General features: G+C 67.9%; 404 protein-coding genes and 8 tRNA genes (2 of these 412 cut by a window edge). 219 read left to right on the top strand and 193 right to left on the bottom strand.

The features are described 5' to 3' along the window. Positions 1-1,969, bottom strand: the 5' portion of a protein-coding gene (locus tag ACG01O_RS04290; RefSeq protein WP_394381693.1) for an ATP-binding response regulator. Its footprint begins 296 nt before the window's first position; the window shows 1,969 of its 2,265 coding nt (coding positions 1-1,969); it begins with the start codon at positions 1,967-1,969; its stop codon lies off the left edge, out of view. A gap of 365 nt (positions 1,970-2,334) precedes the next feature. On the opposite strand from ACG01O_RS04290, the gene ACG01O_RS04285 reads away from it, so the two are divergent. From ACG01O_RS04285 to nirD, 3 genes are all read left to right on the top strand, one after another. After that, positions 2,335-4,494 carry a hypothetical protein gene (locus tag ACG01O_RS04285; protein ID WP_394381691.1) on the top strand — a complete coding sequence of 720 codons (2,160 nt, stop codon included), beginning with the start codon at positions 2,335-2,337 and terminating at the stop codon, positions 4,492-4,494. Positions 4,495-4,827: 333 nt separating this feature from the next. After that, positions 4,828-7,383, top strand: a complete 2,556-nt coding sequence (gene nirB / locus ACG01O_RS04280; protein ID WP_394381689.1) for a nitrite reductase large subunit NirB — start codon at positions 4,828-4,830, stop codon at positions 7,381-7,383. 33 nt (positions 7,384-7,416) lie between these two features. After that, entirely contained in the window at positions 7,417-7,746 is a 330-nt protein-coding gene (nirD, locus tag ACG01O_RS04275) for a nitrite reductase small subunit NirD (protein ID WP_394381687.1), read from the top strand. Between the two features lie 74 nt (positions 7,747-7,820). On the opposite strand, the gene ntrC is transcribed toward nirD, so the two are convergent. The 10 genes from ntrC to ACG01O_RS04225 form a co-directional block, all read right to left on the bottom strand. Further along, a complete protein-coding gene (ntrC, locus tag ACG01O_RS04270; protein WP_394381686.1) occupies positions 7,821-9,299 on the bottom strand; it encodes a nitrogen regulation protein NR(I) in 1,479 nt (492 codons plus the stop codon). A 34-nt stretch (positions 9,300-9,333) separates the two neighbouring features. Next, on the bottom strand, positions 9,334-10,431 hold the full coding sequence (gene glnL / locus ACG01O_RS04265) for a nitrogen regulation protein NR(II) (RefSeq protein WP_394381684.1): 1,098 nt from the start codon (positions 10,429-10,431) through the stop codon (positions 9,334-9,336). An 80-nt stretch (positions 10,432-10,511) separates the two neighbouring features. Further along, complete coding sequence (locus ACG01O_RS04260) at positions 10,512-11,006, bottom strand: hypothetical protein (protein WP_394381682.1); 495 nt, start codon at positions 11,004-11,006, stop codon at positions 10,512-10,514. 96 nt (positions 11,007-11,102) lie between these two features. Then, positions 11,103-12,518, bottom strand: a complete 1,416-nt coding sequence (gene glnA, locus ACG01O_RS04255; protein ID WP_394381680.1) for a type I glutamate--ammonia ligase — start codon at positions 12,516-12,518, stop codon at positions 11,103-11,105. Positions 12,519-12,683: 165 nt separating this feature from the next. Continuing rightward, entirely contained in the window at positions 12,684-13,475 is a 792-nt protein-coding gene (locus ACG01O_RS04250) for a competence/damage-inducible protein A (RefSeq protein ID WP_394381678.1), read from the bottom strand. Between the two features lie 5 nt (positions 13,476-13,480). After that, positions 13,481-14,314 carry an EI24 domain-containing protein gene (locus ACG01O_RS04245; RefSeq protein WP_394381677.1) on the bottom strand — a complete coding sequence of 278 codons (834 nt, stop codon included), beginning with the start codon at positions 14,312-14,314 and terminating at the stop codon, positions 13,481-13,483. Then, a complete protein-coding gene (locus tag ACG01O_RS04240; protein WP_394382511.1) occupies positions 14,314-15,291 on the bottom strand; it encodes a sterol desaturase family protein in 978 nt (325 codons plus the stop codon). Before ACG01O_RS04240 ends, ACG01O_RS04245 begins: the two co-directional genes overlap by 1 nt. Further along, positions 15,291-16,067, bottom strand: coding sequence for a polysaccharide deacetylase family protein (locus ACG01O_RS04235; protein ID WP_394381675.1), 777 nt, complete (start codon positions 16,065-16,067; stop codon positions 15,291-15,293). The genes ACG01O_RS04240 and ACG01O_RS04235 overlap by 1 nt, the downstream gene beginning before the upstream one ends. Further along, positions 16,064-17,050: a YncE family protein gene (locus tag ACG01O_RS04230; protein WP_394381674.1), complete on the bottom strand. Its 987-nt coding sequence runs from the start codon at positions 17,048-17,050 to the stop codon at positions 16,064-16,066. Before ACG01O_RS04230 ends, ACG01O_RS04235 begins: the two co-directional genes overlap by 4 nt. 97 nt (positions 17,051-17,147) lie before the next feature. Beyond that, positions 17,148-17,963: a TIGR00266 family protein gene (locus tag ACG01O_RS04225; RefSeq protein WP_394381672.1), complete on the bottom strand. Its 816-nt coding sequence runs from the start codon at positions 17,961-17,963 to the stop codon at positions 17,148-17,150. 107 nt (positions 17,964-18,070) lie between these two features. Between ACG01O_RS04225 and ACG01O_RS04220 the strand changes: the two genes are divergently transcribed. The 7 genes from ACG01O_RS04220 (at position 18,071) to ACG01O_RS04190 (ending at position 22,003) form a co-directional block, all read left to right on the top strand. Beyond that, the gene (locus ACG01O_RS04220; protein ID WP_394381670.1) at positions 18,071-18,676 is read left to right on the top strand and encodes a GbsR/MarR family transcriptional regulator; all 606 of its coding nucleotides are present in this window, start codon (positions 18,071-18,073) and stop codon (positions 18,674-18,676) included. Between the two features lie 77 nt (positions 18,677-18,753). Continuing rightward, positions 18,754-19,191, top strand: coding sequence for a thiol-disulfide oxidoreductase DCC family protein (locus ACG01O_RS04215; protein ID WP_394381668.1), 438 nt, complete (start codon positions 18,754-18,756; stop codon positions 19,189-19,191). Positions 19,192-19,247: 56 nt separating this feature from the next. Then, positions 19,248-19,643: a hypothetical protein gene (locus ACG01O_RS04210; RefSeq protein WP_394381666.1), complete on the top strand. Its 396-nt coding sequence runs from the start codon at positions 19,248-19,250 to the stop codon at positions 19,641-19,643. Positions 19,644-19,646: 3 nt separating this feature from the next. After that, entirely contained in the window at positions 19,647-20,495 is an 849-nt protein-coding gene (locus ACG01O_RS04205; RefSeq protein ID WP_394381664.1) for an NAD-dependent epimerase/dehydratase family protein, read from the top strand. Beyond that, positions 20,492-20,863 carry a DoxX-like family protein gene (locus tag ACG01O_RS04200; RefSeq protein ID WP_394381662.1) on the top strand — a complete coding sequence of 124 codons (372 nt, stop codon included), beginning with the start codon at positions 20,492-20,494 and terminating at the stop codon, positions 20,861-20,863. The genes ACG01O_RS04205 and ACG01O_RS04200 overlap by 4 nt, the downstream gene beginning before the upstream one ends. Beyond that, the gene (locus ACG01O_RS04195; RefSeq protein ID WP_394381660.1) at positions 20,860-21,330 is read left to right on the top strand and encodes a DUF2269 family protein; all 471 of its coding nucleotides are present in this window, start codon (positions 20,860-20,862) and stop codon (positions 21,328-21,330) included. Before ACG01O_RS04200 ends, ACG01O_RS04195 begins: the two co-directional genes overlap by 4 nt. A gap of 187 nt (positions 21,331-21,517) precedes the next feature. Beyond that, positions 21,518-22,003: a hypothetical protein gene (locus ACG01O_RS04190; protein WP_394381659.1), complete on the top strand. Its 486-nt coding sequence runs from the start codon at positions 21,518-21,520 to the stop codon at positions 22,001-22,003. 88 nt (positions 22,004-22,091) lie between these two features. Here ACG01O_RS04190 and phbB read toward each other — a convergent pair whose 3' ends face one another. The 3 genes from phbB to phaC form a co-directional block, all read right to left on the bottom strand. Beyond that, complete coding sequence (gene phbB / locus ACG01O_RS04185; RefSeq protein ID WP_394381657.1) at positions 22,092-22,829, bottom strand: acetoacetyl-CoA reductase; 738 nt, start codon at positions 22,827-22,829, stop codon at positions 22,092-22,094. Between the two features lie 51 nt (positions 22,830-22,880). Then, on the bottom strand, positions 22,881-24,065 hold the full coding sequence (locus tag ACG01O_RS04180; RefSeq protein ID WP_394381656.1) for an acetyl-CoA C-acetyltransferase: 1,185 nt from the start codon (positions 24,063-24,065) through the stop codon (positions 22,881-22,883). A 128-nt stretch (positions 24,066-24,193) separates the two neighbouring features. Then, on the bottom strand, positions 24,194-25,804 hold the full coding sequence (gene phaC / locus ACG01O_RS04175; RefSeq protein WP_394382508.1) for a class I poly(R)-hydroxyalkanoic acid synthase: 1,611 nt from the start codon (positions 25,802-25,804) through the stop codon (positions 24,194-24,196). Positions 25,805-25,993: 189 nt separating this feature from the next. Here phaC and ACG01O_RS04170 point away from each other — a divergent pair, with 189 nt between their 5' ends. Beyond that, positions 25,994-26,260 carry a hypothetical protein gene (locus ACG01O_RS04170; protein ID WP_394381654.1) on the top strand — a complete coding sequence of 89 codons (267 nt, stop codon included), beginning with the start codon at positions 25,994-25,996 and terminating at the stop codon, positions 26,258-26,260. Here the strand turns inward: ACG01O_RS04170 and ACG01O_RS04165 are convergent. Further along, positions 26,180-26,911 (bottom strand): purine nucleoside phosphorylase YfiH/LACC1 family protein, encoded by a 732-nt coding sequence (locus tag ACG01O_RS04165; protein WP_394381652.1) that lies wholly within the window; start codon positions 26,909-26,911, stop codon positions 26,180-26,182. The genes ACG01O_RS04170 and ACG01O_RS04165 overlap by 81 nt on opposite strands. Then, on the bottom strand, positions 26,898-27,536 hold the full coding sequence (gene maiA / locus ACG01O_RS04160) for a maleylacetoacetate isomerase (protein WP_394381651.1): 639 nt from the start codon (positions 27,534-27,536) through the stop codon (positions 26,898-26,900). Before maiA ends, ACG01O_RS04165 begins: the two co-directional genes overlap by 14 nt. Positions 27,537-27,607: 71 nt before the next feature. Here maiA and ACG01O_RS04155 point away from each other — a divergent pair, with 71 nt between their 5' ends. Then, positions 27,608-28,162 (top strand): NUDIX hydrolase, encoded by a 555-nt coding sequence (locus tag ACG01O_RS04155; protein WP_394381649.1) that lies wholly within the window; start codon positions 27,608-27,610, stop codon positions 28,160-28,162. Positions 28,163-28,165: 3 nt separating this feature from the next. Here ACG01O_RS04155 and ACG01O_RS04150 read toward each other — a convergent pair whose 3' ends face one another. After that, positions 28,166-28,660, bottom strand: coding sequence for a Rossmann-fold NAD(P)-binding domain-containing protein (locus ACG01O_RS04150; RefSeq protein WP_394381647.1), 495 nt, complete (start codon positions 28,658-28,660; stop codon positions 28,166-28,168). 195 nt (positions 28,661-28,855) lie between these two features. Here ACG01O_RS04150 and ACG01O_RS04145 point away from each other — a divergent pair, with 195 nt between their 5' ends. Beyond that, positions 28,856-29,641 carry a Crp/Fnr family transcriptional regulator gene (locus tag ACG01O_RS04145; protein WP_394381645.1) on the top strand — a complete coding sequence of 262 codons (786 nt, stop codon included), beginning with the start codon at positions 28,856-28,858 and terminating at the stop codon, positions 29,639-29,641. A 101-nt stretch (positions 29,642-29,742) separates the two neighbouring features. Next, positions 29,743-33,189, top strand: coding sequence for an EAL domain-containing protein (locus tag ACG01O_RS04140; protein WP_394381643.1), 3,447 nt, complete (start codon positions 29,743-29,745; stop codon positions 33,187-33,189). Here ACG01O_RS04140 and ACG01O_RS04135 read toward each other — a convergent pair. The 6 genes from ACG01O_RS04135 to ACG01O_RS04110 form a co-directional block, all read right to left on the bottom strand. Beyond that, positions 33,175-35,286, bottom strand: a complete 2,112-nt coding sequence (locus ACG01O_RS04135) for a PAS domain S-box protein (RefSeq protein WP_394381641.1) — start codon at positions 35,284-35,286, stop codon at positions 33,175-33,177. The genes ACG01O_RS04140 and ACG01O_RS04135 overlap by 15 nt on opposite strands. Continuing rightward, entirely contained in the window at positions 35,287-36,039 is a 753-nt protein-coding gene (locus tag ACG01O_RS04130; protein WP_394381639.1) for a response regulator, read from the bottom strand. 62 nt (positions 36,040-36,101) lie between these two features. Beyond that, positions 36,102-38,627 (bottom strand): ATP-binding protein, encoded by a 2,526-nt coding sequence (locus tag ACG01O_RS04125; protein ID WP_394381638.1) that lies wholly within the window; start codon positions 38,625-38,627, stop codon positions 36,102-36,104. A gap of 3 nt (positions 38,628-38,630) precedes the next feature. Further along, a complete protein-coding gene (locus ACG01O_RS04120) occupies positions 38,631-39,422 on the bottom strand; it encodes an ABC transporter substrate-binding protein (RefSeq protein WP_394382505.1) in 792 nt (263 codons plus the stop codon). 71 nt (positions 39,423-39,493) lie between these two features. Further along, positions 39,494-40,234 carry an HD-GYP domain-containing protein gene (locus tag ACG01O_RS04115; protein WP_394382503.1) on the bottom strand — a complete coding sequence of 247 codons (741 nt, stop codon included), beginning with the start codon at positions 40,232-40,234 and terminating at the stop codon, positions 39,494-39,496. Between the two features lie 43 nt (positions 40,235-40,277). After that, positions 40,278-40,652 (bottom strand): response regulator transcription factor, encoded by a 375-nt coding sequence (locus tag ACG01O_RS04110; protein ID WP_394381636.1) that lies wholly within the window; start codon positions 40,650-40,652, stop codon positions 40,278-40,280. Positions 40,653-40,972: 320 nt separating this feature from the next. Here ACG01O_RS04110 and ACG01O_RS04105 point away from each other — a divergent pair, with 320 nt between their 5' ends. Next, the gene (locus ACG01O_RS04105; protein ID WP_394381634.1) at positions 40,973-41,449 is read left to right on the top strand and encodes a chemotaxis protein CheW; all 477 of its coding nucleotides are present in this window, start codon (positions 40,973-40,975) and stop codon (positions 41,447-41,449) included. Between the two features lie 91 nt (positions 41,450-41,540). Here ACG01O_RS04105 and ACG01O_RS04100 read toward each other — a convergent pair whose 3' ends face one another. Both ACG01O_RS04100 and guaD read right to left on the bottom strand, forming a co-directional pair. Continuing rightward, entirely contained in the window at positions 41,541-41,732 is a 192-nt protein-coding gene (locus tag ACG01O_RS04100; RefSeq protein ID WP_394381632.1) for a hypothetical protein, read from the bottom strand. Between the two features lie 93 nt (positions 41,733-41,825). Further along, positions 41,826-43,151, bottom strand: a complete 1,326-nt coding sequence (gene guaD / locus ACG01O_RS04095; protein ID WP_394381630.1) for a guanine deaminase — start codon at positions 43,149-43,151, stop codon at positions 41,826-41,828. A 39-nt stretch (positions 43,152-43,190) separates the two neighbouring features. On the opposite strand from guaD, the gene xdhA reads away from it, so the two are divergent. Next, positions 43,191-44,657: a xanthine dehydrogenase small subunit gene (gene xdhA, locus ACG01O_RS04090; protein WP_394381628.1), complete on the top strand. Its 1,467-nt coding sequence runs from the start codon at positions 43,191-43,193 to the stop codon at positions 44,655-44,657. Continuing rightward, complete coding sequence (xdhB, locus tag ACG01O_RS04085; RefSeq protein ID WP_394381626.1) at positions 44,654-46,966, top strand: xanthine dehydrogenase molybdopterin binding subunit; 2,313 nt, start codon at positions 44,654-44,656, stop codon at positions 46,964-46,966. Before xdhA ends, xdhB begins: the two co-directional genes overlap by 4 nt. Positions 46,967-46,995: 29 nt before the next feature. On the opposite strand, the gene ACG01O_RS04080 is transcribed toward xdhB, so the two are convergent. Further along, entirely contained in the window at positions 46,996-47,628 is a 633-nt protein-coding gene (locus tag ACG01O_RS04080) for a LuxR C-terminal-related transcriptional regulator (protein WP_394381624.1), read from the bottom strand. A 118-nt stretch (positions 47,629-47,746) separates the two neighbouring features. After that, the gene (polA, locus tag ACG01O_RS04075) at positions 47,747-50,506 is read right to left on the bottom strand and encodes a DNA polymerase I (protein ID WP_394381623.1); all 2,760 of its coding nucleotides are present in this window, start codon (positions 50,504-50,506) and stop codon (positions 47,747-47,749) included. A 41-nt stretch (positions 50,507-50,547) separates the two neighbouring features. On the opposite strand from polA, the gene ACG01O_RS04070 reads away from it, so the two are divergent. The 4 genes from ACG01O_RS04070 (at position 50,548) to ACG01O_RS04055 (ending at position 54,824) form a co-directional block, all read left to right on the top strand. Further along, positions 50,548-50,841 (top strand): hypothetical protein, encoded by a 294-nt coding sequence (locus tag ACG01O_RS04070; protein ID WP_394381622.1) that lies wholly within the window; start codon positions 50,548-50,550, stop codon positions 50,839-50,841. 54 nt (positions 50,842-50,895) lie between these two features. Beyond that, positions 50,896-51,909, top strand: a complete 1,014-nt coding sequence (locus ACG01O_RS04065; protein WP_394381620.1) for a homoserine kinase — start codon at positions 50,896-50,898, stop codon at positions 51,907-51,909. Beyond that, positions 51,906-52,733: a BPSS1780 family membrane protein gene (locus ACG01O_RS04060; protein ID WP_394381619.1), complete on the top strand. Its 828-nt coding sequence runs from the start codon at positions 51,906-51,908 to the stop codon at positions 52,731-52,733. The genes ACG01O_RS04065 and ACG01O_RS04060 overlap by 4 nt, the downstream gene beginning before the upstream one ends. Positions 52,734-52,835: 102 nt before the next feature. Beyond that, positions 52,836-54,824, top strand: coding sequence for a PhoX family protein (locus tag ACG01O_RS04055; protein ID WP_394381617.1), 1,989 nt, complete (start codon positions 52,836-52,838; stop codon positions 54,822-54,824). A gap of 91 nt (positions 54,825-54,915) precedes the next feature. On the opposite strand, the gene ACG01O_RS04050 is transcribed toward ACG01O_RS04055, so the two are convergent. From ACG01O_RS04050 to ACG01O_RS04035, 4 genes are read right to left on the bottom strand one after another with little or no spacing between them, the layout of a single operon-like run. Further along, entirely contained in the window at positions 54,916-55,461 is a 546-nt protein-coding gene (locus ACG01O_RS04050) for a hypothetical protein (RefSeq protein ID WP_394381615.1), read from the bottom strand. Between the two features lie 8 nt (positions 55,462-55,469). After that, on the bottom strand, positions 55,470-55,883 hold the full coding sequence (locus ACG01O_RS04045) for a PaaI family thioesterase (protein ID WP_394381613.1): 414 nt from the start codon (positions 55,881-55,883) through the stop codon (positions 55,470-55,472). 11 nt (positions 55,884-55,894) lie between these two features. Then, a complete protein-coding gene (locus ACG01O_RS04040; protein WP_394381612.1) occupies positions 55,895-58,270 on the bottom strand; it encodes a UvrD-helicase domain-containing protein in 2,376 nt (791 codons plus the stop codon). A gap of 19 nt (positions 58,271-58,289) precedes the next feature. Beyond that, a complete protein-coding gene (locus ACG01O_RS04035; protein ID WP_394381611.1) occupies positions 58,290-58,556 on the bottom strand; it encodes a hypothetical protein in 267 nt (88 codons plus the stop codon). Between the two features lie 175 nt (positions 58,557-58,731). On the opposite strand from ACG01O_RS04035, the gene ACG01O_RS04030 reads away from it, so the two are divergent. From ACG01O_RS04030 to ACG01O_RS04020, 3 genes are read left to right on the top strand one after another with little or no spacing between them, the layout of a single operon-like run. Continuing rightward, entirely contained in the window at positions 58,732-61,041 is a 2,310-nt protein-coding gene (locus ACG01O_RS04030; protein ID WP_394381610.1) for a putative bifunctional diguanylate cyclase/phosphodiesterase, read from the top strand. An 18-nt stretch (positions 61,042-61,059) separates the two neighbouring features. Further along, positions 61,060-61,458, top strand: a complete 399-nt coding sequence (locus tag ACG01O_RS04025) for a YchJ family protein (protein WP_394381608.1) — start codon at positions 61,060-61,062, stop codon at positions 61,456-61,458. Beyond that, the gene (locus tag ACG01O_RS04020; protein WP_394381606.1) at positions 61,455-62,174 is read left to right on the top strand and encodes a pseudouridine synthase; all 720 of its coding nucleotides are present in this window, start codon (positions 61,455-61,457) and stop codon (positions 62,172-62,174) included. The genes ACG01O_RS04025 and ACG01O_RS04020 overlap by 4 nt, the downstream gene beginning before the upstream one ends. On the opposite strand, the gene ACG01O_RS04015 is transcribed toward ACG01O_RS04020, so the two are convergent. The 5 genes from ACG01O_RS04015 to ACG01O_RS03995 all read right to left on the bottom strand — a co-directional run bounded on the left by ACG01O_RS04015 (position 62,146) and on the right by ACG01O_RS03995 (position 67,868). Then, positions 62,146-63,615 (bottom strand): methyl-accepting chemotaxis protein, encoded by a 1,470-nt coding sequence (locus ACG01O_RS04015; protein WP_394381604.1) that lies wholly within the window; start codon positions 63,613-63,615, stop codon positions 62,146-62,148. The two genes, ACG01O_RS04020 and ACG01O_RS04015, sit on opposite strands and share 29 nt — an antisense overlap. A gap of 90 nt (positions 63,616-63,705) precedes the next feature. Further along, complete coding sequence (locus ACG01O_RS04010; RefSeq protein WP_394381602.1) at positions 63,706-64,449, bottom strand: substrate-binding periplasmic protein; 744 nt, start codon at positions 64,447-64,449, stop codon at positions 63,706-63,708. 62 nt (positions 64,450-64,511) lie between these two features. Next, complete coding sequence (locus tag ACG01O_RS04005) at positions 64,512-66,449, bottom strand: CocE/NonD family hydrolase (protein WP_394381600.1); 1,938 nt, start codon at positions 66,447-66,449, stop codon at positions 64,512-64,514. Between the two features lie 72 nt (positions 66,450-66,521). Beyond that, on the bottom strand, positions 66,522-67,595 hold the full coding sequence (locus ACG01O_RS04000; protein WP_394381598.1) for a WD40/YVTN/BNR-like repeat-containing protein: 1,074 nt from the start codon (positions 67,593-67,595) through the stop codon (positions 66,522-66,524). A 3-nt stretch (positions 67,596-67,598) separates the two neighbouring features. After that, complete coding sequence (locus ACG01O_RS03995) at positions 67,599-67,868, bottom strand: MoaD/ThiS family protein (protein WP_394381596.1); 270 nt, start codon at positions 67,866-67,868, stop codon at positions 67,599-67,601. Positions 67,869-67,954: 86 nt separating this feature from the next. On the opposite strand from ACG01O_RS03995, the gene rarD reads away from it, so the two are divergent. Beyond that, positions 67,955-68,830, top strand: a complete 876-nt coding sequence (rarD, locus tag ACG01O_RS03990) for an EamA family transporter RarD (protein ID WP_394381594.1) — start codon at positions 67,955-67,957, stop codon at positions 68,828-68,830. A gap of 80 nt (positions 68,831-68,910) precedes the next feature. Further along, positions 68,911-69,390 carry a hypothetical protein gene (locus ACG01O_RS03985; protein ID WP_394381592.1) on the top strand — a complete coding sequence of 160 codons (480 nt, stop codon included), beginning with the start codon at positions 68,911-68,913 and terminating at the stop codon, positions 69,388-69,390. 62 nt (positions 69,391-69,452) lie between these two features. Here ACG01O_RS03985 and ahpF read toward each other — a convergent pair whose 3' ends face one another. The 4 genes from ahpF to lysA all read right to left on the bottom strand — a co-directional run bounded on the left by ahpF (position 69,453) and on the right by lysA (position 74,250). After that, complete coding sequence (gene ahpF / locus ACG01O_RS03980) at positions 69,453-71,006, bottom strand: alkyl hydroperoxide reductase subunit F (protein WP_394381590.1); 1,554 nt, start codon at positions 71,004-71,006, stop codon at positions 69,453-69,455. Between the two features lie 139 nt (positions 71,007-71,145). Further along, the gene (ahpC, locus tag ACG01O_RS03975; protein WP_394381589.1) at positions 71,146-71,709 is read right to left on the bottom strand and encodes an alkyl hydroperoxide reductase subunit C; all 564 of its coding nucleotides are present in this window, start codon (positions 71,707-71,709) and stop codon (positions 71,146-71,148) included. Positions 71,710-71,820: 111 nt separating this feature from the next. Beyond that, complete coding sequence (locus ACG01O_RS03970) at positions 71,821-72,951, bottom strand: HD-GYP domain-containing protein (protein ID WP_394381587.1); 1,131 nt, start codon at positions 72,949-72,951, stop codon at positions 71,821-71,823. A gap of 54 nt (positions 72,952-73,005) precedes the next feature. Next, positions 73,006-74,250, bottom strand: coding sequence for a diaminopimelate decarboxylase (gene lysA, locus ACG01O_RS03965; RefSeq protein ID WP_394381586.1), 1,245 nt, complete (start codon positions 74,248-74,250; stop codon positions 73,006-73,008). A 70-nt stretch (positions 74,251-74,320) separates the two neighbouring features. On the opposite strand from lysA, the gene ACG01O_RS03960 reads away from it, so the two are divergent. Then, positions 74,321-75,229, top strand: a complete 909-nt coding sequence (locus ACG01O_RS03960; protein ID WP_394381585.1) for a LysR family transcriptional regulator — start codon at positions 74,321-74,323, stop codon at positions 75,227-75,229. On the opposite strand, the gene dxs is transcribed toward ACG01O_RS03960, so the two are convergent. From dxs to xseB, 3 genes are read right to left on the bottom strand one after another with little or no spacing between them, the layout of a single operon-like run. Beyond that, complete coding sequence (dxs, locus tag ACG01O_RS03955) at positions 75,177-77,072, bottom strand: 1-deoxy-D-xylulose-5-phosphate synthase (RefSeq protein ID WP_394381583.1); 1,896 nt, start codon at positions 77,070-77,072, stop codon at positions 75,177-75,179. The genes ACG01O_RS03960 and dxs overlap by 53 nt on opposite strands. A gap of 37 nt (positions 77,073-77,109) precedes the next feature. After that, positions 77,110-77,997 (bottom strand): polyprenyl synthetase family protein, encoded by an 888-nt coding sequence (locus ACG01O_RS03950; RefSeq protein WP_394381581.1) that lies wholly within the window; start codon positions 77,995-77,997, stop codon positions 77,110-77,112. Continuing rightward, complete coding sequence (gene xseB, locus ACG01O_RS03945; protein ID WP_394381579.1) at positions 77,994-78,251, bottom strand: exodeoxyribonuclease VII small subunit; 258 nt, start codon at positions 78,249-78,251, stop codon at positions 77,994-77,996. Before xseB ends, ACG01O_RS03950 begins: the two co-directional genes overlap by 4 nt. Before the next feature lie 234 nt (positions 78,252-78,485). Here xseB and ACG01O_RS03940 point away from each other — a divergent pair, with 234 nt between their 5' ends. From ACG01O_RS03940 to ACG01O_RS03920, 5 genes are all read left to right on the top strand, one after another. Then, positions 78,486-79,604, top strand: coding sequence for an aromatic ring-hydroxylating oxygenase subunit alpha (locus tag ACG01O_RS03940; RefSeq protein ID WP_394381577.1), 1,119 nt, complete (start codon positions 78,486-78,488; stop codon positions 79,602-79,604). Positions 79,605-79,621: 17 nt separating this feature from the next. Continuing rightward, on the top strand, positions 79,622-80,506 hold the full coding sequence (locus ACG01O_RS03935) for a DMT family transporter (RefSeq protein WP_394381575.1): 885 nt from the start codon (positions 79,622-79,624) through the stop codon (positions 80,504-80,506). 65 nt (positions 80,507-80,571) lie between these two features. Continuing rightward, the gene (locus ACG01O_RS03930; protein WP_394381573.1) at positions 80,572-81,396 is read left to right on the top strand and encodes a sulfurtransferase; all 825 of its coding nucleotides are present in this window, start codon (positions 80,572-80,574) and stop codon (positions 81,394-81,396) included. A gap of 99 nt (positions 81,397-81,495) precedes the next feature. Continuing rightward, a complete protein-coding gene (locus ACG01O_RS03925; protein ID WP_394381572.1) occupies positions 81,496-81,930 on the top strand; it encodes a universal stress protein in 435 nt (144 codons plus the stop codon). A 187-nt stretch (positions 81,931-82,117) separates the two neighbouring features. Then, positions 82,118-82,477 (top strand): PilZ domain-containing protein, encoded by a 360-nt coding sequence (locus tag ACG01O_RS03920; RefSeq protein WP_394381570.1) that lies wholly within the window; start codon positions 82,118-82,120, stop codon positions 82,475-82,477. Between the two features lie 40 nt (positions 82,478-82,517). Here the strand turns inward: ACG01O_RS03920 and ACG01O_RS03915 are convergent, their stop codons facing one another. Together ACG01O_RS03915 and ACG01O_RS03910 are read right to left on the bottom strand one after the other, a co-directional pair. After that, positions 82,518-83,300, bottom strand: coding sequence for a ZIP family metal transporter (locus tag ACG01O_RS03915; protein ID WP_394381568.1), 783 nt, complete (start codon positions 83,298-83,300; stop codon positions 82,518-82,520). A 69-nt stretch (positions 83,301-83,369) separates the two neighbouring features. Continuing rightward, positions 83,370-84,233 carry a dienelactone hydrolase family protein gene (locus ACG01O_RS03910; RefSeq protein ID WP_394381566.1) on the bottom strand — a complete coding sequence of 288 codons (864 nt, stop codon included), beginning with the start codon at positions 84,231-84,233 and terminating at the stop codon, positions 83,370-83,372. A gap of 63 nt (positions 84,234-84,296) precedes the next feature. Here ACG01O_RS03910 and ACG01O_RS03905 point away from each other — a divergent pair, with 63 nt between their 5' ends. Then, the gene (locus ACG01O_RS03905; RefSeq protein WP_394381564.1) at positions 84,297-85,787 is read left to right on the top strand and encodes a Ppx/GppA phosphatase family protein; all 1,491 of its coding nucleotides are present in this window, start codon (positions 84,297-84,299) and stop codon (positions 85,785-85,787) included. 42 nt (positions 85,788-85,829) lie between these two features. Here ACG01O_RS03905 and sixA read toward each other — a convergent pair whose 3' ends face one another. Then, positions 85,830-86,291 (bottom strand): phosphohistidine phosphatase SixA, encoded by a 462-nt coding sequence (sixA, locus tag ACG01O_RS03900; protein ID WP_394381562.1) that lies wholly within the window; start codon positions 86,289-86,291, stop codon positions 85,830-85,832. A gap of 10 nt (positions 86,292-86,301) precedes the next feature. Further along, positions 86,302-88,353 (bottom strand): polyphosphate kinase 1, encoded by a 2,052-nt coding sequence (gene ppk1, locus ACG01O_RS03895; protein ID WP_394381560.1) that lies wholly within the window; start codon positions 88,351-88,353, stop codon positions 86,302-86,304. Between the two features lie 78 nt (positions 88,354-88,431). Here ppk1 and ACG01O_RS03890 point away from each other — a divergent pair, with 78 nt between their 5' ends. The 7 genes from ACG01O_RS03890 to ACG01O_RS03860 all read left to right on the top strand — a co-directional run bounded on the left by ACG01O_RS03890 (position 88,432) and on the right by ACG01O_RS03860 (position 96,942). Further along, complete coding sequence (locus ACG01O_RS03890; protein WP_394381558.1) at positions 88,432-89,316, top strand: hypothetical protein; 885 nt, start codon at positions 88,432-88,434, stop codon at positions 89,314-89,316. Beyond that, positions 89,313-91,037: a single-stranded-DNA-specific exonuclease RecJ gene (recJ, locus tag ACG01O_RS03885; protein ID WP_394381556.1), complete on the top strand. Its 1,725-nt coding sequence runs from the start codon at positions 89,313-89,315 to the stop codon at positions 91,035-91,037. Before ACG01O_RS03890 ends, recJ begins: the two co-directional genes overlap by 4 nt. 123 nt (positions 91,038-91,160) lie before the next feature. Next, positions 91,161-93,014, top strand: coding sequence for a bifunctional diguanylate cyclase/phosphodiesterase (locus ACG01O_RS03880; protein ID WP_394381554.1), 1,854 nt, complete (start codon positions 91,161-91,163; stop codon positions 93,012-93,014). Beyond that, positions 92,992-94,968: a methyl-accepting chemotaxis protein gene (locus tag ACG01O_RS03875; RefSeq protein WP_394381552.1), complete on the top strand. Its 1,977-nt coding sequence runs from the start codon at positions 92,992-92,994 to the stop codon at positions 94,966-94,968. The genes ACG01O_RS03880 and ACG01O_RS03875 overlap by 23 nt, the downstream gene beginning before the upstream one ends. Further along, positions 94,965-95,828: a 3',5'-nucleoside bisphosphate phosphatase gene (locus ACG01O_RS03870; protein WP_394381550.1), complete on the top strand. Its 864-nt coding sequence runs from the start codon at positions 94,965-94,967 to the stop codon at positions 95,826-95,828. Before ACG01O_RS03875 ends, ACG01O_RS03870 begins: the two co-directional genes overlap by 4 nt. A gap of 39 nt (positions 95,829-95,867) precedes the next feature. Then, the gene (locus tag ACG01O_RS03865) at positions 95,868-96,503 is read left to right on the top strand and encodes an L-threonylcarbamoyladenylate synthase (protein WP_394381548.1); all 636 of its coding nucleotides are present in this window, start codon (positions 95,868-95,870) and stop codon (positions 96,501-96,503) included. Positions 96,504-96,672: 169 nt separating this feature from the next. After that, positions 96,673-96,942: a hypothetical protein gene (locus ACG01O_RS03860; protein ID WP_394381546.1), complete on the top strand. Its 270-nt coding sequence runs from the start codon at positions 96,673-96,675 to the stop codon at positions 96,940-96,942. Positions 96,943-97,038: 96 nt separating this feature from the next. Here ACG01O_RS03860 and ACG01O_RS03855 read toward each other — a convergent pair whose 3' ends face one another. Next, positions 97,039-97,374 (bottom strand): glutaredoxin family protein, encoded by a 336-nt coding sequence (locus tag ACG01O_RS03855; protein ID WP_394381544.1) that lies wholly within the window; start codon positions 97,372-97,374, stop codon positions 97,039-97,041. A 142-nt stretch (positions 97,375-97,516) separates the two neighbouring features. Beyond that, a complete protein-coding gene (locus ACG01O_RS03850; RefSeq protein WP_394381542.1) occupies positions 97,517-97,948 on the bottom strand; it encodes a hypothetical protein in 432 nt (143 codons plus the stop codon). Between the two features lie 206 nt (positions 97,949-98,154). On the opposite strand from ACG01O_RS03850, the gene ACG01O_RS03845 reads away from it, so the two are divergent. After that, complete coding sequence (locus tag ACG01O_RS03845; protein ID WP_394381540.1) at positions 98,155-98,568, top strand: phage integrase N-terminal SAM-like domain-containing protein; 414 nt, start codon at positions 98,155-98,157, stop codon at positions 98,566-98,568. 179 nt (positions 98,569-98,747) lie between these two features. Here ACG01O_RS03845 and ppk2 read toward each other — a convergent pair whose 3' ends face one another. Beyond that, on the bottom strand, positions 98,748-99,632 hold the full coding sequence (gene ppk2 / locus ACG01O_RS03840) for a polyphosphate kinase 2 (RefSeq protein ID WP_394382501.1): 885 nt from the start codon (positions 99,630-99,632) through the stop codon (positions 98,748-98,750). Between the two features lie 141 nt (positions 99,633-99,773). Here ppk2 and ACG01O_RS03835 point away from each other — a divergent pair, with 141 nt between their 5' ends. The 3 genes from ACG01O_RS03835 to ACG01O_RS03825 are packed head-to-tail and all read left to right on the top strand — an operon-like array spanning position 99,774 to position 103,038. After that, the gene (locus ACG01O_RS03835; RefSeq protein WP_394381538.1) at positions 99,774-100,154 is read left to right on the top strand and encodes a BlaI/MecI/CopY family transcriptional regulator; all 381 of its coding nucleotides are present in this window, start codon (positions 99,774-99,776) and stop codon (positions 100,152-100,154) included. Continuing rightward, complete coding sequence (locus tag ACG01O_RS03830; protein ID WP_394381536.1) at positions 100,147-101,448, top strand: M56 family metallopeptidase; 1,302 nt, start codon at positions 100,147-100,149, stop codon at positions 101,446-101,448. Before ACG01O_RS03835 ends, ACG01O_RS03830 begins: the two co-directional genes overlap by 8 nt. Before the next feature lie 54 nt (positions 101,449-101,502). Further along, positions 101,503-103,038: a M56 family metallopeptidase gene (locus ACG01O_RS03825; protein WP_394381534.1), complete on the top strand. Its 1,536-nt coding sequence runs from the start codon at positions 101,503-101,505 to the stop codon at positions 103,036-103,038. Here the strand turns inward: ACG01O_RS03825 and ACG01O_RS03820 are convergent. Further along, the gene (locus tag ACG01O_RS03820) at positions 103,020-103,799 is read right to left on the bottom strand and encodes an oxygen-binding di-iron domain-containing protein (RefSeq protein ID WP_394381532.1); all 780 of its coding nucleotides are present in this window, start codon (positions 103,797-103,799) and stop codon (positions 103,020-103,022) included. The genes ACG01O_RS03825 and ACG01O_RS03820 overlap by 19 nt on opposite strands. A gap of 134 nt (positions 103,800-103,933) precedes the next feature. On the opposite strand from ACG01O_RS03820, the gene ACG01O_RS03815 reads away from it, so the two are divergent. After that, on the top strand, positions 103,934-105,961 hold the full coding sequence (locus ACG01O_RS03815) for a DEAD/DEAH box helicase (RefSeq protein WP_394381530.1): 2,028 nt from the start codon (positions 103,934-103,936) through the stop codon (positions 105,959-105,961). A 123-nt stretch (positions 105,962-106,084) separates the two neighbouring features. Here ACG01O_RS03815 and ACG01O_RS03810 read toward each other — a convergent pair whose 3' ends face one another. From ACG01O_RS03810 to ybaK, 4 genes are all read right to left on the bottom strand, one after another. Next, a complete protein-coding gene (locus ACG01O_RS03810) occupies positions 106,085-106,438 on the bottom strand; it encodes a RidA family protein (RefSeq protein WP_394381528.1) in 354 nt (117 codons plus the stop codon). A gap of 4 nt (positions 106,439-106,442) precedes the next feature. Further along, positions 106,443-107,153: a glycerol-3-phosphate 1-O-acyltransferase PlsY gene (gene plsY, locus ACG01O_RS03805; RefSeq protein WP_394381527.1), complete on the bottom strand. Its 711-nt coding sequence runs from the start codon at positions 107,151-107,153 to the stop codon at positions 106,443-106,445. Between the two features lie 88 nt (positions 107,154-107,241). Next, positions 107,242-108,078: a DUF817 domain-containing protein gene (locus ACG01O_RS03800; RefSeq protein ID WP_394381525.1), complete on the bottom strand. Its 837-nt coding sequence runs from the start codon at positions 108,076-108,078 to the stop codon at positions 107,242-107,244. A gap of 1 nt (position 108,079) precedes the next feature. Then, entirely contained in the window at positions 108,080-108,574 is a 495-nt protein-coding gene (gene ybaK, locus ACG01O_RS03795) for a Cys-tRNA(Pro) deacylase (RefSeq protein WP_394381524.1), read from the bottom strand. 89 nt (positions 108,575-108,663) lie between these two features. Between ybaK and ACG01O_RS03790 the strand changes: the two genes are divergently transcribed. Genes ACG01O_RS03790 through ACG01O_RS03770 form a run of 5 tightly spaced genes read left to right on the top strand, consistent with a single transcriptional unit; the run spans position 108,664 to position 111,679 of the window. Continuing rightward, entirely contained in the window at positions 108,664-109,212 is a 549-nt protein-coding gene (locus tag ACG01O_RS03790; protein WP_394381523.1) for a DUF2975 domain-containing protein, read from the top strand. Next, entirely contained in the window at positions 109,212-109,442 is a 231-nt protein-coding gene (locus ACG01O_RS03785) for a helix-turn-helix domain-containing protein (RefSeq protein WP_394381521.1), read from the top strand. Before ACG01O_RS03790 ends, ACG01O_RS03785 begins: the two co-directional genes overlap by 1 nt. After that, positions 109,429-110,229, top strand: a complete 801-nt coding sequence (locus ACG01O_RS03780) for a DUF2987 domain-containing protein (protein ID WP_394381519.1) — start codon at positions 109,429-109,431, stop codon at positions 110,227-110,229. The genes ACG01O_RS03785 and ACG01O_RS03780 overlap by 14 nt, the downstream gene beginning before the upstream one ends. A gap of 59 nt (positions 110,230-110,288) precedes the next feature. After that, on the top strand, positions 110,289-111,026 hold the full coding sequence (locus tag ACG01O_RS03775) for a hypothetical protein (protein WP_394381517.1): 738 nt from the start codon (positions 110,289-110,291) through the stop codon (positions 111,024-111,026). Further along, positions 111,023-111,679, top strand: coding sequence for a hypothetical protein (locus tag ACG01O_RS03770; protein WP_394381516.1), 657 nt, complete (start codon positions 111,023-111,025; stop codon positions 111,677-111,679). The genes ACG01O_RS03775 and ACG01O_RS03770 overlap by 4 nt, the downstream gene beginning before the upstream one ends. Before the next feature lie 13 nt (positions 111,680-111,692). On the opposite strand, the gene ACG01O_RS03765 is transcribed toward ACG01O_RS03770, so the two are convergent. Together ACG01O_RS03765 and ACG01O_RS03760 are read right to left on the bottom strand one after the other, a co-directional pair. Then, a complete protein-coding gene (locus tag ACG01O_RS03765; protein ID WP_394381514.1) occupies positions 111,693-113,390 on the bottom strand; it encodes an acetate--CoA ligase in 1,698 nt (565 codons plus the stop codon). A gap of 85 nt (positions 113,391-113,475) precedes the next feature. Continuing rightward, positions 113,476-114,003 (bottom strand): GNAT family N-acetyltransferase, encoded by a 528-nt coding sequence (locus tag ACG01O_RS03760; RefSeq protein WP_394381513.1) that lies wholly within the window; start codon positions 114,001-114,003, stop codon positions 113,476-113,478. Between the two features lie 41 nt (positions 114,004-114,044). Between ACG01O_RS03760 and ACG01O_RS03755 the strand changes: the two genes are divergently transcribed. Beyond that, positions 114,045-114,962, top strand: a complete 918-nt coding sequence (locus ACG01O_RS03755; protein ID WP_394381511.1) for an alpha/beta fold hydrolase — start codon at positions 114,045-114,047, stop codon at positions 114,960-114,962. 8 nt (positions 114,963-114,970) lie between these two features. Here the strand turns inward: ACG01O_RS03755 and ACG01O_RS03750 are convergent, their stop codons facing one another. Next, on the bottom strand, positions 114,971-115,267 hold the full coding sequence (locus tag ACG01O_RS03750; RefSeq protein WP_394381510.1) for a DUF4212 domain-containing protein: 297 nt from the start codon (positions 115,265-115,267) through the stop codon (positions 114,971-114,973). Then, positions 115,260-117,437: a S9 family peptidase gene (locus ACG01O_RS03745; RefSeq protein WP_394381509.1), complete on the bottom strand. Its 2,178-nt coding sequence runs from the start codon at positions 117,435-117,437 to the stop codon at positions 115,260-115,262. The genes ACG01O_RS03750 and ACG01O_RS03745 overlap by 8 nt, the downstream gene beginning before the upstream one ends. A 109-nt stretch (positions 117,438-117,546) precedes the next feature. Here ACG01O_RS03745 and prfB point away from each other — a divergent pair. The 7 genes from prfB to ACG01O_RS03710 all read left to right on the top strand — a co-directional run bounded on the left by prfB (position 117,547) and on the right by ACG01O_RS03710 (position 126,103). Beyond that, positions 117,547-118,651 (top strand): peptide chain release factor 2 gene (prfB, locus tag ACG01O_RS03740; RefSeq protein ID WP_394381507.1). Its coding sequence is split into 2 segments (ribosomal slippage): positions 117,547-117,627 and positions 117,629-118,651, totalling 1,104 coding nucleotides; the frame shifts between segments, so codons are not numbered across the junction. Positions 118,652-118,751: 100 nt separating this feature from the next. Further along, positions 118,752-121,415: an aminopeptidase N gene (gene pepN / locus ACG01O_RS03735; protein ID WP_394381505.1), complete on the top strand. Its 2,664-nt coding sequence runs from the start codon at positions 118,752-118,754 to the stop codon at positions 121,413-121,415. 5 nt (positions 121,416-121,420) lie between these two features. Then, positions 121,421-122,437 carry a class 1 fructose-bisphosphatase gene (locus ACG01O_RS03730; protein ID WP_394381503.1) on the top strand — a complete coding sequence of 339 codons (1,017 nt, stop codon included), beginning with the start codon at positions 121,421-121,423 and terminating at the stop codon, positions 122,435-122,437. Positions 122,438-122,486: 49 nt separating this feature from the next. Next, a tRNA-Thr gene (locus ACG01O_RS03725) sits at positions 122,487-122,562 on the top strand. A 282-nt stretch (positions 122,563-122,844) separates the two neighbouring features. After that, positions 122,845-123,096: a hypothetical protein gene (locus ACG01O_RS03720; RefSeq protein ID WP_394381501.1), complete on the top strand. Its 252-nt coding sequence runs from the start codon at positions 122,845-122,847 to the stop codon at positions 123,094-123,096. 163 nt (positions 123,097-123,259) lie between these two features. Next, positions 123,260-124,711 carry a TolC family protein gene (locus ACG01O_RS03715; RefSeq protein WP_394381500.1) on the top strand — a complete coding sequence of 484 codons (1,452 nt, stop codon included), beginning with the start codon at positions 123,260-123,262 and terminating at the stop codon, positions 124,709-124,711. Between the two features lie 9 nt (positions 124,712-124,720). Continuing rightward, complete coding sequence (locus ACG01O_RS03710) at positions 124,721-126,103, top strand: multicopper oxidase family protein (protein WP_394381498.1); 1,383 nt, start codon at positions 124,721-124,723, stop codon at positions 126,101-126,103. Positions 126,104-126,141: 38 nt separating this feature from the next. On the opposite strand, the gene ACG01O_RS03705 is transcribed toward ACG01O_RS03710, so the two are convergent. Both ACG01O_RS03705 and ACG01O_RS03700 read right to left on the bottom strand, forming a co-directional pair. Then, positions 126,142-127,968, bottom strand: coding sequence for an ATP-binding protein (locus ACG01O_RS03705; protein ID WP_394381496.1), 1,827 nt, complete (start codon positions 127,966-127,968; stop codon positions 126,142-126,144). A gap of 98 nt (positions 127,969-128,066) precedes the next feature. Next, positions 128,067-128,261, bottom strand: coding sequence for a CsbD family protein (locus tag ACG01O_RS03700; protein WP_394381494.1), 195 nt, complete (start codon positions 128,259-128,261; stop codon positions 128,067-128,069). A gap of 476 nt (positions 128,262-128,737) precedes the next feature. Between ACG01O_RS03700 and ACG01O_RS03695 the strand changes: the two genes are divergently transcribed. Both ACG01O_RS03695 and ACG01O_RS03690 read left to right on the top strand, forming a co-directional pair. Further along, positions 128,738-129,943 (top strand): AI-2E family transporter, encoded by a 1,206-nt coding sequence (locus ACG01O_RS03695; RefSeq protein WP_394381492.1) that lies wholly within the window; start codon positions 128,738-128,740, stop codon positions 129,941-129,943. Between the two features lie 153 nt (positions 129,944-130,096). Next, positions 130,097-132,412 (top strand): ATP-binding protein, encoded by a 2,316-nt coding sequence (locus ACG01O_RS03690; RefSeq protein WP_394381490.1) that lies wholly within the window; start codon positions 130,097-130,099, stop codon positions 132,410-132,412. Here ACG01O_RS03690 and ACG01O_RS03685 read toward each other — a convergent pair. Further along, the gene (locus ACG01O_RS03685) at positions 132,367-133,833 is read right to left on the bottom strand and encodes a sigma-54-dependent transcriptional regulator (protein ID WP_394381488.1); all 1,467 of its coding nucleotides are present in this window, start codon (positions 133,831-133,833) and stop codon (positions 132,367-132,369) included. The two genes, ACG01O_RS03690 and ACG01O_RS03685, sit on opposite strands and share 46 nt — an antisense overlap. A 140-nt stretch (positions 133,834-133,973) precedes the next feature. Here ACG01O_RS03685 and ACG01O_RS03680 point away from each other — a divergent pair, with 140 nt between their 5' ends. Further along, on the top strand, positions 133,974-134,459 hold the full coding sequence (locus ACG01O_RS03680) for a hypothetical protein (protein WP_394381486.1): 486 nt from the start codon (positions 133,974-133,976) through the stop codon (positions 134,457-134,459). Here ACG01O_RS03680 and ACG01O_RS03675 read toward each other — a convergent pair. From ACG01O_RS03675 to ACG01O_RS03665, 3 genes are all read right to left on the bottom strand, one after another. Beyond that, positions 134,402-135,088 (bottom strand): N-acyl amino acid synthase FeeM domain-containing protein, encoded by a 687-nt coding sequence (locus tag ACG01O_RS03675; RefSeq protein ID WP_394381484.1) that lies wholly within the window; start codon positions 135,086-135,088, stop codon positions 134,402-134,404. The two genes, ACG01O_RS03680 and ACG01O_RS03675, sit on opposite strands and share 58 nt — an antisense overlap. 216 nt (positions 135,089-135,304) lie before the next feature. Continuing rightward, positions 135,305-136,039: a SapC family protein gene (locus ACG01O_RS03670; RefSeq protein ID WP_394381483.1), complete on the bottom strand. Its 735-nt coding sequence runs from the start codon at positions 136,037-136,039 to the stop codon at positions 135,305-135,307. Further along, a complete protein-coding gene (locus ACG01O_RS03665) occupies positions 136,036-137,340 on the bottom strand; it encodes a hemolysin family protein (RefSeq protein ID WP_394381481.1) in 1,305 nt (434 codons plus the stop codon). The genes ACG01O_RS03670 and ACG01O_RS03665 overlap by 4 nt, the downstream gene beginning before the upstream one ends. A gap of 141 nt (positions 137,341-137,481) precedes the next feature. On the opposite strand from ACG01O_RS03665, the gene ACG01O_RS03660 reads away from it, so the two are divergent. Both ACG01O_RS03660 and ACG01O_RS03655 read left to right on the top strand, forming a co-directional pair. Then, complete coding sequence (locus tag ACG01O_RS03660) at positions 137,482-138,306, top strand: symmetrical bis(5'-nucleosyl)-tetraphosphatase (protein WP_394381479.1); 825 nt, start codon at positions 137,482-137,484, stop codon at positions 138,304-138,306. Positions 138,307-138,338: 32 nt separating this feature from the next. Next, a tRNA-Ser gene (locus tag ACG01O_RS03655) sits at positions 138,339-138,428 on the top strand. A gap of 91 nt (positions 138,429-138,519) precedes the next feature. On the opposite strand, the gene ACG01O_RS03650 is transcribed toward ACG01O_RS03655, so the two are convergent. The 4 genes from ACG01O_RS03650 to ACG01O_RS03635 all read right to left on the bottom strand — a co-directional run bounded on the left by ACG01O_RS03650 (position 138,520) and on the right by ACG01O_RS03635 (position 144,259). Then, the gene (locus tag ACG01O_RS03650; RefSeq protein ID WP_394381477.1) at positions 138,520-140,445 is read right to left on the bottom strand and encodes a hypothetical protein; all 1,926 of its coding nucleotides are present in this window, start codon (positions 140,443-140,445) and stop codon (positions 138,520-138,522) included. Between the two features lie 125 nt (positions 140,446-140,570). Continuing rightward, positions 140,571-142,139 (bottom strand): ABC transporter substrate-binding protein, encoded by a 1,569-nt coding sequence (locus ACG01O_RS03645; protein ID WP_394381475.1) that lies wholly within the window; start codon positions 142,137-142,139, stop codon positions 140,571-140,573. Between the two features lie 56 nt (positions 142,140-142,195). Then, positions 142,196-143,482 carry a cyclic di-GMP phosphodiesterase gene (locus ACG01O_RS03640; RefSeq protein ID WP_394382499.1) on the bottom strand — a complete coding sequence of 429 codons (1,287 nt, stop codon included), beginning with the start codon at positions 143,480-143,482 and terminating at the stop codon, positions 142,196-142,198. 132 nt (positions 143,483-143,614) lie between these two features. Further along, positions 143,615-144,259: a c-type cytochrome gene (locus ACG01O_RS03635; protein WP_394381473.1), complete on the bottom strand. Its 645-nt coding sequence runs from the start codon at positions 144,257-144,259 to the stop codon at positions 143,615-143,617. Between the two features lie 99 nt (positions 144,260-144,358). Between ACG01O_RS03635 and ACG01O_RS03630 the strand changes: the two genes are divergently transcribed. The 16 genes from ACG01O_RS03630 to ACG01O_RS03555 all read left to right on the top strand — a co-directional run bounded on the left by ACG01O_RS03630 (position 144,359) and on the right by ACG01O_RS03555 (position 162,164). Next, positions 144,359-145,213 carry an AAA family ATPase gene (locus ACG01O_RS03630; RefSeq protein ID WP_394381471.1) on the top strand — a complete coding sequence of 285 codons (855 nt, stop codon included), beginning with the start codon at positions 144,359-144,361 and terminating at the stop codon, positions 145,211-145,213. Then, positions 145,213-145,437 carry a hypothetical protein gene (locus tag ACG01O_RS03625; protein WP_394381469.1) on the top strand — a complete coding sequence of 75 codons (225 nt, stop codon included), beginning with the start codon at positions 145,213-145,215 and terminating at the stop codon, positions 145,435-145,437. The genes ACG01O_RS03630 and ACG01O_RS03625 overlap by 1 nt, the downstream gene beginning before the upstream one ends. Then, on the top strand, positions 145,434-146,030 hold the full coding sequence (locus ACG01O_RS03620) for a GNAT family N-acetyltransferase (protein ID WP_394381467.1): 597 nt from the start codon (positions 145,434-145,436) through the stop codon (positions 146,028-146,030). Before ACG01O_RS03625 ends, ACG01O_RS03620 begins: the two co-directional genes overlap by 4 nt. Continuing rightward, on the top strand, positions 146,027-148,006 hold the full coding sequence (locus ACG01O_RS03615) for a S9 family peptidase (protein WP_394381465.1): 1,980 nt from the start codon (positions 146,027-146,029) through the stop codon (positions 148,004-148,006). The genes ACG01O_RS03620 and ACG01O_RS03615 overlap by 4 nt, the downstream gene beginning before the upstream one ends. Positions 148,007-148,024: 18 nt before the next feature. After that, entirely contained in the window at positions 148,025-149,215 is a 1,191-nt protein-coding gene (locus ACG01O_RS03610) for a vWA domain-containing protein (RefSeq protein WP_394381463.1), read from the top strand. After that, entirely contained in the window at positions 149,212-151,023 is a 1,812-nt protein-coding gene (locus ACG01O_RS03605; RefSeq protein WP_394381461.1) for an autotransporter assembly complex protein TamA, read from the top strand. Before ACG01O_RS03610 ends, ACG01O_RS03605 begins: the two co-directional genes overlap by 4 nt. Next, a complete protein-coding gene (locus ACG01O_RS03600; protein WP_394381459.1) occupies positions 151,020-154,970 on the top strand; it encodes a translocation/assembly module TamB domain-containing protein in 3,951 nt (1,316 codons plus the stop codon). Before ACG01O_RS03605 ends, ACG01O_RS03600 begins: the two co-directional genes overlap by 4 nt. 105 nt (positions 154,971-155,075) lie before the next feature. Further along, entirely contained in the window at positions 155,076-155,450 is a 375-nt protein-coding gene (locus ACG01O_RS03595) for a hypothetical protein (protein ID WP_394381457.1), read from the top strand. A 104-nt stretch (positions 155,451-155,554) separates the two neighbouring features. Further along, a tRNA-Arg gene (locus ACG01O_RS03590) sits at positions 155,555-155,629 on the top strand. Positions 155,630-155,799: 170 nt separating this feature from the next. Further along, positions 155,800-156,258 carry a DUF7482 domain-containing protein gene (locus tag ACG01O_RS03585; protein WP_394381455.1) on the top strand — a complete coding sequence of 153 codons (459 nt, stop codon included), beginning with the start codon at positions 155,800-155,802 and terminating at the stop codon, positions 156,256-156,258. A gap of 493 nt (positions 156,259-156,751) precedes the next feature. Continuing rightward, on the top strand, positions 156,752-157,333 hold the full coding sequence (ssuE, locus tag ACG01O_RS03580; RefSeq protein ID WP_394381453.1) for an NADPH-dependent FMN reductase: 582 nt from the start codon (positions 156,752-156,754) through the stop codon (positions 157,331-157,333). Positions 157,334-157,489: 156 nt separating this feature from the next. Next, positions 157,490-158,485 carry a sulfonate ABC transporter substrate-binding protein gene (locus ACG01O_RS03575; RefSeq protein WP_394381451.1) on the top strand — a complete coding sequence of 332 codons (996 nt, stop codon included), beginning with the start codon at positions 157,490-157,492 and terminating at the stop codon, positions 158,483-158,485. Beyond that, positions 158,482-159,429 (top strand): aliphatic sulfonate ABC transporter substrate-binding protein, encoded by a 948-nt coding sequence (locus ACG01O_RS03570; RefSeq protein ID WP_394381449.1) that lies wholly within the window; start codon positions 158,482-158,484, stop codon positions 159,427-159,429. The genes ACG01O_RS03575 and ACG01O_RS03570 overlap by 4 nt, the downstream gene beginning before the upstream one ends. Then, the gene (ssuD, locus tag ACG01O_RS03565; protein WP_394381447.1) at positions 159,426-160,583 is read left to right on the top strand and encodes an FMNH2-dependent alkanesulfonate monooxygenase; all 1,158 of its coding nucleotides are present in this window, start codon (positions 159,426-159,428) and stop codon (positions 160,581-160,583) included. Before ACG01O_RS03570 ends, ssuD begins: the two co-directional genes overlap by 4 nt. Position 160,584: 1 nt before the next feature. Beyond that, positions 160,585-161,358 carry an aliphatic sulfonate ABC transporter permease SsuC gene (gene ssuC, locus ACG01O_RS03560; protein ID WP_394381446.1) on the top strand — a complete coding sequence of 258 codons (774 nt, stop codon included), beginning with the start codon at positions 160,585-160,587 and terminating at the stop codon, positions 161,356-161,358. A 59-nt stretch (positions 161,359-161,417) separates the two neighbouring features. Next, entirely contained in the window at positions 161,418-162,164 is a 747-nt protein-coding gene (locus ACG01O_RS03555; protein WP_394382496.1) for an ATP-binding cassette domain-containing protein, read from the top strand. A 16-nt stretch (positions 162,165-162,180) separates the two neighbouring features. Here the strand turns inward: ACG01O_RS03555 and ACG01O_RS03550 are convergent, their stop codons facing one another. Next, on the bottom strand, positions 162,181-162,807 hold the full coding sequence (locus tag ACG01O_RS03550; protein ID WP_394381444.1) for a hypothetical protein: 627 nt from the start codon (positions 162,805-162,807) through the stop codon (positions 162,181-162,183). Between the two features lie 195 nt (positions 162,808-163,002). Here ACG01O_RS03550 and ACG01O_RS03545 point away from each other — a divergent pair, with 195 nt between their 5' ends. Beyond that, positions 163,003-163,341, top strand: coding sequence for a thioredoxin domain-containing protein (locus ACG01O_RS03545; protein WP_394381442.1), 339 nt, complete (start codon positions 163,003-163,005; stop codon positions 163,339-163,341). A gap of 35 nt (positions 163,342-163,376) precedes the next feature. On the opposite strand, the gene ACG01O_RS03540 is transcribed toward ACG01O_RS03545, so the two are convergent. After that, a complete protein-coding gene (locus tag ACG01O_RS03540) occupies positions 163,377-163,505 on the bottom strand; it encodes a hypothetical protein (RefSeq protein WP_394381440.1) in 129 nt (42 codons plus the stop codon). A gap of 284 nt (positions 163,506-163,789) precedes the next feature. Between ACG01O_RS03540 and ACG01O_RS03535 the strand changes: the two genes are divergently transcribed. Next, the gene (locus ACG01O_RS03535) at positions 163,790-164,509 is read left to right on the top strand and encodes a hypothetical protein (RefSeq protein ID WP_394381438.1); all 720 of its coding nucleotides are present in this window, start codon (positions 163,790-163,792) and stop codon (positions 164,507-164,509) included. Positions 164,510-164,530: 21 nt separating this feature from the next. Here the strand turns inward: ACG01O_RS03535 and ACG01O_RS03530 are convergent, their stop codons facing one another. Further along, positions 164,531-165,550 carry an MBL fold metallo-hydrolase gene (locus ACG01O_RS03530; RefSeq protein WP_394381437.1) on the bottom strand — a complete coding sequence of 340 codons (1,020 nt, stop codon included), beginning with the start codon at positions 165,548-165,550 and terminating at the stop codon, positions 164,531-164,533. Between the two features lie 160 nt (positions 165,551-165,710). Here ACG01O_RS03530 and ACG01O_RS03525 point away from each other — a divergent pair, with 160 nt between their 5' ends. Both ACG01O_RS03525 and ACG01O_RS03520 read left to right on the top strand, forming a co-directional pair. Continuing rightward, a complete protein-coding gene (locus tag ACG01O_RS03525; protein WP_394381435.1) occupies positions 165,711-166,643 on the top strand; it encodes a LysR family transcriptional regulator in 933 nt (310 codons plus the stop codon). 85 nt (positions 166,644-166,728) lie between these two features. Beyond that, positions 166,729-167,517 carry a glycoside hydrolase family 19 protein gene (locus ACG01O_RS03520; RefSeq protein ID WP_394381433.1) on the top strand — a complete coding sequence of 263 codons (789 nt, stop codon included), beginning with the start codon at positions 166,729-166,731 and terminating at the stop codon, positions 167,515-167,517. 81 nt (positions 167,518-167,598) lie between these two features. On the opposite strand, the gene ACG01O_RS03515 is transcribed toward ACG01O_RS03520, so the two are convergent. From ACG01O_RS03515 to ACG01O_RS03445, 15 genes are all read right to left on the bottom strand, one after another. Further along, positions 167,599-167,674: transfer RNA gene (locus ACG01O_RS03515), tRNA-Lys, on the bottom strand. Positions 167,675-167,744: 70 nt separating this feature from the next. Then, a tRNA-Lys gene (locus ACG01O_RS03510) sits at positions 167,745-167,820 on the bottom strand. A gap of 56 nt (positions 167,821-167,876) precedes the next feature. Continuing rightward, the gene (locus ACG01O_RS03505; RefSeq protein WP_394381431.1) at positions 167,877-168,662 is read right to left on the bottom strand and encodes a tRNA threonylcarbamoyladenosine dehydratase; all 786 of its coding nucleotides are present in this window, start codon (positions 168,660-168,662) and stop codon (positions 167,877-167,879) included. Positions 168,663-168,665: 3 nt separating this feature from the next. After that, positions 168,666-169,445: a tol-pal system protein YbgF gene (gene ybgF / locus ACG01O_RS03500; RefSeq protein ID WP_394381429.1), complete on the bottom strand. Its 780-nt coding sequence runs from the start codon at positions 169,443-169,445 to the stop codon at positions 168,666-168,668. A gap of 5 nt (positions 169,446-169,450) precedes the next feature. Continuing rightward, positions 169,451-169,981 carry a peptidoglycan-associated lipoprotein Pal gene (pal, locus tag ACG01O_RS03495; RefSeq protein ID WP_394381427.1) on the bottom strand — a complete coding sequence of 177 codons (531 nt, stop codon included), beginning with the start codon at positions 169,979-169,981 and terminating at the stop codon, positions 169,451-169,453. Positions 169,982-170,077: 96 nt separating this feature from the next. Further along, positions 170,078-171,364: a Tol-Pal system beta propeller repeat protein TolB gene (gene tolB, locus ACG01O_RS03490; protein ID WP_394381426.1), complete on the bottom strand. Its 1,287-nt coding sequence runs from the start codon at positions 171,362-171,364 to the stop codon at positions 170,078-170,080. A 74-nt stretch (positions 171,365-171,438) separates the two neighbouring features. Next, entirely contained in the window at positions 171,439-172,923 is a 1,485-nt protein-coding gene (gene rng, locus ACG01O_RS03485; protein ID WP_394381424.1) for a ribonuclease G, read from the bottom strand. Between the two features lie 47 nt (positions 172,924-172,970). Further along, on the bottom strand, positions 172,971-173,573 hold the full coding sequence (locus ACG01O_RS03480) for a Maf family protein (RefSeq protein WP_394381422.1): 603 nt from the start codon (positions 173,571-173,573) through the stop codon (positions 172,971-172,973). Further along, positions 173,570-174,037 (bottom strand): 23S rRNA (pseudouridine(1915)-N(3))-methyltransferase RlmH, encoded by a 468-nt coding sequence (rlmH, locus tag ACG01O_RS03475; RefSeq protein WP_394381420.1) that lies wholly within the window; start codon positions 174,035-174,037, stop codon positions 173,570-173,572. Before rlmH ends, ACG01O_RS03480 begins: the two co-directional genes overlap by 4 nt. Beyond that, positions 174,037-174,717, bottom strand: a complete 681-nt coding sequence (gene rsfS, locus ACG01O_RS03470; RefSeq protein WP_394381418.1) for a ribosome silencing factor — start codon at positions 174,715-174,717, stop codon at positions 174,037-174,039. Before rsfS ends, rlmH begins: the two co-directional genes overlap by 1 nt. Positions 174,718-174,720: 3 nt before the next feature. Further along, complete coding sequence (gene nadD, locus ACG01O_RS03465) at positions 174,721-175,305, bottom strand: nicotinate-nucleotide adenylyltransferase (protein ID WP_394381417.1); 585 nt, start codon at positions 175,303-175,305, stop codon at positions 174,721-174,723. After that, positions 175,302-176,237: an oxygen-dependent coproporphyrinogen oxidase gene (gene hemF, locus ACG01O_RS03460; RefSeq protein WP_394381415.1), complete on the bottom strand. Its 936-nt coding sequence runs from the start codon at positions 176,235-176,237 to the stop codon at positions 175,302-175,304. Before hemF ends, nadD begins: the two co-directional genes overlap by 4 nt. Beyond that, positions 176,234-176,869, bottom strand: a complete 636-nt coding sequence (locus ACG01O_RS03455) for a 1-acyl-sn-glycerol-3-phosphate acyltransferase (protein WP_394381413.1) — start codon at positions 176,867-176,869, stop codon at positions 176,234-176,236. The genes hemF and ACG01O_RS03455 overlap by 4 nt, the downstream gene beginning before the upstream one ends. Further along, entirely contained in the window at positions 176,866-178,152 is a 1,287-nt protein-coding gene (purD, locus tag ACG01O_RS03450) for a phosphoribosylamine--glycine ligase (RefSeq protein ID WP_394381411.1), read from the bottom strand. Before purD ends, ACG01O_RS03455 begins: the two co-directional genes overlap by 4 nt. Beyond that, positions 178,152-178,874 carry a YebC/PmpR family DNA-binding transcriptional regulator gene (locus ACG01O_RS03445; protein WP_394381409.1) on the bottom strand — a complete coding sequence of 241 codons (723 nt, stop codon included), beginning with the start codon at positions 178,872-178,874 and terminating at the stop codon, positions 178,152-178,154. The genes purD and ACG01O_RS03445 overlap by 1 nt, the downstream gene beginning before the upstream one ends. 84 nt (positions 178,875-178,958) lie before the next feature. Here ACG01O_RS03445 and ACG01O_RS03440 point away from each other — a divergent pair, with 84 nt between their 5' ends. The 5 genes from ACG01O_RS03440 to ACG01O_RS03420 all read left to right on the top strand — a co-directional run bounded on the left by ACG01O_RS03440 (position 178,959) and on the right by ACG01O_RS03420 (position 185,321). After that, on the top strand, positions 178,959-180,548 hold the full coding sequence (locus ACG01O_RS03440) for a helicase HerA-like domain-containing protein (RefSeq protein WP_394381407.1): 1,590 nt from the start codon (positions 178,959-178,961) through the stop codon (positions 180,546-180,548). Positions 180,549-180,623: 75 nt separating this feature from the next. After that, the gene (locus tag ACG01O_RS03435; RefSeq protein WP_394381405.1) at positions 180,624-182,183 is read left to right on the top strand and encodes a methyl-accepting chemotaxis protein; all 1,560 of its coding nucleotides are present in this window, start codon (positions 180,624-180,626) and stop codon (positions 182,181-182,183) included. 177 nt (positions 182,184-182,360) lie between these two features. Next, the gene (locus ACG01O_RS03430) at positions 182,361-182,672 is read left to right on the top strand and encodes a hypothetical protein (RefSeq protein ID WP_394381403.1); all 312 of its coding nucleotides are present in this window, start codon (positions 182,361-182,363) and stop codon (positions 182,670-182,672) included. Beyond that, the gene (locus ACG01O_RS03425) at positions 182,669-183,484 is read left to right on the top strand and encodes a hypothetical protein (protein ID WP_394381401.1); all 816 of its coding nucleotides are present in this window, start codon (positions 182,669-182,671) and stop codon (positions 183,482-183,484) included. Before ACG01O_RS03430 ends, ACG01O_RS03425 begins: the two co-directional genes overlap by 4 nt. Before the next feature lie 67 nt (positions 183,485-183,551). Continuing rightward, positions 183,552-185,321, top strand: coding sequence for a glutamine--tRNA ligase/YqeY domain fusion protein (locus ACG01O_RS03420; protein ID WP_394381400.1), 1,770 nt, complete (start codon positions 183,552-183,554; stop codon positions 185,319-185,321). 18 nt (positions 185,322-185,339) lie between these two features. On the opposite strand, the gene ACG01O_RS03415 is transcribed toward ACG01O_RS03420, so the two are convergent. Next, a complete protein-coding gene (locus ACG01O_RS03415) occupies positions 185,340-186,173 on the bottom strand; it encodes a substrate-binding periplasmic protein (protein ID WP_394381398.1) in 834 nt (277 codons plus the stop codon). An 81-nt stretch (positions 186,174-186,254) separates the two neighbouring features. Next, positions 186,255-187,664, bottom strand: a complete 1,410-nt coding sequence (gene dbpA, locus ACG01O_RS03410) for an ATP-dependent RNA helicase DbpA (RefSeq protein WP_394381396.1) — start codon at positions 187,662-187,664, stop codon at positions 186,255-186,257. A gap of 127 nt (positions 187,665-187,791) precedes the next feature. On the opposite strand from dbpA, the gene ACG01O_RS03405 reads away from it, so the two are divergent. After that, positions 187,792-188,316: a hypothetical protein gene (locus tag ACG01O_RS03405; protein WP_394381394.1), complete on the top strand. Its 525-nt coding sequence runs from the start codon at positions 187,792-187,794 to the stop codon at positions 188,314-188,316. A 34-nt stretch (positions 188,317-188,350) separates the two neighbouring features. Here ACG01O_RS03405 and ACG01O_RS03400 read toward each other — a convergent pair whose 3' ends face one another. Genes ACG01O_RS03400 through ACG01O_RS03385 form a run of 4 tightly spaced genes read right to left on the bottom strand, consistent with a single transcriptional unit; the run spans position 188,351 to position 192,442 of the window. Next, the gene (locus ACG01O_RS03400) at positions 188,351-188,695 is read right to left on the bottom strand and encodes a translation initiation factor Sui1 (RefSeq protein ID WP_394381392.1); all 345 of its coding nucleotides are present in this window, start codon (positions 188,693-188,695) and stop codon (positions 188,351-188,353) included. Continuing rightward, complete coding sequence (locus ACG01O_RS03395) at positions 188,692-190,941, bottom strand: S9 family peptidase (protein ID WP_394381390.1); 2,250 nt, start codon at positions 190,939-190,941, stop codon at positions 188,692-188,694. The genes ACG01O_RS03400 and ACG01O_RS03395 overlap by 4 nt, the downstream gene beginning before the upstream one ends. After that, a complete protein-coding gene (locus ACG01O_RS03390; protein ID WP_394381388.1) occupies positions 190,938-191,909 on the bottom strand; it encodes a tRNA dihydrouridine synthase in 972 nt (323 codons plus the stop codon). Before ACG01O_RS03390 ends, ACG01O_RS03395 begins: the two co-directional genes overlap by 4 nt. Beyond that, positions 191,906-192,442 carry a M48 metallopeptidase family protein gene (locus tag ACG01O_RS03385; protein WP_394381386.1) on the bottom strand — a complete coding sequence of 179 codons (537 nt, stop codon included), beginning with the start codon at positions 192,440-192,442 and terminating at the stop codon, positions 191,906-191,908. The genes ACG01O_RS03390 and ACG01O_RS03385 overlap by 4 nt, the downstream gene beginning before the upstream one ends. Here ACG01O_RS03385 and ACG01O_RS03380 point away from each other — a divergent pair. Beyond that, a complete protein-coding gene (locus ACG01O_RS03380; RefSeq protein ID WP_394381385.1) occupies positions 192,436-192,720 on the top strand; it encodes a 2Fe-2S iron-sulfur cluster-binding protein in 285 nt (94 codons plus the stop codon). The two genes, ACG01O_RS03385 and ACG01O_RS03380, sit on opposite strands and share 7 nt — an antisense overlap. Here ACG01O_RS03380 and ACG01O_RS03375 read toward each other — a convergent pair whose 3' ends face one another. Next, a complete protein-coding gene (locus ACG01O_RS03375) occupies positions 192,721-194,409 on the bottom strand; it encodes a serine hydrolase domain-containing protein (RefSeq protein WP_394381383.1) in 1,689 nt (562 codons plus the stop codon). It abuts the gene before it with no gap. Positions 194,410-194,638: 229 nt separating this feature from the next. On the opposite strand from ACG01O_RS03375, the gene ACG01O_RS03370 reads away from it, so the two are divergent. Then, positions 194,639-195,229 carry a lysophospholipid acyltransferase family protein gene (locus ACG01O_RS03370; protein WP_394381381.1) on the top strand — a complete coding sequence of 197 codons (591 nt, stop codon included), beginning with the start codon at positions 194,639-194,641 and terminating at the stop codon, positions 195,227-195,229. A gap of 87 nt (positions 195,230-195,316) precedes the next feature. After that, positions 195,317-195,556: a VF530 family protein gene (locus ACG01O_RS03365; protein WP_394381379.1), complete on the top strand. Its 240-nt coding sequence runs from the start codon at positions 195,317-195,319 to the stop codon at positions 195,554-195,556. Between the two features lie 223 nt (positions 195,557-195,779). On the opposite strand, the gene minE is transcribed toward ACG01O_RS03365, so the two are convergent. The 3 genes from minE to minC are packed head-to-tail and all read right to left on the bottom strand — an operon-like array spanning position 195,780 to position 197,736. Beyond that, positions 195,780-196,037 carry a cell division topological specificity factor MinE gene (minE, locus tag ACG01O_RS03360; protein ID WP_394381377.1) on the bottom strand — a complete coding sequence of 86 codons (258 nt, stop codon included), beginning with the start codon at positions 196,035-196,037 and terminating at the stop codon, positions 195,780-195,782. A gap of 13 nt (positions 196,038-196,050) precedes the next feature. Next, entirely contained in the window at positions 196,051-196,866 is an 816-nt protein-coding gene (gene minD / locus ACG01O_RS03355) for a septum site-determining protein MinD (protein WP_394381375.1), read from the bottom strand. A gap of 33 nt (positions 196,867-196,899) precedes the next feature. Beyond that, complete coding sequence (gene minC, locus ACG01O_RS03350) at positions 196,900-197,736, bottom strand: septum site-determining protein MinC (RefSeq protein WP_394381373.1); 837 nt, start codon at positions 197,734-197,736, stop codon at positions 196,900-196,902. Between the two features lie 591 nt (positions 197,737-198,327). Here minC and ACG01O_RS03345 point away from each other — a divergent pair. The 5 genes from ACG01O_RS03345 (at position 198,328) to ACG01O_RS03325 (ending at position 202,540) form a co-directional block, all read left to right on the top strand. Next, positions 198,328-198,510, top strand: coding sequence for a hypothetical protein (locus ACG01O_RS03345; RefSeq protein WP_394381372.1), 183 nt, complete (start codon positions 198,328-198,330; stop codon positions 198,508-198,510). A 42-nt stretch (positions 198,511-198,552) separates the two neighbouring features. After that, complete coding sequence (gene metG, locus ACG01O_RS03340; RefSeq protein ID WP_394381370.1) at positions 198,553-200,598, top strand: methionine--tRNA ligase; 2,046 nt, start codon at positions 198,553-198,555, stop codon at positions 200,596-200,598. Between the two features lie 33 nt (positions 200,599-200,631). Next, a complete protein-coding gene (locus ACG01O_RS03335; protein ID WP_394381368.1) occupies positions 200,632-201,366 on the top strand; it encodes a YoaK family protein in 735 nt (244 codons plus the stop codon). Between the two features lie 29 nt (positions 201,367-201,395). Continuing rightward, the gene (locus tag ACG01O_RS03330; protein ID WP_394381367.1) at positions 201,396-201,596 is read left to right on the top strand and encodes a DUF3460 family protein; all 201 of its coding nucleotides are present in this window, start codon (positions 201,396-201,398) and stop codon (positions 201,594-201,596) included. A gap of 101 nt (positions 201,597-201,697) precedes the next feature. Next, a complete protein-coding gene (locus tag ACG01O_RS03325) occupies positions 201,698-202,540 on the top strand; it encodes a segregation and condensation protein A (RefSeq protein WP_394381365.1) in 843 nt (280 codons plus the stop codon). Between the two features lie 10 nt (positions 202,541-202,550). On the opposite strand, the gene ACG01O_RS03320 is transcribed toward ACG01O_RS03325, so the two are convergent. The 3 genes from ACG01O_RS03320 to ACG01O_RS03310 all read right to left on the bottom strand — a co-directional run bounded on the left by ACG01O_RS03320 (position 202,551) and on the right by ACG01O_RS03310 (position 204,391). After that, the gene (locus ACG01O_RS03320) at positions 202,551-202,955 is read right to left on the bottom strand and encodes a hypothetical protein (RefSeq protein ID WP_394381363.1); all 405 of its coding nucleotides are present in this window, start codon (positions 202,953-202,955) and stop codon (positions 202,551-202,553) included. 7 nt (positions 202,956-202,962) lie between these two features. Next, positions 202,963-203,868: a DUF808 domain-containing protein gene (locus tag ACG01O_RS03315; RefSeq protein WP_394381361.1), complete on the bottom strand. Its 906-nt coding sequence runs from the start codon at positions 203,866-203,868 to the stop codon at positions 202,963-202,965. 61 nt (positions 203,869-203,929) lie between these two features. Then, complete coding sequence (locus ACG01O_RS03310) at positions 203,930-204,391, bottom strand: MaoC family dehydratase (protein ID WP_394381359.1); 462 nt, start codon at positions 204,389-204,391, stop codon at positions 203,930-203,932. A gap of 54 nt (positions 204,392-204,445) precedes the next feature. On the opposite strand from ACG01O_RS03310, the gene kefF reads away from it, so the two are divergent. From kefF to ACG01O_RS03270, 8 genes are all read left to right on the top strand, one after another. Then, the gene (kefF, locus tag ACG01O_RS03305) at positions 204,446-205,099 is read left to right on the top strand and encodes a glutathione-regulated potassium-efflux system oxidoreductase KefF (protein WP_394381357.1); all 654 of its coding nucleotides are present in this window, start codon (positions 204,446-204,448) and stop codon (positions 205,097-205,099) included. Then, on the top strand, positions 205,096-206,934 hold the full coding sequence (gene kefC / locus ACG01O_RS03300) for a glutathione-regulated potassium-efflux system protein KefC (RefSeq protein ID WP_394381356.1): 1,839 nt from the start codon (positions 205,096-205,098) through the stop codon (positions 206,932-206,934). Before kefF ends, kefC begins: the two co-directional genes overlap by 4 nt. Then, positions 206,931-207,761 (top strand): SIR2 family NAD-dependent protein deacylase, encoded by an 831-nt coding sequence (locus ACG01O_RS03295; protein WP_394381354.1) that lies wholly within the window; start codon positions 206,931-206,933, stop codon positions 207,759-207,761. The genes kefC and ACG01O_RS03295 overlap by 4 nt, the downstream gene beginning before the upstream one ends. After that, a complete protein-coding gene (locus tag ACG01O_RS03290) occupies positions 207,758-208,324 on the top strand; it encodes an ECF-type sigma factor (RefSeq protein WP_394381352.1) in 567 nt (188 codons plus the stop codon). Before ACG01O_RS03295 ends, ACG01O_RS03290 begins: the two co-directional genes overlap by 4 nt. Beyond that, positions 208,308-210,251 (top strand): protein kinase domain-containing protein, encoded by a 1,944-nt coding sequence (locus ACG01O_RS03285; RefSeq protein WP_394381350.1) that lies wholly within the window; start codon positions 208,308-208,310, stop codon positions 210,249-210,251. The genes ACG01O_RS03290 and ACG01O_RS03285 overlap by 17 nt, the downstream gene beginning before the upstream one ends. A gap of 89 nt (positions 210,252-210,340) precedes the next feature. Continuing rightward, positions 210,341-210,985: a hypothetical protein gene (locus ACG01O_RS03280; RefSeq protein WP_394381349.1), complete on the top strand. Its 645-nt coding sequence runs from the start codon at positions 210,341-210,343 to the stop codon at positions 210,983-210,985. Next, a complete protein-coding gene (locus ACG01O_RS03275; RefSeq protein WP_394381347.1) occupies positions 210,982-211,857 on the top strand; it encodes a PEP-CTERM sorting domain-containing protein in 876 nt (291 codons plus the stop codon). The genes ACG01O_RS03280 and ACG01O_RS03275 overlap by 4 nt, the downstream gene beginning before the upstream one ends. 52 nt (positions 211,858-211,909) lie before the next feature. After that, complete coding sequence (locus tag ACG01O_RS03270; RefSeq protein ID WP_394381346.1) at positions 211,910-212,341, top strand: DUF1841 family protein; 432 nt, start codon at positions 211,910-211,912, stop codon at positions 212,339-212,341. 111 nt (positions 212,342-212,452) lie between these two features. Here the strand turns inward: ACG01O_RS03270 and ACG01O_RS03265 are convergent, their stop codons facing one another. The 3 genes from ACG01O_RS03265 to flgA form a co-directional block, all read right to left on the bottom strand. Continuing rightward, on the bottom strand, positions 212,453-212,845 hold the full coding sequence (locus tag ACG01O_RS03265) for a hypothetical protein (RefSeq protein WP_394381344.1): 393 nt from the start codon (positions 212,843-212,845) through the stop codon (positions 212,453-212,455). A 5-nt stretch (positions 212,846-212,850) separates the two neighbouring features. Beyond that, complete coding sequence (gene flgM, locus ACG01O_RS03260) at positions 212,851-213,186, bottom strand: flagellar biosynthesis anti-sigma factor FlgM (RefSeq protein ID WP_394381343.1); 336 nt, start codon at positions 213,184-213,186, stop codon at positions 212,851-212,853. 139 nt (positions 213,187-213,325) lie between these two features. Continuing rightward, on the bottom strand, positions 213,326-214,030 hold the full coding sequence (gene flgA, locus ACG01O_RS03255; RefSeq protein WP_394381341.1) for a flagellar basal body P-ring formation chaperone FlgA: 705 nt from the start codon (positions 214,028-214,030) through the stop codon (positions 213,326-213,328). 143 nt (positions 214,031-214,173) lie between these two features. On the opposite strand from flgA, the gene flgB reads away from it, so the two are divergent. The 7 genes from flgB to ACG01O_RS03220 all read left to right on the top strand — a co-directional run bounded on the left by flgB (position 214,174) and on the right by ACG01O_RS03220 (position 219,585). Next, a complete protein-coding gene (gene flgB, locus ACG01O_RS03250) occupies positions 214,174-214,584 on the top strand; it encodes a flagellar basal body rod protein FlgB (protein WP_394381339.1) in 411 nt (136 codons plus the stop codon). A 14-nt stretch (positions 214,585-214,598) separates the two neighbouring features. Then, positions 214,599-215,015: a flagellar basal body rod protein FlgC gene (flgC, locus tag ACG01O_RS03245; RefSeq protein WP_394381337.1), complete on the top strand. Its 417-nt coding sequence runs from the start codon at positions 214,599-214,601 to the stop codon at positions 215,013-215,015. A 134-nt stretch (positions 215,016-215,149) separates the two neighbouring features. Beyond that, positions 215,150-215,794 carry a flagellar hook assembly protein FlgD gene (locus ACG01O_RS03240; RefSeq protein WP_394381335.1) on the top strand — a complete coding sequence of 215 codons (645 nt, stop codon included), beginning with the start codon at positions 215,150-215,152 and terminating at the stop codon, positions 215,792-215,794. A gap of 43 nt (positions 215,795-215,837) precedes the next feature. After that, on the top strand, positions 215,838-217,175 hold the full coding sequence (flgE, locus tag ACG01O_RS03235) for a flagellar hook protein FlgE (protein WP_394381334.1): 1,338 nt from the start codon (positions 215,838-215,840) through the stop codon (positions 217,173-217,175). A 28-nt stretch (positions 217,176-217,203) separates the two neighbouring features. After that, positions 217,204-217,935 carry a flagellar basal-body rod protein FlgF gene (gene flgF, locus ACG01O_RS03230; RefSeq protein ID WP_394381333.1) on the top strand — a complete coding sequence of 244 codons (732 nt, stop codon included), beginning with the start codon at positions 217,204-217,206 and terminating at the stop codon, positions 217,933-217,935. Positions 217,936-217,953: 18 nt separating this feature from the next. Continuing rightward, a complete protein-coding gene (flgG, locus tag ACG01O_RS03225) occupies positions 217,954-218,736 on the top strand; it encodes a flagellar basal-body rod protein FlgG (protein ID WP_394381332.1) in 783 nt (260 codons plus the stop codon). Between the two features lie 180 nt (positions 218,737-218,916). Next, positions 218,917-219,585, top strand: a complete 669-nt coding sequence (locus tag ACG01O_RS03220) for a flagellar basal body L-ring protein FlgH (RefSeq protein WP_394381330.1) — start codon at positions 218,917-218,919, stop codon at positions 219,583-219,585. Between the two features lie 127 nt (positions 219,586-219,712). On the opposite strand, the gene ACG01O_RS03215 is transcribed toward ACG01O_RS03220, so the two are convergent. From ACG01O_RS03215 to ACG01O_RS03190, 6 genes are all read right to left on the bottom strand, one after another. Next, entirely contained in the window at positions 219,713-220,969 is a 1,257-nt protein-coding gene (locus ACG01O_RS03215) for an amidohydrolase (protein WP_394381328.1), read from the bottom strand. Positions 220,970-221,005: 36 nt separating this feature from the next. Beyond that, complete coding sequence (locus ACG01O_RS03210; protein ID WP_394381327.1) at positions 221,006-222,196, bottom strand: hypothetical protein; 1,191 nt, start codon at positions 222,194-222,196, stop codon at positions 221,006-221,008. Further along, positions 222,193-223,038: an ABC transporter ATP-binding protein gene (locus ACG01O_RS03205; protein WP_394381325.1), complete on the bottom strand. Its 846-nt coding sequence runs from the start codon at positions 223,036-223,038 to the stop codon at positions 222,193-222,195. Before ACG01O_RS03205 ends, ACG01O_RS03210 begins: the two co-directional genes overlap by 4 nt. Beyond that, a complete protein-coding gene (locus ACG01O_RS03200) occupies positions 223,035-223,442 on the bottom strand; it encodes a GntR family transcriptional regulator (RefSeq protein ID WP_394381324.1) in 408 nt (135 codons plus the stop codon). The genes ACG01O_RS03205 and ACG01O_RS03200 overlap by 4 nt, the downstream gene beginning before the upstream one ends. Positions 223,443-223,551: 109 nt before the next feature. Continuing rightward, on the bottom strand, positions 223,552-224,472 hold the full coding sequence (locus ACG01O_RS03195) for a glucosamine inositolphosphorylceramide transferase family protein (protein ID WP_394381322.1): 921 nt from the start codon (positions 224,470-224,472) through the stop codon (positions 223,552-223,554). After that, on the bottom strand, positions 224,472-225,560 hold the full coding sequence (locus tag ACG01O_RS03190) for a glycosyltransferase (RefSeq protein ID WP_394381320.1): 1,089 nt from the start codon (positions 225,558-225,560) through the stop codon (positions 224,472-224,474). The genes ACG01O_RS03195 and ACG01O_RS03190 overlap by 1 nt, the downstream gene beginning before the upstream one ends. Before the next feature lie 424 nt (positions 225,561-225,984). Between ACG01O_RS03190 and ACG01O_RS03185 the strand changes: the two genes are divergently transcribed. From ACG01O_RS03185 to ACG01O_RS03155, 7 genes are all read left to right on the top strand, one after another. Next, the gene (locus ACG01O_RS03185) at positions 225,985-227,094 is read left to right on the top strand and encodes a flagellar basal body P-ring protein FlgI (protein WP_394381318.1); all 1,110 of its coding nucleotides are present in this window, start codon (positions 225,985-225,987) and stop codon (positions 227,092-227,094) included. Then, complete coding sequence (gene flgJ / locus ACG01O_RS03180; protein ID WP_394381317.1) at positions 227,094-227,975, top strand: flagellar assembly peptidoglycan hydrolase FlgJ; 882 nt, start codon at positions 227,094-227,096, stop codon at positions 227,973-227,975. Before ACG01O_RS03185 ends, flgJ begins: the two co-directional genes overlap by 1 nt. A gap of 31 nt (positions 227,976-228,006) precedes the next feature. Beyond that, positions 228,007-229,998 carry a flagellar hook-associated protein FlgK gene (gene flgK, locus ACG01O_RS03175; RefSeq protein WP_394381315.1) on the top strand — a complete coding sequence of 664 codons (1,992 nt, stop codon included), beginning with the start codon at positions 228,007-228,009 and terminating at the stop codon, positions 229,996-229,998. A gap of 15 nt (positions 229,999-230,013) precedes the next feature. Then, a complete protein-coding gene (flgL, locus tag ACG01O_RS03170) occupies positions 230,014-231,234 on the top strand; it encodes a flagellar hook-associated protein FlgL (RefSeq protein WP_394381313.1) in 1,221 nt (406 codons plus the stop codon). A 94-nt stretch (positions 231,235-231,328) separates the two neighbouring features. Further along, positions 231,329-232,513, top strand: a complete 1,185-nt coding sequence (locus ACG01O_RS03165; protein WP_394381311.1) for an EAL and HDOD domain-containing protein — start codon at positions 231,329-231,331, stop codon at positions 232,511-232,513. 56 nt (positions 232,514-232,569) lie between these two features. Beyond that, the gene (locus ACG01O_RS03160) at positions 232,570-235,032 is read left to right on the top strand and encodes a PAS domain-containing sensor histidine kinase (RefSeq protein WP_394381309.1); all 2,463 of its coding nucleotides are present in this window, start codon (positions 232,570-232,572) and stop codon (positions 235,030-235,032) included. Between the two features lies 1 nt (position 235,033). Further along, a complete protein-coding gene (locus ACG01O_RS03155) occupies positions 235,034-235,660 on the top strand; it encodes a response regulator (RefSeq protein WP_394381307.1) in 627 nt (208 codons plus the stop codon). Positions 235,661-235,698: 38 nt separating this feature from the next. Here the strand turns inward: ACG01O_RS03155 and ACG01O_RS03150 are convergent, their stop codons facing one another. Continuing rightward, positions 235,699-237,057 (bottom strand): sensor histidine kinase, encoded by a 1,359-nt coding sequence (locus ACG01O_RS03150; RefSeq protein ID WP_394381305.1) that lies wholly within the window; start codon positions 237,055-237,057, stop codon positions 235,699-235,701. Positions 237,058-237,239: 182 nt separating this feature from the next. Between ACG01O_RS03150 and ACG01O_RS03145 the strand changes: the two genes are divergently transcribed. From ACG01O_RS03145 to ACG01O_RS03135, 3 genes are read left to right on the top strand one after another with little or no spacing between them, the layout of a single operon-like run. Further along, a complete protein-coding gene (locus ACG01O_RS03145) occupies positions 237,240-237,608 on the top strand; it encodes an Hpt domain-containing protein (RefSeq protein ID WP_394381303.1) in 369 nt (122 codons plus the stop codon). Positions 237,609-237,616: 8 nt separating this feature from the next. Beyond that, a complete protein-coding gene (locus tag ACG01O_RS03140; protein ID WP_394381301.1) occupies positions 237,617-239,833 on the top strand; it encodes a putative bifunctional diguanylate cyclase/phosphodiesterase in 2,217 nt (738 codons plus the stop codon). An 8-nt stretch (positions 239,834-239,841) separates the two neighbouring features. Then, positions 239,842-241,722: a diguanylate cyclase domain-containing protein gene (locus tag ACG01O_RS03135; RefSeq protein WP_394381300.1), complete on the top strand. Its 1,881-nt coding sequence runs from the start codon at positions 239,842-239,844 to the stop codon at positions 241,720-241,722. A 167-nt stretch (positions 241,723-241,889) separates the two neighbouring features. Here ACG01O_RS03135 and ACG01O_RS03130 read toward each other — a convergent pair whose 3' ends face one another. The 5 genes from ACG01O_RS03130 to flhB form a co-directional block, all read right to left on the bottom strand. Next, a complete protein-coding gene (locus ACG01O_RS03130; RefSeq protein WP_394381298.1) occupies positions 241,890-242,603 on the bottom strand; it encodes an RNA polymerase sigma factor FliA in 714 nt (237 codons plus the stop codon). A 17-nt stretch (positions 242,604-242,620) separates the two neighbouring features. Further along, positions 242,621-243,397, bottom strand: a complete 777-nt coding sequence (locus ACG01O_RS03125) for a MinD/ParA family ATP-binding protein (protein ID WP_394381296.1) — start codon at positions 243,395-243,397, stop codon at positions 242,621-242,623. A gap of 14 nt (positions 243,398-243,411) precedes the next feature. Further along, a complete protein-coding gene (flhF, locus tag ACG01O_RS03120; RefSeq protein WP_394381295.1) occupies positions 243,412-245,058 on the bottom strand; it encodes a flagellar biosynthesis GTPase FlhF in 1,647 nt (548 codons plus the stop codon). Beyond that, the gene (gene flhA, locus ACG01O_RS03115; protein ID WP_394381293.1) at positions 245,055-247,145 is read right to left on the bottom strand and encodes a flagellar biosynthesis protein FlhA; all 2,091 of its coding nucleotides are present in this window, start codon (positions 247,143-247,145) and stop codon (positions 245,055-245,057) included. Before flhA ends, flhF begins: the two co-directional genes overlap by 4 nt. Positions 247,146-247,397: 252 nt before the next feature. Next, the gene (gene flhB, locus ACG01O_RS03110; protein ID WP_394381291.1) at positions 247,398-248,567 is read right to left on the bottom strand and encodes a flagellar biosynthesis protein FlhB; all 1,170 of its coding nucleotides are present in this window, start codon (positions 248,565-248,567) and stop codon (positions 247,398-247,400) included. A gap of 183 nt (positions 248,568-248,750) precedes the next feature. On the opposite strand from flhB, the gene ACG01O_RS03105 reads away from it, so the two are divergent. Further along, a complete protein-coding gene (locus ACG01O_RS03105; protein ID WP_394381289.1) occupies positions 248,751-249,530 on the top strand; it encodes a substrate-binding periplasmic protein in 780 nt (259 codons plus the stop codon). Between the two features lie 128 nt (positions 249,531-249,658). Here ACG01O_RS03105 and ACG01O_RS03100 read toward each other — a convergent pair whose 3' ends face one another. The 6 genes from ACG01O_RS03100 to ACG01O_RS03075 form a co-directional block, all read right to left on the bottom strand. Further along, entirely contained in the window at positions 249,659-250,294 is a 636-nt protein-coding gene (locus tag ACG01O_RS03100) for a protein phosphatase CheZ (protein WP_394381288.1), read from the bottom strand. Positions 250,295-250,310: 16 nt separating this feature from the next. Further along, a complete protein-coding gene (cheY, locus tag ACG01O_RS03095) occupies positions 250,311-250,703 on the bottom strand; it encodes a chemotaxis response regulator CheY (RefSeq protein WP_394381287.1) in 393 nt (130 codons plus the stop codon). A gap of 53 nt (positions 250,704-250,756) precedes the next feature. After that, entirely contained in the window at positions 250,757-251,737 is a 981-nt protein-coding gene (gene motB, locus ACG01O_RS03090; RefSeq protein ID WP_394381285.1) for a flagellar motor protein MotB, read from the bottom strand. A gap of 119 nt (positions 251,738-251,856) precedes the next feature. Next, positions 251,857-252,714 (bottom strand): flagellar motor stator protein MotA, encoded by an 858-nt coding sequence (gene motA / locus ACG01O_RS03085; RefSeq protein ID WP_394381283.1) that lies wholly within the window; start codon positions 252,712-252,714, stop codon positions 251,857-251,859. A gap of 89 nt (positions 252,715-252,803) precedes the next feature. Next, on the bottom strand, positions 252,804-253,583 hold the full coding sequence (locus tag ACG01O_RS03080) for a class I SAM-dependent methyltransferase (protein ID WP_394381281.1): 780 nt from the start codon (positions 253,581-253,583) through the stop codon (positions 252,804-252,806). Beyond that, on the bottom strand, positions 253,580-254,647 hold the full coding sequence (locus tag ACG01O_RS03075; RefSeq protein ID WP_394381279.1) for a glycosyltransferase family 2 protein: 1,068 nt from the start codon (positions 254,645-254,647) through the stop codon (positions 253,580-253,582). Before ACG01O_RS03075 ends, ACG01O_RS03080 begins: the two co-directional genes overlap by 4 nt. 132 nt (positions 254,648-254,779) lie before the next feature. On the opposite strand from ACG01O_RS03075, the gene ACG01O_RS03070 reads away from it, so the two are divergent. Genes ACG01O_RS03070 through ACG01O_RS03060 form a run of 3 tightly spaced genes read left to right on the top strand, consistent with a single transcriptional unit; the run spans position 254,780 to position 257,712 of the window. Beyond that, positions 254,780-255,421, top strand: coding sequence for a glycosyltransferase family 32 protein (locus ACG01O_RS03070; protein WP_394381278.1), 642 nt, complete (start codon positions 254,780-254,782; stop codon positions 255,419-255,421). Between the two features lie 21 nt (positions 255,422-255,442). Continuing rightward, positions 255,443-256,138 carry a class I SAM-dependent methyltransferase gene (locus tag ACG01O_RS03065; protein WP_394381276.1) on the top strand — a complete coding sequence of 232 codons (696 nt, stop codon included), beginning with the start codon at positions 255,443-255,445 and terminating at the stop codon, positions 256,136-256,138. Further along, complete coding sequence (locus ACG01O_RS03060) at positions 256,135-257,712, top strand: O-linked N-acetylglucosamine transferase, SPINDLY family protein (protein ID WP_394381274.1); 1,578 nt, start codon at positions 256,135-256,137, stop codon at positions 257,710-257,712. The genes ACG01O_RS03065 and ACG01O_RS03060 overlap by 4 nt, the downstream gene beginning before the upstream one ends. An 18-nt stretch (positions 257,713-257,730) precedes the next feature. On the opposite strand, the gene ACG01O_RS03055 is transcribed toward ACG01O_RS03060, so the two are convergent. The 4 genes from ACG01O_RS03055 to ACG01O_RS03040 all read right to left on the bottom strand — a co-directional run bounded on the left by ACG01O_RS03055 (position 257,731) and on the right by ACG01O_RS03040 (position 261,568). Next, positions 257,731-259,875, bottom strand: coding sequence for an O-linked N-acetylglucosamine transferase family protein (locus ACG01O_RS03055; protein ID WP_394381273.1), 2,145 nt, complete (start codon positions 259,873-259,875; stop codon positions 257,731-257,733). A gap of 12 nt (positions 259,876-259,887) precedes the next feature. Then, positions 259,888-260,424: a flagellar transcriptional regulator FlhC gene (gene flhC / locus ACG01O_RS03050; protein WP_394381271.1), complete on the bottom strand. Its 537-nt coding sequence runs from the start codon at positions 260,422-260,424 to the stop codon at positions 259,888-259,890. Positions 260,425-260,560: 136 nt separating this feature from the next. Beyond that, positions 260,561-260,881, bottom strand: coding sequence for a flagellar transcriptional regulator FlhD (gene flhD, locus ACG01O_RS03045; RefSeq protein WP_394381269.1), 321 nt, complete (start codon positions 260,879-260,881; stop codon positions 260,561-260,563). A 222-nt stretch (positions 260,882-261,103) separates the two neighbouring features. Continuing rightward, complete coding sequence (locus tag ACG01O_RS03040) at positions 261,104-261,568, bottom strand: tetratricopeptide repeat protein (RefSeq protein WP_394381266.1); 465 nt, start codon at positions 261,566-261,568, stop codon at positions 261,104-261,106. Between the two features lie 651 nt (positions 261,569-262,219). Between ACG01O_RS03040 and ACG01O_RS03035 the strand changes: the two genes are divergently transcribed. The 7 genes from ACG01O_RS03035 to ACG01O_RS03005 all read left to right on the top strand — a co-directional run bounded on the left by ACG01O_RS03035 (position 262,220) and on the right by ACG01O_RS03005 (position 268,633). Then, on the top strand, positions 262,220-263,086 hold the full coding sequence (locus tag ACG01O_RS03035) for a flagellin N-terminal helical domain-containing protein (protein WP_394381264.1): 867 nt from the start codon (positions 262,220-262,222) through the stop codon (positions 263,084-263,086). Between the two features lie 342 nt (positions 263,087-263,428). Next, on the top strand, positions 263,429-264,298 hold the full coding sequence (locus ACG01O_RS03030; RefSeq protein WP_394381262.1) for a flagellin N-terminal helical domain-containing protein: 870 nt from the start codon (positions 263,429-263,431) through the stop codon (positions 264,296-264,298). A 171-nt stretch (positions 264,299-264,469) separates the two neighbouring features. Beyond that, a complete protein-coding gene (locus ACG01O_RS03025; protein WP_394381260.1) occupies positions 264,470-265,348 on the top strand; it encodes a flagellin N-terminal helical domain-containing protein in 879 nt (292 codons plus the stop codon). A gap of 104 nt (positions 265,349-265,452) precedes the next feature. Beyond that, positions 265,453-266,895 (top strand): flagellar filament capping protein FliD, encoded by a 1,443-nt coding sequence (gene fliD / locus ACG01O_RS03020; RefSeq protein WP_394381258.1) that lies wholly within the window; start codon positions 265,453-265,455, stop codon positions 266,893-266,895. A 202-nt stretch (positions 266,896-267,097) separates the two neighbouring features. Further along, positions 267,098-267,532 carry a flagellar export chaperone FliS gene (gene fliS / locus ACG01O_RS03015; protein ID WP_394381257.1) on the top strand — a complete coding sequence of 145 codons (435 nt, stop codon included), beginning with the start codon at positions 267,098-267,100 and terminating at the stop codon, positions 267,530-267,532. Between the two features lie 33 nt (positions 267,533-267,565). Further along, the gene (locus ACG01O_RS03010) at positions 267,566-267,865 is read left to right on the top strand and encodes a flagellar protein FliT (RefSeq protein WP_394381255.1); all 300 of its coding nucleotides are present in this window, start codon (positions 267,566-267,568) and stop codon (positions 267,863-267,865) included. A 36-nt stretch (positions 267,866-267,901) separates the two neighbouring features. Continuing rightward, entirely contained in the window at positions 267,902-268,633 is a 732-nt protein-coding gene (locus ACG01O_RS03005) for a flagellar brake protein (protein WP_394381253.1), read from the top strand. A 22-nt stretch (positions 268,634-268,655) separates the two neighbouring features. On the opposite strand, the gene fliE is transcribed toward ACG01O_RS03005, so the two are convergent. Next, a complete protein-coding gene (fliE, locus tag ACG01O_RS03000; RefSeq protein ID WP_394381251.1) occupies positions 268,656-268,982 on the bottom strand; it encodes a flagellar hook-basal body complex protein FliE in 327 nt (108 codons plus the stop codon). 149 nt (positions 268,983-269,131) lie between these two features. Between fliE and fliF the strand changes: the two genes are divergently transcribed. From fliF to ACG01O_RS02930, 14 genes are all read left to right on the top strand, one after another. Continuing rightward, positions 269,132-270,826, top strand: coding sequence for a flagellar basal-body MS-ring/collar protein FliF (gene fliF / locus ACG01O_RS02995; RefSeq protein WP_394381249.1), 1,695 nt, complete (start codon positions 269,132-269,134; stop codon positions 270,824-270,826). Between the two features lie 86 nt (positions 270,827-270,912). Next, positions 270,913-271,908 (top strand): flagellar motor switch protein FliG, encoded by a 996-nt coding sequence (gene fliG / locus ACG01O_RS02990; protein WP_394381247.1) that lies wholly within the window; start codon positions 270,913-270,915, stop codon positions 271,906-271,908. A 2-nt stretch (positions 271,909-271,910) separates the two neighbouring features. Further along, positions 271,911-272,693 carry a FliH/SctL family protein gene (locus ACG01O_RS02985; protein WP_394381245.1) on the top strand — a complete coding sequence of 261 codons (783 nt, stop codon included), beginning with the start codon at positions 271,911-271,913 and terminating at the stop codon, positions 272,691-272,693. Next, positions 272,680-274,110: a flagellar protein export ATPase FliI gene (gene fliI, locus ACG01O_RS02980; RefSeq protein WP_394381243.1), complete on the top strand. Its 1,431-nt coding sequence runs from the start codon at positions 272,680-272,682 to the stop codon at positions 274,108-274,110. Before ACG01O_RS02985 ends, fliI begins: the two co-directional genes overlap by 14 nt. A gap of 70 nt (positions 274,111-274,180) precedes the next feature. Further along, positions 274,181-274,636, top strand: coding sequence for a flagellar export protein FliJ (gene fliJ, locus ACG01O_RS02975; protein WP_394381241.1), 456 nt, complete (start codon positions 274,181-274,183; stop codon positions 274,634-274,636). Between the two features lie 13 nt (positions 274,637-274,649). After that, a complete protein-coding gene (locus ACG01O_RS02970) occupies positions 274,650-276,122 on the top strand; it encodes a flagellar hook-length control protein FliK (RefSeq protein WP_394381239.1) in 1,473 nt (490 codons plus the stop codon). A gap of 148 nt (positions 276,123-276,270) precedes the next feature. After that, positions 276,271-276,864 (top strand): flagellar basal body-associated FliL family protein, encoded by a 594-nt coding sequence (locus ACG01O_RS02965; RefSeq protein ID WP_394381237.1) that lies wholly within the window; start codon positions 276,271-276,273, stop codon positions 276,862-276,864. Positions 276,865-277,000: 136 nt separating this feature from the next. Beyond that, the gene (gene fliM, locus ACG01O_RS02960; RefSeq protein WP_394381235.1) at positions 277,001-278,005 is read left to right on the top strand and encodes a flagellar motor switch protein FliM; all 1,005 of its coding nucleotides are present in this window, start codon (positions 277,001-277,003) and stop codon (positions 278,003-278,005) included. Continuing rightward, positions 277,995-278,450, top strand: a complete 456-nt coding sequence (fliN, locus tag ACG01O_RS02955; protein WP_394381233.1) for a flagellar motor switch protein FliN — start codon at positions 277,995-277,997, stop codon at positions 278,448-278,450. Before fliM ends, fliN begins: the two co-directional genes overlap by 11 nt. A gap of 187 nt (positions 278,451-278,637) precedes the next feature. Then, positions 278,638-278,958, top strand: a complete 321-nt coding sequence (locus tag ACG01O_RS02950) for a FliO/MopB family protein (RefSeq protein WP_394381231.1) — start codon at positions 278,638-278,640, stop codon at positions 278,956-278,958. Then, positions 278,951-279,781 carry a flagellar type III secretion system pore protein FliP gene (gene fliP, locus ACG01O_RS02945; RefSeq protein ID WP_394381229.1) on the top strand — a complete coding sequence of 277 codons (831 nt, stop codon included), beginning with the start codon at positions 278,951-278,953 and terminating at the stop codon, positions 279,779-279,781. The genes ACG01O_RS02950 and fliP overlap by 8 nt, the downstream gene beginning before the upstream one ends. Before the next feature lie 10 nt (positions 279,782-279,791). Further along, positions 279,792-280,061, top strand: coding sequence for a flagellar biosynthesis protein FliQ (gene fliQ / locus ACG01O_RS02940; RefSeq protein ID WP_394381227.1), 270 nt, complete (start codon positions 279,792-279,794; stop codon positions 280,059-280,061). 10 nt (positions 280,062-280,071) lie between these two features. Beyond that, complete coding sequence (fliR, locus tag ACG01O_RS02935; RefSeq protein WP_394381226.1) at positions 280,072-280,836, top strand: flagellar biosynthetic protein FliR; 765 nt, start codon at positions 280,072-280,074, stop codon at positions 280,834-280,836. A gap of 94 nt (positions 280,837-280,930) precedes the next feature. Then, positions 280,931-281,590 (top strand): glutathione S-transferase, encoded by a 660-nt coding sequence (locus ACG01O_RS02930; RefSeq protein WP_394381224.1) that lies wholly within the window; start codon positions 280,931-280,933, stop codon positions 281,588-281,590. A 47-nt stretch (positions 281,591-281,637) separates the two neighbouring features. Here ACG01O_RS02930 and ACG01O_RS02925 read toward each other — a convergent pair whose 3' ends face one another. The 9 genes from ACG01O_RS02925 to ACG01O_RS02885 form a co-directional block, all read right to left on the bottom strand. Continuing rightward, on the bottom strand, positions 281,638-282,954 hold the full coding sequence (locus ACG01O_RS02925) for an ABC transporter permease (RefSeq protein ID WP_394381222.1): 1,317 nt from the start codon (positions 282,952-282,954) through the stop codon (positions 281,638-281,640). A 1-nt stretch (position 282,955) separates the two neighbouring features. Further along, positions 282,956-284,125 (bottom strand): ABC transporter permease, encoded by a 1,170-nt coding sequence (locus ACG01O_RS02920; protein WP_394381220.1) that lies wholly within the window; start codon positions 284,123-284,125, stop codon positions 282,956-282,958. A gap of 148 nt (positions 284,126-284,273) precedes the next feature. After that, positions 284,274-284,969 carry an ABC transporter ATP-binding protein gene (locus ACG01O_RS02915; RefSeq protein ID WP_394381218.1) on the bottom strand — a complete coding sequence of 232 codons (696 nt, stop codon included), beginning with the start codon at positions 284,967-284,969 and terminating at the stop codon, positions 284,274-284,276. Further along, positions 284,966-286,183 carry an efflux RND transporter periplasmic adaptor subunit gene (locus ACG01O_RS02910; RefSeq protein ID WP_394381216.1) on the bottom strand — a complete coding sequence of 406 codons (1,218 nt, stop codon included), beginning with the start codon at positions 286,181-286,183 and terminating at the stop codon, positions 284,966-284,968. Before ACG01O_RS02910 ends, ACG01O_RS02915 begins: the two co-directional genes overlap by 4 nt. A gap of 171 nt (positions 286,184-286,354) precedes the next feature. After that, a complete protein-coding gene (locus tag ACG01O_RS02905) occupies positions 286,355-286,879 on the bottom strand; it encodes a YfiR family protein (protein WP_394381214.1) in 525 nt (174 codons plus the stop codon). After that, a complete protein-coding gene (locus ACG01O_RS02900; RefSeq protein WP_394381212.1) occupies positions 286,876-288,867 on the bottom strand; it encodes a TonB-dependent receptor plug domain-containing protein in 1,992 nt (663 codons plus the stop codon). The genes ACG01O_RS02905 and ACG01O_RS02900 overlap by 4 nt, the downstream gene beginning before the upstream one ends. A 4-nt stretch (positions 288,868-288,871) precedes the next feature. Then, positions 288,872-290,176, bottom strand: coding sequence for a diguanylate cyclase domain-containing protein (locus ACG01O_RS02895; RefSeq protein ID WP_394381210.1), 1,305 nt, complete (start codon positions 290,174-290,176; stop codon positions 288,872-288,874). Further along, positions 290,145-290,792, bottom strand: coding sequence for a response regulator (locus tag ACG01O_RS02890; protein ID WP_394381208.1), 648 nt, complete (start codon positions 290,790-290,792; stop codon positions 290,145-290,147). The genes ACG01O_RS02895 and ACG01O_RS02890 overlap by 32 nt, the downstream gene beginning before the upstream one ends. Further along, positions 290,789-291,946 carry a hybrid sensor histidine kinase/response regulator gene (locus tag ACG01O_RS02885; protein ID WP_394381206.1) on the bottom strand — a complete coding sequence of 386 codons (1,158 nt, stop codon included), beginning with the start codon at positions 291,944-291,946 and terminating at the stop codon, positions 290,789-290,791. The genes ACG01O_RS02890 and ACG01O_RS02885 overlap by 4 nt, the downstream gene beginning before the upstream one ends. A 199-nt stretch (positions 291,947-292,145) precedes the next feature. On the opposite strand from ACG01O_RS02885, the gene ACG01O_RS02880 reads away from it, so the two are divergent. The 5 genes from ACG01O_RS02880 to ACG01O_RS02860 all read left to right on the top strand — a co-directional run bounded on the left by ACG01O_RS02880 (position 292,146) and on the right by ACG01O_RS02860 (position 297,957). Then, on the top strand, positions 292,146-292,613 hold the full coding sequence (locus ACG01O_RS02880) for a hypothetical protein (RefSeq protein ID WP_394381204.1): 468 nt from the start codon (positions 292,146-292,148) through the stop codon (positions 292,611-292,613). A 53-nt stretch (positions 292,614-292,666) separates the two neighbouring features. Then, complete coding sequence (locus ACG01O_RS02875; RefSeq protein WP_056199337.1) at positions 292,667-293,029, top strand: response regulator; 363 nt, start codon at positions 292,667-292,669, stop codon at positions 293,027-293,029. Positions 293,030-293,059: 30 nt separating this feature from the next. Beyond that, positions 293,060-295,207, top strand: a complete 2,148-nt coding sequence (locus ACG01O_RS02870; RefSeq protein ID WP_394381201.1) for a chemotaxis protein CheA — start codon at positions 293,060-293,062, stop codon at positions 295,205-295,207. 28 nt (positions 295,208-295,235) lie between these two features. After that, positions 295,236-295,760, top strand: a complete 525-nt coding sequence (locus ACG01O_RS02865; RefSeq protein ID WP_394381199.1) for a chemotaxis protein CheW — start codon at positions 295,236-295,238, stop codon at positions 295,758-295,760. Positions 295,761-295,842: 82 nt separating this feature from the next. Further along, positions 295,843-297,957 (top strand): methyl-accepting chemotaxis protein, encoded by a 2,115-nt coding sequence (locus ACG01O_RS02860; protein ID WP_394381197.1) that lies wholly within the window; start codon positions 295,843-295,845, stop codon positions 297,955-297,957. Between the two features lie 109 nt (positions 297,958-298,066). On the opposite strand, the gene alaS is transcribed toward ACG01O_RS02860, so the two are convergent. Then, a complete protein-coding gene (alaS, locus tag ACG01O_RS02855) occupies positions 298,067-300,691 on the bottom strand; it encodes an alanine--tRNA ligase (RefSeq protein ID WP_394381195.1) in 2,625 nt (874 codons plus the stop codon). Between the two features lie 114 nt (positions 300,692-300,805). Here alaS and ACG01O_RS02850 point away from each other — a divergent pair, with 114 nt between their 5' ends. Further along, on the top strand, positions 300,806-302,290 hold the full coding sequence (locus tag ACG01O_RS02850) for an NAD-dependent succinate-semialdehyde dehydrogenase (protein ID WP_394381193.1): 1,485 nt from the start codon (positions 300,806-300,808) through the stop codon (positions 302,288-302,290). Between the two features lie 142 nt (positions 302,291-302,432). On the opposite strand, the gene ACG01O_RS02845 is transcribed toward ACG01O_RS02850, so the two are convergent. Further along, positions 302,433-305,804 (bottom strand): TonB-dependent receptor, encoded by a 3,372-nt coding sequence (locus tag ACG01O_RS02845; RefSeq protein ID WP_394381191.1) that lies wholly within the window; start codon positions 305,802-305,804, stop codon positions 302,433-302,435. 459 nt (positions 305,805-306,263) lie between these two features. Here ACG01O_RS02845 and ACG01O_RS02840 point away from each other — a divergent pair, with 459 nt between their 5' ends. The 3 genes from ACG01O_RS02840 to ACG01O_RS02830 all read left to right on the top strand — a co-directional run bounded on the left by ACG01O_RS02840 (position 306,264) and on the right by ACG01O_RS02830 (position 313,144). Then, the gene (locus ACG01O_RS02840; protein ID WP_394381189.1) at positions 306,264-307,937 is read left to right on the top strand and encodes a bifunctional metallophosphatase/5'-nucleotidase; all 1,674 of its coding nucleotides are present in this window, start codon (positions 306,264-306,266) and stop codon (positions 307,935-307,937) included. Positions 307,938-308,048: 111 nt separating this feature from the next. Next, positions 308,049-312,596: an EAL domain-containing protein gene (locus tag ACG01O_RS02835; protein ID WP_394381187.1), complete on the top strand. Its 4,548-nt coding sequence runs from the start codon at positions 308,049-308,051 to the stop codon at positions 312,594-312,596. Further along, entirely contained in the window at positions 312,593-313,144 is a 552-nt protein-coding gene (locus ACG01O_RS02830) for a hypothetical protein (RefSeq protein WP_394381185.1), read from the top strand. Before ACG01O_RS02835 ends, ACG01O_RS02830 begins: the two co-directional genes overlap by 4 nt. A gap of 33 nt (positions 313,145-313,177) precedes the next feature. Here ACG01O_RS02830 and ACG01O_RS02825 read toward each other — a convergent pair. Continuing rightward, a tRNA-Gly gene (locus ACG01O_RS02825) sits at positions 313,178-313,251 on the bottom strand. Positions 313,252-313,341: 90 nt separating this feature from the next. On the opposite strand from ACG01O_RS02825, the gene ACG01O_RS02820 reads away from it, so the two are divergent. The 4 genes from ACG01O_RS02820 (at position 313,342) to rpoH (ending at position 320,789) form a co-directional block, all read left to right on the top strand. Then, on the top strand, positions 313,342-315,957 hold the full coding sequence (locus ACG01O_RS02820) for an ABC transporter permease (RefSeq protein ID WP_394381183.1): 2,616 nt from the start codon (positions 313,342-313,344) through the stop codon (positions 315,955-315,957). Continuing rightward, positions 315,954-319,190 carry a PAS domain S-box protein gene (locus tag ACG01O_RS02815; protein ID WP_394381180.1) on the top strand — a complete coding sequence of 1,079 codons (3,237 nt, stop codon included), beginning with the start codon at positions 315,954-315,956 and terminating at the stop codon, positions 319,188-319,190. The genes ACG01O_RS02820 and ACG01O_RS02815 overlap by 4 nt, the downstream gene beginning before the upstream one ends. A 34-nt stretch (positions 319,191-319,224) precedes the next feature. Beyond that, positions 319,225-319,725: a chemotaxis protein CheW gene (locus tag ACG01O_RS02810; protein ID WP_394381177.1), complete on the top strand. Its 501-nt coding sequence runs from the start codon at positions 319,225-319,227 to the stop codon at positions 319,723-319,725. A 146-nt stretch (positions 319,726-319,871) separates the two neighbouring features. Beyond that, positions 319,872-320,789 (top strand): RNA polymerase sigma factor RpoH, encoded by a 918-nt coding sequence (rpoH, locus tag ACG01O_RS02805; RefSeq protein WP_394381174.1) that lies wholly within the window; start codon positions 319,872-319,874, stop codon positions 320,787-320,789. Positions 320,790-320,922: 133 nt separating this feature from the next. Here the strand turns inward: rpoH and ACG01O_RS02800 are convergent, their stop codons facing one another. Genes ACG01O_RS02800 through ACG01O_RS02780 form a run of 5 tightly spaced genes read right to left on the bottom strand, consistent with a single transcriptional unit; the run spans position 320,923 to position 324,894 of the window. Then, on the bottom strand, positions 320,923-321,519 hold the full coding sequence (locus ACG01O_RS02800) for an SCO family protein (RefSeq protein WP_394381171.1): 597 nt from the start codon (positions 321,517-321,519) through the stop codon (positions 320,923-320,925). Further along, entirely contained in the window at positions 321,516-322,421 is a 906-nt protein-coding gene (gene cyoE, locus ACG01O_RS02795; RefSeq protein ID WP_394381168.1) for a heme o synthase, read from the bottom strand. Before cyoE ends, ACG01O_RS02800 begins: the two co-directional genes overlap by 4 nt. 2 nt (positions 322,422-322,423) lie before the next feature. Further along, the gene (locus ACG01O_RS02790) at positions 322,424-323,512 is read right to left on the bottom strand and encodes a COX15/CtaA family protein (protein WP_394381165.1); all 1,089 of its coding nucleotides are present in this window, start codon (positions 323,510-323,512) and stop codon (positions 322,424-322,426) included. Positions 323,513-323,519: 7 nt separating this feature from the next. Beyond that, a complete protein-coding gene (locus ACG01O_RS02785) occupies positions 323,520-324,179 on the bottom strand; it encodes an SCO family protein (protein WP_394381162.1) in 660 nt (219 codons plus the stop codon). A gap of 4 nt (positions 324,180-324,183) precedes the next feature. Continuing rightward, complete coding sequence (locus ACG01O_RS02780; protein ID WP_394381159.1) at positions 324,184-324,894, bottom strand: SURF1 family protein; 711 nt, start codon at positions 324,892-324,894, stop codon at positions 324,184-324,186. Positions 324,895-324,924: 30 nt separating this feature from the next. On the opposite strand from ACG01O_RS02780, the gene ACG01O_RS02775 reads away from it, so the two are divergent. Then, positions 324,925-325,146 carry a DUF2909 domain-containing protein gene (locus tag ACG01O_RS02775; RefSeq protein ID WP_394381156.1) on the top strand — a complete coding sequence of 74 codons (222 nt, stop codon included), beginning with the start codon at positions 324,925-324,927 and terminating at the stop codon, positions 325,144-325,146. Between the two features lie 53 nt (positions 325,147-325,199). On the opposite strand, the gene ACG01O_RS02770 is transcribed toward ACG01O_RS02775, so the two are convergent. The 7 genes from ACG01O_RS02770 to ACG01O_RS02740 all read right to left on the bottom strand — a co-directional run bounded on the left by ACG01O_RS02770 (position 325,200) and on the right by ACG01O_RS02740 (position 331,057). Continuing rightward, positions 325,200-326,084, bottom strand: a complete 885-nt coding sequence (locus ACG01O_RS02770; RefSeq protein ID WP_394381153.1) for a cytochrome c oxidase subunit 3 — start codon at positions 326,082-326,084, stop codon at positions 325,200-325,202. A gap of 48 nt (positions 326,085-326,132) precedes the next feature. After that, the gene (locus ACG01O_RS02765) at positions 326,133-326,375 is read right to left on the bottom strand and encodes a DUF2970 domain-containing protein (protein WP_394381150.1); all 243 of its coding nucleotides are present in this window, start codon (positions 326,373-326,375) and stop codon (positions 326,133-326,135) included. Beyond that, positions 326,372-326,989: a cytochrome c oxidase assembly protein gene (locus tag ACG01O_RS02760; RefSeq protein ID WP_394381147.1), complete on the bottom strand. Its 618-nt coding sequence runs from the start codon at positions 326,987-326,989 to the stop codon at positions 326,372-326,374. Before ACG01O_RS02760 ends, ACG01O_RS02765 begins: the two co-directional genes overlap by 4 nt. Before the next feature lies 1 nt (position 326,990). Continuing rightward, the gene (locus ACG01O_RS02755; RefSeq protein WP_394381144.1) at positions 326,991-327,101 is read right to left on the bottom strand and encodes a cytochrome oxidase small assembly protein; all 111 of its coding nucleotides are present in this window, start codon (positions 327,099-327,101) and stop codon (positions 326,991-326,993) included. Positions 327,102-327,106: 5 nt separating this feature from the next. Beyond that, positions 327,107-328,753 (bottom strand): cytochrome c oxidase subunit I, encoded by a 1,647-nt coding sequence (ctaD, locus tag ACG01O_RS02750; RefSeq protein ID WP_394381141.1) that lies wholly within the window; start codon positions 328,751-328,753, stop codon positions 327,107-327,109. A 28-nt stretch (positions 328,754-328,781) separates the two neighbouring features. Next, complete coding sequence (gene coxB / locus ACG01O_RS02745; RefSeq protein ID WP_394382493.1) at positions 328,782-329,960, bottom strand: cytochrome c oxidase subunit II; 1,179 nt, start codon at positions 329,958-329,960, stop codon at positions 328,782-328,784. 173 nt (positions 329,961-330,133) lie between these two features. Next, on the bottom strand, positions 330,134-331,057 hold the full coding sequence (locus ACG01O_RS02740; RefSeq protein ID WP_394381138.1) for a methyltransferase domain-containing protein: 924 nt from the start codon (positions 331,055-331,057) through the stop codon (positions 330,134-330,136). Positions 331,058-331,080: 23 nt separating this feature from the next. Here ACG01O_RS02740 and ACG01O_RS02735 point away from each other — a divergent pair, with 23 nt between their 5' ends. Together ACG01O_RS02735 and trmL are read left to right on the top strand one after the other, a co-directional pair. Beyond that, the gene (locus tag ACG01O_RS02735) at positions 331,081-331,836 is read left to right on the top strand and encodes a ComF family protein (RefSeq protein WP_394381135.1); all 756 of its coding nucleotides are present in this window, start codon (positions 331,081-331,083) and stop codon (positions 331,834-331,836) included. Between the two features lie 22 nt (positions 331,837-331,858). After that, positions 331,859-332,329 carry a tRNA (uridine(34)/cytosine(34)/5-carboxymethylaminomethyluridine(34)-2'-O)-methyltransferase TrmL gene (gene trmL / locus ACG01O_RS02730; RefSeq protein WP_394381133.1) on the top strand — a complete coding sequence of 157 codons (471 nt, stop codon included), beginning with the start codon at positions 331,859-331,861 and terminating at the stop codon, positions 332,327-332,329. A 28-nt stretch (positions 332,330-332,357) separates the two neighbouring features. Here the strand turns inward: trmL and ACG01O_RS02725 are convergent, their stop codons facing one another. From ACG01O_RS02725 to ACG01O_RS02715, 3 genes are all read right to left on the bottom strand, one after another. Then, positions 332,358-333,356 (bottom strand): NAD(P)H-dependent glycerol-3-phosphate dehydrogenase, encoded by a 999-nt coding sequence (locus ACG01O_RS02725; RefSeq protein ID WP_394382491.1) that lies wholly within the window; start codon positions 333,354-333,356, stop codon positions 332,358-332,360. A 175-nt stretch (positions 333,357-333,531) separates the two neighbouring features. Beyond that, a complete protein-coding gene (locus tag ACG01O_RS02720; protein ID WP_394381130.1) occupies positions 333,532-334,005 on the bottom strand; it encodes an SMI1/KNR4 family protein in 474 nt (157 codons plus the stop codon). Positions 334,006-335,704: 1,699 nt separating this feature from the next. Continuing rightward, positions 335,705-336,022, bottom strand: a complete 318-nt coding sequence (locus tag ACG01O_RS02715; protein ID WP_394381127.1) for a DUF6471 domain-containing protein — start codon at positions 336,020-336,022, stop codon at positions 335,705-335,707. Between the two features lie 145 nt (positions 336,023-336,167). On the opposite strand from ACG01O_RS02715, the gene ACG01O_RS02710 reads away from it, so the two are divergent. Genes ACG01O_RS02710 through ACG01O_RS02700 form a run of 3 tightly spaced genes read left to right on the top strand, consistent with a single transcriptional unit; the run spans position 336,168 to position 338,437 of the window. Then, complete coding sequence (locus ACG01O_RS02710; protein ID WP_394381125.1) at positions 336,168-336,467, top strand: hypothetical protein; 300 nt, start codon at positions 336,168-336,170, stop codon at positions 336,465-336,467. Positions 336,468-336,470: 3 nt separating this feature from the next. Then, entirely contained in the window at positions 336,471-337,193 is a 723-nt protein-coding gene (locus ACG01O_RS02705) for a hypothetical protein (RefSeq protein WP_394381122.1), read from the top strand. Then, positions 337,190-338,437 carry an IS1595 family transposase gene (locus tag ACG01O_RS02700; RefSeq protein ID WP_394381119.1) on the top strand — a complete coding sequence of 416 codons (1,248 nt, stop codon included), beginning with the start codon at positions 337,190-337,192 and terminating at the stop codon, positions 338,435-338,437. The genes ACG01O_RS02705 and ACG01O_RS02700 overlap by 4 nt, the downstream gene beginning before the upstream one ends. Positions 338,438-338,443: 6 nt before the next feature. On the opposite strand, the gene ACG01O_RS02695 is transcribed toward ACG01O_RS02700, so the two are convergent. The 4 genes from ACG01O_RS02695 to ACG01O_RS02680 all read right to left on the bottom strand — a co-directional run bounded on the left by ACG01O_RS02695 (position 338,444) and on the right by ACG01O_RS02680 (position 340,466). Then, positions 338,444-338,977 carry a hypothetical protein gene (locus ACG01O_RS02695; RefSeq protein WP_394381116.1) on the bottom strand — a complete coding sequence of 178 codons (534 nt, stop codon included), beginning with the start codon at positions 338,975-338,977 and terminating at the stop codon, positions 338,444-338,446. 187 nt (positions 338,978-339,164) lie between these two features. Further along, positions 339,165-339,638, bottom strand: coding sequence for a protein-export chaperone SecB (gene secB / locus ACG01O_RS02690; RefSeq protein ID WP_394381113.1), 474 nt, complete (start codon positions 339,636-339,638; stop codon positions 339,165-339,167). A 117-nt stretch (positions 339,639-339,755) separates the two neighbouring features. Further along, positions 339,756-340,016 (bottom strand): glutaredoxin 3, encoded by a 261-nt coding sequence (gene grxC / locus ACG01O_RS02685; protein WP_394381112.1) that lies wholly within the window; start codon positions 340,014-340,016, stop codon positions 339,756-339,758. A 39-nt stretch (positions 340,017-340,055) separates the two neighbouring features. Next, a complete protein-coding gene (locus tag ACG01O_RS02680) occupies positions 340,056-340,466 on the bottom strand; it encodes a rhodanese-like domain-containing protein (protein ID WP_394381109.1) in 411 nt (136 codons plus the stop codon). 87 nt (positions 340,467-340,553) lie between these two features. Here ACG01O_RS02680 and gpmA point away from each other — a divergent pair, with 87 nt between their 5' ends. Next, positions 340,554-341,297: a 2,3-diphosphoglycerate-dependent phosphoglycerate mutase gene (gene gpmA, locus ACG01O_RS02675; protein WP_394381106.1), complete on the top strand. Its 744-nt coding sequence runs from the start codon at positions 340,554-340,556 to the stop codon at positions 341,295-341,297. Here the strand turns inward: gpmA and ACG01O_RS02670 are convergent. Then, positions 341,282-342,316: a glycosyltransferase family 9 protein gene (locus ACG01O_RS02670; protein ID WP_394381104.1), complete on the bottom strand. Its 1,035-nt coding sequence runs from the start codon at positions 342,314-342,316 to the stop codon at positions 341,282-341,284. The genes gpmA and ACG01O_RS02670 overlap by 16 nt on opposite strands. Here ACG01O_RS02670 and ACG01O_RS02665 point away from each other — a divergent pair. Both ACG01O_RS02665 and ACG01O_RS02660 read left to right on the top strand, forming a co-directional pair. After that, complete coding sequence (locus tag ACG01O_RS02665; RefSeq protein ID WP_394381101.1) at positions 342,315-342,938, top strand: DUF4254 domain-containing protein; 624 nt, start codon at positions 342,315-342,317, stop codon at positions 342,936-342,938. The two genes, ACG01O_RS02670 and ACG01O_RS02665, sit on opposite strands and share 2 nt — an antisense overlap. Further along, the gene (locus ACG01O_RS02660) at positions 342,935-343,696 is read left to right on the top strand and encodes a hydroxypyruvate isomerase family protein (RefSeq protein ID WP_394381099.1); all 762 of its coding nucleotides are present in this window, start codon (positions 342,935-342,937) and stop codon (positions 343,694-343,696) included. Before ACG01O_RS02665 ends, ACG01O_RS02660 begins: the two co-directional genes overlap by 4 nt. On the opposite strand, the gene ACG01O_RS02655 is transcribed toward ACG01O_RS02660, so the two are convergent. The 6 genes from ACG01O_RS02655 to ACG01O_RS02630 all read right to left on the bottom strand — a co-directional run bounded on the left by ACG01O_RS02655 (position 343,677) and on the right by ACG01O_RS02630 (position 348,218). After that, positions 343,677-344,402: a lysophospholipid acyltransferase family protein gene (locus tag ACG01O_RS02655; protein ID WP_394381097.1), complete on the bottom strand. Its 726-nt coding sequence runs from the start codon at positions 344,400-344,402 to the stop codon at positions 343,677-343,679. The two genes, ACG01O_RS02660 and ACG01O_RS02655, sit on opposite strands and share 20 nt — an antisense overlap. Before the next feature lie 2 nt (positions 344,403-344,404). Beyond that, positions 344,405-345,709 carry a dihydroorotase gene (locus tag ACG01O_RS02650; RefSeq protein ID WP_394381094.1) on the bottom strand — a complete coding sequence of 435 codons (1,305 nt, stop codon included), beginning with the start codon at positions 345,707-345,709 and terminating at the stop codon, positions 344,405-344,407. Between the two features lie 2 nt (positions 345,710-345,711). Further along, complete coding sequence (locus ACG01O_RS02645; protein ID WP_088482111.1) at positions 345,712-346,674, bottom strand: aspartate carbamoyltransferase catalytic subunit; 963 nt, start codon at positions 346,672-346,674, stop codon at positions 345,712-345,714. Between the two features lie 79 nt (positions 346,675-346,753). Then, positions 346,754-347,239, bottom strand: a complete 486-nt coding sequence (gene pyrR, locus ACG01O_RS02640; RefSeq protein ID WP_394381091.1) for a bifunctional pyr operon transcriptional regulator/uracil phosphoribosyltransferase PyrR — start codon at positions 347,237-347,239, stop codon at positions 346,754-346,756. Beyond that, positions 347,236-347,634 (bottom strand): Holliday junction resolvase RuvX, encoded by a 399-nt coding sequence (gene ruvX, locus ACG01O_RS02635; protein ID WP_394381088.1) that lies wholly within the window; start codon positions 347,632-347,634, stop codon positions 347,236-347,238. The genes pyrR and ruvX overlap by 4 nt, the downstream gene beginning before the upstream one ends. Continuing rightward, positions 347,634-348,218, bottom strand: a complete 585-nt coding sequence (locus tag ACG01O_RS02630; RefSeq protein WP_394381085.1) for a YqgE/AlgH family protein — start codon at positions 348,216-348,218, stop codon at positions 347,634-347,636. The genes ruvX and ACG01O_RS02630 overlap by 1 nt, the downstream gene beginning before the upstream one ends. A gap of 16 nt (positions 348,219-348,234) precedes the next feature. On the opposite strand from ACG01O_RS02630, the gene ACG01O_RS02625 reads away from it, so the two are divergent. Further along, a complete protein-coding gene (locus ACG01O_RS02625) occupies positions 348,235-349,683 on the top strand; it encodes a cryptochrome/photolyase family protein (RefSeq protein ID WP_394381082.1) in 1,449 nt (482 codons plus the stop codon). 83 nt (positions 349,684-349,766) lie between these two features. Here ACG01O_RS02625 and ACG01O_RS02620 read toward each other — a convergent pair whose 3' ends face one another. From ACG01O_RS02620 to ACG01O_RS02590, 7 genes are all read right to left on the bottom strand, one after another. Continuing rightward, a complete protein-coding gene (locus ACG01O_RS02620; protein WP_394381079.1) occupies positions 349,767-350,804 on the bottom strand; it encodes a GGDEF domain-containing protein in 1,038 nt (345 codons plus the stop codon). Between the two features lie 8 nt (positions 350,805-350,812). After that, positions 350,813-357,010, bottom strand: coding sequence for a hybrid sensor histidine kinase/response regulator (locus tag ACG01O_RS02615; protein WP_394381076.1), 6,198 nt, complete (start codon positions 357,008-357,010; stop codon positions 350,813-350,815). 32 nt (positions 357,011-357,042) lie between these two features. Further along, positions 357,043-359,397, bottom strand: coding sequence for a methyl-accepting chemotaxis protein (locus ACG01O_RS02610; RefSeq protein ID WP_394381074.1), 2,355 nt, complete (start codon positions 359,395-359,397; stop codon positions 357,043-357,045). A gap of 73 nt (positions 359,398-359,470) precedes the next feature. Beyond that, the gene (locus tag ACG01O_RS02605) at positions 359,471-360,001 is read right to left on the bottom strand and encodes a chemotaxis protein CheW (protein WP_394381071.1); all 531 of its coding nucleotides are present in this window, start codon (positions 359,999-360,001) and stop codon (positions 359,471-359,473) included. Positions 360,002-360,003: 2 nt separating this feature from the next. Continuing rightward, positions 360,004-360,369 carry a response regulator transcription factor gene (locus ACG01O_RS02600; protein WP_394381069.1) on the bottom strand — a complete coding sequence of 122 codons (366 nt, stop codon included), beginning with the start codon at positions 360,367-360,369 and terminating at the stop codon, positions 360,004-360,006. A 25-nt stretch (positions 360,370-360,394) separates the two neighbouring features. Then, a complete protein-coding gene (locus tag ACG01O_RS02595; RefSeq protein WP_394381066.1) occupies positions 360,395-360,784 on the bottom strand; it encodes a response regulator in 390 nt (129 codons plus the stop codon). Between the two features lie 53 nt (positions 360,785-360,837). Then, positions 360,838-360,990: a rubredoxin gene (locus ACG01O_RS02590; RefSeq protein ID WP_394382488.1), complete on the bottom strand. Its 153-nt coding sequence runs from the start codon at positions 360,988-360,990 to the stop codon at positions 360,838-360,840. Between the two features lie 180 nt (positions 360,991-361,170). On the opposite strand from ACG01O_RS02590, the gene thiD reads away from it, so the two are divergent. The 4 genes from thiD to ACG01O_RS02570 are packed head-to-tail and all read left to right on the top strand — an operon-like array spanning position 361,171 to position 365,877. Beyond that, a complete protein-coding gene (gene thiD / locus ACG01O_RS02585) occupies positions 361,171-362,118 on the top strand; it encodes a bifunctional hydroxymethylpyrimidine kinase/phosphomethylpyrimidine kinase (protein ID WP_394381063.1) in 948 nt (315 codons plus the stop codon). A 19-nt stretch (positions 362,119-362,137) separates the two neighbouring features. Then, positions 362,138-363,424, top strand: coding sequence for a glutamate-1-semialdehyde 2,1-aminomutase (hemL, locus tag ACG01O_RS02580; protein WP_394381060.1), 1,287 nt, complete (start codon positions 362,138-362,140; stop codon positions 363,422-363,424). Between the two features lie 31 nt (positions 363,425-363,455). Continuing rightward, positions 363,456-364,832 carry a UDP-N-acetylmuramate:L-alanyl-gamma-D-glutamyl-meso-diaminopimelate ligase gene (gene mpl, locus ACG01O_RS02575; protein ID WP_394381057.1) on the top strand — a complete coding sequence of 459 codons (1,377 nt, stop codon included), beginning with the start codon at positions 363,456-363,458 and terminating at the stop codon, positions 364,830-364,832. A 4-nt stretch (positions 364,833-364,836) separates the two neighbouring features. Then, positions 364,837-365,877: a DUF4424 family protein gene (locus ACG01O_RS02570; RefSeq protein ID WP_394381054.1), complete on the top strand. Its 1,041-nt coding sequence runs from the start codon at positions 364,837-364,839 to the stop codon at positions 365,875-365,877. Positions 365,878-365,919: 42 nt separating this feature from the next. On the opposite strand, the gene ACG01O_RS02565 is transcribed toward ACG01O_RS02570, so the two are convergent. Next, the gene (locus tag ACG01O_RS02565) at positions 365,920-366,333 is read right to left on the bottom strand and encodes a PaaI family thioesterase (RefSeq protein WP_394381051.1); all 414 of its coding nucleotides are present in this window, start codon (positions 366,331-366,333) and stop codon (positions 365,920-365,922) included. Between the two features lie 102 nt (positions 366,334-366,435). Further along, on the bottom strand, positions 366,436-369,114 hold the full coding sequence (locus tag ACG01O_RS02560) for a zinc-dependent metalloprotease (protein ID WP_394381048.1): 2,679 nt from the start codon (positions 369,112-369,114) through the stop codon (positions 366,436-366,438). A gap of 111 nt (positions 369,115-369,225) precedes the next feature. Between ACG01O_RS02560 and ACG01O_RS02555 the strand changes: the two genes are divergently transcribed. From ACG01O_RS02555 to ACG01O_RS02500, 12 genes are all read left to right on the top strand, one after another. Further along, a complete protein-coding gene (locus ACG01O_RS02555; RefSeq protein WP_394381045.1) occupies positions 369,226-369,813 on the top strand; it encodes a YqiA/YcfP family alpha/beta fold hydrolase in 588 nt (195 codons plus the stop codon). 17 nt (positions 369,814-369,830) lie between these two features. Next, positions 369,831-371,873, top strand: a complete 2,043-nt coding sequence (locus ACG01O_RS02550) for a ribonuclease catalytic domain-containing protein (RefSeq protein ID WP_394381042.1) — start codon at positions 369,831-369,833, stop codon at positions 371,871-371,873. 1 nt (position 371,874) lies between these two features. After that, entirely contained in the window at positions 371,875-372,729 is an 855-nt protein-coding gene (locus ACG01O_RS02545) for an energy transducer TonB (RefSeq protein WP_394381039.1), read from the top strand. After that, positions 372,726-373,583 carry a shikimate dehydrogenase gene (gene aroE / locus ACG01O_RS02540; protein WP_394381036.1) on the top strand — a complete coding sequence of 286 codons (858 nt, stop codon included), beginning with the start codon at positions 372,726-372,728 and terminating at the stop codon, positions 373,581-373,583. The genes ACG01O_RS02545 and aroE overlap by 4 nt, the downstream gene beginning before the upstream one ends. Next, a complete protein-coding gene (gene mtgA / locus ACG01O_RS02535) occupies positions 373,580-374,296 on the top strand; it encodes a monofunctional biosynthetic peptidoglycan transglycosylase (RefSeq protein ID WP_394381034.1) in 717 nt (238 codons plus the stop codon). The genes aroE and mtgA overlap by 4 nt, the downstream gene beginning before the upstream one ends. Then, a complete protein-coding gene (locus ACG01O_RS02530; RefSeq protein ID WP_394381032.1) occupies positions 374,293-374,874 on the top strand; it encodes a hypothetical protein in 582 nt (193 codons plus the stop codon). Before mtgA ends, ACG01O_RS02530 begins: the two co-directional genes overlap by 4 nt. Further along, complete coding sequence (locus ACG01O_RS02525; RefSeq protein ID WP_394381029.1) at positions 374,864-375,403, top strand: TlpA family protein disulfide reductase; 540 nt, start codon at positions 374,864-374,866, stop codon at positions 375,401-375,403. The genes ACG01O_RS02530 and ACG01O_RS02525 overlap by 11 nt, the downstream gene beginning before the upstream one ends. A gap of 149 nt (positions 375,404-375,552) precedes the next feature. Continuing rightward, the gene (gene aroQ, locus ACG01O_RS02520) at positions 375,553-375,999 is read left to right on the top strand and encodes a type II 3-dehydroquinate dehydratase (protein WP_394381026.1); all 447 of its coding nucleotides are present in this window, start codon (positions 375,553-375,555) and stop codon (positions 375,997-375,999) included. Between the two features lie 63 nt (positions 376,000-376,062). Further along, positions 376,063-376,536, top strand: a complete 474-nt coding sequence (accB, locus tag ACG01O_RS02515; RefSeq protein ID WP_394382485.1) for an acetyl-CoA carboxylase biotin carboxyl carrier protein — start codon at positions 376,063-376,065, stop codon at positions 376,534-376,536. A gap of 9 nt (positions 376,537-376,545) precedes the next feature. Then, the gene (gene accC / locus ACG01O_RS02510) at positions 376,546-377,895 is read left to right on the top strand and encodes an acetyl-CoA carboxylase biotin carboxylase subunit (protein ID WP_394381024.1); all 1,350 of its coding nucleotides are present in this window, start codon (positions 376,546-376,548) and stop codon (positions 377,893-377,895) included. 52 nt (positions 377,896-377,947) lie between these two features. Next, complete coding sequence (prmA, locus tag ACG01O_RS02505) at positions 377,948-378,835, top strand: 50S ribosomal protein L11 methyltransferase (RefSeq protein ID WP_394382482.1); 888 nt, start codon at positions 377,948-377,950, stop codon at positions 378,833-378,835. Then, positions 378,832-379,845 (top strand): zinc-ribbon and DUF3426 domain-containing protein, encoded by a 1,014-nt coding sequence (locus ACG01O_RS02500; RefSeq protein WP_394381021.1) that lies wholly within the window; start codon positions 378,832-378,834, stop codon positions 379,843-379,845. The genes prmA and ACG01O_RS02500 overlap by 4 nt, the downstream gene beginning before the upstream one ends. A 228-nt stretch (positions 379,846-380,073) precedes the next feature. On the opposite strand, the gene ACG01O_RS02495 is transcribed toward ACG01O_RS02500, so the two are convergent. The 7 genes from ACG01O_RS02495 to ACG01O_RS02465 all read right to left on the bottom strand — a co-directional run bounded on the left by ACG01O_RS02495 (position 380,074) and on the right by ACG01O_RS02465 (position 389,987). Further along, complete coding sequence (locus ACG01O_RS02495; RefSeq protein WP_394381018.1) at positions 380,074-380,748, bottom strand: histone H1; 675 nt, start codon at positions 380,746-380,748, stop codon at positions 380,074-380,076. 207 nt (positions 380,749-380,955) lie between these two features. Continuing rightward, positions 380,956-382,125, bottom strand: coding sequence for a ribonucleotide-diphosphate reductase subunit beta (locus tag ACG01O_RS02490; protein ID WP_394381015.1), 1,170 nt, complete (start codon positions 382,123-382,125; stop codon positions 380,956-380,958). A gap of 158 nt (positions 382,126-382,283) precedes the next feature. After that, positions 382,284-385,202 (bottom strand): ribonucleoside-diphosphate reductase subunit alpha, encoded by a 2,919-nt coding sequence (locus ACG01O_RS02485; RefSeq protein ID WP_394381013.1) that lies wholly within the window; start codon positions 385,200-385,202, stop codon positions 382,284-382,286. 534 nt (positions 385,203-385,736) lie between these two features. Further along, on the bottom strand, positions 385,737-387,191 hold the full coding sequence (locus ACG01O_RS02480; RefSeq protein WP_394381010.1) for a sigma-54-dependent transcriptional regulator: 1,455 nt from the start codon (positions 387,189-387,191) through the stop codon (positions 385,737-385,739). Beyond that, positions 387,188-388,876, bottom strand: coding sequence for a two-component system sensor histidine kinase NtrB (locus ACG01O_RS02475; RefSeq protein WP_394381007.1), 1,689 nt, complete (start codon positions 388,874-388,876; stop codon positions 387,188-387,190). The genes ACG01O_RS02480 and ACG01O_RS02475 overlap by 4 nt, the downstream gene beginning before the upstream one ends. After that, a complete protein-coding gene (locus tag ACG01O_RS02470; protein WP_394381004.1) occupies positions 388,873-389,115 on the bottom strand; it encodes a PP0621 family protein in 243 nt (80 codons plus the stop codon). Before ACG01O_RS02470 ends, ACG01O_RS02475 begins: the two co-directional genes overlap by 4 nt. Continuing rightward, positions 389,112-389,987 carry a cytochrome C assembly family protein gene (locus ACG01O_RS02465; RefSeq protein ID WP_394381001.1) on the bottom strand — a complete coding sequence of 292 codons (876 nt, stop codon included), beginning with the start codon at positions 389,985-389,987 and terminating at the stop codon, positions 389,112-389,114. The genes ACG01O_RS02470 and ACG01O_RS02465 overlap by 4 nt, the downstream gene beginning before the upstream one ends. 57 nt (positions 389,988-390,044) lie before the next feature. Here ACG01O_RS02465 and ffh point away from each other — a divergent pair, with 57 nt between their 5' ends. Continuing rightward, positions 390,045-391,421 carry a signal recognition particle protein gene (ffh, locus tag ACG01O_RS02460; RefSeq protein ID WP_394380999.1) on the top strand — a complete coding sequence of 459 codons (1,377 nt, stop codon included), beginning with the start codon at positions 390,045-390,047 and terminating at the stop codon, positions 391,419-391,421. Positions 391,422-391,545: 124 nt separating this feature from the next. Next, positions 391,546-392,082 carry a hypothetical protein gene (locus ACG01O_RS02455; protein ID WP_394380996.1) on the top strand — a complete coding sequence of 179 codons (537 nt, stop codon included), beginning with the start codon at positions 391,546-391,548 and terminating at the stop codon, positions 392,080-392,082. A 95-nt stretch (positions 392,083-392,177) separates the two neighbouring features. Here the strand turns inward: ACG01O_RS02455 and ftsY are convergent, their stop codons facing one another. After that, positions 392,178-393,422 (bottom strand): signal recognition particle-docking protein FtsY, encoded by a 1,245-nt coding sequence (gene ftsY, locus ACG01O_RS02450; protein WP_394380993.1) that lies wholly within the window; start codon positions 393,420-393,422, stop codon positions 392,178-392,180. 44 nt (positions 393,423-393,466) lie between these two features. On the opposite strand from ftsY, the gene ACG01O_RS02445 reads away from it, so the two are divergent. From ACG01O_RS02445 to miaB, 3 genes are all read left to right on the top strand, one after another. Continuing rightward, positions 393,467-393,543, top strand: a tRNA-Met gene (locus ACG01O_RS02445). Positions 393,544-393,635: 92 nt separating this feature from the next. Next, positions 393,636-394,025, top strand: coding sequence for a hypothetical protein (locus tag ACG01O_RS02440; RefSeq protein ID WP_394380990.1), 390 nt, complete (start codon positions 393,636-393,638; stop codon positions 394,023-394,025). Further along, complete coding sequence (gene miaB / locus ACG01O_RS02435) at positions 394,022-395,380, top strand: tRNA (N6-isopentenyl adenosine(37)-C2)-methylthiotransferase MiaB (protein WP_394380987.1); 1,359 nt, start codon at positions 394,022-394,024, stop codon at positions 395,378-395,380. Before ACG01O_RS02440 ends, miaB begins: the two co-directional genes overlap by 4 nt. Before the next feature lie 12 nt (positions 395,381-395,392). Here the strand turns inward: miaB and ACG01O_RS02430 are convergent, their stop codons facing one another. Then, a complete protein-coding gene (locus tag ACG01O_RS02430; RefSeq protein WP_394380984.1) occupies positions 395,393-395,668 on the bottom strand; it encodes a hypothetical protein in 276 nt (91 codons plus the stop codon). A gap of 56 nt (positions 395,669-395,724) precedes the next feature. On the opposite strand from ACG01O_RS02430, the gene hemA reads away from it, so the two are divergent. The 6 genes from hemA to ACG01O_RS02400 all read left to right on the top strand — a co-directional run bounded on the left by hemA (position 395,725) and on the right by ACG01O_RS02400 (position 400,608). Beyond that, positions 395,725-396,987, top strand: a complete 1,263-nt coding sequence (gene hemA, locus ACG01O_RS02425; RefSeq protein WP_394380981.1) for a glutamyl-tRNA reductase — start codon at positions 395,725-395,727, stop codon at positions 396,985-396,987. 72 nt (positions 396,988-397,059) lie between these two features. Beyond that, entirely contained in the window at positions 397,060-398,145 is a 1,086-nt protein-coding gene (prfA, locus tag ACG01O_RS02420) for a peptide chain release factor 1 (RefSeq protein WP_394380978.1), read from the top strand. Further along, the gene (gene prmC, locus ACG01O_RS02415) at positions 398,142-398,969 is read left to right on the top strand and encodes a peptide chain release factor N(5)-glutamine methyltransferase (RefSeq protein WP_394380976.1); all 828 of its coding nucleotides are present in this window, start codon (positions 398,142-398,144) and stop codon (positions 398,967-398,969) included. The genes prfA and prmC overlap by 4 nt, the downstream gene beginning before the upstream one ends. A 133-nt stretch (positions 398,970-399,102) precedes the next feature. Continuing rightward, positions 399,103-399,669, top strand: coding sequence for a hypothetical protein (locus tag ACG01O_RS02410; RefSeq protein ID WP_394380974.1), 567 nt, complete (start codon positions 399,103-399,105; stop codon positions 399,667-399,669). A 55-nt stretch (positions 399,670-399,724) separates the two neighbouring features. Then, entirely contained in the window at positions 399,725-400,039 is a 315-nt protein-coding gene (gene grxD / locus ACG01O_RS02405; RefSeq protein WP_394380971.1) for a Grx4 family monothiol glutaredoxin, read from the top strand. Beyond that, positions 400,039-400,608 (top strand): UbiX family flavin prenyltransferase, encoded by a 570-nt coding sequence (locus ACG01O_RS02400; RefSeq protein ID WP_394380968.1) that lies wholly within the window; start codon positions 400,039-400,041, stop codon positions 400,606-400,608. The genes grxD and ACG01O_RS02400 overlap by 1 nt, the downstream gene beginning before the upstream one ends. Here the strand turns inward: ACG01O_RS02400 and ACG01O_RS02395 are convergent. The 3 genes from ACG01O_RS02395 to ACG01O_RS02385 form a co-directional block, all read right to left on the bottom strand. Then, positions 400,605-402,767 carry a M3 family metallopeptidase gene (locus tag ACG01O_RS02395; protein WP_394380965.1) on the bottom strand — a complete coding sequence of 721 codons (2,163 nt, stop codon included), beginning with the start codon at positions 402,765-402,767 and terminating at the stop codon, positions 400,605-400,607. The genes ACG01O_RS02400 and ACG01O_RS02395 overlap by 4 nt on opposite strands. Before the next feature lie 109 nt (positions 402,768-402,876). After that, positions 402,877-403,485, bottom strand: coding sequence for a lytic transglycosylase domain-containing protein (locus ACG01O_RS02390; RefSeq protein WP_394380962.1), 609 nt, complete (start codon positions 403,483-403,485; stop codon positions 402,877-402,879). Then, positions 403,482-405,227 carry a proline--tRNA ligase gene (locus tag ACG01O_RS02385; protein ID WP_394380959.1) on the bottom strand — a complete coding sequence of 582 codons (1,746 nt, stop codon included), beginning with the start codon at positions 405,225-405,227 and terminating at the stop codon, positions 403,482-403,484. The genes ACG01O_RS02390 and ACG01O_RS02385 overlap by 4 nt, the downstream gene beginning before the upstream one ends. Before the next feature lie 140 nt (positions 405,228-405,367). Here ACG01O_RS02385 and ACG01O_RS02380 point away from each other — a divergent pair, with 140 nt between their 5' ends. Then, positions 405,368-405,958, top strand: coding sequence for an RNA pyrophosphohydrolase (locus tag ACG01O_RS02380; protein WP_394380956.1), 591 nt, complete (start codon positions 405,368-405,370; stop codon positions 405,956-405,958). A 57-nt stretch (positions 405,959-406,015) separates the two neighbouring features. On the opposite strand, the gene proB is transcribed toward ACG01O_RS02380, so the two are convergent. The 4 genes from proB to rplU form a co-directional block, all read right to left on the bottom strand. Beyond that, positions 406,016-407,131: a glutamate 5-kinase gene (gene proB, locus ACG01O_RS02375; protein WP_394380953.1), complete on the bottom strand. Its 1,116-nt coding sequence runs from the start codon at positions 407,129-407,131 to the stop codon at positions 406,016-406,018. Then, positions 407,128-408,204 (bottom strand): GTPase ObgE, encoded by a 1,077-nt coding sequence (gene obgE / locus ACG01O_RS02370; protein ID WP_394380950.1) that lies wholly within the window; start codon positions 408,202-408,204, stop codon positions 407,128-407,130. Before obgE ends, proB begins: the two co-directional genes overlap by 4 nt. Positions 408,205-408,337: 133 nt before the next feature. Continuing rightward, positions 408,338-408,601, bottom strand: a complete 264-nt coding sequence (gene rpmA, locus ACG01O_RS02365; RefSeq protein WP_394380948.1) for a 50S ribosomal protein L27 — start codon at positions 408,599-408,601, stop codon at positions 408,338-408,340. Between the two features lie 35 nt (positions 408,602-408,636). Then, positions 408,637-408,948 carry a 50S ribosomal protein L21 gene (rplU, locus tag ACG01O_RS02360; RefSeq protein ID WP_268165086.1) on the bottom strand — a complete coding sequence of 104 codons (312 nt, stop codon included), beginning with the start codon at positions 408,946-408,948 and terminating at the stop codon, positions 408,637-408,639. Positions 408,949-409,275: 327 nt separating this feature from the next. On the opposite strand from rplU, the gene ACG01O_RS02355 reads away from it, so the two are divergent. From ACG01O_RS02355 to ACG01O_RS02275, 17 genes are all read left to right on the top strand, one after another. Next, on the top strand, positions 409,276-410,205 hold the full coding sequence (locus tag ACG01O_RS02355) for a polyprenyl synthetase family protein (RefSeq protein ID WP_394382480.1): 930 nt from the start codon (positions 409,276-409,278) through the stop codon (positions 410,203-410,205). Positions 410,206-410,240: 35 nt separating this feature from the next. Further along, positions 410,241-410,317 (top strand) — tRNA-Pro (locus ACG01O_RS02350). Between the two features lie 932 nt (positions 410,318-411,249). Then, complete coding sequence (locus tag ACG01O_RS02345; protein ID WP_394380945.1) at positions 411,250-412,362, top strand: replication protein RepA; 1,113 nt, start codon at positions 411,250-411,252, stop codon at positions 412,360-412,362. Further along, positions 412,359-413,414, top strand: coding sequence for a site-specific integrase (locus ACG01O_RS02340; RefSeq protein ID WP_394380943.1), 1,056 nt, complete (start codon positions 412,359-412,361; stop codon positions 413,412-413,414). The genes ACG01O_RS02345 and ACG01O_RS02340 overlap by 4 nt, the downstream gene beginning before the upstream one ends. 110 nt (positions 413,415-413,524) lie before the next feature. Continuing rightward, positions 413,525-414,586 (top strand): Fic family protein, encoded by a 1,062-nt coding sequence (locus ACG01O_RS02335; protein WP_394380940.1) that lies wholly within the window; start codon positions 413,525-413,527, stop codon positions 414,584-414,586. Next, positions 414,586-417,453 carry an SNF2-related protein gene (locus tag ACG01O_RS02330; RefSeq protein ID WP_394380938.1) on the top strand — a complete coding sequence of 956 codons (2,868 nt, stop codon included), beginning with the start codon at positions 414,586-414,588 and terminating at the stop codon, positions 417,451-417,453. The genes ACG01O_RS02335 and ACG01O_RS02330 overlap by 1 nt, the downstream gene beginning before the upstream one ends. Further along, positions 417,438-420,536 (top strand): TrlF family AAA-like ATPase, encoded by a 3,099-nt coding sequence (locus ACG01O_RS02325; RefSeq protein WP_474102018.1) that lies wholly within the window; start codon positions 417,438-417,440, stop codon positions 420,534-420,536. Before ACG01O_RS02330 ends, ACG01O_RS02325 begins: the two co-directional genes overlap by 16 nt. A 125-nt stretch (positions 420,537-420,661) precedes the next feature. Then, positions 420,662-422,443, top strand: coding sequence for an AIPR family protein (locus ACG01O_RS02320; protein ID WP_394380933.1), 1,782 nt, complete (start codon positions 420,662-420,664; stop codon positions 422,441-422,443). Next, on the top strand, positions 422,443-424,440 hold the full coding sequence (locus ACG01O_RS02315) for an ATP-binding protein (RefSeq protein ID WP_394380930.1): 1,998 nt from the start codon (positions 422,443-422,445) through the stop codon (positions 424,438-424,440). Before ACG01O_RS02320 ends, ACG01O_RS02315 begins: the two co-directional genes overlap by 1 nt. A 12-nt stretch (positions 424,441-424,452) precedes the next feature. Beyond that, entirely contained in the window at positions 424,453-426,261 is a 1,809-nt protein-coding gene (locus ACG01O_RS02310) for a site-specific DNA-methyltransferase (protein WP_394380927.1), read from the top strand. Then, positions 426,258-428,990: a DEAD/DEAH box helicase gene (locus ACG01O_RS02305; protein WP_394380924.1), complete on the top strand. Its 2,733-nt coding sequence runs from the start codon at positions 426,258-426,260 to the stop codon at positions 428,988-428,990. Before ACG01O_RS02310 ends, ACG01O_RS02305 begins: the two co-directional genes overlap by 4 nt. Positions 428,991-429,207: 217 nt before the next feature. Next, a complete protein-coding gene (locus tag ACG01O_RS02300; protein WP_394380921.1) occupies positions 429,208-431,412 on the top strand; it encodes an McrB family protein in 2,205 nt (734 codons plus the stop codon). Continuing rightward, a complete protein-coding gene (mcrC, locus tag ACG01O_RS02295) occupies positions 431,412-432,533 on the top strand; it encodes a 5-methylcytosine-specific restriction endonuclease system specificity protein McrC (protein ID WP_394380919.1) in 1,122 nt (373 codons plus the stop codon). Before ACG01O_RS02300 ends, mcrC begins: the two co-directional genes overlap by 1 nt. Positions 432,534-433,022: 489 nt before the next feature. After that, complete coding sequence (locus ACG01O_RS02290) at positions 433,023-434,282, top strand: hypothetical protein (protein ID WP_394380917.1); 1,260 nt, start codon at positions 433,023-433,025, stop codon at positions 434,280-434,282. Next, positions 434,279-434,890, top strand: coding sequence for a condensin complex protein MksE (locus ACG01O_RS02285; protein ID WP_394380914.1), 612 nt, complete (start codon positions 434,279-434,281; stop codon positions 434,888-434,890). The genes ACG01O_RS02290 and ACG01O_RS02285 overlap by 4 nt, the downstream gene beginning before the upstream one ends. Next, entirely contained in the window at positions 434,890-437,646 is a 2,757-nt protein-coding gene (locus ACG01O_RS02280) for a hypothetical protein (RefSeq protein ID WP_394380911.1), read from the top strand. Before ACG01O_RS02285 ends, ACG01O_RS02280 begins: the two co-directional genes overlap by 1 nt. After that, positions 437,643-438,509, top strand: coding sequence for a DUF7281 domain-containing protein (locus ACG01O_RS02275; protein WP_394380908.1), 867 nt, complete (start codon positions 437,643-437,645; stop codon positions 438,507-438,509). The genes ACG01O_RS02280 and ACG01O_RS02275 overlap by 4 nt, the downstream gene beginning before the upstream one ends. 18 nt (positions 438,510-438,527) lie before the next feature. Here the strand turns inward: ACG01O_RS02275 and ACG01O_RS02270 are convergent, their stop codons facing one another. Continuing rightward, positions 438,528-439,286, bottom strand: coding sequence for a helix-turn-helix domain-containing protein (locus tag ACG01O_RS02270; RefSeq protein ID WP_394380905.1), 759 nt, complete (start codon positions 439,284-439,286; stop codon positions 438,528-438,530). Positions 439,287-439,405: 119 nt separating this feature from the next. Here ACG01O_RS02270 and ACG01O_RS02265 point away from each other — a divergent pair, with 119 nt between their 5' ends. Beyond that, a complete protein-coding gene (locus ACG01O_RS02265; protein ID WP_394380903.1) occupies positions 439,406-440,986 on the top strand; it encodes an AAA family ATPase in 1,581 nt (526 codons plus the stop codon). A 127-nt stretch (positions 440,987-441,113) separates the two neighbouring features. On the opposite strand, the gene ACG01O_RS02260 is transcribed toward ACG01O_RS02265, so the two are convergent. Together ACG01O_RS02260 and ACG01O_RS02255 are read right to left on the bottom strand one after the other, a co-directional pair. Beyond that, complete coding sequence (locus ACG01O_RS02260; protein WP_394380901.1) at positions 441,114-441,581, bottom strand: hypothetical protein; 468 nt, start codon at positions 441,579-441,581, stop codon at positions 441,114-441,116. A 2-nt stretch (positions 441,582-441,583) separates the two neighbouring features. After that, positions 441,584-442,492, bottom strand: coding sequence for a hypothetical protein (locus ACG01O_RS02255; protein WP_394380899.1), 909 nt, complete (start codon positions 442,490-442,492; stop codon positions 441,584-441,586). Positions 442,493-442,836: 344 nt separating this feature from the next. Between ACG01O_RS02255 and ACG01O_RS02250 the strand changes: the two genes are divergently transcribed. After that, the gene (locus ACG01O_RS02250) at positions 442,837-443,085 is read left to right on the top strand and encodes a helix-turn-helix domain-containing protein (protein WP_016445613.1); all 249 of its coding nucleotides are present in this window, start codon (positions 442,837-442,839) and stop codon (positions 443,083-443,085) included. Positions 443,086-443,340: 255 nt separating this feature from the next. On the opposite strand, the gene ACG01O_RS02245 is transcribed toward ACG01O_RS02250, so the two are convergent. After that, positions 443,341-444,453, bottom strand: a complete 1,113-nt coding sequence (locus tag ACG01O_RS02245; RefSeq protein WP_394380896.1) for a site-specific integrase — start codon at positions 444,451-444,453, stop codon at positions 443,341-443,343. A gap of 406 nt (positions 444,454-444,859) precedes the next feature. On the opposite strand from ACG01O_RS02245, the gene pilB reads away from it, so the two are divergent. Together pilB and ACG01O_RS02235 are read left to right on the top strand one after the other, a co-directional pair. Continuing rightward, complete coding sequence (gene pilB / locus ACG01O_RS02240) at positions 444,860-446,527, top strand: type IV-A pilus assembly ATPase PilB (RefSeq protein ID WP_394382477.1); 1,668 nt, start codon at positions 444,860-444,862, stop codon at positions 446,525-446,527. A 20-nt stretch (positions 446,528-446,547) separates the two neighbouring features. Further along, positions 446,548-447,759, top strand: the 5' portion of a protein-coding gene (locus ACG01O_RS02235) for a type II secretion system F family protein (RefSeq protein WP_394380894.1). The gene runs 12 nt beyond the window's last position; 1,212 of the gene's 1,224 nt are visible here — the first part of the coding sequence; it begins with the start codon at positions 446,548-446,550; the stop codon falls past the right edge of the window.

Here is a 447,759-nt window from a genome sequence, read left to right as displayed (position 1 = left end):
CGCCCCACGCCTGCAAGCGCAGGCGCAAGGCCTCGCGGGCGCCGTCGTCGTCTTCCACCAGGCACACGGTGCGCCCGCTCAACGCCGGCCCCGGCGGTGGCGCCGATTCAGCCCGCGGCGCCGCCGCGGCATCCACGGCCGGCAGGTCCAGCGCGAAACACGAACCGCGCCCTGGCGTGGAGCGCAGCAGGATCTCCGCACCCAACAGCCCCGTCGCGCGGCGCACGATGGCCAGGCCCAGACCTAGCCCGCGGCTGCGGTCGCGCTGCGGGTTGTCCAGCTGAACGAAGTCCTCGAACACCCGCGCCTGCTCGGCAGCGGGAATGCCGCGCCCGGTGTCCCACACCGCCACTCGCCAATGGGCGCCGCGGCGCCGCACGCCCACCAGCACGCCGCCGCGCTCGGTGTAGCGCAGGGCATTGCCCACCAGGTTGCGCAACACCTGCTCGATGAGCACCGCGTCGCCCAGCACCGTGGCCTCGGCCGGCACCCGCACGCGCAGGCGCAGGCCGCGCTGCACCGCGGCCTCGCGTTCGTGCGCCGCCAAGGCCTCCAGCAGCACACGCAAGTTCACCGGCTCGCGCGCCACGCGCAGCCCCGCCGCGTCCAGGCGCGACAGGTCCAGCAAGCCCGCCAGCAGGCCCTCCATGGCCGCCACGGCTTCGTCCACGCGCCCGATCAGCCGCTGCTGGGCGGGCGACACCAGTTGCTCCCGCAGCACGCCCACCAGCACCCCGATGGTGACCATGGGTTGGCGCAGGTCGTGGCTGGCCGCCGCGAGGAAGCGGGTCTTGGCCGTGTTGGCGGCCTCCAGCGCCGCGGTGCGCTCGCGCACGCGTTGCTCCAGCACCTGGCCGGCGCGCTCGGAATCGGCCAGCGCCTGCACCAGCCGGCCACCCAACATGCCGCCGTAGATCAACACCAGCAACGGCCCCAGCCAGGGCAACACGAATTCCCAGTGCTGGGGCAGCCGCCCGCCTTGCAGCAGCATGTCGTACGTGCCGCCGGCCAGCAGTGCCAGGCCCAGCAGGGCCAGCAGCCAGAAGCCCCGACGCCGCTGGCGCCAGGCCGCGCGCCCCAGCAGCGCCGTGGCCACGGTGGCATTGGCTGTCAGCAAGGGGTACACCCACTGGCGCAGGCGGTCCAGCGAGGCCGCATCGCCCGGCCACACCAGGCCGGCGATGGTGGCCGCCACCGCCACCACCACCAGCCACACGCGCCACGCGCGCCAACCCGGCGCCCCAAGCGACACGCCGAAGAACCCGTACAACGCGTTCACCGCCACGATCAGCAGGTACATGCCCTGCCCGGCCCCGGCCGGTGACGGCGCGCCGGGTTCGACGAAGGCGATGTTGCGCAACGCCAGCAGCAAGGCCAGCGCGCCGTACCAGCCCAGCGTGACCTCGTGGCGCCGCCGCGCCCACAGCAGCAGCGCAAACAACGCCGCGCCACCGGCCAGCCCGTTGAGCGTGCGCGACAGGTCCACGGCCATGCGGCGGTACCACAGCGCTTTCAACTCCACATCGGCCACCGGCCCGGCGTGCAGCACGCCCAGGCCGGCGCGCAGCCCGCCTTTCTCTTCAATCAGCACCTCGTTGGCGCCCGGCCGCAGCAGCTGGCGCGGCAGGCGCACCAGCCACGGCGTGGTGCGGGGCTGGAAGGCATCGGGCACCTCCAACAGGTCGCTCACCACCGTGCCGTTGAGCCAAACGCGGTGGTGCAGTGGAAAGCGGGCCGACCACAGCGCCCAATCGCCCGCCCCGTCGGCCTCCGCCCAGGTGAGCTGCACGCGGTAGCGGCCCTGCCCCGGGCGCGGCACGCCACGCAGGCGCCAGTCGTCCGGCAGGGCCACGGCCTGCCAGGCCCCGTCGGCGGCCTGCCAGTCCACCGCGTCGACGCTGCGGGCGCCCGGGGCCTGGGCGTGCGCCCCGCTGACGGCCAACACCAGCGCGAACAGCAGTGCGAACAACCGCCCCGTTGACCACCCCACCCGCCGTTGCCCCAGGCGCAGCCAAGCCCCCGCCACCCGGAGCGGCAGCAGCGACGGCGGAGTCCAACGAAGGCAGGTCAGCATGGGCGCGGCAAAGCTTGGCGCAATGTAGACGCTGCGCCACACGGGGGCATCGGCCAAATGGCCGAAGCGAATGGCCGAAGCGCAATGCCGAGCGGGCGAGTTGGCACGGCCTCCGCCCTCGAAGGCGGGGCGTGTGCGCCAGCAGCCCAGCGCCCAACGCCAGACGTCGTTTCGGCCATTCGGCCGATACCCGCAACGCACCCTGCTCCGTAAGGTCCCGCCGCAACTGACACACGTCAGCCTCACCTCAGGGACCCACCATGAAACCCACCCCTCTGCCCCGCTCCGGCGCCCTGGCTGCGGCCGCGCTGACCCTGCTGTTGTCCGCCTGCGGCGGTGGCGGCAGTGACGCCCCGGCTCCGGCGCCAGCACCGGCCCCCACCCCGGCTCCTGCGCCAACTCCGGCTCCAACACCCGCGCCCACCCCAGCGCCCACGCCCGCCCCGGCCCCCGCACCGGCGCCTACCACCGTCACCGGCACGGCGGCCACGGGCGCGGCCATTCAGGGCACGGTGCAGGCCGTCGACGTCAACGGCAAGCTCTCGCCGGTGGCCGTCACCAGCGGCACCGGCGCCTACACGCTGGACGTGAGCGGGCTCACCGCCCCCTTCCTGCTCACCGTCAACGGCACCTCTGGCGGCCGGCAGGTGATGCTGACCTCCATCGCCACCGCAGCGGGCCAAACCGTCAACCTGACGCCGCTGACCGACTTCATCGTGGCCGCTGCAGCCGGCCAGTCGGCAGGCGGCACGCTGGTGAACGCCTGCACGGCCAACAGCGGTGGCGCAGTGGCGCCGGCCTGCCTCACCGCACTGCAAAACGCGATGACCGGCACCCGCCTCAAAGACGCCGCCCAGCAGGTGGCCGCGATGGTGGCGCCGCTCAACACCGGCGGCACCGACCCACTGAACGGCGCCTTCAAGGCCGACGGCACCGGGCTGGACGCGGTGCTGGACCGCGTGCTCGTGGCCCCCAACAGCGCCGGCCAGGCCACGGTGACGCTGGTGGCCACGCAGGCCGTGATCGGGCAGACGGGCAGCAACGGCGCCCTCACCGTCACGCCGCCCACCGCCACGCAGGTGCAGCAAGCCAATGCCGTGGCGACCGTGCTGCCCGAAGTCAGCGCCTGCATGGCCTCGTTCGCCGCGCTGTACCCCAGCACCGGCTTCAAGGCGCCGAGCACAGCGCAGGTCGAGCCCTTCATCGACGCCAACTTCAACGGCTTCGGCGCAGACAAGGCGGGCCTGGTGGCCTTCCTGACCAGTGGCAAGGCGCCAGCGGTGGGCGGCTTCTCGTTCAGCGTTCTGTCCCTGGGCCGCCGAGACATGACGCCGCTGACGGCCAATGAGATCACCGTGCTGACGGACAACTCGACCACCAACAAGGTCACCACCATCCTCGACGCCCGCACGCAAGGCGGTGCCCCGGTGCGGCTGGACGCCACCGGCCAACCCACCAGCGCCTGGGTGCGGATCGGGATCAACAGTGACTCCACCGTGATGCAGTACACCAAGGGCGCGGCCTACGCGGGCTGCCCGGGCGGTTGGCGCCTCGCCGGCGGTCAGCACGTGGAGATGCACATGGCCGCTCGCGTGGCCCGCAACGAATCGGTGGCCGGGGTGGCTGGCATTGAGCGGGTGCGCGCCTTCCACCTAGAGCGTGCCGATGTGGCCGCTGAAGTGGCCAAGGGCATGGCGGACGTCGACACGGTGGACGTCCGCGGCCCCGGCATCGTGCTCTACAGCGGCAACCCCAGTGCGCCTGTGGGCGACAAGACCAAGCTCACGCTGGTTCGCTCGGCCAACAGCTTCATCAGCCACTACGTGGTGTCCGACGCCACCAAGTTCTACCGCGACAGCGACGCGCTGATGAGTTGCACCGACGTGGCCGCCGCCAGCGGCTCGGCCGCCGGCACGCCCTGCCTCGACGAAAGCCCGGTGAACGCCGGCCAGGCCTACATCTGGGCGCTGAAGGCGCTGGGCACGGGCAAGGTGGTGCGCGCCTTCCCGTTCGAGGTGGGGGCGGTGCCGCTGTCCAAGGCCTTTGCGCTGGCCAATGCGTCCAACCTGTTCGCCACCATCACCGGCGTCACGCCGGCTTCGGTGGCCGACATCAAGACGACCCTCAGCAGCGCCAGCGGTTCGGTGCTCGATAACGTGTTCAGCATCTCGTACACGCAGGGCTCGGCCTACGGTTCGCGGGTGGACGAATGCAACCTGGGGCTGTTCGATGCCATCGGCAATTACCTGCTGAACGCCGAGGTCAATGCCATCGGGCGCGAGACGAAGTGCACCTTTGTCACCAGCGAGCTCAACTCCGGCTCGCTGGCCAAGCCCACGGGCATCACGGCCTCGGCCTCGGTCAGCGTGGCCACCATGGTGCTGGGCAACCAGGTCACCACCACGCGCCGCCTGCCCTGACGCCACCGCCTGCACCCGGCCTGGCGCGCCCGCGCTGTGCCGGGCGCACCGCAGGCGTGCGCGTTTGTGCACCAGCCTTGTGCCAGGCCCGGTTCTGCCGGGCCTTTTCATGGGCGAGCCCCAGGCGGGCGGGCCCGGCACGGCTTTTGCGATGACCTGAACGGGGACGCCGCGCGCAGCCCCAGACCCATTCGCCAACGAAGGCGACCCAGCGCAACGGCGCGACTCTTGCGGCCCCGACCGAGCAGACCTCTGCTGGCGGGGCCTTCTTACTGGTGGCTTCGCACCTGCCCGCCCGTGGCGGACGGGTGCCGTCTTGTCAGGCAGCAATCCATGCACATCGTCCTCATCGGCCACGGAATGGTGGGCCAGAAGTTTCTTGAATCCCTCGCGGACAGCCCCGCCGCAGCGCAGCTGCGCGTGACGGTGCTGTGCGAGGAGCCGCGCCCGGCCTACGACCGCGTGCACCTCTCGGAGTTCTTCTCCGGCAAGACGGCGGACGACCTGTCACTGGTGCCGGCGGGCTTCTTCGAGCGCACGGGCTTCGAGTTGCGCCTGGGCGCCCGGGCCATCGCCATCGAGCGCCGCGACCGCACGGTAACCACGGCCGACGGCGAGGTGCTGCACTACGACAAGCTCGTCATCGCCACCGGTTCCTACCCCTTCGTGCCCGCCGTGCCGGGCCGCGACCGCGCGCACTGCCACGTCTACCGCACCATCGAAGACCTGGAGGGCATGCAGGCCAGCGGCGCGGTGTCCAAGAGCGGCGTGGTCATCGGCGGCGGCCTGCTGGGGCTGGAATGCGCCAAGGCCCTGCGCGACATGGGCCTGCAAACGCATGTGGTGGAGTTCGCCCCGCGCCTGATGGCCGTGCAGGTGGACGACACCGGCGGCCGCGTGCTGCGGGAAAAGATCGAGGCGCTGGGCGTGTCGGTGCACACCGGCCGCAACACGGTCGACATCACCGACGGCGCCGCCGCGCGGCACCGCCTGGTGTTCGCCGACGGCACCTGGCTGGAGACCGACATGCTGGTGTTCTCCGCCGGCATCCGCCCGCGCGACGAGCTCGGCCGGCAGTGCGTGTTGGCCATCGGGCCGCGCGGCGGCATCGTGGTGGACGACCACTGCATCACGAGTGACCGGAACATCTACGCCATCGGCGAAGTGGCCGCCTGGAACGAACAGACCTTCGGCCTGGTGGCGCCGGGCTACGAGATGGCCCGCGTGGCCGCCCGCCACCTCACCGGCGACGCCACCGCCGCCTTCACCGGTGCGGACATGAGCACCAAGCTCAAGCTCATGGGCGTGGACGTGGCCAGCATCGGCGATGCGCACGGCAAGACGCCCAAGTGCCGCAGCTACCAGTTCGTGGACGAGCGCAAGCAGGTCTACAAGAAGATCGTCGTCAGCGAGAACGGCGAGAAGCTGCTGGGCGCGGTGCTGGTGGGCGACGCCGAGGAGTACGGCACGCTGCTGCAGATGGCGCTCAACGGCATCCAGCTGCCGCCCGAGCCGGAGTTCCTGATCCTGCCCAGCAGTGACGGCAAGGCCAAGGTGGGCATCGGGCCCGACGCGCTGCCCGACAGCGCCCAGCTCTGCTCGTGCAACAACGTCACCAAGGGCCAGATCTGCGCTGCGGTGGGCGAAGGCTGCACCACCATCGGTGAGATCAAAGCCTGCACCAAGGCCGGTGCCACCTGCGGCGGCTGCGTGCCGCTGGTCACGCAGGTGATGAAGCTGGAGATGACCAAGCGCGGCATGGCCGTGAACAACCACCTGTGCGAGCACTTCCCGCACTCGCGCCAGGAGCTGTACCACCTGATCCGCGTGGGCGGCATCAAGACCTTCAGCGCCCTGCTGGCCCAGCACGGCCAGGGCCTGGGCTGCGACATCTGCAAACCCGCCGCGGCCAGCATCTTCGCGTCGTGCTGGAACGACTTCGTGCTCAAGCCCGAACTGGCCAGCCTGCAGGACAGCAACGACTACTTCCTCGGCAACATCCAGAAGGACGGCAGCTACTCCGTCGTGCCGCGCATGCCGGGCGGCGAGGTGACGCCGGACGGGCTGATTGCCGTAGGCCAGATCGCCAAGAAGTACGGCCTCTACACCAAGATCACCGGCGGCGCCCGCGTGGACATGTTCGGCGCCCGCGTGGAGCAGCTGCCGCTGATCTGGGAGGAGCTGATTGCCGCTGGGTTTGAGTCCGGCCACGCCTACGGCAAGAGCCTGCGCACCGTGAAGAGCTGCGTGGGCAGCACATGGTGCCGTTATGGCGTGGACGACTCGGTGGGCTTGGCCGTCGAGATCGAGAACCGCTACAAGGGCCTGCGCGCGCCGCACAAGATCAAGTTCGGCGTGTCGGGTTGCACGCGTGAATGCGCCGAGGCGCAGGGCAAGGACGTGGGCATCATCGCCACCGACAAGGGCTGGAACCTTTACGTCTGCGGCAACGGCGGCATGAAGCCGCGCCACGCCGAACTGATCGCCAGCGACCTCTCCAAGGCCGACCTGATCAAGTTCATCGACCGCTTCTTGATGTTCTACGTGCGCACGGCCGATCGCCTGCAGCGCACCAGCACCTGGCGCGACAACCTGGAGGGCGGGCTGGACTACCTGAAGGCCGTCGTCATTGACGACAAGCTGGGCCTGGGTGCGGAGTTGGAAGCTCAGATGCAGGCCGTGGTTGACACCTACCAATGCGAGTGGAAAACCGCCGTGACCACGCCTGCCGTGCGCCAGCGCTTCCGCTCCTTCGTGAACAGCGACCAGCCGGATGAACACATCGTGTTCGTGGAAGAGCGCGGCCAGATCCGCCCGGCCCGCGCTGAAGAACGCGTGGCCGAGCACGCGGGCCAGCGCAACGAAGCGCCCGACGAACAACCGGCCTGATCCGCCCCCCCACCGCCCTTCAAGGAGTTCCGCATGAGCCCGTCTTTCAGCCCCGTCTGCACGGTGGACCAGATCCTGCCCAACACCGGCGTTGCCGCGCTGGTGAAGGGCCGCCACGTGGCGGTGTTCCGCATCGGCGACGACCGCTTTCACGCCATCGACAACGTCGACCCCCGCTCCGGCGCCAGCGTGCTGGCCCGCGGGCTGGTGGGCAACCTGGGTGAGCGTGTGGTGGTGGCGTCACCGCTGTACAAGAACCACTTCGACCTCAGCACCGGCGAGTGCCTGGAAGCGCCGGAACAGTCGGTGCGCGCGCACGCGGTGCAGGTGCAGGACGGACGGGTGTACGTCGCGCTGGACTAGTCCCGCCCCAACGCTGGAACACAAAAAAAGGCCGGCGCACGTGGCGCCGGCCTTTTCGCTTGGGACGCGATGCGTCAAACGTCCAGGCCGAGTTCCTGAATCTTGCGCGTGATGGTGTTGCGGCCAATGCCCAGCTTCTGCGCGGCTTCGATGCGGCGCCCGCGGGTCAGGTCGAGTGCGGTCAGGATGAGCTGGGCCTCGAAGCGCTTGGTCAGCACGTCCCACACATCGGCCTCGCCGGCGGCGAGGCGGGCGCGTGCGTCAGCGGCCATGTCGGCCAACCAGCCTTCACCACTGCTGGTGTTGGCGGGTGCGGCGGGCGCCGGCGCGGGCAGGCTTGAGGTGGCCTGCGGGGCCACCACCGGGCTGGTCATGGCCGTCAGGGACGGGGCCGGCACATAGCCCGGCTGCAGTTCGTCGGGCAGGTCTTTGGGCTCCACCGTTTGGCTGGGCGCCATCACGCTGAGCCAGTGGCAGATGTTTTCCAGCTGCCGCACGTTGCCCGGGAACTCGAAGTTCGACAGCACGGCCAGCGCCGCGTCAGAGAGGCGCTTGGGCTCCACGCCCAGCTCCGTGGCGCTGCGCTGCAGGAAGTGGCGGGCCAGCGCAGGCACGTCTTCCTTGCGCTCGCGCAGCGGCGGCAGGCGCAGGCGGATGACATTGAGGCGGTGGAACAAGTCCTCGCGGAACACGCCTTGCCGCACACGCTCTTCCAGGTTCTGGTGGGTGGCGGCGATGACGCGCACGTTGCTGCGCATGGGGCTGTGGCCGCCCACGCGGTAGAACTGCCCGTCAGACAGCACACGCAGCAGGCGGGTCTGCAACTCGAAGGGCATATCGCCGATTTCATCGAGGAACAGCGTGCCGCCGTCGGCCTGCTCGAAGCGGCCGCGCCGCGAGGCTTGGGCACCGGTGAACGCGCCGCGCTCATGACCGAAGAGTTCGCTTTCCAGCAGGTCTTTCGGAATGGCGGCGGTGTTGATGGCCACGAACGGGCCTTCGCCGCGCGGGCTGTGCTTGTGCAGCGCGCGCGCCACCAGCTCTTTGCCCGAGCCGCTCTCGCCGGTGATCATCACCGTGACGTTGCTCTGCGAGAGCCGGCCGATGGCGCGGAACACGTCCTGCATGGCCGGGGCCTGGCCCAGCATCTCGGGCACTTGTGCGGCGGCCTCCTGCTCGCCGGCCTCACGCTGGCTTTCTTCCTGCGCCCGGCGGATCAGCTCCACGGCGCGCGGCAGGTCAAAGGGCTTGGGCAGGTACTCGAACGCGCCGCCTTGGAAGGCCGACACGGCGCTGTCCAGGTCGGAGTAGGCCGTCATGATGATGACGGGCAGCGCCGGCAAGCGGGCTTTGACCTTGGCGAGCAGTTCCAGCCCCGAGCCGCCGGGCATGCGGATGTCGGAGACGAGCACCTGCGGGGTGTCGTCGTCCAGCGCCGCCAGCATGTCGCGCGCATTGCTGAATGACCGCACCGGCAGCCCTTCACGGGCCAGTGCCTTTTCCAGCACGAAGCGGATCGAGTGATCGTCGTCAACAACCCAGATGGATTTCATGAGGTTCCTCAGCCGATCCCCTCACCTCGTGGGCTCAGGGCAACGGCAGCGTGATTCGAAAGTTCGTCAGGCCCGGCTCGCTTTCGCAATCGATCATGCCCTGGTGTTGCTGGGCGATCGTCTGCGCAAGCGTGAGTCCGAGCCCCGAGCCGCCATCCCGCCCGGAGACCAGGGGGAAGAAGATGCGATCCCGGATCTCGGCGGGGACGCCGGGACCGTTGTCCTCGATATGCAATTCCAGTGCCAAGCGCCAGCGCTGCTTACCGATGGTGACCTGTCGAGCCACCCGCGTGCGCAGCACGATCTGCGCGTCGCCCGCTGCAATCCGCGAACTCAACACTTGAGCGGCGTTCTGAACGATGTTCAGCACCATCTGGATGAGCTGCTCGCGGTCGCCGCGGAAGTCGGGCAACGAGGTGTCGTAATCGCGCTGGATGATGAGGCCCTTGGGGTGCTCAATGAGCACCAAGGAGCGAACCCGTTCGCAGATTTCGTGGATGTTGACGTCGCCCACCACCTGCGCCTTGCGGTGCGGGGCCAGCAGGCGGTCCACCAGGCTTTGCAGGCGGTCCACCTCGTGCACGATGACCTGCGTGTACTCGGTGAGCTCGGCGCTGCCGTCCTGCAACTCCAGCGCCAGCAACTGGGCCGCGCCGCGAATGCCGCCCAGCGGGTTCTTGATCTCGTGCGCGAGGTTGCGCGTGAGCTCCTTGGTGGCCTGCACTTGATCGAGGTTGCGCTCGTCGCGGCCCTGGCGTGCCTGCTGCGCGATTTCAATCAGTTCCACCAGCACGCGGGGCGCGCCGTCGGGTGCCGCATCCATCTGCGACACGATGACGTGCACCGGCAACCCGTCTTCCGGCGCCCAGGCGCCGCGGCGCAGCAGCGCGTCGAAACGGCTGCTGGAGTACTGGTTGGCGGCCACACCGGCGAGGGTTTCGGTCAGGCGCTGCGCGTCGTCAAACCAATCCGGCAGCTGCGCCTTTTGCACTGCACGGCGCGACACGCGCATCACGTTCTCGAACGCAGTGTTGGCGAAGCGGCAGTCGCCCTGGGCACCCACCACCACCACCATGGTGGCCAGCAGGTCCAGGCCCGCGAATTCGGCGGGCACGAGTGAAGCATCAGGCATGAAAAGCCTCGAATCCATCGAAAAGGGGCGCACGGCGCCCGCAGGGACGGCCGGCACGGCGGCGTCCCGAGACGGCAGCGTCAGGACGGCAGCTTGGCGATCTCGCGCTTGAGCGCCTGCACGTCGGCCTCGTAGCGGGCGATGTTGTCCTTGAGCTCGCCCATGCGGTCCAGGTACTTCTGGTAGTTGCGCTCGTCGCCGCGGCGCTCGCCCTGGCCGTTGTTGAATTCGCGCTGCGCGCTGGACAGGCGCTCTTCGGCCTGGCGCAGCTCGGTTTGCAGCACGCGACGGCGCTCGTCGTCGCGCACGCGCTGCTGGCCGGCGTCGACGCGGTTGTCATTGGCACCGGCCCGCGGGCCATCGGGCGCGGGGGCTGCACCCGGCCGGGGTTTGGCACCCTGCACCACCGTGATGGGCGTGCCCTCGATGGTGCGGCAACCCTTCTCGCTGGCTTCCTTGGCGGACAGCGCGTCGGTGTACAGCACCGGTGGCCCCGGGCAGCGATACACCGGGCCCTGGGCCTGGGCGCCCAGGCTGGCCAGAAGAATCAGCGGTGCCAGCAGTCGATTCAGCATGGCGGCATTGTGGCTCAGACACTGCAATGAAAAAGGGGCCGCACGGGCGGCCCCTCTCCAGGGATGACCAGGCAGCGGGATGGCTGCCTGCGTTCATCACAGGGCGTAGTACATGTCGAATTCGACCGGGTGCGTGGCCATGCGGAAGCGGGTCACTTCCTGCATCTTCAGGTCGATGTAGGCATCGATGTACGCATCGGTGAACACGCCACCCTTGGTCAGGAACGCGCGGTCCTTGTCCAGGTACTCCAGAGCCTGGTCCAGGCTGTGGCAGACGGTCGGGATCTTCGCGTCTTCTTCCGGCGGCAGGTGGTACAGGTCCTTCGTGGCGGCTTCGCCCGGATGGATCTTGTTTTCCACGCCGTCCAGACCGGCCATCAGCAGTGCTGCGAAGCACAGGTACGGGTTGGCGGAAGGATCCGGGAAGCGGGCTTCCACGCGACGGCCCTTGGGGTTGGCCACGTACGGAATGCGGATAGAGGCCGAGCGGTTCTTGGCCGAGTAGGCCAGCTTCACCGGGGCTTCGAAGCCCGGCACCAGACGCTTGTACGAGTTCGTACCCGGGTTGGTGATGGCGTTCAGCGCGCGAGCGTGCTTGATGATGCCGCCGATGTAGTACAGGGCGAAATCGCTCAGGCCGGCGTAGCCGTCACCGGCGAACAGGTTCTTGCCGTCCTTCCAGACGGACTGGTGAACGTGCATGCCGCTGCCGTTGTCGCCGACGAGCGGCTTGGGCATGAAGGTGGCCGTCTTGCCGTAGGCGTGCGCCACGTTCTGGACGATGTACTTTTGCAGCTGAGTCCAGTCAGCGCGCTGCACCAGCGAGCTGAACTTGGTGCCGATTTCCATCTGACCGGCGTTGGCCACTTCGTGGTGGTGCACTTCGACCGGGATGCCCATCTGTTCGAGGATCAGGCACATCTCCGAGCGCATGTCCTGGCCGCTGTCGACCGGGGGCACGGGGAAGTAGCCGCCCTTGACGGTGGGACGGTAGCCGGAGTTGCCGTGCTCGTATTCCTTGGACGAGTTCCAAGCGCCTTCTTCGGACTCGATCTTGAAGAACGAGCCGGACATTTCATTGCCCCAGCGCACGCTGTCGAAGATGAAGAACTCGGGTTCCGGACCGAAGTAGGCGGTGTCACCCAGACCCGACGACTTCAGGTACGCCTCGGCGCGCTTGGCCAGGGAACGCGGATCGCGCTCGTAGGCCTTGCCGTCGGCGGGGTCGACCACGTCGCAGGTCAGGATCAGGGTCGGCTCTTCGAAGAACGGGTCGATGTTGGCCGTGTTCGGGTCCGGCATCAGCAGCATGTCCGAGGCTTCGATGCCCTTCCAGCCGGCGATGGACGAGCCGTCGAAGGCGTGGCCCGACGTGAACTTGTCTTCGTCAAAAGCGGACACCGGCACGGAGACGTGCTGCTCCTTGCCACGGGTATCAGTGAAGCGGAAGTCAACGAACTTGACTTCGTTCTCCTTCACCATGTTCATCACATCGGCGACGGTCTTGGCCATCAAAAGCTCCTAGCGGAATCGGACAGGGGTGGGATGCTGCCGCCAGCGCTCGCGCGCCAGCAGCCACGAGAAAAATTAAAGCAGGTTGTGTGCCAGATGCACCGACATGGATCGTCGCCCGCTGCTGCTGGGAATTATGGTGTGACGTCGGTTACGGGGCCAGAACTATCGCACCAGCTCAGTGCTGATCGATGCACCAAAGTGGATCACGCCCTGTTTCAGTGCATCGTAGGCGGGCAGCAGTTGCTCGGCGTCACCTTTGACGCCCAGTTCGATGCAGCGGCCCCACTGCGGGTGGTCGACGCTGGGCAGGCTGAACACCTTGATGCCCGGGAACTGGGCCTCCAGCGCTTCCATCAGCGGCGTGAGGCTGGCCTCCATCGCGCCTTGCACGATGAGCGACCGCTCCAGCACCTGCACCGCGCGGTGCAATTGAGGGTAGCGATCCAGCACCCAGGACATCATGGGGTGCGCCATCACCGGGAAGCCCGGCACGAAGTGCACATGCCCGACGAAGAAGCCCGGGATCTTGTTGTACGGGTTGGGAATGATGCTGGCGCCTTCAGGGAACACACCCATCTCGAAGCGCCGCAGGCTGTCCGGCTCGTCCGCCGTGACGGCCTTGCCTTGTTCGGCCGCCATTTGCTGGATGCGCTGCCAGATGAGTTCGCGCGCCTCGGGGTGCAGCGCCAGCGGCCGGCCCAGCGCCAACGCGGCGGACTGGCGGGTGTGGTCGTCCGGCGTGGCGCCGATGCCGCCGCAGCTCACCACCAGGTCGCCACTGGCAAAGGCCTCGCGCAGCCGCTCGGTGAGGCGCTCGCGGTCATCGCCCAGGTACTGCACCCAGGACAGCTGCATGCCGCGCTCCGACAGCAGCTCGATGAACTTGGCCATGTGCGAGTCGCGCCGCTTGCCCGACAGGATCTCGTCGCCAATGATGATCAGACCGACTTGCATGAGGTTCAACTTTCCAAAACAAGGGCCGACTCGGCCACAGGCTCCGCCCCGCGGCGGGCCTGCAGGGCGGCCAGCGCGTAATGCGCGAACCAGGCCGTGGAGAAGGCGAACACCAGGGTGTAGAGCCAAATGGCCACCAGCACCACAAAGGGGGCAAAGATGATGCCGGTGACGCCCAGCAGCGCCCACAAGAGCGACGGCACCGCCCCGAGGTAGCCGCTGAACACGCCCATGGCCAGCATGGGGGCGCGGTGCTCGCGCATCAGCGCCAGCCGCTCGTCGCGCGAGGCGTGCTCGGCCAGCACATCAAACCCGAACACCCGGTACGTGAGCCAGCCCCAGATCAACGGCGGCAGCACCATCACCAGCGGCGGAATCAGCCACAGCGGCATGGACAGCGCCAGCAGCAGCAGCGCCAGCAGCGTGGCGCCCAGCGACGCCAGCGCGCTTTGCACGAGCGAGCCGCCGCGCTTCTTCTCGAGCAGCGGGAAGCGGCGTTGGGCCACCAGGCCGACGATGGCCGGCGTCATGCACAGCGCCACCAGCAGCAGACTCAGCAGCAGCACCACCGGCAGCACGCCCGCCAGCACCACGATGGCGGCCAGCGCGCTGCGGAACTCCTGCAAACCGAAGGTGTCCAGCCACTGCAGCAGGCTCTCCACCAGGCGCCAGTTCTCCAGCGTGGCGCGCACGCTCGCCACCGACGCTTCCCAGAAGAAGTACATGAAGCCAAACACCAGCACGCCGCCAATCACCAGCGGCAGCAGCGACAGCGCGATGACGCGCGGATGCAGGCAGTAGGCCGCCGCGCGCCAGAAGGAATCGATCAGGCCTTGCATCAGGCGGGCTTTCCTCGGAAAACAGAAATCAGACGCTGCAGGCCCAGCCACTGCTGGCGCCAGAAGCCGCGCCCGTAGTCGCGTCCGCCCTCTTCGGGCAGTTGGTCTCGCACGCCGGTGGGGTCGAAACGGGGCGAGAAGTTGGCGGTGCGGAACAGCACATCCCACACCGGCAGCAGCACGCCAAAGTTGTGGCCGCCCAGCGTGCCCCGGCCAGCGCTTTCATGGCCGATGCCGATGCTGTGGTGCAACCGGTGAAAGCGCGGGCTGATCAGCAAACGCTCGCCCACGGCCCCAAAGCTCAGCCGGGTGTTGGCGTGCTGCAGGCTCTCCAGCAGCTGCGTGATGACGGTGATGGCCACGAACTGCCCCGGCTCCACGCCAATGACGCGGGCCAGCAGCGCGAACGCCGTGCCCGTGATGACATCGTCCAGCAGGTGGGTGCGGTTGTCGCTCCACATCGTCATCTGCCGCTGGCTGTGGTGCAGGCTGTGCAAGGCCCACCACCAATTGAATTGGTGCTGCGCGCGGTGCAGCCAGTAATTGACGAAGTCGAACACCACCAGATAGATCAGCAAGCTCACCCAGCCGATGTCGGTCACGCCGGGCCACATCGCATCGAGCTGCCAGGTGGGCAGGCCCGCCAGGCGCAGCTGGCCGGCGATGGCGTCCCACGCCGGTTGCACCGCAAAGAACAAGCCCAGCCGCACCAGGCCCAGGCGGTGGATCAAGGTGTAGATCACATCGGTGCGCACGGCCGCGCGGTCGGTCACCGGCTCGGCGGGCCAGCGGCGCTCGAGCAGGCCGATGCCGAGCAGCAGCACGGCAATCTGGATCACGCCCCACAGCAGCCAGCCGGTCGCGTCGAACGCGTCTTCCAGCAGGTTGCCAAAGCCCAGCCCGAAGGCGATGGGCTGAACGACGGCCTCGTACAAGGCCAATTGCAGGGCGTCGAAGGTGTTGGAGATCCAGTCGATCACGGCTTGCTGAACAGCGGGGCAAAGCGCGGGTGCTCGCGCAACGGAGCGAAGCATAGGCCGCGTTGCTCCAGCCCGGTCATCAGCGGCTCCAGCACCGCAGGCGCCCAAGGGTCTTGGCGCTCCCAGATGCCCAGGTGCGCCAGCAGGATGTCGCCAGGCTTGATGTCGCGCAGCGCCTTCTCCAGCAGGGCCGAATTCGGGTGCGCCTGGCTGGGCAGCTCATCGCCCAGGAAGCCAGCCCGGCTCCAACCCACGTGGGTGAAACCGCAGCTTTTGGCGGCGCTCAACAAGGCCGCCGAGGTGCGCCCGGCCGGCGCGCGGAACAGCGGCGACAAGGGCTTGCCGGTCATCGCCGTGAAGCGCTCGCCCACCTTCTTGAGGTTGCTGCAGTACTGCTCGGCCGTCAGCTCCCGCACCACCGCAGGGCTCACCCCGGCCTGGGTGCGCACCTTGAAGCGGGTGACCTTGCCGTCGGCGTCGGGCAGGTCTTCCAGAAAGACGTCGTGGTCCCAGGTGTGGGAGCCGAAGTCGTGCCCCTCCGCCACGCGCTCGCGCCACCAGGGCGCCCAGGTGTCGTCCAGCGTGGTGCCACCGGTCTTGGTGGGCTCACTGGCCATGAAGAACGTGACCCGGGCGTTGTGCCGCTTCAGGGTCTCGGCAATCAGCGGCGCCACGCCCATGTGGCCGGTGTCGAACGTGAGGTACACCGGCTTGTCGCACGCCGGCTGCGCTGCGGCCGCGCTTGCAGCCAGCAGCCAAATCCAGGCTTTCATAGACGCGGCTTGTGATCCAGCGTCCACAGGCCGTGCGGCGACTTGCCCACTTTCACCTGACGCACCACCTTGCGGGTGGTGGTGTCGATCTGCGTGAGCTTGCCCGCCCAGCGGGAGGTGACGAGCAGCGTCTTGCCGTCGCCCATCACTTCCATGTCGTCCGGGCCCGCAGGGCCAGGGAACTGATCCACCACCGTGAAGGTGCTGAGGTCGATCTTGCTGATGGTGTTGGCCGCCCGGTTGCTGACCAGCACGTGCCGCTGGTCGCCCCAGGCCCGGAACGAGTGCGCGCCGTTGCCCGTGGGCAGGCGCTTGACGAGCTTGGGCTTGGCACCGCTCACGTCCCACACCTCCACCACGCTGTCGCCGGTGAGGCCCACGAGGATGTGCTTGTCGTCCGGCGTCAGGTAGATGTCGGCGGGCATCTTGCCTACCGGCTGCTTCCACTTCACCGCCTGCGTGGCCAGGTCGATGGCCAGCAGTTCATCGCTGTCTTGCAGGCTCACGTAGAGCGTGGTGCTTTTCGTGTCGATGTTCAGGTGGCTGGGCGTCTTGGGCGCCGGGATGCGCTTGACCAGCTGCAACGGCTCGGCCGCGGTGCTGCCTTGCCAGCGGTACAAGTCCACGCGATCCAGGCGGTTGGACGCGGTCACGAACCACTTCATGTCGGGCGAGAACCGCAGGTGGTACGGGTCCGGGATGCCGCGCACCACGCGCTGCACGTCGGCCGTGCGGGGGTCCACGAAGGTCAGGGAATCGCCCAGCGCGTTCGCCACGATCAGGGACTTCTCGTCCGGCGACAGGTACAGGTGGTGGGGCTCTTTGCCGGTGGGGAAGCGCTTGACCACCGTGAAGCTCACTGGATCGATGACGGAGATGTCCGCGTCCAGCGAATTCAGCACAAAGATCGGCGGGCGTGCCGACTGGGCCTGGGCCCCCAACGCTGCCACCAACCCCAAGGCCACCGCCCAACTGCGCAACATCCCGACACTCCAACGAAAAGGGCGGCCCATTGCCGCCCCTGCGCCAGCCAGTTTACCCGGGGGGTCCGAGCGAACCCTGTCCCAAGTCAAGCGTCGATCAGTCGTCGTCGCCGCCCAGCAAACCGCCCAACAGGCCGCCGCCGGCCACCGCGCCGAGCATGGAGCCTTCTTCACGACCACCACCGCCGGTTTGCGGTGCGGCGGCAAAGATGCGCGAGGCCAGGCGCGAGAACGGCAGGCTTTGCAGCCACACCTCGCCCGGGCCGGTCAGCTTGGCCAGGAAGAGGCCTTCACCACCGAACAGCGCGGTCTTGATCTTGCCGACGTACTGAATCTCGAAGTTCACGCCGGGCGTGTAGGCCACCACACAGCCGGTGTCCACCAGCAGCGTCTGCCCTGGCTGCAGCGTGCGGCGCACCACCGTGCCGCCTGCGTGCACGAAGGCCAGGCCATCGCCGTCGAGCTTTTGCATGATGAAGCCCTCACCGCCGAAGAAGCCGGTGGACAGCTTCTGCTGGATGGCAATGCCCAGCGACACGCCGCGTGCGGCGCACAGGAAGGCGTCCTTCTGACAGATCAGGGTGCCGCCGAGCTTGGACAAGTCCATGGGCAAGATCTTGCCGGGGTACGGCGCCGCAAAGGCCACGCGCAGCTTGCTCGCGCCCTGGTTCGTGTAGATCGTGGTGAACAGCGACTCACCGGTGATCAGCCGCTTGCCCGCCCCCAGCAGCTTGCCGAAGAAGCCGCCCGTGCTGGCCGAGCCATCGCCGAACACGGTGTCCATGACGATGCCGGCGTCCATGAACATCATGGAGCCCGCCTCGCCAATGGCGGCTTCGCCCGGGTCCAGTTCGACCTCGACGAACTGCATCTCCGCGCCCTTGATTTCGTAATCCACAACATCCATCGCCATGCGGCTCTCCTGCCAGACAAAAACGGGGCCGCATGATAGCCACGCCACAACAGTCGCCCCACAATTTCTCTGTTGACAGAAACTTCAGAAGGCGTACGCTGTGCGCCATGGAACTCACCGACATCAGCCGCCGCTTCATCGTCCACTGGGGCGAAATGGGCAACAACTGGGGCGTGAACCGCAGCGTGGCGCAGATCCACGCGCTGCTGTACGTGCACGGTCAGCCGCTGCACGCCGAAGACATTGCCGACACCCTGGTGTTGGCACGGTCGAACGTGAGCAACAGCCTGAAGGAGTTGCTGAACTGGCGCCTCATCCGCGTGACGCACCTGTTGGGCGACCGGCGCGACTACTACGAGACTTCCAGCGACGTGTGGGAGCTGTTCCGCACCATCGTGCGCGAACGCAAGGAACGCGAGTTCGACCCCACCGTCGCCCTGCTGAAGGACCTGACCGCCGACCCGGCGCTCGACCGCGAATCGCCCGCCTTCCAAGACCGGCTGCGCAGCACGCTGGCACTGATGCAGACGCTGGGCACCTGGAGCGACGAAATGCTGCGGCTGAGCCCGGCCACGCTGGAAAAGATCTTGCGCTTGGGTGCCCAAGTGCAGCGCTTTGTGCGCCCGGCCAACCCCACCGACACCGCCGGCCCCGCCTCCACCGACACCTCCACCATTTTCCCCGTCATGCCGCCGATTCCACCCATGGGCTGAACGCCCGCGCCCAGCCCCACGGCCCTCGCGGCCTGTTTTTTGGCCCTTTAATTTCTCTTTATACAGAAATAACAGCCATGAATGCCAACAACACCCACGCCACGCCCCACACCCACACGGTGTACTACGACGGCGACTGCCCGCTGTGCAGCAGCGAGATGGCCTTCCTGATGCGCGCCAACCGCGACGGGCTGCTGCGCTTCGTCAACATCGCCCAGCCCGGCTTTGACGCCGCGGCCTTGGGCGTGACGCGCGAGGCCTTGATGGCCCTGCTGCACGTGCGCGACCGCAGCGGCCGCTGGCTCATCGGTGTGCCTGCCGTGCAGGCCGTGTACGCCGCCACCGGCCACGCCCGCCTGGCCGCTGCGCTGGACCACCCCGTGCTGGCGCGCCTGGCCCGCCCGGCCTACGCCTGGCTGGCGCGCAACCGCTACCGCCTGCCCCGCTGGCTGCTGGCGGCCACGCATCTGCACACGGGCCATTGCGCCCCCGACGGCGCCTGCCGCACGCGCTGACAGCCGGGTGATAGGTAGGCCCGACGGAATCCCAACCCCTCTGAGGAGAACTCACCATGTTTGAACTCAACCTCGCCCTCACCCTGCTGATCGCCGTGCTGGGCCCGCTGCTGGCCATTGGCTACGTGCAACCCTATCTGCTGGTGGTGCTGGACGCGCTGTGTGCGAACCGCCTGCCCGGCAAGGTCGGCGCCCACTTCTGGATTCGCAGCGCCTACGTCATGGCCATTGCCGGCTCGCTGGTGCTGGGCCTGAGCTTCGGCGAGTTCTACGGCAGCGTGCTGGACACCTTGCGCCGCGCCGTGTGGCTGACGGCGGCCGGCAGCTTCCTCAGCGTCGCGTTCATCACACGGCGCGTCTGGGCGCCGGTGCAGCAGCAGCTTCAAGCACCGGCCGCCCCCCGTGCGCCCGCCACCCCAGCGGCCCCTGCCCACCCCCTGCCCCGGAGCTGAGCCATGCGTGTCCTGATCGTTGGCGCCGGCGGCTTCATCGGCCGGCATGTCGTTGCCGCCCTGCAGCAGGCCGGGCATGAGGCGGTGCGCGGCGCACCCCGCCCCGTCACCACCTGGGAGCAGCCCAGCGCCTGGCAGCCGCTCCTGCGCGGCGTGGATGCGGTGGTCTACACCGCAGGCTGCCTGCGCGACCGGGCCGGCGGCGTGAGCGACCTGCTGGACCTGCTGCACCACCGCGCGCCGGCCGCCTTGGCCAGCGCCTGCGAGGCCGCCGGCATTCGCCAACTCGTGCACCTGTCCGCCCTGTGCGGCGGCGTGAGCGCCTACGCCCGCAGCAAGCACGCGGGTGACACCGCCCTGGCCGGCCGCGCCTGCATCGTGCGGCCCAGCCTGGTGGTGGGTGTGGGCGGCACCAGCAGCCGCATGCTCGACCGGCTGGCCTGGCTGCCGTGGCTGGCGCTGCCGCCCCAAGTGGCGCGCTGCCGGGTGCAACCCGTGCATGTGCAAGACCTGGCGGCCGGAATCGTCGCCTTCCTGCAAGGCCCAAGCTGCACCGGCACCTGGGACGCCGTCGGCCCCGAGCCGCTGACCGTGGCCGACTGCATCGCCCGCCGCCGTGCTGCGCGGGGCCTGGCGCCAGCACGCCTGTGGGCCCTGCCCTGGCGGGTGTCGCGCGCCTCGGCCCGGCTGGGCGACCTGCTGGCCTGGGGCCCCTGGTGCAGCACGGCGCTGGAGTTGCTGGCCCATGACAGCGTGGGCGACACGCCGCCCGCCGCTGCGGCCCAGCCCGCCACCGCGCACCCGCCGCTGGCACAACCCCTGCGAGACGCCCTGGCCGGCGCCTGGGCATGAGCCCCGTGGGCATGCTGCGGGGCTCGCTGGTGCTGCTGTGGTGGGGCACGGTCGTGGCCAGCCTGCACGATGGGGGCGCCGCCGGGGCCGCCTGGCTGCAGCGCGCGGCAGGCTGCACCGCAGGCGTGGCCCAGGCGGGCGTGTGGATGGGCTGCGCCTGGGATGCGGTGGTGGGCCTGCTCCTGCTGCTGCGCCCCACGGTCGGCACCACCCGGCTTGCGGCTGCCGGCGTGATGGGCCTGACGGCCATGGCCACCGCCCTGGCGCCCGGCCTTTGGCTGGATCCCTTCGCCCCACTGCTCAAAAACCTGCCCGTGCTGGCCGCGCTGGCGGCCCTCGCCTCCCAACCCGCCACTCCCGTGCGATGAACGCCTACCTGATCGTCAAATGGCTGCACATCGTGTCCAGCGTGTTGCTGGTGGGCACCGGCTTTGGGTCAGCCTTCTACCTGTTCTTTGCCAACCGCAGCGGCAGCCTGGAGGCCCGGGCGGTGGTGGGCCGGCTGGTGGCACGGGCGGACCTGTGGTTCACCACCCCGGCCGGGCTGGTGCAACCCCTCAGCGGCGCCTGGCTCGCACACACCGCGGGCTGGCCGCTCACCATCCCCTGGCTGGCCGCCTCGTTGGCGCTTTACCTGCTGGCCGGCGCGTGCTGGCTGCCCGTGCTGGTGCTGCAGCTGCGCATGGCCCACGAGGCCGAGGCCGCCGTGCGCGAACGCCGACCGTTGAGCCCAAGCTACCACCGATGGCAACGCCGCTGGGAAGCCCTGGGCTACCCCGCCTTCGCGGCGATGCTGGCGATCTTCTTCCTCATGGTGAACAAGCCCGGCGGCTGAGGCCCAAGCTGAGGAGGCGTTGACGGGGGAAGCCGTTGAAGCACGCGGTCACGCGGCGTAGCGAGATGTCAGGATGGACCGCGCCTCGCGCCGATTTGTGACGCGATGCGTCGGCCGCCTGAAGGCCCGGACGCATCGCGATACAGATCGCCGCACCAGCGCGCCACCCGCCGCGCACACTGCCGGCATGGACCTGCACCTCGACCCCCAACTGCCCGAACTCACTCCCGCACAGGCCTTGACCGGCTGGCGCCGCGAGCTCTGCATCGAACTGCTGGGCGACGGGCGCGCCCGCGTCTTCATGCGGCTGCTGCACGCGCCCTCGCACAAAGCGGCGGAGCTGCAGCACGGCGTGCTGTTCCACCGCGTGGGGGCCGGGTTTCAAGACCTGCCCGGGTGCATGGAGGCGGCGGGCGACGCGCTGCGGCGCCTCGTGGCGTCGGCCCAGCGGCAACTGCCCTGCCGCGAGAACCTGTTCGTGGCCGTCATCCACGACGCCCAAGCCTGGGAGGCGGTGACGGACGCGGTCGACCGTTGGCAGCGCCGGCCCCATGCCATGGCCACTTTGCGGGCGCCGACCCTGGCTGCGCCGCCACGCGACACGCGACCGAGCCTTAGGCAGTTGCCCATCCTGGGCCGCCCGGCTGCACGCACCCAGCCGGGCCTTCGCTGAACCTCGCGCCAGGCGCCGCCCCGCCCAGAAAAAACGGCAGCCCGCGGGCTGCCGTTTGCATGGGGCTTGGCGCCCGCATGAGCCGGTATCAGCCCATGTGCAGGCCGCCGTTGCAGGAGAAGTCAGCGCCCGTCGTGAAGCCGCTGTCCTCGCCCGCCAGCCAGGCCACCACCGAGCCGATTTCCTCGGGCGTGCCCAGGCGCTTGACCGGAATCGTCGCGACGATTTTTTCCAGCACTTCGGGCTTGATGGCCTTGACCATGTCGGTGCCGATGTAGCCCGGGCTCACGGTGTTCACCGTCACGCCCTTGGACGCCAGCTCTTGCGCCAGCGCCATGGTGAAGCCGTGCATGCCGGCCTTGGCGGCCGAGTAGTTGGTCTGGCCGGCCTGGCCCTTTTCGCCGTTGACCGAGCTGATCTGGATGATGCGGCCCCAGCCCTTTTCCACCATGCCCGGCACGACCTGCTTGGTCACGTTGAACATGGAGTTCAGGTTGGTGTCGATAACGGCCTTCCAGTCTTCCGGCGTCATCTTCAGGAACATGCGGTCGCGGGTGATGCCGGCGTTGTTGACCAGCACATCGATGGCGCCGTGCTCGGCAATCGACTTCTGGAAGGCTTCCACGGTGGAGTCCCAGTCCGCCACGTTGCCCACCGAGGCGTAGAACGTGAAGCCCAGGGCCTTCTGCTCATCCAGCCACTTTTGGTAGTCGCGGCTCGGGCCGCAACCGGCGATGACCTTGAAGCCGGCCTTGGCCAGCTTCTGGCAGATGGCGGTCCCGATGCCGCCCATGCCGCCGGTGACGTAGGCAATCTTTTGGCTCATGTGTGTCTCCTTGTGGTTGGAGTGTGTGGGGAAATTGTGGTTGGGCCCGGATCAGCGCTCGACGGTGAGCGCCACGCCCATGCCGCCGCCGATGCACAGCGAGGCGATGCCCTTCTTGGCGTCGCGCTTGACCATCTCGTGCAGCAGCGTGACCAGCACGCGGCAGCCGCTGGCACCAATCGGGTGTCCCAGCGCGATGGCGCCGCCGTTGACGTTGACCTTGCTCGTGTCCCAGCCCATTTCGGCATGCACGGCACAGGCCTGTGCGGCAAAGGCTTCGTTGATTTCCAGCAGGTCCAGGTCAGCCGCCTTCCAGCCGGCGCGAGCCAGGGCCTTTTGCGCCGCCGGCACGGGGCCCATGCCCATGAAAGCCGGGTCCAGGCCGGCAGACGCGTACGACGCGATGCGGGCCAGCGGCGTGAGGCCCAGGGCGGCCGCCTTGGCGGCGGTCATCACCATCACGGCGGCGGCGCCGTCGTTCAGGCCCGAGGCGTTGCCAGCGGTCACGCTGCCCGCCTTGTCGAACGCAGGGCGCAGGCCGGCCAGCGCTTCGGCGTTGCTCTTGCGGTTGATGAACTCATCGGCCGAGAAGACGATCGGGTCGCCCTTCTTCTGCGCGATGCTGAACGGGACGATCTCGTCCTTGAAGCGGCCGGCGTCTTGCGCGGCGGCGGCCTTTTGCTGCGAGGCCAGGGCCAGCGCGTCCTGCTGCTCGCGGGTGATGCCGTACTTCTTGGCCACGTTCTCGGCGGTGATGCCCATGTGGTACTGGTTGTACACGTCCCACAGGCCGTCGTTGATCATGGTGTCAACCATCTTCCAGTCGCCCATGCGCTGACCGTCGCGCGAGTTGGGCAGCACGTGCGGGCTCAGGCTCATGCTCTCCTGGCCGCCGGCGATGACGATCTCGCTGTCACCGTCGCGAATGGCCTGGGCGGCCAGCATCACGGCCTTCAGGCCCGAGCCGCAGACCTTGTTGATGGTCATGGCCGGCACGCCATGCGGCAGGCCCGCCTTCACCACCGACTGACGTGCCGGGTTCTGGCCTACGCCCGCGGTCAGCACCTGGCCGAGGATGACCTCGCCGATCTGCTCGCCCGCCACGCCGGTGCGGCGCAGCAGGTCTTGCAGCACGGCCGCGCCCAGTTCGCTGGCCGGCGTCTTGGCGAGCGTGCCGCCGAACTTGCCGATGGCGGTGCGGGCCGCAGCGACGATGACGATGTCTTGTTGGCTCATGGTTCAGCTTCCTTTGTCAGTGAGTTCGGGAATTCTTCGGTGCGAAGGTCAAGCGGCGTGCCAAGCGGGCCACCGGCCGGTGGCCAACCGCGCGTGCGGCGCCGCCCGCCCGGGCGAGTCGCCCCATCTCAGGCCTTGACCTTCACGTAGCGGCCGGGTGCGGGTTCGATTGCCTTGAACTTGCGGCTGCCCGGGGTCTTGGGCGCGGGCTTCATGGCGCCTGCGTGGGAGGCCAGCCAGGCGGACCAGTCCGTCCACCAGCTGCCCGGGTGCTCGGTCGCACCGGCCAGCCAGGCGTCAGGGTCCGCCGGCAGGGCGGTGTTCTTGCTGATCCAGTGGCTGCGCTTGCCCTTGGCCGGCGGGTTGATGACACCGGCAATGTGGCCGGAGGCGCCCATCACGAAGCGGCGCTTGCCCTTGAAGATCTGCGTGTTCCGGTAGGCGGCCTGCCAGGGCACGATGTGGTCCTCGCGGGAGCCGTACACGTAGACCGGGCAGTCGATGGCGCTCAGGTCCAGCTTCTTGCCGCAGACGGTCAGCTTGCCCGGGACTTTGAGTTCGTTTTGCAGGTAGGTGTGGCGCAGGTACCAGCAGTACATGGGCCCGGGCAGGTTGGTGGAGTCGCCGTTCCAGTACAGCAGGTCGAACGCCGGCGGGGCTTCGCCCTTGAGGTAGTTGCCCACCACGTAGTTCCACACCAGGTCGTTCGGGCGCAGGAAGCTGAAGGTGGTGGCCAGTTCCTGCCCGTGCAGCAGTTGCGGGCCCTGCGGCGCGCCCGGCCCCAATGTGGCTTCGCGCAGCCGCACGCTGGCCTCGTCCACAAAGATGTCCAGCACGCCGTTGTCGGCGAAGTCCAGCAGCGTGGTCAGCAGCGTGAGGCTGGCGGCGGGGTGTTGCCCGCGCGCGGCCAACACCGCCAGCGCCGAGGCGAGGATGGTGCCGCCCACGCAGAAGCCCAGCGTGTTGACCTTGTCTTGCCCCGAGATCTCCTGCACCACGCGCAGCGCCTCGATGGCGCCTTGCTCCACGTAGTCGTCCCAGGTCAGGTGCTTGACCTCGTCGTCCGGGTTGCGCCAGCTGACCACAAAGACGCGGTGGCCTTGCGACACCGCATAACGGATCAGCGAGTTGTCGGGCTGCAGGTCCAGGATGTAGAACTTGTTGATGCACGGCGGCACCAACAGGAAGGGGCGCGCATGCACCTCGGTGGTGAGCGGGGCGTATTCGATGAGCTGAAACAGCGCGTTCTCGAACACGATGCTGCCCGGCGTGGTGGCCACGTTGCGGCCCACCTCGAAGGCGCTCTCGTCGGTTTGCGACACGTGGCCGCGCTGCACATCGCCCCACAGGTGCTGCAGGCCGCGCGCCAGCGTCTCGCCCTTGCTGTCCAGCGCCAGCTTCTGGGCTTCGGGGTTGAGCGCCAGGAAGTTGCTGGGCGCGGCAGCGTCCACGAACTGCTGCACCGCGAACTTGATGCGGGCCTTGGTCTTGTCGTCGGCCTCCACGGCCGCGGCCATCTTGCCCAGCATGTTGCCGTTGAGCAGGTACAGCTGCGACATGAAATGAGCCGCCGGGTTGGCGCGCCACTCCGGTGCCGCAAAGCGCCGGTCGCTCGCTGCCGGAGCCTCGCTCTGGCCCAGGGCGCCGTTCCACAGCGCGGTGGCTTGCTTCAGGTAATCGGCCTGCAGTTCGGCCAGGGTCGAGGGGGAGATCTGCGGCAGATGCGCCATCTGCTGCATCCAGTCGGCGAAGGGCTGAGCGTCCATCGCGGGCGGGGCGTCGTTCTTCTTGCGGGTGGCCATGAAGTTCCTCGGTTTTGTCAGCCGTGGCGGATGTGCCCCAGGTCGTTGCAATAAGCTTGCCACATGCTGCCGATGCAGCTTTGTAACCTCAGGCGCTGACGCGCCCATGACACTCCTCGCTCCGCCATGTACCTCGTTGCCATCGCCTGGGCCTACGTCGCATTGATGATGGCCGCCGCCGAAGCGCTGAGCCCGCAGGGCACGCTGTTCGGCGCGTTCATCACGCTGCTGCTGTACGGCGTGCTGCCTTTGGGTTTGCTGATGTACATCCTCGGCACGCCGGGCCGCAAGCGGCGCCGCCAAGCCCAGGAGCTAGCGGCGCAGGCTGATGCAAGCGGCCATGCGCCCACGGGGTCGGCCCAGGGCCTCGCCGCGGAACGAAAAGAAGCTTGATTCTTCCGTCAGCGTGCACCAGGTGCCGCCGCTGATTCGCGTGACATTGACCGAAGTCAAGCGTTCGCGAGCCAGCAGTGCCAGGTTCGCGCGCCAGCGAGGCTCGGGGTTGGGCCGGTACACAAAGCCCGGCTGATCGATTGGCAGCGGCTCGCGGCCAAACGCCGCCACCACCTCCGGCCCCACCTCGAAGGCCTCGGGCCCGATGCACGCCCCCAGCCACGCGCGCACGTCTTGCGGCCCGCAGCTCGCCGCGTCGCACAAGGCCGCCACGGTGCGCTCCAACACACCGCCGGCCAAGCCGCGCCAGCCGGCGTGGGCCCCGGCCACCGCACCCGGCGCGCTGAAGAGCACGGGCAGGCAGTCGGCCACCAGAATGGCCACAGCCAGGTCCGGGTCGGTGGACACCGCGGCGTCCGCTTCGGGGGCGTTGTCGTCGTGCCAGTCGGCACGCAGGCGCACCACCTCGGCGCCGTGCACCTGGTCCAAAAAAATCGGCCGCGCGCCGAGCAACTCCACCAGGCCCGCGCGCTCGGCCCGCACGGCTGCCGGGTCTGCGGCCTTGCGGCCGAAGTTGGGGCCGCGGGTGGTCATGAACGCGGTGACGTCCGGCCAGTCGGGCCGCAACCAGCGCGGGTCAGGCCGCTGCATCGGGGCAGACGCTGGGGTGCGTTTGAGCAAAGGCCGGCAGCGCCAGGCAGGTGGCGTTCACGCGCAGCACGGTCGGGAAGGCCTCCAGCGGGCAGTCGAAGCGCTGGGCGTTGTAGACCTGCGGCACCAGCAGGCAGTCGGCCAGCGTGGGCGTGTCGCCAAAGCTGAACTGCCCGGCGGTGGCCTGCAGGCGCTGCTCCACGATGGCCAGGCCCGTGGCAATCCAGTGGCGGTACCAGCGGTCCACGGTGTCCTGATCTTGGCCGAGGTCGCTCTTCAGGTAGCGCAGCACGCGCAGGTTGTTCAGCGGGTGGATGTCGCAACCGATGTCTTGCGCCAGCGCGCGCACCTGGGCGCGGGCCACCGGGTCGCGCGGCAGCAGGGGCGGCTCGGGGTGGGTGTCGTCCAGGTACTCCAGGATGGCCATGGACTGGCTCAGCCAGCGGCCGTCGTCCAGCGCCAGGGCCGGCACCAGGTGCGACACCTGCTGGTTGGCAAACGGCTCGGCGAATTGCTCGTTCTTGGCCAGGTGCACCGGGACGTAGTCGTAATCGAGGCCCTTGAGCGCCAGGCCGATGCGCACGCGCCAGGAGGCGGACGAGCGGAAGTAGTTGTAGAGCTTCATGTCGGAGTTCCTCGGTGGCACGACTGCGGCCGCGCCCACTTGAAAGAAGGGCTCACTCTAAACTCGGCGACATGCCTTTCCCCACCCGCCTCCAGCACTGCTCCACCTGTGGCGCCGCCGTGCAGTACCGCGTGCCCGCCGACGACACGCGCGAGCGCGCCGTGTGCCCCGCGTGCTCGGCCATCCACTACCAGAACCCGCTGAACGTGGTGGGCACGCTGCCCGTGTGGGAAGCCGACGGCCGCGTGCTGCTGTGCCGCCGGGCCATCGAGCCGCGGCACGGGCTGTGGACGCTGCCCGCCGGCTTCATGGAACTGGGCGAGACCTGCGCCGAGGGCGCGGCCCGCGAGACCGCCGAGGAAGCCGGCGCCGACATCGAGATGGGCCCGCTGTACGCCCTGATCGATGTGGTGCGCGTGGGCCAGGTGCACCTGTTTTACCGTGCGCGCCTGCGCTCCACCACCTTCGACCCCGGCCCGGAATCGCTGGAAGCGCGCCTCTTCAGCGAAGACGAGGTCCCGTGGGACGAGATCGCCTTCCGCACCACGCGCGAGACCCTGCAGCGCTACTTTGAAGACCGCCGCGCCGGGCGGCCGTTCGACTTCTTCAGCCTCGCGCTGCAGTGAGCCTCAACCCAGGCGCACCAGCAAGGTCGCCTGCAGCACGCAGCGGCGCTTGAGCGCCGCCGTCGCGTCACCGTCAAGCGACGCCGCCAAGGCCGCCGTCGGATGAGACGGCAGTGCCAGGCCGGTGAACACCGGCACGCCCGCACTGCGGGCGATGCGCGCCACCAGCTCAGGCGGCAGATGCTGGCACTCCACCGCGTCGTACAACTGACCCAGCATGCGGGCGGTGGCTTCCACCTGCGCCGAGGAGCTGTGGTCGTCCAGGCCCGCCCGCACGTGTGACACGCGGGCACCCAGCGCCTTGGCCGCAGCCATGAACTCCTGCGCTGCAGCGTCTCCCGCGTCGGGCGACAGCAACGCCAACTGCTTGCCCGCCATGAGTGCCGGCGCAGCGCCCGCATGGGCCACCAGCGCCCGCGCCTGCCGCAGCACCGCCGCCGCTTCGGCGGGGCTGGACAACTCGGCGTGGGCCTCGGCAGTGCGGTCAGCAGAACACATGGCCGGCAGCGTATCGAATCGATTTCAAGCCATCTTGATGAATGTCAACCCGCGTGAAAGCGAGCTGCGCTTGACTGGCGTTACCGACCGTTCACGCAGTGTTACCCAGTGCGACCGAAGCGCGCGTTCCATTCCTCATCCATTGGCATGGCCTGCCTAGCATGAGCTCCATTCCACCGAACCCCGGAGCCCGCCATGCTGACCCAGACCTCGCCGATCACCGCCCGCCCCCTGCCGGTTCCCGCGTCGCCGACACCGGTCACGGCGCTGGCAGCCGCCCCGGCGGTGTGCCCGCAGGAAGGCCAGCGCATTGCCAGCAACCTCAAGCTCGTGGCCTCGCTGCTGAGCCTGAAGCGTCGCATCGTGCACGCCGGGGACGTGATCTACCGCGCCGGCGAGCGCTTCAGCCAGCTGCACATCCTGAACTCGGGCTTCTTCAAGCTGGTCAGCATGTCCAGCGACGGCCGCGAGCAGGTCGTGGGCCTGAAGTTCCGCGGCGACTGGCTGGGCTTTGCCGCCATCGCCAACGGCAGCTACAACTGCGACGCCATCGCCCTGGACACCGCCGAGGTCTGGAGCGTGCGCTACGACGAACTGCTGCTGGCCTGCGCCGAGCACCCGGGCCTGATGGCCATCGTGCACGAGGCCATGAGCCGCGAAATCATGCGCGACCGCGACTCGCTGGTGGCCATCTGCACCCTGCCGGCCGACACCCGCGTGGCCACCTTCCTGCACCACTGGGCCCAATCGCTGGCCGTGCGCGGCCTGCGCGCTGACCAGTTCAGCCTGCGCCTGACACGTGCCGAGATCGGCAACTACCTGGGCCTGACGCTGGAAACCGTGAGCCGCGTGCTGTCGCGCCTGGCCCGGGCCGAGTTGATCGCCTTCAACGAAAAGAGCCGCCGAGACATTTGCATCCCCGACTTCCACGCCCTGGCTGCCTACGTGGAAGGCCGCGACCACCACGCCGGCCTGCACTGAAGCGCACCGCCGGGTTGCACTGACGCCGCCCGGCGTGCAACGGGCTTGCGGGCTGGCGCCCCGAACGGCGCCGCCAACGAACGACAACGTCCGGAGCCGCCATGTCGACAGCACCGCCGTCTGCCCCCAACACGGCCCAAAGCGCCGCCCAAAGCGCCACCCAAAACGGCGCCACCGGGCCCTCCCCCTGGGACGTCACGCCCCCGCGCCTGACCCCGTGGCTGGCCACGCCGGGCCTGCTCGCCCTGACCTACGCCGCCGCCGGCCTGGTGTGGGTGCTGCTATCCGACCAGGTGCTGCGGGCCTTCTCGCCCGACGCCGCCACCCTGGCCACGCTGGACGAGATCAAGGACATCGGCTTCGTGCTGATCACCGGTGCCTTGATCTACGCGTTGGCCAAGCGCCTGCACCAGCGCGCGGTGCCTGCCATGCCGCACGCCGTGCCTGCGGCCACGGGGTTGACGCACCCCAGCCCCGCGGCCCTGATGTGGGTGTTCGCCGCGCTGTGCGGTGTGATCGTGGCGGCCAGCCTCGTCGGCTATTCACACTCGGCGCGGCACGCGTATGAACACCGCGCCGCCGAACTGCGCCAGGACGCAGAGCTGAAGGCGGGCATCGTGCACGGCTGGATGCAGCGCCGCGGCGAGGAAGCCCGCCAGCTGGCACAAGACGCGAGCCTGCGCGCCGGCGTGGCCCGCTGGCACCGGCGCAGCGACGAGACCGTGACCGAAGCCCTGCGCGGGCAGCTGCAAATGCTGCGCGCCTCGGGGCGGTTCTCCGAGGTGCTGCTGGCCGATGCGCAGGCTCAGGTGCTGCTCAGTGCGGACGACGACACCCCCACCGCGCCCCTGTCGCCCGAGCTGCAAACGCAAGTGCGCCGCGCCTTCGACACCGGCCAGGTGGTGCTCAGCGATTTCATCGCACGCGGAGCCACCACCGACGGCTTGGCCTTCGAGCAGGCCATTCCGCTGCGCGGCGGCCTGGAGCGGCCCGAAGCCGTGCTGGTGCTGCGCTCCGCGCTGGGGCGCACGCTGCTGCCGGCCTTGCTGGCCGGCGCCACGGCCGACAGCCCCACTCCCTTGCTGCTCCACCCAAGTGCCGACCCAAGTGCCAACTCAAGTGCGGCCCCTCCCGTGGCGTTGCGCGTGGACGGCCACCAGCCCGCAGCCTCGCCGACCGACACGCCCTGGCCCGAGGCCCTGCGCCAACTGCCCCAGCACCCGGAGTGGCTGGGCACCGTGCAGCCCGGTCTGCCCCACGGCGGCGAGCCCACCGTGGCGGTGGCCGCCGCCGTGCCGGGGTCGAGCTGGTTCGTGGCGGTTCAGGCCCCGGAACGGGAACTGATGGCGGACGACGTGGCGGCCAGCGCCGGGGGCTTGCTGGCGGTGAACGTGGCCGCCGTGCTGGCCGCGGCCGCCGTGGTGTACGCCGCCCTGCAGCGCCGCGAGGCGGTGGTGGCCGCGCGCATGGCGGCGGAGCAGGCCGAAAAGCAGCGCGGCTGGCAAATTGCCGAGGCGATTGCCAACAGCTCGGGCGACCTGATCTTTGCGAAAGACATGCAGGGCCGCTACCTCTTTGCCAACGACGAGCTGTGCCGCGTGCTGGGCCGCAGCCGCGACGTGCTGGTGGGCGCGCCGTTCCAGGGCCTGTTCCCGGCCGACCAGGTGCGGCAAATGCTGGAAGACGACGCCGCCGTGCTGCGCGCGGACCGGCCCATCCGCATTGAAACCCGCCTGAGCACCGCCCAAGGGCCCCGCGTGTTTGCCAGCACCAAGGGCAAGCTGATCGACGCGCAGGGCCAGGTGATGGGGGTGTTCGGGGTGTCCAGCGACATCACCGACCGGCGCGACCTGCAGCAGCGCCTGCGCCAGTGGACGACCGCGTTCGACGACCTGCGCGACGGCGTCATCGTGACCGACGCCACCGGCCGCATCCAGTCGGTGAACCGGGCGTTCACGCAGATCACCGGCTACGACGTGGCCGAGGCCGTGGGCAGCACCATGCGGCTGCTGCACTCAGGGCGACACGGCAAGCCGTTCTACGAGCAGATGTGGCGCGTCATCCAGCAAACCGGCCACTGGCAGGGCGAGGTGTGGAACCGCCGGAAAAACGGCGATGTCTACCCGGAGTGGCTGAGCATCCGCGCGGTGGCCGACGACGGCGGCCCGGCCACGCACTACGTGGGCGTGTTCACCGACGTGAGCCGCCTGAAAGACAGCGAAGCACAGGCCGAATGGCTCTTCCACCACGACCCGCTGACGCGCCTGCCCAACCGCGTGCAACTGCAACGCCACCTGGAGCACACGCTGTCCCGCGCCCGCCGCCGCCAGACCCGGCCCGCCGTGCTGGTGCTGGACCTGGACGGCTTCAAGACCGTGAACGACAGCCTGGGCCACCCCGCCGGCGACGAGTTGCTGATGTGCATTGCCGAGCGGCTGCAGACCCGGCTGCGGCACCGCGACTTCCTGGGCCGGCTCGGGGCGGACGAGTTCCTGGTGATCCTGGAGCACGGCGCTGACGAAGCCACCACCTCTGCACTCGCCAAGGAGCTGCTCACCGCCGTGGCCGAGCCGGTGGCGCTGAGTTGCGGGCACGACGCCTACCTCACGGCCAGCATCGGCATCAGCCTGTTCCCCGCGGAAGGCAGCCCGACGGCGGTGGAGCTGCTGCGCGACGCCGATGCGGCCATGCACCGCGCCAAGGAACTGGGGCGCAACCGCAGCTGCTTCTACAGCGGCGACATGCAAACCACCGCACTCACCAAGCTGGCCGTGGAAGCAGCGCTCAGCCGCGCCATCGAGCGGCGCGAACTGCTGCTGCACTACCAGCCGAAAGTAGACGCCGCCAGCGGCCGCGTGCTGGGTGCCGAAGCGCTGCTGCGCTGGCAGCGGGGCGAGCAGGGCCTGGTGCCACCGGGGCAGTTCATTCCGCTGGCCGAGCAAAGCACGCTGATCCTGGACATCGGCGCCTGGGTGATCGACGAAGCCTGCCGGCAGATCCGCGCCTGGATGGACCAAGGCCTGCCGCTGGTGCGACTGGCCGTGAACGTGGCGGCCCGCCAGTTCGCCGCCGGCGATCTGGACACCGTGGTGGCCGACGCCCTGCACCGCCACGGCGTGCCGGCCGCGCACCTGGAGGTGGAGCTCACCGAAGGCATGCTGGTGACCAACCCCGAGGCCAGCGCGGCCATCCTGCACCGGCTGCGGGCGCTGGGCGTCAAGATCTCGCTGGACGACTTCGGCACCGGCTACTCCAGCCTGGCCTATCTGCAGCAGTTCCCGATCGATGCGCTCAAGATCGACCAGTCCTTCGTGCGCCGCATTGGCGATGAACCCGACGGCGCGGCCTTGGTGGATGCCGTCATCGGCCTGGCCCACCGCCTGCGGCTGCGCGTGGTGGCCGAAGGCGTGGAAACCGCCACGCAGCGCGACTACCTGCTGCAGCAGCACTGCGACGAAATGCAGGGATACCACTTCGGCCGCCCCGCCCCGGCCGACGCCCTGCAGGCGTTGATCGCCTCGCAGGGCCAGGCGTCAGCTGCGGGCTGACACGGCGCGGGCGATGGCCTGCGCCAGCTCGCCGCGCGAATACGGCTTCTGCAGCAGCTCCCAGTCGGGCGGGCAGGCCTGGTCGGCCTCCAGCAAATCCGCCGAGAAGCCCGACATCAACAGCACCGCCAGGGCTGGCCAGCGCCGCTGCGCCTGCTTGGCCAGCTCGGTGCCCCGCATGCCGGCGCCCAGTGCGATGTCGGACAGCAGCAGGTCGAACCGGGCCTCGCCGCCCAGCACCAACAAGGCCTGCTCGGCACTGGCGCACGCCGTGACCTCGCAGCCCAGCGTGGCCAGGAAGCGCAGCGCCACGGCGCGCACCTCGGCGTCGTCCTCCACCATCAGCACCCGAAGGCCAGGCGGCAGGGCGTGGCTGACGGCGGGCTCATCGGCCGGCTCGGGCGCCTCGGCCCAGGGGCGGGGCAGGTACAGCGTGAGCGTGGTGCCCGCGCCGGGGGCGGAGTCGATGACGACCGCACCGCGCGACTGCTTGGCAAAGCCGTACACCGTGCTCAAGCCCAGGCCCGTGCCGCGCCCGGGCTGCTTGGTGGTGAAGAAGGGCTCGAACGCACGCTCCTTCACTGACTCGGGCATGCCAGTGCCGGTGTCGGCGATGGCGATGCGCAGGTAGCGTTCATGGCGGGCGCTCGGGTCGTTCAGTTCGCGGCGCACCGCACCAGGCAGCTCCGTGGCGGGCGCCGCGGTGAAGGTGAGCGAACCGCCCTCCGGCATGGCGTCGCGCGCATTGATGGCCAGGTTCAACAGCGCCGCTTCCAGCTGCCCAGGGTCGGCCAGCACGGCCAAGGGCTCGTCGCCCGAGGGGGGCAGTTGCACGCGGATGGCAATGCGCTGGTCGAGCGTGCGGCGCAGCATGTCGGCCAGGGCCTCCAGCAACGCCGCCACATCCACCGCCGCCGGCTGCAGCACCTGCCGGCGCGAAAACGCCAGCAGCTTGCTCGTGAGTTCAGCCCCCCGGTGGGCCGCCCGCGTGGCGGCCGACACCAGCTGCTGGCCGAACTCGTGCCCGGCCAAGGCCGGCAGTTCTTCCAGCACCTGCAGGTTGCCCTGGATGACGGTGAGCAGGTTGTTGAAGTCGTGCGCGATGCCGCCGGTCAGCTGGCCCACGCTTTCCAGCCGCTGGGCATGGCCCAAGGCCTCTTCGCTTTGGGCGCGTTGCAAGCAGGTGGCCAGCAAGTCGGCCAGCGACTGCAGAAAGCGGGTTTCTTCCTCGCCAAACTGCGCCGCCACGCGCGAGCGCACACACATCACGCCGGTGGTGCGGCCGCGGTCCGACAGCGGCACCGCCAGCAGGTTCACCATGCCGGCGTCCAGCTCGGCCTGGGGCACCTCGAAGCGCCGTTCCTGCGCGAGGTCCGGCACGAGCAGCGGCTGGCCGTGCGCCAGCACATAGCCCGCGGCGGACGCGCCCTGCACCGGCAGACAGCGGCCCACGGGCATGGACGCGAACTCGCCGTAGCGACTCACCAGCCGCAACTGCTGCCGGTCCGGCTCGAGCAACATGACGCTGGAAAACTCGGCCTCCAGCGCCTGGGCAGCCAGTTCGGGCGCGCGCATCAGCAACTGCTGTGGGTCCCGCTCATCCACGGCCATGCGGCCCATGAGGGCCAAGTGCTCGCTATAGCGTGCCCGCTTCAGGGCCTGCTTCACGCGGGGGTAGGTGCTGATGTCGCGGATGGCCGCCACCACATACGAGGCGCCGTGGCTGCGCACGGGGCTCAGCGCAATTTCCACCAACACCTCGCTGCCGTCCTGGCGGCGGGCCGCCAGCTCGCTGTGCGTGCCCATGGGCCGCGCGCGGGGGGCTTCGTCGTAGGCCTGCCGGTAGGCGGCGTGCCGGGGGCGGATGCTGTCGGGCACAAGCTGGTCCACCGACACGCCCACCAGCGCCTGGGGCGCGTAGCCCAGCAGGTGCTCCACCGCCGCATTGGCCAGCACGATGGCGCCCGTGCTGTCCACCAGCAGCAGGCCGTCGGCCGCGGCAGAAAACAACGAGCGGTAGAACGCCAGGTCGTCCACCACCGGCGGCGGCGGGGCCAGCTTGGCGGGTGGCGCGGGCGGCAAATCGGAGGCGCTCATTCAGCCCCCAGCGCCGACCGGCGGCACGAAGATGTAGCCCGCCCCACGCACCGACTTGATGATCTGCGGGTTCTCGGCGTCGGCTTCGAGCTTCTTGCGCAAGCGGCCCACCTGCACGTCGATCGTGCGGTCGAACGGCGCAGCCTCTCGGCCCCGGGTCTGTTCCAGCAGGAAGTCGCGCGAGAGCACACGCCCGGCGTGCTGCACCAAGGCGGCCAGCAGATCGAACTCGCCGGTGGTGAGTCGCACCTCATGGCCCTCCGGCGCGTCCAGCCGGCGCGCGGCCAGGTCCAGCTGCCAGCCCAGGAAGCTCAGCCGCGCCGGTGCGGCAGGAGCCGATGCGGGCAACGCGGCCGGGGCCGAAGCGGGCGCCGGCGCCGCCACCGGCTCCATGCGGCGCAGCACCGCCTTGATGCGGGCCACCAGTTCGCGCAGGTCAAACGGCTTGGTGACGTAGTCGTCCGCCCCCACCTCCAGGCCCACCACCTTGTCCACCGAGTCCCCCCGGCCGGTGATGATGACCAGGCCACAGCGCCAGTGCTCGCGCAGTTGGCGCGCGATGGCAAAGCCGTCTTCCCCGGGCAGGCCCAGGTCCAGCAGCACGAGGTCGGGCGGGTCGGCGGGCATCAGCGCCATCAAGGCGTGGCCCGAGTGGAGTTGGGTGGTCCGGAACCCGTGGGTTCCCAGGTAATGCGCCAGCAGCTCGGTGATGGCGGTTTCGTCGTCGACCACGGCAATGTGAGTTGGCGTCACGGCGGCGAGGGGTACGTTGTCACACCAAGGATTCTTGCACCGAACGGGGGCGTGAGCCTCCGTCAGTAGGTGGTGTGCAGTTGCGAATCACCCGGTGCCCGCAGCGGCAGGCGCAACGAGAACATGGCGCCGCCGTCCGGCCGGTTGGCGGCCTTGATGCTGCCGCCGTGCACTTCCACGATCTTGCGGCTGATGGCCAGCCCCAAGCCCGTACCGCCCGAGCCGTCTTTCGTTTTGCTGGACTGCACGAAGGCCTCGAAGATGGACTCCAGCTCCTCGGGCGGAATGCCCGGCCCGCGGTCTTCCACGGTGAGCAGGAATTCCTCGGGGGTTGCGGCCACGGCCCGCACCTCCAGCGGCGCGCCCTCCGGCGAAAACTTGATGGCATTGGCCATGACGTTGCGGATCGCCTGCTGGATGCGGCCCGGGTCCACCTTGGCCGACAGCGGCTCGTCCGCCACCCGCAGCACCAGCCGCAGCCGCTTCTTGGCCATCAGCGGGTCGAGTTCGCGCAGCACGGCCTGCACCAGGTTGCGCAGGTCGCAGCGCTCCAGCTCGAAGGTGCCCACCGAGCTTTCGATCTTGGCCACGTCCAGCAGGTCATTCACCAAGGCCAGCATGCGCTGGCCGGACTGGTGGATGTCGGTGAACATGGCCGCCAGCTTGGGGCTCTCACGGCCGCGGGTGTAGCCCAGCTCCGAGAAACCCAGGATGGCCTGCAGCGGGGTGCGCAACTCGTGGCTGATGTTGGCGATGAACTCCGACTTGGCGCGCGACGCTTCTTCGGCGGCATCCCGGGCCTCGAGCGTGGCGCGCTCGGCCGTGCGGAATTCGCTCACGTCCATCAGCGTGCACAAAATGCCCTCCGGCCCGCCCTGCCCGCCCGGCACCAGCACCTTGGTGATGACCATGTCGCGCCGCGTGCCGTCGCGGTGCTGCACCTGGGTTGCGTAGCTGAGCCGGCCGCCCTCGGCCAGCAAGAGTGCGTCCTGCTCGGCATGCAGTTGCGCGTCCACCTGGGCCAGCGATGCGCCAACCGAGGTGCCGATCACCATCTCGCGCGGCTGCCCCACCAGTTCTTCCCAGGCCTGGTTGACCAGCACATACCGGCCGGCGGTGTCGAACATGGACACCGGCAAGGGGCTCAGTTCCAGCAGCAAGCCGGTGAAGTCCAGCTGGCGTTGCAGCTGCGCATCCGACGCCACCCGCTCGCTCACATCCACCGCGCTGCCGGCAAAGCCGACGATGCGCCCGTCGCTGTGCAGGGGCACCACCGCCACCAGAAAGTGCCACGGGCGACCATCGGGCGCGGTGATGCTCACCTGCGCCTGGCGCGCCCCGGCCCTGTCGTCCAGGCGGAAGAGCGCCGCGGTGCGAACGCGGTCGTCGGCCACCACCAGGTCCGCCAGCCGTCGCCCCACCACCTGCGCCCGAGACTCGCTGCCCACGGCCGCCCAGCGGGCGTTGATGAAGGTGATCACGCCGGCTGCATCGGTGCGGAAGATCAGCTCCTGCACGCTCTTGAGCAGCACGGCCATCTCGCGTTCGCGCAGTGCCACTTCCTCGTGGGCGCTGTCCAGCGCAGTGCGCGCCTGTTCGCGGGCGCGCATCTCGCGCAGCAGCACCCCCAAGCCGCCGGCGATCAACATCAACGCCAGGCCCCCAAGCCCGGCCAGCCAAACCAGGCGGTCGGACCAGCTTTGCAGCAGCACTTTTTCGTCCAACTCCACCAGCATCACCAGCGGGCGGGTGCGCGAGGCCCGGAAGGCCACCACCTGCGGGCCAGCCTGCGCGCCAGTGCCACGGTAGGCACCGTGCTCCCGAGCCGGCAGCCATTCCGCGAACACCGGGTGCGTGTTCAGGCGCGCGCCCGGCGCTGGGGTGGACTGGTCATTCGCCGCCACCAGCGTGCCGTCCAGACCGGCCAGCAAGGCCACGCTGCCGGGTTCCGACAACGCGCCTTGCGAGAAGTTGGCCAGGGCGCCAGGGTTGATGAGGGCCACCAGCAGCACGCGCTGCCCGTTGGCCGTGCGCAGCGCCCGCAGCAACGGCACCATGCCCACATCCGTCGCGCGGGGCGGCGCTTCGGCGGCCGTCAGGTCCGCCAGGCCGCGACCGGGCATCCAGGCCAGCAGGCGCTCCTGCCCGTCACGCGGCCAGGCACCGAAGCGGGCCACGGCCAAGCGAAGGCCTTGCTCGGCAGCGATGGAGCTGGCGAGCACCCGCCCATGCTCGTCCAGCACCGCCACGCTGCGCAAGAACGGCAGGTTGGCCACCAGGCTTTGCCCCAGCAGGGGTTGCAGGCGATCGGGCTCGGCGTTGGCCTGCCGCGCGATGCCCTCGCCCAGGGCCTTCAGGATGAGCGCTGCGGAATCCACCGTCCGCGTGACGTGGTCTTCCAGCGTGCGGGCGAGCAACTCGGCGCGGTCTTGCGCGTGCTCCAGCGCCTCCCGGCGTTCGTACTCGGCAATGCCCGCCAAGCCCAGCAGCACGGCCAAGGCCAGCAACCCGGCCAGCACCCGCGCCAGCAGGCCGGCGCGCCCCAGCACGGACGCGTTGGGCCGGGGCGTGCGCGCGGCTCTCGGCATGCGTCAGCGGGTCACCACGATGTCGGCCAGCCCATGCCGGCGTGCCGCGGCCAGCAGCCGCCCGTCCCGCTTGATGGCCGCCACGAACTCGTCCACCCGCGCCAGCCAGCGGGCCTCGCCCTTCTTCACGGCGTAGCCGTAAGGCAGCACATGGAAGGGCTTGGGCGGCGACACGAGGCGGGCCCAGTCGGCGTTGTCCAGCAGGCGACGGCTGTAGGGGTAGTCGGTCATGAAGACATCCACCCGGCCGGCTTCCAGTTCCTGCTCGCGCGTGGCCGGCGGCTTGATGACCACCATGCGGGCCTGCTTGAGCGCATCCTTCATGACGGGTTCCATGAAGGTGCCGGCCTGCACCGCCACCACCACGCCGGGCTGGTCGATGTCGGCCCACTGGCGCACCGTGCGGCTGGCGCGGTTGGTCACGCCGTAGATGTCGCTTTGCATGTAGGGCTCGGTGAAGGCCAGCACCTCCTTGCGACTGGGCGGCATGCCCACGGCGAACATGGCCACATCGCACCGCCCGGCGTTCACATCGGCCGCCAGCTGCGGGAACGAGGTTTCCACATGCTCGAGCTTCACGCCCAAATCACGCGCCAGTTCGGCCGACAGGTCGATGTCGATGCCGCCCAGTTGTTGCGTTCGCGGGTTGCGGAAGGTCACGCCGTAGTACTCCGGCCAGATGCACACGCGCAGCACGCCGGCCGAACGCACCTGGTCCAGCACGTCGGCCAGGGCCGGGCGGGCGGCTAGCAGCAGGCCCAGCATGCACAGCAGGGTCCACATCGCGTTGAACATCGACGTCCGCCACGCCACGTTGCGGCGGCCCGCCGGGCGCCACGACCACTCCGCCTGCACACTCACAGCGTTCACTCCAGCTCCGCCAGTTGTTCGAACGTGGGCGGGTTCGCATTGATGCGCTCCCGCAACTCCACCAAAGCCACCACGTTGGCCAAAAAGATGTCCACCACGCGCGGGTCGAACGCCACGCCGCGCTGCTCGGCCAGCATGCGCAAGGCCACATCGTCCGGGAAGGCCTTGCGGTAGCAGCGGTCCATGGTGAGCGCGTCGAAGAAATCCACCACGGCCACGATGCGGCCGCTCAGCGGGATGTCGTCTCCAGCCAAGCGGCGCGGGTAGCCGCTGCCGTCCCAGCGCTCGTGGTGGGTCAGCGCCACTTCGGCCGCCAACTGAAACAGCGGAATGCGCGAGCGGCCCAGGATGTTGGCACCCATCTCCGCATGGCGGTTCATCTCGGCCCGCTCGTCGGCGTTGTAGGCCCCGGGCTTCTTGAGCACCGCGTCGGAGATGCCGATCTTGCCGACGTCGTGCATGGGTGCGGCGCGGCGCAGCATGGCGGCATAAGCCGGTGTTTCGCCCAGCGCCAGGGCCATGGCTTCGGCCAGGTACCCGATGCGCACCATGTGCACGCCGGTGTCGTCGTCTCGAAAATCAGCGGCCAGGGCCAGCCGCAGCAGCGCCTCGTGGTGGGCGCGTGTCACCTCGCGCAGGGCCTCGTTGCGCTCGTGGTACATGCGGCGCAGGTCCTGGACGATGCATTCCATCTGCGCGGCGGCGGCCGCATCGAAACTGTGGTCGGGCAGGCTCATGGCGGCTGCCTCGAGGGCGGAAGCGCTCACCGGTGGGGGCTCCTCAGACGGCCGCCCACAGCTCCGAGATGCAGCTGATCAACTGCAGCGGGCTGAACGGCTTGACGAGGTAGGTGTCGGCCCCGGCCTGGATGCCGGCCTCTCGGTCGCTGGCTTGCCCCCGGGCACTGAGCATGATGATCCGCGGACCTTCCCCCGGGGCGGCTATCGCCCGCAAGCGGCGGCACACCTCCAGGCCGTTGAAGGCGCCCGGCATCATCACGTCCAGCAGCACCAGGTCCGGCCGATGCTCATGCGCCATCTGCAGCGCCTGCTCGCCATCCGCCGCCTCGCGGATGTCGTAGTCCTCAAACTCCAGCGTCATCCGGATCAGGCGACGGATGTCCGCGTGGTCGTCAACGATGAGGATTTTTTTCATGGCGCACTTTCCCGAAGCAGAGGGGATAGGGGAATTATCAGTTTTATCGAATGAATTCGCCGGGTCCATGAGTCCGGTTTTACTCCGGGTGATGCAAAAGTTCTCACTTCTGCGTCGAACTTTGTTGCCCAGGCCATGAATTGCAACGCGGCCTTTGCAAACGGCTGCGCCGCATTGCAACGGCCGTCCACACGCCGAGGCCCGCCCCCGGCACACCAGGGATGCCGGCCCAGTGACAAATTCCACGCCAGCGGCACCAAAAAAGGCAAATATCTATCGAATGTGGTATCAAATATATCACATCAACTTGGGAGCCCCTGATGACCGCCTTGTCCCTCATCGAACACCACGCCGTCGAGGCCGCCTCGCCCCGTGAAGTGCTGACCTGCCGGCTCGGCACCGAGGAATACGGTCTGGACATCTTGGCCGTGCAGGAGATCCGGCGCTACGAGGCGCCGACGCGCATCGCCAACGCGGCAATTCACATGCTGGGGGTGATGAACCTGCGCGGCGTGATCGTGCCCATCCTGGACCTGCGCTACCTGCTGGGGGTGCCGGCGGAGGTCAGCACCAACACCGTGACCATCGTCGTCAACGTGGCCGGACGCACCGTCGGGTTGGTGGTGGATGCGGTGTCGGATGTGCTGGCGTTGACGCCCAAGCAGGTCAAGCCCCGCCCGGCGCTGGGCCGCCAGACCCAGGCCGACTTCATCGTCGGGCTGGCGCACGTGTCCCATGGCGACGTGCACCGCCTGCTGCTCTTGATGGACCTGCCCACCCTGCTGCAAGACCTCTGAACCTCGGGCCGCACCGCGGCCTGGCCACGGTGGGCGGGCAAAGGTGGGCCGTGCGTGAGCCGTGAGCCGGCAGTGGGCCGACGGCAGGCGGTCAGCGGCCGCCCAGCACCCGCGCGGGCAGCATCACCACGGCGCGCAGCAGCGCGAACACGCCCTCCACCGCCACCCCCAGCAGCCGAAACGGCAGCAGCAACAGCCACACCAGCGGCCACAGCAGCAGCGCCAGCACGGCCAGCGGCCAGCACGCCACGAACAGCACGCACCAGAGCAGGAAGGTGAACATCTCGGTCTCCTTGTGAGGTGCCGCCAATCTAGCGACGACCGAGCCCCGCGGCCCGGCGCATGCGACGAAGCGCATGCCCGCCGGGCTGAAGCGTCACACCTGCTGACGGCCCGCCACGTAGCAGGCGGCCAGGTTGCGCTCGTCGGCCAGCGTCATCCACGCAAACACCCGCTCGTGCAGCTCGCGCGCCACGGCGTCGCGGGCCTCGGCCACCGGGCCGTGCGCCCAGTCCCACACGCACAGATCGGCCATGCAGCCGGGTGAGAGGCTGCCCATCTCGCCGCCCAGGTGAAGCGCCTCGGCCGCGCCGCGCGTGGCCGCATGCAGCGCCACCCAGGCCGTGAGGCGTTCACCGCGCAGGGCCTGCACCTTGTAGGCGTCGCCCATGTTGCGCGGCAGGCTCAGCGTGGTGCCGCCGCCCACGTCGCTGGCCAGGCTCACGGGGAAGCCCGCCTCTTGCGCGCCCGGCCAGTCGAACAGGCCGCTGCCCAGGAACAGGTTGCTGGACGGGCAATGCGCCACCTGCGCGCCACGCCGCGCCAGCAGCGACTTGTCCACCGCGTCCAGCCAAATGCCATGTGCCAGCACGGCACGCTCGTGCACCAGGCCCACGCGCTCGTACACGTCCAGGTAGCTGCGCGCGTCCGGGAACAGTTGCGCCACCCAGGCCACTTCGGCCCGGTTCTCGGCCACATGGGTTTGCATGAAGAGGCTGGCGTCGGCCCGGCACAGGGCACCCGCCATGGCGAGCTGCTCGGGCGTGCTGGTGGGCGCGAAGCGCACGGTCACGGCGTAGGCGTTGCGGCCCTGGCCGTGGAAACGGTCGATCAAATCGACGCAATCGCGCTCGGCCTGCGCCACGTCGTCCCGCAGCCCATCCGGCGCGTGGCGGTCCATCAGCACCTTGCCGGTGATGAGCCGCATGCCGCGCGCCGCAGCCGCAGTGAACAAGGCCTCGGCCGAGACCTTGTGCACCGTGGGGAACACCACCGCCGCCGTGGTGCCGCTGGCCAGCAACGCGTCCAGGAACACCGCCGCGCCCGCATGGCTGCGGGCCGGGTCGGCAAAAGCGCGCTCGGCCGGGAAGGTGTAGCGCTGCAGCCAGTCCAGCAGCTCGGTGCCGTAGGAGGCAATCACCTCCAGCTGCGGGCAGTGCACGTGGGTATCGATGAAACCCGGCAGCACCAACTGGCCGGCATGGTCCTTGCGCACCCAGGAATCGTCGGGCGCCTGCGCCTGTCGGCCCACGATGCGGCCGTCTTCGATCAGCAGCCAGTGGTCGCGGTCGAAGCGCACCGCGGGCGACTCGGTGTCGCCCCAGCGCGGTGCGGCGGTGAAGTCCAGCAGGTCGCCGCGCAGCGCCCAGCGGCGGGGAGCCTCGTCGGCGGACGCGAATTTTTCCTGGTTAGTAAAACTCATATGGCAATTCTGAAGCAACGCTCGACAATCAGCGCCAGCATGAATACCCGCCCCATCCGTTTTTTCCATCGCGGCGAGGTCGTCGAGGTGGGCGACCTGCCCCCCACGACCACCGTGCTGCAGTACCTGCGCGAGCATGCCGCCTGCACCGGCACCAAGGAAGGCTGTGCCGAGGGCGACTGTGGCGCCTGCACGGTCATCCAGGGCGAGCTGGACGCCGCCGGCCAGCTGCAGCTGCGCAACGTCAACGCCTGCACGCAGTTCCTGCCCACGCTGGACGGCCGCGCGCTGCTGACCGTGGAAGACCTGGGCGGCCCGGCCCGCCTGAACCCCGCCCAGCAAGCCCTGGTGACCTGCCACGGCTCGCAGTGCGGCTTCTGCACCCCGGGTTTCGTGATGACCCTGACGGCGCTGTACGAGCGCCACCAAAGCGCCGGCACCCGGCCGGACCGCCAGCAACTGGCGGACGACCTGGCCGGCAACCTGTGCCGCTGCACCGGCTACCGGCCCATCCTGGACGCGGGCGAGCAGATGTTCGACGCCCCCGCCCAGGTCATCGACCGCGCGCCCCTCACCGCGGCGCTGCAAGCCCTGGCGGCCGATGAGCCGCTGGACTTCCACCACCCCGCCGGGCGCTTTCATGCCCCGCAAACGGTGCAAGACCTGGCCCTGCTGCGCGAAACCTACCCCGACGCCACGCTGCTGGCCGGCTCCACCGACATCGGCCTGTGGGTGAACAAGCAGTTCCGCGCCCTGCCCCACCTGATTTACACCGGCCGCGTGACCGCCCTGCGCGAGATCCGCACCGAGGGCGACGCGCTCTGGATTGGCGCCACCGCCTCGCTGGAAGACGCCTGGGGCGCGCTGGCCGCCCTGGCCCCCTCACTGGCCGAGCTGTGGCGGCGCTTCGCCTCGCCCCCGGTGCGCCACGCGGGCACGCTGGGCGGCAACATCGCCAACGGTTCGCCCATCGGCGACGGGGCCCCCGCCCTGATCGCGCTGGGCGCCGAGGTGGTGCTGCGCCAAGGGCTGCAGCAGCGCCGCCTGCCGCTGGAGCAGTTCTACCTGGGCTACATGCAGAAGGACCTGCGGCCGGGCGAGTTCGTGGAAGCGATGGTCGTGCCCAAGCCCGACACCAGCTGGGCCATCTCGGCCCACAAGATCAGCAAGCGGCACGACAGCGACATCTCGGCCGTGTGCGCCGTGCTGGCCGTGCAGTTGCGCAACGGCACAGTGCAGCAGGCCCGCTTCGCCTTCGGCGGCATGGCCGCCATCGTCAAACGCGCCGCCACAGCCGAAGCCGCCGTGCTGGGCCAGCCCTGGGTGCAGGCCACGGCCGACGCCGCCGCGGCCGCACTGCCGCAAGACTTCACCCCCCTCACCGACATGCGCGCCTCCGACCGCTACCGCCTGAAAGTGGCGCAGAACCTGATGCGCAAGCTGTGGCTTGAAACCTTGGATCGCAAGACCATCACCGTCTGGCGCGCCGGGAGGTTGGCCGCATGAACGAGCCCGTGGTGGGGCGCTCACGCCCGCATGAATCGGCACACCTGCATGTGCGCGGTGCCGCCCCGTACACCGACGACCTGCCCGAACCCGCCGGCACGCTGCATGCCGCGCTCGGCCTGTCGCCCCTCGCGCACGGCACGCTGACCGGCATCGACCTGGACCTGATCCGCCGCCAGCCGGGCGTGGTGGCCGTGCTGACCGCAGCCGACATCCCGGCCGAGAACAACTGCGGCCCGCTGCTGCACGACGACCCCATCCTCGCGTCGGGCGAACTGCGTTACGTGGGCCAGCCGGTGTTCGCCGTCATCGCCACGCACCGCGACCTGGCCCGCCGCGCCGCCGCGCTGGCCAAACAGGCCATCCAGGCCGAGCCCCTGCCCGCGGTGCTGACGGCGCTGGACGCCCACGCCGCCGGCCAGTACGTTCTGCCGCCCATGCACCTCACGCGTGGTGAACCCGCCGAGCAGCTGGCTCAAGCCCCGCACCGCCTGCAAGGCACGTGGAGCCTGGGCGGGCAGGAACAGTTCTACCTGGAAGGCCAGATCAGCCTGGCCGTGCCGCAGGAAGGGGGCGAAGGCCTGCTGGTGCATTGCTCCACCCAGCACCCCAGCGAGATGCAACAGCTGGTGGCCCACGCCCTGGGCTGGCCCGCCCACCGCGTGGCCGTGCAATGCCGGCGCATGGGCGGCGGCTTTGGCGGCAAGGAGAGCCAGTCGGCGCTGTTTGCCTGCGTGGCCAGCATCGCGGCGCTGCGGCTGGGCAAACCGGTCAAGCTGCGCGTGGACCGCGACGACGACTTCCTCATCACCGGCCGCCGCCATGGCTTTGACTACCGCTGGGATGTGGGGTTCGACGACGCGGGCCGCATCCTTGCGGTGGACATCGACCTCATCTCCAACGCTGGCCACAGCGCCGACCTCTCCGCGCCGGTCATGGCCCGTGCGCTGTGCCACTTCGACAACGCCTACTGGCTGCCCCACCTGGCCATGCACGGCTACTGCGCGAAGACCAACACGCAGAGCAACACCGCGTTCCGCGGCTTTGGCGGGCCGCAGGGCGCGATTGCCATCGAGATGATCCTGGACGGCGTGGCCCGCCGCCTGGGGCTGGACCCCGCCGAGGTGCGCCAGCGCAACTTCTACGCGGCCGGGCAAGACGTCACCCCCTACGGCCAGACGGTGGACGAGCTGCACGCCCAGGCGCTGACGGCCCAACTGCTGGCCAGCAGCCGCTACGCCGAGCGCCGCGCGGACATCGCCGCCTTCAACGCCGCCAGCCCGGTGCTCAAGAAGGGCCTGGCATTCACGCCGGTGAAGTTCGGCATCTCCTTCAACGTGGCCCACCTGAACCAGGCCGGCGCGCTGGTGCACGTGTACACCGACGGGTCGGTGCTGGTGAACCACGGCGGCACCGAGATGGGCCAGGGCCTGAACACCAAGGTGGCCCAGGTGGTGGCGCATGAGCTGGGGCTGCCCTTCGACGCAGTGCGCTGCTCGGCCACCGACACCAGCAAGGTCGCCAACACCTCGGCCACGGCCGCCTCCACCGGCAGCGACCTGAATGGCAAGGCCGCGCAAGACGCGGCACGGCGCATCAAGACGCGGCTGGCCACGCTGGCGGGCGTGCGCTTCGGCTGCGCGGCCGAAACCGTCGTTTTCACCGACGGTGAAGTGCGCGGCGGCGGGCACCGCCTGCCGTTCAAAGACCTGGTGGCCGCGGCCTACCTGGAGCGCATCCAGCTCTGGAGCGATGGCTTCTACGCCACGCCGGGCCTGCACTGGGACCGCACCAAGCTGCAGGGCCACCCGTTCTATTACTTCGCCTGGGGCGGCGCCGTGTGCGAGGCGCTGGTGGACACGCTCACCGGTGAAAGCCGCATCACGCAAGCCGACCTGCTGCACGACGTGGGCACCTCGCTCAACCCGGCGCTGGACATCGGCCAGGTGGAAGGCGGCTTCATCCAGGGCATGGGCTGGCTGACGATGGAAGAGCTGGTGTGGCACCCCACCACCGGCCAGCTCACCACGCACGCGCCCAGCACCTACAAGATCCCGACCGCGAACGACTGCCCCGTCGAGTTCCGCACCACCCTGTTCGGTGTGGCCAACGCGAACGACACCATCCACCGCAGCAAGGCGGTGGGTGAGCCGCCGCTGCTGCTGGGTTTTGCGGCCCTGCTGGCCATCAAAGACGCCTGCGCCGCGGCCGGGCCCGAGGGCTGCGACCCGCCCCTGCGCGCGCCGGCCACGGCCGAGGCGGTGCTGGACGCCATCGACGCCATCACGGCCACGGCACCGCAGGCCTGACGGGAAATCGAAGCACCGGCGACGCCGGTTCAGCCGCGCACGCGCTGCGTCGCGGCCACCACGGCCTGCGTGCGGGAGGTGACGCCCAGTGCCTTGAGCACGGCGGCCACGTGGTCCTTCACGGTGTCGACGCTCAAGCCCAACTCGCGGGCGATGAGCTTGTTTGACAGGCCCTGCGTCAGCAGGTGCAGCACGTGCTTCTGGCGCGGGGTGAGCGGCAGCTCCGCCCACTCCGGCAGCGCCGCCACCGGCGCGGGGCTCGGCGGTGCGGCCTCGAGGCGGGTCTTGAGCGCAGGCACGTAAATGCCGCCCGCCAGCACCAGCTTCAAGGCTTGCACCAGGGTCGTGAGGTCGCTGCGCTCGGGCACGTAGCCCATGGCGCCGGCGCCCAGGGCCTGCAACGCCTCATCGGCGTCGCCACTGCCCGAGATGACCACCACCGGCAGCGCCAGGTGGGTCTGGTGGATGTGCTCCATGAGGGCCAGACCCCCATCCAGCCGCAAGTCCAGCAGCACCAGGCGGGGCAAGCCGAGCGCCAGCGCCGCGCGGGCCTCGGTGACGTTGTCCACGCCCTGAACCTGGGCGCCGTCGAAGTTTTGCTCGATGAGGCCGGTGAGTGCGGCGCGCACCATCGGGATTCCATCGACCAGCAAAAACTTCATTGCGCACCTGCCCCTTTCCGTGGGCACGGATGATAGTCAACCCCATGCCTGAACTGGCCCGGCACGCCGGCCGCGGTGTGCGCAACTGCACGGCACGCCACCGGCAGTGCGGCCCCGCTCAGTGCGCCTCTTCCCAGTTGCTGCCCACGCCCACCTCGGCCAGCAGCGGCACCTGCAGCTGGGCCACGCCGGCCATCAGGCGCGGCACCTCGGTGCGCATCCAGTCCAGCTCGGCCTCGGGCACCTCGAACACCAGTTCGTCGTGCACCTGCATCACGATGCGGCTGTGCTTGCCCGCGCGGTCCAGCTCGGCCTGCACGGCCAGCATGGCCAGCTTGATGAGGTCGGCCGCCGTGCCCTGCATGGGGGCGTTGATGGCCTGGCGCTCCGCGCCCGCACGGCGCGGGCCGTTGCCCCCGCGGATTTCCGGCAGGTAGATGCGCCGACCGAACAGCGTGGACACATAGCCCAGCTCGGCCGCGCTGGCCTTGGTTTCGTCCATGTAGCGCTTCACGCCGGCGAAGCGGGTGAAGTAGCGGTCGATGTAGTCCTTGGCCGCCTTCTGCTCGATGCCCAGCGACGACGCCAGGCCGAACGCACCCATGCCGTAGATCAGCCCGAAGTTGATGGTCTTGGCGTAGCGGCGCTGCTCGCTCGTGACCTCGTCCAGCGGTGTGCCGAACACCTCGCTGGCGGTGGCCTTGTGCACGTCCTGCCCCTCCTGGAAGGCCTTGAGCAGGCCCGGGTCCTGGCTGATGTGGGCCATGATGCGCAGCTCGATCTGCGAGTAGTCGGCGCTCATGATCACGTGGCCGGCAGGCGCGACGAAGGCCTCGCGCACGCGCCGCCCTTCCGCCGTGCGGATGGGGATGTTCTGCAGGTTGGGGTCGTTGCTGGACAGGCGCCCCGTCACCGCCACGGCCTGCGCGTAGTTGGTGTGCACGCGGCCGGTGGCGGCGTTGATCTGCTGCGGCAGCTTGTCGGTGTAGGTGCTCTTGAGCTTGGCCAGGCCCCGGTATTCCAGGATCTTGGCGGGCAGCGGGAAGTCAGCCGCCAGCTCGGTCAGCACCTCTTCGTCGGTGGACGGCGCGCCGGTGGCCGTCTTCTTCACCACCGGCAGGCCCAGCTTGTTGAAGAGGATGTCGCCGATCTGCTTCGGGCTGCCGATGTTGAAGGGCTGGCCGGCGATCTCGTAGCACTGCTGCTCCAGCGCGAGCAGGCGCTGGCCGATCTCGTGGCTTTGCGCCTGCAGCCGCGAGGCGTCGATCAGCACGCCGGTGCGCTCGATGCGCGCCAGCAAGGCAGCCGAGGGCATCTCGATGTCGCGGTAGATGCGCGTCAGGCCGGGATCGGCCTCGATCTGCGGCCACAGCACGCTGTGCAGGTGCAGGCACATCTCGGAGTCTTCACCCGAGTAGGTGGTGGCCTGGGCCACATCCACCTGGGCGAACGGGATCTGGTGCACGCCCTTGCCGCACAGGTCTTCATAGCTCAGCCCCTTGCGGCCTAAGTGGCGCTCGGCCAGGGCTTCCAGGTTGTGCGTCTTGTGGGCTTCCAGCACGTAGCTTTGCAGCAGCGTGTCGTGCTGCACGCCGGCCAGCGCGATGCCGTGGTTGGCCAGCACGTGGCGGTCGTACTTGAGGTTCTGGCCGATCTTCTTGGCGGCGTCATCCTCCAGCCAGGGCTTCAGGCGCGCCAGCACCTCGTCCAGCGGCAGTTGGGCCGGAGCGTCCGGGCCGCTGTGGGCCAGCGGCACGTAGGCGGCCTCGCCCGGCTTGTCGGCGAACGAGATGCCGACGATGCGCGCGGCCATCGGGTCCAGCGAATCGGTCTCGGTGTCCAGCGCGCACAGCGGTGCGGCGCGCAGGCGGGCGATCCAGGCATCCAGCGCCTCGAAGCTCAGGATGCAGTCGTACTGGCGCGGCAGGTCCGCCGCACCGGCGGACGGCTCGGGTTCGTCAAACAGCCCGGGCGATGCAGCCACCGGCCGGGCCTTGGGCGCAGGGGCTTCCCCGGTCAACTCCTCCAGCCAGCCCTTGAAGCCGTTGCGGCGGTAGAACTCGGCCAGCGGCGCCGCCTCCGGCGCCCGAAACGCCAGGGTCTCCAGCGACGGCCAACCGGCCACGTGCTCGGCGAGATCGCAGTCCAGCTTCACGGTGACCAGCTGACGACCCATAGGCAGCCAGTCCAGCGCGGCGCGCAGGTTTTCGCCGGCCTTGCCCTTCACGCTGCCGGCTGCGGCGATCACGCCGTCCAGCGAACCGTACTCGGCCACCCATTTGGCGGCCGTCTTCGGGCCCACGCCGCTCACGCCGGGCACGTTGTCCACGGTGTCGCCCATCAGCGTGAGGTAGTCAATGATGCGGTCCGGCGGCACGCCGAACTTGGCCAGCACACCGGCCTCGTCCAAGCGCTCGTTGCTCATGGTGTTGATGAGCTCCACGTCAGCGTTCACCAGCTGGGCCAGGTCTTTGTCGCCCGTGGAGACGATCACGCGGTGGCCCTGCTGCACGGCCACCCGGCTGAGCGTGCCGATGGCGTCGTCGGCCTCGATGCCGGGCACGGTCAGCACCGGCCAGCCGAGCAGTTTCACCACTTCATGGATGGGCTCGATCTGTGCGCGCAGCTCCGGCGGCATGGGCGCCCGCTGGGCCTTGTACTCGGGGTACCACGCGTCGCGGAAGGTGGGGCCCGACGCGTCGAACACGCACACCGCGTGCTCCGCGCCAATGTCGCTCTGCAACTTCTTGAGCATGGCCACCATGCCACGCACCGCGCCGGTGGGCTGGCCCTCGGGCCCTCGCAGGTCGGGCATGGCATGGAAGGCGCGGTACAGGTAGCTGGAGCCGTCAACCAGCAGCAGGATGGGTTTACTCATGGAAAGCATTCTCGGACAGGCGCCCACCTAGAATCGACAGCATGCTTCGCCCTGCCGTCCTCCTGCTGCTGGCCCTCGCCGCCGGCAGCGCCCTCGCTGAACCGCCCCCCGAGCCCAAGGTGGAGCGCACCGTGGCGGAGGACGATCAAGTCCGCATCGAAGAACTCAAGGTGCGCGGCGAGACCAAGAAGGTCACGGTGAAGAACAAGCTCAGCAAGGCGCCGGACTACGAAATCGTCGTCACCGACGCCGGTCGTGAGTCCGCCGGCGGCACCGGAACCGGCCTGCCCAAGAGCGGCGCCGGCACCCGCGTCTGGCGCGTTCTGAACTTCTGACCTCCGGCGCGGCGCCCTGCCGGACCGCACCCCCACGCTTTTCACGCCCTCCCCATGGCCGTTTTCACCGAAGTCAGCCCGGCGCAGGCCCAAGTCCTGCTTGACCACCTCCAACTGGGCACGTTGAGCTCGCTGCGCGGCATTGGCGCCGGCATCGAAAACACCAACTACTTCGTCGACTGCACCGGGGACGATGGCCACCTGCATCGCTACGTGCTGACGCTCTTCGAGCGCCTGACCGCCGAGCAGCTGCCGTTCTACCTGCGCCTGATGCAACACCTGGCGCAGCGCGGCGTGCCCGTGCCGGAGCCGCATGCCGATGCAGCCGGCGAAATCCTGTTCGAAGTGGCCGGCAAGCCCGCCGCCATCGTCGACCGCCTGCACGGCGGCCACCAACTCGCGCCGGACGCCTTCCATTGCGATCAGGTCGGCGCCACGCTGGCGCAGATGCACTTGGCCGGGCGCGATTTCCCGCTGCACCAGCCCAACCTGCGGGGCATGAGCTGGTGGCGCCAGGTGGTGCCGCAGCTGATGCCCTTCCTGGACGCTCAACAGGCTGAACTGCTGACCGCCGAGATGGCCTTCCAGGAGCACCTGGCCGCCTCGGCCGAATACGCCCATCTGCAAGCGGAGCTGTCGGGCCCCATCCATGCCGACCTGTTCCGCGACAACGTGATGTTCGAGCCCGGCGAGGGCCCCGGCCGCGAGCGCCTGACCGGCTTCTTCGACTTCTACTTCGCCGGCTGCGACACGTGGCTGTTCGACCTGGCCGTGTGCCTGAACGACTGGTGCATCGACCTCAGCGACGGCCGGCTGGTGGAGGAGCGTGCCGCCGTGTTCGTGGCCGCCTACGAGCGCGTGCGCCCGCTGACCGGCGCCGAGCACCGCCTGCTGCCCGCGCTGCTGCGCGCCGCGGCGCTGCGGTTCTGGCTGTCGCGATTGTTTGACCTGCACCTGCCGCGCGAGGCCAGCCTGCTCAAAGCCCACGACCCGCGTCACTTCGAGCGCGTGCTGCGCGAGCGCATTGCGCGCCCCTGGCACGCCCTGCCCGGCGAGGCCCAGGCATGAACATGCAACTGCACCTGCAAACCGTGCCGGTCCGCAACGGCCGGCTCTGGATTCGCCACGGCTTCAAGGTCTTCCAACGTCAGCCGCTGGCGCTCTCCAGCCTGTTCGGTTTGTTCTTGTTCGCAGGCTTCGTGGCGCTGCTGATTCCGGGCCTCGGCCTGCCGCTGACCATGGCCATGCTGCCGCTGCTGTCGCTGGGCTTCATGCTGGCCACACATTTGGTGCTGCAGAAGAAAACGCCCACGGCCGCGGTGTTCGTGGCGCCACTGAAGCTCACACCCGAGCGCCGCCGCAGCCAGCTGCTGCTGTGCCTGGGCTATGCCGCGGCCATGCTGGTGGTGGGCTTTCTGGCCGACTGGGTGGACGACGGCAGCACGCGCGAGCTGCAAAAGCTGATGGAAAGCGCCGACAAGGCCGACGCCGATGCCATCGCCAACGCCGCTTCCGACCCGCGCCTGTTCTGGGGCATGGCCACCCGCATGGGGCTGATGGGCCTGCTGTCGGTGCCCTACTGGCATGCCCCGGCACTGGTGCACTGGGGCGGCCAGGGCGTGGCGCAGGCGCTGTTTTCCAGCACGCTGGCGCTGTGGCGCAACAAGGGTGCGTTCGCGCTCAACACCTTCCTGTGGGGCGCCCTGCTGCTGACGGTGGCCAGCGCCGTGAGCCTGGTGTTCGGCCTGCTGGGCCTGCAGCAACTTGCCCCCTTCGTGCTGATGACCGCAGGCCTGCTGCTGTCCACCGTGTTTTACGCGTCGCTGTACTTCAGCTTTGTGGACTGCTTCATGTTCGGCGCCCCGCAAAGCGTGGTGGACCAAAGCGCCTGACGCGCTGGTCGCCGCTCGCGGAGCGGCAAGGGCTTTCACGAGATCGACATGCAAGCTGCATAGATTGCTGCGGTTTTCACCGCCAACGCAGTCTGCAGCCTCATGTCTCAACACTCCGCTCCCACCCGTCGCCAAGCCCTGAAGGTTCTGGGCACGCCCCTGATGCTGCCGCTGGGCGGCACGGCCGTCGGCAGCTTGCTCACCGCCTGCGGCGGCGGTGGCAGTGACAGCCCCGCCCCCGTGGCCAGCTTCGCCTCGGCCAGCTTCGTCTCCATGGCTGCCCCCAGCCTGGCTGCCCCGGCCGACATGGCCAAGACGCTCGTCAACTCGACCTTGATGGTCAAGTTCAGCGACGACAGCAGCCAAGGCTTCTCGCTGAGCTACGCCCCGTTCTTCACCACCGGTGACCTCGTGCCGGACGGCAAGGGCGGCACCGTCCTCGCGGGCGGCTATGTCGACTTCGCCGGCAAGCCCATCGTGGACGCCACCGTGGCCGGCAAGGAGCGCCAGTACTTCAGCGACTCGCCGGACGGCACCTCGCTGCTCAAGCTGGACAACCCCACCGTCACCGGCATCAAGGGCAAGGCGGTGTTCGCGGTCGTGCAGTTCGAGTACACGACCTGGGCGCAAGACGGCAAGACCGACATGTACGGCAAGCTGCCCTCCCCCATCGCCGTGCTGACGCTGGACCAAGACCCCAGCACCGGCAAGCTCAGCCTGGTGAAGTACCACAACGTGGACACCGCACCCGCCATGGGCCTGTGGATCACCTGCGGGTCCAGCCTCTCGCCCTGGGGCACGCACCTGTCCAGCGAAGAGTACGAGCCCGACGCCTTCACCATCGCCAACAACACGATGTTCAAGGCCTACAGCCAGAACCTGTTCGGCGACGCCACCAAGGCCAACCCGTACCACTACGGCCACCTGCCGGAAGTGACCGTCAACCCCGACGGCACCGGCAGCATCAAGAAGCACTACTGCCTGGGCCGCATCTCGCATGAGCTGATCCAGGTCATGCCGGACAACCGCACCGCCATCATGGGCGACGACGCAACCAACGGCGGCTTCTTCATGTTCGTGGCGGACAAGGAGAAGGACCTGTCCTCCGGCTCGCTGTATGTCGCCAAGTTCGGTGCCGGCTTCTCGCTGGACCCGGCGGCGGCCGGCGCGCCCATCAGCTGGATCAAGCTCGGCTCGGCCACCAGTGCAGAGATCAAGGCGCTGGCCGACACGGTCAAGCCGACCGACATCATGGACGTGTCCACCACCGACCCCAAGGACGCCACCTTCACCAAGATCTGGCTCAGCGGCAAGACCCAATGGGTGCGCCTGAAGCCCGGCATGGAAAAGGCCGCCGCCTTCCTGGAGACGCACCGTTATGCCGCGCTGGTGGGCGGCACCATGGCCTTCACCAAGATGGAAGGCACGACCGTCAACATCAAGGACAAGGTCGCCTACTCGGCCCTGCAGAACATGCAGAGCTCCATGGTCAAGGGGAATGCCGCCAACAACCCGGACTACCCCGTCAGCATCGACAAGGCGCTGAACGCAGGCGGCGTGTTGGCCCACACCCTGAGCACCGGCCAGAAGGACACCGCCGGCGCCGCCATCAACAGCGATTGGGTGCCCTCGGTCACCAAGGCCCTGCTGATCGGTGAAGACCTGGCCGCCGCCGACGCACTGGGCAACCTCGCCAACCCCGACAAGATCGGCGCGCCCGACAACCTGAAGTTCTCGGAAAAGCTGCGCACCCTCTTCATCGGCGAGGACAGCAGCTACCACGTCAACAACTTCCTGTGGGCCTACAACGTGGACACCAAGGTGCTGAGCCGCGTGGCCTCCATGCCCTCGGGCGCCGAAGCCACGGGCCTGGGTGTGGTGGACGACCTGAACGGCTGGACCTACATCACGGCCAACTTCCAGCACCCCGGCGACTGGATCACCAACGCGGCCGGCACAGGCCTGCACGACAAGGTCAAGGCCACGCTGGACCCGCTGGTGCGCGCCAACTACAAGGACCGCTTCGGCGCCCAGGTCGGCTACCTGACCGGTGCGATCACCAGCGTGAACCTGACCAAGAAGTCGGTCTGACGCGACTCAGACGTCCGGCTCACGGGCTGGACGTCGTGCAAAGACAAGGGGCTGCCGCGGCAGCCCCTTTTTCGTGGACGTGCGCCTGGCCCTAGCGGGCCACCGACTGCGGCAATGGCGGCACGGCCCGGCGCTCACAGGCAAAGGCATCGCACTGCACCACGCAACTGCGCGCAGCAGCCGGCTCGCAGGCCGCGGGCGCGAGTTGGCCCGGCCACAGCACCGTCAACGACACATGGCATCGCGACACCGAGTAATTTCGATTGGGCTCCACCTGCCATTGCGCAGGCACGCCGCCCCACGCGGGCCGCTGCTCACGCAGGCGGGCCAGCAGCGCGGCCGCGCGGGCTCGCACTCGATCCAGGCTTTGCTCGACGCCCTCACCGCCCAAGGCCGGCGGCGGTGAGGCCGCCGCCTGCTGGGGGTCCAACGACAGCATCAGCCGGGTCGGGGTTTCGGAGACATCAACGGCGGCCAGGAAACGCATCCACGCCGCTTCTCCGCGCTCAGACAAGACGGCCCGGTCGTCCTCGAACGACAAGCAGGCCGTCACGGACAGCACGGCCGGCGGGTTCACGAAGGCGGCTGCGCTGAAGCACGCCCCCAGCAACCCCAACCCGGCCCATGCCCGCTTCATGCGCGGCCTCACCGCTCACGCGGGATGGAGTACGTGCCCGTGGCGTGCGCCACCGGCTCGTCCATGCCCTCGGAATGGATCCAGACCTCGCCCACCGCGAGGCTTTTGCCCAGCTTCATCAGCTTGCAGCGGCCGAGCAGCCGCCGGTCGGCTTGGGGCTTGCGCAGGAAATTGATGCTCAAGCTGGTGGTGACTGCGAGCGGCACCAGGCCGATTTGGGCCAGGATGGCCACGTACAGCGCCACATCGGCCAGCGTCATCATGACCGGGCCGGACACCGTGCCGCCGGGGCGCAACTCGGCCTCGGTAATCTCGTGCGCGACGACGACGCCGTCATCGGCAATCGCCTCCACCGTCACCCGCGTCTGCGGGAACTCGGCCGCCAGGAAGGCGGCCATCTCGTCGCGGGTCACGTTCGCCATCGCGGCGCCTTTCAATCGATCGGGGTGAGTTTGGCCACCGACAAGGCCAGCCACTTCGTGCCGTGCCGGCCGAAGTTCACCTGCGCCCGGGCATCGGCGCCCGTGCCTTCCAGCGTCAGCAGCACGCCTTCGCCGAACTTGGTGTGGAACACGCCCTTGCCCACGCGCAGGCCGCCGTGTTCTTCCGACACCTTCTGCTTCATGCTGGCGGGCACCGGCGGCTCCACCCAGGCAGCGCGCTGGCCACGATCCGCCACGCGCCCGGCGCCCACCATGCCCTTGAGGCCGCTGCCACGCTCCCAGGCCTGTTGGTATTCGCGCGCAAAGCCCGAGCCGAAGCCCTGGTTGCGCGGCGTCAGCCACTTCAGGCTGGTTTCGGGCAACTCGTCGAAGAAGCGGCTCTTGACGTTGTAGCGGGTCTGGCCGTGCAGCATGCGGGTCTGGCAGAAGCTGATGGACAGCTTCTTGCGCGCCCGCGTGATCGCCACGTACATGAGCCGCCGCTCTTCTTCCAGCCCGTCGTGGTCCGACATGGCGTTCTCGTGCGGGAACAGGCCCTCTTCGAGCCCCGTGATGAACACCGCGTCGAACTCCAGGCCCTTGGCCGAGTGCACCGTCATCAGCTGCACGGCGTCTTGCCCGGCCTGGGCCTGGTTGTCGCCGGCTTCGAGCGAGGCGTGCGTGAGAAAGGCCACCAGCGGCGACATGATTTCGCCCGTCTCGGCGTCCGGCACGGCGCCGGGTGCGCCCGCGGCCGTGAGCGTAGGCGCCACCTCGTCCACCGGCAGGCCCACGGCGTTCTTGCCGAAGCCCTCCTGCATCACGAAGGCCTCGGCCGCGTTGATCAGTTCGTCCAGGTTCTCCAGCCGCTCGGCGCCGTCCTTGTCGGTGCGATAGAACTCCAAGAGGCCCGAGGTCTCCAGCACCTGCTCGATGATTTCGCGCAGGGTCATGCCCTGGGTCAGGTTGCGGGTCGAGTCGATCAGGTTGGTGAACGCCACGAGGTTGGCGCCGCCCTTGCCGGGAATGGCGCTCACGCTCTGGTAGAGGCTCCGGCCGGTGGCCTTGGCGGCGTCTTGCAGGTTCTCCAGCGTCTTGGCGCCGATGCCCCGGGTCGGGAAGTTCACCACCCGAAGGAAGCTGGTGTCGTCGTTCGGGTTCTCCAACAAGCGAAGGTAGGCCAGCGCATGCTTCACTTCGGCGCGCTCGAAGAAGCGCAGGCCGCCGTACACCCGGTACGGAATGCCCGAGTTGAAGAGCGCCGATTCAATGACCCGCGACTGCGCGTTGCTGCGGTACAGGATGGCGATTTCCTGCCGGTCCAGCCCGCCGCGGTGCAGGCTCTGGATTTCCTCGATCAGCCACTGCGCCTCGGCGAAGTCGCTCGGTGCCTCGTGCACACGGATCGGGTCACCCTGGCCGGCGTCGGTGCGCAGGGTTTTGCCCAGGCGCTGGGTGTTGCGGCTGATGAGTTCGTTGGCCGCGTCCAGGATGTGGCCGAAGCTGCGGTAGTTCTGCTCCAGCTTGATGACCTTCTTGACGCGGTACTCGCGCTCGAAGTCGGCCATGTTGCCCACGCGGGCGCCGCGGAAGGCGTAGATGCTTTGGTCGTCATCGCCCACGGCAAGCAGGCTTTGGCCGCTGCCCGAGCCCGGCGGCGCGAACATCTTCAGCCACGCGTACTGCAGCTTGTTGGTGTCCTGGAACTCGTCCACCAGGATGTGGCGGAAGCGCGCCTGGTAGTGCTCGCGCACCGCCGGGTTGTCGCGCAGCAGCTCGTAGCTGCGCAGCATCAGCTCGGCAAAGTCCACCACGCCTTCGCGCTGGCATTGGTCTTCGTAGTTGGCGTAGATCTCCACCAGCTTGCGGGTCTGCTCGTCGTGGGCCACCACGTCGCCCGGGCGCTGGGCGTCTTCCTTGCAGCCGGCGATGAACCAGCCCACCTGCTTGGGCACGAAGCGCTCTTCGTCCAGGTTCATGGCCTTGATGACGCGCTTCACCGCGGAGGTGGTGTCGCTCGCGTCCAGGATCTGAAACGCCTGGGGCAGGTGCGCCAGCTTCCAGTGCGCGCGCAGGAAGCGGTTGCACAGGCCGTGAAAGGTGCCGATCCACATGCCGCGCACGTTGAACGGCAGCATGGTGGACAGGCGCGTGAGCATCTCTTTCGCGGCCTTGTTCGTGAAGGTCACGGCCATCACGCCGCCCGGGCTGACCTGGCCGGTTTGCAGCAACCAGGCGATGCGCGTGGTCAGCACACGGGTCTTGCCGGAGCCGGCGCCGGCCAGGATGAGGGCGGGCTCGGCGGCGGCGGTGACGGCGGCCAGCTGCTCGGGGTTGAGGTTCTTGAGAAGGGGGCTGTGCTGGGCAGCGTCTGCGACCGAATTCATCGACGCATTTTACGGAGCCCTACCTGCGGCGCGCCTTGCCCGCCCGGCCCGCCTTGGACCACTCATACGCCTCGCCATCGGGCGTGCGGCCGGCCTCCACCGCGGCCACGCCGGGCCGGCCCACACTCTCGGCCAGCTCGGTGGAGATGCTGACGTGCCGGTGGCCCTCGCGCCGGCGCGCCTCGGCGCACGCAAGCGCTGGCGTGAGGTCTTGACTGCCGAACAGCTCGCACACCGGCCGGGCGTCGTCGCCCTCGCCCTCCAGCCAATACACCACGATGCCCATGCGCCCTCCGCGAGAAAGCCACAGCCTAACGGCTCCGAGGCCTCGCCCGCGCGCACCAGTGCAGTGCCACAGAGCACCATCACGGGCACTGGCCCGGCCCACCACGGCAGGCACCGCGCCAGCCGTGGGGCTGAGGTGTGCAATGGTTCTCGATTCAACGGCGACCGCGTCTGGCATGCGATTTGCGCTGCACACGCGCATGACCAGCGATCCGGGCCTCACGGCGCCCGCCCCCCTGTTGCCGCCGCCCCCGTCGCCCGGGCTCCACGCCGGCGCGCGCTCATCGGCCTCGGTGCTGGAGCAAGCCGCCGGCTTCGGCGAGTGGTGGCACGAGCCCCAGAGCGGCCACACCCAACTCTCGCCGATGGCGGCCGAGTACCTGGAACTGTCGGCCGGCACGGCGCACCCGCTGGACGCGTGCTTTGAACACGTGGTGGCCGACGACCTGCCCGCCCTGACCCGCGCCTGGACCGGTGCCTGGCCCCAAGCCGCCGCCGACGTGCGCGTGGTGGCTGGCGCGCGCGGCATGCGCTGGGTGCGGGTGACGCCGCTGCCGCCCGACCCGGCCCGCCCGCGCTGGCGCCACGGGCTGCTGCAGGATGTGACGGCGCTGAACCACGCCGCCGTGCGCGAGCGGCTGGGCTACGCGTTGACCGAATACCTCGTGGGCACGCACACGCTGGACGACGCGATCGGCAACGTCATCCAGCTCATCTGCCGCAACCTGGGCTGGGAATGGGGCGCCTACTGGGCCATGGAGCCGCAAGACAACGACACCGGCCGCCTGCATTGCCGCCACTCGTGGCACGCCCAGGCCGGCGCGCTGGAGCGCTTCAGCGCCGCCAGCGCCGCCTTGCGCATGGCACCGGGCGAAGGCCTGGTGGGCCGGGTGTGGGCCACCGGCCGGGCCGAGTGGGTGGAGGACATGAGCACCGACCCGCGCTTCCTGCGCCGAGGCAGCGCGCAGATGTGCGGTCTGTGGTCGGGCTACGTGTTCCCGGTGACCTACGTGTCGGACAGCGGCGAGCAGCACCGCCCCGGCGTGCTGGAGTTCTACAGCAGCCTCACGCGCCAGCCCGAGGCGCAGTTGCCCAAGGTGTCGGCCACCATCGGCGCATTGATCGCGCAAACCGCCCAGCGCCTGGAAACCGAGGCCGTCATCCACCGCCTGGCGCAGGTGGACGAGATGACCGAGCTGGACAACCGCTCGCACTTTTACGTGCAGCTCAACCGGCATTGCGCGTTGAGCCAGCGCCTGGGGCAGCGCTTTGCGTTGATGTTCATCGACCTGGACCGCTTCAAGCCCATCAACGACGCCTTCGGCCACGAAGCGGGCAATGCGGTGTTGCAAACCTTCGCGCGCCGGCTGCGCGAACTGGCCCCACCGCCGGCCCGCGTGGGGCGGCTGGGTGGCGACGAGTTTGCGGTGCTGGTGCCAAATGCCGACGACGGCCAGGCACTGACCACGCTGGTGGACGCGGTGCTGTCTGCCGCCAGCCAACCCATCGTGTACGAAGGCCTGTCCCTCAACGTCTCCGCCAGCATTGGCGTGAGCCGCTTCCCGGACAACGGGCAGACCGGCCCCGAGCTGCTGCGCAGTGCCGATGCGGCCATGTACCGCGTCAAGCAAAACGGCCGCAACGGCAGCAACGTGTTCTCCACCAGCAGCCCCAACATGCTGGCCGAGCAGCGCGCCAAGCTGGCCCGGCGGCTGGCCATCGAGACCGAGTTGCGCGAAGCCCTGCGGGCCGACCAGCTGCGCCTGGTGTACCAGCCCATCGTGGACCTGCGCTCGGGCGACCTGCACGGCGTCGAGGCGCTGATCCGCTGGCACAAGCCGGACGGCAGCAGTGTGTCGCCGGACCTGTTCATTCCGATTGCCGAGCAGAGCGACCTGATCGTGGACATTGGCCGCTGGGTGATGGGCCGTGCGCTGCGCGACCTGGCCTCGCTCAAGGGCACCGCGCTGCAGGCGCTCAAGGTGCACGTGAACATGGCGGCCTCCGAGTTCACCAGCACCGCCTTGCCCGACCTGCTGCGTGCGGTGGCCCAGGAGCTGGCGGTGCCTGCATCGCAGGTGGTGCTGGAGCTGACCGAAGGCATGCTGATGCGCCAGCCCGAGCAGGTGGTGCGGGTGATGCACGAGCTGCGCGACATCGGGTTCGAGATCTCGCTGGATGACTTCGGCATGGGGCACTCGTCGCTGGCGCTGCTGAAGAACCTGCCGATTCGCTCGCTCAAGATCGACCGCAGCTTTGTGCGCGACCTGCCCACTGGAGAACGTGACCGCGCGATTGCCCAGACCATCGTCGACCTGGGCCGGCACCTGCAGCTGGACATCATTGCCGAGGGCATCGAGGGCGACGACCAACTCGGCGTGCTGCGCGCGTGCGGTTGCCGCTTCGGCCAGGGCTGGCTGCTCGGCCGGCCGTTGTCGCTGAAGGCCTTGGTGCACCGCTTCCCGAACGGTCGCGCCACGGCTTGAGCCGCTAGAGTGCCGGGCATGGACGAAGCCCTGCCCTGCCCCTGCGGACGCCCCACCTCGTATGCCACCTGCTGCGGCGCCCTGCACCGGGCCTTTGCCGCCGGAGCGGGCCTGACTGCAACCACGCCCGAGGCCCTCATGCGCTCGCGCTACAGCGCGTTTGTGACCGACCGGCGCGACTACCTGCTGGCCACCTGGCACCCCAGCACCCGGCCCGACGTGCTGGAGCCGCCTGAGCCCGGGCTGAAATGGCTGGGGCTGCAGGTCAAGGGCAGCGCGATGCAAGACGCCGATCACGGCACCGTGGAGTTCGTGGCCCGCAGCAAGCTCGGCGGCCGCGCCCACCGGCTGCAGGAGCGCAGCCGCTTCGTGCGCGAAGCGGGCGCTTGGTTCTACGTGGACGGCGATCTGTCTTGACCCTGCGCCTGCTGCACGCCGACGAGCACGTCGTCGCCATCGACAAACCCGCCGGCCTGCTGGTGCACCGCACCCAATTGGCGGCCGGTGAACAGGAAGCCGCACTGCAGCAACTGCGCGACCAACTCGGCCGCACGGTGTGGCCGGTGCACCGGCTGGACCGCGGCACCTCCGGGGTGCTGCTGTTTGCGCTGTCGGCCGAGGTGGCCTCGCAACTGGGCGCCAAGTTCGAGCAGGGCCAGATGACGAAGCGCTACCTGGCCCTGGTGCGCGGCTGGCCGGCGGCCGACCGCGGCCACATCGACCACCCCTTGGCCCGCGACCCGGAACTGCCCTCGGCGGGCCAGCCGATGCTGGAGGCGCAAACCGATTGGTCGGTGTTGAGCCGGCTGACCTGGCCCGTGGTGACCGACCCGCGTTTCACCGGCACCCGCGTGGCGCTGCTGGAGGTGGCCCCGCGCCAGGGCCGGCGCCACCAGATCCGCCGGCACCTCAAGCACATGGCCCACCCCATCCTGGGTGACGCCACGCACGGCAAAGGCCCGCTCAACCGGGCCGTGGCGGCTTACCTCGGCGTGCAGCGCCTGTGGCTGCACGCCGCAGAGCTGACCTTGCAGCACCCGGTGACGGGCACCACGCTCACGCTGCATGCGGAGCCCGGCGCGCAGTGGCCGATGCTGCCCGGTCTCAGCTCGCCTGGGTGCGGAACACGCTGACCTCGTCGGCCATCTTCTGCGCCTGATCGCGCAGGCTCTCGGCCGCAGCGGCCGACTGCTCCACCAGGGCCGCGTTCTGCTGGGTGACCTGATCCAGCTGGCCCACGGCCTGGTTCACCCGGCCGATGCCGTCGCTCTGCTCGCTGGCAGACCGAGCGATGTCACCGATCAGTTGCGCCACCTTTTCCACGGCCGATTCGATGTCGCGCATGGCCGTGCCGGCTTGCTCGACCAGCGAGGAACCCGCCGCCACCTGCTCGCTGGAGGTGGCAATCAGGCTCTTGATGTCTCGCGCCGCTTCGGCACTGCGCTGCGCCAGGCTGCGCACCTCAGACGCCACCACGGCAAACCCCTTGCCCTGCTCGCCCGCCCGCGCGGCTTCCACGGCGGCGTTCAGCGCGAGGATGTTGGTCTGGAAGGCGATGGAGTCGATCAGCGTCGTGATCTCGCCGATGCGCGCCGCGCTTGAGTGGATGGCGCCCATGGTGCTCACCACCTCCTGCACCACGCCCGAGCCGCGTCCGGCGGCGGTGGCGGCGCCCGTGGCCAAGCCATGCGCGCTGCGTGCGGCCTCCGCGGTTTGACCCACGGCCTGCGTCAGCGTGGCCATGGACGACGCGGTCGCCTGCAGGCTGGACGCCATCTCCTCGGTGCGCACCGACAGGTCTTGATTGCCCGCCGCGATTTCCGAACTGGCCCCGTCGATGCTCTTGGCCGCCAACTGAACCGAGTGAACCACCCCGTGGATGCGATCCACCGCTTGCAGCAGCGCGCCGGCGGCGCCCAAGGTGCCGGGCTCATGCGGCACATCGAGGTTGATGCGCTCGTCCGCCGTCAACGACTCCACCAGCCGCACCAAGGCCACTTGCTCCACGGCACGTTGGTGCATCTTGTAGGCGATCAGCACCTCGAACCCAGCCTGCGCCACCACGTAGCCGGCATGCACCAGCACCCGCGAGAAGCCGGGATCGGTGAGGCAGTACACACCGGCACCGGCCGCCTGCAAGCGGTCAAACAGGATGTGGTGAACCGCAATCACGGCGGCGCCGGTCAGCACGGGCGCCCAGTGCCGGTAGACGAGCAGGAACGCCAGCGTGACGAACACCCCGAAATGGAACTCGACCATGCCGCGTGCCAGCTGGATGTGCAGGGCCACCATGCCCATGGCGGCGGTGGCCATGATGTGCGCAGCCATGGCCGTGCCACCCAGTGCCGCCTGCGCCGCGGCAGCCCCGGCGAAGAGCAGGAGCCCCATGCCCACGGCCAAGCCAACCTGGTCGAACTGAAAGCCCAACACCAGCGCGAGCACGAAATACAAGCCCATGCAGGCCAGCATCAGCCGGTTGGCGTCACGCCAGGCAGCCTCGCGGGAGCTTTCGGATCGCGGGGCATTTCGCGCATCACTTGCAGCCCAGGTGTGACGAGAGGCCATACCGGTCATGGGTGTCTCCTTTTCAGTGCCAACTTGTGACGATGCTAGGCCGAGCCTGCCCCGCACCGCAACGGGGCGGCGTCGCGGATATGCACCATGTCACGGCGCATCCGCGCCCGCCAACCATCGCGCGCGAATCCGGCGCAAGTCACCACGGGCCTCCAGGCGCAAGATGGCCGCATTCAGGGTCTGCAAATCGCTCTCGGTCAGCGTCTTGGGGCTCAACCGGTACGCCACCACGCCTTGCACCAACGGAACCGGCAGCTCCGTCAACGACAGCCGAGCCGCGCCAGCGGCGTGCAGCACGGCCAAGCGATCTCCCAGCAGCACATCGCCACGCTGCTGTTGCAGCAGCTCGATGCCCCGCGCGTAGGTCTCGAACCACGCCACCTGGCCGCGCGCGATGAACTCTTGCACCGTCGGCGCATTGGCGGGGCCCCGGTGCGTGATCAGCCGCAAGCCGCTCCGCAGCACGTCGTCCACCGACCTCAAGGCGTCTCGGCCCTCACCGGCCCTGACAAACAACGACAGCCGCTCGTCGCGGTAAGGCTGGGTGTACCAGCCGGCATCGGCCTTCGGGGTGGCCGCCAGCAGCAGGTCCAGCTGGCCGTTGCTCAACAGCAGTTGCCGGCGGTTGTGCGGCACGTCGCCGACGTAGACGACACGACAGCCCGCCTCGCGGGCCACAGCATCCAGCAACTCGGTTTCCAGGCCGGTGTGCCGCGTCCCGTCCATGTAGGAGTAGGGCCGCCAGTCCTCGAAGGGCACGCGCAGCGCGCGCGAGCACCCGGCGTGCACCCACACGGGCCAGCACAGCACCGCAACCAGAACCCGACGCCACATCCCGGCTCCGACGGCGCCCCACGGATCGGGGCGGCCATGAAGCATAGCCCCGGCGGGGCGCCTCAGCGCATCGGCAACACCTGCACCTGCAAGCCCGACGGCTGATCACGCCAGAAGTACAGCCGCTGCGTGGCGGGCTGGAAGTCTTCGGCCCGCGCGCTGCGGATCGGCACGAAACGCTGCGGGTTGCGGTCGATCAGCGGGAACCAGCTGCTTTGCACCTGCACCATGATGCGGTGCCCGCGCCGGAAGCTGTGGTTCACGTCCTGCAGCGTCACCTTCAGTTCCTCCACCTGGCCGGGCACCATGGCCTCGGGCGTTTCCAGGCTGTGGCGGAAGCGCCCGCGCAGCGGGTCGGCCCGCACCAGTTGCTGGTAACCGCCCATCGGCGACTCCGGCGCCTCGACCTCCTCGGTGCGGGGGCGCTTCTTGCGGGGCGGCGGGTCTTCCACCTCCGGCGGGTACACGTCGATGAGCTTGACCACCCAGTCGGCATCGGTGCCGCTGGTGGACGCGAACAGCCGCGCCACCACGGGGCCGGCCAGGGTCACGTCTTGCTCCAGCACCTCGCTGCGGAAGGTGAGCACGTCCGGCCGCGTGGCGGCAAAGCGTTGGTCGCTCACCATGTACTCCTGCGGCATGCCCAAGGCCGTGTAGCCGATGAACGGCACCGGCTTGGCCGGGTCGCTCACCCAGCTGTCGAACTGCGGCTGCGGGGCCGGCGGCGGCGTGAAGCTGAGCTTGCCGCCGGGCGCAAAGTACAAGGTGCGCGCCTGGGCGGTTTGCGGGGGCCAAGCGTCGTAGCGGCGCCAGACGTTGGTGCCCGTTTCAAACACCGTCGCCTTGGCGATGGGGGTCTTGGGGGCCACTTCCCGCAAGTGCTGCTCGAAGAACGGCAGCAGCACGTCTTTCTGGAACTGCTCGGCTGTGGGCTGATGGAACTGGACACGGCCCAGGCTGCGGCCCGGTGTGCCGATCCAGCCGCCATGCACCCACGGGCCCATCACCAGCCGGTTGTCGGTGGCCGGGCTTTGGCGCCCGATGGCGCGGAACACCCCCAGCGGGCCAACCAGGTCTTCGGCATCGAACCAACCGCCCACGGTCAACACCGCGGCGCGGATGTTCTTCAGGTGCGGCAGGATGGCCCGCTGCTGCCAGAAGTGGTCGTAGCGGTCGTGCTCCAGCTGCACATTGAAGTACGGGTTGGCGCCGCCGTCCTTGCCCAGGCGCTCGGCCATGGCGTCGAGGTTGGTGAACTGCAGGAAGAACTCGTAGCCGTCGCGGGTGCCGTAGTCGAACTCAGGCCACTGCCGGGGCGGCAGAACCGGCGTCTGCTGGGGTTTGAAGAAGCTGTAGAAGCCGAAGTTGGCCGCCAGCATGAAGGCGCCACCGTGGTAGCTGTCGTCGCCCTGGAACAGGTCGCCAATGGGCGCCTGCGGCGAGGCGGCCTTGATGGCCGGGTGCGAGTCGATCACCGAGGCCGCCGTGTAGAAGCCCGGGTAGCTGATGCCCCACAGGCCCACGCGGCCGTTGTGGCCGGGCACGTGGTCCAGCAGCCACTGCACGGTGTCGTGCGTGTCGGTGCTTTCGTCCACGTCGGTGGGCAGCTTCTTGATCGCCCGGTGCGGCGTCATCTCGATGAACTGCCCTTCCGACTGGAAGCGCCCGCGCACGTCCTGGCACACGAAGATGTAGCCGGCCTTCAAGAAGTCCTCGTTCGGCGCGAGCTGCTTCACGCCGTCGCGGTCCACGCCGTACGGGCCGCAGCTGTAGGGCGTGCGCACCATCAGGAAGGGGTAGCGGCGGCTCTGGTCCTTGGGCAGGTACACCGCCGTGAACAGCGTCTTGCCGTCGCGCACGGGCACGCGGTACTCGTACTTGGTGTAGTGCTCGCGCGGCTGGTAGGCCGGCGGCTTGTCCTCGTCAGCCGCGCCGGCCGGCACGGTGATCAGGGCAGACAGCAGCAGCGGCAGGCTGCGCATCAGGGGCATCAAGGACATGGCAAGGGCGTGAGGCCGAGGAGGCGCGCAGTCTGACACCGCCGCCCGGCCCTGCCAGAGGCCACATCGGGTTCAACCGAACTTGACCGCGTAGATGGGCGGCAGGTGGGCTGACACCGTCTCCCAGTGGTCGCCACCATCGGCGCTGGCCCACAGCCCTCCCGTGGTGGAGCCCATCATCAGCTGCTCGCCGCCATCGTCCACCGCCAGGCCATGGCGGTAGATGAGGTCGTAGCAATGTTGCTGGGGCAGGCCCGAGCGCAGCGTCTCGAAGGTCTGGCCTCCGTCGCGGGTGCGGGTCACGCACAGCGCAGCATCGACCGGAATGCGGCGCTCGTCTTTCACCGCTGGCGCGAACCAGGCGGTCAGCGGGTCTCGCGGGTGGGCGGCCACGGCAAAACCGAAGCTGGACGGCGCCGCGCGGTGCTCCTGCCAGCTGGCACCGTTGTCGGTGGAGCGGAAGATGCCGCAATGGTGCTGGCACCACAGCACCTCCGGCACGTCGCGGCAGCGGGCGATGAGGTGGGGGTCTTGGGAGTTCTCGTCGTCCGCCAATTCGGGCGGCATGAAGTCAGCCCGCATGCCTTTGGCGCGCAGCGCCCAGCTCTGGCCACCGTCGGTGGTGCGCCAGGCCCCGCCGCAGGACACGCCGATCAGCAGCTCCTCCGGGCGATCGGGGTGCGGGCAGATGGAGTGCAAGGCCGGCGCCGGGTTGCCGCCGCCCATCCATTGCTCGCGCCGCGGGTCACGCCAGAGGATTTCGTCCAGCGTCCAGGTCTCGCCACGGTCCCGGCTGAGGAACAGGCCGCCGGGCACCGTGCCGCACCAGATGGCGTCGCCGGCGCGTTCCAGCGAAAACACCTGATCGAGCTTCCAGGCCGGGCCCGCCGCGCCGTCTGGCTGCGGCGGGAACGTGGGGGCTGCCACCTCGCGCCAAGTCTGACCGGCATCGTCGCTGGCATGCAGCTTGGCGCCGAAGTGGCCGAGGTTCAAGCCGGCCAGCATGTGGCCCGAGGCGTCAGGCGGCAGCAGCATGGTGACCGGGTCGGCGGTGAAGCTCAGGCGCTCCACCTCCCAGCGGCCACTGCGGCGGCGAAGTTCAAACAAGCCTTTGCGGGTCGCGGCCCAGGCGCGGTCTTGGTTCATGGTTCAGCCTCCGGAAAGGGCTTGCAGGACGTGAACCCGGCTTTCAGGGCCGAGCGGGTCGGTCAGGCCACGCAGGTCGCGCACGCGCCGGCCGTCGATGAAGATGACGACATTGACCCGCAGGTGGCCTTGGTCATCGAGGATGTAGCCCCGCAGCCGGGGGTTGATGGCGAAGGCGGCATCCAGGCCCTGGCGCAGCACGGTGGCCGGGGTGTCCACCACCGGGGTGTCCACGAAGCGGTGCAGCTGCGGAGTGAATTCAATGCGGGCCATGGTGTGACGACGAACGAGGCGCGCCGAATTCGACGCCCGAGCCCTGACTTCAGCCTCCGGATTAACCCCCAACGACAATGCCGCGCATGAACCCCGGCATCCTCTACGCCCTCGGCGCTTATCTCAGTTGGGGTCTGTTCCCGCTGTATTTCCGGCAAATCGCCACCATCCCGGCCCTGCAGGTGGTGGCGCACCGCACGATCTGGTCGCTGGCCTTCGTGGCCCTGGTGCTGCTGGCCACGCGCCACCTGCATTGGCTGCGTGAGGTCAGCGCCGCCACCTGGCGCCGGTTCGCGGTGTCGGCCCTGCTGATCGCGATCAACTGGCTGACCTACGTGTGGGCGGTCGGGAACGGCCACGTGCTGGACGCCAGCCTGGGCTACTTCATCAACCCGCTCGTGAACGTGGCGCTGGGGTTTGCAGTGCTGCACGAGCGGCCGCGGCCGGTGCAGTGGCTGGCCGTGGGCCTGGCCGCGTTCGGCGTGCTGTGGCTGACGGTGGCCGCCGGCCGGCTGCCGTGGGTGGCCCTGGTGCTGGCCGCCAGCTTTGGCCTGTACGGCCTGATGCGCAAGACCGCCGCGCTCGGCGCGATCGAAGGACTGGCGCTGGAGACGCTGATCCTCGCGCCACTCGCGCTGGGCGGCCTGGCCTGGTGGAGCCAGGCCGGCAGCCTCGCCGGCCAGACCGCCGCTGACTGGGCCTGGCTGATCGGCACCGGCCCCGTCACCGCCGGCGCGCTGCTGCTGTTCGCCGCTGGCGCGCGGCGCATTCCGCTGGCCACGCTGGGCCTGGTGCAGTACGTGTCACCCTCGCTGCAGTTCCTGCTGGGCGTGTTCCTGTTCCGCGAGCCCATGGATGCGAGCCGCCTGGTGGCTTTTGGCTTCATCTGGAGCGCGCTGGCCGTGTACAGCGCCGAGGGGCTGTGGCAAGCCCGGCGCCCGGCACCGCCCCGGGCGGCATGAGACAGGCACCCTGCCCCGCGCTGGTCAACCGAACACGCCCGCCCGGCGTTGCCCCAGACACCGTCACCCGCGAGCCCACCATGCACCGCCTTGCCCGCACCCTGATCGCCTCCGCCCTGATCGTTGCCACCGGCGTGGCCGCCGCGGGGCCACGCTACTACGACGACCGTCGGCCGGAGCCCCGCCACCACCATGGCGGCTCGGGTCTGGGTGCGCTGGTGCTGGGCCTGGCCGTGGCCGTGCCGCTGATTGCGCTGGCGCATGAAGCCAGTCGCCCGCCGGAGCCGGTGTATGTGCCCCCGCCGGCCCCGTTGCCGCCGCCCGTGGTGTACGCCCCGGCACCGCCGGTGGCCTATGTGGCACCCCGGCGCGCGCCGGTGGTGTCGGCGGCCGTGCCGGTGATCTACCCCCGCAACGGCCAAAGCCCCGCCCAGCAGGAGGCGGACTACCAGGACTGCAACCGCTGGGCCACCACCCAGCAGGCGGCAATGGCGGACACCTCCGTCTTCAACCGCGCTGTGGACGCCTGCATGGACGGTCGCGGCTACACGCTGCGTTGAAAGCACAAGGCGCCCCGCGGGGCGCCTTGTGACGTGGGCAATGCCCGCTGGGCTGGCCCGCCTCAGCTGCGCATCAGGTGGTCGAACGCGCCCAGCGCGGCCTTCGCGCCATCACCGGCGGCGATGATGATCTGCTTGAACGGCACGGTCGTCACGTCACCCGCCGCGAACACGCCGGGCACCGAGGTCGCACCCTTAGCGTCCACGATGATTTCGCCGTGCTTGCTCAGCTCCACCGTGCCGCGCAGCCACTCGGTGTTGGGCACCAGGCCGATCTGCACGAAGCAGCCTTCCACCTCCACACGACGCGCCTCGCCGGACACACGGTCCGTGTAGTTCAGGCCGTTGAGCTTGCCGCCCGCACCGGTGAATTCGGTCGTTTGGGCGTTCTTGATGATGGCGACGTTGGGCAGGCTTTCCAGCTTCTTGACCAGCACCGCGTCCGCCCGCAATTCCGCGCCGAACTCGATCAGCGTCACGTGCTTGACGATGCCGGCCAAGTCGATGGCCGCCTCCACGCCCGAGTTGCCGCCGCCGATCACCGCCACCGGCTTGCCCTTGAACAGCGGGCCGTCGCAGTGCGGGCAGTAGGCCACGCCCTTGTTCTTGTACTCGGCTTCGCCGGGCACGTTGACATTGCGCCAGCGCGCGCCGGTGGACAGGATCACCGTCTTGCCCTTGAGCGTGGCCCCGTTGGCCAGTTGCACTTCGATCAGGCCGCCGGGCTCGGTCGCCGGGATGAGTTTTTCTGCGCGCTGGAGGTTGTGGATGTCGACGTTGTAGTCCTTCACATGGCCTTCCAGGGCGGCGGCGAACTTCGGGCCGTCGGTCATGGACACCGAGATGTAGTTCTCGATGCCCAGCGTGTCATTCACCTGGCCGCCGAAGCGCTCGGCCGCCACGCCGGTGCGGATGCCCTTGCGGGCGGCGTACACGGCGGCTGCCGCACCGGCGGGACCACCGCCGACGATGAGCATGTCGTACGGCGCTTCAGCGTCAAGCTTCTTCGCATCCCGCGCGGCGGAGCCGGTGTCGAGCTTCGCGATGATTTCTTCCAGGCTCATGCGGCCCGAGGCAAACGGCTGACCGTTCAACCACACGGCGGGCACCGCCATGATGTTGCGACCCTCGACCTCGCTCTGGAACAAGCCGCCGTCGATGACCGTCGTGCGGATGCGCGGGTTGACGATGGCCATGAGCGAGAGCGCCTGCACCACGTCCGGGCAGTTGTGGCAGGTCAGACTCATGTAGATCTCGAAGTCGAGATCCGCGTCCAGCGCCTTGGCCGCGTCGATCTGCGCGGCATCGACCTTGGGCGGGTGGCCGCCGGTCCAGAGCAGCGCCAGCACGAGCGAGGTGAACTCGTGGCCCAGCGGGATGGCCGCAAAGCGCAGGCTCTGCTCGGTGCCAGTGCGGCGCAGCAGGAAGGACGGGGTGCGGGTGTCCACGCCATCGGCGCGGAAGGAAATCTTGTCGCTCATGCCGGCAATTTCTTCCAGCAGTTCGCGCATCTCGGCGCTGCTGGCCGAGTTGTCCAGCGAGGCGATGATTTCGAACGGGAGCTTGACGTGGTCCAGGTAACCCTGGAGCTGGGTCTTGAGAGCGGCGTCCAACATGGAGAACTTCCTTTCAGTGAGGCGTGGCGGGGCTGGCCACTGCTGAAAGGGTCCCCAGGCTTGGAGGCCCTTTCAGCAGAGCCGAATGAGCTCTGCGGAAAGCAGGAGCCCTCCCGGGCTCCGTGCAAATGTCATGAACTTAGATCTTGCCGACCAGGTCCAGCGACGGGGCGATGGTCTTGGCGCCTTCCTTCCACTTGGCCGGGCAGACCTGGCCGGGGTTGGCGGCGGTGTACTGGGCGGCCTTCAGCTTGCGCAGGGTTTCCGACACGTCACGGGCGATTTCGTTGCTGTGCACTTCGGCCGTCTTGATGACGCCTTCCGGGTTGATGATGAAGGTGCCGCGCAGGGCCAGGCCTTCTTCCGGGATGTGCACGCCGAAGGCGTTGGTCAGCGTGTGGGTCGGGTCGCCCACCAGCGGGAACTTGGCCTTGCCGACGGCCGGCGAGGTCTCGTGCCACACCTTGTGCGAGAAGTGCGTGTCGGTCGTCACGATGTAGACCTCAGCGCCCAGCTTCTGGAACTCGGCGTAGTTGTCAGCGGCGTCTTCCACTTCCGTCGGGCAGTTGAAGGTGAACGCGGCCGGCATGAAGATCAGCACGGACCACTTGCCCTTCAGGGACTCGTCGGACACGCCGACGAACTTGCCGTTGTGGAAGGCTTCGGTCTTGAAGGGCTGAACTTGGGTGTTGATCAGGGACATGGATGCTCCGTGAGGGCTGGGTTGATGGGATAGCCAGAACTATATAGATCCTGGCGTTTCAGTTGAAAACATTAATCAAATGACCGCTATTGGTGGAGCCTATGGCGGGGCTCAGGCCTCGTAGCGGCGGTCGTAGAGCTGGTGCGGGCTGAGCTTCACACGCAGCATCTGCGCCGACGCGAGCGCGGTGATGGCGTATTCACCAGCGGCCGTGTCGCGTCGGATGGGAGAGCCTAGTGCATCTCCGTGTCGATTCATAACCGCACTGACGATGGGCGTATTGCCCGCAGTGCCTCGCCGCACCGCCACGGCCAGTTCGCCGCTGGCGAGCTTGACCAGCGTGCCCGGCGGATACAGGCCGAACTCTTTGACCAGCAGCGCGGCGAACGGGTGGCCGTTGCTGCCGGTGTACAGGGCCTTGGCGGCTTGCGGGGCCGAGAGCCCGGCCCGCCCGCCGCGGCTGGCCAGCTTGGCCAGGAAGATGTCCACCAGGCGCAGCAGTTGCGCGGTCTCGGTGGGCTCGGCAGTGCCGCTGGGGTAGCCGCCGCCGCCGGGTTGCTCGTGGTGCTGGGCCACGGCGGCCAGCCAGTCGGCGTCGTCCAGGCCGGCGGCGCGCAGCAGGGCCACAGCTTCATCGGGGTGGCGATCGATCGCGGCACGGTGCGCAGGAATCAGCTTGCCGCCGCGCGAGGCCAGGCGTCCTTGCAGGTCGATGATGGAGAGGTTCATCGTCAGCGCCGCGCCCACCAAACTCTTCTGCCGTTCGGGCGACCAACCCAGCCGCCGAGACAGCAGCGAGCACACCGCTGCGGTGTGCAGCAGGTGCACCAGGCCGTAGACCTCGTGGCGCGCGTGGTCGTGCTGGATCACGACGAACAGCAACTGGTCGCTGAAGCGATCGGCCCAGCCGATGAGCTGCGCCGCACACTCCTTCACCCGGGGCAGGAACAGCGTTTCCTGCGGCGCGCGAAGCAACACCGACAGCCGGGTCTGCAGCGCCTCCCAGCGCGCGAAGAAGTCTTCGCTGCCCGTGCCGCCGTCTCCGCTGCGGCCCGATGCCTCGCGCAGTTCGTCCAGGTCCACGAACACGCCGCGATTGAGCAGCGCCTCGCGCATCTGATCGTTGGGCACCATTTGCCCCTTGGCCAGCAACAGCTTGCCTTCGGCATCTCGCACGCCGAAGGGCAGCGCGGCACCCGCTTTGATGTGCCCGCCAACCTGTTGAATGGGAACCAATTTCATTTCCCGATGATCACCGGAAAATGACAACCCGCCCTCAGGATTGACAGCAGCGCGTCAGTTTTCGAGTGCCAACAATTCCTCGACTGTCTGCCGGCGACGGATGCGCCGCGCGGCGTCGCCGTCCACCAGCGCCTCCGCCACCAGCGGCCGGCTGTTGTAGTTGCTGGACATCGAGGCGCCATACGCCCCCGCGTCGTGCACGACCAGCAGGTCGCCCACCTGCGCATCCGGCAGCGCGCGGGTCAGCACCTCGCCGCCCGCGGCCTGCGTGAAGACGTCGCCCGATTCACACAATGGACCGGCCACCACCACCTCCCGCACCGGGCGCGCCGCGCCGTCGCGCGGCAGCAGCGTCATGTCGTGGAAGCTGCCATACATCGCCGGGCGCATCAGTTCATTGAAGCCAGCATCCACCAGCACGAAGCGGTTGGCCCCGGCGTTCTTCACGGCCCGCACCTCGGCCAGCAACACAGCACTCTCGGCCACCAAGTAGCGGCCGGGCTCCAGCTCCAGGGTCAGGTCGTGCCCGACCAGCACCTGGGCTTCCCGGCGCGCGGCGTCCCAGAGGCCGAAGTAGTGGTCCACATCAATGCCCGCGTCGCCCTCGCGGTAGGGAATGGACAGCCCGCCGCCCGCCGAAATGGCGTGCAGGTCATGACCGGCCGCCACCGCCTGCTTCACCAGGCCCACCATGGCCTGGCCGACTTGGGCCAGGTGTTCGTAATCCACCCCGGAGCCGATGTGCATGTGCAGGCCCACGAGCGTCAGGCCGTGCTGGCGAATGGCCGCCAGCGCCTCGGGCAGGTCTGCATGCCAGATGCCGTGCTTGCTGTGCTCGCCGCCGGTGTTCGTCTTGTGGCTGTGGCCGTGGCCGAAGCCGGGGTTGATACGCAGCCACACGGCGTGCCCCGGCGACGCCGCGCCCAGCTGGTGCAGCATGTCGATGGAGCCGGCATTCACCGGGATGCGGTGCTCGACGACCGTGGCCAGCGTGGCGTGGTCCAGCAGGTCCGCGGTGAAGACGATCTCGTCACCGCCCGCCGTGTAGCCGGCGGCCAGCGCGCGCAGGATTTCGCCGCGCGACACCGCATCCACCTTGACGCCCTCGGCCCGCAGCACGCGCAGGATGTGCGTGTTCGAGCAGGCCTTCTGCGCGAATCGCACCACGTCGAACCGCTTCAGTGAAGCGGCACGCGCCCGAATGGTGGCAGCGTCGTACACCCACAGCGGCGTGCCGTGCTCGGCAGCCAGTGCTTGCAGGCGGGTGGGGTTCAGGGCGGCGGGCAAGGGTTTGGTCATGGCGTGCAGCATGCCCGGCCCAACCCATTCAATCAAATTGCAATTCTTCAGTACGTGATTCAATCCTGATATGGACATTCAGCACCGCCACATCGAAGTGTTCCGCGCTGTGATGACGGCCGGCAGCGTCACGGGAGCTGCCGCCCTGCTCCACACCTCGCAGCCCACGCTGTCGCGCGACCTCGCGCGACTGGAACAGCTGCTGGGCTACGCGCTGTTCGAGCGCGAGCGTGGCCGGCTGCGGGCCACGGCGCGCGCCCGGGCGCTGTTCGACGAGGTGGAGCGCAGCTTTCAAGGCCTGGCCCGCGTCATCGAGCATGCGCAAGCCCTGGGCCGCGACGAAGGCGCCGAGCTGAGCGTGCTGTGCCTGCCCGCGCTGAGCCACGCGCTGCTGCCGGGCGCGCTGGCCACCCTGCTCACGCACCACCCGGCCGCCCGTGTCGACATCACGCCCGCCGAGCCGCCCTTGCTGGACGCCTGGATGAGCGAACAGCGCTTCGACCTCGGGCTGGCGGAACAGGCCACACCCCTGCCCGGCGTGCGCGTGGAGCCGGTGCTGGAAGCCGACGAGGTGGCGGTGCTGCCGGCCGACCATCCGCTGGCCTCCCAAGCAAGGCTGAAGCTCACGCACTTTGAGGGCCACGGCTTCATCAGCCTCGCCGCGGACGACCCCTACCGCCGGGAGATTGACGCTCGCTTCGACGCCGCCGGGGTCACCCGCCGGCTGCGCGTGCAAACCCACAGCGCCGTGGCGGTGTGCGAGCTGGTGCGCGCCGGCTTGGGGCTGGCGATCGTGAACCCGCTGACCGCCGCGGCCTGCGCAGGCGACGGCCTGGTGGTGCGGCCGCTGACCGTGTCAATTCCGTACCGGGTCAGCGCGCTGATGCCGCTGCACCGGCCGGCACAGCCGCTGGCCGAGCGCCTGCTCAGCGCGTTGCGGCCGCGCGGACGACCTGGGGCTTCTCGCCGAAGCGCTTGACGATGCTGGCCTCGATGCCCGCCGCGTCCAGGCCGCACAGGCTCATCAGCTTGGCGGGGTCACCGTGCTCGACGAATTCGTCCGGCAGGCCCAGTTGCAGCACGGGAATAGCAATGCCGGCAGCATTCAAGGCCTCGGTGACGGCGCTGCCAGCGCCGCCCATGATGCAGCCGTCTTCCACGGTCACCAGGGCGTCGTGCGTGCGGGCCAGTTCCGCCACGAGTTCAGCGTCCAGCGGCTTCACGAAGCGCATGTTGGCCACCGTGGCATTCAGCCGCTCGGCCGCGGCCAGTGCCGGGTAGAGGAGCGTGCCGAAGGCCAGGATGGCGATGCGTTCGCCCTGGCGGCGCAGTTCGCCCTTGCCCCAGGGTTGCGCCGTCATCTCTGCCACCGGCGTGACGCCGGCGCCCGAGCCGCGCGGGTAGCGCACGGTCACAGGGCCGTCGTGCAGGAAGCCGGTGTACAGCGCCTGCCGGCACTCGTTTTCATCGGCCGGCGTCAGCACCGCCATGTTGGGAATGCAGCGCGTGTAGGCGATGTCGTAGTTGCCGGCGTGCGTGGCACCGTCGGCCCCCACCAGGCCGGCGCGGTCCAACGCGAAGAGCACCGGCAGGTTCTGGATGGCGACGTCGTGCACCATCTGGTCGTAGGCGCGCTGCAGGAAGGTGGAATAGATGGCCACCACCGGCTTCACGCCCTCGCACGCCAGGCCCGCCGCGAAGGTGACCGAATGCTGCTCGGCGATGCCGACATCGTGGTACCGCTGCGGAAAGCGCTTGTGGAACTCCACCATGCCCGAGCCCTCGCGCATGGCCGGCGTGATGCCCACCAGGCGCGGGTCGGCCTCGGCCATGTCGCACAACCAGTCACCGAACACTTGCGTGAAAGTGAGCTTGGGCGGCGTGGCCGGCTTCACAAAGCCCACAGCCGGGTCGAACTTGCCGGAGGCCGCGTGGTACTTCACCGGGTCGGCCTCGGCCAGCTTGTAGCCCGCCCCCTTCTTGGTGACGATGTGCAGGAACTGCGGGCCCTTCTTGTCGCGCAGGTTCTCCAGCGTCGGGATCAGCGATTCCAGGTCGTGCCCGTCGATCGGGCCCACGTAGTTGAAGCCGAACTCCTCGAAGATCGTGCCGGGCACGACCATGCCCTTGGTGTGCTCTTCAAACTTACGGGCAAATTCATACAGCGGCGTGTGCTTGAGCACGCTCTTGGCGCCTTCGCGGGCGGCCGTGTAGAAGCTGCCGCTCATCAGGCGCGCGAGGTACTTGTTCAGCGCGCCCACTGGCGGGCTGATCGACATGTCGTTGTCATTCAGGATGACGAGCACGTCACCCAGCACGCCGCCGTGGGCGACGCCAGCGTTGTTGAGCGCCTCGAAAGCCATGCCAGCGGTCATGGAGCCATCACCAATGATGGCCACCGCCTTGCGGCTCTCGCCCTTGAGCTTGGCGGCCATGGCCATGCCGTGCGCGGCAGAAATACTGGTGGACGAGTGACCGGTGCCGAAGGTGTCGTACGGGCTTTCGTCCCGCCGCGGAAAGCCGCTGATGCCGCCGAGTTGGCGCAAACCGCTCATGCGGTCGCGGCGGCCGGTCAGCACCTTGTGCGGGTAGGTCTGGTGGCCCACATCCCACACCAACCGGTCTTCCGGCGTGTTGAACACGTAGTGCAGCGCCACGGTCAATTCCACCGTGCCGAGGTTGGACCCTAGGTGCCCGCCGGTCTTGGAGACGCTCTCCAGCACGTAGGCGCGCAGCTGGTCGGCCACTTTTTTCAGCTCGGTGCGCGGCAGCCGGCGCAAGTCGGCGGGGCTGTCGATGCTGTTCAGCAGGCTGTAGTCCATGGCGAAGCTCTTCAGGGGTGATGCAACCGAGCCGGGCTCAGTTGTCTCGCTCGACGACGGAGTCGGCCAGCAGGCTCAAGTGGCTGACATTGGTCAGACCGCTGGCCGCCAGGGCCGACTTGGCCTCGGCACGCAGTTGCTGCGCCAACGCGCGGGCAGCATCCAGGCCCAGCACGCTGACGTAGGTGGGCTTGTTGGCGTCTTGGTCCTTGCCGGCCGTCTTGCCCAGCACATGCGACTCTTGCGTCACATCCAGGATGTCGTCCACCACCTGGAAGGCCAGGCCCAGCGCAGCGCCGTAGTCCGACAGGCATTGGGTGGCTTGCGCCGAGGCGGGGCCACAGGCGGCGCCCATCATCACGCTGGCCTGCAAAAGCACGCCGGTCTTGCGGCGGTGCATGTCGCGCAGCGTGCATTCATCCAGCTGCTTGCCGATGCTCGCCAGGTCGATGGCCTGACCGCCGGCCATGCCGTCGTGCCCAGCCGACCGGGCCAGCAGCGCACACAAGCGGGCCTGCAGCGCGGGCGCGATGCCCTCGTCGGGCGTCAGCACCTCGAAGGCCAGCGCCTGCATGGCGTCACCCGCCAGCATGGCCTGGGCCTCGCCGTAAGCCACGTGCGTGGTCGGCTTGCCGCGGCGCAGCACGTCGTCGTCCATGCACGGCATGTCGTCATGCACCAGCGAGTACGCGTGAATGAGTTCCACCGCGCAGGCCGCTCGCATCGCGGCGAAGGTGTCACCACCCACGGCGGCGCAACTGGCCAGCACCAACAAGGGGCGAAGGCGTTTGCCGCCGCCCAGCACCGCGTAGCGCATGGCCTCACCCAAACCAGCGGGCGCACCGGCCGGCACCAGGCCATCCAAGGCCGCCTCAAAGGCGGTCAGCGATGCCTGCGTCCAGCGCTCAAATTCAACTGCGTTCAAGATTCCGGGCCCTCCCAGGCCTTCAGGTCCGCGCCGTCCAACAGCTTGACCTGCTGCTCCACCGCCTGCAGGCGCCCCCGGCACAGCGCGAGCAACTCCGCGCCGCGCTTGTAGCTGTCCAGCAGCCGGTCCAGCGGCAGTTGCTGGCCTTCCATGGCCGCCACCAAGCGCTCCAACTCGTCGAGTGCTTGCTCGTAGCTCAACGCCGGAGCGTCGGGCGTGGCGGATTTGGTGCGGGATGGGGGTTTGGTCATTTCAAAGCGCGAAACGGCAATTGTAGTCAGCGGGTTAACCCAAACCGCCCGTGCCCTCGGCCCCGCGTCGGCACGGCGAGACAGGCATGCGTAGAATCCCGACCCTCTCGCCCGAGCGCGCCCGCGCGCCCGCTGGCACTCCCCACCACCACGCAACCTGGCCGACTCGGTTTGTTCCGAGATGCGCCGGAGGGACGCAGCACCCCTACTCCGCCTGAAAGACCCGCCTGGATCATGTCCGACCTGAGCCTTCCCGTCTCGGCGCTGCAACGCAGCCAGACCCAGCTCCCGGTGAGCGCCTACTTCGACTCCGATCTGTTCCAGCGCGAGCAGGCGAGCCTCTTTCAGCGAGGGCCCCGCTATGTCGGCCATGCACTGGCTGTCCCCGAGATCGGGGACCACTACGCCCTGCCGCAAGAAGGAGAAGGTCGGGCCTTGGTGCGGTCGGCGCAGGGCATCGAGCTGCTGTCCAACGTGTGCCGGCACCGCCAGGCGGTCATGCTCAAGGGGCGGGGCAACAGCAAGTCCAACATCGTGTGCCCGCTGCACCGCTGGACGTACTCGCACCAGGGCGAGCTCATCGGCGCACCGCATTTCGACCACGACCCCTGCCTGAACCTCAAGCAGTACAAGCTGCGCGAGTGGAACGGCCTGCTGTTCGAAGACAACGGTCACGACGTGGCCGCCGAACTGACCCACCTGGGCCCGCGCGCGCAGCTGGATTTCTCCGGCTTCGTGCTGGACAAGGTGCAGGTTCACGAGTGCAACTACAACTGGAAGACCTTCATCGAGGTCTATCTGGAGGACTACCACGTCGGCCCGTTCCACCCGGGGCTCAGCGGTTTCGTCACCTGTGACGACCTGGCCTGGGAGTTCGGCAAGCACCACTCCGTGCAGACCGTGGGCGTGCACAAGGGCCTGGAGCGTCCGGGCTCGCCGGTGTACCAGCGCTGGCACGACCAGCTGATGACGTACCGCCAGGGCCGCCCGCCCGAGGCCGGTGCGATCTGGCTGACCTACTACCCGCACATCATGGTGGAGTGGTATCCGCACGTGCTGGTGGTGTCGACGCTGCACCCGCAAGGGCCGCAGAAGACGCTGAATCTGGTGGAGTTCTATTACCCCGAGGAAATCGCCGCCTTCGAGCGCGAATTCGTCGAGGCCCACCAGGCGGCCTACATGGAAACCTGCGTGGAAGACGACGAGATCGGCGAGCGCATGGACGCCGGCCGCAAGGCGCTGTTCGACCGGGGCGACAACGAAGTCGGCCCTTACCAGAGCCCCATGGAAGACGGCATGCAGCACTTCCATGAATGGTTCCGCCGCCAGATGGGCATGGACGCGACCGCCTGATGCCCGCATCGGTGCTCATGGTTCTGGCGACCTTCCTGTTCGCCACCATGGGCGTGTGCGTCAAGCTCGCCAGCGAGCTGTACGCGGCCAGCGAAATCGTCATGTACCGGGGCCTCGTGGGCTCGGTGATGATGACGCTCATCGCCCACCGCCAGCGCGTCAGCCTCAAGACCCGGCTGCCGGGCATGCACCTGTGGCGCAGCATCTCGGGCGTCACGTCGCTGTGCCTGTGGTTCTACGCCATCGGCAAGCTGCCGCTGGCCACGGCCATGACGCTGAACTACATGTCCTCCGTCTGGATGGGTCTGTTCCTGCTCGGCGGCGCGGTGCTGCTGGGCGCGCAGAAGCTCGACTGGCGGCTGATGGCGGCGGTGTTGCTGGGCTTCGTGGGCGTGGCGCTGATCCTGCGCCCGACGCTGGACCAGCAACTGCTCTGGTACGGCCTGGCCGGCCTGCTGTCCGGCATGATCGCCGCGATGGCCTACCTGCAGGTGTCGGCGCTGGGGCGGGCGGGCGAGCCCGAATTGCGCGTGGTGTTCTATTTCTCCATCGGCGGCTGCCTGGCCGGCGCGGCGGTCACGGCGGTCACCGAGGGCGGGCTGAGCGCCCACACCTGGCGCGGCGCGGCGCTGTTGCTGGCCGTGGGCGTTCTGGCCACCACCGCGCAGGTGTGCCTGACGCGCGCCTACTCCATCGGCCGGCCGCTGGTGAACGCCTGCCTGCAGTACCTCGGCATCGTGTTCTCCTTCCTGTACGGCATGCTGCTGTTCCGTGACCCACTCACGTGGCAGGCGACGGTGGGCATGCTGCTGATCATTGGCGCCGGGCTGACCGCCACCCTGCTGCGCAGCCGCGTGGCACCACCCGCCAAGGACAGCCAGTTCAACCCTGCTGAATCCTGAGCCCTGGTCGGGCGCCACGTCTGCACGGCAACGACCCGGGCCTTTTTCCACGGAGACCCCTGCTCATGCCTTTCCAGACGCTGATTTCCGCCGCAGACCTGCGCGCGCTGCGCGACCCGCTCGTCATCGATTGCAGCTTTGATCTGGCCGACACCGACGCGGGCGAGCGCGCCTATGCCGCTGGCCACATCCCCGGCGCCTTCTATCTGCACCTGGACCGCGACCTGTGCGGCAACAAAACCGCGCCGGACGGCGCTTTCCGCGGCCGCCACCCGCTGCCCTCCCGCGAGGCGCTGACCGCTGTGCTGCGACGCCTGGGCCTGACGGCCGACCGGCAGGTGGTGGCGTACGACCGCCAAGGCGGCCCCTATGCGGCGCGACTGTGGTGGATGCTGCGCTGGATGGGGCACGACGCGGTGGCGGTGCTGGATGGCGCCTGGGATGGCGAACTCAGCACCGACACGCCCACCGCCGTGGCCACCGAGTGGTGCCCCGGCGAACCCAGCGTGGCCACGCTGGATGCGCGCATGTTGCTGGGCCGCCTCGGGCGGGTTCGGCTGGTGGACGCCCGCGCGGCCGAACGCTTTCGCGGCGAAGTGGAGCCGCTGGACCCGGCCGCCGGCCACATCCCGGGCGCCAGCAACCGGTTCTTCAAAGACAACCTGGGTGCAGACGGTCGATTCAAGCCGGCCGCCCAACTGCGCGCCGAGTTCGAGGCCCTGATCGCCCCGTTCGCGGCGCGGGATGTCGTTCAGCAATGCGGCTCCGGCGTCACGGCCTGCCACAACCTGCTGGCCATGGCCCACGCCGGGCTGGGCGACAGCGTGCTGTATCCGGGGTCGTGGAGCGAGTGGTGCAGCGACCCGAGCCGCCCGCTCGCCCGCGGCTGACGCCGACGCACCGGCACCACGCCACGGCTTGATCTCCGACAAACCACCGCGCGGCCGTTGGGCCACACTGAAGTCCTCCCCTCACCCCTGGAGGACTGCATGTTCCAACGCATCCTGGTGCCGACCGACGGCTCCGACATCACCGTCAAGGCCGTCAACATGGCGGTACAGCTCGCCAAAGCCCACGGCGCACAGCTGCTGACACTGAGCGTCATGGAGCCCTTCCCCTACAGCGCGGTCTCGGAGATTCAGCCCGTGCCGCCGCAAGAGTTCATCGACGCCCAGCAGCGCGTGGCCAGCCAGCGTGTGCAGGCCGTGGTGGAAGCGGCTGCGGCACAAGGCCTGGCCTGCAAGGGCCACACGGTGGAAGCGCTGCACGCCTGGGAAGCCATCCTGGACCACGCCAAAGCCGAGGGCGCCGACCTCATCGTCATGGCCTCCCACGGCCGCCGTGGCGTTGCCGCCCTGCTACTGGGCAGCGAAACCCAGAAGGTGCTGACCCACGCCGAACTGCCGGTGCTGGTGGTGAAGTGATCCCTCGGCCGGGCGCTGCCCGGCCCACACAGCCCGCGTTCCAGTGACAAGGGTCGCAGTTTGCGACGCCTTGCGCTGCCACGGTGCACGCAGACCCGCTCAAAAATGGCATCGATTGCTGAGGCAACGCCCCGCTGGCGCTGCCCCATCCCGCCTCCACCCTGAGGCTGCGGACAGCCAGGTTGCCATGACGGGTCCCGAAACCACGCCACCAACTGCCACTGCCGACCGACGCGTCGAAGAACGCCGCACCTACCGCACCACGGCGGTGGCCGTGGCTGCGGGCCAGGAGTTCGCCGTCCGCACGCGGGACATCAGCCGCAGCGGTGTCTGCATCGTGACGGCCATCAATCCGCCAGCCGGCCTGAAATTCCGCCTGCGCATGCAACTCACCCGCCAGCCCCAAGGCACGGCGTCCTTCGAGGTGGAAGTGCAGGTCATGCACAGCGTGTTTGCCCGCCAGGAAGACGGTTTCCGGATCGGCCTGCGTTTCGTGCAGGCCAGCAGCGACCTGATGCGCGCCATCGGGCACTTCATGGAGGCGTGATCCGCCCCGGATTACCGAAGGCCGCCGCGGGCGGCGCCCCTCAGTGCGCGCCGTGCAGCATCTGCGACACGCCGAAGGCCACGCCCAGCCCCACAGCCAGCCACACCACCTGCGCCAGCGTTTCACGCCAGGCCAGGCGCTGCTGCAACTGCGGCAACAGATCGGCCACCGAGATGTAGATGAAGCTGCTGGACGCCAGCACCAGCAGGTAGGGCAGCGCGCCATCGAAGCTGCCGATCAGGAAGTACCCCAGCACGCCGCCCACCACCGAGGCCATGCCCGAGATGGCGTTGAACAGCAACGCCTTGCGCCGCGACAGACCGGCGTTCAGCAGCACGATGAAGTCGCCCACCTCCTGCGGAATCTCGTGCATCACGATGGCCAGCGCCGTGGCCACGCCCAGCTTGGCATCCGCCAGGAAGGCCGCGGCGATGATGGCGCCGTCGCAAAAGTTGTGGATGCTGTCGCCCACCAGCACGGTCAGCCCGCCGCGGCCGGCCTGCTCCGCGTCGAAATGGTGATGGTGGTGGTGGCCGTCGTCCTCGTGGTGGTGGGTGTGGCGGTACAGCTCCACCTTCTCCAGCAGCCAGAAGAACAGCAGCCCGCCCAGCAGCACGGCAAACAGCGTCTGCGGCTGGGCCGAATGGCTCTCGAACGCCTCCGGCAGCACGTTCAGCAGTGACGTGCCCAGCAAGATGCCGGCCGACAGGCTCACCAGGCTTTTCACCAGCCGGGTCAGCACACCCACGGTAAGGCTCGCGGCGACAAGCACCGACAGCAGCCCGCCCGCAAAGGTGGCGAGCACGATGTAGAGAAGGGTCATGAGTTCAGGCAAAAGCAACGGGCCACAGTCAAGAACTGCGGCCCGAACACCGTCAGCCTAGCAGAGCTGTCAAGCCACGCCGTGGCGGCGGAACCAGGCCAGCGCCCGCGCCCAGGCGTCGTCAGCGGCCGCCTTGCGGTAGCTGGGGCGGTAGTCGGCATAAAAGGCGTGCGGCGTGTCGGGGTAGACGACGAACTCGCACTTCGTGTTGCCGGCGGCCTTCAGGGCGGCTTCCAGCTGGCTGAGGGTGTCCACCGGAATGCCCGTGTCGGCCGCGCCGTACAGCCCCAGCACCGGCGCCTGGATGCGGGCCGCGCGGTCGATCACCGTCGCATCGCCCGCGAAATAGCTGCGCGCCACCGGCCCGTACCACGCCACCGCCGCGCTCAGCTGCGGGTTGTGCGCCGCGTACGACCAGGTCGTGCGGCCGCCCCAGCAAAACCCGGTGATGGCGAGCTTGCGGGTGTCGCCGCCCTGGCGGGCCGCCCAGGCCACGGTGGCGTCCAGGTCGGCATTCACCTGGGCATCCGGCGCCTTGCTGACCACCTCGCTGATCAGCTTCGGGATGTCGGTGTAGGCCCCGGCGTTGCCCTGCCGCGCGAACAGCTCCGGCGCAATGGCCAGGTAGCCCTGCTTGGCCAGGCGCCGGCACACGTCGGCAATGTGCTCATGCACGCCAAAGATCTCGCTGGCCACCAGGATGACCGGCAGGTTCTTCTTGCCCGCCGGCTGCGCCCGGTAGGCCGGCATCGCGAAGTCGCCCACCGCAATGCTCACCGGCCCGGCTTCCAGCCCTTGCGTGTCGGTGCTCACGGCCTGCGCGCCCACCGGCAGCACGGCGGCTGCAAAGCCACTGCCCACAGCCGTCTGCACAAAGCCACGGCGGCTGAAGTCACGCCCCGGGGCGAGGCTGTCGATCTCTTCTTTGACCATGCGCACTCCATTGCGTCGGCGGTTACGAAAGTGCGTCAAATTTTGCCCGGACAATGAATCCCCATGAGCACACGCCCCCATGCCAGCGGCCAGCCCTGGGCCTCCATCGACATTGGCTCCAACAGCTTCCGCCTGGAATTGGCGCGACTCTCCGGTGACCGGTACCAACGCATCAGCTACACCAAGGAAAGCGTGCGTTTGGGCGCGGGGCTGGACGCCCAAGGCAACCTCACCGAAGCCGCCATACAACGGGGCCTGGCCTGCCTGAAAGGCTTCGCCAGCCAGTTGGCCGGCCTGCCCGCCGAGCGTGTGCGCGCCGTGGCCACGCAAACCCTGCGCGAGGCCCGCAACCGCAACGCGTTTCTGGAGCGCGCCCAGGCCGTGCTGGGCCACCCGGTGGAGGTGATTGCCGGCCGTGAAGAAGCGCGCCTGATCTTTGCCGGCGTGGCACGCCTGCAGCCGTCGGACAAGCCCCGCCTCGTGATCGACATCGGCGGCCGCTCCACCGAAATGATCCTGGGCCAGGGCCGCAAGCCGCTGCTGGCGGAATCCTTCGGCGTGGGCAGCGTGGGGCTGTCGCTGCGCTTCTTTGCTGATGGGCGCTTCACCCCGGAAGCCTTCCGCGCGGCACAGGTGGCCGCGGGCGCTGAACTGGAAGAGGCGCTGACCCTGTTCCGCCCCGAGCTCTGGCAGGAAGCCCTGGGCTCCTCGGGCACCGTGGGCGCGGTGTCGCAAATCCTGGCCGCCACGGGGCAAACCGATGGCCGCGTGACCCCCGCCGCGCTGCGCTGGTGCATCGAACGCTGCCTGGAAGCCGGCTCGCAAGACCGGCTGCAAATGCCCGGCCTGAAGGACGACCGGCGCCCTGTGGTGGCCGGTGGCCTGTGCATCCTGTACACGCTGCTGATGCAGTTCGGCATCGACGAACTGCTGCCCACCAAGGGCGCGCTGCGCCAGGGCGTGATCTTCGACCTCGCCGAACGCCTGCAACCCAGCGTGGCGCGTGACCCGCGGGCCGCCTCGGTGGCCGAGTTGCAGCAGCGCTTTGCCGTGGACACCGCCCAGGCCGAACGCGTGGCCCAACAGGCCGAGAAGCTGTACCGCCAGCTGCAGCCGCACCCCACGCCGGAACTGATGCGTGAGCTGGGCTGGGCGGCCGCCCTGCACGAGGTGGGCATGCTGGTGTCGCACCACGACCACCACCGCCACAGCGCCTACGTCATCGGCCACGCCGACGCCGCAGGCTTCTCCAACAACCAGCTGCAACGCCTGGCCACGCTGGCCCTGGGCCAACGCGGCCGCCTGCGCAAGGTGGAAGACGCCCTGGGCGACGCCAGCGTGCTGGACCAACTCATGGCCCTGCGGCTGGCCGTCATCGTGTGCCACGCGCGCAGCGTGCCGGCCGGTGCCTTGAAACTGACCCGCCAAGGCCAGCAGTTCACCCTGCAGTGCCCCAAGAGCTGGGGCGCCGGCCAGGCCCGCACGCGCTACCTGCTCAAAGAAGAGGCCGAAGCCTGGGCCCGCACCGGCGTGGCCAGCTTGCAACTGGCCTGAGCCCGGTCCAAAGCAGCGCAGCCGGCGAAGCGCCGGGCCGGTTTACAACGCGTCCGGCCCCTGCACCGCGTGCAGGGTGACCTCGGCTTCACCGTCGCGCTGGCGCCAGCGCAGCCACCACACGGCGCCCTTCTTCACGGCCCAGTCTTGCTCCACCCCTGCCAGCAGATGCGCGGCCAGCCGGCCCAAGGTGGGCTGGTGGCCACAAATCAGCACCGGCTCGCTCGAGCGCGGCCAGCGGGCCGCCTCAATCAACGCCTGAATCGGGGCATCCGGCGCCAACGCGGGCAGCACCCGCACCTCGCGGCCCAGCGCCTCCACGGTCTGCCGGCAGCGCCTCGCCGGGCTCACCAGCACCCGGGTGGAGGCGGCCAGCCGGTGGTTGAGCCAGGCCGCCATGCGCCGGGCCTGACGCTCGCCCTTGGGCGTGAGGGCGCGCTGCAGATCGTCTTGCCCTTCCGACAGCACTTCCGCCTCGGCGTGGCGCCACAAGATCAGGTCCATCGGCCGCTCCTCAGTCGCCGTAGCGATGCATCAGCGCCTGCTGCGCGCTCACGCCCCCTGGGCCGCCGATGCGCACCGAGTGCCCGTCCGGCCCGAGCTGCCAGGCGTCCATGGTGTCGTTCAGGTAGGGCACCAGCGCTTCGTCGATGACGCGCTGGCGCAGGCGCGCGTCCAGCACCGGCCAGGCCACCTCGATGCGGCGGAACATGTTGCGGCTCATCCAGTCGGCACTCGACAGGTACAGCGCCTCGCCGGCATCGGTGTCGTCCCAGCGGAAGTACAGCACCCGGGTGTGCTCCAGGAAGCGGCCCACCACCGAGCGCACCACGATGTTGTCGCTCACGCCCGGCAGGCCCGGCGGCAGCATGCAGGCGCCACGCACGATCAGGTCCACCTTGGCGCCAGCCCGGGCAGTGCGCAGCAGCGCGTGGATCAGCTCGGCATCGGTCAGCGCGTTGATCTTGAGCACCACCCGCGCTTGCGCATAGCCCGCCAGTGCGGCCTTCTCCACCTGCCCCAGCACCTCCAGCATGCGTGCATGCATGTTGAAGGGCGCCAGCAACATGCGGCGCGGCGCCTTGAACTTGCCCAGCGACGCGAGTTGCCGGAACACCGAATCCGCGTCGGCGGTGAGGTCGGCGTCCCCCGTCAGCAGGCCCAGGTCGGTGTAGAGGCGTGCCGTTTTGGGGTTGTAGTTGCCGGTGGAAATGTGCGCGTAGCGACGCAGCTTGCCGTTCTCGCGCCGCGTGATCATCAGCAGCTTGGCGTGCGTCTTGTAGCCCACGATGCCGTACACCACCTGCGCGCCCACGGCCTCCAGCCGCTCGGCCCAGTTGATGTTGGCCTCCTCGTCGAAGCGGGCCTTCAGCTCCACCACGGCCATCACTTCCTTGCCCCGGCGTGCAGCTTCGATGAGCAAGTCCATCAACTCGCTCTTGGCCCCGGTGCGGTAGATGGTTTGCTTGATGGCCAGCACGTCCGGGTCGGCCACCGCCTCACGCAGCATCTGCACCACCGGCTCAAAGCTCTCGAACGGGTGGTGCAGCAGCACGTCACCCTTCTTCAAGCGCTCGAAGATGCTCTTGTGGCGCGGCAGCCGGCGGGCGGGCCAGGCCGGCTCGTAGGGGCGAAAGCGCAGGCCCGGCGCGTCGGTCTGGTCGATCAGCTCGTTCAGGCGAACCAGGTTCACCGGCCCGTTCACGCGGTACAGCGCCGCCGGCGGCAAGGCGAACTGCTCCAGCAGAAACTCGGACAACTCGGCCGGGCAGGTGTTCACCACCTCCAGCCGCACCGCGCGGCCGAAATGACGCGTGGTCAGCCCCGAGCGCAGCGCGTGGCGCAGGTTGGCCACTTCTTCCTCGTCCACCTCCAGGTCCGAGTCGCGCGTGACGCGGAACTGCGAAAACGCCTCCACCTTGCGGCCGGGAAACAGCTCCTCCAGGTGTGCGCGGATCACGCTGGTCAGCAGCACATAGGCCTGCCGGCCGTCCGTCAGGCTGGCCGGCAGCTTGATGACCCGCGGCAGCACCCGCGGCACCTTGACGATGGCGATGCGGTTGTCGCGGCCAAAGGCGTCTTTGCCCGACAGCCGCGCAATGAAATGCAGCGACTTGTTGGCCACCTGCGGGAACGGGTGCGCCGGGTCCAGCCCCACCGGCACCAGCAGCGGCTTGACCTCGCGCTCGAAGAACTTCTGCACCCACTGGCGCTGCGCGTCGTCGCGATCGGCGTGGTTCAGGATGACGATGCGTTCGGCTTGCAGCAGCGGCATCAGCTGCTCGTTGAACACGTGGTATTGCTCGTCAATCAGCGTGTGGGCCGCGCGTCCCACGCGCTCCACGTCCAGGCCGGTGACGGTGCTCAGCGGGTCGCGCGCGGCGTCCAGCATGTCGGCAAACCGCACCTCAAAGAACTCGTCCAGGTTGCTCGACACGATGCACACGTAGCGCAGACGCTCCAGCAAAGGCACGTCCTCCCGCTGCGCCTGGGCCAGCACGCGGCGGTTGAATTCGAGGATGGCTTGTTCGCGGTTGAGCAGCTTCAACGGGGTCGGGTCGGTCATGGTGAAAAGTGTATGAACGCTTTATGACAACCGTATGTGCGGGGCCGCTCAGCCTTCGGGTTTGGATAATCCCCGCCCATGCACCTGATGATCCCCCATGCCAGTGCGCTGGACGACGCCGCACGGCATGCCTTCGGCACCCTGCAGCTGCCGCACCTGCGCGCGCACCTGGCCCGGCTGACGCCTGCCGAAACCTGGGGCGGCGACGCCTTCTCACCCCACCCGCCGCACCACCTCGCCCAAGCCGCCCTGCGCGGCCAGGCCGCCCCCAGCGCCGCCGCCTGGGCGGTGAACGAAGGTGCCGCCTGCGCCTGGGCACGGCTCACGCCGGTGCACCTGGCCGTGGGCACCGACGGGGTGGACGTGCTGCCGCCCGCCGCCCTGCCCCTCACGGCCGACGAAGCCGCCCAGTGGCAAGCGGTGCTGGAAGAACTGTGGCCCGTGGCCGAGGGCTGGCAGTGGCGCGCCTTGAAAGACGGCCATTGGGCCCTGGGCCACCCCGGCGCGCTGGACGCGCCGGAATTCAGCGCCGCCGCCAGCATCGAGCGCGCCGCAGGCCGGCCCATCGAACCCTGGCTGCCGCAAAGCCGCGTGCTGCGCCGCTGGCAGAACGAAGCCCAGATGCTGATGCACGGCCACCCACTGAACGCCGCCCGGGAAGCCCGCGGCGAGCACGCCATCAACTCGGTGTGGATGGGCGACATCGGCCGCGCCGGCCGCCTCATGCCCGACCTGGTGGTGGACGCCCGCCTGACCGCGCCGATGCTCAATGGCGACCTGGCCGCCTGGGCCGAGGCCTGGCGGCAGCTGGACGCCGGCCCGCTGGCCCAGCCCCTGACCAGCCTGACGCTGTGTGGCGAACGCAGCGCCCAGCGCTTCACCGCGCAGCCCTTGCCGTGGTGGACCCGCCTGCAACGCCGTTGGCAGGCCCCGGAACCCGCCGCCGTGCTGGAGGCCCTGTGAAGCTGGTTGAACGTGAAGTGCCGCCCCGCACCGCGTGGGCACTGGAGCAAGCCGGCGTGCCGCCCCTGCTGGCCCGCCTGCTGGCCGCCCGCGGCGTGCGAGAACCCGCCGAGCTGGACGAGAGCCTCGCGCAACTGCTGCCCCCCACCGGCCCGCAGGGGCTGAAGGGCCTGCCCGAAGCGGCGGCGCTGCTGGCCGACACGGTGCAGCGCAACGGCCGCATCGTCATCGTGGCGGACTACGACTGCGACGGCGCCACCGCCTGCGCGGTGATGCTGCGCGGCCTGCGCCTGCTGGGCGCCCAGCCGGTCCAGGTGGGCTACGTGGTGCCCGACCGCGCAGTGCACGGCTACGGCCTCACGCCCACCATCGTCGATCTGGCACTGGAGCAACAGCCCGACCTGCTCGTCACCGTGGACAACGGCATTGCCAGCCTCGCCGGCGTGGCCCATGCGCGCGAGCGCGGTCTGAAGGTGCTGGTGACCGACCACCACCTGCCCGCCGTGGTGGACGGCGCCATCGTGCTGCCCGACGCCGCCGCCATCGTGAACCCCAACCAGCCGGGCTGCCCCTTCCCCAGCAAGTCCCTCGCTGGCGTGGGCGTGGCGTTTTATGTGCTCCTGGCCCTGCGCGCCGAGCTGCGCCAGCGCGGCGCCTACCAAGAGGTGCCGCGGCTGGATGGCCTGCTGGACCTCGTGGCCCTGGGCACCGTGGCCGACGTGGTGAAGCTGGACGCGAACAACCGCCGCCTGGTGGCCCAAGGCCTCAAGCGCATGCGGGCGGGCCGCGCCCAGCCCGGGGTGATGGCCTTGTTCAGCGCCGCCAAGCGCGACGCCAGCAAGGCGCAAGGCTTTGACCTGGGCTTCGCGCTGGGCCCGCGCATCAACGCCGCCGGCCGCCTGGCCGACATGACGCTGGGCATCGAAACCCTCACCACCGACGACGCCGAGCGCGCCTGGGCGCTGGCCAGCCAGCTGGACACCATCAACCGCGAACGGCGCGAAATTGAAAGCGGCATGCGCGACATGGCCGAGGCCCGGCTGGAGGCGCTGGTGGACGCGCTGCAAGGCGCCCTGCCCTCCGCCGTGGCGCTGTTCGACGCCGACTTCCACGAAGGCGTGGTGGGCATCGTGGCCTCGCGCATCAAAGACCGGGTGCACCGCCCCACCTTCGTGTTCGCCCGCGGGGCGGACGGCCACCTCAAGGGCTCGGGCCGCTCCATTCCGGGCTTTCACCTGCGCGACGCGCTGGACCTCATCACCAAGCGCGAGCCCGACCTGCTGGCCAAGTTCGGCGGCCACGCCATGGCGGCAGGCGCCACGCTGGCGGTGGACGACGTGAACCGCTTTGCGCTGGCGCTGGCCCGCGTGGCCGATGAATGGCTGCAAGAGCAAGACCTGACCCGCACGTTGCGGCACGACGGCGCGCTGCCGCCCGAGGCCGCCACAGCCCAAACCGCGCAGCTGCTGGACGCCCAGGTGTGGGGCCAGGGCTTCGAGGCGCCAGTGTTCTGCGACCGCTTCGAGCTGGTCTCGCAGCGCCTGGTGGGTGAAAAGCACCTCAAGCTGCGGCTGCGCCAGGCCGGGCGGCTGATCGACGGCATCTGGTTCAACCATGTGGACACCCTGCCCGAGCGCGTGACGCTGGCCTACCGGCTGAGCCTGGACGAATGGCAAGGCCAGCAGCGGGTGCAATACATCGTCGAGGCGGCTGAGGTGTGACGCTTTTGGCGGCCGCCCTGCACGGGCGGCCCGGGGTCACCGGTCTGTCACATCCGGTTTCAAGAATGCGGCTCGTTGGCGGGCCTGCTGTCTTGAGCCTGCCGTGGACCCGGAGCCCTGCCCATGCGCGACGCCGCCCCCGACCCGCTCGCTGCCGCGCTGGACCGCCTCATCGCCCAGCGCGGCTTTGACATCCACTTCCAGCCGCTGGTCGCCATCGACCGGGCAGAAATCTTCGCCTTCGAGGCCCTGACTCGCGCGCCGGCCGACGGCCCCCTGCACTCGCCGCTGGTGCTGTTCGACACCGCCGCGCGCTGCGGCCGGCTGATCGAGCTGGAGCAACTCATCATCCGCCGCGCGGTGGAGCGCTTCAAGGCGCTGGGCTTGCCGGGCCAACTGTTCGTGAACGTCACGGCCGACACCCTACTGGCCGCGCACGGCCGCGTGGACCACCTCGCCGCCGAAGTGCGCGCCCTGGGCCTGGCCACCAGCCGCATCGTGGTGGAGCTGACCGAGACCCGCCCCATCGACGACCTGGTGCAGCTGGGCGACAGCCTGCAGGCCCTGCGCGCCCAAGGCTTTCGCATCGCGCTGGACGACCTGGGCGAAGGCTTCGCCTCGCTGCGACGCTGGATGGAGATGCGGCCGGACTTCGTCAAGATCGACCGGCACTTCATCGACGGCGTTGCGCAAGACCCGCTCAAGCAGCAGTTCGTGCGCTCCATCGTGGAGATGGCCGCCACCAGCGGCGGCGAGGTGGTGGCCGAGGGGCTGGAGCAGGAGCCCGACCTGGAGGTGCTGGGGCGCCTGGGCATCACCATTTGCCAGGGCTACCTGTTCGCCCGGCCCAGCGCGGCGCCCCGCGCGCAACTCGGCCCGCAGTGGAGCGGCCGACTGGCTGCGGCGGCCCAGCCGCACCTGCTGCAAAACGACCTGGCCCTGCCGCTGGAGCAAGGCGCCATCACCACTGCCGCGCAATTGGCCCGCCGCGTGCAGACCACCACGCCGGCCGCCAGTTGCCAGGACATCATCGACCTCTTCCACCGCGACGACCAACTGCTGGCCGTGCCTGTGCTGGACGAGCACCAACGCCCGCTGGGCCTGCTGCGGTCGCTGCAGGTGCTCAAGCGCAGCACCGAGCGGTATTTCATGGACATCTTTGCCCGGCGCAGCTGTGTCGAGCTGATGGACCCACAGCCGCTGGTGTTCGACGTTTCCACCCCGCTGCGGGCCATGAGCGATGCGGTGGCGAGCCTGGACGAGCGGCTGCTGACCGACGGCTTCATCGTCACGCGCGACGGGGCCTACTTCGGCTCCGGCCGCTGCTCGGACCTGCTCAAGGCGGTGTCTGACCTGCAGGTGCACGCCGCCCGCTACGCCAACCCGCTGACCCTGCTGCCGGGCAACGTGCCCATCGACAACCACCTGGACCGTTTGATCGAAGGCGGCGAAGCCTTCCTGGCCGCGGTGTGGGACATCGACCACTTCAAGCCCTTCAACGACGTGTACGGCTACCGCGTGGGCGACGACATCATCCGCCTGGCCGCCCGGGTGCTGACCCAGGCTGCCGACCCGCAGCACGACTTCGTGGGCCACATCGGCGGGGACGATTTCGTCATGGTGCTGCGCGGCGCCGACTGGGAGGCGCGGCTGAACCGCGTGTGCGCCGGCTTTGACGCCGCGGTGCGCAGCTTCTTCTCGGCCGAACACCTGGCCGCCGGCGGCTACGAAACCCTGAACCGCCAGAACCAGCCCACCTTCCACCCGCTGCCCACGTTCTCAGCCGGTGCGCTGCTGCACCAGCCGGGCAGCTTCGACAGCGCCCGCGCGCTGGCCGCCGCCCTGGCCGAGCCCAAGCGCGTGGCCAAGGGCCGCGCCGGCGGCAGCCGCTACTTCATCGACCGCCGCCTGCACGGCACCCCCCATCGCCTGCCCACGAACACCCCGTCGACCCATGAGCTTGCTGAAGTTTTCTGAGCACTGGAGCCTGCGCACGCGGCTCAGCCTGGTGGCCGTGCTGGCCCTGCTGTTGGGCCTGGTGCCCAGCGGCGTGCTGCTGCACCAGTTCGTGGCCCAGTTGGATGTGGTGGCGCAAGAGCACCAAGCCCTTCCCGCCAACCGCGCGTGGCAGGCCGTGCTGGCCGCCTTGCAGCAGCAGCGCCTGCTGGGCGCCGAGGCGCTGAGCACCCGGCCGGATCAAAAGCCCCAGGCCTTGGCCGCCGCCGCCCGCGTGCTGGAGGCCCTGGCCGCCGTGGAGCCCACCGTGCAAGCCGGCACGCTGCCCGCCGACGCCGCCCGCACCCAACTGGAGCACCTGCAACGGCTGCGCCAAGCCCACGCCCCGCTGCGCCAGGCGCTGGACCAAGGCCCGCTGGATGCGCCGCGCCTGCTGGCCGCGCAGACCCAACTGGCGCAAACCGCGTTCGACGCCGTGGCCGACCTCAACGCCGCCAGCGGCCTGTTGCTGGACCCGGAGCCTGCGTCCTACTTCGCCATCATTGCCGGGCTGCAGGCGGCGCCGCGCGTGCAAGACGCGCTCTCGGAACTGGCCGCCCTGGCGCGCGCCGCCGCGGTGGACGACCTGGCCAGCATGTCGGCCGCGCACACCCGCTACCGCGAACATGCGGCGCAGATGCTCACGCACCTGCAACTCGCCCTGCAAGCCGGCGACCCCGCCCTGCAAGCCGAACTGCAACCGCTGGCCGAGCAGGCCCGCGCCCAACGCAGCCAGGTGGACGCCACGCTGGAGGCCGCGGCCAAGGACGTGAACTTTCCGCTGGACCAACTGGCCACCCGGCTCACCGAGGCTGCCGGTGTGCAAGCGCAGCTCAGCCAGCGTGTCGTGCAGGCGCTGGAAACCGGGCTCACCGCGCGCGCCAATGCGGCGCGCTGGCACCGCAACCTGGTGGCCGTGCTGCTGCCCGCCACCTTGGCGTTGATGGTGTTCGTGATGGTGCGGTCCATCCGGCAGTTGCTGCGCCCGGTGGCGCAGATGGTGGAGGTGACCGAGCGCATTGCGGCCGGCGACCTCAGCCAAGCGGTGCCCGGCGGGCGGCGCGACGAACTCGGCCGCGTGCTGGCCGCCCTGGGCCACATGCAGGACCGCCTGCGGGGCCTGGTGCAGCACATCCACGGCGACGCCGGGCGCATTCGCCACGCGGTGGGCGAAATCGCCGCGGGCAACCAAGACCTGGCCGACCGCACCGAGCAAGCCGCCGCCCGCCTGCAGCAAACCACCAGCCACCTGCAGTCCCTCACCCGCGCGGTGCAGCACAGCAGCACCTCGGCCCGCGAAACCGAAGCCCTGGCCGCCTCGGCCGCTGCCGCGGCCACCCAAGGCGGCCAGGTGGTGGGCGAGGTGGTGCACACCATGCGCAGCATCGAAGACGCCAGCCGCCGCATCGCCGACATCACCGGCCTGATCGACGGCATTGCCTTCCAGACCAACATCCTCGCCCTGAACGCCGCCGTGGAGGCTGCCCGCGCCGGAGACGCCGGCCGGGGCTTTGCCGTGGTGGCCACCGAGGTGCGCGCGCTGGCCCAGCGCAGCGCCACCGCCGCGCGCGAGATCAAGCACCTGATCGGCCAGTCGGTGGAGCGCGTGGACGCCGGCACCGCGCTGGCGGCCGAGGCCGGGCGGTCGGTGGAGGCCATCTTGAGCCAGGTCGGCGCCATGACCCAGCTGATCCACGCCATGGCCGACCAAACCCGCACCCAGGCACAGCAAACCGCCGACGTGGGCGAGGCGGTGCAGGCCATCGACGCCATGACCCAGCAAAACGCCGCCCTGGTGGAGCAAGCCGCCGCCGCAGCCACCAGCCTGCAAAGCCAGGCCGAGGGCATGGAATCCACGGTGAACGCATTTCGACTGCAGGCCCATGGCGGCGCGGCCGCGCCCCGGGCCGAGGTGGCTGACACAATCGGGGCGTGAACCTCGATGCCAGCCTCAACGCCGACCTGCACTGCCACTCCGTCGTCTCGGACGGCACGCTGACGCCCGAAGCCCTTGCCGCACGCGCGCAGGCGGGCGGGGTGCAGCTGTGGTCGCTGACGGACCATGACGAAATCGGCGGCCAGCAGCGCGCCCTCGACGCCGCCCGGGCCCTCGGCCTGCCCTACCTGACCGGCACCGAAATCTCAGTCACCTTCGCCCACCGCGTGGTGCACATCGTGGGCCTGGGGTTCGACCACACCGACACCGCCCTGGCCGACGGCCTGCGCGCCACCCGCGGCGGCCGCGAAGCCCGCGCCCGCGAAATGGCCGCCAGCCTCTCCGAGGTGGGCATCCACGGCGCGTTTGAAGGCGCGCTGAAGTACGTGGGCAACCCGGACCTCATCTCACGCACCCACTTCGCCCGCTTCCTGGTGGACGCCGGGCACTGCCAAGACGTGCCCGAGGTCTTCCGCCGCTTCCTGACCGAAGGCAAGCCCGGCTTCGTGCCGCACAAGTGGGCGTCGCTGAAAGACGCCGTCGGCTGGATCACCCGCGCCGGCGGCATGGCCGTCATCGCGCACCCGGGCCGCTACGGGTTCACGCCGACGGAGGAATACGCCCTCATCACCGAGTTCATCGGCCATGGCGGCCGGGGCATCGAGGTGGTGACCGGCAGCCACACCGCCGACGAGTTCGTGACCTACGCCGACACCGCGCAGGAATTCAACCTCTTCGCCTCGCGCGGCTCCGACTTCCACTCCCCGGAAGAAAGCCGCATCGACCTGGGCGCCCTGCCCCCGCTCGCCGCACGGCTGACGCCCGTGTGGGCGGCACTGGCCGACCGCATCCACCGCTGACGGGCTGATTGAAGGGGGCCTGCGGCCGCACAATGCCGCATGGCCCAGCTTTTCGAAGTTCACCCCGACAACCCCCAGCCCCGCTTCCTGCGCCAGTGCGCACAGATGCTGCAAGCCGGCGGCATCGGGGCCGTGCCCACCGATTCCAGCTACGCCTTCGTCTGCCACTTGAACGACAAGGCGGCCGCCGAGGCCCTGCGCCGGGTGCGCGGGGTGGACGAAAAGCACCACCTCACGCTGCTGTGCCGTGACCTGTCGGAGCTGGCCACCTACGCCATGGTGGACAACCGCCAGTACCGGCTGCTGAAGCTGGCCACGCCGGGGGCCTACACCTTCATCCTGCCGGCCACCAAAGAGGTGCCGCGCCGCCTGTCGCACCCCAGCCGCCGCACCATCGGCCTGCGGGTGCCCGAGCACCGGGTGATTCAAGACTTGCTCGCCCAGTTCGGCGAGCCGCTGCTGTCCACCACGCTGATTCCGCCGGGCGACAGCGAGCCGCTGAACGACGCCGCCGAGGTGTGCGAGCGGCTGGACCGCCAGCTGCAGTTCGTGCTGGATGCCGGCGCCTGCCCGGCCCAGCCCACCACCGTGCTGGACCTGAGCCAGGGCGACGAGCCCGTGCTGGTGCGCCAAGGCCGGGGCGACCTGGCCGCGCTGGGCCTGCAACTGGGCTGAAGCGCCCCAAGCCGGGCGGCACGCGCTGCCGCTCATCCCTGGCTTCTGCAGTTCATCCGCCGCAGCCCGCGATTGATCGCAGCCGCCTGGAAGCGCCCGGCTCAGCTGACGAAACTGACTCCATCGAACAAGCAATCACGCGGTTCGAAACCCACCGAAGGAGTCGATCATGAGCCTGCAAACCCTGTTCACCGCCGTTGCCCTGAGCCTGACCGCGGTAGCCACCCAAGCCGCCCCGCAAGCCCCCGTGAAGCTGGAGCGCGTGGTCATCACCGGCAAGGCCACGCGTGAGGTGGCGCAGCTGCCGCGCGTCGTTGTCACCGGCTACGCCCAGCGTGAAGTGGCCCAACTGCCCCGCGTGGTGGTGGTGGGCTACAGCGAAGCCACCTTGCTGCGCCAAACCCTGGCAGCCAACAAGTCCACCACCAAGCGCGGCTGAACCAGGCGTCTGAACCCGATGCGAAAGACGCTTTTTTCCACCGCCGCCGAGCCGAGTCGCCAGCGCTGCTGAGCAGCGTTGCCGACTCGGCTCGGCTCATTCCAGCAGGGCCCGGATGCGTGCCCGGTCGAACCCCACCACCCGCTGCCCACGCACCAGCAGCGTGGGCGTGCCTTGGGCGCCCAGGGCGTCGTACTCGCTGCGGCAGGCCACGTCCTGGTCGATGAAGCATTCATCAAAGGGCAGCCCCTCCTGCGTCATCCAACGCCGCGCGGCCGTGCACCAACCGCAGGTCTGCGACGAAATCATGTGGATGTCGCCCGGCTGCACCACGCGGCGCAGCGCGGCACCGTCCTGCGAGGTCACATGGCTGCGCCAGGCCCAGGAGGCCAGCAGCGACACAACGATCACAACCATCAACGAACGCGGCATGGCCCTCATGCTACGGCCGCACGGAGGGTGCCAGGGCCGGCAAGGGTGCGTAAAGCGGCCGTTCAACGTTTGCCATGAGAAGCATGACCCGGCTTGCCGGGGCATGTCCTCTCGATGGAATGGCTAGGCCACATGTCGCTGCCTAGCCTTGCAACTTGCTGCCGAGAATTCTCTCGGATAGACGCATCTCATTTGCGGCAATGGCATCAACAAGAGAAAAGACTTCTGCCCGATCTTCTAGCGCAGAGGCTCGATTCGAGATTGCGCCGAAAGACCCAAAGTTCTTCCATGGGGATGCTTCAGGCTCGACGACTGAATAGATGAGAGATTGAGCTTCGATCCTCGCTGTCACTACTACGACTCCAGGGATCAAGCACTCTTCCGAATCGAAGCGCGCGATGGCCAAACAAAATCTGCCTTGATGTCCTTCGGACCATTGGTACCAAAACGCTGCCAGTGATTGGCCTTCTGACATGAGCCAACCATGCCCCCAATAGATGGGCCTTCCGCAACAGGAGCAGAGCGTTGCAAACTCTTCGCCTTCTTGCTCGACGGAGATAGGAATCTCTTGCATACGGCCTCATGTGTTATCGGGAGACAGAAGCTGCTGCATAACATCAGACCCGCCTCCCTAACATCGTAGGCAAACGCACCTCCAAGTGCTTGAGCAGTCTTCACTTTTCGGAATTTAACTGCACATTTGCACAGCACTATTTCCAGGCCTTTTTCCGACTTTTCTACATGTCGATGGGGTGGCCCGCTCAGCCCCTTGGAGGTCACATGCTGCCATCACTTCCCGGCGCCTTGGCACCCCGCAAAACCCTGCGTCCGCCGTCGGCCGTGCAGTTGCCGCCTTTGCAGGCAACCAATCTGTTAGATCAGGTCCGCGAGCGCGTCCGATACCTGCATTACAGCCCGCGCACCGAAGATGCCTATGTCTCCTGGACCCGGGCGTTCGTCCGCTGGCATGGTTTGCGCCATCCGGCAGAGATGGGCGGGCCGGAGGTCGAGGCTTTCCTGACGTACCTGGCGGCCGGCCGCGGCCTCGCGCCGTCCAGCTACCGCCAGGCGCTCTCGGCCCTGCTTTTTCTTTACGACAAGGTGTTGGGCTTGTGCCTGCCTTGGATGGCGGACATCGGGCGCCCACAGGTCCAGCGCAGGATTCCGGTGGTGTTTTCGCCCGAGGAGGTGTGAGCAACCCTGGCGCATCTCTCAGGCGAGCATCGACCAACCGATCCGCGCACCGGCGTGATCCGGCGCCATCACCTCTGCGACCCGACCTTCCAGCGCATTCAAGCCCGCACTCCTGGTCGCCGGGGTTGCCCAGCCAGCCACGCCGAACCCGACGCTCAACCGGGGCCGGGCCTCACGCCTCAGTACACCGCCGGCACGATGAGTTCGGCCGGCACGGGGTGGCGGATGTAGTCCTCCCGGCGCTCGCGCGGCGGCAGCACCACGGGTTCGTGGGGCACCTCTTGGTAGGGCATTTGCTGCAGCAGGTGGTGGATGCAGTTGAGCCGGGCGCGCTTCTTGTCGTCCGCCGGCACCACCCACCAGGGCGACTCGGCGGTGTGCGTGCGCTCGAGCATCACCTCCTTGGCCTTGGTGTATTCCTCCCACCGGCGGCGGGACTCCAGGTCCATGGGGCTGAGCTTCCACTGCTTGAGCGGGTCATGGATACGGCCCAGAAAGCGCACGCGCTGCTCGTCGTCGCTGATGGAGAACCAGTACTTGATGAGCTGAATGCCCGAGCGCACCAGCATGCGCTCGAACTCCGGCGCGGAGCGGAAGAACTCTTCGTACTGGTCGTCGGTGCAGAAGCCCATCACCCGCTCCACGCCGGCGCGGTTGTACCAACTGCGGTCGAACAGCACGATCTCACCCGCCGCCGGCAGGTGCGACACGTACCGCTGAAAGTACCACTGCGTGCGCTCCCGGTCGTTCGGCGCCGGCAGCGCCGCCACGCGGCACACGCGGGGGTTCAGCCGCTGGGTGATGCGCTTGATCACGCCGCCCTTGCCGGCCGCGTCGCGCCCCTCGAACAAGATCACCACCTTGTGCCCGGTGTGCACCACCCAGTCCTGCAGCTTCACCAGCTCGCTTTGCAGGCGGATCAGCTCGCGGAAGTACTGCTGCCGCTCGCTGCCCGGCGCGCCGGGCAGGCCGCTTTCGTCGCCGTCGTCCAGTTCGAGTTCGAGCTCTTCGTCGAAGTCGTCCTGCAAGTCACGGTGAATGCGCTTCACCCATTCCACGTCCATCACGCTCACTGCCGTGCTCCTCGCCGCACCGGCGGCCACCCGGCACGCTAGCCCGCGCGCATGGCAGCCCTGTGAAAACCCGGGGGTTGACGGCATCGATTACAGGCGTAATCATTCGCTCAACATTTACACGCGTAAACGATGAGCCCTACACCCCCACCCATCAGCGACGCCGAGGCGCAAGTCATGCGCCAGCTGTGGCAACGCGCCCCGCAGGCGGCTGACGAAATCGCCGCAGCCCTCGGGCCGCAGCAAGGCTGGCAGCTGGCCACGGTCAAGACCCTGCTGAACCGCCTGCTGAAGAAAGGCGCCGTGACGGCTGAGCGCGACGGCCGGCGCTTTCTGTACGCCCCCGCCGTGCCCGAAGACGCCTGGGTGGCCGACACCGGCCTGTCCCTCATCGACCGCCTGTTCGGCGGCCGCCTGGCCCCGCTGGTGGCGCAGTTCGCGTCCGAGCGCAAGCTCAAGCCCGAAGACATCGAGGCCCTGAAGGCGCTGCTGAAGGAGCAAGACCGTGGCTGACGCACTGCTGCACGCCCTGCTGCGCCAGGCCCTGCTGCTGAGCCTGGGCGTGGTGCTGCTGGCCCTGGCCCGCCCCGCGCTGCGGCGCGCTAGCGCGGGGCTGAGCTACCTGGCCTGGAGCGGCCTGCCGCTGCTGCTGCTCACGGCGGCCCTGCCCCGCCCCGTGCAAGAGCCGCTGCACCTGCTGTGGCCGGCACAAGCCCTGGCACCCACCGGGGCCGAGGCGGGCGGCGCGGTGGCTGCGCCATCGGCCTCAGCCCTGCCGCTGCCCGCCACCGCCTGGCTGGGCCTGTGGCTGGCCGGTACGGTGCTGGCCCTGCTGGTGCAGGCCACGCGGCAATGGCAGCTGGCCCGGCACGGCAGCACGCTGCCCGCCGGCAGCAGCCCGGCTCTGGTGGGCCTGTGGCGGCCGCGGGTGATGCTGCCGCTGGATTTCCAGCACCGCTTCACGCCGGCTCAGCAGGCCCTGATCCTGGCGCACGAGCACGTGCACCGCGCCCGTGGCGACAACCTCTGGGCCGGCGTGGGCACGTTCATCGCCTGCCTGCACTGGTGGAACCCGCTGGCCTGGTGGGGGCTGGCCCGGCTGCGGGCCGACCAGGAACTGGCCTGCGATGCCGCCGTGCTGCGCGCCCAGCCCCTGGCCCTGACCGAATACACCGACGCGCTGCTGGCCGCCCATGGCCTGACCGCGCCGGCCGCCCCCCTGGCCAGCCGCTGGGGCTCCGTTCACCCGCTTGTTGAAAGAGTTGCCATGCTCAAGCACGCCCGCGCCACCCGGCGCCACCACCTCGCCCTTCTGGCCGCCACACTGCTCGGGGCCATGGGCACCAGCTATGCGCTGCAAGCCGCGCCGGAAGCGCCGCCCGTGGTGGAGGGCTTCGTTCAACTGCGCTTTGACATCCGCCTGAGCCTGGATGGCCAGGAGATCTCGCACCCACGGCTGAACACCTTCCCCGCGGCGCCGGCCACGGTGGTGTTCAACGAACCCAACGGCCCGCGCTTGTGGAAGCTCACGTTCACCGGCCGCTTTGAAGGCGACAAACACCTGATGGTGGACACCGAGCTGGCCCTGTCGGAAGACGAAGCGGCTGTGCTGGCCTGGCGCAACAGCCAGGGCAAGGCCCCGCCGCCGCCGGTGCGCCAGGTGGCCGCCCCGCGCCTGCTGATGCAAGACGGCGGCAGCGGCCGCGTGGAAACCACCACGCCCGATGGCCAACACCGCCTGACGCTGGAGATCCGCGCGAACTCCTTCCGCAACCCCACGCCGGACTACAGCGCGCCCAAGCCCTGAAGGCCAGAGCCCGCGCCCCGTCCACCCTTCCTCCACGCTTTGGAGAGGCCCGTCATGCCCATTTCGATGCCCATTCCGATGTCCATGCCCACCCTCGTCCCCACGTTGCTGGACGCCCTGCTGCGCTTCACCGTGCTGGTCAGCGCGGCGCTGTTGGTGCTGGCCGTGGCCCGGCCGCTGGTGCGCCGCACGCTGGGCGCCCGCGCCACCTATGCCGCCTGGCTGCTGGTGCCGCTGGTGCTGGCCAGCCCCTGGCTGCCCCGCGTGCCGCTGGGCTGGTCCGTCACACCGCTGGCCGCCTCGATGCCGGCCGAGGTCACCACCGCGCTGGGCGTGGCTGAGCTGACCGCGCGCAGCACGCCGACCCTCAGCGCCGCCGAACCCGCCACGCCGGCAGCCCCTGAGGTCAGCCGCGCCGAGTTGTTGGCCGCCTTGTGGGTGGCCGGCGCTGCTGCCCTGGCTGCGCTGCACTGGCGCGGCCAACGCCGCTACCAGCGGGCCCTGGCGCGCACGGCCGACGGCCACTGGCAAGCGCCCGCAGGCCACAGCCCGGCGGTGGTGGGCGTGTTTCCGGCGCGCCTGGTGCTGCCGCAAGACTTCAGCCAACGCTTCGATGCCGACAGCCAGCGCTTGATGCTGGCGCACGAGGCGGTGCACCAACGCCGGCACGACAACGCCTGGAACCTGCTCGCGGCCACGCTGCTGTGCCTGCAGTGGTTCAACCCGCTGGCTTGGTGGGGTGCCCGTCGCCTGCGCGACGACCAGGAACTGGCCTGCGACGAAGCCGTGCTCGACAGCGTGGCCGACCCGGCCGCCCACGCCACCTACACCCGCGCCATGGTGGCGGCCCACGTGCGGCCGCATCAAGCCTGGCTGGCCAGCGCCTGGACGGGCGGCCACCCGCTGGTGCAACGGGTGCGGCTGCTGTCCCGCTACCGCCGGGTGTCGCGCGGCCAGCGCCTGGGCGCCCTGGCCCTGGTGGTGGTCGCCGGCACCGGCGCGGCCCTGGTGGCGCGTGCTGCCCAGCAAGCGCCTGCCGCCCAGCCTGCTGTAGACCGCCCGGCACAAGGCAAGCCGCAGGATCAAGGCCTGCAATTCACCATCGCCTCCCAACTGGGGCGGAGTGACTGGCACCACAGCAGCCTGTGGGTGCCGCTGAACCGCCCGCTGGTGGGCGGGACGTCAGGCGTCACCACGCAAGCGCTGCTGCCGGGTTGGTGCCTGTACCTGCACCTGCACATTTTTGATGGCGGCGTGGTGCGGCCCGTGGCCCAGCCCATGGACGAAACCTGCAAGCAGCCCATCGGCGAGCCGCTGGAAGTTCAGCCCAACGGCCGCGTGACTGAATTCGCCATGCAAACGCCGCAGGGGCCGCTGCAAGCCCAGGTGGCCATGCGCTGGGCCTTGCCGAACGATCCGGGCCTGCCCGCCCTGACCCGTGCCGAGGCGGCCGACGCCGCGCAACTGTCCGACGCCCAACGCGCGGAGATCGCGCAGCAGCGCGAGCGCATCAGCCAAAGCCGCCGCGAGGCCGATGCGCTGGACCGCGCCTGGCGCGCCGCGCGCGAGGCTCAGGCCGGCACGCGGTAATTCGCCGGGCCGAACAGGTCCACCCCGCACTCCAGCTGTTCCACCCAGTCGATGAACTCGCGCACGGCCGGGCCCACCATGGGCGAGCCGTGCTGCGGGGCGATCATCTGGATGTCCAACTGCCGCACCATGGCCGCCCACAGCCGCAGGATCTTGTTGCTGACCATGTAGCGGCGGTGGAAGCCCTCCATGCGCGGAATGTGCTCGGCCAGCGACTTGACCGGCTTCTCGGGGTTCAGCGTGGTGCCCAGCGACGCACCCAAGTCGCCGGAGAACAGGATGCGGCTGACCGGGTCGTAGAACTGGAAATTGCCCTCGGCGTGCATGAAGTGCGCTGGCAGGGCCCAGAGTTCGAAGGCGTCGTCGCCCTGCCCCAGGCGCAGCCGCTCGCCGCCGTCTGGCAGGCCCACCACGCGGCCGCTGGTTTTGCCCGGCTTGCAGAAGTGCGGCGCAAACCGCTCCCACAGGCGCGAGATGTAGACCGGCGCCTCGGTGGCCGTCATCCAGCGGTCCAGTGAGGCAATGATGTCGGGGTCGGCGTGCGAGGCCAGGATGGCCGCCAGCTTGTGCGGCGGGAAGAACCGCGACATGCCCAGGTACAGCTCGTTGTAGGCGATGTTGCCGCCCGGATCGAGGATGGCGCCGGTGTCGCCATTGACCAGCAGGAACTGGTTGGACTGCACGGCATCGCCGCCCTCGTCGCCCAGGCGGGCAAACATGACGCAGACGTGCCGGCCCTGGCGGAACAACTCGATGGACATCGTGGCAACCCGGGAAGTGATGGTGGTTCGTCAGGCTAACGGCGCCTGCGAACGCCGGTGTTGAGCGGGATCAAGGGGCGGCCAGATGCTGTATGCATTTACAGTTCGCGCTTTGCTTTCGAGTTCCCTGACCCATGAGCCTCGCGGACGTTCGCGCAGCGCTGAATGCCGAGTTGTCGGCCACGCCCGAGTACTACGACTTCAAGGTGCTGCACACCGAGCGCGACGGCCCGCTGTGGCGCGTGACGCTGGAGCCCGGCTACGTGTTCGCCGAAGGTCAGCGGCCGGGTGCGGCCTCGGCGCAAGCCTTGCTGGACGACAGCCTGGACGGTGCCGCCGCCTGGTGGGGCGCGCCGGCCAAGGGCGGCGCCAGCGTGCTGGCCGTGGTGGTGGAGGCCGACCAGTTGGTGCTGCAAAACGCCAGCAGCCCGCCGCCGCCCGCCGGCCATCTGATCCGGCTGTACCCCACGCGCTACCTGAACGCCGTGGCCGATGCCTGGTGGGACACGCCCTGGGCCGAGCAAGCCCTGGCCTGCCTGCCGGACTTGTCGGCGCCCCAGCCGCTGCGCGGCGGCAGCCCGCTCACCGGCGAGCCGTTCCGCTGGCTGCGCCCGGCGCAGCGCGCCGCGCTGGCGCTGACCGGCTTCAGCAGCGCCTTCCTGTGGGGCCCGCCGGGCACCGGCAAAACCACCACGCTGGGCGTGCTGCTGGCCGAGTACCTGGAGCGCCACCCCACGGCCCGCGTGCTGCTGCTCTCCACCACCAACCACGCGGTGGACCTGGCCACGCTGGCGGTGGACAAGGCCTTGCACAAGGGCCGGCGCGAACACCTGCGGCCGGCCGTACAGCGCCTGGGCACCCGGTTCGACGCCGCGGCTTACGACGGGCGCGAGCACCTCATCCCCACGCAAGACCGCGACCTCATCGCCCGCCTGGCCCGCGCCGAAAGCCAGCGCCCCACCGCGCGCGACGCCCATGCCCTGAAAGCCTGGGCCGACCGCGTGGCCGACCTGCGCGACGAGCTGCGGGCCTCGTCGCTGAAAGTGCTGCAACGCTGCCGCTTGGCCAGCATGACCACCACCCGCGCAGCCTTCACGCTCAAGACGCTGCGCGAGCTCAGCCCCGACGGTGAGGCCCCGTTCGACCTGCTGGTGTTTGACGAGGCCAGCCAGGTGAGCCTCGCGCACGCACTGGCCCTGATGCCGCTGGGCCGCGCCCGGCTGTTTGCAGGCGACCCGCAGCAACTCTCGCCCGTGCAGCGCAGCGACGACCGCCTGGCCCGCCGCTGGCTGGGCCGCTCGGCCTTTGCCGAGATGCCGCGAGGGACCAGCGCGCAAGGCGGCTCGGTGGCGCTGCTGGACGAGCAGTCGCGAATGGCGCCGCCGATTGGCGAGCTGGTGAGCCAGCTGTTCTACGACGGCGTGCTGCGCGTGGCGGCCGATGCCTTGGCCTCACCGGATTGGCAGGCCCAGCGGCAACGCGCGCTGGGCGACATCCCGGCGGAGACGCAGGTGCACGTGCACCGGCTCAAGACCGACGGCGGCTGGGTGGCGGCGGAGCGCGGCCCAGTGCGACGGGAGTCGGCAGACGCCATCGCGGCCTTGGTGACGCAGGCGCTGGAATCGGGCGACTGGGCGACGGAAGAACTCATCGTGCTGACGCCGTTTCGCGCGCAGCGGGCGCTGATCCGCCAGCGGTTGCGGGCGCTGGGCGTGCCGGAGGCGGTGCGCGTGAGCACGGTGCACCGCGCCCAGGGCAGCGAGGCGCCCGTGGTGCTGTTCGACCCTGCCGACGGCGCGCAGCCCTTCCTGCACGGGGAGGAAGCGCAGCGCCTGCTGAACGTGGCCCTGAGCCGGGCGCAGGCCAAGCTGGTGCTGTTCGTGTCACCCGCCGACGCGGCCAGCCCGCTGCTGGCACCGCTGATGCAGCGCCTTCGGCTGGCGGGTGACGTTCGGGTGGGGGTGCCGCTGGAGGTGCTGGCGCGGCAGCCGGGCTTTCCGGGCAATGCGCTCGGTCAGCGCGTTCGCGCAGGGCGGCACGAGGGCGAGGTGGTGCGGGTCAGCGCCGATGGGCACCAGTTCTGGCTGGTCAACGCGCGCACCGGCGCGGAGCAACTCATCGACGCGGCGTTCTGGCGCCAGCGGGCGCTGCAGGCCCGCTAAGCCCAGAAACAGCCCAGAAGCAGCCCAGAAGCAGCCCAGAAGCAACCAGGGCGGCCCGCCGGATGTCGACGAGGCCGCCCTGGGTCAGGCGAGAGGCAACGGGGCCGATCAGCCCGCGTGCGTTCAGACGGCGGCGGTCACCACGATTTCGATCTTCCACTCCGGGCGGGCCAGCGCGGCCTGCACGGTGGCGCGCGGCGGGGTGTGGCCGGGCGTGACCCACTGTTCCCACACGCCATTCATGGCGGCGAAGTCGGCCAGGTCGACCAGGAAGATCTGCGCGCGCAGGATGCGGCTCTTGTCGGTGCCGGCACGGGCCAGCAGCTTGTCGATGGCGGCCAGCACCTGGGCCGTCTGGCCTTCGATGCCCTGGCTGCCGTCTTCAGCAATCTGACCGGCCAGGTAGGCCACGCCGTTGTAGACGGCCATCTCCGACATGCGGGGGCCGACGTCGAAACGCTCGATGTTGTTGCTCATGGGGTCACTTCTTTCGCGAGGAGTGGTGGTGCGAGTGCCCGGCTGGCTTGGGGCCGGTGCCGTGCGGGTGTTTCTTGCTGGTGCCCGGCGCGGGCGTGGCGCCCGCGGCCTTTTGGCCCAGCTTGCTTTCAGTGCCGGCCAGCAGCTTCTTGATGTTGGCTGCGTGCCGCCACACCAGCAGCAAGCCCATGATGATCAGGGCGACGGCCGTGGGGCCGGCTTCCCAAATGAGCAACTGATACATCGGCGCGAACGCGGCCGACACGATGGCCGCCAGCGACGAGTACCGGCTGAACCACGCAATGATCAGCCAGGTGGCCAGCGTGGCCACGCCCAGCAGCGGGTTCAGGCCGAAGATGACGCCGGCCGCCGTGGCCACGCCCTTGCCGCCCTCGAACTTGAAGAACACCGGCCACAGGTGCCCCAGGAAGGCGCCGAGGCCCACCAGCGCCGCCGTGCCCTCGCCCAGCCCGTGGGGAGCGCCCCACTGCAGCACGGCCATCACGGGCAGGTAGCCCTTCAAGGCATCGAACACCAGGGTCAGGATGGCCGCGGCCTTGTTGCCGGAGCGCAGCACGTTGGTGGCACCGGGGTTGCCGGAGCCGTAGGAGCGCGGGTCGGACAGGCCCATCGCACGGCTGACGATGACGGCGAAGGACAGCGATCCGATCAGGTAGCCGACGACGGCGGCGAGCAGGGGGATGACGTTTTCCATGGGGCGCGATTGTCAGGCAGGTCGGCCCCCGGTTCGCCCGCAGCCGCTCCCGATGCGGCGCCCAATGCGGCGCCCAAACACCCGCCCGTCAGGCCGGAACCTGGACGGTGGCCTTGACGTGCTTGAGGTTGGTCACGATGGTGAAGCTCATCAACACCAGCAGCGACCACGCGCTCCACTTGCTGAGGTGCACCACCGCCCATGCGCCGAGCTGGTGCGGGTAAGCCCACAGCCCGAAGAAGGTGCCCAGGTTCTCCGCCAGCCAGATGAAGAAACCGATCAGCACCAAGGCCAGGGCCAGCGGCATGCGCCGGTCGACCCGATGCGGGCGGAACACCACCTGCGCCCGCGCATACAGCCCCAGCGCGCCGGCGGCCAGGTAGCCGCGGAAGTCACCGATGAAGTGGTGGGTGAAGAAGTTCAGGTACAGCGCCGCGGCCATGAGGCCGGCCATCCAGTACGGCGGGTGGTGCTCCACCCGCAGCTGGAACAGCCGCCACGCCTGGATGATGTAGCTGCCCACCGCCGCGTACATGAAGCCCGAGAACAGCGGCACGCCAAGCAGCTTGGAATACGCAAAGTCGGGGTACGACCAGGAGCGGATGGCGCCCGAGGTTTTGAACACCTCCAGCGCAAACCCCAGCACATGGAACAGGCAGATGGCCTTGAGTTCGTCCCGCGATTCACGCCCCGTGGCCAACATCCAGGCCTGGATGCCCACGGCGATCAGCAGCAGCACGTCGTAGCGCGGCACACCCAGCAAGCCGCCGCGCGGCACGCACAACACGCTGGCAAAAAACAGCCCGGCGAACAAGCAGGCCCGCGCTTCTTTCGCGGTGAAGTGCGCCAACTCCACGAGCAGCGCCTGCGCCCGCCGGCCCGGGCGCCGCAGGGCCAGCGAGTCGGCCGCGGGCTCAGGCGGCATCTCAGGCGGCATTGGCGCAGTGCACGGGGCGGGCGCCCAGCAGCTCGGTCAGCACCCGAGGCTCGATGCCCACCAGGTAGCCCCGCCGCCCGCCATTGATGCAGATCTTGGGCAACTCAAGAATGCTCGCCTCCACGAACACCGGCATGGCCTTGCGCACGCCGAACGGCGAGGTGCCGCCCACCTGGTAGCCGCTGTGGCGCTGCGCCACCTCGGGCTTGCAGGGCTCCACTTTCTTGCAAGGAATCTGCCGAGCCAGCTCCTTCAGGCTGACGGTGCAGTCGCCGTGCATCAGCACGATCAGCGGGTCGGCCTTCTCGTCCTGCATCACCAGCGTCTTCACCACCGCATGCTCGTCCACGCCCAGCTGCTTGGACGACTCCGACGTGCCGCCGTGCTCGACGTACTCGTACACATGCTCGGTGAACGCAATGCCGGCGCGCTTCAGAACCTGGGTCGCCGGGGTCTCGCTGACGTGGGTGCTCTTCTTGCTCATGCCGCCATTTTGAGCGACGGTGAAATTTACTTCGCCACGCTAACTATTTATTGTTTTACAGTAAGTTTTTCTTGTTTCACGAAGCCCCCATGCCCGACTCGTTCTCCATCGATGGCCTGCGCCGCATCCGGCGCCTGGCCTGGGTTGTGCGTGCGCTGTGCCTGATGGGCGTGGCCGTGATCAGCACCCTGCCCTTCATCTTCTGGGCCGAGCCCGACTGGGTGGCCGAGGTGGCCGCACGCACCTGGAACCTCAGCAAGCTGCAGCTGGATTTGGGCTCACGGCTGTGGGGCCTCGCGTCCTCCATGCTGCCCACCGGCGTGAGCCTGTTTGCGCTGTGGCAGATGTGGAGCCTGTTCGGTTGCTTCGCCCAAGGCGAGCTGCTGGCCCAGCGCCCGGCCCTGCACCTGCGCCGCCTGGGCGCGGGCGTGTGCGCGCTGGCGGCAGCCCAGCCCCTGGGCCACACGCTGGCCATCCTGGCCGTGACCTGGGGCAACCCCAAGGGCGAGCGGCAGCTGTGGGTGGGTTTGTCGTCTGACCACTACCTCGCCTTGCTCTTCGGGCTGCTGCTGTTGGCCCTGGCGCAAGTGCTGGCCGAAGCCGCCCGCGTGGCCGACGAAAACGCCGAGTTCATTTGATGCCCATCGTCGTCACCCTCGACGTCATGCTCGCGCGCCGCAAGATGCGCTCGCGCGAGCTGGCGGAGCGCGTGGGCATCACCGAAGCCAATCTCTCCTTGCTCAAGAGCGGCAAGGTGCGAGGCGTGCGCTTCGACACCCTCGCCCGCATCTGCGAGGTTTTGCAATGCCAGCCCGGCGACCTGCTGGCCTGGGAACCCGGCCCCGAGCCTCCGGATGCCGAAGCCTGACCCGCCCTGTTTTTCGCTGTACGACTCGATGTTCCTGCCTCCCTCATCCCGGATCCTGAGCACCACACTGTGCACAGCCCTGCTCGCCGCCCCGCCCGCCGTCGCACAAGAGGACAGCGACACGCAGGTGCTGCCCACGGTGCACACCGAACTCAAGCGTGACCCCACCGTGCTGCCCTACCGGCGGCTGAACGAGGTGCTCACCAAACTGCAGGTGCACGGTCAAAACCTGTTCCGCATGGATTTCCGGGTCAACACCGAAAAGACCAAGATGCCGCTGGGCGACGTGCGCATGGTGGTGCGCACCGATGACCACGACTACCCGCTGCGCATCGACCCGATGGGCTTGATCCAGCTGCCGGTGCTGCCCGAGGCCGAAGCAGCCAGCGCCGAGTTCGCAACCAACGCGCCGAAGGGCCAGCTGTCGGTGCGGCTGTCGCTGGAGCTCAACACGCCCGCCGACCAGCTGACGATGGGCAAGGTGCGCGAGATCGTCAAGGTGGGCCGAAGCGTGCGCGAAGACCTGTTGCCGTGGGCCCTGCGCTGGCTGCTGCCGCGTGTGCAAGGGGTGCGCATCTGCAGCCCCGCGCCGGGCTGGCAGCTGGAGTGGACTGAGGCCGAGCAGGTGGTGACCGTGCCCCTGCCCGTCGCCACCGACGAGCGCGACGAGCTCGACCGCAAAACCGCGCAGCCCCGGCCTTGCGCCCTGCTCACGGGCCAGGAGCGCTGGCCCGACACCGCCCGCCTGCTTCCCTCGCCGGCCACGCGCCTGAGCGTGAAGCTGTGAGGCCCACGCCCCTCTCACCCTGACTGCGCATCCGACCCAGCCGCTGCGGCCACCACACCATGCGTCACCTGCTCTCCACCGCGATCCTGGCCACCAGCCTGATGGCCGGCCCCAACGCCAGGGCGTCGGACACCGCCGTACTGCCCGCCGTGCACACCGATCTGAAGCGCGACAACAACGTGCTGCCCTACGGCCAGATCAACCGGGTGCTGATCTTGCTGCGCCAGCACGGCGAAGGCCTGTTCCGGCTGGACTTCAAGGTCGACACGCAGCGCAGCAAGGTGGCCCTGGCCGACCTGAAGCTGGCCGTGCGCAGCGACGACGCCGACTACCCAATCAAGCTCAGCGACACCGGCGCCTTCGACCTGCCCGTGCTGCCCGAGGCCGAGGGCAAGACGGCGGACCTCGCCACCAACGCCGGCAAGGGCCAGCTGTCGATTGCCGGCACGCTGGAGCTGACCGTCGCGCCGGAAGACCTGACCATGGCCAAGGTGCGCCAGATCATGCGCGTGGCCCGCACGCTGCGCGAGGAACTGCTGCCTTGGTATCTGCGCTGGCTGTTCCCCCGGATCGACGCCGTGCGCGTGTGCAGCGCCACGCCCACCTGGGAACTGGAGTGGCGCGAGAACGGCCAGCTGCTGGGCCTGCCGCTGCCACTGGCGGCGGGTGAGCGCGACCCCGAGGCCCGCAAGGGCGCGCAGGGCCGCCCCTGCACACTGCTGAACGGGCAGGAGCAGTGGCCCGACGCAGCCCGCCTGCTGCCGCCGGCCAACAGCAAGGTCTCGGTGAAGCTGTGAGCGCCGCCTGGCCTGCCACGCCCCGGTCGCAGCGTTGGACCGCACGGGGCGCCGTGGTGGGCCTGCACCTGCTGTTGCTGGCCGCGGCGTGGCAGCACCGCCCGAAGCCGCTGGACACGGTGAACCCGCCGCGCATCAGCTTGCGCTGGCTGCGCCCGGCGCCGCCCGCACCCGCCCGGCCGGCCGACACCCCACCGGCCCGGCCGCCCCTGCCTCGGCTGGCGCCGGCGCCCGAGCCCTTGCCGCCGCTGCCGTGGACGGTTGCGCCCCAGGCGGCCCCCGACCCGAGCACGCCGTCCACTTCCAACGCGGGCCCTGTCACGCCCAATGCGGAACCCACAGCCCCACGCACAACGCTGCGCCTGACATTGCCGCCGGGCTACGCCGCCTCGTCCGCTGCCGCGCGCAACCCCGCATTGAGCGACCCGCGCAGCAACACCGCACGGCGCACGCTGGAAGACCGCATCGCCGACGCCGCGGGCGCCACGGGCGAATGGGTGTCGGAGCGCGTCGACGACCACCGCACCCTGCTGCGCCGCGGTGACACCTGCGTGGAGGTGCTGCGCTCACGCATCGGCGACATGGACCGCTTCAACGAGAGCGTGGCCCCGCGGACGGTGCCGATGTTCGGCAAGCCCTACAAGTGCAAATGAGCGGAGCCGGCCCTCAGGCCGCGACCGCTGCGGCCGCGCGCTCCTGCTCCCGCAAGCGCAGCACCCGGCGCTGCACTTTGCCGGTGGTCGTCATTGGCAAGGCGTCGATGAACTCGATTTCCTTGGGGTACTCGTAAGGCGCCAGCCGCGCCTTCACATGGCCCTGCAGGGCCTGCACCAGCGCGTCACTGGCGGCATGGCCGTCGGCCAGCACCACGTAGGCCTTCACCAGCGCGCCGCGCTCGGCGTCGGGCTTGGGCACGACCGCCGCGTTGGCCACGGCCGGATGCTTGAGCAGGCAGTTCTCGATCTCGCCGGGGCCGATGCGGTAGCCCGCGGCCTTGAACACATCGTCCGCCCGGCCCTCGTACCAAAGCGTGCCGTCGGCGTCCATGCGGGCCAGGTCGCCGGTGCGGCACCAGCTGTTGGCCGGGTCGCCGGTGAACTTGGCGCGGGTGGCGGAGTCGTTGTTCCAGTAGCCCAGGAAGAACACCGGATCGGGCACGCCATGGCGGTCGCGCGCGTGCACCGCCACCTCGCCCACGGTGCCGGGCGGGCACTCGTGGCCGTCGTCGTCAATCACGGCCACGCGGTGGCCCGGATAGGCCCGGCCCATGCTGCCGGGCTGGGCGGGCCACAGCGCCTGGCAGTTGCCCACCACGTAGTTCATCTCGGTCTGGCCGAACATCTCGTTCACCGGCACGCCCAGCGCGTCGCGGCACCAGGCGAACACCGCATCGCCCACGGCTTCGCCAGCACTCATCAGCGCGCGCAGCTTCAAACCGTGGCGGCGGGGGCGCGGCTCGGCCTTCATCATGGCCTTGAGCGCGGTCGGGAACAAAAAGCTGTGTGTGACGCCGTAGGCCGCCATCAGCTCGAACGCCTTGGCCGCCGAGAAGCGGCCCTGGTAGGCCACGATGGGCCGGCCGAAGTACAGCGTGGGCAGCAAGGCGTCCATCAGGCCGCCGGTCCAGGCCCAGTCGGCGGGGCTCCAGAAGACGGCGTCACTGGGCTGGGACGCGTCGAAGGGGTCGAAGCCGAACCAGTTCTGGCTGGCAATGAACCCGGTCAGGTTGCCGATCAGCGCCCGCTGCGGAATGAGCGCGCCCTTGGGGTTGCCGGTGGTGCCGCTGGTGTAGATGAGGACGGCCGGGTCGTCCGCCTGGGTGGCCAGGGGTTTGAACTGCGCGGCTTCGGCTTGCAGCGCCTCCATCCACGGCAGTTCATCGCAATCCACCGGGCACTCGCCCACCACGACGATGCGGCGCAGCGCCGGGCAGCGCGCCTTCACCTCCCGCAGCGCGGGCAAGGCCTCGCAGGCCGCAATGGCCAGCACCGCGCCGCTGTCTTGCAGCCGGTACTCCAGCGCCTCGGCGCCGAACAGCAGCGACAGCGGCATGGCCACCGCCCCCATCTGCTGCAGCGCGATGTGGGCCACGGCCGTCTCGAATCGCTGGGGCAGCACGATGGCCACCCGGTGCCCACGGCGCACGCCTTGGTTCCACAGCGCGTTGGACAAGCGGTTGGCGGCGCGCTGCAACTGCGCGTAGCTGTAGACCGCGCGGCAGCCGCTTTCGCTGTCGAAGTAGATGGCGGTGGCCTTGGGCGTCTCGCGGGCCCAGCGGCCGCAGCAGGCCTCGGCGATGTTGAAGTCCGGCGGCACCTGCCAGCGGAACGCGGCGTGCAGCTGCTCGTAACGGTCTTCGCCCATCCGCCACCCCGAGGTTCAAACAAGGGGGGTCATGCTAGCCAGCCCATCCCGGGCCGGCGTCATGGAATGCCCGCAGCCGGCCGGCTCACAAACCCAGCCAGGCCGAGGGCGACCAACCGGCCGGGCGCTCGGGCTGCGCATAACGCTGCAGTGACTCGCCCGACAGCCGGCAGATGCGCCACTCGGGCATCACGTCCGCCCCCAGCTTTTCGTAGAACCGGATCGCATCCTCGTTCCAGTCGAGCACCGTCCAGTCGAACCGGCCGTAGCCCCGCTCACAGGCCAGTCGGGCCAGGTGCAGGATCAGCGCACGGCCCAAGCCGCTGCGGCGGTGCGCCGGCCGCACGTACAGGTCTTCCAGGTACAGGCCCGGCTTGCCCAGGAAGGTGGAGAAGTTGGTGAAGTACAGGGCGAAGGCCACGACCTCGCCATCCACCTCGCCCAAGGTGCATTCGGCCACCGGGCGGTCACCGAACAGGTGGGGCCGAAGGGACTCGGGCGTCACCTCCAGCAAATGGCTCAGCTGCTCGAACTCGGCGAGCTCGCTGATGAGTTGGACGATGGCGGGGAGATCGTGCGGCTGCGCTGGCCGCAGGGTGGGACGTGACGACATGGCGACATTCTCTTCGCCAGACGCTGGCCTACAGTGCGGACATGCCCGATGTCTACCGCCCCAAACGCCCCCATCGCGACGAATTTCTGACGCTGCGCGGCCTGCGCCACCATGTGCTGCATTGGGGTCAGGCCTTGCCCGGGCGCCCGCCGCTGGTGATGGTGCACGGCTGGATGGATGTGGGGGCCTCGTTCCAGTTCGTGGTGGACGCCCTGCGCGACGACCGGCAGGTGATTGCCCTGGACTGGCGTGGCTTCGGGCTGACCGAGTCACCCGGCGGCGACTGCTACTGGTTCCCCGACTACCTGGGTGACTTGGACGCCCTGCTGGACGCCGTGAGCCCCGGCGCGCCGGTGGACTTGCTGGGCCACAGCATGGGCGGCAACGTGGTGATGAGCTATGCGGGCGTTCGCCCCCAGCGAATCCGGCGCCTCATCAATCTCGAAGGCTTCGGCCTGCCCGATGTGGCGCCTGCGGCCGCCCCCGAGCGCCTGAGCCGCTGGCTGGACGAATTGAAAGAGCCCCCCAGCCTGCGCCCCTACGCCAGCCTGGACGAGGTGGCCGCGCGCCTGCGCAAAACCAACCCGCGCCTGCCGCCCGACAAGGCCGCCTGGCTGGCCGGCCACTGGGCGCGCCCGGTCTCCGAAGGCGGGGTGGAGGGCTACGTGCTGAACGCCGACCCGGCCCACAAGCTGGCCAACCCCGTGCTGTACCGCAAGGCGGAAGTGATGGCCTGCTGGCAGCGCATTGCCGCGCCCACCTTGTGGGTGGAAGGCTGCGAAGACCAGCTGAAGCACTTCTGGGGCACCCGCTACCCGCGGGATGACTTTGAAGGCCGGCTGGCCTTGGTGCCGCGCCTGGAACGCGTGGTGCTGGACGACGCCGGCCACATGCTGCACCACGACCAGCCCGAAACCCTGGCCGCGCACCTGGAACGCTTCCTGGGTCAGCCGGACTGAACTCCGGGCTAAGCCCCAGATCGAGCGCCAGCGCGCGCGCCACCGGCCGCGTCTGCCGGTGCAGGCACCTCGGGTGCAGCGGCCTCGGCCGCCTCCAGCCGGCGCATGCACCAGGCGTAGACGATGACGATGGCGCAAAAGCCCAGCAAGGCGCCTTGCGACGCCAGCCAGAAGCCCAGCGGCCAGCCCCACACCTCCACGCTCAACTCACGCGCAAAGTACACCGGCGCGAAGGCCACCACGGCCCAGGCGAGCAGCAGGCCCACCGTGAGGCGGCGGGTGCGGCGCCAGTAGCGGTCACTCATCCGCCAGGCCCCATTGCTGCAGCATGAAGGTGGTGGTGCGCGCGGTTTCGCGCAGCGCGTCGAACCGGCCCGAGGCGCCGCCATGCCCGGCCGTCATGTTGATGTCGAACAGCACCGGTGCCGAGCCGGTGTTCAGCTCGCGCACCTTGGCCACGTACTTGGCCGCTTCCCAATAAGGCACCTGGCTGTCGTTGATGGCCGTCTTGGCCAGCACCGCCGGGTACGCCACAGGCTTGAGGTTGTCGTAGGGGCTGTAGGCGCGCATCCAGGCGTACTCATCGGCCTTGTTGGGGTTGCCCCATTCGATGTACTCCTCGGTGGTCAGCGGCAGGCTGGCGTCGAGCATGGTGTTGATGACATCCACAAACGGCACCTGCGCCACCACGGCCTTGAAGAGATCCGGCCGCAGGTTGGTGACCGCCCCCATCAGCAAGCCGCCGGCGCTGCCGCCCTGGATCACCAACTGGCTGGGCTGGGTGTAGCCCTGCTTCACCAGCGCTTCGGCACAGGCCACGAAGTCGGTGAAAGTGTTCATCTTGCGGGCCAGCTTGCCGTCGCGGTACCACTGGCGCCCGAGGTCGCCGCCGCCGCGGATGTGGGCGATGGCGTAGATGACGCCGCGGTCCAGCAGCGACAGGCGCGAACTGGCGAAGCGCGGGTCGGTGGGCACGCCGTAGCTGCCGTAGCCGTACAGCAGCAGCGGCTGCGGCCCGCTGCGGCGCTTGTCCTTGCGGTAGACGAGGCTCACCGGCACCGCGGTGCCGTCGGCCGCCTTCACCCACAGGCGCTCGCTGGCGTAGAGGCTGGCGTCGTAGCCGCCTTGCACCGGCGCCACCTTCAGCAGGTTCAGCTTGCCCGTGGCCAGGTCGGCCTCATAGGTGCTGGTGGGCGTGGTGAGCGAGTTGTAGGCAAAGCGCACGCGGGGCGCGTCGAATTCGCGCTGGCCGGCCAGCATGGCGCTGTAGGCCACCTCGTTGAAGGCCACTTCGCGCGGCTTGCCGCCAGCCATCGGGTAGATGCGCAACTTCACCGAGCCGCCTTCGCGGATCTGCGCCACGGCGTGGGTCTTGAACGCCACGACCTGCTCGACCATGGCGTCAGGCCGGTGCGCAATCAGCTCACGGCCCCGCTTCAGGTCCTGGGCACCGAACAGCGGGCCGTTGCCCGTCTTCATCGGCAGGCGCAGCAGGCGGTAGTTCACGCCACGGTCGTTGATGCGCAGCATCAACTCGTTGCCGAACGGGGTGACGGCGTATTCCTGGCCGGTCTTGCGCGGCAGCACCTCGCGCCAGACGCCTTCGGGCTGGTCCGCAGGCAGCACGCGCCAGTCCAGCGTGTCCTTGGACATGGCCCCCAGCATCAGCGTGCGGCCGTCCAGCGACTTGGTCAGCTGCAGGTTGAACAGCTCGTCCTTCTCTTCGTGCACCAGGGTGTCGGCCGACGCGCCCAGCCGGTGGCGCCACAGCTGGTACGAGCGCCGGGCAGCGTCGTGGCGGATGTAGAAAAGCGTTTGGCTGTCTGCCGCCCACACGAAGGCATCGGCATGCGGCGTGGTGGCAACCACGCGGTCCTCGCCGGTCGCGATGTCGCGCACATGCAGTTCAAAGTCTCGGGCGCCGGTCGCGTCCACGCCATAGGCCAGCCGCTGGTCGTCGGGGCTCACGGCCAGGCCGTTGAGGTTGACGAACTTGCGGGTCTGGGCGAGCTCGTTCATGTCCACCAGCAACTGCTCGGGCGCCTGGGCGTCGTAGGCACGCTGCGGGCCCTGGGCGGCGCGGCGGAAGAAGATGGGGTACTGCTTGCCCACCTCGGTGCGGCTGCTGTACCACCAGGCGCCCTGGCGCTGCGGCACGGCTTCGTCGCGCTGCTGGATGCGACCCTTCATCTCCTCGAACAGCCGGTCGGTCAGCGCTTGGTAGGGCTTGAACCAGGCGTCGGCGTAGGCCGCTTCGGCCTTCAGGTGCGCTTGCACCTCGGGCGTGTCTTTTTCGCGCAGCCAGAAGTAGTCGTCGATGCGGCGGTCGCCGTGCACAGTCACGTCGCGCGGCTTTTTGGCAGCCACGGGCGGGGTCAGGGTCTCGGCCGCGCCGGCCGGGCTTGTGGCCAGCAGCAGGGCGGTGGCCAGGCCAGCCCAAGGGGCCAGGCCGCGCCAGGAAGGCAGCAGGGTCATGCAAACAGTCCTTTCACCGGGCGCCGCCCTCGGCAGCCAGGCCCCGGCGGGTGCCAAGTGTGCCTGCTTGCCATGCGAAAATCGCCGGTTTTGAACCGTCGTGCCTGTCATGGACATCGAACACATCAACCAAATCGGCAACAGCCTTGCCGACCTCTCAGCGCGCACCGACGCGCTAAGGGGGTATCTTTGACTTCGATCGCAAAGCCCTGCGCCTGAACGAAGTCAACGCCGCCCTGGAGAACCCCAACGTCTGGAACGACCCCAAGCGGGCCCAGGAACTCGGCAAGGAAAAGCGTGCGCTGGAGACCGTGGTCGAGACGATCACGCACCTGACCAGCTCGCTGGCGGACAACGCCGAGTTGTTCGAGATGAGCAAGGAAGAAGGCGACGAGGCCGGCATGCTGGCCATCGAGGAAGACGCCAAGGCGCTGCAAGCCAAGGTCGAGGAACTCGAGTTCCGCCGCATGTTCAACAACCCGGCGGACCCGAGCAACTGCTTCATCGACATCCAGGCCGGCGCCGGTGGCACCGAGGCCTGCGACTGGGCCGGCATGCTGCTGCGCCAGTACCTGAAGTACGCCGAGCGCAAGGGCTTCAAGACGACGATGGAAGACGAGACGCCGGGCGACGTGGCCGGCATCAAGAGCGCGACCATCAAGGTGGAAGGCGAGTACGCCTTCGGCCTGCTGCGCACTGAGACCGGCGTGCACCGCCTGGTGCGCAAGTCACCGTTCGACTCGTCCGGCGGCCGCCACACGTCGTTCGCGTCGCTGTTCGTCTACCCGGAAGTCGATGACTCGATCGAAATCGACATCAACCCGGCCGATGTGCGCACCGACACCTTCCGCGCCAGCGGCGCCGGCGGCCAGCACATCAACAAGACCGACTCGGCCGTGCGCCTGACGCACATCCCGACCGGCATCGTGGTGCAGTGCCAGGACGGCCGCAGCCAACACAGCAACCGCGACGTCGCCTGGCGCCGCCTGCGCTCGCGCCTGTACGACCATGAAATGAAGAAGCGCCTGGAAGAGCAGCAGAAGCTGGAAGACACCAAGACCGACGTCGGCTGGGGTCACCAGATTCGCAGCTACGTGCTGGACCAGAGCCGCATCAAGGACCTGCGCACGAACTACGAAACCTCCGCCACCCAGAAGGTGCTGGACGGGGACCTCGATCAGTTCATCACCGAGTCCTTGAAACAAGGCATTTGATGCCCCGGGGCCGCACGCGCGGCCCCTTGTTGCTTCTGCCCTGCGGCGACCCGCGTCGTCCGCCTCCCTCTTGTAGTTCCTCACCTCAAGGAAGCCCCTCATGCGTGAAGGCACCGCCCCGACCATCCAGCGCCTGGACTACCAGCAACCCGCGTTCTGGATCCGCAAGGTCGACCTGACGTTCGACCTGGACCCCGCCAAGACCCTCATCACCAGCAAGATGCAGGTGGAGCGCAACGCCGCTGTGGCCCACGGCCCGCTGCGCCTGCATGGCGAAGAGCTCAACGTGCTGCGCGTGCTGATCGACGGCAGCAGCGTGTCCTTCCGCCAGGAAGGCCATGAGCTGATCATCGACAACGCCCCCGACGCGGACTTCGCGCTCGAGATCCGCAACACCTGCTGCCCCGAGAAGAACACCGCGCTGTCGGGCCTGTACACCTCGGGTGGCAGCTTCTTCACGCAGTGCGAGGCCGAGGGCTTCCGCCGCATCACCTACTTCCTGGATCGCCCGGACGTAATGGCCGTCTACACGGTCACGCTGCGCGCCGACCAGGCCAAGTACCCCATCCTGCTGTCCAACGGCAACCTGACCGACAGCGGCAAGCTCGACAACGGCCGCCACTTCGCCGTCTGGCACGACCCCTTCCCCAAGCCCAGCTACCTCTTCGCGGTGGTGGCCGGTGACCTGGTGGCCCGCGAGCAGCGCATTCGCACCCGCGCCGGCAAAGACCACCTGCTGCAGGTGTTCGTGCGCCGCGGCGACCTGGAAAAGACCGAGCATGCGATGAACAGCCTCATCGCCTCCATCGTCTGGGACGAGGCCCGCTTCGGCCTGCCGCTGGACCTGGAGCGCTTCATGGTGGTCGGCGTGTCCGACTTCAACATGGGCGCCATGGAGAACAAGGGCCTGAACATCTTCAACACCAGCGCCCTGCTCGCCTCGCCCGCCACCGCCACCGATGCGGACTTCGCCCGCATCGAGTCCATCGTGGCCCACGAGTACTTCCACAACTGGACCGGCAACCGCGTCACCTGCCGCGACTGGTTCCAGCTGTCGCTGAAGGAAGGCCTGACCGTCTTCCGCGACCAGGAATTCAGCATGGACATGGCGGGCAGCCCGTCGGCCCGCGCGGTGTGCCGCATCCAGGACGTGCGCCAGCTGCGCGCCATGCAGTTCCCCGAGGACAGCGGCGCCATGGCCCACCCGGTGCGCCCGGACAGCTACAGCGAGATCAACAACTTCTACACCGCCACGGTCTACGACAAGGGCTCGGAAGTGGTGCGGATGTACCAGACACTGGTCGGCCGCAAGGGCTTTGAGGCCGGCATGAAGCTGTACTTCGAGCGCCATGACGGCCAGGCCGTGACCTGCGACGACTTCGCGCAGGCCATTGCCGACGCGAACCCGGGCTCGGCCCTCACCACCCGCCTGGACGCGTTCAAGCGCTGGTACTCGCAAGCCGGCACGCCCCGCGTGACCGCACGCGGCGAGCACGACGCCGCCGCCCGCACCTACACGCTGCGCTTCACCCAGCACACCCCCGCCACGCCGGGCCAGACCGACAAGCAGCCGCAAGTCATTCCGGTCGTCATGGGCCTGCTGGACCGCCACGGCGCCGCGCTGGCCCTGAACGCCGCCGGTGACACCGAAACCGTGCTGGTGCTGGACCAGGCCGACCAGAGCTTCGTGTTCGAGAACATCGACGCCGAGCCCGTGCCGTCGCTGCTGCGCGGCTTCTCGGCCCCGGTGGTGCTGGACGACGGCCTCTCCGACGCCGCGCTGCTGGTGCTGATGCGCCACGACACCGATGCCTTCAACCGCTGGGAAGCCGGTCAGCGCCTGGCGCTGAACCGCATCCTGGCCGCGCTGCGTGCCGGCCAGCCGCTGCAGCTGAGCCCGGCGTTCATCGAATCCATGCGCGGCGTGCTCAAGCACCCCGACCTGGACCCGGCCTTCAAGGAACTGGCCCTCACGCTGCCGGGCGAAAGCTACATCGCCGAGCAACTGGACGTGGTGGACCCGCAAGCCATCCACGCCGCCGTGATGGCCGCCCAAAGCCAACTCGCCAGCGCCCTGCGCGACGACTGGGCCGCCGCCTTCGAGGCGCATCAGGTGCAGGGCGGCTACACGCCCGACCCCGCCTCCAGCGGCAAGCGCGCCCTGGCCAACCTGGCGCTGTCCATGCTGGTGCTGGACGCCCAAACCACCGGCGACACCGTGTGGCCGGGCAAGGCCTACCAGCGCTTCAAGGACGCGTCCAACATGACCGACCGCGTGGGCGCCCTGGCCGCCCTGGTCAACGCCAACGCGGCCCTCGCCGCGCCGGCGCTGGAGCGCTTCCATGCGCTCTTCAAGGACGACGCCCTGGTGGTGGACAAGTGGTTCGCGCTGCAAGCCCGGGCGCCTGAGGCCGACGGCCGCGTGTTCGCCCGCGCCAAGGCCCTGACCAAGCACGCCGACTTCACGCTCAAGAACCCGAACCGCGCGCGCAGCCTGCTGGCCTCGCTGTGCATGTTCAACCCGGCCGCCTTCCACCGCGCAGACGCGGCCGGCTACGTGTTCTGGGCCGAACAGGTGCTCGCGATCGACGCCATCAACCCGCAGCTGGCCAGCCGCATCGCCCGCGCGATGGACCGCTGGGCCGTGCTGGCCGAGCCCTACCGCACCGCCGCCCGCGAAGCCGTGGCCCGCGTGGCCGCCAAGCCCGACCTCTCGCCCGACGTGCGAGAGATCGTCGAGCGCGCTCTGGCTTCCGGAGGCTGAACCCCATGTCCCGCCAAACCAGCCTGACCCAATACCTCGTCGAGCAACAACGCGAGCACGGCCACATCCCGCAGGAGTTGCGCCTGCTGATTGAAGTCGTCGCCCGCGCCTGCAAGCGCATCGCCATTGCCGTGAACAAGGGCGCCCTGGGCGATGTGCTCGGCAGCGCCGGCAGCGAGAACGTGCAGGGCGAAGTGCAGAAGAAGCTCGACATCATCGCCAACGAGGTGCTGATCGAGGCCAACGAATGGGGCGGCCACCTCGCCGCCATGGCCAGCGAGGAAATGGACGGCATCTACGTGGTGCCCAACCGCTACCCGCAGGGCGAATACCTGCTGCTGTTCGACCCGCTCGACGGCTCGTCCAACATCGACGTGAACGTCAGTATCGGCACCATCTTCAGCGTGTTGCGCAAGGTGGGCCATTCGCGCGGCGTCAGCGAAGACGACTTCTTGCAGCCCGGCAAGCAGCAGGCCGCGGCCGGCTACTGCGTCTACGGCCCGCAAAGCATGCTGGTGCTGACCGTGGGCGATGGCGTCGCCGTGTTCACGCTCGACCGCGAGACGGGTTCCTGGGTGCTGACGCAGGACCAGGTCAAGATCCCCGAGGACACGAAGGAATTCGCGATCAACATGTCCAACATGCGCCACTGGGCCCCGCCGGTGAAGCGCTACATCGACGAATGCCTGGCCGGCAGCACCGGCCCCCGCGGCAAGGACTTCAACATGCGCTGGGTGGCCAGCATGGTGGCCGACGTGCACCGCATCCTCACCCGCGGCGGCGTGTTCATGTACCCCTGGGACCAGCGGGAGCCCGACAAGCCCGGCAAGCTGCGGCTCATGTACGAAGCCAATCCCATGGCCTTCATCGTGGAGCAAGCCGGCGGCGCCGCCACCAACGGCACCGAGCGCATCATGAACCTGCAGCCCACCAAGCTCCACGAACGCGTGGCCGTGGCCCTGGGCTCGAAAAACGAGGTGGAACGCATCACGGCCTACCATCTTGAATCGACTGAAAAATAGTGGCTATAATGGCGGGCTTCGGCGGCAACGCTGAAATCCGCAACAGCGGGCCGGCATAGCTCAGTTGGTAGAGCAGCGCATTCGTAATGCGAAGGTCGGGGGTTCGACTCCTCTTGCCGGCACCAGGTTTCAAGCACAAAGCCCAGTCTTCACCGACTGGGCTTTGTCGTTTCTGGGCTGAGCTTCAGGACGCATGGTCCACGTGCGTTCACCTTGCCGGCGGCTGCGCGTGATCAAAGCCGGGCATCAGCCTCGCGTGCTACGCTTTTTGGATGTCGACGTCGCGTCTTGTTTGGGTCTTGCTGCTGGCCGTGCTGATGCCGTTGCGCGGCGCGCTGGCGCTGGGCTGGAGTTGCCCGATGTCATCAGGCCCGGCGAAGACGCTGACCCCGTCCCAAGCGCAACCCATGACGATGCCCACTGCGGACATGGCCGCCGGAGCCACGTGTCATGACGAAGCGCCGCCCGCGGCGGCCGAGGAGCGCTGCCCGGTGTGTGCCGCGATGTGTGCGGCTGGCATCGCCGCCCTGGCCCTGCCCGCCCATGGCCCGACGCTCGCCCTGCCCGGCGCGGGCGAGGTGACCCACTTTCCCGAGTTGCTGACGCCGCCGGCGCGCCACCTCCCCAGCGGCCTGGAGCGACCTCCCCGACGCGGCTGATGCCCGACGGTGGCCCGGCCCTCTGGGCGGCCCATCCGTCGCGGCCCGTGCTTGGGGCGCGCTGCCCCTGAAATTGCCCCTGCCCACGCCGCCCTGACGTCGGCGTGGGCACGGACGTTGGCTGGCACTGACGGCGTCGGTGCTTGGTTCTCTGGAAATTCTCATGAACGCAAACTCTTTGCGCCGCACCTCCAAGGTGACCCGCACCCTGTCGGCGGCCGCCGTCATGGCCGCCACGATGGCCGCGGTGGGGTCGCTGTCCGGCTGTGCGGCCGTTTCACCCGACGGCGGCGTGGCCTCGCTGTCTTCGCTCACGCAGGCCCGGCTGGGCCGCCCGGTGGCCGCGCAACGCACCGACGCTGACCGCGCACGTGCCGCGGAGCAAGTGCAGGCCTGGCTGGCTGAGCCGCTTACCGCCGACCGCTGTGTGGACATCGCCCTGCTGAACCACCCCGGCTTGCAGTCGACGCTGGCCGCGTTGGGCGTGGCCGAGGCCGATCGGGCCCAGGCCGCGCGCTTGGCCAACCCCACCTTGGGCTTTGGCCGCATCCGCGGCGGCGGGCACACCGAGCTGGACCGCTCGCTCACCGTCAGCGTGCTGGGGCTGCTGGCCCTGCCCGCCGCCCGAGACCTGGGCCAAAGCCGGTTCGATGAAGCCCGGCTGCAGGCCGCTCAGGCAGTGGTGCAGCAGGCCACCGAGGCTCGCCTGGCCTTCCATGAAGCCGTGGCCGCGCAAGAGTTGCTGGGCTACCACCAGCAGGTGCAAACCGCGGCGGATGCCGCCAGCGAACTGGCGCGCCGCATGCAGGAAGCCGGCAACTTCAGCCGGCTGGCGCAATGGCGGGAGCAGGCCTTCCAGTCGGACGCACGCGCCAACCTGGCGCGCGCCCGCCACCAAGCCACAGCCACCCGCGAGCGCCTGGCCCGCGCGCTGGGCCTGGCTGGAGACCCCGCCCGCATGACGCTGCCCGAACGCCTGCAACCCCTGCCCGAGGCCCCGGCCGAGCCGGCCGCCGCGCTGCGGGCAGCGCTGGAAACCCGGCTGGATGTGCAGCTGGCCCGGCAGCAGGCTCAAACCGCCGCGCGGGCGCTCAGCTGGACGCGCGCCTCGCGGTTCGTGAACGTGCTGGAGCTCGGCACCCTGCAGAAAAACCAGACCGGCGACGCCCGCCAGCGGGGCTTCGACGTTTCTCTGGAACTGCCGCTGTTCGACCCCGGCGACGCCCGCTTGGCTCGCGCCGAGGCCGAGTACCAGCGCGCCCTGCACCAGACCGCGGCCGCCGCCGCGCAGGCGGAGTCGGACATGCGCGAAGCCCACTCGGCCTACCAGGCCGCATACGCCGTGGCGCAGCACCAGTGGCACGAGGCCGTGCCGCTGCGCAAGCGCATCTCCGACGAGCAACTGCTTCGCTACAACGGCATGCTGATCAGCGTGTTCGACCTGCTGGCCGACGCGCGCGACCAGATCGGCACCGTCACCACCGCCGTGCAAGCCTTGCGGGACTACTGGCTGGCCGACGCCCAGCTCCAGGCCGTGGCGGCCGGCGCGCCGTACCGAGGCGCGCCCGTTGATGCCCCGACCCGCCCCGCCGCTGCCAACACCGCCCGCCACTGAGACTGCCCCATGACCCAACGCCGATCTTTCATCCGCGCGGCCGGTGCCGCCTTCCTGGGCGCTGCCGCCGTGAGCCGCACGGGCGCCGCCTCGTTACCCGAATCCGCCTCCGAATCCAGCGCTGCCACGCTGCCCCCGCCGCTGCCGCCCAACGGCCGGCCTTTCCAACCCCTGGTCACGCTCAACGGCTGGTCTTTGCCCTGGCGCATGAAGAACGGGGTGAAGGAATTCCACCTCGTGGCCGAGCCGGTGCTGCGCGAAATCGCGCCGGGCATGACGGCCCGGCTGTGGGGCTACAACGGCAGCAGCCCCGGTCCCACCATCGAGGCGGTGGAGGGGGACCGCATCCGCATCTTCGTCACCAACCGCCTGCCCGAGCCCACCACCGTGCATTGGCATGGCGTGCTGCTGCCCTCAGGCATGGACGGCGTGGCCGGCCTCACGCAGCCGCCCATCGAGGTGGGCAAAACCTACATGTACGAGTTCGTGCTGCAACGGCCGGGCACCCACATGTACCACCCCCATGCCGACGAGATGGTGCAGATGGCCATGGGCATGATGGGCCTGTTCATCATCCACCCGCGCGATGTGCGCCAGCACCGGGTGGACCGCGACTTCGGCTTTCTGCTGAACGCCTACGACATCGAACCCGGCAGCGCCACGCCGCGTGTGAGCACCATGCTGGACTTCAACCTCTGGACCTGGAACAGCCGCGCGTTCCCGGGCATTGACCCGCTCGTGGCCCGCACCGGCGACCGCGTGCGCATTCGGGTGGGCAACCTCACCATGACCAACCACCCCATCCACATGCACGGCCCGCACTTCGAGGTGACCGGCACCGATGGCGGCTGGGTGCCGCGCAGCGCCCGCTGGCCCGAGGTCACGACCGACATCGCCGTGGGCCAGATGCGGGCCCTGGAGTTCAACGCCATCGCAGGCGACTGGGCGCTGCATTGCCACAAGTCGCACCACACCATGAACGCCATGGGCCACGGCCTGCCCAACATGATGGGGGTGGACACCCAAGGCGTGGCCGAGAAGATTTCGCAGCTGATTCCTGGCTACATGGCGATGGGCGACAAGGGCATGCACGACATGGCGCAAATGGCCATGCCGCTGCCCGAGAACACGCTGCCGATGATGACCGGCGAAGGGCCCTTCGGGCCAGTGGGCATGGGCGGCATGTTCAGCGTGGTGAAGGTGCGCGACAACCAGAAGTCGGGCGACTACCGCGACCCCGGCCCTTACCAGCACCCCGCCGGCACCCTGGCCAATGAGTACACGGCCGAGTTGCCCGAGCCCGCGCGGCAGAACCCGCCCGCCCCGGCGGCCAGCGGTGCCGCGCAGGTGCGCAAGCCGGGCGAAGGCGCGTCTCACGGCCACCACCACTGAGGCCCGGCCTGGGCGGCGAGCTGCGCCCGCCGGTGCCGTCAGAGTGGCGGTACGTGCAAGGGCACACGCAGCGAGAACGTGGAGCCCCGCCCCACCCCCTCGCTGTGGGCATGCAACTCACCCTGGTGGCTGCGCGTGATGTGCTGGGCGATCGCCAAGCCCAGCCCCAGGCCTTCGGCCCGGCCCGTGTCGCGCGGGCCGGCCTGCCAGAACGGGTCGAACACGCGCGCCAGCTGCGCCGGCTCGATGCCCACGCCGCGGTCACGCACCTGCAGTTCGGCCCAGTCGGCGTGGCGACGCAGCACCACCTCCACCAGCCCGCCAGCTCGCGAGAACTTCACCGCATTCGTCAGCAGGTTCCAGATCGCCTGCCGCAGGCGGAGCTCGTCCGCCAACACCGGCAGCCGCGGAGCCTCCGCCGCGTCCAGCACCAGCGCCACCTGAGCCGCGTTGGCAATCGGCATCACGGTCTCCAGGGCCGCGTCCACCAGCCGCACCAGGTCGTCGGCGGCGAGGTTGAGCGTGAGCTTGCCCGCCGCCATGCGGGACACGTCCAGCAAGTCGTCCACGAGGCGGCTTTGCACCAGCACATTGCGCGCAATCGCCTCCAGCCCGCGTGACAGCAACTCCGGTGTGGGCCGGCGCTGCAGGGTCTCGGCCCAGGCGAGGATGGCGCTGAGCGGCGTGCGCAGCTCGTGCGACACGGCCGCGAGGAACAAGTCGCGCTGGCGCTCGGCGGCTTTGAAGGGCGTCACGTCGTACCAAACCACTGCACCGCCCACCACCGCGCCGTCGGCGTCGTGGATGGGGCCGGCGTTGCAGGTCACCGGAATCTCACGCCCGTCCTGCGAGCGCAGCAGCCATTCCTCGTCCCGGATCACCTCGCCCGCGCTGGCCCGTGCCAGCGGCAAGGCATCCGCGGCCAGGGGTGCGTCGTCCGGCCGGCGCCGCATCTGCCAGGCCGACCAGGCCCGCGCCGACTGCACATCCAACCCCACCATGTCGGCGCCGAATCGGCTCACATCGGCCAGGTCCGGCTCGCCCTGCAGCGCGACGGCCACGCCCACCGGCGCATGGGCCATCACGGCCCGCATGATCTGCTCCTGCCGGCTGCGCTCCAGGCGCTCGGCTTCCAGGCGCTGCTCGGCCTCCACCGTGTCGGTCACGTCGATGTTGACCCCCACCAGGCGCCCGCCGTTCAGGCCGGGCTCGCCCGGCTGACCGGTGGTGCTGGCGCAGGTCATGATCCAGCGCAGGCTGCCGTCGCCGGCCTGGATGCGAAACAAGAACGGGTCGATACCACCGCGCGCCGGGGCCGCCGCCACGGCTGCGTCCACCGTGGCCCGGTCGTCCGGGTGCAGCATCGACAAAAAGCGCTCGCCGGGCTCCAGCCCCAGGCCGCGGGGCAACCGCATCAGGTCGTACAGCTCGGGGCTCCAGAGCGAGTCGCCCGTCTCGGGGTTCCATTCCCACAGCCCCATGCGCCCGGCCCGCACGGCCGCGTGCAGGCTGAGGCGAATCAGGTCGTCGTCCAGCGCGTCGTCCAGGCTTTCACGGCGCAGCGTCACCCACCACCGGGCCCCGAGCGCTCCGCCCAGCACGGGCGACGCCTGGTAGCGCCAGCGCCCCAGCGCCTGAAACGGCCGCAAGGGCGCCCCGAAGCCACGCCCGGCGGCCACCCCGCGGTGCCAGGCCTGCAGCCCGTCCAGGCCCAGGCAGGTCTTCCAGGCCAAATGCAGGTCACCCACCGCTCCGCCACACAGCAGGCTCACGTACGCGGCGTTCACCGCCATCACCTGGCCCCGCTCGTCGGCGGCAAAGGCCGGTTGTTCTATCGCTTCAAGCGCAAGGCGCAATTCATCCATGTGGCAGTCGCCGGCACGCGGCAGTGGTGGCCCGAGACGGAATCATCGGCCACTGGGCCACCACTGCATCAAGTCATGCCGGCCATGCCGACTGACGCTCAGGGATTGCGGCGGGCGTCGCGCGCATCTTCCAGCGCCTCGCGGGCATCGCCCACGGCCTTTTGCACCTTGCCTTCCACTTGCGTGGCGGCGCCCTTGACCTGCTGCTCGGTGCTGCCGATCACTTCACCCAGCTTGCGCTGCGCCTGGCCGGCCACATCCTTGACGGTGCCTTTGATTTGATCGCTGTTCATGAGGGGCTCCTGGTTCAAACCCCGCCGGTGCGCCGGGCGACATGCCAAGCATCTGCGGTGGGGACGGAGTCAGCGTAGATGTCGCGTCAGGCCGGCGGCGCCAGCCAGTGCCGCGCGCGGCTGTGGTCAGCGTCCTACGGCCAAAGCCCCATGAGGGCGTGGCAGGGTCTCCTACAGCCGGCCGCGCCACCGTCTGCCCAGCCGGCACCCGGCGCGGGGCGATGCTTGCGCCGTGCACTCCCCTCAACCCCTTCACTTCAGGAGCATTCCATGGGCAAGTACCTTCTCGCGTGGCTGCTGGGCGTGCCCGGCATCGTGCTGGTGCTGGTGTATCTGTTCTTCCATTGACGCCCCTGCGAGCCGCGGCGCGGGCGCAAACGGTCGGCAGTTTTTACCGCCGCCCACCCCGGCCGCGGCGCGTTTTGCCGCAAAACCTGCCACCCCACCGCACCGGCAGACCGCCGGATTGAGCTGACATGACCGCCACGCCGGACGTCCCCGCCCGCCCACCCACCGCATCGACCGTGCCCGGTGCCCGCGCCGCAGCGGCGGCCTACCCCGGGCGCCGAACGCTGCAAGCCCTGCTGGTGCTGGCGGCGCTGTTTGCGGTGCGCGAGGCCCGACCCCTGCTCGCGCCCGTGGTGCTGGCCGTGGTGTTGACCTTCACGCTGGCCCCTGGCGTGCGCTGGCTGCACCGGCACGGCCTGCCCAGCCAGTGGGGCGCGCTGGTGCTGGTGACGGCACTGCTGTTGGGCGCCGTCAGCGTGGCCGCCGCCTTGGCGCGCCCCGCCGCCCATTGGTGGGAGAGCGCGCCCCGCACCGTGGCCCAGCTGATGGAGCAGGTGGAAAAACTGCGCGAGGCCGTGCCGGGTTTGGGCGCTGCGCCCCTGGCCCCCGCCCGCGCCGGGCCGACACGCACGGCCACCCCGCCGGCCGACCCGTTGAAAGAGAAGCTGGCCAGCGAAGGCGTGGCGCTGACCGGGCTGGTGCTCGCACGCGGCGTCTCGGTGCTGCTGTCCGCCGCCGCCACGGTGTTGCTGACCTACTTTTTGCTGGCGTCGGAGCATTGGCTGCTGTCGCGCACCGTGGAGGCCCTGCCCCGGCGTCGCACCCGGGCCTTGTTGCTGGGCGGGGTGCGGGCAGCCCAACGCGACATCAGCCGCTACCTGGCCGCGCTGGCGCTCATCAACGCCACCGTGGGGGTGCTCACGGCCAGCGCCCTGTGGCTGCTGGGCCTGCCCAACCCGCTGCTCTGGGGCGGCCTCACGGCCTTGCTGGGCTTCATTCCCTACCTGGGGCCGCTGGTGGTGATGGGCCTGCTGCTGCTGGCCGGCATCACCAGCTTCGCGCCCGGCCCGGCGGTGTTCGGCCCCATGCTCGCGTACCTCGCGCTGCACGCGGTGGAGAGCAATGTGGTATCGCCGCTGGTGGTGGGCCAGCGCTTGTCGCTGAGCGCACTGTCGGTGTTTTTGTCGGTGCTGTTCTGGGGCTGGCTGTGGGGCGTGGTGGGTGCGGTGATTGCCGTGCCGCTGCTCATCGGCCTGCGCAACCTCTGCCGGCGCCGCCGCAGCCTGCGGCTGCTGTGCCTGTACCTGGAAGGCACCCACCGCGCGCCGCCGCCCTCCTTGCGCAGCCTGCTGCGCAGCCCGGCCCCGATCCGGGTGCGCCGACGCTTCGGTTGAGCGCCTCAGGCGACGCCGTCGGGTTCGGGCACGGGGTTTGCAATCGATTTGCAATGCGCCGATCGTTGCGGTCGGCGGCTCGTGGGGGCGCTATGGTTGGGCCCCGCCCTTGCGCCGGCATCCTGGCATGCCAGCCTGCTAGCTTCGTTTGCCATGCCGGTCACCATCCGATCCCGTCTGCTGCTGTTGGTGTTGTCGGCCCTTCTGCCCTGCATGCTGGGCGTGGCCTGGCTGATTGGCAGCACCTACGAAGCCGAGCGCGTGGCCCACAGCCGCACGCTGCGCGACACCTCGCGGGCCTTGTCGATGCTGGTGGATGGCGAGTTGCAACGGCGCGCCGCCATCGCGCATGTGCTGGCGCAGTCGCCCGAGCTGGATGGCAGCCTGCCGCTGGACGCCGAGCGCCGGCTCGGCTTCGACCAGTTGGCACGACGCGCCATGCAAGGCCTGGAGGGCTGGGTGGAACTGCGCGCCCCGGGGGAGGTGCTGATCAGCACGCGCCAACCCGAAGGACAAACCACCAGCACCCCGGGGCCTGCCCAGCTGCAAGCACAGCCCGTGATGCTGCCGCTGGGCTTGGACCCCCGGTGGGAGGCCCACGCGGCCTGGGTGGAGCCGGTGATGCGGCAAGACCGGCTGGCCTACAACATCGTCGTCACGGTGAAGCCAGCAGAGTTGCAGCGCATCGTGGACGCGATGGCGCCGCCGCCCGGCTGGTTCGGCACCGTGCTGGACGCCACCGGACACCTCGTGGCCCGACGGCCCGGCGGCGCCCAGTTCGTGGGCCGGCTGGCCACGCCGGTGATCCTGGAGCGGCTGAAGCAGGCGCGTGAGGGCGAATTCGAAAGCATCTCGCTGGACGGCATGCAGACGGTGGGCTACTTCAGCACCTCCGCCACCGGCTGGACCTACGTGAGCGCCATGCCACGCGCCGCCTACGCCGGCCGCATGCCCCAAGCGGTGCAGCGCCTGGTGGTGGGCGCACTGGCCTTGTTGGCGCTGGCCCTGCTGGGCGCGATGTGGGTGGCGCGGCGCATCGAGACGCCCGTGCGGGCGCTGGAGGGCCTGGCGCAAGACCTGCAGGCCGCGCGCCCCGTGCAGGCGCAGGCCACGGGCCTCGTCGAGGCCGATGGTGTGGCGGTTGCACTGGCCGATGCCGGACGCAGCCTCGCCCAGGCGCGCGATGAGCTCGAGCGCAGCGTGGCCGAAGCCGTGGCCCGCACGCGGCAGGTGGAGCAGCGGGTGGCGCAAGAGCAGCGCGTCATGGCACTGGGCCGGCTGACGGGAGGCGTGGCGCACGAGTTCAACAACCTGCTGGGCATCATCAGCAACAGCCGTCACCTCATCGCGCGCCAGGCGGCTGGGTCTACCTTGGAGCGTGCGCTTGGGGCCATCCAACGCTCGGTGGACCGGGGCAGCCAGCTCACCCAGCACCTGCTGCGTTTCTCAGGGCAGCACCCGGCGCTGGCGCAAGCCGTTCAGCTGGACCGTTACTTGCCCGAGGTGCAGGGCCTGATGCGCAGCGTGTTGAGCCGCACGATCGACATCCGCGTGGAGGTGACGCCCGACCTGCCAGCGGTGCAGGTGGACGCCTCGGAACTGGACCTGGCATTGGTCAACCTGGCCCTGAACGCGCACGACGCACTGCCGGACGGCGGAGCGCTGCACCTGCTGGCCCGCCTGGCGACGGCCGACGAAGCCGCCGACCTCGCCCCCGGCACCTACGTGCTGCTGGCCGTGAGCGACGACGGGCGCGGGCTGGACGCGGCGCAGGTGGAACACGCGTTCGAGCCGTTCTTCACCACCAAGCAGGTGGGGCAAGGCACGGGCCTGGGCCTGAGCCAGGTGCACGGTTTTGCCACCCAGGCCGGCGGCACCGCGCGCCTGGCCAGCACGCCGGGCCTCGGCACTACGGTGTCGCTGCTGCTGCCGGTGGTGCCGCCTGCGGCCAGCCCCGTGCACAGCGCCAGCGCGGTCCATTTGCACGACGGCGCCGCCGCAGGCACCGGGCCAATCGAAACGCTGAACGGCACGCACGTGCTGCTGGTGGAAGACGACGCCTCGCTGGCTGAGGTGACCGCCGCCTTGCTCTCGGCCCACGGCGCCCGGGTGCACCGTGCCGCGGGCGCCGACCAAGCCCTGGAGCAGATGGAGAGGCTGCCGCAGGTGGACGTGGTGTTGACCGATGTGGTGATGCCCGGTCGCCTGGACGGCGTGGCCCTGGCACGCCAACTGCGGGCACAGCACCCCGCGCTGGCGGTGGTGCTGATCAGCGGCTTCAACCTGGCGGACGTGAGCCCCGGCGAATTCACGCAGCTGCGCAAGCCCTGCGCGCCGCACGACCTGCTGGCCGCGTTGCGTGTTGCGGCCCGCGGTCCGGCGGCCGGTGAATCGGCCGGCCAAACGCCCGGTCAATCGTCTGGTCAGTCGGCCGGCGCATCCTCCGGCGACGCGGCCTCACCGGCGTAGTCCTTCAGCCGGTTGTAGAGCGTCTTCAGGCTGATGCCCAGCACGGCCGCGGTGCGCTCTTTGTGGTGGTGATGGTGGCGCAGCGTGGCCAGCACCAAGGCCCGTTCGGCTTCCGCCAAGCTGGTACCCACCGGCAGCACCACCTGCGGCACGCCGTGAGCCGGCGGGGTGGCGGTGGCAGCAGACAGCCCCGCTGGCGCAGTTGCCTGGGCCCCGCCAGCGCTTGCGGCCGTCGCCTCTCGCCCAGCGCCCTGCGCCCACGCGTCGCCGGCCACCGGCAGCCAAGCGGCATCCACCTCGGCCGATGTGGCCATCACACAGGCCCGCTGGATGGCGTTGCGCAACTCGCGCACATTGCCGGGCCAGTTGTGGGCGCACAGCGCGCGCACCGCTTCCGGCGTGAAGTGCCGCCGCAGGCCCTCTTGCGCGCTGAAGCCCTGCAGGAAGTGCTCGGCCAGCAGCGGGATGTCACTCACCCGGTCGCGCAGCGGAGGCAGTGCGATCGGAAAGATGTTGAGCCGGTAGAGCAGGTCTTCGCGCAACTTGCCTGACGACACGGCCTGGTCCGGCAGCCGGTTGGTGGCGGCCACGATGCGCACATCGGTTTCCAGCGCCGTGCTGCTGCCCACGCGCATGAAGCGGCCGGTCTCCAACACCCGCAGCAGCTTGACCTGCAGCTCCAGCGGCATCTCGGTGATTTCGTCCAGGAACAGCGTGCCGCCGCTGGCCCGCTCGAAGAAGCCCAGGTGTTGGCGCTCGGCGCCGGTGAAGCTGCCCTTCTCGTGGCCGAAGATTTCGCTCTCGAACAGATGCGGGCTGATGGCACCGCAGTTCACCGCCAGGAAGGGCCGATGGCGACGGCGGCTGAGGTCGTGCAGCGTCTGCGCCACCACCTCCTTGCCCGTGCCCGACTCGCCAGTGATGAACACCGACACCCCTGTGGCCGCCACGCGCGAAATCTGCTCGTAGATGCGCTTCATCGGCATGCTGCGCCCCCACAGGTGGCCGAATTGCCCTGTCTCGTCGACCCGGGCGGTGAGCCCCTGCACCTCGGCCTTCAACGCCGCCGGCTTCATGATGCGCGACAGCACGCCTTGCAGCTGCTTGAGGTTGATCGGTTTGACGAGGTAGTCCGCCGCCCCCAGGCGCAGCGCCTGGATGGAGGTTTCCAGGTTGGCGTGGCCGGTGCACAGCACCACCTCGGAGTCGGCCACCAGCTGCGGGTCGGCCAGCAACTCCATGCCGTTGCCGTCCGGCAGGCGCAGGTCCAGCAACAGGATGTCGGGTTGCTGCAGGGCAATTTGCGCGCGGGCTTCGCGCAGGGTGTGCGCCACGGCCACCGTGAAACGCTCGCCGGCGATCAGGTCGCGCAGCGAGGCTGCGGCATCGGGGTCATCGTCCACCACCAGGGCGTGCGGCATGCGAGAGAAGTCCTTGTGGGTGTGGCTGTGGCTGTAACCGTGGCTGAGGGCCGGCAATGAGAGCGCTCATTGTGGCCACATTCGGCGGGCACGCCGTTTGCAATCGGCGGGGCTGACCCCCTCATTCCAGGAGCGAGCCCATGGCTTCGTTTTCGCGCCCCACGCCCCACACCGCAACCCCGGACCGCGCGCTGCCCGGCCATCACGGGCCGACCGCTCGCCGTGTGGGCGGCAGCCAGACCGGCCGGCTCATGCAGCGCAGCCGCACACGCACGGCCGGGATCCGCTTTGAATGGGTGATGCGCACCGTGGGGCCCGTGCTGCGCGTGGTGGCCACCTGGAAGGACCGCCACGGCCACCCGCATCACACCTCTTACTCGGTGCAGAGCAATGGACTGGAGGGCGCGCTGGACCTCGCCATTGCCTCACGCATTTCCTGCGGGGCGCCACGGCCGGACCGGGAAGATTTGCTGCAACGCTTGCAGCAGGAATTTGCCACCGCCCCCCGCGTGGCGCTGCAGTTGCGCCACCGCGCCCCGGGTCGCACCGCGCCGGTGGCGCTGCTGGCTCAGGGCAGCTTGGCGAGCATGGAGGCTTCGGTCGCCTCGTCCCAGGCCAACGGGTAAAGGCAGCGGGCTTGCGCCAGCATGTCCGGGCGGCCGCCCCACAGCGCGATCTTTTCGCGCACGGTGGCGAAGTCGATGCTCATCAGCACCGCCGGCGCATTGACGCGCGGGTTGTGGCGGGCCGTGGTGTAGGGCAGCAGGCCCAGGTAGCGGCGATAGAACGCAACGTGGCGCGGGTTGACCTCGATCACCAGCCGGTCGCAACGCGCCTTGCGGTGGGCATGCAAGTAGCCCAGGTGGAACACCTGTGCCAGCACCCGCTTGGCATTGAAGGAATGGCGGTCCACGGCCAGCCGGCCGAATTCACACAGCTTGACCCCGGCCGAGCGCCACTCCGCCAGCTCGGCGGCAAACAGCATGTCGGCATGCAGGCCGCCCACGCCGTCAAAGCGAACCGACAGCGTCCCCACGATCTGCTCGCCATCGCGGGCGGTGCAGACGATGTCGCCATCTTCATTGCGGCTGCTGAAGCGCTCCTTGGACATGGCCAAGCCGCGGTCACCGTAGCGGCGCTCCACCAGGTCGTAGGCGTCGCCCTCGAGCGAACCGAAGTCGCTGTCGAGTTCGAGTGCGGGTCCGCCATTGGGGTTCAACGGCATACGACGGCTTTCCTGGAAGATCGAGATCATGCTTGGAGTCCTGGGCGCCCTTCGCGCCGAGCGGCGGAGTCTAGGGATTGATTCCCCTCCGGCCTGTGAATGTTCACAAACCGATACATCTGTTTTCCCTAGGAGTAGGGGGTAGCCCGCCCCTGCCGCAGCCCGCACCAAGAAAAAAGGCCACGCACAGCGTGGCCTGGATTCAGCACCAGGGGCCGGCGTGTCCGCCAGCCCGCGGAGCGTCGATCAGGCGGCGTACTGAGCCACCAGCTGGTTCATGTTGCCCAGCGAAAGGCGGTGCATCTCGATCAGCGCGATCAAGCCGTTGCGGTGCAGATGGAGCACCTTGTCGTCCGGCAGCTCGGCGTACTTCTTCTCGTCCAGCGTCAGGAAGCCTTCCACGTCGATCTTCTCGCCGTTGGGCAGCGTGGCCTCGAAGCGCATGCCTTGCAGCAGGTCCAGGTCCACCAGCAGCTCGCAGATCAGTCGGGTGCGCTCGGCTTCCTGCTCGAAGTTCTCCAGGAAGGACTTCGCATTGAGCAGGAACTCGGTCGGCTCGCCATCCTTGAACAGCGGCTCGCCCGTGGTCTCGTTGAAGGCCGGCCACTGCGTGTCGTAGCAAACAGCCATGTTGTTGCCCGTGTCGTCCACACGCGCCATCAGGAACGGATAGCGGCGCACGTAGGCCGGCACGTAGCTGCCGGTCCACTTGCCGTCCTTCACGAACAGGTTCGAGCCGGCACGCAGGCCGAGCACGGCCAGCGGGGCGACCGCAGCCTTGTTGTCCGGGCCGGCGTTGCCAGCGCGCACGAACACGATGGGGTATTCCTTGCAGGCATCGCCGAACTCGACGGCCGCCAGGAACACGGAGTTCTGGTCGGCCACACGGCTCACGACGGACTGGTTGGTGTCCAGCTTCAGGTTCTTGTGGACTTCGCGGTCCAGCGGCATCAGGTCGCCGTACATCGGGGGTTTGCTCATGATTCTTTCTCTCCAGGTTCGGCCAGGCGACTGACCAGCACTTTGTCTACACGCTTGCCGTCGAGGTCCACAACCTCGAATCTCCACGCGTCCCACTCCACCACATCGGCCGTGCGCGGCAAGCGCCCCAGCAGCAGCATGATCATGCCGGCCAGGGTGTTGTAGCGACCACGGTCCTCTTCAGGCAGTTCCTTCAGGTCCAGGCGGTCCTTGAGCTCGGGCACCGGAATCAGGCCGTCGATCAGCCAGCTTCCGTCCTCGCGCTTCACCGCCCAGGCATCGCCATCGCTTGGGGCGTTGAACTCCCCGGCAATGGCTTCCAACACATCGCGCACGGCAATCACGCCCTGCACTTCTCCATATTCATCCACCACGAACACCAGCGGCGCGTCCGACACGCGGAAGTGCTCCAGCAGTTCCATGCCGGACAGCGTCTCGGGCACGAACAGCGGCGGCTCCAGGCCCGCCGTCAGGTCCAGCGCCTGGCCTTCCAGCATGCCTGCCAGCAGGGCCGGCGCGCTCGCCACGCCCACCACCTCGCTCAGGCTGCCGCGGCACACCGGGTAGCGACTGAAGCCGTGCTCACGCAGCACGGCCAGCACCTCGGCCGGCGTGGCTTCGGCGTCCAGCCAGGCGATTTCCGCACGCGGAATCATCATGGAGCCGATCTGCCGCTCGTCCAGCCGGAACACGTTGCGCACCATCTGGTGCTCGTGCTCCTCGATGACGCCCGCGTCCAGACCCTCTTCCAGGCTGGCGGCAATTTCCTCTTCCGTCACGCCGCGCTGGCCCTTGTTGCGCAGCCCCAGCAGGCCCAGTGTGGCCTCGGTCGTCACGCTCAACAGCCGCACCAGCGGGCGCGCGGCGATGGAGATGAAATTCATCGTCGGCGCCACCAGGCGCGCCACGGTTTCCGGGTAAATCTGGCCGATGCGCTTGGGCACCAGCTCTCCGAACACGATGGTCAGCAGCGTGATGATGACCACCACCAGCGCGGTGGCCGCAATTTCAGTGGCGTGAGGGTGCAGGTGGAAGGTCTCGCTCAACCACACCGACAGCGGGCCGGAGAACGCTGCGTCGCCCACGATGCCGTTGAGCACGCCGATGCCGGTGATGCCGATCTGCACCGTCGACAAAAACTTCGTCGGGTTCTCGTGCAGGTCCATCGCGGCCTGCGCCCCGCCCTCCCCGCTTTCCACCATCACCTGCAACCTCGCCTTGCGGCTGGCGGTGAGGGCCATCTCCGACATGGCGAACACGCCGTTGAGAATGATCAGGAAGAGAACGAGAGCGGTATCCATCGAAGGCGCCAAAACAGGGAAACCCCCAGGCGGCGCGCGGTCAAAACGAAGCCCGGAAGACTATCAGAAGCCCGTGACACCGCCCATCGTGCGATCCCTTGCTTGGTGGGGCGCAGGCGCGACGCCGGGACAATGGGCCGCATGAACTACCTGATCGGCGACATCCAGGGCTGCTGCGGCGCCCTGGAGCGACTGCTGCAAGCCCTCGACTTCTCTCCTTCGCGCGACCGGCTGTGGCTGCTGGGCGACCTCGTCAACCGGGGGCCGGAATCGCTCCGCACCCTGCGCCGTCTGATCGACCTGGGCGACGCCGCCACGTCGCTGCTGGGCAACCACGACCTGCACCTGCTGGCGGCCGCCCACGGGGTGCGCCGCCCCCATGCCGGCGACACGCTGGACGACATCCTCCAGGCCCCCGACTGTGCGGCGCTGATGGACTGGCTGCGCCACCAGCACCTCGCCACGTTCGACAACGGCTGGCTGATGGTGCACGCCGGCGTGCCGCCGCAGTGGAGTTTGGACGACACGCTGACCTGCGCCCAGGAGGTGGAGGCCGTGCTGCGAGGGCCGGACCTGGCCGACTTCCTGCACGCCATGTACGGCAACGAACCGGCACGCTGGGACGCCGGCCTCACCGGCACCGACCGCCTGCGCTTCACGGTCAACGCCCTGACGCGGCTGCGCTTTTGCACACCCGACGGCACGCTGGACTTCAAGACCAAGGACGGCGCCGGCGCCGCCCCCGCCGGGCACCTGCCGTGGTTCGACGTGCCCGGTCGCCGCACGGCGGACACGCCCGTGGCCTTCGGACATTGGTCCACCCTCGGGCTGCTGAACCGGCCGCATCTGCTGGGGCTGGACACCGGCTGCGTGTGGGGCGGCTGCCTGACGGCGGCGCGCGTCGACGGGAGCACGCGCGAGATCATCCAGGTGCCCTGCGCACAGGCCCAACGCCCTGGGGGCTGAAGGCCAGCGAGCGCATAGAATGCGTGGCTCCCGGAAGCGTGGGAGAGTGGTTTAATCCAGCGGTCTTGAAAACCGCCGAAGGTGTGAGCCTTCCGTGAGTTCGAATCTCACCGCTTCCGCCAGGTTCAAGACCTGCCAAAAACCTGCTTCATTGACCCAAGGCGCCGCGAGGCGCCTTTGTCGTTTTGGGCGACGCGAGCACCCGTGTCGTCTTCAGGGCTTGGCCGTGTAGCGGGTATGGAAGCGCCGGCCCTGCGCGTCGGCCGCTTGCAGCCACAGCTCCGAGGTTTCTGCACCGACCGGTGTGTGGCTGGTGCTCAACGTCAGCGTGGTCTTGCCCGGCAGTGGCACCGCCGAGACCATCACCGCTGGCGCGCCGCCTGCGGTGGGCGTGAAGACGCGCTTGACCTCGATCAGCCGCAGGTCCGGGTTGGCCGCCGCCCAGGTGTCCCAGTTGATGGCCAAGGTACCGCCCAGCAGGTTGGCGGCGGTCAGCGGGCTCGTGGCACTCACGCCGTCCAGCACCGGAAAGCGCGACGCGGCCGGGTCGCCCAGCACGTCGCTGCGCAGGTAGGCCGTGCGGTTTTCGGCCGCCCCCGACAGCGTGTAGTTCACCAGGAACTTGGCGCCCCGCACGCTCTCGGCGCTGCCAATCCAGCCGATGGCGGAGCGCTGGATGGCGATGTCCCCCACGCCGCCGGTCGGAATGAGGCTGGTGGCGCCGGTGGTGCCCGACACGCACAGCAAGGGCCGGGCGCAATAGCCGAACGGCATGGCGAAGCCGCCGGGCAGCTGCAGCGTGGCCGAGCTCAGCAGTTGGCCCGAGGGATTGGTGGCGGCCGTGTCGGACAGCTGGGCCTGAATTTCCACCTGCAGCCCGTAACCCGGGTTGGGCACCACGGCCGAGCTGGTCGTGCCGTCCGACGCCAGCGCCAGGAAGGCCAGCGGCTGCACCGACACCGCCAGCTTGCGGCCATTGCCCACCAGGTTCCATTTGTTGGTGGTGGTGGCGCTCTTGTTGTAGCTGACCGCGTCGGCAAACACATCGACCACCGTGCCGGTGGAGTCACTGATCAAGGCGCCCACCTGCACCTTGGTGCAGTCACCGCCGGTCGGTGCGTCGTCGGCGCAGCCCAGCAACTGGAAACGTCCGAACTGCCGGTTGGCGCTGCTGTAGGCCGCCAGCAGGTTGGCGAGGTCGGCCTTGGTGCGGCTGTCGTGCTTGTCGTAGCCCAACACCAGCGCGTGCGTCTGGATGGTGCTGGCGTCGCGGCCCTGGGTGATGAGCTGGTTCAGCGCCGCGCCGAGATCGTCCAGCCCGGGCAGGTTGCCCAACAGCTTGGTGGCGCTGGTGGCGGCCTTGAGCGTGGACGAGATCGCGTTGGCCGGCGCGCCGGCCGTCTTCAGCAGCTCCGTTTGCGCCGTGGGCAGGTCCACCGCCACCTCGGCTGCCGGGCTGGCCAGGAACTTGTTGCCGATCAGCAGCTGAACCACCTTGGCGCTGGAGCGGCCCAGGTCCACGCGCACGCTTTCGATGAGCAGGTCGTGCGCGCCCTTGTTGGCGGCAAAGCTGCTGTCGGCCAGCAGGTCCAGGGTTTTGGGGTCGGTGAACTTGAGGTCGGTCAGCTGGTTCTTCAGCAGCGTCTTGAGGAAGTCGCTCGCCGCCGGCGTGGCGGTGGCCATCTGGGTCAGTTGGCTGGCGCTGGAGCTGGCGGCGGCAAACACCGGGGCGGGGTCGCCCCCCAAGGCCAGCGCCACGACGGCATTGGTCAGCGGGGTGACGTGCCCCACCATGGACGCCGCCACCGTGGGCACCGTGGAATGCAAGACCTGCGCGTTGCCTGCGGCGTCCAGCCCACGCGCCTGGATGAACAGCGGCGCCGCCGGGCTGGCGGTGCTGAGCGTGAGCGAGTAGCTGCCGTCGGCCGCGTGCGTGGTGGCCGTGCCCACGGACTTGCCCTGCCCGTCCAGCACCGTGATTTGTGCGTTCACCAGCGGCGCGCCGGTGGCCGCCACGCCTTTCAGGGTGGCGGGCGTGGCCGTGCCTCCACCGCTGCCACTGCTGCTGCTGCCCCCGCCACCGCCACAGGCGGCCAGGGACAGGGTCAACACGAACGAAGCAAGGCGGCGGTACGGCATGGCGCAGAGTCGGGAGACAGGCTCCGTCCAGTGTGCCCAAGCCGAGGGGCCGCGGTCTTCAGATTACGGGGCAAGTTCCCCGCCTGACCCCGTCTACGCCCGCGTCAACGCCCGCGTGACCTCACTCACTTCATCTGGACCCAGGCCAGCTCCAGCCAGTTGTCCGGGCGGTGCACGGCCGTCACCTGCGCCCGCGCCGCCCACGGCGCCACCTGGCGGTGCAAGGGAATGATGTGGACCTGCTCGCGCAACTCCGTCAGCGCGGCGCGCACCAATTGCTCGCGCTTGCGCGGGTCGGCTTCAACGCTGGACTGCGCAGCCAGGGTGTCCGACTTGTCATTGCGGAAGCCGCCGAAGTTGTAGGTGCCCACGCCCTTGTCGCCCCGGGTGCGGTACAGCGGCGTCAGGATGCTTTCGGCGTCCGTCACCGAGCCGCCCCAGCCGTACAGGTACAGACTGGTGTCGTACTTCTCGAGCTTGGGGAAGTACAGCACGCGAGGCATGGCGTTCACCTTCACCTTCACCTTGAGTTGCGCCCACATGGAGGCCAGCGCGGTGCAGATTTCCTCGTCGTTGATGTAGCGGTTGTTTGGGCAGTCCAGCGTCACCTCGAACCCGTCGGCGAACCCGGCTTCGGCCATGAGCTTGCGCGCGGCCGCCAGGTCGTGCGGCAGGCGGGTCTGCAGCGCCGGGTCGTCGAACGAGGCGTTGGACGACGGCGTCAAAGCCCCGGTGGGCAGAGACAAGCCGGCCATCAGCTTGCTGCGGATTGCTTCGATGTCGATGGCCTCGTACAGCGCCCGGCGCACGCGCACGTCCTTGAACGGGTTCTTATCGCCCGGCACCTGGCCGTACAGCAGCTTGTCGCGGGACTGGTCCATGCCGATGAACACCAGCCGGTTCTCCGGCCCTTCGATGACCTTCACGCCCGGCGTGTTGCGCAGCCGCGGCACGTCGCGCGGCGCCGGGTCCAGCACGAGATCGACCTCACCCGACACCAGCGCGGCCAGCCGGGTCGCGTCGGTCGCGATCGGCGTGTACACCACCTCCTGCACATTGCCTTCAGCCTTGCCCCACCACTGCGGGTTGCGCTTGAGCACCGTCTTGATGCCCGGTTGCCGGCTGGCCAGCACGAAGGGGCCGGTGCCGTTGGCGTGCAGCGCGGTGTAGCCCTCCTCCTTGTTCTTGAAGTCCAGCGGGCGGGTGGCCTTGTTGGCCTCGCACCACTTGCGGCTCAAGATCCAGATCTGGTCGATGTGCTGCAAGAAGATGGGGTTGAAGGTGGCGAGCTGGAAGTCCACCGTCAGGTCGTCCACCCGCTTGGGCACACCGACCGCGTTGGCCCACACCGAAATTTGCGAGGTGGGTTCCTTGGCCCGCTGCACCGAGAACACGACGTCATCCGCCGTGAACGGCGTGCCGTCGTGGAACTTGACGCCCGGGCGCAGCTTGAAGCGCCAGGTGAGCGGCCCGGTCTGCGTCCATGACGCGGCCAGCCCCGGCACCAGCGCCAGCTTGGCATCGCGGTTGGTGAGGCGCTCGTAGATCTGGCCGTTGACCATGTTGGTCAGGCTCTCGTTCTGCGAGTCGGGGTCCATGGTTTGCGGGTCCCCCTGGGTCGCCCAGCGCAGCGTTTGCGCCGACACACCACACGCCCAGGCCACCAAGGCCACGCCCATCCATCGCTTCATCATCGGGTCTCCCACTGCACAGCAGTCAGTTTAGGAGGCCCGCAAAGGCCTGACCCGCCTCAGCGCTTGCTGTTGGGGTTCCAGAGGTCTTCGAGGTGGCCGAAGTTCCAGTTCTCGGCGGGCTCACGGCCCGCGATGCGGTCCGTGCAACCTTGCGCGGCCAGGTCCACCAACTGCACCGGAATCGGCATGCCCGACTTGGTGGAGAAGAACACCTTGACCTGCGGTGACACCAGCGCGGTCGGGTTCTGGTCCACCACCACGGCCAGCCGGCCGGACTGCAGCCGCACCAGCGTGCCCACCGGGTAGATGCCCACGCTCTTCACGAAGGCCTGGAAGATGATCGGATCGAACTGGCCCTTCCACTGCGCCATGCGCTGCAGCGAGCCGGCTGGGTCCCAGGCGGCTTTGTACGGCCGGGTGGACGTGATGGCGTCGTACACGTCGCACACGGCGCCCATGCGTGCCATGAGGCTGATCTGGTCGCCGGCCAGCTTGTGCGGGTAGCCCGTGCCGTCGATTTTTTCGTGGTGGTGCAGGCACACATCCAGCGCCACCTCCGGCACCTTGGCGCCGTCCTTCAGCAACTCCCAGCCGCGCTCGGGGTGGCTGCGCATCACGGCGAACTCGGCATCGGTCAGCGAACCCGGCTTGTTGAGCACGTCCAGCGGCATCTGCATCTTGCCCACGTCGTGCAGCAACCCCGCCAGGCCGGCTTCACGCACCTGTTCGTCGGGCAGGCCCATGTGGCGGGCCAACGCCACCATCAGGCCGCAGACCGCGACCGAGTGCATGTAGGTGTAGTCGTCCTTGGTCTTGAGCCGTGCCAGGCTCACAAAGGCCGACGGGTTGCGCGCCAACGAGGTGGCCACCTCTTCCACGATGGGCAGGCAGCTCTCGGCGTCCACAGCCTTGCCCAGGCGTGCCTCGTTGAACAAGGCGGTCACCGCCTGCTTGGACCGGTACAGCACCTCGGCAGCGCGACCCACTTCGTCCTCGAACCGCGCAGTGGGAAGGCGCGGTGCGGCGGGCGCCAGCGCAGGTTCAGGCGCAGGTGCAGCGGAAAGGGCCGGTGCGGGCGCGGCGGGGGCCACTGCGGGCGCCGCCACCGGCTCGGCGGGCTCCGCCGCAGCCACCGGGGCTGGGGCTGGGTCTTCGCCAACGTCACACCCTTTGCTCACGTCAATCCACACCGCCGGCACGCCGCTGCGCTGCAGGGCGGCCAAATCGGCCGGGTCCGTCAGCACGAACTTGGTCTTCCAAAACGGGTGCGACAGCCACGAACCTTCCAAAGACTGGAGGTACATCCCAAGCGTCGCTTCTGAGACTGAAATCTTTTTGAGCATGGCCATCGGTATCGCGCTGGAAGTATCCCCGCCGGGGCGCGGCCCAGCCGTGTAGCAATGCACGCCACACGGCACTGGCTCAGAAAAAACAAAAGCCGCCCGAAGGCGGCTTGATGCGGGGCAGCGCGCGAATCAGCGGAACTTACCCTGCGGCACGGTGGCCATTTCGGTAGGCAGCGAGCCGATGTAGGCCGCGATGGCCTTCAGCTCGGCATTGCTGAATTGCTTGACCTGGCCCGCCATCACGCCGTTGCTGCGGCCCACCTTGGCGCCCTTTTCCGTCTTGTAAGCCTTCAGGGCCACGGTCAGGTAGTCGGCATGCTGGCCGGCGAGCTTGGGGTAGCTCGGGTCGATGGGCTTGCTGAGGTTGGCACCGTGGCAAGACACGCAGGCGCCCTTGGTCAGCAGCTCGGCCACGTTGGCTGGCGCCGGCGGAATGGCCTCGGGAGCGGCCGGCAGCTTGGCTTGCTGCTCGTAGTAGGCCGCGATGTCGTTCATGTCCTGCTCGGTCAGCGAGGTCGCGATGCCGCCCATGGTGGGGTGCTTGCGGTCGCCCTTGGCGTAAGCCTGCAGGGCCGACACGATGTACTTGCTGTTCTGGCCCGCAATCATCGGCACCTTGTGCACTTCGGGGAAGCTGGCCTGGTAGCCCGGGATGCCGTGGCAACCGATGCACATGGCGATCTTCTTTTCGCCAGCCTTCACATCCTGGGCCTGAGCGGCGAAAGCACCGAAGGCAGTGGCCAGGGCGAGCGAGATCTGCAGCAGTTTTTTCATGGTCCCGGAGGTGTGATGTGCTTGAGCGGCGGCGATTATAGGAGGGCTCCTATACTGGCCCGCGCCCCCTTTTGCTCGGGTTTTGCCCCGGTTTTCCCCATGAAATTCCAAGGTTCCGACCAATACGTCGCCACGGCCGACCTGCGGCTGGCCGTCAATGCTGCGGCCACGTTGCAGCGCCCCTTGCTCATCAAGGGCGAGCCCGGCACGGGCAAGACCATGCTGGCCGAGGAAGTGGCCGCCGCCCTCGGCATGCCGCTGCTGCAGTGGCACATCAAAAGCACCACCAAAGCCCAGCAAGGCCTGTACGAGTACGACGCCGTGAGCCGGCTGCGTGACAGCCAGCTGGCCGGCATTGAAGGCAGCGAGCGCGTTCGCAACATCGAGAACTACATCGTCAAAGGGGTGCTGTGGCAGGCCTTTGAAGCCGAGCAGCCCACGGTGCTGCTGATCGACGAGATCGACAAGGCCGACATCGAGTTCCCGAACGACCTGCTGCGCGAGATCGACCGCATGGAGTTCTACGTCTACGAGACGCGGCAACTCGTGAAGGCCAAGCACCGGCCGTTGGTCATCATCACGTCCAACAACGAGAAAGAACTGCCCGACGCCTTCCTGCGCCGGTGCTTCTTCCACTACATCAAGTTCCCGGACGCCGAGACGATGCAAAAGATCGTCAACGTCCACTTCCCCACGCTGAAGAAAGACCTGCTCGCCGCGGCGCTGAAGAACTTCTACGACGTGCGCAACCTGCCGGGCCTCAAGAAGAAGCCCAGCACCTCGGAGCTGATCGACTGGCTCAAGCTGCTGCTGGCCGAAGACGTGCCCGTGGACGCCCTGCAGGCCCAGGACGACAAGGTCAGCATCCCGCCGCTGGTGGGCGCCCTGCTCAAGAACGAACAGGACCTGACGCTGTTCGAGAAGCTGGTGTTCATGCAGCGGAACAACCGCTGATGGCGCAGGACTTCGACCGCGCGATGCGCGAGGGCCTGGCCGACGCCATCGGCTTTGTCGGTGGCGCGCTGGCCGGCTGGGGCTTGGGCCGCCAGTTCGGCATCGACTTCATCGCCAGCAGCGAATGGAACGCCCAGCAACTGCTGGGCCTCGCACTCATCGTGGGCGGCTGCGGCCTCGGCCGCTTCGTCGCGCGCCGCTTGCTGCTGAAAGACCGCCCATGAAGCCCGTGCTGCCCACCACCTTGCAGGCGGGGCCGGTGCGACTCGTGCCCCTGACCCTGGAGCATGCGCCCGGCCTGGAGGCGGCCGCCGCCGACGGCGAGCTGTGGAACCTGCGCTTCACCAGCGTGCCCGCCCCGGGTGAAGCCGCCGCCTACGTGCGCACGGCGCTCGACGGCCAGGCCGCCGGCCACCGCTTGCCCTTTGCGGTGCTGGACGCGGCTACCGGCGAGGTGCTGGGCTCCACCAGCTATCACGACATCGTGCCCGCCGTGAGCCGTCTGGAAATCGGCTGGACCTGGTACGCCCAGCGCGTGCAGCGCAGTGCCGTGAACACCACCGCCAAGCTGCTGTTGCTCACCCACGCGTTCGACACGCTGGGCGCGCAACTCGTGGGCTGGCGCACCGACAACTTCAACCACGCGTCGCAGCGCGCCATCGAACGCCTGGGCGCCAAGCGCGACGGCGTGCTGCGCCACCACATGATGCGCCGCGACGGCACCGTGCGCGACACCGTGATGTACAGCCTGACCGCGGGCGAATGGCCCGAGGTCAAGGCCCACCTGAACTGGCAATTGAGCCGCCCCCGCCCATGAGCAAACCCCGCCCCTTCGACGTTGATGCCCTGTGGGCGCTGGACCGCATTGGCGACCCCAGCCTCAGCCCCGACGGCGCCCAGGCCGTGGTCAGCGTCACCCGCTACGCCATGGACACCAACCAAGCCCAGGCCAGCCTGTGGCTGTTCTCCACGCTGGGTGGCGAACCGCGCCGGCTGACCGAAGCGGGCGAGAAAGACGGCGCGCCGCAGTGGAGCCCCCGCGGCGACCTGATCGCCTTCACCGCCAAGCGCGATCAAGGCGGCCTGCGAGACGAAGCGCCGCAGCTCTACGTGATTCCGCCCGACGGCGGCGAGGCGCGCCGGGTGGGGCCCATCGCCACCGGCGTGGAGAGCTTCAAGTGGTTCCCGGACGGCCGGCACATCGCCTTCGTCTCCTGGGTGTGGCCTGAACTCAAAGCCGGCGCGCAGCCGCAAGCGCTGAAGGACTTCAAGGCCCGCAAGGAAAGCGCCTACGTCACCGAGGAGGCCACCTACCGCTTCTGGGACCACCACATCCCCATGGGCCGCGTGCCGCACCTGCACGTGGTGGATGTCGAGACCGGCAAGACGCAGGACCTGTTCGAAGGCACAGCGTGGGAATTGAGCCGCGCCGAGCCCGACGCGACCACCTTCGACATCGCCCCCGATGGCCGACGCATCGCCTTCGCCTTCGACCCCGACCCCGCCAAGCGCCTGGACGGCCGCTACGCGCTGGCCGAGATCGACGTGCGCAGCCGCAAGGTCACGCCACTGCTGCAAGACGCCGACTGGGACTTCACCGCGCCGCGCTACAGCCACGGCGGCGCCCACCTCGCCTTTCTGGCCAGCCACCAGGCCCGGGGCCACAACCAGCCCAACCGCCTGGCCGTGCTGGACCAACAAGGCCACTGGGCCGTGTTCAGCGACGACTGGGACCACGAAGTGGCCGCACCGTTGCGCTGGACGGCGGACGACCAGAGCGTGCTGCTGGCCGCCGAAGAGCGCGGCCGGCGCCACCTGTGGCAGTTCCTGCTGGGTGACCGCGTGGCCGAGCCGATCTTTGAGGGCGGCCATGTGGGCAGCTTCGCCTGCGCGGCCGACTTCGTGGTAGTCAACCACGACAGCGTGCAGTTCCCGCCGCGCCTGTCGGTGCTCAGCGAAGACGGCATCCGCCGCATCGAGACGCTCAACGACGCGCGCCTGAACGGGCACGCCTGGGGCCGCCACGAGGAAGTGACCCTCACCGGCGCGCGCGGTGACGACGTGCAGATGTGGCTGGTTTACCCGCCCAGCTTCGACCCCAAGAAAAAGTGGCCCGTGATGCACGTCATCCACGGCGGCCCGCACACCGCGTTCGGCGACAGCTGGCACTGGCGCTGGAACCACCAGGCGTTCGCAGCGCAAGGCTACGTGGTCGCCTGCGTGAACTACCACGGCTCCTCCAGCTTCGGCCACGAGTTCCTGGACAGCATCACCGGCCATTGGGGCGAGTACGAACTGCAGGACGTGGAGGCCGGCACCGACTGGCTGCTGAAAAAGCGCTGGGTCGACAAGAAGCGCATCGTGGCCACTGGCGGCAGCTACGGCGGCTACATGGTGGCCTGGATGAACGGCCACGTGCCCGCGGGCCGCTACCAGGCCTACGTGTGCCACGCCGGCTGCTACGACTGGCAGGCCATGTACGCCGACGACGCCTACACCTGGCACCGCAAGGAACTGGGCGCCGCCTACTGGGAAGACCCCACCAAGGTCGCCGCACAAAGCCCGCACAGCTTCGCCCAGCACTTCGCCACGCCCACGCTGGTCATCCACGGCCAACTCGACTACCGCGTGCCCGACGCCCAGGGCCTGGCCTACTACAACACCCTCAAGAGCCAGGGCGTGCCCTCGCGCCTGGTGTGGTTCCCGGACGAGAACCACTGGGTGCTCAAGCCCCGCAACAGCCGGCTCTGGTACGGGGAGTTCTTTGCCTGGCTGAAGCGCTACGCCGGCTGACGCCGCAGGAGGCCGTTCATGCTGATCCAGTTCTTCTACACACTGCGCGCCGCCAAGCTCAAGGTGACGGTGCCCGAGTACTTGACGCTGCTGGAAGCGCTGCAGGCCGGCGTCATCGGCGGGCCGGACCACGGCGGCGTGGCCAGCATCGACGACTTCTACCACCTGGCCCGCACCGCCCTGGTCAAGGACGAAACCCAGTTCGACAAGTTCGATCGCGCCTTCTCCGCCTACTTCAAGGGCGTGGAGATGCTGACCGACTTCACGGCCGAAGTGCCCCTGGAGTGGCTGCGCAAGCAGCTGGAGCTGGAACTCACGCCCGAGCGGAAGGCCGCCATCGAGAAGATGGGCTGGGACGAGCTGATGGAGACGCTCAAAAAGCGCTTCGAAGAGCAGAAGGAACGCCACGAAGGCGGCAACCGCTGGATCGGCACCGGCGGCACCAGCCCCTTCGGCAACTCGGGCTACAACCCGCAGGGCATCCGCATCGGCGGCAAGGGCGGCAACAAGAGTGCCGTCAAGGTGTGGGAGCAGCGCGCTTACCGCGACTACGACGACACGCTGGAGCTGGGCACCCGCAACATCAAGGTCGCCCTGCGCCGCTTGCGCCGTTTCGCGCGTGAGGGCTCTGAGCTGGAGCTGGACCTGGACGGCACCATCCACGGCACGGCCGCCAACGCCGGCATGCTGGACATCAAGATGCAGCCCGAGCGCCACAACAAGGTCAAAGTGCTGCTGCTGATGGACGTGGGCGGCACCATGGACGAGCACGTGCACCGCGTGGAAGAACTCTTCAGCGCCGCCAAGAGCGAGTTCAAGCACCTGGAGTTCTACTACTTCCACAACTGCGTCTACGACTTCGTGTGGAAGAACAACCGCCGCCGCTTTGCCGAGAAGCTCAACACCTGGGACCTGATCCGCAAGTACAACCGCGACTACAAGCTCATCTTCGTCGGCGACGCCACCATGAGCCCCTACGAGATCCTGCAGGTCGGCGGCAGCGTGGAATACAACAACGACGAGGCCGGCGCCGAATGGCTGCAGCGCCTCACCCATGCGTTCCCGAAATACGCCTGGATCAACCCCGAGCCGCAAGGCGTCTGGCAGTACCGGCAGAGCATTGCGCTGATCCAGCAGCTCATGCAGCAGCGCATGTTCCCGCTGAGCCTGGCTGGCCTGGAAGGCGCGATGCGGCTGCTGAGCAAATGATTCGACGACTCGCGCTGCTGTGCATGGCGGCGCTGCTCACGGCCTGCGCCACCCCAGCGACTCACGCGCCGGCCAGTACCTCGTCTGCCGCACCGGGTGCACCGGCCGCCGACACGCCAGCGGTGTACAGCCTCGACATCCAGGTGGACGACAGCGCCCTGCGCGACCTGCTGCAAGAGCACCTGGACCTCGCGCGCTACCGCGCCAACCAGGCCGCGCTGAGCCGGGTGGAATTGGCGCGCCTGGCCGCCGCCGCGCCGGCGCAAGCCGAGGCGCTGCTGGAGACAGAAGGCCATTTCAATGCCAAGGCCGAGGTCAGCCGCGATCCGCAAGACGACACCCGGCTGCGCCTGACGGTCATGCCCGGCCCGCTGACCCGCGTGGACCAGCTCAAGCTGTCGTTCACCGAAGGCTTGGCCGACGACAACGCCACCGCCCAAGCGCTGCGCCGCAGCCTGCAAGACGCCTGGCCGCTGCCCGCCGGCGCGGCCTTCACCCAAAGCGCGTGGGCGGCCGGCAAAAGCGACCTGCTGGTGCGCGCCCGCACCGGCGGATTCCCGCTGGCCCGTTGGGCCGACACGGCCGCACGGGTCGACCCCGAAACCCACACCGCCGAGCTGGAACTCGTGCTGGCCAGCGGCCCGCAGGCCCGGCTGGGCGTGCTGCGCATCGAAGGCTTGCAACGCCAAGACCGCAGCGCGGTGGAACGGCTCGCCGGCTTCAGCCCGGGCGACGCCTACACCGAGCAGAAGCTGGCGGAATTCCAGGAGCGCCTGGCCAAGACCCAGCTGTTCGACGCCGTGCGCGTGCAACTGCTGCCCGAAACGCCAGACGCTGACGGCACCACGCCGATCCAGGTCAGCCTCACCGAATCGCCCCTGCAGCAAGCGACCGTGGCGGTGGGCTATCACAGCAATACCGGCCAAAGCCTGAGCGTGGAGCACCTGCACCGTCGGCCCTTCGACCTGCCCCTGCGCGCCCGCACCAAGCTGCAGTACAGCCGCGACCTGCGGGGCGGCGAACTGGAATTGAGCTCGCACCCCCAACCCGACCTGCACCGCAACATCGGCGCGCTGCAGTTCGAGGAAGACCGCACAGGCGACACGCGGGTGCAAAACCTCGGCCTGCGCGTGGGCCGCCTGTACGAGTCCCCCCGCGACGAACGCTTGAGCTACCTGGAGCTGCTGCGCGCCCGCGAGACGGCTGGCGCCGAGGTCAGCACCCACCTCGCCGTGTCGGCCAACCAGCAATGGATTCGCCGCCGGCTGGACAGCACCCTGCTGCCCACCGACGGCCATCAGGCGCTGGCCCTGGTGGGCCTGGGCCATGCGCAGGGTGGCGGTGCCCAGGGCGCCTTCGGCCGCGTGCAGTTCAAGCTGGGCGTCTACCAACCGCTGGGCGGCTGGTACACCTCGGCGCGGGCGGAAGTGGCCCAGGTCGTGGCGCACGACCGGGTCGGCATGCCGGAGAAACTGCTGTTCCTGGCCGGCGGCGACGAATCGGTGCGGGGCTACGCCTACCGCAGCCTGGGTGTGGAACGCAACGGCATCACCGTGGGTGGCCGCGTGCTGGGCACCGGCAGCCTGGAAATCGCCCGCCCCTTCAGCCTGCGCATGCCCAGCCTGTGGGGCGCGCTGTTCGTGGACGCGGGCAACGCGGCCTCCCGCTGGGCTGACTACCGCCCCGTGGTGGGCTACGGCGCCGGCCTGCGCTGGCGCAGCCCGGTCGGCCCGCTGCGCGTGGACATGGCCCGCGCCCAGGAAACCGGCAAGTGGCGCCTGCACTTCAGCGTGGGCATCTCGCTATGAGCACGCCCATGCGCTGGCTGCGCCGCACGCTGTTGGGGGGCGGGCTCGCCTTGCTGCTCGTCGTGCTGGGCACGGTGGCGCTGGTGGCGTGGCTGCTGCAGCGGCCTGCGGGCACTGAGTGGCTGCTGGGTCAACTGCCCGGCGTGGAGGTGCAAGCGCCACAGGGCAGCTTGCTGGGTGAGTTCCGTGCCGAGCGCGTGCGGCTGCACTGGGCTGGCGGCGACGTTGAACTTCAAGGCCTGCAGTGGCAGGGCCTGGGCTTCGGGGCCAGCGGCTGGGGCGCCGAGCGCGAACTGCGCGCCGACAACGTGCACGTGCAGACCCTGCGCATCCGCACCCAGCCCAGCAGCGCCCCGCTCGCTGCGCCAAGCGACCTGCGCCTGCCCGTGGGCCTGCGCATCGAGCATCTGCAGGTTGACCGGCTGGATTGGCACGCCCAGCAGCCCCCGGTGCTGGGCCTGCAAGCCCGTGTGCAACTGCCCCGCCAAGGCCAGCACCGCATCGAACTGCACGCCGCCCGTTGGCAACAGCTGCAGCTCAACGGTCGCGCCACGGTGGACACCGACGCGCCGCTGAACACCCAGCTGAGCCTGCAACTCCAGCCCACCGACGCCCCCCGCCTGCCCTGGGCCGCCGAGGCCAGCGCCACCGGCCCGCTGGCCCGCCTGCAGGCGCGGGTAGCCGTGAGCGCCGCGCAGCAAAGCCTGCAAGCCCAGGGCGAACTGCACCCCTTCCTGCCCTGGCCGGTGAACGCACTGCAGGTGCAGGCCCACCAGTTCGACCTCGCTGCCCTGGCCGCCCTGGTGCCCGGCCTGCCGCACACCGCACTCACCGGCGAAGCTCGCCTGCAAGCACCCAGCGCCACGGCCGACGCCACGCTGCAAGCCGAGCTGACGAACAGCGCCCCCGGCCGCTGGGACCAAGGCGCGCTGCCCGTACAGCGCCTGCGCCTGGCGCTGGCCGGGCACCCGGACGCCCTCGCCCGCTTCCAGCTGACACAACTGGACGCCGACCTGCTGGGCGGCGGCAGCATCCAGGGCCGCGGCAGCCGCGAGGCCGACGGCCGCTGGCAACTGCAAGCCCAGGTCGCCCGCCTGCGGCCCGAGGCGCTGGACGGCCGCGCCTCGCCCGCCCGGCTGGACGGGCCGGTCAGCGTGGCCGGCGGCCCGAACGACGCGTTGAGCGCGCGGCTCGAACTTGCGGGCACGCTGGACACCCGCCCGCTGCAACTGCAAGCCCAGGTGCAAGGCCAGGGCACGCAATGGCAAGTCACCCGCGCCCGGCTGGCCAGCGGCGACGCCAGCCTGCAAGCGCAGGGCGAGGTGGACACCCGCGGCACCGTGCAATTGCAAGCCCAACTGCAGCAGTTCGACCCGCACCTGCTGTGGCGCGGTGCGCCAGGTTCAGCCTGGGCACGCCTGCCCGGCCCGACGCGCTTGAACGCCCTGGCCCGCATCGACCTGCGCGGCCAGCGCCTGGCCGACCTGACCGGCACCGTCAGCGCCCAGCTGCAACCCAGCCAGCTGGCCGGCTTGCCACTGGAAGGCGACGCCCGCCTGAGCCGCGAACGCCCCGAGCAACCGGCCCGGTTCGAGCTGGACGCGCGCCTGGGCAAACAGCGGCTGCAAGCGCAGGGCGAGGCCCAGGACGGCCGCGTGCAAAGCCGCGTGCAGGTGCAGGCCGGCGCACTGGCGGAACTGTCGCCCGTGTTGGCCCTGCTGCAGGCACCGGCCCTGGCGGGCCAGGCCGATGGCGACCTGCAATTGCAACTGCTGCGCACGCCCGCCAGCGCCGGTGCAAGCACCAACGCATGGCAACTGGCCAGCGAAGGGCGGCTGAACCTGCGGGAGCTTCGCGCCCGCGGTCAGCAGCTGGGGCAAGGCCAGGTGCAATGGGCCCTGCCCGCGCCGGGGGCGGATGGAGATGGCCCCGTGCAGCTGGCCATGAACCTCCAGCAACTGCGGGCCCCGCAAGCGCGGCTGGACCGGGTGAGCCTCCAACTGCAAGGCCGCCGCAGCGACCATGAACTGCAGCTCCAGGCCCAAGGCCAAACCCTGCAAACCGCGCAGCCCCTGACGCTGGACGCCCAACTGCAAGCCCGCGGCCGCTGGGCAGGCAGCAGCTGGACCGGAAAGCTCAGCCGCGTGGACCTGGGCCCGCTGCGCGCACAAACACCGCCGCTGCTCACCGCCCGCGACCTCACCCTGCGCGCTGCACTGGACGGCGCCCCACAGGTGGAGCTGCAGCCCGGCCGCGCCGAGGTGGGCGGCGCCGTGGTGCGCTGGGACTCGCTGCGCTGGACCGGCGGCGCTCAGCCCGAACTGCGGGCCGAGCTGGTGCTGGAAGACCTGGCCGTGGCGCCACTGCTGGCCCGCTGGCAGCCCGAGTTCGGCTGGGGCGGTGACCTGCGCGTGGGCGGCCACGCCTCGGTGCGGGTGGATGACCGGGCCAACGTCGAACTGCTGCTGGACCGCCGCGGCGGCGACCTGCGCGTGACCGACGAATTGGGCCAACGCCCGCTGGGCCTGACCGACCTGCGCCTCGCCCTGACCGTGCAGAACGGGCCCGACGGCCGGCCGGTGTGGCGCTTCGCCCAAGGCGTGGCCGGTGCCGAACTGGGCAGCCTGGCCGCCGCCGTGACGCTGCACCCCCAAGGCGACTGGCCCGACGCCCAAACCCCGATCGAAGGCGTGCTGCAGGCCAACGTGGCCCAGCTCGCCACCTGGGGCAGCTGGGTGCCGGCCGGTTGGCGCCTGGGCGGCCGCGCAGCCGCCACGGTGCAACTGGCGGGCCGCCTGGGCGCGCCCAACCTCACCGGCCAGGCCGAGGGCGAGCAACTGGCCCTGCGGCACCTGCTGTACGGCGTGGACGTGACCGAGGGGCGCTTTGCCCTCGCACTGAAAGGCCAGCATGCCGAGCTGACGCGACTTGAAGCCCGCGCGGGCGACGGCTGGCTGCGCGCCCAGGGCAGCGCCGAACTCGGTGCCCAGCCTCGGGCCCAACTCAGCTTCACGGCGGAGCGGCTGCGGGCGCTGTCGCGCGTGGACCGTCGGCTCGTGGTGTCCGGTCAGGGCACGCTGGACCTGCAAGCCGACAGCCTGCGCCTGCAAGGCCAGCTCAAGGCCGACGAAGGCCTGGTGGACTTCACCCGCAGCGACGCCCCGGGCCTGGCTGACGACGTGACCGTGCTGCGCGGCAGCCGCGACACCCCCGCGCCCACCGCCCCTGCGCGGCCGGCGCGGCACACCGATGTGCAACTGGCGCTGGATTTCGGCAACGACTTCCAGGTGCGCGGCCGCGGCCTGGCCACCACGCTGCGCGGCCAGCTGCAAATCGCCCAACGTGACGGGCCCCTGCGCGTCACCGGCAAGCTCACTGCCAGCGGCGGGCAGTACGCCGCGTACGGCCAAAAGCTGGAGATCGAGCGCGGCGACATCCGCTTCACCGGCGCCTACGACAACCCTGCACTGGACCTGCTGGCCGTGCGCCCCAACCTCGATGTGCGCGTGGGCGTGCGTGTGGGCGGCACGGCGCAGTCGCCCCGCGTGAACCTCTACTCCGAGCCCGAGATGGCCGACACCGACCGCCTCGCCTGGCTGCTGCTCGGCCGCGGCCCGGAAGGCCTGGGCCGCACCGACACCGCGCTGCTGCAGCGCGCGGCGCTCGCCCTGCTCAGTGGCGAAGGCGAAGGCCCCACCGCCAAGGTGCTGCGCAACCTGGGGCTGGACGAGCTCTCGGTCGCGCAGACCGACGACGACACCCGCGCCACCATCGTGCGCCTGGGCAAGCAGTTGTCGCGGCGCTGGTACGTGGGCTACGAACGCAGCCTGAACGCCACCACCGGCAGCTGGCAGTTGATCTACCGCATCGCCCAGCGCTTCACGCTGCGCGCCCAGGGCGGCGACGACAACGCGCTGGACCTGATCTGGCAGTGGAAGTGGAACTGAGGCGCTGAGCCCGAGGCCACGATCTTGGGGGTGAGGCCCCGTCCTACACGCGCCGGCTGACCCGCCCCACACGAGCTGTCACACAGCGGGGCGACGATGCCGGGCATGTGTCCGAACCTCGACGCCACGAGCGCCCCGCCCCTGCCCACCTGCGACGACCTGCACGTTGCCGCCGAGCTGGACGTGCGGCTGCGCACGCCCACCACGCTGGTCGTGAACGCCCAGCTGGAATTCGCTGTGCCCACGCCGCACCCGGCGCACAACGCCCCCTTCGCCGTGCCGATCACCCCCGTGGAGCTGGCGCTGGTCATCCCGCGCTCACACTGCCGGGGCGAGCGGCCCCGGCTGGCCGCCCTGCAAGACGCCGCCCAGGCCGCGGTGGCCCGGGCCCTGCGAGGCGCCCTGCCGCCGGGCCTCGGGCGCGTGCTCACGCCCGTGGCCGGTCAACTGCACCTCGTCACGGAATTCGAGGCGGCCTGAGCCCCGGCGCTGCTGCTGCGGCGCCGTCCCGGCGACAGCCAGACCGCCCCCAGGCCCATGCGAGAATCTGCGCCGCTCAGGCGGCCCCATGCGCTGCCTGAGGGCTCGCCGTAGTTCAATGGATAGAACGGCCGCCTCCTAAGCGGCAAATACAGGTTCGATTCCTGTCGGCGGGACCACACCCGCCCAGGCGATCCGGCAGCGCAAAGCCGGGCCAAACCCGCCCATCGTGCGCACTTTCCCCCTTGCGGCGTGGCCCGCAGTCGCAAGAATCGCGCGGTTCGACCCACCAGGTGCCCGCATGCCACTGACCCGCCTCGCCCGCCCGATCGGCCTTCTGCTTTGGGCCGTGCTTGCCACCTCTGGGGCTGCGCGCGCGGCCGAGATCACCCTGCCGCTCAAGGAAGCCTGGTTCGAGGGCCAGGTGGTGCACTACATCAGCACCGACATCTCGGACGCCGGCATGGCGCGCAAGAACGGGCTGAACCACGTGCCCGCGCTGGCGGAGGTGCTGAAGCCCGGCATGCCGGTGGAGCGGGCCTACAAATTTCCCAACGATGAGCAGGCCGCAGTGCTGCCGTCGATTCCTCGCCCCATCGGCCCCGCCAACGCGGACGCGGGCTACAGCCCGCTCTGGGTGCTGGTGATGGTGCGCTGGAAGCCGGGCGCCACACCGCACACCCTCACCTCCGAGGAAGCCGTGCTGGCGGCCGAAGAGAAGGGCGAGGTCGAGCTGACCCGCACCCGCGTGGTGGTGAACTGGCCGGTGGTGCGCGCGCAGGGGTCGGCCCTGCCGGGCGTGCGCTGAGCAGACGCTGACGCTCAGCAGCAGCGCAAGCCGATGCGGCATGCCGGGCCCACCGCGGCGTGCTTCGAACGCCCCTAGGAAGAAGCGACCGCTTCCAGCGGTCTGGTGTGACGCACGCAGCTGCGGGCACCGGCCCGTGACCACCCGCGCCGCACCGTGTTCGCGGCGCTGGCGGCGACGCGCCACCGATCGCTTGGCCGACACGCTCAGCGGCCTCAGCCAGGGCCTGCGGACCCAGCCGGTGGCAGCCCGCACACCCTGGTGGCAGACCGGCATCTGCGCCAGCTTGCCCGCCCGCCTGGCGCAGAAGCACCGCACGCGGGCTGCTGTCGCGTCGGCCGTGATGGGCGCCGTGATCAGGCAGCCCGCATCCCGGCCCTGCCCTGCAAGGGCCCGCCCCCTGCAAATCGCATAAGGTCGATCGCAAAGCTTCGTTCACGGCCCGGCGGGCGGTGCCTATCGTTGCGTCCAGCAACAGCCCGCCACGCACGCCATGCACATCACCAGCCTCTCCGCCAGCCCCAGCGAACAGTCGCGCTCCACCTGGCTCACCCGGTTCGCCCTCACCCGGCTGGAGGGGCGCGGCGCGCAGCATGACGAGATCCTCATCCGCACGCTGCCGCCCGCCGCCCTGCTGCAGGCCGATGTGCAGGACCCCGCCATCCGTGCGGCGGTTCAGGCGGTGGAACAGGCCGATCTGGTCGTGATCGGCACGCCCATCTACAAGGCGGCGTACAGCGGCCTGCTGAAGGTGTTTCTGGACCTGCTGCCGCCCGATGCGCTGCGCGGCAAGCTGGTGCTGCCGCTGGCCACCGGCGGCAGCCCGGCGCATTTCCTGGCGCTGGACTACGCCTTGAAGCCCGTGCTGTCCGCCCTGGGCGCTCGGCATGTGCTCGATGGCGTTTTCGCCACTGACGCCCAACTGCGCCGCGTCGACACCTCGGGCCACGCCAGCCGCTTCATACCCGAGCCCGACCTGATCGCCCGGCTGGACCGCGCCCTTTCACCGCTGACTGAGCCCACCGAGCGAATGCGCCCGCTGCGGCCCACGGCTGAGCCAGCGCTCAGCTGTTGACGCCGCCCGCGCACACCCCTCCCCCCGTTTGTCTCCTCGCCCCCCGTTCCGGGACCGGCGACTTCATCCCGGCGCCTCGGGCGCCGATCGGGTCGGTGCGCCTGCGCCCGCCGCAGGCCGACCCGAGCGCCGGGATTTTTTTGCACAGGACATGCCATGCACTTCTCCCTTCTTCAAAGCCCCTTGCTTCGCCCCCTTCTCCGCTGGACCGCGCCGCTGCTGCTGGCCGCCTTCAGCCTGAGCGCCACCGCGCAGGCCACCGCACCCAGCACGTTGAGGATCGGCTTCCAGAAATCCGCCAGCCTGCTCACCTTCCAGAAGTCCAGCGGCTCGCTGGAAAAGAAACTGGCCCCGCTCGGCGTGGCGATGAAGTGGGTCGAGTTCCCCGCCGGCCCGCAGCTGCTGGAAGGTCTGAACGTCGGCGCGGTCGACGTGGGCTTCGTCGGCGAGGCGCCGCCCATCTTTGCCCAGGCCGCCGGCGCGAAGTTCGTCTACATCGGCTTCGACCCCGCCGCCCCCGAGGCGGAGGCCATCGTCGTGCCCAAGGACTCGGCCATCAAGTCGGTTGCCGACCTCAAGGGCAAGAAGGTGGCCCTGAACAAGGGCAGCAACGTGCACTACCTGCTCGTGAAGGCGCTGGAAAAGCACGGCCTTAAGCCGAGTGACATCCAGCCCGTCTACCTGCCCCCGGCCGATGCCCGCGCGGCTTTCGAGCGCGGCGCGGTGGACGCCTGGGTGATCTGGGACCCCTTCCTCGCCGCGGTGGAGAAGCAGAGCGGTGCCCGCCTGCTGGCGGACGGCCGGGGCCTGGTGAACAACCATTCCTACTACCTCGCCGAGCGCGGCTACGCCGAGAAACAGCCCCAGGTCATTCAAGCCCTGTTCGACGACACCCGCGCCCAGGCCGCCGCGTTGAAGGCCAACATCAAAGCCGCGGCCGCCGTCATTGCGCCGCTGCAGGGCCTAGAGCCCGTGGTGGTGGAGAAGAGCCTCACGCGCTACCAGTTCGGCGTGAAGCCGCTTACCGCGGCCGTCGCGGCTGAGCAGCAGAAGATTGCCGACACCTTCCACGCGCAGGGCCTCATCCCCAAACCCATCCGCGTCGCCGACGCCCTGCCGGGCAGCGCGACGGTGGCGGAGGCTGCACGATGAGCGCGCACACCACCCGCCGTGCCGCGCTCGCCATCCTGGCCACAACCGCTGCTGCCTGGCGGCAGGGCCACGCGCAGGCCCCCGCTGCACTGCGCATCGGGTTCCAGAAGGGATCGCTCAACCTCGCTTTTTTGAAGAGTTATGGTCTGCTGGAGCAACGCCTGCCCGGCACCCGCATCCAGTGGACGGAATTCCCCGCCGGCCCGCAGCTGCTGGAGGCACTGGCCCTGGGCAGCGTGGATGTGGGTGCCACCGGCGACGCGCCGCCCGTGTTCGCCCAGGCCGCGGGCAAGGATGTGGTCTACATCGGCGCCGAGCCGCCCAAGCCCGACAGCTCGGCCGTGCTCGTCAAGCCCGACTCGCCGCTCAAGACCCTGGCCGACCTGAAGGGAAAACGCATCGCGCTGCAGAAGGGCAGCAGCGCCCACTTCCTGACCGTGCAGGCCGTGAAAAAGGCGGGCCTGACCTGGGCCGACATCCAGCCCGTCTACCTGCCGCCCGCAGAGGCCCGCGCTGCCTTCGAGCGCGGCTCGGTAGACGCCTGGGCCGTGTGGGACCCGTACTACGCGGCCGCCGAGATCAGCGGCGAGCTGCGCGCGCTGGCCACCAGCCGGGGCCTGTCCAGCAACAACACCTTCTACCTGGCCTCGCGGGCGCTGAGCCAGCAGCCGGCCTTGGTGCGAACCATCTTCCAGGCGTTGACCGACACCGACGCCCGCGTGCGCACCGACCGCCGCGACGCCGTGCAGCGTTACGCCGACTTCGCCGGCCTGCCCACCTCCGTGGTGCAGCGCATGGTGGAGCGGCGCGGCCCTGCACCGGTCGGCCCACTCACCGCCCAGTTGCTGGCCGAACAGCAGCAGGTGGCCGACGCCTTCGCCGAACTCGCCCTCATCCCCCGCCCCATCCGTATCGCCGACGCCCTTGCGCAGGTCAAAGCATGAAGATCTTCTGGTTCATCCCCACCCACGGCGACAGCCGCTACCTCGGCACCTCGCGCGGCGCTCGCGTGGCCGACCACGCCTACTTCAAGCAGATCGCCATCGCGGCGGACAGCCTGGGCTACGAGGGCGTGCTCATCCCCACCGGCCAGTCCTGCGAGGACTCCTGGCTGGTGGCCGCCAGCCTAATCGACGCAACCAAGCGGCTGAAGTTCCTCGTCGCGCTGCGCCCCGGGCTGGTGGCGCCCACGCAGAGCGCCCGCATGGCCGCCACGCTGGACCGGCTCTCGGGCGGCCGCCTGCTCGTCAACCTCGTCACCGGGGGCGACGCGCACGAGCTGGCCGGCGACGGCCAGTTCCTCGGCCATGCCGAACGCTATGCGCAGTCGGCCGAGTTCATCCGCATCTGGCGCGAGGTCATCGCCCGCTCGCACGAGGGGCGGCCGTTCGACTTCGACGGCGAACACCTCCGCGTGAAGGGCGCCAAGCTGCTGTTCCCGCCCGCGCAAGCGCCCTACCCGCCCGTGTTCTTCGGCGGCTCCTCAGGCCCCGCGCACGACCTGGCGGCCGAGCAGGCCGACACCTACCTCACGTGGGGCGAGCCGCCCGCCGAGGTGGCAAAAAAGGTGGCCGACGTGCGCGCCCGCGCCGCCGCTCACGGGCGCCGGCTGCAGTACGGCATCCGCCTGCACGTCATCGTGCGCGAGACCGAAGACGCCGCCTGGGCGGCTGCGGCCGAGCTGGTGTCGCAGCTGGACGAAGCCACCGTGGCCGCCGCCCAGGCCCGCTTCGCCCACATGGACTCGGTCGGCCAGCGCCGCATGGCCGAATTGCACCGCGGCAAGTTCAACAAGGCGAATGTGCGCGAAGGCCTGGAGATCTCGCCCAACCTGTGGGCCGGCGTGGGCCTGGTGCGCGGCGGCGCGGGCACGGCGCTCGTGGGCAACCCGCAGCAGGTGGCCGACCGCATCAACGAATACGCGGCACTCGGCCTGGAGCACTTCATCCTCAGCGGCTACCCGCACCTGGACGAAGCCCACCGCTTCGCCGAGCTGGTGTTCCCGCTGCTGCCGCTGACGCTGCGAGAGCGCCTCACGGGTCCGGCCGGCGAGCTGATGGCCCACGGCCTCGTGCCCAAGCAGGTGGCGGCGAGCTGACATGAAGCAGCGCCTGACTCCTTGGCTGCTGCCGGCAGCCATCCTCATCGCCTGGGAGCTGGCCTCGCGCAGCGGTGTGCTGTCAGCGCGCATCCTGCCCGAGCCGGCGGCCGTGCTGGGCGCCTTCTGGCAGCTGCTGCGCTCGGGCGAGCTGGCGCATCACGTGGGCGTCAGCGCCGCGCGGGCCTTCTCGGCACTGGCGGTTGGCGGCGGGCTGGGCCTGGCCCTGGGCCTGCTGACCGGCACCTGGCGCCAGGCCGAGGCGCTGCTGGACACCACGCTGCAGATGCTGCGCAACATCCCGGCGCTGGCGCTGATCCCGCTGGTCATCCTGTGGTTCGGCATCGACGAGGCGGCCAAGCTGGTGCTGGTGGCCGTGGGCGTGTTCTTCCCGGTCTACCTCAACACCTTCCACGGCATCCGCAACGTGGACCGCGACCTCATCGAGATGGCGCGCAGCTACGGCCTCACCGGCTGGCGGCTCTACACCCAGGTCATCCTGCCCGGCGCGCTGCCGTCCATCCTCGTGGGCCTGCGCTTCTCGCTGGGGCTGATGTGGGTGCTGCTCATCGTGGCCGAAACACTGTCGGCCCAAGCCGGCATCGGCTACCTGACGATGAACGCCCGCGAATTCCTGCAGACCGACATCGTGCTGGTCGGCATCTTGCTCTACGCCGTGCTGGGCAAGCTGGCCGACGTGGTCGCCCGCGGGCTGGAACGCGCCTGGCTGCCCTGGCACCGCGGCTATGCCCTAAAGGACTTGAGATGTGGGTGAATGAGTTCGATTACCCGCCGCTGACCCCGCCACTGACCCCGTCGCTCCCCCCGCCGCTGATGCACGAACCCCTGGCCGTGGCTGAGCCCACCCGCGCGCCCTCGCCGGGCCTGGCTTTGCAACTGCGCGGCGTGGCCAAGTCCTTCGGCACGCGCCACGTGCTGCACGCCCTGGACCTGAACGTGGCTCCGGGCGAGTTCGTCGCCCTGGTGGGCCGCAGCGGCTGCGGCAAGAGCACGCTGCTACGCCTCATCGCCGGGCTGGATGCGCCCACCGCCGGCCACGTGGAAGCCGGCGAGGCGCACGAGCGCCGGCTGATGTTCCAGGACGCACGCCTGCTGCCCTGGAAGCGCGTGGTGGACAACGTGGCGCTGGGCCTGCCGGGCCGGGACGCAAGAGACCGCGCGATGGAAGCGCTGGGCCAGGTCGGCTTGGCCGGGCGTGGCAACGACTGGCCGGCCACGCTGTCAGGCGGCCAGCGCCAGCGCGTGGCCCTGGCCCGTGCGCTGGTGCACCGGCCGCGCCTGCTGCTGCTGGACGAGCCGCTGGGCGCGCTGGATGCGCTGACGCGCCTGGAGATGCACCGCCTCATCGAGCAGCTGTGGCGCCGCCACGGCTTCACGGCGCTGCTCGTCACCCACGACGTCGCCGAGGCCGTGGCCCTGGCCGACCGCGTGCTGCTGATCGACCGCGGCGGCATCGCGCTGGACGCCGCCGTGGCGCTGCCCCGCCCGCGCTCACGCACGGCGCCGGGCTTTGCCGAGCTGGAGGAACGGGTGCTGCGGCAGATTGTCGGCACGGGTTGACCGTGCGTGCACGGCGTCAGGCGTTGGTGCTGAGCGAGCCCGGGTACGTGAGCGAGCTGGACGATGCCGACACTGAAAACACCACGGTGGTGGCGCTGCTTTGCTGCATGAAGCTGTTGTAGAGCGACATGACGCCGCCGGAACTGCCGGCCAGCCGAGCCGCTTGCGAGATGGCTGCGCTTTGCTGGATGCTGGTGGACAACTGCAGCGCTTCCTTGGCCTGGCTGGCGATGCGGTTGGCAAAGCTGGGCTGGCTGGTGTCGGCGCCGAGGAAGGTCTTGATGGCGGCCTTGTCGGCATCGCTGGCCTTGGTTTGCACCGTGCCGTCGCTCTTCACCGAGAACTCCACCGCCCCGCCGAGCTTGACGCCAGCCTTGGCCATGGCGGCGCGCAGGTCGGTGGCGAGTTTTTTCTCGTTGGCTTCCAGCCGATGGGCCGCGGCCTGCGACTTCGCGCTGCTCGCGGCGCGGTCCAGCGCCGCCTTGGGCACGGTGCCGGCGGTGGCCTTGGTGCTGGTGTTGGTGCTGGTGGCGCTGGTACTCATCGCCGCAGCCTTGCTGGCCGCCCAGTGGGTGGTGGCCGTGCCGTCGGAGCTCTGGGCGCTCAGGTAACTGAGCAAGGACGTGTTGACACTGGTGACCATGGCGCAGGCGGAACGAAGGCAGGAGGGCTCTGCGCGTCATCTTCCAGGCCTTGGCTGCGGGCAAAAGGCCAACCAGCGCGGGAATTGCCTGGCTTCACCCGCGTTCACCGGCGCTTCACGCCCCTCAGCCGCCGTCCACCGCCCGCATCCCCCGCCTGGCCCCGGGCGCGCGCCGGCCGTGGCACCATGGCGGGCATGTCCCTGCACGTTGCCTGTCTCTGCGCCGCCTGGTGCCGCACCTGTGAGTCTTACCAAGACGTCTTTCAAGCAGCCTGCCGCGAGCTGCTGGGGCCGGAGGCCGACGTGCGCTGGATCGACATCGAGGACGAGGCTGAACTCGTGGGCGAGCTGGACATCGAGACCTTCCCGACGCTGCTGGTGGCCGATGCCGCCCATGTGCGCTTTGCCGGCCCGCTCACACCCCAGCCAGAAACCCTGCGGCGCGTGCTGCGGGCGCACCTGAACGACGCTGCTGCCGCATCGGTGGCGCCAGAGTTCGAGGCCCTAGCGGCGCGGCTGCGCGCACCTCGCTGACTCCGGCGGTGCCGGAGGCCCTGCAGGCCAAGCCCTCACACCGCCAAACTCAGCAGCCCGGCCATGACCACCACCGTGGCGGCCAGGGTGGTCAGCTGTCGTTCGTTCAGCGCCGCGTCGGCAGTCTCCAGCCAGTGCAGCAAGCGATCAACGAGGGGCGCCATGGTGGAAGCTCGGCAGTGGACGTGCAGTGACGGTATCCACGACGGCAGGGATGCCAATTCAGACACGAGTCGCTTGGCATGTAGGGCCCATCTGACGTGAAAGCGGCACGGGGTCGCCACAGGCCCTGAAGCACAATGGCCCGATTGCGGCAGCGGCGCCGCAGCAACACTCAATGGGCATGAGCACAAGCGTTCGACGGACCGCGCTGTGGGCGTGGATGTTCTGGAGCCTGGCACACAGCGCGGTCGCGCAGCCGGCTTGTTCACGCCCGATGGAAACGCCTATGGCTCCCATCGGCCTGAGCGTGAGCTTCGACGGCGAGCGCGCCGCGGGTGTCTACCCCACCTTGCTGCGCGAGATGGCCGCCGGCGGTGCCTGCGAGTTCCAGATGTCCCGGGTGCCACGCGCCCGGTTGCAGAAGATGTTCGAGTCCGGCCAGGCGGATGTACTGATCCCGGCCTCCGCCTCACCCACGCGGGACCGCGATGGCGAATTCGTGCCGCTGATTCAGGTGCGGGCCAGCCTGCTCACCATCAACCGGGACCGGCCGGCGCCGCGCTCGTTCACCGAGTTGCTGGCGCAGCCGGACTTCAAGCTGGCGGTGGTGCGAGGCTTCAGCTTCGGCCCGGCGTACGACAACGCGGTGCTGCTGTTGAGGCAACAAAGGCGCGTGATCGAAGAAGCCGATGTCACGGGCGTGGTGCGCGCCCTGCGTGAAGGCCTGGCCCAAGGCACCGTGATGACGGCATCCATCCTCATCGGCACCCTGGTGCAAGACACCGACAGCGCCGCCGTGGTGCGGCAGGTGCGCATCGAGCCGCTGGACGAGTTGGGCTGGTCGGAGAGCGGCGTGTACCTGTCGCGGCAATCGCTGTCGTCTGCTGACCGTCGACGGCTGCGCCAGGCCTTTCAGCAACAGGCCAAAACGGGGCGGGTGTGGCAGCTGTTCACCGACACCCACCCGCCGGGCAGCCTGGGCGGCAGCATCCGGCCGCTGCCCTGACCCACCCGGCCTGAACGCACTTCAGCGCACCTGGCTGCTGTAGTCCAGCGGCACCCATTGCCAGCCCTTGCCGGCCTGGCGCAGGCGGCCCACACCGGGGAAGCTGAAATGCGTGGCGGCCACGAGGCTGCCGTCGCGCGCCAGCTCACCGAACACGCGCGCTCGGGTGGCGGCAGCCTGGGGCTCGTCACTGTCGAACGCAATCGTCACGTCGGGCGAGGCCAATTGCACCGAGGCGACGTGGATGAGGTCACCAATCAGCGCCAGGCGCTGGCCCTGGCTTTCCACGCGGTAGATGGCATGGCCCGCGGTGTGGCCACGGGCCGCCACCGCACGGATGCCCGGCACCACTTCGCCGTCTCGCTCGAAGGGCTGCAGGCGGCCGGCCTGCGCGTAGGGGCTGAGGGACACCTGGGCCCCCTGAAAGAAGCCCTTCATCGCGTCCGGCGCCGCCTGGGCCCGCTCGGCAGACAGCCAGAAATCGGCATCGGCTTTATCCACATGCACGGTGGCCTGCGGGAACACGCGCTGGCCGTTGGCGGCGAGGCCGCCGACGTGGTCGGGGTGCATGTGGGTGATCAGGATGTCATCCACCTGCTCCGGCTGATACCCGGCCGCGCGGATCTGCGCCACCAGTTGGCCCAGCGTGGGGCCGAACAGGCCGCCAGCGCCCGCATCCACCAGCACCAGCCGGCTGCCGGTGTTCAGCAGCCAGGCATTGACCGAGGTCTCGAGCGGCGCGGTCTGGAAATGCTGTTTGAGCCCTTCCGCCACACGGCCGGCGGGCGCATGCAGCAGTTGATCCACCGGCAGCGCCACGGTGCCGTCGCTCAGGGCGGTCACTTCCACCTGGCCGACCATGAAGCGGTACCAGCCCGGCGCCTGCGCCTTGAGCTGCGGCGCGGCAGCCTGGGCCGGCAGCGCGAAGCCAGCGACGGCAGCGCCGCCCAGCGCCATCACCGCCGCCACAGCCAAGGCCGACAGCGACGGCAGCGACACGCCAAGCGCCAGAGCGCGGCGAGAAACAAGAGAAGCCAACATCAGGAACACACTTTCAAAAACTGGCAGCGGGCTGCCGAGCGCCGCACCAGGCGGCAGGTCAAGTCGAGGATCGTTCGCGAACGGGGTGGATTGTTTTGCTTTGCGTTATCCAGAACAATCACACGATGTGCAAATTCATTTTGCAAATTAAGCAAAGCCAATGATCGAGTCGTTCGAAACCTTTCTGGCCGTGGCTGCGGCGGGCAATTTCTCGGAGGTAGCCCGGCGCCAGGCGGTGGCGGTGTCGTCGGTGACGCGCAAGATCGACGCGCTGGAGGCCGAGCTGGGCTCCAAGCTCTTTCACCGCAGCCCGCGCCGGCTGGCGCTGACCGATGCGGGCGAGCAGTTCCTGCCCCGCGCCCGACGCATCCTGGGCGAGTTGGCCGGCGCCAAGGAAGCCCTGCACGCCGACGACGGCGACCCGCGCGGTCTGCTGACCGTGACCGCCCCAACGGCGTTCGGTCGGCGGCACGTGGTCAGCGCGCTGGCCAGCTTCCTGCAGCGCTACCCGGAGATCGAAGTCGACCTGCACTTGATCGACCAGATCGTGGATTTGTCCGAGCAGCGCATGGATGTCGCCATCCGCATCGGGCTGCTGCCCGACAGCGACCTGCGCGCCACCACGCTCGCCCAGGTGCGGCTGGTGACTTGCGCCAGCCCGGCCTACCTGGCCCGCGCCGGCCACCCGCGCAGCCCCGAGGAGTTGCTGCACCACGACTGCATCACCGTGGCCACGCCGCCGGCCCCGGGCTTTGTCTGGCGGTACCCGGGCGTGAACCGCAACCAGCCCCTGCCGGTGCGCGGCCGCTACCGCACCGACGACAAGGACGGCATGCTGCAAGCAGCACTCCACGGGCTGGGCGTCATGCACATCGCCACCTGGGTGGCGTGCGATCACCTGCGCTCGGGCGAACTGGTGGCGTTGTTTCCCGAAGAGTTCGAGGCCGCTCCGGCGGCGGGGCTGCCGGCCATCCACGCAGTGCGTCTGCCGGGGCGCAGCCACGCCACCAAGGCCCGGTTGTTCATCGACCACCTGCGCGCCGAAATCGGCGACACGCCCTGGTGGGACCGCCTGCAGCCAGGCAGCACCTGACGCCGCAGCATCCGCTGCGTTGGGGATTCGCAGCGGGTGGGCGCGCGACTATGGTGCAGGCGCTGGCCATTCCCGGAGCCTCGACATGTGCATAGCCAAGAGCGTGGGCCTTGCCGCGCGCAACGATGTGGCGGACGTCCGCATCATCCAGGTGCTGCTGAACCTCAACCTCGCGGCCTGGACTGCCCCGGGCAGCGCGCCATTGAGCGTCGACGGACAGATCGGCCCCAACACCATCCAGGCGATTCAGGCCTTCGAAACCCGAGCGATGGGGCTGCCGGCATCTGACGGCCTCGTCGCCCCGGGCGATGCCACGCTGCGCCGGCTGCTGGCGGGGCTGCCGCCCGGCCCCACGAAGGAAAAACTCGGCCTCGTCATGCCCCGCGCCATGCCGCGGCGCATCGATCTCTACTTCGAGCCCTTGGTGGCGGGCATGACGCGATACGGCATCAACACGCCGCTCCAAATCGCCCATTTCATCGCCCAACTCGCGCACGAGTCTGGCTCGCTGCTGTATGCAGAGGAACTGGCCGACGGCAACGCCTACAACGGCCGCACCGACCTGGGCAACGTCGAACCCGGTGACGGCCCGCGCTTCAAGGGGCGCGGGCTGATCCAGCTGACCGGCCGCAACAACTACCGCGAGTACAGCCGGTTCACAGGCATTGACTACGTCAGTGCACCGGAGCGCATCGCCAGCGACCCGATGGCCTGCGTCGATGTGGCGTGCTGGTTTTGGCAGTCTCACGGCATCGGCGCCCTGGCCGAAGCCGACGACGCCCGCGCGGTGACCAAGCGCATCAATGGCGGCTACAACGGCCTGGACGACCGGCTCGAACACCTGGCCCGCGCGAAAGCCTTGCTGGGCTTGTGACCCGCCGCAACGTGCAGAAACGGCCGGCCGAAAAACAAAAAAGGACCTGTCTCACGACAGATCCTTTTTGCTCAGTAATTTTGGTGGGCCCTGTAGGATTCGAACCTACGACCAACGGATTAAGAGTCCGCTGCTCTACCAACTGAGCTAAGAGCCCGATTCAACAAGCTTGTCGCTTGCTAAGCCAATCATTATAGCGTGTTTTTTAGAAACACACCAAAAATATTTGGTGGGATGTGCAGGATTCGAACCTGCGACCAACGGATTAAAAGTCCGCTGCTCTACCGACTGAGCTAACATCCCGTGTCAAGCAGAGCCTGCTATTGTAGACACAATTTCAGCAGGCCAGCAAGAAGTTTTCAGACTTTTTGCACGACTTCGCGACGCACCAGATGCAGTCGCTGCAATTCCGCCGCCGCGCACAGCCCGAACGTCGCCGTGACGGCCACGCTCGACCCATAGCCGTGGCAATTCAAACTGCCGTCCACATCGCAGGCTTCACCGTCCGTGGGCGGCAGGTGAACCAGCTCTCGCGAATAGACGCACGACACCTGCATGCGCCCGGACCGGGGTGCGCCGTGGAACTTGCGCAAGCGCTGCCGCAGTGACGCCAGCAGCGGGTCATGCGTGGTGTCGCTCAGATCGTCCAGCAACACGCGATGCGGTTCACGCTTCCCGCCCGCTGCGCCCACCGTCACGAACGGCACGCCCTGCTCCCGCGCCCAAGCCGCCAGCACGGCCTTGGCCCGCACCTGGTCGCAGCAGTCGATGAGTCCGTCCACCTCGCCGCCGCCCAGCAGCGCGGGCCAGTTGTCGGGCTCAACAAACTCTTCGATGACGCGGACCGCGCAGCCCGGGTGAATGTCCTCGATGCGCAGACGCAAGGCCTCAGCCTTGGCCATGCCCACCGTCGAGCCCAGCGCCTGGATCTGCCGGTTGATGTTGGATTCCGAGACCTGGTCCAGGTCGATGAGCGTCAACGCCGCCGCACCGCTGCGGGCCAGCGCCTCAACCGCCCAGGAGCCCACGCCCCCAAGACCCACCACCACGAAATGCGCAGCGCGCAGGTGCTGGTAGGCGGCCTCGCCGTGGAGCCGGCGGAGCCCGCCGAAGCGGCGCTCCAGATCAGCGTCGTGCCGATCCATGGCTCACTTCAGCGCGTGCAGGCGTTCCTTGGCCGCTTGAGCGGCTTCGGTCGCAGGGTAGGCCTTGATCAGGTCTTCCAGGCTGCGGCGCGCGGTCTTGTTGTCCTTCAGCTCGATCTGGCAGTTGGCCAGTGCCAGCAGCGCCTCGGCCGCGCGCGGGTGTTCCGCGTTGCCGTTGATGAAGGCGCGGAAGGTGGCGATGGCGTCCTTGTAGTCGCGCTTGCCGTACTGGGCGTTGCCCAGCCAGAACCGCACCGAGTCGGTGTAGCCGCTGGCCGAAAAGCGCTTCAGGAAGGCATTCAGCGCAGCCACGGCATCGGCGAACTCGCCCCGGCGCACCAGACCGATGGCGGCCTCGTACTGGTTGCGTTCGTCCGGCGTGACCTGGAATTCGCGGCCGTCCAGGCTCACCTTCTGCGGCTCCAGCGGCTTCAGGCGTGCCTCGACCGACTGCGACTGATCCGTCAGCTTGCGCTGCGTGTCCGCCAGGTCGCGGGCCAACTGTTCGTTGGCGCCGCGCAGTTTGGCCACCTCGGCGCGCAAAGCGTCGATCTGACCGTTCAGGTCCAGCAAGCTGCGGCGCAGCGGCTGGATCTGGTCCTGGATCAGCCCGTTGAGTTGCTCGGCGCGCTGCTTGGCCGCATCCTCATTGGCCTGCACCTTGCCGCGCAGTTCCAGGATGGCCTTGCGAGCCTCGTCGTCTTCAAACAGGCCCGCCTGGGCGGGTTGCACCCAGGCGGCGCTGGCGGCCAGCGCCAGCAGCGTCAGTCGCAGCACGCGCATGGAGATCACTTGTCCTTGAGCTCGACGCGGCGGTTCTTGGCCCACACGGCTTCGCCGGTGCCCTGGGCGGCCGGGCGCTCCTTGCCGAAGCTCACGGCTTCCACTTGGTTGGCAGCCACACCCAGCAGCGTCAGCGACTTGGCCACGGCTTCAGCACGGCGCTGACCCAGGGCCAGGTTGTATTCGCGGCCGCCGCGCTCGTCGGTGTGACCTTCCAGGTTCAGCGCGGCCTTCTTGTTGGCGTTCAGGCGCTTGGCGTGCAGATCCACCAGCGGGCGGTACTCTTCCTTGACCACATCGCTGTCGAAGTCGAAGTACACGACGCGCTTGTCTTGCACTTGCTGGGTGTACTGGCTGAACAGGTCCACCGTCGGCACGGCCGTCTGGGCCGGTTGGGCCGGCTGGGGCTGAGCGGCCACGGGCGGCGTGGGCTGGCGGGTCTCGACCGGCGCGGGCTCGTCCAGCTTGACGTTGGATGCGCAACCGGCCATGGCGGCGGTGGCGATCAGGGTGAGCGCAAAGCGGGTCAGTTTCATTCGAGTGGTCTCCACAAAGGGCAGGTGCAAGGAAAAACGGGGACGGCACCGCAAAACACGGGCGCCGGATTGTCCAACATGCCGCAGATCGGCAGGTTACGGCCGCGTAAACGGGCCCCACGTGGGCTCGCGAACTTCAGCCAACGTGACGAGCAAGGGTGTCTTGATCTTGCCGTCCAGCGTGGTGGTCATCAGCACTTCTTTGCCGCCGGCGCGGCTGGCGTACACGATGAGCTTGCCGTTGGGCGCGAAGGCCGGGCTCTCGTCGTCGTTGGCGTCACTGATCTGCTGCGACTGGCCAGTGGCGAGGTCCATCACGCACAGCCGGAACGCACCGTTCACGCGCGTCACGTAGGCCATGGTGCGGCCGTCCGGGCTGATCGCCGGGCTGATGTTGTAGCTGCCGTTGAACGTGACGCGCTCGGCGGCACCGCCGGCCGCCGGCATGCGGTACACCTGCGGGCCACCGCCCCGGTCGCTGACGAAGTAGATCTTGCTGCCGTCCGGCGCGAAGCAGGCCTCGGTGTCGATCGCGCTGCTTTGCGTGAGCCGGCGCAGGCCCGACCCGTCACGGTTGATCAGGAACAGCTGCGTACCGCCGTCGCGCGAGAGGCTCAGCGCCAGTTGCTGGCCATCCGGCGACCACGCCGGGGCGCTGTTGGTGCCTTTGAAGTCCGCCAACACGCGGCGTTGGCCGGTCTGGATGTCTTGAATACGAACCGTGGCCTTGCGGCTCTCGAAGCTCACATACGCCAGCTCACGGCCGTTGGGCGACCAGGCGGGGGAGATGATGGGCTCTGGGCTCGCGAGCGCCACTTTGGCGCCCTCACCGTCCGCGTCGGCCACGACGAGGCTGTAGCGCGGGCCGGCCTTGGTGACGTAGGCCATGCGCGTGGCAAACACGCCCTTCTCGCCGGTCAACTTCTCGTAGATGGCGTCCGCGATGCGGTGCGCCGCCAGCCGCGCATCGTCCGGATGCACCGCCTGGGCCTGGCCCACCAGCTCGGTGCCTTTGACGACGTCCCAGAGCTTGAACCGGATGTCCAGCCGCCCGTCGGCCAGCCGCGTGACCGAACCGGCCGCCAGCGCGTCGGCCTGGCGGGCGCGCCAATCCGCCCACACGGGCACGCTGTTTTCATGCAGGCCCGCCGGCGCATCCACGCTGCGGAACAGGCCGCTGCGTTCGAGGTCCGCGCGGATGATGGCCGCCACGGGTTGGGCGCTGCGCGCGTCGTCGCGGAAATCGACGATGGCCACCGGAATGCGGCTGCCGCCGACGCCGGCGATGTCAATGCGAACCTGGGCCAGCGCGGGTGCCCCCAGCAGGGCCGTCAGGGCCAACAGACTGCGACGACGGGAGGCAACAACAGGGAGAACTTGCATGGCGCGGGATTCTGCCGCAGCACACCCCGCGCTGCCGTCAGACAGGGCCGCATTTCGCCGGCCCGCGCGCCCAGTCACAGCAGCACGATGTCGTAGTGCTCGGTCTGGTTGGTGGGTTCAGCGGTCAGCGAGATTGGCTTGCCAATGAAGTCGGACAGGCCGGCCAGATGCGCGCTTTCTTCGTCCAACAGCATCTCCACCACGTTGGCCGCCGCAACGACGCGGAACTCACGCGGTGAGAACTGCCGCGCCTCGCGCAGGATCTCGCGCAGGATGTCGTAGCAAACGGAGCGCGCGGTCTTCACTTGCCCCCGGCCCTCGCAGGTCGGACACGGCTCGCACAGCATGCGCGACAGGGACTCGCGGGTGCGCTTGCGGGTCATCTCCACCAGCCCCAACTGCGTGAAGCCACCCACCGTGACCTTCGTGCGGTCGCGGCTCAGCTGCTTTTTGAACTCCGCCAGCACCGCCGTGCGGTGCTCTTCGCGCGTCATGTCGATGAAATCGACAATGATGATGCCACCCAGGTTGCGCAAGCGCAGCTGCCGGGCGATGGCGCCGGCCGCCTCCAGGTTGGTCTTGAAGATGGTGTCGTCGAAGTTCTTGGCGCCGACGAAACCGCCCGTGTTCACGTCGATCGTCGTCATGGCCTCGGTCTGGTCGAACACCAGCGTGCCTCCCGACTTCAACTCCACTTTGCGCGCCAACGCCCGTGCAATTTCGGCGTCCACATTGCACAGGTCAAAAATCGGCCGCTCGCCCCGGTAGTGCTCCAGCTTGGCCGTCACGGCCGGCATGAAGGTCTCGCCGAACTGGCGCAACACGTCGTACTGCATCTTGGAATCGATGCGGATGTGGCCCGTGCGCTCGCTGGTCAGGTCGCGCAACACCCGCTCCACCAAGCTCAAGTCTTGGTGCAGCAGGTTGGCAGGGGGCGTCTGCAGCGCTTTCTCACGGATCTGGTGCCATGTCTTGCGCAGGTAGGCGATGTCCGCCGCCAACTCTTCGTCGGTCGCGTCTTCGGCATTGGTTCGCAAGATGAAGCCGCCACCCCCGCCCTGCTCCTTCGTGCCCACCAGCGCCACCATGCGGGCACGCAGCGCGTCCCGGGTCTCGGGCGAACCGATCTTCTGGCTGATGCCGATGTGCTCGTCCTGCGGCAGGTACACCAGCATGCGGCCCGCGATGCTGATCTGGCTGGACAGGCGCGCGCCCTTGGTGCCGATCGGGTCTTTGATGACCTGAACCGTCAGCGGCTGCCCTTCGAACACCAGCCGCTCGATGGGTGTGGGCGGCGCATCTGACCCGTGGCTGCGGCCGTGGCCGAACTGCGAGGCGCTGTGCAAATCGGCCACGTGCAGGAACGCCGCGCGCTCCAGGCCGATGTCGATGAATGCGCTTTGCATGCCGGGCAGCACGCGCACCACCTTGCCCAGGTACACGTTGCCCACCAGGCCCCGCTCCAGGGTGCGCTCGACGTGCAATTCCTGCACCGCGCCGTTCTCGACCACGGCCACCCGCGTCTCCTGCGGGGACCAGTTGATCAGGATGTCTTCCATCGCGAACCTTTGAATGCTGACGTGAGCGCGCCGAGCGCGCGCAGACGTCAGAACTCGTAGCCGAATTTGGACAACAGCGAGGCCGTCTCAAAGAGGGGCAACCCCATGATGCCCGAGTAGCTTCCGGCAATGTTCACGATCCAGGCCGCGGCTTGGCTCTGGATGGCATAAGCCCCCGCCTTGCCAAAGGGTTCTCGGCTGGCGATGTAGCGGTCGATCTGCTCGGCCGACAGCGCCGCGAAGCGGACCTGCGACACACTGACCGCACTGAAGCGCTGCGTCGCGTCGGCCACCGTGACCGCCGTGATGACCTCGTGCGTGCGGCCGGACAGCAGACCCAGCATGCGTGCGACGTCGGCCGCGTCGGCCGGCTTGCCCAGGATCAAGTCGCCAGCCGCCACCGTCGTGTCGGCACACAGCACCGGCCCTGCGGGCAGCCCACGCGCCAACTGGCGGGCCAGTGCCGCGTCCAGCTTGGCTGCGGTCACACGCTCGCAGTAAGCCCGCGGCGCCTCGCCCGGCTCTACGGCTTCCAGCGCTTCGGAATCCTCGTCAGCGGCGGGCAACAGCAACTCGTGCGCCACGCCGATCTGGTCCAGCAATTGCCGGCGGCGTGGGCTCTGGGACGCCAGGTACAAAACGCGCATCATTCGCGGTGGTAGGGGTGGCCGGTGGTCACAGTCCAGGCCCGGTACAGGCCTTCGGCCAGCAGCACGCGCGCGAACGCGTGCGGCAGGGTCAGGTCTGACAGGCGCAGGGTTTCGTCCGCCGTGGCTTTGAGGTCGGGGTGAAGGCCGTCCGGGCCGCCGATGATGAGGGCCGCGTCACGCCCCTCGCCCATCCACAGCTTGAGCCGCTCGGCCAACTGCACGCTGGTGCGACGCTCGCCGCGCTCGTCCAGGATGATGCGGCGCACGCCTTTGGGTAGCGCTGCCTCGATGCGCGCTGCTTCTGCCGCCATCAGTTGCTCGGCGGTCTTGCTGCCGCGGGTTTCAGCCTTGACGGCTTTCAACTCCAGCCGCAGCTCGGGCGGGAAGCGTTTGGCGAAATCGTCGTACGCCGTGTCCGCCCAGGCCGGCTGTCGCTGGCCCACGGCCACCAGCAGCAGACGCATCAGGCCTTCTTGCTCGCCGGCTTGCTGGCTGCCTTCTTGGCGACCGGCTTCTTCGCGGCGGGCGCCTTGGCGGCGACCTTCTTGGCCGGTGCGGCCTTGGTGGCCGTCTTCTTCGCCGGAGCCGCCTTCTTGGCAGCCGGCTTGGCCGCGCCCACCTTGATGGTCTGCACCACCGGGGTCTTGGCCCCCACCACGCGCGTCACGCCCTTCTTGGCCGGCGCAGCCTTCTTGGCGGCGGTCGTCTTGGCGGTGGTCTTGGCGGCCGGCGCCTTCTTGGCCGGCGCCTTCTTGGCCACAGGCTCAGGTTCCGACGCCTTGACGAGCTTCACCTCGCCGCTGCCGAGCTTGAGCTTGACGGGCTTGTCGCCCCAGATCTCTTCGAGGTGGTAGTAATCGCGGATGGCAGGCTGCATCACGTGCACGACGGCCGCGCCGCAGTCCACGATGATCCATTCGCCGTTGTCTTCGCCCTCGGTGCGCATGACAGCCATGCCCCGACCTTTGACGGTTTCGCGCACGCTGGACGCCAGCGCCTTGGTTTGCCGGTTGCTCGTTCCGGACGCGATGATGACCCGCTCGAACAGAGGCGACAGATGCTCGGTGTTGAACACCACGATGTTCTGTGCCTTCACGTCTTCGAGACCATCAACGATGGCGCGTTGCAGCTTGCGAATGTCCATTCTTCACTTCTTCTCGTAGAGGTGGTGCGAAGCAATATAGCTCGCCACCTCGGCGCCCACCATGGGGCAGATGTCCCGGCCTTGGGCAGCAAGGCTGCGCACGGCCGTGGACGAAACAGGGGTGTCGGGCAAGCCCAGCACCTGCAAACGGTGCGCCGGCAGCCCCGGCGGCGTGACCACGGGCTCGCCGGCGCGGGGCACCACCACCAACGTCGCCAGGTCCACCACGGTCTCGACTTGGTACCAGGTGCTCAGGCGCTCGTATTGGTCTTGCCCGATCAGGAACATGAGTTCCGCACCCGGATTTTCGCGGCGGAACTCACGCAAGGTGTCCGCCGTGAAGCTCGGGCCGCGGCGGTGCAGTTCGCGGTCGTCCACCGTGAATCGCGGCTCGCCGCGGATCAGCGCCTCGATCATGGCCACGCGGTGCTCGCCCGGTGCCATGACTTGATCGGGCTTCTGCCAAGGCCGCCCGGCCGGCAACCACACGAAACGGTCCGGCGCCAGTGCGCGCAGGGCGAACTGCGCGAACGCCAGATGGCCCAGGTGCGGCGGGTCGAAACTGCCGCCGAAGAGCGCCAGTTTCACAGCCACAGGGCGGTGGCCTCCTCGTTCGCCCAGTCGCGCGGACGCAGGAAGTCGCTGTAGAGCCGCGCCTCGGGCGTGCCGGGCTCGGGAGCCCAGTCGTAACGCCACTTCACCTGCGGCGGCATGGACATCAGGATGGACTCGGTGCGCCCACCCGACTGCAGGCCGAACAGCGTGCCGCGGTCGAACACCAGGTTGAACTCGACATAGCGCCCCCTGCGGTAGGCCTGGAAGTCACGCTCGCGTTCGCCGTAGGCATAGCCCTGGCGGCGTTCCACGATGGGCAGGTAGGCCTGCACGAACGCGTCGCCCACCGAGCGGATCAGCGCAAAGCCGCCGTCGAAACCGCCGTCGGAGACATCGTCAAAGAAGATGCCGCCCACGCCGCGGGGCTCGTTGCGGTGCTTGAGAAAGAAATACTCGTCGCACCACGCCTTGTACTTGGGGTGCAGGTCAGCACCGTGCGCGGCCAGCGCGTCGCGGCAGACGCGGTGGAAGTGCTGGGCATCGCGCTCGTAGCCGTAGTAGGGCGTCAGGTCCATGCCGCCGCCGAACCACGTGACCGCCGGGCCGTCGGCCGGCAGCGCCGCGAACATGCGCACGTTCATGTGCACTGTGGGCACGAACGGGTTGTGCGGGTGCAGCACCAGCGACACGCCCATGGCCTCGAACGGCGCGCCCGCCAACTCGGGCCGGTGCTGGGTGGCCGAGGGCGGCAACACGCGGCCCTTCACATGCGAGAAATTGACGCCGCCGCGCTCGAACACCGAGCCGCCTTCGATCAGGCGGCTCAGGCCGTCGCCCTCCAGCCGGCCGCCGGGCTCCCGCGTCCAGCCATCGCGCAGGAAGGGATTGCCGTCGGCCGCTTCCAGCGCAGTGACGATGCGCTGCTGCAGGCCCAGCAAATAGTCGCGAACGGCGGTGGTGTTCATGGATGCTGACGCGGGGGCTTGGGTTGAATGGGACTGGCCAGCTCGGGGCGCTTGCCGGTGCGCGGGCCCAGGTACTCGGCGAAGGCGGCGAAATCGGCCTGCACATCCCCGGTCAGTTGAACGAACCGCGTGAGCGACACCACGCGGTCCTTGAAGTCGAAATAGCACAGGCCTACCGGCACGCCCGCCTGCACTGCCACCTGGTAGGCACCGGTGCGCCAGCCGTGGGTCAGCGAACGGGTGCCCTCGGGCGCGGCCGCCAGCCAGAAGCGTTCGCCCCGTGCAGCCGCCGCTTGCATCTGGCGCACGGTGTCGCCCACCAGCCCGTGGGGGCTGCTGCGGTCCACCGCCACGCCGCCGATCCAGCGCGCCCAGGCGCCCAGCACGGGCACCTTGAAGAGGCTGTCCTTGCCCCAGAACCGCAGTTGCAGCCCCAGGGTCCACTTGGCCAGCACGCCGATGACGAAATCCCAGTTGGAGGTGTGGGGGTAGACCAGGATCACGCCCTGCTCCGCCGGCAAACCCGGCGCCTCCACCCGCCAGCCGAACAGCCCCAACAGCCGACGCGCCAGGCGGCTCTCGCGGCCATGGGGCCGTAGCGGCCCGTTGAGCACGGTGGGGGTGGGCTTCAACGCTTCAGGGCCCGGTGGCCGATGTCCGACCGGTACTGCCGGCCGGCGAACTGGATGCCCGTGGCGACGTCATAGGCGCGCTGCGCGGCCGTGCGCACCGATTCGCCCAGCGCGGTCACGCACAACACACGGCCCCCGCTGGTCACGAGCTGGCCGTCCACCATGGCGGTGCCGGCGTGGAACACCATGGCGTCGTCTTCATCGGCCGGCAGGCCGCTGATGGCATCGCCCTTGCGCGGCGTGAGCGGGTAGCCGTCGGCGGCCAGCACCACACCCAGCGCGACACGGCGGTCCCACTGCAACTCGACCTGGTCCAGCGTGCCATCGGTGGCGGCCATCATCAGCTCGAAGAGGTCACTCTTGAGCCGCATCATGATGGGCTGGGTTTCCGGATCGCCCATGCGGGTGTTGAACTCGACGGTGCGCGGCTGGCCGTGCTCGTCGATCATCAGCCCGGCGTACAGGAAGCCGGTGAACGGATGGCCGTCCTTGGCCATGCCCGCGATGGTGGGCTGGATGATTTCGTGCATCACCTTGGCGTGCACGTTGGGTGTCACCACCGGTGCCGGCGAGTAGGCGCCCATGCCGCCGGTGTTGGGCCCGGCGTCGCCGTCCAGCAGACGCTTGTGGTCCTGGCTGGTGGCCAGCGACACCACATGCTTGCCGTCGCACACGACGATGAAACTGGCTTCCTCGCCGGCGAGGAAGTCCTCGATGACCACGCGAGCGCCGCCCGCGTTGTGGGTCACGCCCAGCTTGTTGTCTTCCAGGATCCAGCTGATGGCCTCGTGCGCCTCGGCCAGCGTCATCGCCACCACCACGCCCTTGCCGGCAGCCAAGCCATCGGCCTTGATGACGATGGGCGCACCACGGCCGTCCACGTAGGCGTGGGCGGCCGCCGCGTCCGAAAAGGTCTCGTACGCGGCCGTGGGAATGCCGTGGCGCTTCATGAAGTCCTTGGCAAAGGCCTTGGAGCTTTCCAGCTGCGCGGCCGCCTGCGTGGGGCCGAAGATGCGCAGCCCGCGCGCGCGGAACTCGTCCACCACACCGGCCGCCAGCGCCGCCTCGGGGCCCACGACGGTCAGGGTGATCTTCTGTTCCGTCGCGAAGTCGGCCAGCGCCTTCACATCGGTCACGCCGATGTTGACGGTTTCCAGTTGCTCATCACGCGCCGTGCCGCCATTGCCGGGCGCCACAAACACCTGGCTGACGCGCTCGCTCTGGGCCAGCTTCCAGGCCAGCGCGTGCTCGCGGCCCCCATTGCCAATGACGAGAACTCGCATCAATTCAATTCAGCGTTGTGATACACGGCCTGAACATCGTCCAGGTCTTCCAGCACATCCAGCAGCTTCTGCATGCGCTCGGCGTCCTCGCCGGTGATGGCGATCGGGTTTTCGGCCCGCATCGTCACTTCCGACAGCTCCGGCGTCAGGCCCGCCGCTTCCAGCGCCGCCTTCACGGTCTCGTAGTCGGCCGGCGCGGTCAGCACCTCGATGGCGCCGTCGTCACCCGTGATCACGTCTTCTGCACCAGCGTCCAGCGCCACTTCCATGACCTTGTCTTCCGACGTGCCCGGGGCAAAGATCAGCTGACCGCAGTGCTTGAACTGGAAAGCCACCGAGCCTTCGGTGCCCAGGTTGCCACCGTACTTGCTGAAGGCGTGACGCACTTCGGCCACGGTGCGGACCCGGTTGTCCGTCATGGTGTCCAGGATGACCGCCGCACCGGCGATGCCGTAGCCTTCGTAGCGGATTTCTTCGTACGTCAGGCCATCGATGTTGCCGCTGGCCTTGTCGATGTTGTACTTGATGCGGTCGGCCGGCATGTTGGCGGCCTTGGCCTTGTCCACCGCCAGGCGCAGGCGGGGGTTGTCCTTGATGTCCGGACCGCCCTGGCGGGCGGCCACAGTGATCTCACGGATGATGCGCGTCCAGATCTTGCCGCGCTTCTCGTCTTGGCGACCCTTGCGATGCTGGATGTTGGCCCATTTGGAATGACCGGCCATAGAGTGGCTCCTGGGGGACTGCCGTTGCAGCAGCCCGTTTATCGTTGATTAGCCCCTGATTTTAGTGGACGCCCCCTGACCATCATGAACAGCGACCCCATCCTCCTCGCCCGCCACGGCGAAACCGAGTGCCTGCTGCTGCCCGCGCTGGCCAACCGACACGGCCTGATCACCGGCGCCACCGGCACCGGCAAGACCATTTCCCTGCAAAAGCTCGCAGAGAGCTTCTCGAAGATCGGCGTGCCGGTCTTCATGGCCGACGTGAAGGGCGACCTCACCGGCATCAGCCAGCGCGGCGCGCCGAGCGAGAAGCTGCTGGCCACGCTGAAAGACCGCGGCCTCGACGCCCCCGAGCCGCTGCAATGCCCCACGACGCTGTGGGACGTCTTCGGTGAGCAAGGCCACCCGGTGCGGGCCACCGTGTCCGACATGGGGCCGCTGCTGCTGAGCCGCATGCTGGCGCTGAACGAGACCCAGGCCGGCGTGCTGCAGATGGTGTTCAAGATCGCCGACGACCAGGGCCTGCTGCTGCTGGACCTGAAAGACCTGCGTGCCATGCTGCAGTACGTGGGAGACAACGCCAGCCAGTTCACCACGCAGTACGGCAACGTGTCAGCGGCCAGCGTGGGTGCCATCCAGCGTGGCTTGCTGCAGATCGAGGCCCAGGGCGGCGACACCTTCTTCGGCGAGCCCATGCTCAACATCGCCGATTTCATGCAGACCGACGGCGGCCTGGGCGTCATCAACGTGCTGGCGGCCGACAAGCTGATGAACGCGCCGCGCCTGTACGCCACGTTCCTGCTGTGGATGCTGAGCGAGTTGTTCGAGACGCTGCCCGAGGTGGGCGACCTCGACAAACCCAAGCTGGTCTTCTTCTTCGACGAGGCGCACCTGCTGTTCAAGGACGCCCCGGACGCGCTGATCGAGCGGATTGAACTTGTGGTGCGCCTCGTGCGCTCCAAGGGCGTCGGTGTGTACTTCGTGACGCAGAACCCGCTGGACATTCCGGACACCGTGCTGGGTCAGCTGGGCAACCGCGTGCAGCACGCGCTGCGCGCGTTCACGCCGCGCGACCAGAAGGCCGTCAAGGCCGCCGCCGAGACCATGCGGCCCAAGCCGGGGCTGGACGTTGCCACCGCCATCACCGAGCTCGCCGTGGGCGAGGCCTTGGTGAGCCTGCTGGACGACAAGGGCCGCCCGAGCGTGACCGAGCGCGTGTTCGTGCTGCCCCCGGGCAGCCAGATCGGCCCGATCACCCCTGCGCAGCGTCAGGTCTTGCGCGAGCAGTCGTTGGTGGCGGGTGTGTACGAAAAGCAACTGGACCGGGAATCCGCCTACGAGAAGCTCACCGGCCGCGCCGGCACCCCGCCCGCGGCCGAAACGCCCACTGCGGCCAACAGCCGCGGCGGTATGGCGGCCGAGGCTGGAGCGGTGTTCAACCGCCCCGCCCCGGCAGGCCAGCCCGCCCCGCAACAGCCCGAAGGCAACGGGGTGATGGACGGCTTGAAAGACGTGCTTTTCGGCACCACCGGCCCCCGCGGCGGGCGGCACCCCGGGCTGGCTGAGACCGCTGCCAAATCGGCCATGCGCAGCATCGGGTCGGCGGTGGGGCGCGAGATCATCCGTGGCGTATTGGGCAGCTTGCTGGGGGGCGGTGGCGGCCGACGCCGCTGAAACCGTCGACGCCAGCGTCCCGTTCATGCAGACTCCCCCTCGTCCGGGAGACAACCTCACAGAAGGAAGGACAGCATGACGGGTCTGAAGCAACTCAGGATCGGCAGCCGGCTGGGCATCGCCTTCACGGCGGTGCTGGCGCTGATGGTGGTGGTGGCGGCCGTGGGCATCCGCGGCATTTTTCGGGTGGCCGACGGGCTGGAGCGGGTCTACCAAGACCGCACCGTGCCCCTGACCCAGCTGGCCGAACTCAACAACCTGTCCACCCGCAACCGGCTCGTCATCGTCGAGATGCTGCGCGCGCCGGGGTTCGATGAGATCAAGCGCCGCAGCGACGAACTGGCCGCCAACCTCAAACGGGGGCAGGTCTTGCTGGAAGCCTACCTGGCGAGCCCGCTCAACGACAAGGAGCGCGACCTCGCCCAGCGCTTCGCCGCCACGCGCAAGGCCTACATCGACGAAGGCCTGCTGCCCGTGGCCACCGCGCTCTCCACCGGAGGCATGAGCACGGCCATGCTGATCTACGAGGAAAAAACCTTGCCGCTGGCCAGCAAGGCACGCGAGCTGTCAGACCAGCTGGTCCAGTTGCAAATCGACGAAGGCGCGGCGGAGTACCAGCAAGGCCAGAGCACCCGCAACACCGCCGTGGCCGCCACGCTGGCGCTGACGGTGGTGGCCTTGTTGCTGGGGGGCGCCCTGGCCTGGGCCATCACCCGCAGCATCACCGACCCCGTGCGCCGCGCCATGCAGGTGGCGCAGGCCGTGGCGGAGGGCGATTTGCGGTCGGACATCCGCGCCGATGGGCGCGATGAAATCGCCACCTTGTTGGCCGCGCTGGGTCAGATGAACGAGGGCCTGGTGCACATCGTGCGGCAGGTGCGGCAAGGGGCCGATTCCATCCTCACCGGCGCAGGTGAGATTGCCAGCGGCAACGCCGACCTGTCCCAACGCACCGAGGAGCAGGCCGCCAACCTGGAAGAAACCGCGGCGTCCATGGAAGAGATGAACGCCACGGTGCGCCAAAACGCCGAAACCGCGCGCACCGCCACCCAATTGGCCGAATCCGCCAGCACGGTGGCTGTGCGAGGGGGCGATGTGGTGCAGCAGGTCATCCACACCATGGGCGAGATTTCGAACAGCTCGCGCAAGATCGCCGACATCATCGGCACCATCGACGGCATTGCCTTCCAGACCAACATCCTGGCCTTGAACGCCGCCGTGGAAGCCGCCCGCGCGGGCGAGCAAGGCCGGGGCTTCGCCGTGGTGGCGGGCGAGGTGCGGGCCCTGGCCCAGCGCAGCGCGCAGGCTGCGCGCGAGATCAAGGCCCTCATCAGCCACAGCGTGGACGACGTGGAAGCCGGCTCCCGCCTGGTGGGCGAAGCGGGCAGCACCATGGCCGATGTGGTCACACAGGTGCGCCGCGTGGCCGACCTGATCGCCGAGATCGGCTCGGCCACGCAGGAACAAACCACGGGCATCGGTCAGGTGAGCGAAGCCGTGACGGAGCTGGACCGCGTCACCCAGCAAAACGCCGCCCTCGTGGAGCAAGCCGCCGCCGCCGCCGACAGCCTGAAGGGGCAAGCCCAGCGCATGAACGAAGTGGTGGGCGTGTTCAAGATCGGCGACGGCCACTGACGCCCTGCCCTGCCGGGCGGCAAGAGCGCGCCCGACAGGCACCTGCAACACGACCCAAAGCACACCAAACGCGACGGGCTTCACGCCAGCCGCCTCGGGTTGGCGCTGACGGGCCCGCGGCGCTTGTGCGCGAAATCCGCAAACCGTATAAATCGTTTATACGGTTTTCAGATTCCCATGAGCACGTCCGGCACCAAGTCTTGCAAGCATTCCAAGGCTGCCAAGCCCTCCAAGGCCCCCAAGCCCACCGAAGCGCGCGCGCCGCTGGTGCGCGACAGCTTCACCATGCCCGAGGCCGACTACGCGCTGCTGAAGGTGCTGAAGCACCGCCTGCACGGCGTGCAACGGGAAGCCAAGAAAAGCGAGCTGCTGCGCGCCGGCCTGCACGCCCTGGCGGCGTTGGAGCCCAAGGCGCTGGTGGCGGTGCTGGACGGCCTGGCCGCCGTCAAAACCGGCCGGCCGCGCAAACACGACCAGGAGCACCCATGACCGACGCAACCCTGTGGTGGCAGCTGCTGTGCTGCATCGCCGGCGTGAACCTGCTGGCCTGGACGGCGTCCACCGCCTGGCTGCACCGCCGCCGGCCCGACGGCAGCACCTGGCCGCACCAGCGCCTGCAGCTGTTGCTCTCGGGCCTCTACGTGCTGGGCTGCGGGTATCGGTCGTTCCTGCCGGTGTTCGACGTGCCGCGCCTCGTGATGGTGGACAGCTGGGCTTCCAGCGTGCTGGTGGGCCGCACCGTGGCCACCATTGCCGAGCTGAGCTTCGCCGCGCAATGGGCGCTGCTGCTGCGCGCCGCCGCCGTGGCCACCCGCCACGAGCGCAGCCTGTGGGTGTCGCGCGCGGTGCTGCCGCTGATCGCGATTGCCGAGGTCAACTCCTGGTACGCCGTGCTCAGCACCGCCAACATCGGGCATGTGGTGGAAGAGTCCCTGTGGGGCCTGGTGGCCGTGCTGAGCCTCGTGTCCATCGGCGGGCTGTGGCCGCGCGTCGGCCCACGCGGGCGGCGCTGGCTGGCCGTAGCCGGCCTGGCGTGCGGCGCCTACGCCGCGTACATGTTCACCGTGGATGTGCCCATGTACTGGCACCGCTGGCTGGCCGACGAAGCCGCGGGCCGCATCTACGCCAGCCTCGCCATCGGGCTGCAGGACGCGGCCAGCCGCTGGACCGTGTCGCACGCCTGGGTGCACTGGCAAACCGAGGTGGTGTGGATGACGCTGTACTTCAGTGTGGCGGTGTGGATCAGCATCGGACTGGCCCACGTTCGCCTGCCGCTGCAGCGCGACCCCAGCGCTCCGTAAAATCGACCGCATCTGCCGGGCACAGGCCCCACGCCTGTGCCCGGCTGTCGTTTTCACGAGCCCCTCCATGAGCCACACCCCTTCAGCGCCGGCACCGGCCACCAACTTCCTGCGCCAGCGCATCGAGCACGACCTCGAAGCCGGCACTTTCGGCGGCCGCCACTTCGCGGGCACGCCGGGCGATGCGGCCCACCACGCCGCCGGCCCGCTGGACGAGGCGCGCATCCGCACCCGCTTCCCGCCCGAGCCCAACGGCTACCTGCACATCGGCCACGCCAAGAGCATCTGCCTGAACTTCGGCCTGGCACGTGACTTCGGTGGCGCCTGCCACCTGCGTTTTGACGACACCAACCCCGAAAAGGAAGAGCTGGAATACGTCAACGCCATCAAGGAAATGGTGCAGTGGCTGGGTTGGAGCTGGGGCGACAACCTTTACGAGGCCAGCAGCTACTTCGACTTCATGTACGCAGCGGCCGAGGCACTGGTGAACGCCGGGCTGGCCTACGTGGACGAGCAATCCGCCGAAGACATGCGCGCCAACCGGGGCGACTTCAGCAAGCCCGGCGTGGACAGCCCCTTCCGCAGCCGCAGCCCGGCCGACAACCTGGCCCGCCTGCGCGAAATGCGCGACGGCCAGCACGCCGACGGCAGCATGGTGCTGCGCGCCAAGATCGACATGGCGTCGCCCAACATCAACCTGCGCGACCCGACGCTGTACCGCATCAAGCACGCCGAGCACCACGCCACCGGCAACAAGTGGTGCATCTACCCGATGTACACCTTCGCGCACCCGATCGAGGACGCGCTGGAGCGCATCACCCACAGCATCTGCACGCTGGAGTTTGAAGACCAGCGCCCCTTCTACGACTGGCTGCTGAACCACCTGGCCGACCTGGGCCTGCTGGCCCGCCCGCTGCCGCAGCAGATCGAATTCGGCCGGCTGAACCTGAACTACGTCGTCACCAGCAAGCGCAAGCTGCGCCAGCTGGTGGAGGAACACCACGTCAGCGGCTGGGATGACCCCCGCATGCCGACGCTGGTGGGCCTGCGCCGCCGTGGCTTCACGCCGGCCAGCCTGCGCGCCATGGTGGAGGCCACCGGCGCCAGCAAGCAAAACGCCTGGATCGACGACACCGTGCTCGACCAAGCCCTGCGCGCCGACCTGGAGCCGCAAGCCCCCCGCGCCTTCGCCGTGCTGGCGCCGCTGAAGCTCAAGCTCACGAACTACGCCGAGGTGTTCGGCTCGGTCGACCACCGCGAACCCTGCGAGACCGCCGCCCACCCGCACAAGCCGGAGCTGGGTCAACGCCAGTTCTCGCTCGGCCCGGAGCTGTGGATCGAAGCGGAAGACTACGTCGAGACACCGCCCAAGGGCTACTTCCGGCTGTTCCCCGGCAACAAGGTGCGCCTGAAGGCCGGCTACATCGTCGAGTGCACCGGCGCCGAGAAGGACGCCGACGGCAACGTCACCGCGGTGCTGGCCACGGTCATTCCGGACACCAAGAGCGGCACGCCCGGCGCGGACGCCGTGAAGGTCAAAGGCACCATCGGCTGGGTGGGCGCCCACGAAGCGGTGGCCGCCGAAGTGCGCTTGTATGAGCGCCTGTTCGCCGAGCCGCAGCCTGACGCGGGCGGCCGGGACTTCATCGAATTCCTGAACCCGAACTCGCTGCGCGTGGTGCAAGCCTTTGTGGAGCCCTCGCTGGCCGGCGCGCCAGCTGAAGCGCGCTGGCAGTTCGAGCGCCACGGTTACTTCGTGACCGACCGCGTGGACCACCGCGCCGACCGCCCGGTGTTCAACAAGATCACCGGCCTGAAGGACAGCTTCAGCCGCTGAAGCCCACCGCGTGCCGGGTCAAACCGGCATGCGGTCGTCGCCAAAGTCGTCCAGCACCCGCTGGTACAGCCGCGCGATGCTGCCGTCGCGGTGCAGCGACTCCACCGCCCGCGCCAGCCGCTCCACCAACTCCGGGGTGGCGCTGCTGCGGGCCAGGTGCAGCCAGAAATATTGCCGATCCACCGCGATGGGCGCCGCGAACTCCTGCATGCGGTAGCCCAGGCCCCGCGCCGCGGCAAACAACCCCAGGTTGCTGCCGTAGGCCGCGTCGACCCGGCGGCCCATCAGCATCTGCATGGCGTGCTCGTTGTTGTTGACCGGCTGCACGCGCACGCCGCCCATGCGGCTCAGCACCTCCGGCATCGGGAAGCTGCGCGGCACCGCCAGCGTCAGGCGCGACAACTCGTCCAAGCGCTGCACCGGCGCGTCGCGGCGGCTCACCACCACGGTGGGCAGCCCCAGCACGGCCGCCACCTGCACGGCCACCTGCTTGAGTTCGTCGTTGCTGAAACGCAGCACCATGTCGGCCGTGCCGTTTTGCAGGCTCAGCACCGTGCGGGCGTAGGGCACCAGGTGGTTTTCGCTGGGCAGCCCCGCGCGCTGCGCAATCAGCTGCCCGATGTCGTACATCAGCCCGCCCGGCCCTTGCGGCCCCGTGCGACCGAAGGGTTCGGACTGGATGGTCTCGATGCGCAGCACGCCGGGCTCGGCCGCCAGGCCCCGGCGCGGCACCGCGGCAGTCAGCGCACCGGCCAGCGCCAGCAGCCCCGCACGACGGGAGCAATCCGTCGAGACCCGCCGACCCATGAAGGGTTGCGGGTTCAGGAAGACGCGTGGGAAGCCACCAGTCATGCAGCCATTGCAGCACGCGCCGCCCCCACACCACAAGGCCGCGGTTGAAACGGCGTTGATCTGGCGCAACCCGCGCGCGGGTCAGTCGGCGCGGTCGCTCAGATCGGCCAGGCGGCGCACCTTGACCTTGCGGCCCTTGAGCTTGCCCTGGCTCAGGCGCTTCACCGCCTCGCGTGCCACGCTGCGCTCGATGGCCACGTAACTGTGGAAGTCGGTGACATTGATCTTGCCGATCTGCGCGGCGCTGAAGCCCGCCTCGCCGGTGAGGGCGCCCAGGATGTCGCCGGGGCGGATCTTTTCCTTGCGGCCGCCCAGGATCTGCAGCGTGTCCATGGCCGGCAGCAAGGGGCCGCCGGGCGCGTCCTTCAGGCCGTCCAGCGGCTGCCACTGGAACTCGGCGCCCTGCAGCTGCTCGATGCGGCCCACGCGCCCCATCTCGTCCAAGCTGGCCAGGCTCAGCGCCAGGCCGTCGGCGCCCGCGCGGCCGGTGCGGCCGATGCGGTGCACGTGCTGCTCCACATCGGCGCTGATGTCCACGTTGATGACGCAGGCCAGGTTGGCAATGTCCAGGCCCCGCGCAGCCACGTCGGTGGCCACCAGCACCGACGCGCTGCGGTTGGCGAACTGGATCAGCACCTGGTCGCGGTCGCGCTGCTCCAGGTCGCCATGCAGCGCGAGCGCCACAAAGCCCTGTGCGGCCAGCACGGCCTCCAGGTCGCGGCACTGCTGCTTGGTGTTGCAAAAGGCAATGGTCGACTCGGGGCGGAACGCGCGCAGCAGGCGTGGCACGGCGTCCAGCCGCTCGGCCTCGGTCACTTCATAGGCGAGCTGGCGGATGGTGGACGCCGCCGCACTCGTGGCGCCCGCCACCTTCACCGTCTGCGGCTCGCGCATGAACTTGGCCGCGATGTCTTTCACGCCCTCCGGGAAGGTGGCCGAGAACAGCAGCGTTTGCCGCTGGGCCGGCGCGCGACGGGCGATGGCCTTGATGTCTTCCAGGAAGCCCATGTCCAGCATGCGGTCGGCCTCGTCCAGCACCAGCGTGTTCAGGGCCGACAGGTCCAGCGTGTCGCGCTCCAGGTGGTCGATCAACCGCCCGGGCGTGCCAACCGCGATGTGAGCGCCGAAGGACAGGCTTTCGATCTGCGGCTTCATGGGGCTGCCGCCGCACAGGCTCAGCACCTTGATGTTGTCGGCCGCGCGGGCGAGGCGGCGGATTTCCTGCGTCACCTGGTCAGCCAACTCGCGAGTGGGGCACAGCACCAGGGCCTGCACCCGGTTAAGGTCGGCGCGCAGGCGGTGCAACAAGGCGATGGCAAAAGCAGCGGTTTTGCCCGAACCGGTCTGCGCTTCGCCGATCACATCGTGCCCGGCCAGTGCCAGCGGCAGGCTGGCGGCCTGGATCGGGGTCATCTGCGCGTAGCCCAGCTGCTCCAGATTGGACAGCATGGCGGGGCTCAGGGGCAGGCGGGAGAAGGCGGTATCGGTCATGCGGCGATTGTCCCGCCTGTGACCGAATGCGCAGAACCGCCGGCCACGCGCTCACCCTTTGCAAATGCACACACCTGCCGATAACAGCTTGCCTAGCATTTCCGTCAGGTCCACACTGCACCGCAGCATGCCGCTCCCGCCCTCCTCCGGCCCCACGCGCCCGCCCCCGCCCCGACTGCTGGCCAGCTCGGGCGACGACACGCGCGACCGCAGCCGCATGGGGGCCCGCGTGCGCACGCGCGACGCGGACGACACCACCTTCACCGCCACCCAGCCGTTTTCGCGCCCGCAGGTGCGGCTGGCGGGTGGCGCAGCCGCAACGCTGCCGCCCAGCACGCCGCTGCCGGTGTGGGCGCGGCGCCTGGCCATCGGCGGCGTGTTGCTGGCCATGGCCATGCCGGCCACGGTGCTCATGTCGCGCTCGATGCTGGTGCAAGAAGCACTGTCCGAGCAAAGTGCGTCCAACGCCGTGATGCGCTGCACCGCCGGGGAAGCCCGGTCGTTCGACGACTCCAACGTCTTCAGCTGGCTGTTCAGCGGCGCCTACTTCAGCTGTGGCGACTGGGAAACCCGCGACGCCCGCATCCAGCGCGACCGCGACCGCGCCCAGGCCAACTACCTGGCCCGCGAACGCGCGCGCCAGGGCTACTGAGCGGCACGGCTCGACTGGCGGCGTGGCCGGCGCTTCAGCCGCCGGAACGCTTCACCGGCCACCCCTCGGGGCGCGCCTTCAGCCAGGCCATCACGGCTTCGACGTGGTCGCCCTGGATTTCCACCACGCCGTCCTTCACCGTGCCGCCGCTGCCGCATTGGGCCTTGAGCTGCTTGGCCAGGGCCGTGAGGGCCGCGTCGTCCAGCGGCAGCCCCTGGATCACGGTCACGCCCTTGCCCTTGCGCCCGGCGGTTTGCCGGCTGACGCGCACGGTGCCGTCGCCCCGGGGCCGCGTCACGGCCTTGCAGCTGCACTGGGCCACGGGCTGGCCGCAGCCCGGGCAGGCGCGGCCGAAGTCGGTGGAATACACCAGGCTCATGGCGCCGCCTTCAGGTGCCGCTCGAAGAAGGCGTCCATGGTGCGGTACAGGTGCAGGCGTGCGGCGCGGCCAGCAATGCCGTGGGCCTTGCCGGGGTAAATCTGCAGATCGAACGGCTTGCCCGCGTTCTGCAGGGCTTCCACCAGGCGCAGGGTGTGGTCGAACAGCACGTTGTCGTCCGCCGTGCCGTGCACCAGCAGCAGCGGCTTGCTGAGCAGCGCAGCGCGTGACGGCAGATGCGCGTCGGCGTAGGCCGCAGCCTTGCCGCCTTCAGGCAGGCCGAGGTAGCGCTCGGTGTACGCGGTGTCGTAGAGCGTCCAGTCGGTCACCGGTGCCACCGCCACGGCGGCCGCGAAGGGGGTGTCGGCGTCCAGCATGGCGCGTGCGCCCAAAAAGCCGCCGTAGCTCCAGCCGAAGAAACCGATGCGGGCGGCGTCCACACCCGGCACGCGGCTGGGCAGCTCGCGCACCGCGGCGAAGAGGTCGGCCACCTCGTTCCTGCCGAAGCTGCGGTAGTGGCCGCGGGTGAACTCGCGGTCACGGTGTTGCATGCCGCGCGTGTCCAGCGTCAGTACGCCGAAGCCGCGCTGTTGCCAGTAGGCAATCAGCGCCATGTCACGGCCCCAGCCCCAGTTCACGGTGGCCGCCCCCGGGCCGCCGTAGGCCATCACGATCACCGGGTGCTTGCCCTCGCGGCGGTCCTGCGCCGGGAAGAAGAAGGCGCTGAGCGGCGTCTGGCCATCCGCCGACGTCAGCTCCAGCAGCAGCGGCATGTTGGTGTACTGGCGCAGGGCCGGGTCCGGCGCGTCACCGGCCAAGGCGGTCAGGCTGCCATCGGCCAGGCCCCGCAGCTCCAGCTGCGGCGGGCGCCCCCAGGCCGAGCGCGTGACCAGCAGCCGTGCGCAGGCCCGGTCACCCTTGGCCTCGCGCCACTGCCGGCCACCGCTGCCCGCCACCGGCTGGGGCTGGCCACCGGCCAAAGGCAGGCTGAACAGGTCTTGCCCACGCCCGCGGTCGTTGAAGGCGGTGAACACCACGCGCTCATCGCTGGCGCACACCGCGTGGCCCACCGGCTCATTCAGCTGCGTGAGCGGCGTGCGCGCGCCGGTGGCGCGGTCCAGCAGCAGGAGTTGCCGGCGGCCCGAGACCTCGCTGGACCACAGCAGGCCGCGCGGCGTCTCCAGCAGGTCGTCGTGCACTTCCACCCAGGCCGCGTCGGTCTCGACGGTGATGTCATGCGGCAGGTAGCCGCGCGGGCCGCGCTTGAACTCGGTCAGCGTGAGCCGGGTCTGGGCGCGGTTGAACCACTGCAGCCAGGGCGTGCCATCGGCAAACCAACCCGCCCGGGCGATGTACTCGGCGTCCGCCGGCAGCGGCAAGGCCTGCGTCGCGCCCGTGGCCGCCTGCACCACGTGGGCCGTGACCTTCGCGTTGGCCTCGCCCGCAGCGGGGTAGCGCTGCTGGGTCATCTCGGTGCGGTCCGCAAAAATCTGCGCGCGGGTCTTCAGGCCCACGCGCGATTCGTCCACCCGCAGCGCCAGCAACTGGGTGCCGTTCGGGCTCCACCAGAAGCCGCGGTGGCGGCCCAGTTCCTCAGCGGCGATGAACTCCGCCAAGCCCCAGCTGATGTGGGTTTCGGCACGCGCTGGCACCAGCGCACGCGGCTGGGCGCCGGGTTGAAGTGACAGCACATGCAGCCGGCCGCCTTGCACGTAGGCCAGCTGACGGGCGTCGGCCGAGCAGCGCGGGTCTTGCTTGGCCGCGTCGGGCGACTGGGTCAGCCGCTGGGCCTGGGGGCCGCTGTCCGTCAGGCGCACCAGGAAGAGGTCGCCCGACAGCGGGAACAACAGCGCGCGGTCGTCCTGCCCACACCACTGGTACCTGGTGATGCCGCGCTGGCTGATGCGCAGCCGCTCCAGCGCCATCTTTTCGGCTTCGGTGAGGCGCTGGGCGGCACCGCCCAGCAGGTCGGCCGCGGCCACCAGCTTGCGCGGCGCGCCCCCGGCGGCGGGCTGGGCCCACAGCTCCAGCACTTCGCTGTCGGCCTGCGAGGGGCGCAAGTAGCTGACCCACTGCCCCCCAGGCGACACCTCGGCCTGACGCGGCAGGCGGCCGGCCAACGGCGGGTCGGCCGTGAGGCGCTCCAGGCTGAGCGCGGGCGGAGAGGTCGGGGCGGGCTGGGCCAGCGCGGCAGTCATCGCGCTTGTGGCGCTCAGAGCCACCAGCAGGGTGGAGATGATCTTCATGCCGCGATGCTAGCGGCGGCCTCGGGCACAGCCGGAAGGCATCCGCCCCACAGCCGCCGGGCCAGTTCGTTGGCGTCGTTGACGGTGCGCAATTCGGCGTAGGCCGCCTCCGCCTCGGGGTAGGCGCGCTTCAGGTAATGCAGCCACTGCTTCAGGCGCCCGCCCTGGTGACGCGGCGCCACCGTGGCGCGCACCTGCGTGAAGAACCCCTGCATCAGCGGCAGCAGTTCGGCCCACGGCACCGGCTGGTTGCGCTGCCCCGCCACGCGCAGGGCCAGGCCCGGGTCGGCCACCATGCCGCGGCCCAGCATCAGGTGCTCGCAACCGCTGCGCTGGCGGGCCAGCTCGGCGTGTTCCACGGTCCAGATCTCGCCATTGGCGATGACGGTGATGGGCACCGCCTCGCGCACGGCGGCGATGCGCTCCCAGTAGGCGGGGGGCTTGTAGCCATCGGCCTTGGTGCGGGCGTGCACCACGATCTCCTGCCCGCCGGCGGCGTGAATCGCGCGGGCCACGTCCAGCGTGCGGCTGTCGTCCATGTAGCCCAGGCGCATCTTGGCGGACACCATCACCTGCGCCGGCACGGCGCGGCGCACGGCGGCCACGATGTCGTGGATGAGCTCAGGCTCGTCCAGCAGCACGGCGCCGCCGCGGTGGCGGTTCACGCACTTGGCGGGGCAGCCGAAGTTGAGGTCGATGCCCTCAGGTTGCAGTTCCGCCAGGCGCGCCGCGTTCTCGGCCAGGCAGTTCACGTCCGAGCCCAGCAGCTGCGGGTGCACGGGCACGCCTGCGGCGGTGCGGCCGCCGTTCTTCAGCTCGGGCACGATGCGCGTGAACACGCGGTTGGGCAGCAGCTGGTCGGTCACGCGGATGAACTCGCTCACGCACCGGTCCACGCCGCCCACGCGCGTCAGCACGTCCCGCAGGATGTGGTCGAGCAGGCCTTCCATCGGGGCCAACAGAATCATGGCGCGCCCTCGGCAACCGGGTGATCTTGGTGCAGCAGGTACAGCCGCAGGTCGAACTCCAGCTGGAAGTACTCCGGCTCCATGTGCTGGCAGAGTTGGTAGAAGGCCTTGTTGTGGTCCAGCTCGCGCAGGTGCGCCAACTCGTGCACGACGATCATGCGCAGCAGCGCGGCCGGTGCCTCTTTGAACAGCGTGGCCACGCGAATTTCACGCCGCATCTTGAGCTTGGCGCCCTGCACCTGGGTGCGCCGGGTGTGCGTGCCCAGGGCCTGTTGCAGCACGCGCAGCTTGGCATCGAACCCCACGAAGTTCAGCGGGCCGGCGTTGCGCAGGTGGCGGCCTTTCAGGTCGTTGACGTACTCGAACAGCGCGCTGTCGCTGCGCACGTCGTGGCGCTCGGGCAGGCGGCGGGCCAGGTGCTGGGCCAGGCGGCCGTCGCGGTGCAGCGCGTCGGCCTGGGCCACCAGGTCGGGTGGGTAGCCGGCCAGGTAGCGGGCGGCCACGCCAGGGCTGGCAAGATGGGGCGATGTCATGGGAGAAATTCAGGATCCGGCTGGAGCCGCAGGGCGCCATTTTCGACTGCGCGCCCGACGAGCCGTTGCTGCTGGCCGGTTTGGCCGCGGGCGTGGCGCTGCCCTGGTCGTGCCGCAACGGCACCTGCCGCACCTGCCTCACGCAGGTGGTGGCCGGCCAGGCAGTGCACAGCATCCCCTGGCCCGGCCTCTCGACCGAGGAGAAGGCCGAGGGTTGGATCCTGCCCTGCGTGGCCCGGCCGTGCAGCGACCTGACGCTGCGCCGGGCCGGCGGCTGATCACTCCTTGCGCGGCATCTCCAGCGTGGCTGGCCCCTGACGGAGCGTGACGGCCGTGGCGCGGCCCGCCTCCGGGCTGAAATCCAGCTGCGCGTCCACCTGCGGCACATGCACACGGCGCGCTGTGCTGGCCTGAAGCTCGAACGCCGGCTGGCCCGGGGCCTGCCCCAGCAGCTTGCCGTCCCGGCCGATGAACACCTGAAGCGCGAACTGTGGCGACTGGTACTGCCCCACCAGCGCCTGCATCTGCTCGGCCGTGAGCGAGATGAAGCTGCGGTCGGGCGGCAGGTCACCACTGCGCACCCAGCGCGGGCCGCCGGTCTCGCCGTTGTCGGCCATGCGGGCGGCCACCACGCGACCTTCGGCGCTGCGCTCCAGCGTGATCTCGGTGAGCGATCCGGCCATGGCGAAGCGGTCACTGCCCAAAGGCAACAACGGCATGACGCCGCCGCCACTGCACTGGGCCTGCAAGGCGTCTGCTTTCACGCGCAACGTGCATTGGCGCTGGTCTGGCCCGGCGTACACCCCCTCGGCGGCGCGCAGCTGCTCGGCGGGCACCGCCACCGGCTGGGGCTCGGTGAAGGGCTCGCCCATCGCAAACGCGGCCAGCTTGCGAGCCACAAGGTCCATCGCGAAACCGGGGCTGTCGCTGTTGCGCAGGATGACAACGGTCGTCTGCGTCTTGGGCAGGTAGTTCAGCGTGGAGATGAAGCCATGGATGCCCCCGCCGTGCGACAGCATGGGCTGGCCCCGCAGCATGCCGGTGACGATGCCGAAGCCGTAGTGCTCGGCCCGGGCCGGGCCCTCCGGCGTGACCATGCGGGCATAGCTGGCCGCGCTGAGCCACTTGCCGCCATGCAGCGCCTGGTTCCAGCGCCACAGGCCTTCGGCGCTTGCAATCAACGCGCCAGCAGCGTGGGGCTGGGTCATGCTCAGCAGGCCGGCCGGCGCCACCTGGCCCTGGGTGTTCAGCGTGTAGCCGCGGGCCATGCCCTTGAAGAGTTGATCGCCCGCTTCGTAGTGCACGCCGGAGATGCCCGCCGGCTTCAGCAGCAGGCCGTCCAGCGCCTGGTGCCAGCTCTTGCCCGAAATGGCCTCCACCACCGCACCCAGCAGCACGTAGCCGGAGTTGTTGTAGGCCCACTTCTCGCCCGGGGCGAAGTCCGGCGGTTGGTCTTTGAACTCACGGATCAGTTCGGCCGTGCTGAGGTCACGCCGCACCGGGTTGCCCATGTAACCCGGAATGCCGGTGTAGCTCTTCACGCCCGAGGTGTGGTTGAGCAATTGCAGCAGCGTGATCTGGCTGCCGTTCGGATAGTCGGGCAGGTATTTGGAGAGCGGGTCGTCCAACCGGGCCTGGCCCTGGTCGATTTGCTTGAGCAGCGCGGCGGCCGCGAACTGCTTGGTAACCGAGCCGATGCGCAGCAGGTGCTCCGGCCGCAGCGGCACGCCCAGCTCCACGCTGGCCAGACCGCGGGCGCCCTTGAACAGCAACTGATCGCCCCGCGCGACGAGCACGGACACCCCGGGGCCGTCGCCCGGAATCTTCTGCGCGTCCAGCAACTGGTTGGCGTAGGCCGTCATGGCCGCCGGTGTTGCGGGTGTTGCAGGCGGGGCCGACGGCGCGGCGTGCACGGTGCCGTGCAGCACGGCCAGGAGCGCTGCGGTCAGGAGGGAAGTTTTCTGCATGAGCCGTCCGAAGGAAGTGAAACCGGGCGCAGCATCGCGGCGGCCGGCGCCTCCGCCCACCGGCATGCGACAGGCGGCGCAAACGGCAGCATGAGCGGTTCTCATCCACAGCGCCTGTGGACAAACCCGTGAACAGCCTGCGGGCACACGCGCCAAGTGCTTGGCACGACAAGGCTTTTCTTGCGTTGCCTCAGTTTGAGGCACTGGCACAACACGGGACAATCGCGGGATGCACCGCACCATCTTCACGACGCCCATCGTCAGCACCTTGCTGCGCGGCTTTTCGCTCGCCTGGCTCAAGCTGGCAGGCTGGACCGTGCAGGGCGAATTGCCGCCCGAAGCGCGCAAAAGCGTCTTCATCGCCGCCCCGCACACCAGCAACTGGGACCTGCCCTACACGCTGTTCGCGTCCTTCGCGCTGCGCCTGACGCCGTACTGGATGGGCAAATCGTCCATCTTCAAGTTCCCGTTCGGCGGGGTCATGCGCTGGCTGGGCGGCATTCCGGTCGACCGCAGCCAGTCCAACAACCTGGTGGCCGCCTCCGCCGCGGCGCTGCAAGCCGCCGACGGCCCGGTGCAACTGATCGTGCCGCCCGAGGGCACGCGCAGCAAAACGAAGTACTGGAAAACGGGCTTTTACTGGATTGCCGTCACGGCAAAGCTGCCCATCGTGATGGCCCACATGGACTACCCACGCAAGCTCGTGGGCCTGGGGCCACTGTTCACGCCCACGGGCGACGTGGAGGCCGACATGGCGGCCATCAAGCAGTACTACGCCCAGTTCAAGGGCAAGAACTCCGACCAGTTCACGCATGAGTGAACGAGCCTCTCGCCCATCCCGCAACGGGTGGGCTTGGGAGCGGCCCGGCGCTGGGCCCGACGACCGAAACCACCCGGGGCGCAGCCCATGCAAAACAACCCGTCCAAAGACCCGCTGCACGGCATGACGCTGGAAGCCATCGTCACCGCGTTGGTCGAGTATTTCGGCTGGCGCGAGCTGGGCGAACGCATCGAGATCAAGTGCTTTCGCATCGATCCCAGCGTGTCGTCCAGCCTGAAGTTCCTGCGCAAAACGCCGTGGGCGCGCGCGAAGGTAGAGAGCCTGTACCTGTTCATGCGGCGCGAGCAGGCCCGCGCCTCGCGCTGAGTCTTTGGGGCCGAGCGCCGGGCCGCTCCCAAGCCGGCCCGTTGCGCGATGGGCGGGCGGCTCCATGCCGCACGCATCGCCGCCCCCTCGGGGGGCTGAGACCGGACATATGGCGCCCAGTGGGCGCGATGTGCCTGCCGAAGCGCTGCAGCATGGCCGCAGCGCGGTCTGCAAGACCGACCAGACTTGCCGGCGTTCAGCCGGGCGCTGCTGGGCGAGAGGCTTACTTGGCCTCGGGCAGCTCGATCTTCACCTCGAGCACTTCCAGGTCGCCCTGGCGCTCCATGTGCACCTTGATGTCGTCGGGGTTGATCGACACGTACTTGCTGATCACCGCCACCAGCTCCCGCTGCAGCTGCGGCAGGTAGTCGGGGCTGGCGCTGCGGCCGTTACGCTCGTGCGCGAGGATGAGTTGCAGGCGCTCCTTGGCCACGCTGGCCGAGCTTTTTTTCTCACCCAGGAAGAAGTTCAGGAATCCCATCTGGAGGCCTCCTTCACTTGCCGCCGAAGACGCGCTTGAACCAGCTCTGCTTCACGGCCTCGGTGAAGCGCATGGGCTTGTCTTCACCCAGGAAGCGGGCCACCACGTCCTTGTAGGCCTCGGCCACATCCGTGCCTTGCAGGTGGATGGCCGGCGTGCCCTGGTTGGAGGCCTGCAGCACGCTCTCGCTCTCGGGGATGACGCCGATCAGCGGGGTGCGCAGGATCTCGTGGATGTCGTCCAGGCTCAGCATCTGGCCGCCTTCCACGCGGTTGGGGTTGTAGCGGGTGATGAGCAGGTGCTCCTTCACCGGCTCCAGGCCCTCAATGGCGCGCTTGGTCTTGCTGGACAACATGCCCAGGATGCGGTCGCTGTCGCGCACCGAGGAGACCTCGGGGTTGGTCACCACCAGCGCCTCGTCGGCGTAGTGCATGGCCATCAACGCGCCGGTCTCAATGCCGGCCGGCGAGTCGCAGACGATGTAGTCGAACTCCATCTCCTTGAGCTCATTCAGCACGCGCTCCACGCCCTCTTGCTTCAGCGCATCCTTGTCGCGGGTTTGAGAGGCGGCCAGGATGTAGAGCTTCTCCAGCTGCTTGTCCTTGATGAGCGCCTGGGTCAGCTTGATCTCTTCGTTGACCACGTTGATGAGGTCATACACGACGCGGCGCTCCACGCCCATGATCAGGTCGAGGTTGCGCAGGCCGACGTCGAAGTCGATCACGCAGGTCTTGAAGCCGCGCATCGCGAGGCCGGTGGCAAAGCTTGCGCTGGTGGTGGTCTTGCCGACCCCGCCCTTGCCGGATGTGACGACGACGATCTTGGTCATCTGGGGCTTTCCTGTTCGTTCAGATCAAAGGGTTCAGAAGGTCAGCGGCTGCATCAACAGCTTCTCGCCGTCGAGCAGCACCTGAGCCGGCTTGCCGGCCACGTCGGGCGGCAGCGGGTTTTCCGTGGTGCGGTAGATGCCGGCAATCGAAATCAGCTCGGCTTCCAGGCTGTGGGCGTAGATGCGGGCCGAGGTGTCGCCCCGCGCGCCGGCGATCGCCTTGCCGCGCAGCGGCGCGTACACATGCACGCTGCCGTCGGCAATGACTTCGGCGCCATGGTTCACCAGCGCCAACACCACCAGGTCGCCGCCCTTGGCGTACACGCGCTGGCCGGAGCGCAGCGGCTTGTCCACCACCATCGTCGGCGCGGGGGCGGCGGGCCGCTCCACCAGCTTCTCCACGATGACTTCCCGTACCACCTCGCGCACCACCTCGGTGGGCGCAGCCGCCACGGGCGCAGCCACTGCCGGGGCAGGCTCGTCGGATGCATCCGCCAGACCCAGCTCGTGCGCCACGGCCAGTTCCTCCGGCGTGGCGCCGGCCACGGCCACCGGCTGCAGTTGGCTGTCGCGCAAGAGCACCACCAAGCCGCGCAAATCCACCGAAGCCGGGGCATCGAGGGCCAACGCGGCCTGGCCGGCATCGCCCGCAGCCGCTGCGGGGCGCTCGGCCTGGGTGAGGTCGATCACCACCGGCTCGTGCTCGAAACCACCCGCACCGGCGCGTGCTGCCCAATCGGCGGCAAAAGCATCGAGGTCGGCGTTGTGCACCACCAGGCCCAGCAGGCTCAAGCGGCGCGACTTCAACTCGAAAGTGCCGGCACGTGCAGCGCCCTTGCGTCCGCCGTTGTCCTTCGTCACATCCGCCATGTCCGCCGCTGCCGCCTCTTCAAAAGGCCGCGAGTTTAGCCGCCGCCCTCCGCGCGCCTCTTGGGGCTCGCCCCAGCGCCGGCGCCTCAAAAACGAGCACGCCAGCGCCAGTGACGGCCGATCAAGCACTTAGCGCGGCTGTCGTCAGCCCACCCACAGAGTTGTCCACAGAAGACGGGGACAAAACTGGCCTCAGCGGCCGAAAGCGGCCGTGATTTCCTGCCATGCGGGCTTGACTTATCCCCAAAAACCGACACCGTCAACCGGGCTGAGCCCAATCGCGTGAAAACCCCGTCGCCGCCGGCGCACGCTCGCTAAGTTGTTGATTTGTATAGAGGCGCCGAATGTGCCTCAAAATTCAGCAACCTAAGGGAAGGCCCATCAGACAAGGGTTTGGCGGCGCCGACCGGGGGTTCTCCACAAAGTTATCCACAGACACAGTGGATAGCTTGCGGAAGTATTACGGATCAGTGACTTAGCCGCGATCCTTGAGAGCTTGTGGAGGTTTGCGCGCCAAGTGGCGCCGGGTGATTTGGAGGGCGCGGGTTACATTGGGCTCACCCGCACGTGCGGGGCAGCCCGGAGATGCAGGTGGCCACACCGAATTACAGCTATGAGAAGCGCCAGCGTGAGCTGGCCAAGAAGCGCAAGGCCGAAGAGAAGCGCCAGCGCAAGCTGAGCGGCAAGCCCAGCGGCGATGACACCCCCGGCGAGACCGACGCGCCCGAGCCCGCCGAAGGCGCGGCTGCCAGCGGCAGCGAACCGCAAACCTAAAATCGCCGGTTTTCCCGATCGGCCTCAGCCCTGACCGCGTCCATGTCTCGCCAGCTTTTCGTCACCACTGCCCTGCCCTATGCCAACGCCGGTTTCCACATCGGCCACATCATGGAGTACACCCAGGCCGACATCTGGGTTCGCTACCAGCGCATGGCGGGCTCGCAGGTGCACTTCGTCTGCGCGGACGACGCCCACGGCGCGCCGATCATGATCGCGGCCGAAAAGGCCGGAAAGACGCCTCAGGAGTTCGTTGCCGGCATCGCAGCCGGCCGCAAGCAGTACCTGGACGGCTTTCACATCAGCTTCGACAACTGGCACAGCACCGACGGCGCGGAGAACCACGAGCTCTCCAAGGCCATCTACATCGCGCTGCGCCAGAACGAGCTGATCACCACCAAGACCATCGAGCAGTTCTTCGACCCTGCCAAGTCGATGTTCCTGCCCGACCGCTTCATCAAGGGCGAATGCCCCAAGTGCGGCGCGAAGGACCAGTACGGCGACTCGTGCGAAGTCTGCGGCGCCGTCTACGCCCCCACCGAGCTGAAGAACCCGTACTCGGTGCTGTCGGGCGCCACGCCGGTGCTCAAAACCAGCGAGCACTACTTCTTCAAGTTGAGCGATCCGCGCTGCGTCGAGTTCCTCACGCAGTGGACGCAAGACACCGGCCGCCTGCAGCCCGAGGTGCTGAACAAGATCCGCGAGTGGTTCGAGCCCGATGAAGACGGCAACAACCGCCTGAGCGACTGGGACATCAGCCGCGACGCGCCCTACTTCGGCATCGAAATTCCGGACGCGCCGGGCAAGTACTTCTACGTGTGGCTGGACGCGCCCATCGGCTACCTCGCCTCGCTGAAGAACTACTTCGGCAAGATCGGCCGTGACTTCGATGCCTTCGTGAACGACCCGGCCACCGAGCAGGTGCACTTCATCGGCAAGGACATCACGTACTTCCACACGCTGTTCTGGCCCGCCATGCTGCATTTCAGCGGCCGCAAGACGCCCAACCACGTGTTCGTGCACGGCTTCATGACCGTCAACGGCGGCGAGAAGATGAGCAAGAGCCGCGGCACGGGTCTGGACCCGCTCAAGTACCTGAGCCTGGGCCTGAACGCCGAGTGGCTGCGTTACTACATCGCCGCCAAGCTCAACGCCCGCGTCGAAGACATCGACTTCAACCCCGAAGACTTCGCGGCGCGCGTGAACAGCGACCTGGTGGGCAAGTTCATCAACATCGCCTCGCGCGCGGCCGGCTTCCTGACCAAGCGCTTTGACGGGCGCCTGAGTGCCGACCTGGGCGTGGAAGGCCGCGCGCTGCTGGACGCGCTGCGCGCCCAGAGCGGCGCCATCGCCGAGTTGTACGAAACCCGCGAGTTTGGCAAGGCGCTGCGCGAGATCATGGCGCTGGCCGACAAGGTCAACGAATTCGTGGACACGCACAAGCCGTGGGAGCTGGCCAAGCAACCCGGCATGGACGCCGCGCTGCACGACGTCTGCAGCGTCTGCATCGAGGCCTTCCGCCTGCTGACGATCTACCTCAAGCCGGTGCTGCCGGCCCTGGCCGCGCAGGTGGAAGCCTTCCTGAAGGTCGAGCCGCTGCAGTGGAGCGACAGCGCCCGCGCGCTGGGCGCCCACCAGATCGGCGCCTACCAGCACCTGATGCAGCGCGTGGACACCGCCAAGGTCGAGCAGCTGTTCGAAGCGCCGCCCGCGCCCAAGGTGGTGCCGGGCGGTGAAGACATCGCGCCGGAAATCAAGATCGATGACTTTGCCAAGGTGGACCTGCGCATCGCCAAGATCGTGAAGGCCGAATTGGTGGAGGGCTCCGACAAGCTGCTGCGCCTGACGCTGGACGCCGGCGAGGGCCGCACGCGCAATGTGTTCAGCGGCATCCGCGCCGCCTACAAGCCCGAAGACCTCGAAGGCAAGCTGACCGTGCTGGTGGCCAACCTCGCGCCGCGCAAGATGAAATTCGGCGTCAGCGAGGGCATGGTGCTGGCCGCCAGCCACGCGGACGAAAAGGCCCACCCCGGCATCTTCGTGCTGGAGCCGCACACGGGCGCTCAGCCCGGCATGCGGGTTCGCTGACCCAGCGGCGCCGCCGACACGTCCGCCGCGCCCATGCCCACCGACTACGCACGCCGCCTGCTGTCGGTGGAACGCACGGCTGACGGCAACGCACACCTGGGCTGGTGGCTGGCCTTTGTGGCGGGTGCCACCAATGCGGGCGGCTTCCTGGCCGTGCGGCAATACACCTCGCACATGACGGGCATGGTGTCGGCTGCCGCTGATGGGCTGGTGCTCGGGGAGCACCAGGCGCTGATCACCGCCTGCGGGGCCTTGCTGTTCTTCATGACCGGCGCCGCCACCACCGCAGTGCTGGTGCACCTGGGCCGGCAGCGACGTGCGCACAGCATCTTTGCCTTGCCCTTGCTGGTGGAAGCGGCCAGCCTGGTGGTGTTCGGCCTGATGGGGGCGTGGCTGGCCGGCCTGCACGCCCTCTTCGTGCCGGCCACGGTGTCGGTGCTGTGCTTCACCATGGGGCTGCAGAACGCGCTGATCACCAAGGTGTCCCGTTCCGAGATCCGCACCACGCACGTGACGGGCATCGTCACCGACCTGGGCATCGAGTTCGGTCGCGGTCTGTGCAGCCTGGGTGGCGCGACCGAACCGCTGAATGCGGCCAAGGTTCGCCTGCTGGCCGGTTTGTTGCTGGCCTTCGCGGTGGGCGGGGTGGTCGGCGCCTGGTCGTTCAAGGCGGTGGGCTACGCTGCCACGCTGCCCCTGGCCGGCGGGCTGGCCTTTCTGGGCGCCGTGCCCGCGCTGGACGACTTGCGGGGGCTGCGGGGCCGATAAAATCCCGTAATTCGATCGAGAGACCCGCCATGCCGCTGTTCTGGAAGCCCTACAAGTCCGAAGTCACGCAGTTCATCGAACAGCTCAAGGCCCAGCGCCCGACGCTGGAAGCCGAGCAGCGCGCCGGCCGTGCCCTGCTGTGGGACAAGGAACAAGACCGCGCCGCCCAGGCCGGTTTCGACGCAGCCCGCGTGCCGCAACAGCCCTACGTCTACCAGACCAAGGCTTGAGCCTTTCCCGGCGCGCCCCCAGCGCGCCCTCCACAGGGCTCGGCCCGCTGCTGAGCGCCGCACGCCCCTCCAGCGCGCTCGGCCACTGAAACGACCCGCCCATGGCCTCCGTCACCCCGGAAGAAACGGCTGAAATTTCGTCGGATCTGCCGGAAGCGGTCGATACCGTGGCGGTCGCTCGCCTGTACGGCGAGCCCCTGTTCCAGATGCCACTGGACCTCTACATCCCGCCGGATGCGCTGGAGGTCTTCCTGGAAGCCTTCCAGGGCCCGCTGGACCTGCTGCTGTACCTGATCCGCAAGCAGAACTTCAACATCCTCGACATCCCGCTGGCGGACGTGACGCGCCAGTACCTGAGCTATGTCGACCAGATCCGCAAGCACAACCTGGAGTTGGCGAGCGAGTACCTGTTGATGGCGGCGATGCTCATCGAGATCAAGTCGCGCATGCTGCTGCCGCCCAAGAAAAGCGAGGACGGCAAGGAAGTGGAAGACCCGCGCGCCGAACTCGTGCGCCGGCTGCTGGAGTACGAGCAGATGAAGCTGGCCGCCGCGCGGCTGGACCGCCTGCCCGTGTTGGGCCGCGACTTCCTGCGGGCCCAGATCCACATCGAACAGTCGCTCACGCCCGTGTTCCCGGACGTCAACGCCAACGACCTGCGCGACGCCTGGCTGGACATCCTGAAACGCGCCAAGCTCAACCAGCACCACAAGATCAGCCGCGAGCAGCTCTCGGTGCGCGAGCACATGAGCATCGTGCTGCGCCGGCTTCAGGGCCAGCGCTTCGTGGAGTTCGAGCGCCTGTTCGACGTCAGCCGAGGCCAGGCCGTGCTCGTGGTCACCTTCATCGCGATGCTGGAGCTGGCCAAGGAGCGGCTGCTGGAGATCACGCAGGCCGAGGCGTTCGCGCCGATCTACGTCAGGCTGGCCTACACCCCGACTTGATAGGACCTAGCTACTCAGACCTACCGACGTCCTCCGACTTTCTGAGGTAGGCAGGCGGATCAAAGAACAGCACCGCGACGATAGCCAAAGTCGCAAGCAGCCAAGCCAGTGCCATCATTTGCGCCGGTTCCGTCCGATAGCCACGGTGCACGCTGCTGATGTGAAACAAGGCTGCCACGCACCAGCCCAGCACAACGACGGCACCGCCCGTTCGACGGGCATACAGAATGGGCAAAAACACCCACGCGAGGCCAGCCAGCACGGTTGCGGCATGCAGGGACCCGATTGGTGAGCTAAACGGACCGATGGCGCCGCTGAAAAGCAAAGCCAAAAACTGCACAACAAACAGGCCGATGAAGATCAACGCTCTGAGCAGCACGCTCTGAGCCACCTGAACAGCGCCCCTGATCTTCATCCGTCGCCTACCGCCCGCGCAGCTTCTGCACGGCCACCAACGCGGCCAGCACCAGGGCACCGGCAACGACGCCCACCAGCGCGTTCGCGCCGTTCTCCAGCACCGCGCCAACGAGCCAGCCCTGGCCTTCCGCCAGATGCGCGATGGCGTGATGCAGCGGCGCGATGCCGTGCACCAGGATGCCGCCGCCCACGAGGAACATCGCCGCCGTGCCCAGCACGGTCAGCAGCTTCATCAGCCGCGGCGCTGCCGCCAGCAGGAAACGGCCGACCGACCGGGCGCCCGCAGCCGGCTTGCGCGACAGCCACAGCCCCACGTCGTCCATCTTCACGATGCCGGCGACGAAGCCGTAGACACCCACCGTCATGGCGAAGGACACCGCCACCAGCACGGCCAGCTGCTGCTGCAGCGAGGCCGTGGCCACCGTGCCGAGCGCGATGACGATGATCTCGGCGGACAGGATGAAGTCGGTGCGGATGGCGCCCTTGACCTTGTCCTTTTCGTAGGCCGCCATGTCCACCTTCTCGTCGCCCAGCGCCTTCACATGCGCGGCGTGGTGGGCCTCGTCCTCCTCGGTGCTGTGCAGGAACTTATGCGCCAGCTTCTCGAAGCCCTCGAAGCACAGGTAGGCGCCGCCCAGCATCAGCAGCGGCGTGATGGCCCAGGGCGCGAAGGCGGAAATGGCCAGCGCCCCCGGCACGAGGATGGCCTTGTTCAGCAAGGAGCCCACGGCAACGGCCCAGACGACGGGCAGTTCGCGGTCGGCATTCACGCCGCTCACCTGCTGCGCGTTCAGCGCCAGGTCGTCGCCCAGCACGCCCGCCGTCTTCTTCGCGGCGACCTTGGTCATGGTCGCCACGTCGTCCAAAACGGTGGTGATGTCGTCGAGCAGAACTAGCAGGCTGGAGGCCATGGCGGGGTCAGAAATTGAAAACCGACGATGCTAGCGGGCCAACCGCTGCCCATTCTCAACTTCAGGTTGAACGATAGTGCCGTGCGAGGCTTTCTGCCACGCATACCGGTTTCGGCACGCCTTCGGCTTCCACCGCCACTTCCACGGTCAGTTGCTTGGCGCCGCCCGCCACATCGTCCACCGCCAACAGCTTGAACGCCGCGCGCAGCCGGCTGCCCACCGGCACCGGGGCGGTGAAGCGCACCTTGTTGAGACCGTAGTTGACGACCATCTGTGTCTCGCGCACCGCAAACCCGGTCTCGAAGAAATACGGGATGAGCGACAGCGTGAGAAAGCCGTGCGCAATCGGCCCGCCGAAGGGGCCGGCTTTGGCGCGCTCGGGGTCGATGTGGATCCACTGCCGGTCTTCGGTCGCCTCGGCAAACGCGTTCACGCGGGCCTGGTCGACCGTGATCCAGTCGCTGTGGCCCAGGGATTGGCCGATGAGGGCTTGCAAGTCGGCCAGGGTCTCGAAGATGCGCATGATGGGGATGTGCCGGTAGAGAACGGGAGGTGGGCCACGTTAATCTAGGTCGCCATGCCCGACAGCCACGCCCGCGACATCCTTGTCCTCGTCGCCCACCCCGACCTCGCCCGCTCCCACGTGACCCGCACCGTGCTCGACACGCTGCGCGCGTCGCCCGCTGCGGCGCGCGTGGAGGTGCGCGACCTGTACCGCCTCTACCCCGACTTTCATGTCCACGTCGACGCCGAGCAGCGCGCGCTCGCTGCAGCCCGGCTCGTCGTGATGCTGCACCCCATCTACTGGTACAGCATGCCCGCGCTGCAAAAGCTGTGGTGGGACGAAGTGCCGCGCCTGGGCTGGGCCTACGGGCCGGGCGGCACAGCGCTGCACGGCAAAGACTTTTGGCTCGTGGCCTCCACCGGCGGCGGCGCCGAGGCCTACGCACCCGGCGGCCACAACCACCACCCCATCGGCGACTTCCTGCTGCCGTACCAGCAGTCTGCCCGCACCTGCGGCATGACCTGGCTGCCGCCGCAGATCCTGCACGCCGCCCACCGGGCCTCCGCGGCCGAGGTGCAGGCGCACGCCGCGCTGTTCGTGCAACGCCTGACCCACTTCCCGGACTGGTGTGAACGCCTGGGCGAGCCCCCCGTGGGCGATGAAGACGCCGTGGCGCTGGACGAACGACCCGCGCTGTTCACGGCCCTGGGCGGGGGGCAGCCATGAGCCACAGCAGCTGGCTGCAACTGCCGCTCGTCTTCCTGGCCGCCGCGGTGCTGGCGGTGCCGCTGGCACGCTACCTGCGCCTGGGCTCCATCCTGGGCTACCTCGTCGCCGGACTGTTGATCGGCCCGGCCGTGCTGGGCCTGGTGCCCGAGTCGGACGCGATTCCCGAGGTGGCCGAACTGGGCGTGGTGCTGATGCTCTTCCTCGTAGGCCTGGAGCTGGAGCCCAAGCGGCTGTGGGCCATGCGCCGGCCCATCCTTGGCTGGGGCAGCGTGCAGTTGCTGGGCTGCGCCGCGGTGCTGACGGCCCTGGGCATCGCGTTGGGCTATCCGTGGCGGCTGGCGGTGGTGGTGAGCCTGGGGCTGGCGATGTCGTCTACCGCCGTGGCGCTGGCCGTGCTGGCGGAGCGCAACCTGGGGCGCACGACGGCGGGCGAAAGCATCCTGTCGGTCGCGCTGCTGCAAGACATCGCCGCCATTCCGGTGCTGGCCCTGGTGCCGGTGCTGGCCCTCAGCGGCGCGCATGATGACGCCGACGGCAAGACCTGGCTGGCGGCGGCCAAGGCGGTGGGTGCGATCGTCACCATCGTGTTCGGCGGCCGCCTGCTGCTGCGCCCCGCCCTGCGCTGGATCGCTCACAGCAAGACGCCCGAGATCTTCACCGCCGCCGCCCTGCTGCTGGTGCTGGGCACGGCGGCGCTGATGCAGCTGGTGGGCTTGTCGATGGCGCTGGGGGCCTTCCTGGCCGGCGTGCTGCTGGCCGAGAGCGAGTACCGCCGCGAGTTGGAAACCGACCTGGAGCCCTTCAAGGGCCTGCTGCTGGGCCTGTTCTTCATCGCGGTGGGCATGGGGCTGGACCTGAAAGCCGTGGCCGCGCAGCCGGGGTTCGTGGCGCTGCTGGTGGCCGCGCTGCTGGTGTGCAAGATTGCCGTGCTGGTGGGCATGGCCAAGGCGATGAAGATCCCGCTGGTGGAGCGCCCGGCCTTCGTCATCCTGCTGGCACAAGGGGGCGAATTCGGCTTCGTGGTGTTCCAGCTGGCCCAGGGCGAGGGCATGATCACCGCTGCCCAGAACTCGGCCCTGGTGGCGGCCGTGGCGCTGTCGCTGGCGCTGACGCCGCTCTTGCTGACCGGCGGCGACCGGCTGATGTCGCAAAAGCTCGCCCGCCTTGGGCAAAAGAAAAAGCGCGACGAAGTGCCCCCGCCGCCCTCGCCCATCATCATTGCCGGCAGCGGCCGCTACGGTCAGGTCGTGGCCCGCATGCTGCGCGCCAACGGCCTGGAAGCCACGGTGCTGGACCACGACTCCGAGGCCATCGAGAGCCTGCGCCGCTTCGACTGGACGGTGTACTACGGCGACGCGACCCGGCTGGACATGCTCAAGACCGCCGGCGCCCAGACCGCCCGCGTGCTCGTCATCGCCATCGACGACATCGCGCAAAGCGTGGAGATCGCCGAGCTGGCGCGCGAGCACTTCCCGCAACTCACCGTCGTGGCCCGCGCGCGCAACGTGCAGCACTACTACCAGCTGTTTGAAGCCGGCGTGCGCCGCATCGAGCGCGAAACCTTCGACTCCGCACTGATGAGCGCGCGCAGCGTGCTGGAGCTCACCGGCATGGAGCCCCACGCCGCACGCCGCCAGGCTATGCGCTTTCGCCAACACAACCTCGAGGTGTTGAACCGCATGGTGCCGCTGCAGGGCGACGAAGGTGCGCTGATCGCCGCCGCCAAGCTCGGCCGGCAGCAGTTCGAGCAACAAATGGCCGCGGAGCGTGAGGCCGACGAAGCCCACCGCCGCGCGCAACGGCGCGGCTGGGAAGGCAGCACGCCGCCATGAACAACGCTGCCCTCGACCACGCCGCCGCACTGATCGCCCAAGCCGACGCACTGATCGTGGCCGCCGGGGCGGGCATGGGGGTGGACTCCGGCCTGCCGGACTTTCGCGGCAACGAGGGCTTCTGGCGCGCCTACCCCGCGCTGGGCCGGGCGGGGCTGGACTTCATGAGCGCGGCGTCACCGCGCACCTTCGAGCGCGACCCGCGCCTGGCCTGGGGCTTTTACGGCCATCGCCTGGCGCTGTACCGCCGCACCGTGCCGCACGCCGGCTTTGGCCTGCTGCAACAGTGGGGCGCACGCACGCCGCGCGGCCTCGCGGTGTTCACCAGCAACGTGGACGGCCAGTTCCAGCGCGCGGGCTTCAGCGACACGCCGCTGCACGAATGCCACGGCTCGCTGCACTGGCTGCAATGCCTGCGCAGCTGCGGCCAAGCGCCCTGGCCGGCCGACGGCCTGACGCCCGACATCGACGACACCGAATGCCGCTGGCTCGGAGACCTGCCCACCTGCCCTGGCTGCGGCAGCCTGGCGCGGCCCAACGTGCTGATGTTTGGCGACGCCGATTGGGCGGGCGACCGCTACCAAGCCCAGGCCTGGCGCCTGTCCGACTGGCTCGGCCGCGTGGACCGCGCCGTCGTCCTGGAAATCGGCGCCGGCACGGCCGTGCCATCGGTGCGGCACTTCAGCCAGCTGGTGGTGGCGGCCCACGGCGGCCGCATCGTGCGCATCAACCTGCGCGAGTCGGACGTGGCGCCCGCCTTCGGCGTGGGCCTCGCCAGCGGCGCGCTGCATGCGCTGACGGCACTGCAAGAAAGGCTGACGGCGTGACCGCGCTGACCGCGCTGCTGCAGGCCGCGCGCGAAGGCGACGCGGCGGCGGCCGAAGCCGTGTGGCCCCACGTGTACCCCGAGCTGCGGCGCATCGCCCATGCCCGGCTGCGGGGCCCGGGCGCGCCCAGTCTGGCCACTGAAGAGCTGTTGCATGAGGGCTTCTTGCGCCTGGCCCAGGCCCCGCACGCGCCCCTGGCCGATCGCCATCACTTCTACGCCCTGGTGTCTCGGACCATGCGGCACATCGTCATCGACCACCTGCGCCGCCGCCAGGCCCAGGCGCGCGGTGGCGGGTGGCAGGCGCTGGGCTGGGACACGGCGGCCGTCGACGCGGCCATGCCCGAGGCCGACGACACGCGGCTGCTGGCCCTGGATGCCGCGCTGGACGCCCTGGCCGCGCTGGAGCCGCAATTGGCGCAAGTGGTGGAGCTGCGCTTCTTCGGGGGGTACACCGAGGCCGAAGCAGCGAACGCACTCGCCCTGAGCGAGCGCACGCTGCGACGCCTTTGGGCCAAGGCACGCGCGTTCTTGCTGGTGCAGCTGGATGACCGCGCGGATTGACCCCGCCCTGTGGCCTCGCGTGTCTGCGGCCTTCGACGCCGCGCTGGAGCTGCCCACCACGGAACGCGAGCGGTGGCTGCGCGAGCAAAGCCCCGATCTCGTCGAGCCCCTGCGCACCATGCTGCAAGCACACGACGGCACGGCCGAACTGCCCGCGCTGTCGGCCCTGCACGAACTGCAGTCCGAGCTGCCGCCGGTCCCGCTGGCCCGGCCCGGCCAACGCATCGGCCCGTACCGGCTGATCGAGCGGCTGGGCGGTGGCGGCATGGCCGAGGTGTGGGGCGCCGCCCAGGTCACCGGTCCCATGGCTGGCCGGCATGTGGCCTTGAAGCTGCCCCGCCCGGACCCTCGCTTGGGCGAACGCCTGCGAGACGAACACGCCCTGCTGCTGGGCATGGAGCACCCCCACATCGCCCGCCTGTACGACGCGGGTGAAGACCAGGGCCAGGCCTGGCTGGCGTTGGAGTGGATCAACGGGCAGCCCATCCACCGGGCCTTGGCCGATCAGCCGGTGCGCCAGCGGCTGGTCACCTTCCTGCAAGTGCTCGATGCGGTGCGCTACGCCCATGCGCGGCTGGTGCTGCACGCCGACCTCAAGCCCGCCAACATCCTCGTCGGGCCCGATGGGCGCGTGAAGCTGCTGGACTTCGGCATTGCCCGCTTGTTGCACGGCACGGGCCCGCGGGCCTTCACGCCCGGCCTGGCAGCCCCCGAGCAACAGCGCGGGGAGACGCTGACCGTGGCGACCGACGTGTACGGTCTGGGCGGCGTGCTGGCGGCTGTGGTCCCCGAAGCCCAGCGCAGCCGCGCACTCGCGGCCGTCATCGCCCGCGCTCAGGCCGAGTTGCCCGCTGCGCGCTACGCCAACGTCCAGGCACTGGCCGATGACATCCATCGCCTGCTGGACCACCGGCCCGTGGCCGCCATGGCCGGCGCCCGCACCTACCAACTGCTTTGCGGGCTGCGCCGGCACCGCTGGCCGGTGCTGGGCGTGGTGGCGCTGTGCGCAGGCCTGGCCGCGGCGCTGTGGCAGGCCGACAACGCACGGCGCGAGGCGCACCGCGCAGAGGTGGCCAACCACTACCTGCTCGATCTGTTCAAGACGCTGGACCGCCGCGCACCGGACGCGGCCGACCCGGCTGCTGCCTTGCATCGCCTGCTGACCGAGCGTGCCGCGCGCATCGAGGCCGCGCTGCCGGAGGACCCCGACACCGCCGACGCGCTGCTGCGCATCACCGCCACGCTGCACGACTACCTGGGCGACGCCCGCCGCAGCCGCGAACTCGGCGAGCGGCGCTACGAGGCCCTCAAGGCCCGGCACGGCCTGCGCAACGAGCGCACGCAATTGGCCGGCATGGCGCTGGTGTGGCCCACGTTGGCCGGCCACGACCCCGGCGCCGCGCGGCGTTTGCTGGACGAACTGAACACGGCCCTGCCCGACCGCGGGCTGATGCGTGCTGAATGGCTGCTGGCCCGCCACGAACTGCGCGAGCGGGAAGGCGCCCCCGCCGAGGAGCGGGAAGCCCTGCTGCGCCAAGCCCTCGTGCGCTACGCGGCCGACGCCCCCGACGACAGCGGCCATGCCGCCACCTGGCTGGCACTGAGCGAACTGCTGGCCACAACCGGGCGAACGCCCGAGGCGCTGGCTGCCGTCGATCAGGCCCTGGTGCAGGTGCCGCGCGCGCAACCCTACATTGCCAGCGACCACGCCCGCCAACTGCTGCACCGGGCCAGCCTCGGCGCCCCCTCGGCCACGGCCGACGAAGCCCAGGCCTTGCAGCTGCTGCGCGGCAGCGTTGGCCTGCGGGCGCCGTTTGTTCGGCGGGCCCTCACCGCGCTGGTGGCCCGTCGCTGCCGGGTCGACGCCCCAGCGGCCAACGCGCTGGCGTCCGAGGCCGGCCTGCCAGGCTGCGCGCCCGTCCCCTGAATCGGCGTCAAGGCGGGTGGCCGGATCCGGCGCTGGCTTGCGTGTGTGCAGGTAGCGCCGCTGTTGGCGTTCTGCCTCGGGAGAGATCCATGTTCCTGCGTCACGCACTGCTGCTCAGTGCCACCCTCGCCCTCGCCGTGCCGGCGGCGGCCCAGACCTGGCATGTCACCGGGCTGTTCAACACCGGCGTCAACGCCGCCGGCGCACCGTTGAGCGGCTACGCGGTCGACCCGCACTACGCCATCGTCGGCAACGCCGTGTTCTCGACCGCCTACGCCTCGCGCCTGGGCGACGGCTCACCCATCGACACCGCAGCATGGGTGCCCGACACGGCACTGAGCAGCTGGATCAACCCGGTCATCGGCACCGGCTTCGTCGACCGAGCCGGCGTGACCGACGCCCTGCGCTACGAGACACACTTCCAGGTGCAGGCGGGCTTCGAGACGCAAGTCCGTCTGCAGGGCCGCTGGGCCGCAGACGATGGCGGCCTGCGCATCTGGCTCAATGGCGTGCAGGTGCCGGGCGTGCCGGTGGCCCAGGCCGACAGCTGGCACAGCTTCAGCATCGCCAGCGGCTTCAAAGCCGGCGACAACGTGCTGGCCTTTGACACGCTGAGCACGCAAAGCCCGACCGGGCTGCGCGTGGAGGTGAGCGCCGTGCCGGAGCCTGGAACGGTGAGCCTGTGGATGGCCGGCGCGCTGCTGGTGACGCTGCGCCTGCGGAGGCCGGCATGAAGGCGGCGCGCACCCTGTTGAGCGCCCTCGGCGCCAGCGTGCTGCTGGCCCTGAGCCTGCCGGCCGCCGCCGTGCAAAGCCAACTCAACGCCAACCTGCAGGTGAACACGACCGTGTTCTATCCCGTGTCGGGCGCGGTGGTTCATGCCCCCGACCTGAACCTGCTTGACGACCCACGCAGTGCGCAGCTTCAGTCGCTGGACGGCAGCGCCGCGTTGGGCGGCGGGAACGCCCATGCCCACTTTGAGGGCCGCATGGGTTTGCTTCGCGCGGCCGTGGACGCGAGCTTTCCGTACTGCTGCGACGCCTTGGGGCACCGCGTCGTGCAGGGCTATTCAGACGCCACGGTGCAAGGCCGCTTCTACGACAGCATTGCCGTCACCGGCGCCGGACTCGCCCCCGGCACGCCGGTCAGCTACACGGTCAACTTCAGCATCACGGGTGCACTGTCCAACCCCAGTTTTGAAAGCGGGGGCTTCTTGTCGGCCTACGGTCTGGCCGAGGTGCGACTGCGCGACATGAAAAGCTTTGCCGAAGTCAGCAAAAGGTGGGACGCCAGCCGTGACACCCCGGGGCTGTTCAGCTTGCGGCTGGACACCTTTGTCGGCCGAACAGTCTCGATCAGCGGCATGCTGGCCGTGGGGGCGTCGGTCAGCGACGCGGCCCGGCTCGGGCGCACCGCCTGGGCCGACTTCGGCCATTCGGCGGGGTACCAGCTGCTGCCGTCCGTGGCCGGGCTCAACACCACCGGCGCCAGCGGGTACGACTTTGCGGCAGCCCCCGTGCCCGAGCCCGCCAGTTGGGCGCTGCTGGGCATGGGCCTGCTGGGGCTGGGTGTGGCTCGGCGCCGCTGCCGGCGGGCGGCCGACTGAGACGCCCGGCGCGGGGCGGGCCGGCGGCTGCGGGAGTGGCGACAATCGCACCATGTTCGCCCCGTCCCAACTCGAAGTCCGGCGCTTCTTTTGCGCCACCTACCGCAAATGGCGCGAGGGCGCGCCGCTGATTCCGATGGAGGCGATTGCCGCCGACTGGATCGCCGAGCATCCGGAGTACCACGACGACCTGGCCGACGAGGCGGCCGCGCTGGAGAAGGTCTACACCGTGGAGGAAGGGCGCACCAACCCCTTCCTGCACCTGTCGATGCACCTCACCATCACCGAGCAGCACGCCATCGACCAGCCCTCAGGCATCCGGCAGGCGGTGGACCTGCTCTCGGCCAAGCGCAACTCCCGCCACGAAGCCCACCATGTGGCCATGGAGGCCCTGGGCGAGATGATCTGGGCCTCGCAACGCAGCGGCATGCCGCCCGACGGCCACGCCTACCTGGACCGCGTGAGGCAGGCGGCCACGCGCTGAAACCCAGCGCCTGGATTCACTCAGTCTCAGCGCGCACAACGGAACGCTCAAGTGCCGGACCCAAAAAGCGAAAAGCCACCCGAAGGTGGCTTTTTCGTTGATGGGTGGGCCTCAGGCCTGGAAGCTGTTGCTGCCCAGGCTGCGGCGCTCGGCCTTGCCACCCGCACCGTACAGGCCGGTGGGCTCGCTGGGGATGAGCACGTCCAGCGCCCGGTCCAGCGACGCGTTGCCGCGCGCCAGGGTTTCGCGCTGGGCGGCCAGCAGGCCCCCGGCACGCACGAGGCGGTTGCGCAGGGCGGCCGGCACGCCGCCGGCGCGTGCGGCTTCGCTGAAGCGCTGCACGGCCTGGGCGAGGTGCTGGTGCAACTCGGCCGAATGTTGTTCGATGGCGGCCGGGTCCCGGCGGGCCAGCGCGTCACCCAGCAGGTTCAGGGTGGACTCCACCGCCAGCAGGGGCTGCTCGAGTTCCGGGCTCAGCGTCGGGGACGAAGCAAGGGCGGTCATGGTGTTCAGTGCTTGTTGGCGCGCGCGTCGAGCAATTCTTGCGCATTCGCCACGAGTTTGTCTGCGATGGCCCGGGCGTTGACCGTGAACTTGCCCTCACTGATGGCCTGGGAGATGCGCTGGACCTTGGCGGTGTCGAAGCTGCCGTCGTCGGCCCCCGCGGCGCTGGCGGCCATCTGAGCCGTGGCCGAGATCGCTACCTGGGCGCTGGGCTCAGGCTTGGCGCTGGTGGCCGTGCGGACGATGTCGTTGGCGCCGCTGGCTTCGGGCTTGCGCGCCGCAGGGCGTGCCTCGGCCTTGGCCGGTGCGGCGCTTCCGTCTGGGCTGTTACCGATCTTCATGAACTTCTCCAGGGTGCGGGGGCAGACCCTGCCAGGGGCGATGTGAGGGAGTTTCCTCCTGTATCGGCATTTGCGGGGGGCACTTGAGGGGCAAGTGGCCGGAATTCAGCCCCTGTTCCGGGGATTCGTGGCGATTTGCTCACAGCGCCAGCTCCACCCGGCGCTCGGCCACGGCGCGCCCGCTGGCCACACGGCCGCTTTCGAACCGAACCCGCACGTCCTGCCCTTCCAGCCCGGCCGTCAGGGCCTGGGCCTCCGCGGCGACCGCAAAACCCGGGCCCACGGCGCGCACCTGCACGGTTTCACCCGCCGCAAACCACTGGCGCACCTTCAGCGACGGCGCGCGCAGCGCCTCGGCCGCCGCTACCGGCCGGGCCAGCGAACGGCCCAGCAGGGCCTGTGCGTTGGTGAACACGGCGCCGGGTTCGGCAGCTATGTCGATGTCGGCCCAGGCCAGGTGTTCTTGAGAGAGGGTTGTCCCGGTGGGCAGCGGCTGCGAGGCCACGACGGCGCGGCCGTACACCGCCACCCGCACCGGCACGGTCACGTTCCACTTCACCGCGCCGTCCAGGCAGCGCAGGCCGATGCGGCTGCGTCCCCAGGCGGCCACACCGGGCGGCAGGTAGGGCTGCACCTGGGCGCAGGCCGCGAGCTTGAGCCGGGCATCCAGCGCGCCCACCTCCACCGTCACCCGCGTGTCTGCCGGCGCGGCGGCCCGGGCGGCGGTTTCGGCCAGGGTGCGCACCCGCTCCAGCAGCGCCGGGTCCAGCGGGGCCTGCGCGCGCACGGGCAGCGCGGCCAGCAGGCACAGCAGCGTCAGCAGGGGCAGGGTCACGGGTCGCATGGCGCCACTCTAGGGATCGGACCGGGCCGCCCTAGGTCAGAAATGCGAGGCTTTGCCCCCGTTAATCCCGCTCATGTTTTCGGACCCGGTTCAGACAATTTGCGCCAAGGGCCACACCGGCCCGCTCCTCGCCCGAGGCCCAGATGTTGAACCGACTCACCGACACGTTGAATTTCCAGACGCAGGCACTGACGCTGCGTTCGGAACGCCAGCGCCTGCTCGCCAGCAACATCGCCAACGCCGACACGCCGGGCTACCAAGCCCGCGAGATGGATTTCGCCCGCGCCCTGCGCGACGCCACATCGGAAACCGGCCAGGCCAGCGCGCTGGTCACCACCAAGGGCGCCCACATCGCGCCGCCCGCCATGCGCAGCGAGACGACGTTGAAGTACGCCTTGCAGTCGCAAACCAGCCTGGACAACAACGGGGTGGACATGGACCGTGAGCGCGCCAGCTTCGCCGACAACGCGGTGAAGTACGAAGCCACGCTGCGCTTCATCAACGGCTCCGTGCGCACGGCGCTGGACGCGATGAAGTCGCACACCCAAGGTTGATGAAGGGCTGAACGATGTCCATGTTCCAGATCTTCAACGTCTCCGGCAGCGCGGTCAGCGCGCAAAGCCAGCGCCTGAACGCCGTGGCCAGCAACCTGGCCAACGCCGACACCGTGGCCGGGCCGGACGGCACCGCCTACAAGGCGCGCCAGGTGGTGTTCCAGACGCAGTTGATGGGCGCCGGCAACGACACCACCAACGCCGGCGTCAAGGTCAGCACCATCACCGAAGACCAGACCCCGGGCCGGCGCGTGCACAACCCCGCGCACCCGCAGGCCGATGCCGAGGGCTACGTGACCTACTCCAACGTGAACCCGGTGGAAGAGATGGTCAACATGATCTCGGCGTCGCGCTCGTACCAAAACAACATTGAGGTGATGAGCACGGCCAAGAGCCTGCTGCTCAAGACCTTGCAGATGGGTCAGTCATGAACACACGCCCCCGAAGCGCTTCGCGCCTCCCCCTCAAGGGGGCGCACCCAGCGGCCCGGCAAAGCCGGTTCCGCGGCTGCCGCGCGATGGCGCAGCGGCCTGCGGCGCTGCAACTTGCACGACAGGATTGAGCCATGGACGTCACCGCACTCACCGGCACGAGCAATTCCGCAGGCACTTCGGTGTCTGCGAAGAACGCGGCCGAAACGCAGGACCGGTTCCTGAAGCTGCTCGTCGCGCAGATGAACAACCAGGACCCGCTCAACCCGATGGACAACGCCCAGGTGACGAGCCAGATGGCGCAGATCCAGCAGGTGACGAGCCTGTCCACGCTGGACACCAGCATCAAGGGCCTGGGTTCGCAGCTGGGTCAGATGCAGGCCCTGCAGTCCATCTCGCTGGTGGGCCGCGATGTGAGCGTGCCCGGCAACAAGCTGCAGGTCAGCGGCGGCGTCGCCGAGGCCAGCTATGAGCTCGACGGCGCAGCGCAGACCGTGAAGCTGGAAATCCTGGGCGCGGCCGGCAACGTGATCGACACCCAGCAGCTGGGCGCCCAGTCCGCCGGCCGACAAACCTTCACCTGGAAGGCGGGCAACCTCGCCGCCGACGGCAGCCAGCTGCAATACCGCATCACGGCCGCCAACGGCGCCAAGCCCGTGACCTCCACGCTCTACACGCACGACAAGGTGGATGCCGTTTACAGCGAGAACGGCAGCCTCAAGCTGAACCTGGAACGCCTCGGGCCGGTCGACTACACGACCGTCTCCGCTGTGAACTGATCCCTCGCCGCCCCCAACCCCGCACACACGCAAGGACTCCACCATGAGCTTCCAGCAAGGCCTCTCCGGGCTGAATGCCGCCGCCAAGAACCTGGACGTCATCGGCAACAACATCGCCAACTCCGGCACCTACGGGTCCAAGGGCGCGCGGGCCGAGTTCTCGGACGTCTACGCCGCCGCACTCAACGGCGCCGGGCAGAACCAAGTGGGCATCGGCACCCAGCTGTCCACTGTGGCCCAGCAGTTCACGCAGGGCAACATCACCACCACCGAGAACCCGATGGACCTGGCCATCAACGGCGGCGGCTTCTTCCAGTTGAGCGACGGCGTGAGCCCCATCCGCTACAGCCGCAACGGCCAGTTCAAGGTGAGCAAAGAGGGCTTCATCGTCAACAACGACCAGCTCAAGCTGCTGGGCTACCCGGCCAACGGCGCCGGGGTCATCCAGCCTGGCACGGCCCAACCGCTGCAACTGCCCACAGGGGGCATTCCCCCAGCGCCCACCACCACGGTGAAGATGGAGTTCAACCTGGACTCGCGCCAAGCCATCACCGCACCCAGCAGCGGCGCGGCCACCGGCATCGACCTCAAAGACAGCACCACCTACAACAACGCCACCTCCCTGACCGTCTATGACGCCAAGGGCCAGGACGTGGCCGTGACCTTCTACTTCCAGAAGACCGCCACCACCGCCACGGGCGACGACGTGTGGAACGTCTACGCCACCGCCAACGGCACGCCGTTCGACACCGACGCCACAGGTGCGGCCATCGCGCTGGACGCCAACGGTAACCCCACGACGCCCTACACCACCATCACCTTCCCCGCCACGGGCGGCGCCCCCAGCGCCATCCTGGGCACGGCCACCACGCCGCCGGGCACGATCAGCATGCCGGTGCCCGCCGGCACCAGCAGCCGCGGGAACGCCACCCTGCCGATCACCGGCATCCAGCTGAACCTGAGCAACGCCAGCGAAAACGGCAGCAGCTTTGCCGTGACCAACCTGACCCAGGACGGCTACGCGCCCGGTCAGCTCACCGGCATCACCGTGGCCAACAACGGTGTGATCCAGGCCCGCTACTCCAACGGCCAAAGCAAGCCCGCCGGCCAGGTGGAACTGGCCAACTTCCGCAACCCGCAGGGCCTGCAGACGCAGGGCGGCAACGTGTGGATCCGCTCGGTGGCCTCCGGCGACGCCGTGGTGGGCGTGCCGGGCGACGGCAACATGGGCTCGCTGCAGTCCGGCGCGCTGGAAGAAAGCAACGTGGACATCACGGCCGAGCTGGTGAACATGGTGACCGCGCAGCGCGCCTACCAGGCCAGCGCCCAGACCATCAAGACGCAAGACCAGGTCTTGCAGACCATCGTCAACCTGCGCTGATCGCAGCCGCAGCGACTGAGGAGCACGCATGGATCGGATGATTTACCTGTCAATGGCCGGCGCCAAGGCGGCCATGCAGCGGCAGGACGTGCTCTCCAACAACCTGGCCAACGTTTCGACCAACGGCTTTCGGGCCGAGCTGCAGGCGTTCCGGTCGGTGCCGGTGCGGGGCGACGGCGCCTCCACCCGCGCGTTCTCGCTGGAAACCACCATTGGGTACGACAGCGCCCCCGGCACCGTCACGCCCACCGGCCGCAACCTGGACGTGGCCATGCAAGGCAACGCCTGGCTGGCCGTGCAGGGCGCCGACGGCACCGAGGCCTACACGCGGGCGGGTGCGCTGGACGTGAGCGCCGAGGGCGTGCTGGTGATGCGCAACGGCATGCCCGCCCTGGGCGACGGCGGCCCCATCAACGTGCCGCCCAACGCCCAGGTGTCCATCGGCAGCGACGGCACCGTCAGCGCCAAGGCGCCGAACCAGCGACCCACCACCATCGGCCGCCTCAAGCTCGTCACGCCCGAAACGCCCACGCAGCTCACCCGCGGGGAAGACGGCCTGTTCCGCTCCGCCGGGGGCGACCTGCCCGCCAACCCCGCCGCCCGCCTGCAGGACGGCGCGCTGGAAGGCTCCAACGTCAGCCCCGTGGCCACCATGGTGGCCATGATCGCCGCCGCCCGGCAGTTCGAGCAGCAGATGAAGCTGATGCAGATTGCCCAGACCCAGGGCCAGCAGTCCGCCAAGCTGCTGAGCAGCACCTAACCGACAAGAGGCCACCCCATGATGCGCTCGCTCTGGATCGCCAAGACCGGCATGGAAGCCCAGCAAACCCAGCTGGACACCATCTCGCAAAACCTCGCCAACGTGGCCACCAACGGCTACAAGCGTTCGCACGCGGTGTTCGAGGACCTGATCTACCAAAACCTGCGGCAGACCGGCTCCAACACCACCGAGCAAACCGTGCTGCCCACGGGCTTGCAGGTGGGCCTGGGCGTGCGCCCGGTGGCCACCTCGCGCATCTACACGCAGGGCAACCTGCAGCAAACCGGCAACAACCTGGACCTCGCCATCAAGGGCGACGGCTTCTTCCAGGTGCAAATGCCCGACGGCACCACCGCCTACACCCGCGACGGTTCCTTCCAGCTCAACGCCAACGGCCAGATGGTGACCAGCAACGGCTACACCGTGCTGCCCGGCATCACCATTCCCGCCAACGCGCAGAGCCTGAGCATCGGCTCGGACGGCACGGTCAGCGTCACCACCCCCGGCCAGGCCACGCCACAGACGGTGGGGCAGTTGCAGCTGGCCAACTTCGTGAACCCGGCCGGCCTGGACCCGAAGGGCCAGAACCTCTTTGCCGAAACCGCCTCCAGCGGCACGCCCAACACCGGCGCGCCCAACGCCAACGGGCTGGGCGCGTTGCAGCAAGGCTTTGTGGAAACCTCCAACGTGAACGTGGTGGAGGAGTTGGTGCAGATGATCCAGACCCAGCGCGCCTACGAGCTGAACTCCAAGGCCGTGCAGACGTCGGACCAGATGCTGCAAAAGCTCGGGCAGATTTAGACCACCCCCTACCGGCTGCGCCGGCCCCCTCAAGGGGGCGCCACGGGTGGCCCGGCGGAGCCTGTTCCACCGTGGCTGCTGGAGGGGCGGCTGGCTTCGCGGCCGCGTGCGGGCGGGCTTGCTGGGATGGCTTCACGGGCCTGGGTTCGGTTTTTAGCGCGGTATCAGGAGAAGTCGTTCATGAAATTCATCATCCCCCTCGCCGCTTGCGCACTGCTGGCCGGTTGCGCCACGCCGTACCCCGAGCCGCTGATCGAGTTGGCCCACACCCCCGTGGTGAACCTGCCGCCCGCGCAGCCCATGACGGCCACGAATGGCGCCATCTATCAGGCGGCCAGCTACCGCCCGCTGTTCGAAGACCACCGCGCGCGGCTGGTGGGCGACACGCTCACCATCAACATCACCGAGAAGGTGGCCGCCACGCAAACCAGCACCAGCGAGCTGAGCAAGAGCGGCAGCCTCTCGGCCGGCGTGACAGCCCTGCCCCTGATTGCCGGCAACTCGTTCGGCAAGGCCAGCGCGGGGGCGACGTCGGCGAACGACAACAAGGGCAAGGGCAGCAACCAGAACACCAACGAGTTCACCGGCGCCATCACCGCCGTGGTGACCGCCGTGCTGCCCAACGGCCACCTGATGATCAGCGGCGAAAAGCAGATCGGCGTGAACCGCAACGTGGACGTGCTGCGCTTCTCTGGCCAGGTGGACCCGCGCGCCATCGGCCAAGGCAACGCCGTGGCCTCCACCGCCGTGGCCAACGTGCGCATCGAACAACGCGGCCGCGGCGCCGCGGCCGATGCCCACGCGGTGGGCTGGCTGTCGCGCTTTTTCTTGAACGTGGCGCCGAGCTGATCGGCCCACCCCCTGCGGCCTGACGGCCGCCCCCTCAATGGGGGTGGGGGGGGCGCGCTGCCAGCGGCCTGGCAAAGCCAGTTCCGCGGCAGCCGCTGGAGGGTGAGCGACGCTGCGCGCGCTCAGGTCAGGCTGGCTGGGCCGCCAGGTAGTCCACCGCCAGGTTCGCCAGCGCTCGCACGCCCACTTCCAGGCCGCGCTCGTCCACGATGAAGCGCGGCGAGTGGTTGGCATGGGCCTGGCTGGGCTCGATCTCCGGCGGCGTGACGCCCACGAAGAAGAACAGCCCCGGAATCAGGCGCTGGAAGAACGAGAAGTCTTCCGCCCCGGTCACCTTGGGCACCAGCTCGATGCCCATGGGCCGCGGGCCGGTGGTGGCCACGCGGGTGAGCGTGGGCAGCATCTGCTCGGTCAGCGCCGGGTCGTTGCGGGTGACGGGGTAGTTCTTGGTGATGCACACCTGGCACTGCGCGCGGGAGGCGCCGGCAATGCCTTCGGCCAGTTCAGTGACGCGCGCATGGATGGTGTCGCGCATGCCCTCGTCGAAGCTGCGGATGGTGCCGCGCATCTCCACAGCGTCCGGAATGATGTTCTCGCGCACGCCGCCCTTGATGGCGCCGATGGTCACCACCGCAGGTTCACGGTTCAGGTCCAGGTTGCGGCTGACGATGGTTTGCAACCCCAGCACGATCTGCGCTGAGGTGACGATGGGGTCCACCCCCAGCCAGGGCGCTGCGCCATGGGTCTGCTTGCCCTGCACCGTGATCTTGAGCTTGTCGGAACTGGCCATGGTGGGCCCCGGCCGGTAGCCGATCACCCCGGCCGGCTGGCGGGAGGTGACGTGCAGGCCAAAGATGGCGCTGGGCGTGGGGTGCTGCAGCACGCCCTCTTTGATCATCAGCTCCGCCCCGCCCTCCTCGCCCTCGGGTGGCATCTCCTCGGCAGGCTGGAAGATGAACTTGACGCTGCCGGGCAGGTCGGCGCGCATGCCGGCCAGGATGGAGGCCACCGCCATCAGGATGGCCACATGGCAGTCGTGCCCGCAGGCGTGCATCACACCCACCTCTTCACCGTTCCAGACCGCCCGGGCCTTGGAGGCGAACGGCAGGTCCACCGCTTCGGTGACCGGCAGGCCGTCCATGTCGGCCCGCAGCGCCACCACCCCGCCGGGCTTGCCGCCCTTCAGCAGCCCCACAACGCCGGTGTGGGCCACGCCGGTTTTCACCTCATCCAGGCCCAGGCTGCGCAGGTGCTCGGCGACGATGGATGCGGTGCGGAACTCGCGGTTGCCCAGTTCGGGGTGCTGGTGCAGGTCCCGGCGCCAGGCAATGAGCTGGGGCTCGATGGCAGCGGTGGCAGCGGCGATGCGGTCGGCGAAGGTCATGCGGCGTCCTGAGGTCAATGCCGCCCCAGTATGGCCTCAGCCGGCGGGCGTTGACATCGGTACGAACCGGTTCAAGTCTTGCTTCGCCCAGGCGCGCTGGGCCCCAGCGGCCAGCGCCACGGCGGCGGCCAGTTCCAGGCCGAGCAGTTCCAGCCCACGAACCGGCGAGAAGCCCAATGCGTGCACGACCGCCACCAAGCCCGGCACGGCCACCGCCAGGCTGACCGAGGCCAGCAAATGAGCGGGGCCGGTATTGCGCCAGCCCCGGACCCACAGCGACCAGGCCATGGCCAGCAGGGCATCCACCGACACGGGCAGCCAGCTTTGGAACTGGGCGTCCCGGCGCCCCTCGCCCGTCAACCACGCAGCAACCGCCAACTCAAAAACCATCCAAGCCAGCGCAGACAGCAAGGACGCCGCCACCATGCGCCGCGCCCATGCGGCCGGCGCCAAGCGTCCGGGCGCCAGGCGAGCTCGCCAATGCAGCGGCGGCCCCACGGTCACGGCGTCTGCCACCATGCACAACGCAAACATCCACACGCCCAGCCAGGCCAGGGCCCAACCCTCGGCCAGGGGCTCGCCCCAGGCGAGGAAGCGCCAGTTCGGCGCTTGAGTCAACGATTGCGGCAACAAGACCAGCCACACCAGCGCCCCGCGGTTGTTGCGTTCGAGTTCAACGTCGCTCAGCGTGGGCACTCGCCGCCAAAGCCGCCAGCCGCCCAGCAGCCGCGTGAGGGCGGTGAGCGCGCGCTGCAAGTGAGCGTGGCGGTCCACAGACACCCGCAGACCCAGCCAAGTGCCCACCAGCCACGCCGCAGCCAACTGCAGCGCACAGGTGGCCGTGAGCGACAGCACCTCCCCCGCCGGCAACACGCAGGCTTGCCCCACCAGCATGACGGCCGGCCCGGCACTCGCGCAGGCCACCAGCTGCAGCCGCAATTCGGCATACCCCTGCCGCGTGCGCCGCGCCGCGGCTGACGGCGTGACCCGGCGCTGCCAGCGGGCTTCGGCCGAAGCCTGCGTGCCGGCCATCCAGAACACCGAACCCGCCAGCCAGGTGGCCAACGTCCCCGTGGTCTGCAGCACGATGTCAGCCCCGTGCTTGCCTGCCAACGCCAACCCCACGCCGACCAGGGCGGCGAGGCCGGAGGCGATGGTTGTGATCAGAAACACGGGGCCGAAATGCGCCTGATCCGGCCCGGCCACGCTGCAGTCCAGGGCGCTCATGTGTTCAAGAACTCCATCAGGTCTTCCATGCTCAAGGCCGGCAGGTGCGCGGCCTGCGGGTGGTGCCGCGCATCCACCAGCAACTGGCCCGCAGCCCAGCGAATCTCGCCCGGCTGAAACGCCGCCGGCGGGCTGGCCGTGGGCAGGCAGCGCAGGTGCTCCACGGCCTCATCCCACTCGATGAACAGCTGCAACCGCCCCTCGCGCAGAAACATCACGTGGCTCACCACCCGCTCCAGGTCACTGAGCAAATGGCTGGACACCAGCACCGTGCGCGGCGTGGCCTTGCGGCGCAGCGCGAACAAGGCGCGCATGAAGTCTCGGCGCGAGATCGGGTCCAGGCTGGCCACGGGCTCGTCCAGTAGCAGCAGGTCGGGGTCGTGCGCCAGGGCCAACACCACGGCCAGCTTTTGCTGGTCGCCCAGCGACAGGTCGGCCGCCTTCTGGCCCAGGTTCAGGTCCAGCCGGCCAGCCAGCGCCACCGCATCACTCAAGGCGACGCCCGGGTACACGGCCGCCATTTCGCGCAGGTGCTCATGGCCGGTGAGGCGGGGAAAGAGGTCGGGCGTCTGCGCGGCGTAGCCCAGGCGCTCAAGCACCGCATCGGGCAGGTGGCGGCTGGGCGCGCCCAGCAGGCGCGACTCGCCCGACGTGGGCGTGGCGAGCCCCAACAGACAGCGCATCAGCGTGCTTTTGCCCGCGCCGTTGCGGCCCACCAGGCCCACCACGGCGCCCTCGGGCACGGCAAAGGTGATGTGGTCCAGCAACCGGGGGCGCGAGGCCGTCCAGTTCGGGCCCTCGAGGTCCAGGCAGAGATCGTGTGCCTGCAGGGCGGGGGTCATGGGGTCTCCTTGGGGTCGGGGTGCAGCAGCCGCTCGAACGCGGCCAGCGCCGCCTCGGGCGGAATGCCCAGTTCGCGCGCCTGCTGCGCTGCGCTTTCCAGCGCCGGGGCCAGCAGAGCCAGGCGGTCGGCGTCACCGCCGGCGGTGGGCACGCCGGCCGCCACCACCATGCCCACGCCCCGGCGCCGCTCCAGCAGGCCTTGGGCTTCCAGCAGGCTGTAGGCCTTGCTGACGGTCATGGGGTTGATGGCATGGCGCTCGGCCACGGCGCGCACGCTGGGCAACTCGTCGCCCGCGCGCAGCTGGCCGCCCGCCACCTGGCGCTGCACCTGCTCCATCACCTGCCGGTAAATGGGCGTGGCCAGCTGAGGCTGGATGTCGAAAAACGGCAAGGCGGGCGGCATGCGTATCAGTGTATTACTTGCTTAATACACAACGCAAGCCACCAGTTCACGGGCCAGCGGCTGGCGCGGCGGGTTTCAGCCGCGCCTGAGCAGGCCCCTCACGGCGCCGTCATGCACCGAGCAGGCGCTTCAGCCGGCGTTGGAAGTCCAACCATTGCCTGCCGCGCGAGCGGTCGATGCGCTTCACATCGATCAAGGTGAACTCGCCGCAACCCGTCAGCGTGTGCAAGCCGGCGGTGTGGGTGGTGCTGACGAGGTCGCCGGTGAGGCGCTCGGGTAGCAGCTCCACCTGCACCTGTTCAGGCGTGAGCACCGGAAAGCGCAGCAGCCGGGTGGCGCCGCCGTAGCCGGTGGAGCTGTCCTGCACGGGCAGGGTCAGCACGCCGTCGGCCCCCACAAACGGCCGGCCTGCCGGGCGGGCGCCGTCGCGGCTGTTGCGCACCGGGTTGGTGGCCAGCGGTGTCCAGGGGCCGGCGAGATGCGGGGCGTGGGCCACGTGCAGTTCCCGCTGGTCGCGGGCCCCCGGGCCCACCAGCGTGTAGAACATCCACCACCGCCCCTCGAATTCAATGACCGAAGCATCCGCCCCCGGCACGCCACGGATCAGCGCGCACTCACGCTCCCAGTGGTCCAGGCTGTCGTCGGTGGCGCGGTACAGCGCAATCTCGCCCGCCTGGTAGCTCTCCGGCACCATCCAGACCTCGCCGTCGTGCTCGAACACCTGCGGGTAAGACAGGTGGAAGCGCGGCGCCATGACGGTGGTGCAGCCTTGCCAGACGAGGCCATCACGCGTGAATGCATGGCGCTCCAGCGTGGCGCGCTTGATGCGGTAATCGAACGCCTCGACAAACACGTGCAGCGTGGCGCCGCGCACCAGGCCGAAGGGGTCGGCCAGGTAGCGCCAGCGGCCGGCGTCGGGCAGCCAGGTGATGCGGTCACGCACCGCCGCCAGGCGGGCAGCCGTCACGTCAGCCAGGGGCAGGGGAACGATGCCGACTTGCCAGAAGTCCGTTCGGGGTCGCTTGAACATCAGGCCTGCCAGGGGGCATAGGCCTCGTCGTCGTCTTGCGCCAGCGCCAACGCGGCGCGGTGTTCCAAGACGTCGCGGTAGAACTTCAGCGTGCGGGCGACGGCATTGCTGCGGTCATACGCCGCCGTGGCGTACGACACCGCCCGTGCGGCCGGCGTCAACGCACGCAAGCTGGCCACCTCTTCAGCCAGCGCGCGGCCCAGGCCATCGGCATCCCCCACCGGCACCAGGCGCGCCGGCTGACCCGCCAGCATTTCGCGCGGGCCTTGCGTGGCGGTCGACAGCACCGGCCGGCCGGCACGCATGGCTTCCAGGATGGCCAGCGGGAACGCCTCCTCGCGGGAGGGCGACACGAACAGGTCCATCGCCTGCAACGCTGCGTCCACGTCCTGGCGGTAGCCCAGCAGGTGGATGCGCGAGTCGCCCGCGGCCAGCGCCTTCAGCGCGGCTTCGTCGGGCCCCTCGCCCAGGATGGCCAGCACCGCGTCAGCCGGCGCATGGGCCTTGAAGCCAGCAATCAGCAGGTCCATGCCCTTGCTCGGGTGCAGGCGGCCCACGCTGCCCACCAGCAGCTGGCCGGGCGTCAGGCCCAGCTCGGCGCGCAGGTCCGTCGGGCGGGCAGGCGCCGCGGCATCACGCGCCGGCGCCCAGTTGTAGATGACTTGCGCCAGCGCGTCGCCGGCGGGCAGGCTGTCGTGCTGGGCGCGGTTCACGCAGATCAGGCCGTCCAGCCGCGCATGGTGATGGGTCTTGTAGCCCACGTGCAGCGTGCCCACGCGCGCGGCCCGGGTGGCGTGCGCCACAGCCTTGCAGGCCGGCCCCAGGTGCCCGTGGCAAACGTCCGCGCCCAGTCGCCGCGCCAACGCGGCCACGCGCCAGCCACGAAACAGCGGGGCCTTGAGGCCATGGAATTGGACGCCAGCCGCCAGTGCCCCTTGCACCGCCGAACCCGCCGTGCCGATGACATGCACGCGGTGGCCGAGGGCCGCCTGCGCGTTGGCCAGGTCGATGCAGTGACGTTCACCCCCGGCAATGCGCGACGAAAAGACGACGTGAACCAGGGTCAAAGACGGAGGAAACGGGGGCATGGGAACTCTCGGGAGCGACGCACGAACCGGGTGCGTACGCAAAACTTTACCGAGACACACATTCAGAAACCTGTCCCGCCGCCCCCGCAGCCAAAGGGGATCAACCTAAGGGGAGACCCTGGATGCGCCCAAACCAGCCCAAAACGCACGAACCTCGCGCTTCATCGAGAACCTGACCGTCCGCACTGCTGCGTCGCGCCGACAGGCACGGTGCTTCAGGACGATCCACCGCGCACGGATTGGGATTGACAGGATGGCACGCCCCTGACGTTTGAGCCTGATCGAAAGCTTGCAAGCCCGGCGCCCGCAGGCCGTGCAAAAGCACCGCCCGAGCCGACTGGCCCCGCCCTCGGCCAGGAAAAGCGGGGCTGCAGGCGCCCTTTTCACGCGCTTCGCGGGCTCAAGCGTCCGCAGAATCTGCCGAGTGAAGTCCCTGAAAGTCCTCCTCCTCTGCCTCGCCGTGGTGCTGGCACCCGTGGCCCCGTCGGCCCGGGCTGCGCGCATCAAGGAAGTGGCCAACGTCGCCGGCGTGCGGTCCAACCCGCTGACGGGCTATGGCCTGATCGTGGGCCTGGACGGCACGGGCGACCAGACGACCCAGGCGCCCTTCACCGGGCAGAGCCTGAGCGCCATGCTGCAGCAGTTCGGCGTGCTGCTGCCCCAGGGCGTGACCATGCAGCCCCGCAACATCGCCGCGGTGATGGTGACGGCCACGCTGCCGCCGTTCGCCCAGCCGGGCCAGCAGCTGGACGTGAGCGTGTCGTCGATCGGCAATGCCAAGAGCCTGCGCGGCGGCACGCTGATTGCCACGCCGCTGCGCGGTGCTGACGGCCAGATTTACGCCATCGCCCAGGGCAACCTGGTGGTGGGCGGCGCCGGCGCCTCGGCGGGCGGCTCCAAGGTGCAGATCAACCATTTGAGCGCTGGCCGCATTCCGGCGGGCGCGCTGGTGGAGCGCTCGGTGCCCACGCCCATCGCCCAGGGCGACAGCATCCAGCTGGACCTGAACAGCAGCGACTTCGCCACTGCCCGTGCGGTGGCACAGGCCATCAACAAGGCCAAGGGCGCCGGCACCGCGCAGGCCCTGGACGGTCGTGTGGTGCGGGTGCGTGCCCCGGCTGCACCCGACGAGCGTGTGGCCTTCCTGGCCGATGTGGAAAACCTGGCCGTGGACATGGCCACGCCCGCGGCCCGCGTGGTCATCAACGCCCGCACAGGTTCCATCGTCATGAACCAGTCGGTCACGTTGTCGCAATGCGCCGTGGCCCACGGCAGCCTGTCGGTCACCATCAGCTCCACCCCGGTCATCAGCCAGCCCAACCCCATGTCGCAAGGGCAAACGCAGGTGGCGGAGAAGGCGGACATCTCCATCCGCCAGGAACCGGGCAACATCATCCAGCTGCCGGCCGGGGCGCGCCTGTCCGATGTGGTGCGCGCGCTCAACTCGCTCGGCGCCACGCCGCAGGATCTGCTCGCCATCCTGCAGGCCATGAAGAGTGCGGGCGCCCTGAACGCCGAGCTTGAGGTGATCTGATGGCCTCGTCCTCTTTCCAGTCCATCTCCGGCCAATCCCTGGGGGCCCTCGACAACCTGAACGGCCTCAAGGCCCAGGCGTCGCGTGACCCCAAGGCCAGCATCCGCGACACGGCCCGCCAGTTCGAAGCCCTCTTCATGCAGGAAGTGATGAAGAGCATGCGCGCCTCGACGCTGGCCAGCGGCATGCTGGACAACAGCGCCAGCCAGATGGGCACGGAAATGCTGGACCAACAATTCGCCGGCAAGCTCACCGGCCTGCCGGGCGGGCTGTCGGACGCCATTCAAAAGCAGCTGGCGCGCCAGATGGGCGTGACCGACCTGTCGCCCTCCAGCGTGCAAAAGGCCAGCCAGACGACGCTGGCCCAGGCCCTGCCGGCCTTGGCCACCAAGGGCATTCCCAACCATGTGCAGAGCTTCATCCAGCAGCACGACGCCGCTGCCCGTTCAGCCTCGGCCGCCACGGGCATTCCGGCCAGCTTCATGGTGGCGCAGGCCGCCCATGAAAGCGGCTGGGGCAAGCGCGAGATCACCGGCACCGACGGCAGCAAGAGCTACAACGTGTTCGGCATCAAAGCCACGCCGGGCTGGACGGGCAAGACCGTGGAGGTCCTCACCACCGAAGTCATCAACGGCCAGGCCCACAAGGTGACCGCCAAGTTCCGCGCCTACGGCAGTTACGACGAAGCGTTCAAGGACTACGCCAAGCTCATCAGCAGCAACGACCGTTACGCCAAGGTGGTGGCGCAGGCCCAGAATGGCAACGCCGCCGGCTTTGCACGAGGCCTGCAACAGGCCGGCTATGCCACCGACCCGGCTTACGCCGAGAAGCTGGCCAAGACCATCCAGACCACCCAGCGCGTGCAAAGCACGCTGGCCTGATGTGGGACTGATGCGGGAAGGAACCTGAACCATGGCTGGCTTGCTCACCCTCGGCGCTCGCGCGATGTTCGCCAACCAGGCGGCGCTGCAGACCATCGGCCAGAACATCGCCAACGCGAACACGCCGGGCTACTCGCGCCAGTCGGTCGTGTTGACGACCTCGCCCGGCCAGTACACCGGCGCCGGCTTCTTCGGCAAGGGCGTGGATGTGCAGACGGTGGTGCGGTCGCACAACGAGTACCTGACGCGCGAAGCGGTGAACGCCAAGTCCACCGCCATGGCCGACAGCACCCGCTCCGAGCAGCTGGCCCGCATGGAAAAGCTGTTCCCGCCCGGCACCGACGGCCTGGGTTACGCCGCCAGCCAGTTCCTGAACGCCATGGTGGACGTGACCAGCCGCCCGAGCGACCCTTCGGCACGCCAGGTGGCCTTGGGCCGCGCCAACGAGTTGGCCGTGCGCTTCTCCAACGCAGGGCAGCAGATCAACGACCTGCAGGCCGGCGTGGTGAGCGACCTGAAGGCCAACGTGTCGGTGGTGAACGCGCTGGCGCAGCAGATTGCCGAGGTGAACGACCAGATTGCGAAGGTGCGGGGCGGCGGCCACACCCCCAACGACCTGCTGGACAAGCGGGAGCTGCTGATTTCGCAACTCGGCGAGCACGTGGCCGTGAGCACCCTCACGGCCGACGACGACACGGTCGGCGTGTTCATCGGCGGCGGGCAGCGGCTGGTGCTGGGCAACCAGGCCTCAAAGCTCCAAGTCACCAACGACCCGTACGACGCGCAACGCGCGGCGCTGTCGCTGGTGGAAGGCGGCCAGACCCGCCCGCTGGACGAAAGCGTGCTGACGGGCGGCTCCATGGCGGCCCTGCTCACGTTCCAGAACCACGACCTGCAAGACGCCAAAAACCTGCTGGGCCAGATGGCTGCAGCCATTGGCACGCGGGTGAACACCCAAAACGCCTTGGGTCTGGACCTGTCCAACCCACCCGGCCAGGGCGCGCAGATCTTCAACGTGGCCTCGCCCAGCGTGATGCCCGCCACCACCAACCAGCGCGACGCCGCCGGCAACTTCCTCAGCGGCGTGCAGGTGGCCATCGCCGACGCTTCGCTGCTGCAGGCCAGCAGCTACAAGCTCACCTCCAGCGTCAGCGGCAGCTACACGCTGACGCGCCTGTCTGACGGCAAGACGCAAGCCGTGAACGCCGGCGATACGGTGGACGGCTTCACCCTCAACTTCTCCCCGGCCGCACCGGCGGCGGGCGAGAGCTTCCTGATCGAGCCCGTGGGCAGCGCTGCGCTGAACATGCGCCGCGTGCTGGACGACCCCAACGGCATCGCCGCCGCGTCGCCGCTCACCGCCTCCACCTCGGTCAACAACACCGGCACGCTGACCATTGACAGCATCTACGCCGTCAACAGCAACTACAACCCGACCAAATACCCCGCCACGGTCGACTTCACCGGCCCGGACCCCGCCAATGCGGCCAACGTGCTCTACAACCTGACGCTGGCCGACGGCTCCGTGCTGAACGGCAGCTGGAGCCCGGGCCAGGCCATCGGCAACCAGCCACCGGGCATCGACCTGGGGTTTGAGCTGCGCACGAACGGCGTGCCGCGTACCGGCGATCGCATCTCCATCGACCCCACCACCTACGCCAGCACCAACAACGGCAACGCCAAGGCGTTTCTGAACATCCAGACCGAGGGCTTCGTCGGCGGTCAGCTGATCGTGAACGGCAGCGGCTCCACCACCCGGGTGCCCGGTGCCACCATCAACGACGCCTACGCCGCCGCCATGAGCGATGTGGGCGCCCGGGTGCAAAGCGCGAAGTACCTGTCGGAGGTGTCCACCAGCGTCGCCAGCGACGCCGAAACCAACCGCTCCGGCCAAGCGGGTGTCAACCTGGACGAGGAAGCCTCACGCCTGATGCAGTACCAGCAGGGCTACCAGGCCGCCGCCAAGGTGCTGCAGACGGCGCAGTCCTTGTTCGATGAATTGATGCGCATTGCCTCACGCTGAGCTTCGAGGTGACCCATGAGAATTGCGACCGCCCACCAGTACGACACCGCCATCGCCACCCTGCAACGCCGGCAGGAGACGATGCAGCAACAGCAACAACAGCTCACCTCCGGCAAGCGGGTGCAAATGGCCAGCGACGACCCCACCGGCGCCGCCCGGGCCGAGCGGGCGCTGGCGGCCATCGGCCGGGTGGAAGCCAACCAGCGCGCCCTGGAGGCCAGCCGCAACAGCATGACGCTGGCGGAATCGGCCCTGGGCGACGCCAACGAACTGCTGCAACAGGCCCGCGAGACCGTGATGGCCGCCGGCAACGCCAGCTACTCTGACGCTGAGCGCCAGGGCCTGGCGAACAAGCTCAAGGGCATCCGAGACCAACTGCTGGCCATCGCCAACCGCCCGGACGGCGCCGGCGGCTACATCTTCTCGGGCCAGGGCGCAGCCAAGCCGCCGTTCCTCGACCAAGCCACGGGCGTGAACTACGTCGGCGTGTCCGGCGTGATCCAGACCGGCAACATCGACAACTTCCAGCTCTCGGTCGACGGCCGCACCGCCTGGGAGCAGGCGCGCAGCGGCAACGGCAGCTTTGTGACCGACGCCGGCCTGAATGCCATCACCGGCAACCCACCGCAAGCCTGGATCGATTCCGGCCGCGTCATCGACCCCCAGCTGCAGCAGGCCAACCAGGCCAACAGCTACAGCATCAGCATCTCCGGCACCGCCCCCAGCCAGACCTACAGCGTGGTCAACACCACCACCGGCGCGGGCGTGACCGGCGGCACCTACAAGACGGGCCAGGCCATCACCTTCGACGGCATCAGCGTGTCCGTGAGCGGCACGCCGGCCGATGGCGACGTGTTCACCATCGCCCCGGCCACCAACTCGCTGAAGGTGTTCGACGTGCTGGACCGCAGCATCAAGGAACTGCAAACCCCGCTGCGCTCCAACGCGGCGATTGCGCAAAGCAATTCCGGCCGGCTGCGCGACATCGATGCCGTCATGTCGGGCCTGCAAAACGTGCGCAGCCAAACTGGCGAGCGGCTGAACAACCTGGACGGCACCGAAAGCCGCCTGGCCGCGCTCAGGCAATACAACACCGAGGAACGCAGCGCGGCCGAAGACCTGGACATGGTGCAAGGCATCTCAGAGTTCCAGAACCAGCAGTCGGGCTACGACACCGCGCTCAAAACCTACGCCATGGTGCAGCGCATGTCCCTCTTCCAGTACATCCAGGGCTGACGGCGCCCGGCGGGCGTGAAGCTGTCACGATTTGGCGGCAGCAAGGCCGGGGCGGCGTGGCAGACTGCCGCATTCACCGCCTTCGCGCTGCGCCATGTCTGACAACACCCCCGACGCCCTTGATCACGCCGTCCTCCCGGGCATCGCCCTGGGCTACGCGCCGGTCATCGACCGCCAGCGCGCCATCGCCGGCACCCGGCTCACCCTCATCCCCATGCGCCCCGAGGCCCGCGCCGATGCGGCCGAACTGCTGCCGGCGCTCGCCGCGGTGTGGCCCAAGGGCGGCCTGGTGCTCAGCCCGCAGGGCGAAGGTCTGCTGACCGACCTGCTGGCGCAGCCGCCGGCCCAGCCCTGCCAGATCGAAATTCCGGCCTTTATCGCCGCCGACGCCGCGCACACCGACGCCATCGCCACGCTCAAGGCCGGCGGCCACACCGGGCTGCTCAAGGGCCTACCCAGTTCGCCGCTGCCGGCGCCGGTGGCGGCGGTGTTCAAGCAGGTGCTGCTGGAGCCCGGCCAGGCCGGCCCCGCGGGCGTGCCCAAGGTGCACGCCGGGGTGCGCGGCGCCGCCGCGATTGAGGCGAGCTTTGCCGGCGGGGCCGACCAGGTCATCGGCTGGCCCATGGACGGCGCCTTCGAGGCCCAACCCGGCGCCCCCAAGACCGAGATCCCGGCCGACCAGCAAGTCATCGTGGAGCTGATGTCGCGCGTCGACCAGGGCGACGACGTGGAGCGCCTGGAGCAGACCCTCAAACGCGACCCGAGCCTCGCGTTCAAGCTGCTGCGCTACATGAACTCGGCCGCGTTCGGCCTGCCGGTGGAGGTGTCCAGCTTCCGCCACGCCATCATGCTGCTGGGCTACAACCGCCTCAAGCGCTGGCTGGCGCTGCTGCTCACCACCGCGAGCAACGACCACAGCATGCGCCCCATCATGTTCGGTGCCCTGCGCCGCGGTCTGTTGATGGAAGAACTGGCCGCCGGCATGGACGACCGCGAACAACGCGACGAGATGTTCATCTGCGGCCTGTTCTCGCTGCTGGACCACATGCTCAAGCAGCCCTTCGACAAGCTGCTGCAGAGCATCCCCGTGCCCGAGCGCGTGCGCCAGGCGCTGGTGGACGAAAGCGGCCCCTTCCGCCCCTACCTCGAGCTGGTGATGGCCGTGGAAGCCGAGAGCGTGTTCGACTACCGCGAGCGCGCCGACGCGCTGATGCTGGGCGCCGGCGAGATCAACGCCTGCGTGCTGCGCGCGTTGCACAAGGCGTCCCAGCTGGAATGAGATCGCTGGGGATTGGTCTGGCCGCGACGCAGCGCCCACGGCGCGGCGGCTGATCCATGTTCGGCCTGCCCGCATCCGCCGCGCTGCTGGATCTGGTCAGCGACCCGATCCTGACCCTGCGATCCGACCTGTCCGCCCTGCGCGGCAACGCCGCCGCCCGCGACTGGCTGGGCCCCGACACCGCCGAAGGCTGGCGGGCCCTGCGCCAGGCCGCCGGCGGGCGACTGGATGCCTGGCTGCGCGAGGCCACGCGCGCCATTGACGCCACCCGCCCGGCCCCGCCCGCCCCGCCGCTCAAACTGCCCGATGGCCAGCGCGCCACCCTGCACCTGCTGCGCGACCGGCCCAACTGGCTGCTGCATGCCCGGCTGAGCGCTGCGCAGGCGCAGGACCCACCGCTGGCCGAGTGGCTGGCCCTGGCCGCCGGGCCGGCGCTGCTGGCCGATGCCACCACCGGCCGCGTGCTGCGGAAAAACGCCGCCTTCGCGGCCCTGCATGCCCCACCCACGGCGGGGCCCGACGCGCCCGCCTCGCTCAACGAGCTGCCCGACCTGCTGCAGGCCCTGCTGGGCTGGCATCACGGCGCCCCGCTGCCGGCGTTGGCGGCGCAACGGCCGCAAGACCCGGCCCTCATCACGGAAGCCGAGTTCACCGACCGGCACGGCCAGTCCCACTGGCTGCTGGCGCGCCTGCGCCTGTGGCGCCAGGGCGAACGCACCCTGCTGCTGGCCGCGCTGGAAGACCAAAGCCCCCTGCGTGAACGCGATCTCGCGCACCAGCAGCTGGACGCCCTCATGGACACCGCCGCCGTGGGCCTGGCCACCTTCCAGCCCGAAGCCGGCTGGCTCAAGTCCCACCGCAAGACGGCGCCGCTGCGCGCCGGCAGCAAATTGCCCGTGGGTTCGCTGCAAGGCATTCACCGGGACCTGGTGGAGCCCGCCTCGCTGCCGGAGTTCGAGCGCCTGCAGCGCGCCCTCAAGCGGGGTGATGCGGTGGAGGTGCGCTACGCGGTGCGCCACCCCGAGCTGGGGCGTCGTTGGCTGCTCACCCGCGTGGCCCCCGGCGTGCTGGCCGGCGGGCGCCGCTCCACATCCGTCGTCACGCTCGATGTCACCGCGCAGGCGCAGGCTGAGAACGCCCTGCTGCTGCGCGCCGAGAGCGAGCGCGCCGTGCTCGACTCGGTGCTGGTGGGCATCGTCACCGTGGGCGCGCACGGCATCGAGTGGATGAACCGCTCCGCGCGGCGCATGTTTGGTTGCGAGTTGGACGAAGTGCAGGGCCAGCCGCTGGGCGTGCTGGCGCCGGACGATGACGACCACGCCTTCCACGCCGAGCCGGGCAGCGACGTGTTCGAGTGCCAGCTGCGCGGGCGCGACGGACGGCAGTTCTGGGTCATCGGCAACGCGGTGCAGACCCCGCGCGACGACGGCGGCGTGCAGACCACCTACGCGCTGCTGGACATCGACCGCCGCCGCGCAGCCGAGGCCCAGACGCGCCTGGCCGAGGCGTCGCTTGCCCGCATCATCGAAGGCGCGCCGCTGGCCATCACCCTGCACGAGGCCCAAACCCTACGCATCGTGAAGCTCAACCAGGCGGCCGCAGCCCTGGCTGGCTTGCCCGAAGATGCGCTGCTGGACGGCGACCCCACCCGCCTGTTCGGCTCCGAGCTGGGCGCCCGTGTGGAGGCCGACATGCGCGAGGCCCTGGCCTCGCAAGCCCTGGTGCAGCGGGAATATCCGGTGCCTGGCCCGCAGGGCACGCGGCTGTGGGACACCCGGCTGCTGCACCTGGCCGGCACCACGCCGGGCGATGCGCCGCAATGGCTGCTGATGGTGGCCAGCGACGTGACCGAGCAGCGCGCCGCCGAGCAGGCCCGGCTGCAGGCCGCCATTGCGCAGCGCGAGCTGCTGGTGCGCGAGGTGCACCACCGCATCAAGAACAACCTGCAAGGCGTGGCCGGCCTGCTGCAGCAAACCGCCGCACGTCGGCCCGAAGTGGCGCCGGTGCTGAAGGAAGCCGTGGGCCAGGTGCAGGCCATTGCGCAGGTGTACGGCCTGCAGGTGGGCGCCTCCGGCCCGCTGCTGATCAAGCGGGTGTTCGACGCCATCGTCGGCTCGGTGCAGCGCATGCAGGGCCGTGTCATCACCACCACCGCCGAGGGCGGCGCCCTGCTGGACGACTGGTGCCTGCCCGAGGCCGAAGCCATTCCAATCGCACTGAGCCTGAACGAGTTGCTGGGCAACGCGCTGCGGCACGGCCAGGGCGCGCCGGTGCGCTGCCAGCTCATCTGCGACCTGGGCGGCGTGGCCGTCGAGATTGCCAACGCCGGCCAGCTGCCCGAGGGCTTCGAGCTGGGGGCCATCCGCAGCGGGGTGTCAGGCCTGGGCCTGGTGCGGGCGCTGCTGCCGCGGCGCAGTGCGATCTTGAGCCTGGCACAGGTCGAAACCGACGTGGTATGCCGCCTGGAATTGATGCCGCCCAGCGTGGTTCACAATCCCGCCACAAAACACGCTTCCTGAGGTGCTGGTGAGCAAGGGCAAGATCCTGGTGGTGGACGACGACCGGCTGGTGCTGGCCACGCTGAGCTATGGGCTCACGCAGGCCGGCTTCGATGTCATCGATGCCGACAACGGAGACGACGCCATTCTGCTGGCCCGCGAGCACCGCCCGCAGCTCGCGCTGCTGGACATCCGCATGGAAGGCCTCACCGGGTTTGACGTGGCGGCCTACCTGCGCGAATACCTGCAAACCCCGTTCATGTTCCTCTCGGCCTTTGCCGACGAGGCCACGGTGACCAAGGTGAAGGAACTGGGCGCGGTGGCCTACCTCGTCAAGCCGCTGGACATCTCGCAGATCGTGCCCGCGGTGGAAGCGGCCTTCGCACGCGCCACGCCCCCTGCGGCGCCGCCCACCGCCGCCACGGCCGCGTCTGCGGTGGCACCCGCGGCCACCGGCAGTGAAGTGCCCGCCACGCTGGACATCACCGCCCTGGCCGTGGGGGTCTTGATGCACCGCTTCTCGCTGCCGCGCGACGAAGCGCTGGCCCGCCTGCTGAGCCTGGCCTCGGCCGACGGCCACAGCGTGCCCGAGCAGGCGCGCCGCTTGGTGGATGCGGTGGAACTGCTGGCCCGCCCGGGCAAGGGCTAACCGGCTCGCGCCCTTCTGCGGCGGCGCGTGTCAACCCATCAACCCAGCGTGAAATAGAAGCGGGCGCCCTCGCCCACGGCCGACTCGGCCCAGATGTCGCCGCCGTGGCGGCGCACGATGCGCCGCACCAGCGCCAGGCCCACGCCGGTGCCCTGGAAGTCGCTGGCGCTGTGCAGGCGCTGGAACACGCCGAACAGCCGCTCGGCAAACCGCATGTCGAAGCCGGCGCCGTTGTCGCGCACCACGTACACCCGGTGGCCGCCCTGCTCCAGCTGGCCAAAGGCAATCTCCGCGCGCTCTTGCTTGCTGCTGTACTTCCAGGCGTTGCCCAGCAGGTTCTCCAGCACCATGCGCAGCAAGGTCGGGTCGCCCTGCACCACCAGGCCCGGCTCGATGCTGACCGCCACCTCGCGTTGAGGGTCCGCGCGGCGCAGGTCGTCGAGGATGAATCCGGCCAACTGCGACAGATGCACCGGCTGCGACGCCAGCGGCCGCGTGCTGAGCTGGCTCAGCGACAGCAGCGCGTCGATCATGCTGTTCATGCGCGCGGCGGCACTCATCACGCGGTCCAGGTGGTCATTGCCCACGCGGTCCAGGCGGCTGCCGTAGTCCTCTTTCAAGATGCGGGCAAAGCCCTCCACCACCCGCAACGGCGCCCGCAAATCGTGCGAGACGCTGTAGCTGAACGAGGCCTGCTCGGCGGCGGCATCGGCATCGGCGCTGGCACTGGGCAACACCACGGCGGCCGCAGCCCCCTTCGCCCCGGCCGTCGTCGCTGACGCGGGCCGTGCCGTGCCCAAGTAGCCCGAGAAATGACCGTTGGCGTCGATGCAAGGCTGCCCGGTCAACTGCCATGCCGCGCCGGCCTCATTGCAAGCCGCCAGATCGACAAAGGGCTGATGCGCGTCCAGCCGGGCGCGCAGTTGCGCCGCCACTTCGGAACCGCTGAACCGCTCCCACAGCTGCTGGGTGCCCATGCCCGTGCCCACCCACGAGGACGACGGCGCGCCTTGCGGCGCCTGCCAACGCACGAGCCGGTGTTGTGCGTCGGTGGCCCACTGCCAATCGCGCTGCAACTGCGCCTGAATCAACAACTGTTGGCGCGCTTCGCGCAGCGGTTCGGCCAGGCGCTGTCGGGTCAGGCGCACGCCCACGTGCCAACCCAGGCCAGCGGCCACCAGCAACAACATGCCGGTGAAGAACGCCGTCAGCACCAACGCAGCGTGCACGAGACCGACCTCGCCGCCCCACACACGCATCAGGGCCAACACCACCAGCCCGCCGAAGGCCAGCATCAGCGCCACGGCCAGCGCCAGGCCCGCCACCAGCAGCCGCATGGGCACCCGACGCTGCTCGCGCCGAGCCAAGGGCGCGCTGTCGTCGCTGAGGCTGGTCATGCAATGGATTGTAGGCAGCACCACCCCGGTGCCCGGGCGATTCAGGGCTCACCCGCAGCCAGATCAAGCGACGTCAATAACCACCTTGCACACCGTGGAATCTGTGCATTCCTTCGCGGCGCCCCCCCTGCCGACCCAGGCTACATTTAAGTTTGCCGAGTCTGCCGACCCGCTGTTTGACCATGACCGCCTCTTCCCCCGCTGTGCTGCTCGACCCCGAGGCGATCCGTCGCTTGCGGGAACTCGACCCCAGCGGACAGGCCAAGTTGCTGGAGCGCGTGGTGCAGGCGTTTTCCAATTCGCTGGACCGGCTGCTGCCGGACCTCGCCCGCGCCCGTGCCGGGGCTGAACTGGACCTGGCGGCGGTGCGCCACGTCAGCCACACGCTGAAGTCGTCGTCGGCCAGCCTGGGTGCGCTGGGCCTCTCGGCCCGATGCGCGGAAATTGAATCCATGGCCCGCGACGGCCAGGTGACCGGCCTGCCCGCGCAACTCGACGCGATGCTGGACGACATCCAGCAAGTGCGCGTCGCCCTGGCCGCCCTGCTGTAAACCTGACCATGCTGCCCACCGGCCCTGCCCTCGACGACCTGCCCCCCAGCCCGCGGGTGCTGCTGGTCGACGACGACGAGGTCAACCTGCTGCTGACCGGCGCCGCGCTGCGCGAGCGCGGTTTCGATGTGGCCGAGGCCTCCAGCGGCAGTGAGGCCCTGGGCCTGCTGTCCACACGCACGCCCGACGTGGTGGTGCTGGACGCCCTGATGCCTGACCTGGACGGCTTCGAGACCTGCTCGCTGCTGCGGGCCACGCCGGGGTTTGAATCCCTGCCGGTGTTGATGCTGACCGGCCTGGATGACGAGGCCTCCATCAACCGGGCCTACCAGGCGGGCGCGACCGACTTCTTCGTCAAATCGTCGCAGTGGAGCTTGTTGGAAGGCCGCTTGCGCTACCTGCTGCGCAGCTCGCGCACGCGCCTGGAGCTGGAGCGCAGCAAGGCCAAGCTGGCCCGCGCTCAGGACCTGGCCCGCATGGGCAGCTTCGAGTGGTGGCGCAACACCCACAGCAGCTTCACCATCTCTGCTGAAGGCCTACGGGTGTTCGGCCGAGGCCCGCAAGACCGGTTGGACTTCATCGGCGTCATGCGCATGGTGCCGCCGGATGACCGGCACGTGTTCCTGCGCCTGCTGCGCGACGTGATCGCCCACACCTCGGTGCTGGTGACGGACCTGCCCCTGATCCTGCCCGACGGCCGCCAGCGCGTGGTGCACATCGAGGCCGAGCCCGAGTTCAACGAACAAGGCACCGTCAACGGCTACACCGGCATCCTGCAGGACGTAACCGACCGCCGCCAGGCGGAAGACCGCATCCGCCAGCTGGCGCACTTTGACGCGCTGACCGGCTTGCCCAACCGCCGCCAGCTCATCTACCGGGTGGAGCGCGCCATTGAGAGCGCCCGCCGTGGGGGGCATGAGGTGGGCCTGTTGCTGATCGACCTGGACCGGTTCAAGGTCATCAACGACACGCTGGGCCATGCGGCCGGTGACGAGTTGCTGATCGAAGTCGGCCGCCGCCTGCGCGGCTGCGTGCGTCACTCCGACCAGATCATGGAAGGTGTGATCGACGGCGCCGGCAATCGCAGCCATCGCGGCCTGGAGGCCGTGGGGCGCTTGGGTGGTGACGAGTTCGTCGCCCTGCTGCCTGAAGTGGCCGATGAACGCGACGCCGAGCGCGTGGCCCAGCGCGTGCTGGACGCCCTGCGCGAGCCCATCTTCGTCGGCGGGCAGGAATGCTTCGTGACCGCCAGCGTGGGCATTGCGCTGTACCCGCGCGACGGCCAGACCATGGCCGACCTGCTGCGCAACTCCGACGTCGCCATGTACGCCGTGAAGAGCCAGGGCCGCAATGCGTCGGCCGTGTACTCGCCGCAACTCGCCGGCCACGGCAAGCAGAAGCTGGAGCTGGAAAGCGCGCTGCACAAGGCGCTGGAGCGCAACGAGATCGTGCTGCACTACCAGCCCAAGATCGACGTGCGCGCCGCCCGCATGGTGGGCGCCGAGGCGCTGATGCGCTGGCAGCGCGGCAACGTGCTCGTGCCGCCCGCTGACTTCATTCCGCTGGCCGAAGAAACCGGCCTCATCGTGCCCATGTCTGAATGGGCGCTGAAGGAAGCGGCGCGCCAGGCCAAGCTGTGGCAGTTGCAGTTCGGCTTCTCGGACTCCATCGCCGTGAACCTGCCCAGCCGCCTGTTCGAGCGCACCGACCTGGTGGAGCACATCCACCAGTGCGTGAGTGCCTACGGCGTGCCGCACCGGTCGATCCAGCTCGAGATCACCGAAAACAACCTGATGAAGGACCTGCAGAACGTCATCCCGTCGCTGCACCGCCTCAACGAGGTCGGCGTGGAGATTTCGATCGATGACTTCGGCACCGGTTATTCGTCGCTCGCTTACCTGACCACGCTGCCGATCTCGGAAGTGAAGATCGACCGCACCTTCGTGCGCGACCTGGGCATCACGCCCCAAAGTTCGGCGGTGGTCACAGCCATCATTGCGCTGGCCCGGGCCCTCGGCCTGCGCGTCATTGCCGAAGGCGTGGAGACCCTGCGCCAGATGGAAGTGCTGCACCGCCTGGGCTGCTCGCTGATGCAGGGCTTCCTGTTCAGCAAGCCGCTGCCGCCAGACGAACTGGAGCGCTGGATCGCCCAGACCGTGCTGCCCCGCAAGGCCCCCTGGATCACGCAGGCCGATGCCAGCATCGACCTCGCCAACCGCGGCTGATGTTCCCGATGCGATCGCAACTGCCTCCCGCCCAACTCGCCAAGGCGGCCCTGCAACGCCTGGCCCAGGCCCGGTTGGAACCCACGCCTGAGAACTACGCCCGCGCGTACGCCATCGAATCGGGCAGCGAACCCACCCCGGCCGCTGCCGGTGCGCCGGCCGAGCGGCACCTGCAGCTGATGTCCAAGCTCATCAGCCTGGCCCTGCCCAGTGGCACCACCCGCCAGGAGTTGCAGAACGCCCTGCGTGAACAACGCCTGGACGAACTGCAGCGCCAGATCGACAAGCTGCTGGAAGTGGCCGGCCCGGGCGCCCAGGCGGAAGCGCTGGCCCAAGCCATCGAGCGCCTGGTGCGGGGGCTGGAACGCGGCGGCCGGCACTGGACGATTGCGCGCAAGAAGGACGGCGTGTTCCGCGCCGTTGAGCTGAGCCGCACCGACAGCGGCAAGCTCATCAAGCGCCTGGGCCAGCTGATGGCCAGCTGGGACAAGGACGACGACGACAGCGGCGTGGAGACCGACGAAGACGGCGGCACACCCAGCCAGCTGTTCGCCGACAGCGGCTTTGCCGAAACGGGCTTTCGCGACAGCGGCGGCCTGGGCAGCGCGGACCCGGGCAGTGCCGGCGCCAACGAATCCGGCCGCACAGGCAGCCTGAGCGACTTGATTCCGCTGGTGGACACGCAGCCCCACTGGAGCGCTGTGGCCGACGAGCTCAACGGCACGGTGCGGCACGCCCTGCGCTCGCCGCAGACCGAAGCCACGCCGGCCGATGCGCTGATGCGCGAGCTGGAGGCCGCGCAGGCAGAGCTGCAAGCCGAAGGCGCCACGCCGGAGCGCAGCCAGCAAATGGCCGCGCTGTGCTTGCGGGCGCGCCACCTGCTGGACCACCGCCGCCACCTGTTCGACGAACTCGGCGGCCTGTGCCGCGAGTTGTCGTCCAGCCTGGTGGACCTGGCCGAGGACGATTCCTGGGCTCGGGGCCAGGCCGAGGCCATGAACAACACGCTGGCGCAGGGCTTGTCCGGCCGGGGCGTGCGCACGGTGTCTGAACTGCTGGCCGGCACGCGCGACCGGCAGCGCGCGCTGCGCGACGAACGCTCCAAGGCGCGCGACGCACTCAAGGGCCTGATCCAGCGCATGCTGTCGGAACTGGGCGAACTGGGCCAGCACACCGACCGCTTCCAAAGCAGCGTGGGCCGCTACGCCGACGCCATCGAGCAGGCCGATTCACTGGAAAGCCTGGCCGGCACGGTGCGCGAGATGGTGGAAGAAAGCCGCAGCGTGCAGAGCCTGGTGTCGCAAACCCAGCAGCGCCTGACCCTGGAGCACGACCGTGCGGCAGCCCTGACGCAGCGGGTGGACGAGCTGGAATCCGAGCTGCGCCGCCTGTCCAACGAAGTACACACCGATCAGCTGACGCAGGTGGCCAACCGCCGCGGGCTGATTCAAGCTTTCGGCATCGAGCAGGCCAAGTCCGAGCGCGAATCCACCCGCATTGCGCTGGCGCTGCTGGACATCGACAACTTCAAGAAGCTCAACGACAGCCTGGGCCACCACGCGGGCGACATCGCCCTCAAGTCACTGGCCGAGCGCGCGCAGGCGTCGCTGCGGCCGGGCGACATGGTGGCGCGCTACGGCGGCGAAGAGTTCGTGCTGATGCTGCCGAACACGCCGCTGGACGAAGCCCAGCAGGTGCTGGTGCGGTTGCAGCGCTCGCTCTCCAGCGCACTGTTCAACCACGAGGGCAAGGACGTGTTCGTCACGTTCTCGGCCGGCGTCACGCTCTATCGCACCGGCGAAACGCTGGAAGCTGCGCTCGACCGCGCCGACGTGGCGCTGTATGAAGCCAAGCACACCGGCAAGAACCGGGCGTGTGTGGCGGAGTGAGTGGGGGCCGCGTAGGGACTTGAGTCTGGACTGAGCGGCCCTCCCTGCGAGGCAACACCGCTCGACTCATCGCCTGAGGGTCAGGCCCCGAGAGCTCAAGGGCCCAAGGGCCCAAGCCTCATCACCGCTCGTACGCCCAGGCACCGCAGTGCCACCCGTGAAGCGGCTTACCAGTCCCGCAGCTTGACGCGCAGCCGCGCGATCGACTGGCTGTGCAGCTGGCACACCCGCGACTCGGTCACCTTCAGCACGGCCGCAATCTCCTTGAGATTCATGTCGTGCTCGTAGTACATGCTCATCACGAACTGCTCGCGCTCGGGCAGGTTCTTGATGGCGGCCACCAGCGCTTCGCGCATGCGGTGGTCCTGCAGCATGGCCATCGGGTTGCTGGCTTCGTCGGCCACGTGGCGGTCGAGATAGTCGTCGTCGCCGTCGTCGCCAGACATGTCTTCCAGGTAGACGAGCTGCGTGCCGCGCACCTTGGACAGCAGGTCTTGGTACTCGGCCAGCGTCACGCCCATCTCGCCGGCGATTTCGGTCTCGGACGGGGCACGGCCCAGGCGCTGTTCCACCTTGTGCACCGCCGCTTCGATCTCGCGCTGCTGGCGGCGCGTGCCGCGGCTCATCCAGTCGCCGCCTCGCAGTTCGTCGAGCATGGCGCCGCGGATGCGCTGGGTGGCAAAGGTCTCGAACTGCACGCCCTGCTCCGCATCGAAGCGCGAGAGGGCGTCGGTCAGGCCGATGAGGCCGACCTGGATGAGGTCATCCACTTCCACGTTGGCCGGCAGCTTGGCGATCATCTGATGCGCCAGGCGTCGCACCAGCGGGCTGTACTGCTTGATCAGCGTGCTGTTGTCGAGGCGGCCTTTGGGCGTGTACATGACGAACTCCGGCGGGATCAGTGGGCGGGGGCCAGCATTGGGGCCGTGCGCGCCGGGCGCAGCGGGGTGGCGTCGGTGGCCGCGTCCACGGCGGCCCCGGGCGGCGTGGCCAGAAGCAGCTCGCGGGCCAGGTGGCGCAGTTCCGGTGTGAGCACGGCCTGGTGCGCAGTGCGCGGGTCCAGGCAGGCCCAGTCGCGCAGCACCGCGCCGAGGAAGCCGTCGGCGCAGGAATTGAGCTGTTGCGCGATGCGGGTGGCCACGCGCAACTGGGGGTGGCAGGCCATTAGCAAACTGTAGACCATCAGCCCGGCGCGTTGCGTGAGCCATTTCATGCCCGCGTAGGCTTCGGTGACGCTGGCGGGGTCGGTGTCGGCCAGCAGCAGCGGGCGCACCTCGCGCAAGGCCACCACGCGCGACAGCTCCGCCGCCGACGCGTGCAGCAGGATCACATCCGCCTCGGGCGCCGCCTCGGCCACCGCTTCCAGGAAGGCAGCCGCCGAGCCGTTGGCGTTGATGTAGCGCATGGGCAGGCCGCGGGCGGCTAGGTACGACAGGCGTGGCGACAGCCGTTCGATGCAGTTGGACAGGTCCACCTGCGCGAGTTCCGACGGCTGCGGCGAATGCACGCCGGCGTCCACCACCAGCGTGTGCAGGTTCAGCTCGGCAAAGGCGGCGCACAGCCCTTCCAGCAGCACGCCGGCGCCCATCACGCGCGGGTTGCACACCACGGGCACGAAGCGCTGCTTGGGCGCGGCGAACAAGCGCCGCAGTCCGTGAGCCTGGTCTTGAGGCATGAAGGGTTCCCCCATCAGTGCACCGCGCGCGACAGGCCTTCAGCCAGCGGCGCGCCGGCGAAGATCAGGTTCACGTCGGTGTTGTCCATGCGCCAGGCGCCGGAGGCCGGGCTCTTGAGGGCGCGCTGCACGAGCGCCGTGCTGGGCAGGCGGTGCCAGTCTTCGGGCACGCGTTGGCCGTTGGCCACGCCCAGCACCTTCAGGCGGTGGCGAATCAGGGTGTCCAGCGCCGGGGCCAGCTTCACGGCCTCGTCGATCTTGCTCAGCACCACGCCTTCGCAGGCGGCGCCCTTCCAGGCGTTCACCACGTCCTCGATGGTTTCGCCCTGCTGCGCGGCGTTGATGACCAGCAGCTTCTTGATGCTGCGGTGCGCCAGCATTTCCAGCAGCTCTTGCGTGCGGCTGTCGCGCTGGGCCATGCCTGCGGTGTCGATGAGCACCAGCTTCTTGCTGGAAAGCAGGTCCAGCAGGTCGTCCAGCGAGGCGCGGTCGTGCGCGGTGTGCACCGGCACGCCCAGGATGCGGCCATAGGCGCGCAGCTGCTCGTGGGCGCCAATGCGGTAGGCGTCCAGCGTGATCAAGCCCAGCTGACCCGCGCCATGCTTGGTGGCGAAGTGCGCGGCCAGCTTGGCGGTGGTGGTGGTTTTGCCCACGCCGGTGGAGCCGATGAGCGCGTACACGCCACCACGGTCTTCAATCGCCGGCGCGGCTTCGTCGGTTTGCAAGTTGCGCGACAGCACGTGCGCCGCCCAGGCGGTTTCATCAGCCGGGTCGGTGGGCGAGCCGGCCTTGAAGTCCGACGGGCAGCTCTCGGCCAGCTTGCGCACCAGGGCGGGCGAGAAGCCCAGCTCCAGCAGCTTTTGCGTCAGCCGCGCCTGCACGGGCTGGCGCTGGAGCTTTTCCATGAAGGCCAGCGACGAGAAACGCTCTTCGATCAGGCCGCGCATCTGGCGCAGCTCGTCGGCCATGTCCATCTGGCTGCGCTGCATGGCGCTGGGCTGGCCCGGCAGCGGCATCGGCTCGGTGCTGATGTCGCTGAGCGTGGGCACGGCGCGCTGCACGCCGGGCGTGGGCAGGCGGATCTCATCGCGCAGCACCGGCGGAGCCGGCCGGCTTTGCGGCATGGTGGGGGGCGGCGCGGCACGGCGCGGCGCCAGTGCGGCCATGGCCTCGGCGGCGCGGCGCTCCCGTTGTGCGCGGGCGGCGTCCAGCGACAAAGCCGCGGGCTGGGTGGGCGGCGGGGCGGCTTTGACCACCGGGTCGGGCTGACCGGCCAGCTCGGCCTGGCGGCGGCGCAGCACGCGCTCCCGCACGTAGTCCTGGAAGCTGAGCGTGCTCATCGCCAGTTGCTCGACGTCGCCGCGCACTTCCGGCGCGCCAAAGCTGGGCTCCTGACGCTGGGCGCGTTCGGCAAAGCTGGCGCGCGGTGCGGGCTGCTGCGGCTGGGTGGGCGGCGGAGCGACCTGCGGGCGCGCCACGGTGCGGGGGGCCGTGGCCGCGATCTGCTCGATCTGGCCCATGCCCTCCGGCGCCATGGCCAGCACTTCTACGCCTTCCGGCACGTTTTTGTTGGAGAGCACCACGGCATCCGGCCCAAAGGCCTGCTTGACGAGCGCCAGGGCCTCGCGGGATGTGCGGGCCGTGAACTTACGAACATTCATGCTGTGCCTCCGATGATGGAGCCGATGCGGATGGTGTGGGTCTCAGGAATCTCGCTGTGGCCGAGCACCTTCAGGCGCGGGGCTGCGCGCTTGAGCAGCCGGGCCATGGGGGCGCGAATCAGGTCGGGCACCAGCAGCGTGGCCGGCACGCCGCGGTCTTCCTGCTTCTGTGCGTTCTCGGCGGCGCTGCGGGCCAGCGTGTCGGCCACGCCCGGGTCGAGGGCGGCGCCGTGCGGCGAGTTCAGGGCCTGGGTGACGAGGCGCTCCAGTTCGGGCTCCAGCGCGATGACGTCCAGCTCCTTCACGCTGCCGTAGATCTGCTGCACGATGGCCGGGGCGATGTGGGTGCGGATGCGGCGCGCCAGCTCCTGCGGGTCGGTCACGGTGGCGGCGTTCTCGGCGAGAGACTCGACGATGGAGCGCATGTCACGCACATGCACGCCTTCCTCCAGCAGCAGCTGGAGCACGCGTTGCAGGGTGGCGATGCTGACCATCTTGGGAATCACGTCTTCAATCAGTTGCGGCGCCTGCTTGGTGAGGTGCTCCACCAGCGCCTGCGTCTCGACACGGCCCAACAACTTGGCCGCGTGCACTTGCATCAAGTGTGAAAGGTGGGTGGCCACGACAGTCGAGCAATCAACCACCGTAAATCCGCTCATTTGGGCCATCTCGCGCTGGCGTTCTTCGATCCACACTGCCGGCAGGCCGAAGGCGGGGTCGGTGGTGGCATTGCCGATGAGCTTCTGCGTGGCGTGGCCCGGGTTGATGGCCAGCCACATGCCCGGGTAGGCCTCGGCCTCGCCCACCACCGCGCCGCGGAGCGTGAGTCGGTACTGGCTGGGGCGCAGCTCCAGGTTGTCGCGGATGTGCACCGGCGGCGGCAGGAAGCCCACCTCCTGCGCAAACTTGCGCCGCACGCCCTTGATGCGAGAGAGCAAGTCCCCCTCGCGGGTCTTGTCCACCAGCGTGATGAGCCGGTAGCCCACCTCCAGGCCCAACGTGTCCACAGGCACCAGGTCGTCCCAACTGGCCTCACCCGCACCCTCGGCGGGCGGCATCACCGGCTTCACGGCCTTCGCGGCCTCGGCCGCCTGCTCTTTGGCGCGCAGCCACCAGGCCAGGTACCCCAAGCCAGAGGCGATCAGCAGGAACACCACGTGTGGCATGCCGGGAATCAAACCCAGTGCTCCGATCACGCCGGCGGTGATGGCAATGCTCTTGGCCGAGCCGAACACCTGGCGGCCGATCTGGCTGCCGATGTCTTTGTCGGTGCCCACGCGCGACACCACCATGGCCGCCGCCACCGAGATCAGCAGCGCCGGCACCTGCGCCACCAGGGCGTCGCCCACGGCCAGCAGGATGTAGCTGTTGGCGGCCTGGCTGGCGCTCAAGGAGTGCTGGGCCACGCCGATGATGAAGCCGCCGACGATGTTGATCGCCAGGATCAGCATGCCGGCCACGGCGTCGCCGCGCACGAACTTGCTGGCACCGTCCATGGAGCCGAAGAAGTCCGCCTCGTCGCCCAGTTCGGCCCGGCGGCGCTTGGCCTCGGCCTCGTTGATGAGGCCGGCGTTCAGGTCGGCATCCACCGCCATCTGCTTGCCGGGCATGGCGTCCAAGGTGAAGCGCGCGCCGACTTCGGCAATCCGCTCCGCACCCTTGGTGACCACGATGAAGTTGATCACCACCAAGATGGCAAACACGATCAGGCCGACCGCGAAGTTGCCGCCGATCAGGAAGTGCCCGAAGGCCTCGATCACCTTGCCGGCCGCGCCCGTGCCGGTGTGGCCTTCCAGCAGCACCACGCGGGTGGAGGCCACGTTCAGCGACAGGCGCATCAGCGTGGTCAGCAGCAGCACGGTCGGGAAGGCTGCAAAGTCCAGCGGCTTGACCATGTGCGCCGCCACCATCATCACCATCACGGCCATCGCGATGTTGAAGGTGAACAGCAGGTCCAGCACGAAGGGCGGCAGCGGCAGCACCATCATCGACAGCACCAGCAACACCGCCACCGGCGCGCCCAGCGCGGCAATGACACCGGCACGCGGGCCGAGCAAGGCTTGGAGCTTGGCGATCAACGGGTTCATGGTGGAGACGGGCGCGGGGTCGACTTCAAACGGTGGCCCGGTCGGGCCTGGCGGCCCTCACGCGGGATGCGCGCGAGATGGAGGCCACCTTCCCCAAGATTGTTCTGGGCGGCTCGGAAAACTTGAGCCGGAAATGACGGGGCTTTTCGGCGCTTCTCCGGCGCATCTCCAGCGCACCACGTCGAGGGCCGTGAGCCAGTCCATGCGGCCGCGGCATGGCGGGGCCACGGCCTCCGGTGCGGCCACCGCGCGTCAGTCGGCCAGGTCGTCGTCGGCGGGCATGCCCTCGGGGCGGTTGTGCGGGTCCAGCTCGGGCGGCACGTGCGGCTTGGGCTCGACGGGCGTGGCGCCCCGCCCCTTCATGGCAGCACGCAGCTGGTACACGTAGGCCAGCACCTGCGCCACCGCGCTGAACAGCGTGGCCGGAATTTCGTGATCGACCTTGGCGTGGGCGTACAGCGCACGGGCCAGCACAGGCTGCTGCAGCACCGGCACCTTGTTCTCCTTGGCCAGATCGCGGATCTTCAGCGCCAGCAGGTCGGCGCCCTTGGCCACCACCTTGGGCGCGGCCATCTTGCCTTCCTCGTACTTCAGCGCCACGGCGTAGTGGGTCGGGTTCATCACCACCAGGTCGGCCTGCGGCACGGCGGCCAGCATGCGGCGCTTGGCCATCTCGCGCATCTTGGCGCGCATTCTGGCCTTGACCTCCAGGTTGCCTTCCACTTCCTTCAGTTCCTGCTTGGCCTCTTCCCGGCTCATGCGCAGGCGGCGCAGCCACAGCTGGCGCTGCAGGGGCACGTCGATGGCCGCAAACACCGCCAGCGCCACCGCCAGCAGCGACAGGCCCGACATCAACTGCTGCCCGGCATACGCCAGCGCCGACGGCAGCGGCACCGACATGATGCTCACATAGGCGGCCAGCCGGTCTTTCAGCACCAGCGCGCCCACGATGCCCAGCACCAAGGCCAGCAACACGGCCTTCAGCGCCGTGCCCAGGCCCTGCCCGGTGAACAAGCGGCCCAGGCCCTCGAGCGGGTTCATGTGCGAGAACTTCGGCGCCAGGGGTTTGAGCGTCCAGTTCCAGCCGCCACTGGCCAGATGGCTGGCCACGCCCACCAGCAGCAGCACCGCGGCGATCGGGCCCATCACCAGCAGGAAGTCCAGCGTCATCTCCACCAGCCGGTCGCCCATCATCCCGGGGCGGGCCAGCAGCCGCGCGTCGAAATGCAAGCCGGCCGCCAGCATCTGGCGCAGCTTCTCCACGATCTGCGGCCCGGCCACGGCCAGCAGCGCGCCGGCTGACACCATCATGGCGAAATGCGGCAGGTCGCGCGAACGCGGCAACTGGCCCTCAGCCCGCGATCGTTGGATCTTTTTGGGCGAGGCCGGTAAGTTGCGGTCTTGTGCGTCTGCGTCGGCCATGGCGAAATCTTCAGCAGCCGCCATTGTTCTGAGCCCGCGCCGCGCACGCGCCGAGAAAAGCCTCGGTTTGGTGCGCCACTTCGGCGCTCAGGCCCGCGCGGGGTGTGGCGGGTGATGCGCCTTGTGCACAAATGCCCAGCGCGCGGTAGATGCGGCCCAATCTGGCACGGTACCCTCGCGCGCATGTCCTTCAGGCTTGTTGTTTCGGCCCGGTGGCACCTGCTGGTCGGGTGCGTCGCGCTCAGTTCGGTGTGGCACGCGGCGCATGCCGAATCCTCCCCGGCGCTGACCATCGAGTACCGCGACAAGCCGCCGTACAGCTACACCGACAACGGCCACCCCGCCGGGTTCCTGATGGAGCGGGTGCAGCGCCTGCTCAAGCGAGCCGGGCTGAAGGCGCAGTTCGTGGAGGTGCCGGTGCGGCGCACACTGCTGCGCTTGCAGGCTGACCAGGCCGCGCTGTGTTCGCCGGGTCTGTACAAACTGCCGGAGCGCGAGGTCTACGCCCGCTTCACGCTGCCCATTCACCGCGACCGCCCGCACGTGGTGCTGGCCCACGCCAGCGTGGCCGCCCAGATCCGCGCCCTGCCCCGCCTGAGCCAGCTGTTTGCCGACGCCACGCTGCAACCGGGTCGGGTGGATGGCGTGTCCTACGGCAAGGCGCTGGACCAAGGCCTGGCCGGTGCGGCACGGCCGCCGCTGCTGGCCCAGCTCAACCCCTTGCAACTGGCCCGCATGGTGGCCGCCAAGCGGGCCGACTACATGCTGATCGACGAGGAAGACCTGGGCTGGCTGCGCAAGGAACCCGAGTTCGCTGCGCTGCCGCTGGTGCGTGTGGAGTTTCCTGACATGCCGCGGGGTGAGCTGCGCTACATCGCGTGCAGCGCGCAAGTGCCGTCCACCACGCTGGAGCGGCTGAACCAAGCCATTCGGGATCTGCTGCCCGAGACCGCAGGCGACTGAGCCGCGTCAGGCGCACCCGCTCAGACGCACCCGCTCAGACGCAAAAAAGCCGGCTGACGCCGGCTTTTCAACCTTGAGAACCCAGATGCGGGGCGAGCCCCCCTGAACCTGAGCCCGAGCTGGGAGCTTCAGAACCCGAGGCTGGCGAGCAGGTCGTCCACTTCGCCTTGGTCGGCCACCACATCGGTGCGGCCTTCAGGGTTCACCACCGGGCCTTGCAGGATGTTCGGGTCCACCTTCTCACGCTGATCGGGCGGCACCACCTGCACCAGCAGCTTCACGAGGCTGTCTTCCAGGTCGTTCGCCAGGGTCACCACCTTGGCCACCACCTGACCGGTGAGGTCATGGAAGTCTTGGGCAAGCATGATGTCGGTCAGGTGCGCGTCGATGTTGCCCGTGCGGGTCTCGACGTCCTTCACGAAGTTCATCACCGCACCGCTGGCCACGGCCCGCACCGGGTCGTTCACCAGGGCTGCCGCGAGGTCCTTGGTCGCCTGCGTGATGCCGGCGTGTTCGGCCTTGGCCTGGTCCACCGAATTCAGCACCTTGTCGGCGGCCGCGGCCGTCTTGGTGGCGATGTAGTTCAGGCGGCTGCGGGCATCGGGCAGCCCGTCGGTTGCCACTTGCAGCTTGGGCATGACGCCCAGGCGCTGCATGGTGTCATGCAGGGTGCGCGTGATCGTGCCGAGTTGCTGGAAGACCTCGGGCGACACGAGCAACGGCTCTTGCGCCTTGGCCAGCTGGTCCAACTGTTCCATCGACATGGCAGTCCCTTCGTCGTCAGGCCGCAGCGGCCAGCTTCTGCATGATCTTCAGGACCTTTTCTTCCAGCGTCGCCTTGGTGAAAGGCTTGACGATGTAGCCGGCGGCACCCGACTGGGCGGCCAGCACGATGTCTTCCTTGCGGGCCTCAGCGGTCACCATCAACACCGGCAGGTGTTTGAGGTTCGGGTCTTCCTTGATGGCCTTCAGCAACTCGAAGCCCGTCATGTTGGGCATGTTGATGTCGCTCACGACGAAGTCGAACTTCGAGCCCTTGAGCATGTTCAGCGCTTCGACGCCGTCTTCGGCCTCTTCGCAGTTGTTGTAGCCGATCTCCTTCAGCAGACCGCGAACGATGCGGCGCATGGTGGAGAAGTCGTCGACAACCAGGAATTTCATGTCAGCGCTCATGGCGATCCTCTCTCGGGAACTGGCGGGATTCAGGGTTAGTCGGCAGTCTAGTTCTAGCGGCTTGGCGGCGGCGATTGAGTTTGCGGCATTTTCCCGATACGGGGCAATTCCGTGCCACCGGCAGCGGTTTCTCCGCCCGAGGTGTCCGCTTCCGGCTCGTCGGGCAGGTTCTTCAGCACCGCGTCTTCGGCGTCGCGGTTCATCACGATGATGCTGATGCGGCGGTTCATGGCGCCGTTGGGGTCTTTGGGCTCCAGCAGCTTGCTGGCCGCGAGCCCCTGCACCCGCAGCATGCGCGCCTCCGACAGGCCGCCCGCCACCAGCTCACGCCGGGAGGCATTCGCCCGGTCGGCAGAGAGCTCCCAGTTGCTGTAGCCCTTGCTGCCCCCCGGGAAGGGTTGCGCGTCGGTGTGGCCTTCCACCGTGAGGCGGTTGGGCACCTCGGTCAGCACACTGCCCAGCTCCTGCAGCAACTCGCGCATGTAGGGCTTCACAACGGCGCTGCCGCTGTCGAACATCGGGCGGTTGCCCTCGTCGACGATCTGGATGCGCAGCCCCTCACGGGTCATGTCCAGCTTGATCTGCCCGCCCATCGCGGCCAGCTTGGGGTTCTCGGCCAGCACCTCTTCGACCTTGGTCTTGAGTTGCTCCAGGCGCGATTTTTCCGCCTTGCGCTGCTCTTCCTTCAGCGCGCGCAGCGTGTAGTTGGCCTTCTTGGCCTCGCTTTGGCCGTCCTTGACCTGCCCGGTCTCGCGGCTGAGGTCCTTGCCGCCGCCCTTGACGACGCTGGACGAATCGCCCGAGCCCGCGCCGCCCATCATGGCGATCTTGAGCGGTGACTGGAAGTAGTCGGCAATGCCCTTCTTGTCGCCCTCGGTGGTGGAGCCCAGCAGCCACATCAGCAGGAAGAAGGCCATCATGGCCGTCACGAAGTCGGCGTAGGCAATCTTCCACGCGCCGCCGTGCGCCGCGTGGCCGCCCTTCTTCACCTTCTTGATGATGATGGGCTGGAGTTTTTTGGCGTCGCCTGCCATTCAGATCTCCCCCGACGCGCCTGCAACGACCTTGCAGGTCGCCTTGCAAAGCCAGTTCGACAGACGCCGCTGGAGTGGCGCCGTCGGCTGCGCCGACAGGCGGTTCAACGCAACGGCGTTCATTTCTTCTTCACGTGGCTTTCGAGCTCGGAGAAGCTCGGGCGGTCGCCCGAGAACAGCACCTTGCGGCCGAACTCGATGGCCACCTGCGGCGCGTAGCCCTGCATGCTGGCCAGCAAAGTGGTCTTGATGCACTGGAATTCCTTGCCGGCGTCTTCCACCTTCTGCTCCAGCAGGCCGCCCAGCGGCTCCACGAAACCGTAGGCCAGCAAAATGCCCAGGAACGTGCCCACCAGCGCGGAGCCGATCATGCCGCCCAGCACCGCCGGCGGCTGACCCACCGAGCCCATGGTGTTCACCACACCCAGCACGGCCGCCACGATGCCGAACGCCGGCAGGCCGCCGGCCAGGCGCGCAATGGCCGCCACGGCGGCGTGCTCTTCCTGGTGGTGGGTTTCGATCTCGCTGTCCATCAGCGATTCGATTTCGTGCGCGTTCAGGTTGCCCGACACCATCATGCGCAGGTAGTCGGTGATGAATTCGGTGACGTGGTGGTCATTGCCCACCGTGGGGTACTTCTGGAACAGCGGCGAGCTGTGCGGGTCTTCCACGTCTTTTTCAATCGACATCAGGCCCTCTTTGCGGGCCTTTTGCAGGATGTCGTACATCAGCGCCAGCAGCTCCAGGTAGCGCGCCTTGCTGAATTTGCTGCCTTTGAAGCACTCGCCCAACCCCTTCAGCGAGGCCTTGACCACCTTCATCTGGTTGTTGGCCAGAAAGGCGCCCAGGGCGGCGCCGAAGATGGTGATCATTTCAAAGGGCAGCGCGTGCAGGATCACGCCGATATTGCCGCCGTGGGCGATGTAGACGCCGAAGATGCAGCCCAGGGCCAAGAGCCAGCCGACGATGACAAACATGGTGGATCGAGTTGAGGGTGTTCAGGCCATATCGGCCGGGTGCCCGGAGGCTTGAGTGAGTATGCCGCGCCAGCCCGCCCGGCAAGGCTTCATTTGGGCGGCATTGCCGCGGCATTCCGCACAGGTCGGTACACCCGCACGAGTTGGCCTGAAGGAAGCGCCCAGCTGACCACTGCCTCGACCTCAGGTACCGCAAAGTCCAAACTCACCAGCCAACGGTCAGGCGGCATCTCGGCACAGGCCTTGGCCCAGACCCGGGGCATGGACTCCGGGCGCTGGAACACGTAGACCAGCGCGAACGCGCCCCAATCGTCGGCCCACAGGTCGCCCTGGCGCACGCGCGCCTGCCGCACGCGCAGCCGGGCCAGCCAAGCCAGCGGCCGGCTCCACTCCACGCCCTCCACGGCGGCTTGCGGGTAGGCGCGCACCAGTTCGCGCAAGCCATCGCCCACGCCACAGCCTGCATCCAGGACCCGCGCGCCCGGCGCCAGCGGCGCGTGGCCGGGCAATGGCTGCAGGGCGCCCGCCGGTGTCGGGAACAGCGGCGCCTCGCTCCAACTGCGCCGGGGGTACAGCCACCACAACAGCGCCAGCGGCAGCAGCCACAGCCACGCCGGCAGCGCGCCCTGCGACCCCAGCGCCAGCACCGACACCGGGAACCCCAGCGCCACGATCAGCCGGCGCCACCGGGCCGCAAACATCAGCGCCAGCGCCGCCCCCACCCCGGCCGCCGCCAGCCAAGCACCAATCGGCCCCCAGGGCTGCAGCAGTTGGTGAACCACCCAGGCCAGCACCCACACCTCCAGCGCCGAGAGGGGCCAGGGCGTCAGCCAGCGCAGCCAGGTGCGCGACGGCGTTGCGCCGCTCATGGCCAAGGGTGCGCCGCGCGCAGTGCCGCGGCCTCCTGCGGGCGATCGGTGCCCTCCAGCACCAAGGCCAGGTTGTGCGCGGCCAAATGGCTGCCCCGGCCGGCCACCGCGCCGGTCTGCTCCGGCCGCTCGCCCAGCGCCAGGCAACGGCGCCAGGCGTCTTCAATCATGGGCAGCAAGGTGGCCGCGTCCTGGGGCTGGCTGGCGGCCAGGTCCAGCAGCAGGTCGCCCAGCGTGAAAAAGAAGTCGGGCGACTCGGCCCCCGCGGCCATCTGGTCGTTCGCAAAGTCCATGGCGTCGGCGTGGCGGCCCAGGCATTTCAGCGCAAACAGACGCCGGGCCACGAGGTCCAGCCACCACGGCGCCTGCGCGGCAGCGGGCAAGGCCGCCGCACGGGCAAAGGCGGCTTCGGCGTCGGCGTGTTCGTCGTACACCGCGCAGTCCTTGCCCAGCTGAAACCACAGGTAGGCGTCGCCGGGCGACTCTTCCAGCGCCTGCTCCAACAAGCGGCGGTTGCGGCCGCGCTTGGCGGCCAGCCGGTCGGCCAGGTACCCATCGTGCCCCACCACCAGCGGCAGGCGGCGCACCGGCAGGTGGTGCTGCGGCTGCTCGTGCACCCGGCCGGCGTAGCGCACCGCGCCCGGCAACACCCGGCTGAGCCAGGCCACTGCTTCTGCCACCGGCGCGTTGCCGCCGGCACCGTGCTCGAACTGGTCGCGCAGCTGCAACGCACCCACGAAGTCAGGCGCCGTGTCGCGCAGGGCCAGCAAGGCCTCACCGCCAGACACCAGCCATTCGTCCGCATCCAGCACGAGGTGCCAGTCAGCACCGGCCAGGGCGAGGGCTTCGTTGCGCGCGGCCGAAAAATCGTCACACCAGGTGAACCGCGCCACACGCGCGCCGTGCGCGGCGGCCACGGCGCGGGTGGCGTCAGTGGAGCCAGTGTCCAGCACCAGCATTTCGTCCACCCAGGGGCGCACGCTGTCCAGCAGGCGGGCGATGCGTTCGGCCTCGTTGCGGGCGATCACGACCAGGGCGACACGGCGCGGGGCGGGTGCGTTCATGCCCCGGATTGTGTGCAGGGCGCCGGGCCGCTCGCGGCAATTCAGGGCCGGATTTCCCCCATTCCACCGGCCTTTGCCCCGGGGCACCCCGTCCTAGAGTGAAGCTTCCACCACCCTCGCAAGGCTCACCCCATGATCCCCCGCACATTGCATGTGATCTGGGTCGGCGACGAATCCAAGCGCCCCGACAACTGCATCCAGACCTGGCGCCAGCACAACCCCGACTGGACCGTGAAGGTGTGGGGCAATGACGAGCTGGCCACCTACGGCTGGATCAACGCCCGCCACATGCGCGAGATGGCCGGCCGCGAACTCAACGGCGTGGCCGACCTGATGCGCTGGGAAATCCTGTACCACGAGGGCGGCTTCGTGGTGGATGCCGACAGCATCTGCCGCCGGCCGCTGGAACCCTGGCTCTTCGAGGGCGAGGCCTGCGCTTGCTGGGAAAACGAACTGATCCGCCCGGGGCTGGTGGCCGCCGGCTACGTGGCCTCCATTCCCGAAAACCCGTTCTTCGGCCAGATGATTCTGGACCTGCAGAAAGAGCCGACCGTGGTGGACCGCATGGCCTGGCAAAGCGTCGGGCCGCTGTACCTGACCGAATCGCTGCGCATGCAGCGCTACGCGGGCCTGACCATCTGGCCCAGCCACTTCTTCATTCCACGCCACTTCACCGGCTTTGAATACAGCGGCGGTGGCCCGGTGTTTGCCGCCCAGGAATGGGGCAGCACACTCGGCAAGTACGACGAGCTGCACAAGCGCAAGGTGGCCTGAGGCCCCAACCAAGGAACGCCCATGACACCCGCCCTCGCCACCGAACGCAAGTCTGCGGACGACCTGCCCGTTTCACCGCTGGAATACGCCCACCAGAAGTACTTCGTGCAGAAGGTGAAGGTGGGCGAAGAGCTGGTGGGCGTGCCGCGGCTGGACGCCTTTGCCGCCTTGTGCGCCGACAAGCGCGTGCTGCACGTGGGCTGCGTGGACTGGCCCATCACCGACCTGAAGCGCTCGCTGCACCTGCAGCTGGACGCCCACTGCGAGCTGGATGGCTTTGACATCCACGGTGAAGCGTTCGAGCTGATGCGCCCGCACCTCAAAGGCCAGCTCTACAGCGACTGGGCCGACGTGACCGGCCCCTACGACACCGTGCTGGTGCCGGAGGTGATGGAACACGTGCCGGATGTGGAGGGCTTCCTGAAGCAGCTCGACGCCGTGGGCGCGCAGCAGTACATCATCACTGTGCCCGATGCCTTCTCGTGCTTTCGCCGGCACTTTGACTACAACAGCGGCGCGCAGACCTTTGTGGAAGTGGTGCACCCGGACCACAACTGCTGGTACACGCCTCATACGCTGGCCAACGTGATTCGCAAGTACACGCCGTGGGCGCTGGAGGCGATGTTCTTCTTCAACGGCATGTCGCTGCTGGCCGTGGCCAACCGCGTCGTGCCAGACGCCTCTCCCGACCCCGCTGCCGCGGCTGCGCCCGAGTGACCCCGGCCACACTGCGCCAGCAGGCCGAACACCTGCGCCACACCGGCCGCGCCGCCGAGGCGGTGGACGTGCTGCTGCAGGCCCTGGCGCTGGCGCCGACCGACACCGACACCTACCTGCAACTGGGCTTCGCCCTGCAGGCCCTCGGGCTGGACAGCCAGGCGGCCGAAGCCTTTCGCACACCGGCCCTGCTGAACCCCGGCAGCGTGATGGCACAGGGCTACCTGGTGCACGCCACGCAAAAGGCGGCCGACTGGACCCAACTGAACGCCGACCTCGCCGCCCTGCGTACCGCGCTGGCCGCCAAGCCGGCCGACGCCGACGACGAATTCGGCATGCCGTTCGCGCTGGTGGGCCTGCCCCACACGCGGGCCGAATTGCGCCGCGCCAGCGAACTTGCCAGCCGCCACCTCGCCCGCGGGCTGAAGGCCCTGCCCGCTGTCACGGCCCAGCCCCTGGCGCCCGGGCAACGTCTGCGGGTGGGCTACCTGTCCGCCGACTTCCATGCCCACGCCACGGCCGCCTTGATGGTGGACCTTCTGGAGCGGCACGACCGCAGCACCGTCGAGGTGTTCCTGTACAGCCACGGCCCGGACGACGGCTCGGCACTGCGCCAGCGCGTGCAACAGGCCGCTGAACATTGGGTGGACGTGACCGCCCTGGACCTGGCCGCCACCGCCGCGCGCATCCGCGCGGACGGCGTGCACGTGATGGTGGACCTGAAAGGCCACACCGCCGGCAGCCGCCTGGCCGCCCTCGCCTGCCGGCCCGCGCCGGTGCAGGCGAGTTGGCTGGGCTTCCCCGGCACCAGCGGGGCCACGTTCATCGACTACCTGATCGGTGACCCCATCGTCACGCCACTGGCGCATGCGGCTGACTGCACCGAACACATCGCCCAGTTGCCCCACTGCTACCAACCGCAAGACCGCCAACGCCGCGCCACTGCCGCCCCGCCGCGCGCGGCCTTGGGCCTGCGGGACGACGCGCTGGTGCTGCTGAGCGCGAATGCGGTCTACAAGATCACGCCACCGCTCTGGGCTGCGTGGATGGACGTCCTGTGCCGCCTGCCCCAAGCCCAGCTGTGGCAACTCAGCGGTGGCGACGCAGCCGATGCCCGCCTGCGGGCCGCCTTGCACGCCGCCGGGTTGAGCGACGACCGGCTGGTGTTTGCCCCGCCGGTGGACATGGACGCCCACCTGGCGCGCCTGGTCGCGGCAGACCTGGCATTGGACAGCTGGCCCTGCAACGGCCACACCACCACCAGCGACGCCCTCGCCGCCGGCTTGCCCGTGGTGACCTGCATGACCGACAGCTTCCCCGGCCGGGTGGCGGCCAGCATCCTGACCGCCGCCGGCCTGGGCGCCAATGTGTGCCAGGACGCAGCGAGTTATGTGGAGCGGGTGTGCGCGCTGGCCGGCAACGCCACCGAGCGCCAGCAACAGCGCAACCGCCTGCTCGCCCGCCCGGCCAGCCTCTACGACATGGACCGCTTCGCCCGCGAACTGGAAGCGCTGTACCACCGCATGTGGGCCCGCGCCGCAGCCGGTCAGCCGCCGGCCGCCCTGCTTGCCTAAACCTCGCGCAGCGGCGATTCAGGGCAGCGGCGCCACCACCAGGTCTCGCGTCGGCTCGCCGGCCTGCTGGCGGCGGTGCGCCTCCAGGTAGGCGGCTTCCAGGTGCCGCGTGAAGCGCGGGGTGTCGAACAAGGCCGAGCCGCCGTCTTGCACCGCCGCCGCCAGCCGGGCGCGCAGCGCGGCCAGCGCGGCGGGGTCATGCGCCAACCGCACGGCCGTGGCCACATAGGACGCGCCGTCAGCCGCAATCAGCTCGGGCAGGCCCACCGCCGTCAACAGGCTGGCAGCCACCCGGGCCGGGAACGAACGGCCGGGCTGCGTCAGCACCGGCAGGCCCATCCAGAGTGCGTCGCTGGCCGTGGTGCCGGCGTTGTAGGGCAAGGTGTCCAGGAACAAGTCGGCCGCAGCCAGCCGGGCGAGGTAGGCCTCGCGCCCGCAGCGGTGGGCAAACACGAGCCGCTCCGGCGCCAGGCCCGCGGCTGCCGCATGCGCGCGCAGGTTGCCGCTGGCGTGTGCGTCTTCGTCCAACACCCACAGCACGCTGCCCGGCACCGCGTGCAGGATCTCGGCCCAGGCCGCGAACTGCGTGGGAACGATCTTGCAGGGGTTGTTGAAGCAGCAAAACACAAAGGCCTCGGCCGGCAGGCCCAGCGCCTCGCGCGACGCCGCGGCCGGACGCGGTCGCTGCCGGTCGTTGGCCTGGTAGCTGGGCAGGTAGATCACGGCCTCGTCGCAAGCCTGGCGGCCTTCGGGCGGCACCACCGTGGCATCGGCCAGCAGGTAATCCACCACGGGCGAGCCGGCCGTGCCCAGGGTGCCGAGGTAGAGCATCTGCACCGGTGCCGGCCGGCAAGCCAGGATGCCACTGCGGGCGCCGTCGGTGAAGCCGGTCAGGTCCACCACGATGTCCACGCCCAGGCGGCGCGCGTGCTGTGCCACCTGCGCGTCGGTCCAGTGGCTGACGTCGTCGAACCGGTCGAACGCCGCGCGCAAGCGTTGCTGCAGCGGGTCATCGCCCAGCGGGCCGTAGCTGAGCGCCATCACCTCGAAGCGCTGGCGGTCGTGCAGCTCGAACACCTCGGCCATGAGGTAGGCCACCGGGTGAGGGCGGAAGTCGCGCGACAGGTAGGCCACCCGCACGCGGCCATCGCTCGGCGCGGCGTCGGGGGCGGGCGCCCAGGCCCCGCGCGGCGGAAACGCGTGGCCAGCCCACAGGCGCGCGGCCTGCAACTGGGCCTGGGGGTCGTCCAGCACGCACTGCAGGGCCAGCGGCTGCACCACGCGCCGGCCCTGGGCCACGGCGGTCTGCAGGGCCCGCACCTCGGCCTCGAACTGGGGCCACTGGTACAGGTGGAGTGCGGCGTAGAGGCGCAGGCCTTGCAGCCAGTCGCCGTCGGGCTGCAGGGCGGCGGCGCGGTCCAGGTCGGCCAGGGCGGCGGTGAACTGGCGGGCCAGCAGGCGCAGGTTGCCGCGGTTGTTCAGGGCCTCGGGCATGTCCGGGCGCAGTTGCAAGGCCTGGTCGTAGGCCGCGAGGGCTTCGGCGGGGCGCTGCAGGTGCTTGAGGGCAATACCGCGCCGGTTGCACACGTCGGCCGATGGCGGCAAGCCAGCCAGGTCTTCCAGCGCTGCGGCCCACTGGCCCAGCTTGAGCCACACGCCGGCCCGCTCCAGCCGGCACAGGGCATGGCCGGGGTCGGCGTTCAGGGCCTGGTTCAGGTGCTCCAGCGCCTCGGCCGGCGCGCCGCGGCGTTGGCAGGCCAGCGACACGGCATGGCGGGCTGCCGGGTAGGCCGGCTGCAGTTGCAGCGCGCGGGCGTAGGCGGTGGCGGCTTCGTCGTGCCGGCCCAACTCCGTCAGGGCCACGCCCCAGTTGTAAAACGCCGGTGCCACCGCGGGCGGCAGCTTGCAGCGGCTGGCATAGCAGCGCTCCGCCGTCGCCCAATGGCCGGCGCCGGCCACGAGGTTGCCCAGCTGCAGCCAGGGCTCGGGGTCGGCCGGGTGTTGGGTGACGGCTTGCGTCAGCAGCTGCGCGGCCTCGGCGGCCTGCCCCTGGGCGAGCAACGCAGCGGCGCGCTGGACCAGCGGGGCGCTGCTGCCCGCGCGGGAACTGGGGTGGGAACCGGGTCGGGAAGGCGGGCGAGAGCCAGGCCGGGGCGCGGACACGGCGGCGCCCGCTCAGTGCATCTGGATGGCGCCCTGGGCGCGGCCCTTGCCGGCACGGGCCGGCGGGTTGCACAGGCCGCACACGTAGTGGCGGGCCACTTCATGCGGGTGGGTGACGAAGTGGCCGTTGCACTTGGAGCACTTGGTCAGCGTCAGCATGCCGTTGTCCACGAACTTCACCAGGCGCCAGGCGCGCGTAACCGACAGCATGGCTTCCAGGCCCTGGGCGGTGGTCTGCTCCTGGTACAGCTGGTAAGCCTTGATAACGGTGTCGATCTCGTCCATCTCGGCGGCCTTGTTCAGGTACTCGTGGATGTTCAGGAACAGGCTGGCGTGGATGTTGGGCTGCCAGGTCATGAACCAGTCGGTCGAGAACGGCAGCTGGCCCTTGGACGGCGACTTGCCGCTGACTTCCTTGTACAGGCGCAGCAGACGCTCGTAGGACAGGTCGGTTTCCGATTCCAGCACCTGCAGGCGGGCACCGAGGTGGATCAGCTGAACGGCACGTTCGATCTGCTTGGCTTCGGTGAGGATGCTCTTGACGCGCATGGTGGGCTCCTGGAATCGGTGTGAACTCAAGGTTCGGTATTCGGTGTTCGGTACTGCGGGCGAGCGCCGGGCCGCCCCAAGCCGCCCCCCTCGGGGGGGGCAGCGGCGCGACAGGCGCCGCCGGGGGCAGCGGTTTTTAGACGTGCTCGTGACGGCCCGCCATCAGGATGGAGGCGTGCAGGCGGTTGACGCTTTCGTTGGCGCCGGGCTTGCTGTGGTTGGTCAGCAGGCCCCACACCAGGTCGTCGCTCATGCGGAAGGCGCACAGCAGCGTGTTGCCGGAGGCGATCTTCATGATCTGGGCCGGGCTGAGCGTGGAGATCAGCGTGGCGGTGTCGTCGCTGATGCCCAGGCGGTAGAGCGCCTGCTCACGGTCGGCCCGAATCAGGCTCTGTGCCAGCATCAGGTACGACAGGTTGGCTTCACGGATCTCGGCGAGCATTTGGTCGGCGTTCATGGCGGTTTCCGTTTCAGAGGTTGGGCGTGGGTGAGAACGTGAAACGGATTGTGTTGACCGCCCTTCTCTGCCGATATCAGGCGCTGTCGGTGCACAGCGTCGTGTTTTCTGGCGGCGCGTGTCAGGCAAATTCCTACACGGGCGTCAGGCCTTCAGGGCTTGAAAACACCGAGGCCCCGCAGCTGCCGCTGGCGGGGCCTCGTCAGGCAAAGGATGGCGGGGTCAGCGCGGCAAGCTGCGCAGGCGCTTGAGCTCCACCATGGCCACCGGCACCAGCTCCGGCGCTTCGGCCTGCAGGCTGTCGCGGCCGGCGCCGCTTTGCAGCTCGCTCAGCACGCCGATGGCCCGGTCCACCTGCCCCTGGCCCGACAGCGCGAACGCCAGGGTGTACAGGCTCGGGCCATGCAGGCTGTGGGCTTGCAGCGCACGCTCGGCGTAAGCGGCGGCATGCTCCAGCCGCCCTGCGGCCAGCAGCAGGGCCGCCATGTCCGACAGCAGGTCGTGGCTCATGGGCTCGCCCTGCAGCGCGTCATACAGCACGCCCAAGCCGCCGCCCAGGTTGCCCTTGGAGGCTTCCGCGAACGCGGCATTGCGCGCACGCGCCAGCAACATGGCGGGGTCGTTGGCAGGAACGGTCACCGGGCGGTGGACGCTCTTGGAACGGGCGGTGTTGGACTGTGCACGCATGGCGAAAACTCCAGTCCGGCATGGGTTATCGGCCGGAATGCGCTGGACTTTAGGCACCGACCCGTACCGCAATCCGCCGAAAAGCCCAGTTCCACAGCCTTTACTCCGCGGCTGTTCGCCGCCGGCGCTGCCGAAAACACACAGGAGACCGCTTCACCACCTCGGCGGTCTCGCGCTTCCCCCTCAGCCGGGTTGCTTCCACAACCCGCTGGCTTGAAGACAGGAGATCCCGCCCGACCCCACCGTTGAATGTCCCCGGCAGCGTGCCCTCGGCCCGACCGGATCCTTTCGCCGCCCTTTCCTGATGCGCTTCCTGGCCGCGAAAACCGATCCAACAAACAAGCCCTTGGCAGCCCCGCTGTTCAATAGATCACAGGCCTTGACAAAAGCAGCTCAAGAAACGTCTTGCGCTGTCCGATAGCCATTCCAACGGCGCTGGAAACAGTACCGTGGTCCGGCTGGAAGGCCGAGGTGGTGTGACTTCGCTCACGGGCGGAGCCATGGACTTCAACGGTTGACTGGCGTCGGGCGTCGCCGCGAAGGCGCGCTTGAAAAGGTGCGCTTGAGCGGACAGCACGGGTGCCTCACCCGGGCACTCGGGTCTTCGCCCGGCGCTTTGCCGGGACTTTTCAAGCTGAAAGGAAGCGCATCATGGCCTCGGTCATCAATACCAATTTGCTGTCGCTCAATGCGCAGCGCAACACGGCGACCACGCAGTCGTCACTCGCCACCTCCTTGCAACGCCTGTCGTCGGGCCTGCGCGTCAACTCCGCCAAGGACGACGCCGCCGGTCTGGCCATCTCTGAGCGTCTGAGCGCCCAGGTGCGCGGCGGCAACGTCGCCATCCGCAACGCCAACGACGGCATCTCGCTGTCGCAGACGGCGGAAGGCGCGCTGTCCAAGGTGAACGATTCGCTGCAGCGCATGCGCGAACTGGCGGTCCAGGCCCGCAACGCCACCAACACCAGCGCCGACAAGGACTCGCTGGACAAGGAATTCGGCGAACTGTCCAAGGAAATCCAGCGCGTGCTGGGCGGCACGACCTTCAACGGCCGCGCCATCCTGGCCACCTCCGCAGCTGGCACCCAGACCTTCCAGGTCGGCGCCAACGTGACCTCCAACGACCGCATCGACGTCGCCACGACGGACATGACGACCGCCACGGAAATCACGACGGTCGCGGGCACGGACAACCAGGGCACGGGCCGCGCGGTGATCGACAACACCGCCACGGGCACGACGATCGACACGGTCATCGGCAACATCGACACCGCGATCAACAAGGTCAGCTCCGAGCGCGCCACGCTGGGCGCCTCGCAAAACCGCCTGGACCAGGTCATCTCCAACCTGCAGATCTCGGTGGAGAACCAGAGCGCTGCGAAGAGCCGCATCACCGATGCCGACTTTGCGCAGGAAACCGCCAACTTGAGTCGAGCCAACATCCTCCAGCAGGCAGGCAACGCGATGATCGCGCAAGCGAACCAGATTCCGTCGCAAGTCCTGTCCTTGCTTCGATGACCCCGGGCCAGCCTCGCTGGCCCTGAGCGCACCGTCTCTCTCGAAGACGGAAGGCCTCACCCCTCCAGCTCAAGCCCCTTGACGCCATCCCGTCCACCGGGACGGGTGGCGTTTTTTGGGCGCATTTGCAAAAAGGGATTCAAGTCAATCCATCAGCCGACGATAACCAGTCCAACGGGTTCGCGATTCATTCGAGGACTACGTGGTCCGGTCAGCCGGCCTCGCGTGCAATGGGCACACAGGCAGGACGCGGACGGGGGCGGCTCCATGTGGGAGCCCGCCTGTTGCAACCGCTATTGACCGGCTTCGCACCGGACTTTTCGTCAACGAAAGGATTGAGTCATGCCTCAAGTCATCAACACCAACCTGGCTTCCCTGAACGCACAGCGCAACACGGCCATGTCGCAGTCGTCGCTGGCCGTTTCGATGCAGCGCCTGTCGTCGGGCATGCGCGTCAACTCCGCCAAGGACGACGCCGCCGGCCTGGCCATTGCCGAGCGCATGAGCGCCCAGGTGCGCGGCTCGCAAGTCGCGATCCGCAACGCCAACGACGGCATCTCGCTGGCACAAACCGCGGAAGGCGCACTGTCCAAGGTGGGCGATGCGCTGCAGCGCATGCGTGAACTGGCCGTGCAGTCGCGCAACGCCACCAACACCTCGGCCGACAAGGACTCGCTGGACAAGGAATTCGGCGAACTGGCCAAGGAAATCCAGCGCGTGCTGGGCGGCACCACCTTCAACGGCAAGGCCGTCTTGGCCACGGCTGCTGCGGGCACGCAGACCTTCCAGGTGGGCGCCAACACCACCGGCAACGACCGCATCGACATCGTCACGACCGACATGACGACGGACACCACCATCACCACGGTGGCCGGCACCGACAACCAGGGCACGGGCCGCGCGGTCATCGACAACACGGCCGCGGGCACCGCGATCGACACGGTGATCACCAACATCGACACCGCGCTGGACAAGGTCAACGGTGAGCGCGCCACGCTGGGTGCGTCGCAAAACCGCTTCGATGCCGTGATCTCCAACCTGCAGGTGGCGGTGGAAAACCAGAGCGCGTCTCGCAGTCGCATCATGGACGCGGACTTCGCGCAGGAAACCGCCAACCTGAGTCGAGCGCAGATCCTGCAGCAGGCCGGCAACACCATGGTGGCGCAGGCCAACCAGTTGCCCCAGCAGGTGCTGGCGCTGCTGCGCGGCTGACGACGTCGCCCACGCCGCGCGCCGCCCGCAAAGGCTGGCGCGCGGTGCCCAGGTTTGGGCGTGGTTTGGCCCGTTGATCGGGCTTTTGGCGCGAATGCGCACTTTCAGAATTCGGTCCATCGAGCTTGGCATCCCTGACGCCGGCTCGGCGACCGAATCCAGGAGTGCGCGATGCCCCAGACCATCAACACCAACATCAACTCGCTGAACGCCCAGCGCAATCTGAACGCCTCGCAAGGCTCGCTTGCGGTGTCGATGCAGCGCCTGTCGTCGGGCATGCGAGTGAACTCCGCCAAGGACGACGCCGCCGGCCTCGCCATTGCCGAGCGCATGAACACCCAGGTGCGCGGCATGAACGTCGCCATCCGGAACGCCAACGACGGCATTTCGCTGGCGCAGACCGCGGAAGGCGCGCTGGGCAAGCTGGCCGACAACCTGCAGCGCATGCGGGAGCTGTCCGTCCAGGCCCGCAACTCCACGAACAGCAGCTCCGACAAGGACTCGCTGAACAAGGAATTCGAGCAACTCGGCTCGGAAATCTGGCGGATCATCAACGCCACGACCTTCAACAGCAAACCCATCCTGGCCGACACGGCCGGTGTTGCGGCGGGTACGGGTCAGACCTTCCAGATCGGCGCGAACACCACGGCCAACGACTCGATCACGGTGCCGGCGCTGGACCTGACGGCCGATGCCACCGTGACCGCGCTGCTGGGCACCGGCACGGCACCCTTCCCCGCCTTGATCGACAACACGGCCGACTTCACGGCCATCGGCCTGGTGATCGACAACATCGACACCGCGCTGAACACGATCAACAACACCCGGGCCACGTTCGGTGCCACGCAGTCGCGCTTCGACGCGGTGATTTCCAACCTGCAAGTGGCCGTGGAAAACCAGTCCGCCGCCCGCAGCCGCATCATGGACGCCGACTTCGCCGCGGAAACCGCCAACATGAGCCGCGCGCAAATCCTGCAGCAGGCCGGCAATGCCATGGTGGCCCAGGCCAACCAGCTGCCGCAGCAGGTGCTGTCACTGCTGCAACGCTGACGCCCGGCGGGGCGCCCGCAAAAAAATCTGCACGGAACCCCTCAAGTTCCGGAAACTCGGGCCGATATACCCCTGGCATATCGGCCTTTTTGCATTGCTGAGTCATGGCCACGATCACATCCCTCGGTATCGGCAGCGGTCTGGACGTCGAATCCATCATCACCAAGTTGATGGCGGTCGAACAACAGCCCATCACCGACATCACCAAGAAAACCGACGGTCTCAAGACCCAGCTGTCCACGTATGGGCAGATCCAGAGCGCGCTGTCCACGCTCCGTGATGCGTCGGCCAAGCTGAGCAACCCCGACACCTGGGCCGGCGCCAAGACCACCAGCAGCGACACCAGCGCCGTCACGGCCACGGCCAGCACCGGTGCGGCGGTGGGCACGGCGTCCATCAGCGTCAGCCAGCTGGCCGCCGCGCAAACGCTGGCGTCGAGCACCTTCACCAACGCCACCGCCACGGTGGGCCAGGGCTCCATCACCATCGAGCTGGGCAGTTGGGGCACGGACGCCGTGACCGGCGACCCCACCTTCACCAGCAAATCCGGCACCACGCCGGTCACCATCAACATCGGCGCGGGCCAAGACCAGCTCAGCCAGGTGCGTGACCAGATCAACGCCGCCAACGCCGGCGTGACCGCAGCCGTGGTGACCGACGCCACCGGCTCGCGCCTGACGCTAACCTCGCGCACCACCGGCGAAACCAACGCCTTCCGCGTGACCGTCAGCGACGCCGACGGCAACTCCGGCGACGCGTCCGGCCTGTCACAGCTGGCCTACGACCCGAGCACCACGGTGAGCCAGATGTCGCTGAGCCTGCCCGCGGCCAACGCACGCGCCATCCTCAACGGCCTGCCCATCAGCTCCGAAACCAACTCGCTGACCTCGGCCATCGACGGGCTCAACATCATCCTGCTCAAGACCACGCCTCCGGTGACCTTGAGCATCACGCAGGACACCGACGCGATCAAGAAAGCGGTGAGCGACTTCACCGCCGCGTACAACGCCGTCAACCAGTTGCTGCGCACGCAAACCAAGTACGACTCGGCCACCAAAACCGCCGGCGTGCTGCAGGGCGACTCCACCGCCGTGGGCCTGAACAACCGCCTGCGTGGCGTGGCCGGCGGCGCCACCTCACTGGGCGGCGCCTTCGCCCGCCTTTCCGACATCGGCCTGGCCCCAGGGTCGGACGGCAACCTGCCCACCGCGGGCAGCAAGCTGGACAAAGCCCTGACCAACACCGCCGACCTGAAGCAGTTCTTCATGGGGGTGGACAACACCGACGCCGCCAACAGCGGCTTCGCCACGCGCATGCGGCAGTTGGTGGACCAGGCGCTGAGCGTGGACGGCAGCGTGTCCAACCGCGAAAAAGGCATCCAGGACCAGATCAACACCAACAACAAACGGGTGGACGACCTGCAGGACCGCGTGGCCTCCACCGAAAAGCGGCTGCGGGCGCAGTACGCCTCCTTGGACACGGCGATGAGCAAGTACAGCAGCCTGTCCAACTACATGACGCAGCAGATCGCGCAGTTCAACAAGTGACGCGCGCTGTGCCCGCCCAGCCGCATCGACAAGGCGACCTCCGGGTCGCCTTTTTTCTTGCGCGCCGGGCACAGCCGGGCGATTGCGCGGCATTGGCCACACAGTTCGACGCATGCAAACGCAGCGGGCACCTCAAGTCTGGGGAGGGCTGGCCGAAAAACATTGCAACGCGACGAACTTTCCACACCCCATGTACGGCAACATGACCTCCCCTTTCGCCGCCCGCGGACAGCGCGCCACCCTCTACGCCAAGGTCGGCCTGGAGACCGATGTGCAGGCAGCCAGCCCGCACCGCCTGGTGGCCATGCTGTTCGACGGCGTGTTTGACGCCATGAACCAGGCCGCCACCGCCATCCAGACCGGCAACGTCGAGCTCAAGGGCCGATCGCTGAGCCGCGCGGTGCGCATCCTGGACGAAGGCCTGCGCGCCGGGCTGGACCTCTCGGCCGGCCAACTGGCCCTGGACCTGCGCGAGCTGTACGGCTACGTCTGCATGCGCCTGACCCAGGCCAACCTGCGCAGCGATCTGTCTGCAGTCGAAGAGTGCCAGCGCCTGCTCTCGCCGGTGCGCGAAGCCTGGAACGGCATCGCCCAAACGCCCGCCGCCCTTGGCGCCGGTGCAGCCCGCGCGGCCTGAGGGCCGTCCCACGAATCAGCCGGTGATGCAGCCATGAACTCTGAACTGCTCAACTACTACGAGGCCATCGAGCAAGCCAGCGCGGACATGCTGTCCGCCGCCCGCACGGGCAACTGGGACGAGGTGGTCAAACTCGAAGGCGCCTGCGTGCTGCTGATCTCGCAACTCAAGGCCGCCGCCAGCCACACCCAGCTGGCCGCGGGTGAGTCGCAGCTGAAGACGCGCATCATGCAGCGCATCCTGCTCAACGACGCCGAGATCCGCCACCTCGCCGAGCCCTGGCTGGAAGACCTGGACCACGTGCTCAAAGGCAAGGCACGTCTCGTTCACTGACCTTTCGGGTCCACCTCGGGCCACTACCATCGCGGCATGACCGCCCCCAACGCCCAACCTGAGGACCTTCGCGTTCCCTCTGCCGCTGAAGTTCTGGCCTACCTGCAACAGCTGCAACGCGAGCAAGCAGCCGTTCAGCTCACCGGCCCGCAAGGCGAAAGCCTGAGCGCCCGCATCGTGGCGCTGGACGCCGCGGCCGACTTCATCGGCCTGGCCCTGGGCGCCGACCCCGAAGGCATCAGCCAGGCGCTGGTGAGCGAAGGGGAAATCACGGCCGTCAGCTTCCTGGGCGCCGTGAAACTGCAATTTGAGCTGGATGCACCGGTGCTCGTCAGCGGCGAGCAGGGCAGCGTGTTGCGCTGCCCCCTGCCCGAGCGCATGTACCGCTTCCAGCGCCGCCAGTCCTTCCGCGTGCAGCCCGCCGGCAGCATGTACCCGCGCGTGGTGCTGCCGGGCAGCACCGAGCCGGGCCGTGCGCTGCGGGTGCTGGACATCAGCATCGGCGGCCTGGCACTCGTCATCCCGCCCGATTTCGGCGCGCTGCAGCCCGGCGACGTGGCCCGCGGCCTGACCCTGGAGCTGGACCGCGTCACCGCGCTGCGCGTGAACCTGCTGCCGCACCACGCCAGCCCCATCCGCGGCGATGCCACCGGCATGCTGCAGCTCGGCTGCGCGTACGTGGACCCCGACGCGGCCGCCCACCGCACCTTGCAGGTGTACGTGGACCAGACGCAAAAAAAGCGCCGGCTGCTGAAGCTCGACGCTTGAGTGCTGCGGCCCGCTTGGGCCGTCAGATCTGCATGTTCATGATGTCGGAGTAGGCTGCCACCAGCCGGTTGCGCACCTGCAGCGTGGCCTGAAAGCCGATCTGGGCCTTCTGCATCGAGACCATGGTTTCTTCCAGGCTCACGGTCGGGTTGTCCAGCTGAACCTCGCGCTGCAGGCGCGACGCTTCGTTCTGCTGGGCACTCACGCTCTTGAGCGCCTGCGTCATGGCGTCGCCAAAACTGGCGCCGGTCGTGGCCGCCGGCTTGGCCGACAGCGGCGTGCCGTTGACCGACAGCCCCGCCCGGGCGGCTGCCTGAGCGAAGTCGAAGGGGCGCAGCTTCATGTCCATGGGCTGGCACTGTGGCAGAGCGCCCACCACCCGAAGCGCGGAGATGCGCCGCACACCTCGGCCACTTCAGCGCTTTCTTGAGGGGGTGGGCACGAATAATTTGCGCCATCGGCCAATTCCCGGCCCTCCATTCGCATCTGCCGCCTCCCATGGACAACGCCCTGAGCGCCCCCGCTGCCACCGCCCCGGTGCTCATCACCCCAGCCGACGCGCAGCCCGGCTTCGTGCAGCGCCTGAACGGACTGCCGCTGCGCAGCAAGCTCACCATGGGTGCGGGCCTGCTGGCGCTGGCCGGCGCGGTGCTGGCCATCACGATGTGGTCCACCCAGGGCGACTACCGCCCGCTGTTCACCGGCCTGGCCGACAAAGACGGCGGCGCCGTCATCGGCCAGCTCTCGGCCATGCAGGTGCCTTACAAGCATGAAGCCGGCGGCACCATCCTCGTGCCGGCAGGCCAGGTGTACGAACTGCGCATGAAGCTCGCCGCCCAGGGCCTGCCCAAGGGCGGCACCGGCAACGCGGTGGGCTTCGAGCTGATGGACAAGTCCAGCATCGGCCAGACCCAGTTCAATGAGCGGCTGAACTTCCAGCGCGGGCTGGAGGGCGAGCTCACCCGCACCATCACCGCCATGTCTGACGTGGCCGACGCCCGCGTGCACCTGGCCATTCCGCAGCAGACCGGCTTCTTCCGCGAGCAGCAAAAGCCCAGCGCCAGCGTGATGCTGACGCTGCGCGGCGGCCGCACGCTGGACCGCACGCAAATTGCCGGCATCGTGCACCTGGTGTCCAGCAGCGTGCCCGACCTGCACCCCAAGGCCGTGAGCGTGCTGGACCAAACCGGCGCCCTGCTCTCCCAGACCGGCGCCGATGCCGCCACCGGCCTGGACAGCCAGCAACTGCAGCACAAGCAACAGATCGAGGCCAGCTACAACAAGCGCATCTTCGAGCTGCTGGAACCCGTGGTGGGCCGCGACAACCTGCGCTCCACCGTCACGGCCGATGTGGACTTCTCGCAAACCGAGGCCACCGCCGAGGAATACCGCCCCAACCAGGGCCCGAACGCCCAGGCCGCGGTGCGGTCCAGCCAGAGCAACGAGTCCAACAACGCCAACGTCGCGCCGCCCACCGGCGTGCCCGGCGCGGCCGCCAACCAGCCGCCGGCCGCCGCCACGGCGCCCATCAACGGCGCCAGCGCTCCGCTGCAGGCCACGCAATCCGGCGCTGGCAACAGCACGCGCCGCGAACAGGTCACCAACTACGAGCTGGACAAGACGGTGCGCGTCACCCGCGGCTCGGTGGGCAACGTCAAGCGCCTGAACGCCGCCATCGTGGTGAACCACCGCTCGGTCACCGACGCCAAGGGCAAGACGACCAACCAGCCCGTGTCGGCCGAAGAAATCACCCGCCTGACCGACCTGGTCAAGGAGGCCATGGGCTTCAACGCCGAGCGGGGCGACTCGGTCAAGGTCATCAGCGCGCCCTTCGTGCTGGACAAGAGCGAGCCCGTCGACACCCCACTGTGGAAGCAGCCCTGGGTGCTGGACATCGCCCGCAGCGCCATCGTGCCGCTGGCGTTCGTGGCCATCGCGCTGATCGCGGTGTTCGGCATGATCCGCCCCGCCATCAAGGCCGCCGCCCCGCTGCCCCCGGTTGAGGAGGCCAAGACCGAAACCGTGGACGAGGTGGTGGACGACACCGAACTGCTGCCGGGCCCCGACGGCATGCCCAAGCTCGAAGCCCCGCTGCACAACGAGAAACTCGACCGCGCACGCACCCTGGCGCGCGACAATCCGCTGGCAGTCGCCAACATCGTGCGCGACTGGATGGAAGGGCAATCCGCTTGACCGTGCACGCCTCGCCCAAGGCCCGCCTTGGCCGGCCCCGCCCAGGGAACGGCGGTGCACTGCGCAGCGGCGCGTGAGGGTTGAACATGGACGACAAAGGCATCGAGAACGCAGCCATCCTGCTGATGTCGCTGGGCGAAGAAGAGGCCAGCGAGGTCTTCAAGCATCTGTCTCCCAAGGAAGTGCAAGCCTTGGGCGAAACCATCGCCAAGCTCAAGATCATCAAGCGGGCGCAGGTGGAGGAGGTGCTCGACAAGTTCGACTCCGTCGCCGACACCCACAGCACGCTGGTGACCGACACCGACGAATACGTGCGCGCGGTGCTGCGCAAGGCGCTCGGTGAAGACAAGGCCAACCTGCTGCTGGACCGCATCCTGCAAGGCAGCGATGTCTCGTCCATCGAAAGCCTCAAGTGGATGGACGCCGCCAGCGTGGCCGAACTGCTGCGCAACGAGCACCCGCAGATCATTGCGGCCATCCTGGCCCACCTGGACTTTGACCAGACCAGCTCCGTGCTCAAGCTCTTCACCGAGCGGGGCCGCAACGAGGTGCTGATTCGCATCGCCACGCTGGACGGCATCCAGCCCACCGCACTGAAGGACCTCAACGAGGTCATGAGCCAGATCCTGGCCGGCGGCGAGCGCATGAAGAAGAGCTCGCTGGGCGGCGCCAAGACGGCGGCGGAAATCATCAACATGATGGGCTCCAGCGTGGAAGCCTCGGTGCTGGACTACATCCGCGAGGCCGACTCCGACCTGGCCCAGAAGATCATGGACAACATGTTCACGTTCGACGACGTGAACAAGATCGACGACAAGGGCATCCAGGCCATGCTCAAGGAAGTGCAGAGCGAAAGCCTGGTGGTGGCCCTCAAGGGCGCCAGCGTCGACCTGCGCGAGAAGATCTTCCGCAACATGTCCAGCCGCGCCGCCGAAACCCTGCGCGAAGACCTCGAAAGCCGCGGCCCGGTGCGCCTGTCCGAGGTGGAGGCCGAGCAGAAGGAAATGCTCAAGATCGTCCGCCGCCTGGTGGACGAAGGGCAGATCGTGCTGGCGGGTGGGGGTGACGACCAGTTCGTCTGACCATGGCCACCCGTCAACCGCCCCGCCAGGTGCCCCCGCCCGACCGCCGCGAAGGCGAACGGCGCGGCAGCTACGCCCGCTTCATTCCCGGCGAAGAGGTGCAAGGCGCCAAGGCCTGGTCGCTGGACCACCTGGGCGATTCGCCCGCGTCGCCCTTTGCGCCCATGCGCCCCGGCGCAGCGCCCGCGCCCGCACCGGCCGCCGCGCCGGTGGAGCCCCCGCCGCCGCCCGAACCCAGCGCGCAAGAGCAGCTGCACGCCGCCCGACAGTCCGGCTATCAAGACGGCTACCGTGACGGCATGGCCGCGCTGGACGCCTTCAAGCAAAGCTTTGCCCAGCAGATGAGCAAGCAGATCGGCGCCGTGGTCACCAGTTTCGATGCCGAAATGCGCGGGCTGGAAGACGCGATGGCCGCCTCGGTGGCCCGCATTGCCGTAGAGCTGGCGCGCCAGGTCGTGCGCAGCGAACTGACGCAAAACCCCGAGCTGATCGCCCGCGTGGCGCACGATGCCGTGGAGGCGCTGCAGCTCTCGGCCCGCCATGTGCGCGTGCGCGTGAACCCCGCCGATTTCGACCTGGTGCAAGACGGCGCGGGCCACGAGCTGGAAGCCCGCGAGGCCCAGCTGGTGCCCGATGCCGAGGTGGCCCGCGGTGGCGTGAAGGTGGACGCCGACATCGCCAGCGTCGACGCCACCCTCGCCGCCCGCTGGCAGCAGGCGGTGTCCGCCATCGGCCAGCAGTCCATCTGGGAAGACCGCCGCGGAGGCGCGGATGACGACGCCTGAGCGCACCGAGCGCTGGCAGCGCTACCTGACCGACCTGGAAACCCTGGCCAGCAACGCCGCGCCGCTGGAGTCGCACGGCAAGCTGGTGCGCGTGGCGGGCCTGGTGCTGGAGGCCACCGGCATCAAGGTGCCGCTGGGTTCGGTGTGCCGCATCCAGATGCCCAGCAGCGGTGCCAACCCGCGCCGGGGCGCCGCACCGGTGAATGCCGAGGTGGTGGGCTTCTCGGGCGACCGGGCCTACCTCATGCCCACCGACGAAGTGCAGGGCCTCTCCAGTGGCGCCACCGTGGTGCCGCGCCACCTGCCGCCGCTGGCACCGCAGCTGGGCCAGCCGCTGCACCCCTGGCGCCGGGGCGAAGACCGTGGCCTGCACCTGCCCATGGGCGACGGACTGCTGGGCCGCGTGGTGGACCCGCACGGCCACCCGCTGGACCGCGGCGGCGAGCTCACCCGCATCCACAACGAACCCATGGTGCGCCGCCCCATCAACGCGATGGACCGCGACCCCGTGCGCCGCCCGCTGGACACCGGGGTGCGCGCCATCAACGCCCTGCTCACCGTGGGCCGAGGCCAGCGGCTGGGCCTGTTCGCCGGCACCGGCGTGGGCAAGTCGGTGCTGCTGGGCATGATGGCCCGCTACACGCAGGCCGACGTCATCGTGGTGGGCCTGATCGGCGAGCGCGGCCGCGAAGTGAAGGAATTCATCGAAGACATCCTCGGCGAGGAAGGCCTGCGCCGCAGCGTCGTGGTGGCCGCCCCGGCCGACGCACCGCCGCTGATGCGCATGCAGGGCGCCCACTACGCCACCGCCATTGCCGAGCACTTCCGCGACGAAGGCCGCCACGTGCTGCTGCTGATGGACAGCCTCACCCGCTACGCCATGGCCCAGCGCGAAATTGCCCTGGCCATTGGCGAGCCGCCCGCCACCAAGGGCTACCCGCCCAGCTGCTTTGCCAAACTGCCACAGCTGGTGGAGCGCAGCGGCAACGGCCTGCCCGGTGAAGGCTCCATCACCGCCTTCTACACCGTGCTGACCGAGGGCGACGACCCGCAAGACCCGATTGCCGACGCGGCGCGCGGCATTCTGGACGGCCACATCGTCCTCTCACGCGAACTCGCCGAGGCCGGCCACTACCCGGCCATCGACATCGAACGCTCCATCTCGCGGGTGATGACCAGTGTTGCACCGCAAAACCAGGTCGATTCCGCCCGTCGATTCCGCCAGCTTCTGGCGAAATACAACAAGGCCCGCGACCTGATCCAGCTCGGTGCCTATGCCCCGGGCAGCGACCCCGAGCTGGACCTCGCCGTGCGCCTGCATGCCGACATGACGCGGCTGCTGCAGCAGGACATGCACAGCCCGGCACTTCTTCACGCCAGCGTCAGTCAATTGCAGGCCGTGGTGCAGGGCGCCTGAAGCGCGCACCGGCAGCGGCCGATAACGATGGGGTGTGGAACCGTCCGGTCCGCACCGCGCTGGAGATCGCATGAGTGCCACTGCCACCGACACCTTGAGCCTGCTGCTGGAGCGCGCCGAAGACGAGCGCGATGCGGCAGCCCGCGCGCTGAACGCCGCCAGCAACCAGGCCCAGGCCGCCCGCGCCCAGCATGGTGAGCTGACCGGCTACCGGCAGGAGTACGAGCAACGCTGGACGCAAACCTTCGCCCGCGCCACCACCATGGACATCGTGGCCTGCTACCAAACCTTTGGCCAGCGGCTGGACCAAGCCGTGGTGACCCAAGGTCATGTGGCCCAGCACGCCGACCAACGCCAGGCCCGCGCCCGAGACGCGCTGCGCCAGGCGGAATTGCGTGTGGCCGCGCTGAAGCAGTTGATCGCCCGCCGCCAGGCCGAGGCCCTGCGCCAGACCCAGCGACGCGAGCAACGCGCCACCGACGAATTTGCCGCCCGCGTGCAGCTGCAGCGGGCCGCCCACTCTTGAGCCGAGGCGCCCCATGATCAGCACCGCCCAGGCCACCGCCGCCAAGCCCGCCACCCCACCCGCAGCCCTGCCCGCGTCGGGCACCAGCAACGCCGCATCGGCCCTGGCCGGGCTGAGTGGCGCCAACTTCGCCCGCCTGCTCAGCGAGCAGGCCGTGCCGACCTCCACGCCAACCTGCACGCCAACCTCAGCGCCGACCGCCGAGCCCACCGCAGCGCGCAGCGCCGAGCCGTCCTCGCCCCACTCGACGGCGGCCAAGGCGGCGGCCCCCGCGCCGCAGGACGCGGCCCCGGCGCCGGCCCGCAAGGTTTCCGCCGCACCGGCCAGCAAGGCCCCCGCCTCCACCACGCGCCCCGCTGACGGCCGCCCATCGACCCGTGAACTGCAGCCCCCCGGCGAAGCCGCCGCCGACCCCGGCACCGCAGACGCCCTGAACGCCGCCACCGCCAGCGAGGCGGGAGACGGCCGCGACGCCCTCGAAGCCCCGGCTGACGACGCCAGCGCGGGCCTGGCCGAGTTCACCCAGCTCATCGGGCTGACCCCGGCCGCCGCCCCGGCGCTGCCCACGCCGGCCAACACCACCGCAGCGACTCAACTCGCCGACGGCGCCGGAGGCGATGCCACGGCCACCGCCGCAGCGGGTACCGCCCGCCACGGCCGGGCCCTCGCCCACGCAGACGCCGGCGCCACCGATGCCGACAGCACCGCCGCGAACGCCAGCGTTGATGCCGACGCCGACACGGGCTCGGCCACCGCACGCGCTGCAGGCCGCACCACGCCCCCAGGCGACGGCACGTCATCAGCCACCGCCGCGCGCCCCGCGCCCCCCCCGGCGGCCGCCAGTTCCGCCGCCGCCGCGCGGCAAGACGCGACAGCCAGCGCCGAACGCAGCGCCAGCCTCGCGCCCGCCCAGCGTGACGCGGCCAGCGCAGGGCCCACCGCCTTGCCGACCGCCAGCGCCAATCCGCAGGCCTTTGCCGCCGTGATGCAGCCGTTGTTGGGAGGCGCCGCCGACACCCGCTTCACGCCGGAAGCCACGGCCCGCGTGCACGCCTCGCTGCACAGCACCGCGTTTGCGCCGGAGCTGGGCACCCGCGTCAGCCTGATGGCGGTGGATGGCGTGCAGCACGCCGAACTTCAACTCAACCCCGCCGAGATGGGCCCCGTGACGGTGCAGATCGTGCTGGACGGCAGCCAGGCCCAGGTGTCGTTCCAGGCGGTGCAGGCCGAAACCCGCGCCGCGCTGGAGCAAAGCCTGCCGGATCTGGCGGCCGCCTTGCAGGGGCAGGGCCTGACGCTGTCGGGCGGGGGCGTGTTCCAGCAAGCGCAGCAAGACCCGGGGGCATCCGACAACCGCAATTCGGGTGCTGAGGGTGGCCGCACCGGCTCCGCCAGTGCCCGTGGCGCCCCGGGCGGCGCGGCCGACACCGCACCCGCGGCCTCGGCACCACGCCGGTCGGTGGGCCTGCTCGACACCTTTGCCTGAACCTGAAGACCGCCCGGAAGTGGAAATAGCCACGGCTGGCTTGAGCTAATCGGGGCTTGGCCCGTGAAGCCGAAGTCAATAATCGGCTGCAAAGGTGCCCACGGTCCGCGCCCTGCGGCACGGGTGACAGACGTTTGAAGGAGTTCACATGGCGAACGCGCCGGCTGCTGAAGCCGCCCCGCCCAAGGCAGGCGGCAGCAAGAAGCTGATCATCATCCTCGCAGCCGTGCTGGTGCTCGTGCTGGTGGGGGGCGGTGCCGCCTTCATGCTGCTCAAGAAAAAGCCGGCCGAGGAAGGCGAGGAAGGGGCGGAGGTGCACGAGCCCGCACCCAAGCCCAAGGCCCACGCCAAGAACGACCACCCGCCCACGTTCGTGCCGCTGGACCCGTTCACCGTGAACCTGGCCGACAAGGACGTGGACCGCTTTGCGCAGATCGGCGTCACCCTGCAGGTGGAAGACCCGAAGTTCGCCGACCAGATCAAGGCCTACATGCCGGCCATCCGCAGCAACATCCTGATGGTGCTGTCGCACAAGACCGCCTCTGAGTTGCTGACCCGCGAAGGCAAGGAAAAGCTGTCGCGCGAAGTGATGCGCGAGTCGGTGCGCCCGATGGGCATCGAGCTCGACGACGAAGACGAAGAAGACGCCGACGCGGCCAAAAAGAAGAAGAAGAAAAAGAAGAAGGCCCAAGTCGAAAGCCCCGTGACCCAGGTGCTGTTCTCCAACTTCATCGTGCAGTGACCATGACGCCCCTCGCCCCCTCTCGCCCCGCTGAACGCAGGCGCGCCCACTCGGCCCATCGCCATGGCGTGCCGGCTCGGGCGCGAGCCGGCGCTCAACCTGCGACGAAGGTCACGGGATCTCCAGAGGCCTCGGCATGAATCAGCAGATTCTTTCCCAAGACGAAGTCGATGCACTGCTCCAGGGCATCACCGGCGAGAGCCAGAAGCTCGAAGCCGAGGAGGAGCAGGTTGGTGGCATTCGCGAGTACAACCTCGCAAGCCAGGAACGCATCGTCCGTGGGCGCATGCCCACGATGGAAATCATCAACGAGCGGTTCGCGCGCAACATCCGCGTGGGCCTGTTCAACTTCATCCGCAAGAGCCCGGAAGTCGCCATCGGCGGCATCAAGGTGCAGAAGTACAGCGCCTTCCTGCGCGAGATCGTCGTCCCGACCAACTTCAACATCGTGTCGGTGAAGCCGCTGCGCGGCAGCGGTCTCATCGTGTGCGACCCGACGCTGGTGTTCGCCGTCATCGACAGCCTGTTCGGCGGCATCGGCAAATTCCACGCCCGCATCGAAGGCCGCGATTTCTCGCCCACCGAGCAGCGCGTCATCACCCGCATCGTCGAGGTGGTGCTGCACGAGTACCACAAGGCCTGGAAGGGCATCTATCCGCTGGAGCTGGAGTACCAGCGCTCGGAGATGCAGCCCCAGTTCGCCAACATCGCGACACCCAGCGAGATCGTGGTGTCAACCTCGTTCACGCTGGAAATCGGCGAGACCAGCGGCACCATCTACTTCTGCATCCCGTACTCCACGCTGGAGCCCATCCGTGACGTGCTCTACAGCACCACGCAGGGCGACTCCACCGAGCCCGACCGCCGCTGGATCAACCTGCTGAAAACGCAGATCCAGGCCGCCGAGGTGGAACTGGTGGCCGAGCTGGGCACGGCCCCGGCCACCGTGGAGCAGTTGCTGGCGTTCAAGCCGGGCGACTTCATCGAACTCGACCTGGACCCCGTCATCCAGACCAAGGTGGACGGGGTGCCGGTGTTCCAGTGCCACTACGGCACGTCCAATGGCCGATACGCCCTCAAGGTCGACCAAATGCTGACTGGCTCGCAGGAAAGCTGGTTGGGAGCGAAACATGAGCCCTGATACCCCGAGCCAAGACGAACAAGACGCAATGGCGGCGGAATGGGCGGCGGCGCTGGCCGAAGCCTCCGCCGCCCCAGCGGCCTCTGCCTCCACGGAAGTGGTGTCCGAAGTGGCGCCGGAGCAGGTGTCCACACCCAGCTTTGCCAACTTCTCGCCCACCACGGCGGGTGGCCCGGCGGGCGACATCAACATGATCCTGGACATCCCCGTCCAGCTGACTGTGGAACTGGGCCGCACGCGCATCCCGATCAAGAACATCCTGCAACTGGCCCAAGGCTCGGTGGTGGAACTGGACGCCCTGGCCGGCGAGCCCATGGACGTGCTGGTCAACGGCTACCTGATCGCCCAGGGCGAGGTGGTGGTGGTGAACGACAAGTTCGGCATCCGGCTGACTGACATCGTCACGCCGTCTGAACGCATGCGGCGCCTGTCCAAGGGCGCTTGAGCGGACCACCCCCTTAAGCGCTTCGCGCCCCCTCCATGGGGCGACCTCGTGCGCCCGGCAGAGCCGGATCGCCGAGGTCTGCGCGAAGACGCAGCGCCTTCGGCGGCAGCAGTCGCAAGACGAGGCGGGGTTTCAATGGCTATTTGAGGCGTTCAAGGCCTCAAGTCGCTCCGCAGAATGCCGAGGCATGAATGCTTCCGGCCTGCTTCCTTTTCTCTGGTTCCTCGGGATCGTCGCGCTGATCCCCGTCGCGCTGTGGCTGCTCAAGCGCACGCCGATGGGTGGTGCTGCGGCCGCGGGCGTGCTGCGCGTGGTGGCGCAGTTGCCCACGTCCCCGAACCAGCGACTGCTGGTGGTGGAAGTCGGCCAGGGCGAAGACCGCCGCTGGCTGGTGCTGGGCGCCACGGCCCAGAGCATCACCACACTGCACACGCTGCCCCCGCAGGCTGAACCTCCGGCGCCCGCGTCCTTCGCCCAGTTCCTGAAGAAGGAGCAAAAGGATGCTTGAGCCCCTGACCCCACCTTCAGGCGCAGCCGGGCAAGCGCCTCGCGTGCCGGCCGTGTGGCGTCGGCCCGCCGTGAAAGCGCTCGGTGCAGCAGCGGCCACGGCCGCGCTGTGCCTCGTGTCCGGCGCCGCCGTCGCCCAGTCCCAAACCCCACCGGCCACCCTGCCCTTGCTCGTCGGCCAGGGCGCAGGCGGCAGCTATTCGGTGCCCATCCAGACGCTGCTGTTCTTCACAGCGCTGGGCTTCCTGCCGGCAGTCATCCTGATGATGACGGCCTTCACTCGCATCGCCATCGTGCTGAGCCTGATGCGCCAGGCGCTGGGCACGCAAGCCGCGCCGCCCAACCAGGTGATCGTGGGCCTGAGCCTGTTCCTCACCTTCTTCGTGATGAGCCCCACGCTCGACAAGGTGTATGCCGACGCCTGGCAGCCCTACAGCGCCGGCACCATCGCGTTCGACGAGGCGCTCAAGCGCGCCGAAGTGCCCATGCGCGGCTTCATGCTCAAGCAAACCCGCCAGGCCGACGTGACGCTGTTTGCCCGCCTCGCCAAGCTGGACAACAACATCAAGCCCGAGGACGTGCCCTTCAAGGTGCTGGTGCCTGCCTTCGTGACGAGCGAGCTCAAGAGCGCCTTCCAGATCGCGTTCCTGATCTTCATCCCGTTCCTGGTGATCGACATGATCGTGGCCAGCGTGCTGATGAGCCTCGGGATGATGATGCTGTCGCCCGTGCTCGTGGCCCTGCCCTTCAAGCTGATGCTGTTCGTGCTGGCGGACGGCTGGAACCTGCTGCTCGGCTCGCTTGCCGCCTCCTTCGCCACCTGACGGCCCCGCCATGGACGCTCAACAAGTTTTCACCTTCGGCCAGCAAGGCCTGTACGTGCTGATGCTGGTGTCGGCACCGGTGCTGATCGTGGTGCTGCTGGTGGGGGTGGTGATCAGCGTGATCCAGGCCGCCACGCAGATCAACGAGTCCACGCTGTCGTTCGTGCCCAAGGTGCTGGCCGCCATCTTGACGCTGGCCATCGCTGGCCCCTGGATGGTGACCACGCTGGTCGAGTACATCCAGCGCACGCTGCAAACCATCCCGTCGGTGGTGGGCTGAGGCCCGGGCCATGTTCAGCGTCACCGAGGCCCAGCTGCTGGCCTGGCTGAACCCGCTGCTGTGGCCGTTCATCCGCACGCTCGCGCTGTTTGCGGGCATGCCCACGTTCAGCCAGCGCAACGTGCCGCTGCGGCTGCGCGTGGGGCTGAGCCTCTTCATCGCCGTGGCGGCGCAACCCTCGCTGCCCGACATCCCGCCCACGCCGCTGGACTCCCTGCCCCTGCTCACCCTGCTGGTGGCGCAGCAGCTGCTGATCGGCCTGTCCATGGGCTTTGCGGTGCGCATCGTGTTCGCGGCGCTGGAGTTCGCAGGCGAAATCATCGGCCTGCAGATGGGCTTGAACTTCGCCGGCTTCTTCGACCCCAGCACCGGCGCGCAAGGCACGGCCAGCGCCCGCTTCTTCGGCAGCATGGTGGCCTTCCTGTTCATCGCCATCAACGGGCACCTGCTGCTCATCAACGCGCTGGTGCAGAGCTTTCACACCTTCCCGGTGGGGGGCGAGCCCTTCGCCTTCCTGCGCGCCGCGGCACCGCAGCAGTGGGGGGCCGAGATCTTCAGCATTGGCCTGTGGATCTCGCTGCCGCTGATCACCATGCTGATGTTCGTGAACCTGGTGCTGGGCGTGATCTCGCGCGTGGCGCCGCAAATCGGCGTGTTCTCGGTCGGTTTTCCGCTGACGGTCAGCGTCGGTTTGATCGGCATGGTGGCCACGCTGCCGCTGATGCAGACGCCGTTCACGGTGGCGCTGGAGCGGTTGCTGGCGGCGTTCAGCTGAAGTGCGCGCTCTGGGCCCGAGCCGCCCCCCCGCTGCGCTGCGTTCGACAATCCGCCCTCGCCCCCCCGCTGAACCGAGGCGCCGGCCTCCACCCATGAGCGCAGTCCACACGCCGCCCTGCCCGCGGCTCTACACCTTTCGACGCTGCCCGTACGCCATGCGCGCCCGCATGGCGCTGCTGCAAGCCAGCCGGCCGTTCGACGCGGTCGAGGTCAGCCTGCGCGCCAAGCCTGCGAGCTTGCTGGCCCTCTCACCCAAGGCCACCGTGCCGGTGCTGCAGTTGCCCGATGGGCGGGTCATCGACGAGAGCTGGGACATCATGCGCTGGGCCTTCTCGGCCAGCCCGGCGCAGGGCTGGTGGGACCGCGCCCAGTCGCCCGACAACCTGAACCTGCTGCAGCGCAACGACGGTGATTTCAAGCACCACCTGGACCGCTGGAAGTACCCGCAGCGCTACACCGGAGACGCATTGACACCCGAGGCCCACCGCGACGGGGCGGTGGACGCGCTGCTGCACCCGCTGGAAAGCCGCTTGCGCGACGCACCCCACCTCGGGGGCGACACGCCCTGCGCCACCGACCTGGCGGTCATGCCCTTCGTGCGCCAGTTCGCCGCCGTGGCGCCCGACTGGTTTGCCGGGCTGGAACTGCCGGCGGTGCGCGGCTGGCTCCACGCCTGGCTCGCCCACCCGCTGTTTGTGGCCTGCATGGCCAAGCTGCCCGACGACGGCGTGCATCGTTTCCCGTCGCTCTGATCGCAAGGCGCAGCCGGCCGGGGTCCAGGCCCGCCGCGCCGGCCCGCTCAAGCCTCCCGCAACGCCGTCGTCACCGGCAGGCTTGCCGCCCGCACCGCCGGGAACAGCCCGCCCACGAAGCCGATGGCCAGGGCCCACTTGATGCCCTCCCACAGCAGCTGCGGCGACACGGCCAGGTTGAAGCTGAGCTTGCCCACGGCGCCCGCGGCCATGGTGGAGGCCTCGAAGCCGTTGAACAGCAGCCAGGCAATGCCGCCGCCCACCAGCCCGCCGATCAGCGCGAGCAGCGTGGTTTCCAGCATCACGGCCACCACCACCGGCAGGCCCCGAAAGCCGATGGCGCGCAGCGTGGCGATTTCGCGGGCCCGCGCCGCCACGGCGGCGAACATGGTGTTCAACGCACCGAACACCGCGCCCACGGCCATGATGGAGCCCACCACGATGCCGATGATGCGCAGCACCTTGGTCATCTGCTCGCTTTGCTTGGCGAAGAAGTCCAGCGTGGTGCTGGCCTTGACCTTGAGCTGCGGGTTGTTCTCCAGCGCCTCGCTGAAGGTCTTGATGGCCGCCGCGCTTTCCAGCTTGACGGTCGCCGAGTTGCGGCCGCTGCCGCGCTTGTAGGCGTCGTTCACGACGTTGGCGTCGGCCCAGAGTTCCGACTCCATCGCGTCGCCCGAGGCAAAGATGCCCACGACCGTCCAGGGCTGGTTGCCAAGCTTGAGCGTGGCGCCCACGGTGAGCCCGTTGAACTGCCGCACCGCCCCCTTGCCGACCACGATTTCCCGCAGGCCCGGCTGGAAGCTGCGGCCCTCGACGATCTTGGCGTTGGGCCGCACGGCGAATGCGGCTTCGCTGATGCCGCGCACCTGCGCACTGCCCGAGTCCCCCGCCTTGCCGCCCTTGACCGGCAGGTTGGCCGCCACCACGGTTTCGGCCGACACGATGGGCTCGCCCTTGGCATTGCGCGCAATGCCGGGGGCTTGCTCGATCTGGACGATGTCTTCGCGGCTGAGCGAGGACGACACCTCGTTGGCCGACGCGCCGCGCATGACGATGGCGGTGTCCAACGAGCCGGAGTTGCGCAGCGTTTGCGCATAGCCCTCGGCCATGGCCAGCAGCGCCACCAGCACACCCACCACACCGGCAATGCCCACCACGATGACGGCCGACGACCCCAGCCGCTGCGTGAGCGTGCTGATGCCGACCGACGCCACCGAGCGGGTTTGCATGCCCGAGCGGAACAGGGCCATCCACACCGCCAGCAGCACCGCCAGCGCCAGTGCGCCCTGCCAGGGCAGCATGACCCAGCCGGCCAGCAGCAGGACCGTGAGCAGCGCGAGGCCGAGGTTCTTAAGGAGCTTCATCTCATGCCCTCCCAGCCAGTGCATCGGTGATGTTCACGCGCATGGCGCGCAGCGCCGGCATCGCCCCCACCAGCAGTCCGAACAGCAGGGCCAGGCCGCCGCCAATCAGCCAGCTCGTAGCGCCCGCCGCGGGCAGGTTCAGGGCGCCGCCGCTGCCGGCTGACACCGCCGGCCCGATCACGCTGGCCAGCAACAAACCCACGCCGCCGCCGATCAACAGCAGCAGCACCGACTCGGCCAACACCATGGCCAGCACGCTACCCCCCGAGAACCCGAGCGTCTTGAGCACCGCAATCTCGCCGGTGCGCTCCCGCACGGCCTGCATCATGGTGTTGCCCGCGAGCAGCAGCAGCGTGAAGAACACGGCGCCCATGATGGAGGTGACGATCAGGTTGATGTCGGCCACTTGCTTCATCCAGCTGGACATGGCGGCCGCCTCGGTCTGGGTGCGGGTTTCGTGGTCGGAGTTGGCGGAGATTTCGTCAATCGCCTGCAGCACGCGGTCGGCCTGGTTCACGTCCTTCACCCGCGTCACGTACCAGCCCACCTGGCCCTGGTTCCACGGCGTGGTGTCGTCGAAGTATTTCCAGTTCAGCAGGAACATCTGGCTCCACCAGCCGGCGGCCTTTTTGTCGGCCACCTTGATGATGCCGACGATGGTGAAGGGCCAGTTCTGGCTGCCGTTCTTGTCCGGAAAGATGGTGGACTGCATGGGCACCTGGTCGCCCACCTTCCAGCCGAACTTGGTGGCCAGCTGCTCGCCCACCAGCGCACCGTTCTTGGTCTCGGCAAAAGCCTTGCGGTGCTCGGCCGAGACTTCCATCTCCGGATAAATGTCCAGGTAGTTGGGCGACACGGCAAAGCTGAACACCGCGTTCTCGGGCTTTTGGTAGGCGCCGCCAAACCAGTTGGCAAAGGCCACGTCCTTCACGCCGTCGATCTGCCCGATGCGCCCCTGCAGCGACATGGGCAGCAACTGGATGAAGCTGAGCTTGGAGCCCGTCTGCAGCCGCTGCGCGCCGTTGGCGCTCTTGCCCGCCTGGTCAAAGCCCACGCGCACGGCGTCCAGCAGGCCGAACAGCAGGAAGGCCGTGATGATGGACACCAGGGTCAGGAAGGTCCGGCCCTTGCGCCGGAACAGCGCGGCCCAGATGAGGTGGAGGTATTTCACTGTCGAACTCCTTTCGACGACCGAGGTTTGCGGGCCGAGCGCTGGGCCGCTCCCGAGCCGGCCCGGCCAGGCAATGCGGGCTGGTCAACCCAGCACGCGTTGGCGTCCCCTCGGGGGACCGGCCAACGTACTTGTTGGACGAGGGGCTTCATGCCGTCTCGGCTTCGCTCACCAGCGTGCCCTTGTCCAGGTGCAGGGTGCGGCTGGCGCGGGCGGCGGCGCGCGGGTCGTGGGTGACCATCACGATAGTCTTGCCATGCTCGCGGTTCAGCGCCTGCAGCAGGGTCAGGACGTCTTCGGCGGACTGGCGATCCAGGTCGCCGGTGGGCTCGTCGCACACCAGCAGGGTCGGGTCACTCACGATGGCCCGCGCAATCGACACCCGCTGCTGCTGGCCGCCCGACAGCTCGGTGGGCTTGTGCGAGGCCCGGTCGGCCAGGCCCACCAGCTGCAGCGCAATCGCCGCGCGCTTCTTGCGTTCACCGGCCGACAGCTTGGTCAGCAACAGCGGCAGCTCCACGTTCTTCTGCGCCGACAGTGTGGGCATGAGGTTGTAGAACTGGAACACGAAGCCCACGCGTGAGGCGCGCCACTTGGCCAGGGCCGCGCCCGAGAGCTTGTCGATGCGATCGCCGCCCACCGCGATGGAGCCGCCCGTGGGCGCATCCAGCCCGCCCATCAGGTTCAGCAGCGTGGTCTTGCCCGAGCCCGAAGGGCCCATCAGCGCCAGGAAGTCGCCCTGGGCCACGTCGAGGTTGATGTTGTGCAGCACCTCCACCTTCTGCTTGCCGCGGGCGTAGACCTTGGACAGGTCGCGGATCTCGATCAGTGCGCTCATGCTCATTCCTTGTTGGAGACGGTTGACCCCTGCTTCAGCTCCGCGGGCGGCGACACGACGACCGTCTCACCCGCTTTCACCCCCTCGGTGGCCAGCTTGAACTTGCCGACGTCGCCGCCCAGCTTCACCACCCGGCGCTCGGCGCGGTTGTCCTGCACGACGAACACCGCGGGCCCGCCGTCGCGGTCCACCACGGCGTCGGGCGGCAGCAGCACGCCCGGTGCGGGCTTGGCCTGCTCCTTGGGCTTGGCGGCCAGGAAGGTGACGCGCACGCCCATGTCGGGCACCACGCGGTCGTCCTTCTTCTCCAGCGCCACACGCACCTTCACGGTGGCCTTGCCGCGGTCGGCGCTCGGGATCACGGCCACCACGTGCGCCGGGATCTTCCAGTCGGGGTAGGCGTCCAGCACGGCTTCGCACGGCATGTCGGCCTTGACCTGCGCGATGTAGGCCTCGTTGACGTCGACGTTCACCTCCAGCGAGTCCATGTCGACGATGGTGCCCACGCCGGTGCGGGTGTAGCCGCCGCCGGCCGACAGCGGCGAGATGATTTCACCCACCTGGGCGGCCCGCGCCGTGACGACACCATCGAACGGCGCCCGCACGGTGGCGTAGTCGAAGTTCACGCGTGCCTGCCGCACCTGGGCCTGTGCGGCCTCGATCTGGCGCTGCGAGGCCTCCAACTGGGCGCTGACGGTTTTGACGGCGGTGGCCGCCTGCTCGCGCGACTGGCGCGTGGTCATGCCACTCGCGTTCAGTTCGGCCTGGCGCCGCTCGTCGGCCTGGGCCTGGGCGAGTTGGGCGCGCAGCTGGCCCTGGTTGGCTTCCGCGGTGCGCACCTGCGCCTCGGCGGCGGCCAGACCGGCTTTCAGGCCGGTGTCGTCCAGCCGCGCCAGCACCTGGCCCTTCTTGACCTTGAAGCCCTCGTCGATCAGCACCTCGGTGAGCGTGCCGGTGATCTGGGCCGACACGGTGGCCATGCGCCGTGCGGTGACGTAGCCGGTGGCCTGCAGCACCGCATCGGCCGCTGGCCCCTGCCCGTTGGCGCGCACGGTGGTGGTTTGCACCGCCACGGGCTTGGCGCCCGCCAGCCACCACCAGGCGCCGCCGCCCGCCACGGCCAGCACCACGGCACCGGCCGCCGCGCCCCAGATCCACCGCGGCATGCCGCCGTCGTGGTCCTCACGCTGCGCGCCGTCAATGCGCAGTTCCTTCAGCAATCCGGTGTCGATGACGCGCTCCCCAGAGTTGCCGCCAGCAGGCGGATCGGGGCGGATTGTGTACAGACAGCGCTATCCGTCTACAGGGGTTTTGACGAACGGCAAGCTGCGGCGCCGAAACGTCGAAAAGCGCAGATGAGTGGGCGGTTGAAGGGGGCCGGAGCCCCCGGGTCAACGCACTTCGCGGGCCAGCTTCAGCACGGGCGCGGCCAGGCTCAGCCCGCGTTTTTTAGACTCGCCGTGGTTGACGGCAAACGCCATGCCTTGGGGTTCGGTGATGAGCGCAATGCACACCCCCGCCCGCAGCGCCTCCGGGCTGGTGGCCACCACCAGCACGGGCGAGTCCGGCACGGCCGACACCCACTGGCGCAGCGTGGCCGCGTCCGGGTGGCCCAGCACCAGCACCTGGCAGCCGTGGCTGGCGTCCTTCGGCTCGGTCAGGCTGCGCACGCGGATCTGCGCGCCGCCCACGGCGCGGCTGGCCAGCCCTTTCACCGCCTCCAGCCCCGAAGCCGGCAAACCCGCCGCGCACAGCGACAGGGTTTGCCCGTCCGCCGCCGACGCCGGCCATTGCGTGTACTGCGCCAGGCGCAGCACGAAGGCGGCACGCAGGCGGTCTTCGTCCAGGCTGTCCGCCCGGGCCCGCGCCAGCGCTGCGCTCACCAGCAGCAACAGCAGCAAGGACCAGGCCTTCATGGCGCATCCCCCCGCCAGGTCACGCCGGCCTGCCAACGCGTGCCTTCCAGGCGACGCGGCGCGGCGTAGCCCGCCCCGCTGGACTCCGAATACGCCCGGCCGCCCACGTTGTCAGCGCCGACGAACACATCCCAGCGCCGGCTGGGCTGCCACAGCAGGTGCGCCCGCGTCTGCGCGTAGCCGGGCAAGCGCTCATCGCCTTGCCGCTCGGAGGTGGCCCAGCCGTTGAGCGACAGGCGCAGGCCGGTGTCGGCCAACGGCACCTGCAGCATCCACTTGAGCGTGCGGGCCGGGCTGTAGGCCTGGCGGCTGCCGTCTGCAGCCCGGTTGTGCTGGCCCAGCGCGCTGAGCTGCAGTTGCCAGCCCTTGCCCCACTGCCCCTGCACGCCCAGTTCGGCCCCGCGTGATTGCGCCACGGCGGTGTTGGCAAAGGGCTGCGCGCGGCCGCGCTCGATCAGGTTGGTCAGGTGGCTGGTGAACCACGAGCCCTGCCAACTCCAGCCCTCCAAGCCCGGAATGCGGCCCTGCCACGCCACTTCCAGTGTGCGCAGCCGCTCGGGCCGCAGCGGGTCGGCCCGGGCCGACTCATTGAGCGCCTGCTCGAAACGGTTGGGCGCGCGGAACGCGGTGCCCCACATCACCTTCAGGCTCTGCCCTGGCACGGGTGACCACACCCACGCCGCGCGCGGGTTCCAGCTGGACTCGCCGCCGTGCACGCCGTCTTGCCGCACGCCCAGCACCAGGCGCTGTCGCTCGGCCAGGCGCCATTCGTCCTGCAGGTAAAAGCCCAGGCGCTGGGCGGCGTAGTTCTCGTCGCTGGGCGGGTCGCCGATCAGCTCGTAGCGGAAGCGCTGGGTCTTGTCGCGCTGCCAGTCCATGCCGAAGGTGGTGGTGTGGCTGTTGCCCGCGTCCCCACCCCAGCTGCGCGCCAGGCGCAACTCGGCCAGCCACCAGCGGCCCAGCGCCTCGAAGCGGCTGGTGCGCAGGTCTTGGGTGGTGTCGTCGGCCTGGTCCGCCCGGTAGCGCGATTCCTGCCACGCCACGCCCAGGTGCAGGTCCCAATCGCCCGCCGTGCCTTCCCAGCCAGTCTGTGCGTAGCGTTCGCGCATGGCGTTCACGCTGCCGGTGATGTCGCCCGAATTGGGCAGGAAGCTGTAGGTGCCGCGGTCGCGCCACACCTCCCCCACGCGCGCAGTCCAGCCCGAGGCGCGAGCACCGACTGACCAGCGCTGCACGCGGTCCCATTCCAGCGGCAACAGCTGCGCGTGGTACTCCTGCGGTTCGCCGAACTGCAGGCCGGGGTGCGGCTCATGCTCGCTGCTGAAGGCGGCCGTCCATTCGGCGCCGCTGTCCAGCCGCTGGCCATAGCTCAGCCGAGTGGCCACCTGCCCGCGCGGCGCGAAGCTGACCTGCCCCTGCGGGCCAGCCAGCGTGTCCGCATGGCGGGTGACGATGTTGATGACCCCCAGCAACGCGTTGCCGCCGTACAGGGCCGAGCCGGGGCCGGGTGTGAACTCCACGCGCTCGATCAGGCCGACGTCGACGAAGAACTCGCGGTTGGCCGGGCCGGCGTCGTAGATGTTGTCGTTGAGCCGCAAGCCGTCCAGCAGGAATAGCACGCGGCCGTTGAAGTCGCCCGGCGCCACGCCCCGCACGGCCACCCGGCTCACTTCGCCGTCTTCGCGCACCTCGAGGCCGGGCATGAGCCGCAGCACATCGCCGAGGTTGCGCAGGCCCAGGCGGGTGATGTCTTGGCGAGTGACCACGCGGGTCACGGCGGGGGCGAGGTCGGCGCTCTGGGCCTGGCGCGAGGCGGTGCTGACGGCCACGTCCGCGGCGGCGCCGCGGCGCTCGGTGCGCAGCAGGTCTTCAAGGCTGGGCAGTTCGGCGGCCTCGGGCGCCGCAACCCCCGTGACGGCGGGCGCGGGTAAGCCCGTATCGGGCGTTTGGGCGGCGGCCGCGCTGCTGATCAGCAGGGCCGCCGCCAAGGCTTCAAGGGCTGGGCGTCGTGCTGCGCCCTGCCCTGCGGTACGTGTTCTTGCCGGCATGTTTGGCAGCGTACATGGCGGCATCGGCCGCTTGCAGCAACGACTGCGGGTCGGTTGCGTCATCAGGCACGAAAGCCAGGCCTACGGTGGCCCCCACCGGCTGCACTTCGCCTTGAAGCAACAGCGGCTGACGCACGCTGTCGATCAAACGACCGGCCAGTTGCTCCACGGCTTCGGGGTCGGCCACATCCGCCACCAGCAAGGCGAACTCGTCGCCACCCAGGCGGAACAACCGGTCGCTGGCCCGCAACACGCTGCCCATGCGCCGGCCCACCTCCACCAGCACCGCGTCGCCCGCCGCATGGCCCAGGCGGTCGTTCACGCCCTTGAAGTTGTCCAGGTCGATGAACAGCAGCGCGAGCCGGTGGCTCAGCGAGTGCTGGGGGTTGTGCAAGTCGACGAACAGCCGCTCCAGCGTCAGCTCGAAGGCCAGGCGGTTGGGCAAGCCGGTGAGCGTGTCACGGTGCGCCAGCTGCTGCAAGGCGCGGCCGGTCTGCTGCTCCACGGCGAGTTGCTGGGTCATGTCTTCGTGCCACACCTCGATGCGGCGCAGCATGCCGTTGAAGCGCTCGGCCAGGCGGCCCACTTCGTCTTGCTCACGCACGGGGGCCCGCAGGCTGTAGTCCTGGCTGGTGGCCACGCGCTCGGCCAGGCGCGACAGGGCCACCAGCGGAGCCAAGGCGCGGCGTTGCGTCCAGCGCAGCAGCAGACTGGCCCCCACGAGGGACAGCGCCAGCACGCCCACCGCACCCGCGGCGAGTCGCACCAGCGTGGCGTTGAGCGCCTCAAAACTCTCCACCCAGGCCAGGCTGCCGATGCGCTCGCCCTGCAGCATCACCGGCACCACCAGTTGCACCTGATTCCAGTCCACGGCCACCGGGCGCGTGGGCCACGGCGCCGCGGCGGCTTCGGACGGCCAGTGCGCGAACGCGGCCCCGGCGGCATCGCGCACGGTCAAGGCTTGCAGCCCATCACGCCGGCTGAAGGCCACAAGCGCATCGCGCGTGGCCTCACGGTCATGGAAGGCCAGTGCCGGAGCGAGGTTTTCCGCCAGCCATTGGGCCGACTGCTCCGCCCCGCGCAGCTGGGCTTCGCGCAGGCTGTGATACACCCAGGCCGCCAGGGCCAGCGAGCTGAGCAGCAACGCCGCGCCCATCACCGCCACGCTCAGCCGCGTGAGGCGTTTGACGAGCGAAGGCGCGCGCGTGCGGCGCGGCTCAGCTGGCGACGAGTCCGTTGCGGATGGCATACACCGTCAGTTCGGAGTTGTTGGCCAACCCCAACTTCTCCAGCACGCGGGCACGGTAAACGCTCACCGTCTTGGGGCTGAGCATCAGTTCTTCTGCAATGTCCGACAGGCGCTTTCCAGACGCGATCATCACCAGGGTCTGAAGTTCACGATCCGACAGTTTGTGGTGTGCTTGCTCCGCCACAGGCGCGGTCAGGCTTTCCACCAACATCTGCGCGATCTCTGGCGTGACGTATTTCCGCCCCTGGGCCACCGTCCGCACCGCCTGCACGAGCGAAGCGGGGTCGCCGCCCTTGTTGACGTAGCCATACGCCCCGGCCCGCAACGCGCGGATGGCGTACTGGTCTTCGGGGTACATCGACACGATCAGCGCGCGCACCGGGTTGCCTTCGTCCTTGAGCACATGCAGCACATCCAGACCGCTGCGGCCGGGCATGTTGATGTCCAGCACCAGCACGTCGCAGGGGTTGTCTTTGCCCAGGCTGTGCAACAGGCCGCGCAGTTCGGTGTAGTCGCCGGCTTCGCCCACGACCTCGATGTCTTGCGCATCGGCCAGCGTGTCGCGAATGCCCCGGCGGATCAGCCCGTGGTCGTCACACAAGATGACGCGGATCATGCTCGCCCCCAAATCGATTGCCCTTCATCCACGCCCAGCTCGGCCTCGTCGTCCAGCGCGTCGATGGCGTCTTGCGCCAACGGCACGGTCAGGATGAGGCTGGTGCCCCCGCCCGGCGTGCTGGACAGATCCACCCAGCCGCCCACCGTGGCCGCCCGCTCGTGCAGCCCGCGGATGCCGAACGAACGTTCCTTGGCCAGATCGCTGGCGCCCATGCCGCAGCCATTGTCCCGAATCTCCAGCGTCAGCACGCCGGAGTCCTGGCTGAGCTCCACGGTCACGCGACTGGCCTGCGCGTGCTTGGACACATTCGTCAACGCCTCTTGCGCGGTGCGGTAGGCCACCAGCGGCACACCGGCCGGCAGGTCGAGGTGTTCCTCGCCCACGCGCAGGGCGGCTTCGATGCCGGTGCGGCGCTCGAACCGGGCGGTCAGCCACTGCAACGCAGCCACCAGGCCTTGCTCCAGGATGGCCGGGCGCAGGTTGTGCATGATGCGCTGGCTGGCCTCGATGGCGGCATTCACAGTCTCCAGCGCCGACGCCACCCGCTGGCGCACCTCGGGGGTCTGGGCATGCCGGTCGATCCACGCAAGGTCGAACTTGATGGCGGTGAGCGAGCCGCCCACATCGTCGTGAATCTCCCGAGCAATCGCCGCCCGCTCCAGCTCCACGCTGGTTTGCAGGTGGCCGGCCAGTTCGTGCAGCCGCTGCTTGGAGCGCACCACCTCTTCATCTGCCCGCTGACGGGCGCGTTCGGAATCGGCAGCCTCCACCGCGTGCAGCAGCGCTGGAGCCAGGCGATGCAGGCTGCTCTTGAGCAGATAGTCCGAAGCGCCGTCGCGCATGGCACCCACGGCAATGTCTTCGCCAATCTCGCCGGACACCAGAATGAACGGCGTGGCGCGATCCCGGGCCCTCAGGGCTTCCAGCACCTGCAGGCCCGAGTAGCCGGGAAGGTTGTAGTCGGAGATGATTGCATCCCAGGGACGCTCCAGCGCCGCCAGCACCGCCGGCAGCGCATCGAGCCTCTCGATGTCCAGGCGCAACCCGGCTCGCAGCAGTTGCGCCAGGATGAGTTGATGATCGAGTTCGGAGTCCTCGACATGCAGCACGCGCAGTACCCGGGAGCCCGGTTCCAGACCAGAAATCGTCATGGGGGCGCAGTATGCCGCGCACCGGCAACAACACCCGCAGGCTCACTCAATGGGGGTCAGACCGGTAATACGGCTCGTTCTCGCGACATCTGGACGCCGACACGTGCCGAAATGGATATGAACATGCCATGATGCATTCGCCCTGAGGGAAACCACAGGGCATTGGGACAAGAAGCAAGCATCCCCTCGCGGAGACACGATGCAGACAGATTCATCCACCGCCGCTGATTTCGACGGAGCTGCGGGCGCCATGCCGCTGCTGGCGGCAGCGGAATTGCAGGATCACCTGATGACGGTGACCAACGATCTGGAGCGGCTGCAACGCCTGCTCGACGACGCCGGCGAAGCCCTGTCGACGCACTTTTTCAGCGCGTCCAGCCAGACCATGACCCTGCTGAGCAATAGCGACGGCACCGCCGCCTCGGACGGGCTCAAGCAAATCATGCAGGACATCGCCGCCGCGATCACCGCGCTGCAATTCCAGGACATGGCCACGCAGCTGATCGCCCACACCAGCCAACGGCTGCGCAACTGCGCCGACCAGCTGGCCCGCGACACCTTCGGCATGGACGACGAGGACGGCGTGGCCGTCGTCGAGATCGCGCCGCTGCGCCCCAACCCGGTCACGCAAGACGAGATGGACGCCGGTTCCATCGAACTCTTCTGACCTCACCCGTTCACTTCGCCCCCAGGCAACACGTTCCCTCGGAGAAAACTCAAATGCACTCAATCCTCGCTGTCGACGACTCGGCCTCGATGCGCCAAATGGTGGCCTTCACGCTCAAGAACGCCGGCTTCAACGTGGTGGAAGCGGTGGACGGGCAGGACGCTTGGGAGAAGTCCGGTCAGCGCGACTTCGACCTGGTGCTGACCGACCAGAACATGCCCCGCATGGACGGCATCAGCCTGACCAAGAAGCTCCGCGAGAACCCGAAGTTCAAGACCACGCCCATCCTGATCCTGACCACCGAGTCCAGCGACGCGATGAAGCAAGCCGGTCGTGCGGCGGGCGCCACGGGCTGGTTGGTGAAGCCTTTCGATCCGGCCAAGCTGATCGAAGTGATCGGCAAGGTCATCCGCTGAAGTCAGTCGGTTCCACAGGGAGCACCAGCCATGGGTGACATGACTTCCGAAGGCGCCAGCATCAGCGCTGGTATCGATCTCAGCCAGTTCTACCAAGTCTTCTTCGAGGAAGCCGGGGAGAACCTCGACAACATGGAGCAGCTGCTGCTCAATGTGAACGTCGAAGCGGCCGACGATGAAGAACTCAACGCCATCTTCCGTTGCGCGCACTCCATCAAGGGCGGCGCGGCCACGTTCGGCTTCAGCGATGTCGCTGAACTGACGCACCAGATGGAGACGCTGCTGGACAAGCTGCGCCGGCATGAACTGCAACCCACGGCCCCCATGGTGGACGTGCTGCTGCAGTCGGGTGACGCCCTGCGCGCCCAGCTCGGCCGCCACCAGGGCTCCGGCGCCGACCCGGTGGACACCACCGAACTGCTGTTCAACATCAAGAGTTTCGTGGAGGGCGGCAGCGCCCCCGCGCCCGCCGCACCCGCGGCTGCGCCGGCCCCCAAGGCCCAGGCCGCAACACCTGCCCCCGCACCGGCGGCCGCTGCTGCCGCTCCGGGCGCCGGTGCCCGCTTGCTGGAACTGCAGGTCGGCCCCCTGCCCGACCCGAGCATTGCCGACAACCTCGTCGAGCTGTTCAAGGAAATCACCGACCTCGGCACCATCGAGCCGCTGGACGCCGGTCAAAGCTCCGACGGCATGCGCCGTTTCAAGGTGCTGACGAGCAGCACGGACAACGACCTGCTGGACCTGTTCACCTTCCACGTGGCCCGTGAGCAGGTGAAGTTGACCACGCTCGGCCCCGGCTTCGGCTTCTATGACGGTGCCCCGGGCGCACCGCCTGCTGAAGCCCCATCCGCCGACCCCGGCTACGGCTTCTTTGATGATGCCCCGGGCGTGCCGTCGGGTGCCGCCGAGCCGGTCGCTGCGGCCCCGGCCGAAGTCAAGCCCGCCGCTGCCATCGTGCCGGCCCGCCCGACTCCGCCGGCCAAGACGGAAGCCAAGCCCGCCGGCGGTGGCCTGGACCAGACCACGCTGCGCGTCTCCATTGAAAAGGTCGACCAGCTCATCAACCTCGTCGGCGAGCTCGTCATCACGCAAGCCATGCTGGCGCAGAACAGCCGCGAGCTGGACCCAGCCATCTACCAGCAGCTGACCTCCGGCCTGGCCGACCTGGAACGCAACACCCGCGACTTGCAAGAGTCGGTCATGTCGATCCGGATGATTCCGATGTCGACGGTGTTCAACCGCTTCCCGCGCATGCTGCGCGACCTCGCCGCCAAGCTGGGCAAGAAGGTCGAGCTGGTCACGCAGGGTGAAGCCACCGAGCTGGACAAGAGCCTGGTCGAGAAGATCACCGACCCGCTCACCCACCTGGTGCGCAACAGCTGCGACCACGGCATCGAAATGCCGGCCGACCGCATCGCCAAGGGCAAGCCCGAGCAAGGCACCATCACCCTGGTGGCCTCGCACCAAGGCGGCAGCATCGTCATCGAAGTGCGCGACGACGGCCGTGGCCTGAACCGCGAGAAGCTCATCAAGAAGGCCCGCGAAAAGGGCATCGACGCGCCGGACACCATGACCGACGCCGAATGCTGGAACCTGATCTTCGCGCCGGGCTTCTCCACCGCCGAGCAGGTGACGGACGTCTCCGGCCGCGGTGTGGGCATGGACGTGGTGAAGAAGAACATCACCTCGCTGGGCGGCACGGTCGAGATCGACTCCGCCGAGGGCTACGGCATGAAGGTGTCCGTGCGCCTGCCGCTCACGCTGGCCATCATGGACGGCATGAGCGTGGGTGTGGGCGACGAGTGCTACATCCTGCCGCTGAGCAGCGTGGTCGAGTCCTTCCAGGTGCAGTCCGACACCATCAAGACGGTGGCCGGCTCCGGCCGCGTCGTCGAAGTGCGCGACGAATACATGCCGGTCATCGAACTGGAGAAGGTGTTCGATGTGCCCCGCTTCGACTTCGAGCACGTCAGCTCCATCATGGTGGTCGTGGAAGCCGAAGGCGGCCGCGTGGCCCTGCTGGTGGACGAACTCCTCGGCCAGCAGCAAGTCGTGGTGAAGAACCTCGAAGCGAACTACCGCAAGGTCAACGATGTGTCGGGCGCCACCATCATGGGCGACGGCCGCGTGGCCCTGATCCTGGACGTCGGCAGCCTCGTGCGCCGGTCCCGCCACTGACAAACCCAATCAACACAGAGAGGTCCGCATGGAAGCCAGCAACGTCCCCGCCCTGCGCCAGCAAGGCGCCGTCACTGCCAAGTCCCATGGCCCGGCCAGTGGCGAATACCTGACCTTCCGACTCGGTTCGGAGGAGTACGGCATCGACATCCTGAAGGTGCAGGAAATCCGCTCGTACGAGCAGCCCACCCGCATCGCCAACGCGCCTGACTTCATCAAGGGCGTGGTGAACCTGCGCGGCGTGATCGTCCCCATCGTCGACCTGCGACTCAAGCTGGGTTGCCCCACCGCTGAGTACAACAGCTTCACGGTCGTCATCGTGCTGAACGTGAAGAACCGCGTGGTCGGCGCGGTGGTGGACTCGGTGTCCGACGTGCTGGAGCTCAACCGCGACGCCATCCGTCCGGCGCCTGAGCTCAACGCCGCGTCGGTGGACACCAGCTTCATCACCGGCATCGGTGCCGTGGGCGAGCGCATGCTCATCCTCATGGACATCGAAGGCCTGATGAGCAGCGCAGACATGGGTTTGATGGACGCCGCCATCGCCGCCTGACCCCTGCGCTGACTTTTCCCGGAAGGCTCTGCGCACCCGCAGGGTGGCGGAGCCCGTGTCGCCAGATTCTTGGGAGCTAGGTATGAGTCAGCCCGTTCAATCGATCGCGCGACAGGTGTCGCTCACGGGTGCGGTCGCCGTGGCCGCCGTGTTGTTGGTGGTGAGCCTCGTGGTCGGGGCGCTGCTCAAACGCTCATCAAGCGAGCAAGTGCGTGTCTGGGTGACGGACCAGGCCGACTTGCTGGTTGACGCGATGCAGGCCATGGACGAAGTGGCCGCCAAGCAGGTGCAACGCAGCTTCGGCTCGTTCCGCCAAGAGTTCGGCCCGAGCTTCACGCTGGACGAGGCCACCGGCGAGTTGCGCGATTGGGGTCCCAAGCTCAACGGCAATTTCACCCAGGTCGACAAATTCGCGGCCGTGAACGGCGGCGTGGCCACCGTGTTCGCCGCCAAAGGCCAAGACTTCGAACGCATCACCACCTCGCTGAAAAACGAGAAGGGCGAACGGGCACTGGGCACCTTGCTCGACCGCCAATCCGCGGCGTATGCCGCCATCACCAGCGGCAAGGCCTACACCGGGCGCGCACTGCTGTTCGGGCGGGCCTACATGACCCACTACGAGCCGATCAAGAACGACGCGGGCAAGACCGTCGGCATCTTGTTCATCGGCTACGACCTCGATGCCTTCGAGGCGGCCATGAACCGCATGTCCGAGTCGGCCAAGTTCTTCGAGCACGGTGGCACCTACATCGTCGCCATGCCCAAGGACCCGAGCAAGGCCCAACTGGCCGCGCACCCCACCGCCAAGGGGAAGTTGCTGTCGGCCGTGGCACCTGGGTTCGAAAAAGTCCTCGCCGAGCAGACGGAAAACACGGTCGTGCTCGGCGACGTGCCCGACGTCTTGGGCACGGGCCAAACCGACAACTTCGCCATCGGACGCAAGAGCGAGAAGACCGGTTACTGGGTCGTTGCGCAGGTGTCGCGCAGCGAAGCTGAAGCCGCCGGGCGCAGCACCCTGTGGTTCTTCTGGGGGGCGCTGGCCCTGACCGCTGTGGGCCTGGGCTTCGGCCTCATGTGGATGATGCGGCGCTGGGTGGCGCAGCCCTTGGTGACCTTGCAAGGCGCCGTTGGCGCGATTGCCGACGGCGACCTCAGCCGCCCGGTCAGCAGCACGCGCCGCGACGAGATCGGCCAGCTGATTGCCGACGCCGAGCAAATGCGCCAGCGCCTGGCCAGCACCATCGGGACGGTGCGCCATTCGGTGGACAGCATTGGCACGGCCAGCACCGAGATCGCCTCGGGCAACCTCGACCTGAGCCAGCGCACCGAGGAAACCGCCGGCAGCCTGCAAAACGCCGCCTCGTCCATGAGCCAGCTGACCGGCACGGTGCGGCAGACGGCCGATTCCGCGCGCACCGCCAACCAGTTGGTGCAGTCCGCGGCGTCCGCCGCCACGCGTGGGGGCGAGGTGGTGGGCCAGGTGGTCACGACCATGGACGAGATCAATGCGGCCAGCCGCAAGATCGCCGACATCATTGGCGTCATCGACGGCATCGCCTTCCAGACCAACATCCTGGCCCTGAACGCCGCGGTGGAAGCCGCACGCGCCGGCGAACAGGGCCGCGGTTTTGCGGTGGTGGCGGGTGAAGTGCGTCTGCTGGCGGGCCGCAGCGCCGAAGCGGCCAAGGAGATCAAGAGCTTGATCGGCAACAGCGTGGAGCGCGTGGAGAACGGCGCCCGCCTGGTGCAAACCGCAGGCAGCACCATGAGCGAGATCGTCGCCAGCGTGCAGCGGGTGCAAGACATCATTGGCGAGATCAGTTCCGCCGCGTCGGAGCAGAGCGAAGGCATTGCCGCCGTGAACGGCTCGGTGGTGCAGCTGGATCAGATGACCCAGCAAAACGCAGCGCTGGTGGAAGAGTCCGCCGCGGCCGCCGAGAGCTTGAAGGAACAGGCGCAGCGCCTGGTGGAAGCGGTGGCCGTGTTCCGCGTGTCTGGCCACGAGACCGCGACGCGTGCGGCCCCCAGCCCTTCTCGCAGCACGGCAGCCAGCACCGCCCCCAAGGCCGCATCCGCGCGCCCGGCGGCCACGCCTCGCGCGCCGGCCACCGCCGCCCCACGGGCCTCAGCGCCGCGCCCTGCCCCCGCACCCGCTGCTCCCGCGCCGGCCGACGACGGAAACTGGGAAACCTTCTGAACCGCGCCGCACAGGGCCGCCTGCGTGCGCAGCGGTCCAGCGCAGCGCACAGCAAAAAGCCCGCCAGTGGCGGGCTTTTGCATGTGGGGCGCGCGGCTCGGCGCCGGGGTCAGACCCGTTCGCCCACCCAGCCAGCCACGCTGGCCAAGGCCGCGGCCACACCCGCGGGCTGCGTGCCCCCGGCCATGGCCAGGTCCGGCTTGCCACCGCCCTTGCCGCCCACTTGCTGGGCCACGAAGTTCACCAGCTCGCCGGCCTTGACCTTGCCCACGCTGTCGGCGGTCACGCCAGCGGCCAGCTGAACCTTGTCGCCGTCCACGGCCGCCAGCACGATGGCCGCGGTCTTGAGCTTGTCCTTGAGCTTGTCCATGGTCTCGCGCAGGGTCTTGGCATCGGCGCCTTCGAGCTTGGCGGCCAGCACCTTCAGGCCCTTCACGTCCACGGCCTGGGCCAGCAGTTCGTCGCCTTGGGCAGACGCCAGCTTGCTCTTGGCGGCGGTGAGCTCCTTCTCCAGCTGACGCACCTGCTCCAGCACAGCTTGCAGACGCGCGCCCAGCTCATGCGGCGTGGTCTTGAGCGTCATGGCAGCGCCCTGCACGGTGCTTTCCAGCGACTGCAGGTAGGCCAGCGCGTTGTCGCCCGTCACGGCTTCCACGCGGCGGATGCCAGCAGCCACGCCGCTTTCGGCCACGATCTTGAACAGACCGATGTCACCCGTGGCCGACACGTGCGTGCCGCCGCACAGTTCCTTGGACGAGCCGATGCTCAGCACGCGCACGGTTTCGCCGTACTTCTCGCCGAACAACATCATCGCGCCGGACTTCTGCGCATCCTCCAGCGCCATGACCTGCGCGTTGGCGCCGGCATTGGCCAGGATCTCGGCGTTCACCAGCGACTCGATCTCGCGGATTTCTTCCGCCGTCATCGGCGCGTTGTGCGCGAAGTCGAAGCGGGTGCGCTCGGCATTCACCAGCGAACCCTTTTGCTGCACGTGGGCGCCCAGCACTTCACGCAGGGCCTTGTGCATCAGGTGGGTGGCGCTGTGGTTGCGCACGGTTTTGGCACGGCGCTCGGCATCCACCTTGGCGGTGAAGGTGTCGCCCACCTTCACGGTGCCTTCCACGACCTGGCCATGGTGGCCGAAGACATCGGCCTGGATCTTGAGCGTGTCAGCCACCACCACGCGGGTCGTGCCGTTGCGCAGTTCGCCAGCGTCGCCGACCTGGCCGCCGCTCTCGGCATAGAACGGGGTGTGGTCCAGCACGATGACGGCGTCGTCACCCGCCTGGGCTTCATTGACCTGGGCGCCGTCCACGTAAATGGCCGTGACCTTGGCGGTTTCGCACACCAGGTGCTCGTAGCCGTGGAAGGTGGTGGCGGTGCCGCTGTAGGCCAGGCCTTGCGCCATCTTGAACTTGCCGGCGGCGCGGGCGCGGTTCTTCTGCTCTTCCAGCAGTTCGTTGAAGCGGGCCTCGTCCACCGTCACGCCGCGCTCGCGGCAGACGTCGGCGGTCAGGTCGACCGGGAAGCCGTAGGTGTCGTGCAGCTTGAAGGCGGTGTCGCCGTCCACGTTGCCGCCCTTGGCCAGCGCGCCTTCCAGGATTTCCATGCCGGTGGCGATGGTCTGGAAGAAGCGTTCTTCCTCTTGCTTCAGCACCTCGGTCACGCGGCCTTGGGCCTGGCGCAGCTCGGGGTAGGCATCGCCCATCTCCGCCGACAGCGCCGCCACCAGCGTGTGGAAGAACGGCGTGCGGGCGCCGAGCTTGTAGCCGTGGCGGATGGCGCGGCGGGCGATGCGGCGCAGCACGTAGCCGCGGCCGGCGTTGCCGGGGATGACGCCGTCCACCACCGTGAAGGAGCAGGCACGGATGTGGTCGGCAATGACCTTCAGGCTCGGGCTCGTGGCGTCGCAGTCACCGCCGCCGGCTGCATCGACGGCCGACTTGGCCGCGGCCAGCAGGTTCACGAAGGTGTCGATCTCGTAGTTGCTGTGCACGTGCTGCAGCACGGCTGCCAGGCGCTCCAGGCCCATGCCGGTGTCCACGCTCGGCTTGGGCAGCGGGTGCATCACGCCGTCTTCCGTGCGGTTGAACTGCATGAAGACGTTGTTCCAGATCTCGATGTAGCGGTCGCCGTCCTGCTCGGCCGAGCCCGGAGGGCCACCGGCCACGTCGGGGCCGTGGTCGTAGAAGATCTCGGTGCAGGGGCCGCAGGGGCCCGTGTCGCCCATCATCCAGAAGTTGTCGGACATGTAGCGCGCGCCCTTGTTGTCACCGATGCGCACGATGCGCTCGGCGGGCACGCCCACCACCTTGTTCCAGATCTCGTAGGCCTCGTCGTCTTCTTCGTAGACGGTGACCCACAGCTTCTCGGTCGGCAGCTTGAAGTGAACAGTCAGCAGCTCCCACGCGTACGAGATGGCGTCCTTCTTGAAGTAGTCGCCGAAGCTGAAGTTGCCCAGCATCTCGAAGAAGGTGTGGTGGCGGGCGGTGTAGCCGACGTTGTCCAGGTCGTTGTGCTTGCCGCCGGCGCGGATGCACTTCTGGCTGGTCGTGGCGCGGGTGTAGGCGCGCTTGTCGAAGCCCAGGAAGACGTCCTTGAACTGGTTCATGCCCGCGTTGGTGAACAGCAGCGTCGGGTCATCCCCCGGCACCACCGGGCTCGAGGCGACGATCTGGTGGCCTTTCGACTCAAAGAACTTCAGAAACGTCTGGCGGATCTCGGCGGCTTTCATTCCGGGGGCTTCCTGAGAGATTGACGAAATGGTCAGTGACAAAGAAGCGGGATTGTAGAGAGGGGCCATGGGCCGGCGCAGGTAGAGTGAGGCGCAATTCGAATGGAGATCCCCATGGATGCAAATTCCCTGCTCACGGCCCTCGATGACGCCAGCTTGCTGCGCACCCAGGCCTTGATCAACGGCGAATGGGTGACGGGCGCCACAAGCTTTCCCGTCACCAACCCCGCCACGGGCCAGGAACTGGCCCAGGTGCCCAACCTCGGCCGCCCCGAGGCGGACGCGGCCATCGCCGCCGCCGCCAACGCCCTGCCCGCCTGGCGCGCCAAGCCCGCCAAGGAACGCGCGGCCGTGCTGGTGCGCTGGCAGCAATTGCTGGTGAAGCACGCCGACGACCTCGCCCGACTCATGACCGCCGAGCAAGGCAAGCCGCTGGCCGAAGCCCGCGGCGAGGTGGTGTACGGCGCGAGCTTCCTCGACTGGTTTGCCGAAGAGGGCAAGCGCGTCTACGGCGAAACCATTCCCACCACCGACCCGACCAAGCGCTACCTGGTGGTGAAGCAGGCCATGGGCGTGTGCGCGGCCATCACACCGTGGAACTTCCCGCTGGCCATGATCACCCGCAAGGTGGCGCCGGCACTGGCGGCGGGCTGCACCGTGGTCATCAAGCCGGCCGAGGCCACGCCACTCACCGCGCTGGCCGTGGCGGAACTGGCGCAGCGCGCCGGCATGCCAGCCGGCGTGCTGAACGTGCTGACGGCCGACGCGGCGCAGTCCATCGAAATCGGCCACGTGCTCTGCGAGAGCGACGTGGTCAAGCACCTGTCGTTCACTGGCAGCACCGAGGTTGGCCGCATCCTGATGCGTCAGTGCGCCTCCACCGTCAAGAAGCTCAGCCTCGAGTTGGGCGGGAACGCGCCCTTCATCGTGTTCGACGATGCCGACCTCGACTCGGCGGTCGACGGCGCCATCGCCAGCAAGTACCGCAATGCCGGCCAGACCTGCGTGTGCGCCAACCGCCTGTATGTGCAGGCCGGCGTGTACGACGCCTTCCTGGAGAAGTTTGCGGCCAAGGTGGCGGCACTCAAGACCGGGAACGGGTTTGAAGCCGGCGTCAACGTCGGCCCGCTGATCGACGAGCAGGCCCTGCAAAAGGTGGCAACCCACGTGGCCGACGCCATCGCCCTGGGTGCCAAGGTGCTGGCCGGTGGCAAGCGGGTGGAATCGGCCGGCGGCCACTTCTTCGAGCCCACGTTGCTGGCCGATGCCACGCCGCAAATGCTGTGCTCGCGCGAGGAAACCTTCGGCCCGGTGGCCCCGGTCTTCAAGTTCCAGACGGAGGCCGAAGTCATCGCCCTGGCCAACGCCACCGAGTTCGGCCTGGCCAGCTACTTCTACAGCCGCGACATTGGCCGCATCTTCCGCGTGGGCGAAGCGCTGGAGTACGGCATGGTGGGTGTCAACACCGGCCTCATCTCCACGGCCGAGGTGCCGTTCGGTGGCGTGAAGCAATCGGGCCTGGGCCGCGAAGGTGGCCGGCAAGGCATTGAAGACTACGTGGAGGTGAAGTACCTCTGCCTGGGCGACATCCTCAAGTGAGCACCTGACCGCCCACCGCGGCCGCGTCAAACACGGCGGTCGCCACATGCACCACGGGCAGTGAAGCGCCCACGAAAAAGGGGCCCTTGTGGGGCCCCTTTGCTTTGACAGCGCCGATGAGGCGGCGCGGCCGTACTTGCTCTTAGAACTCGTACTTGGCGGTGAGCTGCATGGCCCACTGCGATTCGCCACGGTTTTGCTTCGTGGTGTAGTCGCCCGGATCGTTGACCGAGTAGATCATCTTGCCGGTGGTCGGGTCGATACCGGCGTAGTTGATCCAGCGGCGGGTGGTGCCACCCGTGCCGAAGCCCACTTCGTCGATGCGGCCCCAACGCTTGTTGATCAGGTTGCCGAAGTTCAGGATGTCCAGCGTGACGGTGCCCTTGTTCTTGCCGAAGAAGCCAGGGACTTCTTGGCTGACGCGGACGTCGAAGCTGTTCACGAACGGCGAGAACGAAGCGTTGCGGCCCACGGTCTTGCCCTTGGAGTTGCGCAGACCCGGGTTGGCATCCACGATGGACCAGAACTTGGCTTCAGCCACCGACGAGGTTTGTGCGGTGTAGGCGTCGATCTGGGCCTGGGTCGTGAAGGTCGAGCCCGTGGTGTTGGGCAGGCGGAAGATCACTTCGCCCGAACCCTGGCCCTTCGGGATGTACAGCAGGTCGTTGCCGGCAACGCCGTCGCCGTTGACGTCGTTGTTGAACGTCCAGCTGTAGGCGTGACCGGTGCGGCCTTCGTAGAACATGCCGAAGGTGGTCTTGTACTTGCCAAAGAACGCCTTGGACCAGTTCACGTTACCCGTGATGCGATTGCGGATCAGCGTGGCGGAGTTCGCAGCCACTTCCTCGTTCGGGTTGAACACAGCGCGGTTCAGCCAGCCCGAGTTGGCGGTCGACGAGGTCAGGCCGCTGACTTCCGTTGCGCGGGTGTAGGTGTAGGCGACGCCCCAGCCCAGACCGGTGCGGTTCGGGCTGTTCAGCGACAGGGTCAGCACGTCGCCGTCGCCCTTGCTGGTGTTCTTCAACACGGTCACGTTGTTGAAGTTGGGGTTGTTCAGCGACTTGACCAGACGACCGCAGTTGCTCGGGCTGGTGTCGTTGTTGCCGGCGTAGCACAGCGGGCTGCGGCCGGCGGCGTTGTAGTACATCTCACGACCGTCCAGGGGCGAGGTCGAGGTGACCGGGCCCAGGTTCAGGTAGTTGTAGTACAGGCCCTTGTCGACTTCGGTGTGCAGCCACTCGGCGCCAGCCACCAGGCCGTACCAGGGCAGTTCCTTGTCCAGCGCCAGGTTCATCTTCCACACGGTGGGCTGCTTCACACCCGGGGCGACGAAGTCCACGTTGGCAGCGGGCGGCGTGCCCGTGACGGCCGGCTGGTTGGCCGGGTCGGCCGAGAACTTGATGGCCGAGCAGGGCGTGGAGCCACCGCCGCAGCTGAAGTTGGCCGTGGTGACGCCCGTGTTCTGGTACGGGTTGGTCAGCCACACCGAGGCCGAGGACCCCATGAACAGGCCCACGCCACCGCGCAGCTGGGTCTTGAGCTTGTCGACCGGGTCGAACTGGTAGTTGAAGCCCAGGCGGGGCTGAACCACCTTCTGGCCGTCCAGCGTGTAGCTGTTGTCGTAGCCGAAGCCGCCGGCCTGACGGCCGTTGGTGCCGATCGTCGTGGCGCCCGATGCCGTGGCGTTGAACTTGGGCTTGTCGTCCGTGCTCAGCGTGTCCACACGCAGGCCGGCCACGATGTTCAGCTTCTTGTTGACCTTCCAGGTGTCCTGCAGGAACAGGCCCAGGTTGCTCAGCGTCCAGTTGGCCGCGCCGTCTTGCAGCGTGTTGCCAGCCAGCGGCTGCTGCACCTGGTACGACGTCGGCACGCCAGCGGCCCACAGCGCAACCGGGTCGGTGCCGCTGAAGGTGTAGACACCGCGCGTGTTTTGCAGGAACGCGTTGAAGATCTGGTTGCGCTCGAGGTCAAAGCCAGCCTTGATCTCGTGGTTGTCCAGGAACAGGTTGCCCGCGAAGAAGCTGTTGAACGTCTTCGTGTGCAGGCTGTTGAAGTGACGGCTCTGCTCGGTACCGAAGGTCAGCGTGCGGTTGCCCGTGGCCGTACCGGCCGGTGCCGTCGTCGTCCACACCAGACCCACTTGCGGCAGGTTGCTGTTGTTGATCGGGTCGCTCTTGTAGTCGCGCTGCGAGACCTTCAACTCGGTGGAGAAGTTGTCCGTCCAGTCGGCGAACCACTGGCCGACCACGGTTTCCAGCGTCTTGGCCTGCGAGTACCAGTCCGACGACAGCGACAGCTGGTTGGCGGTGAAGTTCGGGAAGATCGGGTTGGTTTCTTCCGACTTCGTGTAGCGAACGTTGACCTTGTGGTTGTCGCTGACGTTCCAGTCCAGCTTCAGCAGCGTGTCCTTGGCCACCAGTTCCACACCCTTGGGCGTGGAGAGGCTGCCGATGTCCATGCCGTACTTGGACTTGGCCATGTCGACGGCCGACTGGATCTGCGCGTCGGTCAGGCCCACGTTCACGCTGTTGCTGCCCACCGGGCCGAAGGCCGGGGTGGTGCGGCTGCTGCGCAGCTCTTCGTAGCCGGCGAAGAAGAACAGCTTGTCCTTGATGATCGGGCCGCCAGCGGTGAAGCCATACATCTTTTCGTAGAAGCCCGGGGTGCGGAAGGTGACGTTGCGCACGCGGTCGTAGCGGTCGCCCGTCAGCTTCTCGTCGCGGTACACGTAGTACACGCTGCCGGTGAACTCGTTCGTGCCCGACTTGGTCACGGCGTTGATGTTGGCGCCGGTGTAGCCCTGCTGGGTCACGTCATAGTTCGAGACGTTGACCTGCACGGCCTGGATGGCGTCGATCGAGATCGGCTGCTTCAGCGTGGGCAGGCCGTTGGACTCCAGACCGAAGGTGTCGTTCACCTTCACGCCGTCGATGGTGACGGAGTTGAAGCGGCCGTTCTGGCCGGCGACGGAGATTTCGCCGTTGCCCTTGTCGGACTGCACGACGCGCGGGTCGTTGCGGGCGTAGTCTTGCAGGCTGCGCGAGATGGACGCGTAGGCGTTCAGCTCATTGCGGCCCAGGCTCGTGCCGGCACCCATGTTGGAGCCGTCGAACTTCATCGAAGCGGCGGCCGTGCCCGTGGTCACCACGGTTTCCAGCACGTTGCTGTTGCGGAAGCGCAGTTCCAGCGATTGGGTCTCGGCCAGGGCCAGGAAGATGTCGTTCTGGACATCACGGTCGCTGCCCTTGACCGCCGTGACGGAGTAGGGGCCGCCGACGCGCAGACCGCGCACCGAGAAGCGGCCTTCGCCGTCTGCGGTGACGGTGTTGGTCGAGCCGGACTCGCGGTGGACGATGGTCACCGTGGCGCCCGCTGCGGGCTTGCCATCGGCGCCCATCACCTGACCACCGATCGCGGCGGTCGTGTTTTGCGCCATGGCAGGCGCTGCCGCGACGATGGCCACCGCGGCGCACAGCGCCGACAGCGGGAATCCGGACCCAAACCTGTTGCTCATCCCAATCACTCCTGTTGAGCGCGCTCGTGGCGCGCAGCTGATGTGTCGAAAGTTGTCACGGAACCGTCACACGACGCGCTCCGGGGTTGCTCCGGCGCGTCTGCGGAAGACGCACTCGGGCAACGGTGACGGAATTGTCATGACTTTCTGTGACAGAACTTTACGGGTAAGTCAGAAGCGGGGGTTTTTAGACGCCAGCTTCCAAACGGCGGCACTGTGCCAGTGCATGAACGGGCTGTGGTGGCGCCCACGCATCGGCGCCCAACGCCCAGCAAACGGCCCGGTGCTTGCGTGAATTCCTAGCCTCAACGCACCGTTTTGGTGCTATTTTTTCTAGAATGTAAACATTGCGCGCAAACGCTGCGCTGTCGCAAAACCGCGACAAACTACGGCGTCAAACCACCCTCGATCCTGCGGGCTTCATCGGGCCGCTCGCTGGCCTCCCCGCACGCCTTCGCCATGCCACTCCACACCCTGACTCGACTCAGCACCGCAGCGCTTTTGGTCGCCGCCTTGACCGGCTGCGCCACCACGCCGCCCACCACCGAGCTGACGCTGCTGTCCATCAACGACTTTCACGGCAACCTGCAGGCCAGCAAGCCCACGCCGTTGATGGCCCGCGTGCCGGACGCGGCAACCGGTGAGATCAAAGCCCAGCCCGCCGGCGGCGTGGCCCACCTGGCCACCGCGCTGAGCGCGCTCAAGGCCCAGCACCCGGACGCCCTCGTGGTGGCCGGGGGCGACCTGATCGGCGCCTCGCCGCTGATTTCCAGCTTGCTGCGTGACGAACCCACGCTGTCCGCGATGTCGGAGCTGGGCATTGCCGCCAGCGCCTTGGGCAACCATGAGCTGGACGCCGGCCTGCCGGAGCTGTTGCGCAAGGCGCGGGGCGAGTGCGGCCCCACGGAATGCCTGTGGCCCGGATTCAAGGGCCCCGGCTTCCCCTACCTGGGCGCCAACGTGCTGGACGCCAAGACCGGCCAGCCGCTGTTGCCCACGCACATCATCAAACAAGCCGGCCCGCTGAAGGTGGCGATCGCCGGTGTGGCGACGCTGGAAACACCGCGCGTCATCGTGGCCCGCGCCATCCAGGGCATCCGCTTTGCCGACGAGGCCGACACCCTCAACGCGCTGGTGCCCCAGCTCAAAGCCGAAGGCGCCCAGGTGCTGGTGGCCGTGATGCATGAAGGCGGCGTGCAGGGCCCCGGCGCCGGGGCCAACGACGCCAGCTACGCCTGCCCCACCCTCACCGGCCGCGTGCACGAGATCGCCAAGCGGCTGGACCCGGCCTACGCCATCGTCATTGGCGGCCACACACACCAGGCCTACACCTGCAAGATCAACGGGCGCCTGGTGGTGCAGGCCGGCAGCTACGGCGGCTGGATCACCGAAAGCCGCCTGCGCGTGAACGCCCGGGGCGAGGTGCTGGAAGCCACGGCCGTGAACCACCCGGTGCTGCAATCGGCCTTCGCCCCCAATGCCGCGCTGGCCGAACTGGTGGCGCGCGCGGCCGCACTGACCGAGGCGGCCCGCAACAAGCCCGTTGCCACCCTGCCCCAGGGCGCCACGCGCAACGCACGCGCGCCCCACGGTGACTCGACGCTGGGCAACCTGATTGCCGACAGCCAGCTCGCCTACGCCCGCAAGCAAGGCCCGGCGGATGTGGCGTTCATGAACCCGGGGGGCATTCGCGCCGACCTGAGTGTGGAGCCCGGCAAGCCCACCACCATGAGCGACCTGCTGGCCATCCAGCCGTTTGGCAACGACATCGTCGCCGTGACGCTGAGCGGCCAGCAACTTCGTGACATCCTGCTGCGCCAACTGCCCAAGGGCGACGCCGCGCCACGCATGCTCCAGCCCTCCGGCACCCTGCGCTACCGCTGGCACACCGGTGACGACGGCACGCCGCAACTGGATGAGGTGACGCTGAGCGGCCAACCTCTCGACCTGCAGCGAGACTACCGCGTGATCATCAACAACTTCCTGTCCGAAGGCGGCGACGCCCAGACCGGCTTCAAGCACGGGCGGGATCGCACCCTGATCGGCACCGACATCGACGCGCTGGTGGAATGGCTGCGCGACCAGCCCACTGCCCTGCAGCAAGCGGCCCCGGGACGCATCGTCAAACGCTGACACGGCATGGCGGGGCCAAGGGGGGGCTCGCCTGTCAATGGGACCCCTAACGCGCCCCTCGTGGCGTATGCTGCGCTGGCAATCGATTGGATTGCAGCACAGGATGCGCCCATGCTGTCGACTGCAAATTCGGAGCTCTCCACCGCCCTGACGCCCTTCGAGGGCTACGTGGTGGGCATCGGGGCTTCGGCTGGGGGGCTGGAGGCCTTGCAGCAGGTGCTGCCAGGCCTGCCCGGACGGGCGGACATGTGCTACGTGGTGTTGCAGCACCTCGCCCCCACGCACCGCTCGCTGATGGCCGACATCCTCTCGCGCCAAACCGCATTGGTGGTGCGCGAGATCCAGGACGGCACCGCACTGGCGCCGGGCTGCCTGTTCGTGTGCCCGCCGAACGCGCATGTCGAATACGACGGCAGCCGACTGCGCTTGACCGTGCCAGACCCGCAGTCCCTGCCCCGCCCGTCGATCAACCTGTTCTTTGCGTCCCTGGCCGACACGGCGGGCCCGCAGGCGGTGGGCGTGGTGCTGTCCGGCACGGGCAGCGACGGCGCCATCGGTCTGCGGCGCATCCTTGCCGAGGGCGGGCGGGTCCTGGTGCAGGCGCCCCGAACCGCCAAATACAGCGGCATGCCCGAAGCAGCGCTGGACAGCGTGGGCGCCGACCTCTCTCGAACGCCCGAGGGCATCGGTGCAGCGCTGGCGGACTTGCCTTCCGCCGGCAGTGGCCCCACAGACCTGGGCGCAGCAGCGGCAAACGCCGACAGCTTTCAGGGCCTGTTCGCCCTGCTGCGGCGGCACGGCGGCATTGACTTTGAGCTCTACAAAGAAGCCACGCTGATGCGCCGCATCTCGCGCCGCATGCAAGCGCGCAGCGTCGACACGCCCGCCGATTACCTGCACCTGTGCGAGAGCGATGCGGCCGAACTGGACCAACTCACGCGCGATGCGCTGATCTCCGTCACCACGTTCTGGCGCGACAGCGAAGCCTTCAGCGCCCTGGCCGAGCATGTGCGGGAGCAACTGAAGGCGCGCGACACCGACAGCCCGCTGCGCATCTGGGTGGCGGGCTGCGCCACGGGTGAGGAGGCCTACTCGCTGGCCATGGTGTATGCGGAAGCGCTCGAGGGCCACGCGGCCAGCGACACGTTCCAGATCTTCGCCACCGACCTGGACATGGAGGCCTTGGCCATTGCGCGCCGTGGCGTGTACCCGGCGTCGGCCGTGGCAGGGTTGCCCGCGCTGCTGCGCGCGCGTCATTTCAAACCCGTGAGTGCGCAGTTCGAGTTCTCACGCCGGCTGCGAGAGCGGGTGGTGTTTTCACGGCAAGACGTGACGCGCGACCCGCCCCTGCCGCGCATGGACCTCATCAGCTGCCGCAACCTGCTGATTTACCTGAAACCCGATGCGCAGTCCCGCGTGATGGCGGCGTTCCATTACGCGCTGAAGCCGCAGGGCTTGCTGTTCCTCGGCCGCAGCGAATCGGTGCTGCACCACGAGGCCTTGTTCGCTCCGGTCAAGCACGTCGACCGGCTGTACGAGCGCAGACCCGGCCCCGCGCAGCTGGCCACACTGACCTCGTCGTTGCCCAACGCCGCGGCGGGCAGTGTGGGTCGGCGGGCCCCCACTGCCGATGCCGAAAGCCAACTGCTTCGGCTGGCGGCCGACCACTACCTGCCCCCCTGCGTGCTGCTGGACGATCGGCTGCAGGTGCTACACATCCACGGAGATGTCGGCCCCTTCCTGGGGCTGCAGCCGGGTGCGCAAACGTTTGACCTCATGTCCCTGGCGCGGCCGGAGGTGGCGGCCCAGCTTCGTGCCCTGTGCGCGCTGCCGCTGGATGCCAGCGAGCCCACGCACACCGAGCTGCTCATCAGCACCGGCCGCAGTCGCCAAGCCTGGCGTGCCGTGCTGCACCCCTTTCAACGCGGCCACCGTCACCAAGCCCTGCTGGCCTTCTTGAAGCGCCAGCGCACACGGCCGACGCCGTCTGCAGCACAGGCCAGCACCGAAGTGAACCCCGCCGCCGCGTTGGTTGGCAGCGGAGACGCCAGCGAGCAACTGCGGGCCCTGGTGTCGCAACTCGAGACCAACGCCGAAGAGATGCAGGCGCTGAACGAGGAAGCCCAAGCCACCAACGAGGAACTGCAGGCGAGCAACGAAGAGCTGGAAGCCGCCAACGAAGAGTTGCAGGCCACCAACCAGGAACTGGCCACGGTCAATGCCGAGCTGAACCACCACTGGCGCCTGCACCAGTTGCTGACGGACGAGTTGCAGGCCATCCAGAACTGCATCGACCTGCCCCTGCTGGTGGTGGACGAGCACCTGGCCATCACCCGCTTCAACGACGCGGCGGCGCGCATCTTCCTGCTCAGCCCGGGCTGCGAAGGCCTGCACATTTCCACGGTCCGCCGCCCGCGGGGCATGCCCGACTTCACCGGGGCGCTGCACCAGGCCATGGTGTCGGCCAGCACCGTCTCGGTGCCGCTGCCGCCCACGGACGATGGCCGCGAGTACGTGCTGCACGTGGCCCACAAAGTCACCGGCGGCGTGCGGCGCGGCATGGTCATCACCCTCACGGACAACACCGACGTTGCCCGTGATGAACGCGCCCAGCAGCGCACAGACCACCACCTGGATCGAGCCGTGCAAGCGGGCGCACTCATGCTTGCCGTCAAAGACGCCTCGGGCCGCTACCTGTTCGCCAACCCAGCCTACTGCCGCTTCCTGGAGGTCGAGGCTGACACGCTGTTGGGCCGAACCGATGCCCTGAGCTTGCCGCCGGCCCTGGCCCAACCGCTGCGCGCGGGTGACTTGCAGGCCTTGAACGAACGCCCCGTTCCGCCGCGCGACGAAACGCTCTCGGTTCAAGGGCAAGACAAAGCCTGGCACGTGCATCGCACGCCCTTGCATGACGCCGACGGCACCTTGGCAGGCGTGACGGTGCAGGCCATGGACATCACCGCCCGACAGCGCACCGACCAAGGCGCCCACACCGCCGCCGCGGCGTTCGAGCACTGCGGGCAGGCCCAGATCGTCACCGACGCCGAGTACCGCATCGTCAAGGTCAACCCCGCCTTCACCCGCATCACCGGCTACTCCGCCGAGGAAGCCATCGGCAAGACGCCGCAGATGCTGGCCTCGCCGCGGCACGACGCGGCGTTCTTTGAGAACCTGTGGCGGCAGGTGGGTGACGCCGGGATGTGGGAAGGTGAAATCTGGAACCGCCGCAAGGCGGGCGACGAGTTCCCCGAGTGGCTGACGCTTGCCGCCCTGCGCGACGCCCAGGGCCAGGTCAGCCACTACACCGGGGTGTTTTCCGACATCACCGTGTTGGCCCGCGAGCAAGAGCAAGCGGCCCAGCTCGCCACGCATGACCCCCTCACCAAACTGCCCAACCGGCGCCTGCTGCTGGACCGCCTCAAGCACGCGCTGCAGGCGGCCGAGCGCGGCCACAGCGAGGTGGCGGTCGTGTTCCTGGACCTGGACAACTTCAAACACGTCAACGACAGCCTCGGCCATGAAGCGGGGGACGACATGCTGTGCACCGCCGCGCGGCGCATCAGCGAAAGCGTGCGGGCGGCCGACACCGTCGCCCGCCTGGGCGGCGACGAGTTCGTGGTGGTGCTGGAGAACACATCGCGCCACGAATGCCTGCAAACGGTGGAACGCATCAGCCGCAGCCTGTCGCAAACCTTCACGCTGCAAGACACCGTGCTCACCACCGCAGCCAGCATCGGCATCACGCTCTACCCATCCGACGGCAAAGACAGCAACGCCCTGATGCGCAACGCCGACGCCGCCATGTACCGCGCCAAGCGCAGCGGCCGCGGGCGCTATGTGTTTTTCTCGTCCGAGGTGGGAGAAAGCGCCCGCAACCGGCTCACGGTGGAGAGCGAGCTGCGCAAGGCCGTGACCAACCGGGAGCTGCGCCTGCACTACCAACCGCAGGTCGACGCGCAGACCGGCGCCCTGCTCGGTGTGGAAGCCCTGCTGCGCTGGCCCACGGCCGATGGCAACTGGGTGGCGCCCTCCCTCTTCCTGCCCATCGCCGAGGAAACCTCGCTGATCGAGGAAATTGGTGACTGGGTGCTGGACGCCGCCTGCGCCCAACTCGCGCAGTGGCGCGCCGCCGGGCTGCACGAGCTGATGGTGTCGGTCAACGTGGCACCCCGGCAGTTGCGCGACCGCAGTTTTGCCGACAAGCTGCAAGGCCACCTGATGCACCACCGCATTCCCGGCGACCGGCTGGTGCTCGAAATCACCGAGGGCGCACTCATGCAACAACGCGAGCACCTGGAGCCTTTGCTGCAGCAGCTGCGGCGCCTGAACGTGCAGCTGTCGCTGGACGACTTTGGCACCGGCTACTCCTCACTCGCGCGCTTGCGCCAGTTGCCGCTGACCGAGCTCAAGATCGACCGCAGCTTCATCGACGGCGTGGTGGACCAGCGCGACGACCGCGAGATCGTCACCGCCATCATGGCCATGGCCCATGCGCTGGGCCTGCGTGTGGTGGCTGAAGGCGTGGAAACCGAGGCGCAGGCCGACTGCCTGCGTGGCTTTCACTGCCCGCCCGTGGTGCAGGGCTACCACGTGGCCCGGCCCATGCCGCCCGACCAACTGCTGCAGTGGCAGCAGTCCCAACCGCAAATGGCCGGATGAACCCCGACGCCACGGCCGACCGCTGGTACCGCGTCGACGCGGATGACCGCATCGTTGAGGTAGACCCGGACTGGGATCAGTTCGCGGAGGCCAACGGCGGCCACACCGCCACGTCCGCCCACGTGCTGGGGCAGCCCTTGAGCGACTTCCTGAGCGGTGACGTGACTCGCATGTTTCTGGCCGCCGCGCTGGAAGCCACACGGCTCACCGGCTTGCCCCGCACGCTGGCCTATCGATGTGACGCCCCGGGCATGCGCCGCAGCCTTGAAATGACGGTGCAGCCGCTGCCCGAGGGCGAGGTGCTGGTTCAGCATCGGCTCCTCAGTGCCACCCCCAAGGCCAGCGCCACCACCTTCCGCTACGGCCAACCACCGCGCGCTGCGTGGTACCGGTGCAGCCAGTGCTTGCGCTTGCGAGCCGCGAACGCCGCCACCGCCTGGCAACCTCCGGAGCAACTGGACCTCCCCCCGGCCGCCCGCAGCGTGGTGGTGGCCGACACCGTCTGCGCCGACTGCCTGCACGCCGCCGCCACGGTGGCCGCACCATGAAAAACGGCCCCGAGTGGGGCCGTTGATGAATGCTGGAGCGGGTGATGGGAATCGAACCCACGTATCGAGCTTGGGAAGCTAGCGTTCTACCATTGAACTACACCCGCAGCGCCCGAGAGTTTACAGGCGTCTGAGCGCGCTTTGACCCGGTATCCGACCCGGGGCACCGATGAAGCCGCGCCGCTACAGTGACGCGCATGACGTTGCCCGCCCGAGTTGACCTGCGCCCGCCTTCCACTTTGGCCGTTGCATGGCGTCAGCTGTGGCGCGACTGGCGCGCCGGTGAATTGCGGCTGCTGATGCTGGCCGTGGCGCTGGCGGTGGCCGCGCTGTGCGCCGTGGCGTTTCTGTCGGACCGGCTGGACCAAGGGCTGCGCCGCGATGCCGGTCAGCTGCTGGGCGGAGATGCGGTGGTGGCGAGTGACCAGCCCACGCCCGAGGCGCTGGTGGACCTGGCTCGCCAGCTGCAGCTGACCACCGTGCGCAGCGCGAGCTTCCCCAGCATGGCCCGCGTACCCGACGCCCAGGGCGGCGAGAGCCGCTTGGTGGCCGTGAAGTCGGTATCGCCTGGCTACCCGCTTCGCGGCCGGGTCAGCTTCCGCGCAGCCCTGCCCGGCCAGGGCGCGGCACCCGCGGCCGGTGAGGTGTGGATCGACCCCGCCTTGGCCGATGGCCTGAGCCTGCGGTTGGGGGACCCGCTGCTGCTGGGTGACAGCCAGTTCCGCGTGAGTGCCTTGATCGAGACCGAGCCCGACCGCGGCGCCGGGTTCATGAACTTCGCCCCCCGGGTGATGCTGGCCGAGCAGGACCTGGCCGCCACCCACCTGGTGCAACCGGCCAGCCGCATTGCCTACCGGATGGCCCTGGTGCCGGCGCCGGGCGCTGCCACGGACGCCATCGCCCGGTTTGTGGCCGGCGCGCAGGCCGAGATCGACCAGCGCAAGCTGCGCGGGGTGCGGTTGGAGTCGCTGGAGTCCGGCCGGCCCGAAATGCAGCAGACGCTGGACCGCGCGGCGCGGTTCCTGCGGCTGGTGGCCATGCTGTCGGCCCTGCTGGCGGCCGTGGCCGTGGCCCTGGCGGCGCGCGACTTTGCCGCGCGCCACCTGGACGCCTGCGCCATGATGCGCGTGCTGGGGCAACCGCAGCGCCGCATTGCCTGGGCGTACACGGCCGAGTTCCTGATGGCTGGCCTGGCCGCCAGCACGGTGGGCGTGCTGCTGGGGCTGGGGCTGCACCAGGTGTTCGTGTCTCTGCTGGCAGGGCTGATCGACGTGGCGCTGCCGGCGCCCAGCCTGTGGCCGGCGCTGCTGGGCCTGGGGCTGGGGTTGTCGTTGCTGATGGGCTTTGGCCTGCCGCCGGTGCTGCAACTGGCGGCCGTGCCGCCGCTGCGGGTGATCCGCCGGGACCTGGGCGCTCCCAAGGCGGGCTCGCTGCTGGTGCTGGCCGCCGGTGTGGCGGGCCTGGGCGCCATCTTGGTGGTGCTGGCGGGCGACTTGGTGCTGGGCGGCATTGCTGCGGCGGGCTTTGCAGGCGCGGTGCTGGTGTTTGCGGGCTTGGCCTGGGCGGCGGTGCGGCTGCTGCGCCGCCTGGTGCCCAGCGAGGTGCCGGGGGCGCGCGTGCCGCGCTGGCTGCTGCTGGCCACCCGCCAGGTGGCGGCGCGGCCGGGGTTCGCGGTCATGCAGGTGTCGTCGCTGGCGGTGGGCCTGCTGGCGCTGGCGTTGCTGGTGCTGCTGCGCACGGACCTCATCGACAGCTGGCGCCAGGCCACGCCGGCCTCGGCGCCGGACCGGTTCGTCATCAACATCCAGCCCGATCAGGCGGCCGACTTTCGCCAGACCCTGACCGAGGCCGGGGTGACGCAGTACGACTGGTATCCCATGATTCGCGGCCGGCTGACCACGATCAACGGCCAAGCCGTGCAGGGTCGTCAGTTCGCCGATGAACGCGCGCAACGGCTGGCCGAACGCGAGTTCAACCTCAGCCACACCGCCACGCTGCCTGACCACAACCGCCTGGCGGGCGGGCAATGGGGCGAGGCGCCGGCAGCCCGGCCTGACACCGCCGGCACGCCCGGAGCTGGGGCCGGAGCCGGGGCACAACTTGCGATGAGCGTGGAAGAAGGCCTGGCCAAATCCCTGGGCCTGAAGCTGGGCGATGCGCTGAGCTTCGACATCGCCGGAACGCCCGTCCAGGGCCGCGTCACCAGCCTGCGCAAGGTGGACTGGTCGTCCATGCGGGTGAACTTCTTCGTGCTGTTCGAGGCGGACGCCCTGCCCGAGTTGCCCGCCACGCAAATCGCGGCCTACCGCACGCCCGCGGCGGCGGGGCTGGACCGTGCGCTCGCCCGGCGCTTTCCCAACCTCACGGTCATCGATGTTTCGGCCCAGCTGAATCAAGTGCAGGGCGTGCTGAACCAGGTCATCCAGGCGGTGCAGTTCCTGTTTGCCTTCACGCTCGCCACGGGCCTGGTGGTGCTGCTGACCGCCGTGGGCAGCACGCGCGAGGCGCGCACCCGGGAGTTCGCCCTGATGCGGGCCTTGGGCGCTCCCAGCGCGCTGTTGGCGCAGGTGCAGCGCGCCGAGTTGCTGGGCGTGGGCGCGCTGGCCGGGTTCCTGGCCGGCGGCGTGGCTTTGCTGATGGCGGCGCTGCTGGCGCGCTACGTGTTTCAGTTTGAATGGGCCTTGAAGCCCTGGGTGCCGCTGGGCACGGCGGCGGTGGGCGCACTGCTGGCGTGGGCCGCCGGCTGGTGGAGCCTGCGCGGGGTGTTGCAGCGCCCCGTGGTGCAAACGCTGCGGGAAGCACGCGCGGAATGAACCTCGAAAGCCGGCCTTGGGCGAGTGGTGCCGGCATGGGCCGGTACCTGGCGCTGTCGGCCGGCATCACGCTCGTTTACTACCTGCTGGGCCGCCTGGGGCTGCTGATGGTGCTGCCGCCCTACCAGGTGGCGCCCATCTACCCCGCCGCGGGCTGGGGCCTGGCGGTGCTGCTGGTGGGCGGGCTGCGCTACCTGCCGGCCGTGGGGCTGGGGTCGTTTGTGGTGCAGGTCACCAGCATGTCGGGCCTGGCGGTGCCGGTGGAGTTGGTGGCGGCCGCCATTGCGGTGGGGGCCTCTGCCCAGGCGGCGGCGGGCACCTGGCTGATGCGCCGGTGGTGCGGCCGGCCGCTGGTGCTGGCCTCGCCGCGCGAGGTGGCGGCCTACCTGGCCGCCGTCGCCTTGGCCGGCTTGATCAGCCCCACCTGGGCCACCTTGGTGTTGAAGGGCGCGAACGCGATCAGCACGTCACAAATGGCCGTGGTCTGGACGGTCTGGGCCACCGGCGACCTGATGGGCGTGCTGATTGCCACGCCCATCACGCTGGCACTCATCGGGCATCCGCGCAGCGCCTGGGCGTCGCGTCGGCTGAGCGTGGGCTTGCCGATGCTGGCCACCACCTTGCTCGTCGGGCTGGGTGTGGCCGCCACGGTGGAGTGGGACCGGCAGAGCAACCGCGCCGATTTCACCCGCGAGGCCACCACGGCGGCCCAAGGTTTTGCCGCCCGGCTGCGCGAGCCGCTGATGGCCCTGGAGGCCACGCACGGCCTGGTGAAGGTGGTGCCCCGTCCGACGCGCGACCAATTCGTCAAGGCAACCGAGGGCTTCCTGCAGGGCGACACCCCACTGCTGGCCCTGGGGCAGACGCTGCGGGTGGCGCGGTCCGATCTGACGAAGTTCAACGCGGCGGCACGCACCGATGCCTTTCCGGGCGGCCTTCAGGCCCGCGACCGGCTGCGTGCCGGCGACCTGCGCCCACCGCCCGAGGAAGACCTCTACGTCATCCGGCTGATCGAACCGTTGTCACGCAACGCGCCGGCCTTGGGCATCAACGTGCGGACCATCCCGGGGGCCAAGGCAGCGATCGAGACCGCCGCACAGCGCGGGCAAGCAGTGGCTTCGGCCGGGTTCCAGCTCTCGCAAGACCGCGAGGCCGCGCTGGGCGTGGTGGTGTACCAGCCGCTGTACCGCGCTGGCCAGCCCCCCAGCGAAGCGGCGCTGGACGGCGTGGTGTTCGCGACCCTGCGACCCGACATCCTGCTGGCCCGGCTGAGTGCGAGCTGGCCGCCCTACCTGGGCGCTTGCCTCGTGGACCTGGAGCCGTCTGCGGCGTACACGCGCCTGGCCGGTCGCCCGGGCTGCGAGGCACTGGTGCGCACGGCCGACGCGCCGTTTCCGGTGGTCACCTTGCCGCTGGAGTTCGGCGGCCGCCGGTGGGAGCTGCGCATGCACGACCTGCCCGGCATGGCGCCGACGGCCGGGCGCAGTTGGGCTTTCGCGCTGGTGGGGCTGCTGGCCACCGCAATGGTGGGGGCGTTGCTGCTGCTGATGTCCGGCCGCACCCTGCACGTGGAAGCGATGGTGCGCGAGCGCACCGCCGCCCTCGCCCGCGAAACCGCCAACCGGGCCGAGGGCGAACAGGCACTCACGCGAAGCGAACAGCGCTTTCGCAGCATCTTCGAGACCGCCCCCATCGGCATCGCCTTCACCGATCTGAATGGCGCCTTCCAGGAGGTGAACCCACAGTTCTGCCACCTCGTCGGGTACGCCGCGGAGGCACTGATGGGGCGGCGGTCGATTGAAGTGACGCACCCGGACGACCGGCAGGAAGACGTCCGGCTGGGCCGGCGCCTCACACGCGGCGAGATTCCGTTCTACCGGCGACTCAAGCGCTATGTGCGCCCGGACGGCCACGTGGTGCATGCGCGGGTGCTGGTCAGCCTGCTGCGCGGGCCGGATGGCCGCCCGCACCGCTTGGTGGGCGTGGTGGAAGACATCACCGACCAACTCCGCATCGAAGAACTGGACCGCGCCCGCGCCGCCGCCGAAGCCGCCAACCAGGCGAAGAACGACTTCCTTTCGCGCATGAGCCACGAGCTGCGCACACCGATGAACGCCATCCTCGGCTTTGCCCAGTTGATGCAGATGGACCTGACCGAGCCGCTGCCCCCCGCACAGCGCAACCGCGCTCAGCAGATCGGGCACGCGGGCTGGCATCTGCTGGAGATGATCAACGACACGCTGGACCTGTCCCGCATCGAGTCCGGCTCCCTGCGGCTGACCCTGGGCCCGCTGGAGTTGCCCACGCTGCTGGCGCGCAGCCTGGCCCTGGTGCAAGGCCAGGCGGCCGAGCGCGGCATCAGCCTGCATCAGCACGTGGCCGACGGCGCCACCCGCATCACCGGCGATGCCACGCGCGTGACGCAGATCCTGACCAACCTGCTGAGCAACGCGGTCAAGTACAACCGCCCAGGGGGCAGCGTGCGCATCGACGCCAGCCGCCCCGAGCCCGGTTGGGTGGAAGTGGCGGTGACCGACACCGGCCTGGGCCTCACGGAAGAACAGCGCGAGGCCCTGTTCCAGCCCTTCAACCGGCTGGGCCGCGAGCAGAGCAACCTGCCGGGCACCGGCATTGGGCTGGTCATCAGCCAGCGCCTGGCCGAAATGATGGGTGGGAGCCTGCGCGCGGAAGCCAACGGCGGGCCGGGCGCCCGCTTCGTGGTGCGCCTGCCCGAAGCGGCGGCATCGGGCCCGGTCAGTTCAGCGCCGCCGCTCGACGCCCCGGCGCCGCCCGCTTGGCAACCGCCCGCGCCGCCTGCCACCGGCACATCCGCGCAAGCGGCGGGCCCGCACCGGGTGCTGTACATCGAAGACAACCCGCTCAATGCCGACGTCATCCGCGGCATGCTGGCCCAGCGGGGCGATGTGGTGCTGGAAGTCGCCACCACGGCGGAAGCCGGCCTCAAGGCCTTGCAGTCCCAGCCGCCGGCTCTGCTGCTGCTGGACTGGCAGTTGCCCGATGGCGATGGCTTGACCGTGCTGAACACCCTCCAAGCCCGCCAGGTGCGCATGCCGGTGGTGGTGCTGTCGGCCAATGCACAACCCGAACAACTCGCCCAGGCACGGGCCGCCGGCGCCTGGCATTACCTGACCAAGCCGCTGGACATTCAGGCGCTGCAAGCCCTGGTCGACCAGTTGTTGGCCGGGCGGGCCGAGCCGGAGCGGGCAAAATGAGGTCCCAGTTCAGTCCAACCTCCCGAAGCGCCCGATGAGTTCCACCGACCTCGTTCCCAGCACCGGCGCCCAGGCCGTGCAGGCCCAGGCAAGCCACGACGGCCGCCAGTTCCTGACCTTCCGCATTGGCGAGGAGGAATACGGTCTGGACATCCTGCGCGTGCAGGAAATCCGCTCCTACGAGCCGCCCACCCGCGTGGCGAATGCGCCGGTGTACGTCAAAGGCGTGGTGAACCTGCGCGGCGTGATCGTGCCCATCCTGGACCTGCGCGTGCGCCTGGGTCAGCCCAGCGAGTACAACGCCTTCACGGTCGTGATCGTGCTGAACGTCGCCGGCCGGGTGGTGGGCATCGTGGTGGACTCGGTCTCGGACGTGCTGGAACTCAGCCACGAAGAGATCAAGCCCCGCCCCGAAGTGCCGGCCGCGATGGACGCGCGCTTCATCACCGGCCTGGGCAAGATCGGCGAGCGCATGCTGATCCTGCTGGACATCGAAGCCATGATCAAAAGCCCGGACTTCGGGCTCGTCGACTGAGCACAAGTGAGCAGCCGCCCACTGTTTCAGCGGCTGAAACACTGCATTCCTGAGACATCGTCGCTGGCATTAGCACTCACCAAATCAGAGTGCTAATATTCCTGTCACCGCTGGATTGCACCCAGCGGCCATGAAGGATCAAGACGATGTCCGCCTCTTCTGCCATTGCCGTCCGCGACCCCTGGGCCCTGGTGCCCTCGCTGGGCAATCTGGACGCCTACATCTCCGCGGTCAACCGCCTGCCCCTGCTGACCGCCGAGGAAGAAAACTCCGCCGCGCGCAGCCTGCGTGACAAGGGCGACCTCGAAGCTGCCGGCCGGCTGGTGCTGTCGCACCTGCGCTTGGTGGTGTCCATCTCGCGCCAGTACGTCGGCTACGGTCTGCCCCAGGGCGACCTGATCCAGGAAGGCAACGTCGGCCTGATGAAGGCCGTCAAGCGCTTCGACCCGGATCAAGGCGTTCGCCTGGTCAGCTATGCGATGCACTGGATCAAGGCCGAGATCCACGAGTACATCCTGAAGAACTGGCGCATGGTCAAGGTCGCCACGACCAAAGCTCAACGCAAGCTGTTCTTCAACCTGCGCTCGATGAAGCACCAGCTGAAGGCCGATCAGGCCGACGGCCAGACGCACCGCAACACGCTGAGCGAAGCCGAGATCGCCCATGTGGCGCGCGAGCTCAACGTGAAGCGCGAAGAAGTGCTGGAGATGGAAACGCGCCTGTCGGGCGGGGACGTGGCCCTGGAGCCGCAAACCGATGACGACGGTGAAGCGTTTGCCCCCATCGCCTACCTGGCCGACGACAGCCACGAGCCCACGCGGGTCATCGAGGCCCGCTCGCGCGACGCCCTCGCCGGTGACGGCATTGCCCGCGCGCTGGACGTGCTGGACCCGCGCAGCCGCCGCATCGTGGAAGAACGCTGGCTGAAGGTGAACGACGACGCTTCCGGCGGCATGACGCTGCACGAACTCGCTGCCGAGTACGGCGTGTCGGCCGAACGCATCCGCCAGATCGAAGTTGCCGCGATGAAGAAGATGAAGAAGGCGCTCACCGAAGCCGCCTGATCCCTGCTCCGCGCCCGTCACAAAGCCCCGCACTGCGGGGCTTTGTTCATCCGGCGACACCCGAGGGTACGGCACCGCCGGCCCTGCGGGTGTGCCCCTTGAGGGGGCGGCCGAAGGCCACAGGGGCAGAGGTCTACTTCTCGGCGAGCAACAGCTTGATGTCGTCGGCCAGCGGCTGGGCACCGGCCCCGTAGCGGGCGTACACGCGCACCCGCCCTTCGGTGTCGAAGAGGAAGCTGGCCGCGGTGTGGTCCATGGTGTAGCTCTCAGGCGTCTTGCCGGGCACCTTGGCGTAGAAGACCTTGAACTCCTTGGCGGCAGCCTGCGTCTGCTCCGCGCTGCCTCGCAAGGCCACAAAGCTCGGGTCGAAGCTCGCCATGTACGACTTCAACAACTGCGCGGTGTCACGCTCCGGGTCCACGGTCACGAAGATGCCCTGCACCTTGTCGCCGTCCGCGCCGAGGGAGCGCTTCACCTCGGCCACCTCAGCCATCGTGGTGGGGCACACGTCGGGGCACTGGGTGTAGCCGAAGAACACCACCAGCACTTTGCCTTTGAAGTCCGCCAGCGAGCGCGCGCGACCGTCTTGGTCGGTGAGGTTCAACTGACGGGCGTATTCGGCGCCCGTGAGTTCCACGCCCTTGAAAGCCGGGCGGTCGGGGCCCGCTTTCTGGCAAGCGGTCAAAGCCAGGGCAAGCGAGCCCAGGAGCACGAGGCGGCGAGTGGTCATGCGATGTAGTGGTCGATGAGCAGTGCCGCGAACAACAGCGACAGGTGCCAGATGGAGAACCAGAAGGTGCGACGCGCCAGCGCTTCGGAATACTGCCGCCACAGGCGCAGCGCGTACCCGCAGAAGCCCAAGCCCAGGCCGACCGCACTCACCAGATAGAACCAGCCACTCATGCCCGTGAGGAAGGGCAGCAGCGTGGCCGCCAGCAACACCCAGGTGTAGAGCAGGATCTGCAGGCGCGTGTAGTCGTTGCCATGCGTCACCGGCAACATGGGCAGCCCGGCGCGGGCGTAGTCTTCGGCCCGGTACAGGGCCAGAGCCCAGAAGTGCGGCGGCGTCCAGAGGAAGATGATCAGGCACAGCAGCCAGGCCTCAAAGCCCAACTCTCCCCGCAGCGCGGCCCAACCCAGCACCGGCGGCATGGCACCCGAGGCCCCGCCGATCACGATGTTCTGCGGGGTCATCGGCTTCAGGATGACCGTGTAGACGACCGCATAGCCCACGAAGGTGGCGAAGGTGAGCCACATGGTCAGCACGTTGACCCAAATCGCAAGCAACGCCATGCCGGCGGCACACAGCAGCGCCGAGAACAACAGCGTCTGCGACCGGCTCAGTTCGCCCTTGGCGGTGGCGCGCCAAGCGGTGCGCTTCATGCGGGCGTCAATGCCGTCCTCAATCAGGCAGTTGAAAGCCGCGGCGGCGCCGGCCACCAGCCAGATGCCTGCCACGGCCGCAGCCATGGTGCCGAACTGGGCGGCACTGGGCAGCCCAGGCACAGCCAGCGCCATGCCGATGGCCGCACAAAACACGATGAGCTGAACCACGCGGGGCTTGGTCAGTTGGTAGTACTGCTGCCAGCGCGAATGCAGTGGCGCCCCGGTGGCGGTGGAAGTGGAAGCCATGGTCAGGAAAGGCGTCGCCCGAGGCGCGCAAGCAAGACGGTGAGCACAGACAGCAGGGCGGCGGCACCGGCGGTGTGGGCCAAGGCGGCCACGATGGGCCAGTCCAACACCACGTTGGACAAGCCCGACACCAGTTGCCACGCGGCCACGGCCATCAGTGCGCGAGAGAAGCCGGGAAACCCGGCGCGCAGCCGCCAGGCGAGGCCCAGCACGGCGGTGAACACCACGAGCGCGCCCAGGCGGTGCGCCATGTGAATGGCCGCCAGCGCTTCAAAGCCGAGGAAGCCCCCGCCCGCCCGTTGGCCCAACTCTCGCCAAAATTGAAAGCCTTGATGGAAGTCCAGGGCCGGCCACCACTGACCGCCGTGGCAGGTCGGGAACTCATCGCAGGCCAGCACGGCGTAATTGGTGCTCACCCAGCCGCCCAGCGCCACCTGCAGGACGGTCAAGATCAACACCGCCGTCACAGCCCAGCGCACAGCCGCGGGAGCCGGGGTTCGCCGGGGCTCAAACCGCTGGGCTTGCCAAGCCAGCAACATCAACAGCCCCATGCCGAACAGCAGGTGCAAGGTGACGATGGCTGGAAAGAGCTTCATGGTCACCGTCAATGCCCCAAACGCTCCCTGCACGCACACCCACGCCAAGGTCCAGGTGGCCACCCAGGGCGACGGCGCGGCCGCCCCCTGCTGCCGGCGCAAGCGCCAGCTGAGCACCGTCATGGTCAAGATCAGCAAGCCGACGCCGCTGGCCAGGTAGCGATGGATCATTTCGATCCAAGCCTTGCTGTGCGTGACCGGGCCCGTGGGCATCGCGGCCTGGGCCGCACTGATGGGCTCGTGCGCGCCGATCGGGCTGGCCGCGGCGTAGCAACCGGGCCAGTCCGGGCAGCCCAAGCCGGAATCGGTCAACCGTGTGAACGCCCCGAACACGATCAGGTCGAAGGTCAGGAAGGCCGTCAGCAGCGTCAACGCACGCAGCCGTTGCGCCGGTGAGCTGGCTCGGGAGCGCTGACGCCACCACCACAACGGCCCCAATGCCACCGCACCGCCGATGGCAGCCACCTGGCCCAAGGGAATCAAGGTCTCGTTCATCGCGTGATCAACGCCCTGCAGCATCCCAGCCGGCGCTGGCCTTGAGCAACTTGTCGAGGTCGCCCTTGAGCTTCTTCGGGTCCGGATCAGCCGGTGCGCGAAGCATCCAGCGGCCCATCGGGTCGACCACGTAAAAGTGATCGCTGACCCCGCCACCTGCTGCGGGCTGCAGCCATTGCGCGAGGCGCACCGGGTCCACGCGCAGCACCGTGGCCTCCACGCCCTTTTGCTCCACCGCGGCCAGCACAGCGGGCGAAGGCGTTCCGCCGTCCGGAATCAGCCACACCTTGTCGACACGACCGCGCTCCTTGCCAAGCATCTCGCGCAACTGGCGCTGCACGAACAACTGTCGCTCGCAAGCCTGGCCGCAGGCCGACGGCTGCACCGCGATCAGGAGCCACTGACCTTTCAACGACTCCGCAGCCACTGGCTGGCCCTGAAGTGTCGTCAGCGGCAAGTTGGTGGGCAGCGGCACCGTGGGCGTGATCAGCTGACCGTAGGCCGAGCCACTGGGCTTGACCACGTAGAAGGTGAAGTAGGACGCGATGACTGGCGCAGCGCACACGGCCATCACCAACAGCATGCGCAGCCGCCCGGCGCGGCGCTGCCCCTGACCCAGCTGAGACGGGTCCGGCAGGCTGTGCACCGAGAAAGAGACAGGCGACATCGCGTCAGTCGGCGTGCCGTGCCCGGAACCGCGGGCGGAGGAGTTGGAACCAGACATAAAGGCAGGCGATCAGCGCACAAAGCGCAAACCATTGAAAGGCGTAGCCGTAGTGTTTGTGCAGCCCGACATCCGGCGCCGGCCAGTGCCGAAGCAATCCATCGTCGGTGGCCGGGTCGGTTTGAACCACCGTGTAGGGCAGCAGTTCGATGCCCGCTTCACGCCCGAAAGCTGCGATGTCCAGATTCTGCCGGATGGCCCCAGACCCAGCGGAACCCAAGTCATAGAGCCGAGAGGGTCCATCCACGAGTTGACCTTCGACCGCCACCTCGTCTGACGGCGTGCGCAGCGTTGGCAGGCGCTGACGGTCGTACGGGTCACGAGGTGCCCAGCCCCGCTGCACGAGCAGGACGCGGCCGGTTTCTGACAGCCGCAGCGGCGTGACGACATAAAAACCCGCCCGCCCGTCCATGGGCCGGTTGTCCAACCAGACGGTGTGTGCCGAGAGCCAGTGGCCACGCAGCCGAACACGTCGGTGTGGCGCTTGGGCCAGTGGCAACTCCGACGCTCCAAGAGGCGGCAATGCGAGCGCCGCGTCGGCCGCTGCTTGCAGATCCAGCTTTTGCTGGGCGCGGTCGAGCTGCCAAAAGCCGAGTCGCGCCGTGCCCGCGCAGGCCAGCAAAGCCAACGCCAACATCCAAAACCGTGCCGGCTTCATGCCCAGCCCTCACGCCCATAATCCCGGCGCATGAAATTCGTATTCCTGATTGCGTTCATCGGCATCTTGGGAGCACTCGCATCGGCCGGCTTCTTCATGCTGCGAAAGGGCCGCACGGAGCAGCGCCGCAGCCCGAACATGGCGCGGGCACTCGCGTTGCGCGTCGCCTTGTCGGTAGCCCTGTTCCTGATCATTTTGCTGAGCTGGAAGTTGGGCTGGATCCAACCCACCGGACTGCCTGTGCGCAGTTGATGCCAAGAAAAAAGCGCCGCGTCAGCGGCGCTTTCTCATGGAGGCCTCGTGGCTTACATCCAGTAGACCACGACGTACAGGCCCAGCCACACCACGTCCACGAAGTGCCAATACCACGCGGCGCCTTCGAAGCCGAAGTGACGGTCGGCCGTGAAATGGCCCTTCATCAAACGAATCGTGATGAACAGCAGCATCAGCGCGCCCACGCAAACGTGGAAGCCGTGGAAGCCGGTCAACATGTAGAAAGTGGAGCCGAAGATGCCCGACGACAGCTTCAGGTTCAGTTCAGAGTATGCGTGGTGGTACTCGTAGGCCTGGAAGCCCAGGAAGGTCGCCCCCAGCGCCACCGTGATCCACATCCACGCGATCGTCTTGGCGCGGTTGCCTGCGATCAGCGCATGGTGCGCAATCGTCAGCGTGATACCGGAGGTCAACAGCAACCCGGTGTTGATGGTCGGAATCGGCCAGGGGCCCATCGTGCTGAACGCTTCCACGGTGCCCGCGGGCGAAGCCGTGAAGCCAGCCGCCGTGCTCGGCCACACCGCCTTGAAGTCAGGCCACAGCAACGAGTTCTCGAGGCTGCCCAGCGACGGCAGCGCGAAAACGCGGGCCCAGTACAGCGCGCCGAAGAACGCCGCAAAGAACATCACCTCCGAGAAGATGAACCAGCCCATGCTCCAGCGGAAGGACACATCGATGCGGTCGCTGTAGAGGCCACCTTCGCTTTCGCCAATGGCATCACCGAACCATTGGCGCAGCACGAAGGCCCAGAGCGCCAAACCACCGAACAGGGAATACATGCCCCAGCCGTGGCCGTTGATCCACTGGCCCGCGCCGAGGATCACAAAGAACAGGCCCAGAGCCGCCATCACCGGATGGCGCGAAGGCCCCGGGACAAAGTAGTACGGGGCCTTGCCCGCGGTCGTCGCTGCCGACATGTCGTTCTCCTAGTTCTTGCTCGATCTGAACTCAGTCACAGACGGCCATCAGGCCGCTGCCACGCCGCTGCTGATCACCCAACGGATCACCAACACCAGCATCAATACAAACAGGGCGGCACCTAGCACGCCCGCAATCAACACGTGCACCGGGTTGAGTCGGGCCATGTCATTTTCATGGTCCCGCCCGCGCCGCACACCAAAAAAACTCCACGCCACGGCCGAGAGCGTCTGCAGGAACGAGCCCTTGCGCGCCAACGCGTCCTTCAGCTCCGAAGACGGCTCGTTCACAGCGTGGCTCCAGCCGCCTTGGGCGCCGAATCCTGCACCACACCCAGCTTCACCCCGCCCTTGCCGGCCACCTCAAAGAAGGTGTACGACAAGGTGATGGTCTTCACGTCCTTGGGCAGCTTGGAGTCGATCACAAACACCACCGGCCACTGCTTCGACTCACCCGGCTGCAAGGTGTACTCGTTGAAGCAAAAACACTCCAGCTTGTTGAAGTGCGCACTGGCCTGCATCGGCGCGTAGCTCGGGATCGCCTGGGCCGCCATCACGCGGTCCTGCTTGTTCCGAAATTCATACATCACCTGCGCCAACTCACCCGGGTGCACCGTCATGTGGCGCACCGCCGGCTTGAAGTCCCACGGGCCGCGGGCGTTGGTGTCGAACTCCACCGTGATTTCGCGGCTGTAGTCGATCTGCCCATTGCCGTTGGCTACACCGCGCTCGGACAAGACCGTTTGGCGCTCAGACAACGACAACACGTTGATACCCAGCGCCTCGCAGATCGCCTTGTACAACGGCACCAGCGCGTAGCCGAACCCGAACATCAGGCCCACCACCACCGCCAGCTTGATGAGCAACTGGCGGTTGTCGCGGTGCAGGGCGCTCAGCAGAGACATCTCAGTGGGCGAACAGCGCCATCTTGGCCATGAAGCCAACGAAGAAGGTCAGTGCCACCGTCAACAGGATCAAACCCAGCCGACGGTTGCTCTTGCGTTGCTCCGGCGTCATGGTGCTCAGGCGACGATGCGCGTGGCCGAAGCGTTCAGCTTGGGCGGCTCTTCGAAGGTGTGGAAGGGCGCCGGCGACGGCACTTCCCACTCCAGCCCCTCGGCGGCCTCCCAAGGCTTCTGCGCCGCTGCAACGCCCTTACCGCGCATCATCGGCACCACGACGAACAGGAAGAAATACACCTGCATCAGGCCGAAACCGAAAGCGCCCACCGTGGCAATCTGGTTGAAATCGGTGAACTGCATCGGGTAGTCGGCATAGCGTCGCGGCATGCCGGCCAAACCCAGGAAGTGCATCGGGAAGAACGTGACGTTGAAGGCGATCAGCGAACCCCAGAAGTGGATCTTGCCACGCGTCTCCGAGTACATCACGCCAGTCCACTTCGGGCCCCAGTAGTAGACGCCGGCGAACAGCGCGTACAACGAACCGGCCACCAGCACGTAGTGGAAGTGCGCCACGACGTAATACGTGTCCTGGATCTGGATGTCGATGGGGGCCATCGCGCAGATCAGGCCGGTGAAGCCGCCCATCGTGAACACGAAGATGAAACCCACGGCCCACAACATGGGCACTTCGAAGGTCATCGAGCCGCGCCACATCGTGGCCAGCCAGTTGAAGATCTTCACGCCGGTGGGCACCGCGATCAGCATGGTCGCGTACATGAAGAACAGCTGGCCCGTCACCGGCATGCCCGTGGCGAACATATGGTGCGCCCACACGATGAAGGACAGGATGGCGATCGACGCGGTGGCGTAGACCATCGAGGCGTAGCCGAACAGGCGCTTGCGGGCGAAGGCCGGCACGATCTGGCTGATGATGCCGAAGGCCGGCAAGATCATGATGTAGACCTCGGGGTGGCCGAAGAACCAGAAGATGTGCTGGTACATGACCGGGTCGCCGCCGCCCGCCGGGTTGAAGAAGGCAGTGCCGAAGTGGCGATCGGTCAGCGTCATCGTGATGGCACCCGCCAGCACCGGCATGACGGCGATCAGCAGGTACGCCGTGATCAGCCAGGTCCAGCAGAACATCGGCATCTTCATCAGCGTCATGCCCGGGGCGCGCATGTTGAGGATGGTCACGATGATGTTGATCGAGCCCATGATCGAGCTTGCGCCGAGGATGTGCATGGCGAAGATGCCGGCGTCCATCGACGGGCCCATCTGCAGCGTCAGCGGCGCGTAGAGCGTCCAGCCGGCCGCGGGGGCGCCGCCCGGCATGAAGAAGCTGGCCACCAGCATGATGGCTGCGGGAATCATCAGCCAGAAGCTGAAGTTGTTCATCCGCGCGAACGCCATGTCACTGGCGCCGATCTGCAGCGGAATCATCCAGTTCGCGAAGCCCACGAACGCCGGCATGATGGCGCCGAACACCATGATCAGACCGTGCATGGTCGTGAACTGGTTGAACAGCTCAGGGTTGAAGAACTGCAGACCCGGCTTGAACAGTTCGGCACGGATGCACAGCGCCAGCACGCCGCCGATCATCAGCATCGTGAAGGCGAACAACAGGTACAGCGTACCGATGTCTTTGTGATTGGTGGCGAACACCCATCGACGCCAGCCGGTGGGCGCGTGGTGGTCGTGATGATCGTCGTGGGCGTGGTCGCCAGCGTGGCCACCGTGAACGCCGTGGGGGGGGAGCACTGCACTCATGTGTTTACCTCTGATTCGGCGTTCCGGATTACTTGCGTGCGGCGACGATTTCCGCCGGCTGCACCGTCTGACCCGTCTTGTTGGACCAGCTGTTCTTCGTGTAGGTGATGACCGCAGCGATGTCGGTGTCGCTGAGTTGCTTCCAAGCCGGCATGCCCTTGTCCATGCGACCGTTCAGCAGCACCTGGATCTGGTCAAGGTGGTTCTCCGCAAGCACCAACGGGGACGCGTCCAACGCCTTGATCGGGCCAGCGCCCTTGCCGTCCGGCTTGTGACAGACGGCGCAGTTGGCGGCGTACACCTTCTCGCCACGGGCCACCAAAGCGGCTTGCTCCCAAACCTTGCTCGGATCGTCCGCCTTGGCGGCCATTTCCTTCTTCTTGCCGTCCACCCACTTCGTGTAGTCCTCAGCGGACACGACCTTCACGTGGATGGGCATGTACGCATGCTCCTTGCCGCACAGTTCGGCGCACTGACCGTAGTAGTCGCCCACCTTCTCGGCCTTGAACCAGGTGTCACGCACAAAACCGGGAATCGCGTCCTGCTTCACGCCGAAGGCCGGGATCATCCAGGCGTGGATCACGTCGTTGGCGGTGGTGATGATGCGGATCTTCTTGTCCACCGGCACCACGAGCGGGTTGTCCACCTTCAGCAGGTAGTTGTCCACGGGTTCGGGGTTGCCGCTGTTCGAGGCCTCGCGCTGGGCGGTGTCCAGCGTGGCCAGGAAACCGATGCCTTCGCCTTCGCCCTTGAGGTAGTCGTAGCCCCACTTCCACTGGTAACCCGTGGCCTTGATGGTCACGTCCGCATTCGTGGTGTCCTTCATGGCCACCACGACCTTGGTCGCCGGCAAGGCCATGCCGATCACGATCAGGAAAGGCACCACCGTCCAGGCGATTTCGACCGCCACGCTTTCGTGGAAGTTCGCCGACACCGCGCCCTTGGACTTGCGATGCTTGAAGATGGAATAGAACATCACGCCGAACACCGCGACAAAAATCGCCAGGCAGATGATCAGCATGAAGTTGTGCAACCACATCTGGTCACGCGCGATCGTGGTGACCGGCTCGTGCAGATTGATCTGATTGACGCCAGGACCGCCCTTCAGGTCGTTCACCGCCAGGGCCGGACCCGTTGCCAGGGCCGCCGCCGCTGCGGCCCACCGGCCCCAAGCGCGTGAGGCGCTTTGCACTCGTGCGTTCATCATCGTCATGGTTGTCAACTTGGTTCTTTGAAGAGCAGGGCTTGCAAACGGGCCGAAGCACCCGATATGCAACACAAGTTCCTGTGTCGGGACCCGGCAATGTGCCAAATCCTTGATGCGGCTCAAGAGTTTAGCCCAGGGCGCCCTGGGTGCAGAGCCGTGAAAGCCCCGAGGAATCACCCCCCCGGTGGCTTCACTTTCAGTGCAGCGCGCATGGAATCCAGCGAGACGTGCGTCTCTGCGGCCACCACCATCCGTGGCGCGGCCTTCACGGCGTGACCGAAAACCAGTTCCAAGGTCAGGGCCAGCCGGCCATCGCTATCCCGCAAGCTCTCAAGCTCGCCCAGCAGTTGCCGATGCCATCGGCGCCCGAGCAAGCCAGACCGCCGCTGCGGTGAAAGATTGCCCCCGAGCGCCCGCAGGTCCGCCAACAACTGCTCGGGGCTGCCCCAGGTCAGTCGAAGGCGTTGCTGGTCCATCACCGGGTCGGTGAAACCCGCCTTGAGTGCCAGGTCGCCAATGTCATGCATGTCCCACCACATCGGCGCCGGCAGACCCCACCCGAGCCGGGACCACAACGCCCGCAGCTCGATGAATGTGTCCGGCCCCAAGCAGGAAAACATCACAAACCCGCCGACCGCCAAGCTGCCCTGCCACTGCGACAGCAGTCCAGGGAGATCCGCATGGGCATGCAGCGCCATGTTGGACCACACCAAATCGACCGGCGGAACGGCCGGCAGGCGTTCTACGTGTCGCGCAGCACTCCCCCACCATTTACGCCACCACGGGCCAGCCAATTCGGCCGCCGCCCGCGCCTCCAAGGCCGGATGCGCTTCGTGCCACAGCATTTCAGCCGTCGGGTAGGCCTCTCGAAGCACCTGCAAGCTGCTGCCCAACGCGGGTGTGGTGTCGAGCACGCGCTTGGGCGCCAGCTTGATGTAGGCCAGCCGCTCGGCCATGCGTGACGCCACCTCGGCGTGCAACCACGGTGCAGCGGAAGCAGCCGCCAGCCGCCGCACCTGCCGATTCACGGCCGGTTCATCCAGATCCTGGGCGCGGAACGCAGACTTTGAGTTAGGGGGCGTGGCCTGCGGATTCATGGGCCGCTGAGTATATTGAGCCGATGCCGGATCGCTTGCTCACTGCGGCCAAGCCCGCACTGATTGAAAAGGTGCTCATGCGCTGCGCAGGGCAATGCGCGGTATGCCGCGCCTGGAGCCACCGCACGATCTGCGACAGCTGCTTGGCGCTGTACGCGCAGCCACAGGTGCGGTGCCGGACCTGCGCCGCCCGCCTACCCGTCGAACTGAGCGGTCATGCGCACGCCCAATGCGGACGATGCCTGCGCACCCCACCACCGCTGGATCGCACCATCACGGCGCTGGACTACGGATTCCCCTGGGACGGCTTGCTGCAGCATTTCAAGTACCACCAGGCGCTGGACCTGCGTGAATGCCTGCTCGATCGGCTGAACGCGGCGCTCGACGCAGCCGAAGTCGCAGAGCCCGACTTCGTCTTGCCCGTTCCCGTGTCGGCGGAACGACTGCGGGAACGCGGCTACAACCAGGCCCACGAGCTTGCCAAGGCACTCGCCAGGCGTCGGGCCCTGCGTTGCGAACCCGAACTGCTGCTGCGAGTGAGACACAACGAACGGCAAGCCCACCTGTCGCTGGAGGCCCGCGCGGCCAATGTGCGCGGCGTGTTCGCGGTGGACCCGCTGAACGCCCCGCGCCTGCGCGGGTGCAACGTCGCCTTGCTGGACGACGTCATGACGACTGGCGCCACCCTGTATGAACTAGCCAGTGTGCTGTTGCAGGCCGGGGTGATGAGCGTGCAGGCGTGGGTGGTGGCCCGAACGCCGGAGCCCGGCGACAACTGAACGGCGCGGGATACTCCCGCCCATGTTCCAGATCGTTCTCGTGCACCCCGAAATTCCGCCCAACACCGGCAATGTGATCCGGTTGGCCGCGAACACGGGATGCCAACTGCACTTGATTGAGCCGCTGGGTTTTTCGATGGAAGACCGGTTGCTTCAGCGCGCCGGGCTGGACTACCACGAGTACGCCCCGCTGAAGCGCCACGCCAATTGGGATCAATTCCTGGCGACGGAAGCACCCGACCTCGGCCGCATGTTTGCCTTCACCACCAAGGGCAGCCGCCCGTTCGGGGAAGTTCAGTGGCAGCCGGGCGACTGGCTGGTTTTCGGCAGTGAAACGGCAGGGCTGCCGCCCACGCTGCGCGACAGCTTTCCGGTGAACCAGCGGGTTCGCCTGCCCATGCGCGCCGGCCAGCGCAGCCTCAACCTCAGCAACAGCGTCGCGGTGGCGGTGTTCGAGGCCTGGCGACAAAACGGCTACGCGGACGGGATTTGACGCCCGAGCGCCCGCCATCAGCCGCCGTTCACTCGGGTCGGGGCTGACGGCCCATCAGCAGGTCCACGCCCTGAGCAGCGGTGACCCGCCCTTCCAGCAAAGCCACCATGGCCGCCGTGACGGGCATGTCCACCCCCAGCGCCTGGGCGCGAGCCAACACCGTGGGCGCGCTGTAGACGCCCTCCGCCACGTGGCCGAGTTCGGCCAAGATGGACGGCAGCGCCTGCCCCCGCGCCAGCATCAGGCCCACGCGGCGGTTGCGCGACAGGTCGCCCGTGGCGGTCAGCACCAAATCCCCGAGGCCTGACAAGCCCATGAAGGTCTCGACCCGCGCGCCCAGGGCTTGGCCCAGGCGCAACATTTCAGCCAGCCCTCGGGTGATGAGCGCCGCCCGCGCGTTCAGCCCCGGTGCATCGGGGGCCGAACCGCTGAGGCCATCGCACACACCCACGGCGATGGCCATCACGTTCTTCACCGCGCCCCCCACTTCCACCCCCACAGGGTCGGTCGAGGTGTAGACGCGCAGCCGGTCGCCGTGAAACGCCTCGACCGCGGCGTGTGCCAACTCGGCGTCCTCACTGGCCGCCACCAGAGCGGTGGGCCGCCCAGCAGCCACCTCCTGCGCAAAGCTGGGGCCAGAGAGCACCCCCACCCGCTGCGAGTGCTGCAATTCGCGGGCGATTTCGTGGCCCAAGCGGCCCGTGCCGGCCTCGAACCCCTTGCACAGCCACAGCACCCGCTGCGACGCCGGCAACGCGGCCAAGGTGGCCCGCAGGCCCGACATCGGTGTGCCGATGATCGTCAGGCCCGCACCGGCGTGCCGCACCGCAAGGTCGAAGTCCGACGTCAACGCCAGGCCGCGGGGCAGTGGCGCATCCGGCAAATACGCTTCGTTGCGCCCCACCTCGCGCATGCGCGCCATCGCGGCGGCATCCCGCCCCCAGAGGCACACGTCGTGCCCGGCACCCGCGGCCTGAATGGCCAAAGCCGTTCCCCAGGCGCCGGCGCCCAGCACGCTGATCTGCATCGTCGTCATGAGAAAGAGTGTCGTCCAAGGGTGTTATCCAGCAGATGACCAATCGCCTTTGCTGACAAGAACTTAGCGGGGTGGGGAGTGCTGGGGAGGGGTTGGTGTCTAACCGTTCGTCGGCGCCTCGGAACTCACAACTAGGCCCAGCGGAGGGCGCAAGCCCCGTTGGGCATCAAGCGGCCTCTTCGCGCCCCAGCATGGCCACGAAGGCTTCCACGGACGGGGCAACCATCATCGCGGACTCCGAACCGGCGACCATGTCAATCGCGACGATGGGCGGCTCGCCCTGCGTTCGGAGGTCAAAAGCAAGCAGTTCACCGCCTCCGTCACCTCCGATGATAAAGAACCCTTCTTCAAGCCAGCGCTGTCGCCAAGCTTTTGCGCCGCCGGTCAACACTGTGGTGGCGTCGTCCAGGCAGCAGTTGTACGGCGCAACCGGTAGCGCAGCTTCGCCACCATCAGTTGCTGCAAGCAGGTTAAGGTAGCCGCAGGGAATCTGCGAAGGGATTTTCTTGCGCAGATGCTCAATCGCTTCGAGCGAAGCTCCACGATTCCAGCGCGTTTGAGGCCCATGCCTCAGGTGGCGGGAGTTTAATCGGTCTGCACACATGGCGTTGGTACGTAAGGACTCCACGCCATTCAGCACGGTCGCTGATAAGGCAAGGTGACGGGTTCCCCCGGCTTAAAGCATTTGGCAGGAAGCCCTGAGTCGAGTGACGGGGGACTTGATACTCCAGCTGCTGCCCCTGTCGGCGAGGGCGGCGGCACAAGGGTAGGTAGCCCCTGAATCTTTGACAGTGCTCGGAGATATGCCAATCTAGCGTCCTCCAGTGCGGAAATCAGGGGGCTTGGGAGTGACAGATAGCTGACACGCACAGTTTGTGTACAGTCGTCTGCCACGCCCCGGTCCACCTGAACTATCCAGCTTCCTTGCCGAGGTTGGCGTCCGGCAAAACACAAGCCTCCATCCGGGACTACGCCATGGGGCGTAAGCGTATAGGGGCATTCCGCGCGATGCCCCCTGAGTTCGCTATTGAATGCGCTCAATCGGACGCATGCCTCGGGTGTTGGTCCTCTACTAGAAATCGTCAGTTCGCGAAGTGCACGCAGGCTGATGTTTTGAGCGCCGGGGAACTCCCGATGGACTACCGTGTAGCCCCGGAGCAGCCCGTTGCCTCCGTCCCACTCGGTGATGACCATGCCGAATACCGGCGCGTCCAACTCCGGTTCTTGAGTAGTTTTCCCCGCAAGTATGAAAGCCTCCTCGATGCGCTCCTTATCGGCGAGTCTGTTGTCGACGATGAGCGTTCGAAGTCGGCTGACAACCACATCAGACAAGTCAAGCTCGTGCGCGGCCCCTCCCGCGTGTGCACTGAAGGGCGCTGCCAACAAAACGGCAATAAGGGAGGGCAAGAGGACTGTTGGCTTCATTACCCCGTGTAGCCAGCCCGGCGAATGCCCGTGCCTACCTCCCTAGCCAGGGTAGTCAAGCCGGTGCAATCAGTTGGCCGGCGCCAGCGTAAAAACGAGGGAATCAGACGACACGGCGACGCTCGGAGTGGAGCAATACCAGTTCTTCCTGGGCGAGGCGCTGGTGAGCCGGCACTTATACTCCGCCGAACGTAGAGGAGTCGTCAGCCTCATCGGGGATAACGACGCCTGGGGCTCCGGAGAGGACGGGGGAGCAGAGATAACCCTCATCGAACTCCGCTTCCAGTCGCAGAGCCCCAGATAGGGCTTGTTTGGGATTTCAAATTCGAAACGACCAGGCTGAGCTACTTCAGCCGGCAGATACAGGGCTGCACGTTGGTGCAGAACAGGCTTGTCGGTCAACGGGACTACCCCAAATACACGCGGCACGGTCGCGCAGCGATTGTTCGTGGCGTGGTACCCCACCTCTATTGCGGGGTGAATACCGAGTGACGGCTCGACGATTACAGTGATGTGGGCTGCGCCTTCTTGAAGAGGAGTCGGTGCGGGAAGAGCGCCAGCCACATATTGATACGCCAGCCATCCACCGCACCCGAGGATGGTGAAAGCAACGAGGTTTCGTGATTTGAGGAGCATGCTCCGTGTAGCCAACGGTTGCCACCCTCTTTGTCAACCGTCGACCTTAGCAATCAGTTTTAACGCGGCCAGTCATTTCGTAATAGTTTCTGCTTGCCAAGGTTACGGCAACTGACAGATAGTGCCTGAATGCCAGTTCCTACACTGCCATCAATGGGTGTTCATCTCCCAATACCGATAGCCATTAAGGGCTTGTTTGACGCTGCGCGTTCGTTGAGTTTCAATGGCGCTGGGATGAAACACCGGAGGCCCAGCGCGGATTCGCGTCGGTATTCCGGTCAGGACTTTTCAAGTTCAGAGACCGTCAGCTTGGTCACTCCAAGGGCACGCAGCACCTGCAGCGCAAACCCGAAGGTGAACGTGCCACGGTTGATGCGGCTGATGAGATTGCGCTCGGTCACCTCTTCACCCAGGTGGCCCATGCGCTGGACGAGCACCTTGTAGCTCACGTCTCGTCGCTGCATTTCGGCGCGGATGATTTGCCGCGCTTCCACGTCCCACTTGCTCGGCGCTCGCCGCTGGGTTGACGTGCCCGGGGCCGTTTTGGCCGCCCGGCGAGCCGCGCCTTTGCCTGAAGCAGGGGTCTCAGAAGTCATTTTCGAAGAGTAGCTTGGCAGGCGAAATTTCAGCTTAGATGTCGCCTTTTTAGGACTAATGTTGCCTATGGGCAGCATCGTTTAAAGAGCCGTCCAACACGCTGGACTTCGGCTATGCCGCTCCCTCATAGGTCATCCCGTTCCCATGAAAGCCCATCTCCACCAGCTCCGCGCCAAGGGCGCGTTCATCACCGCCGACGTGCTGCGCGGCATGAAGCCCATCACGGGCCTGCTTTCCCTCCACGAGCGCAAGGACTACCGGCTCGGTCGCGTGGTTCGCACTGCCCGGCTCGTCGATGCCAACGTGCCCGGCGACGTCGACCTGGTGCCCGAGCTGATGGACGCGCAGGTCCTGGGCATTCGGGACAACCGCCTGACCATCGCGGGCTACGAGCGCCTGGACAACCAGGACTTCGCCCAGAGCTGGCAAATCGAGCTGGGCTGAGCCATGCTGAAGGTCTACATCCACGGCGGCCCGCTGCGCGGCGCCACCGAGCAGAACCGGCTGGCCGTGCTCGACGTCGCCTACACGCAGCTGCGCGACATCGCCAACTACGTGGCCATCCTGAGCCTGAAGGACGTCGGCGCAATCAGCCCCGCGTTCGTGCTCAACTACCCGCGCTGGTCCGGCAGCATCTTCGACTTGGTGGCTCGGGCGCTGACTCAAAGCCTCTACCGTCGCGACCAGCCCTTCGCCTTCGGCGCCGTGGCCAAGCGCCCTGCCTTCGCAGATGCGGTCTGCGCCATCGTCGAGAAGTGGGACGACCGTGGCCAGCGGGGCAAGGTCCTGGGCACTCTCGAGATTCGCCGTCACAAGCGCAGCCGCACCCAGTACACCGCACAGCTCGAAGAAGACCTCCTCGGACGGCACAAGGCCACCGTGTTCACCTACGGCCCCGAGGTGCTGAACGGAGCCGACCTGGTGCTGCGAAGCATCTGCTGGACGCTGCACAAGTGCGAGACCTTGGGACCCAAGCCCGCGCCCTTCGTGCCGGCACTGCAGGACAAGGACGGCGTGCCCCACATCGCGCTGTGGGACCTGCCTGAGCCAGCCAAAACCGGCCTCATCCGCCACCTGGGCATGCCGGTGCATCGACAGCTGCGCCTGCCAACGCCCGAGCCTGTGCTGGTGCCCGCGGACGTCTACATTGCCTTCCTGGAGGCCGCGTGAGCACCGCCGTCGCTTCGTCCACTACCGGCCGCCGCGGAGGTGCGCCGTTCCCGATGCGCCAGAGTACGGGCACCGCTCGGTTCCACCTGAGCTCGGACGCGGTCGACCTGTCGCTCGACACGGTCGCGCGTTGGACCAACCAGCAGTGCGTCGAACAAATGGCCAAGTGGCGCTGGGGTAGCCACAAGGTGATGGGCTGTCCGCACTGCGGCACGCACTCCCAGCACTACTACCGGCCCCTGCAGTACCGCTGGAAGTGCAAGGGATGCGACAGCACCTTCTCGGTGACGTCGGGGACGGTGCTGGCCGACCGCAAGCTGCTGCTGCGCAAGCTCATCATGGGCGCGTTGGCCTGGGTCAACGGCTCGGCGGGTCTGCCGGCGTTACAGAACCGGCGCAACCTCGACTCGCACTACGGGACCGCGTTCACCTTCCAGCACAAGCTGCGGGAGGGCCTGGCGCGCGGCCACAACGTGGGCATGCTCTGCGGCGTCCAGGAGGCCGACGGCATGGACGTGCTCGGCCGTCGCCACAAGGAGAAGCGCAACCTGCCGCAGGTCAAGCCACAGCCCAAGGCAGCCATCCCCGCGCACCTGCTCAAGCCAAAGGACGGCGAGGTCATGGGCCCGCCGGCGCCCATCAAGGCCAGCAAGCGTGCCCGCCAGCCTGAAGACCGGCGCCTGCTGCTGGTCGTCCGTCAGCGCTCGAACGTCAAGGGCAAGGGCGCGGTGATGACGCGCGTGGCCAGCGCGCTGTCAGAGTCGAGTGCGACCACTTCCAAGTTCCTGACGCGCTACGCGTCAGCGGAGTCGACGCTGGTGACCGACGAAGACCCGTCCTACGACGGCGTGGGCAAGTACTTCGCCGCGCATGACTCGGTCAAGCACTCGGAAACCTACAGCGACGAACGAGGCGTGAATCAGAACCAGGCCGAGAGCTTCAACGCCCGCATGCGCCGCTCGGTCGAGGGCATCTACCTCAACCCACGGGAGAAGTACCTGCTCGAATACGGCGCCGAGACCGCCTGGCGCGAAGACACGCGCAAGATGTCGAACGGTCAGAAGCTGGCGTCGCTGTTCGGGACCGTGCTGGGCGTGGGGCACTCCCGCTATTGGCGCGGATACACCCACGGCAAGCACCGCAAGTTCGAGCCTCTGGTCGAAGGTGAACGCGAGGCCAAGACCAGCGGGCCGAAAAAGGGCAAGCATCCGCAGGACCCTGCACGCGGGTCGATGCCGCGGTAAGCCAGGCTACCGAGGGCGAGGTGGCTTGCGGAGTTTCGCGCCAGGCACGATGCGCCAGACGTAGGCCTTGTTCCCGCCGCCAGGCATCCGCTCGCAAGTCACGAGGCCCTTGACCTTCAGTCGTTTCAAGCAGGGCGAGACTCGGTTCTCCTTGAACTGCTCGCGCAGCGGCGAGACGAGCAACGCGGTGTCGCCCAGCTCGGCAGCCCACAGCTTGGCCATCATGTCCACGGACAGGCCGGCGGCGCCAGCTTGCCTGAGTGCGTCCAGCGCGTAAGCCTGCAGCGTCCCGCGTCCGCCATTGCGCTCCCTCCAGGCTGACACGCTGCGAATTGCGGTGGGGTCGAGCTCGCCGTCGAAGCGTTGCATCGAGATGCCCAAGCCCTCCAGCTCCGCCGCCAGGCGGCGTTCGCGCTCCTGAAGCATCGTCAGGGCGTTGCGGACGAGCTCCAGCTCACCCTGAACGGAAGCGTATTCGTTGGCCAGCCACTTCAAGGCTGAGTTGGTGCGCGTGCGCGTTGCGGAGGAGCTGTTTTCCATGAGCCGGAGGTCTGTCTTGAGTCGTCGGATACGACGTGAAGACACCTGTACAGCCCATTTGGGGCACCGTCCAGACTCGGGTCAACCCGCTATGGTCATCAGCTGTATAACACCGTCGTCCAAGTGAAACGCCCCGCTCAAGGCGGGGCGTCAAAGGGCGGCCTGCGCAGCGCGCAGACGCACACCATCAGTTCACGGCTTGGCCGCCTTGCGCGGCGCGCTGGGCTTGCTGGGCTTCGAACATGGCCTGGAAGTTCACTTCGGTCAGCAGCACGGGCGGGAAGCCAGCGCGGGTGCAGACGTCAGACACGATGGCGCGCAGGTACGGGTAGATCATCTGCGGGCACACGATGCCCAGGATGCCTTCCAGTTGGTCTTGCGGCACGTTGCGGATCTCGAAGATGCCGGCTTGCTTGGCTTCCACCAGGAACAGCGTCTTGTCGCCGACCTTGGTGTTGACGGTGGCCGTCACGCAGACTTCAAAAATGCCGTCGGTCACGTTCTCGGCGGACAGCGTCAGGTTGATGTCGACCTGCGGCTGTTGCTGCTCCAGCAGGATCTGCGGTGCATTGGGTTGCTCCAACGACAGATCCTTCAGGTACATGCGCTGAATCTGGAACACAGGGGTGCCCTCGGGGGCGGCTTGGATCTCGTCGGCCATGGAATTCTTTCGAACGAAACGTCAAACAAAAGCCCGCAGGCGGCGCGCTGCGGGCGGTCACGGGATTATGGGCGACGGCCAGCGCCGCCCTGCCCGGGGCTTGCCCGGGGCTTGAAATCAGGCGCTCTGGAGCAAGGGGAGCAAGCCGCCTTGCTGGTCGAGCGCGATGAGGTCATCACACCCCCCGACATGGGTGTCGCCGATGAAGATCTGCGGCACGGTGCGGCGGCCGGTCTTGTCCATCATGGCCTGACGCTCTTCGGGGTTCACATCGATGCGGATCTCCTCGATCTGCTCCACGCCGCGCTGCTTGAGCAGCATCTTGGCGCGCACGCAGAACGGGCAGACCTGGGTGGTGTACATCTTCACGGGGGCCATGGGTCGACTCTCTACAAATTCGAGGCAGGTCGCGCCGGATCAGGCGGACTTTTCAACCGGCAGGCTGGCTTCGCGCCAGGCCTTCAAGCCACCCACCAGCACCTGGGCCTTTTCATAGCCCAGCTTGCGCAGCATGCCCGCGGCGCGGCCGGCGCGTGCGCCCGTCGGGCACACCACCACCAGCGGCAGGGACTTGTTGCTGGGCAGTTGCTTGTGGCCCTCGATCTGGCCAAACGGAATGTTGCGCGCACCCACCGGGTGACCCTGCGCGAACTCAGCCGGCTCGCTCACATCGATCAACACGCCCTTTTCGCGGTTGACGAGTTGCACGGCTTCCGCCGGACCCACACCTGCGCCCTGCGAGCCCGCGGTGAGCATCGGCCACAACAGCATGCCGCCCGACACCAGCGCGGCGACGACCAAAAACCAGTTTTCGATCAGGAAGTTCAAGCAAGCATCCCGTGTAATTCAACGAAGCCGATGATTATCGCCGCGCCGGATAATCCGCCGCTTCCACCCTCTCTGCGCTTCTTGCCCATGTACAAGCTCGTCCTCATCCGCCACGGCGAATCGACCTGGAACCTGGAAAACCGCTTCACCGGCTGGACCGATGTGGACCTCACGCCCACCGGCGTGGAGCAAGCCAAGACGGCAGGCCGCCTGCTCAAGGAAGCCGGCTACGACTTCGACATCGCCTACACCTCGGTGCTCAAGCGCGCGGTGTGGACGCTGTGGCACTGCCTGGACCAGATGGACCGCACCTGGCTGCCGGTGCAGCACGCCTGGCGCCTGAACGAGCGCCACTACGGCGGCCTGCAGGGCCTGAACAAGGCAGACATGGCCAAGCAGTACGGCGACGAGCAAGTGCTGATCTGGCGCCGCAGCTACGACACGCCGCCGCCGGCCCTGGAAGCGACCGACCCGCGCAGCGAGCGCAGCGACGTGCGCTACGCCAAGCTGAACCCGAACGACGTGCCGCTGACCGAGTGCCTGAAGGACACCGTGGCCCGCGTGCTGCCGTTCTGGAACGAGACCGTGGCGCCGGCCATTCAGGGCGGCCAGCGTGTGCTGATCGCCGCACATGGCAACAGCATCCGCGCGCTCGTGAAGTACCTGGACAACATCGCCGATGACGCCATCGTCGGCGTGAACATCCCCAACGGCATTCCGCTGGTGTACGAACTCGACGCCAGCCTCAAGCCCATCAAGAGCTACTACCTCGGCGACGCCGAAGCCGCCGCCAAGGCCGCAGCCGCCGTGGCCAATCAGGGCAAGGCTTGAGGTAAGGCGGCGGGCGAGGCTTCAGACAAGGCCTCGCGCACGGCCGCCATCACCTCATCGACGCTGGACCACGCCCCCGGCCCGCGTCGCATGAGGGTGACCGTGGAGCCCCACGGCGCCCAGCGCGCCGCATCCACGGGGCCCCAAATACTCAGCAGCCGCGCGCCAACCGCCGCGGCCATGTGCGCCGGCCCGGTGTCGTTGGCCACCACCACGCCGGCCTGCTGCAGCAGCGCGCTGTAGACACCCAGGACCACGCCGTCCAGCCGCAGAGCACTGGGATACAAATCCTTCGCGCCCAGCACTTCGGCCGGCCCCGGCACGATGACCACGGGCACGCCGGCCGCCTTCAAGCGCTGCACGAAGTCCGGAAACGCCGGCCAGCTGCGGTCCAGAAACTCGACGCGCCCGTTGGCAAACGGGCAGATCAGCACGAAACGCCCCGGCTGCACGCCCTGGGCGGCCAACAGGGCCTGCGCCTGCTCGCGCTGAGCGTCGGTGACGCGCATGCCGATGTCCTTCGGCGGCTCGGCCTGAACCCCCAAGAAGTCGCACGCCAGCTCCCAGTACTCCACCAGCGTGTGGCGCCCGTCGCGGCGCGGCAAGCCGCGCTCCAGCAGCCAGGTGCGCCCGTCGCCGGCATGCCCTTGCGCCCGCAAGCCGCCCAGACGCGCATCGAGCGCCGCCGAGAACGCGTAGGGAAACAGCAGCGCGTTGGAGCGCTTTTGGAAGCCCGCCTCTTCGGCCTCGAACCGGGCTCGCAAATCGCGCAGCTGCCGCACCCGGTCGCGCAAGCCCACGGGGCGCACGTGCACCGCCCACCCCTCAGCCTCCAACAGGCTGCGCGCCCAGCCCTTGCCGACCAACTCCAGCCGGTAGCCGTGACTTTCCAGCAAGCGCAGTGCGGGAATGCTCAACACGGTGTCGCCCACGAAGTTGCGCAGGCGAACGATCAGGGGTCGGGCTTCTATCATCAGCAAATATTTACAAATGGCGCGGGATTCTCCACCCCATTTCATGACTGCACTGCCCTCCTCTGCCCAGGTCATCGCCCGCCACGACGAGGCGCTTGCCGCGCCGCCGCAGGCGTCGGATGTGAGTGACTTGCATGGCTGTATCGCCGCCAACCACTTCCACAACCGCAGCCTCTGGGCCCAGGAAGACCTGGCCCGCCGCACGCAGGCGCCAGACGCCGAAATCGTGGCCAACAAGCGTGCGATTGACCGGCACAACCAGGCACGCAACGACGCCATCGAGCGCATCGACGAGTTCCTGCTGTCCGCACTCGGGCTGGTGGACCCGGCCACCCTGGCCAGCGCCCTGCCCCGCGCCACCGTGCCGGCGGGGGCACGGCTCAACAGCGAGACCGCGGGCTCGATGCTGGATCGCATCTCCATCCTGGGGCTGAAGATCGCCGCGATGCGCGAGCAGACCCAGCGCACCGATGTGGACGACGCCCACCGCCAGGCCTGCGCCGAACGCTTGGAGCGCCTGATCCAGCAGCGGGCCGATCTGGGCCACTGCTACGACGCACTGTTGGCGGACGCCCAGGCCGGGCGGGCTTACTTCAAGGTGTACCGCCAGTTCAAGATGTACAACGACCCGCGGCTGAACCCGGCCCTGGTGGCGGAGGCCCAGTGATCCCGGCTCGGTTCGCGGCCAACCTGGATTGGCTCTACACCGAGCACGCCTACCTCGACCGCCCCGCCGCAGCACGCGCCGACGGCTTCGCGGCGGTGGAATTGCAGCAGCCGCACCTGCACGACCCGGCGGCCCTGAAGGCAGCGCTGGCAGGCCTCACCGTGCAGTTGATCAACGCCCCGGCCGGCGACTGGGCCAGCGGCGAGCGAGGTTTTGCCGCACTGCCCGGACAGGAAGCCACGTTCCGCGAGACCACACTGCGCGGCCTGGACCTGGCCCTGCGCCTGGGGGCAAAGCGCGTGCACCTGCTGTCCGGCCTGGCGGACGACACGCCCGAGCACCGAGACACCTGGCTGCACAACCTGCGGTGGGCGGCCGAGCAAAGCCCGCTGCCGCTGACCGTCGAGCCCATCAACCGGCGCGACATGCCCGGCTACTTCCTGCACACCCAAGCGCAGGCGCTGGCGCTGATCGACGCGCTGGCGTCACCCCGGGTGCAGCTGCAGCTGGACCTGTACCACTGCCGCGTCACCGAGGGCGTGTCGCTGTCTCACCTCAGCCGTGCGCTGGACCTGGGCGTGCTGGGCCACGTGCAAGTGGCCGGCGTGCAAGAGCGGCACGAACCCGGGGGCGATGAATTCCGCGACGAGCTGGCTTTGCTGGACGCCCGCGGCTGGCCCGGCGGCGTGGGGCTGGAGTACCGCCCGCGGGCCGACACCACCGCCGGCCTGGCGTGGCTCAACCCAGCCGCGCGCTGATTTCGCGACGCAGCACCTCGCCCAAAGCGCGGCGGTCTTGATCCGCCGGCGAGACGCTCGCGAGGATTTGCACCTCAACGCCCAGCCCGCGTGCCGACGCAATCGCCCAAAGGCTTTGCGCCAGCGTCGTGTCGCCGATGAAGCGGGCGGCCGTGCTGAACCGCTCGCCGGGCTCGTGCCAGCGCAGCACCACCGGCAACACGGGCGCCCCCGTGGACACCGCCGCCTGCAGCAAGTTGGCGTGAAACGGCAGCAGCTCCGGCCCGGCGCCCGTCGTGCCCTCAGGGAACACGGCCACGCAGTCGCCGGCTTGCAGCGCCGCGGCGGTCTGGTGCACCACCCGCAGGGCGTCGCGCTTGCTGCTGCGCTCGATGAACAAGGTGCCCGCCCCTTCCACCAAAGCGCCCACCACCGGCCAGTGCTTCACATCCGCCTTGGACACAAAGCGCGCTTGCGGCAGCACCGCATGCACCGCTGCAATGTCCAGCCACGACACATGGTTGGCCACGAGCAGGTGGCCGTGTGGCACCGCCTGCCCGTGCGCCTTCAACGTGATGCCCAGGATGCGCAGCGTCTTGACCGACCACCACTGCACCAGATCGTGCTTCTCGGCCGCCGTCAGCCGCTCAAAGCGCCGCTTGACGAGCCACAGCCCGTGCAGCACATGCGGCACGAGGCGCACCAGGCGCCAGGCGGCGATCCACACGGTCAGGCGGCCTCGTAGGCCACGTGGCCGGCCACCAGCGTGCAGCGCACCCGAGCCGGCAACTCGAAGCCCGTGCGCTCGAACGCAAACGGCGTGTGCTTGCCCTGGCTGGCCAGCAACTCGGGCGTCACGGCCCAGCTTGCGCCCGCATCGAAAACGCAAACGTCAGCCACGCCGCCTTCCACCAGGCGCCCGGCACTGGCAGACAGCGAACCCAACGCCGACCCGAGCACCTGAACTGGCGCCGCAGTCACAACACCCAGCGCCTTGGACAGTGGCAGACCACTGTCAGTGGCCCAGCGCAGGGCCAGGCTCAGCAGCAACTCCAGGCCCGTGGCACCGGGCGTGGCCTCGGCGAAAGGCACGGCCTTTTCGTCGGTGGTGACGGGCATGTGGTCCGACACCAGCGCATCGATCGTTCCGTCCGCCAGCGCAGCGCGCAGGGCGTCGCGGTCGCGCCCCTGGCGCAACGGCGGGGTGAGGCGCATGGCGGAGTCGAAGTAGCCGATGTCCACATCGCTCAGGTGCAGCGAGTTGATGGACACATCGGCCGTGACCGGCAGGCCATCGCGCTTGGCGGCGCGCACCAGCTCCACCCCCGCCGCGCTGGACAGGCGGCAGATGTGCACCCGGGCGCCTGTGGCACGCACCAGCTCAAAGATGGTGTGCAACGCAATCGTCTCGGCGCTGACCGGCACGCCCGACAGCCCCAGCCGCGTCGCCACCGAACCACTGGCCGCCACGCCGCCGCCCAGGTAGGCGTCTTGCGGGCGCAGCCACACGGTGTAGCCGTAGGTGGCGGCGTACTGCAGCGCGCGGCTCAACACGACGGTGTCTTTGATCGGCACCTCGGCCTGCGAGAAGCCGATGCAGCCGGCTTCCGTCAGCTCGGCCATTTCGGTCAGCGCCTTGCCCTCCAGGCTTCGCGTCAGCGCGCCCAGTGGGAACAGCCGGCAGCGGCTGAGCTTGCGGGCGCGGAACTTCAGCATCTCCACGAGCCCGGGCTCGTCCAGCGCGGGGTCGGTGTCGGGCGGACAGACCAGGCTGGTCACACCGCCGGCGGCCGCGGCAGCCAGCTCGGTTTCCAGCAGGCCTTCATGCTCATGGCCGGGCTCACGCAGGCGGGCGCACAGGTCGACGAGGCCTGGGGCCACGAAGAGGCCGGTGGCGTCGATCGTGCGGTCAGCGCTGAAATCGGTCACGTCGCCGAGATGCACGATGCGCCCGTTGGCAATCGCCAGGTGGCCGACGCGGTCGAGGTGGGAGGCCGGATCGACAAGGCGGCCGTTCTTGATCAGGATCTTCATGCTCATGCCTCGTTGCCAGCCAGGATGGCCATGACGGCCATGCGGACCGCGATGCCGAAGGTCACCTGCGGCAGGATCACGCTGCTCTTGCCGTCCGCCACTTCGGATGCGATTTCCACGCCGCGGTTGATGGGCCCCGGGTGCATGACGATGGCGTCAGGCTTGGCCAGCGCGAGCTTGTCTGGCGTCAGGCCGAAGTGTTTGAAGAACTCGCCACTGCTGGGCAGCATGCCACCGTTCATGCGTTCGTTCTGCAGGCGCAGCATGATGACGACGTCAGCATCCTTCACGCCCTCGGCCATGTCGTGGCAGACGCGCACGCCCATGTCGCGCAGGTCGCCGGGCACCAGGGTCTTGGGGCCGACGGCGCGGATTTCGGGCACGCCGAGGATGTTCAGCGCATGGATGTCCGAACGGGCCACGCGCGAGTGGACGATGTCGCCGACGATGGCCACCGTCAGATTGCGGAAGTCCTTCTTGAAGTGCCGGATCGTGTACATGTCCAGCAGGCCCTGCGTGGGGTGCGCGTGGCGGCCGTCGCCGGCATTCACCACGTGCACGTGCGGCGCGCAGTGCTGGGCGATCAGGTGCGGCGCGCCGCTCTCGCTGTGACGCACGACGAACATGTCGGCGTGCATCGCGCTCAGGTTGGCGACCGTGTCCAGCAGCGTTTCGCCCTTGGCGGTGGAACTGCGCGCGATGTCCAGGTTGATGACGTCGGCGCTCAAGCGCTTGGCTGCGATCTCGAACGTGGTGCGGGTGCGCGTGCTGTTCTCAAAGAACAGGTTGAACACCGACTTGCCGCGCAGCAGCGGCACCTTCTTGACCTCGCGGTCGTTGACCGAGAGGAAGCTGCCGGCGGTGTCCAGGATCTGCTCGATGACCGCGCGGGGCAGGCCCTCGATGGACAGCAGGTGGATGAGTTCGCCGTGCTTGTTGAGCTGGGGGTTTCGTTTGGAAAGCATCACAGGACTCCCGCAGGGCCGCCCCAAGGGAGGCCTGCGCCCCCTCGGGGGGCGGTGAACAAAGTGAACGTGGGGGCCATCACTTCACCTCGAAGCTGAAGCGGCCATCGTCGCCGCGGGCCAGGCGCAGGTGTTGTTCGCGGTCCAGGGTCACGCGCGCCGCTGAGAACGCAGGCTCGATGGGCAACTCACGCCCGCCGCGATCCACCAGCACCGCCAGCTGCACCCGGGCCGGGCGGCCGTAGTCGAACAACTCGTTGATGACCGCGCGGGTGGTTCGGCCGGTGTAGAGCACGTCGTCGATGAGCACGACGTCGCGACCATTCACATCGAAAGGCAGCTTGGTGTGGTCCGCCTTGGCCAGACCGCGCGAACCGAAGTCGTCCCGGTGCAGGGCACTGGAGATGGTGCCGACCGGCAGGTTGAAGTCGGCCGCCAGCCGCTCGGCCAGCCAGGCGCCGCCGCTCCAGATGCCCACCAAGGCGGTGTCGGCGGTCAGCAGGCGCTGCACCCCGCGTTTGAGTTCGAGGTAGAGGCCTTCAGCGTCCAGCAGCAGTTCGCTCATGGGTGTTCTCGGAAAAACTGTTCAAGGATCAAGGCGGCGGCCGCGGCATCGAGATCGTCGGCGCCCTGTGCTTCGGCCTCCACGCTGGTGTAGCGCTCATCCACCTCAAAAACCGGCAGGTGGTAGCGCCCGGCCAGCCGGCGGCCGAAGTTCTGGGCCTTGGCCGTCATCTCGTGCGGCGTGCCGTCCGGGTGACGCGGCACGCCCACCACCAACGCGTCTGGCTGCCAGGTGCGCACGAGCGCGGCAATCGCGTCGAAGTCCCCGCTGCGCAAGGTGCCGCGCGGCTCGGCCGCGGCCAGCAGGCGCGTGCCGGTGGCCACGCCAATGCGCTTGGTGCCGAAATCAAAAGCAAGAAAGGACTGAAGCGTCGGCGCGGAAGCGTCGTGCTTCATCAGGCGTGCCCCGCGTCAGCACTCAGCATGCGGGGGTCGATGCCCAGCAGGCCCAGGGCTTTCTCGTACCGCTGCTCGACCGGCGTGTCGAAGATGATTTCCGGCGCGGCGTCCACCGTGAGCCAGCCGTTGCGGCCGATCTCTTCTTCCAGCTGTCCGGCTGCCCAGCCGCTGTAGCCCAGCGTCACCAGCAGCTTTCGCGGGCCCGCGCCATTGGACAGCGCTTCCAGCACATCACGGCTGGTGGTCATCTCCAGCCCGCCCGGCACGGCGAGCGTGGCGTTGTAGTGGCCGCCTTCGGCATCCAGGGGCTCGTGAAGCACGAAGCCGCGATCGGTCTGGACCGGGCCGCCGTAGTACACCGGGGTCTCGGCCAGCGGGTCGGCCGGAGGGCTCAGCTCCACCTTCTCGAACAGGTGGCCCAGGGTCAGGGAGATCGGCTTGTTGATGACCAGCCCCAGCGCCCCGTTGTCGTTGTGCTCGCAGAGGTAGACCACCGTGCCTGCGAAAGCCTCGTCAGCCATGCCCGGCATGGCGATGAGGAATTGGTTGGTCAGGACAATCCGTTCAGCAGGCATTTGCACATTTTATTCTGGCCCCATGCACACCCCCGCCCCTCTACACCTCGAACGCGCACTCGTCTGGTTCCGCCGGGACCTGCGCGTGGATGACCACGCGGCGCTGTACCACGCGCTGCGCGCGGCGCGCACCGTGTATTGCGTGTTCGTGCTGGACCGCGACATCCTGGATGCCCTGCCCCGCCAGGATCGCCGCGTCGCATTCATCCTCGGCGCCTTGCAGGTGCTGGATGACGACTTGCGCGCCCTGGGCGGCTCGCTGTTGGTGCGCCATGCCCATGCCGGCGATGAAATTCCTCGCTTGGCGGCCGAATTGGGCGCGCAAGCCGTCTTCACCAACCACGACGACGAGCCGCAGGCCCTGGCCCGCGATGCCCAGGTGGCCGAGCGACTGGCGAGTTTCGGCGCCGAACTGCGCACCTTCAAAGACCATGTGGTCTTCGAGCGCCGCGAGGTGATGACGACCACGGGCGGCGCCTACGGCGTGTTCACGCCCTACAAGAACGCGTGGCTGCGCAAGGTGAACGACTTCTACCTGAGCAGCTACCCGGTGGAACGGCATGCCAGTGCGCTGGCGCCCACCCCGGGGGCGCGTGGGGTGCCAGACCTGGCCGAAATCGGCTTTGAAGCCGTGGCCCTGACGCCGCACCTGGGCCAGGGCAGCCGCGGGGCTCAAGCGCTGCTGGATGACTTTCTCGACCGCATGGAACGCTACGACGAGACCCGTGACTTTCCGGCCGTGAAAGGCCCCAGCTACCTGAGCGTTCACCTGCGCTTCGGCACGGTGTCCATCCGGCGGCTGGCGCGGCTGGCGCACCAGCGCATGCAGGGCGGTGACCGCGGGGCCGAAGTGTGGCTCTCAGAGCTGATCTGGCGCGACTTCTATCACCAGGTGATGCACCACCACCCGCATGCCATGGCCGCAGCCTTCCGGGCGGAGTACGACCGCATCACGTGGGAGTCGGGCCCGGAAGCCGACGCCCTGTTTCGCGCCTGGTGCGAAGGGCGAACCGGCTTCCCGATCGTTGACGCCGCCATGCGGCAACTCAACCAGACCGGCTACATGCACAACCGACTGCGCATGGTGACCGCCAGCTTCCTCACCAAAGACCTCGGTCTGGACTGGCGCCTGGGCGAGGCGTACTTCGCGCAGCAGTTGCTGGACTTTGACCTCGCGGCGAACAACGGCGGCTGGCAATGGGCCAGCAGCAGCGGGTGCGACGCGCAGCCCTACTTCCGGATCTTCAACCCGGTCAGCCAGAGCGAGAAGTTCGACGGCGACGGCAAGTTCATCCGCCGCTACTGCCCGGAACTCGCCAGCCTGGACAACAAAGCCATTCACGCCCCGTGGGAGCGTGCACCGCTGGCCATGCAGGCGATCGAATACCCGCGCCCCGTGGTGAACCATGCGCTTGCGCGGGAGCGCACCCTGGCGCGCTATGCCGTGGTGAAAAGCCGGGCGGTGGGTTGAGACCGAAACGGTCAGGCGGGCTGTAAACAGACCCGTGCGGGGTCAACGCGCAAGCGCCGCGCCCAGCACGGCAGCCCCAAGCGTCAGAACAGCTCGACGTCGCTCAGCTGTGCAGCTTCCTGGATGACGCCGCTGGCCACCAGGGCCGCGTAGTTGTGCACCTGGTTCCGGCCGTTGCCCTTGGCGTGGTACACGGCCTTGTCCGCGCGCTCGAAGGCGGCCGCGGGTGAATCACCGCCGCGCACCTCGGTGAAGCCGATGCTCACGGTGATGCGGCCCACCTGGGGGAATGCGTAGCGCTCGGTGTTCAAGCGCAGCCGCTCGAAGGCCTCACCGGCGTGAATTTCTTCATCGCAGCGCATCAGCACCACAAACTCTTCGCCGCCAAAGCGGTAGAGCAAGTCGTGGAAGCGGAACGAGCCCCGCATCAGGCGCGAGAGCAGCAACAGCACTTCGTCACCGATCAGGTGGCCGAAGCGGTCATTCACCGACTTGAAGTGGTCGATGTCGATCACACCCAGCACGTAATGCGGCGTGGCCGATTCATGGCGACGATCTTCCGTGTCGTTCTTGACTTCGTGCTTGACGGGAATCTCGGACAAGACCTTCAGGAAGCTCTCGTCGAACGTCTTGCGGTTGAGCAAGCCCGTCAGCGTGTCCCGCTCGGAGTAGTCCAGCAAGCCCTGGAAGTTGTGATAGATCCGCAGCACGCTGCTGACCATGCGCTGGGCCGACGTGCCCAGGCGCCGGGTCGACAGGATCTCGATCACGCCGATGACGTCCCGATCGGTGGCGATCGGGAACAAATACAACCACTGCCCGCCCTGCGCGACTTGCGTCACGCTGCGGTTGCGCATGGCCTCCAGACGCAAGGGATGCGACGTGACCAACGGCAGCGCCTCGGGCTTGGCCCACAGGGGGTCGGCCGACGCCACCGCATCCCCCGCGCGCAGGTGCGCGCGGGTCAACCAGCGCTCATGGCCAGGCTCGCCCACCGTGCGATAGATCGCCACCGACTCCGGCTCGAGCAGGTCCCGCAGGGCCATGACAAGCGTGACGTCCATGACGTCACGGTCACGGAATCCGGTGAGTTCGGCGAGGTGGTCGACAACCTGGGACATGGCGTGGGTCAGGCCGCCTTGGCCTGCTGGGTGTACTGTCGGATCAAGCCCAACAGGTAGTCTTCATCGTACGGCTTGCCCAGGTAGTGATCGACGCCCAGCTGTGCGGCGTAGTCGCGGTGCTTCTGTGCAATGCGGGAGGTGATCATGATGACGGGCAGCGAGGCCAGCCGTGAATCGGCGCGCATGTTACGCACCAAGTCGAAGCCGTCCATGCGGGGCATCTCGATGTCCGACAGTACCACCGCTGGCAGCTCGTCGCCAGCCAGTCGCTCCATCGCATCCAGGCCATCTTTGGCAAGCTTCACACGGAATCCCACGCGTTCGAGGAAGCGCTGAGTCACGCGACGCACCGTCAGCGAGTCGTCCACAACCATCACCAACGGCGCCTGGGCTGCCGCTTCGACCACCGGCGCCGCACGTTGCGGCGCTTGGGCTTGCGCTTCGGCCTGCGTCGCCGCGGCCAAACGGGCCTGCGCGTCAGCGCCGTACCAGTCGGCCAGAGCCACGACGTTGTAGATCAGCGCCACGTCGCCCGACGCCAGCAAGCTGATGCCCGCCAGGCCCGGCACACGGTTGAGCTGCGCACCGAGGTTCTTGACGACCACTTCCTGGTTGCCAACCACTTCGTCCACGTGCAAGGCCAGTGCGGCTTGCGCGCTGCGCACCAACACCACGTGGCCATTGCGGCCGTGGGTTTGGCCGCGGCCCACATGGCCCAGCAAACCACCCAGCCAGTAGAACGGCATGTCGGTGCCACCCAAGCTGAGCTTGCCCGTCGCATAAGCCTGCTCGATCGCCTCGACTGGCACGCGTTGCACCGAGGCCATCAGCGCCGCCGGCACCGCCACCACCTGATCCGCGCTCTTGAGCAGCACGATCTGCGTGAGGGCCGTGGTCAACGGCAGGCGCAGCAGGAAGCTCGTGCCCTCGCCCGCCTTGGACTGGGTCTCGATGCTGCCGCCCAGCGTGCCGACTTCCGCACGCACAACGTCCATGCCGATGCCGCGACCGCTGAGCTCGGTGACCTGGCTCGCCGTCGAGAAGCCCGGCGCGAAGATCAAGCGCTGCAGTTGGCCATCGTCCGGCTTCGCGTCCGGCGCGATCAGGCCGAGCTGAACGCCCCGTTCGCGGATACGGCCCAGGTCCAGGCCCGCACCGTTGTCGGCGAAGTTCAGCAGCACTTCATTGCCCTGCTGGCTGACGTCGATGCGCAGGGTGCCCACGGGATCCTTGCCCGCGGCGGCTCGCTGCTCGCTGGATTCGATGCCGTGCGCCACGCTGTTGCGCAGCAGGTGCTCGAACGCGCCGGCCGTGCGCTCCAGCACGGAACGGTCGAGTTCCGTCTGGCCGCCGACGATTTCCAGTTTGACTTGCTTGCCGCTGTCGCGCGCCGCCTGGCGCACCACGCGGTGCATGCGCTCGCCGATGGAGTCGAACTCCACGAGGCGGGTGCGCAACAGGTCGTCCTGCAGTTCGCGGGTCAGACGGGACTGAGCGGCCAGTTCGTCTTCACCGGTCTGCACACTGCGGCCCAGCGTGCGCTGCAAGGTGGCCACGTCACCGACCGACTCCGCCAGCATGCGGGTCAGTTCCTGGAAGCGCGTGTAACGGTCGAATTCCAGCGGGTCGAACTCGCGTCCGCCCTGCTGCGCCATCTCTTGCTGGATGTGCATCTGGGCTTCGGCCTGCAGCTCCAGCTCACGCAGTTGCGCGCGCAGACGCTCCAGGTTGTCGTCCAGGTCGAGCAAGGCGCCCTTCATGACGGCGAGTTCGGACTCCAGACGGGCGCGACGGATGCTGACCTCGCCGGCCTGCGTGGCCATGCGTTCCAGCAGGCTGCCCCGGACGCGCACCACCGCCTGACCGATCGCCAGGTTGTCGCTTGACGCGGCCACCTCGGCGGTGTCGGAGAAGCGGCTCCAGTCGATCTCGCGGGCGGGCTCTGCCGGCAGGTCGGCCACGACCGGCATGGCGGCCGGTGCCGAAACGGCTGCAGGCTGTGCGGGCGCCTCGACGGCCGGAGCCGGCGCGGCCACGACTGGCGCCGCCAATACGGGTTCCACGACCTCGGGCGTCACCACCGGCGCAGACGCCTCCAGCAGGCTGCGGCCCAGCGCCTCGAACGCGAGTTCGAGTGCGTCGCCTTCGTCCTGCAGGGCCTGCACCTGCGCAGCATTCGCCTGACCCGCTTGGACCAGCGCTTCCACGCCCGACTCCAAGCGGTGGGCTTGCTCGCCCAGGCGCATGGCGCCCGCCAAACGAGCACCGCCCTTGAAGGTGTGCAGTGCGCGCATGCAAGCGTCGGAACGGCTGAGCTCCGCTGGCGCTTCCAGCCAATCGCGCAAGGCCGCGTGCAGCTGTTGCAGCAACTCACGACCTTCTTCTTCGAAGATCGGGTACAGGTCGGGCTCGATGTTGTCCGGCAGCCCGGGCTCGGGCTCATCCTCGTGCGCGGCCGGCACGGGCGTTGCGTCCGCCGTGTCGGCAATCACGTCCGCCACCGGAACCTCCGCGGCGTCCACCGCCATCGGCTCGGCGTCCATGGATTGACCGGCGTCAAGGGCTTCCGTGACTTCCGCAGAGGCTGGCGCCTCGACGGCCACATCCATGACCGGCGTGTCGACCGTCTCGACAACCTCGACGGCGTCCATGGCGGGCTCAGCGACAAGGTCAACTTCGGGGCTCAGCAACGCATCCGCTGCCACAACCACGTCTTCACCGACCAGAGGTTGACGCGCAGGTTCAGCCGACAGTTCCTCCACCGCCGGCATCACCGTCGACATGGCTTCCACGATCAGCGGTTCGTCTTCCTCGATCACCGTGTCGACCGCATCGACATGATCCAGTGCGTCCAGCGCCGCTGCGGCGGTCGTCGATTCAATCTGCGGCTCGTAGGCGTGCAGCTGGGCCACCAAGTCCGGGTCATGCGGCTTCAGGAAGCCCGCGGCGAACTGGTGCAGCAACCGGCGGATGTCGTCAGCGGCGCGCACGAACAAATCCGCGTCGGCGTCTTCGTACCGCGCTGCCCGCTGGGCACGCTCCAATGCATGCTCAAGCACACGGGCCAGCTGCGACAGATCGTCGTAGCCCACCGTGGCGGCATTCCCGGCCAGCGCGTGCGCCAGCGCTTCGCAGGAAGCCGGCACCGGCTGCACCATCTCGGCCGCCCACTCGGCCAGGCCGACCGACAGTTTGCGAGACAGCTCGTCCGCTTCGTTCAGGAAAATGTTGAACAGCGCGATGCTGATGCGCAGCGGGCCAATGACCTTGAAGCCTTCGTCCGGGTCCACGGCCTCTTCCGCCACAGCGGCGGGCTCGACAGGAACCGGCGTTTCGTTGTCCACCACCAGACGCGGAAGGGCGAGCGTGACTTCCTCGGGCTGGACCGGCAGTTCCAGCACCTCGGCTGCTTCCACGGTCTCCACGGCCACAGGCACTGCGGGCTCGTCCAGCTCCAGCACCAGGCCAAAGTTCGCCAGCGTTTCCTCTTCCGGAATCTCGGGCAAGGGCAGCGGCTCGGTCGGGGCGTGGCCGGCATCGAAGTCGACATCCAGATCCACGGCTTCGACGTGCTCGACACGCACCGCTTCCGGCACATCCGCCAACGGCATCGGTGCCGTGGGTTCGTGCGGCGCTTCGAGGTCGAGCACGAAATCGGGCGCCAACGGCGGACGCTCTTCCATTTCGGCCGGCAGCACCACCACCTCAGGCTCGGCCTTCGCGTCGGCCAGGGCCTCGGGGCCTCGCGACAGCGGATCCGGCAACACGGTCGGCTCCAGGGTCACGTCCAACGACTCGGTGGCCACCGCCAAAGGCAAGTGCTCGCCGTTCAGGCGCAGCGCATCGGCGCTGCGACGCACCGGCTCCGGCGTGCTCACGCCATCCGCCGTGCCTGCAATCTGCTCGCGCCAGTTGGCGAAGTAGTCCAGCGCCTCACCCGTGAACGCAAGCAAGGCCGCATCCGCCCGCGGCGATGCATCCGCCAAGCGGGCGTTGTACAGCTGTTCGCACGCCCAGGCGCCTTCGCCGAAGGCGTCCAGACCCACCATGCGGGCGCTGCCCTTCAAGGTGTGGAACGCGCGACGCACCACCGTGAGCTGCGCGTGGTTGGCCGGGTCATCACCCAGTTGACCCAGCGCTTCGCGAGCGTTGCCGATGACTTCATCGGCTTCCTCCAGGAAGATCTCGCGCATCTCAGGGTCGTCGGCCACGCTGGGCTCGGCCGATGCAGCCGGCGCCGGGGCGGCGACCGGTGCCACAGGCGCAGGGGCCGGAGCGGCCACTGGTTGCGACACATCCACATCCGGCAAGCTCAGATCCGGCAGATCCAACGTGGACAGATCAACGCGCATCGGTTGCGTTGCTTCCATGCCCACGCTTGAAGGCTCGCCTTCCAGGTCGGTATGGAACCCGCTGGCCTCAAAGTCTGGCAAGGCCACCGCGTCTTCACGACGGCCCATGACGGCATCCAGCCGGCCGGTCGCGTCGTCGAACTCGAACATGCGCTTGGCCAGTTGCGGCTGCACGCTGAGCATGTCGATCAAGAACCCCAGAGCGCCCAAGTTGTAGGCCAGGCGCTCGAACACATCACGCGCTCCGGGCCGAGCAAAGTCGATCTCGGTGTTGGCCAGGCGATCGATCTCGTCGCGCATCCGCACCGTCGCGTGAGCCGCCTGATCCAGGCCCAACACGCTCAGCACGCCGCGCATGGCCTGCAGTTCACCCGGCACCGGGATCAACAGCTCCCGCTGCGTCGGGTTGCGGAAATAACCGTCACATTGCTTTTCGACTTCCGTCAGGCTTGCGCGCAACTCATGCACAACGCTGCCCAGCGTTTGTCGGTCAGAGACCCGGCGATACAGGTCCTCCATCCACCCTTCCAGCGGCTCGGCGGGCTGGCCATGGGCCACGGACTCCACACGACGCGCCAGTCGCCGAACGCGATCGGCTTGCTCGGGCTGATCGAAGGCTGCGTCTTCCAATGCGGCTTCGACATACAGCAGGCTGGTGGCAATTTCCATCGCCAAGGCCGGCGGCGGCGCGGCCCGGGAGCGCAAGGTCGCCACGACCGCGCGCTGCAGCGTCTGCGCCAGCACTTCACCACTCGGGAACAGCCGCGTCAGCGACTCCGCCAACGCCGCGAATTGCTCGTCCAGGCTGCTCAGGCGGTGTTGGTCCCCCTCGGCGGCACTGGACCAGCTGTCCTTGGCCGCCAGCACACGACGTTTGGCCTGGGCCACCCAAGCCGGGTCGATGCGACCCAGGCTGGCGTCTTCATAGTTGCCCGCATGGTCGGCGTTCAGACCAAAGACGTCGCACACCGCAGCCAGGCGCGGCCCGACGCCGTCGCCCAACTTGCATTGGGCACAGAAGAACAGCAAGTCCTGCGCGAGCCGCTCACGAGCAGCTTCGTTGGATTCGCCCTGCGCTCCCAGCGTGCGAAGCTCATGCAGCAGCTTGGAACCGAGGCGCTTGGTGTAGGCATCGCTGCCCAAACGCTTGGTGGCCTGCGCTTCAAACACCGCGCCAGCCAGTTGCCACAAGGTGCGGCTGTGCCCATCGGGCAGCGACGCCGCCAAGCCCACGCACAAACCCGACAGGTTGGCCGCGTGCGCCGGATTCGGCTCACGCATGTGGCGCAGCAGCGCCGCCTCGAACGGCGCACGAACGGCTTCAGCCGAACGCGCGGCCACATCCGCCTCCAGCGGCAAGCTTTTCCACGCCCACTCGTACGGCCACAGATCGGCCGGGTGGATGCGCTCAGCGCCGTTGAGTTGCTGCAGCGCGCGGTAGCTGGGGTACAGCGCGAGCGGCGATGTCTTGGCCCCAGCGAGCAAGCGGGCCACGAAGGCCATCAAGGCGAAATCGGCGCGCTCAATGGTGTCCACCACGCTGGCTTCAACCGCGTGGGGACGCTGAGCCAACGCCAGCACGGCGGTCTCGGCCGCGCCCAGCACCAAGGCGCCAGCCGGCAGGCCGACCAGCGACAACACACCCGTGACCTGGTGAAGTTGCGCAGCCGCCTGCTGCAGCGGCGTGCCGGAAGGGCCCTCGCCGGGAGCGGTTCGTTGATCGGCACCGTCCCGGACGGCGCGGCGCAGGGTTTTGTGCACCGACTCCAGGGAGCGGCGCAGTTCCTCATGCACCCAAGCCAAGGGGCTGAGGTCCGCCGGAAGGTCGGAGTCTCGCAGGGAGCTGTCCATGCGTGGGCTTTCTCGCTCGGTGCGGCTCGGGGTCAAGCGACCTTGAATCGGGACACGGACGTGCGCAGCGCTTCAGCCGAACGCGACAGCTCATGCACCATCTGGGCAGTCGAGCGCGTACCTTCGGAGGTTTGCTCGGTCACGGCGAAGATGTGCTGGATGTTCGAGGCCACGTTGTTGGCCCGTTCCGCTTCTTCCTGCGCTTGCGAGGAGATGCGAACAATCAGCTCGTCCAGCTGACGCGACACGCTGTCGATGTCTTCCAGGGCCTTACCGGCCGCGTCAGACAGCTGCGTACCTTCCACCACACCGCGCGTCGAGCGCTCCATGGCGGCCACGGCGTCGTGGGTGTCGGTCTGAATGGTCTTGACCAGCGCGGCAATTCGGCGGGTTGCGTCGCCCGAACGTTCAGCCAGGCGCTGCACTTCTTCCGCCACCACCGAGAAGCCGCGACCGGCTTCACCGGCAGACGCGGCCTGAATGGCGGCGTTCAGGGCCAGCACGTTCGTCTGTTCCGTAATGTCCGAGATCAGCTCCGTGATCTCACCAATTTCCTGAGAAGACTCGCCCAGGCGCTTGATGCGCTTGGAGGTTTCCTGGATGGAGTCACGGATCGCGTTCATACCGGCGATGTTGTTCTGCATCGCGGACAAACCTTGCTCCGCCGCTTCCCGGCTGCGGCGGGCCACGTCGGCCGTGGTTTGCGCTTGTGCGGACACTTCCGTGATTCGCTCCGCCATGCTCAGCACGGCCTCACCGGTCGCGCGGATCTCGTGCAGTTGCTCCTTCGAGGCGGCCAGCAGGTCGGTCGAGGTTTGGTCCACCGCACCGGTCGTGTCCGTCACTCGAGCTGCCGTGGCCTGCACCTGGCCGACCAGGTTTCGCAGTTCTTCCACGGTGTAGTTCACCGAGTCGGCGATCGCGCCCGTGATGTCTTCCGTCACCGTCGCCTGTTGCGTCAAGTCACCTTCAGCGACGCTGGCCAGTTCGTTCATCAACCGCAAAATTGCCGCCTGGTTGGCGTCATTCACGCGCTTGGCTTCCTGTTCCTGCGCCTCAGCCTCGCGACGTTGAGCCTCTGCCAGCGTGGCGCGCTCGGACTGGTCCGCCACGAAGAGTCGCAGGAAGCCCACCGCGCCCGCCACCAGGGCCAGCAACGAAACGCCCAGCATCAGGATCAGGCCCCAGCCGGCGCCACCCGATTTTTCGAGGTCGGCCGCGGTCTGCTCCAGGCCCTTGCGCAGGGGTTCGGAGTCATTGAGGATGGCCGTTTGCGCCTCACGCGCCGCCACCAGGCCTTGCAGGTTGCCCAGAATGGCAGCCGCTTGCGTGCGGGTCTGCTCGTACTGCTTGAGCAGGGTTTGCAGGCGTTCCTTCAGCTGCGGGTCACGCGCGGCATTCAAGCGCAGTTCCGAGCTGCCGCTGATCAACGCTTCCGTGATCAGCTTGAACGCGTTCAAGTCCTTGCCCAGCAGGAACACGGCTTCCGGGCTCACGCCTTCCTGCGTCAGGAATTCGTTGGCGCTCTTGCCGATCCGCTGCGTCAGCATCACCAACTGACCGACCGCCGACACTTCACCCGCCGACGCACCGATCTGCAGCGCCTGGGCCGACACGGCTTCCGCGCTTTCCAGCAGGTCGCTGGACTGGCGGTTGATGGCCCGCAGGGCCTGACCGACTTGCGTCAGGATCTTTTCCTGACCCTGAACGACCTTGCCGTTCTTTTCAGCGCGCTCGACCAGCGGCTTCAGCAGGTCCAGCGTCGGTTGCACGGCCGCCGGGGCAATGGCGAGGTCCCCCTCGCCGGTGCGCAGGTTGGTCACCACGCCGCTGAGCGTGCTGACCGACTCGCGCAGTTCCGCGAACGCGGTCGGGTTGCCCACCAGGGCGGCTGACACCGACTTGGCCATCCGCTGCGAGTGCATCAGCGCCTGACCGGACGCACGCACCTGCGCGGCGCTTCGGTTGGACGAGGCCAGCACCAAGCTGACCGACACCGCCGTGCCAATGAAACCGATGGCCACCAAGCCGGTCAGCACGCGCTGACGGTGGCGGCCGAAGAGATCAGCCAACGTATCACCGCCAGCCGCGGACGCCGGCGGCAGCTGGGTGGGGTCGGCAGCCTGCGTCGTCGGCGCAAAGCTCATCGTGCTGCTGGGCGCGAACTCACTGTTCGGGCCGGAATCGGTGGGCACGGCCGGCGAAATGATGGACGGCGCTTCCGTGCGGCCGAAGGGCTCCACGCCCGCCAGCGTCGAATCCGCGTTGCGCGTGGCGTCAAAGCCAGTCACGGCGCGCGAATCGATGGTCGTGTCGGCACTGTCCGCCTGAACCACCGGCGTTTCGTCGGCTTCAGACTTCCCTCTGATTTTGTCCAGCAGGCTCATCTCACCCTCGTCCTTCAGTGTTTGTGTTGGCCGCACCCTGACGCGGCCCGGAACTTGTTTATGGATGCTTGCGTCACGCCACGATGTGCAGGAAGTTCTCCTGCCGTGAAAGCGCTTCGAGATTGATTTCTTGCCACAGGCGCCCCGCATCGTCGCGTCGCACCGCGCCCGCAAAGCGAGGACGCGGGCCTGTCGGCTGCTCGGGCGCGAGCGGCAGTTGCTCGTCGCTGCGCAGACCGGCCAACCGATCCACCAGCAACGCACAATTGAGGTTGAGATCCGCGCCCAACGACACCAGGCGATTTTGGGAAGTCAGGGGCCGGCCGACGACCGGGTCGCGCAGCCCCAGGTACACCGCCAGGTCCACCACGGTGAACAAACCACCCCGCAGGTTCGCCACGCCAGCCAACCAAGGCTTGGCGTACGGAACCGGCTTGATCGGCACCGGCGCGAAGATTTCGCTGGCCTGCTTCAACGAGAACAGCAGGCCCACGCCCGCGCAGTCCACAGCCAGCCAGTTCGCAATCAGCGTCTGCTCGCGGGCCGCCTGCATGCGCTCGGCCAGGCGCTGCTGCAACTCCCGAAGGGCGGTTTTGTTGGCCATGATCAGCCGAGAGCCTTGATCTTGGCCATCAGTTCGTCCGCCTTGACTGGCTTGACGACATAGTCACTCGCGCCTTGGCGCATGCCCCAAACCTTGTCGGTTTCCTGGCCCTTGCTCGTGCACATGATGATGGGCACACCGGCATAGCGCTCATCACGGGTGATGGCGCGGGTCAGCTGGAAGCCGTTTTGGCCGGGCATCACGACGTCCATCAAGATCAGGTCGGGCTTGGCCTCGGCCAGGCGCTTCATCGCCTCTTCGGCGTTTTCAGCCGTGCGAACCTCAAAGCCACGCTTGACCAGCATTTCGGACAGCGCGTGCAGTTCGGTCTTGGAATCGTCAACCAGCAGAATGTTGTGGATGCTCATGGCAGTTCTCTCTTTATGGGGCTGATCAGGGTCGATGCTGGAGCACCGCCTGCAGCAACTGGTCTTTGGTGAACGGCTTGGTGAGGTAGTCCTGCGAACCAACCATGCGACCGCGTGCCTTGTCGAACAAGCCGTCTTTGGACGACAGCATGATCACCGGCACTCCCGAGAACTGCGGGTTGCGCTTGATGATGGCGCAGGTCTGATACCCATCCAGGCGGGGCATCAGGATGTCGCAGAACACGAGGTCGGGATGAAAGTCGCCCAGCTTGGCCAGAGCATCGAAACCATCTTCAGCCAGCGCCACCTGATGGCCGCCTTGCTTCAAGAAGATCTCGGCACTGCGGCGGATGGTGTTGCTGTCGTCGATGACCAGGACGCGGGCAGGCCCTGCACTGGAAGCTGGATCGCTCAAACGTCGTCTCCTTGGAACATCAGCTCAAACGTGAAGCCAGCAGGCCCAACACGTCAGATGCGCACCATCTCAAAGTCTTCCTTGCGTGCGCCGCAGTCGGGGCACGTCCAGTTCATGTCGACATCGGCCCAGGCCGTTCCAGGCGCGATGCCATGGTCGGGATCACCGGTTGCTTCGTCGTAGATCCATCCGCAGATCAGGCACATCCAGGTACTGGGTTCGCTCACGGTAAATAGGCTTTGCTCACTACAATCGATTCATTCTAGCCAGGGGCTGCGAGCGCAATGCTGAGGGCAAACGCCTGTGCTCCGGACGTCTGAACCGCCCAATTAGCGGCAGACTCCACGCTTTGCGGCAACTCTTCGGCCGCACCCGCCAACACCCCCATGAGCCCAACTTCCCTGCCCCACGCCCCCGAGGTCGACGACGCCGCGCAAGACCAGGAGAGCCCTCCGCCCGCGTGCATGCTGAGCTTCAACGCCAGCGACGCCACCGGCGCCGGCGGCTTGGGGGGTGACGTGTCGACGGTGGCCGCCATGGGCGCGCACTGCCTGCCCGTGGTCACCGCCGTCGTGCTGCGCGACACCGCCGAGACCTTCGAGCACCACACGCTGGATGCTGACGTGGTCGCTGAACAGGCCCGCCACATCCTCGAAGACGTGCCGGTCACGGCATGGAAGGTCGGCTTCCTGGGCAACGCCGAGGGCGTGAGCGCCGTGGCCGAGGTGCTCAGTGATTACCCGGACGTACCGCTGGTCACCTACCTGCCTTCTGTCGCCTGGATGGAAGAGGACGACCAGCAGAGCTACCTCGACGCGCTGCGCGAGTTGGTGCTGCCGCAAACCGCGCTGCTGGTGGGCAACCACAAGACGCTGACGGACTTCCTGCTGCCCGACTGGGACAACGAACGCGCGCCCTCGGCCCGCGAACTGGCCGTGGCGGCCGCCCAGTCCGGCGCGCAGCACGTGCTGGTGACCGGCATCCAGTTGCCCAACCAGTACATCGACAACGTGCTGGCCAGCCCGCAAGGCCCGATCACGGGCGAAAAGTTCGAGCGTTTCGAAACCGCCTTCGTCGGCGCGGGCGACACGCTGTCGGCCGCCGTGGCTGCCCTGCTGGCGGTGGGCGCGGAGCTGCACGCCGCGGTCGGCGAAGCGCTGTCCTTCCTGGACCAGTCCCTCGACGCCGGCTTCCGCCCCGGCATGGGCAACGTGGTGCCCGACCGCTTCTTCTGGGCCCTGCCGGCCGGTGAAGAAGACGGGCAGGCGCCGACAGCGTTCGAGCCCGACCCCGAACCCGACATGCCGCCCAAGAACCCGCGGCGCATGCACTGAATTTTCAACGTCTCCTGTCATGGCCACCAATTCCGAGCTTTTCGAGCGCGCTGCGCGCGTCATCCCGGGCGGCGTGAACTCGCCCGTGCGTGCGTTCCGCGCCGTCGGCGGCACGCCCCGTTTCATTGCCCGCGGGCAAGGCGCCTACATCTTTGACGCCGAAGGCCAGCGTTACATCGACTACATCGGCTCGTGGGGCCCCATGATCCTGGGCCACGGCTACCCGGCCGTGCTGGAGGCTGTTCAGAAGGCGGCCGTTGAGGGCTTTTCCTTCGGTGCGCCCACCGAGCGCGAGATCGAACTCGCCGAAGAAATTCTGAAGCTCGTGCCCAGCATGGACCAGGTGCGGCTCGTCAGCTCGGGCACCGAAGCCACGATGAGCGCGATCCGGCTGGCCCGCGGCGCCACCGGCCGGGCCAAGTTCATCAAGTTCGAGGGCTGCTACCACGGCCACACCGACGCCTTGCTGGTGAAGGCCGGGTCGGGCCTGGCCACGTTTGGCCACCCGACGAGCGCCGGCGTCACGCCGGGCGCCGCGGCAGACACCATCGTGCTGGAATACAACAACGTCGAGCAGCTGGAAGCCGCCTTCGCCGAATACGGCGCCGAGTTGGGCTGCGTCATCGTGGAGCCGATTGCCGGCAACATGAACTTCGTGCGCGCGTCGGTGCCGTTCATGACGGCGCTGCGGCGCCTGTGCACGCAGCACGGTGCGCTGCTGGTGCTGGACGAGGTGATGACGGGCTTTCGCGTCGGCCTGCATTCCGCCCAAGGGCACTACGCGCAGCTGATTCCTGGCTTCGCGCCGGACATTTCCGTCTTCGGCAAGGTCATCGGCGGCGGCATGCCGCTGGCCGCGTTCGGCGCCAAGCGCGACGTGATGCAGCACCTCGCCCCGCTGGGGGGCGTGTACCAGGCCGGCACCTTGTCGGGCAACCCGGTGGCCACCGCATGCGGCCTGGCCACGCTGCGAGAAATCCAGAAGCCCGGCTTCTTCGACGCCCTGAGCCAAAAGACCCGCCGCTTGGTGGACGGCCTGACGGCCGTGGCCGCCGAGAACGGCGTGCCGTTCAGCGCCGACAGCCAGGGCGGCATGTTCGGCTTCTTCCTGCTGCCTGAATTGCCGCAGAACTACCCGACCGTCATGAGCACGGACAAGGATCGGTTCAACCGCTTCTTCCACGCCATGCTGGACGCCGGCGTCTACCTGGCCCCGGCCCTGTACGAAGCGGGCTTCGTGTCGGCCGCGCACAGCGACGCCGACCTCGACGCCACCCTCGCCGCCGCCCGCACGGCCCTGCGCTGACCCCTCACGCCCCGCCCCGGGGCTGATCGCCATGCATCTGCACATCCTCGGCATCTGCGGCACCTTCATGGGCGGCGTGGCCGCCCTCGCCCGCGAAGCCGGCCACAAGGTCACGGGCTGCGACGCCAACGTCTACCCCCCGATGAGCACGCAGCTCGAGGCCCTGGGCATCGAGCTGATCACCGGCTTCGGCGCGGAACAGCTGGACTTGAAGCCCGACGTCTTCGTCATCGGCAACGTGGTGACGCGGGGCGAGCGCTTCCCGCTGATGGAAACCATCCTGGACGCCGGCCTGCCCTATGTGTCAGGCCCGCAGTGGCTGGCTGAGCACGTGCTGCAAGGCCGCCACGTGCTGGCCGTGGCCGGCACGCACGGCAAGACGACGACGACCTCGATGCTGGCGTGGATCCTGGAACACGCCGGCCAGAAGCCGGGCTTCCTGGTGGGCGGCGTGCCGCAGAACTTCGGCGTGTCGGCCCGACTGGGCCAGGGCGCGCCGTTCGTCATCGAGGCCGACGAGTACGACACCGCGTTCTTCGACAAGCGCAGCAAGTTCGTGCACTACCGCCCCCGCACGGCCATCCTGAACAACCTCGAGCACGACCACGCGGACATCTTTCCCGACCTGGCCGCCATCGAGACCCAGTTCCACCACCTCGTGCGCACCGTGCCCGCCAGCGGCCGGCTGGTGGTGAACGCGCGGGAAGAAGCCTTGCAGCGCGTGGTGGCCCGCGGCTGCTGGAGCGAGGTGCAGCGCTTTGGCGCCAAGAAGGAAGAGGCCGGCATGCTGCGCGCACGCGGCGAGCCGCAAGCGTTCGACGTGCTGCGCGGCAGCCTCAAGGTGGCCCGCGTGGAGTGGAACCTGATCGGCGAGCACAACCAGCTCAACGCCCTGGCCGCCATTGCCGCGGCCGAGCATGTGGGCGTGACGCCCGAGCAGTCGGCGGCGGCGCTGGCCGAGTTCCAGAACGTGCGCCGCCGCATGGAGCTGCGGGGCGAGGTTCAGCGCGACGGCGGGGCCATCAAGGTCTACGACGACTTCGCCCACCACCCCACCGCCATCCGCACCACCCTCAACGGCCTGCGCCGCCGCATCGCCCCGGCCGACCGCATCCTGGCCATCTTCGAGCCCCGCTCCAACACGATGAAGCTGGGCACGATGAAGGCGCAGTTGCCCTGGGCGCTGGAGGAGGCCGACCTGTCCTTCTGCAACCAGCAGGGCTTGGGCTGGGACGCCAAGGAGGCGCTGGCCCCCATGGGCGCCCAGGCCGTGGTGGGTGCCGACGTGGACGAACTGGTGAAGGCCGTCGTCAAGGCCGCCAAGCCGGGCGACCACCTGCTGTGCATGAGCAATGGCGGGTTCGGCGGCATTCACGACAAGCTGCTGCAGGCCCTGGCTGCACGCTGAAGCGGTGCGCCGCGCCCGAATCCGCCACGCATTGACCCTGGCTGCGGCCGGGCTGGGCGGCTGGATCGGCGCCGCCCTCACCGCTCACGCCAACGACACCACCGCTCGGGTGGCCGTGGGCGGGCTGGAGTTCACACAGACCCGGTCGATTCGCATGGAGTCGGAACACCTGGTCATCTCGCCCGATCGGGTGCGCGTGGACTACGTGTACCGCAACACCACCGACCGCGCGGTGCGCACCGTGGTGGCCTTCCCCACACCCAGCTACCCCGACTGCCTGTCAGAAAGCGCGCTGGACCTGAACCAGAGGCCGGTTGAAGGCCTGCACACCGAGGTGAACGGCCAGCCCGTGCCCACCCAGCGGGTGCGGTCGGTGCTGATGGGCACGCGGGACGTCACGCAGCAACTGCGGGCCGCCGGACTCCGCGAGGCCCAGATCTTCGCGCCCGCGCCGCTGCCGTTTTGCAGCACGAGGCCCGAGCCCGAGCCCTGGCCGGCAGCTGTGCGCAAGCGCCTGAAGGCCGCGGGCATCGTGCCGGACGAACTCCGCACGGCCGACACCTACCACTGGACGCAGACCTTTCCGCCCGGCCAACCGGTGCGCGTGGGCCACGCCTACACCCCATTCGCCGGCGGCATCTACACCTTTTACGGGCTCGACCGGACATACGCAGAACCAGGATCAAAAGCACCACCGGTGTCATCGCACTGGGGCGACCACACCGACCGCGCCTGCCTGGACGAGGGCGCACGCGCAGCGATCGACGCCGGCGTGCAGCGCCTGCTGCGCCAGGGCGCGGCCTCGGTGCAGATGAGCCTGCGCGATGTGGAATACATCCTGGGCACGGCCCGCAACTGGCAGGGGCCCATCGGCCGCTTCACGCTGGACGTGGTGAAAGCCCAGCCCCAAGACATCGTCTCGCTGTGCTTTCCAGGGCGGCCACGGCGGGTGGATGCGACCACGTTGCGCTTCGAGCACACCGGCTTCACGCCGCCGGACCGCGTGCAGGTCAACTTCTACACACTGACCCCGTACGACCGCTGAGTGCACGGCAGGCCGCGCGCCGCGGCCGATGCGCTCAGCGGCTCAGGCCTGCGGGTACAGCACCATCTGCGTGCAACGGAACAGCGCCATCGTCTTGCCGGTGGTGGCGTTCGTCACCACCGCGTCCCACACCTGCGTCGTCTTGCCCAGGTGCACGGCCTTGGCCACGCAAGTCACCCGGCCCTCGCGCGCGGTGCCCAGGTGGTTGGACTTGAGCTCCACCGTGGTGAAGCCCGTCGCGCCCTCGGGCAGGCTGGCCACGCAGCCGTAGCCGGCGCAGGTGTCGGCCAGCGTCACCACGCTGCCGGCGTGCAGGAAGCCGTTCGGCGCCATCAGCTCGGGCCGCACGGTCATTTCGCCGTGCACCTCGCCCGGCTCGACCCGGGTGATTTGGATGCCCAAGTGCCCGGGCAGCTTCTGCGCTCCGATCTCGTTGTACTTCGCTGGATCGGCCATGCCGCCCTCCTCATGAAACGGCACTCATCCTAGGCCGCGCACGCGCGGATGAAAAAAGGCCGGCGCATGGCCGGCCTTCGCAGTGGGGCAATGCCCCGCGCGTCAGCTGCGCACCAGCGTGGCCTTGAGCATGCTGTTCAGCAGCTCCAGCGACTCGGCCAGGTGGGCCCGCGTCTCGATGGACAGGCCCGGCTTGGCCGAAGCCGCACGCAAGTCGCCCGCCAGTTGGTTGGCATGCCAGCGCGCCAGCGCAAACGCGTCGGCGTATGCCGCCACGCCATTGGTGGAGCGGTTCAGCTGGGCCTGCAGGCGCTTGATGTACTCGCGCTGCAGGCTGCGGCGCATGCGGTCGATCTCAGCCCCCGTCTTCAGCTCGCTGAAGATGGCCGATTGCAGCGCGCCGTACACCTCGCTCAGCGACACTGCGCCCTTGCGTTGCGCCTCCGGCAGGTAATTGGCCTGCTCGATCAGGCGGCGTGCGGTGCTGGCCGACATCAGGCGATCCAGCACGCGCCCCTGCACCACGGCCACGGCGTCCGGAATGGACAGCGGCAGGCCGCGGTCCCACTCGTTGTAGTCCACGGTCTGCGCCGCCAGGAACTCGGGCTTGAACTTGAACGAGTCGCTGGACAGCAGCCCGCTGGCGATGAAGCGCAGGGCCTCACGCTGCTGGGCGTTGTCCACCGGCTTGAACGCCGGGCCTTGCGTCACGCCCGGCACCGTGCGTTCGGCGTGCAGGCCGCCGACGTACTTGCTGACGTTGTTGGCGGTCATCACCAACTGGCGGAAGGACTCGCTGACCGAGCGGCGGTTGCGCAGCGGGTCGTCGCCCAGGTTGGCCGGGCGGGCCTGCACGCGCTCCCACAGCTCCTGGCTGAGCTTGAGGCGCTTTTTGGCGTAGGCCAGCGGGTCATCGCCCAGGTCGCGCTGGTTCGTGCGGGGGTCGAAGCCGTCGTACGGGCCGCCCACGCCTTGGTCCAGGTCGTCGCCGTAGGCCAGCTGCGGTTCGGTCGAGCGCGCCGCGATCTTGGCCAGCTCAGCGGCTTCCTGGTCGGCGGCAATCGGCTTGTAGGCGTACTCGATGGCCCAGTAGTCGTACGCGCCCAGCGTGGTGTTGGTCAGACTGGCCTTGGGCTCGCCCTTGAGGGGCAGGTTGTAGGCGTTGTAGTCCATCACCGAGTTGGAAATACCGTGCGCCTCGGTGTAGGCCTTGTCCTTGAGCTGCGCCTGCGTGACGGTGGTGGACGAGCGGAAGTTGTGCTTCAGGCCCAGGGTGTGGCCCACCTCGTGCATCACCACATCCTTGATCACGGCCTGCGCCAGCGCTTCGGCCTCGGGGCCGTTCATGTCCAGGCCATCGCGCAGGGCCAGCAGGTCCAGCGCAAAGCCGAGTTCGCGGGCCTGGTCGGCCATGTAGCGGCACTGCTGCTCCGACAGGCGCAGGCTGCGCTCGCCCATCCAGCTGCTGGATGCAGCCTCGCCGGCCTCATGCGCGTGCCAGCCCAGCACGTCATCCGTCGCCAGGCGGCGCGAGCCGCGGCCGAACACGTCGCTCATGCCGATGTCGGCGTCCAGGATTTCGCCGGTGCGCGGGTCGCGGTTGCTCGGGCCGATGGCAAAGCCCACGTCCGCACCGGTGAACCAGCGAATCGACGCGTGGGTGGAATCCATGTTGTCCCAATCGGCGTCGTCAGGCTGCTGCTTGGCCTGCACCGCGTCCTTGAAGCCGATCTTCTCGAAGGCCTTGTTCCACTCTTCAATGCCCGCCTTCACCGCCGCGCGGTACTTGGCCGGGATGTTCTTGTCCATCCAGTACACGATGGGCTGAACCGGCTCGGACAGGGCTGCGGCCGGGTCTTTCTTCTCCAGGCGCCAGCGGGCCACCATGTGCACGCGGGGGTTGGCCTTCAGGTCATCGCCCAGGTTGCTGTAGGCCTCGGTGAAGTGACCCAGGCGCGGGTCGGCGTGGCGCACCGCGGCGGGCTGCTCGGGCAGCGCGCGGAAGCTGTAGACGAAGCTGAAGAACATCGACCGCGCATCCGGCGTGGCCTGCGGTGGCGTGGGCGTGGGCACCGGCGCAGGCACCAGCGGCGGCGCCGGAATGCGCGCGGTGGCGAAGTGCACGCGTGAGGTCAGCGTGGAAATCTGTGCATCGGCCCGCGTGGCTTCGATGTAGGAGTTGGCGCGGTCCGGCGCGAACGGCAGGCGGTAGGCCATTTCCAGACGCGTGGAGTAACCCGGGATGTCGCCCAGCAGCAGGCCGGAGGCATCCACGAGAACCGACTTGCGGTCCGGGTGGTCGGCGCTGGCCACCGGCACGCCGGCGATCAGGCTGGGCGAGAAGGCCTGCTCGATGGCGAGCTTGCTGTCCGGCTGGCTGGAGCGGAACTTGGTGTTCAGCGCAATCAGCTGCACCTGGTTGCCGATGCGGCGCCACTCGGCCAGCTCGTCGCCCAGCATCTGGCTGGCATACAGGCCGCGTTCGCCCACGGCGTTGGCCACGTTCACGCTGAACAGGAAGGGCTTGCGGAAGGCGTCTTTCGGGATCTCGATCCAGACCTTCTCGTCCTTGCGCCAAATCGGGAAGAGGCCGGGCTGCTCGGTGGCGCCCTTGATGACGTCGGCGAAGGGCTTGGGTGCCGTCGGGTCGGCGGGCGGGCGGGCGGCAGCGGCCGGGGCGGAGGCGGCCGCAGCAGGTGCGGCCGGGGTCTGGGCTTGGGCCAGGCCGGTCAGCGCGATCAGCGCGGCAGCGGCCAGGGCGGTGCGGGAGCTCGGGATCATGGTGTGACCGAAGGAAACAAAAGCCGCGGACTGTGGGGCGCAGCGACACTCGCGTCAATCCGCGTCCGCCCCCGTCGCCGGCGCGCCGAATCTCACGCAAAAACTTCCGTCATGGCGCTCACGCATCTGTTGTATCTGCATGGTTTTCGCTCGTCGCCCGCCTCCGCCAAGGCGCGGCGCATGGCCGAATGGGCCGCCCAGCAGCCCGGCCTGACCTTCGAGTGCCCGCAGTTGCCGCCGTCGCCGCTGGATGCGCTGGCCTGGGTCATGGAGCGCGTGGCGGGCTGGCCGCGCAGCGGGGTGGCGGTCATTGGCAGCTCGCTCGGCGGTTTCTACGCCACGGCGCTGGCCGAGCAGCCCGCGCAACGCGGCTGGCGAGTGGCAGTGCTGAACCCGGCCGTCAACCCGGCGCGCGATCTGGCCCGGCACATTGGCACGCTGACGGCCTGGCACGACCCGGCGCTGCAATTCGAGTTCACCGCCCAGCACGTGGCGGAGTTGCAGGCGCTGACGCCACCTCGCCTGACGCAGCCGCAGCGTTACTACGCGCTGATCGCCAAGGGCGACGAACTGCTGGACTGGCGCGAAATGCTGGCGCGCTACGCCGGCTGCGACGGCGAGGTGCTGGAGGGCAGCGACCACGGCCTGACCGACTTTGAAAACCACCTGCCCGGCTTGGCGGCGCACCTGCTCGGGTAGGGGAGAATCCGCCGCCTATGTTTGCGCTGTTTGATGACGCCGGCAAATTCCTCGCCGGCCGTGTGATGAGCGAGGCCGATGCCTCGCTGCAGGTGGAGCTCGACTCGGGCAAGCGGGTCAAGGTCAAGTCGGCCAATGTGCTGCTGAAGTTCGAGCAGCCCGCCCCCGCCGTGCTGCTGGCCGAGGGCCGCCAACTGGCCGACGAGATCGACCTGGACCTGGCCTGGGAGTTCGCCCCCGAGGGCGAGTTCGGCTTTGCCGACCTGGCACGCGACTACTTCGACGCCAAGGCCGGCGTGGTGCAGCAAGCCGCTGCGCTGTTCCGCCTGTTCGATGCGCCGCACTACTTCCGCCGCGCCGGCAAAGGCCAGTTCAAGAAGGCGCCGGAAGAAACCGTGAAGGCCGCGCTGCTGGGCATCGAGCGCAAGCGCCAGCAGGCCTTGCAGATCGAAGCCTGGGCGCAAGAGCTGGTGGCCGGCACCTGCCCGCAGCCCATCCAGGACCAGATCTACAAGATCCTCTTCAAGCCCGACAAGAACGGACCCGAGTACAAGGCCGTGGTGGAGGCGAGCAAGCTCGCCCACAAGGCGCCGCTGGACCTGCTGCAGGCCGCAGGCGCCATCACCAGCGCCTACCAGTTCCACTGGAAGCGCTTCCTGTTCGAGAACTTCCCCAAGGGCACCGGCTTCCCCGCGCTGACGGCACCGGAGATCAAGGACGAGCTGGCCTTGAGCCCGGCCCGCGCCTTCTCCATCGACGACTCGCAAACCACCGAAATCGACGACGCGCTCTCCGTGCAGGGGCTGGGCACCGGCACCGTCACCTTCGGCGTGCACATCGCCGCACCGGGCCTGGCCATCACGCCGGACTCGGCCGTAGACAAGGTGGCCCGCGAGCGGCTGTCCACCGTCTACATGCCGGGTTGGAAGCTGACCATGCTGCCCGACGAGGTGGTGCAGGCCTACACGCTGATCGAAGGCCGCGACTGCCCGGCGGTGTCCATCTACTTCACGATGGATGAGGCAACGTTTGAGGTCACCTCGCGCGAAACCAAGCTGGAGCGCGTGCACATCGCCGCCAACCTGCGCCACGACAAGCTGGACGGCATCGTCACCGATGCCACGCTGTCGGGCGAGGCGCCGGCCGACTACGCCTTCGCGCCCGAACTCGCCTTCACCTGGCGCCTGGCCAAGCACCTGAAGGCGCAGCGCGAGGTGGTGCGCGGCAAGCCCGAGAACTTCAACCGGCCGGACTACAACTTCCGCCTCGCCGGCGAGCGCTCGGAAGCGCCGGACGGCACCGAGTCGGTCGAGATCAGCGTGCGTGCCCGCGGCAGTTCGCTCGACCTCATCGTGGCCGAGGCCATGATCCTGGCCAACTCAGCCTGGGGCGGCTGGCTGGCCGAACTGGGCCTGCCCGGCATCTACCGCAGCCAGGCCAGCCTGGCGCCCGGCATCAAGGTGCGCATGGGCGTGAAGGCCCTGCCCCACGCCGGCATGGGCGTGGCCAGCTACACCTGGGCCAGCTCGCCACTGCGTCGCTATGTGGACCTGGTCAACCAGTGGCAAATCATCGCGGCCGCCCGCCACGGCAAGACGGCCGCGCTGGTGGCGCCCTTCAAGCCGAAGGACGCGCAGCTCTTCTCCATCATCTCGGGCTTCGAGGCGGCCTACGCCGCCTACAACGGCTTCCAGAACGGCATCGAGCGCTTCTGGACGCTGCGCTGGCTGCAGCAGAACGCCACCACCGAGCTGACCGCCACCGTCATGAAGGAAGGCCTGGTACGCGCGGACGACCTGCCGCTGGTGTTCAAGGCACTGGGTTGCGAGCCCCTGCCGCGCGGCAGCCACGTGAAGGTGCGCATCACCGGCCTGGATGAGATGACGCTGGATGTGCACGCCACGCTGGTGGAGCGCCTCGATGAAGTGGCCGCCGAGGCCGAGCCGGACGGTGACGACGACGAGCTGGAAGCCGCCGCCGCACCGCTGACGCTGGCCATCGACCTGAACGACGGAGGTGCCGACGGCGACACCGCCGCCGCACCGGCCAGCCACAGCTGACATGCGCCGGTTCAGCACGCTGCAGATCGCCCTGGCCTTGTCGCTGGGGGTTCACGGCGCCTTGCTGAGCCTGCGCATCGCCGCGCCCGAAGCGTTCAACCGCATCTTCCAGGACACGCCGCTGGAGGTGGTGCTGGTCAACACCCGCTCCAACGAACTGCCCACCAAGGCCGCCGCGCTGGCCCAAGCCAACCTGGCCGGCGGCGGCAACCTGGAAACCGGCCGCGCCACCTCGCCCCTGCCCCCAGCCCGCCACAGCGAGAAGGGCGACGCCGCCGAGGCCGCGCACACCCAGATCACCAAGCTGCAAGAGCAGCAGCAACAACTGCTGACCCAGGTGCGGCGCGAACTGGCCCTGCTGCCGCCGCCCGACCCGCGGCGTGAAAAGAGCGACCCGACCGAGCGCGCGCAAGCCGAAAAGCGGCGTCAACTGGTGGACCTGCTCGCCGAGATTGAAAAGCGCGTCAACGAAGAAAGCGCCCGGCCGCGCAAGCGCTACATCAGCCCGGCCACCCGCGAGGTGGTGTACGCGCAGTACTACGACGCACTGCGCCGCCGCATCGAGGAACGCGGCACGCGCGACTTCCCCGAGTACCGCGGCAAAAAGCTCTACGGCGAGCTGACGATGAACATCCACATTGACCACAAGGGCCGCGTCATCGAGACCGAAATCGTGGCCCCCAGCGGCAACGCCACGCTGGACAAGCGGGCCGTGGCCATCGTGCAGGCGGCCTCGCCCTTCGGCAACTTCAGTGCCGAGATGCTGCGCGGCGCCGAGGTGCTGGTCATCACCTCGCGCTTTCGTTTCACGCGTGACGAGGGCCTGGAAACCAGCCTCGCAGGACAAGCCCCATGAATGCCCACCCCGCCGCCAGCGGCCCGGCGCCTGACCGCTACGCCGTGGTCGGCCACCCGGTCGAACACAGCCGCTCCCCCACCATCCACGCCCTGTTTGCCGATCAGACCGGGCAGGCGCTGCACTACGAGCGCCTGCTGGCGCCGCTGGACGGCTTTGAGGCGACGCTTCGCGCGTTCGCAGCCGCGGGAGCCAAGGGTTGCAACGTGACCGTGCCGTTCAAGTTCGAGGCGTTCGCACTGGCCACCCGCCGCACCGAGCGCGCGGAACTGGGCGGCGCCGTCAACACCCTGCGCTTTGATGCGGACGGCTGGGTGGGCGACAACACCGACGGTGCCGGCCTGGTGAACGACATCCAGCACAACGCCGCCCGCCCGCTGCAAGGCGTGCAGGTGCTGCTGGTGGGCGCCGGGGGTGCCGCTGCCGGCGTGCTGGGCAGCCTGATGGCCGCCCGGCCGGCGCAAGTCACCGTGGTCAACCGCTCGGTCGACAAGGCACAGGCCCTGGTGGCCAGCCATGCCCAGTTGGGGCAGCAGCTGGGTGTCAGGCTCGCCGCCGCCACGCTGGCCGATGCGCCGGCCACGCAGGACGTGGTGATCAACGCCACCAGCAGCAGCCTGGCCGGCGAGGCCTCGCCCGTCGGCGCCCAGGTGCTGCGCCCCGGCGCGCTGGTGGTGGACATGATGTACGGCCCCAAAGCCCAGCCCTTCCTGGACTGGGCGGCCGCGCACGGTGCCGAGCCGCGCGACGGCCTGGGCATGCTGGTGGAGCAGGCGGCCGAAGCCTTTCACTTCTGGCGCGGCGTGCGACCCGACACCGGGCCGGTGCTGCGCGCCATGAGGGCCAGCCTGTGAAGCAGCGGCTCACGCGACTGCTGGCCGTTCTGTCCCTTGCAGTGCTGTGCCTGCAACTGTGGTTCGGCGCACGCATCCTGGCCATGCGCTGGCTGGCGCCGCAATCCACCACCTTCCAACGTAGCGAAGCCTTGCGGCTGGTGCGCGACCAACATCAGCTCGCGTGGTCTCAAACCTGGGTGGACGACAGCCAGTTGCCCATCACGCTCAAGCGTGCGGTGATCGCGAGTGAGGACGACTCCTTCGCCACCCACGGCGGCGTGGACTGGGAAGCCCTGCAAAGCGCCTGGAAGAAAAACGAGCGCGCGCAAGCCCGCGCCGAAGCGCGCGGCAAAACCACCGCCAAGGTGGTGGGCGGCTCGACCATCAGCCAGCAGTTGGCCAAGAACCTGTTCCTTTCCGGCGAGCGCACCTTGCTGCGCAAAGGCCAGGAGTTGGTGCTGACCTTGATGCTCGAAGGGCTGCTGGACAAACGCCGCTTGCTGGAGATCTACCTGAACCACGTCGAGTGGGGCGAAGGCCTGTTCGGCGCGCAAGCCGCCGCCCGCCACTACTTCCGCACCGACGCCGCCCGGCTCGGCACCTTCGAGGCCGCACGCCTGGCCGTGATGCTGCCGGCCCCCAAGCGGTTTGAGCGGCAGCCCGCGTCACCGTACGTGCTGGGCCGAGCCGCCGTGATTGCCGCTCGCATGCCCAGCGCCCAATTGCCATGAGCCTGACCGAAGAAATTGCTGCGGCCGCCGCCCGTTTGATCGTGGACGAGGGCATGGACTGGGGCCCGGCCAAGCAGCGCGCGGCCCGTGACCTGGGCCAGCCCCGCGGCGCCCTGCCCGACAACGATGCGGTGGAAGACGCGGTGCGCGAGCACATCGCCATCTTCCATGCCGACACCCAACCCGGCGAGCTGCGCGCTCTGCGCGAGCTGGCGGCCCAGTGGATGGCCCGGCTGGCCGAGTTCCGCCCGCACCTGACCGGCGCGGTGTGGCGCGGCACGGCCACCCGGCTGTCCAACCTGCACCTGCAGCTGTACTGCGACGACTCCAAGGCCGCCGAAATCGGCCTGCTGAACCGCGGCCTGAGTTTTGACGTGGCCGAAACCACCGGCCCGAGAAACCGGGCGGTGGACATGCTCATCCTGGATGTGCCCTGCCCCGCCCTGCAGGAGCGCGTCACACTCTGCCTGACCGTCCTGGACTTCGACGACCTGCGCGGCGCCCTCAAACCCGACGCGCGCGGCCAGACGGAACGCGGTGATCTCGCCGCCCTGCAGCAGGTACTTGATGAAACATGAACCCATGCCGGCGCACTGGCGCCGCACCTTTCTGGCCACGGCCGGTGTGTCCGTGGTGGCCGGCTTGGCCGCCCAATGGGCTTGGCGGCGCTTTCACACGCCCGAGCTGACGCCGGCCGCTCAGAGTTTCTGGGCGCGTCGCTTCACCGCCCTCGACGGCACCGAACTGGACGTGGCCCACTGGCGTGGCCAGCCCCTGCTCGTGAACTTCTGGGCGACCTGGTGCCCGCCTTGCGTCAAGGAACTGCCGGACATCAACCAGTTCTACAAAGACGCCCGCTCGAAAGGCTGGCAAGTGCTGGCCCTGGCCGTGGACCAGCCCGAGCCGGTGAAAACCTTCCTGCAGAAAACGCCGCTGGACTTTCCCGTGGCACTGGCCGGCGCTGAAGGGCTGGCCCTGGCGCGCGAACTCGGCAACCCAGCCGGTGGCCTGCCGTTTTCGCTCGCGTTCGACCGCCAAGGCGAGATCCACTGGCGCCGCTTGGGCGTGACCCACCCCGAAGACCTGCGCGAACTCGCGAAAACCTGAGCCCATCCGCGGCTTTCAGGCCATCACAGGCGGCCGACCCTGAGAATTTCCCTATCCAACGGGAAATCGGGCTCAAAACGCGTAAAGTTCGCCCTTCCTCAATTTAGTGGCGGCTCTCTAGACCTTGGGTCCGCAGCGCCACCACCTGTTTGATGCAAGTTCTCGTCCTGCATGGCCCCAACCTCAACCTGCTCGGCACCCGCGAGCCCGAGGTGTACGGCGCGCAGACTCTGGCGCAAATCGACGCCGAACTGAGCACGATCGCCGCAGAAGCCGGCGCCACCCTGGTGAGCTTCCAAAGCAACCACGAAGGCGCCCTGGTGGACCGCATCCAGGCCGCCCGAACGGATGGCACGCGCTTCATCCTGATCAATCCGGCGGCCTACACGCACACCAGCGTGGCCATCCGCGACGCGCTCGCGGCCGTGGCCCTGCCCTTCATCGAAGTTCACCTCTCGAACATCCACCGCCGCGAGGCCTTCCGCCACCACAGCTATGTGAGTGAGCTGGCCGTCGGCGTCATTTGTGGCCTGGGCGCCAACGGCTATCGCCTCGCCCTGCGTCACGCCCTCGAATCGTTGGAAGCGGGCGCCTGACCCACCGGTCGTGGCCTCCGCCTTCGTTCTTCCCCGACAACAACAACACCGCCTGGAGTCATGATGGACCTGCGCAAGCTCAAAACCCTGATCGATCTGGTCTCGGAATCGAACATCTCCGAACTGGAAATCACCGAAGCCGACGGCAAGGTTCGCATCGTCAAGGCCGATCCGGCCGCTGCCGCGGCCGCCGTGCAGCCCGTCTATGCCGCCGCGCCCGCGCCCGTCATGATGGCCGCCGCCCCGGTGGCTGCGGCCGCCCCGGCTGCTGCCAGCGCCCCGGCCGCGCCGGCCGCCGAGACCGGTCACATCGTCAAGTCGCCCATGGTCGGCACCTTCTACCGCGCGTCCAGCCCCAACGCCAAGCCGTTTGCTGACGTCGGCCAGTCGGTCAAGGAAGGCGAAGCGATCTGCATCATCGAAGCGATGAAGATCATGAACGAGATCGAAGCCGACAAGACCGGCACGATCACCAAGGTTCTGGTGGAGAACGGTCAACCCGTCGAGTTCGGCCAGCCGCTGTTCGTCATTGAGTAAGGACTTCGGATGTTCAAGAAGGTCCTGATCGCCAATCGAGGCGAAATCGCGCTGCGCATTCAGCGCGCGTGTCGAGAGCTCGGCATCAAGTCGGTCGTCGTCTACTCGGAAGCCGACCGCGACGCGAAGTACGTGCGCCTGGCCGACGAGGCCGTGTGCATCGGCCCGGCCCCGTCGGCGCAGAGCTACCTCAGCATGCCGGCCATCATCGCCACCGCCGAGGTGACGGACGCCGAGGCCATCCACCCCGGCTACGGCTTCCTGAGCGAAAACGCCGACTTTGCCGAGCGCGTGGAGCGCAGCGGCTTCACCTTCATCGGCCCCACGCCCGAAGCCATCCGCATCATGGGCGACAAGGTCTCGGCCAAGCAGGCCATGATCCGTGCCGGCGTGCCCTGCGTGCCGGGCTCGGAAGGCGCCCTGCCCGAAGACCCGAAGGAAATCATCAAGATCGCCCGCTCGGTGGGCTACCCGGTCATCATCAAGGCCGCTGGCGGCGGCGGTGGCCGCGGCATGCGGGTGGTGCACACCGAAGCCGCGCTCGTTCACGCCGTGCAGACCACGCGGGCTGAAGCAGGTGCCGCGTTCGGCAACCCGCAGGTCTACATGGAGAAGTTCCTGGAGAACCCACGCCATGTGGAAATCCAGGTGCTGGCTGACACGCACCGCAACGCGGTGTGGCTGGGCGAGCGCGACTGCTCGATGCAGCGCCGCCACCAGAAGATCATTGAGGAAGCGCCCGCACCGGGCATCCCGCGCCGCATCATCGAGAAGGTGGGCGACCGCTGTGCTGCTGCCTGCAAGAAGATCGGCTACCGCGGCGCCGGCACGTTCGAGTTCCTGTACGAGAACGGCGAGTTCTACTTCATCGAGATGAACACCCGCGTGCAGGTGGAGCATCCGGTGACGGAACTCGTGACCGGCATCGACATCGTGCAGCAGCAGATCAAGATCGCCGCCGGCGAGAAGCTGCCGTTCACGCAGCGCCAGATCGAGCTGCGCGGCCACGCCATCGAGTGCCGCATCAACGCGGAAGACCCGGTCAAGTTCGTGCCGTCGCCTGGCCGCATCACCATGTGGCACGCACCCGGCGGCCCCGGCGTGCGGGTGGATTCGCATGCGTACACGAACTACTTCGTGCCGCCCAACTACGACTCCATGATCGGCAAGATCATCGTCCACGGCGACACCCGCGAGCAGGCCCTGGCCCGCATGCGCATCGCCCTGAGCGAGACCGTGGTCGAAGGCATCCAGACCAACATCCCGCTGCACCGCGAGCTGATGGCGGACGCCAAGTTCATCGAAGGCGGCACCTCCATCCACTACCTCGAAGCTTGGATGGCTGCGCACAAGCGATGAAGCCCGCGCGGCAGACCTCGGCAGTCGCGGGACAATACGCGGCATGAGTCATCTGTTTGAACTTGCCCTGGTCTGCCGCGAGGCGGATGTCGAAATCGTCAGCGACGCGCTGATGGAGATCGAAGCCCTGGCGGTGTCCGTCGAGGACGCCGATGCCGACACCGACGCCGAACGCGCCCTGTTCGGCGAACCCGGCATGCCCGCACCCAAGCCGGGCTGGGAACGCTCGGTGGTCAAGGCGCTGTTTGCCAGCGAACCGGAAGCCACCGAAGCGGCCACGCTGATCCTGGCGCAAGACTGGGCGGCCGACGTCCACGTCCAGGCCATCCAGGCCGTGCCTGAGCAAGACTGGGTGCGACTGACGCAAAGCCAGTTCGCGCCGGTCGAGATCACGCCTGAGTTCTGGATCGTGCCGAGCTGGCACGAGGCGCCGCCGCAAGCCCAGCGCGTGATGCGCCTGGACCCGGGCCTGGCCTTTGGCACGGGCACACACCCCACCACCCGCATGTGCCTGCGCTGGATCGCCACGCACGCCCAGCCCTGGCCGCGTGTGCTGGACTACGGCTGCGGCTCGGGCATCCTGGCCATCGGCGCTGCGCTGCACGGCGCGCAGAACATCGACGCGGTGGACATTGACCCCGCCGCCGTCACCTCGTCCACCGACAACGCCACCGCCAACGGCGTCACCCTGCGCGTGGGCCTGCCCGAGCTGGCCTCGGGCGAATACCCGCTCGTGATTGCCAACATCCTGGCCACCCCGCTGAAGCTGCTCGCACCGCTGTTGTGTGCGCACGTGGCCGCCGGCGGTGACCTCATCCTGGCGGGCATCCTCAGCCGCCAGGCCGAAGAGCTCAAGGCCGCCTACGCGCCGTGGCTGACCTTGAGCGTCAGCGATGAAGAAGACGGCTGGATCCTGATGACGGCCCACCGCAACGCATGAGCCTCGCCACCCGCTGCACCGCCTGCGGAACCATCTTCCGCATCGTCGAAGACCAGCTCCGCGTGTCGGACGGCTGGGTGCGCTGCGGCCGCTGCGCCGAAATCTTCGACGCGCGCGAACTGCTGTTCGATATCGAGCGCGACGCACCACCGCCCTGGCCGGCCGCCTTCACGCCGCCGTCACCGCCTCCGCTGCCACAACAGCCTCCGGCACCGGCCGCTGCGATGGCGGACCAACGGGCGACCTCCCCTGTGGACGACCCGGTCGAGCCCTGGATGCCGCCGCCCGAACCCGAAGCACATCCGGAGCCGCTGCCCACCGGCTGGCCAGCCGAGCCTGGACGGCAAGAGCCGCGCTGGATGGACACGGTCGAGTCTGGCCCTACTTCTCTGCCGCCGGGGTCGGCACTCGACCGCGAGCCCACGTTCGCCGCCGAAGCCCCGGCCGCGGAGGCACCGGCCCCTGCGCCAGCCGCACAACCGGACGAAACGCCCGCGGTGGTGCCGGACTTCATGCGCCATGCCGAGCGCGAGGCCCGCTGGAACCGGCCGGGCATGAAGTGGCTGCTGGGGTTGGTGAGCGGCCTGCTGCTCGCGCTGCTGGCTTTGCAGGTGACGGTGCACTTCCGCAACGCACTGGTGGCGCAGCACCCTGCATTGCGCCCGGTGCTGGAGGGCTTGTGCGAGGTCAGCGGATGTGAAGTAGGCCCCTGGCGCCGCATTGACGCCCTGACCCTCGACACCACGGCACTCAATCCCGCAGGCGGCGGGGCCTACAAGCTCAGCCTGACGTTGCGCAACAAAACTGCCGTGCCGGTGGCCATGCCGTCCATCGAGCTGAGCCTGACCGATGCCAGCGGCGCCGCCATGGCCCGCAAGGTCTTGGGCCCGGAGCTGTTCACCCCTTCTCTGAAGCAAGTGCCTGGGGATGCCGAGCAGCCGCTGAGCTTCGTGTTCAGCACCGGAGGCCAGCGGGTGAACGGCTACAGCGTCAACCTGTTCTACCCCTGATCGAATCGAGGGCAGAGGCCCGGTAGCGCCTCCACTCTGCGCACCGAAGCGCCTCGGAGGGCAAAGTACGGTCGCGGCGGTCGACGAGCACCGATCCCGATCGGTGCGACCAGCACCCCAGATCGACAGCAATAAAAAGGCCCGAGGACACCTGGTGTCATCGGGCCGATGCTTGGGTAACCAACCGGGCCGCTGAGCCGCCCGGTTCGCATCAAGCGAGGACGAACCTCAGGGCTTGGCGCCCGTCGGGAACGGCCATGCAGCCTGCGGGCTCAGGGCCGTCTTGGCTGCAGGTGCGGGAGCAGCCGCGGCGGGCTTGGCCGCAGGGGCAGGCTTGGCAGCGGGCGCCTTCTTGGCAGCGGCCTTCTTGGGCGCAGCGGCAGGCTTGGCAGCAGCCTTCTTGGCAGGCGTTGCAGCGGCCTTCTTAGGGGCAGCAGCCGGCTTCGCAGCAGCCTTCTTGGCGGGCGTGGCAGCGGCCTTCTTGGCCGGAGCCGCCTTCTTCGCCGGAGCGGCGGCCTTCTTGGCCGGCGTTGCAGCCGCCTTCTTGGCCGGAGCGGCCTTCTTCGCCGGAGCCGCGGCCTTCTTGGCCGGAGCGGCCTTCTTCGCCGGAGCAGCAGCCTTCTTGGCCGGAGCGGCCTTCTTCGCCGGAGCCGCAGCCTTCTTGGCCGGAGCGGCCTTCTTCGCCGGAGCGGCAGCCTTCTTCGCCGGAGCGGCGGCCTTCTTGGCCGGAGCCGCAGCCTTCTTCGCCGGAGCGGCGGCCTTCTTGGCCGGAGCCGCAGCCTTCTTCGCCGGAGCGGCGGCCTTCTTGGCCGGCGTTGCAGCAGCCTTCTTCGCCGGGGTGGCGGCGGCCTTCTTCGCCGGAGCGGCCTTCTTGGCCGGAGCGGCCTTCTTTGCAGTTGCCATGGTTTTCTCCTTGATCAAGTGGAAAAGTCACCGCCCTGCACGGACCGGTCCGTGCAGATACGGCTATTCACCGTCCGAGAGTCGCTCAGGAGGAACGCCTCGGTACGGTGAATCGGATCGCCATGCAGCCCCGCCACCTCAAGGGTGTGAATGCGGGTTTCGCTCGGTGACTGCATTGGCCAGGTCTTGATCGGTGTCAGGCTGGAATCAATCCCAGCTCAAAGCCCCGCCGGACTGGTACTCGATGACACGGGTTTCGAAGAAGTTGCGTTCCTTCTTCAAATCGATCATCTCGCTCATCCACGGGAACGGGTTCTCTTCGTTCGGGAACAACGGCTCCAGGCCGATCTGCACCGCGCGCCGGTTGGCGATGAAGCGCAGGTAGCCCTTGAACATCGATGCGTTGAGGCCCAGCACGCCGCGCGGCATGGTGTCCTCGGCGTAGCGGTACTCCAGTTCCACAGCCTTCAGGAACAGCGCCTTGATTTCGGCCTTGAACTCGGCCGTCCAGAGCTGCGGGTTCTCGAGCTTGATCTGGTTGATCAGGTCGATGCCGAAGTTGCAGTGCATGGACTCGTCGCGGAGGATGTACTGGTACTGCTCAGCGGCACCGGTCATCTTGTTCTGACGGCCCATGGCCAGGATCTGCGTGAAGCCGACGTAGAAGAACAGGCCTTCCATCAAGCACGCAAACACGATCAGCGACTTGAGCAGCGTTTGGTCAGTGGCCAGCGTGCCGGTCTTGAAGTCGGGGTTCATGATCGCGTCGATGAACGGGATCAGGAACTCATCCTTGTCGCGGATGGACTGGACTTCGTTGTAGGCGTTGAAGATCTCGCTCTCGTCCAGGCCCAAGCTCTCGACGATGTACTGGTACGCGTGCGTGTGGATCGCTTCTTCAAACGCCTGGCGCAGCAAGAACTGGCGGGCTTCCGGCGCCGTGATGTGGCGGTACGTGCCCAGCACGATGTTGTTGGCCGCCAGCGAGTCGGCCGTGACGAAGAAGCCGAGGTTGCGCTTGATGATGCGGCGCTCGTCTTCGGTCAGGCCGTTGGGATCTTTCCAGAGCGCGATGTCGCGGCTCATGTTCACTTCCTGCGGCATCCAGTGATTGGCGCAGGTGGCGAGGTACTTCTCCCAGGCCCACTTGTACTTGAACGGCACCAGCTGATTCACATCAGTCTGGCCGTTGATGATGCGCTTGTCAGCCGCCTTCACGCGGCGCGCGGTGGTGGACTCACCGGTGACCTGCGGCGCAGGCATCGAAACGCTGGCGGCTGCGTGCGACGCTGCAGTCGCAGTCGCCGAAGGCATGGCTGCGAGGGGTTTCGCAGCGGCGGTGTCAGAGGACTTCAGGTCTTCGTCCCAATCCAGCATGGTGAGCTTCCTATCACAACGAATTATCGGCAGTGCTTGCGTGAATCAACAAGAACCGCTGAAGGCAATTTGCATCAATCGCGCAAGGTTTGTTGCGCGAGGGCATCGAAAAGTGAACGCGCCAACTTGTCTATACAAGTTGGCGCTCGTGCGAGCCTTTACTGGCAGGCCTCGCAGTCCGGGTTGTCGATGGAGCAGAACTTCATGTCCGTGGCCGGCAGTTCAGGCTCCACCGCTGCCACCGGTGCGACGGCTTGCGCCGCCACCGGGGCTGCACTGGCCGACACCGCGTTGAGCTGACCCGAACGCGTGACCGTGCTCTTCTCGGCTTGCGTGGCGCTGATGGTGCGCAGGTAGTACGTCGTCTTGAGACCGCGCGTCCACGCGAGCTTGTAGGTCTCGTCGAGCTTCTTGCCCGACGCGCCGGCCATGTAGATGTTCAAGCTCTGCGCCTGGTCGATCCACTTTTGGCGACGGGCACCGGCTTCGATCAACCAACGCGTGTCGACTTCGAAGGCCGTGGCGTACAGCGCCTTGATGTCGTCCGGCACGCGGTCGATGCGGCGCAGCGAACCGTCGAAGTGCTTGAGGTCCATCACCATCACGTCGTCCCACAGACCCAGGGCCTTCAGGTCACGCACGAGGGATTCGTTGATGACGGTGAACTCGCCCGACAGGTTGGACTTGACCGACAGGTTGCCGAAGCAGGGCTCGATGGACGCATCCACCCCAATGATGTTGGAGATGGTGGCGGTCGGCGCGATGGCCACGCAATTGCTGTTGCGCATGCCGTGCGTCGAGATGCGAGCGCGCAGCGAGTCCCAGTCCAGGCTCATGGAGCGGTCGACATCGACGTAGCCGCCGCGCGCCTGTTCCAGCAGGTCGATGGAGTCGATCGGCAGGATGCCGCGGTCCCACAGCGAACCCTTGTACGAGGAGTAGCGACCGCGCTCTTCGGCCAGCTCGGTGGAGGCCCAGTAGGCGTAGTAGCACACCGCTTCCATCGAGCGGTCGGCGAACTCGACCGCCGCATCCGATGCGTACGGCGTGCGCAGCGCATAGAGCGCATCCTGGAAGCCCATGATGCCCAGGCCCACCGGGCGGTGGCGCAGGTTGGAGTCGCGGGCTTTCTTGACGGCGTAGTAGTTGATGTCGATGACGTTGTCGAGCATGCGCATCGCGGTGCGCACCGTCTTCTTCAGCTTGACCTGGTCGATGGCGCCGTCCTTCAGGTGCTGCGCCAAGTTCACGGAGCCGAGGTTGCAGACGGCGATCTCGCTGTCGTTGGTGTTCAGCGTGATCTCGGTGCACAGGTTGGACGAGTGCACCACGCCGACGTGCTGCTGCGGGCTGCGCACGTTGCAGGCGTCCTTGAAGGTGATCCAGGGGTGGCCCGTCTCGAACAGCATCGAGAGCATCTTGCGCCACAGGTCCTTGGCCGGCATGCGCTTGAAGAGCTTGATCTCGCCCTGATCGACCTTGCGCTCGTACTCGACGTAGGCCTTCTCGAACGCCGCGCCGAACAGGTCGTGCAGGTCCGGGCAGGTGGACGGGCTGAACAGCGTCCAGTCACCGCCCTCGATGACGCGCTTCATGAACAGGTCGGGAATCCAGTTCGCCGTGTTCATGTCGTGCGTGCGGCGGCGATCGTCGCCGGTGTTCTTGCGCAGGTCCAGGAACTCTTCGATGTCCAGGTGCCAGCTTTCCAAGTACGCGCACACGGCGCCCTTGCGCTTGCCGCCTTGGTTCACGGCCACGGCGGTGTCGTTGACGACCTTCAGGAAGGGCACGACACCCTGGCTCTTGCCGTTGGTGCCCTTGATGTGGGAGCCGAGCGCACGCACCGGCGTCCAGTCGTTGCCCAGGCCGCCGGCGAACTTGCTCAGCAGCGCGTTTTCCTTGAGCGCTTCGTAAATGCCGTCCAGGTCGTCGCTGACGGTCGTCAGGTAGCAGCTGGACAGTTGCGAGCGGCGCGTGCCGCTGTTGAACAGCGTCGGCGTGGAGCTCATGAAGTCAAAGCTGGACAGCACTTCGTAGAACTCGATGGCGCGGGCTTCGCGGTCGATCTCGTTCAGCGCCAGGCCCATGGCCACACGCATGAAGAAGGCCTGCGGCATCTCGATGCGGGTGTCTTCGATGTGCAGGAAGTAGCGGTCGTACAGGGTCTGCAGGCCGAGGTAGTCGAACTGCAGGTCACGGTCGGCCTTCAGCGCAGCACCCAGCTTGGCCAGGTCGTACTGGGCCAGCTTCTCGTCCAGCAACTCGGCTTGGATGCCCTTCTTGATGTAGCCGGGGAAGTAGTCGGCGTAGCGCGACTGCATCTCGGCCTGCGTGACCTCGCCGCCGATGATTTCGCGGCGGATGGTGTGCAGCAGCAGGCGCGCGGTGGCGCGGCTGTAGCCCGGGTCCTTTTCGATCAGCGTGCGGGCGGCCAGGATGGCGGCCTTGTAGACCTCGTCGATGGCGACGCCGTCGTACAGGTTGCGCTGGGTCTCGGCCAGCACCGGCTCGGGCTTGACGTCCACGCCCAAGTTTTCGCAAGCCGACGCGATCAGCGACTTCAGCGCACCCAGATCCAGCGGGCGGCGCTCACCACCGTCCACCACCATCAGCTGCGGCTCGGCGGCGCGGGCGGCTTCGCCGTGGGCGGCACGCTCTTGCGCGCGGCGCTCGCGGTACAGCACGTAGGCGCGCGCCACTTCATGGTGACCGCTGCGCATCAGGCCCAGTTCCACTTGGTCCTGCACGTCTTCAATGTGGAAGGTGCCACCGCTCGGGCGCGAACGCAGCAGCGCGCGAACGACGTTCTGAGTCAGCTGCTCGACGGTCTCGCGCACGCTGGCCGAGGCCGCGCCGCTGGTGCCGTGCACGGCCAGGAAGGCCTTCATCAGGGCCACAGCGATCTTGCTGGGCTCGAACGAGACCACCGCGCCATTGCGGCGAATGATTTGGTACGCCTGGTAGCTCGACAGCGTCGGAGCGGCAGGGGCGGCAGCGTCGGATCCAAACGCAACCGGGTTCACCGAGGCGAGCGAGGCGGCGGGCGCGGCCTGCCCCGTGGCGGCATCTTGCAGCATGAGGGAATCCTTTATCGAGAAATGACGGGCAAATGCGCGGCGTCGACCCGGTGTGGAGTCGGTGCGTCGAGCAGTGCTGATTGGGGGGTGTTTCGTCCCGGCCGCTCCATTGCCAGGCCGACGATTCGGCTGGGTCCTCGGGTGCAGTGCCACTGCGGCGAAGCCACGGCAAACAGCGAATCCGAGGAGAGGGTCATGGGATCGACTGGGTTAGCAGGATATCACGAACGAACACTATATCTATGGCCCCCAGCCACCTCAAGCACTACCGCTAGTGTCAAACCCTGTCCGCAATTTCAAGGAAATTCAGCCACTTCCGGCCCGCCAGCCCCATGCCATCGGGCCCCACGCCGGCCAACCCGCATCAGCATTGGGCTGGAGGGCGCAATCGCCCCGCGAGGCCGCGCCAGTGCTGCATTTCGAAGTTTCGCCCCACCCTCGCGAAGGCCCTGCGGGGGAATTCAAGCAGGGCAAATCCGGAGGCGCGGGCGCACACCCGCTTCAGCGCTGTTCAAGCGCAGTTCAATCGCCCCCTCAGGCCTCGCCTGCGGAGATGGACAGGCGAGCCATGCGGTAGCGGATCTGCCGCAAGGACAGGCCCAAACTGGCTGCCGCCGCCGTGCGGTTGAAGCGATGCTGCTCCAACGCCCGCAGCAAGATGGCGCGCTCCACCTCGTCGAGGTACAGCGCCAGATCGCTCGGCAATTGCTCGGGCAGTGACAGGCCATCCACCGGCGCAGGCGCGGGGAGGTGCGGCGCCAAGGCATCGAAGCCCAGTTCCCGCTGGTTGTCATCCAGCACCACCTCCGGCAAGCCCAGGTCGCCGGCGTCAATCCACTCACCGCCCGCCAAGGCCAGCGCGCGGTGCAGCAGGTTCTCCAATTCCCGTACGTTGCCGGGGAAGGCGTATCGGCCCAAGGTCTGCAGCGCCGCTGGCGTCAGGCGGGGCGCAGGCGAAACGCCGGCGTCCTGCGCGATGCGGGCCAGCACCCGCGTGCTGATCAGCCCCAGGTCTTCCAGACGCTCACGCAGCGGGGGCACCCGGATCTGGATGACGTTGAGCCGGTAAAACAAGTCTTGGCGGAAGCGCCCCGCAGCCACTTCGGCGGCCAGGTCTTTGTGCGTGGCGCTCAGGATGCGCACGTTGATGGCGGTCTCGCCGGTGGCGCCAACCGGACGCACCGAACGCTCCTGGATCACGCGCAGCAGCTTGCTCTGCATGGCCAGCGGCAAGTCCCCGATTTCGTCCAGGAACAAGGTGCCGCCGTCCGCCGCCTGGAAGAAGCCCTCGCGGTCTTCGTTGGCACCGGTGAACGCGCCCTTGCGATATCCGAAGAACTCGGCCTCCAGCAGGTTCTCGGGAATCGCCCCGCAGTTCACCGCCACAAATCGCTGCCCGGCGCGGGCGCCGTGGTCATGGATGGCACGCGCCACCAGCTCTTTGCCGGTGCCGGACTCACCCTGCACCAGCACCGGTGCCATGCTGCGGCCCACCTTGTCGATCAACTCGCGCACCGCGCGGATGGCCGTCGACTCCCCCACCAGCCGCAAGGACGACGCCGACGGCGCGGGCGCCGGCCCGGCCGCGTCGGCCGACACCGGTGGCGCCTGCACACGCCCCAGCGCCGAACCGACGACGAGCCGGAACTGCCGCAGGTCGACCGGCTTGGTGAGGTAATCGAACGCGCCCGCCTTGAGCGCCTCCACTGCGTTCTCCGCCGAGCCAAATGCGGTGATCACCACGGCCTTCTCGGTCCGCCCGGTCAACTCCAGCCAGCGCAGCACCTCCAGCCCTGAGCCGTCCGGCAGACGCATGTCGGTGATGACGGCGCTGTAGGTGTGCGCCTGCAACTGCGCCAGGGCTTCTTCCACGGTGCCGGCGCTGTCCACGGCATAGCCCTCGCGCAGCAAGGTCAGCTCGTACAGCGTGCGCAGGTCCGGCTCGTCGTCCACAACGAGCAAGCGCAAGGAGTTGGCGGCAGTGGTCATTCAGATTCCGGAGCGCGCATGTGCACGCTGAACTCGTTGACGCCGGCGTCGGCCACGCGTCGGTAGTCGATGAGCGCGCCGTGCTGCTCGCACAGTTCGCGGCAAATATAGAGGCCCAGGCCCGAGCCGCGGCTGCGCGTGGAGAAGAAGGGCTCGAACAAATGCCGCTCGATCTCCGGCGGCACCGCCGGCCCCACACTGCCCACCACCAGCCGCACGCCAACCCCCTCCCGCGCCAGCTCCACGCGCAGCGCCTCCGGCACCGGGTCGGCATGGCGATGGGCGTTGTCCAGCAGGTTCACGAGGATGCGACGCAGGTGCTCCGCATCGAACAGCGCCTGCATCGGCCCGGCCGGCAGCTGCAGCCGAACGCGGCTGTGCTCACCGGGGGCGATGTTGTTGACGTAGACCCAGTCGTTGCAGGCCTCGTGCACCACCGCCCCGACGTCGATGACCTGGGTGTCCAGCTTCACGCCGGGCGCCAGCTCGCTCACGTCATCCACCAGCCGTTTGAGCCGCTGCACGTTGGACGCCACCATCTGCGTGAGTTGCTCGGCCCGGGTGCCGCTCAAGTCTTCGGCCAGCAGCGCGTTGGCCTGGGCGATGGCCGCCAGCGGATTGCGAATTTCATGCGCAATGCCCGCCGACACACGCCCCATCGCCGCCAGCTTTTCTTGGCGGGTGCGGGCCAGCAACTCGCGGTTGTCTTCCAGGAACAGCACGCACAACTCCTCGCTGCCCTCGCGCTGCCGCGTGAAGCGCAGCCGCAAGCGAAGGCTGCGGCTGGCCCCGCCGTCCAGCGGCAGCGTCACATCGTGCTCGCGGCCTGCAGCACCCGCGCGGGATGACGCGTACGCCGACTCCAGCGCCTGCACGAGCGGCAGCCAGTCGGGCCGCCCGCGCAGCTGCCAGCCGAACTCGCCTGCGCTCGCGCCAATCAAGGTTTGCGCGGCCGGGTTCATGGCGCGCACGCGCCCGCGACGGTCCACCACCAGCACGCCTTCCTGCATTTCGTCGATGACCAGCCGGTTCAGCAGTTCTTGCTGACGGGCCAGGGCCAAGCTGCCCCGCGCCGCCAGTTCCTCACGCGCCAGGCGCGAGCTCAATTCGCCGGCCAGCAGGCTGACCGCAAACAACCCGCCGCCCACCAACCCGGCCTGCGTGGTGCGCAAGCCAGCGTCCGCGCCAGACACCAAGGTCCACCCGGCTCCGGCCAGCAGCCCCAGTGCCGCCATGGCCGCCGTGGCGAGCGCCAACAAGCGCGGGCACAGCACGGCCGACATCAGCACCGGCATGACGAACAGCGACCCGTAGTTCACGCCGCCGCCATCCAGTGCATGCAGCACGCCGAACAGCACCAAGTCCAGCCCGATGGCCGACCACCAATGCACGCTACGGATGCTGGCCAGGCTGCGTGCGCTGGCCCCCCGCCGCAACTGCGGCAGCCACCACAACGCCGCGGCCGCCACCGCATACGACAAGCTCAGCCGCAGCGTGGACGGCGCTGGCGACGTGCCCAAGGCCGCGGCGATCCACTGCGCCGCCACCAAGGCCACGCCGAGAGCGGCCCGCGCCGTCAGGAACGCGCGGTAGAGCCGATCAAAACTTGCACTGCCCTGCGCCGGGCCGGCCGGTGTCGACTCGACAAACCAGCCCGCCTCGGGCAGCGCCCCGGTCGCGCTCAAGCCGCGTCCCGCGCTTCGTAGGCCGCGCGGTGCGCCGCGCTGCAAAACACGCCCCCCCGGCCGGGCAAAGCGTCATCGGCCGGCAGGTGCACGCCGCATTCGGCGCATTGCGCCATGGACTTTGCCGGTGCGGGCTGTGGCGCACGCGGTGCGGCGCTTGCGTCGGGCCGCCGGCCACGCCGCGCGCCCAACACATAGAAGAAGCCCACCACCACGAGCAACAGCAACAGGTACTTCATGCGCCCACGCCTCCAGCGCCGCGCTGCAGGATCACTTCAAGCACGAAGCGCGACCCGGCGTAAGACAGCAGCAGCAACGCCGCGCCGGCATACAACCAGCGCGTGGCCCGGCGCCCGCGCCAGCCGTACACCCGCCGCCCCACCAGCAAACCGGCCAGCACCAGCCAGCCCAGCACGGCGAGCAGATTCTTGTGATCCCAGCGCCAGGTCGGCGTGAACCACCAGCCCAGAAAAATCGCCAGCGACAAGGCCCCCACGCCCGCCGCCACGAACTGGAACGTCAACCGCTCCAGTTGCAACAGCGGCATGCCCCCGGCCGCGGGCTGCTTCTGGCGCAGGCGGGTCTCCGCCCGATTCATCAGCGCGGCGTGCAGCACGGCCACGCCGAACAAGCCGTACGAGGCCAAGCCCAACACCCAATGCAAGGGCGCCCAAGGCGACGCGGCTGCGGGCCGGCTCTCTCCCGGAAAACTCCACGCCAGCACCACCGCCGCCGCGGCCAGCCACGCCAGCACCCGGCGCACGCTGTGCAAGGGCAGGAAGCGGCTCTCCACCAGGTAGACCGTCAACACCAGCCAGATGGTCATGGACAAGGCCGGCGCGAAGCCGAAACGCGCGCCCGGCGTGCCCAGCCCGTAGCCGCCGATGTCAACCACCAGTGCCACCAACTGCGCTGTCCAGGCCATGGCCATCGGCGGCACGGAACGCAGCGGGCGCCGCACGGCGCCACTCCCCGGCAACGCTGAGGCCCGCAGCAGGCCCACCCAGGCATAACCGATCAGTGCCAGGACACTGGTCAGGGTCAGCAGCACAGCGGGGCCGAAGGCCTGCGCGGCCACGGCTTCTCCCAAGGGAGCGGGCGATAAACTCATGGCTGCAGTGTACTTTTGGCCTCCGCAGTTCTGCCGGACCGGCCCGCTCCCAACGCCATGGCATCCACCCTCACCGACCGCCTGAGTCGCCTCGTCAAGACGATGCGTGGCCAAGCCCGCATCACCGAAAGCAACGTGCAGGACATGCTGCGCGAGGTGCGCATGGCCCTGCTGGAGGCGGACGTCGCCCTGCCGGTGGTGCGCGACTTCATTGCCCGCGTGAAGGACAAGGCCCTGGGCCAGGAGGTCGTCGGCTCGCTGAACCCGGGCCAGGTGCTGGTCTCGGTCGTGCACAAGGAACTCGCCGCGACCATGGGCGAAGGTGTGGCCGACATCAACCTCGCCGCCCAGCCGCCGGCCGTCATCCTGATGGCCGGCCTGCAAGGCGCCGGCAAGACGACGACGACTGCCAAGCTCACCAAGCACCTGATCGAGAAGCGCAAAAAGAAGGTGCTCACGGTCTCGGCCGACGTGTACCGCCCGGCCGCCATCGAGCAGCTCAAGACGGTGACCAAGCAGGCGGGCGGCGAGTGGTTCCCGTCGGAACCCAACCAGAAGCCGCGCGACATCGCGCTGGCCGCGCTGGACTACGCCAAGCGCCATTTCTTCGATGTGCTGCTGGTGGACACCGCCGGCCGCCTGGCCATCGACGAAGCACTGATGGCCGAGATCAAGGACCTGCACGCGACGGTCCACCCGGTCGAGACCCTGTTCGTCGTCGACGCCATGCAGGGTCAGGATGCGGTCAACACCGCCAAGGCCTTCAAGGAAGCCCTGCCGTTGACGGGCGTGATCCTGACCAAGCTCGACGGCGACTCGCGCGGTGGCGCGGCACTCTCTGTGCGGCAGATCACCGGGGCGCCGATCAAGTTCGCAGGCGTGTCTGAAAAGATCGACGGCCTGGAAGTGTTCGACGCCGACCGCCACGCCGGCCGCGTGCTGGGCATGGGCGACATCGTGGCCCTGGTGGAGCAGGTCACGCAGAGCGTGGACCTGGCCTCGGCACAGGCCATGGCCGAGAAGCTCAAGAGCGGCAGCGGCTTCGACCTCAACGACTTCCTGCAGCAGATCGCGCAGATGAAGAAGATGGGCGGCCTCGGCGGCCTGATGGACAAGTTGCCGCAGAACATGATGGGCGGCAAGCAACCCGGCCAGGCCGACATGGACCGCGCCGAGCGCGACATGAAGCGCATGGAAGGCATCCTGCGCGCCATGACCGCCAAGGAGCGCGCCAACCCCGCGCTGCTGATGGACGGCAAGAGCAAGGCCAGCCGCAAGCGCCGCATCGCCACCGGGGCGGGCGTGCAGATCCAGGACGTCAACCGCCTCCTGAACCAGTTCGATCAGATGCAGGGGATGATGAAGAAGATGCGCGGCGGCGGCCTCATGAAGATGATGAAGCGCCTGGGCGGCATGAAAGGCATGGGCCTGTGAGCCTCTGAGGCGCGGCCGCTAAGGTATTACCCGCAGCGGCGACACAAGTCCTCACAAATGATCCCCAGGTCAGGGGACACGCGAGCATGGTCAAGCCCTTCGGCGACCGATAGCGTGCCACCCCATGCTCAACCTCCACCTCCCCCGCGCCGTGGGCGCCTGGCTCACCAGCCTCACCGGGCAACGCCCCACCCGTCAGGTCGACGCCGCCGACACCGTGATGCATTGGCCGCCCACGCCGGCTCGGGTGTTGGTGAGTGCCGAGCGACATGCCCACAAGTGCCTGGCCCAGGCCCTGGCCCTGGAACACCCCAAGGGCTACCTGCTGGCGCACGTGCCGCTGCACAAGGTGGTGCGCGTGCCCAAGCAGTACTCCTACCGCGAGTGGCTGTCTCGCACCGGCCTGCTGACGGTCGACTTCGCACTGTGTGACGAGCACGGCTACATCCGCTCGGCCGTGCTGCTGCCCGTGGGCGACGACCACGCCCGCCAGTCCCGCAAGCGTGACCGTCTACTGCGGGTGCTCGGCGCCACCGAACTCAAGGTCACGCTGTGGGATCGCGAGTGGCAGAACGACACGCCCGAACGTCTGCGCGAACGCCTGTTTCCGCGCCTGCGCGGTGCCGGCTACTACGCCGACCTGCCGCACGCGGCTCACTGACACCGCCACAAAGCACAACGCCCGCGATAGCGGGCGTTGTCACATCAGCACTCGGGCGCGAACGGGCACTCGCCCCAAACACGCCTGGCCGCGGCTTACTCCAAGAGCGCCCGCGCAAATTCACGCGCGCTGAAGGTTTCGAGGTCCTCGAGCTTCTCGCCCACGCCGATGAAGTACACCGGCACCGGGCGCTCGCGCGCGATGGCCGCCAGCACCCCGCCTTTGGCCGTGCCGTCGAGCTTGGTGACCACCAGCCCCGTCAGACCCAAAGCCTCGTCAAACGCCTTGACCTGGTTGAGCGCGTTCTGGCCCGTGTTGCCGTCCACCACCAACAGCACCTCGTGCGGCGCGCCTTCCTGCGCCTTGGCGATCACGCGCTTGATCTTCTTCAACTCCTCCATCAGGTGAAGTTGGGTGGGCAGCCGGCCGGCGGTGTCGGCGATGACTACATCGGCCCCGCGCGCGCGGCCCGCGTTCACCGCATCGAACGACACGGCCGCCGGGTCACCGCCCTCCTGGCTGATGATCTCCACTTGGGCGCGATCGGCCCACACACCCAGCTGCTCACGCGCTGCGGCGCGGAAGGTGTCAGCCGCAGCAAGCAGCACGCGCTGCTCGGAATCGGCGAGATGCCGGGTCAGCTTGCCGATGCTGGTCGTCTTGCCGGCACCGTTCACGCCCACCACCATCATCACGGTCGGCGTGAAGCGCCCCACCTCCAGGCCCTTCTCCAAGGGCTTGAGCAGCTCGGCCAGCGCATCCACCAGCAGCGCTCGCACCGCCTGCGGGTCGGTGGCCTTGGACTCCTTCACCCGCCGCTTCAGGTCATCCAGCAAGAACTGCGTGGCCTTGACGCCGGTGTCTGCCAGCAACAAGGCCTCTTCCAGTTCTTCATACAGCTGCTCGTCGATGCGCGTGCCCGTGAAGACGCTGGCGATGCTGCCGCCGGTCTTGCGCAAGCCCGCGCGCAGACGCTCCATCCAGCTCTGCCGCGGCGGCGGTGCAGGTACCGGCGCCACCACCGGGGCCGGCGCAGCGACGGGTGCCAACACGACCGCAGGTGCCGGGGCCGGCACGGGCGCGGCGATAGCGGCAATTGGCGCAACAACCGGGGCCGGCGCAGGAGCCGCGACAGGTGCTGGCACGTGATGGGCCGCAGGCGCCGCCACGGGCACTGGCGACGCCGACGGTGCGGCCGCTTGGGCCGTCGCTACACGCTCGGGGACTGCCGCTTCAGGCGCCGCAGGCCCTTCAACGCGCTTCGTGACCCAGCCCTCAGGCAACAGGTCGGGCGCTTCGGCCGGGGCCGGCGGCGGGGTTTTTTTAAAAAAACTGAACATAGGCTTGCATTCTCGCCCAAAGTGTCATTAGAATGGCAGACTCAGGCGCTTTAGCTCAGCCGGTTAGAGCGACGGAATCATAATCCGCAGGTCCGGGGTTCGAATCCCTGAAGCGCCACCAAAAGTCGAAACGGCCCGAGCAACTGCTCGGGCCGTTTTCATTTCCGCGACCGTCACGCAAGATGGCGGCTTCGCAGCCACTGGACAAATACCATGTACCGCTGTGTCGCTCCGCTGGCCCTGATGGCCAGCTGCCTGCTGGCCACGCCAGCCGCTCAGGCCCAAACCCACCGCGCCTTCCCGGCCAACGCCCTGCGGGGTGAGTTGGTGGTCACGCAATTCCCGGACGCCCTGATCAACGGCAACCCCGCCCGCCTGGCGCCGGGCGCTCGCATCAAGAGCGACACCAACCTGTGGGTGCCGCCCGCGGGCCTGGCCGGCCAAAAGCTCGTCGTGCACTACACCGTGGAAGCCAGCGGCCTGGTCATGGACGTGTGGGTGCTCAACCCCGTGGAGCTGGCCAACAAGCCCTGGCCCACCACGCCCGCGGAATCCGCCACCTGGGCGTTCAACCCCGGCAACCAAACGTGGGTGAAGCCATGAGCGACAGCAACACCGCCAAGAAGGTCTACATCAAGACCTTCGGCTGCCAGATGAACGAGTACGACTCGGACAAGATGGCCGACGTGCTGGAAGCCGCCAAGGGCTACACGCCCACCGACGACCCCGAGCAGGCCGACCTCATCCTGTTCAACACCTGCTCGGTGCGCGAGAAGGCGCAAGAGAAGGTGTTCAGCGACCTCGGCCGCGTGAAGCACCTCAAGGCCAAGGGGGTGATGATCGGCGTCGGCGGCTGTGTGGCCTCGCAGGAAGGCGCCGCCATCATCGAGCGCGCGCCGTACGTGGATGTCGTCTTCGGCCCGCAAACGCTGCACCGCCTGCCACAGATGCTGGAAGCCCGCCGCGAGACCCGCCGCCCGCAGGTGGACATCTCTTTCCCCGAGATCGAGAAGTTCGACCACCTGCCGCCGGCCAAGGTCGAGGGCGCATCGGCCTTCGTGTCCATCATGGAAGGCTGCTCCAAGTACTGCTCATACTGCGTGGTGCCCTACACCCGTGGCGACGAGGTGTCGCGCCCGTTTGACGACGTCTTGACCGAGATCGCCGGCTTGGCCGACCAGGGCGTGATGGAAATCAACCTGCTCGGCCAGAACGTCAATGCCTACCGCGGCAAGATGGGGGACACGGCGGAGTTCGCCGACTTGGCCCTGCTGCTGGAGTACGCCGCCGAGATTCCCGGCATCCAGCGCCTGCGCTTCACCACCAGCCACCCCAACGAGTTCAGCCCGCGCCTGATCGAGGCCTACGGCAAGGTGCCGCAGCTCGTGAACCACCTGCACCTGCCCGTGCAGCACGGCAGCGACCGCATCCTGATGGCGATGAAGCGCGGCTACACGGCGCTGGAGTTCAAAAGCATCGTGCGCAAGCTGCGCGCCATCCGCCCGGACCTGCGCCTGGCGAGCGACTTCATCGTCGGCTTCCCGGGCGAGACCGACGAGGACCACGCCAAGCTGATGAAGCTGGTGCACGACGTCGGCTTCGACGCCTCGTTCAGCTTCATCTTCAGCCCGCGCCCCGGCACGCCGGCCGCAGCGCTGGAGGACACCACGCCCTACGAGGTCAAGGTGAAGCGTCTGCAGGAGCTGCAAGCCGCCATCGAAGCGCATGCGCTGACCATCTCCGAGGGCATGGTTGGCCGCGTCGAAAAGGTGCTCGTCACCGGCCACGCACGCAAGGACGCCACCGAGCTGATGGGCCGCACCGAGTGCAACCGCATCGTCAACTTCCCGGGCTCCGAGCGGCTGATGAATCAGCTGGTCGACGTGCGCATCACGACCGCCTTCGCGCACTCGCTGCGCGGCGAGGTGGTCACGACGGAAGCCGTGCGCAGCAGCTGACCTCGTGGTTGCTCAGCGCTTGGCGCTGAGCAACCACCACTGCGGCAAGGCCACGCCCAGCACGAGCAGGGCGTAGCCCGCCATGGCGCCATCCCGCCCGCACACCAGCAACGCCAGCACCACGGCCGCAGCGCCGCCGGCTGAACCCCAGGCCCACAGGCGCGTCCAGCGCAAGGCTTTGGCCTCACGCCACCACACCAGCTTGACGGCGCCCGCCAGCAGCGCCGCCAAGCCCCAAGCGGGCGCGAACAGGTTGGCCAAGTGCCAAAAAGCGTCGATGGGGCCCATGCGGCGGTTGATCCTTGTCAGGCGCGTCGAAGGGCGCGAATCCTACAATCCCTTCTATGTCGGTCTTCGCTCTTGGCCTGAACCACCACACCGCCCCGCTGGACCTGCGCGGGCGGTTTACGTTCACGCTGGAGCAGCTCGCCCCGTCGCTGGCAGGCCTGCGTGAAAAGCTGCCCGGCGCGCCGGAAGCGGCCATCTTGTCCACCTGCAACCGCACCGAGCTCTACGTGGCCGCCCCGCCGGCGCAAGTGCAGCCGGCCATCGACTGGCTGGCACAAACTGGCGGTGTGGACGCTGGCGCCTTGCGCCAGCACGCCTTCGTGATGCAAGGCAGCGCCGCCGCGCGCCATGCCTTCCGCGTGGCCAGCGGGCTGGACTCCATGGTGCTGGGCGAGCCGCAGATCCTGGGCCAGATGAAGCAGGCGGTGCGCGAGGCCGAGAACGCGGGCGCACTGGGCACCACGCTGCACCAGCTGTTCCAGCGCAGCTTCTCGGTGGCCAAGGAAGTGCGCAGTTCCACCGAGATCGGCGCCCACTCCATCAGCATGGCCGCCGCGGCAGTGCGCCTGGCCAGCCAGCTTTTTGAGGACCTGGCGCAGACCAAGGTGCTCTTCGTCGGCGCGGGCGAAATGATCGAGCTGACCGCCACGCACTTTGCCGCCCGCACGCCGCGACACATGGCCGTGGCCAACCGCACCCTGGAGCGGGGCGAGAAGCTGGCCACGCACTTCGGCGCTGAAGCCTTGCGGCTGTCGGACCTGACCGAGCGCCTGCACGAGTTCGACATCGTCGTGTCCTGCACCGCGTCCAGCCTGCCGCTGATCGGCCTGGGCGCTGTGGAGCGGGCGCTCAAGAAGCGCAAGCACCGCCCGATGTTCATGGTCGACCTGGCCGTGCCGCGGGACATCGAGCCCGAAGTGGCCCAGCTGGACGACGTCTACCTCTACACCGTCGACGAACTCGCCCAGCAGGTGCAAACCGCCGGCGAGAAGCGCCAGGCCGCTGTGGAGCAGGCCGAGGCGATCGTCGAGACCGGCGTGCAGAGCTTCATGCACTGGCTGGACCAGCGCCACACCGTGCCGCTGATCCAGGCCCTGCACCAGCAGACCGACGACTGGCGCGCTGTGGAAATCGCCCGCGCCCGCAAGCTGCTGGCCAAGGGCGCGGATGTGGACGAGGTGCTGGAAGCCCTGTCCAAAGGCCTGACGCAGAAGCTGCTGCACGGCACCCTGGCCGAGTTGCACGCCAGCGACGGCGAGCAGCGCCTGCACTTGGCGCAAACCGTCTCGCGCCTGTTCCTGCGCGGCAAGCAGTCTTAGCGACGTTCACTCCCGTCGCTTCGCCGCGCGAACCCTCGCGCCCTGCCCTGACTGCCTTCTCGTTCCCGCCCCATGAAAGACTCCCTGCGTCAGCAGTTCGACCGCCTCGGCTTCCGTCTCGCCGAGCTGGACACCATCCTGGCCGACGGCAGCATCGCGTCAGACATGAAGCGCTACCGCGCGCTGACCAAGGAACAGGCCGAGGTGTCGAGCCTGGTCGACCGCTACCGCCGCTACCAAAGCCATGAAGCCGACCTCGCCGCCGCGCGCGAGTTGCTGGCGGACCCTGAAATGGCCGAGATGGCGCGCGAGGAGATCACCGCCAACGAAGCCGCCCTGGCCGCGCTCGACACCGAGCTTCAACTGGCGCTGATTCCCAAAGACCCGGACGACGAGCGCAACGCCTTCCTGGAAATCCGCGCCGGCACGGGTGGCGACGAATCCGCCCTCTTCGCCGGGGACCTGGCGCGCATGTACCTGCGTTTTGCCGAGGCCCAAGGCTGGCGCACGGAAATCCTGTCCGAAAACGTGTCGGACCTGGGCGGCTACAAGGAACTGGTCGTGCGCGTGGAAGGCGATGGCGTCTACGGCCGGCTCAAGTTCGAGTCCGGCGGCCACCGCGTGCAGCGCGTGCCGGCCACCGAGACCCAAGGCCGCATCCACACCAGCGCCTGCACCGTGGCGGTGATGCCCGAGCCGGATGAAGCGGAAGCCATCACGCTGAACCCGGCGGATCTGCGCATCGACACCTTCCGCGCCAGCGGTGCCGGCGGCCAGCACATCAACAAGACCGACTCCGCCGTGCGCGTGGTGCACCTGCCCACCGGCATCGTGGCCGAATGCCAGGACGGCCGCAGCCAGCACAGCAACAAGGCCAAGGCCCTGCAGGTGCTGCAAGCGCGCATCCAGGAGAAGGAGCGCAGCGAGCGCGCCGCCAAGGAAGCCGCCACCCGCAAGAGCCTGATCGGCAGCGGCGATCGCAGCGACCGCATCCGCACCTACAACTTCCCCCAAGGCCGCCTGACCGACCACCGCATCAACCTGACGCTCTACAAGCTCGGGCAGATCATGGACGGCGACCTCAGCGACGTGATCCAAGGCCTGCTGGCCGCCCAGGCCGCCGAGCAGTTGGCCGAGCTGGAAGCAGGCCGCCCATGACCGCATCCCTGCCCCCGGTGCTCACCGTCGATGCCGCCCTCGCCCGGGCCCGCGACCTCGGCGTGGAACGCGGCGATGCCCAGGCCCTGCTCGCCCACCTGACCGGCCAGGGCCGCGCCTGGCTGGTGACCCACGGCGACACCGAGGTCCCCGGCGCGGCCGCCGCACTGCAGCAATTGAGCGAAGGCGTGCCCCTGGCCCACCTGACCGGCTGGCAGCCGTTCCACGGCTTGCTGCTGCAGGTGTCGCCCGCCACCCTGATCCCACGCCCCGACACCGAAACCCTGGTGGACTGGGCCCTCGAGCTGCTGGCCGCCCTGCCGGGCTCACCCACGGTGGTGGACCTGGGCACCGGCAGCGGCGCCATCGCCCTGGCGATCAAGGCCGCCTGCCCGCGAGCGCAGGTCACGGCGGTGGACTTGAGCGCCGACGCCCTGACCGTGGCCCGCGCCAATGGCGAACGGCTCCAATTGGACGTGGACTGGCGCCTGGGCAGTTGGTTCGAGCCCCTGGCGGGTCAACGGTTCGACCTGATCGTCAGCAACCCGCCTTACATCGCGGGTGACGACCCGCACCTGCCTGCGCTGCGCCACGAGCCGCTCACCGCGCTGACCCCCGGTGGCGACGGCCTGGCCGACCTGCAACATCTGGTGAACGGCGCGCCCACCCACCTGCAACCCGGCGGCTGGCTGCTGATGGAGCACGGTTGGGATCAGGCCGAGCCCGTTGCAGCCGCCCTGCGCGCCCACGGCTACCGGCACCCCACCTTGCGCCGTGACCTGGCAGGGCGGGCCCGTGCCAGCGGCGGACAGCGGCCCGGTTGACCACCCTCCCCGCCCGGCGAACGTCCGCTTGCGATTGCGTGACGTTTTGCAGCCAGTTCGGCATTCCCGACCGGCCGGGTGCGGCGTAGTATCGAATCCCGGTGCCAGCCGATGCACCGCGCAGGAGACGATCATGGTCCGACTCGCCCGCGCCGTTCTCTGGAGCCTCGTGCCCCTGCTGACCCTGCCCGCCTGGGCCGACACCGACCCAGGGCCCCGCTGGCAGGCCCGCTTGCAGCTCAGCAGCGCCGATGGCGCCTCGACCGCGCCGCTCAGCGGCTCACGCGTGCTGAGCGCCAACCTGCTGGGCGACTATTACCTCACCGGCACGGGCCTGTCGGGCCTGCGCGGTGGCTTGCGTGCCACCGGCGGCCTGCTGATGGGCCCCCTTTCCATGAGCCAAAGCAGCGGCGGCCTGGCGCTGGGCGCGGGGCCGCTGGCGGCCGGCCGGCGCAGCCTCGTCATGGGCGGGCCCGATGCCTACGCGCTGGAGCCCAGCAGCAACCTGTCGTACCTGGGCATTGGCTACACCGGCCGGGTGCAGGGTGGCGGGCTGGCCTTCAGCGCCGACCTGGGCCTGATGTCTGGCAGCTACGGCGCCCTGCGGCTGGGCCGCAGCAGCGCGCAGGGGTTCGAGGACGCGATGCGTGACCTCCGCTTCAAACCCCTGCTGCAACTGGGCTTGGCGTACAACTATTGAGCCGCGGCCAGGGGGCTCCCGGATAATTGTGGTTTTGCCTTTTTCGAGAACTGCAATGAGCGACGTTCAGCAACGCATCGACGATCTGGTCAAGTCCAACCGCGTCATGCTCTTCATGAAGGGCAGCGCCCAGTTCCCGATGTGCGGCTTCTCCGGCCGTGCCATCCAGATCCTGAAGGCCGCCGGCGCCACCGAGATCAAGACCTTCAACGTGCTGGAAGACGAAGCCGTGCGTCAGGGCATCAAGGAATACGCCAACTGGCCGACCATTCCCCAGCTCTACATCAACGGCGAATTCGTCGGCGGCTCGGACATCATGATGGAGATGTACGAGTCCGGTGAGTTGCAACAAGCCCTGTCGGCGGCCTGATGGCGCAACGCCTGGTCGTCGGCCTGACCGGCGCCACAGGCGCTGTGTACGCGCTGCAACTGCTGCGGCGCGCGCGTGACTTGGGCGTTGAAACCCACCTGATCGCCACGCCGGCGGGCATCCTGAATGCCCACCACGAGCTGGGCATGGATCGCTCCACCCTTGAAGCGCAGGCCGACCACGCCTACGCGCCGGGCGACGTGGGCGCCTGCATCGCCAGTGGCAGCTTTGCCACGGCCGCCATGGTGGTGGCGCCCTGCTCGATGAAGTCGCTGGCAGCCATTGCGCACGGCCTGGGCGACAACCTGCTGACCCGCGCCGCCGACGTCACGCTGAAAGAACGCCGCCGCCTGCTGTTGCTGGTGCGCGAAACCCCCTTCAACCTCGCCCACCTGCGCAACATGGTGGCGGTGACGGAGATGGGCGGCATCTGCTTCCCGCCCCTGCCGGCGTTCTATCACCACCCCAAGTCCATCGACGAGATGGTGAACGAGACGGTGGAACGGGTGCTGGAGTTGGCCGGCGTGGCCCAGGCGCAGCCTCGGGCCTGGGCCGGCCTCAAGCCTTAACGCGCCGGGGCGGCCGGCTTCACCGCCAGGCCGCGCCGCTCCAGCAACGGCTGGATGTTGGGCGCGTGGCCCACGAGGTTACGGAACAGCACCATCGCGTCCTCCGCACCACCGCGCGACAGCAGCTTGGCGCGCAGCGCATCGCCATTGGCGCGCTGAAGGCCGCCGTTCGCGTTCAGCCACTCCACCGTGTCGGCATCGAGCACCTCGCTCCAGATGTAGGCGTAGTACCCGGCCGCGTAGCCGCCCATGATGTGGCTGAAGTACGGCGTGCGGTAGCGCGGCGGCACCGGGGCGAAGTCGATCCCAGCGTCTTTCAGCGCCTTGGCCTCGAAGCCCATCAGGCCCTCAGCCGTGGGCACCTGGCCTGGGGCCAGTTGGTGCAGGCGCTGATCCAGGATGGCCGAACCGAGGTACGACACCGTCTGGTAGCCCTGGTTGAAGCGCTTGGCGCGCGACACCTTGTCCAGCAGCGCGGCCGGCATGGGCTCGCCGGTCTGGTGGTGGCGCGCGTAGCGGGTCAGCACCGCGGGCGACGACGCCCAGATTTCGTTCACCTGCGACGGGTACTCCACGAAGTCGCGCGGCACGCGCGACAGGCCGGGGTACTTCACCTGGTTGAACATGCCGTGCAACGCGTGGCCGAACTCGTGGAACAGCGTGTTGACCTCGTCCCAGGTCAGCAGCGTGGGCTCGCCCGCGGGGGGCTTGGGAATGTTCAGGTGGTTGGCCACCACCGGCTGCGTGCCCTCCAGCGCGTTCTGGCCGACGTAGGCGTTCATCCAGGCCCCGCCGCGCTTGGACGGCCGGGCGTACAGGTCAGCAATGAAGATGGCCAGCTGCTTGCCGTTGGTGTCGAACACGTCGTACACCCGCACATCGCTTTGGTACACCGGCAGGTCGGTGCGCTGCTTGAACGTGATGCCGTACAGCTGCTGCGCGGCAAAGAACACGCCCTGCTCCAGCACCCGCGTCATTTCCAGGTACGGCTTGAGCTGGCCTTCGTCGAAGCCGTACTTGGCCGTACGCAGCTTCTCGGAGTAGTAGCTCCAGTCCCAGGCCTGCAGGGCAAAGGTCGGCTGCTTGCGGGCGGCCTGGTCGGCATCGATCAGTTGCTGCAACTCGGCGGCCTCCGCCCGGGCAGACGCCACCGCGGCCGGCGCCAACTGCCCCAACAGCGCGTTGACGTTGGCCGCGTTCTGCGCTGTCTCGTCTTCCAGCACATAGTCAGCCGCCGTGCCATAGCCCAACAGGGCAGCACGCTCCTGGCGCAGCGCCAGCACGCGCGCCACGATGGCCCGCGTGTCGAACTCATTGCCCCGGCTGCCGCGCGCCACCGACGCCTTGTGCAGGCGCTCGCGCGTGGCGCGGTTCTGCAGCTCCGCCTCCTGGGGCTGGATGGTGGTGTTGAGCAGGGTCAGCACGTACTTGCCTTCAAGCCCGCGCTTGCGCGCCACCTCGGCCGCCGCAGCCACCTGGGCCGGCGTCAGACCGTCCAGGTCTTCAGCCCGATCCACCACCAACGCCGAGTCGTTCACCTCGGCCAGCACCGCGCGATTGAAGCGGGCGCCCAGCGTGGCCATTTCGGCGTTGATCGCCCGCATCCGAGCCTTCTGCGTGTCGTCCAGTCGGGCGCCGGCGCGCACCATGTCGCGGCGATACCGCTCGATCAAGCGCCGCGCCTCGGCATTGGGGGCGGCGGTGTCCCGGGCGGCATAGAGCGCTTCCACGCGGGCGAACAGCTTGGGGTTCAACAGCACGGCGTCTCGCTGCGCGGCCAACTTGGCGGCGTAGTCCGTCTGCAGTTGCTGGCGGGCGGGGTTGGCATCGGCCCCCAGCAGGCTGAACAGCAGCGTCGTGGCCCGGCCCAGCAGCCGCCCGCTGCGTTCCCACGCGACGATGGTGTTGTCGAAGGTGGGGGCGGCCGGGTTGTCGGCAATCGCCTGAATCTCGGCGAGTTGTTCGGCCATGCCCTGGTCCATCGCGGGCCCGAAGTGCTCGTCACGCACGCGGTCGAACGGGGGGTACTGCAGCGGCAAGGCGCTGGGCACCAGCAACGGGTTGGCTGCCGCAGCGGCAGGCGTGGACTGGGCCCACGCGACGCCGCTGGCAAGCAGCGTGGCAATGAGCAGGGGCTGGAGGCGGCGGGCAGCAGACATGGTCAGTCGGGAACGAAGTCTTGTGGACGAAACCACCAAGACTACCGGCTCCCACAGCCACTGCCGAAAGCCACCGCGCGCTGTGCACAGCGTCCGAGCGGACGTTGGCTCAGACCTCGCCGGGCAGCAGCCACTGGCGCCGCGCCGCCAGCACCGCGTTCGGGTACTCCGGCCGGCCCCGGCTGCCGTTGTAGCGGCCCAGCGCCATGGACAGGTTGCCGCGCTCGATGTCCAGGTAGTGCCGCAGGATCACGCAGCCAAACCGCAGGTTGGTCTGCATGTGGAACAGGCGCGAGGCGTCGCCGTCCCCGATCGCCTTGGTCCAGAACGGCATCACCTGCATGTAGCCGCGGGCACCGGCCACGCTGATCGCGTACTTGCGAAAGCCGCTTTCCACCTGCACGAGGCCCAGCACCAAGCTGGGCTCCAGACCGGCGCGTTTGGCCTCGTACCACACGGTTTCCAGGAACTCGATGCGGATCTGGGTTTCCGTCTTGCGCTTCTTCAGCCGCTCGCTCATCGCCCCCAGCCAGCGCAGGTAGGCCATGCGCGCCTCGACCTCGTGCGCCTCGAAACGCGGACGGGGCGGTGCGCTTTGCGCAATGGACGCGCTGAGCGCCGACCGGATCGCGTCGGCCAGCGGCTCCTCGACCTGGGCCCCGGCCTGCGCCAGCAGGGGCGCCCCGGCGAGGCCCAGCAGGAGAACCCGGCGCTTCAAAGCTTGAGCTTGCCCTTCAGGTGGCCCACGATGTCGGCCACGGCGACCTTGGTGGCGGCTTCGTCCCGGCGGCCTTGGTACTCCACCTGACCTTCCTTCAGGCCACGGTCCCCCAGCACCACGCGGTGTGGCACGCCGATCAGTTCCCAGTCGGCAAACATCGCGCCCGGGCGCTCGCCGCGGTCGTCCAGCAGCACATCCACACCCAGCTCCTTCAGCTCGGCGTAGAGCTTGTCCGCCGCCTGCTTCACATCCTCGCTGCGGTCCGCACCGATGGGGCAGATCACGACCGTGAACGGCGCCATGGCGTCCGGCCAAATGATGCCGCGGGCGTCATGGTTCTGCTCGATGGCCGCGCCCAGGATGCGGGTCACGCCGATGCCGTAGCAGCCCATCTCCATCAGCTTGGGCTTGCCGTTTTCGTCCAGGAAGGTCGCGTTCATCGCGGCCGAGTACTTGGTGCCGAGGTAGAACACATGCCCCACCTCGATGCCGCGCTGGATCGCCAGTTCGCCCTTGCCATCCGGCGACGGATCACCGGCGACGACGTTGCGAATGTCGGCCACGACATCGGGCTCGGGCAGGTCACGGCCCCAGTTCGCGCCGGTGAAGTGGAAGTCCACCTCGTTGGCACCGCACACGAAGTCGGCCATCTGGGCCACGGTGCGGTCCGCCACGATCTTGAGGGGCGCCTTCAGGCCGATGGGGCCGAGGTAGCCGGGCTTGCAGCCGAAATGAGCGTCGATCTCGCCTGCGGTTGCGAAGCGGAAGCCGCCCTTCAGGCCTTCCACCTTGCCGGCCTTCACCTCGTTGAGCTCATGGTCGCCGCGCACCAGCAGCAGCCAGACCTGGGTCTTGGTGATCAGGCCGTCCTTGTCCAACTCATCAGTGGCCAGCACCAACGACTTGACGGTCTGCGTCAGCGGCAGACCCAGCAACGCGGCGACGTCTTCGCAGGTGCTCTTGCCCGGCGTGGGGGTCTTGGTCAGCCCTTGCGTGGCCGCGCCTCGGGCGGACAGCAGCGCCACGGCCTCAGCCAGCTCAATGTTGGCGGCGTAATCGCTCGTCGGGCAGTAGACGATGGCGTCCTCGCCGGTGTCGGCAATCACCTGGAACTCGTGGGAGCGGTCGCCCCCGATGGCGCCGGTGTCGGCCGCCACGGCGCGGTACTGCAGGCCGAAGCGGTCGAAGATCTTGCAATAGGCCGCGTACATGTTGTCGTAGCTGCGGCCGGCGGCGTCCATGTCACGGTCGAAGGAGTAAGCATCCTTCATCGTGAACTCGCGGCCGCGCATCAGGCCGAAGCGCGGACGGCGTTCATCGCGGAACTTGGTCTGGATGTGATAAAAATTTTTCGGCAGCTGACGGTAGCTGCGCAGCTCCTGACGGGCGATGTCGGTGATGACTTCTTCGCTGGTGGGCTGCACCACGAAGTCGCGGTTGTGGCGGTCTTTCACGCGCAGCAACTCCGGGCCCATCTTGTCGAAACGGCCCGTCTCCTGCCACAGCTCAGCCGGCTGGATCACGGGCATCAGGCACTCGACGGCGCCCGCGGCATCCATCTCTTCACGGATGATCTTTTCAACCTTGCGGATGACCCGCAGGCCCATCGGCATGTAGTTGTAGATGCCCGCGCCCAGGCGCTTGATCATGCCGGCGCGCATCATCAGCTTGTGGCTCACGACCTCGGCATCGGCGGGCGCTTCCTTGAGGGTGGAGATGAAGAACTGAGAAGCTTTCATGGGCAGGCGGGAATGCAAAAGCCGGGCAAAACCCGGCCGAAGTCACAACAAGACTGAAAAAAATCTCCGGGTTAGCGAGGGCGCTGCCGCAACTGCGGCCCGATGCAATAATCGAACCAACTAGAGATTTGAGGTTGATTATGCTCGACCGTGAAGGCTTCCGCCCCAACGTCGGCATCATCCTGCTCAACCAGCGCAACGAGGTGTTCTGGGGCAAACGCATCCGGACGCATTCGTGGCAGTTCCCGCAAGGGGGCATCAAGCACGGTGAAACGCCTGAGCAGGCGATGTTCCGAGAGCTCCACGAGGAAGTGGGGCTCACGCCAGAGCATGTACGCATCATCGCGAGAACGCGCGACTGGCTGCGCTATGAGGTGCCCGAGCACTTCATCCGCCGCGATGCACGGGGCCACTACCGGGGTCAGAAGCAGATCTGGTTTCTGCTTCAGATGCTGGGCCGCGACTGCGACATGAACCTGCGCGCCACCGACCACCCGGAGTTCGACGCCTGGCGTTGGAACGAATACTGGGTGCCGCTGGAGGCCGTGATCGAGTTCAAGCGCGGCGTGTACGAAATGGCGCTGACCGAACTGGCCCGCTTTCTGCCGCGCATCAACCATCACAACCGGTACCTGCGTGCAGGCATGCGCCCCATGCACCGCGATCGCACGCCGGCCGCACACGGCAGCGACGAGGCCGCCCCACCGCCGGAACTCGACAGCCCCGGCTGAGAGCGCGTCAGCGCGCCTCAGCCGCGCAGCGGCTGTACGTTCGGCGCCCGCCGCAGCTCAGCGCAGCACGAGGTTGTCGCGGTGGATCAGCTCCGGCTCGGCGGCATAGCCGAGCAGGGCTTCAATGTCCGCCGACGGCTTGCGTGCGATCAGGCGTGATTCAGTACTGGAATAGTTGGCCAGCCCACGCGCCAGCTCCACACCGTCGGGCGCCTGCACCGCGATCACATCGCCGCGGTGGAAGTCCCCCTGCACGTCGATCACCCCGATGGGCAGGAGGCTCTTGCCCTCCGCACGCAACTTGGTGGCCGCCCCGGCATCCACCGTGACGGAGCCGCGCATCTGCAGGTGGTCCACCATCCACTGCTTGCGGGCCTGCAGCTTGGCCGTGGCCGCATGAAGGGCCGTGCCAATGGCCTCGCCGCGCGCCAGGCGCAGCAACACATCCGGCTCGCGCCCCCACGCAATCACGGTGCCCGCACCGCTGCCAGCCGCACGCTTGGCCGCCAGGATCTTGGTCAACATGCCGCCGCGGCCGATGCTGGAACCGGCACCTCCGGCCATGCGCTCCAGTTCCGGATCGCCGGCTTGCGCGGTGTCGATGAACCGAGCGGTCGGGTCCTTGCGCGGGTCGGCCGAATACAAACCACGTTGATCGGTCAAGATCACCAGCGCATCAGCCTCCACCAGGTTGGCCACGAGCGCGCCCAAGGTGTCGTTGTCGCCGAACTTGATCTCGTCGTTGACGACCGTGTCGTTCTCATTGATCACCGGCAGCACACGATGCGCCATCAACGTCAGCAAGGTGGAGCGGGCGTTGAGGTACCGCTCCCGGTCGGCCAGGTCCGCGTGGGTCAGCAGCACCTGCGCGCTGTGCATGCCGTGCGCGCTGAGCTGGCTTTCGTACATCTGCGCCAGCCCCATTTGCCCGACGGCCGCAGCCGCCTGCAATTCATGCAGTTCCTTGGGCCGGGTCGCCCAGCCCAAGCGCTTCATGCCTTCGGCAATGGCGCCACTGGACACCATCACCAGTTCCCGCCCCTCCCCAGCCAGGGCCGCGAGTTGCCGACTCCAGTTCGCAATCGCCTCGGCGTCCACGCCCCGGCCCTCGTTCGTGACGAGGCTGGAGCCGACTTTGACAACGATTCGACGCGCGCTGGACAGCAAACTCATTCGGTGGCGGGATCTTCAGGTTGGGGTGTGTCGAATCGAACGTCGCGCTCTTCGATCACGCGCTGCTCAGCGGCCACGTGGTCGTAAATCGCGTGAATCAACGGCTGGCAGCCTTCACGGGTCAGCGCCGAGATCTCGAAGACCGGGCCCTTCCACTTATAGCGCTTGATGAAATCCTTCACCCGCGCCGCACGCTCTTCCTCCGGCACCATGTCGAGCTTGTTCAGCACGAGCCAGCGCGGCTTGGCATGCAATTCGGCGTCGTATTTCTTGAGTTCGGCGACGATGGCCTTGGCTTCCTTGACCGGATCGACCTCCGGGTCGAACGGCGCCAGGTCCACGACGTGCAGCAGCAAGCGCGTGCGCTGCAGGTGTCGCAGGAACTGGTGCCCCAGGCCGGCGCCTTCAGCGGCCCCTTCGATCAGCCCCGGGATGTCGGCCACGACGAAGCTCTTCTCGGGCGCGACGCGCACAACCCCGAGGTTGGGGTGCAAGGTCGTGAACGGGTAGTCCGCAATCTTGGGCCGGGCGTTGGACACCGCCGTGATCAAGGTGGACTTGCCCGCGTTGGGCTGCCCGAGCAGGCCCACATCCGCGAGCACCCGCAACTCCAAGCGAACCTTCTTGATCTCACCCGGCCAGCCCGGCGTCTTCTGCCGCGGGGCACGATTGGTCGAAGTCTTGAAATGCAGGTTGCCGAAGCCGCCATCGCCGCCCTTGCACAGCAGGATGCGCTGGCCCGGCTCCAACAACTCGCCGATGACCGATTCGGTCTCCAGGTCCGTGATGATGGTGCCCACGGGCATGCGCAGCACGATGTCGTCCGCTGCGGCGCCGAAACAGTCGGACCCGCGCCCCGCCTCGCCGTTGCGCGCCTCATGGCGTCGCGCATAGCGGTAGTCGATCAGGGTGTTGAGGTTGCGATCGGCTTCGGCCCAAACACTGCCGCCTTTGCCACCGTCGCCGCCATCGGGCCCACCGAACGGAATGAACTTTTCGCGGCGAAAGCTCGCGCAGCCCGCACCACCGTTCCCGGCGGCAACATCGATGGTGGCTTCGTCAACGAATTTCATGGCGGTCGGCCATCGTAATGGCTGGGTTGAGCCCGGCGCACCGTCGTGCAACGCGCCAGACTTCAGAAATGACAAAGCCCCGGGTGTGCCGGGGCTTGGATGTCAGGCGATGCACTCGCCTGCGGTGACTGCTTTAGGCAGCCAGCGGCGTGACGACAACCGTCGAACGGTTGTTGGCGCCCTTGGTCGTGAAGCTCACGTGACCATCAACCAGCGCGAACAGCGTGTGGTCCTTGCCCATGCCGACATTGGTGCCAGCGTGGAAACGGGTGCCGCGCTGACGCACGATGATAGAACCAGCGGAGATCAGTTCACCACCGTAAGCCTTGACGCCCAGCATCTTGGGCTTGGAATCGCGGCCGTTCCGTGTAGAACCGCCGCCCTTTTTCTGTGCCATGTTTAGCTCCTAGAAATTAGCGAAAGAAGATGGGATCAGCCGTTCACCGCGCTGATTTCCAGCTCGGTGTAGTTCTGGCGATGGCCCTGGCTCTTCTTGTAGTGCTTGCGACGGCGCAGCTTGAAGATGCGAACCTTGTCGTGCTTGCCATGGCTGACGACCGTGGCACTGACGGTAGCGCCCGCCACCAGCGGGGCGCCGACAGTCAGACCGTCGCCGCTGCCCACGGCCAGGACTTGGTCCAGCGTGACAACAGCACCGACTTCCGCGTCGAGCAGTTCAACCTTGATCTTTTCACCAGCAGCAACCTTGTATTGCTTGCCGCCGGTTTTGATGACCGCGTACATGAAACTTCCTTTCACGCCCTGGGGCGCACTCACCGAACATCGCCGCAAGCGCTGTGCTCACGAACCGCTCGGCCTTTTTATGGGTTTTATCCCTCAGCGCGTCAAACGAGCCGACGCGCAAAGAGCCCATGATTCTATGACACGCACAAAGAACGCACAAGTACACCCCCCACCGACGAACAGACAGAAGCGGCCAGCGACCGCTCAGGAGTCATTGCAACCGTTTCTATAATCGTCGACTCCCTAGCTTGAGAGTTCAGCGTGAGCATCGAGACTGCCTCGCCCCCTTCTGAAGTCGCCGAGGCCCTGTCGTTGCTGGCCGCCGAAATGGCGGAAGTCGATGCAGTGATCGCCAAGCGTCTCAGCTCAGACGTCGCGCTGATCGATCAGATTGCACATTACATCGTGCACGCCGGCGGCAAGCGCATGCGGCCGAAGCTGGTTTTGTTGTTCGCGAACGCGCTGAACCACACGAGTGCCGGCCGCTTTGAACTGGCCGCCGTGGTGGAGTTCATCCACACCGCCACACTGCTGCACGACGATGTCGTCGACGAGTCCTCGCTGCGGCGCGGGAAGCCGACGGCGAACGCCCTGTTCGGGAACGCAGCCAGCGTGCTGGTCGGCGACTTCCTTTACTCGCGCGCATTCCAGATGATGGTGTCCGTCGAGCGGATGCGCGTGCTGGATGTGCTAGCGGAGGCCACCAACGTCATCGCTGAAGGCGAAGTCCTTCAGCTGATGAACATGCACGACCCGGACATCAGCGTGGACGACTACCTCCGCGTCATTCGCTTCAAGACCGCCAAACTGTTCGAGGCCAGCGCCCGACTCGGGGCCGTGCTGGCGGACTCGACGCCAGAGGTCGAGGAAGCCTGCGCTGCGTACGGACGCTCGCTAGGAACCGCCTTCCAACTCATCGATGACGTGCTGGATTACGAAGGCGACACGCAGGAGTTGGGCAAGAACATCGGCGACGATCTGCGCGAGGGCAAAACCACGCTGCCACTGCTCATCGCCATGGAACGCGCCACGCCCGAGCAGCGAGCCCTGCTGCGTCACGCCATTGAGCACGGGGAACAAGAACGCCTCGCAGAGATCGTGTCCATCGTTCGCGCCACGGGCGCTCTGGAATCGACGCGCGAAGCCGCTCGACAGGAAGCTCGCATCGCGGCCGACAGCCTCAAAGCACTTCCTTCCAACAAGTGGACAAAATCTCTGCTAGAATTCGCAATTCAGTCGGTTGAGCGACATTCTTAAGGCCCTCGGGACATAAGAAAAGCACAACAAGACATCGGGGTGTAGCTTAGCCTGGTAGAGCGCTACGTTCGGGACGTAGAGGCCGGAGGTTCGAATCCTCTCACCCCGACCAGACAAAAAACGGAAAAGCCCAAGTGGATCAAGCACTTGGGCTTTTTTGCTTTTGATCGTCATGAATGACGATTCGGAGTAAATCTCGGCCCTCGATGGCCCAAGAATGGCCCAGCAAGTCGATGTGGTTTTGACCGGCCGCCGTCCTACGCTTGGCGCGAGCCGGGCTTACGACTTGACGCCGCTGGGAATTTCCCCATACTGGCATTCACGGGTGAGCACACAGTGGATCTGCCAGACACCCTCGTAAAAACTGTGTGGGCTACGGTCAAGGGCAGATGAGGCTCCGGCGAAGCAAGTTGAGAGATAGCCGGGATCAAGAGAGCATCACGCTCGGCAATCCGCCAGGGTGTAGCGGACTGGTTGCAAGCGCACCCAACCTGTTCCACGTCACCCACGTGTAGCCACCCGAGAGGTGCGGCGCCTTTGGCGCCCTCTGCTTTCGGCTCTCGCAAGCGCGTTTGCTTGTGAGACCCCTATGCCGAGATCATCTCCGGTCGCCCGCAATGGCGACTCATCACGCCCCGCACCGTCAAAAAGCGCGCCCAAACCGGTCGCGCATGCTGTGGCGGAGGGCTTCGCCCCCGTCAGCATCGCTCCTACGTTGCCGCCCGTGGCCCCACCGGCCGATCTGCCACGGATTCTGTTCATAGAGCAACTTGCCTCCCTCATTGGCAAGACAGAAACGACCATCAGGACGTGCGCAACCAACGCCAAGTACGCGCACCTGATCCCCCGCCCATTCAAGCTTCCGAATAGCCGCCGCCTGTGCTGGTATGAGCGAGATGTTCTTGCGTGGATCGAGTCCACACGCCCCGCCGAGCCGCCACCGCCGCGCCGTCCCCGGGGCCGCCCAACGAAAGCCGAGCAGCTGTCTCGGGCTCGATGGGCTCAAAACACCGCAGCACAGGCGTCGGCCAAGGGAGGTGAGCAATGAGCTCCCTTGACGACTTCCCCATCGACGGCGACGCAGCCCTCCGCGCCGAGTATGCCGCCGCGTTGATCGCACGAGGCATTTCCGGAGAAGATGCCCATGCACTGGCAGCGAGAACGCAGTACTTGCCGCGCACGACCCAGGCGGCAAAGCCCTCGCTGCGAGCAGACGCCCTTCCGCTACCTGACGCTCAGCCAAAGGCGCTCAGCGCTCGTGACGCCAAGCTGCTTGAAGCAGGGGTCGCCATCGCGCAAGACCCACCAGATTGGAATGAGTTGATCTTCCATCACTCCATCCTTTGTCAGACCGGCCTGCCGCGTCGGAAAGTGAAGGAGCGGGAGTTCCAGCGTCGTGTCGGTTCGGCATGGCTGCACGTGCAGGCAGGCATCCTCAGCATTGCCGGCGTGCCGGTTCCTCAGCCCATCCCGTACGGCGCTACCCCGCGCCTTGCTTTGGCATGTATCGCCACGTTGGCCCTGCGAAGCAGTTCGCCAGCCATCGAAATTGGTCGCACGCCCGCTGACTTCATGCGCTTGATTGGCCTCGCTGACACGCAAGGGGGTCGCTACAAGACTCTGCGCTGCCAGCTCAACGCCATGGCTGCCTGTCGGCTTCAGATGGGCTTCGCCGACCATACCTTCAACAGCATGGCCGTGAAGCAGTACGAAGCTTGGCTGCCGCGTTCTGCCGGTGAACTCAACAAGTGGCCCAATGTTCTTGTTCTCACCGACGACTTCTACAAAGAGTTGCGCGCACACGGCGTTCCACTGGATCGTCGTGCGCTTCACGCTTTGACCGGGTCCGCCCTGTGCATCGACATCTACACATGGCTGGCCTACCGGCTTCACCTCATCAAGGGGCCACCCGTGACCGTCCCGTGGGCGGCGCTGCGCCTGCAATTCGGGCAAGAGTACTGCGGCGTTCGTGCCGAGGACGATTTCCGCGCGAGCTTCTTGCTTGCCCTACCCAAAGTGCTGGCGGAATACCCGCAAGCGAAAGTCACCCGATACCCAGGCGGGCTGGAGCTGCACGCCTCGCCGCCGCCCGTGCAACCACGAGTCTTTGCGGTGAGTCCGCCCCGCCGTCCGCGATGCGAGAGGAGCGGTGCATGAGCAAGCTCATACAAAGCCTAAAAGCCAAGATGCTTCAAAGCACCAACCTTCTACAGCAGCTTGCGTCCGACCGCTCGCGCAATGCCGGTCGCTCGCCCGACACGGAGCACGACTACCTGCGACTCGGGCAATCGTTGCTCAGACGAGCCAAGGTGGCGCAGGACGGGCTGATCGGCGTGGTATCTGACACCCGACGCCCCTCCACGTTCCAGAAGCGCATGTCCGCCCTGCGGTTCACTCTGCAGCAAAGGCAGTTGGAATTGCTGGGCAGCATCATCGAACCCGTTTCGGATGAGCAAGCACAAAGACACATCGCTGCGTTCGACGAACAAATCGCGCGCGTGCAGGCCCTGCTCGAACTTCGGCGAAGAGGCCTGGGCGGTCTGCGAGCGCTACGCAACAGCAAACGGCGAGCCCTCAGTGGGCTTCCCCCTGACTGGCGCGTCCAACTCTGCAGTCGCGGCTGTGCGGGACGGTACGGTGCTGCCTTGCTGGTCGCAGCGCTGACGGGATGCCGCCCCAGCGAACTGGAGAGAGGCGTCAAGGTTTGGCAAACGCCAGATGCAGCGACGCAGGAGATCGAGATCCACTTTGAGGTCGCTGGTGTGAAGGCCAAACGGGAACAGGGGCAGCCGCATCGCCGCCTGACGTACGCGGCGGGAGACACGCATCCGTTGTTGTCGATGATCAAGGCGCTGTTGCCCGGCACGGCCGGGACCCCTGTCGTCGTTCAGGTCACGAGCGCCATGAACTTCTCTGCAGAGGTACGGCGCTTAGCTGGCTGCTTATGGCCTTCGCACCCGCACACCGTGACGGCGTATTGCCTCAGGCACCAATGGGGGGCAGATGCCAAACGGAACGGCGACGCAGACGCGGTCAGCCGAGGGCTGGGCCACCTATCCCGAAAGACTCAGAGGGTCTACGGCACCGCATCACAAGGCAAACCGGCACATCGGCTGAAGCCACTGCGTATCGAAGCAGAGAGGCCGGTCAAGGGCACGGCGCCTGAAGTGACGCCTACCGATCCCGACGAACCGGAGTCCGCAAGCTGATCCGACAGGGCCAATTGGGGTAAACATCGAGTTATTGGGGCAATGAAGATCAAACATACCCCAATTTGCAGTAGTATTACCCCATTCTTCCTCGTCTCGGATGCTGCCGCATGCAATCACTCTCGCAAGACTACCTCGCCGAGCTGCGCTTCGACGCGCAGCAGCTGGCGACGTTGCGCGCCCTGGGTGAGTACAGGGGCAAGCAGCAGCTCTTCGTGGCGCAGTCGCCGGAGGTCTTGAGCGATCTGCGGCAAGTGGCAGTGGTCGAGTCCACCGAGTCGTCGAACCGCCTGGAAGGCGTGGTCGTCGCCGCGCACCGGCTGAAGTCCCTGGTGCTCAAGAATGCCACGCCGCAAAGCCGTTCCGAGCAAGAGGTGGCAGGCTACCGCGATGCCCTCGGTCTGATCCATGAGAGCGGTGAGCAGATGCCGTTTTCCGAAGGCACGGTCCTGCAGCTGCACGGCATGCTGTACCGCTACATGCCCCAACCAGGCGGGCACTGGAAGGCCACCAACAACGACATCGTCGAGCGCCACCCCGATGGCAGCTCACGCATCCGCTTTCGTCCGGTTGCCGCGCACCTCACACCCATCGCGATGGCGGACCTGATCGCGCGCTACCGCTTGGCCTTGGATCAGCACTTGGCAGACCCCCTGGTGCTGGTGCCGCTGGCCATCCTCGACTTCCTGTGCATCCACCCGTTCCCGGATGGCAACGGCCGCATGGCACGTCTGCTCACCCTGCAGCTGCTCTATCACTTCGACTATGCGGTGGGCCGCTTTATCAGCCTGGAGCGCATCTTCGAAGAGTCGAAGGAGAGCTACTACGAAACGCTGGAGGCCAGCTCCCAGGGCTGGCACGAGGCCGCACACGACATCGCCCCGTGGCTCGATTACTTCTGGGGCGCCCTGCTGCGGGCCTACAAGGAATTTGAAGAGCGCGTGGGCACCATCGAGCGAGGCCGTGGCGCCAAGGGCGACCGCGTTCGCTCTGAAATTCTCAAACGCCAACTGCCCTTCTCCATCTCGGAGATCGAAGAGGCCTGCCCCGGCATCAGCCGCGACATGGTGCGCGTGATCCTGCGCGCCATGAAGGCCGAGGGGGTGATTGCCCCAACAGGAAAGGGACGCGGCGCGAAATGGTCGCAAGTCAAGGCGGAGGGGAAAGTCTGATGCAACAGACGCTGACGCCATATCAAAGCCTGTACTACGCCTGGCTGTTGACCCGACGCGCGGCGGGCGACTCTGTTGAGTCGCTCGCCTCCACCTTGGTGGACTCGCAAGTTGACCTCAACCCCCATCAAGTCGAGGCAGCCCTGTTCGCCTGTGCGAATCCACTATCGCGCGGCGTCATCCTGGCCGACGAAGTAGGGCTCGGCAAAACCATCGAGGCGGGGCTGGTGATCTCCCAGCGCTGGGCTGAGCGCCGCCGTCGCATCCTGATCATCGTGCCCGCCAACCTGCGCAAGCAATGGCACCAGGAATTGCAAGACAAGTTCAACCTGCAGAGTGTTCTGCTGGAAGCCAAGAGCTACAACACCCTTCGCAAGCAAGACCGCCGCAATCCCTTCCAAGGCGCAACAGGCCCCGTCATCTGCTCGTACCAGTTCGCCAAGGCCAAGGCCGATGACATCAAGGCCGTCGAGTGGGATCTGGTGGTTCTGGATGAAGCCCACCGCCTGCGCAATGTCTACAAGACCAGCAACGTCATCGCCAAGACGCTGAAAGAGGCGCTGGCGCACGTCCACTCGAAGGTGCTGCTGACCGCCACTCCTCTGCAGAACTCGCTGCTGGAGCTGTACGGCCTTGTCAGCATGATCGATGACCGCGTGTTCGGTGACATCGACAGCTTCCGCTCGCAGTTCACCGCGCAGCCCCGTGAGCAGGCTTTTGCAGCGCTGCGCTCCAGACTTGCGACCGTGTGCAAGCGAACGCTGCGCCGGCAGGTGCAGCAGTACGTTCCGTACACGGCGCGGCGTGCCATGGTGGAGGAGTTCACCCCTTCCACCGAGGAGCGCGAACTCTCCAACCTGGTGGCCGACTACCTGCGCCGCCCAAACCTCAAAGCCCTGCCCGAGGGCCAGAGGCAGCTGATCTCACTCGTGCTGTGGAAGCTACTGGCCTCGTCCACGCACGCAATCGCAGGCGCGCTGGAGACAATGGCCAAGCGCCTCGAAGGCGAGCTCGAAGCATCCCCAGATGTCCCTGATCTGGCGGAGGTACTCGACGACGACTACGAGTCACTCGACGAAACCGCAGACGAGTGGGATGGCAGCGCTGAGACCACAGACGCATCGCCAGCGGCCCAGCGCGACGCTGTTGCACAGGAGATTGCCGAGCTACGGCACTTCAAGACCCTGGCAACCAACATCCGCGAGAACGCCAAGGGCACCGCGCTGCTGACAGCCCTAGACAAGGCGTTCGCCGAGCTGGGCCGCCTGGGGGCAGCCAAGAAGGCCATCATCTTCACAGAGTCCAAGCGCACTCAGGAGTACCTGCTCTCGCTTCTAGAGAAGACGCCGTACGGTGAAGGCATCGTGCTCTTCAACGGCACGAACAGCGACGCCCGTGCCCAGGCCGTCTACGCGGACTGGATCAAGCGCCACCAGGGCACCGACAAGATCACCGGCTCGCGCACGGCAGACACGCGCGCGGCCCTGGTGGAGCACTTCAAAGAGCGTGGCACGGTGATGATTGCCACCGAGGCAGGCGCTGAAGGCATCAACCTCCAGTTCTGCTCGCTGGTGATCAACTTTGACCTGCCGTGGAACCCGCAACGGATCGAACAGCGCATCGGTCGCTGCCATCGTTACGGACAGAAGTTTGACGTTGTGGTGGTCAACTTCGTTGACCGCAGCAACGAAGCCGACGCCCGCGTCTACGAGTTGCTGGACCAAAAGTTCCAACTCTTCGAGGGCGTGTTTGGTGCCAGCGACGAAGTTCTGGGCGCCATCGGGTCGGGCGTCGATTTCGAACGCCGCATTGCAGAGATCTACCAAAACTGCCGCGATCCTGAGGAGATCAAGACCAGCTTCGAGCAGCTGCAGCGCGACCTGTCCGGCGAGATCAACGAAGCCATGGTCAAAACGCGGCAGATCCTGCTTGAGAACTTCGATGAAGAGGTACAGGACAAGCTGCGTATACGAGCGGAAGCCAGCAGCGCCGCACGAAGCAAGTACGAGCGCATGCTGCTGGACTTGACGCGAGCAGAGCTTGCGGGACACGCAACATTCGATGAAGAAGGATTCGTCCTAGAGCGACTTCCAAGCTCCGCACTTGCTGGTGTCGAGCTGGGACGGTACGAATTGCCCCGGAGATCAGGCGAATCGCATCTGTATCGGATCGGGCATCCACTCGCCGAGTGGGTAACAACCCAGGCCAAGTCCCGAAAGCTGCCGATGGCCAAACTGCTGTTTGACTACGGCGCCTACGGCACGCAGATCAGCACATTGAAGAACTATCGCGGCAAGTCTGGTTGGCTGTCCGTGAGCCTGATCGCAGTGGAAGCGCTGGGCAACTTGGAAGAGCGGCTTGTCGTGGCCGCCGTCACCGTCGACGGTTCACCGCTGGCCGAAGACGACCCGTCGAAACTCCTGCGCCTACCCGTGAAGATGGAAGGGCCGTGCGATGGCAATGAGCCGGTGTCCGAACTCACCGAGGACAGTCTGGGCCGCAGGATGGACATCTTGCGTGAGATCAACCAGCGCAATCTGGGCTACTTCGAGCAAGAGGTCCAGAAGCTGGACGACTGGGCCGACGACCTCAAGCTGGGCATCGAGCAGGAGATCAAGGAGATCGACCGGCAGATCAAAGAAGTCCGGCGTACGGCAGCCAGTGCGCCGACGCTGGACGAGAAGTTGTCGTGGCAAAAGAAACAACGTGAGCTTGAGAGTACGCGCACGAAGCTGCGTCGCGAACTCTTCAACAAACAAGATGAAATCGAGGCCCAACGCAACGACATCATCAGTCAGTTAGAAGGCCAGCTCAAACAACAAGTCAAAGAGCAGCCCCTTTTCTGTATTCAATGGGAGCTAATCTAATGTCAAAAAGGGAGATCGCCAGAGGTTCAGTCTGGCGCCAGTGGGATCTGCACGTGCACACACCGGCGTCCTTCCACTGGACCGGCAAGAAGTTCGACGGAGACATGTCCTCTCCTGAGAACCGCACGCTGATCGACGAAATGATCGAAGCGATGAATGCCGCTGAGCCGGCCGTCTTCGCGATCATGGACTACTGGACGTTTGACGGATGGTTCGCGCTCAAGCGCCGACTGGCTGAACCTGGCGCACCCGCGCTGAAGAAGATCGTATTTCCGGGTATCGAGCTGCGACTCTCCGCCCCGACGACCAAGCGCCTCAATGCACACGTCATCTTCGCAGAGACGATCCCAGACCACCATCTGCGAGAGTTCCTGTCTGACCTGAAGCTTGAACGCACGGACAGGGCCGTTTCCAAAGAGTCTCTGGTTGACTTGGCGAGAGGCACGGCTGAAGACATGCTCTTGAAGAAGGGCCACAAAAGGGCTGCCGTAGACAGTGACGAAAAAGAAGCCCTGATGGCTGGGTACAAGCTGGCAGAGGTGAAGGCTGACAGCTACAAAGCCGCCATCAAGAAGGTTCCCGACGGACAAGCCATCGGCTTCATGCCATTCGACACGAGTGATGGCCTGACAGAGGTGAAGTGGGAGGACCACTATGCCTACTTCCTCGGTCTCCTTGAGTCGTCTCCCATCTTCGAGTCACGCAATGCCGAGCTCAGAACTGCATTCCTCTGCGAGGAAACGCCGAAGAACAAGGCTTGGATCGGCAACTTCAAGCATGGTCTCAAGAGCATCCCGAGGCTCGTTGTCTCCGGCAGCGATGCACACTGTTTCGTCGGCGTCGCGGGCGACAACGACCGCCGTGGGTACGGCGACTTCCCTTCAGGCAAAAAAACCTGGATCAAAGCTGACCTGTCTTTCCATGGATTGAAGCAGGCGATCCTGGAACCGGCCAAGCGGTCGTTCATTGGAGAAAAACCACCCAAGCTCCAGGCCGTAGAGACTAGCAAGACTCACTTCATCGAGTCGATCGAAGTCACCAAGACGGGCACCAAGACTGGTATCGGCAACTGGCTGCACGGCTGCGATCTGCCGCTCAATCCTGACCTTGTTGCCATCATCGGAAACAAAGGCAGCGGCAAGAGCGCCCTGGCTGATGTGATTGCGACCCTTGGTCACTCCCGGCAAGCAAAGCACTTCAGTTTCCTCAAGCGCGACCGCTTCCTGGGTAAGAGCGGAGATCCTGCACGTCATTTCACAGGCACCTTGACGTGGCAAGACGAGAGCACAGAGGCGCGAACGCTGGAGATTCTTCCTACAGACGACAAGCAGGAGCTGGTCAGATACATCCCTCAGAACTACTTCGAGGAGCTCTGCAACGATCACGTTTCTGGAAAGTCAGACGCGTTTGAGAAGGAATTGCGAGCCGTCATCTTCTCGCATACCAGCGAGGAGATGCGTCTTGGCGCGCTCGATTTCGATCAGCTCACCGAACAGCAAGAACAAGCGCTGAGAAATCGACTGGGGGAGTTCCGCAAGGAGCTGAAGACCCTCAACGCCACCATCGCTCGGATTGAAGACCAGCTCCAGCCAATTGAGGAGAAGAAGCTGACGGACCAGCTGCTGGTCAAGACACGCGAGATCGACGAGCACCAGAAGATCAAGCCGGTGGAAGTTGCCCCGCCGCCTGAAACCCTGGAACCCGAGCAGAAGGAAGCCGCCGAAGCGCTTGCGGCCACGGCTCAAAGAATCGAAGCATCCACCAAGCGCACGCAGCAGATCCAGTCAGAACTCACCTCAATCGCCAAGAAGCAGAAGGCGATAGCCAATGCAAGGGAGCAGCTGCGACTACTCCAACGCGCCTACGAGCAAGCCCAGCAACAGGTGGCTGAAGATCTCCAGCTTGCAGGCTTGAACTGGGCCGACGTGGCTAAGCTGGAGATCAAGACCAGTTTGCTCGATGAACGGTCTACTGCCCTCACGGCAGAGCAGTCAACTTTGCAGACCGAGGCTGGCACTTTGGCCAGCGCCCTCGCGACTCTCGACGAAGAGAAGAAGGTACACGCGACCAAGCTCAACGCCCGTCAACAGCAGTTCGAAACGTACCAACACCAGCTCGCAGAATGGACCAAGAAGCTGGATGCTCTGACTGGCACGCCGACTGACCCGGACACCAAGGTAGGCCTGGAAACCAGACTAGCCCAGATTAAAGAGTTGCCTGCCAAGCGCGTGGAACTGCAAGCAGCGCGACTTCAGCTGACGGCCGAAATCTTTGAATCCTTGGACGCCCAAAGGAAGGCGCGAGAAGAGCTCTTCAAGCCGGTGCAAGACTTGATCAAGGCGAATGACTTGATCCGTGAGGACTACCGGCTGCAGTTCCAGGCGACGCTGGCCGCTTCGGCCGAGGCCATCGCAGAACGCCTCTTCTCTTTGATCAAACAAACCTCAGGTGTTCTGCGTGGCCAAGACGAGGCTCTGTTGACGGTCAAGAAGCTGTTTGATAGCCACGACTTAAACACCAAGCAAGGCGCCCTGGACTTTGCGAAGGCCTTGCATGAAACGCTCGAACAGGCGGCCAAGGGGCCTGGCGCTGAGGTCGGCATTGCCAGCCTGCTGAAGAAGGATCAATCGGCCGTTTCGGTCTACGACTTGATTTTCGGACTCGATTTTCTTGAGCCGCGGTATTCACTGCTCTTCCAGGATACGCAGATTGAGCAGTTGTCTCCCGGACAGCGCGGTGCACTCTTGCTGATTTTCTATCTGCTGGTGGACAACGGCAAGACGCCCATCATCCTGGACCAGCCCGAAGAAAACCTGGACAACGAGACTGTGTTCCGTCTCTTGGTTCCGGTGCTATCTAAGGCCAAAGAGAAGCGCCAGATCATCATGGTTACTCATAACCCGAACCTGGCGGTGGTCTGTGACGCCGAGCAGATTATTCATGCATCGTTTGACCGAGCCTCAAACTGCAGCATCAATTACGTCGCCGGCTCATTGGAAAACCCAGCGCTAAACAGCGCCGTCGTGACCGTGCTGGAAGGCACCAAGCCCGCATTCAACAATCGCTCAGGGAAGTACCACTGACATGCTGTTCCTGCAGGCCCCCAATACTTCCAAGCCGAGCGTTGGTACCAGAGGACAAGATTGCCTCTTTGTCCAACCGTGCGATGCGAGCGCACGAGTTGAAGCAGCGCATTCTTCGTCACTGATTGGGCGTTGACTTTATGGCAACAGCACCCATTCGCCCGCTTGAACTAGACCTGCTGTGCCAGAAGCTGGACGCCGACTACGCAGCGCTCATCACGGGGACGGGCACAAGCCCGGAGTCCCGCCGCAGCAATTTCCTGTCCAAGGCGATTGCGGCGTTCGTACTGCATGAAGCCGCTGGCGCGACCTTGGCAGAGGCCGTCGCCGCGAGCATTGATGGCGGCCTGGACCACGGCATCGACTCGGTATTCGTGGCCAACGATCAGACCATCTGGCTTGTCCAGTCGAAGTACAAGGAGTCCGGCTCCGGCGAGCCCGAACTTGGTGATGTGTCCAAGTTTCGAGATGGCGTCACCGATCTCATCCAGGGACGCTGGGACCGCTTCAACAACGCACTTCAGAACCGCAGCGGCGCAATCACCAATGCCTTGAACAGCGGCGTCTGCAAGGTCAAGGTGGTACTCGCCTACTCTGGCACGGCAGTGTCCGATGACCGAAGGGATATCTTTGCCGACCTGGAGCGTGCGTTCAACGGGCCGAATCCCGGATTCCTGCGCTGCCATGCTTACGGGCTCACCACCCTTCACGACCTGCATTTGGACGGCATCTCAGCCCAAGCGATTGAGGCTGACATCGAGCTGAAGGACTTCGGGCACACCCAGCTGCCTTACAGGGCGTTCTACGGCCGCATGGATGCCAAGCGGCTTGCAGAACTTTGGGTGCAGTACGAAGACCGCCTGGTTGACCGCAACATCCGACGCTTCAAGGGAACGACGACCGTCAACGCTGGCCTGACGGAGACCCTGCAACAGGAGGCGGAGCACTTCTTCTACTTCAACAATGGCGTCACGTTCCTCTGTGAGGCCATCAATGAGCAGCATCCTCGCGACCCCCATCGCGAGTCTGGGAGGTTTCGTGTCCAAGGGTTGTCCATCATCAACGGTGCTCAGACCGTGGGGGCCATCGCCAAAGAGCCGATAGCCCACTACGACGCGAATCCCGCCATGGTGATGGCGACTTTCGTATGCCTGGACAACACGCCAGACGGTTTTGGCGACCGGGTTACGCAATCCCGGAACCGTCAAAACGCGGTGGACTTGGAAGATTTCGCTGCCCTCGATGAGCGACAAGCCATGTGGCAGCAGACGCTGCGGATGGCCGGGATCGAGTACATCGTCAAGCATGGTCAGGACGATGCTCCACCATCCCCAACCAGCTTCAGCGCCCGTGAACTGGCCCCGTTTTTGGCCTGCACTGTCACGACGAACGATTGGCAGGACTACCTGGTCGCAGCAAAGTCAGACAAGAAGAGGCTCTTCGGACGAGAGGGCCTTGTGCCAGCAACCGATCCGCTACGCCAGTCCTACGAACGGCTATTCGCTGACTCTTTGACCGCCAAGCAGATGTGGCGCATTGCCCAGATCGGCCGCGCGGTCATCGGCAAGGTTCGAGATCGTGCGAGTGCTGAGGGCGATCCCCAAGATTTGCCGCCCGGCACGCTGCCCGCCAGAGAGGTTCTGGCCCACGGCGCATGGATGGTGCTGCACGTGATCTTCATCCGGCTGCCACTGCACAACGGAGCCGAGTTGAATCTCAGTGCGGACGAACTGACAGCACTCTCTCGCGAGATCGACTCGGTGGCAGATCGCTTGGTTGCCGTTGTTCAAGCAATTCAGTGGAACAAGCAAGCGCGCAGCGTCTTTGAGAACAAAACGGACTGTCGATCCGTGAAGGGCCGCTTGATGGCGGCCTTGGCGCAGCAGAACCAGGGGGGAAATCAATAGTGCAAGCCAACATCAAAGGTCTGGTAGACCGGCTGGAGCTTTCCCAAGCCAAGGCCATGATGCCTCTGTACGAGGCTATCTCCAACGCTGTTGATGCCATCGAAGAGCATCAGGACGGCTTCATCAACCACTCAATCCGCATCCGGCTGGTGGCGTCCAATGACCTCGCCCACCAGGCCGGAGACGGAACGCTGGTCGTTGACGGCTTCGATGTCATCGACGATGGCGTGGGCTTCAATGACAAGAACCTGGCCTCCTTCAAGGAGGCCCACACCCTTTCGAAGGTGAAGCTGGGTGGCCGAGGTGTCGGCCGCTTCACCTTTCTGAAGGTGTTCTCGTCAGTCCGCATTCGCAGCGTCTTCAAGCGCGAGGGTCAGGCCCTGCTGCGAGAGTTCGACTTCAGCATTGAAGATGAGCTGAAGGGCGCGGATGTCACATCCGAGGTCGCCGAGAAAAGCGGCACACAGACCTCTCTGCGCGGCATGGACGAGAAGTTCCGCGCCGGGTGGCCCACACAGCCCGAGACGATTGCCGAGCGTGTGATCGCGCATTTCCTGATTCGGTTTGCGGCCCGCTCTTGCCCGCCGATGACGCTGGAATCACCGGGCCATGCGCCCATTGATCTGCACGCGTTGTTCCAGTCCACGGTGCTGGCGCACATCGAGGAGCAGTTCTTCGATGTGTCCGGCCACACGTTCGCCTTGCAGGCCTATCGACACCGTGATGGCCGCTCGCGCCATGAGCTGAACCTGTGCGCCAACGGGCGAGAGGTCACCACCACCAAGTTGCGAGACCTGCTGCCTGAACTTCCCGAGAAGTTCCTGGATGACGAGCAGTCGCCGTACACCCTCATCGTGCTGGTCACCGGGGAGTATCTAGACGATCACGCCAACCAGGAGCGCACGCGCATTGCGTTTCAGAGCGATGACGAGCCCGAGCTGGAACAGACGCTCGTCTCCCGCCGTGCCTTGAACCAGGGCATCACGGGCGCATTGCGGCCCTTGCTCACCGGCGACCTGAAGTCAACCAATGAGGAAAAGCGCGTCCAGATCGAAAAATTCGTCGAGCAGGCACCCGAATACCGGGCGCTGACGCATCCTCGCTACCGAGAAATCATCGAGCAGAGGATTCAACCTGGCTTGTCGGACGAGAAGCTGGACGAAGCGCTCCTACATGTCAAACGGGATGTTGAAGACAGTGTTCGCAAGGATTTGCGCCACGCTGCCACCTACTTTGAAACTGAATCGTTTGAGCAGTATGCCGAGCGCTTCCAAATACTTGCCGAGCAGGCCAACGAGCTAGGCAAGGCTGAGCTTGCAAAGTACATCACCCATCGTCGGACGATTCTTGACTTGGTGTCGCTGAGCCTCAAGAAGCGGCGCTCGGACAACAAATATCCGCTTGAACGGGTCTTGCACAAGATGCTCTTCCCCATGGGGGCTACTTCGAAGGATGTTTTCTTTGAGCAGCAGAACCTTTGGGTGATCGACGAGCGGCTTTGCTATCACACGCTGCTCACCTCAGACAAAAAACTGAACTCGATTGAGGGCCTTGGGGACACGTCCGGCAAGGAGCCCGACATCTGCGCCTTCTTCTACGACACCCCTATTGGTGTTCGGGAAGAAGAGGACTCCACAGGTGCGATTGTCGTGATCGAGTTCAAGCGCCCTGGTCGCGATGACTATCAAGCGGACCCCGCACAGCAAATCATCAAGCGTTTTGTCGAGATTCAGGAGAGCAAGCTCGATGATGTGGACGGTAGGCCCATCAACGCACGCGGCATTCGGTTTTTCGGCTATCTGATCGCGGATTTAACACCGTCTCTCAAGCGAGAAATGCGCATGAACTATCACGAGTCGATTGATGGCGAAGGCTATTTCAAGACGCTCACGGGCGGCAACGGCTACGTCGAAATCATTTCCTACGACAAGCTTCTGAAAGACGCCGCACGCAGAAATCGCGTGCTGTTTGAGAAGCTGGGTCTGCACAAGAACTAAGGTGACACCACCATGAGCAAACAAAAACTAGAACTCACCTGGATCGGGAAGGAAAAGCGCCCCAAGCTGGAGCCGCGCATCCTGCTCGAAGACCCGGAGAAGTCCTATCACGCCAAGCTTCGCGTGACCGAGAGCGACATCTTCGACAACCGATTGATCTTCGGCGACAACCTGCTGGCATTGAAGGCGCTGGAACAAGAGTTTTCGGGGAAGGTTAAGTGCGTCTACATCGACCCGCCGTTCAATACTCAGCAAGCCTTTGAACACTACGATGACGGCTATGAGCATTCGATTTGGCTGGGATTGATCCGAGATCGCGCCGAAGCGATCCGCCGCTTAATGTCCGATGACGGCACGCTGTTCGTCCACATAGACGATAACGAACTTGGCTACCTGATTGTTTTGCTGGACGAAGTCTTTGGACGGGCCAACAGGGTGTCGGTCGTATCGTTCAAACAGGGATCTGCGACCGGGCACAAATCTATCAACCCTGGTGTCGTCAGCACTACCAACTTCATCCTCATTTACGCCAAGAACAAGTCGGCGTGGGCTCCAAATCGTGTTTTCACAGCTCGGGCGGAACGCGACAAGCGATATGGTCAGTACATTGAAAATTATGATGATCCGTTTGAAAATTGGCGCTTTTCCACATTAGCCAGCGCTTTTGCAGACAGTCTCGGCCTGCCAGAGCGAGGGCTAAAAAAAGCCTTGGGTGACGAGTACGAAGAGCAAATATCAGCTTTTGTTCTGAAAAATGCTGGGAGGGTAATCCAGCTCGCCCGACCAGACTACTCTGCGGTGAGTAGCGCAGCTCGCGAAATGATTGATACATCTCGCGCGAACCCATCAGTCGTAATGAAACTTGGGCGAGCCGGGTATTCCGACATGTACTTCATCGGCGGGCAGAGAATTCTTTTCTACTCTGACAAGCTAAAGCTGATTGATGGCGAATATGTTGCTGGCGAGCCGCTCACCAGTTTGTGGGATGACATCCTCTCTAACAATCTACACAACGAAGGTAGCGTCGATTTCCCGAAGGGAAAAAAGCCTGAAGCGCTCATCAAGCGGTGCTTTGACCTTGCGACAAAGCCTGGGGACATCGTTCTCGATTCGTTCGCCGGCTCTGGAACCACCGGTGCTGTAGCCCACAAGATGGGGCGTCGCTGGATCATGGTTGAACTTGGTGAGCATTGCCATACCCACGTCATCCCCCGGCTGAAAGCCGTAGTCAACGGCGAAGACTTGGGCGGCATCTCAAAGGCGGTCGGGTGGCAAGGCGGCGGCGGCTTCCGCTACTACAGGCTCGCCCCCAGCCTGATCGTCAACGACCGCTGGGGTATTCCAGTCATCAACCCCGAGTACAACGCAACGCAATTGGCGGAAGCGCTCGCCAAGCTGGAGGGGTTCACCTATGCCCCATCAGAAGTGCAGTGGTGGCGGCATGGGCATTCCAGCGAACGCGACTTCATCTACGTCACCACCCAGAACCTGTCTGCAGATCAACTTCAGGCGCTATCGGATGAAGTGGGCAGCGACCAGAGCCTGCTCGTCTGCTGCGCGGCCTTCCATGGTGTAAGCGCAGCCAAGGCATCCGAGCGCTGGCCAAACCTGACGCTGAAGAAGATTCCGAAGATGGTGCTGGCCCGCTGTGAGTGGGGCCACGACGACTACAGCCTCAACGTCGCCAATCTGCCAATTGCCGAGACGACAGAGCCTGCCGAAGAGCACGGGCCTGCAACCGGCGCTGCCACACGCAAAACCAAGAAATCCGCCGCCACGAATGCGGGGCAAGGCGGTCTGTTCGGGGAGAACGAAGAATGAATGCACGCGTCCAGAACGCCGTCACCGGCCGACTGTCTCTGCGCCCGCCGCAAGCGGAATCCCTTGCGAAGCTCGTGCGCGCCATCGAGGCCGCGCCGGAGCTGCTGGGCCATGATCAAGACGTCGCGGCCATCCTTGCCACGCTGAAGGCAGAGTTCCCAACGCTGGAAGACTTTGAACGCGACTTCCCCTCGCTGTGCTTCTCGCTGGCTACAGGCGTGGGCAAGACGCGGCTGATGGGCGCGTTCATTGCCTACTTGCACCTGGCGCATGGCATCAACAACTTCTTTGTGCTGGCACCCAACCTGACGATCTACAACAAGCTGATTGCGGACTTCACACGCAACACGCCCAAGTACGTCTTCAAGGGGATCGCGGAGTTTGCGCAGCAGCCGCCCTTGATCATCACGGGCGACAACTACGACCAGACCGGTGCGGTGGTTCAAGACCAGACGATGGGCTTTGCCCACGACGTGCGCATCAACATCTTCAACATCTCCAAGATCAACTCGGAGGTGCGTGGCGGCAAGGAGCCACGCATCAAGCGCATGCGAGAGGTGCTTGGAGACAGCTACTTCAACCATCTGGCCAGCCTGGACGACCTGGTGCTGTTGATGGACGAGTCGCACCGCTACCGGGCCAGTGCGGGCGTGCGGTCCATCAACGAACTGAAGCCCCTGTTTGGACTTGAGGTGACGGCCACCCCGTTCGTGGAATCCACGCGAGGCCCTGTACCCTTCAAGAACGTGGTGATGGACTACCCACTGGCGCGGGCGATGGAAGACGGCTTCGTCAAAGAGCCTGCAGCCGTGACTCAGCGCAATTTCGACGCCAAGGCGCACTCGGCGGAAGAGATCGAGAAGATCAAGCTGGAGGACGGTGTTCGCCTGCACGAGACCACCAAAGTCGAGCTGCTGACCTATGCCCGAGAGAACGGCGTGAAGGTGGTCAAGCCCTTCATGCTCGTGATCGCGCGGGACACCACGCATGCCTCGCAGCTGAAGACGCTGATTGAGTCATCGGCCTTCTACGAAGGGCGCTATGCGGACAAGGTGATCCAGGTGGACTCCAGCCGCACGGGGGCCGAAGAGGAGGAGATGATCTCCAAGCTTCTGGCGGTGGAGAGCGTGGACGAACCCACCGAGATCGTCATTCACGTCAACATGCTCAAAGAGGGCTGGGACGTGACGAACCTCTACACCATCGTGCCCCTGCGAGCTGCCAACGCGCGCACGCTGATTGAGCAATCCATCGGTCGCGGCTTGCGCCTGCCCTATGGCAAGCGCACCGGGGTTGCTGCGGTGGACCGCTTGAACATCGTGGCCCACGACAAGTTCCAAGAGATCATCGACGAGGCGAATCGAGGAGACTCGCCGATCCGCCTGAAGCAGGTGATCCTGGAGGCACCAAGCGCTGACGACAAGAAGGTGAGCGTGCAAGTCAGCTCAGGCGCCATGGCGCGGCTGGGTCTTGCAGAGCCCCCGCCCGTGGCTGCCAGTGCTGTCAGCGCGGGGGCGGCACCGGCTGCCGCGCCTACGCCCGTGTTCACCACGGAGCGCGAGCGCCAAGCCGCTCGCGTGGTGATGGATGTGATCGGCAAGTATGAGGTGAAGCGTGACCTCGTGCCGACGAGCAGCGCACTGCTCACCCCGGAGGTGCAATCGGCCATCCTGGCTGAAGTCACCGAGCGACTGAAGCCTGCCCAGGGGGAGTTGCTGGCCGAAGTAGACGAGGCCGCACCGGCTCTTGATCTGTCGGCCGTCGTGTCCAAGACCACGGAAATCGTGGTGCAGCAAACCATCGACATTCCGCGAATAGCAGTGGTGCCCACCGGGGAGGTCACCACCGGCTTCCACTCGTTCAAGCTGGGCTCACTGCCCAACTTTCAGCCGGGTCAACGGGAGATCGTCGGCCAAGAGCTGCGCACGAACCATCAGTTCACCATGAGCCGTGAAGCGGGCATCAGGGAGCAGCGCTTCGAGGATTACATCGTCAAGAAGCTGATCGACTACGACGACATCGACTACTTCACGCAGGCCGACTTGCTCTACGACTTGGCCGGTCAGGCCGTGGCTCATTACCAGGCACAGAACTATTCGGATAACGAGCTGCATGAAGTGTTCGACACCTATGGCGCAGAACTCGCCCGCCTGATCCGGGCCGAAATGATGGCCCACTTCTGGGAGGAAGCCACTGACTACGAAGTGCAGGTCAGCCGAGGTTTCACGGAACTCAAACCGTGCAACTACACGGTGGTCGCCGGGCAGACGGCTCACAACTACCGTGAAACGGTGACCGAGCTGAGCAAGATCAAGCAGATGTTGTTCGGCGGTTTCTCGCGCTGCCTCTACCCACTGCAAAAGTTTGACTCGGACACTGAGCGGCGCTTCGCGGTCATCCTGGAACGCGATGCTTTGAAGTGGTTCAAGCCCGCCAAAGGGCAGTTCCAGATTTACTACAAGCTGGGCAGTGAGCAGCCGGAATACATCCCCGACTTCGTGGCGGAGACCGACTCGATGATCCTCATGGTGGAGACCAAGAAGCGGGACGACCTGAGCTCGGACGAGGTGAAGTCAAAGGCCGCCGCTGCTGTTCGCTGGTGCTCGCACGCGTCAGCTCACGCGGCCACGGTAGGCAGCAAACCGTGGCGCTACCTGATGGTGCCGCACGATGAAATCAAGGAGTCGGACCGGCTGACCGCCTTCCTGCGGTTCGAGCTGAAGGCTTGAGGGAGACGCAGAACCAATCAGCAGGCGCCGCGAAATAAAGAACCCCTCTCGGTGTACTCGCTCGAAAGCGAGAACACCGAGAGGGGCCGTGTTGCATGCGATTGTGAGGGGACGACAGCGCAGGGTCAATACAGGCCGTGATGCGGCGGCGCCGTGAATCGGCATCGCAATCGTCCAAGCAATTGCTTTGACGCATCGGGATGACGAAGGGAGAAAAATGACAGAACAGACCAGCAACCAATCTTCTAGTACAACGTGGTTCGTCGGAGCCAGCTTCGGTCACACCGATGACCAGAGCGCCCGCTTCCTCGAAGAAGGCATCTGGGAGATCAGCAGCCCCAGCCAGAAGGAGCAGGCGCTGGTTCGCTCCATGCGGCCTGGTGAGCGCATTGCCATCAAGGCCGCGTATGTGCGCAAGCACGGTCTGCCTTTCGACAACCGTCAGCAGACGGTGTCCGTCATGGGCATCAAGGCCATCGGCGTCATCACCGAGAACCCACAGGACGGCGAGCGCGTCAAAGTGCAATGGCAGCCCCCTGATGGCGTGCGCGAGTGGTACTTCTACACCTACCGCCCCACCATCTGGCGCGTTGTGCCTGGCGAATGGAATGCGGATGCGCTGATCGAGTTTGCATTCAACGGCAAGCCCCAAGACATCGAGCGATTCCGCAACGCGCCGTACTGGAAGGACCGCTTCGGCACGCTGTTCCAGTGGGCGGACTTCTACAAGGCCGTCGCCGAGAAGCTGCTGGCCTACGCAAGCAACCGAGTGCCGCTCATTCAAGGCATCCACCAGATTGCTCAGCGTGTGCAGGGCCTGGGCTATCTGCAGGACAAATTCCCAGATGGAAGCAGCGGCCCGCTGCAGGACATCTGCCCGTTTACGGTGATGGGCACGTTCAACCGGGGCATGACGGACGCCAACCGCAAGCTGATTGCGGCAGAGCTGGCGAAGCTGCTCGGCGTCACCGTGTCTGTGCCCGCGACGTTCGAAGGCATCCCCGTGCTCAACAACCAGCGCTCCTGGTTCTTCCGCTACGCGGACAAGCGCGGGGCGGGAGACATTGATGCCCTTTGGCGCGTCTTTGCCGCAGCGCAGACGCTGGTTGAAGACGACGGGCCAGGCACCCGCGACGAGTTCATCGAGGCCTATGACGCCGCAACCCAGGTCTGGGGTGTGGCGTGGAATCTGTCCACTGGCTTGTATTGGGCTGCCCCCTGGGAGTTTCCGACGCTGGACAGCCAGTCGCGGCACTACATCCAGAAGCGCCTGGGCGTTCCGATCACCACCCCAGCGCCGCAAGCGCCATGTGATGCGGCCACGTATTTGCAACTTGCCGACGACCTGCGTACGCGGTTCGCGGAGGAAGACTACCCCGTGCACAGCTTCCCGGAGTTGTCGCTGGCATCGTGGCAGTTCAAGGATGCGACGCCTGCGCCTCAGGAGGACGAAGTCGCGCCGGACATGTCCGGCGATGACTCAGGTGATGAGCTTGCAGCCGAAGTCGTCCAGTCTCAGGCCCCCATCGTTCCCTACTCGCTTGCCGACATCACGCGTGACGGCTGCTTCATGTCGGAGCCAGAGCTTGAGCAGCTACTGGACCGGCTGCGCACCAAGAAGAATCTGATCCTGCAAGGGCCACCCGGCACCGGCAAGACATGGCTGGCCAAGCGATTGGCCTTCGCCTTGATGGGGCAGAAGGACGATAGCAAGGTCAGAGCCGTCCAGTTCCACCCGAATCTTTCGTACGAGGACTTCGTGCGCGGCTGGCGGCCTACTGGTGAAGGCAAGCTGACGCTCGCCGATGGCGTCTTCATGGAGGCCATCAAGGCTGCGAAAAAGGAGCCCGCAGCCAAGTTCGTCGTCGTCATCGAGGAGATCAACCGAGGCAATCCGGCCCAGGTGTTCGGTGAGTTGCTGACGCTGCTGGAGGCAGGCAAGCGCACCCCCAGCGAAGCGTTGGAGCTGTGCTACCCGGATGCTGACGGCGTACGGCGGCCGGTCCACATCCCCGAGAACCTTCATGTCATCGGCACCATGAACATCGCGGATCGGTCGTTGGCGCTGGTTGATCTGGCGTTGCGGCGCCGCTTTGCGTTTGTTGGCCTTGAGCCTCGCCTCGGCCCAGCGTGGCGGAACTGGGTGGTTTCAGCATGCAGTGTGGATGAAGCACTGGCGTCAGACATTGAGCGACGCATGGCCGAGCTGAACGAGCAGATTGCAGCGGATGCACGCTTGGGCAAGCAGTTCCGAATCGGTCACAGCTATGTCACGCCCGTGCATCGGCTGGATGCGGGCAGTACCCGGCGGTGGTTCCAGCAAGTCGTGGACACGGAAATCGGCCCCCTGCTGGAAGAGTATTGGTTTGACTCCCCTGAGGAGGCGCGTCAGGCCACCGCACGGTTGCTGCAGGGCTGGTGATGGGTCTGATCGCGCCACCGATTTCCGCCGAATCTGGGTTCGCGCCCGGATTCGTGGGGCGCATTCCAGTCCGGAACCTGTGGCTGTTGATGCTGTATGCGTCGGACCTGTTTCGGACTGGCGGCACCGCCCATGTGGCGGTCGAAGAAAGCCCCGATGAATTGCCTGATCTGGTGGCAGAAATTTTGGCCCATGCCGTTGAGGCTCGGCTGCACCGTCACCTGAGCCAGGGCTATCGATCTCGGGAAGAGTGGCTCAGCCGCGTTCGCGGGCGTATCGATTTGCTGACCACTGAGCGGCGCCAGTTGCTGGATCGCGGCTTGGTGGCCTGCCGCTTTGCGGAGCTCACCATCGACACGCCACGGAATCGCTTCGTCCGCGCTGCATTGGAGTCCGTCGCCCGCCTGGTCAAGAAGCCTGCTGTCGCCCATCGGTGCCGATCTCTTGCTCCAGCGATGTGGTCCCGAGGCGTCGCAGGCCAGCCGCCGACCCGCGCCCAAATGAGCGCTGATCGATTTGGACGCCATGATGCGGACGACCAGTTCATGGTGGCAGCAGCCAAGCTTGCCTATGACCTGGCGCTACCCACGGAATCCGCAGGCGGCAACGTGCTGGCGATGCCTGGCCGGGAAGAGGCTTGGGTTCGTCGTCTGTTTGAGCGCGCCGTTGGCGGCTTGTATGCCGTGGTGCTCAGTCCACTCGGGTGGCATGTTCGTTGCGGCGCCACGCTGCAGTGGCAAATCTCGTCCAAGACGGAAGGTATTGATGACATCTTGCCTGCCATGCGCACCGACGTGGTGCTCGACCATGGTGGCTCGGGGCGACGTATCGTCATCGACACCAAGTTCACCTCCATCGTCACGGCAGGGTGGTATCGAGAGCAAAGCCTGCGCAGCGGCTACATCTACCAGATGTACGCCTATCTGCGGTCACAGGTCGGCTGTGGCGATGCACTGGCAGACTCGGCAAGCGGCCTGTTGTTGCACCCCGCCGTTGGAACGATGGTCGATGAAACAGTCGTCATCCAGGGTCATCCGCTCCGCTTTGCGACCGTGGACTTGGCAGCGAAACCTGCAGAGATTCGTGCGCAGTTGCTGAAGTGCGTCGAGGTGCCATGCTGACGCGCTCCTGGCCGCTCCCTTCCTTGAGTCGCCACACTGTTGGGCGACATGACGCCACACTGCACGGCGGGGTGTCAACACACTGCTGCCACATTGGGCGGAGACCTCTTGACACTGAGTTCACATATGGCCCCCACCTGTTTCGCACAAAGCAGGCACCGGTCTTCGCGCAAGGGTTGGCATCGTCTGTCGCACATTCATGTTGGACGCACGTTCGCAAGCAGGCTGTCCCCACCGCATTCGGCACATTCTTTGAGTTCGCTTCTTCGAGCTCAAAGAATGTGGCCGCTGGGCGCCAAGCCGACAGGTTTGGTGGGCAGCGGCAGCTGGGGACACTGCAGAAGAAGGCTGCGTCCAGATCAGGCATCGGGTTGAATCCTCGCTGCGGCCATGGGCCGACGTGCCGCCATGCGCGGCAGTGGGCGACACCAAATGGTCTGGAATCGCGCACCGAACACGATACTCGCCATGGCGGGAGGTTGAGCTGACATGGCCAACCCGCGTTCCCTGATCTACGCGCTGTATACGCACTGGGACACCGTTGAGGTCTTGGTGAGGCTGTCCCGCGAGTTTGCGGTGCTCACCACCGAACAAGTGCTGGGCTGCATCGCCAAGGTGGCTCCGCAGATGGATGCCGAGGCCCAGGGGACAGCCCTTCGCGCCATGGTGAATGCAGACATCCTCCAACCCTGCGCCCGCAGCAACGACCTGCAGCTCAATGCCTATGTGCTGGACTTCGTGCGCGGGCTGACCCGCGAGCACGAGCTCGGTCTGGCTGCCGTGCTTCAAGCACGTGTTGCCGCCATCCGCGAGGCCACAGAGGCTCTCAACGAGGGCATGCAAGGTGCCGACATGGATCGGGTGCGGGGGGCAGCCAACAAGCTCGCAGAGCTCTTCCGCCAGATCAGCTTGCAACTGGATCAAGACCGCCACGCACTGCTGGAACTTGCCGAGGACGCCAAGAGCGCGGACGCCGGCATGCCCATCGCCCAGCGCTACAGGCGTGTGCTGGAGGCCTATGACCACTACGTCGAGCCGATGAACCAGATGATGGACACCGGCCCGCAAGGCACGTTTTACCGTTACCTGGAAGACGCCGAGCGGTCGCTGGATCTGGCCTTTGAGCAGCTGTCTGTTCAAGGCGGGCTGTACTCGCATCGCCTGCAGCTCAGGCAGGTGGCGCACCAGGCCAAGGAGCTGCGGCGATTCGGTCGCCTGATCGCACAGCAATGCGCCGACACGGTGTTGCCACTGCGCGAGGAGATGCGTCAACACAATGCGCTGACCAGTGCCGTCAGCCTGCTGCTGGGCCAGGTGCGCAAGCGGGGTCTGCGCCGAGCCTTGTCGCGGCATGCCGCCGGCACAACACTGCCCGTCTGGCGCAATGAACGCGGCTTCCGCCTGCAACTGGGCGATGAAGTCCGCGCCGTGATGGCCGCAGCGCAGCAGTACCAACCGCAGTCGGTGGCCTTCCCGCAAGATGCCCCTGGCAACGCCCCGCCGCTACTGGAGCACGTGGACGAGGCAGCTATCCGGCAGCAGCTGAGAAGCAGCCTACCGGTGGACAGCCTGCTGGACTGGCTGCATACCCATCACGGTCATCTGCAGGATGGGACGCTGCTGCGGCTGTTCCATGAGCTGCAGCACGAGAGCAGTTGGCAGATCGAAGCCAGCGAGCATCCTGAGACCACCACTTTGCAGGCCATCCGCGTGCTGCACCATCCTCACCGAGTGAGCATTCCGGAATGACGACGCCTCATCCACTGACGCCGCAACTGTCGCAGATGCCAGCACTGGCCGAGCTCTTCCGCTTGTTCCTGTCCGGCAAGCACCTGAACCGCATGGCCGAGCCTGCACTTTGGGCCGAACTTGAGCAGCACGAACCGGCCTATGCAGGCCTTTTCGTAGCGCTGGGCTTTGAGCTGCGCGTGGATGCGCGAGGCTTTGCTTGGTTCCACAGCACCGATGCCAGCAGCAACATTGGCAAGGTCAGCCGTCAACTGGCGCTGCTGTTCATGGTCATCTTCGACGCCCAAGCCAATGCCGGCAAAGCGCTGCAACGCTTCACCGACTGGCTCATCGACCGGGAATGGCTGGCCGAGGTGCACGAACAGCAGAAAGACCTACTGGACGCCGAAGGGCTGTCTCCCGATGGGCTGATCGATCTGCTGGGCCGCGCCTGCACGCTGGGATTTGCAGTGGCGGAGCCGGCAGGCTGGCGGCTGTTGCCCGCCGTCTGCCGCTACCTGGACCACTTTGAGGGCCTGGCCGCAGCATCCCGAGATGACGACAACGAGGCGGATGCTGCCCCTGAGGAAAGCAGCGACGACGTGCTGAACGACGAGGAGAGCGACTGATGCAGCACGGCTTTCAACGTTTGGTCCTGCTTGGCAGCGCGGGCTACTCCCGCGCCGAGCTGCCGCTGGATGGCGCGGTGTCCCTGGTAGCGCCCAACAACACGGGCAAGACCAGCCTGATCAATGCTTTGCAGTTCCTGCTGATCATTGACCGGCGCCGCATGGACTTTGGCGCGCACGACGTGGAGAAGAGCAGGCGGTTTTACTTCCCCAACAACAGCGCCTATGTGCTGCTGGAGGTGTCGCTGCCGGAATCCGGCACCGTGGTGCTCGGTTGCGTCGGCAAGGGCGTGAGCTTCGAGTACGAGTACTTTGCCTACGCCGGCCCGCTCAAGGTGGAAGAGTTCTGCCTGCCCGATGGCTCGCTCGTGGCACAGCCCAAGTTGGCCAGCCATCTGGCCACCCATGGGCGCCGCGTGTTCAGCTACAGCGGCAGCGAGTTCGCCGACATGGTGTACGGCGGCCGGAACCGCAAGCTCAGCGGCTCACAAGACTTCTGCGTGTTCCGCCTGGAGCACGCCAGTGACGCCAGCGTCTTCCAGCGTGTGCTCACCCGGACGCTGCGGCTGGACAAGCTTCGGTCCAGCGAGGTGAAAGACTACCTGCTGCAAATCTTCCGGCGTGATCTGCCGGACGCCAGCATCGACTTCAAGGCGGAGTGGGACAAGGCTTTTGCCGACCTCAACGCTGAGCGCAGTCAGTACCTGGCCGCCGAACGTCTGAAAGGCAGCCTCGCTGAACTGGAGCGCAAGCAAGAGGCTCGACTGACTCTGCGCGGCAAGCTGCTGTGCTGGCGGCCCATGATCGACGAAGCCCTGGGCCAGTGGCAGCAGCACTTCGAATCACGCCAGCAAGCCCTTCAGCACGAGCTGCAGCAGTGCGATGGCGAGCTGGACCGCTTGCGAGAGCAGGATCGCCAGGCTGTGCGCGAGCAGAGCCAGTGGGAGCAGGAGCAGAAGCAACTGCGCCAGGAGCGCCAACAGCTGCAAGCATTGCGACAGCGATTCGCTCTGGTGGAAAGCCGGGCGGTTCTAGAGACGTGCCGCCGCGACGTGCAGGCCCAACGAGATGCTCTGGTGGTCCGCTTGAGCCAAGCGCAAAGCCGGCCACCAGCATCCATCGAACGCGAGCTCGCCCGCGTGGACAAGGAGCTGACCCAGCTGGCACAGGAGATGCGCACCCAAGGCCACAACCTTTACCAGCAGTTGGCAGGCGCTTTGCCGCCCGATCAACTGGCGGCGCTGAACAAGGTGCTGGCCAGACCCGTGCTGACCTTGGGCGCCGAAGACTTCCAGCTCGATGGCCTGGCGCTCTCCAAGGCTTTGGGAGATGCCAATGGTGAGCATGCTGGCCTTCCGGGCCTGCAGCTGCGCGTCGCCTCCCTGCCTGAGCAGCACCAACAGCGCGGCCTGGCCGAGCTGGGCGAGCTGCTGCGGGATTTGCAGCAACAGCAGGAGCAGCTGAAGGAGCAGCTGGCGACGGCACAAGCGCTGGAACTCGTCCAACGCGAACGTGATGGATTGGAACAGCAGCTGGTGCAGCTGGACGCCGAATTGCGGGACTACAGCCAGATGCAGGCCCTGCAAGACAGCGACGCTGAGCGGGAAGCACTGCTTGTGACACTCAACCAGAAGCTCGCCGAGCTGGCCACCAGTTTGGCGCAATCGGCTGCCCGGTACCGGGCGCTGGATCAGCAGCGTCAACAGAGGCAGAAGGATCTGGATTCACTCGGGCAACAACACCGGCAGATCGAGCAACGCCGCAACCAACGCATCGATCAGGAAGGCCCGTTCACCTGGCTGTCCGACTCACCCCACCACCCCTGGTTGGCACAGCCGGAGTTCGCGCTGGACCAGCTGGCCGAACGCCTGCAGACCTATCAGGCCGACTGTCGGCAGTTGCTGGAACTGGACGACCAGATCCGCCGACTGCTGGGCGAAATCCACACGGGCGGGCTCACCAAGTACCAGTTCGTCGGTGAGCCCGAGGCAGAAATCGCGCGCCTGGTGGAGTTCGCCCATCACCTGCCGCAGGAAGCCGAGGCCCTGGAAAAGAAGGTGCGGTCGGCGGTGGTGAACGTCGCGGCTTGCCTGCGCGAACTGCGCGATGGCTTGGCCGCGTTCAAGCGCCGGATGCGCGAGTTCAATCGCAAGATCAGCGGACGCCAGCTCTCCGATTTGGCGGTCTTCAAGATCGAACCCGAAGACGAAACCGCGCTCGTCGAGGCCATCGAGCTGCTCATCAGCACTGCTGCCACAGTCGGCAATGGCGAGACCTTCGAACTCTTCAACCAGCAGAGCGTGCTGGATGATGACCAGCTCAACCGTGCCAAGACCCTGCTCATCGAGGAAGGCAACGCCCGCCACGGTTTGCGCGTGGCCGACCTGTTCCGTCTGCGCTTTTGGGTGGGCAAAACTGGTCGCGAGCCGGAAGCCTTCGATGACCTCGACAGCGCCGCCTCGAACGGGACGGTGCTGATGGCCAAGCTGGTGACGGGCTTGGCGATGCTGCACCTGATGCAGGATCAGCGGCGCCCGATCCAAGGCATTTGCTATCTGGACGAAGCCCTGGCCCTGGATGCTCGTAACCAGCGGAGTCTGATCGAGACCGCTGCTGAGTTCGGCTTCTCGCTGATCTTCGCCTCCCCGGCGCCGCTGACCACCGTGCGCTACTGTGTGCCGATTCATCACCGGCAGGGCAGCAACCAGATCAGCCGCTTCAGCTGGCAGATCATCGAACCCTTGGAGGCCCGATGACGGAGCAGGCCCTGCGCGCGGCGTTGCTCAAGCTGCAAGGCAAGAGCCTCTTGCCCGCCAGCCAGTTCACCCCGGCGCAGCGCAGCGCCTTGGATCGCTTTGCGCGACAAACGGGGGCCGTGAACTGCCTGCGACAAGGGCGAGGAGACGTGTACAGCGTTTGCAATCAGGCAGTGTTTGAAGCTCATGTGACCCAGCTCTCGCCTCAGGTGGAGCCGTCTATCGCCGACCAACTTCCTTTGCGCGCACAGCACGTGGCTCATGCCCGCGACAGCAAGGCCCGGCGTCATCAACACGGCAGCTACTACCCGCTGCTCAAGGCGGTCGGCGACGCAGTCATCTGGCGTGAGATCGACCGGGGTACGGACTTGGAACTGAGCGCTGCCACATGGGACTTCGGTGCGGCCTCTCTGTGCATTCACCCAGATGACGCCTGGCACACCGAACAAGCCCTCTGGCTCGTCGAGAACCAAGCCTTGTTTGATCGCACGGACTGGCTGCCTGAAGGCACGCAAGCCACGCTGCTGTACTACGGCGGGCATCTCGACGGCAGGCTACTGTCATGGCTGGGTCATCGCCCCCGTGCCAGCCGGGTGACCCTTTTCCCGGATTACGACGGCGTTGGCCTGAGCAACTTCGCGCGACTTCGTGAAGCGCTGGGCGATGCTTGCGATTTCTGGCTGATGCCGCAGTGGGAAAGCAAGCTGGCGCGCTATGGCAGCGTTCAGCTGTGGCGGGACACCTTGCGCCACTTCACCACCGCCGTGGCGCAACTCCCGGCGCCCGTGCGCGAGCTGACCGAGCAGATGCAACACCGGGGAATGGCGCTGGAGCAGGAAGCGGTCTGGCTGCCCGCGTCCTAGGTGCGTTCGTTCGGCAGTTCAGCCAGGTTTGGCTTTGCCTGGACGAGCGAAGTCGTCTTCATCGAGACGCATCGTCTCGATCTTCAACGCCAATTGGGTGGGGCTCAACCCCCTGCGCATCGCACTGCGCAAGCTCACCTCCAAGATGCGCCACCCCAATGAGTCACCGTTCGTGAGCACAAAGTCCTGCCCAGGCGGCGCTCCGAGGCGTTGCATGAAGCCATGGGCCAGTTCACCTGTCGGAATCTCTTGCCCACCCTGCTCGGCGAGGCTCAAGAGCGCTGAAGCGGTCGCTTGCGGGTCATGGGTGGGGATGCCCTCCAGCGCGACGGGCAGCACGATCATTCGGTCAGGGCTGACCATCGCGGCCAGATCGTCCTGCGCAGTGGGACCTGGCGTGAGAGACAGTCGAACCCATGCCTCGCCCCACTGCAGAAATCTTGTGTGGGACATGCCTGGATGCTCATCGAGAAACAAGCATCGGGGCGCCACTGGCTCCTGAAGCAGGTTGAAAACGCTGCGCACGTGGGCCCATTCACCTTGGTCGCTCCAGGTGTGCACCATGTCCGACCGGAGCTTCCCACCTTGGATACCCAAGTGGTAAAGCAACGCCGTCACGCGCGCCGCAGAGATGACCTGCGGTTTGCCTTTCAGCCAAGCAGACAGGTTGGCCGCGCGGATGCCGGTGGCGTCGAACACCGCAGCCAATGTGAGGCCTCGCAGACGCAAGAGCGCACCAGCCAGTATGGGGAGTTGCTCGCTGCTCAACGCGGACATGTCGGGCTCCAGGGGGATCACAGTAAATCACTATAACCAAGATGAATGCGCGAAGCGAACGCTGGATCTCCGTGCTTTGTATTGTTATAGTGATTTATAGTAAATCCAAAGAAGCCATCATGACCCGCTCCAACAGCCACCGCCCCATGAGCCGCGCCACCTACCAAACTTGCGTGGCTGCTTTGAAAACCACGCATCCATGGCTGGCCAAGCAGGTGGTGGAGCCCGCCCCTGGCCACTTGGCGGTGCTGGCACATTTCGTGGGCCAATGCGAGTTGCTGATGAAACCGGCCGACTACCGCCACCTACCGCTCTTTTGCGCCACCAACCAGCGCGACAAGCTCAGCCTGCGGGTGGAGCTGGTGGGCGCCAGCGTCAACAGGGACAGGGCTTTGTTGGATCTGATCGAGGCCGCCCGGCATGCGGCCCAACAACATTGCCCGGTTTGCGCAGCGCCGGTGATTGGTGGCGATGCGAACGCAGGCCAGGGCGTGCGCTGCAAGCAGCACGAGGCCACCATTGGGCTCTTCGCCGAAGACCTCAAGCGCAATCACAAACTGGCCGTAGCTGCAGGGCTGCTGCCGGCCGCCACCAAGACCGAGAAGTCGGTGCGTGGCGAGCCGCTCGATCCGTCCATCGACGAGGCTGTTCATGCGCTGGTGCAATCACTGCCAGACATGAAGCCACCGGCAGCGGCGCCGGAACAGCCCGCCCGAAATGCACCTCGGGCAACACCTCAGATCGCGTTTCTGAACGCCGGAGGCCTGCGTAGCTTTGTCGAGCGCCACCGTGCCAAGCCCGACGAGAGGGCTAAGCGGGCGCAGTACATCGCCGAGCGCATCCGAGCCGCTGGCCACGAACGCCGCAAGCTGGGCGAACTGCCTGATGACTGGCCACAGCTGATCGAAGACTTCCAGCGCGACTTCCCCAACTTCGCTGAGCTGGCGGACGTGATTCACGACCACTTCGCCTTGCACGCCATGGGCGATGGCCGTGTGGAGTGGTCTCCCATCCTGCTGGTGGGCCCTGCCGGCATTGGCAAGACAGAAGCCGCGCGATGGCTTGCAGCGCGCCTGAGCTTGCCGTTCAGGGTGATCGACATGGCCAGCACCCAGTCCAGCTCGCCGTTGGCCGGGTCGGAATCGTTCTGGTCGAACTCGGAGCCAGGCGTCGTGTTTGAGCTGCTGGCCTACCAGCCGCTGGCCAATCCGGTGATCGTGCTGGACGAGCTCGACAAGACGGACCAACAACGTCAGTACGACCCGCTCGCGGCGCTGTACACCCTATTGGAACCTCGCAGCGCGCGCGACTTCATCGATCTCTCGATCCGCGATTTCACCATCGATGCCAGCCACGTGAACTGGATCGCCACGGCAAACAGCATCGAAGGCATCCCGGCGCCACTGCTTTCGCGCATGACGGTGCTGCATGTACAGGCCCCGACGCCAGAGCAGGTGGCCCACATCGCTCGACAGATGTATGGCCGCATGCGGGCCGAGAGCCCTTGGGGGTCAGGTTTTGAGCCGACGCTGGACGACCAGGTGGTGGACAAGCTGAAGAACTTGCCGCCGAGAACCTTGGGGCTGGCGTTGAAGCGCGCGCTGGGGCGGGCAGCACGGGACGAGCGGGATCACATTCGGGTGTGCGACCTGCCTGCCCTCGGCTGCTCGCCCCGAAAGGCAATGGGGTTCGTGGGCTAACACCGCACAACGCCGCACGCCCAGTACGCTTGTGAGCGTTTCAGCGTGCATCTAGCCTCTGCGACATCCGTAGGACGCAACCAGGCGATTACGGTAATTACGATAGTTACGGTAATCGCTGCAGCCCTTACCCCCGCTGGTGGGCCTGACCACATGCATGGCAAAACCACGTGCTCTGCCACCGGCGCTTCGCGGCGCTGTAGGCCTTCGCCTGGGTACGCCATCCCTTCATCAGCAGCCAGCCCAGCGCGATGAGTCCCACGCCCACAGCTGCCTGCTTCCAGTTGTAGCGCAGGCCCGCCAAGCCGACGTACACGCATTCACGTGCCAACAGCGGGCACACCGTCATCGACATGTAGATGACGATACCGCCGATCCCATAGGCTCCGATGAACGGTAGCGGTGACGGCGGCGCGGGCGGAGCGCAATGCTGAGCCAGCGCCGTGGATTGGGAGCCCTGGCTGCTGCCTTGAACAAACTGCCCATCTGAAGTGACCGCCGTGTGCGTTGCGTGGAACTGCTGGGTGCCACCCGCATGCACGACAGCCATCGGCTGGATGTGGGTGCTGCCGCAGCTGGGGCATTGCATCGCCATGTTCAGCCCTCCGAGCCTTCGGTGTTGACGGTGCAGGTCAGCGTGGCTTCGCCGCCCTCCATGCCTGCCGACAGCACGCCGACCTTGGTCAAACGGCCATAGGTCTTGCCGTCCTTGCCCAGCTTCAGCGAGGCTGATTTCGCAAGCTGCTGGACCGTGAGGACGGGCAAGTAGCTGCGGTAGGTTTGCTCACCCCCGTCACGCGACACCGCCACCCTGCGGACGCTGAACCCATAGACCTTGACGGGCTCGGCGAGCGTGACCGGCGTAACGCCTTGATCTGGATTCCATCCCGACTGCTTGAGCAGCGACTCAGCTAGTTCAAATCGTGGACCGATGGCCGTGCAGCTCAGCGCCTGTTCGAGCTGCGCCTTGGTCTTGGCGCCCACGGGCTGCGACGCTCCGTTACTGGAGGCAGGAGGCACGGTTGGCTTGATGACCGCGTTGGCGTCATACCCTACCAACCAGAGATTGGTCGGTGCGCCCGGCTGCCATCCGGTGTCGAGCACCAGTTGCTGGACAAACCCCTGGAAGGCGAGCTGCTGCCGCTCGCTGATCGGCTGCCGGTCGGGGATGGCCAGCATAGGCGGCTTGGGGCCAACGGTGCGGACATTGCCGCTGTGCTCGACCGCCGTCTGCTGCATGAAGAGGTGCAGGTTGGCGGCGTTGTTGACCGCGTACCCCACCGACTGCCCCCAGCAGACCGAGAAGGCTGGCACGGCTTCGGACTTGGTCTTGCTCCACCAAATGGTGGCCGTACCGATCCAGCAGTCGTTGCGAGACCAGTCCGTGACCGTGACAGCCACTCGCGGGAAGTAGGTCTTGGGCGTTCCGTCGTAGGGATGCTTCGCGAAGACGCCCGCCAGCGCTGTCGCCGAGACGCGCGGTGCAGCAAGCGGGCTCGAAGCCATATCACTCGGCCTCCCTGAAGAGAGAGCCGGTGCAGGAGCCCGTGCGGTGTCAGCGGCCGAGGCAGCCTCGGTAGTGCTGGCAGTTGGCCTGGGGGCGCTCCTGGGCTGCAGGCCCAGCTTGTCACTCAACGACACCGACACGCGGGTACTGCCATCCGGCTGCTCTGTCGTTGCGCAGCCAGCCACGGCCATGGCGGCGAGGAATAGGCCAATAGCGATCCTCATTCATCTTCTCCCATAGGCTACTTTCATCTACCCATTAACGACTTAATGTCACGCATGGTTGACATTAAGTCTCTCATAGCTTGTAGCCTGTGCAGGCGTGAGTAGTCACGCTTGGCTGCATGAAGAAGAACAAGGAAAAGCAGTCAGCCCGAATGGTTTTTGCGGCCAACCTGCGCCTGGCCCGCCGTCTGCGCGACGTTTCTCAGGAAGCCCTGGCACTTGATGCAGGGCTGTCACGGACGTACGTCAGCGAGGTAGAGCGCGGAGAGCGAAACGTGTCCATCGACAACATGGGACTGCTGGCTGACGCCCTGCAGATCCCGCTCAAAGACCTTGTCGATCCGGAGCGCTTCAAGGTCTTGGACTGAGGGTTGAGTCCACGATTGCTCTGTGGGATGGACCAAGTCCGCTACGAACGGTTTTCCACAGATTCGCGCAGCCCAACTACCAGTAAAGGTATCTGAAGAGCTATCAGAACCCCTATCTGTATAGAACAGGGGCGATCTATCGCCCCTGACTGGGGCGATTTATCGAGGAGCCGGCGTTACAGCAGGGGCGATCTATCAAGCGTTGCCGGGGCGATCTAACGTGGACAACCTTTGCTGTCCACGAGCTTGTCCACATCAGCCGAGCTTCTTGGCGAGATCCTCGGCCCTGGGGTGGTAGTACCGCTTGAGCATGCGCAGGTCTCGGTGGCCAGTCATCGCCGAGAGCTCCAGGACGTTCGTGAGCTTCTCAGCCAGCCGTGACGCAGCCTCGTGCCGCGTGTCATGAAAGTGGACATCTTCGAGGAACCCCGGGATAGGCCGGCGCTTGGCCTGCTTGCAGTCAGCACGGTACTGCTCTTGAGCACGCTCAATGGCCCGCGCGAAGCCCTTTCTCAGTGCCAACGCCGTTGTCGGGAAGACGGCCCCTGTGCGCTGAACCTCTGCCTCTCCCTCAACATCCTCGTCGGCTTCTGGTGTTGGCAGCGCTTTGAGGATGGCCACAGCCCGTGTAGACAGGGGCACGGTTCGCGAGTCGCCGTTTTTGGTATCGGGCAAGTGAGCTGTCTGGCGCTCCAGGTCCACATGTTCCCAAGTCAGCGAAAGCAACTCCCCCCTCCGCATGGCCGTTTCAATGGCGAGCTTCACAAGAGGCAACAGCCACGGGTTGCGAGCTCCTTTGCTGAACGTTCCATCGACGAGGCGCTCCCCACCAGTCAGCGCAGCCAGCAGGTAGGACTCTTCCTCAGACGAAAAGCGGCGATCCCGCGCGCGCGCTTTTTCGGGACGCTTGATGGACCGGATCGGGTTTTCGACGTGGATGTCCCACTCACGCCGAGCATGGTTGAATACGGTCGAGAGCACGTCGATTTCACGGTTGACGGTCCCCCCGGTCACCTCCTTGAGTCGGCGGTCTCGCCATTTGGCGACCTCCGCGCTTGTGACGGCGGTCATCTTCAGGCCGACCAGCGCTTGGTCGCGCAGGAGCACATCGATCTTCACGGACTCGATGGCCGCCGACTTTTTAGAGGGGGTGACCTCGCGTTGATAGCGCTGAAGGACTGCCGCAAGTGTGGTTTTGTCTGCTTCTCGCCTGTCGATGAAGCCCGTGGTCTCCAGTTCGCTCTCGACCATGCGAACCCACTTCTCCGCGTCCTCCCGGTAGGTGAAGGTGCGCGACTGCTCCGGGAAGCCCTTGCGCCTGACCTTGGCCCGCCACTGATACTCGCCGCGCTTCGTGATCTGCCCCATACGTCTCCCTGATGGCCCAATGGCCCAAGAATGGCCCAAATAATCAGGAAGTACCTTAAACCACCAGCAAAAACGCCACAAGGGCTAAGCGTTCGGGACGTAGAGGCCGGAGGTTCGAATCCTCTCACCCCGACCAGGAATCAAGAGCCACGGCTCAATGGAAAGGCCTCGCAGCAGCGAGGCCTTTTTTCTTGCCTGCGCGCTGGCAACCACCGCCCTTCCCCGCCGGAATCTGCGCCGGAACGGTTCGAAAAAGCACGGGTGTTCCCCATGCTCAGCCTCCCACTCATGGCCGCACCATGACTGGCACAATCGGCAGCCTCTGTCATCTCCGTCGCTGACGCCCAAGCCCGTGGAAACCACGCTCGTCGAGCCGCTTCAGTCTGCCCTGTCTGGCGTTGCACGCATGCTGGTGCATGCCGGCAAGCTCCAAGCCAAGGCTGCGGAAGATCTCGTACGCCAGGCGCGCGAGAAAAAGACCAGCTTCGTCAATGCGGTGATCGCCAGCGGCCAGGTGTCCCCCGGCGACTTGGCGCACACCCTGTCCAGCGCGCTGGCGCTGCCCCTGCTCGATCTGTCGGCGATGGACGTGCAGCGGATGCCGCAAAACCTGATCGACAACAAGCTGGCGCAGCAATACCAAGTGGTGGCGCTGTCCCGGCGCGGCAGCCGGCTGTTCATCGGCGGTGCGGACCCAACCGACCTCGAGGTGATCGAGCGCATCAAGTTCGCGACGCAGTTGCAGCCGGAATGGGTCATCGTCGAACACGACAAGCTGACCAAGCTGCTCAGCACCAGCGGCGCGTCGGCCGCCGAAAGTCTGGAGTCCATCGCCGGCGGCGAGTTCGACTTCGACATCGCTGAGGAAGATGCCACTCCCCAGCAAGAAGCAACCGAACTGGCGGATGTGGAAGACGCGCCGGTGGTGCGCTTCCTTCAGAAGATGCTGGTCGACGCGATCAATTTGCGCGCATCCGACCTTCACTTTGAGCCGTACGAATTCCACTACCGCGTGCGATTCCGCGTGGACGGCGAATTGCGGGAGATCACCCAGCCCCCGATCGCCATCAAAGACAAGCTGTCGTCGCGCATCAAGGTGATCTCGCGGCTCGACATCGCTGAGCGTCGCGTGCCGCAAGACGGCCGGATGAAGCTGAAGTTCGGCAGCAAGTCGATCGATTTCCGGGTCAGCACCCTGCCCACGCTGTTCGGCGAAAAGATCGTGATCCGTATCCTGGATTCGTCGTCTGCCAAGCTGGGCATTGACGCGCTGGGCTACGAGAAGATCGAGAAGGAGCGCCTGCTCGCCGCCATCTACCGGCCTTACGGCATGGTGTTGGTGACGGGGCCCACCGGCTCCGGCAAGACGGTGTCGCTGTACACCTGCCTGAACATCCTCAATCAACCCGGCGTGAACATTTCGACCGTGGAAGACCCGGCCGAAATCAATTTGCCGGGCATCAACCAGGTCAACGTCAACGACAAGGCGGGGTTGAATTTCTCCGCGGCACTGAAGTCCTTCCTGCGTCAGGATCCTGACGTGATCATGGTCGGTGAAATCCGGGACCTGGAAACCGCTGACATCGCCATCAAGGCTGCGCAGACGGGACACATGGTGATGTCCACGCTGCACACGAACGACGCGCCCAAAACGCTGACCCGCTTGTTGAACATGGGCGTCGCGCCGTTCAACATCGCATCCAGCGTGCTGCTCATCACCGCGCAGCGGCTGGTGCGTCGGCTCTGCGAAAACTGCAAGGCGCCGGCCGACTACCCCCGCGACGCCCTGCTGCGCGCCGGGTTCCTGGAAGACGATTTCGACGGCAGCTGGAAGCCGTACCGTGCGGTGGGATGCAGCAATTGCACAAACGGTTACCGGGGGCGCGTGGGCCTTTACCAAGTGATGCCCATCACCGAGGCAATCCAGCGGATCATCCTGGCTGAAGGGACGGCGATGGACATCGCCGAGCAGGCCAAGAAAGATGGTGTGCGTGACCTGCGTCAGTCCGGGCTGGTGAAAGTGCGCAGCGGCGTCACGACACTGGAAGAAGTGCTGTCGGCCACCAACGAATAAACCAAAGGCGAGGAGAGCGCATGGCTACTGCCACCGCTGCAGCAAAGGGCGTCAAAGATTTTGTCTTCGAGTGGGAAGGCAAAGACCGCAACGGCAAGATCGTCAAGGGCGAGCTGCGTGCGGGCGGCGAGGCCATGGTCAGCGCAACGCTGCGCCGTCAGGGCATCCTGGTCAACAAGGTCAAGAAGCGCAAGGCCAGTGGCGGCAGCTCGATCAAGCAGAAAGACATCGCCATCTTCACGCGCCAGTTGGCGACGATGATGCGGGCGGGCGTGCCCCTGCTGCAGGCGTTCGACATCGTGGCGCGCGGTGCCACCAATCCGCGACTGACGCGATTGCTCAACGACATCCGCCAGGACGTCGAAACCGGTACCAGCCTCTCGGCCGCGTTCCGCAAGCACCCGATGTACTTCGACGCGCTGTACTGCAACCTCGTCGAGGCCGGTGAAGCGGGCGGTATCTTGGAAGCGCTGCTCGACCGGCTGGCGATGTACCAAGAAAAGACCGTCGCCCTGAAGAACAAGATCAAGTCCGCCCTGACCTACCCGGTGGCCGTGATGGTCGTGGCCTTCATCGTCGTGGCTGTGATCATGATCTTCGTGGTGCCGGCGTTCGAAGACGTGTTCAAGTCCTTCGGCGCCGACCTTCCCGCACCGACCCTGATGGTGGTCGCCATGTCCAAGTTCTTCGTGGGCTACTGGTGGGCCATCTTTGGCGGGCTGGGGGGCGGCATCTACTTCTTCCTGCAAAGCTGGAAGCGTTCCGAAGTCATGCAAAAGCGCATGGACCGCCTGCTGTTGAAGATTCCGGTGTTCGGCGACCTGATGTTCAAGTCGGCCGTTGCGCGCTGGACCCGCACCCTGTCGACCATGTTCGCCGCCGGCGTGCCACTGGTCGAGGCGCTCGACTCTGTCGGCGGCGCCTCGGGCAATGCAGTGTTCGCAGAGGCCACGGAGCAGATCCAGCGCGACGTGTCCACCGGCGCGGCGCTGACCACCTCCATGCAATCCGTCAACATCTTCCCGACCATGGTGCTGCAGATGGCCTCCATCGGTGAAGAATCCGGCTCGCTGGACCACATGCTGGGCAAGGCTGCCGAGTTCTACGAGGACGAGGTCGACGAGGCCGTGAAGGCCCTGTCCAGCCTGATGGAGCCGTTCATCATCGTCATCCTGGGCGGCTTGATCGGCGGCATCGTGGTGTCGATGTACCTGCCTATCTTCAAGCTCGGC

Origin of the sequence: Pelomonas baiyunensis, assembly GCF_043555935.1 — a bacterium.
GTDB lineage: Bacteria > Pseudomonadota > Gammaproteobacteria > Burkholderiales > Burkholderiaceae_C > Pelomonas > Pelomonas baiyunensis.
The sequence above is the reverse complement of the archived record's forward strand: the minus strand, read 5'-3'. Positions and strand labels throughout refer to the sequence as shown.

Excerpts from the sequence above, each read along its gene's own strand:
- ACG01O_RS04285 (WP_394381691.1), top strand. The coding sequence starts at position 2,335 with ATGAAACCCACCCCTCTGCCCCGCTCCGGCGCCCTGGCTGCGGCCGCG.
- nirB (WP_394381689.1), top strand. The coding sequence starts at position 4,828 with ATGCACATCGTCCTCATCGGCCACGGAATGGTGGGCCAGAAGTTTCTT.
- nirD (WP_394381687.1), top strand. The coding sequence starts at position 7,417 with ATGAGCCCGTCTTTCAGCCCCGTCTGCACGGTGGACCAGATCCTGCCC.
- ntrC (WP_394381686.1), bottom strand. The coding sequence starts at position 9,299 with ATGAAATCCATCTGGGTTGTTGACGACGATCACTCGATCCGCTTCGTG.
- glnL (WP_394381684.1), bottom strand. The coding sequence starts at position 10,431 with ATGCCTGATGCTTCACTCGTGCCCGCCGAATTCGCGGGCCTGGACCTG.
- ACG01O_RS04260 (WP_394381682.1), bottom strand. The coding sequence starts at position 11,006 with ATGCTGAATCGACTGCTGGCACCGCTGATTCTTCTGGCCAGCCTGGGC.
- glnA (WP_394381680.1), bottom strand. The coding sequence starts at position 12,518 with ATGGCCAAGACCGTCGCCGATGTGATGAACATGGTGAAGGAGAACGAA.
- ACG01O_RS04250 (WP_394381678.1), bottom strand. The coding sequence starts at position 13,475 with ATGCAAGTCGGTCTGATCATCATTGGCGACGAGATCCTGTCGGGCAAG.
- ACG01O_RS04245 (WP_394381677.1), bottom strand. The coding sequence starts at position 14,314 with ATGCAAGGCCTGATCGATTCCTTCTGGCGCGCGGCGGCCTACTGCCTG.
- ACG01O_RS04235 (WP_394381675.1), bottom strand. The coding sequence starts at position 16,067 with ATGAAAGCCTGGATTTGGCTGCTGGCTGCAAGCGCGGCCGCAGCGCAG.
- ACG01O_RS04230 (WP_394381674.1), bottom strand. The coding sequence starts at position 17,050 with ATGTTGCGCAGTTGGGCGGTGGCCTTGGGGTTGGTGGCAGCGTTGGGG.
- ACG01O_RS04225 (WP_394381672.1), bottom strand. The coding sequence starts at position 17,963 with ATGGCGATGGATGTTGTGGATTACGAAATCAAGGGCGCGGAGATGCAG.
- ACG01O_RS04220 (WP_394381670.1), top strand. The coding sequence starts at position 18,071 with ATGGAACTCACCGACATCAGCCGCCGCTTCATCGTCCACTGGGGCGAA.
- ACG01O_RS04215 (WP_394381668.1), top strand. The coding sequence starts at position 18,754 with ATGAATGCCAACAACACCCACGCCACGCCCCACACCCACACGGTGTAC.
- ACG01O_RS04210 (WP_394381666.1), top strand. The coding sequence starts at position 19,248 with ATGTTTGAACTCAACCTCGCCCTCACCCTGCTGATCGCCGTGCTGGGC.
- ACG01O_RS04205 (WP_394381664.1), top strand. The coding sequence starts at position 19,647 with ATGCGTGTCCTGATCGTTGGCGCCGGCGGCTTCATCGGCCGGCATGTC.
- ACG01O_RS04200 (WP_394381662.1), top strand. The coding sequence starts at position 20,492 with ATGAGCCCCGTGGGCATGCTGCGGGGCTCGCTGGTGCTGCTGTGGTGG.
- ACG01O_RS04195 (WP_394381660.1), top strand. The coding sequence starts at position 20,860 with ATGAACGCCTACCTGATCGTCAAATGGCTGCACATCGTGTCCAGCGTG.
- ACG01O_RS04190 (WP_394381659.1), top strand. The coding sequence starts at position 21,518 with ATGGACCTGCACCTCGACCCCCAACTGCCCGAACTCACTCCCGCACAG.
- phbB (WP_394381657.1), bottom strand. The coding sequence starts at position 22,829 with ATGAGCCAAAAGATTGCCTACGTCACCGGCGGCATGGGCGGCATCGGG.
- ACG01O_RS04180 (WP_394381656.1), bottom strand. The coding sequence starts at position 24,065 with ATGAGCCAACAAGACATCGTCATCGTCGCTGCGGCCCGCACCGCCATC.
- phaC (WP_394382508.1), bottom strand. The coding sequence starts at position 25,804 with ATGCAGCAGATGGCGCATCTGCCGCAGATCTCCCCCTCGACCCTGGCC.
- ACG01O_RS04170 (WP_394381654.1), top strand. The coding sequence starts at position 25,994 with ATGTACCTCGTTGCCATCGCCTGGGCCTACGTCGCATTGATGATGGCC.
- ACG01O_RS04165 (WP_394381652.1), bottom strand. The coding sequence starts at position 26,911 with ATGCAGCGGCCTGACCCGCGCTGGTTGCGGCCCGACTGGCCGGACGTC.
- maiA (WP_394381651.1), bottom strand. The coding sequence starts at position 27,536 with ATGAAGCTCTACAACTACTTCCGCTCGTCCGCCTCCTGGCGCGTGCGC.
- ACG01O_RS04155 (WP_394381649.1), top strand. The coding sequence starts at position 27,608 with ATGCCTTTCCCCACCCGCCTCCAGCACTGCTCCACCTGTGGCGCCGCC.
- ACG01O_RS04150 (WP_394381647.1), bottom strand. The coding sequence starts at position 28,660 with ATGTGTTCTGCTGACCGCACTGCCGAGGCCCACGCCGAGTTGTCCAGC.
- ACG01O_RS04145 (WP_394381645.1), top strand. The coding sequence starts at position 28,856 with ATGCTGACCCAGACCTCGCCGATCACCGCCCGCCCCCTGCCGGTTCCC.
- ACG01O_RS04140 (WP_394381643.1), top strand. The coding sequence starts at position 29,743 with ATGTCGACAGCACCGCCGTCTGCCCCCAACACGGCCCAAAGCGCCGCC.
- ACG01O_RS04135 (WP_394381641.1), bottom strand. The coding sequence starts at position 35,286 with ATGAGCGCCTCCGATTTGCCGCCCGCGCCACCCGCCAAGCTGGCCCCG.
- ACG01O_RS04125 (WP_394381638.1), bottom strand. The coding sequence starts at position 38,627 with ATGCCGAGAGCCGCGCGCACGCCCCGGCCCAACGCGTCCGTGCTGGGG.
- ACG01O_RS04120 (WP_394382505.1), bottom strand. The coding sequence starts at position 39,422 with ATGTTCAACGCGATGTGGACCCTGCTGTGCATGCTGGGCCTGCTGCTA.
- ACG01O_RS04115 (WP_394382503.1), bottom strand. The coding sequence starts at position 40,234 with ATGAGCCTGCCCGACCACAGTTTCGATGCGGCCGCCGCCGCGCAGATG.
- ACG01O_RS04110 (WP_394381636.1), bottom strand. The coding sequence starts at position 40,652 with ATGAAAAAAATCCTCATCGTTGACGACCACGCGGACATCCGTCGCCTG.
- ACG01O_RS04105 (WP_394381634.1), top strand. The coding sequence starts at position 40,973 with ATGACCGCCTTGTCCCTCATCGAACACCACGCCGTCGAGGCCGCCTCG.
- ACG01O_RS04100 (WP_394381632.1), bottom strand. The coding sequence starts at position 41,732 with ATGTTCACCTTCCTGCTCTGGTGCGTGCTGTTCGTGGCGTGCTGGCCG.
- guaD (WP_394381630.1), bottom strand. The coding sequence starts at position 43,151 with ATGAGTTTTACTAACCAGGAAAAATTCGCGTCCGCCGACGAGGCTCCC.
- xdhA (WP_394381628.1), top strand. The coding sequence starts at position 43,191 with ATGAATACCCGCCCCATCCGTTTTTTCCATCGCGGCGAGGTCGTCGAG.
- xdhB (WP_394381626.1), top strand. The coding sequence starts at position 44,654 with ATGAACGAGCCCGTGGTGGGGCGCTCACGCCCGCATGAATCGGCACAC.
- ACG01O_RS04080 (WP_394381624.1), bottom strand. The coding sequence starts at position 47,628 with ATGAAGTTTTTGCTGGTCGATGGAATCCCGATGGTGCGCGCCGCACTC.
- polA (WP_394381623.1), bottom strand. The coding sequence starts at position 50,506 with ATGAGTAAACCCATCCTGCTGCTGGTTGACGGCTCCAGCTACCTGTAC.
- ACG01O_RS04070 (WP_394381622.1), top strand. The coding sequence starts at position 50,548 with ATGCTTCGCCCTGCCGTCCTCCTGCTGCTGGCCCTCGCCGCCGGCAGC.
- ACG01O_RS04065 (WP_394381620.1), top strand. The coding sequence starts at position 50,896 with ATGGCCGTTTTCACCGAAGTCAGCCCGGCGCAGGCCCAAGTCCTGCTT.
- ACG01O_RS04060 (WP_394381619.1), top strand. The coding sequence starts at position 51,906 with ATGAACATGCAACTGCACCTGCAAACCGTGCCGGTCCGCAACGGCCGG.
- ACG01O_RS04055 (WP_394381617.1), top strand. The coding sequence starts at position 52,836 with ATGTCTCAACACTCCGCTCCCACCCGTCGCCAAGCCCTGAAGGTTCTG.
- ACG01O_RS04050 (WP_394381615.1), bottom strand. The coding sequence starts at position 55,461 with ATGAAGCGGGCATGGGCCGGGTTGGGGTTGCTGGGGGCGTGCTTCAGC.
- ACG01O_RS04045 (WP_394381613.1), bottom strand. The coding sequence starts at position 55,883 with ATGGCGAACGTGACCCGCGACGAGATGGCCGCCTTCCTGGCGGCCGAG.
- ACG01O_RS04040 (WP_394381612.1), bottom strand. The coding sequence starts at position 58,270 with ATGAATTCGGTCGCAGACGCTGCCCAGCACAGCCCCCTTCTCAAGAAC.
- ACG01O_RS04035 (WP_394381611.1), bottom strand. The coding sequence starts at position 58,556 with ATGGGCATCGTGGTGTATTGGCTGGAGGGCGAGGGCGACGACGCCCGG.
- ACG01O_RS04030 (WP_394381610.1), top strand. The coding sequence starts at position 58,732 with ATGCGATTTGCGCTGCACACGCGCATGACCAGCGATCCGGGCCTCACG.
- ACG01O_RS04025 (WP_394381608.1), top strand. The coding sequence starts at position 61,060 with ATGGACGAAGCCCTGCCCTGCCCCTGCGGACGCCCCACCTCGTATGCC.
- ACG01O_RS04015 (WP_394381604.1), bottom strand. The coding sequence starts at position 63,615 with ATGACCGGTATGGCCTCTCGTCACACCTGGGCTGCAAGTGATGCGCGA.
- ACG01O_RS04010 (WP_394381602.1), bottom strand. The coding sequence starts at position 64,449 with ATGTGGCGTCGGGTTCTGGTTGCGGTGCTGTGCTGGCCCGTGTGGGTG.
- ACG01O_RS04005 (WP_394381600.1), bottom strand. The coding sequence starts at position 66,449 with ATGTCCTTGATGCCCCTGATGCGCAGCCTGCCGCTGCTGCTGTCTGCC.
- ACG01O_RS04000 (WP_394381598.1), bottom strand. The coding sequence starts at position 67,595 with ATGAACCAAGACCGCGCCTGGGCCGCGACCCGCAAAGGCTTGTTTGAA.
- ACG01O_RS03995 (WP_394381596.1), bottom strand. The coding sequence starts at position 67,868 with ATGGCCCGCATTGAATTCACTCCGCAGCTGCACCGCTTCGTGGACACC.
- rarD (WP_394381594.1), top strand. The coding sequence starts at position 67,955 with ATGAACCCCGGCATCCTCTACGCCCTCGGCGCTTATCTCAGTTGGGGT.
- ACG01O_RS03985 (WP_394381592.1), top strand. The coding sequence starts at position 68,911 with ATGCACCGCCTTGCCCGCACCCTGATCGCCTCCGCCCTGATCGTTGCC.
- ahpF (WP_394381590.1), bottom strand. The coding sequence starts at position 71,006 with ATGTTGGACGCCGCTCTCAAGACCCAGCTCCAGGGTTACCTGGACCAC.
- ahpC (WP_394381589.1), bottom strand. The coding sequence starts at position 71,709 with ATGTCCCTGATCAACACCCAAGTTCAGCCCTTCAAGACCGAAGCCTTC.
- ACG01O_RS03970 (WP_394381587.1), bottom strand. The coding sequence starts at position 72,951 with ATGAAATTGGTTCCCATTCAACAGGTTGGCGGGCACATCAAAGCGGGT.
- lysA (WP_394381586.1), bottom strand. The coding sequence starts at position 74,250 with ATGACCAAACCCTTGCCCGCCGCCCTGAACCCCACCCGCCTGCAAGCA.
- ACG01O_RS03960 (WP_394381585.1), top strand. The coding sequence starts at position 74,321 with ATGGACATTCAGCACCGCCACATCGAAGTGTTCCGCGCTGTGATGACG.
- dxs (WP_394381583.1), bottom strand. The coding sequence starts at position 77,072 with ATGGACTACAGCCTGCTGAACAGCATCGACAGCCCCGCCGACTTGCGC.
- xseB (WP_394381579.1), bottom strand. The coding sequence starts at position 78,251 with ATGACCAAACCCCCATCCCGCACCAAATCCGCCACGCCCGACGCTCCG.
- ACG01O_RS03940 (WP_394381577.1), top strand. The coding sequence starts at position 78,486 with ATGTCCGACCTGAGCCTTCCCGTCTCGGCGCTGCAACGCAGCCAGACC.
- ACG01O_RS03935 (WP_394381575.1), top strand. The coding sequence starts at position 79,622 with ATGGTTCTGGCGACCTTCCTGTTCGCCACCATGGGCGTGTGCGTCAAG.
- ACG01O_RS03930 (WP_394381573.1), top strand. The coding sequence starts at position 80,572 with ATGCCTTTCCAGACGCTGATTTCCGCCGCAGACCTGCGCGCGCTGCGC.
- ACG01O_RS03925 (WP_394381572.1), top strand. The coding sequence starts at position 81,496 with ATGTTCCAACGCATCCTGGTGCCGACCGACGGCTCCGACATCACCGTC.
- ACG01O_RS03920 (WP_394381570.1), top strand. The coding sequence starts at position 82,118 with ATGACGGGTCCCGAAACCACGCCACCAACTGCCACTGCCGACCGACGC.
- ACG01O_RS03915 (WP_394381568.1), bottom strand. The coding sequence starts at position 83,300 with ATGACCCTTCTCTACATCGTGCTCGCCACCTTTGCGGGCGGGCTGCTG.
- ACG01O_RS03910 (WP_394381566.1), bottom strand. The coding sequence starts at position 84,233 with ATGGTCAAAGAAGAGATCGACAGCCTCGCCCCGGGGCGTGACTTCAGC.
- ACG01O_RS03905 (WP_394381564.1), top strand. The coding sequence starts at position 84,297 with ATGAGCACACGCCCCCATGCCAGCGGCCAGCCCTGGGCCTCCATCGAC.
- sixA (WP_394381562.1), bottom strand. The coding sequence starts at position 86,291 with ATGGACCTGATCTTGTGGCGCCACGCCGAGGCGGAAGTGCTGTCGGAA.
- ppk1 (WP_394381560.1), bottom strand. The coding sequence starts at position 88,353 with ATGACCGACCCGACCCCGTTGAAGCTGCTCAACCGCGAACAAGCCATC.
- ACG01O_RS03890 (WP_394381558.1), top strand. The coding sequence starts at position 88,432 with ATGCACCTGATGATCCCCCATGCCAGTGCGCTGGACGACGCCGCACGG.
- ACG01O_RS03880 (WP_394381554.1), top strand. The coding sequence starts at position 91,161 with ATGCGCGACGCCGCCCCCGACCCGCTCGCTGCCGCGCTGGACCGCCTC.
- ACG01O_RS03875 (WP_394381552.1), top strand. The coding sequence starts at position 92,992 with ATGAGCTTGCTGAAGTTTTCTGAGCACTGGAGCCTGCGCACGCGGCTC.
- ACG01O_RS03865 (WP_394381548.1), top strand. The coding sequence starts at position 95,868 with ATGGCCCAGCTTTTCGAAGTTCACCCCGACAACCCCCAGCCCCGCTTC.
- ACG01O_RS03860 (WP_394381546.1), top strand. The coding sequence starts at position 96,673 with ATGAGCCTGCAAACCCTGTTCACCGCCGTTGCCCTGAGCCTGACCGCG.
- ACG01O_RS03855 (WP_394381544.1), bottom strand. The coding sequence starts at position 97,374 with ATGCCGCGTTCGTTGATGGTTGTGATCGTTGTGTCGCTGCTGGCCTCC.
- ACG01O_RS03850 (WP_394381542.1), bottom strand. The coding sequence starts at position 97,948 with ATGCAAGAGATTCCTATCTCCGTCGAGCAAGAAGGCGAAGAGTTTGCA.
- ACG01O_RS03845 (WP_394381540.1), top strand. The coding sequence starts at position 98,155 with ATGCTGCCATCACTTCCCGGCGCCTTGGCACCCCGCAAAACCCTGCGT.
- ppk2 (WP_394382501.1), bottom strand. The coding sequence starts at position 99,632 with ATGGACGTGGAATGGGTGAAGCGCATTCACCGTGACTTGCAGGACGAC.
- ACG01O_RS03835 (WP_394381538.1), top strand. The coding sequence starts at position 99,774 with ATGAGCCCTACACCCCCACCCATCAGCGACGCCGAGGCGCAAGTCATG.
- ACG01O_RS03825 (WP_394381534.1), top strand. The coding sequence starts at position 101,503 with ATGCCCATTTCGATGCCCATTCCGATGTCCATGCCCACCCTCGTCCCC.
- ACG01O_RS03820 (WP_394381532.1), bottom strand. The coding sequence starts at position 103,799 with ATGTCCATCGAGTTGTTCCGCCAGGGCCGGCACGTCTGCGTCATGTTT.
- ACG01O_RS03815 (WP_394381530.1), top strand. The coding sequence starts at position 103,934 with ATGAGCCTCGCGGACGTTCGCGCAGCGCTGAATGCCGAGTTGTCGGCC.
- ACG01O_RS03810 (WP_394381528.1), bottom strand. The coding sequence starts at position 106,438 with ATGAGCAACAACATCGAGCGTTTCGACGTCGGCCCCCGCATGTCGGAG.
- plsY (WP_394381527.1), bottom strand. The coding sequence starts at position 107,153 with ATGGAAAACGTCATCCCCCTGCTCGCCGCCGTCGTCGGCTACCTGATC.
- ACG01O_RS03800 (WP_394381525.1), bottom strand. The coding sequence starts at position 108,078 with ATGCCGCCTGAGCCCGCGGCCGACTCGCTGGCCCTGCGGCGCCCGGGC.
- ybaK (WP_394381524.1), bottom strand. The coding sequence starts at position 108,574 with ATGAGCAAGAAGAGCACCCACGTCAGCGAGACCCCGGCGACCCAGGTT.
- ACG01O_RS03790 (WP_394381523.1), top strand. The coding sequence starts at position 108,664 with ATGCCCGACTCGTTCTCCATCGATGGCCTGCGCCGCATCCGGCGCCTG.
- ACG01O_RS03785 (WP_394381521.1), top strand. The coding sequence starts at position 109,212 with ATGCCCATCGTCGTCACCCTCGACGTCATGCTCGCGCGCCGCAAGATG.
- ACG01O_RS03780 (WP_394381519.1), top strand. The coding sequence starts at position 109,429 with ATGCCGAAGCCTGACCCGCCCTGTTTTTCGCTGTACGACTCGATGTTC.
- ACG01O_RS03775 (WP_394381517.1), top strand. The coding sequence starts at position 110,289 with ATGCGTCACCTGCTCTCCACCGCGATCCTGGCCACCAGCCTGATGGCC.
- ACG01O_RS03765 (WP_394381514.1), bottom strand. The coding sequence starts at position 113,390 with ATGGGCGAAGACCGTTACGAGCAGCTGCACGCCGCGTTCCGCTGGCAG.
- ACG01O_RS03760 (WP_394381513.1), bottom strand. The coding sequence starts at position 114,003 with ATGTCGTCACGTCCCACCCTGCGGCCAGCGCAGCCGCACGATCTCCCC.
- ACG01O_RS03755 (WP_394381511.1), top strand. The coding sequence starts at position 114,045 with ATGCCCGATGTCTACCGCCCCAAACGCCCCCATCGCGACGAATTTCTG.
- ACG01O_RS03750 (WP_394381510.1), bottom strand. The coding sequence starts at position 115,267 with ATGAGTGACCGCTACTGGCGCCGCACCCGCCGCCTCACGGTGGGCCTG.
- ACG01O_RS03745 (WP_394381509.1), bottom strand. The coding sequence starts at position 117,437 with ATGACCCTGCTGCCTTCCTGGCGCGGCCTGGCCCCTTGGGCTGGCCTG.
- pepN (WP_394381505.1), top strand. The coding sequence starts at position 118,752 with ATGCGTGAAGGCACCGCCCCGACCATCCAGCGCCTGGACTACCAGCAA.
- ACG01O_RS03730 (WP_394381503.1), top strand. The coding sequence starts at position 121,421 with ATGTCCCGCCAAACCAGCCTGACCCAATACCTCGTCGAGCAACAACGC.
- ACG01O_RS03720 (WP_394381501.1), top strand. The coding sequence starts at position 122,845 with ATGACGATGCCCACTGCGGACATGGCCGCCGGAGCCACGTGTCATGAC.
- ACG01O_RS03715 (WP_394381500.1), top strand. The coding sequence starts at position 123,260 with ATGAACGCAAACTCTTTGCGCCGCACCTCCAAGGTGACCCGCACCCTG.
- ACG01O_RS03710 (WP_394381498.1), top strand. The coding sequence starts at position 124,721 with ATGACCCAACGCCGATCTTTCATCCGCGCGGCCGGTGCCGCCTTCCTG.
- ACG01O_RS03705 (WP_394381496.1), bottom strand. The coding sequence starts at position 127,968 with ATGGATGAATTGCGCCTTGCGCTTGAAGCGATAGAACAACCGGCCTTT.
- ACG01O_RS03700 (WP_394381494.1), bottom strand. The coding sequence starts at position 128,261 with ATGAACAGCGATCAAATCAAAGGCACCGTCAAGGATGTGGCCGGCCAG.
- ACG01O_RS03695 (WP_394381492.1), top strand. The coding sequence starts at position 128,738 with ATGACCGCCACGCCGGACGTCCCCGCCCGCCCACCCACCGCATCGACC.
- ACG01O_RS03690 (WP_394381490.1), top strand. The coding sequence starts at position 130,097 with ATGCCGGTCACCATCCGATCCCGTCTGCTGCTGTTGGTGTTGTCGGCC.
- ACG01O_RS03685 (WP_394381488.1), bottom strand. The coding sequence starts at position 133,833 with ATGCCGCACGCCCTGGTGGTGGACGATGACCCCGATGCCGCAGCCTCG.
- ACG01O_RS03680 (WP_394381486.1), top strand. The coding sequence starts at position 133,974 with ATGGCTTCGTTTTCGCGCCCCACGCCCCACACCGCAACCCCGGACCGC.
- ACG01O_RS03675 (WP_394381484.1), bottom strand. The coding sequence starts at position 135,088 with ATGATCTCGATCTTCCAGGAAAGCCGTCGTATGCCGTTGAACCCCAAT.
- ACG01O_RS03670 (WP_394381483.1), bottom strand. The coding sequence starts at position 136,039 with ATGAGCAAACCCCCGATGTACGGCGACCTGATGCCGCTGGACCGCGAA.
- ACG01O_RS03665 (WP_394381481.1), bottom strand. The coding sequence starts at position 137,340 with ATGGATACCGCTCTCGTTCTCTTCCTGATCATTCTCAACGGCGTGTTC.
- ACG01O_RS03660 (WP_394381479.1), top strand. The coding sequence starts at position 137,482 with ATGAACTACCTGATCGGCGACATCCAGGGCTGCTGCGGCGCCCTGGAG.
- ACG01O_RS03650 (WP_394381477.1), bottom strand. The coding sequence starts at position 140,445 with ATGCCGTACCGCCGCCTTGCTTCGTTCGTGTTGACCCTGTCCCTGGCC.
- ACG01O_RS03645 (WP_394381475.1), bottom strand. The coding sequence starts at position 142,139 with ATGATGAAGCGATGGATGGGCGTGGCCTTGGTGGCCTGGGCGTGTGGT.
- ACG01O_RS03640 (WP_394382499.1), bottom strand. The coding sequence starts at position 143,482 with ATGCTCAAAAAGATTTCAGTCTCAGAAGCGACGCTTGGGATGTACCTC.
- ACG01O_RS03635 (WP_394381473.1), bottom strand. The coding sequence starts at position 144,259 with ATGAAAAAACTGCTGCAGATCTCGCTCGCCCTGGCCACTGCCTTCGGT.
- ACG01O_RS03630 (WP_394381471.1), top strand. The coding sequence starts at position 144,359 with ATGAAATTCCAAGGTTCCGACCAATACGTCGCCACGGCCGACCTGCGG.
- ACG01O_RS03625 (WP_394381469.1), top strand. The coding sequence starts at position 145,213 with ATGGCGCAGGACTTCGACCGCGCGATGCGCGAGGGCCTGGCCGACGCC.
- ACG01O_RS03620 (WP_394381467.1), top strand. The coding sequence starts at position 145,434 with ATGAAGCCCGTGCTGCCCACCACCTTGCAGGCGGGGCCGGTGCGACTC.
- ACG01O_RS03615 (WP_394381465.1), top strand. The coding sequence starts at position 146,027 with ATGAGCAAACCCCGCCCCTTCGACGTTGATGCCCTGTGGGCGCTGGAC.
- ACG01O_RS03610 (WP_394381463.1), top strand. The coding sequence starts at position 148,025 with ATGCTGATCCAGTTCTTCTACACACTGCGCGCCGCCAAGCTCAAGGTG.
- ACG01O_RS03605 (WP_394381461.1), top strand. The coding sequence starts at position 149,212 with ATGATTCGACGACTCGCGCTGCTGTGCATGGCGGCGCTGCTCACGGCC.
- ACG01O_RS03600 (WP_394381459.1), top strand. The coding sequence starts at position 151,020 with ATGAGCACGCCCATGCGCTGGCTGCGCCGCACGCTGTTGGGGGGCGGG.
- ACG01O_RS03595 (WP_394381457.1), top strand. The coding sequence starts at position 155,076 with ATGTGTCCGAACCTCGACGCCACGAGCGCCCCGCCCCTGCCCACCTGC.
- ssuE (WP_394381453.1), top strand. The coding sequence starts at position 156,752 with ATGCACATCACCAGCCTCTCCGCCAGCCCCAGCGAACAGTCGCGCTCC.
- ACG01O_RS03575 (WP_394381451.1), top strand. The coding sequence starts at position 157,490 with ATGCACTTCTCCCTTCTTCAAAGCCCCTTGCTTCGCCCCCTTCTCCGC.
- ACG01O_RS03570 (WP_394381449.1), top strand. The coding sequence starts at position 158,482 with ATGAGCGCGCACACCACCCGCCGTGCCGCGCTCGCCATCCTGGCCACA.
- ssuD (WP_394381447.1), top strand. The coding sequence starts at position 159,426 with ATGAAGATCTTCTGGTTCATCCCCACCCACGGCGACAGCCGCTACCTC.
- ssuC (WP_394381446.1), top strand. The coding sequence starts at position 160,585 with ATGAAGCAGCGCCTGACTCCTTGGCTGCTGCCGGCAGCCATCCTCATC.
- ACG01O_RS03555 (WP_394382496.1), top strand. The coding sequence starts at position 161,418 with ATGCACGAACCCCTGGCCGTGGCTGAGCCCACCCGCGCGCCCTCGCCG.
- ACG01O_RS03550 (WP_394381444.1), bottom strand. The coding sequence starts at position 162,807 with ATGGTCACCAGTGTCAACACGTCCTTGCTCAGTTACCTGAGCGCCCAG.
- ACG01O_RS03545 (WP_394381442.1), top strand. The coding sequence starts at position 163,003 with ATGTCCCTGCACGTTGCCTGTCTCTGCGCCGCCTGGTGCCGCACCTGT.
- ACG01O_RS03540 (WP_394381440.1), bottom strand. The coding sequence starts at position 163,505 with ATGGCGCCCCTCGTTGATCGCTTGCTGCACTGGCTGGAGACTGCCGAC.
- ACG01O_RS03535 (WP_394381438.1), top strand. The coding sequence starts at position 163,790 with ATGGCTCCCATCGGCCTGAGCGTGAGCTTCGACGGCGAGCGCGCCGCG.
- ACG01O_RS03530 (WP_394381437.1), bottom strand. The coding sequence starts at position 165,550 with ATGTTGGCTTCTCTTGTTTCTCGCCGCGCTCTGGCGCTTGGCGTGTCG.
- ACG01O_RS03525 (WP_394381435.1), top strand. The coding sequence starts at position 165,711 with ATGATCGAGTCGTTCGAAACCTTTCTGGCCGTGGCTGCGGCGGGCAAT.
- ACG01O_RS03520 (WP_394381433.1), top strand. The coding sequence starts at position 166,729 with ATGTGCATAGCCAAGAGCGTGGGCCTTGCCGCGCGCAACGATGTGGCG.
- ACG01O_RS03505 (WP_394381431.1), bottom strand. The coding sequence starts at position 168,662 with ATGGATCGGCACGACGCTGATCTGGAGCGCCGCTTCGGCGGGCTCCGC.
- ybgF (WP_394381429.1), bottom strand. The coding sequence starts at position 169,445 with ATGCGCGTGCTGCGACTGACGCTGCTGGCGCTGGCCGCCAGCGCCGCC.
- pal (WP_394381427.1), bottom strand. The coding sequence starts at position 169,981 with ATGAAACTGACCCGCTTTGCGCTCACCCTGATCGCCACCGCCGCCATG.
- tolB (WP_394381426.1), bottom strand. The coding sequence starts at position 171,364 with ATGCAAGTTCTCCCTGTTGTTGCCTCCCGTCGTCGCAGTCTGTTGGCC.
- rng (WP_394381424.1), bottom strand. The coding sequence starts at position 172,923 with ATGGAAGACATCCTGATCAACTGGTCCCCGCAGGAGACGCGGGTGGCC.
- ACG01O_RS03480 (WP_394381422.1), bottom strand. The coding sequence starts at position 173,573 with ATGATGCGCGTTTTGTACCTGGCGTCCCAGAGCCCACGCCGCCGGCAA.
- rlmH (WP_394381420.1), bottom strand. The coding sequence starts at position 174,037 with ATGCGTCTGCTGCTGGTGGCCGTGGGCCAGCGACAGCCGGCCTGGGCG.
- rsfS (WP_394381418.1), bottom strand. The coding sequence starts at position 174,717 with ATGGACATTCGCAAGCTGCAACGCGCCATCGTTGATGGTCTCGAAGAC.
- hemF (WP_394381415.1), bottom strand. The coding sequence starts at position 176,237 with ATGAACACCACCGCCGTTCGCGACTATTTGCTGGGCCTGCAGCAGCGC.
- purD (WP_394381411.1), bottom strand. The coding sequence starts at position 178,152 with ATGCGAGTTCTCGTCATTGGCAATGGGGGCCGCGAGCACGCGCTGGCC.
- ACG01O_RS03445 (WP_394381409.1), bottom strand. The coding sequence starts at position 178,874 with ATGGCCGGTCATTCCAAATGGGCCAACATCCAGCATCGCAAGGGTCGC.
- ACG01O_RS03440 (WP_394381407.1), top strand. The coding sequence starts at position 178,959 with ATGAACAGCGACCCCATCCTCCTCGCCCGCCACGGCGAAACCGAGTGC.
- ACG01O_RS03435 (WP_394381405.1), top strand. The coding sequence starts at position 180,624 with ATGACGGGTCTGAAGCAACTCAGGATCGGCAGCCGGCTGGGCATCGCC.
- ACG01O_RS03430 (WP_394381403.1), top strand. The coding sequence starts at position 182,361 with ATGAGCACGTCCGGCACCAAGTCTTGCAAGCATTCCAAGGCTGCCAAG.
- ACG01O_RS03425 (WP_394381401.1), top strand. The coding sequence starts at position 182,669 with ATGACCGACGCAACCCTGTGGTGGCAGCTGCTGTGCTGCATCGCCGGC.
- ACG01O_RS03420 (WP_394381400.1), top strand. The coding sequence starts at position 183,552 with ATGAGCCACACCCCTTCAGCGCCGGCACCGGCCACCAACTTCCTGCGC.
- ACG01O_RS03415 (WP_394381398.1), bottom strand. The coding sequence starts at position 186,173 with ATGACTGGTGGCTTCCCACGCGTCTTCCTGAACCCGCAACCCTTCATG.
- dbpA (WP_394381396.1), bottom strand. The coding sequence starts at position 187,664 with ATGACCGATACCGCCTTCTCCCGCCTGCCCCTGAGCCCCGCCATGCTG.
- ACG01O_RS03405 (WP_394381394.1), top strand. The coding sequence starts at position 187,792 with ATGCCGCTCCCGCCCTCCTCCGGCCCCACGCGCCCGCCCCCGCCCCGA.
- ACG01O_RS03400 (WP_394381392.1), bottom strand. The coding sequence starts at position 188,695 with ATGAGCCTGGTGTATTCCACCGACTTCGGCCGCGCCTGCCCGGGCTGC.
- ACG01O_RS03395 (WP_394381390.1), bottom strand. The coding sequence starts at position 190,941 with ATGAAGATCATCTCCACCCTGCTGGTGGCTCTGAGCGCCACAAGCGCG.
- ACG01O_RS03390 (WP_394381388.1), bottom strand. The coding sequence starts at position 191,909 with ATGATTCTGTTGGCCCCGATGGAAGGCCTGCTCGACCACATCCTGCGG.
- ACG01O_RS03380 (WP_394381385.1), top strand. The coding sequence starts at position 192,436 with ATGTCATGGGAGAAATTCAGGATCCGGCTGGAGCCGCAGGGCGCCATT.
- ACG01O_RS03385 (WP_394381386.1), bottom strand. The coding sequence starts at position 192,442 with ATGACATCGCCCCATCTTGCCAGCCCTGGCGTGGCCGCCCGCTACCTG.
- ACG01O_RS03375 (WP_394381383.1), bottom strand. The coding sequence starts at position 194,409 with ATGCAGAAAACTTCCCTCCTGACCGCAGCGCTCCTGGCCGTGCTGCAC.
- ACG01O_RS03370 (WP_394381381.1), top strand. The coding sequence starts at position 194,639 with ATGCACCGCACCATCTTCACGACGCCCATCGTCAGCACCTTGCTGCGC.
- ACG01O_RS03365 (WP_394381379.1), top strand. The coding sequence starts at position 195,317 with ATGCAAAACAACCCGTCCAAAGACCCGCTGCACGGCATGACGCTGGAA.
- minE (WP_394381377.1), bottom strand. The coding sequence starts at position 196,037 with ATGGGATTCCTGAACTTCTTCCTGGGTGAGAAAAAAAGCTCGGCCAGC.
- minD (WP_394381375.1), bottom strand. The coding sequence starts at position 196,866 with ATGACCAAGATCGTCGTCGTCACATCCGGCAAGGGCGGGGTCGGCAAG.
- minC (WP_394381373.1), bottom strand. The coding sequence starts at position 197,736 with ATGGCGGATGTGACGAAGGACAACGGCGGACGCAAGGGCGCTGCACGT.
- metG (WP_394381370.1), top strand. The coding sequence starts at position 198,553 with ATGTCTCGCCAGCTTTTCGTCACCACTGCCCTGCCCTATGCCAACGCC.
- ACG01O_RS03335 (WP_394381368.1), top strand. The coding sequence starts at position 200,632 with ATGCCCACCGACTACGCACGCCGCCTGCTGTCGGTGGAACGCACGGCT.
- ACG01O_RS03330 (WP_394381367.1), top strand. The coding sequence starts at position 201,396 with ATGCCGCTGTTCTGGAAGCCCTACAAGTCCGAAGTCACGCAGTTCATC.
- ACG01O_RS03325 (WP_394381365.1), top strand. The coding sequence starts at position 201,698 with ATGGCCTCCGTCACCCCGGAAGAAACGGCTGAAATTTCGTCGGATCTG.
- ACG01O_RS03320 (WP_394381363.1), bottom strand. The coding sequence starts at position 202,955 with ATGAAGATCAGGGGCGCTGTTCAGGTGGCTCAGAGCGTGCTGCTCAGA.
- ACG01O_RS03315 (WP_394381361.1), bottom strand. The coding sequence starts at position 203,868 with ATGGCCTCCAGCCTGCTAGTTCTGCTCGACGACATCACCACCGTTTTG.
- ACG01O_RS03310 (WP_394381359.1), bottom strand. The coding sequence starts at position 204,391 with ATGCGCATCTTCGAGACCCTGGCCGACTTGCAAGCCCTCATCGGCCAA.
- kefF (WP_394381357.1), top strand. The coding sequence starts at position 204,446 with ATGCCCGACAGCCACGCCCGCGACATCCTTGTCCTCGTCGCCCACCCC.
- kefC (WP_394381356.1), top strand. The coding sequence starts at position 205,096 with ATGAGCCACAGCAGCTGGCTGCAACTGCCGCTCGTCTTCCTGGCCGCC.
- ACG01O_RS03295 (WP_394381354.1), top strand. The coding sequence starts at position 206,931 with ATGAACAACGCTGCCCTCGACCACGCCGCCGCACTGATCGCCCAAGCC.
- ACG01O_RS03285 (WP_394381350.1), top strand. The coding sequence starts at position 208,308 with ATGACCGCGCGGATTGACCCCGCCCTGTGGCCTCGCGTGTCTGCGGCC.
- ACG01O_RS03280 (WP_394381349.1), top strand. The coding sequence starts at position 210,341 with ATGTTCCTGCGTCACGCACTGCTGCTCAGTGCCACCCTCGCCCTCGCC.
- ACG01O_RS03275 (WP_394381347.1), top strand. The coding sequence starts at position 210,982 with ATGAAGGCGGCGCGCACCCTGTTGAGCGCCCTCGGCGCCAGCGTGCTG.
- ACG01O_RS03270 (WP_394381346.1), top strand. The coding sequence starts at position 211,910 with ATGTTCGCCCCGTCCCAACTCGAAGTCCGGCGCTTCTTTTGCGCCACC.
- ACG01O_RS03265 (WP_394381344.1), bottom strand. The coding sequence starts at position 212,845 with ATGACCGCCCTTGCTTCGTCCCCGACGCTGAGCCCGGAACTCGAGCAG.
- flgM (WP_394381343.1), bottom strand. The coding sequence starts at position 213,186 with ATGAAGATCGGTAACAGCCCAGACGGAAGCGCCGCACCGGCCAAGGCC.
- flgA (WP_394381341.1), bottom strand. The coding sequence starts at position 214,030 with ATGCGACCCGTGACCCTGCCCCTGCTGACGCTGCTGTGCCTGCTGGCC.
- flgB (WP_394381339.1), top strand. The coding sequence starts at position 214,174 with ATGTTGAACCGACTCACCGACACGTTGAATTTCCAGACGCAGGCACTG.
- flgC (WP_394381337.1), top strand. The coding sequence starts at position 214,599 with ATGTCCATGTTCCAGATCTTCAACGTCTCCGGCAGCGCGGTCAGCGCG.
- ACG01O_RS03240 (WP_394381335.1), top strand. The coding sequence starts at position 215,150 with ATGGACGTCACCGCACTCACCGGCACGAGCAATTCCGCAGGCACTTCG.
- flgE (WP_394381334.1), top strand. The coding sequence starts at position 215,838 with ATGAGCTTCCAGCAAGGCCTCTCCGGGCTGAATGCCGCCGCCAAGAAC.
- flgF (WP_394381333.1), top strand. The coding sequence starts at position 217,204 with ATGGATCGGATGATTTACCTGTCAATGGCCGGCGCCAAGGCGGCCATG.
- flgG (WP_394381332.1), top strand. The coding sequence starts at position 217,954 with ATGATGCGCTCGCTCTGGATCGCCAAGACCGGCATGGAAGCCCAGCAA.
- ACG01O_RS03220 (WP_394381330.1), top strand. The coding sequence starts at position 218,917 with ATGAAATTCATCATCCCCCTCGCCGCTTGCGCACTGCTGGCCGGTTGC.
- ACG01O_RS03215 (WP_394381328.1), bottom strand. The coding sequence starts at position 220,969 with ATGACCTTCGCCGACCGCATCGCCGCTGCCACCGCTGCCATCGAGCCC.
- ACG01O_RS03210 (WP_394381327.1), bottom strand. The coding sequence starts at position 222,196 with ATGAGCGCCCTGGACTGCAGCGTGGCCGGGCCGGATCAGGCGCATTTC.
- ACG01O_RS03205 (WP_394381325.1), bottom strand. The coding sequence starts at position 223,038 with ATGACCCCCGCCCTGCAGGCACACGATCTCTGCCTGGACCTCGAGGGC.
- ACG01O_RS03200 (WP_394381324.1), bottom strand. The coding sequence starts at position 223,442 with ATGCCGCCCGCCTTGCCGTTTTTCGACATCCAGCCTCAGCTGGCCACG.
- ACG01O_RS03195 (WP_394381322.1), bottom strand. The coding sequence starts at position 224,472 with ATGTTCAAGCGACCCCGAACGGACTTCTGGCAAGTCGGCATCGTTCCC.
- ACG01O_RS03190 (WP_394381320.1), bottom strand. The coding sequence starts at position 225,560 with ATGCCCCCGTTTCCTCCGTCTTTGACCCTGGTTCACGTCGTCTTTTCG.
- flgJ (WP_394381317.1), top strand. The coding sequence starts at position 227,094 with ATGGCCTCGTCCTCTTTCCAGTCCATCTCCGGCCAATCCCTGGGGGCC.
- flgK (WP_394381315.1), top strand. The coding sequence starts at position 228,007 with ATGGCTGGCTTGCTCACCCTCGGCGCTCGCGCGATGTTCGCCAACCAG.
- flgL (WP_394381313.1), top strand. The coding sequence starts at position 230,014 with ATGAGAATTGCGACCGCCCACCAGTACGACACCGCCATCGCCACCCTG.
- ACG01O_RS03165 (WP_394381311.1), top strand. The coding sequence starts at position 231,329 with ATGTCTGACAACACCCCCGACGCCCTTGATCACGCCGTCCTCCCGGGC.
- ACG01O_RS03160 (WP_394381309.1), top strand. The coding sequence starts at position 232,570 with ATGTTCGGCCTGCCCGCATCCGCCGCGCTGCTGGATCTGGTCAGCGAC.
- ACG01O_RS03150 (WP_394381305.1), bottom strand. The coding sequence starts at position 237,057 with ATGACCAGCCTCAGCGACGACAGCGCGCCCTTGGCTCGGCGCGAGCAG.
- ACG01O_RS03145 (WP_394381303.1), top strand. The coding sequence starts at position 237,240 with ATGACCGCCTCTTCCCCCGCTGTGCTGCTCGACCCCGAGGCGATCCGT.
- ACG01O_RS03140 (WP_394381301.1), top strand. The coding sequence starts at position 237,617 with ATGCTGCCCACCGGCCCTGCCCTCGACGACCTGCCCCCCAGCCCGCGG.
- ACG01O_RS03135 (WP_394381300.1), top strand. The coding sequence starts at position 239,842 with ATGCGATCGCAACTGCCTCCCGCCCAACTCGCCAAGGCGGCCCTGCAA.
- ACG01O_RS03130 (WP_394381298.1), bottom strand. The coding sequence starts at position 242,603 with ATGTACACGCCCAAAGGCCGCCTCGACAACAGCACGCTGATCAAGCAG.
- ACG01O_RS03125 (WP_394381296.1), bottom strand. The coding sequence starts at position 243,397 with ATGCCTCAAGACCAGGCTCACGGACTGCGGCGCTTGTTCGCCGCGCCC.
- flhF (WP_394381295.1), bottom strand. The coding sequence starts at position 245,058 with ATGAATGTTCGTAAGTTCACGGCCCGCACATCCCGCGAGGCCCTGGCG.
- flhA (WP_394381293.1), bottom strand. The coding sequence starts at position 247,145 with ATGAACCCGTTGATCGCCAAGCTCCAAGCCTTGCTCGGCCCGCGTGCC.
- flhB (WP_394381291.1), bottom strand. The coding sequence starts at position 248,567 with ATGGCCGACGCAGACGCACAAGACCGCAACTTACCGGCCTCGCCCAAA.
- ACG01O_RS03105 (WP_394381289.1), top strand. The coding sequence starts at position 248,751 with ATGTCCTTCAGGCTTGTTGTTTCGGCCCGGTGGCACCTGCTGGTCGGG.
- ACG01O_RS03100 (WP_394381288.1), bottom strand. The coding sequence starts at position 250,294 with ATGTCGATGGAACAGTTGGACCAGCTGGCCAAGGCGCAAGAGCCGTTG.
- cheY (WP_394381287.1), bottom strand. The coding sequence starts at position 250,703 with ATGAGCGCTGACATGAAATTCCTGGTTGTCGACGACTTCTCCACCATG.
- motB (WP_394381285.1), bottom strand. The coding sequence starts at position 251,737 with ATGGCAGGCGACGCCAAAAAACTCCAGCCCATCATCATCAAGAAGGTG.
- motA (WP_394381283.1), bottom strand. The coding sequence starts at position 252,714 with ATGTTTGTCATCGTCGGCTGGCTCTTGGCCCTGGGCTGCATCTTCGGC.
- ACG01O_RS03080 (WP_394381281.1), bottom strand. The coding sequence starts at position 253,583 with ATGAGCGGCGCAACGCCGTCGCGCACCTGGCTGCGCTGGCTGACGCCC.
- ACG01O_RS03075 (WP_394381279.1), bottom strand. The coding sequence starts at position 254,647 with ATGAACGCACCCGCCCCGCGCCGTGTCGCCCTGGTCGTGATCGCCCGC.
- ACG01O_RS03070 (WP_394381278.1), top strand. The coding sequence starts at position 254,780 with ATGATCCCCCGCACATTGCATGTGATCTGGGTCGGCGACGAATCCAAG.
- ACG01O_RS03065 (WP_394381276.1), top strand. The coding sequence starts at position 255,443 with ATGACACCCGCCCTCGCCACCGAACGCAAGTCTGCGGACGACCTGCCC.
- flhC (WP_394381271.1), bottom strand. The coding sequence starts at position 260,424 with ATGCGCGTCAAGAGCATCCTCACCGAAGCCAAGCAGATCGAACGTGCC.
- flhD (WP_394381269.1), bottom strand. The coding sequence starts at position 260,881 with ATGAACGCCGACCAAATGCTCGCCGAGATCCGTGAAGCCAACCTGTCG.
- ACG01O_RS03040 (WP_394381266.1), bottom strand. The coding sequence starts at position 261,568 with ATGCGTGCACAGTCCAACACCGCCCGTTCCAAGAGCGTCCACCGCCCG.
- ACG01O_RS03035 (WP_394381264.1), top strand. The coding sequence starts at position 262,220 with ATGGCCTCGGTCATCAATACCAATTTGCTGTCGCTCAATGCGCAGCGC.
- ACG01O_RS03030 (WP_394381262.1), top strand. The coding sequence starts at position 263,429 with ATGCCTCAAGTCATCAACACCAACCTGGCTTCCCTGAACGCACAGCGC.
- ACG01O_RS03025 (WP_394381260.1), top strand. The coding sequence starts at position 264,470 with ATGCCCCAGACCATCAACACCAACATCAACTCGCTGAACGCCCAGCGC.
- fliD (WP_394381258.1), top strand. The coding sequence starts at position 265,453 with ATGGCCACGATCACATCCCTCGGTATCGGCAGCGGTCTGGACGTCGAA.
- fliS (WP_394381257.1), top strand. The coding sequence starts at position 267,098 with ATGACCTCCCCTTTCGCCGCCCGCGGACAGCGCGCCACCCTCTACGCC.
- ACG01O_RS03010 (WP_394381255.1), top strand. The coding sequence starts at position 267,566 with ATGAACTCTGAACTGCTCAACTACTACGAGGCCATCGAGCAAGCCAGC.
- ACG01O_RS03005 (WP_394381253.1), top strand. The coding sequence starts at position 267,902 with ATGACCGCCCCCAACGCCCAACCTGAGGACCTTCGCGTTCCCTCTGCC.
- fliE (WP_394381251.1), bottom strand. The coding sequence starts at position 268,982 with ATGGACATGAAGCTGCGCCCCTTCGACTTCGCTCAGGCAGCCGCCCGG.
- fliF (WP_394381249.1), top strand. The coding sequence starts at position 269,132 with ATGGACAACGCCCTGAGCGCCCCCGCTGCCACCGCCCCGGTGCTCATC.
- fliG (WP_394381247.1), top strand. The coding sequence starts at position 270,913 with ATGGACGACAAAGGCATCGAGAACGCAGCCATCCTGCTGATGTCGCTG.
- ACG01O_RS02985 (WP_394381245.1), top strand. The coding sequence starts at position 271,911 with ATGGCCACCCGTCAACCGCCCCGCCAGGTGCCCCCGCCCGACCGCCGC.
- fliI (WP_394381243.1), top strand. The coding sequence starts at position 272,680 with ATGACGACGCCTGAGCGCACCGAGCGCTGGCAGCGCTACCTGACCGAC.
- fliJ (WP_394381241.1), top strand. The coding sequence starts at position 274,181 with ATGAGTGCCACTGCCACCGACACCTTGAGCCTGCTGCTGGAGCGCGCC.
- ACG01O_RS02970 (WP_394381239.1), top strand. The coding sequence starts at position 274,650 with ATGATCAGCACCGCCCAGGCCACCGCCGCCAAGCCCGCCACCCCACCC.
- ACG01O_RS02965 (WP_394381237.1), top strand. The coding sequence starts at position 276,271 with ATGGCGAACGCGCCGGCTGCTGAAGCCGCCCCGCCCAAGGCAGGCGGC.
- fliM (WP_394381235.1), top strand. The coding sequence starts at position 277,001 with ATGAATCAGCAGATTCTTTCCCAAGACGAAGTCGATGCACTGCTCCAG.
- fliN (WP_394381233.1), top strand. The coding sequence starts at position 277,995 with ATGAGCCCTGATACCCCGAGCCAAGACGAACAAGACGCAATGGCGGCG.
- ACG01O_RS02950 (WP_394381231.1), top strand. The coding sequence starts at position 278,638 with ATGAATGCTTCCGGCCTGCTTCCTTTTCTCTGGTTCCTCGGGATCGTC.
- fliP (WP_394381229.1), top strand. The coding sequence starts at position 278,951 with ATGCTTGAGCCCCTGACCCCACCTTCAGGCGCAGCCGGGCAAGCGCCT.
- fliQ (WP_394381227.1), top strand. The coding sequence starts at position 279,792 with ATGGACGCTCAACAAGTTTTCACCTTCGGCCAGCAAGGCCTGTACGTG.
- fliR (WP_394381226.1), top strand. The coding sequence starts at position 280,072 with ATGTTCAGCGTCACCGAGGCCCAGCTGCTGGCCTGGCTGAACCCGCTG.
- ACG01O_RS02930 (WP_394381224.1), top strand. The coding sequence starts at position 280,931 with ATGAGCGCAGTCCACACGCCGCCCTGCCCGCGGCTCTACACCTTTCGA.
- ACG01O_RS02925 (WP_394381222.1), bottom strand. The coding sequence starts at position 282,954 with ATGAAGCTCCTTAAGAACCTCGGCCTCGCGCTGCTCACGGTCCTGCTG.
- ACG01O_RS02915 (WP_394381218.1), bottom strand. The coding sequence starts at position 284,969 with ATGAGCATGAGCGCACTGATCGAGATCCGCGACCTGTCCAAGGTCTAC.
- ACG01O_RS02905 (WP_394381214.1), bottom strand. The coding sequence starts at position 286,879 with ATGAAGGCCTGGTCCTTGCTGCTGTTGCTGCTGGTGAGCGCAGCGCTG.
- ACG01O_RS02895 (WP_394381210.1), bottom strand. The coding sequence starts at position 290,176 with ATGCCATCCGCAACGGACTCGTCGCCAGCTGAGCCGCGCCGCACGCGC.
- ACG01O_RS02890 (WP_394381208.1), bottom strand. The coding sequence starts at position 290,792 with ATGATCCGCGTCATCTTGTGTGACGACCACGGGCTGATCCGCCGGGGC.
- ACG01O_RS02885 (WP_394381206.1), bottom strand. The coding sequence starts at position 291,946 with ATGACGATTTCTGGTCTGGAACCGGGCTCCCGGGTACTGCGCGTGCTG.
- ACG01O_RS02880 (WP_394381204.1), top strand. The coding sequence starts at position 292,146 with ATGCAGACAGATTCATCCACCGCCGCTGATTTCGACGGAGCTGCGGGC.
- ACG01O_RS02875 (WP_056199337.1), top strand. The coding sequence starts at position 292,667 with ATGCACTCAATCCTCGCTGTCGACGACTCGGCCTCGATGCGCCAAATG.
- ACG01O_RS02870 (WP_394381201.1), top strand. The coding sequence starts at position 293,060 with ATGGGTGACATGACTTCCGAAGGCGCCAGCATCAGCGCTGGTATCGAT.
- ACG01O_RS02865 (WP_394381199.1), top strand. The coding sequence starts at position 295,236 with ATGGAAGCCAGCAACGTCCCCGCCCTGCGCCAGCAAGGCGCCGTCACT.
- ACG01O_RS02860 (WP_394381197.1), top strand. The coding sequence starts at position 295,843 with ATGAGTCAGCCCGTTCAATCGATCGCGCGACAGGTGTCGCTCACGGGT.
- alaS (WP_394381195.1), bottom strand. The coding sequence starts at position 300,691 with ATGAAAGCCGCCGAGATCCGCCAGACGTTTCTGAAGTTCTTTGAGTCG.
- ACG01O_RS02850 (WP_394381193.1), top strand. The coding sequence starts at position 300,806 with ATGGATGCAAATTCCCTGCTCACGGCCCTCGATGACGCCAGCTTGCTG.
- ACG01O_RS02845 (WP_394381191.1), bottom strand. The coding sequence starts at position 305,804 with ATGAGCAACAGGTTTGGGTCCGGATTCCCGCTGTCGGCGCTGTGCGCC.
- ACG01O_RS02840 (WP_394381189.1), top strand. The coding sequence starts at position 306,264 with ATGCCACTCCACACCCTGACTCGACTCAGCACCGCAGCGCTTTTGGTC.
- ACG01O_RS02835 (WP_394381187.1), top strand. The coding sequence starts at position 308,049 with ATGCTGTCGACTGCAAATTCGGAGCTCTCCACCGCCCTGACGCCCTTC.
- ACG01O_RS02830 (WP_394381185.1), top strand. The coding sequence starts at position 312,593 with ATGAACCCCGACGCCACGGCCGACCGCTGGTACCGCGTCGACGCGGAT.
- ACG01O_RS02820 (WP_394381183.1), top strand. The coding sequence starts at position 313,342 with ATGACGTTGCCCGCCCGAGTTGACCTGCGCCCGCCTTCCACTTTGGCC.
- ACG01O_RS02815 (WP_394381180.1), top strand. The coding sequence starts at position 315,954 with ATGAACCTCGAAAGCCGGCCTTGGGCGAGTGGTGCCGGCATGGGCCGG.
- ACG01O_RS02810 (WP_394381177.1), top strand. The coding sequence starts at position 319,225 with ATGAGTTCCACCGACCTCGTTCCCAGCACCGGCGCCCAGGCCGTGCAG.
- rpoH (WP_394381174.1), top strand. The coding sequence starts at position 319,872 with ATGTCCGCCTCTTCTGCCATTGCCGTCCGCGACCCCTGGGCCCTGGTG.
- ACG01O_RS02800 (WP_394381171.1), bottom strand. The coding sequence starts at position 321,519 with ATGACCACTCGCCGCCTCGTGCTCCTGGGCTCGCTTGCCCTGGCTTTG.
- cyoE (WP_394381168.1), bottom strand. The coding sequence starts at position 322,421 with ATGGCTTCCACTTCCACCGCCACCGGGGCGCCACTGCATTCGCGCTGG.
- ACG01O_RS02790 (WP_394381165.1), bottom strand. The coding sequence starts at position 323,512 with ATGAACGAGACCTTGATTCCCTTGGGCCAGGTGGCTGCCATCGGCGGT.
- ACG01O_RS02785 (WP_394381162.1), bottom strand. The coding sequence starts at position 324,179 with ATGTCGCCTGTCTCTTTCTCGGTGCACAGCCTGCCGGACCCGTCTCAG.
- ACG01O_RS02780 (WP_394381159.1), bottom strand. The coding sequence starts at position 324,894 with ATGAAGCCGGCACGGTTTTGGATGTTGGCGTTGGCTTTGCTGGCCTGC.
- ACG01O_RS02775 (WP_394381156.1), top strand. The coding sequence starts at position 324,925 with ATGAAATTCGTATTCCTGATTGCGTTCATCGGCATCTTGGGAGCACTC.
- ACG01O_RS02770 (WP_394381153.1), bottom strand. The coding sequence starts at position 326,084 with ATGTCGGCAGCGACGACCGCGGGCAAGGCCCCGTACTACTTTGTCCCG.
- ACG01O_RS02760 (WP_394381147.1), bottom strand. The coding sequence starts at position 326,989 with ATGTCTCTGCTGAGCGCCCTGCACCGCGACAACCGCCAGTTGCTCATC.
- ACG01O_RS02755 (WP_394381144.1), bottom strand. The coding sequence starts at position 327,101 with ATGACGCCGGAGCAACGCAAGAGCAACCGTCGGCTGGGTTTGATCCTG.
- ctaD (WP_394381141.1), bottom strand. The coding sequence starts at position 328,753 with ATGAGTGCAGTGCTCCCCCCCCACGGCGTTCACGGTGGCCACGCTGGC.
- coxB (WP_394382493.1), bottom strand. The coding sequence starts at position 329,960 with ATGATGAACGCACGAGTGCAAAGCGCCTCACGCGCTTGGGGCCGGTGG.
- ACG01O_RS02740 (WP_394381138.1), bottom strand. The coding sequence starts at position 331,057 with ATGAATCCGCAGGCCACGCCCCCTAACTCAAAGTCTGCGTTCCGCGCC.
- ACG01O_RS02735 (WP_394381135.1), top strand. The coding sequence starts at position 331,081 with ATGCCGGATCGCTTGCTCACTGCGGCCAAGCCCGCACTGATTGAAAAG.
- trmL (WP_394381133.1), top strand. The coding sequence starts at position 331,859 with ATGTTCCAGATCGTTCTCGTGCACCCCGAAATTCCGCCCAACACCGGC.
- ACG01O_RS02725 (WP_394382491.1), bottom strand. The coding sequence starts at position 333,356 with ATGCAGATCAGCGTGCTGGGCGCCGGCGCCTGGGGAACGGCTTTGGCC.
- ACG01O_RS02715 (WP_394381127.1), bottom strand. The coding sequence starts at position 336,022 with ATGACTTCTGAGACCCCTGCTTCAGGCAAAGGCGCGGCTCGCCGGGCG.
- ACG01O_RS02710 (WP_394381125.1), top strand. The coding sequence starts at position 336,168 with ATGAAAGCCCATCTCCACCAGCTCCGCGCCAAGGGCGCGTTCATCACC.
- ACG01O_RS02705 (WP_394381122.1), top strand. The coding sequence starts at position 336,471 with ATGCTGAAGGTCTACATCCACGGCGGCCCGCTGCGCGGCGCCACCGAG.
- ACG01O_RS02695 (WP_394381116.1), bottom strand. The coding sequence starts at position 338,977 with ATGGAAAACAGCTCCTCCGCAACGCGCACGCGCACCAACTCAGCCTTG.
- secB (WP_394381113.1), bottom strand. The coding sequence starts at position 339,638 with ATGGCCGACGAGATCCAAGCCGCCCCCGAGGGCACCCCTGTGTTCCAG.
- grxC (WP_394381112.1), bottom strand. The coding sequence starts at position 340,016 with ATGGCCCCCGTGAAGATGTACACCACCCAGGTCTGCCCGTTCTGCGTG.
- gpmA (WP_394381106.1), top strand. The coding sequence starts at position 340,554 with ATGTACAAGCTCGTCCTCATCCGCCACGGCGAATCGACCTGGAACCTG.
- ACG01O_RS02665 (WP_394381101.1), top strand. The coding sequence starts at position 342,315 with ATGACTGCACTGCCCTCCTCTGCCCAGGTCATCGCCCGCCACGACGAG.
- ACG01O_RS02670 (WP_394381104.1), bottom strand. The coding sequence starts at position 342,316 with ATGAAATGGGGTGGAGAATCCCGCGCCATTTGTAAATATTTGCTGATG.
- ACG01O_RS02650 (WP_394381094.1), bottom strand. The coding sequence starts at position 345,709 with ATGAAGATCCTGATCAAGAACGGCCGCCTTGTCGATCCGGCCTCCCAC.
- ACG01O_RS02645 (WP_088482111.1), bottom strand. The coding sequence starts at position 346,674 with ATGCTTTCCAAACGAAACCCCCAGCTCAACAAGCACGGCGAACTCATC.
- pyrR (WP_394381091.1), bottom strand. The coding sequence starts at position 347,239 with ATGAGCGAACTGCTGCTGGACGCTGAAGGCCTCTACCTCGAACTCAAA.
- ruvX (WP_394381088.1), bottom strand. The coding sequence starts at position 347,634 with ATGAAGCACGACGCTTCCGCGCCGACGCTTCAGTCCTTTCTTGCTTTT.
- ACG01O_RS02625 (WP_394381082.1), top strand. The coding sequence starts at position 348,235 with ATGCACACCCCCGCCCCTCTACACCTCGAACGCGCACTCGTCTGGTTC.
- ACG01O_RS02620 (WP_394381079.1), bottom strand. The coding sequence starts at position 350,804 with ATGTCCCAGGTTGTCGACCACCTCGCCGAACTCACCGGATTCCGTGAC.
- ACG01O_RS02615 (WP_394381076.1), bottom strand. The coding sequence starts at position 357,010 with ATGGACAGCTCCCTGCGAGACTCCGACCTTCCGGCGGACCTCAGCCCC.
- ACG01O_RS02610 (WP_394381074.1), bottom strand. The coding sequence starts at position 359,397 with ATGAGCCTGCTGGACAAAATCAGAGGGAAGTCTGAAGCCGACGAAACG.
- ACG01O_RS02605 (WP_394381071.1), bottom strand. The coding sequence starts at position 360,001 with ATGGCCAACAAAACCGCCCTTCGGGAGTTGCAGCAGCGCCTGGCCGAG.
- ACG01O_RS02600 (WP_394381069.1), bottom strand. The coding sequence starts at position 360,369 with ATGAGCATCCACAACATTCTGCTGGTTGACGATTCCAAGACCGAACTG.
- ACG01O_RS02590 (WP_394382488.1), bottom strand. The coding sequence starts at position 360,990 with ATGTGCCTGATCTGCGGATGGATCTACGACGAAGCAACCGGTGATCCC.
- thiD (WP_394381063.1), top strand. The coding sequence starts at position 361,171 with ATGAGCCCAACTTCCCTGCCCCACGCCCCCGAGGTCGACGACGCCGCG.
- hemL (WP_394381060.1), top strand. The coding sequence starts at position 362,138 with ATGGCCACCAATTCCGAGCTTTTCGAGCGCGCTGCGCGCGTCATCCCG.
- mpl (WP_394381057.1), top strand. The coding sequence starts at position 363,456 with ATGCATCTGCACATCCTCGGCATCTGCGGCACCTTCATGGGCGGCGTG.
- ACG01O_RS02565 (WP_394381051.1), bottom strand. The coding sequence starts at position 366,333 with ATGGCCGATCCAGCGAAGTACAACGAGATCGGAGCGCAGAAGCTGCCC.
- ACG01O_RS02560 (WP_394381048.1), bottom strand. The coding sequence starts at position 369,114 with ATGATCCCGAGCTCCCGCACCGCCCTGGCCGCTGCCGCGCTGATCGCG.
- ACG01O_RS02555 (WP_394381045.1), top strand. The coding sequence starts at position 369,226 with ATGGCGCTCACGCATCTGTTGTATCTGCATGGTTTTCGCTCGTCGCCC.
- ACG01O_RS02550 (WP_394381042.1), top strand. The coding sequence starts at position 369,831 with ATGTTTGCGCTGTTTGATGACGCCGGCAAATTCCTCGCCGGCCGTGTG.
- ACG01O_RS02545 (WP_394381039.1), top strand. The coding sequence starts at position 371,875 with ATGCGCCGGTTCAGCACGCTGCAGATCGCCCTGGCCTTGTCGCTGGGG.
- aroE (WP_394381036.1), top strand. The coding sequence starts at position 372,726 with ATGAATGCCCACCCCGCCGCCAGCGGCCCGGCGCCTGACCGCTACGCC.
- ACG01O_RS02530 (WP_394381032.1), top strand. The coding sequence starts at position 374,293 with ATGAGCCTGACCGAAGAAATTGCTGCGGCCGCCGCCCGTTTGATCGTG.
- ACG01O_RS02525 (WP_394381029.1), top strand. The coding sequence starts at position 374,864 with ATGAAACATGAACCCATGCCGGCGCACTGGCGCCGCACCTTTCTGGCC.
- accB (WP_394382485.1), top strand. The coding sequence starts at position 376,063 with ATGGACCTGCGCAAGCTCAAAACCCTGATCGATCTGGTCTCGGAATCG.
- accC (WP_394381024.1), top strand. The coding sequence starts at position 376,546 with ATGTTCAAGAAGGTCCTGATCGCCAATCGAGGCGAAATCGCGCTGCGC.
- ACG01O_RS02500 (WP_394381021.1), top strand. The coding sequence starts at position 378,832 with ATGAGCCTCGCCACCCGCTGCACCGCCTGCGGAACCATCTTCCGCATC.
- ACG01O_RS02495 (WP_394381018.1), bottom strand. The coding sequence starts at position 380,748 with ATGGCAACTGCAAAGAAGGCCGCTCCGGCCAAGAAGGCCGCTCCGGCG.
- ACG01O_RS02490 (WP_394381015.1), bottom strand. The coding sequence starts at position 382,125 with ATGCTGGATTGGGACGAAGACCTGAAGTCCTCTGACACCGCCGCTGCG.
- ACG01O_RS02485 (WP_394381013.1), bottom strand. The coding sequence starts at position 385,202 with ATGCTGCAAGATGCCGCCACGGGGCAGGCCGCGCCCGCCGCCTCGCTC.
- ACG01O_RS02480 (WP_394381010.1), bottom strand. The coding sequence starts at position 387,191 with ATGACCACTGCCGCCAACTCCTTGCGCTTGCTCGTTGTGGACGACGAG.
- ACG01O_RS02470 (WP_394381004.1), bottom strand. The coding sequence starts at position 389,115 with ATGAAGTACCTGTTGCTGTTGCTCGTGGTGGTGGGCTTCTTCTATGTG.
- ACG01O_RS02465 (WP_394381001.1), bottom strand. The coding sequence starts at position 389,987 with ATGAGTTTATCGCCCGCTCCCTTGGGAGAAGCCGTGGCCGCGCAGGCC.
- ffh (WP_394380999.1), top strand. The coding sequence starts at position 390,045 with ATGGCATCCACCCTCACCGACCGCCTGAGTCGCCTCGTCAAGACGATG.
- ACG01O_RS02455 (WP_394380996.1), top strand. The coding sequence starts at position 391,546 with ATGCTCAACCTCCACCTCCCCCGCGCCGTGGGCGCCTGGCTCACCAGC.
- ftsY (WP_394380993.1), bottom strand. The coding sequence starts at position 393,422 with ATGTTCAGTTTTTTTAAAAAAACCCCGCCGCCGGCCCCGGCCGAAGCG.
- ACG01O_RS02440 (WP_394380990.1), top strand. The coding sequence starts at position 393,636 with ATGTACCGCTGTGTCGCTCCGCTGGCCCTGATGGCCAGCTGCCTGCTG.
- miaB (WP_394380987.1), top strand. The coding sequence starts at position 394,022 with ATGAGCGACAGCAACACCGCCAAGAAGGTCTACATCAAGACCTTCGGC.
- ACG01O_RS02430 (WP_394380984.1), bottom strand. The coding sequence starts at position 395,668 with ATGGGCCCCATCGACGCTTTTTGGCACTTGGCCAACCTGTTCGCGCCC.
- hemA (WP_394380981.1), top strand. The coding sequence starts at position 395,725 with ATGTCGGTCTTCGCTCTTGGCCTGAACCACCACACCGCCCCGCTGGAC.
- prfA (WP_394380978.1), top strand. The coding sequence starts at position 397,060 with ATGAAAGACTCCCTGCGTCAGCAGTTCGACCGCCTCGGCTTCCGTCTC.
- prmC (WP_394380976.1), top strand. The coding sequence starts at position 398,142 with ATGACCGCATCCCTGCCCCCGGTGCTCACCGTCGATGCCGCCCTCGCC.
- ACG01O_RS02410 (WP_394380974.1), top strand. The coding sequence starts at position 399,103 with ATGGTCCGACTCGCCCGCGCCGTTCTCTGGAGCCTCGTGCCCCTGCTG.
- grxD (WP_394380971.1), top strand. The coding sequence starts at position 399,725 with ATGAGCGACGTTCAGCAACGCATCGACGATCTGGTCAAGTCCAACCGC.
- ACG01O_RS02400 (WP_394380968.1), top strand. The coding sequence starts at position 400,039 with ATGGCGCAACGCCTGGTCGTCGGCCTGACCGGCGCCACAGGCGCTGTG.
- ACG01O_RS02395 (WP_394380965.1), bottom strand. The coding sequence starts at position 402,767 with ATGTCTGCTGCCCGCCGCCTCCAGCCCCTGCTCATTGCCACGCTGCTT.
- ACG01O_RS02385 (WP_394380959.1), bottom strand. The coding sequence starts at position 405,227 with ATGAAAGCTTCTCAGTTCTTCATCTCCACCCTCAAGGAAGCGCCCGCC.
- ACG01O_RS02380 (WP_394380956.1), top strand. The coding sequence starts at position 405,368 with ATGCTCGACCGTGAAGGCTTCCGCCCCAACGTCGGCATCATCCTGCTC.
- proB (WP_394380953.1), bottom strand. The coding sequence starts at position 407,131 with ATGAGTTTGCTGTCCAGCGCGCGTCGAATCGTTGTCAAAGTCGGCTCC.
- obgE (WP_394380950.1), bottom strand. The coding sequence starts at position 408,204 with ATGAAATTCGTTGACGAAGCCACCATCGATGTTGCCGCCGGGAACGGT.
- rpmA (WP_394380948.1), bottom strand. The coding sequence starts at position 408,601 with ATGGCACAGAAAAAGGGCGGCGGTTCTACACGGAACGGCCGCGATTCC.
- rplU (WP_268165086.1), bottom strand. The coding sequence starts at position 408,948 with ATGTACGCGGTCATCAAAACCGGCGGCAAGCAATACAAGGTTGCTGCT.
- ACG01O_RS02355 (WP_394382480.1), top strand. The coding sequence starts at position 409,276 with ATGGCGGAAGTCGATGCAGTGATCGCCAAGCGTCTCAGCTCAGACGTC.
- ACG01O_RS02345 (WP_394380945.1), top strand. The coding sequence starts at position 411,250 with ATGAGCTCCCTTGACGACTTCCCCATCGACGGCGACGCAGCCCTCCGC.
- ACG01O_RS02340 (WP_394380943.1), top strand. The coding sequence starts at position 412,359 with ATGAGCAAGCTCATACAAAGCCTAAAAGCCAAGATGCTTCAAAGCACC.
- ACG01O_RS02335 (WP_394380940.1), top strand. The coding sequence starts at position 413,525 with ATGCAATCACTCTCGCAAGACTACCTCGCCGAGCTGCGCTTCGACGCG.
- ACG01O_RS02330 (WP_394380938.1), top strand. The coding sequence starts at position 414,586 with ATGCAACAGACGCTGACGCCATATCAAAGCCTGTACTACGCCTGGCTG.
- ACG01O_RS02325 (WP_474102018.1), top strand. The coding sequence starts at position 417,438 with ATGGGAGCTAATCTAATGTCAAAAAGGGAGATCGCCAGAGGTTCAGTC.
- ACG01O_RS02310 (WP_394380927.1), top strand. The coding sequence starts at position 424,453 with ATGAGCAAACAAAAACTAGAACTCACCTGGATCGGGAAGGAAAAGCGC.
- ACG01O_RS02305 (WP_394380924.1), top strand. The coding sequence starts at position 426,258 with ATGAATGCACGCGTCCAGAACGCCGTCACCGGCCGACTGTCTCTGCGC.
- ACG01O_RS02300 (WP_394380921.1), top strand. The coding sequence starts at position 429,208 with ATGACAGAACAGACCAGCAACCAATCTTCTAGTACAACGTGGTTCGTC.
- mcrC (WP_394380919.1), top strand. The coding sequence starts at position 431,412 with ATGGGTCTGATCGCGCCACCGATTTCCGCCGAATCTGGGTTCGCGCCC.
- ACG01O_RS02290 (WP_394380917.1), top strand. The coding sequence starts at position 433,023 with ATGGCCAACCCGCGTTCCCTGATCTACGCGCTGTATACGCACTGGGAC.
- ACG01O_RS02285 (WP_394380914.1), top strand. The coding sequence starts at position 434,279 with ATGACGACGCCTCATCCACTGACGCCGCAACTGTCGCAGATGCCAGCA.
- ACG01O_RS02280 (WP_394380911.1), top strand. The coding sequence starts at position 434,890 with ATGCAGCACGGCTTTCAACGTTTGGTCCTGCTTGGCAGCGCGGGCTAC.
- ACG01O_RS02275 (WP_394380908.1), top strand. The coding sequence starts at position 437,643 with ATGACGGAGCAGGCCCTGCGCGCGGCGTTGCTCAAGCTGCAAGGCAAG.
- ACG01O_RS02270 (WP_394380905.1), bottom strand. The coding sequence starts at position 439,286 with ATGTCCGCGTTGAGCAGCGAGCAACTCCCCATACTGGCTGGTGCGCTC.
- ACG01O_RS02265 (WP_394380903.1), top strand. The coding sequence starts at position 439,406 with ATGACCCGCTCCAACAGCCACCGCCCCATGAGCCGCGCCACCTACCAA.
- ACG01O_RS02260 (WP_394380901.1), bottom strand. The coding sequence starts at position 441,581 with ATGGCGATGCAATGCCCCAGCTGCGGCAGCACCCACATCCAGCCGATG.
- ACG01O_RS02255 (WP_394380899.1), bottom strand. The coding sequence starts at position 442,492 with ATGGCTTCGAGCCCGCTTGCTGCACCGCGCGTCTCGGCGACAGCGCTG.
- ACG01O_RS02250 (WP_016445613.1), top strand. The coding sequence starts at position 442,837 with ATGAAGAAGAACAAGGAAAAGCAGTCAGCCCGAATGGTTTTTGCGGCC.
- ACG01O_RS02245 (WP_394380896.1), bottom strand. The coding sequence starts at position 444,453 with ATGGGGCAGATCACGAAGCGCGGCGAGTATCAGTGGCGGGCCAAGGTC.
- pilB (WP_394382477.1), top strand. The coding sequence starts at position 444,860 with ATGCTGGTGCATGCCGGCAAGCTCCAAGCCAAGGCTGCGGAAGATCTC.